Source organism: Candidatus Pseudothioglobus sp. uisw_142 (genome assembly GCF_059512465.1).
This window is the reverse complement of record NZ_CM183452.1, coordinates 980,417-1,441,789: the sequence shown is the minus strand read 5'-3', so window position 1 is coordinate 1,441,789 and position 461,373 is coordinate 980,417. Positions and strand designations below refer to the sequence as shown.

Annotated in this window: 458 protein-coding genes, 11 tRNA genes, 2 other RNA genes, 2 pseudogenes and 1 riboswitch (2 of these 474 only partly in view); of the genes and pseudogenes, 276 read left to right on the top strand and 197 right to left on the bottom strand. The window is 37.2% G+C overall.

Features of this window, described 5'->3' with window-relative positions; translation table 11 throughout:
• The 3 genes from AC5YGB_RS07380 to AC5YGB_RS07370 all read left to right on the top strand — a co-directional run.
• Positions 1–464, top strand: partial view of an enoyl-CoA hydratase-related protein gene (locus AC5YGB_RS07380; protein ID WP_496137129.1) — the 3' portion only. The gene continues 322 nt to the left of window position 1, outside the view; the window shows 464 of its 786 coding nt (coding positions 323–786); the start codon falls outside the window, past its left edge; it ends in the stop codon at positions 462–464.
• Between the two features lie 54 nt (positions 465–518).
• A complete protein-coding gene (locus AC5YGB_RS07375; protein WP_496137128.1) occupies positions 519–830 on the top strand; it encodes a c-type cytochrome in 312 nt (103 codons plus the stop codon).
• 88 nt (positions 831–918) lie between these two features.
• Positions 919–1,557 carry a c-type cytochrome gene (locus AC5YGB_RS07370; RefSeq protein ID WP_496137127.1) on the top strand — a complete coding sequence of 213 codons (639 nt, stop codon included), beginning with the start codon at positions 919–921 and terminating at the stop codon, positions 1,555–1,557.
• A gap of 29 nt (positions 1,558–1,586) precedes the next feature.
• Here the strand turns inward: AC5YGB_RS07370 and AC5YGB_RS07365 are convergent, their stop codons facing one another.
• The 5 genes from AC5YGB_RS07365 to AC5YGB_RS07345 form a co-directional block, all read right to left on the bottom strand.
• Positions 1,587–2,354, bottom strand: a complete 768-nt coding sequence (locus AC5YGB_RS07365; RefSeq protein ID WP_496137126.1) for an SDR family oxidoreductase — start codon at positions 2,352–2,354, stop codon at positions 1,587–1,589.
• An 11-nt stretch (positions 2,355–2,365) separates the two neighbouring features.
• Positions 2,366–3,400 (bottom strand): quaternary amine ABC transporter ATP-binding protein, encoded by a 1,035-nt coding sequence (locus AC5YGB_RS07360; RefSeq protein ID WP_020026316.1) that lies wholly within the window; start codon positions 3,398–3,400, stop codon positions 2,366–2,368.
• Positions 3,401–3,409: 9 nt separating this feature from the next.
• Positions 3,410–4,312 carry an ABC transporter permease gene (locus AC5YGB_RS07355; RefSeq protein WP_020023912.1) on the bottom strand — a complete coding sequence of 301 codons (903 nt, stop codon included), beginning with the start codon at positions 4,310–4,312 and terminating at the stop codon, positions 3,410–3,412.
• A 160-nt stretch (positions 4,313–4,472) separates the two neighbouring features.
• On the bottom strand, positions 4,473–5,489 hold the full coding sequence (locus AC5YGB_RS07350; RefSeq protein WP_496137125.1) for a glycine betaine ABC transporter substrate-binding protein: 1,017 nt from the start codon (positions 5,487–5,489) through the stop codon (positions 4,473–4,475).
• Positions 5,490–5,636: 147 nt separating this feature from the next.
• Positions 5,637–6,374 carry a TSUP family transporter gene (locus AC5YGB_RS07345; protein WP_020026318.1) on the bottom strand — a complete coding sequence of 246 codons (738 nt, stop codon included), beginning with the start codon at positions 6,372–6,374 and terminating at the stop codon, positions 5,637–5,639.
• 100 nt (positions 6,375–6,474) lie between these two features.
• On the opposite strand from AC5YGB_RS07345, the gene AC5YGB_RS07340 reads away from it, so the two are divergent.
• From AC5YGB_RS07340 to lon, 7 genes are all read left to right on the top strand, one after another.
• The gene (locus AC5YGB_RS07340; RefSeq protein WP_496137124.1) at positions 6,475–8,094 is read left to right on the top strand and encodes a choline dehydrogenase; all 1,620 of its coding nucleotides are present in this window, start codon (positions 6,475–6,477) and stop codon (positions 8,092–8,094) included.
• 12 nt (positions 8,095–8,106) lie between these two features.
• Positions 8,107–9,216: an enolase C-terminal domain-like protein gene (locus AC5YGB_RS07335; protein ID WP_496137123.1), complete on the top strand. Its 1,110-nt coding sequence runs from the start codon at positions 8,107–8,109 to the stop codon at positions 9,214–9,216.
• 92 nt (positions 9,217–9,308) lie between these two features.
• Positions 9,309–10,607 (top strand): trigger factor, encoded by a 1,299-nt coding sequence (tig, locus tag AC5YGB_RS07330; protein ID WP_496137122.1) that lies wholly within the window; start codon positions 9,309–9,311, stop codon positions 10,605–10,607.
• A gap of 1 nt (position 10,608) precedes the next feature.
• On the top strand, positions 10,609–11,205 hold the full coding sequence (gene clpP, locus AC5YGB_RS07325) for an ATP-dependent Clp endopeptidase proteolytic subunit ClpP (RefSeq protein WP_020023935.1): 597 nt from the start codon (positions 10,609–10,611) through the stop codon (positions 11,203–11,205).
• A gap of 14 nt (positions 11,206–11,219) precedes the next feature.
• Positions 11,220–12,485, top strand: coding sequence for an ATP-dependent Clp protease ATP-binding subunit ClpX (gene clpX, locus AC5YGB_RS07320; RefSeq protein ID WP_496137121.1), 1,266 nt, complete (start codon positions 11,220–11,222; stop codon positions 12,483–12,485).
• Positions 12,486–12,518: 33 nt separating this feature from the next.
• A complete protein-coding gene (hflX, locus tag AC5YGB_RS07315; protein ID WP_496137120.1) occupies positions 12,519–13,850 on the top strand; it encodes a ribosome rescue GTPase HflX in 1,332 nt (443 codons plus the stop codon).
• A complete protein-coding gene (lon, locus tag AC5YGB_RS07310; protein WP_020028389.1) occupies positions 13,814–16,150 on the top strand; it encodes an endopeptidase La in 2,337 nt (778 codons plus the stop codon). The genes hflX and lon overlap by 37 nt, the downstream gene beginning before the upstream one ends.
• A gap of 2 nt (positions 16,151–16,152) precedes the next feature.
• On the opposite strand, the gene rsmB is transcribed toward lon, so the two are convergent.
• Positions 16,153–17,430 carry a 16S rRNA (cytosine(967)-C(5))-methyltransferase RsmB gene (gene rsmB, locus AC5YGB_RS07305; RefSeq protein WP_496137119.1) on the bottom strand — a complete coding sequence of 426 codons (1,278 nt, stop codon included), beginning with the start codon at positions 17,428–17,430 and terminating at the stop codon, positions 16,153–16,155.
• Positions 17,420–18,139 (bottom strand): thioredoxin fold domain-containing protein, encoded by a 720-nt coding sequence (locus AC5YGB_RS07300; RefSeq protein ID WP_020028387.1) that lies wholly within the window; start codon positions 18,137–18,139, stop codon positions 17,420–17,422. The genes rsmB and AC5YGB_RS07300 overlap by 11 nt, the downstream gene beginning before the upstream one ends.
• Before the next feature lie 77 nt (positions 18,140–18,216).
• Between AC5YGB_RS07300 and AC5YGB_RS07295 the strand changes: the two genes are divergently transcribed.
• From AC5YGB_RS07295 to AC5YGB_RS07255, 9 genes are read left to right on the top strand one after another with little or no spacing between them, the layout of a single operon-like run.
• Entirely contained in the window at positions 18,217–19,644 is a 1,428-nt protein-coding gene (locus AC5YGB_RS07295) for a leucyl aminopeptidase (protein ID WP_020023941.1), read from the top strand.
• A gap of 9 nt (positions 19,645–19,653) precedes the next feature.
• Positions 19,654–19,965, top strand: coding sequence for a pyrimidine/purine nucleoside phosphorylase (gene ppnP / locus AC5YGB_RS07290; RefSeq protein WP_053819680.1), 312 nt, complete (start codon positions 19,654–19,656; stop codon positions 19,963–19,965).
• Positions 19,966–20,017: 52 nt separating this feature from the next.
• Positions 20,018–20,851 (top strand): aminodeoxychorismate lyase, encoded by an 834-nt coding sequence (pabC, locus tag AC5YGB_RS07285; RefSeq protein WP_496137118.1) that lies wholly within the window; start codon positions 20,018–20,020, stop codon positions 20,849–20,851.
• On the top strand, positions 20,842–21,825 hold the full coding sequence (gene mltG, locus AC5YGB_RS07280; protein ID WP_053819682.1) for an endolytic transglycosylase MltG: 984 nt from the start codon (positions 20,842–20,844) through the stop codon (positions 21,823–21,825). Before pabC ends, mltG begins: the two co-directional genes overlap by 10 nt.
• Before the next feature lie 16 nt (positions 21,826–21,841).
• The gene (gene tmk, locus AC5YGB_RS07275) at positions 21,842–22,459 is read left to right on the top strand and encodes a dTMP kinase (protein WP_053819683.1); all 618 of its coding nucleotides are present in this window, start codon (positions 21,842–21,844) and stop codon (positions 22,457–22,459) included.
• On the top strand, positions 22,456–23,496 hold the full coding sequence (locus AC5YGB_RS07270) for a DNA polymerase III delta subunit-related protein (RefSeq protein ID WP_053819684.1): 1,041 nt from the start codon (positions 22,456–22,458) through the stop codon (positions 23,494–23,496). The genes tmk and AC5YGB_RS07270 overlap by 4 nt, the downstream gene beginning before the upstream one ends.
• Positions 23,496–24,779 carry a glutamate-1-semialdehyde 2,1-aminomutase gene (hemL, locus tag AC5YGB_RS07265; RefSeq protein ID WP_020023947.1) on the top strand — a complete coding sequence of 428 codons (1,284 nt, stop codon included), beginning with the start codon at positions 23,496–23,498 and terminating at the stop codon, positions 24,777–24,779. Before AC5YGB_RS07270 ends, hemL begins: the two co-directional genes overlap by 1 nt.
• Positions 24,776–25,378 carry an LOG family protein gene (locus AC5YGB_RS07260; RefSeq protein ID WP_020023948.1) on the top strand — a complete coding sequence of 201 codons (603 nt, stop codon included), beginning with the start codon at positions 24,776–24,778 and terminating at the stop codon, positions 25,376–25,378. The genes hemL and AC5YGB_RS07260 overlap by 4 nt, the downstream gene beginning before the upstream one ends.
• Positions 25,369–26,025 carry a histidinol-phosphatase gene (locus tag AC5YGB_RS07255; RefSeq protein WP_053819687.1) on the top strand — a complete coding sequence of 219 codons (657 nt, stop codon included), beginning with the start codon at positions 25,369–25,371 and terminating at the stop codon, positions 26,023–26,025. The genes AC5YGB_RS07260 and AC5YGB_RS07255 overlap by 10 nt, the downstream gene beginning before the upstream one ends.
• A gap of 1 nt (position 26,026) precedes the next feature.
• Here AC5YGB_RS07255 and AC5YGB_RS07250 read toward each other — a convergent pair whose 3' ends face one another.
• The 6 genes from AC5YGB_RS07250 to rpiA form a co-directional block, all read right to left on the bottom strand.
• The gene (locus AC5YGB_RS07250; RefSeq protein WP_053819688.1) at positions 26,027–26,545 is read right to left on the bottom strand and encodes a DsrE/DsrF/DrsH-like family protein; all 519 of its coding nucleotides are present in this window, start codon (positions 26,543–26,545) and stop codon (positions 26,027–26,029) included.
• Between the two features lie 5 nt (positions 26,546–26,550).
• A complete protein-coding gene (locus tag AC5YGB_RS07245) occupies positions 26,551–26,775 on the bottom strand; it encodes a sulfurtransferase TusA family protein (protein WP_020023951.1) in 225 nt (74 codons plus the stop codon).
• 49 nt (positions 26,776–26,824) lie between these two features.
• Positions 26,825–27,235 carry a DUF6691 family protein gene (locus AC5YGB_RS07240; protein WP_020023952.1) on the bottom strand — a complete coding sequence of 137 codons (411 nt, stop codon included), beginning with the start codon at positions 27,233–27,235 and terminating at the stop codon, positions 26,825–26,827.
• The gene (locus tag AC5YGB_RS07235; protein WP_020023953.1) at positions 27,232–27,663 is read right to left on the bottom strand and encodes a YeeE/YedE family protein; all 432 of its coding nucleotides are present in this window, start codon (positions 27,661–27,663) and stop codon (positions 27,232–27,234) included. Before AC5YGB_RS07235 ends, AC5YGB_RS07240 begins: the two co-directional genes overlap by 4 nt.
• 73 nt (positions 27,664–27,736) lie before the next feature.
• Complete coding sequence (locus tag AC5YGB_RS07230; RefSeq protein ID WP_496137117.1) at positions 27,737–28,153, bottom strand: hypothetical protein; 417 nt, start codon at positions 28,151–28,153, stop codon at positions 27,737–27,739.
• A gap of 118 nt (positions 28,154–28,271) precedes the next feature.
• Positions 28,272–28,934, bottom strand: coding sequence for a ribose-5-phosphate isomerase RpiA (rpiA, locus tag AC5YGB_RS07225; protein ID WP_271549587.1), 663 nt, complete (start codon positions 28,932–28,934; stop codon positions 28,272–28,274).
• A gap of 37 nt (positions 28,935–28,971) precedes the next feature.
• Here rpiA and rdgB point away from each other — a divergent pair, with 37 nt between their 5' ends.
• The 6 genes from rdgB to AC5YGB_RS07195 all read left to right on the top strand — a co-directional run bounded on the left by rdgB (position 28,972) and on the right by AC5YGB_RS07195 (position 33,641).
• Complete coding sequence (rdgB, locus tag AC5YGB_RS07220) at positions 28,972–29,559, top strand: RdgB/HAM1 family non-canonical purine NTP pyrophosphatase (protein ID WP_496137116.1); 588 nt, start codon at positions 28,972–28,974, stop codon at positions 29,557–29,559.
• 1 nt (position 29,560) lies between these two features.
• Entirely contained in the window at positions 29,561–30,685 is a 1,125-nt protein-coding gene (gene hemW, locus AC5YGB_RS07215) for a radical SAM family heme chaperone HemW (protein ID WP_020023957.1), read from the top strand.
• Between the two features lie 66 nt (positions 30,686–30,751).
• Complete coding sequence (gene argB, locus AC5YGB_RS07210) at positions 30,752–31,624, top strand: acetylglutamate kinase (protein WP_053819691.1); 873 nt, start codon at positions 30,752–30,754, stop codon at positions 31,622–31,624.
• Positions 31,617–32,489 carry a dihydroorotate dehydrogenase electron transfer subunit gene (locus AC5YGB_RS07205; RefSeq protein WP_020023959.1) on the top strand — a complete coding sequence of 291 codons (873 nt, stop codon included), beginning with the start codon at positions 31,617–31,619 and terminating at the stop codon, positions 32,487–32,489. The genes argB and AC5YGB_RS07205 overlap by 8 nt, the downstream gene beginning before the upstream one ends.
• Positions 32,458–33,120, top strand: a complete 663-nt coding sequence (locus AC5YGB_RS07200; RefSeq protein ID WP_020026220.1) for a YggS family pyridoxal phosphate-dependent enzyme — start codon at positions 32,458–32,460, stop codon at positions 33,118–33,120. Before AC5YGB_RS07205 ends, AC5YGB_RS07200 begins: the two co-directional genes overlap by 32 nt.
• A 32-nt stretch (positions 33,121–33,152) precedes the next feature.
• Positions 33,153–33,641, top strand: a complete 489-nt coding sequence (locus AC5YGB_RS07195; RefSeq protein WP_020023961.1) for an asparaginase domain-containing protein — start codon at positions 33,153–33,155, stop codon at positions 33,639–33,641.
• Between the two features lie 9 nt (positions 33,642–33,650).
• On the opposite strand, the gene AC5YGB_RS07190 is transcribed toward AC5YGB_RS07195, so the two are convergent.
• Positions 33,651–34,112, bottom strand: coding sequence for a c-type cytochrome (locus AC5YGB_RS07190; RefSeq protein ID WP_496137115.1), 462 nt, complete (start codon positions 34,110–34,112; stop codon positions 33,651–33,653).
• Between the two features lie 81 nt (positions 34,113–34,193).
• Here AC5YGB_RS07190 and AC5YGB_RS07185 point away from each other — a divergent pair, with 81 nt between their 5' ends.
• From AC5YGB_RS07185 to AC5YGB_RS07090, 20 genes are all read left to right on the top strand, one after another.
• Positions 34,194–36,713 (top strand): YhdP family protein, encoded by a 2,520-nt coding sequence (locus AC5YGB_RS07185; RefSeq protein ID WP_496137114.1) that lies wholly within the window; start codon positions 34,194–34,196, stop codon positions 36,711–36,713.
• Positions 36,710–38,128 (top strand): metalloprotease TldD, encoded by a 1,419-nt coding sequence (tldD, locus tag AC5YGB_RS07180; RefSeq protein ID WP_020023964.1) that lies wholly within the window; start codon positions 36,710–36,712, stop codon positions 38,126–38,128. The genes AC5YGB_RS07185 and tldD overlap by 4 nt, the downstream gene beginning before the upstream one ends.
• A gap of 93 nt (positions 38,129–38,221) precedes the next feature.
• A complete protein-coding gene (locus tag AC5YGB_RS07175) occupies positions 38,222–38,578 on the top strand; it encodes an NADH-quinone oxidoreductase subunit A (protein WP_020023965.1) in 357 nt (118 codons plus the stop codon).
• 12 nt (positions 38,579–38,590) lie between these two features.
• Entirely contained in the window at positions 38,591–39,070 is a 480-nt protein-coding gene (locus tag AC5YGB_RS07170) for a NuoB/complex I 20 kDa subunit family protein (RefSeq protein WP_020023966.1), read from the top strand.
• Between the two features lie 3 nt (positions 39,071–39,073).
• The gene (locus tag AC5YGB_RS07165) at positions 39,074–39,688 is read left to right on the top strand and encodes an NADH-quinone oxidoreductase subunit C (RefSeq protein ID WP_020026216.1); all 615 of its coding nucleotides are present in this window, start codon (positions 39,074–39,076) and stop codon (positions 39,686–39,688) included.
• 2 nt (positions 39,689–39,690) lie between these two features.
• Complete coding sequence (locus tag AC5YGB_RS07160) at positions 39,691–40,944, top strand: NADH-quinone oxidoreductase subunit D (RefSeq protein ID WP_496137113.1); 1,254 nt, start codon at positions 39,691–39,693, stop codon at positions 40,942–40,944.
• Positions 40,941–41,414 (top strand): NADH-quinone oxidoreductase subunit NuoE, encoded by a 474-nt coding sequence (gene nuoE, locus AC5YGB_RS07155; protein ID WP_020023969.1) that lies wholly within the window; start codon positions 40,941–40,943, stop codon positions 41,412–41,414. The genes AC5YGB_RS07160 and nuoE overlap by 4 nt, the downstream gene beginning before the upstream one ends.
• Entirely contained in the window at positions 41,411–42,712 is a 1,302-nt protein-coding gene (gene nuoF / locus AC5YGB_RS07150; RefSeq protein WP_053819695.1) for an NADH-quinone oxidoreductase subunit NuoF, read from the top strand. Before nuoE ends, nuoF begins: the two co-directional genes overlap by 4 nt.
• Positions 42,705–44,945, top strand: coding sequence for an NADH-quinone oxidoreductase subunit NuoG (gene nuoG, locus AC5YGB_RS07145; protein WP_271770610.1), 2,241 nt, complete (start codon positions 42,705–42,707; stop codon positions 44,943–44,945). Before nuoF ends, nuoG begins: the two co-directional genes overlap by 8 nt.
• A 12-nt stretch (positions 44,946–44,957) precedes the next feature.
• Positions 44,958–46,025, top strand: a complete 1,068-nt coding sequence (gene nuoH, locus AC5YGB_RS07140) for an NADH-quinone oxidoreductase subunit NuoH (protein ID WP_020028362.1) — start codon at positions 44,958–44,960, stop codon at positions 46,023–46,025.
• 12 nt (positions 46,026–46,037) lie between these two features.
• Positions 46,038–46,529 carry an NADH-quinone oxidoreductase subunit NuoI gene (gene nuoI / locus AC5YGB_RS07135; RefSeq protein ID WP_020023973.1) on the top strand — a complete coding sequence of 164 codons (492 nt, stop codon included), beginning with the start codon at positions 46,038–46,040 and terminating at the stop codon, positions 46,527–46,529.
• A gap of 8 nt (positions 46,530–46,537) precedes the next feature.
• Positions 46,538–47,152 carry an NADH-quinone oxidoreductase subunit J gene (locus tag AC5YGB_RS07130; protein WP_020028361.1) on the top strand — a complete coding sequence of 205 codons (615 nt, stop codon included), beginning with the start codon at positions 46,538–46,540 and terminating at the stop codon, positions 47,150–47,152.
• Positions 47,149–47,454: an NADH-quinone oxidoreductase subunit NuoK gene (nuoK, locus tag AC5YGB_RS07125; RefSeq protein ID WP_020023975.1), complete on the top strand. Its 306-nt coding sequence runs from the start codon at positions 47,149–47,151 to the stop codon at positions 47,452–47,454. The genes AC5YGB_RS07130 and nuoK overlap by 4 nt, the downstream gene beginning before the upstream one ends.
• A gap of 2 nt (positions 47,455–47,456) precedes the next feature.
• A complete protein-coding gene (gene nuoL / locus AC5YGB_RS07120; RefSeq protein ID WP_020026210.1) occupies positions 47,457–49,418 on the top strand; it encodes an NADH-quinone oxidoreductase subunit L in 1,962 nt (653 codons plus the stop codon).
• 9 nt (positions 49,419–49,427) lie between these two features.
• Complete coding sequence (locus tag AC5YGB_RS07115; RefSeq protein WP_020026209.1) at positions 49,428–50,975, top strand: NADH-quinone oxidoreductase subunit M; 1,548 nt, start codon at positions 49,428–49,430, stop codon at positions 50,973–50,975.
• Positions 50,975–52,420, top strand: a complete 1,446-nt coding sequence (gene nuoN, locus AC5YGB_RS07110; RefSeq protein ID WP_020026208.1) for an NADH-quinone oxidoreductase subunit NuoN — start codon at positions 50,975–50,977, stop codon at positions 52,418–52,420. Before AC5YGB_RS07115 ends, nuoN begins: the two co-directional genes overlap by 1 nt.
• A 40-nt stretch (positions 52,421–52,460) precedes the next feature.
• Positions 52,461–53,171 (top strand): glycerophosphodiester phosphodiesterase, encoded by a 711-nt coding sequence (locus AC5YGB_RS07105; protein ID WP_271770612.1) that lies wholly within the window; start codon positions 52,461–52,463, stop codon positions 53,169–53,171.
• A gap of 78 nt (positions 53,172–53,249) precedes the next feature.
• On the top strand, positions 53,250–54,116 hold the full coding sequence (locus AC5YGB_RS07100) for a DMT family transporter (protein ID WP_082344996.1): 867 nt from the start codon (positions 53,250–53,252) through the stop codon (positions 54,114–54,116).
• A gap of 14 nt (positions 54,117–54,130) precedes the next feature.
• Complete coding sequence (locus AC5YGB_RS07095; protein WP_065353253.1) at positions 54,131–56,092, top strand: acetoacetate--CoA ligase; 1,962 nt, start codon at positions 54,131–54,133, stop codon at positions 56,090–56,092.
• Positions 56,093–56,115: 23 nt separating this feature from the next.
• On the top strand, positions 56,116–57,252 hold the full coding sequence (locus AC5YGB_RS07090) for a glycerate kinase (RefSeq protein ID WP_020026205.1): 1,137 nt from the start codon (positions 56,116–56,118) through the stop codon (positions 57,250–57,252).
• On the opposite strand, the gene AC5YGB_RS07085 is transcribed toward AC5YGB_RS07090, so the two are convergent.
• The gene (locus AC5YGB_RS07085) at positions 57,241–58,269 is read right to left on the bottom strand and encodes an NAD(P)-dependent oxidoreductase (protein ID WP_496137112.1); all 1,029 of its coding nucleotides are present in this window, start codon (positions 58,267–58,269) and stop codon (positions 57,241–57,243) included. The genes AC5YGB_RS07090 and AC5YGB_RS07085 overlap by 12 nt on opposite strands.
• Positions 58,270–58,287: 18 nt before the next feature.
• Positions 58,288–59,679, bottom strand: a complete 1,392-nt coding sequence (locus AC5YGB_RS07080; RefSeq protein ID WP_496137111.1) for a Rieske 2Fe-2S domain-containing protein — start codon at positions 59,677–59,679, stop codon at positions 58,288–58,290.
• Between the two features lie 143 nt (positions 59,680–59,822).
• On the opposite strand from AC5YGB_RS07080, the gene AC5YGB_RS07075 reads away from it, so the two are divergent.
• The 15 genes from AC5YGB_RS07075 (at position 59,823) to AC5YGB_RS07005 (ending at position 73,234) form a co-directional block, all read left to right on the top strand.
• Positions 59,823–60,923: an SRPBCC family protein gene (locus AC5YGB_RS07075; RefSeq protein ID WP_496137110.1), complete on the top strand. Its 1,101-nt coding sequence runs from the start codon at positions 59,823–59,825 to the stop codon at positions 60,921–60,923.
• Positions 60,924–60,945: 22 nt separating this feature from the next.
• Positions 60,946–61,371: a lactoylglutathione lyase gene (gene gloA, locus AC5YGB_RS07070; RefSeq protein ID WP_020023986.1), complete on the top strand. Its 426-nt coding sequence runs from the start codon at positions 60,946–60,948 to the stop codon at positions 61,369–61,371.
• 9 nt (positions 61,372–61,380) lie between these two features.
• The gene (locus tag AC5YGB_RS07065; RefSeq protein ID WP_020023987.1) at positions 61,381–61,782 is read left to right on the top strand and encodes a cupin domain-containing protein; all 402 of its coding nucleotides are present in this window, start codon (positions 61,381–61,383) and stop codon (positions 61,780–61,782) included.
• 9 nt (positions 61,783–61,791) lie between these two features.
• A complete protein-coding gene (locus tag AC5YGB_RS07060; protein WP_496137109.1) occupies positions 61,792–62,340 on the top strand; it encodes an AsnC family transcriptional regulator in 549 nt (182 codons plus the stop codon).
• A gap of 31 nt (positions 62,341–62,371) precedes the next feature.
• Positions 62,372–63,790 carry a glutamine synthetase family protein gene (locus tag AC5YGB_RS07055; protein WP_020028353.1) on the top strand — a complete coding sequence of 473 codons (1,419 nt, stop codon included), beginning with the start codon at positions 62,372–62,374 and terminating at the stop codon, positions 63,788–63,790.
• Between the two features lie 100 nt (positions 63,791–63,890).
• Positions 63,891–64,784, top strand: coding sequence for a class II glutamine amidotransferase (locus tag AC5YGB_RS07050; RefSeq protein WP_496137108.1), 894 nt, complete (start codon positions 63,891–63,893; stop codon positions 64,782–64,784).
• 2 nt (positions 64,785–64,786) lie between these two features.
• A complete protein-coding gene (locus AC5YGB_RS07045) occupies positions 64,787–65,461 on the top strand; it encodes a GltB/FmdC/FwdC-like GXGXG domain-containing protein (RefSeq protein WP_496137107.1) in 675 nt (224 codons plus the stop codon).
• A gap of 12 nt (positions 65,462–65,473) precedes the next feature.
• Positions 65,474–66,796 carry an FMN-binding glutamate synthase family protein gene (locus tag AC5YGB_RS07040; protein ID WP_020023992.1) on the top strand — a complete coding sequence of 441 codons (1,323 nt, stop codon included), beginning with the start codon at positions 65,474–65,476 and terminating at the stop codon, positions 66,794–66,796.
• A 42-nt stretch (positions 66,797–66,838) separates the two neighbouring features.
• The gene (gene glnT, locus AC5YGB_RS07035) at positions 66,839–68,152 is read left to right on the top strand and encodes a type III glutamate--ammonia ligase (protein ID WP_020023993.1); all 1,314 of its coding nucleotides are present in this window, start codon (positions 66,839–66,841) and stop codon (positions 68,150–68,152) included.
• Between the two features lie 36 nt (positions 68,153–68,188).
• The gene (locus AC5YGB_RS07030; protein ID WP_496137106.1) at positions 68,189–69,202 is read left to right on the top strand and encodes an alpha/beta fold hydrolase; all 1,014 of its coding nucleotides are present in this window, start codon (positions 68,189–68,191) and stop codon (positions 69,200–69,202) included.
• The gene (locus AC5YGB_RS07025) at positions 69,202–69,549 is read left to right on the top strand and encodes a tRNA-binding protein (RefSeq protein ID WP_020026195.1); all 348 of its coding nucleotides are present in this window, start codon (positions 69,202–69,204) and stop codon (positions 69,547–69,549) included. Before AC5YGB_RS07030 ends, AC5YGB_RS07025 begins: the two co-directional genes overlap by 1 nt.
• A gap of 100 nt (positions 69,550–69,649) precedes the next feature.
• Positions 69,650–70,570, top strand: coding sequence for a PfkB family carbohydrate kinase (locus AC5YGB_RS07020; protein ID WP_496137105.1), 921 nt, complete (start codon positions 69,650–69,652; stop codon positions 70,568–70,570).
• A 125-nt stretch (positions 70,571–70,695) separates the two neighbouring features.
• Positions 70,696–71,622 carry an ATP-binding cassette domain-containing protein gene (locus AC5YGB_RS07015; RefSeq protein WP_496137104.1) on the top strand — a complete coding sequence of 309 codons (927 nt, stop codon included), beginning with the start codon at positions 70,696–70,698 and terminating at the stop codon, positions 71,620–71,622.
• The gene (locus AC5YGB_RS07010) at positions 71,619–72,380 is read left to right on the top strand and encodes an ABC transporter permease (RefSeq protein WP_496137103.1); all 762 of its coding nucleotides are present in this window, start codon (positions 71,619–71,621) and stop codon (positions 72,378–72,380) included. Before AC5YGB_RS07015 ends, AC5YGB_RS07010 begins: the two co-directional genes overlap by 4 nt.
• Before the next feature lie 14 nt (positions 72,381–72,394).
• Positions 72,395–73,234 carry an MOSC N-terminal beta barrel domain-containing protein gene (locus tag AC5YGB_RS07005; protein ID WP_496137102.1) on the top strand — a complete coding sequence of 280 codons (840 nt, stop codon included), beginning with the start codon at positions 72,395–72,397 and terminating at the stop codon, positions 73,232–73,234.
• Between the two features lie 20 nt (positions 73,235–73,254).
• Here the strand turns inward: AC5YGB_RS07005 and bioC are convergent, their stop codons facing one another.
• The 3 genes from bioC to cmoB all read right to left on the bottom strand — a co-directional run bounded on the left by bioC (position 73,255) and on the right by cmoB (position 75,961).
• On the bottom strand, positions 73,255–74,040 hold the full coding sequence (gene bioC / locus AC5YGB_RS07000; RefSeq protein WP_496137101.1) for a malonyl-ACP O-methyltransferase BioC: 786 nt from the start codon (positions 74,038–74,040) through the stop codon (positions 73,255–73,257).
• Positions 74,028–74,930 (bottom strand): metal ABC transporter solute-binding protein, Zn/Mn family, encoded by a 903-nt coding sequence (locus tag AC5YGB_RS06995; protein WP_496137100.1) that lies wholly within the window; start codon positions 74,928–74,930, stop codon positions 74,028–74,030. Before AC5YGB_RS06995 ends, bioC begins: the two co-directional genes overlap by 13 nt.
• A gap of 65 nt (positions 74,931–74,995) precedes the next feature.
• A complete protein-coding gene (gene cmoB, locus AC5YGB_RS06990; protein WP_496137099.1) occupies positions 74,996–75,961 on the bottom strand; it encodes a tRNA 5-methoxyuridine(34)/uridine 5-oxyacetic acid(34) synthase CmoB in 966 nt (321 codons plus the stop codon).
• Positions 75,962–76,048: 87 nt separating this feature from the next.
• On the opposite strand from cmoB, the gene AC5YGB_RS06985 reads away from it, so the two are divergent.
• Positions 76,049–76,993: a hypothetical protein gene (locus AC5YGB_RS06985; RefSeq protein WP_496137098.1), complete on the top strand. Its 945-nt coding sequence runs from the start codon at positions 76,049–76,051 to the stop codon at positions 76,991–76,993.
• A 99-nt stretch (positions 76,994–77,092) separates the two neighbouring features.
• The gene (locus tag AC5YGB_RS06980) at positions 77,093–78,655 is read left to right on the top strand and encodes a hypothetical protein (protein ID WP_496137097.1); all 1,563 of its coding nucleotides are present in this window, start codon (positions 77,093–77,095) and stop codon (positions 78,653–78,655) included.
• A 21-nt stretch (positions 78,656–78,676) separates the two neighbouring features.
• On the opposite strand, the gene frr is transcribed toward AC5YGB_RS06980, so the two are convergent.
• Both frr and pyrH read right to left on the bottom strand, forming a co-directional pair.
• Positions 78,677–79,234, bottom strand: a complete 558-nt coding sequence (gene frr / locus AC5YGB_RS06975; RefSeq protein WP_496137096.1) for a ribosome recycling factor — start codon at positions 79,232–79,234, stop codon at positions 78,677–78,679.
• A gap of 2 nt (positions 79,235–79,236) precedes the next feature.
• Positions 79,237–79,959 (bottom strand): UMP kinase, encoded by a 723-nt coding sequence (pyrH, locus tag AC5YGB_RS06970; protein ID WP_496137095.1) that lies wholly within the window; start codon positions 79,957–79,959, stop codon positions 79,237–79,239.
• Between the two features lie 85 nt (positions 79,960–80,044).
• Between pyrH and uvrA the strand changes: the two genes are divergently transcribed.
• Positions 80,045–82,861 (top strand): excinuclease ABC subunit UvrA, encoded by a 2,817-nt coding sequence (gene uvrA, locus AC5YGB_RS06965; RefSeq protein WP_496137094.1) that lies wholly within the window; start codon positions 80,045–80,047, stop codon positions 82,859–82,861.
• 3 nt (positions 82,862–82,864) lie between these two features.
• On the opposite strand, the gene AC5YGB_RS06960 is transcribed toward uvrA, so the two are convergent.
• From AC5YGB_RS06960 to purM, 3 genes are read right to left on the bottom strand one after another with little or no spacing between them, the layout of a single operon-like run.
• The gene (locus AC5YGB_RS06960; protein ID WP_496137093.1) at positions 82,865–83,554 is read right to left on the bottom strand and encodes a DUF3108 domain-containing protein; all 690 of its coding nucleotides are present in this window, start codon (positions 83,552–83,554) and stop codon (positions 82,865–82,867) included.
• Complete coding sequence (purN, locus tag AC5YGB_RS06955) at positions 83,551–84,159, bottom strand: phosphoribosylglycinamide formyltransferase (RefSeq protein ID WP_496137092.1); 609 nt, start codon at positions 84,157–84,159, stop codon at positions 83,551–83,553. Before purN ends, AC5YGB_RS06960 begins: the two co-directional genes overlap by 4 nt.
• 5 nt (positions 84,160–84,164) lie before the next feature.
• Positions 84,165–85,166, bottom strand: a complete 1,002-nt coding sequence (gene purM / locus AC5YGB_RS06950; protein WP_496137091.1) for a phosphoribosylformylglycinamidine cyclo-ligase — start codon at positions 85,164–85,166, stop codon at positions 84,165–84,167.
• 65 nt (positions 85,167–85,231) lie between these two features.
• Between purM and AC5YGB_RS06945 the strand changes: the two genes are divergently transcribed.
• The 4 genes from AC5YGB_RS06945 to AC5YGB_RS06930 all read left to right on the top strand — a co-directional run bounded on the left by AC5YGB_RS06945 (position 85,232) and on the right by AC5YGB_RS06930 (position 88,129).
• Entirely contained in the window at positions 85,232–85,780 is a 549-nt protein-coding gene (locus AC5YGB_RS06945) for a CDP-alcohol phosphatidyltransferase family protein (RefSeq protein ID WP_496138024.1), read from the top strand.
• Positions 85,777–86,454, top strand: coding sequence for an HdaA/DnaA family protein (locus tag AC5YGB_RS06940; protein ID WP_496137090.1), 678 nt, complete (start codon positions 85,777–85,779; stop codon positions 86,452–86,454). Before AC5YGB_RS06945 ends, AC5YGB_RS06940 begins: the two co-directional genes overlap by 4 nt.
• A gap of 144 nt (positions 86,455–86,598) precedes the next feature.
• Positions 86,599–87,981 carry a siroheme synthase CysG gene (gene cysG / locus AC5YGB_RS06935; RefSeq protein ID WP_496137089.1) on the top strand — a complete coding sequence of 461 codons (1,383 nt, stop codon included), beginning with the start codon at positions 86,599–86,601 and terminating at the stop codon, positions 87,979–87,981.
• A gap of 63 nt (positions 87,982–88,044) precedes the next feature.
• Positions 88,045–88,129, top strand: a tRNA-Leu gene (locus AC5YGB_RS06930).
• A gap of 24 nt (positions 88,130–88,153) precedes the next feature.
• On the opposite strand, the gene AC5YGB_RS06925 is transcribed toward AC5YGB_RS06930, so the two are convergent.
• Genes AC5YGB_RS06925 through AC5YGB_RS06915 form a run of 3 tightly spaced genes read right to left on the bottom strand, consistent with a single transcriptional unit; the run spans position 88,154 to position 90,788 of the window.
• The gene (locus AC5YGB_RS06925; RefSeq protein ID WP_496137088.1) at positions 88,154–88,711 is read right to left on the bottom strand and encodes a TetR family transcriptional regulator; all 558 of its coding nucleotides are present in this window, start codon (positions 88,709–88,711) and stop codon (positions 88,154–88,156) included.
• 5 nt (positions 88,712–88,716) lie between these two features.
• Positions 88,717–89,619 carry an oxidoreductase gene (locus AC5YGB_RS06920; RefSeq protein WP_496137087.1) on the bottom strand — a complete coding sequence of 301 codons (903 nt, stop codon included), beginning with the start codon at positions 89,617–89,619 and terminating at the stop codon, positions 88,717–88,719.
• Positions 89,620–89,642: 23 nt separating this feature from the next.
• Positions 89,643–90,788 carry an MBL fold metallo-hydrolase gene (locus AC5YGB_RS06915; protein WP_496137086.1) on the bottom strand — a complete coding sequence of 382 codons (1,146 nt, stop codon included), beginning with the start codon at positions 90,786–90,788 and terminating at the stop codon, positions 89,643–89,645.
• Between the two features lie 172 nt (positions 90,789–90,960).
• On the opposite strand from AC5YGB_RS06915, the gene AC5YGB_RS06910 reads away from it, so the two are divergent.
• The 10 genes from AC5YGB_RS06910 to AC5YGB_RS06865 all read left to right on the top strand — a co-directional run bounded on the left by AC5YGB_RS06910 (position 90,961) and on the right by AC5YGB_RS06865 (position 101,966).
• A complete protein-coding gene (locus AC5YGB_RS06910) occupies positions 90,961–92,868 on the top strand; it encodes a heme lyase CcmF/NrfE family subunit (RefSeq protein ID WP_496137085.1) in 1,908 nt (635 codons plus the stop codon).
• Positions 92,869–92,891: 23 nt separating this feature from the next.
• Positions 92,892–93,674 (top strand): c-type cytochrome biogenesis protein CcmI, encoded by a 783-nt coding sequence (gene ccmI / locus AC5YGB_RS06905; protein WP_496137084.1) that lies wholly within the window; start codon positions 92,892–92,894, stop codon positions 93,672–93,674.
• A 5-nt stretch (positions 93,675–93,679) separates the two neighbouring features.
• Positions 93,680–94,807 carry a succinyl-diaminopimelate desuccinylase gene (dapE, locus tag AC5YGB_RS06900; protein ID WP_496137083.1) on the top strand — a complete coding sequence of 376 codons (1,128 nt, stop codon included), beginning with the start codon at positions 93,680–93,682 and terminating at the stop codon, positions 94,805–94,807.
• Positions 94,808–94,819: 12 nt separating this feature from the next.
• Positions 94,820–95,494 carry a tRNA (guanosine(37)-N1)-methyltransferase TrmD gene (gene trmD, locus AC5YGB_RS06895; RefSeq protein WP_020024033.1) on the top strand — a complete coding sequence of 225 codons (675 nt, stop codon included), beginning with the start codon at positions 94,820–94,822 and terminating at the stop codon, positions 95,492–95,494.
• Between the two features lie 84 nt (positions 95,495–95,578).
• Complete coding sequence (gene dapA / locus AC5YGB_RS06890; RefSeq protein ID WP_496137082.1) at positions 95,579–96,469, top strand: 4-hydroxy-tetrahydrodipicolinate synthase; 891 nt, start codon at positions 95,579–95,581, stop codon at positions 96,467–96,469.
• Positions 96,466–97,527 carry an NlpB/DapX family lipoprotein gene (gene bamC, locus AC5YGB_RS06885; protein WP_496137081.1) on the top strand — a complete coding sequence of 354 codons (1,062 nt, stop codon included), beginning with the start codon at positions 96,466–96,468 and terminating at the stop codon, positions 97,525–97,527. Before dapA ends, bamC begins: the two co-directional genes overlap by 4 nt.
• A gap of 33 nt (positions 97,528–97,560) precedes the next feature.
• On the top strand, positions 97,561–99,459 hold the full coding sequence (locus AC5YGB_RS06880) for a BRCT domain-containing protein (RefSeq protein WP_496137080.1): 1,899 nt from the start codon (positions 97,561–97,563) through the stop codon (positions 99,457–99,459).
• A gap of 192 nt (positions 99,460–99,651) precedes the next feature.
• Entirely contained in the window at positions 99,652–99,996 is a 345-nt protein-coding gene (locus AC5YGB_RS06875; RefSeq protein WP_496137079.1) for a P-II family nitrogen regulator, read from the top strand.
• A 9-nt stretch (positions 99,997–100,005) separates the two neighbouring features.
• Positions 100,006–101,220 (top strand): ammonium transporter AmtB, encoded by a 1,215-nt coding sequence (amtB, locus tag AC5YGB_RS06870; RefSeq protein WP_496137078.1) that lies wholly within the window; start codon positions 100,006–100,008, stop codon positions 101,218–101,220.
• A 143-nt stretch (positions 101,221–101,363) separates the two neighbouring features.
• Positions 101,364–101,966, top strand: a complete 603-nt coding sequence (locus tag AC5YGB_RS06865) for an ANTAR domain-containing response regulator (protein ID WP_020026166.1) — start codon at positions 101,364–101,366, stop codon at positions 101,964–101,966.
• An 11-nt stretch (positions 101,967–101,977) separates the two neighbouring features.
• On the opposite strand, the gene AC5YGB_RS06860 is transcribed toward AC5YGB_RS06865, so the two are convergent.
• From AC5YGB_RS06860 to AC5YGB_RS06840, 5 genes are all read right to left on the bottom strand, one after another.
• Positions 101,978–102,295, bottom strand: coding sequence for a phosphoribosyl-ATP diphosphatase (locus AC5YGB_RS06860; RefSeq protein WP_496137077.1), 318 nt, complete (start codon positions 102,293–102,295; stop codon positions 101,978–101,980).
• Positions 102,288–102,668 (bottom strand): phosphoribosyl-AMP cyclohydrolase, encoded by a 381-nt coding sequence (gene hisI, locus AC5YGB_RS06855; protein WP_496137076.1) that lies wholly within the window; start codon positions 102,666–102,668, stop codon positions 102,288–102,290. Before hisI ends, AC5YGB_RS06860 begins: the two co-directional genes overlap by 8 nt.
• A gap of 64 nt (positions 102,669–102,732) precedes the next feature.
• Entirely contained in the window at positions 102,733–103,827 is a 1,095-nt protein-coding gene (gene prfB / locus AC5YGB_RS06850) for a peptide chain release factor 2 (protein WP_496137075.1), read from the bottom strand.
• 72 nt (positions 103,828–103,899) lie between these two features.
• Positions 103,900–104,160: a 30S ribosomal protein S15 gene (gene rpsO / locus AC5YGB_RS06845; RefSeq protein WP_020024043.1), complete on the bottom strand. Its 261-nt coding sequence runs from the start codon at positions 104,158–104,160 to the stop codon at positions 103,900–103,902.
• 82 nt (positions 104,161–104,242) lie between these two features.
• Positions 104,243–105,148 carry an LpxL/LpxP family acyltransferase gene (locus AC5YGB_RS06840; protein WP_496137074.1) on the bottom strand — a complete coding sequence of 302 codons (906 nt, stop codon included), beginning with the start codon at positions 105,146–105,148 and terminating at the stop codon, positions 104,243–104,245.
• A 41-nt stretch (positions 105,149–105,189) separates the two neighbouring features.
• Here AC5YGB_RS06840 and dnaG point away from each other — a divergent pair, with 41 nt between their 5' ends.
• A complete protein-coding gene (gene dnaG / locus AC5YGB_RS06835; protein ID WP_496137073.1) occupies positions 105,190–107,016 on the top strand; it encodes a DNA primase in 1,827 nt (608 codons plus the stop codon).
• Here dnaG and AC5YGB_RS06830 read toward each other — a convergent pair.
• The 4 genes from AC5YGB_RS06830 to mraZ all read right to left on the bottom strand — a co-directional run bounded on the left by AC5YGB_RS06830 (position 107,013) and on the right by mraZ (position 110,545).
• A complete protein-coding gene (locus tag AC5YGB_RS06830; protein WP_496137072.1) occupies positions 107,013–108,863 on the bottom strand; it encodes a penicillin-binding transpeptidase domain-containing protein in 1,851 nt (616 codons plus the stop codon). The two genes, dnaG and AC5YGB_RS06830, sit on opposite strands and share 4 nt — an antisense overlap.
• A complete protein-coding gene (locus AC5YGB_RS06825) occupies positions 108,860–109,045 on the bottom strand; it encodes a hypothetical protein (RefSeq protein ID WP_236849158.1) in 186 nt (61 codons plus the stop codon). The genes AC5YGB_RS06830 and AC5YGB_RS06825 overlap by 4 nt, the downstream gene beginning before the upstream one ends.
• 89 nt (positions 109,046–109,134) lie before the next feature.
• Complete coding sequence (rsmH, locus tag AC5YGB_RS06820; RefSeq protein WP_496137071.1) at positions 109,135–110,088, bottom strand: 16S rRNA (cytosine(1402)-N(4))-methyltransferase RsmH; 954 nt, start codon at positions 110,086–110,088, stop codon at positions 109,135–109,137.
• A 4-nt stretch (positions 110,089–110,092) separates the two neighbouring features.
• Positions 110,093–110,545, bottom strand: a complete 453-nt coding sequence (mraZ, locus tag AC5YGB_RS06815) for a division/cell wall cluster transcriptional repressor MraZ (protein WP_020024050.1) — start codon at positions 110,543–110,545, stop codon at positions 110,093–110,095.
• Between the two features lie 197 nt (positions 110,546–110,742).
• Between mraZ and AC5YGB_RS06810 the strand changes: the two genes are divergently transcribed.
• The 22 genes and pseudogenes from AC5YGB_RS06810 to dnaE all read left to right on the top strand — a co-directional run bounded on the left by AC5YGB_RS06810 (position 110,743) and on the right by dnaE (position 136,634).
• A complete protein-coding gene (locus tag AC5YGB_RS06810; RefSeq protein ID WP_496137070.1) occupies positions 110,743–112,083 on the top strand; it encodes a trimethylamine monooxygenase in 1,341 nt (446 codons plus the stop codon).
• A gap of 140 nt (positions 112,084–112,223) precedes the next feature.
• Positions 112,224–112,715, top strand: a complete 492-nt coding sequence (locus AC5YGB_RS06805; protein WP_053819733.1) for a hypothetical protein — start codon at positions 112,224–112,226, stop codon at positions 112,713–112,715.
• Positions 112,702–113,307 (top strand): succinate dehydrogenase/fumarate reductase transmembrane subunit, encoded by a 606-nt coding sequence (locus AC5YGB_RS06800; RefSeq protein WP_496137069.1) that lies wholly within the window; start codon positions 112,702–112,704, stop codon positions 113,305–113,307. Before AC5YGB_RS06805 ends, AC5YGB_RS06800 begins: the two co-directional genes overlap by 14 nt.
• Positions 113,294–115,222, top strand: a complete 1,929-nt coding sequence (locus AC5YGB_RS06795) for a fumarate reductase/succinate dehydrogenase flavoprotein subunit (protein ID WP_496137068.1) — start codon at positions 113,294–113,296, stop codon at positions 115,220–115,222. The genes AC5YGB_RS06800 and AC5YGB_RS06795 overlap by 14 nt, the downstream gene beginning before the upstream one ends.
• Positions 115,219–115,941 (top strand): succinate dehydrogenase/fumarate reductase iron-sulfur subunit, encoded by a 723-nt coding sequence (locus AC5YGB_RS06790; protein ID WP_020024055.1) that lies wholly within the window; start codon positions 115,219–115,221, stop codon positions 115,939–115,941. Before AC5YGB_RS06795 ends, AC5YGB_RS06790 begins: the two co-directional genes overlap by 4 nt.
• Before the next feature lie 23 nt (positions 115,942–115,964).
• Positions 115,965–116,897: a malate dehydrogenase gene (mdh, locus tag AC5YGB_RS06785; protein WP_496137067.1), complete on the top strand. Its 933-nt coding sequence runs from the start codon at positions 115,965–115,967 to the stop codon at positions 116,895–116,897.
• A gap of 29 nt (positions 116,898–116,926) precedes the next feature.
• Positions 116,927–118,153 (top strand): malic enzyme-like NAD(P)-binding protein, encoded by a 1,227-nt coding sequence (locus AC5YGB_RS06780; protein WP_020029054.1) that lies wholly within the window; start codon positions 116,927–116,929, stop codon positions 118,151–118,153.
• An 80-nt stretch (positions 118,154–118,233) separates the two neighbouring features.
• Positions 118,234–118,318: transfer RNA gene (locus tag AC5YGB_RS06775), tRNA-Tyr, on the top strand.
• Between the two features lie 21 nt (positions 118,319–118,339).
• A tRNA-Gly gene (locus tag AC5YGB_RS06770) sits at positions 118,340–118,413 on the top strand.
• A gap of 15 nt (positions 118,414–118,428) precedes the next feature.
• Positions 118,429–118,504: transfer RNA gene (locus AC5YGB_RS06765), tRNA-Thr, on the top strand.
• 31 nt (positions 118,505–118,535) lie between these two features.
• Complete coding sequence (tuf, locus tag AC5YGB_RS06760) at positions 118,536–119,726, top strand: elongation factor Tu (protein WP_020026356.1); 1,191 nt, start codon at positions 118,536–118,538, stop codon at positions 119,724–119,726.
• Between the two features lie 56 nt (positions 119,727–119,782).
• Positions 119,783–119,858 (top strand) — tRNA-Trp (locus tag AC5YGB_RS06755).
• Between the two features lie 15 nt (positions 119,859–119,873).
• Entirely contained in the window at positions 119,874–120,257 is a 384-nt protein-coding gene (secE, locus tag AC5YGB_RS06750) for a preprotein translocase subunit SecE (protein ID WP_020024536.1), read from the top strand.
• 13 nt (positions 120,258–120,270) lie between these two features.
• Positions 120,271–120,804, top strand: a complete 534-nt coding sequence (nusG, locus tag AC5YGB_RS06745) for a transcription termination/antitermination protein NusG (RefSeq protein WP_020024537.1) — start codon at positions 120,271–120,273, stop codon at positions 120,802–120,804.
• A gap of 65 nt (positions 120,805–120,869) precedes the next feature.
• Positions 120,870–121,298 carry a 50S ribosomal protein L11 gene (gene rplK, locus AC5YGB_RS06740; RefSeq protein ID WP_020024538.1) on the top strand — a complete coding sequence of 143 codons (429 nt, stop codon included), beginning with the start codon at positions 120,870–120,872 and terminating at the stop codon, positions 121,296–121,298.
• Positions 121,299–121,300: 2 nt separating this feature from the next.
• Entirely contained in the window at positions 121,301–121,996 is a 696-nt protein-coding gene (gene rplA, locus AC5YGB_RS06735) for a 50S ribosomal protein L1 (RefSeq protein ID WP_496138023.1), read from the top strand.
• 216 nt (positions 121,997–122,212) lie between these two features.
• Positions 122,213–122,734: a 50S ribosomal protein L10 gene (rplJ, locus tag AC5YGB_RS06730; RefSeq protein ID WP_053819741.1), complete on the top strand. Its 522-nt coding sequence runs from the start codon at positions 122,213–122,215 to the stop codon at positions 122,732–122,734.
• 24 nt (positions 122,735–122,758) lie between these two features.
• Positions 122,759–123,139, top strand: coding sequence for a 50S ribosomal protein L7/L12 (rplL, locus tag AC5YGB_RS06725; RefSeq protein WP_020026354.1), 381 nt, complete (start codon positions 122,759–122,761; stop codon positions 123,137–123,139).
• A 99-nt stretch (positions 123,140–123,238) separates the two neighbouring features.
• Entirely contained in the window at positions 123,239–127,321 is a 4,083-nt protein-coding gene (gene rpoB, locus AC5YGB_RS06720; RefSeq protein WP_496137066.1) for a DNA-directed RNA polymerase subunit beta, read from the top strand.
• 14 nt (positions 127,322–127,335) lie between these two features.
• Positions 127,336–131,523 carry a DNA-directed RNA polymerase subunit beta' gene (gene rpoC, locus AC5YGB_RS06715; RefSeq protein ID WP_496137065.1) on the top strand — a complete coding sequence of 1,396 codons (4,188 nt, stop codon included), beginning with the start codon at positions 127,336–127,338 and terminating at the stop codon, positions 131,521–131,523.
• Between the two features lie 131 nt (positions 131,524–131,654).
• Positions 131,655–133,109 carry an anthranilate synthase component I gene (gene trpE, locus AC5YGB_RS06710; protein WP_496137064.1) on the top strand — a complete coding sequence of 485 codons (1,455 nt, stop codon included), beginning with the start codon at positions 131,655–131,657 and terminating at the stop codon, positions 133,107–133,109.
• Between the two features lie 115 nt (positions 133,110–133,224).
• Positions 133,225–136,634 (top strand): annotated as a pseudogene (dnaE, locus tag AC5YGB_RS06705) (DNA polymerase III subunit alpha).
• Between the two features lie 452 nt (positions 136,635–137,086).
• Here dnaE and coaBC read toward each other — a convergent pair.
• On the bottom strand, positions 137,087–138,280 hold the full coding sequence (gene coaBC / locus AC5YGB_RS06700; protein ID WP_496137063.1) for a bifunctional phosphopantothenoylcysteine decarboxylase/phosphopantothenate--cysteine ligase CoaBC: 1,194 nt from the start codon (positions 138,278–138,280) through the stop codon (positions 137,087–137,089).
• The gene (gene ribD, locus AC5YGB_RS06695; RefSeq protein ID WP_496137062.1) at positions 138,277–139,320 is read right to left on the bottom strand and encodes a bifunctional diaminohydroxyphosphoribosylaminopyrimidine deaminase/5-amino-6-(5-phosphoribosylamino)uracil reductase RibD; all 1,044 of its coding nucleotides are present in this window, start codon (positions 139,318–139,320) and stop codon (positions 138,277–138,279) included. The genes coaBC and ribD overlap by 4 nt, the downstream gene beginning before the upstream one ends.
• Positions 139,321–139,368: 48 nt before the next feature.
• On the opposite strand from ribD, the gene recA reads away from it, so the two are divergent.
• From recA to tgt, 3 genes are read left to right on the top strand one after another with little or no spacing between them, the layout of a single operon-like run.
• Positions 139,369–140,388 (top strand): recombinase RecA, encoded by a 1,020-nt coding sequence (gene recA, locus AC5YGB_RS06690; protein WP_053819748.1) that lies wholly within the window; start codon positions 139,369–139,371, stop codon positions 140,386–140,388.
• Positions 140,363–140,788, top strand: coding sequence for a RecX family transcriptional regulator (locus tag AC5YGB_RS06685; RefSeq protein WP_496137061.1), 426 nt, complete (start codon positions 140,363–140,365; stop codon positions 140,786–140,788). Before recA ends, AC5YGB_RS06685 begins: the two co-directional genes overlap by 26 nt.
• Before the next feature lie 27 nt (positions 140,789–140,815).
• Positions 140,816–141,919 carry a tRNA guanosine(34) transglycosylase Tgt gene (gene tgt / locus AC5YGB_RS06680; protein ID WP_496137060.1) on the top strand — a complete coding sequence of 368 codons (1,104 nt, stop codon included), beginning with the start codon at positions 140,816–140,818 and terminating at the stop codon, positions 141,917–141,919.
• A gap of 8 nt (positions 141,920–141,927) precedes the next feature.
• Here the strand turns inward: tgt and mrdA are convergent, their stop codons facing one another.
• From mrdA to AC5YGB_RS06660, 4 genes are read right to left on the bottom strand one after another with little or no spacing between them, the layout of a single operon-like run.
• The gene (mrdA, locus tag AC5YGB_RS06675) at positions 141,928–143,778 is read right to left on the bottom strand and encodes a penicillin-binding protein 2 (protein ID WP_496137059.1); all 1,851 of its coding nucleotides are present in this window, start codon (positions 143,776–143,778) and stop codon (positions 141,928–141,930) included.
• A gap of 13 nt (positions 143,779–143,791) precedes the next feature.
• The gene (mreD, locus tag AC5YGB_RS06670) at positions 143,792–144,259 is read right to left on the bottom strand and encodes a rod shape-determining protein MreD (protein ID WP_496137058.1); all 468 of its coding nucleotides are present in this window, start codon (positions 144,257–144,259) and stop codon (positions 143,792–143,794) included.
• Positions 144,252–145,055, bottom strand: coding sequence for a rod shape-determining protein MreC (gene mreC / locus AC5YGB_RS06665; protein WP_496137057.1), 804 nt, complete (start codon positions 145,053–145,055; stop codon positions 144,252–144,254). Before mreC ends, mreD begins: the two co-directional genes overlap by 8 nt.
• Positions 145,056–145,080: 25 nt before the next feature.
• Positions 145,081–146,112, bottom strand: coding sequence for a rod shape-determining protein (locus tag AC5YGB_RS06660; protein ID WP_020024554.1), 1,032 nt, complete (start codon positions 146,110–146,112; stop codon positions 145,081–145,083).
• Between the two features lie 90 nt (positions 146,113–146,202).
• On the opposite strand from AC5YGB_RS06660, the gene AC5YGB_RS06655 reads away from it, so the two are divergent.
• The 9 genes from AC5YGB_RS06655 to AC5YGB_RS06615 all read left to right on the top strand — a co-directional run bounded on the left by AC5YGB_RS06655 (position 146,203) and on the right by AC5YGB_RS06615 (position 153,334).
• Positions 146,203–147,699 (top strand): FumA C-terminus/TtdB family hydratase beta subunit, encoded by a 1,497-nt coding sequence (locus AC5YGB_RS06655; protein WP_496137056.1) that lies wholly within the window; start codon positions 146,203–146,205, stop codon positions 147,697–147,699.
• Between the two features lie 67 nt (positions 147,700–147,766).
• An RNA gene (gene rnpB, locus AC5YGB_RS06650) (RNase P RNA component class A) lies at positions 147,767–148,118 on the top strand.
• A 127-nt stretch (positions 148,119–148,245) separates the two neighbouring features.
• Entirely contained in the window at positions 148,246–149,136 is an 891-nt protein-coding gene (locus AC5YGB_RS06645) for an inverse autotransporter beta domain-containing protein (protein WP_496137055.1), read from the top strand.
• Positions 149,136–150,020, top strand: coding sequence for a hypothetical protein (locus tag AC5YGB_RS06640; RefSeq protein WP_496137054.1), 885 nt, complete (start codon positions 149,136–149,138; stop codon positions 150,018–150,020). The genes AC5YGB_RS06645 and AC5YGB_RS06640 overlap by 1 nt, the downstream gene beginning before the upstream one ends.
• A gap of 23 nt (positions 150,021–150,043) precedes the next feature.
• Complete coding sequence (locus AC5YGB_RS06635) at positions 150,044–150,868, top strand: hypothetical protein (RefSeq protein ID WP_496137053.1); 825 nt, start codon at positions 150,044–150,046, stop codon at positions 150,866–150,868.
• An 8-nt stretch (positions 150,869–150,876) separates the two neighbouring features.
• Complete coding sequence (locus AC5YGB_RS06630; RefSeq protein ID WP_496137052.1) at positions 150,877–151,605, top strand: opacity family porin; 729 nt, start codon at positions 150,877–150,879, stop codon at positions 151,603–151,605.
• A 62-nt stretch (positions 151,606–151,667) separates the two neighbouring features.
• Positions 151,668–151,997 carry a DMT family transporter gene (locus AC5YGB_RS06625; RefSeq protein WP_020026133.1) on the top strand — a complete coding sequence of 110 codons (330 nt, stop codon included), beginning with the start codon at positions 151,668–151,670 and terminating at the stop codon, positions 151,995–151,997.
• A gap of 6 nt (positions 151,998–152,003) precedes the next feature.
• A complete protein-coding gene (locus AC5YGB_RS06620; protein WP_053819757.1) occupies positions 152,004–152,738 on the top strand; it encodes a maleate cis-trans isomerase family protein in 735 nt (244 codons plus the stop codon).
• A 104-nt stretch (positions 152,739–152,842) separates the two neighbouring features.
• Positions 152,843–153,334 (top strand): Lrp/AsnC family transcriptional regulator, encoded by a 492-nt coding sequence (locus AC5YGB_RS06615; RefSeq protein WP_020026131.1) that lies wholly within the window; start codon positions 152,843–152,845, stop codon positions 153,332–153,334.
• A 10-nt stretch (positions 153,335–153,344) separates the two neighbouring features.
• Here the strand turns inward: AC5YGB_RS06615 and AC5YGB_RS06610 are convergent, their stop codons facing one another.
• Positions 153,345–154,523, bottom strand: coding sequence for a M24 family metallopeptidase (locus tag AC5YGB_RS06610; RefSeq protein WP_496137051.1), 1,179 nt, complete (start codon positions 154,521–154,523; stop codon positions 153,345–153,347).
• A gap of 11 nt (positions 154,524–154,534) precedes the next feature.
• Positions 154,535–155,728, bottom strand: a complete 1,194-nt coding sequence (locus tag AC5YGB_RS06605; RefSeq protein ID WP_496137050.1) for a cystathionine gamma-synthase family protein — start codon at positions 155,726–155,728, stop codon at positions 154,535–154,537.
• Between the two features lie 220 nt (positions 155,729–155,948).
• Between AC5YGB_RS06605 and AC5YGB_RS06600 the strand changes: the two genes are divergently transcribed.
• Positions 155,949–156,896 carry an EamA family transporter gene (locus AC5YGB_RS06600; RefSeq protein ID WP_496137049.1) on the top strand — a complete coding sequence of 316 codons (948 nt, stop codon included), beginning with the start codon at positions 155,949–155,951 and terminating at the stop codon, positions 156,894–156,896.
• Here the strand turns inward: AC5YGB_RS06600 and prmC are convergent.
• Entirely contained in the window at positions 156,888–157,673 is a 786-nt protein-coding gene (prmC, locus tag AC5YGB_RS06595) for a peptide chain release factor N(5)-glutamine methyltransferase (RefSeq protein ID WP_496137048.1), read from the bottom strand. The two genes, AC5YGB_RS06600 and prmC, sit on opposite strands and share 9 nt — an antisense overlap.
• A 148-nt stretch (positions 157,674–157,821) precedes the next feature.
• Between prmC and AC5YGB_RS06590 the strand changes: the two genes are divergently transcribed.
• On the top strand, positions 157,822–158,271 hold the full coding sequence (locus AC5YGB_RS06590) for a tRNA (cytidine(34)-2'-O)-methyltransferase (RefSeq protein ID WP_065353290.1): 450 nt from the start codon (positions 157,822–157,824) through the stop codon (positions 158,269–158,271).
• 16 nt (positions 158,272–158,287) lie between these two features.
• On the opposite strand, the gene fmt is transcribed toward AC5YGB_RS06590, so the two are convergent.
• The gene (gene fmt / locus AC5YGB_RS06585; RefSeq protein ID WP_496137047.1) at positions 158,288–159,217 is read right to left on the bottom strand and encodes a methionyl-tRNA formyltransferase; all 930 of its coding nucleotides are present in this window, start codon (positions 159,215–159,217) and stop codon (positions 158,288–158,290) included.
• Positions 159,217–160,602 (bottom strand): argininosuccinate lyase, encoded by a 1,386-nt coding sequence (gene argH, locus AC5YGB_RS06580; protein WP_496137046.1) that lies wholly within the window; start codon positions 160,600–160,602, stop codon positions 159,217–159,219. Before argH ends, fmt begins: the two co-directional genes overlap by 1 nt.
• A gap of 220 nt (positions 160,603–160,822) precedes the next feature.
• Between argH and hemC the strand changes: the two genes are divergently transcribed.
• Positions 160,823–161,731 (top strand): hydroxymethylbilane synthase, encoded by a 909-nt coding sequence (gene hemC, locus AC5YGB_RS06575; protein ID WP_496137045.1) that lies wholly within the window; start codon positions 160,823–160,825, stop codon positions 161,729–161,731.
• A 7-nt stretch (positions 161,732–161,738) separates the two neighbouring features.
• The gene (locus AC5YGB_RS06570; RefSeq protein ID WP_496137044.1) at positions 161,739–162,023 is read left to right on the top strand and encodes a 4a-hydroxytetrahydrobiopterin dehydratase; all 285 of its coding nucleotides are present in this window, start codon (positions 161,739–161,741) and stop codon (positions 162,021–162,023) included.
• Here the strand turns inward: AC5YGB_RS06570 and ftsY are convergent.
• Complete coding sequence (gene ftsY, locus AC5YGB_RS06565) at positions 162,020–162,973, bottom strand: signal recognition particle-docking protein FtsY (RefSeq protein ID WP_496137043.1); 954 nt, start codon at positions 162,971–162,973, stop codon at positions 162,020–162,022. The genes AC5YGB_RS06570 and ftsY overlap by 4 nt on opposite strands.
• A gap of 153 nt (positions 162,974–163,126) precedes the next feature.
• Between ftsY and AC5YGB_RS06560 the strand changes: the two genes are divergently transcribed.
• Genes AC5YGB_RS06560 through ltaE form a run of 3 tightly spaced genes read left to right on the top strand, consistent with a single transcriptional unit; the run spans position 163,127 to position 165,300 of the window.
• Positions 163,127–163,552, top strand: coding sequence for a HemJ family protein (locus AC5YGB_RS06560; RefSeq protein WP_496137042.1), 426 nt, complete (start codon positions 163,127–163,129; stop codon positions 163,550–163,552).
• 8 nt (positions 163,553–163,560) lie between these two features.
• Positions 163,561–164,217, top strand: coding sequence for a hypothetical protein (locus tag AC5YGB_RS06555; protein ID WP_496137041.1), 657 nt, complete (start codon positions 163,561–163,563; stop codon positions 164,215–164,217).
• 12 nt (positions 164,218–164,229) lie between these two features.
• Positions 164,230–165,300 carry a low-specificity L-threonine aldolase gene (gene ltaE, locus AC5YGB_RS06550; protein WP_496137040.1) on the top strand — a complete coding sequence of 357 codons (1,071 nt, stop codon included), beginning with the start codon at positions 164,230–164,232 and terminating at the stop codon, positions 165,298–165,300.
• On the opposite strand, the gene AC5YGB_RS06545 is transcribed toward ltaE, so the two are convergent.
• The 12 genes from AC5YGB_RS06545 to AC5YGB_RS06490 form a co-directional block, all read right to left on the bottom strand.
• A complete protein-coding gene (locus AC5YGB_RS06545; protein WP_496137039.1) occupies positions 165,293–166,048 on the bottom strand; it encodes an ATP-binding cassette domain-containing protein in 756 nt (251 codons plus the stop codon). The genes ltaE and AC5YGB_RS06545 overlap by 8 nt on opposite strands.
• Positions 166,049–166,050: 2 nt before the next feature.
• Positions 166,051–167,016, bottom strand: coding sequence for an ABC transporter permease subunit (locus AC5YGB_RS06540; protein ID WP_496137038.1), 966 nt, complete (start codon positions 167,014–167,016; stop codon positions 166,051–166,053).
• A 46-nt stretch (positions 167,017–167,062) separates the two neighbouring features.
• On the bottom strand, positions 167,063–167,920 hold the full coding sequence (locus tag AC5YGB_RS06535; protein ID WP_496137037.1) for a transporter substrate-binding domain-containing protein: 858 nt from the start codon (positions 167,918–167,920) through the stop codon (positions 167,063–167,065).
• 108 nt (positions 167,921–168,028) lie between these two features.
• Positions 168,029–168,928 (bottom strand): cysteine synthase CysM, encoded by a 900-nt coding sequence (gene cysM / locus AC5YGB_RS06530; RefSeq protein ID WP_496137036.1) that lies wholly within the window; start codon positions 168,926–168,928, stop codon positions 168,029–168,031.
• 39 nt (positions 168,929–168,967) lie between these two features.
• Entirely contained in the window at positions 168,968–170,035 is a 1,068-nt protein-coding gene (thrC, locus tag AC5YGB_RS06525; RefSeq protein ID WP_496137035.1) for a threonine synthase, read from the bottom strand.
• Between the two features lie 13 nt (positions 170,036–170,048).
• On the bottom strand, positions 170,049–171,326 hold the full coding sequence (locus tag AC5YGB_RS06520) for a homoserine dehydrogenase (protein WP_020024588.1): 1,278 nt from the start codon (positions 171,324–171,326) through the stop codon (positions 170,049–170,051).
• A 123-nt stretch (positions 171,327–171,449) separates the two neighbouring features.
• Positions 171,450–172,904 (bottom strand): succinate-semialdehyde dehydrogenase, encoded by a 1,455-nt coding sequence (locus tag AC5YGB_RS06515; protein ID WP_496137034.1) that lies wholly within the window; start codon positions 172,902–172,904, stop codon positions 171,450–171,452.
• 76 nt (positions 172,905–172,980) lie between these two features.
• Entirely contained in the window at positions 172,981–173,775 is a 795-nt protein-coding gene (locus AC5YGB_RS06510; RefSeq protein WP_496137033.1) for an ABC transporter permease subunit, read from the bottom strand.
• Positions 173,772–174,686 (bottom strand): ABC transporter permease subunit, encoded by a 915-nt coding sequence (locus AC5YGB_RS06505; RefSeq protein ID WP_496138022.1) that lies wholly within the window; start codon positions 174,684–174,686, stop codon positions 173,772–173,774. Before AC5YGB_RS06505 ends, AC5YGB_RS06510 begins: the two co-directional genes overlap by 4 nt.
• Before the next feature lie 5 nt (positions 174,687–174,691).
• Positions 174,692–175,822 (bottom strand): polyamine ABC transporter ATP-binding protein, encoded by a 1,131-nt coding sequence (locus tag AC5YGB_RS06500; protein ID WP_496137032.1) that lies wholly within the window; start codon positions 175,820–175,822, stop codon positions 174,692–174,694.
• Between the two features lie 66 nt (positions 175,823–175,888).
• On the bottom strand, positions 175,889–176,980 hold the full coding sequence (locus AC5YGB_RS06495; protein WP_496137031.1) for an extracellular solute-binding protein: 1,092 nt from the start codon (positions 176,978–176,980) through the stop codon (positions 175,889–175,891).
• Positions 176,981–177,074: 94 nt separating this feature from the next.
• On the bottom strand, positions 177,075–178,433 hold the full coding sequence (locus tag AC5YGB_RS06490; protein ID WP_496137030.1) for a glutamine synthetase family protein: 1,359 nt from the start codon (positions 178,431–178,433) through the stop codon (positions 177,075–177,077).
• A gap of 105 nt (positions 178,434–178,538) precedes the next feature.
• Here AC5YGB_RS06490 and AC5YGB_RS06485 point away from each other — a divergent pair, with 105 nt between their 5' ends.
• From AC5YGB_RS06485 to AC5YGB_RS06465, 5 genes are all read left to right on the top strand, one after another.
• A complete protein-coding gene (locus tag AC5YGB_RS06485; RefSeq protein WP_496137029.1) occupies positions 178,539–179,207 on the top strand; it encodes an FCD domain-containing protein in 669 nt (222 codons plus the stop codon).
• A gap of 130 nt (positions 179,208–179,337) precedes the next feature.
• Positions 179,338–180,711, top strand: coding sequence for an aminotransferase (locus AC5YGB_RS06480; protein WP_496137028.1), 1,374 nt, complete (start codon positions 179,338–179,340; stop codon positions 180,709–180,711).
• 13 nt (positions 180,712–180,724) lie between these two features.
• Entirely contained in the window at positions 180,725–181,993 is a 1,269-nt protein-coding gene (locus AC5YGB_RS06475) for an FAD-dependent oxidoreductase (protein WP_496137027.1), read from the top strand.
• Positions 181,994–182,022: 29 nt separating this feature from the next.
• Positions 182,023–182,994, top strand: a complete 972-nt coding sequence (gene speB / locus AC5YGB_RS06470) for an agmatinase (RefSeq protein ID WP_496137026.1) — start codon at positions 182,023–182,025, stop codon at positions 182,992–182,994.
• A 19-nt stretch (positions 182,995–183,013) separates the two neighbouring features.
• Positions 183,014–183,736, top strand: a complete 723-nt coding sequence (locus AC5YGB_RS06465) for a glutamine amidotransferase-related protein (RefSeq protein WP_496137025.1) — start codon at positions 183,014–183,016, stop codon at positions 183,734–183,736.
• Here AC5YGB_RS06465 and lhgD read toward each other — a convergent pair.
• Entirely contained in the window at positions 183,720–184,931 is a 1,212-nt protein-coding gene (lhgD, locus tag AC5YGB_RS06460) for an L-2-hydroxyglutarate dehydrogenase (protein ID WP_496137024.1), read from the bottom strand. The genes AC5YGB_RS06465 and lhgD overlap by 17 nt on opposite strands.
• A gap of 31 nt (positions 184,932–184,962) precedes the next feature.
• A complete protein-coding gene (glaH, locus tag AC5YGB_RS06455) occupies positions 184,963–185,889 on the bottom strand; it encodes a glutarate dioxygenase GlaH (protein WP_496137023.1) in 927 nt (308 codons plus the stop codon).
• A gap of 99 nt (positions 185,890–185,988) precedes the next feature.
• On the opposite strand from glaH, the gene AC5YGB_RS06450 reads away from it, so the two are divergent.
• Positions 185,989–186,657: a GntR family transcriptional regulator gene (locus tag AC5YGB_RS06450; RefSeq protein ID WP_496137022.1), complete on the top strand. Its 669-nt coding sequence runs from the start codon at positions 185,989–185,991 to the stop codon at positions 186,655–186,657.
• Here AC5YGB_RS06450 and AC5YGB_RS06445 read toward each other — a convergent pair.
• Entirely contained in the window at positions 186,652–187,185 is a 534-nt protein-coding gene (locus tag AC5YGB_RS06445) for an RNA pyrophosphohydrolase (RefSeq protein WP_496137021.1), read from the bottom strand. The genes AC5YGB_RS06450 and AC5YGB_RS06445 overlap by 6 nt on opposite strands.
• Positions 187,185–187,844, bottom strand: coding sequence for a Bax inhibitor-1 family protein (locus AC5YGB_RS06440; protein ID WP_496137020.1), 660 nt, complete (start codon positions 187,842–187,844; stop codon positions 187,185–187,187). The genes AC5YGB_RS06445 and AC5YGB_RS06440 overlap by 1 nt, the downstream gene beginning before the upstream one ends.
• 62 nt (positions 187,845–187,906) lie before the next feature.
• Here AC5YGB_RS06440 and murD point away from each other — a divergent pair, with 62 nt between their 5' ends.
• On the top strand, positions 187,907–189,211 hold the full coding sequence (murD, locus tag AC5YGB_RS06435; protein ID WP_496137019.1) for a UDP-N-acetylmuramoyl-L-alanine--D-glutamate ligase: 1,305 nt from the start codon (positions 187,907–187,909) through the stop codon (positions 189,209–189,211).
• On the opposite strand, the gene miaA is transcribed toward murD, so the two are convergent.
• Positions 189,183–190,112: a tRNA (adenosine(37)-N6)-dimethylallyltransferase MiaA gene (gene miaA / locus AC5YGB_RS06430; RefSeq protein ID WP_496137018.1), complete on the bottom strand. Its 930-nt coding sequence runs from the start codon at positions 190,110–190,112 to the stop codon at positions 189,183–189,185. The genes murD and miaA overlap by 29 nt on opposite strands.
• A gap of 69 nt (positions 190,113–190,181) precedes the next feature.
• Between miaA and AC5YGB_RS06425 the strand changes: the two genes are divergently transcribed.
• From AC5YGB_RS06425 to AC5YGB_RS06410, 4 genes are read left to right on the top strand one after another with little or no spacing between them, the layout of a single operon-like run.
• Positions 190,182–191,198 (top strand): FAD-binding oxidoreductase, encoded by a 1,017-nt coding sequence (locus AC5YGB_RS06425; protein WP_496137017.1) that lies wholly within the window; start codon positions 190,182–190,184, stop codon positions 191,196–191,198.
• Positions 191,191–191,493 carry a BolA family protein gene (locus AC5YGB_RS06420; protein WP_026364992.1) on the top strand — a complete coding sequence of 101 codons (303 nt, stop codon included), beginning with the start codon at positions 191,191–191,193 and terminating at the stop codon, positions 191,491–191,493. The genes AC5YGB_RS06425 and AC5YGB_RS06420 overlap by 8 nt, the downstream gene beginning before the upstream one ends.
• A 56-nt stretch (positions 191,494–191,549) precedes the next feature.
• The gene (locus tag AC5YGB_RS06415) at positions 191,550–193,034 is read left to right on the top strand and encodes a LysM peptidoglycan-binding domain-containing protein (RefSeq protein WP_496137016.1); all 1,485 of its coding nucleotides are present in this window, start codon (positions 191,550–191,552) and stop codon (positions 193,032–193,034) included.
• Positions 193,031–193,699, top strand: coding sequence for a hypothetical protein (locus AC5YGB_RS06410; protein WP_496137015.1), 669 nt, complete (start codon positions 193,031–193,033; stop codon positions 193,697–193,699). Before AC5YGB_RS06415 ends, AC5YGB_RS06410 begins: the two co-directional genes overlap by 4 nt.
• Here AC5YGB_RS06410 and AC5YGB_RS06405 read toward each other — a convergent pair.
• From AC5YGB_RS06405 to AC5YGB_RS06340, 14 genes are all read right to left on the bottom strand, one after another.
• On the bottom strand, positions 193,665–194,393 hold the full coding sequence (locus AC5YGB_RS06405; RefSeq protein WP_496137014.1) for a cell division protein FtsQ/DivIB: 729 nt from the start codon (positions 194,391–194,393) through the stop codon (positions 193,665–193,667). The genes AC5YGB_RS06410 and AC5YGB_RS06405 overlap by 35 nt on opposite strands.
• Positions 194,386–195,264 (bottom strand): D-alanine--D-alanine ligase, encoded by an 879-nt coding sequence (locus tag AC5YGB_RS06400; protein ID WP_496137013.1) that lies wholly within the window; start codon positions 195,262–195,264, stop codon positions 194,386–194,388. Before AC5YGB_RS06400 ends, AC5YGB_RS06405 begins: the two co-directional genes overlap by 8 nt.
• Positions 195,261–196,094 carry a UDP-N-acetylmuramate dehydrogenase gene (murB, locus tag AC5YGB_RS06395; RefSeq protein WP_496137012.1) on the bottom strand — a complete coding sequence of 278 codons (834 nt, stop codon included), beginning with the start codon at positions 196,092–196,094 and terminating at the stop codon, positions 195,261–195,263. The genes AC5YGB_RS06400 and murB overlap by 4 nt, the downstream gene beginning before the upstream one ends.
• An 8-nt stretch (positions 196,095–196,102) precedes the next feature.
• On the bottom strand, positions 196,103–197,512 hold the full coding sequence (gene murC / locus AC5YGB_RS06390) for a UDP-N-acetylmuramate--L-alanine ligase (protein ID WP_020027860.1): 1,410 nt from the start codon (positions 197,510–197,512) through the stop codon (positions 196,103–196,105).
• On the bottom strand, positions 197,509–197,985 hold the full coding sequence (ispF, locus tag AC5YGB_RS06385) for a 2-C-methyl-D-erythritol 2,4-cyclodiphosphate synthase (RefSeq protein WP_496137011.1): 477 nt from the start codon (positions 197,983–197,985) through the stop codon (positions 197,509–197,511). Before ispF ends, murC begins: the two co-directional genes overlap by 4 nt.
• Positions 197,982–198,680, bottom strand: a complete 699-nt coding sequence (gene ispD, locus AC5YGB_RS06380; RefSeq protein ID WP_496137010.1) for a 2-C-methyl-D-erythritol 4-phosphate cytidylyltransferase — start codon at positions 198,678–198,680, stop codon at positions 197,982–197,984. Before ispD ends, ispF begins: the two co-directional genes overlap by 4 nt.
• A gap of 36 nt (positions 198,681–198,716) precedes the next feature.
• Positions 198,717–199,076, bottom strand: coding sequence for a septum formation initiator family protein (locus tag AC5YGB_RS06375; protein ID WP_496137009.1), 360 nt, complete (start codon positions 199,074–199,076; stop codon positions 198,717–198,719).
• Positions 199,066–199,485 (bottom strand): RDD family protein, encoded by a 420-nt coding sequence (locus AC5YGB_RS06370; protein ID WP_065353311.1) that lies wholly within the window; start codon positions 199,483–199,485, stop codon positions 199,066–199,068. The genes AC5YGB_RS06375 and AC5YGB_RS06370 overlap by 11 nt, the downstream gene beginning before the upstream one ends.
• 22 nt (positions 199,486–199,507) lie before the next feature.
• Positions 199,508–200,773, bottom strand: coding sequence for an exodeoxyribonuclease VII large subunit (xseA, locus tag AC5YGB_RS06365; RefSeq protein WP_496138021.1), 1,266 nt, complete (start codon positions 200,771–200,773; stop codon positions 199,508–199,510).
• Complete coding sequence (locus AC5YGB_RS06360; RefSeq protein WP_496137008.1) at positions 200,766–201,260, bottom strand: Smr/MutS family protein; 495 nt, start codon at positions 201,258–201,260, stop codon at positions 200,766–200,768. The genes xseA and AC5YGB_RS06360 overlap by 8 nt, the downstream gene beginning before the upstream one ends.
• A gap of 97 nt (positions 201,261–201,357) precedes the next feature.
• On the bottom strand, positions 201,358–201,618 hold the full coding sequence (gene rpsT, locus AC5YGB_RS06355) for a 30S ribosomal protein S20 (RefSeq protein WP_053819803.1): 261 nt from the start codon (positions 201,616–201,618) through the stop codon (positions 201,358–201,360).
• A gap of 82 nt (positions 201,619–201,700) precedes the next feature.
• Complete coding sequence (gene hflD / locus AC5YGB_RS06350) at positions 201,701–202,306, bottom strand: high frequency lysogenization protein HflD (protein WP_496137007.1); 606 nt, start codon at positions 202,304–202,306, stop codon at positions 201,701–201,703.
• Positions 202,299–203,387 carry a tRNA 2-thiouridine(34) synthase MnmA gene (gene mnmA, locus AC5YGB_RS06345; RefSeq protein WP_053819805.1) on the bottom strand — a complete coding sequence of 363 codons (1,089 nt, stop codon included), beginning with the start codon at positions 203,385–203,387 and terminating at the stop codon, positions 202,299–202,301. Before mnmA ends, hflD begins: the two co-directional genes overlap by 8 nt.
• Positions 203,388–204,302 (bottom strand): PhoH family protein, encoded by a 915-nt coding sequence (locus AC5YGB_RS06340; RefSeq protein WP_496137006.1) that lies wholly within the window; start codon positions 204,300–204,302, stop codon positions 203,388–203,390.
• Between the two features lie 81 nt (positions 204,303–204,383).
• Here AC5YGB_RS06340 and AC5YGB_RS06335 point away from each other — a divergent pair, with 81 nt between their 5' ends.
• Positions 204,384–205,406, top strand: a complete 1,023-nt coding sequence (locus AC5YGB_RS06335; protein ID WP_496137005.1) for a polysaccharide deacetylase family protein — start codon at positions 204,384–204,386, stop codon at positions 205,404–205,406.
• Here the strand turns inward: AC5YGB_RS06335 and miaB are convergent.
• The 10 genes from miaB to AC5YGB_RS06285 all read right to left on the bottom strand — a co-directional run bounded on the left by miaB (position 205,395) and on the right by AC5YGB_RS06285 (position 214,464).
• A complete protein-coding gene (miaB, locus tag AC5YGB_RS06330; protein WP_496137004.1) occupies positions 205,395–206,732 on the bottom strand; it encodes a tRNA (N6-isopentenyl adenosine(37)-C2)-methylthiotransferase MiaB in 1,338 nt (445 codons plus the stop codon). The two genes, AC5YGB_RS06335 and miaB, sit on opposite strands and share 12 nt — an antisense overlap.
• Positions 206,733–207,767 (bottom strand): mechanosensitive ion channel domain-containing protein, encoded by a 1,035-nt coding sequence (locus AC5YGB_RS06325; RefSeq protein ID WP_496137003.1) that lies wholly within the window; start codon positions 207,765–207,767, stop codon positions 206,733–206,735.
• The gene (locus tag AC5YGB_RS06320) at positions 207,767–208,264 is read right to left on the bottom strand and encodes a peptidoglycan DD-metalloendopeptidase family protein (RefSeq protein ID WP_496137002.1); all 498 of its coding nucleotides are present in this window, start codon (positions 208,262–208,264) and stop codon (positions 207,767–207,769) included. The genes AC5YGB_RS06325 and AC5YGB_RS06320 overlap by 1 nt, the downstream gene beginning before the upstream one ends.
• On the bottom strand, positions 208,254–208,832 hold the full coding sequence (locus AC5YGB_RS06315) for a YqaA family protein (RefSeq protein ID WP_020026063.1): 579 nt from the start codon (positions 208,830–208,832) through the stop codon (positions 208,254–208,256). Before AC5YGB_RS06315 ends, AC5YGB_RS06320 begins: the two co-directional genes overlap by 11 nt.
• A 14-nt stretch (positions 208,833–208,846) precedes the next feature.
• Positions 208,847–209,743, bottom strand: a complete 897-nt coding sequence (gene glyQ / locus AC5YGB_RS06310; RefSeq protein ID WP_496137001.1) for a glycine--tRNA ligase subunit alpha — start codon at positions 209,741–209,743, stop codon at positions 208,847–208,849.
• Positions 209,744–209,862: 119 nt separating this feature from the next.
• Positions 209,863–211,275 carry an adenosylhomocysteinase gene (gene ahcY, locus AC5YGB_RS06305; protein ID WP_496137000.1) on the bottom strand — a complete coding sequence of 471 codons (1,413 nt, stop codon included), beginning with the start codon at positions 211,273–211,275 and terminating at the stop codon, positions 209,863–209,865.
• Between the two features lie 19 nt (positions 211,276–211,294).
• Positions 211,295–211,365: riboswitch (S-adenosyl-L-homocysteine riboswitch) on the bottom strand.
• Between the two features lie 34 nt (positions 211,366–211,399).
• The gene (gene metK, locus AC5YGB_RS06300) at positions 211,400–212,533 is read right to left on the bottom strand and encodes a methionine adenosyltransferase (protein ID WP_020027842.1); all 1,134 of its coding nucleotides are present in this window, start codon (positions 212,531–212,533) and stop codon (positions 211,400–211,402) included.
• A gap of 152 nt (positions 212,534–212,685) precedes the next feature.
• Entirely contained in the window at positions 212,686–213,351 is a 666-nt protein-coding gene (gene ccmB / locus AC5YGB_RS06295; protein ID WP_496136999.1) for a heme exporter protein CcmB, read from the bottom strand.
• Positions 213,348–213,950: a cytochrome c biogenesis heme-transporting ATPase CcmA gene (gene ccmA, locus AC5YGB_RS06290; protein WP_496136998.1), complete on the bottom strand. Its 603-nt coding sequence runs from the start codon at positions 213,948–213,950 to the stop codon at positions 213,348–213,350. Before ccmA ends, ccmB begins: the two co-directional genes overlap by 4 nt.
• Positions 213,951–214,020: 70 nt before the next feature.
• Positions 214,021–214,464 carry an outer membrane protein assembly factor BamE domain-containing protein gene (locus AC5YGB_RS06285; RefSeq protein ID WP_496136997.1) on the bottom strand — a complete coding sequence of 148 codons (444 nt, stop codon included), beginning with the start codon at positions 214,462–214,464 and terminating at the stop codon, positions 214,021–214,023.
• Between the two features lie 50 nt (positions 214,465–214,514).
• On the opposite strand from AC5YGB_RS06285, the gene fur reads away from it, so the two are divergent.
• Together fur and AC5YGB_RS06275 are read left to right on the top strand one after the other, a co-directional pair.
• On the top strand, positions 214,515–214,922 hold the full coding sequence (gene fur / locus AC5YGB_RS06280; RefSeq protein WP_020026056.1) for a ferric iron uptake transcriptional regulator: 408 nt from the start codon (positions 214,515–214,517) through the stop codon (positions 214,920–214,922).
• Between the two features lie 22 nt (positions 214,923–214,944).
• On the top strand, positions 214,945–215,730 hold the full coding sequence (locus AC5YGB_RS06275; protein ID WP_020027838.1) for a metal ABC transporter permease: 786 nt from the start codon (positions 214,945–214,947) through the stop codon (positions 215,728–215,730).
• On the opposite strand, the gene prfA is transcribed toward AC5YGB_RS06275, so the two are convergent.
• Both prfA and hemA read right to left on the bottom strand, forming a co-directional pair.
• Positions 215,727–216,815, bottom strand: a complete 1,089-nt coding sequence (prfA, locus tag AC5YGB_RS06270) for a peptide chain release factor 1 (protein ID WP_065353323.1) — start codon at positions 216,813–216,815, stop codon at positions 215,727–215,729. The genes AC5YGB_RS06275 and prfA overlap by 4 nt on opposite strands.
• The gene (gene hemA, locus AC5YGB_RS06265) at positions 216,815–218,083 is read right to left on the bottom strand and encodes a glutamyl-tRNA reductase (RefSeq protein ID WP_496136996.1); all 1,269 of its coding nucleotides are present in this window, start codon (positions 218,081–218,083) and stop codon (positions 216,815–216,817) included. Before hemA ends, prfA begins: the two co-directional genes overlap by 1 nt.
• Positions 218,084–218,242: 159 nt before the next feature.
• Here hemA and ruvB point away from each other — a divergent pair, with 159 nt between their 5' ends.
• From ruvB to AC5YGB_RS06225, 8 genes are all read left to right on the top strand, one after another.
• Positions 218,243–219,271 carry a Holliday junction branch migration DNA helicase RuvB gene (gene ruvB, locus AC5YGB_RS06260; RefSeq protein WP_065353324.1) on the top strand — a complete coding sequence of 343 codons (1,029 nt, stop codon included), beginning with the start codon at positions 218,243–218,245 and terminating at the stop codon, positions 219,269–219,271.
• Complete coding sequence (gene ybgC / locus AC5YGB_RS06255; RefSeq protein WP_496136995.1) at positions 219,268–219,672, top strand: tol-pal system-associated acyl-CoA thioesterase; 405 nt, start codon at positions 219,268–219,270, stop codon at positions 219,670–219,672. Before ruvB ends, ybgC begins: the two co-directional genes overlap by 4 nt.
• Complete coding sequence (gene tolQ, locus AC5YGB_RS06250) at positions 219,659–220,330, top strand: protein TolQ (protein ID WP_496136994.1); 672 nt, start codon at positions 219,659–219,661, stop codon at positions 220,328–220,330. The genes ybgC and tolQ overlap by 14 nt, the downstream gene beginning before the upstream one ends.
• The gene (locus AC5YGB_RS06245; protein WP_053819825.1) at positions 220,327–220,779 is read left to right on the top strand and encodes an ExbD/TolR family protein; all 453 of its coding nucleotides are present in this window, start codon (positions 220,327–220,329) and stop codon (positions 220,777–220,779) included. The genes tolQ and AC5YGB_RS06245 overlap by 4 nt, the downstream gene beginning before the upstream one ends.
• Before the next feature lie 13 nt (positions 220,780–220,792).
• Positions 220,793–222,439, top strand: a complete 1,647-nt coding sequence (locus AC5YGB_RS06240; RefSeq protein ID WP_496136993.1) for a TonB C-terminal domain-containing protein — start codon at positions 220,793–220,795, stop codon at positions 222,437–222,439.
• Positions 222,440–222,504: 65 nt separating this feature from the next.
• Complete coding sequence (gene glyS, locus AC5YGB_RS06235) at positions 222,505–224,538, top strand: glycine--tRNA ligase subunit beta (RefSeq protein ID WP_496136992.1); 2,034 nt, start codon at positions 222,505–222,507, stop codon at positions 224,536–224,538.
• A 4-nt stretch (positions 224,539–224,542) separates the two neighbouring features.
• Positions 224,543–224,980 carry a D-aminoacyl-tRNA deacylase gene (dtd, locus tag AC5YGB_RS06230; RefSeq protein WP_496136991.1) on the top strand — a complete coding sequence of 146 codons (438 nt, stop codon included), beginning with the start codon at positions 224,543–224,545 and terminating at the stop codon, positions 224,978–224,980.
• 1 nt (position 224,981) lies between these two features.
• Complete coding sequence (locus AC5YGB_RS06225; RefSeq protein ID WP_496136990.1) at positions 224,982–225,323, top strand: Spx/MgsR family RNA polymerase-binding regulatory protein; 342 nt, start codon at positions 224,982–224,984, stop codon at positions 225,321–225,323.
• On the opposite strand, the gene trxA (AC5YGB_RS06220) is transcribed toward AC5YGB_RS06225, so the two are convergent.
• Positions 225,320–225,685 (bottom strand): thioredoxin, encoded by a 366-nt coding sequence (gene trxA, locus AC5YGB_RS06220; protein WP_496136989.1) that lies wholly within the window; start codon positions 225,683–225,685, stop codon positions 225,320–225,322. The two genes, AC5YGB_RS06225 and trxA (AC5YGB_RS06220), sit on opposite strands and share 4 nt — an antisense overlap.
• A gap of 87 nt (positions 225,686–225,772) precedes the next feature.
• Between trxA (AC5YGB_RS06220) and ruvC the strand changes: the two genes are divergently transcribed.
• Positions 225,773–226,243 carry a crossover junction endodeoxyribonuclease RuvC gene (gene ruvC, locus AC5YGB_RS06215; RefSeq protein ID WP_020026044.1) on the top strand — a complete coding sequence of 157 codons (471 nt, stop codon included), beginning with the start codon at positions 225,773–225,775 and terminating at the stop codon, positions 226,241–226,243.
• A 2-nt stretch (positions 226,244–226,245) separates the two neighbouring features.
• On the opposite strand, the gene AC5YGB_RS06210 is transcribed toward ruvC, so the two are convergent.
• Positions 226,246–227,382, bottom strand: coding sequence for a cation diffusion facilitator family transporter (locus AC5YGB_RS06210; protein ID WP_496136988.1), 1,137 nt, complete (start codon positions 227,380–227,382; stop codon positions 226,246–226,248).
• A 579-nt stretch (positions 227,383–227,961) separates the two neighbouring features.
• On the opposite strand from AC5YGB_RS06210, the gene AC5YGB_RS06205 reads away from it, so the two are divergent.
• A complete protein-coding gene (locus tag AC5YGB_RS06205; protein ID WP_065353331.1) occupies positions 227,962–228,561 on the top strand; it encodes a peroxiredoxin in 600 nt (199 codons plus the stop codon).
• Positions 228,562–228,571: 10 nt separating this feature from the next.
• On the opposite strand, the gene dinG is transcribed toward AC5YGB_RS06205, so the two are convergent.
• The 3 genes from dinG to rlmE are packed head-to-tail and all read right to left on the bottom strand — an operon-like array spanning position 228,572 to position 232,233.
• Positions 228,572–230,629 carry an ATP-dependent DNA helicase DinG gene (dinG, locus tag AC5YGB_RS06200; protein ID WP_496136987.1) on the bottom strand — a complete coding sequence of 686 codons (2,058 nt, stop codon included), beginning with the start codon at positions 230,627–230,629 and terminating at the stop codon, positions 228,572–228,574.
• 8 nt (positions 230,630–230,637) lie between these two features.
• A complete protein-coding gene (locus tag AC5YGB_RS06195; protein ID WP_496136986.1) occupies positions 230,638–231,609 on the bottom strand; it encodes a polyprenyl synthetase family protein in 972 nt (323 codons plus the stop codon).
• A 6-nt stretch (positions 231,610–231,615) separates the two neighbouring features.
• A complete protein-coding gene (rlmE, locus tag AC5YGB_RS06190; protein ID WP_271557507.1) occupies positions 231,616–232,233 on the bottom strand; it encodes a 23S rRNA (uridine(2552)-2'-O)-methyltransferase RlmE in 618 nt (205 codons plus the stop codon).
• A 138-nt stretch (positions 232,234–232,371) separates the two neighbouring features.
• On the opposite strand from rlmE, the gene typA reads away from it, so the two are divergent.
• Together typA and AC5YGB_RS06180 are read left to right on the top strand one after the other, a co-directional pair.
• Positions 232,372–234,183, top strand: a complete 1,812-nt coding sequence (typA, locus tag AC5YGB_RS06185; protein WP_496136985.1) for a translational GTPase TypA — start codon at positions 232,372–232,374, stop codon at positions 234,181–234,183.
• Positions 234,184–234,251: 68 nt separating this feature from the next.
• On the top strand, positions 234,252–237,437 hold the full coding sequence (locus AC5YGB_RS06180; RefSeq protein WP_496136984.1) for an efflux RND transporter permease subunit: 3,186 nt from the start codon (positions 234,252–234,254) through the stop codon (positions 237,435–237,437).
• Here AC5YGB_RS06180 and ruvA read toward each other — a convergent pair whose 3' ends face one another.
• From ruvA to leuC, 3 genes are read right to left on the bottom strand one after another with little or no spacing between them, the layout of a single operon-like run.
• Positions 237,438–238,031 carry a Holliday junction branch migration protein RuvA gene (ruvA, locus tag AC5YGB_RS06175; RefSeq protein ID WP_496136983.1) on the bottom strand — a complete coding sequence of 198 codons (594 nt, stop codon included), beginning with the start codon at positions 238,029–238,031 and terminating at the stop codon, positions 237,438–237,440. It lies immediately after the preceding gene.
• Positions 238,028–238,642, bottom strand: a complete 615-nt coding sequence (gene leuD, locus AC5YGB_RS06170) for a 3-isopropylmalate dehydratase small subunit (protein ID WP_271557513.1) — start codon at positions 238,640–238,642, stop codon at positions 238,028–238,030. Before leuD ends, ruvA begins: the two co-directional genes overlap by 4 nt.
• Positions 238,639–240,042 (bottom strand): 3-isopropylmalate dehydratase large subunit, encoded by a 1,404-nt coding sequence (gene leuC / locus AC5YGB_RS06165; RefSeq protein ID WP_065353335.1) that lies wholly within the window; start codon positions 240,040–240,042, stop codon positions 238,639–238,641. Before leuC ends, leuD begins: the two co-directional genes overlap by 4 nt.
• Positions 240,043–240,173: 131 nt before the next feature.
• Between leuC and AC5YGB_RS06160 the strand changes: the two genes are divergently transcribed.
• Positions 240,174–241,946, top strand: coding sequence for an N-acetylglutaminylglutamine amidotransferase (locus AC5YGB_RS06160; protein ID WP_496136982.1), 1,773 nt, complete (start codon positions 240,174–240,176; stop codon positions 241,944–241,946).
• A 3-nt stretch (positions 241,947–241,949) separates the two neighbouring features.
• The gene (gene rnhA / locus AC5YGB_RS06155; protein WP_020024531.1) at positions 241,950–242,387 is read left to right on the top strand and encodes a ribonuclease HI; all 438 of its coding nucleotides are present in this window, start codon (positions 241,950–241,952) and stop codon (positions 242,385–242,387) included.
• Here rnhA and AC5YGB_RS06150 read toward each other — a convergent pair.
• Genes AC5YGB_RS06150 through AC5YGB_RS06140 form a run of 3 tightly spaced genes read right to left on the bottom strand, consistent with a single transcriptional unit; the run spans position 242,380 to position 244,121 of the window.
• The gene (locus AC5YGB_RS06150) at positions 242,380–243,180 is read right to left on the bottom strand and encodes a DUF455 family protein (protein WP_496136981.1); all 801 of its coding nucleotides are present in this window, start codon (positions 243,178–243,180) and stop codon (positions 242,380–242,382) included. The two genes, rnhA and AC5YGB_RS06150, sit on opposite strands and share 8 nt — an antisense overlap.
• Positions 243,167–243,697, bottom strand: a complete 531-nt coding sequence (locus tag AC5YGB_RS06145; protein WP_496136980.1) for a pseudouridine synthase — start codon at positions 243,695–243,697, stop codon at positions 243,167–243,169. The genes AC5YGB_RS06150 and AC5YGB_RS06145 overlap by 14 nt, the downstream gene beginning before the upstream one ends.
• Positions 243,690–244,121, bottom strand: a complete 432-nt coding sequence (locus tag AC5YGB_RS06140; RefSeq protein WP_496136979.1) for an SRPBCC family protein — start codon at positions 244,119–244,121, stop codon at positions 243,690–243,692. The genes AC5YGB_RS06145 and AC5YGB_RS06140 overlap by 8 nt, the downstream gene beginning before the upstream one ends.
• Here AC5YGB_RS06140 and smpB point away from each other — a divergent pair.
• Positions 244,120–244,596: an SsrA-binding protein SmpB gene (gene smpB, locus AC5YGB_RS06135; RefSeq protein WP_020024527.1), complete on the top strand. Its 477-nt coding sequence runs from the start codon at positions 244,120–244,122 to the stop codon at positions 244,594–244,596. The genes AC5YGB_RS06140 and smpB overlap by 2 nt on opposite strands.
• A 179-nt stretch (positions 244,597–244,775) precedes the next feature.
• Positions 244,776–245,048 carry an HU family DNA-binding protein gene (locus tag AC5YGB_RS06130; RefSeq protein WP_026364982.1) on the top strand — a complete coding sequence of 91 codons (273 nt, stop codon included), beginning with the start codon at positions 244,776–244,778 and terminating at the stop codon, positions 245,046–245,048.
• A 98-nt stretch (positions 245,049–245,146) separates the two neighbouring features.
• Here AC5YGB_RS06130 and AC5YGB_RS06125 read toward each other — a convergent pair whose 3' ends face one another.
• Positions 245,147–246,163 (bottom strand): hypothetical protein, encoded by a 1,017-nt coding sequence (locus tag AC5YGB_RS06125; protein WP_496136978.1) that lies wholly within the window; start codon positions 246,161–246,163, stop codon positions 245,147–245,149.
• A 122-nt stretch (positions 246,164–246,285) separates the two neighbouring features.
• Between AC5YGB_RS06125 and AC5YGB_RS06120 the strand changes: the two genes are divergently transcribed.
• The 5 genes from AC5YGB_RS06120 to ispG all read left to right on the top strand — a co-directional run bounded on the left by AC5YGB_RS06120 (position 246,286) and on the right by ispG (position 250,595).
• A complete protein-coding gene (locus AC5YGB_RS06120; RefSeq protein WP_496136977.1) occupies positions 246,286–247,611 on the top strand; it encodes an FAD-dependent oxidoreductase in 1,326 nt (441 codons plus the stop codon).
• Positions 247,612–247,713: 102 nt separating this feature from the next.
• Positions 247,714–248,139, top strand: a complete 426-nt coding sequence (ndk, locus tag AC5YGB_RS06115; RefSeq protein WP_020026027.1) for a nucleoside-diphosphate kinase — start codon at positions 247,714–247,716, stop codon at positions 248,137–248,139.
• A gap of 21 nt (positions 248,140–248,160) precedes the next feature.
• Positions 248,161–249,255: a dual-specificity RNA methyltransferase RlmN gene (gene rlmN / locus AC5YGB_RS06110; protein ID WP_496136976.1), complete on the top strand. Its 1,095-nt coding sequence runs from the start codon at positions 248,161–248,163 to the stop codon at positions 249,253–249,255.
• On the top strand, positions 249,227–249,535 hold the full coding sequence (locus tag AC5YGB_RS06105) for a hypothetical protein (protein WP_020024521.1): 309 nt from the start codon (positions 249,227–249,229) through the stop codon (positions 249,533–249,535). Before rlmN ends, AC5YGB_RS06105 begins: the two co-directional genes overlap by 29 nt.
• On the top strand, positions 249,513–250,595 hold the full coding sequence (ispG, locus tag AC5YGB_RS06100) for a flavodoxin-dependent (E)-4-hydroxy-3-methylbut-2-enyl-diphosphate synthase (RefSeq protein ID WP_496136975.1): 1,083 nt from the start codon (positions 249,513–249,515) through the stop codon (positions 250,593–250,595). The genes AC5YGB_RS06105 and ispG overlap by 23 nt, the downstream gene beginning before the upstream one ends.
• Here the strand turns inward: ispG and AC5YGB_RS06095 are convergent.
• On the bottom strand, positions 250,579–251,064 hold the full coding sequence (locus AC5YGB_RS06095) for a DUF2062 domain-containing protein (RefSeq protein ID WP_496136974.1): 486 nt from the start codon (positions 251,062–251,064) through the stop codon (positions 250,579–250,581). The two genes, ispG and AC5YGB_RS06095, sit on opposite strands and share 17 nt — an antisense overlap.
• Positions 251,061–252,869: a 1-deoxy-D-xylulose-5-phosphate synthase gene (gene dxs, locus AC5YGB_RS06090; protein ID WP_053819848.1), complete on the bottom strand. Its 1,809-nt coding sequence runs from the start codon at positions 252,867–252,869 to the stop codon at positions 251,061–251,063. The genes AC5YGB_RS06095 and dxs overlap by 4 nt, the downstream gene beginning before the upstream one ends.
• A 176-nt stretch (positions 252,870–253,045) precedes the next feature.
• On the opposite strand from dxs, the gene trhO reads away from it, so the two are divergent.
• The 3 genes from trhO (at position 253,046) to grxD (ending at position 255,006) form a co-directional block, all read left to right on the top strand.
• Entirely contained in the window at positions 253,046–253,975 is a 930-nt protein-coding gene (gene trhO, locus AC5YGB_RS06085) for an oxygen-dependent tRNA uridine(34) hydroxylase TrhO (protein ID WP_496136973.1), read from the top strand.
• A 44-nt stretch (positions 253,976–254,019) separates the two neighbouring features.
• A complete protein-coding gene (locus AC5YGB_RS06080; RefSeq protein ID WP_271802923.1) occupies positions 254,020–254,610 on the top strand; it encodes a class I SAM-dependent methyltransferase in 591 nt (196 codons plus the stop codon).
• A 69-nt stretch (positions 254,611–254,679) separates the two neighbouring features.
• Positions 254,680–255,006 (top strand): Grx4 family monothiol glutaredoxin, encoded by a 327-nt coding sequence (gene grxD, locus AC5YGB_RS06075; RefSeq protein WP_020024515.1) that lies wholly within the window; start codon positions 254,680–254,682, stop codon positions 255,004–255,006.
• Positions 255,007–255,011: 5 nt separating this feature from the next.
• Here the strand turns inward: grxD and AC5YGB_RS06070 are convergent, their stop codons facing one another.
• The 9 genes from AC5YGB_RS06070 to AC5YGB_RS06030 all read right to left on the bottom strand — a co-directional run bounded on the left by AC5YGB_RS06070 (position 255,012) and on the right by AC5YGB_RS06030 (position 266,022).
• A complete protein-coding gene (locus AC5YGB_RS06070) occupies positions 255,012–255,671 on the bottom strand; it encodes a YgjP-like metallopeptidase domain-containing protein (RefSeq protein ID WP_496136972.1) in 660 nt (219 codons plus the stop codon).
• A 26-nt stretch (positions 255,672–255,697) separates the two neighbouring features.
• On the bottom strand, positions 255,698–259,537 hold the full coding sequence (gene purL, locus AC5YGB_RS06065) for a phosphoribosylformylglycinamidine synthase (protein ID WP_496136971.1): 3,840 nt from the start codon (positions 259,535–259,537) through the stop codon (positions 255,698–255,700).
• On the bottom strand, positions 259,534–260,274 hold the full coding sequence (locus AC5YGB_RS06060; protein ID WP_020024512.1) for a YebC/PmpR family DNA-binding transcriptional regulator: 741 nt from the start codon (positions 260,272–260,274) through the stop codon (positions 259,534–259,536). The genes purL and AC5YGB_RS06060 overlap by 4 nt, the downstream gene beginning before the upstream one ends.
• Positions 260,275–260,296: 22 nt before the next feature.
• Complete coding sequence (gene nadA / locus AC5YGB_RS06055) at positions 260,297–261,265, bottom strand: quinolinate synthase NadA (protein ID WP_496136970.1); 969 nt, start codon at positions 261,263–261,265, stop codon at positions 260,297–260,299.
• A gap of 2 nt (positions 261,266–261,267) precedes the next feature.
• Positions 261,268–263,022, bottom strand: a complete 1,755-nt coding sequence (aspS, locus tag AC5YGB_RS06050) for an aspartate--tRNA ligase (RefSeq protein WP_496136969.1) — start codon at positions 263,020–263,022, stop codon at positions 261,268–261,270.
• Positions 263,019–263,636, bottom strand: coding sequence for a DUF502 domain-containing protein (locus AC5YGB_RS06045; protein ID WP_496136968.1), 618 nt, complete (start codon positions 263,634–263,636; stop codon positions 263,019–263,021). The genes aspS and AC5YGB_RS06045 overlap by 4 nt, the downstream gene beginning before the upstream one ends.
• Positions 263,637–263,721: 85 nt before the next feature.
• Positions 263,722–264,501, bottom strand: coding sequence for a type I methionyl aminopeptidase (gene map, locus AC5YGB_RS06040; RefSeq protein WP_496136967.1), 780 nt, complete (start codon positions 264,499–264,501; stop codon positions 263,722–263,724).
• A 3-nt stretch (positions 264,502–264,504) separates the two neighbouring features.
• Entirely contained in the window at positions 264,505–265,398 is an 894-nt protein-coding gene (gene htpX / locus AC5YGB_RS06035; RefSeq protein WP_496136966.1) for a protease HtpX, read from the bottom strand.
• A 120-nt stretch (positions 265,399–265,518) separates the two neighbouring features.
• Positions 265,519–266,022, bottom strand: a complete 504-nt coding sequence (locus AC5YGB_RS06030; protein WP_496136965.1) for a hypothetical protein — start codon at positions 266,020–266,022, stop codon at positions 265,519–265,521.
• Between the two features lie 157 nt (positions 266,023–266,179).
• Between AC5YGB_RS06030 and AC5YGB_RS06025 the strand changes: the two genes are divergently transcribed.
• Positions 266,180–266,326 carry a hypothetical protein gene (locus AC5YGB_RS06025; protein ID WP_496136964.1) on the top strand — a complete coding sequence of 49 codons (147 nt, stop codon included), beginning with the start codon at positions 266,180–266,182 and terminating at the stop codon, positions 266,324–266,326.
• 95 nt (positions 266,327–266,421) lie between these two features.
• Here the strand turns inward: AC5YGB_RS06025 and AC5YGB_RS06020 are convergent, their stop codons facing one another.
• Positions 266,422–266,832, bottom strand: coding sequence for a hypothetical protein (locus AC5YGB_RS06020; RefSeq protein WP_496136963.1), 411 nt, complete (start codon positions 266,830–266,832; stop codon positions 266,422–266,424).
• 224 nt (positions 266,833–267,056) lie between these two features.
• Here AC5YGB_RS06020 and AC5YGB_RS06015 point away from each other — a divergent pair, with 224 nt between their 5' ends.
• On the top strand, positions 267,057–267,836 hold the full coding sequence (locus tag AC5YGB_RS06015; RefSeq protein WP_496136962.1) for a sulfotransferase family 2 domain-containing protein: 780 nt from the start codon (positions 267,057–267,059) through the stop codon (positions 267,834–267,836).
• 126 nt (positions 267,837–267,962) lie between these two features.
• Here AC5YGB_RS06015 and AC5YGB_RS06010 read toward each other — a convergent pair whose 3' ends face one another.
• From AC5YGB_RS06010 to dnaQ, 9 genes are all read right to left on the bottom strand, one after another.
• The gene (locus tag AC5YGB_RS06010; RefSeq protein WP_496136961.1) at positions 267,963–268,688 is read right to left on the bottom strand and encodes a pentapeptide repeat-containing protein; all 726 of its coding nucleotides are present in this window, start codon (positions 268,686–268,688) and stop codon (positions 267,963–267,965) included.
• A gap of 371 nt (positions 268,689–269,059) precedes the next feature.
• A complete protein-coding gene (locus AC5YGB_RS06005; protein WP_496136960.1) occupies positions 269,060–269,950 on the bottom strand; it encodes an SHOCT domain-containing protein in 891 nt (296 codons plus the stop codon).
• Between the two features lie 540 nt (positions 269,951–270,490).
• Positions 270,491–270,982 carry a prepilin-type N-terminal cleavage/methylation domain-containing protein gene (locus tag AC5YGB_RS06000; RefSeq protein ID WP_496136959.1) on the bottom strand — a complete coding sequence of 164 codons (492 nt, stop codon included), beginning with the start codon at positions 270,980–270,982 and terminating at the stop codon, positions 270,491–270,493.
• Positions 270,983–271,023: 41 nt separating this feature from the next.
• Positions 271,024–272,457: an MORN motif precursor gene (locus tag AC5YGB_RS05995; protein WP_496136958.1), complete on the bottom strand. Its 1,434-nt coding sequence runs from the start codon at positions 272,455–272,457 to the stop codon at positions 271,024–271,026.
• Positions 272,458–272,482: 25 nt separating this feature from the next.
• Positions 272,483–273,493 carry a tyrosine-type recombinase/integrase gene (locus AC5YGB_RS05990; protein ID WP_496136957.1) on the bottom strand — a complete coding sequence of 337 codons (1,011 nt, stop codon included), beginning with the start codon at positions 273,491–273,493 and terminating at the stop codon, positions 272,483–272,485.
• Between the two features lie 96 nt (positions 273,494–273,589).
• Positions 273,590–273,665 (bottom strand) — tRNA-His (locus AC5YGB_RS05985).
• Between the two features lie 12 nt (positions 273,666–273,677).
• Positions 273,678–273,754: transfer RNA gene (locus AC5YGB_RS05980), tRNA-Arg, on the bottom strand.
• Positions 273,755–273,802: 48 nt separating this feature from the next.
• Positions 273,803–273,879 (bottom strand) — tRNA-Pro (locus AC5YGB_RS05975).
• Positions 273,880–273,952: 73 nt separating this feature from the next.
• Positions 273,953–274,627: a DNA polymerase III subunit epsilon gene (gene dnaQ / locus AC5YGB_RS05970; RefSeq protein WP_496136956.1), complete on the bottom strand. Its 675-nt coding sequence runs from the start codon at positions 274,625–274,627 to the stop codon at positions 273,953–273,955.
• Positions 274,628–274,680: 53 nt separating this feature from the next.
• On the opposite strand from dnaQ, the gene rpoZ reads away from it, so the two are divergent.
• From rpoZ to AC5YGB_RS05950, 4 genes are all read left to right on the top strand, one after another.
• Positions 274,681–275,025, top strand: coding sequence for a DNA-directed RNA polymerase subunit omega (gene rpoZ, locus AC5YGB_RS05965; protein WP_496136955.1), 345 nt, complete (start codon positions 274,681–274,683; stop codon positions 275,023–275,025).
• Positions 275,026–275,162: 137 nt separating this feature from the next.
• Positions 275,163–277,076: an acetate--CoA ligase gene (gene acs, locus AC5YGB_RS05960; RefSeq protein ID WP_496136954.1), complete on the top strand. Its 1,914-nt coding sequence runs from the start codon at positions 275,163–275,165 to the stop codon at positions 277,074–277,076.
• A 28-nt stretch (positions 277,077–277,104) separates the two neighbouring features.
• Positions 277,105–277,986 (top strand): EamA family transporter, encoded by an 882-nt coding sequence (locus AC5YGB_RS05955; RefSeq protein ID WP_496136953.1) that lies wholly within the window; start codon positions 277,105–277,107, stop codon positions 277,984–277,986.
• Between the two features lie 33 nt (positions 277,987–278,019).
• Positions 278,020–278,685, top strand: coding sequence for a nitroreductase family protein (locus AC5YGB_RS05950; RefSeq protein WP_496136952.1), 666 nt, complete (start codon positions 278,020–278,022; stop codon positions 278,683–278,685).
• Between the two features lie 11 nt (positions 278,686–278,696).
• Here the strand turns inward: AC5YGB_RS05950 and AC5YGB_RS05945 are convergent, their stop codons facing one another.
• Together AC5YGB_RS05945 and hemB are read right to left on the bottom strand one after the other, a co-directional pair.
• A complete protein-coding gene (locus AC5YGB_RS05945; protein WP_496136951.1) occupies positions 278,697–279,149 on the bottom strand; it encodes a hypothetical protein in 453 nt (150 codons plus the stop codon).
• A 27-nt stretch (positions 279,150–279,176) separates the two neighbouring features.
• Entirely contained in the window at positions 279,177–280,169 is a 993-nt protein-coding gene (gene hemB, locus AC5YGB_RS05940; protein WP_271549605.1) for a porphobilinogen synthase, read from the bottom strand.
• A gap of 38 nt (positions 280,170–280,207) precedes the next feature.
• On the opposite strand from hemB, the gene thiC reads away from it, so the two are divergent.
• Positions 280,208–282,076 carry a phosphomethylpyrimidine synthase ThiC gene (thiC, locus tag AC5YGB_RS05935; protein WP_496136950.1) on the top strand — a complete coding sequence of 623 codons (1,869 nt, stop codon included), beginning with the start codon at positions 280,208–280,210 and terminating at the stop codon, positions 282,074–282,076.
• Between the two features lie 12 nt (positions 282,077–282,088).
• Here the strand turns inward: thiC and AC5YGB_RS05930 are convergent, their stop codons facing one another.
• A complete protein-coding gene (locus tag AC5YGB_RS05930) occupies positions 282,089–283,348 on the bottom strand; it encodes a glycosyltransferase N-terminal domain-containing protein (RefSeq protein ID WP_496136949.1) in 1,260 nt (419 codons plus the stop codon).
• 247 nt (positions 283,349–283,595) lie between these two features.
• Between AC5YGB_RS05930 and cgtA the strand changes: the two genes are divergently transcribed.
• From cgtA to thiL, 8 genes are read left to right on the top strand one after another with little or no spacing between them, the layout of a single operon-like run.
• Positions 283,596–284,612, top strand: a complete 1,017-nt coding sequence (gene cgtA, locus AC5YGB_RS05925; protein WP_496136948.1) for an Obg family GTPase CgtA — start codon at positions 283,596–283,598, stop codon at positions 284,610–284,612.
• Positions 284,599–285,372 (top strand): glutamate 5-kinase, encoded by a 774-nt coding sequence (proB, locus tag AC5YGB_RS05920; RefSeq protein WP_271803316.1) that lies wholly within the window; start codon positions 284,599–284,601, stop codon positions 285,370–285,372. The genes cgtA and proB overlap by 14 nt, the downstream gene beginning before the upstream one ends.
• On the top strand, positions 285,366–285,839 hold the full coding sequence (folK, locus tag AC5YGB_RS05915) for a 2-amino-4-hydroxy-6-hydroxymethyldihydropteridine diphosphokinase (protein WP_496136947.1): 474 nt from the start codon (positions 285,366–285,368) through the stop codon (positions 285,837–285,839). The genes proB and folK overlap by 7 nt, the downstream gene beginning before the upstream one ends.
• Positions 285,836–286,618, top strand: coding sequence for a 3-methyl-2-oxobutanoate hydroxymethyltransferase (gene panB, locus AC5YGB_RS05910; protein WP_496136946.1), 783 nt, complete (start codon positions 285,836–285,838; stop codon positions 286,616–286,618). Before folK ends, panB begins: the two co-directional genes overlap by 4 nt.
• Entirely contained in the window at positions 286,618–287,463 is an 846-nt protein-coding gene (panC, locus tag AC5YGB_RS05905; protein WP_496136945.1) for a pantoate--beta-alanine ligase, read from the top strand. Before panB ends, panC begins: the two co-directional genes overlap by 1 nt.
• Positions 287,456–288,034: an NfuA family Fe-S biogenesis protein gene (locus AC5YGB_RS05900; protein ID WP_020024488.1), complete on the top strand. Its 579-nt coding sequence runs from the start codon at positions 287,456–287,458 to the stop codon at positions 288,032–288,034. Before panC ends, AC5YGB_RS05900 begins: the two co-directional genes overlap by 8 nt.
• Positions 288,035–288,077: 43 nt before the next feature.
• Entirely contained in the window at positions 288,078–289,016 is a 939-nt protein-coding gene (locus AC5YGB_RS05895; RefSeq protein ID WP_496136944.1) for a histone deacetylase family protein, read from the top strand.
• A gap of 2 nt (positions 289,017–289,018) precedes the next feature.
• On the top strand, positions 289,019–289,951 hold the full coding sequence (gene thiL, locus AC5YGB_RS05890; RefSeq protein ID WP_496136943.1) for a thiamine-phosphate kinase: 933 nt from the start codon (positions 289,019–289,021) through the stop codon (positions 289,949–289,951).
• Positions 289,952–289,968: 17 nt separating this feature from the next.
• On the opposite strand, the gene dksA is transcribed toward thiL, so the two are convergent.
• Complete coding sequence (gene dksA, locus AC5YGB_RS05885; protein ID WP_496136942.1) at positions 289,969–290,382, bottom strand: RNA polymerase-binding protein DksA; 414 nt, start codon at positions 290,380–290,382, stop codon at positions 289,969–289,971.
• Between the two features lie 93 nt (positions 290,383–290,475).
• On the opposite strand from dksA, the gene AC5YGB_RS05880 reads away from it, so the two are divergent.
• The 6 genes from AC5YGB_RS05880 (at position 290,476) to AC5YGB_RS05855 (ending at position 295,165) form a co-directional block, all read left to right on the top strand.
• Positions 290,476–291,237 carry an HAD-IA family hydrolase gene (locus tag AC5YGB_RS05880; RefSeq protein ID WP_496136941.1) on the top strand — a complete coding sequence of 254 codons (762 nt, stop codon included), beginning with the start codon at positions 290,476–290,478 and terminating at the stop codon, positions 291,235–291,237.
• The gene (gene ilvA / locus AC5YGB_RS05875; protein WP_496136940.1) at positions 291,221–292,714 is read left to right on the top strand and encodes a threonine ammonia-lyase, biosynthetic; all 1,494 of its coding nucleotides are present in this window, start codon (positions 291,221–291,223) and stop codon (positions 292,712–292,714) included. The genes AC5YGB_RS05880 and ilvA overlap by 17 nt, the downstream gene beginning before the upstream one ends.
• On the top strand, positions 292,653–293,174 hold the full coding sequence (gene rimI, locus AC5YGB_RS05870; protein WP_496136939.1) for a ribosomal protein S18-alanine N-acetyltransferase: 522 nt from the start codon (positions 292,653–292,655) through the stop codon (positions 293,172–293,174). Before ilvA ends, rimI begins: the two co-directional genes overlap by 62 nt.
• Positions 293,174–294,433, top strand: coding sequence for an NADP-dependent isocitrate dehydrogenase (gene icd, locus AC5YGB_RS05865; protein ID WP_496136938.1), 1,260 nt, complete (start codon positions 293,174–293,176; stop codon positions 294,431–294,433). The genes rimI and icd overlap by 1 nt, the downstream gene beginning before the upstream one ends.
• A gap of 77 nt (positions 294,434–294,510) precedes the next feature.
• A tRNA-Asn gene (locus AC5YGB_RS05860) sits at positions 294,511–294,586 on the top strand.
• The gene (locus AC5YGB_RS05855; protein ID WP_496136937.1) at positions 294,554–295,165 is read left to right on the top strand and encodes a DUF4442 domain-containing protein; all 612 of its coding nucleotides are present in this window, start codon (positions 294,554–294,556) and stop codon (positions 295,163–295,165) included. Before AC5YGB_RS05860 ends, AC5YGB_RS05855 begins: the two co-directional genes overlap by 33 nt.
• Here the strand turns inward: AC5YGB_RS05855 and AC5YGB_RS05850 are convergent.
• The 6 genes from AC5YGB_RS05850 to AC5YGB_RS05825 form a co-directional block, all read right to left on the bottom strand.
• Positions 295,162–296,007: an endonuclease/exonuclease/phosphatase family protein gene (locus AC5YGB_RS05850; RefSeq protein ID WP_496136936.1), complete on the bottom strand. Its 846-nt coding sequence runs from the start codon at positions 296,005–296,007 to the stop codon at positions 295,162–295,164. The genes AC5YGB_RS05855 and AC5YGB_RS05850 overlap by 4 nt on opposite strands.
• The gene (locus AC5YGB_RS05845; RefSeq protein WP_496136935.1) at positions 296,004–296,822 is read right to left on the bottom strand and encodes an ABC transporter permease subunit; all 819 of its coding nucleotides are present in this window, start codon (positions 296,820–296,822) and stop codon (positions 296,004–296,006) included. The genes AC5YGB_RS05850 and AC5YGB_RS05845 overlap by 4 nt, the downstream gene beginning before the upstream one ends.
• The gene (locus AC5YGB_RS05840) at positions 296,819–297,694 is read right to left on the bottom strand and encodes an ABC transporter permease subunit (protein ID WP_496136934.1); all 876 of its coding nucleotides are present in this window, start codon (positions 297,692–297,694) and stop codon (positions 296,819–296,821) included. Before AC5YGB_RS05840 ends, AC5YGB_RS05845 begins: the two co-directional genes overlap by 4 nt.
• A gap of 68 nt (positions 297,695–297,762) precedes the next feature.
• The gene (locus tag AC5YGB_RS05835; protein WP_496138020.1) at positions 297,763–299,031 is read right to left on the bottom strand and encodes an extracellular solute-binding protein; all 1,269 of its coding nucleotides are present in this window, start codon (positions 299,029–299,031) and stop codon (positions 297,763–297,765) included.
• 61 nt (positions 299,032–299,092) lie between these two features.
• Entirely contained in the window at positions 299,093–300,130 is a 1,038-nt protein-coding gene (locus AC5YGB_RS05830; RefSeq protein WP_496136933.1) for an ATP-binding cassette domain-containing protein, read from the bottom strand.
• Entirely contained in the window at positions 300,127–300,900 is a 774-nt protein-coding gene (locus AC5YGB_RS05825; protein WP_496136932.1) for a DeoR family transcriptional regulator, read from the bottom strand. Before AC5YGB_RS05825 ends, AC5YGB_RS05830 begins: the two co-directional genes overlap by 4 nt.
• Before the next feature lie 205 nt (positions 300,901–301,105).
• Between AC5YGB_RS05825 and AC5YGB_RS05820 the strand changes: the two genes are divergently transcribed.
• The 23 genes from AC5YGB_RS05820 (at position 301,106) to AC5YGB_RS05710 (ending at position 328,772) form a co-directional block, all read left to right on the top strand.
• Positions 301,106–301,900: an HAD-IIB family hydrolase gene (locus AC5YGB_RS05820; protein ID WP_496136931.1), complete on the top strand. Its 795-nt coding sequence runs from the start codon at positions 301,106–301,108 to the stop codon at positions 301,898–301,900.
• On the top strand, positions 301,901–303,463 hold the full coding sequence (gene glpD / locus AC5YGB_RS05815) for a glycerol-3-phosphate dehydrogenase (RefSeq protein ID WP_496136930.1): 1,563 nt from the start codon (positions 301,901–301,903) through the stop codon (positions 303,461–303,463).
• Positions 303,460–305,100, top strand: a complete 1,641-nt coding sequence (locus AC5YGB_RS05810; RefSeq protein WP_496136929.1) for a Na/Pi symporter — start codon at positions 303,460–303,462, stop codon at positions 305,098–305,100. Before glpD ends, AC5YGB_RS05810 begins: the two co-directional genes overlap by 4 nt.
• Before the next feature lie 164 nt (positions 305,101–305,264).
• Positions 305,265–306,449 (top strand): acetyl-CoA C-acyltransferase, encoded by a 1,185-nt coding sequence (locus AC5YGB_RS05805; RefSeq protein WP_496136928.1) that lies wholly within the window; start codon positions 305,265–305,267, stop codon positions 306,447–306,449.
• Between the two features lie 294 nt (positions 306,450–306,743).
• Entirely contained in the window at positions 306,744–307,748 is a 1,005-nt protein-coding gene (locus AC5YGB_RS05800; protein ID WP_496136927.1) for a BMP family ABC transporter substrate-binding protein, read from the top strand.
• Positions 307,749–307,757: 9 nt separating this feature from the next.
• Positions 307,758–309,278 carry an ATP-binding cassette domain-containing protein gene (locus AC5YGB_RS05795; protein WP_496136926.1) on the top strand — a complete coding sequence of 507 codons (1,521 nt, stop codon included), beginning with the start codon at positions 307,758–307,760 and terminating at the stop codon, positions 309,276–309,278.
• Positions 309,268–310,320, top strand: a complete 1,053-nt coding sequence (locus AC5YGB_RS05790; RefSeq protein ID WP_020027754.1) for an ABC transporter permease subunit — start codon at positions 309,268–309,270, stop codon at positions 310,318–310,320. Before AC5YGB_RS05795 ends, AC5YGB_RS05790 begins: the two co-directional genes overlap by 11 nt.
• Before the next feature lie 2 nt (positions 310,321–310,322).
• Positions 310,323–311,270, top strand: a complete 948-nt coding sequence (locus tag AC5YGB_RS05785) for an ABC transporter permease subunit (protein ID WP_496136925.1) — start codon at positions 310,323–310,325, stop codon at positions 311,268–311,270.
• Complete coding sequence (locus tag AC5YGB_RS05780; RefSeq protein ID WP_020025971.1) at positions 311,270–312,547, top strand: cytosine deaminase; 1,278 nt, start codon at positions 311,270–311,272, stop codon at positions 312,545–312,547. Before AC5YGB_RS05785 ends, AC5YGB_RS05780 begins: the two co-directional genes overlap by 1 nt.
• Before the next feature lie 79 nt (positions 312,548–312,626).
• On the top strand, positions 312,627–313,946 hold the full coding sequence (gene aptA, locus AC5YGB_RS05775; protein WP_496136924.1) for an omega-aminotransferase AptA: 1,320 nt from the start codon (positions 312,627–312,629) through the stop codon (positions 313,944–313,946).
• Between the two features lie 14 nt (positions 313,947–313,960).
• Positions 313,961–315,451: a CoA-acylating methylmalonate-semialdehyde dehydrogenase gene (locus AC5YGB_RS05770; RefSeq protein WP_496136923.1), complete on the top strand. Its 1,491-nt coding sequence runs from the start codon at positions 313,961–313,963 to the stop codon at positions 315,449–315,451.
• A 192-nt stretch (positions 315,452–315,643) separates the two neighbouring features.
• A complete protein-coding gene (locus AC5YGB_RS05765; protein WP_020025968.1) occupies positions 315,644–316,516 on the top strand; it encodes a nitrilase-related carbon-nitrogen hydrolase in 873 nt (290 codons plus the stop codon).
• 4 nt (positions 316,517–316,520) lie between these two features.
• Positions 316,521–317,330 (top strand): ATP-binding cassette domain-containing protein, encoded by an 810-nt coding sequence (locus tag AC5YGB_RS05760; RefSeq protein ID WP_020025967.1) that lies wholly within the window; start codon positions 316,521–316,523, stop codon positions 317,328–317,330.
• Complete coding sequence (locus AC5YGB_RS05755; RefSeq protein ID WP_496136922.1) at positions 317,320–318,216, top strand: ABC transporter permease subunit; 897 nt, start codon at positions 317,320–317,322, stop codon at positions 318,214–318,216. Before AC5YGB_RS05760 ends, AC5YGB_RS05755 begins: the two co-directional genes overlap by 11 nt.
• On the top strand, positions 318,213–319,346 hold the full coding sequence (locus AC5YGB_RS05750) for an ABC transporter permease subunit (RefSeq protein ID WP_496136921.1): 1,134 nt from the start codon (positions 318,213–318,215) through the stop codon (positions 319,344–319,346). The genes AC5YGB_RS05755 and AC5YGB_RS05750 overlap by 4 nt, the downstream gene beginning before the upstream one ends.
• Positions 319,347–319,387: 41 nt before the next feature.
• Positions 319,388–320,392: an ABC transporter substrate-binding protein gene (locus AC5YGB_RS05745; protein ID WP_496138019.1), complete on the top strand. Its 1,005-nt coding sequence runs from the start codon at positions 319,388–319,390 to the stop codon at positions 320,390–320,392.
• Between the two features lie 31 nt (positions 320,393–320,423).
• Positions 320,424–321,863 carry a dihydropyrimidinase gene (gene hydA / locus AC5YGB_RS05740; protein WP_020025963.1) on the top strand — a complete coding sequence of 480 codons (1,440 nt, stop codon included), beginning with the start codon at positions 320,424–320,426 and terminating at the stop codon, positions 321,861–321,863.
• A gap of 74 nt (positions 321,864–321,937) precedes the next feature.
• Entirely contained in the window at positions 321,938–323,302 is a 1,365-nt protein-coding gene (locus AC5YGB_RS05735; protein ID WP_496136920.1) for an FAD-dependent oxidoreductase, read from the top strand.
• Position 323,303: 1 nt separating this feature from the next.
• Positions 323,304–324,605: an NAD-dependent dihydropyrimidine dehydrogenase subunit PreA gene (gene preA / locus AC5YGB_RS05730; protein WP_020025961.1), complete on the top strand. Its 1,302-nt coding sequence runs from the start codon at positions 323,304–323,306 to the stop codon at positions 324,603–324,605.
• A gap of 19 nt (positions 324,606–324,624) precedes the next feature.
• Positions 324,625–325,284 carry a TetR family transcriptional regulator C-terminal domain-containing protein gene (locus AC5YGB_RS05725; RefSeq protein WP_496136919.1) on the top strand — a complete coding sequence of 220 codons (660 nt, stop codon included), beginning with the start codon at positions 324,625–324,627 and terminating at the stop codon, positions 325,282–325,284.
• A 39-nt stretch (positions 325,285–325,323) separates the two neighbouring features.
• Positions 325,324–326,202 (top strand): methylisocitrate lyase, encoded by an 879-nt coding sequence (gene prpB / locus AC5YGB_RS05720; protein ID WP_271803165.1) that lies wholly within the window; start codon positions 325,324–325,326, stop codon positions 326,200–326,202.
• On the top strand, positions 326,202–327,329 hold the full coding sequence (gene prpC, locus AC5YGB_RS05715; protein WP_496136918.1) for a bifunctional 2-methylcitrate synthase/citrate synthase: 1,128 nt from the start codon (positions 326,202–326,204) through the stop codon (positions 327,327–327,329). The genes prpB and prpC overlap by 1 nt, the downstream gene beginning before the upstream one ends.
• Positions 327,330–327,332: 3 nt before the next feature.
• The gene (locus AC5YGB_RS05710; RefSeq protein ID WP_496136917.1) at positions 327,333–328,772 is read left to right on the top strand and encodes a bifunctional 2-methylcitrate dehydratase/aconitate hydratase; all 1,440 of its coding nucleotides are present in this window, start codon (positions 327,333–327,335) and stop codon (positions 328,770–328,772) included.
• Positions 328,773–328,788: 16 nt separating this feature from the next.
• Here AC5YGB_RS05710 and AC5YGB_RS05705 read toward each other — a convergent pair whose 3' ends face one another.
• A complete protein-coding gene (locus tag AC5YGB_RS05705; protein ID WP_496136916.1) occupies positions 328,789–329,928 on the bottom strand; it encodes an Ldh family oxidoreductase in 1,140 nt (379 codons plus the stop codon).
• On the opposite strand from AC5YGB_RS05705, the gene AC5YGB_RS05700 reads away from it, so the two are divergent.
• The 3 genes from AC5YGB_RS05700 (at position 329,918) to AC5YGB_RS05690 (ending at position 333,507) form a co-directional block, all read left to right on the top strand.
• Entirely contained in the window at positions 329,918–330,955 is a 1,038-nt protein-coding gene (locus AC5YGB_RS05700; protein WP_496136915.1) for a trans-3-hydroxy-L-proline dehydratase, read from the top strand. The genes AC5YGB_RS05705 and AC5YGB_RS05700 overlap by 11 nt on opposite strands.
• A gap of 76 nt (positions 330,956–331,031) precedes the next feature.
• Positions 331,032–332,186, top strand: a complete 1,155-nt coding sequence (locus AC5YGB_RS05695; protein WP_496136914.1) for a saccharopine dehydrogenase C-terminal domain-containing protein — start codon at positions 331,032–331,034, stop codon at positions 332,184–332,186.
• Positions 332,187–332,193: 7 nt separating this feature from the next.
• The gene (locus AC5YGB_RS05690; protein ID WP_496136913.1) at positions 332,194–333,507 is read left to right on the top strand and encodes an FAD-dependent oxidoreductase; all 1,314 of its coding nucleotides are present in this window, start codon (positions 332,194–332,196) and stop codon (positions 333,505–333,507) included.
• 10 nt (positions 333,508–333,517) lie between these two features.
• Here AC5YGB_RS05690 and AC5YGB_RS05685 read toward each other — a convergent pair whose 3' ends face one another.
• The 3 genes from AC5YGB_RS05685 to AC5YGB_RS05675 form a co-directional block, all read right to left on the bottom strand.
• A complete protein-coding gene (locus AC5YGB_RS05685; RefSeq protein ID WP_496136912.1) occupies positions 333,518–334,771 on the bottom strand; it encodes an FAD-dependent oxidoreductase in 1,254 nt (417 codons plus the stop codon).
• A gap of 80 nt (positions 334,772–334,851) precedes the next feature.
• Entirely contained in the window at positions 334,852–335,181 is a 330-nt protein-coding gene (locus AC5YGB_RS05680; protein ID WP_496136911.1) for a hypothetical protein, read from the bottom strand.
• Between the two features lie 19 nt (positions 335,182–335,200).
• Positions 335,201–335,590, bottom strand: a complete 390-nt coding sequence (locus tag AC5YGB_RS05675) for a hypothetical protein (protein WP_020024458.1) — start codon at positions 335,588–335,590, stop codon at positions 335,201–335,203.
• A 100-nt stretch (positions 335,591–335,690) separates the two neighbouring features.
• On the opposite strand from AC5YGB_RS05675, the gene AC5YGB_RS05670 reads away from it, so the two are divergent.
• Positions 335,691–336,041: a MazG-like family protein gene (locus tag AC5YGB_RS05670; RefSeq protein ID WP_496136910.1), complete on the top strand. Its 351-nt coding sequence runs from the start codon at positions 335,691–335,693 to the stop codon at positions 336,039–336,041.
• Here the strand turns inward: AC5YGB_RS05670 and AC5YGB_RS05665 are convergent, their stop codons facing one another.
• Entirely contained in the window at positions 336,042–336,509 is a 468-nt protein-coding gene (locus AC5YGB_RS05665; protein WP_020024456.1) for a hypothetical protein, read from the bottom strand. It abuts the gene before it with no gap.
• Positions 336,510–336,570: 61 nt separating this feature from the next.
• Positions 336,571–336,771 (bottom strand): DUF6356 family protein, encoded by a 201-nt coding sequence (locus tag AC5YGB_RS05660; RefSeq protein WP_496136909.1) that lies wholly within the window; start codon positions 336,769–336,771, stop codon positions 336,571–336,573.
• Positions 336,772–336,967: 196 nt separating this feature from the next.
• Between AC5YGB_RS05660 and AC5YGB_RS05655 the strand changes: the two genes are divergently transcribed.
• On the top strand, positions 336,968–337,801 hold the full coding sequence (locus AC5YGB_RS05655) for a phytanoyl-CoA dioxygenase family protein (RefSeq protein WP_496136908.1): 834 nt from the start codon (positions 336,968–336,970) through the stop codon (positions 337,799–337,801).
• Here AC5YGB_RS05655 and AC5YGB_RS05650 read toward each other — a convergent pair.
• Positions 337,798–338,655, bottom strand: a complete 858-nt coding sequence (locus AC5YGB_RS05650) for an alpha/beta fold hydrolase (RefSeq protein ID WP_496136907.1) — start codon at positions 338,653–338,655, stop codon at positions 337,798–337,800. The genes AC5YGB_RS05655 and AC5YGB_RS05650 overlap by 4 nt on opposite strands.
• A gap of 159 nt (positions 338,656–338,814) precedes the next feature.
• On the opposite strand from AC5YGB_RS05650, the gene AC5YGB_RS05645 reads away from it, so the two are divergent.
• Together AC5YGB_RS05645 and AC5YGB_RS05640 are read left to right on the top strand one after the other, a co-directional pair.
• Positions 338,815–339,102: a hypothetical protein gene (locus AC5YGB_RS05645; RefSeq protein ID WP_496136906.1), complete on the top strand. Its 288-nt coding sequence runs from the start codon at positions 338,815–338,817 to the stop codon at positions 339,100–339,102.
• A 42-nt stretch (positions 339,103–339,144) separates the two neighbouring features.
• Complete coding sequence (locus tag AC5YGB_RS05640) at positions 339,145–339,369, top strand: hypothetical protein (protein WP_065353383.1); 225 nt, start codon at positions 339,145–339,147, stop codon at positions 339,367–339,369.
• 15 nt (positions 339,370–339,384) lie between these two features.
• Here the strand turns inward: AC5YGB_RS05640 and AC5YGB_RS05635 are convergent, their stop codons facing one another.
• From AC5YGB_RS05635 to AC5YGB_RS05625, 3 genes are all read right to left on the bottom strand, one after another.
• A complete protein-coding gene (locus AC5YGB_RS05635) occupies positions 339,385–340,251 on the bottom strand; it encodes an EamA family transporter (protein WP_496136905.1) in 867 nt (288 codons plus the stop codon).
• Between the two features lie 74 nt (positions 340,252–340,325).
• Positions 340,326–340,697 carry a hypothetical protein gene (locus AC5YGB_RS05630; RefSeq protein ID WP_496136904.1) on the bottom strand — a complete coding sequence of 124 codons (372 nt, stop codon included), beginning with the start codon at positions 340,695–340,697 and terminating at the stop codon, positions 340,326–340,328.
• 132 nt (positions 340,698–340,829) lie between these two features.
• A complete protein-coding gene (locus tag AC5YGB_RS05625; protein WP_271772862.1) occupies positions 340,830–341,198 on the bottom strand; it encodes a hypothetical protein in 369 nt (122 codons plus the stop codon).
• Positions 341,199–341,339: 141 nt separating this feature from the next.
• Here AC5YGB_RS05625 and AC5YGB_RS05620 point away from each other — a divergent pair, with 141 nt between their 5' ends.
• Positions 341,340–342,434, top strand: coding sequence for a serine hydrolase (locus AC5YGB_RS05620; protein WP_496136903.1), 1,095 nt, complete (start codon positions 341,340–341,342; stop codon positions 342,432–342,434).
• Here the strand turns inward: AC5YGB_RS05620 and AC5YGB_RS05615 are convergent.
• The 3 genes from AC5YGB_RS05615 to AC5YGB_RS05605 form a co-directional block, all read right to left on the bottom strand.
• Entirely contained in the window at positions 342,424–343,827 is a 1,404-nt protein-coding gene (locus AC5YGB_RS05615) for a M81 family metallopeptidase (protein WP_496136902.1), read from the bottom strand. The genes AC5YGB_RS05620 and AC5YGB_RS05615 overlap by 11 nt on opposite strands.
• Positions 343,828–343,847: 20 nt before the next feature.
• Complete coding sequence (locus AC5YGB_RS05610; protein ID WP_496136901.1) at positions 343,848–345,275, bottom strand: aldehyde dehydrogenase family protein; 1,428 nt, start codon at positions 345,273–345,275, stop codon at positions 343,848–343,850.
• Between the two features lie 80 nt (positions 345,276–345,355).
• Positions 345,356–346,531: an aminotransferase class I/II-fold pyridoxal phosphate-dependent enzyme gene (locus AC5YGB_RS05605; RefSeq protein ID WP_496136900.1), complete on the bottom strand. Its 1,176-nt coding sequence runs from the start codon at positions 346,529–346,531 to the stop codon at positions 345,356–345,358.
• 61 nt (positions 346,532–346,592) lie between these two features.
• Between AC5YGB_RS05605 and uvrB the strand changes: the two genes are divergently transcribed.
• The gene (uvrB, locus tag AC5YGB_RS05600) at positions 346,593–348,578 is read left to right on the top strand and encodes an excinuclease ABC subunit UvrB (RefSeq protein WP_496136899.1); all 1,986 of its coding nucleotides are present in this window, start codon (positions 346,593–346,595) and stop codon (positions 348,576–348,578) included.
• A 41-nt stretch (positions 348,579–348,619) separates the two neighbouring features.
• Positions 348,620–349,288 (top strand): hypothetical protein, encoded by a 669-nt coding sequence (locus AC5YGB_RS05595; protein WP_496136898.1) that lies wholly within the window; start codon positions 348,620–348,622, stop codon positions 349,286–349,288.
• Positions 349,289–349,314: 26 nt separating this feature from the next.
• On the opposite strand, the gene AC5YGB_RS05590 is transcribed toward AC5YGB_RS05595, so the two are convergent.
• The 5 genes from AC5YGB_RS05590 to serB form a co-directional block, all read right to left on the bottom strand.
• Entirely contained in the window at positions 349,315–350,856 is a 1,542-nt protein-coding gene (locus AC5YGB_RS05590) for a solute carrier family 23 protein (protein WP_496136897.1), read from the bottom strand.
• 25 nt (positions 350,857–350,881) lie between these two features.
• Positions 350,882–351,982, bottom strand: a complete 1,101-nt coding sequence (gene aroC, locus AC5YGB_RS05585) for a chorismate synthase (protein ID WP_496136896.1) — start codon at positions 351,980–351,982, stop codon at positions 350,882–350,884.
• A 112-nt stretch (positions 351,983–352,094) separates the two neighbouring features.
• Positions 352,095–352,739, bottom strand: a complete 645-nt coding sequence (locus AC5YGB_RS05580) for an NAD(P)H-binding protein (protein WP_496136895.1) — start codon at positions 352,737–352,739, stop codon at positions 352,095–352,097.
• Positions 352,740–352,767: 28 nt separating this feature from the next.
• Positions 352,768–353,202, bottom strand: a complete 435-nt coding sequence (locus tag AC5YGB_RS05575; protein ID WP_271558344.1) for a DUF2141 domain-containing protein — start codon at positions 353,200–353,202, stop codon at positions 352,768–352,770.
• 122 nt (positions 353,203–353,324) lie between these two features.
• On the bottom strand, positions 353,325–354,149 hold the full coding sequence (gene serB, locus AC5YGB_RS05570; RefSeq protein ID WP_496136894.1) for a phosphoserine phosphatase SerB: 825 nt from the start codon (positions 354,147–354,149) through the stop codon (positions 353,325–353,327).
• 281 nt (positions 354,150–354,430) lie between these two features.
• Between serB and serC the strand changes: the two genes are divergently transcribed.
• Positions 354,431–355,510: a 3-phosphoserine/phosphohydroxythreonine transaminase gene (gene serC / locus AC5YGB_RS05565; protein ID WP_496136893.1), complete on the top strand. Its 1,080-nt coding sequence runs from the start codon at positions 354,431–354,433 to the stop codon at positions 355,508–355,510.
• A complete protein-coding gene (locus tag AC5YGB_RS05560; RefSeq protein ID WP_496136892.1) occupies positions 355,510–356,667 on the top strand; it encodes an NAD(P)-dependent oxidoreductase in 1,158 nt (385 codons plus the stop codon). The genes serC and AC5YGB_RS05560 overlap by 1 nt, the downstream gene beginning before the upstream one ends.
• Positions 356,668–356,678: 11 nt before the next feature.
• Here the strand turns inward: AC5YGB_RS05560 and AC5YGB_RS05555 are convergent.
• Positions 356,679–356,755 (bottom strand) — tRNA-Arg (locus AC5YGB_RS05555).
• A gap of 170 nt (positions 356,756–356,925) precedes the next feature.
• Here AC5YGB_RS05555 and AC5YGB_RS05550 point away from each other — a divergent pair.
• From AC5YGB_RS05550 to pdxH, 9 genes are all read left to right on the top strand, one after another.
• Positions 356,926–357,441, top strand: a complete 516-nt coding sequence (locus tag AC5YGB_RS05550; protein ID WP_496136891.1) for a hypothetical protein — start codon at positions 356,926–356,928, stop codon at positions 357,439–357,441.
• Positions 357,442–357,457: 16 nt separating this feature from the next.
• Complete coding sequence (locus AC5YGB_RS05545; RefSeq protein ID WP_496136890.1) at positions 357,458–358,306, top strand: GDSL-type esterase/lipase family protein; 849 nt, start codon at positions 357,458–357,460, stop codon at positions 358,304–358,306.
• A gap of 50 nt (positions 358,307–358,356) precedes the next feature.
• Positions 358,357–359,061 carry an orotidine-5'-phosphate decarboxylase gene (gene pyrF, locus AC5YGB_RS05540; RefSeq protein ID WP_496136889.1) on the top strand — a complete coding sequence of 235 codons (705 nt, stop codon included), beginning with the start codon at positions 358,357–358,359 and terminating at the stop codon, positions 359,059–359,061.
• Positions 359,062–359,073: 12 nt separating this feature from the next.
• Positions 359,074–359,150: transfer RNA gene (locus AC5YGB_RS05535), tRNA-Val, on the top strand.
• Positions 359,151–359,260: 110 nt separating this feature from the next.
• On the top strand, positions 359,261–359,974 hold the full coding sequence (locus AC5YGB_RS05530) for a putative periplasmic lipoprotein (RefSeq protein ID WP_496136888.1): 714 nt from the start codon (positions 359,261–359,263) through the stop codon (positions 359,972–359,974).
• Positions 359,975–360,238: 264 nt separating this feature from the next.
• Positions 360,239–361,498: a peptide-methionine (S)-S-oxide reductase MsrA gene (gene msrA / locus AC5YGB_RS05525; protein WP_496136887.1), complete on the top strand. Its 1,260-nt coding sequence runs from the start codon at positions 360,239–360,241 to the stop codon at positions 361,496–361,498.
• Positions 361,499–361,561: 63 nt separating this feature from the next.
• Positions 361,562–362,188 carry a tetratricopeptide repeat protein gene (locus tag AC5YGB_RS05520; RefSeq protein WP_496136886.1) on the top strand — a complete coding sequence of 209 codons (627 nt, stop codon included), beginning with the start codon at positions 361,562–361,564 and terminating at the stop codon, positions 362,186–362,188.
• 28 nt (positions 362,189–362,216) lie between these two features.
• Entirely contained in the window at positions 362,217–363,431 is a 1,215-nt protein-coding gene (gene ubiM / locus AC5YGB_RS05515) for a 5-demethoxyubiquinol-8 5-hydroxylase UbiM (protein ID WP_496136885.1), read from the top strand.
• Positions 363,432–363,441: 10 nt separating this feature from the next.
• Positions 363,442–364,083 carry a pyridoxamine 5'-phosphate oxidase gene (pdxH, locus tag AC5YGB_RS05510; protein WP_496136884.1) on the top strand — a complete coding sequence of 214 codons (642 nt, stop codon included), beginning with the start codon at positions 363,442–363,444 and terminating at the stop codon, positions 364,081–364,083.
• Here the strand turns inward: pdxH and aroE are convergent.
• From aroE to AC5YGB_RS05490, 4 genes are all read right to left on the bottom strand, one after another.
• Positions 364,061–364,876 carry a shikimate dehydrogenase gene (gene aroE, locus AC5YGB_RS05505; RefSeq protein ID WP_496136883.1) on the bottom strand — a complete coding sequence of 272 codons (816 nt, stop codon included), beginning with the start codon at positions 364,874–364,876 and terminating at the stop codon, positions 364,061–364,063. The genes pdxH and aroE overlap by 23 nt on opposite strands.
• Before the next feature lie 6 nt (positions 364,877–364,882).
• On the bottom strand, positions 364,883–367,045 hold the full coding sequence (locus AC5YGB_RS05500) for an Rne/Rng family ribonuclease (protein WP_496138018.1): 2,163 nt from the start codon (positions 367,043–367,045) through the stop codon (positions 364,883–364,885).
• Position 367,046: 1 nt separating this feature from the next.
• A complete protein-coding gene (locus AC5YGB_RS05495; RefSeq protein ID WP_496136882.1) occupies positions 367,047–367,181 on the bottom strand; it encodes a hypothetical protein in 135 nt (44 codons plus the stop codon).
• 260 nt (positions 367,182–367,441) lie between these two features.
• Positions 367,442–368,161: a pteridine reductase gene (locus AC5YGB_RS05490; RefSeq protein WP_496136881.1), complete on the bottom strand. Its 720-nt coding sequence runs from the start codon at positions 368,159–368,161 to the stop codon at positions 367,442–367,444.
• A gap of 74 nt (positions 368,162–368,235) precedes the next feature.
• Here AC5YGB_RS05490 and AC5YGB_RS05485 point away from each other — a divergent pair, with 74 nt between their 5' ends.
• The 14 genes from AC5YGB_RS05485 to AC5YGB_RS05420 all read left to right on the top strand — a co-directional run bounded on the left by AC5YGB_RS05485 (position 368,236) and on the right by AC5YGB_RS05420 (position 383,216).
• The gene (locus AC5YGB_RS05485; RefSeq protein ID WP_496136880.1) at positions 368,236–369,327 is read left to right on the top strand and encodes an SAM-dependent methyltransferase; all 1,092 of its coding nucleotides are present in this window, start codon (positions 368,236–368,238) and stop codon (positions 369,325–369,327) included.
• Between the two features lie 8 nt (positions 369,328–369,335).
• A complete protein-coding gene (locus AC5YGB_RS05480) occupies positions 369,336–370,130 on the top strand; it encodes an undecaprenyl-diphosphate phosphatase (protein ID WP_496136879.1) in 795 nt (264 codons plus the stop codon).
• On the top strand, positions 370,130–372,643 hold the full coding sequence (pepN, locus tag AC5YGB_RS05475) for an aminopeptidase N (RefSeq protein WP_496136878.1): 2,514 nt from the start codon (positions 370,130–370,132) through the stop codon (positions 372,641–372,643). The genes AC5YGB_RS05480 and pepN overlap by 1 nt, the downstream gene beginning before the upstream one ends.
• The gene (locus tag AC5YGB_RS05470; protein ID WP_496136877.1) at positions 372,643–373,116 is read left to right on the top strand and encodes a nicotinamide-nucleotide amidohydrolase family protein; all 474 of its coding nucleotides are present in this window, start codon (positions 372,643–372,645) and stop codon (positions 373,114–373,116) included. Before pepN ends, AC5YGB_RS05470 begins: the two co-directional genes overlap by 1 nt.
• Complete coding sequence (gene dusA / locus AC5YGB_RS05465; RefSeq protein WP_496136876.1) at positions 373,113–374,090, top strand: tRNA dihydrouridine(20/20a) synthase DusA; 978 nt, start codon at positions 373,113–373,115, stop codon at positions 374,088–374,090. The genes AC5YGB_RS05470 and dusA overlap by 4 nt, the downstream gene beginning before the upstream one ends.
• A gap of 40 nt (positions 374,091–374,130) precedes the next feature.
• Positions 374,131–375,348, top strand: a complete 1,218-nt coding sequence (gene ftsA / locus AC5YGB_RS05460; protein ID WP_496136875.1) for a cell division protein FtsA — start codon at positions 374,131–374,133, stop codon at positions 375,346–375,348.
• 3 nt (positions 375,349–375,351) lie between these two features.
• The gene (gene lpxC, locus AC5YGB_RS05455; RefSeq protein ID WP_496136874.1) at positions 375,352–376,263 is read left to right on the top strand and encodes a UDP-3-O-acyl-N-acetylglucosamine deacetylase; all 912 of its coding nucleotides are present in this window, start codon (positions 375,352–375,354) and stop codon (positions 376,261–376,263) included.
• A gap of 122 nt (positions 376,264–376,385) precedes the next feature.
• A complete protein-coding gene (gene ilvB, locus AC5YGB_RS05450) occupies positions 376,386–378,119 on the top strand; it encodes a biosynthetic-type acetolactate synthase large subunit (RefSeq protein ID WP_496136873.1) in 1,734 nt (577 codons plus the stop codon).
• Between the two features lie 3 nt (positions 378,120–378,122).
• Positions 378,123–378,608 (top strand): acetolactate synthase small subunit, encoded by a 486-nt coding sequence (gene ilvN / locus AC5YGB_RS05445; protein ID WP_020024702.1) that lies wholly within the window; start codon positions 378,123–378,125, stop codon positions 378,606–378,608.
• Positions 378,609–378,623: 15 nt separating this feature from the next.
• On the top strand, positions 378,624–379,628 hold the full coding sequence (ilvC, locus tag AC5YGB_RS05440) for a ketol-acid reductoisomerase (protein ID WP_496136872.1): 1,005 nt from the start codon (positions 378,624–378,626) through the stop codon (positions 379,626–379,628).
• 33 nt (positions 379,629–379,661) lie between these two features.
• The gene (gene pssA, locus AC5YGB_RS05435; RefSeq protein WP_496136871.1) at positions 379,662–380,420 is read left to right on the top strand and encodes a CDP-diacylglycerol--serine O-phosphatidyltransferase; all 759 of its coding nucleotides are present in this window, start codon (positions 379,662–379,664) and stop codon (positions 380,418–380,420) included.
• Positions 380,421–380,593: 173 nt separating this feature from the next.
• Positions 380,594–382,126 carry a 2-isopropylmalate synthase gene (locus AC5YGB_RS05430; RefSeq protein ID WP_020025319.1) on the top strand — a complete coding sequence of 511 codons (1,533 nt, stop codon included), beginning with the start codon at positions 380,594–380,596 and terminating at the stop codon, positions 382,124–382,126.
• 2 nt (positions 382,127–382,128) lie between these two features.
• Positions 382,129–382,536, top strand: a complete 408-nt coding sequence (locus tag AC5YGB_RS05425; RefSeq protein WP_496136870.1) for a uracil-DNA glycosylase family protein — start codon at positions 382,129–382,131, stop codon at positions 382,534–382,536.
• Positions 382,524–383,216 carry an epoxyqueuosine reductase QueH gene (locus AC5YGB_RS05420; RefSeq protein ID WP_496136869.1) on the top strand — a complete coding sequence of 231 codons (693 nt, stop codon included), beginning with the start codon at positions 382,524–382,526 and terminating at the stop codon, positions 383,214–383,216. The genes AC5YGB_RS05425 and AC5YGB_RS05420 overlap by 13 nt, the downstream gene beginning before the upstream one ends.
• On the opposite strand, the gene argF is transcribed toward AC5YGB_RS05420, so the two are convergent.
• A complete protein-coding gene (gene argF, locus AC5YGB_RS05415; protein ID WP_020027690.1) occupies positions 383,213–384,115 on the bottom strand; it encodes an ornithine carbamoyltransferase in 903 nt (300 codons plus the stop codon). The two genes, AC5YGB_RS05420 and argF, sit on opposite strands and share 4 nt — an antisense overlap.
• A gap of 9 nt (positions 384,116–384,124) precedes the next feature.
• A complete protein-coding gene (locus tag AC5YGB_RS05410; RefSeq protein ID WP_496136868.1) occupies positions 384,125–385,288 on the bottom strand; it encodes an acetylornithine/succinylornithine family transaminase in 1,164 nt (387 codons plus the stop codon).
• Between the two features lie 326 nt (positions 385,289–385,614).
• Here AC5YGB_RS05410 and hpf point away from each other — a divergent pair, with 326 nt between their 5' ends.
• From hpf to AC5YGB_RS05375, 7 genes are all read left to right on the top strand, one after another.
• The gene (gene hpf, locus AC5YGB_RS05405; protein ID WP_020024694.1) at positions 385,615–385,908 is read left to right on the top strand and encodes a ribosome hibernation-promoting factor, HPF/YfiA family; all 294 of its coding nucleotides are present in this window, start codon (positions 385,615–385,617) and stop codon (positions 385,906–385,908) included.
• An 80-nt stretch (positions 385,909–385,988) separates the two neighbouring features.
• Entirely contained in the window at positions 385,989–387,344 is a 1,356-nt protein-coding gene (mgtE, locus tag AC5YGB_RS05400; RefSeq protein WP_496136867.1) for a magnesium transporter, read from the top strand.
• 17 nt (positions 387,345–387,361) lie between these two features.
• Positions 387,362–387,667, top strand: a complete 306-nt coding sequence (locus AC5YGB_RS05395) for a putative signal transducing protein (RefSeq protein ID WP_496136866.1) — start codon at positions 387,362–387,364, stop codon at positions 387,665–387,667.
• Positions 387,668–387,691: 24 nt separating this feature from the next.
• Entirely contained in the window at positions 387,692–388,312 is a 621-nt protein-coding gene (locus AC5YGB_RS05390; protein WP_496136865.1) for a LysE family transporter, read from the top strand.
• Positions 388,313–388,325: 13 nt separating this feature from the next.
• A complete protein-coding gene (locus AC5YGB_RS05385) occupies positions 388,326–388,736 on the top strand; it encodes a VOC family protein (protein WP_065353407.1) in 411 nt (136 codons plus the stop codon).
• A 19-nt stretch (positions 388,737–388,755) separates the two neighbouring features.
• Positions 388,756–389,385, top strand: a complete 630-nt coding sequence (locus AC5YGB_RS05380) for a LysE family transporter (protein WP_496136864.1) — start codon at positions 388,756–388,758, stop codon at positions 389,383–389,385.
• A 16-nt stretch (positions 389,386–389,401) separates the two neighbouring features.
• Positions 389,402–389,821 (top strand): GNAT family N-acetyltransferase, encoded by a 420-nt coding sequence (locus tag AC5YGB_RS05375; RefSeq protein WP_496136863.1) that lies wholly within the window; start codon positions 389,402–389,404, stop codon positions 389,819–389,821.
• Between the two features lie 37 nt (positions 389,822–389,858).
• Here AC5YGB_RS05375 and ehuD read toward each other — a convergent pair whose 3' ends face one another.
• The 3 genes from ehuD to ehuB all read right to left on the bottom strand — a co-directional run bounded on the left by ehuD (position 389,859) and on the right by ehuB (position 392,154).
• Positions 389,859–390,521: an ectoine/hydroxyectoine ABC transporter permease subunit EhuD gene (ehuD, locus tag AC5YGB_RS05370; protein WP_020024687.1), complete on the bottom strand. Its 663-nt coding sequence runs from the start codon at positions 390,519–390,521 to the stop codon at positions 389,859–389,861.
• A gap of 2 nt (positions 390,522–390,523) precedes the next feature.
• Positions 390,524–391,192: an ectoine/hydroxyectoine ABC transporter permease subunit EhuC gene (gene ehuC / locus AC5YGB_RS05365; RefSeq protein ID WP_020025330.1), complete on the bottom strand. Its 669-nt coding sequence runs from the start codon at positions 391,190–391,192 to the stop codon at positions 390,524–390,526.
• Between the two features lie 119 nt (positions 391,193–391,311).
• A complete protein-coding gene (gene ehuB, locus AC5YGB_RS05360) occupies positions 391,312–392,154 on the bottom strand; it encodes an ectoine/hydroxyectoine ABC transporter substrate-binding protein EhuB (protein ID WP_020024685.1) in 843 nt (280 codons plus the stop codon).
• Between the two features lie 138 nt (positions 392,155–392,292).
• On the opposite strand from ehuB, the gene AC5YGB_RS05355 reads away from it, so the two are divergent.
• Positions 392,293–392,757: an Lrp/AsnC family transcriptional regulator gene (locus tag AC5YGB_RS05355; protein ID WP_020027402.1), complete on the top strand. Its 465-nt coding sequence runs from the start codon at positions 392,293–392,295 to the stop codon at positions 392,755–392,757.
• Here AC5YGB_RS05355 and ehuA read toward each other — a convergent pair.
• The 3 genes from ehuA to AC5YGB_RS05340 all read right to left on the bottom strand — a co-directional run bounded on the left by ehuA (position 392,750) and on the right by AC5YGB_RS05340 (position 396,300).
• Positions 392,750–393,526, bottom strand: a complete 777-nt coding sequence (gene ehuA, locus AC5YGB_RS05350; protein ID WP_496136862.1) for an ectoine/hydroxyectoine ABC transporter ATP-binding protein EhuA — start codon at positions 393,524–393,526, stop codon at positions 392,750–392,752. The genes AC5YGB_RS05355 and ehuA overlap by 8 nt on opposite strands.
• A 30-nt stretch (positions 393,527–393,556) precedes the next feature.
• Entirely contained in the window at positions 393,557–395,845 is a 2,289-nt protein-coding gene (locus AC5YGB_RS05345; protein ID WP_496136861.1) for a molybdopterin-dependent oxidoreductase, read from the bottom strand.
• Between the two features lie 146 nt (positions 395,846–395,991).
• The gene (locus AC5YGB_RS05340) at positions 395,992–396,300 is read right to left on the bottom strand and encodes a winged helix-turn-helix transcriptional regulator (RefSeq protein WP_020025334.1); all 309 of its coding nucleotides are present in this window, start codon (positions 396,298–396,300) and stop codon (positions 395,992–395,994) included.
• Positions 396,301–396,408: 108 nt separating this feature from the next.
• Here AC5YGB_RS05340 and AC5YGB_RS05335 point away from each other — a divergent pair, with 108 nt between their 5' ends.
• Complete coding sequence (locus AC5YGB_RS05335) at positions 396,409–397,422, top strand: zinc-binding dehydrogenase (protein WP_333908078.1); 1,014 nt, start codon at positions 396,409–396,411, stop codon at positions 397,420–397,422.
• A 2-nt stretch (positions 397,423–397,424) separates the two neighbouring features.
• On the opposite strand, the gene AC5YGB_RS05330 is transcribed toward AC5YGB_RS05335, so the two are convergent.
• Complete coding sequence (locus AC5YGB_RS05330) at positions 397,425–398,540, bottom strand: dimethylsulfoniopropionate demethylase (RefSeq protein ID WP_271558088.1); 1,116 nt, start codon at positions 398,538–398,540, stop codon at positions 397,425–397,427.
• Positions 398,541–398,627: 87 nt separating this feature from the next.
• Positions 398,628–400,001, bottom strand: coding sequence for a phosphomannomutase/phosphoglucomutase (locus AC5YGB_RS05325; RefSeq protein ID WP_496136860.1), 1,374 nt, complete (start codon positions 399,999–400,001; stop codon positions 398,628–398,630).
• A 148-nt stretch (positions 400,002–400,149) separates the two neighbouring features.
• Between AC5YGB_RS05325 and aceE the strand changes: the two genes are divergently transcribed.
• Genes aceE through AC5YGB_RS05310 form a run of 3 tightly spaced genes read left to right on the top strand, consistent with a single transcriptional unit; the run spans position 400,150 to position 404,336 of the window.
• Positions 400,150–402,801: a pyruvate dehydrogenase (acetyl-transferring), homodimeric type gene (aceE, locus tag AC5YGB_RS05320; RefSeq protein WP_496136859.1), complete on the top strand. Its 2,652-nt coding sequence runs from the start codon at positions 400,150–400,152 to the stop codon at positions 402,799–402,801.
• A 6-nt stretch (positions 402,802–402,807) separates the two neighbouring features.
• Positions 402,808–403,152 carry a HopJ type III effector protein gene (locus AC5YGB_RS05315; RefSeq protein ID WP_020027674.1) on the top strand — a complete coding sequence of 115 codons (345 nt, stop codon included), beginning with the start codon at positions 402,808–402,810 and terminating at the stop codon, positions 403,150–403,152.
• 5 nt (positions 403,153–403,157) lie between these two features.
• Positions 403,158–404,336: an MFS transporter gene (locus tag AC5YGB_RS05310; protein WP_271773320.1), complete on the top strand. Its 1,179-nt coding sequence runs from the start codon at positions 403,158–403,160 to the stop codon at positions 404,334–404,336.
• Here the strand turns inward: AC5YGB_RS05310 and AC5YGB_RS05305 are convergent.
• The 3 genes from AC5YGB_RS05305 to AC5YGB_RS05295 all read right to left on the bottom strand — a co-directional run bounded on the left by AC5YGB_RS05305 (position 404,333) and on the right by AC5YGB_RS05295 (position 407,997).
• A complete protein-coding gene (locus AC5YGB_RS05305; RefSeq protein WP_271802691.1) occupies positions 404,333–404,557 on the bottom strand; it encodes a SlyX family protein in 225 nt (74 codons plus the stop codon). The two genes, AC5YGB_RS05310 and AC5YGB_RS05305, sit on opposite strands and share 4 nt — an antisense overlap.
• A gap of 30 nt (positions 404,558–404,587) precedes the next feature.
• The gene (pnp, locus tag AC5YGB_RS05300; protein WP_020027671.1) at positions 404,588–406,678 is read right to left on the bottom strand and encodes a polyribonucleotide nucleotidyltransferase; all 2,091 of its coding nucleotides are present in this window, start codon (positions 406,676–406,678) and stop codon (positions 404,588–404,590) included.
• A 200-nt stretch (positions 406,679–406,878) separates the two neighbouring features.
• Positions 406,879–407,997 carry a JmjC domain-containing protein gene (locus tag AC5YGB_RS05295; protein ID WP_496136858.1) on the bottom strand — a complete coding sequence of 373 codons (1,119 nt, stop codon included), beginning with the start codon at positions 407,995–407,997 and terminating at the stop codon, positions 406,879–406,881.
• Between the two features lie 106 nt (positions 407,998–408,103).
• Between AC5YGB_RS05295 and AC5YGB_RS05290 the strand changes: the two genes are divergently transcribed.
• Genes AC5YGB_RS05290 through AC5YGB_RS05280 form a run of 3 tightly spaced genes read left to right on the top strand, consistent with a single transcriptional unit; the run spans position 408,104 to position 409,901 of the window.
• Positions 408,104–408,901 carry a HalD/BesD family halogenase gene (locus AC5YGB_RS05290; protein ID WP_496136857.1) on the top strand — a complete coding sequence of 266 codons (798 nt, stop codon included), beginning with the start codon at positions 408,104–408,106 and terminating at the stop codon, positions 408,899–408,901.
• 3 nt (positions 408,902–408,904) lie between these two features.
• The gene (locus AC5YGB_RS05285; RefSeq protein WP_271558079.1) at positions 408,905–409,540 is read left to right on the top strand and encodes a class I SAM-dependent DNA methyltransferase; all 636 of its coding nucleotides are present in this window, start codon (positions 408,905–408,907) and stop codon (positions 409,538–409,540) included.
• A 49-nt stretch (positions 409,541–409,589) separates the two neighbouring features.
• Positions 409,590–409,901 carry a DUF6172 family protein gene (locus tag AC5YGB_RS05280; protein WP_271770195.1) on the top strand — a complete coding sequence of 104 codons (312 nt, stop codon included), beginning with the start codon at positions 409,590–409,592 and terminating at the stop codon, positions 409,899–409,901.
• A 9-nt stretch (positions 409,902–409,910) separates the two neighbouring features.
• Here AC5YGB_RS05280 and guaB read toward each other — a convergent pair whose 3' ends face one another.
• From guaB to AC5YGB_RS05205, 15 genes and pseudogenes are all read right to left on the bottom strand, one after another.
• Positions 409,911–411,371: an IMP dehydrogenase gene (gene guaB / locus AC5YGB_RS05275; RefSeq protein ID WP_496136856.1), complete on the bottom strand. Its 1,461-nt coding sequence runs from the start codon at positions 411,369–411,371 to the stop codon at positions 409,911–409,913.
• 16 nt (positions 411,372–411,387) lie between these two features.
• Positions 411,388–412,038, bottom strand: coding sequence for a TIGR04211 family SH3 domain-containing protein (locus AC5YGB_RS05270; protein WP_496136855.1), 651 nt, complete (start codon positions 412,036–412,038; stop codon positions 411,388–411,390).
• Between the two features lie 82 nt (positions 412,039–412,120).
• A complete protein-coding gene (locus AC5YGB_RS05265; RefSeq protein WP_496136854.1) occupies positions 412,121–414,868 on the bottom strand; it encodes a valine--tRNA ligase in 2,748 nt (915 codons plus the stop codon).
• Positions 414,869–414,942: 74 nt separating this feature from the next.
• Entirely contained in the window at positions 414,943–415,527 is a 585-nt protein-coding gene (gene recR / locus AC5YGB_RS05260; RefSeq protein WP_496136853.1) for a recombination mediator RecR, read from the bottom strand.
• A gap of 20 nt (positions 415,528–415,547) precedes the next feature.
• Positions 415,548–415,853: a YbaB/EbfC family nucleoid-associated protein gene (locus tag AC5YGB_RS05255; RefSeq protein ID WP_496136852.1), complete on the bottom strand. Its 306-nt coding sequence runs from the start codon at positions 415,851–415,853 to the stop codon at positions 415,548–415,550.
• A complete protein-coding gene (gene dnaX, locus AC5YGB_RS05250) occupies positions 415,846–417,465 on the bottom strand; it encodes a DNA polymerase III subunit gamma/tau (RefSeq protein ID WP_496136851.1) in 1,620 nt (539 codons plus the stop codon). Before dnaX ends, AC5YGB_RS05255 begins: the two co-directional genes overlap by 8 nt.
• A gap of 28 nt (positions 417,466–417,493) precedes the next feature.
• Positions 417,494–417,589, bottom strand: an RNA gene (gene ffs, locus AC5YGB_RS05245) — signal recognition particle sRNA small type.
• Positions 417,590–417,671: 82 nt separating this feature from the next.
• Positions 417,672–418,451: an aminotransferase class IV gene (locus tag AC5YGB_RS05240; protein ID WP_496136850.1), complete on the bottom strand. Its 780-nt coding sequence runs from the start codon at positions 418,449–418,451 to the stop codon at positions 417,672–417,674.
• A 60-nt stretch (positions 418,452–418,511) separates the two neighbouring features.
• Positions 418,512–419,241: pseudogene (locus tag AC5YGB_RS05235) on the bottom strand (amino acid ABC transporter ATP-binding protein).
• Positions 419,242–419,255: 14 nt separating this feature from the next.
• On the bottom strand, positions 419,256–419,918 hold the full coding sequence (locus AC5YGB_RS05230; RefSeq protein WP_053819990.1) for an amino acid ABC transporter permease: 663 nt from the start codon (positions 419,916–419,918) through the stop codon (positions 419,256–419,258).
• Positions 419,918–420,640: an amino acid ABC transporter permease gene (locus AC5YGB_RS05225; protein ID WP_053819991.1), complete on the bottom strand. Its 723-nt coding sequence runs from the start codon at positions 420,638–420,640 to the stop codon at positions 419,918–419,920. Before AC5YGB_RS05225 ends, AC5YGB_RS05230 begins: the two co-directional genes overlap by 1 nt.
• 76 nt (positions 420,641–420,716) lie before the next feature.
• Positions 420,717–421,601 (bottom strand): transporter substrate-binding domain-containing protein, encoded by an 885-nt coding sequence (locus AC5YGB_RS05220; protein WP_496136849.1) that lies wholly within the window; start codon positions 421,599–421,601, stop codon positions 420,717–420,719.
• 203 nt (positions 421,602–421,804) lie between these two features.
• Entirely contained in the window at positions 421,805–422,947 is a 1,143-nt protein-coding gene (locus AC5YGB_RS05215; protein ID WP_496136848.1) for a serine hydrolase, read from the bottom strand.
• An 83-nt stretch (positions 422,948–423,030) separates the two neighbouring features.
• Positions 423,031–424,167, bottom strand: a complete 1,137-nt coding sequence (gene rodA, locus AC5YGB_RS05210) for a rod shape-determining protein RodA (RefSeq protein ID WP_496136847.1) — start codon at positions 424,165–424,167, stop codon at positions 423,031–423,033.
• The gene (locus AC5YGB_RS05205; RefSeq protein ID WP_496136846.1) at positions 424,164–424,526 is read right to left on the bottom strand and encodes an MTH938/NDUFAF3 family protein; all 363 of its coding nucleotides are present in this window, start codon (positions 424,524–424,526) and stop codon (positions 424,164–424,166) included. The genes rodA and AC5YGB_RS05205 overlap by 4 nt, the downstream gene beginning before the upstream one ends.
• Positions 424,527–424,673: 147 nt before the next feature.
• On the opposite strand from AC5YGB_RS05205, the gene gltX reads away from it, so the two are divergent.
• The 10 genes from gltX (at position 424,674) to AC5YGB_RS05155 (ending at position 433,494) form a co-directional block, all read left to right on the top strand.
• Positions 424,674–426,059, top strand: a complete 1,386-nt coding sequence (gene gltX, locus AC5YGB_RS05200; protein WP_496136845.1) for a glutamate--tRNA ligase — start codon at positions 424,674–424,676, stop codon at positions 426,057–426,059.
• Positions 426,060–426,086: 27 nt separating this feature from the next.
• Positions 426,087–427,025 (top strand): AEC family transporter, encoded by a 939-nt coding sequence (locus tag AC5YGB_RS05195; RefSeq protein ID WP_496136844.1) that lies wholly within the window; start codon positions 426,087–426,089, stop codon positions 427,023–427,025.
• A gap of 113 nt (positions 427,026–427,138) precedes the next feature.
• Entirely contained in the window at positions 427,139–427,465 is a 327-nt protein-coding gene (gene trxA / locus AC5YGB_RS05190) for a thioredoxin TrxA (RefSeq protein ID WP_496136843.1), read from the top strand.
• 131 nt (positions 427,466–427,596) lie between these two features.
• A complete protein-coding gene (rho, locus tag AC5YGB_RS05185) occupies positions 427,597–428,859 on the top strand; it encodes a transcription termination factor Rho (protein ID WP_496136842.1) in 1,263 nt (420 codons plus the stop codon).
• 39 nt (positions 428,860–428,898) lie between these two features.
• Positions 428,899–430,065, top strand: coding sequence for an LPS export ABC transporter permease LptF (lptF, locus tag AC5YGB_RS05180; RefSeq protein ID WP_496136841.1), 1,167 nt, complete (start codon positions 428,899–428,901; stop codon positions 430,063–430,065).
• The gene (gene queF / locus AC5YGB_RS05175) at positions 430,058–430,444 is read left to right on the top strand and encodes a preQ(1) synthase (protein WP_496136840.1); all 387 of its coding nucleotides are present in this window, start codon (positions 430,058–430,060) and stop codon (positions 430,442–430,444) included. Before lptF ends, queF begins: the two co-directional genes overlap by 8 nt.
• Entirely contained in the window at positions 430,441–431,580 is a 1,140-nt protein-coding gene (gene pcnB / locus AC5YGB_RS05170) for a polynucleotide adenylyltransferase PcnB (RefSeq protein WP_496136839.1), read from the top strand. Before queF ends, pcnB begins: the two co-directional genes overlap by 4 nt.
• Entirely contained in the window at positions 431,577–432,392 is an 816-nt protein-coding gene (locus AC5YGB_RS05165; protein ID WP_496136838.1) for an SDR family NAD(P)-dependent oxidoreductase, read from the top strand. The genes pcnB and AC5YGB_RS05165 overlap by 4 nt, the downstream gene beginning before the upstream one ends.
• Positions 432,393–432,407: 15 nt before the next feature.
• Complete coding sequence (locus AC5YGB_RS05160; RefSeq protein ID WP_496136837.1) at positions 432,408–432,632, top strand: exodeoxyribonuclease VII small subunit; 225 nt, start codon at positions 432,408–432,410, stop codon at positions 432,630–432,632.
• Positions 432,619–433,494, top strand: coding sequence for a farnesyl diphosphate synthase (locus AC5YGB_RS05155; RefSeq protein WP_496136836.1), 876 nt, complete (start codon positions 432,619–432,621; stop codon positions 433,492–433,494). The genes AC5YGB_RS05160 and AC5YGB_RS05155 overlap by 14 nt, the downstream gene beginning before the upstream one ends.
• On the opposite strand, the gene AC5YGB_RS05150 is transcribed toward AC5YGB_RS05155, so the two are convergent.
• The 7 genes from AC5YGB_RS05150 to AC5YGB_RS05120 are packed head-to-tail and all read right to left on the bottom strand — an operon-like array spanning position 433,491 to position 440,105.
• Positions 433,491–434,435: a beta-ketoacyl-ACP synthase 3 gene (locus AC5YGB_RS05150; protein WP_496136835.1), complete on the bottom strand. Its 945-nt coding sequence runs from the start codon at positions 434,433–434,435 to the stop codon at positions 433,491–433,493. The two genes, AC5YGB_RS05155 and AC5YGB_RS05150, sit on opposite strands and share 4 nt — an antisense overlap.
• 10 nt (positions 434,436–434,445) lie before the next feature.
• On the bottom strand, positions 434,446–435,468 hold the full coding sequence (gene plsX / locus AC5YGB_RS05145; protein WP_496136834.1) for a phosphate acyltransferase PlsX: 1,023 nt from the start codon (positions 435,466–435,468) through the stop codon (positions 434,446–434,448).
• A 7-nt stretch (positions 435,469–435,475) separates the two neighbouring features.
• Complete coding sequence (gene rpmF / locus AC5YGB_RS05140; protein WP_020025363.1) at positions 435,476–435,676, bottom strand: 50S ribosomal protein L32; 201 nt, start codon at positions 435,674–435,676, stop codon at positions 435,476–435,478.
• Positions 435,677–435,679: 3 nt separating this feature from the next.
• Positions 435,680–436,204: a YceD family protein gene (locus tag AC5YGB_RS05135; protein ID WP_496136833.1), complete on the bottom strand. Its 525-nt coding sequence runs from the start codon at positions 436,202–436,204 to the stop codon at positions 435,680–435,682.
• Positions 436,205–436,251: 47 nt separating this feature from the next.
• A complete protein-coding gene (gene rlmB / locus AC5YGB_RS05130; RefSeq protein ID WP_496136832.1) occupies positions 436,252–436,998 on the bottom strand; it encodes a 23S rRNA (guanosine(2251)-2'-O)-methyltransferase RlmB in 747 nt (248 codons plus the stop codon).
• A gap of 12 nt (positions 436,999–437,010) precedes the next feature.
• Complete coding sequence (locus AC5YGB_RS05125) at positions 437,011–437,889, bottom strand: peptidylprolyl isomerase (RefSeq protein ID WP_496136831.1); 879 nt, start codon at positions 437,887–437,889, stop codon at positions 437,011–437,013.
• The gene (locus AC5YGB_RS05120) at positions 437,889–440,105 is read right to left on the bottom strand and encodes an LPS assembly protein LptD (protein ID WP_496136830.1); all 2,217 of its coding nucleotides are present in this window, start codon (positions 440,103–440,105) and stop codon (positions 437,889–437,891) included. Before AC5YGB_RS05120 ends, AC5YGB_RS05125 begins: the two co-directional genes overlap by 1 nt.
• 257 nt (positions 440,106–440,362) lie before the next feature.
• Here AC5YGB_RS05120 and hflK point away from each other — a divergent pair, with 257 nt between their 5' ends.
• From hflK to rnr, 5 genes are read left to right on the top strand one after another with little or no spacing between them, the layout of a single operon-like run.
• A complete protein-coding gene (hflK, locus tag AC5YGB_RS05115) occupies positions 440,363–441,532 on the top strand; it encodes an FtsH protease activity modulator HflK (RefSeq protein ID WP_496136829.1) in 1,170 nt (389 codons plus the stop codon).
• On the top strand, positions 441,532–442,389 hold the full coding sequence (gene hflC / locus AC5YGB_RS05110) for a protease modulator HflC (protein WP_496136828.1): 858 nt from the start codon (positions 441,532–441,534) through the stop codon (positions 442,387–442,389). Before hflK ends, hflC begins: the two co-directional genes overlap by 1 nt.
• Before the next feature lie 8 nt (positions 442,390–442,397).
• Positions 442,398–443,525 (top strand): ATP phosphoribosyltransferase regulatory subunit, encoded by a 1,128-nt coding sequence (locus tag AC5YGB_RS05105; RefSeq protein ID WP_496136827.1) that lies wholly within the window; start codon positions 442,398–442,400, stop codon positions 443,523–443,525.
• Position 443,526: 1 nt separating this feature from the next.
• Positions 443,527–444,843, top strand: a complete 1,317-nt coding sequence (locus AC5YGB_RS05100; RefSeq protein WP_496136826.1) for an adenylosuccinate synthase — start codon at positions 443,527–443,529, stop codon at positions 444,841–444,843.
• A gap of 39 nt (positions 444,844–444,882) precedes the next feature.
• On the top strand, positions 444,883–446,997 hold the full coding sequence (gene rnr / locus AC5YGB_RS05095; protein WP_496136825.1) for a ribonuclease R: 2,115 nt from the start codon (positions 444,883–444,885) through the stop codon (positions 446,995–446,997).
• Between the two features lie 12 nt (positions 446,998–447,009).
• On the opposite strand, the gene ilvD is transcribed toward rnr, so the two are convergent.
• Entirely contained in the window at positions 447,010–448,674 is a 1,665-nt protein-coding gene (ilvD, locus tag AC5YGB_RS05090) for a dihydroxy-acid dehydratase (protein ID WP_496136824.1), read from the bottom strand.
• Positions 448,675–448,748: 74 nt separating this feature from the next.
• Here ilvD and AC5YGB_RS05085 point away from each other — a divergent pair, with 74 nt between their 5' ends.
• A complete protein-coding gene (locus tag AC5YGB_RS05085; RefSeq protein WP_496136823.1) occupies positions 448,749–449,171 on the top strand; it encodes a GNAT family N-acetyltransferase in 423 nt (140 codons plus the stop codon).
• Positions 449,172–449,210: 39 nt separating this feature from the next.
• Entirely contained in the window at positions 449,211–449,810 is a 600-nt protein-coding gene (gene rnt / locus AC5YGB_RS05080) for a ribonuclease T (protein WP_496136822.1), read from the top strand.
• Here the strand turns inward: rnt and AC5YGB_RS05075 are convergent.
• Together AC5YGB_RS05075 and AC5YGB_RS05070 are read right to left on the bottom strand one after the other, a co-directional pair.
• A complete protein-coding gene (locus AC5YGB_RS05075; protein ID WP_496136821.1) occupies positions 449,807–450,298 on the bottom strand; it encodes a hypothetical protein in 492 nt (163 codons plus the stop codon). The two genes, rnt and AC5YGB_RS05075, sit on opposite strands and share 4 nt — an antisense overlap.
• A gap of 23 nt (positions 450,299–450,321) precedes the next feature.
• Entirely contained in the window at positions 450,322–451,026 is a 705-nt protein-coding gene (locus AC5YGB_RS05070) for a 1-acyl-sn-glycerol-3-phosphate acyltransferase (RefSeq protein WP_496136820.1), read from the bottom strand.
• A 122-nt stretch (positions 451,027–451,148) separates the two neighbouring features.
• On the opposite strand from AC5YGB_RS05070, the gene AC5YGB_RS05065 reads away from it, so the two are divergent.
• A complete protein-coding gene (locus tag AC5YGB_RS05065) occupies positions 451,149–452,288 on the top strand; it encodes a DNA recombination protein RmuC (protein WP_496136819.1) in 1,140 nt (379 codons plus the stop codon).
• The gene (locus tag AC5YGB_RS05060) at positions 452,285–453,034 is read left to right on the top strand and encodes a YciK family oxidoreductase (protein WP_496136818.1); all 750 of its coding nucleotides are present in this window, start codon (positions 452,285–452,287) and stop codon (positions 453,032–453,034) included. The genes AC5YGB_RS05065 and AC5YGB_RS05060 overlap by 4 nt, the downstream gene beginning before the upstream one ends.
• A gap of 1 nt (position 453,035) precedes the next feature.
• On the opposite strand, the gene AC5YGB_RS05055 is transcribed toward AC5YGB_RS05060, so the two are convergent.
• Positions 453,036–453,836: an inositol monophosphatase family protein gene (locus AC5YGB_RS05055; RefSeq protein WP_496136817.1), complete on the bottom strand. Its 801-nt coding sequence runs from the start codon at positions 453,834–453,836 to the stop codon at positions 453,036–453,038.
• Positions 453,837–453,841: 5 nt separating this feature from the next.
• Between AC5YGB_RS05055 and AC5YGB_RS05050 the strand changes: the two genes are divergently transcribed.
• Entirely contained in the window at positions 453,842–454,600 is a 759-nt protein-coding gene (locus AC5YGB_RS05050) for a TrmJ/YjtD family RNA methyltransferase (protein WP_496136816.1), read from the top strand.
• Between the two features lie 47 nt (positions 454,601–454,647).
• Here the strand turns inward: AC5YGB_RS05050 and htpG are convergent, their stop codons facing one another.
• On the bottom strand, positions 454,648–456,504 hold the full coding sequence (htpG, locus tag AC5YGB_RS05045) for a molecular chaperone HtpG (protein ID WP_496136815.1): 1,857 nt from the start codon (positions 456,502–456,504) through the stop codon (positions 454,648–454,650).
• A 38-nt stretch (positions 456,505–456,542) separates the two neighbouring features.
• Here htpG and xerA point away from each other — a divergent pair, with 38 nt between their 5' ends.
• From xerA to bioB, 5 genes are all read left to right on the top strand, one after another.
• Positions 456,543–457,457 carry a site-specific tyrosine recombinase/integron integrase gene (gene xerA, locus AC5YGB_RS05040; RefSeq protein ID WP_496136814.1) on the top strand — a complete coding sequence of 305 codons (915 nt, stop codon included), beginning with the start codon at positions 456,543–456,545 and terminating at the stop codon, positions 457,455–457,457.
• Complete coding sequence (locus tag AC5YGB_RS05035; protein ID WP_020025385.1) at positions 457,454–458,005, top strand: L-threonylcarbamoyladenylate synthase; 552 nt, start codon at positions 457,454–457,456, stop codon at positions 458,003–458,005. The genes xerA and AC5YGB_RS05035 overlap by 4 nt, the downstream gene beginning before the upstream one ends.
• A 37-nt stretch (positions 458,006–458,042) precedes the next feature.
• Positions 458,043–458,942 carry an oxygen-dependent coproporphyrinogen oxidase gene (gene hemF / locus AC5YGB_RS05030; protein WP_496136813.1) on the top strand — a complete coding sequence of 300 codons (900 nt, stop codon included), beginning with the start codon at positions 458,043–458,045 and terminating at the stop codon, positions 458,940–458,942.
• A 176-nt stretch (positions 458,943–459,118) separates the two neighbouring features.
• A complete protein-coding gene (gene glnA / locus AC5YGB_RS05025; RefSeq protein ID WP_020024396.1) occupies positions 459,119–460,525 on the top strand; it encodes a type I glutamate--ammonia ligase in 1,407 nt (468 codons plus the stop codon).
• A gap of 112 nt (positions 460,526–460,637) precedes the next feature.
• Positions 460,638–461,373, top strand: the 5' portion of a protein-coding gene (bioB, locus tag AC5YGB_RS05020) for a biotin synthase BioB (RefSeq protein ID WP_496136812.1). Its footprint extends 245 nt past the window's final position; 736 of the gene's 981 nt are visible here — the first part of the coding sequence; it begins with the start codon at positions 460,638–460,640; its stop codon lies off the right edge, out of view.

The window sequence follows — 461,373 nt, the reverse complement described above, 5'->3', positions numbered from 1 at the left end:
GCGGCTTTGAGTTGGCGCTTGCAGCAGACCTGATTATTGCATCCAGTCATGCAGAGTTTTTTGTTCCTGAGGCCACCCTGGGGATCATTCCAGATAGTGGCGGCGTCTTAAGGCTCCCTCGCAGACTTCCAAGGGCAGTGGCTATGGACATGTTAATGACTGGGCGAAGAATGAATGTTGATGAAGCCAAACATTTTGGTCTTGTTAATCGAAGTTGCGACCCGGAGCATTTAATAAATGAGGCACTTGATTGGGCTCATCAGATTGCTCAGTCTGCCCCACTATCATTGGCTGCAATAAAGTCAGTTATTCGAGAAACTGAGACTATGGATTTAGAAAGTTCATATGAGTGTATGCGATCTGGAGAGATTGAAGCTTACCAAAAGATGCTTCGTTCAGAAGATGCTAAAGAGGGGACTCTCGCTTTTTCAGAAAAACGATCCCCAAAATGGAAAGGAAAATAACAAATTAGAAATTGGTATAATCTATTGGTCTGTTTTTGATAGGGTGTTTATTAAATGAAGAAGATTTTATATATATTAATCACTTTTATTTTTGCTACTTTCTCTGTGAGCTCACTCGCTAATAGTGAAGGAGAGGCAATGTATAGTGCATTGGGATGTGCCAGTTGCCATGGTGCAAATGGCCGCTCTATTGATGACTCTATCCCTTCTCTAGCAGGCAAAGATGTTGATTGGATTGTTCAACAGCTTGAGTATTTTCAATCTGGCGAAAGACAAAATGCGTACATGAATGCGATGGCTCCAATGGCTGAAGGCTTTGAGAGATCGATAGCAGAATATCTCTCAATTCAAGACCCTCAAAAATAAATCTTTTCTTTTAAATTTTGCATCATTAGAGGGTTTCTTATCCTCAATTTATAACGTATAATTTCACTGAATTTTTTGGAGATTGAGAATGAAAAAAATCATTATTATTTTAGCTTCTTTACTTATCACCTCTTTGAGTAATCCGATCATAGCGGCAGGAGATGCTGAAGCAGGCCAAGCAAAAACTGCTACTTGTATGGGTTGTCATGGTCTTGCAGGAAACAGTACGATTCCAAACTTTCCTAAATTAGCTGGCCAGGGTGAAACTTACATTTTAAAGCAGCTACAATATTTCAAGTCAGGTGAAAGAGAGAATGCAATGATGGCGGGTGTCGCTTCAATGCTTTCTGATCAAGACATGGAAGATATTGCAGCCTACTATTCAATTCAAACGATTAGTGAAAATTCTGCTAAGGGCTCAGAGGAAATGATTGAGCTTGGTAGAAAAATTTATGTGGGTGGTAAGATGGACACTCAAACGACAGCATGTATCGCTTGCCATGGAGCCAAAGGAAAAGGAATTCCAACAGCTGGTTTCCCGGCTGTAGCGGCTCAGCATGCAGACTATACATCCTCTCAGCTAATGGCTTTCCGTCAGTATTCTATTAACGAGCAGACTGGTTCTGAGGGCGTTGAAAGAGTCAATGCGATGATGAACAATGTTGCGATGGGCTTAACAAACGAAGAGATTGACGCATTGTCTCAGTATATCGCGGGACTCCATTAACACTTGAGAGTTGTTGGGCTAAATTTTATTTAGTCCATCCTCTCTGTATTTCCATCCACCGTCAATATTTGACCTGAAACTCTCCTGGCTTCTTCGGACAGAAGAAAGACAACCATATTGGCAATATCCTCTTTGTCAACAAATGTTTTAAGTGAGACCATACTCTCAAAATCCTCTCTGAGCTCCTTTTCATCAACTCTGAGAGATTCTGACTTTGCTTTTATGACTCGGTCAATTCGATCCCCTGAAACTGATCCAGGGCAAATCGCATTGACTCTTATGTTGAACTCGCCAAGCTCCATGGCCAAGGATTTTGTCACTCCAATAATGGCCCACTTAGAGGCCGCATAAGGGGTCCTTAAAGGGAATCCAAAAATTCCTGCTGTAGAAGACAGGTTGACAATTGAGCCGCCACTCCACTTTAGGAGAGGGATTGCATCTTTTGTAAAATAGAAATGACTATTTAAATTGGTATCGATTGTGTTTTTCCAGTCATCAACTGAGACATCTTCCATCATTCCAGTTGGCCCAGCAATACCAACATTATTAATCAAAGCACTAATACTTGATACTTTATTTGAGAGAGATTCAAAGTATTGGGCAACTGATTCAGGGTCACTCGCATTGATATTTTCTATGAATAATCTTTTATTGATGAGTGGGTGCTTGTTGAGCTCGTCAATTTTTTTTTGATTGATGTCAGAGGCATAGACCGTATATCCTTTCTCTAGCAATGTGTTCGCAATGCACCAGCCAATCCCATCTGCCGCTGCTGATATAACTACATTTTTGCTCACAGCGCCAAAGTCTAATGTGTTTTTGTGAGTGCTACAGAGAGCTCATCTGAGGTGATATAGCCTTTCGTTGTTCCTTTTTTATCAACGACCTCGATTGTTGACCTGTCCTTTAATACCTTAGGGACCAGATCTTCAATAAAAGTATCCTCATCATATTTGTAAGTTGAAGATGGTTTTGTTGAGGATTTGTCAAATTTATCAAGCTTTGTCATGATTGTTTTAGCTCTGAGAACTTTTGAGCGATTGACATCTTTGACGAATGCTTTCACATAGTCGTCTGCAGGATTTAAGATAATATCCTCTGGCCTGCCCACCTGAACTAGCCTTCCTCCATTCAGTATTCCAATGTGATCACCCAGTTTCAGGGATTCGTCCAGATCATGAGTTATGAATACAATTGTTTTTTTGAGTTTAGCTTGAAGGTCAACCAATTGGTTTTGCATTTCGCTTCTGATGAGAGGGTCTAATGCACTAAAAGCCTCATCCATTAAAAGAATTTCTGGGTCAGTTGCAAGGGCTCTTGCAAGTCCCACCCTCTGCTGCATCCCTCCGGAGAGTTGCGCAGGATATTGATGTTCAAATCCATCAAGTCCAACTGCACTGATTTGACCTTGAGCAATTTCGCGTCTCTGGTCCTCTGGTACCTCTTGAATCTCGAGGCCATAGGCCACATTCTCAATAATGGTTTTGTGAGGGAAAAGCCCAAAGCGCTGAAAAACCATACTCATGGTTTTTTTTCTGAACTCCAGGATTTCTTTTTCATCCAAAGTGCATACATCAACGTTATTGACTAAAACTTCACCCGCGGTAGGATCAATAAGCCTATTAATGTGCCTAATGAGGGTTGATTTTCCTGAGCCAGAAAGCCCCATGCATACAAATATTTCACCCTCCTCAATAGACAGAGAGACATTATCAAGGCCAACAGTATGACCCGTATCCTCCATCACTTGCTCTTTAGAGGCGCCATCTTTAACCATTGGCATTACTTGCTGAGGGTTAGGACCAAATATTTTATAAATATTATTTATTTCGATTTTTGACATAATAGGGGTCTATTTTGGTGGTTGGTTTCTGTCTTGAATTTTTTTACCATAAGCCTGGGTAATTCTATCTAGCACGATCGCTAGGAGAACAATTGCAAGTCCGGCTTCAGTTGCTTTACCAACGTTTAACTGTTGGAGTCCAAGTAGAACTTCGTCACCAAGTCCCCTCGTTCCAATCATGGATGCAATTACAACCATGGCTAATGCCATCATCGTACACTGATTAATGCCCTGCATAATATTTGGAAGGGCAAGTGGTAGCTGGACGCCCAGTAGTTTCTGTCTTTTGCTTGCACCAAAGGCTTCAGCAGCCTCAATGACTTCCGTGTCAACTAAGGTAATTCCTAGGTCAGTTAAACGAACTAGAGGCGGTACAGCATAAATAACGGTTGCAATAATTGCTGGAACTGCACCTAATCCAAAAAGCATAATGCCAGGAATGAGGTAACAAAAGCTAGGAATGGTTTGCATTAAATCTAGAACGGGTAGTATTGCATTACGAAGTTTGTTGTTTCTTGCCATTGCAATACCTAGAGGAATACCAATAACAATACATATGAGAATTCCAATAATCATGATTGAGGTTGTTTCTATGGCTTTATCCCAAAACTTGGGATGAAGGAAGCCTATAAAAAATGTACAGATTCCTACGAATACGGTTGTTCCAACTTTTCTTCCACTAGAAAAGAACACAATTGCAACAACGAGTGCGATGACCACTGGCCAAGGCAAAACAATTAAGAATTTTTTGAGTGATAGAATCGCACCAAGAAGAAAGTCATTGATTACTTCAAAGTAAATTCCATACTTTTCGTTGAAGACCTTGAAGCCATCATTAATCCATTTCATTAATGGAATATCTAGCCATTTTGGCCAATCATAAAGCCAACTGGGATCAGTTAAGAGCTCCATTACACTGTCGGGCTTCCTTTTAGATGAGTTGTAGCTTACAACTAAAAGCCAAACAAAGATTATGGGAAAAGTAAAGTACGTGAGAAATTTTCTTATCATGATGCTTATTCTATTTAAAAAAAGAGCCCACAAGTGGGCTCTTTTTTAGATCTTATCTAACTTATAGAGCTGCAGATACTTTAGCAGCTACGTCTGCTGGTACCCAAGCTTTCCATGTGTCATCGTTCGCTAAGTACTCCATTGCAGTTAGCTCCATATCACCATCTGACTCATCTTCATAGAATGCAAGCAGTCTATTAACTTGTGCAGTTGGTATGCTATATGCTTCAATGAATGCAGTCTCATCAGGATGAGAATCAGCCCATGCAGCAAGAACTGACTTGTCTAATGACATGTCTCTGTACTCCACTCCACAAGTTGGCTTCCATGCATCTGTTCCATTAGCCTTGATATCTTCAACAACAACTTGCATTGATGCCCAGCACTCGGCGTTAAATGGTGGCTCAGCTAGTCTTACTAAATCAACTTTGCCCATCAGACCTGTTGGCGCCCAATAGTAAGTAAAGATTGGCTGCTTTTTAGCAAACGCACCTGCGATTGCTGCATCAAGCGCACCACCTGAACCTGGATCAAAGTTAGTGTAGTATTTATCTAATCCGTAAGCTTTTTGTTTAACAAGGTTAATCGTGTAGCAAGTCCAGCCACCAATACAACTTGTCATTCTTCCCATTGAAGGGTTTTCTGGATCACTGAATAACGCAGCAACTTCAGGGTTATTCATATCTAAAACATTAGTAAGGTTGTACTTGTCAGCGGTCGCTCTATCAACATAGAATGCTTGCTGAGAGTCAGGCGTATTAATTCCTAGGTTTCTTACTGTTCCTGCAGCTTCGTGACTATCATAAGTATCTTTAATGTTGTCATACCAAAGCTCAGTCACAACATCAAGCTGTCCATCATAGTGTGCAGCCATAATAGGTGTTGTACTTCCTTTTGTTATAGAAACATCGCAACCATAGCCGTGCTCTAAGATAAAGCCAGCAATTGCCGTATGAATGTTGGCACTACTCCAGTCAAAATCAGCTAGTCTTGCTTTTCCGCAGTCAGCGCTCACAACTCCTGGCACTAGAGCAACAGAAATAACTGTTACAGCTAATAATTTATTTATTAGTTTCATTTTCTCTCCTTAATTTTAAAAATAAATCCACTGAAAAAAAGTGGATTAAATCAAGTTTAACTTAATTCATGTGTGATTGAAATACTATTTTTAAGAAAATAGTGTCTTTTATATACTTTATGTAGCTAATTGTAGTGATTTGATTGATTAAAATAATAATACCAACCCTGCCAGAAAAATAAGTCCCAGAATAACTTGTCTGAAAAGGGCCTCATTTATGAGTGCATAAATCTTGATGCCAATCCAAGAGCCAAGCATCAGCGCAGGAAATGCTTTCAGAAAGTTATAAAAAATATCTAAAGTCAAAAATCCAGCAAAATAAAAACTGATAACAGCGGCAATGCTGGTTATAAATATGAATGGTTCGTATGTGCCGCGCTGAGTGTTTTTTGGAAGCCTTTGAAGATTAACCCAGATTGTTGGGAGTATTCCGCCCAGTGCTGCAAAACCTCCCAGTATTCCGCTGATAAAACCGATGAGCTTATCAAGAGCAGGATTGCTTTTAAAGTTGATTAAAATATCCTTGCTTTTGAATTTCCAGATTGAGAAAATCACTAATATAAGTCCAACAGTAGTTTTAAAGATACTCGGATCTGTCATCGTTAATATGAGGAGCCCAGTCGGTATACCAATGACACCAAAAAAAACAAATGACTTGAGTTTAGAGAAGTCTAGAGTTTTACGTAGCTTGTAGATTGGAAGAGCGGATACAAACAAACAGGAGACAATGTTTAATGAAATTGCAGCTGAAGGCTCAAGAATATGAAGCCAAAAAGCATTGAGTACAATCCCACTTCCAAAACCCGTTGCGCCTTGGACAAGACCAGCAAAGAAGGCGCCAAAAAGCAATAATGACTGAAAAATGACTGGGTCTGAAATGAGCATTGAAAATTAGTTTAATGGATGAGCTCAAGTTTATAGATTATTTTGGTATTATTTTTTTGAATTCTACAAATTAATACATAAAAGCTTTAATATTCATCAAATGAAATACGACTATATTATTGTGGGTGCAGGTTCTGCTGGTTGCGTTATTGCAAACCGCCTCAGTGAGGACCCCTCAACTCAGGTATTGCTAATTGAGGCTGGCGGTTCAGATCGCCGCTTCTTCATTCAAATGCCAATAGGATATGGAGTCACTTATCACCAGAAAGCGGTTAACTGGATGTATATGACTGAGCCAAGTCCAGATGCAGACAATAAGCCGAGTTATTGGCCAAGAGGTAAAGTCATGGGCGGTTCTAGCTCTATCAATGCGATGGTATATGTGAGAGGAAACTCTAGAGACTTTGATCAGTGGTCTGAGGCAGGAAACCCAGGCTGGTCTTACAGTGATGTTTTGCCTTATTTTAAAAAAATGGAGTCATGGCAGAACGGCCCTGATGATTATCGAGGCGGCGATGGACCTTTGAATGTTTCTGAGGTGTCTGAGCAGCTTCACCCTCTCTGTCAGAACTTTTTGTCTGCAGCCCAGGAGATTGGAATTGGTCTTAATAAGGATATGAATGGTGCAACACAGGAAGGGGTTGGTAACTACCAAATAACCACTCATAAAGGGCAGCGAATGTCTTCTTCGAGGGCTTACTTGTGGCCCATAATAGGCCGCACTAATCTGACTATTATTAAGAATGCTCAGGCGACAAAGATCCTTACTCAAGACAAAAAGGCGTTCGGCATTGAGTATAAAAAGTCAGGCAAGATTCATCAGGCCATCGCTAAGTGTGAGGTTATTTTAAGTGCAGGCTCGATCAACTCTCCTCACCTTCTTCAGCTTTCAGGGATTGGTCCAAAAGCTGCCTTGAGAAAGGCCTCAGTCCCCTTAGTTCATGACAGCCCTGGTGTAGGAGAAAATCTTCAGGACCATGTCGGAGTGAGCTATTTTTATAAAAGCAAAGTGCCCACCTTGAATGATCAGTTGAGGCCTGTCCTTGGAAAAATCTACCAGGGACTTCGCTATATTTTTACAAGGAGAGGTCCGCTCAGTTTAAGTGTTAACCAGTCAGGCGGATTTATAAGGACACGCGATGAGCTAGAGAAGCCAAACATTCAGCTTTATTTTTCACCTGTTAGTTACTCATTGGAGTCACCCGACAAAAGAGCGATGATGAGTCCAGACCCCTTTTCAGCGATGCTCCTAGGAATTTCGAATTGCAGTCCTCGTTCAAGAGGGCGCATTCAATTAAAGAGTAGTGATCCTTCAGAGCCGCCCATCATTGAGCCTAATTACCTCTCTCATAAGGACGATGTTAGAGACTTATTGGAGGGCGTTAAGGTGCTCAGAAAGATAGCACAAACAGATAGCTTTAGCGGCGTGATTGGAAAAGAGTTTAGGCCCGGCCCAGATTGCCAGAGTGATAAACAAATGATTCAGCATATCAAAGAAAGTGTGTGGACAGTTTTTCATCCCTCTAGTACCTGTAGAATGGGCCCAGATCCCAACAAAGATGTTGTTGATAGTCATCTTAAGGTGTATGGAATAGAGTCTCTCAGGGTGGCTGATGCCTCGATATTTCCTAAGCTAGTCTGTGGTAATATTAACGCCGCAACCATAATGGTGGGTGAAAAGGCGTCCGATCTTATTTTGCAGGATCAAGTTCATGTTTAAATCTCTCATACTATGAAAATAATTAGCGTTGAAACTTTTACAAATGAGTATGTCGGACTGGTCCGCTTGAGAACAGATGAGGGTGATGAGGGCTGGGGTCAAACCTCGACCTATAACAGTGAAATTACTGCACAAGTTGTCCACCTTCAGGTCGCTCCTCATGTCCTCGGTATGAGCGCTTTAGATATCAGTGAAGTCAACAGGAAAGTCTTGGAGAGGGAGCACAAGTTTCCTGGCACCTATCTTTACAGAGCTTTGTGCGGGGTAGATACAGCGCTCTGGGATATTAAGGCTAAAAGAGCAAATAAAAGTGTCTGCCAATTGCTGGGTGGGAGTCCAAGCTCAGTTCCTGTTTATGCCTCAAGTATGCAAAGAGAGATCTCATCTGAGGCCGAAGCAGAGAGGCTTTTAATGCTCAAGGAAGCTTATGGCTACTTTGCCTTTAAGTTTAGAATTGGAAGGGAGTGCGGGCATGACATCGATCAGTGGCCTGGGCGAACTGAATCGATTATTAAGGAAGTGAGAAAGACTTTGGGTGACGAGGTGTCACTTCTCGTTGATGCCAATAGCGCCTACAGTCCTAAAAAAGCGATCGAGGTTGGTCATATGCTTGAGGATTATGGCGTCAGTCATTTCGAAGAGCCCTGCCCTTACTGGGAGCCAGATTGGACTCGACAGGTTTCAGAGGCGCTTGATATCGATGTGAGTGGTGGAGAGCAGGATAACGATATGAGAGTTTGGAGGCACATGATCGATACCAGAGTCGTTGATATTGTACAGCCCGATATTTGTTACATGGGAGGCATTACTCGGACACTTGAGGTTGCTAAATTGGCTGAAAAAAAAGGCATTCCGGTTACTCTTCATGCTGCTAATTTGTCCCTAGTAACGCTTTTTTCAGCCCACTTAATGGGCTCAATCAAAAACCCGGGAAAATACTTGGAGTTTTCAATCGAAGGGCTTGATTACTACCCTTGGCAAGATAATATTTTTAGCCCTGATTTTAAAATTGTGGATGGACATCTAGAGTTACCTCATAAACCTGGTTGGGGTGTTGAGATAAATCAAGAGTGGTTGTCGTTGGCCAATTATCAAGTAAGCTATACTGGGTCTCGCTTTTAAATCTATTTTGTATGACCTAAGCGCCCTTTTTTTTACGTTAAAAAATACTGTATAATTTGCCTTTTTTTAATAAGTTACGGATTTAGAATTAGATGAAGACTTCACTCACCACTCTTGAGGGACTTAAAAGGTCGCTTACGGTTGAATTACCGGTAGACATTTTCAATGAAAGAACAGAAAAAATTATCAAAGGCCTTGCAGGTAAAGTACGTGTTGATGGCTTTAGAAAGGGAAAGATTCCGCCTGCCGTATTAAAACAAAGATTCGGTGGAAGCGCTAAATCTGACGCTGCAACTGAGATTGTCGGTGAAACCTTGGCTGATGCATTAACGGATGCAGATGTCTCTCCAGCGACTCAACCTTCCCTAACAAATATCGATACAGAGAATGCTGACAGCTTAATTTATACGCTTGAGTTTGAAGTCTACCCTGAAATTAAAGTCAATGCTCTGTCTAAACTAACAATTGATCAGGTCAGCTCACAGGTGACTGAAGAAGATGAAGAGAGAGCTCTGCAAGACCTTCAAGACCGCTCGACTGAGTATAAGACGGTCAAGCGCAAATCGAAGGATGGTGACCGCTTAATTATTGACTTTGAGGGGCTTCTCGATGGCGAGTCATTTGAAGGCGGTGCTGCTGAAGGCTTTGAAATTGTTCTTGGAAAAGGAACAATGATTGAGGGATTCGAAAAAGGGCTTATTGACGTTGCATCTGGAAAAACTGTCGAGGTGAACGCAACATTCCCAGAGGATTATCATGTGGAGAACTTGGCTGGAAGAGAGGCCGTATTCAAGGTTAAAGTTAATGAAATTGGATCACCAATTGAGCTGAAAAGAGATGATGAATTCGCAAAGAAATATGGTGAAAAAGATTTTGAAACGATGAAGTCAAGAATGACTAACCAAATGAAGCTTGAGCTTGATTCAAGGCTCGTTCAGCAGAACAAAGATACTGCGTTTTCAGCGCTTCTAGAAGCTAATGATTTCGAAGTTCCTGAGGGGAGTGTTTCCTCTGAGGCAGAAAAACTTCAACAAGACATGGAGTCTCGCATGGAGCAGCAAGGTATGCCATCAAAAGGTAAGCTGCCTGCTGAGATGTTCAATGAAGAGGCTGCAAGAAGAGTCAAATTAGGCTTGTTAATTAATAAAATTGCAACGGATTCCGAAATAACAGCTGAAAAAGATTTGGTTGATGCTAAACTTAATGAAATGTCGCTACAATATGGTGAGAGCGCACAGCAAATGATTGATTGGTATAACACAGATCCTTCAAGGCTTGCTAATATCGAGTCAATTGTTGTTGAGGATTTGGTGGCCAAACATGTTGCTGAAAAAGCAAAGGTAACGACTACAGACAAAACATTTTTAGAAATAATGAATACCCAAAACTGATATGACAATTCAAAATTTAAATCAAATCCCAATGGTTATAGAGAGCTCAGGTCGCGGTGAGAGGGCTTATGATATCTATTCAAGACTTTTAAAAGAGCGTGTTGTTTTTATGGTTGGTCCTGTTGAGGATTACACAGCTAATGTTGTGGTTGCACAGCTCCTTTTTTTGGAGTCCGAAAACCCTGATAAAGATATTCATTTATACATTAATTCACCGGGTGGTTCGGTCACTGCAGGCCTAGCAATTTACGATACAATGCAATTTATTAAGCCTGATATTTCAACTCTTTGTATCGGACAAGCTGCAAGTATGGGTGCGCTTCTTTTGACTGCTGGAGCTAAGGGCAAAAGGTTTGCTCTTCCTCATGCTAGATGTATGATTCATCAGCCATTAGGAGGGTTCTCTGGTCAAGCAAGTGATATAGATATTCATGCTCAAGAGATTCTGAAGGTGAGAGATAATTTAAATTCAATCCTTAAAGAGCATACCGGTCAAAGTATGAAAAATATTCAAAAAGATACTGATCGCGATAATTTCATGTCTGCAAGTGAGTCTGCTAAATATGGACTTATTGATAAAGTCATTAATAAACGCTAAATTGAAGTTTGCCAATGGATCAAAATACTGAAGATCTAAGTTGTTCATTTTGTTCAAAAAATAAAGATGAGGTTACTCGTCTAATCGCCGGTCCGGGCGTGTATATATGTGACGAGTGCATAGACTCTTGTTACAACTTGATACAAGAACAAACTATCAAGGATAAAAAAGATCAATACCAGGATTGGAATTACACTCCTAAAGATTTATTTAGCTCGCTGAATGAATATGTCATTGGTCAATCCCATGCAAAAAAAATTCTCTCTGTGGCCGTTTATAATCATTATAAGCGCCTCAAAGCTGACTATATTTCCAATGATGTTGAGCTTGATAAGTCAAATATACTTTTGATTGGACCTACTGGGAGTGGAAAAACGCTTTTGGCTCAATCAATGGCTCGTTTCTTGGATGTTCCATTTGCGGTGGCAGATGCCACAACATTAACTGAGGCTGGATATGTTGGCGACGATGTAGAAAATGTCATCAAGAGCCTTCTTGCAAAATGTGATTTTGATCCAAAAAGAGCTGAGCAAGGAATCATATTTATAGATGAAATAGATAAAATTTCACGCCGCTCAGACTCTCCTTCGATCACCAGAGATGTTTCTGGGGAGGGTGTTCAGCAAGCAATGTTGAAGCTAATTGAGGGCACTATTGCCTCAGTTCCACCTCAAGGAGGAAGGAAACATCCTAATCAAGAAACGATTGATGTTGATACCTCAAAAATATTATTTATATGTGGAGGCGCTTTTGATGGGCTTGGGAAGGTTATAGATAGACGAATTGAGAAAGCAGCTGGAATTGGTTTTGCGGCCAATGTCAAAGAAAAAAGTCATAAAAAAACCTTGACTGAGCTTTACAAGTTTTTAGAGCCAGATGATCTAATTAAATTTGGACTAATTCCTGAGTTAGTAGGACGCTTAGCAGTTCATACATCGTTGGATGAGCTTGATGAGGATGCTTTAATCGAAATTCTCACGAAGCCAAAAAATTCAGTAGTGAAACAGTTCCAACAATTTTTTGCTATTGAAGGAGTAAAGCTAACAATCAGGAAGAATGCTCTTGTAGCTATTGCCAAATTAGCGCTTAAGAGAAAAACAGGAGCAAGAGGTTTGAGGGCAATCTTAGAGGACTTGTTGTTAGATACAATGTATGAAATTCCATCTAATCCAAGTGTGAAAGAGGTTGTGATAGATAAAGCAGTTGTAGAAGGTTTGAAACAACCAGTAATAGTTCATCAATCTGATAATAAGAAAAGAACTATTCGCAAGGCAAGCTAATGAAATTAAATTCTGTATGCTAAAAACTCAATAATGTCTATGGAGTTGTTTGATCGTCAAAAGGATGCGGTTGGTCAAGGCGAAAGAACTATCCTAGTCCATATTGAGCTCACTTCTATTAGTCAATCACCAGATAGTGCCAATGAATTTAAACAGCTTGCTGCCTCTTCTGGACTGAATATTATTGAAACAGTGTTAGTAAAAAGAAGTTTTACTAAGGCGCAGTTTTTTATTGGAACTGGTAAAGTTGATGAACTTGCATTAAGTGTAAGTGACAATGAAATTGAACTAGTTATATTTTCGCACCAGTTATCGCCATCTCAAGAACGTAACTTAGAAAAAGCATTGAAGTGCCAAGTTATGGATCGAACAGGCTTAATATTGGATATTTTTGCATTAAGAGCGAGCTCTTTTGAAGGAAAGCTGCAAGTAGAGCTTGCTCAATTAAAACATCTTTCAACCAGATTAGTAAGAGGTTGGACTCACCTAGAGAGGCAAAAAGGAGGTATAGGTTTAAGAGGTCCTGGTGAAACTCAGTTAGAAACAGATAAAAGACTTATTTCAATTCGAATTAAAAATATTAATAAGCGACTTGCAAAAGTTCATAAACAACATGATCTAGGCAGAAAATCTCGCGTAAAAAATCAGCTTCCAATGATATCTCTTGCCGGTTATACAAATGCTGGCAAGTCGACACTCTTCAATCTATTAACAAATGCTGAAGTGTATGCAGATGATAAGTTATTTGCAACTCTTGATTCTACTATTAGAAGAGTTATGTTGCCAGCATCTGGTGAGGCAGTCATCGCGGATACAGTTGGTTTTATTCAGGACTTGCCGCATGAACTTGTTGAGGCATTTAAATCAACATTAGAGGAAACTCGTCAGGCAAATGTACTTCTTCACATTGTTGATGCATCAGATCCAAATAACAGAGATAAAATTGACCAGGTCGAAGATATTATTGAGCAAATTGATGCTCAAAAAATACCAAGAATTCTAGTAATGAATAAGATTGATGGCCTAGTCAACTTTAAACCAAGAATCGATAAAGACTCAGAAGGAAATATTTCTCGTGTTTGGCTTTCTGCTGAAACTGGAGAAGGGGTTAATCTTCTTTATGAGGCCTTATCTGAAAGTCTTAGTGGAATGATGACTTCTGCACGTATCAAGTTAGATGTTCAGTCGGCATATATAAGAAGTGAAATACATAAAGTTGGATTTATTAAAAAAGAAATAATGAACGAATTTGGTCAATGGCTACTTGAAATTAATGTAACTAGTCACTATCTAGAAAGATTACTAGATAAGCAAGGTGTTTCATTATTATGGAAGCAGAAATCACAACAGAGTCAAACAGCTTAGAGAAGCAGTCAACCCCCCTTCTACCATTAAGAGATGTAGTTGTTTTTCCTCATACCGTTATTCCACTATTTATTGGAAGGAAATCCTCTGTTAAAGCAATCACCCAAGCTATGGAAGCAGATAAAAATGTTTTTTTAGCTACGCAAAAAGATGAAGCAATTGAGGAACCAAATAATGACGATCTTCACAAGGTTGGAACTTTGGCAACAATTCTTCAGCTTTTAAAATTGCCCGATGGGACTATTAAAGTTCTAGTTGAAGGAGTTAAACGCGCAAAAATTGAAGAGTTTGTAGATTTAGGTGAGCACACTGAAGTCGTATTAAGTGATTGTAGTTTAAGTTTTGATAACGATACAGAAATTAAAGCAATGATGCGTCTTGCATTAGAAAATTTTGAAAAATATATTAAGCTTAGTAAAAAAATCCCTGAAGAGGTTTATAAGGTTCTTAAAGAAATTACCGATGTTGAAAGATTTAGTGATGTAATTATTGCAAACTTAAGTCTCAAAGTGAGTGAAAAACAGAGTCTTCTTGAAAGTGGCCAAGCACAAGATAGACTAGAGGCAATTTTGTCCATCCTTGAAGGTGAGTTAGATGTTCTTGGTGCAGAGCAAAAAATTCAGAATAGAGTCCGTAAGCAAATGGAGTCTAATCAAAGAGACTATTACTTGAATGAACAAATGAAGTCCATTCAAAAAGAGCTTGGCACCCTTGATGATGAAAATGAAATTGAGGATTTACAAAATAGTATTAACAAAGCCAAAATGCCTAAGGAGGCTAAAAAGAAAGCTCAAAGTGAACTTAATAAACTTCAAAGAATGTCATCCCAGTCTTCTGATGCATCCATCATTAGAACCTATATAGAAAATTTGTGTTCAGTGCCTTGGAGTAAAAAAACTAAAACTAATAAAGATTTAGTTAAGGCGCAAAAGATTCTTGACTCTGATCATTATGGGTTGGATAAAGTAAAAGAAAGAATTATGGAGCACCTTGCTGTGCAAAGTCGTGTTACGCATAATAAGGCCAATATACTTTGTTTAGTTGGACCTCCTGGTGTAGGAAAGACCTCACTGGGTGAATCAATTGCAAAATCTGTGAATCGAAAGTATGTTCGCATGGCTCTTGGCGGTGTAAGAGATGAGGCAGAAATTCGTGGACATAGAAGAACTTATATAGGTGCTATGCCTGGATCTATCGTTCAGAAAATGCAAAAAGTTAATGTCAAAAATCCATTATTTCTCCTAGATGAAATAGACAAAATGGCCTCTGATTTTAGAGGCGACCCAAGCTCTGCTATGCTCGAGGTTTTGGATCCTGAGCAAAATCATACTTTCAATGATCACTACCTAGAGGTTGACTATGATCTCTCTCAAGTTATGTTTGTTGCGACTGCAAATTCCTTAAACCTCCCAGAAGCATTAGTTGACAGAATGGAAATCATCCATTTGTCTGGATATACAGAAGATGAAAAACTTGAAATTGCTAAGAGACACTTAATAGCGAAGCAAATGAAAAACAATGGTGTTAATAGTTCGGAAATAGTCTTTAAAGATTCTGCAATTATGGATATTATTCGTTACTACACTAGAGAAGCAGGTGTTCGAAATCTTGATCGTGAAATTGGCAGCATATGTAGAAAAGTCATTAAGGACGTAACGCTAAAAAAACGAAAAGCTAGAGCAATTATTAACTCTAAAAGTTTGCCAAAATTTTTAGGAATGAAGAAGTATCGATTTGGTTTAGCTGAAGAACATAATCAAATCGGCGAGGTAACAGGATTAGCATGGACTTCAGTTGGTGGTGACTTACTTACAATTGAAGCATCCTCATACAAAGGTAAGGGAAAATTAAACTATACGGGCCAACTTGGTGACGTTATGAAAGAATCAATACAAGCGGCAATGTCAGTAACTCGTTTACGTGCCGATTCTTTAGGAATTTCAGATGATTTCCATGAAAAACTGGATATTCATATCCATGTTCCAGATGGCTCAACACCAAAAGATGGGCCGAGCGCTGGAGCAGCAATGTGTACAGCTCTTGTTTCAGTTTTAACTGGTCGAAAAGTTAAAGCTGCAGTTGCAATGACTGGTGAAATTACTCTGAGGGGTGAAATAACCCCAATCGGTGGTTTGAAAGAAAAACTTCTTGCCGCAATGAGAGGAGGTATTAAAACTGTCATTATTCCCGAAGATAATGAGCGTGAGTTATCTGAGGTGCCTGAAAAAATAAAAAGTAAGCTAGAAATTGTTAAAGTTAAATGGATTGACCAGGTTTTAGATATTGCATTAGAGAAATAGTCTTATTTGGACTTACTTTTTTTTCTTAGCTGAGCATAATAGAATCCATCGAATATATCATTAGGTAATTGTTGCTTTCCTATAGGACCTTTGCCCCAAGGAACTTTGATTTCCTCAATACTACTATCCATATTGAGGTTAATAAATTTACTTATTTGATTTTCATTTTCATCTTTTAAAATCGAGCATGTAGCATATACAAGTATGCCTCCAGGTTTTAGCATTAACCATAAGTTCTTAAGAATAGAAGCTTGAACCTCGACGATATGGGAAAGGTCCCTAGGTTTTCTTATAAGTTTAATATCTGGATGCCTTCTTATCACCCCTGTTCCAGTGCATGGAGCATCTACTAAAATCTTATCAAAAAGTCTTTGATTCCACCAGTCGCCCTTTGTTGCGTCTCCTAAAATGACTTTAACATTTTTATTCTTAAGTCTTTTAATATTATCATTGACTTTGATAAGCCTTTTCTCGTCAGCATCTAATGCCAAGATCTCTGAATTAGGACAAAGCTCAGCAAGATGAGTTGTTTTACCCCCAGGTGCGCAACAGGCATCTAATATTAATTCACCATTTTTTGGAGCAATGAGCTGACCTGCTAGTTGCGCAGAAGTATCTTGAACATAGCAAGAGCCATCTCTAAAATCTGGTAATTTTTCTACATTTACTGCTTTATTAAGGGTCAAAGACTGAGGTGCAATTTTTGAGGTCTTAGATTCTATACCCCCCTCTAAAAGTTTATCTTGATATGACTTGATATTAATTGATGGATGGACTCGAAGAGACATTGGGGCTTGTTTATTATTTTCAGTAAATATCTTATGAAAATTATCAGGATATTCCTTCATAATTTTTTTTACAAGCCAACTTGGATGAGAATAGTGAGGAGTATTAAGAATATCATCTCGGTCCCTATCAATCCCTCTAAGTATTGCATTGATAAGGCCTTTAGCCCATTGCTTTTTAATTTTTTCTGCCACCTCGACTGTTTCATTGATGGCAGCATGAGTTGACACATCAGTATAAATTAGTTGATATGCCCCCATAATTATAAGAATGTGAATATCAAGATTTTTTTTGTCTAAGGTTTTTTTTAGCCGAGGAGTTATAACATCATTAAGATGATGATAGAACCTGAGTGAGCCGTAAGTGAGTGACTTTGCAAATGAAGATTCTGAGGTTTCACTAGGAAATAACGATTCAGAAAGCGTATATTTTTCAAGTGCTACAAGACAAATAGCATTATGAGCAATGACTCTTGAATTATTGTTATTGAGCAAGGGTATTCAAAAATCTATTTAAAAGCTCTTCGGGCTCTAAATAGCCAGGAATATTTAATCCATTTTCAAAAAAAATTGATGGCGTTCCATTGACGCCCAATTGTTTGGAAATTGCTAGCTGCTCTGCAACTGGATTAATACAATCTGGGCTATTTGGCAAGAATCGCTTAGTTTTATAATTGTGAATGGCAATCGCCTTATCTTCAGCACACCATATTTTTTCCATAGCGCTTTGAGCATTTGGATGAAGTTGCTCCAGAGGTGAGGCCAAATATTTCACAGTAATTCCAAGAGCATTCATTTCATTCATATTTGCATGAAGTTTAGCGCAATAGGGGCAATCAACATCTGTAAAAACATGAACAACATATTTCTCATTTTCGGATTTAAAGATTATCTTTTCATTATCGCTAATGCTGTCAAGCATATTTTGTTTGATTGCGTTAACACGATTAGTGGAAATATTTGTCATTAATTCTAGATCAGTGACTGCGCCTTGAAGCACATATCTTCCATCCATAGAAATGTAAAGTACATCAATGCTAGGATTTGTAAGAACTACTTCATAGTATCCATCAAGCTGAGAAGTGCTAATATTTTCAGCCTTAATTTCTGGAAAATAAGGCTTTAATTTATTTACAATCATGCCAACATCTGCAAAAACAATATTAGTGATAAAGATTAACGCGATAGTAAGAAACTTTTTCATGTGAAAACTAATGATTAAAGAGGTAAATTTTACAGTTTTTTGGTAGAATACCGAGATTATAATTTCCGGAAATTGATATGGAGTTTTTTGTTACTCACCAAGCGGTTGACCATTATAGTGGAGACTGTTCAGTTGCCTTTGTTCTCAAGGGCAAATCAAATGAAAATAGAATTATTCAAAATTATCTAGATCTACATCGATTTGAGCCAAAATTAGCAAGCACCTTGATGCTTGGAAAAGTCGAGGGCTATAAGTCAAAAAGGGTTCTAGTTGTTGGTTTAGGTGAGTCGCCACTCAGTCAAAAAAATTATATAAAGGCGCTGAAATCACTTTCTTCAGCAATGAGTGTATCAAAGGTTAAAAATGTTGTCATTCCAAGTATTGAAGTTGAGGATGCCGATGAGGCTTGGCTTCAAATTACAACAGCCAGAGTTCTAAAAAATGAAAGTTATAAGGTAAAGAAAGTAGGTGTCAAGGAAGAGATTAGTGACATTGTGCTTGAGGCAGTCAATATATATTCTCAAAACAATGGGGCATCAGAAATTCAAAAAGGCGTTGCTATTGCAAATGGTATGGCGCTTACAAGAGAGCTAGGTGACTTGCCTCCAAATATCTGCACCCCAACTTACATCGCTGAGACAGCCAAGTCTCTTGCGGAAACTTATAATCTTGAATGCGAAATCCTTGAAGAGTCAGATATGGAGTCTCTAGGAATGAATTCTTTGCTCTCTGTTTCAAAAGGCTCTATAGAACCTGGAAAGCTTATCAGTCTAAGTTATTCTAATGCCGGCAATGAAGCTCCAATCGTTTTGGTCGGTAAAGGTGTGACTTTTGATAGTGGCGGTATTTCTTTAAAGCCTGGTCAAGGCATGGATGAGATGAAATACGATATGTGTGGCGCTGCTTCTGTGCTTGGAGCAATGAGCGCTATTGCTGAAATGAATCTTAAAGTAAATTTGACTGTTGTTGTACCAACGGTAGAAAATATGCCGGCACATAATGCCTCAAAACCAGGCGATGTTGTTAAAAGTATGTCTGGTCAAACTATTGAAATTTTAAATACAGATGCTGAAGGTCGTTTAATTTTGTGTGACGCTTTGACTTATTGTGAGAAGTTTAAGCCTAAGGCAGTTATTGATATTGCTACTCTTACAGGTGCAGTTATTATAGCTCTGGGTAAGCATCATTCTGGTGTCATGTCTAATGATCAAAAGCTTGCAGATGCCCTTAAGTCATCAGGACTGTCATCACTTGATACCGTTTGGCAGTTGCCTCTTGATGAGGAGTATGATGATTTGCTGAAATCAAATTTTGCAGATATGGCAAACATTGGAGGAAGAGAAGCAGGGACAGTAACCGCAGCATGTTTTCTAGCTCGCTATGCAAAAAATTATTCTTGGGCTCATATTGATATTGCAGGAACTGCATGGCTGGGAGGTTCTAAGAAAGGCGCAACTGGAAGACCCGTTCCTCTATTAACTCAGTATATTATGGATCAAGTATAGGAACAGATTATGCCAACATTTGAAGACGTTGAAATTATTAAAGAGGCAAATATTTACTTTGATGGTAAAGTCACAAGTCGTGTTATAAACTTCAATGATGGAACCACAAAAACGCTTGGAATAATGATGCCTGGGTCATTTGAATTCTCGACTGAAAAACATGAATTAATGGAGATTATGGCAGGAGAGCTTAATGTTTTGCTCCCTGGAAATAATGCTTGGCAAACTATCAAATCAGGAGAGTCTTTTGAAGTGCCTTCACAAAGTGTGTTCAAGTTAGAAGTTAAAACTGTCGTTGATTATTGCTGTTCATACTCATAATTAACTATTATTGACTGATCAATTAAAATTGCTATAGATTAAAAAATACGACATGGAACCTTTAGTAATCATAAATGGCGAGGTGAAGTCCAATGTTAGTATCTTTAATCGTAATATGCAGTATGGTGACGGCTTATTTGAAACCTGTGTTGCAAAAGACAATAAAGTTTTATTTTGGGATAACCACTTTGCGCGACTAAATAATGGGTGTGATAGGTTAAATATCAAAAAAATAGCGAATTCAGTTTGGCTAGAAGATATAAAAAAAGCACTCAGTCTATCTTCAGAAAAAAATTGCATTGTTAAATTAATATTGTCACGTGGTAATTCACTCAGAGGCTATAGCTATAGCAAGGATATTGAGCCAGTTAGAGTTGTAATTGTATCTCAAATGAATGAGTATAAAACTAAAGAAACTTACTCACTAGAATTTGCAATTAGTGGGTTTCACTCAAACCCAAATTTAGCAGGCATTAAGCATTGTAATAGGCTCGAACAAATTTTGGCTCGAACAAACATGTTGGCTGATGAAGCTATTATGCTTGATGAGAATCAATCGGTAGTTTCAGTAACTCAAGGCAACATCTATTTAATATTTGGTAATAAGTTGATTACCCCTAAACTAGAGAGGTGCGGTGTGATTGGCAGCAGAAGATCGATAATTTTAGAACTATCAAGATTAACCAACTTAGAGGTGAGAGAGGAAGATATTTCAATTAAGCAGCTAGAGAAAGCTAATGAAGTATTCGTTTCAAATAGCCTGATTGGTATTCAGCCAGTCACTTCAATTGGCGATTATTACCTAACTAATAACCCAATAACTGAGAAAATTAGTGCTGCATATTCGTCTATTACTCAAGATATTAAATCTTGGACATGCTTGTAAATAATAAGAATAAATTCTTTTCAAGACTTGTTGCATCTATTTTTTTGCTTCTATTTATGGCTTGGATTCTTGTATCTAAGGATATAACTTCTGTCCAAACACAAATTATTCAAGTTAAATCTGGCGCTTCAATGGGAGTCGTTGCGCAAGATTTAAGCGAAAAAAAACTAATTAAGTCAAAATTATTTTTTACAACACTAAGCAGGCTACTTAGTGCTAATAAAAAATTAAAGTCTGGCTACTATGAATTAAAGCCTAACACCTCTGTATTTGAATTTATAGAGAAAATTTCAAGAGGAGATGTACTCAAAACTAAAATTACTTTAGTTGAAGGAAAAACAATTAAATACTATTTTAATCAGTTAAAAAATGATCCATCGCTCACAAAAATAGGCTCATTTGATCAAGTTATGAACTCAATTGGAGTCAAGGAGCCATATGATGGCTGGTTTTATCCTGAAACATATATCTTTAATTATGGTGAGAGTGTTGAAAATGTTTTGAAAAGATCGCATTTGGCAATGAAAATAAAGATATCAGAGATGTGGGAAAAAAGAGATAGGAGTATTCCGCTTACTTCGCCATATCAGGCCATAATCCTTGCCTCTTTAATAGAAAATGAAACTGCCTTAGATTATGAAAAACCATTAATTTCAAGTGTTTTTATAGCAAGACTGAATTTAAATATGCGACTTCAGACAGACCCAACAGTGATATACGCATTGGGAGATGCCTACTCATCTCCATTAACTCGAAGCGATTTAAAGATTGATCATCCATATAATACATACCGTAATAAAGGTTTGCCTCCAGGAGCTATATCTTCAGCTGGGCAAGCTTCATTGTATGCAGCTCTTCACCCTGCAAAGGAAAATGACTTGTATTTTGTTTCAAAGAAGGATGGAAGCCATGCATTTGCTCCAAATTATGAAAAACATAAAGAGAATATCAAGAAGTACTTAAATAATAACTAGTTTAAAATTGTATGCTATGAATAAAGGAAGGTTTATCACAATTGATGGTGTTGAGGGTGCTGGTAAAAGTACACAAATAGATCTTATTTGTAGCTATTTGCAGCGAAAAGGTATTAAAGTTGTGAGAACTCGTGAACCAGGCGGTACTGATGTTGGAGAAAAAATTCGCTCCGTATTGCTTGACGTTGACAACCAAGAAATGCACAGTGATACAGAGTTATTATTAATGTTTAGTTCTAGAAACGAGCTCATACAAAATAAAATTATCCCAGCTCTGAATAACGGTTCTTGGGTTGTCAGTGATCGTTTTACTGATGCTTCTTTTGCTTATCAAGGTGGTGGGAGGATGCTTAATTTAGATCGAATTGCTAAATTAGAAGAATGGGTCTTAGGTGACTTTCAGCCTGATCTAACTCTATTACTTGATATCAGCGTTGAGATAGGCATGACCAGAATTGAGGCTCGTGCTGCAAAAGACAGAATTGAGCTTGAGGAGAGAGCTTTTTTTGAACGTGTAAGATCTGTATTCATTAGTAGGTCTGAGGCCTTTCCTAAAAGAATTAAGTTAATTGATGCAAGTGGAACAATTAATGATATTCATGAAAAAATTAGATTACTCGTAGACTCAATATGATTCCTCCTTGGCAAAAGAGTGCCAGTGACAAGCTCGATAAAATGGTTCAGCAGAATCATTTACCTCATGCATTGCTTATTACTGGAGTTGATAAAATTGGTAAACTCAATTTGACTCAAAACTTTATTCAAAAACTTCTTTGTCCTAGCTCTTCCTGTGGCACATGCGAGTTTTGTCAATCTCTTCAAAAAGATCAGCCAGAGGAAGAGCTGGGTCACAGTGTTTTAATTCGGCGCTCTCATTACCCAAATTTAATCTACTGTAGAACTGAGCTTAATGATTCAGGCTCAATGTCAAAAGAAATTCGGGTTGATCAAATTCGTGCTTTTTGTGAGGTATTGAGTAAAACGGCTGACTCTCTTCAGATTGGCGTCATTTTTTATGCAGATCAAATGAACAACAATGCAGCTAATAGCCTATTAAAAACGTTAGAAGAGCCTAGAAAAAATACACTTATTATTTTGTTAGCACATAATATAAACCTTCTCCCAAAGACTATACTGTCTCGATGTCAAACTATTCATATTAATCCCACTTATGATCAGGAGAGCGCGGATTGGCTTTCAAATCAAATTACTGAAAACACAAGAGATGATTTTGATTCTATGCAACTTCTAGAGAGTTCCCACGGGGTTCCTCAAAAAGCACTCGATGATCTTAAAGGTGATTATTTTCTTAAATATCAGAGTTGGCAGAATTTATTGCTTGAGATTGTGCTAAGTCCAACCAAAATATCAAATACTGATATATTTGTTGATCATGAACTTGAAGTTCTTAAATGTTTACAGCATCTTTTGAATGAAGCTATTAAAATTAAAGTGTTAGATCATGAAGGAGCAAATCTAGAGCTTAATCAAGTTGTTGAAAAAACATCATTCAATAATCTATTCAAACTGCTTGATGATACAAATCGTGCTATATCAATGGCACAAACAACTATAAATATTAAATTATTATTGGATAATGTGTTGGTTGTCTGGTCACACATAACCAATTTAAAAAAGTACCCAGCGATTACTAATATTCAGGAGTATTAATGAACCAATCTTCAATTTTATTTAAAGAGGCTAAAGAATATATACCCGGAGGAGTGAACTCTCCAGTTAGGGCCTTTAATGGTGTGGGGGGAGATCCAGTTTTTTTTGATAGAGGTGAGGGTGCTTATCTTTTTGACGTAGATGGAAATTCTTATATTGATTATGTAGGCTCTTGGGGGCCCATGATCTTAGGCCATTCTAATCCAGTTATCATTGATGCAGTTAAGTCAGTTTTAGATAAAGGTTTGGGCTTTGGGGCGCCAACTCAGATTGAAACTTCACTTGCAAAAAAAGTTTGTCAGATCATGCCATCCATTGAGCTAGTTCGAATGGTCAGTTCTGGAACTGAGGCAACTATGAGTGCAATTCGATTAGCAAGGGGCTATACAAACCGAGATAAAATTTTGAAATTTGAGGGCTGCTATCACGGCCATTCTGATTCTTTGTTAGTTAAGGCAGGGTCAGGTGCTCTAACGCTAGGGGTTCCAACATCCCCCGGCGTTCCTGGTGATCTTGCAAAACATACTCTGACTCTTGAGTTCAATAATCTGGAGCTTGTCGAGGATTTATTTTCTAAGATGGGTGAGGAGATTGGATGCATAATTGTTGAACCCATTGCAGGCAATATGAATTGTATACCTCCTAAAGAAGGTTTTTTGCAGGGCTTACGCAAGATTTGTGATGAGTATGGCGCTGTTCTGATTTTTGATGAGGTGATGACAGGATTTAGAGTAGCTTTAGGGGGTGCGCAAGAAGTTTATGATGTTGTACCTGACCTTACGGCATTAGGAAAGGTAATTGGAGGTGGGCTTCCAGTTGCTGCCTTTGGGGGGAAGAGAGAAATCATGAGTCAAATAGCCCCTCTAGGCCCTGTTTATCAAGCAGGTACACTTTCAGGTAATCCACTTTCTATGGCATCAGGTATCGCTATGCTTAGCGCTCTGGAATCTGATAAATCTTTTTATCAAAACCTGGGTCGAAGAGCCTCTAATTTAGTTGATGGTATTGTATCGGCAGCTAAATCTCATAATATCCCTATGACATCTAATTATGTTGGTGGTATGTTTGGTTTATTTTTTAGTTCAGAAGAAAAAGTAAGTAATTTCTCTCAGGCATCTAGTTGTGATATTGAACTATTTAAAAAATTCTATAATGCCATGCTGAAAAAAGGTATCTATCTTGCACCTTCAGCCTATGAGGCTGGTTTTCTATCAATAGCACACTCAGATGAAGACATTACTAAAACAATAGAGACAGCCTCTTCTGTCTTTTCTTCACTATGAGCTTAGTTACAGTTGGTGCTGAATTATTGTCAGCAAAGGAACGACTTCAAAACTTCAAAAATAATGTGACCATTTTTGGGTCGGCTCGAATTCAGGAATCTGATCCGATCTATACAGATGCCTATCGGCTAGGAAAAGAATTATCAAATGCTGGATATAATGTTTTTACAGGCGGCGGTCCTGGGATTATGAGTGCTTCCAATAAGGGCGCTTATGAAGGAAAATCTAAGAGTATAGGTCTTAATATTGAGTTACCAAATGAACAATCTAGTAATCCCTATTTAGATGAAAATATTACTTTTAACTATTTCTTTTCTAGAAAAGTCATGCTTGTTAAGTACTCAAGTGCCTGTATTTATTTTCCTGGTGGGTACGGCACTGCTGATGAGTTAATGGAAGTTTTAACATTGATGCAGACTCGTAAAATGAACAAAGTTCCAATCATATTGTATGATTCTAAATTTTGGAGTTCGCTCCTATCCTGGATCGAGCAAACTGTTGATAAATCATATGTCAATCGGGAGCATTTTGAATTAATTAAGGTTGTTGATTCTATTGAAGAAATAATGACTATCGTGGAGTCAGAAGTATGTCTTTAGCAATGTTTGACCTTGATAATACGCTTATTGGTGGAGACAGTGATTATCTGTGGGGTGAGTTTTTATGCGAAAAAGGAATAATTGAAGACACGGCCTCTTTTCAAAAGATGAATGAATATTTTTATCAGCAATATGAAGTTGGTAAGTTAGATATTTATGCCTGGGCAGAATTTAGTTTTAAAGTTCTAACTGAATATTCTATAGATGAGCTTAATGATCTTCGTCAGAATTTTATTCACCAAAAAATTGAGCCTATTTTTCTTGATAAAGCTCAAAGCTGCATTAATCAGCATAAAGAAAATGGCGATACTGTTCTTGTGATTACTGCATCCAATACATTTATAACTGCTCCAATAGCTGAGATGTATGGAATAAATCATCTACTTGCCACAGAGCCTGAATTTAAAGATGGACGTTTTACAGGTAAAGTTTCAGGAGTTCCATGTTTTCAGTCAGGGAAAATTGATAATTTGATGCCTTGGATTGAAAAACATAATAAGAATTTGAAGGGCTCTTATTTCTACTCTGACTCTCACAATGACCTCCCACTTCTTGAGCTTGTGGATAATCCTGTAGCTATTAATGGCGATCCAAGATTGACTAGTACGGCAAATAAGAATGGTTGGCCAAATCTTGACTGGCGATAAACTAAATAAATAAATCTTGACTAGATTTTTGAGCGACATCCAGATAAGTTGCAGCACCAGCAAACTCTATTCCTTCAATAAATTCATCTCTTGAGAAGCCAAACATCCCCATAGTCATCTCACAGGCTATAAATTTAACACCCATTTCAACACAAATACTTCTGAGCTCCTCGATAGTTGCCATGCCATTGTTTTGAAATGTTTTTTTCATCATTTTTGTGGCGAAAAGCTCAAAGCCAGGGATATTCCAAATAATATTGGGAATTTTTGGACCAAAATCTATTGACTGAAACCACTTTGGCCCAAAAGGCATTTTCATTGGCATATCAGGATTACCCTGGGGCGAAATTCTCAGATGCGACAAGTCTTTGAGTAGAAGGTTTAACCCATAGAAAGTACAAAAAACAGTTACCTCCTTACCCATAGCAATGCCAGTTGAAGCCAAAATAAAGGGAGGATAAGCCCAGTCGAGTGTTCCTTTTGAGGCAATGAGCGTCATTTCGTTAGAGTCAGATGTCATAGAGTCTAATTCTTTTCAATATTAAAGATGATTTTATTGCCATCATCTTTTTGAGAGATTAACTTGTGGCCAAGCTGGTTACAAAAGGCAACAAAATCCTTTTTTGATCCTTGATCAGTACAAATGACCTCAATAATCTCTTTTGATTCCATTGAAGCTAGTGCTTGCTTAGTTTTTAAAATTGGCATTGGACATGCAAATCCACACATGTCTAGAGTATGATCAGCCATAGAAATCACCTCAAAAGTTAAGTAAGAATATTTTAGTAGGTTATGACTGTTATTTGATTATATTTTTTTTAACTAAAACCCCTGCAGCCATTGAAAGCAGGAACACTATGATTATTGGGTCAAAAGTTGCTATTGCAGCGATAGCTGGACCAGGGCAAAGGCCAACAAGCCCCCAACCTACTCCAAAAAGCGATGCACCAATAATAATCTTTTTATCAAGCTTTTGTTTCTTCGGTAAATCAATTTGATTACCCAGGGAAGATGTTTGTCTATTTCTCATAAGATAAAAGAATGGTCCAGCAGTAATAATACCGCCACCCATGACAAAAATAAGAGAGGCATCCCAGTTATGAGTGATGCTCAAAAACCCAATTACTTTTTCAGGATTAGTCATTCCTGAAATAACTAGACCGATTCCAAAGATAATACCTGAGACAAGGGAGATAATTTTGTCACTCATAGATAGATCCCAAACTGCTGAAGGGTGAATACTGTTAAGACTCCTATTGCAACAAATGTTGCAGTTGCAACCATAGAGTTGACTGATAATCTACCAATACCACATATTCCGTGACCAGAGGTACAGCCACCTCCTAACCTAGTCCCAAAACCAACCAAAAATCCACCAGGAATAATTAAAAGGTATGAATGGGTTATTTCAAAAGCGATTGGATTATTTGGTAAGACTATATTGTAGATAATTAATGGGCCTACTACCAGCCCAATTAAAAACAAAGTATTTGAAACTCTTTGAGACGTTTGCGTAATAGCATTTTCAAAGATTCCACTAATTCCTGCTAGTCGCCCTGTGGCATAAAAATATAAAACGACAGAAAGGCCAATAATGATGCCTCCAATTAAAGCGCTAATGGGCGTAAAGTTATGCATTTCTAATTAAATCGAAATTATTCAATTCAATAATAACAGAATTCGAAGTTTTAAAGAGGTAAAGTCTATATAGTTAATCGGAGAACTTAGAATAATAATATCTTCTCAATTTAGGCCTTGAGACAATATGTGAAAAGATAGCCATAAGCAAAAAAAGAAGTAATACAATGTATTCACTTTTTGCAACATCAGATCTTATTCCAATAACTAAAGCACTAAAGAAATAAGTCTTTAAAATTGTATCTAAAAATTGAATAGGATATAACTGCCTAGATTCAGATATCAAGTATTTTAATGAGTAAAAAGCAAAGGTAAGTAAAATGGTCACTCTTAAAGCGACCATTCTATGATAAGGCATCTCTTCTCCCTCAGAAATATAAAAGGGAAAATAGAGTGAAACGTCATAAATAGCTAGAACAGATGCGACCACGCACCATAGTCCAAGAAGTGCAATGAGAGTTTTTGCAAAAAATTTTAAGAATTTATTCATAGTCACTCAATTAAGCTCATTAAAAAATCCATTTAATATTATTAAATGGAATTATTTTCTAATGGCCTTTTTTTGAATAGGGCTAGTGACCGACCTATAATTTTTTCTATTGTAACTATTAAGGCTCAATAATGTCAACCCCTTCTTGAGAGGCGAGTAGAAGTATGTCGGCACTCCGACATGCAAACAGTCCATTTGTCACCACTCCCACAATATTATTAAGTTGACTCTCAAGGGCTTTTGGGCTATCAATATTAAGATCGTGAATATCAAGTATTAGATTTCCATTGTCCGTAGTAAATTCTTCTCTCAATATTGGATTGCCGCCAATTGATTTGACAACTTCACGCTTTACATAGTTTGAGGCCATAGGAATCACTTCAATTGGTAAAGGAAATTTACCCAAAATATCAACAAGCTTTGAATCATCAGCTATACAAACAAATTGTTTAGAGGTCGCGGCTACAATTTTTTCACGAGTCAATGCACCTCCTCCACCCTTGATAAGGTTAAGGTCATGGTTTGACTCATCAGTACCATCGATATAAACTGAAATTTCGCTGACCTCATTTAGGTCAAAAACATGAATACCATGACTTTTAAGTCGATTTGCTGTTTCAATTGAGCTTGCAACAGCACCCCTTATGGAATCCTTAATTGTCGCTAGTTGATCAATAAAAAAATTTGCTGTTGAGCCTGTGCCAACGCCTATAATAGTTTCAGGAACAACATACTTAAGTGCAGCCTTAGCAACCTCATTTTTCAATTCATCTTGGGTCATGTTGCCTCCATCTTTTAGTTCAAAATTATTATACACGATGAAAAAAATTATCCTTGCAACAGGAAATCCTGGAAAGGTAAGAGAATTAAACGCCATGCTAAATGGGCATTATAGTGTTGTCTCTCAAAAAGATTTACAGGTTAAGGAAATCCCCGAGACTGGCAGTTCTTTTATTGAGAATGCATTATTAAAAGCAAGAAATGCATCGCTTCAAACTAAACTACCCGCTTTGGCTGATGATTCAGGCCTTGAGGTCGAAGTGCTGGATGGTGAGCCAGGTATTTACTCAGCTAGATATGCTAGAGAAGGCGCAACAGATGAGGAAAATGTAAAAAAGCTTTTGTTGAAAATGGAGGGCCATAATAATCGTAAAGCCCATTTTTGTTGCGCAATGGTCTATATAAATGATGAAAAAGATGCAAAACCTATTATTATCGAGAGACGATGGGAGGGAGAAATTCTTAGAGAGCCCATTGGAACAAATGGTTTTGGCTATGACCCGATCTTTTATTTGAAGGACTATAGTTGCAGCTCTGCTCAACTTGAGCCAGATATTAAAAATAAAATATCGCATCGTGGACAAGCTTTAGATGATTTATTAAGTCAACTACTTAGAGCTGAATAACTTGCTTCAAATTCCACCCCTCTCCCTATACATTCATTATCCATGGTGTTTAAAAAAATGTCCATATTGTGACTTTAACTCTCATGAGGGAGAAATTCAATCTGACTACATTAGCGCTTTGATTAAAGATTTAGACGGTGATTTACAGTATGTTCAAAACAGAGCAATAGAATCAATTTTTATTGGTGGCGGAACGCCAAGCTTAATGAGTGCTGAAGATGCTAGCTATCTATTAAATGGACTGAAAGATAGGTTGAATTTTTCAGATAATGTTGAGATTACTATGGAGGTAAATCCAGGTACATTTGAAGCAGAAAAGTTTACTGAATTTCGAAGTATTGGTATTAATCGTCTATCTGTTGGCGTTCAATCATTCGAAGATAGCCAGCTCAAATTTCTAGGAAGAGTTCACAGTAGTAATGAGGCAGTCAATGCTATTATAGAAGCGCAAAGAGCCGGCTTCACAAATATAAATATTGATCTCATGTATGGCCTTAATGGCCAGAGTGTAGAGATGTGTATTGAGGACTTAAATAAAGCAATTGAGCTAAGTCCTACTCATATATCTTTTTATCAGTTAACTCTTGAGCCCAATACGTTATTTTCCAAATTCCCTCCCCGCCTTCCATCTGATGAGATTATCTGGGAAATGGGTGAAAAGGGCGCAAAACTGTTGAATAAAAAAGGCTTTAGACAGTATGAAGTTTCTGCTTATAGCTCTAATCCATCCCTACACAACCTAAATTACTGGACATTTGGAGATTACATTGGAATTGGTGCTGGTGCTCATGGAAAAATAACAGATATGAGTTCGCATCAAATATCAAGAACTTTAAAACCAAAGTCACCGAATGAATATTTGTTATCTATTAAACAAAAGAAAATGATCTCAAGGAAAAAAATAGTAGATAGCTTATCTTTTGAGTTTATGTTGAATAGCCTAAGATTAATTGATGGTTTTGATTCTGGATTGTTTGAATCTAGAACAGGATTGTCAATTGAATCAGTTCGCTCTCAAATTAAAGAAGCTGAAAAGCTCAATTTGTTAAATATAAGTGATAATTGGATCAAACCAACAAAGAAAGGATATAGCTTCCTGAATGAGCTTCAGGAAATATTTTTGTAGGTAAAGCCTGTCATTAGAGCCTGTGACTGGTAAAATCCTTTCTAGTTTTTTAAAAGTTTAAGTGATATGACCTCTCATAAAATAGCAGATGTTCTTACTGAGTCTTTGCCTTATATTCAAAGGTTTAAAGGAAAGACAATAGTCATCAAATATGGCGGAAATGCTATGGTTGATGAAAATCTAAAATCAAGTTTTGCTAGAGACATAGTCCTCATGAAGTCTGTAGGAATGAACCCTATTGTTGTTCATGGTGGCGGACCACAGATTGGAAGCACTCTCGAAAGGCTAGGAAAAAATAGTGAGTTTGTGGATGGTATGCGAGTAACAGACAGTGAGACCATGGATGTTGTTGAAATGGTCCTTGGAGGGTTGGTAAATAAGGAGATAGTTAATCTAATTCATCAGCACGGTGGAAATTCAATTGGCCTTACTGGTAAGGATGGAAGACTCATCACCGCAAAAAAACTTAAAACAGAGATGGAGCCAACGTCTGAAATTATTGATTTAGGACATGTTGGACAGGTTGATCAGATTGACGTGTCGGTAATCAACTTGCTGCTGCAAGGTGATTTTATTCCCGTTATAGCTCCAATAGGTGTTGGAAAAGATGGCTTCTCCTACAATATCAATGCTGACCTGGTTGCTGGTGCAATTGCTGAATCCCTCAATGCTGAAAAATTAATTCTTCTCACTAACACAGCCGGTCTTTTGGATTCAAATGGAGAGCTTATGACTGGAATGAGCTCATCAACAGTCAAAGAACTAATTGATAATGGGACTATTCATGGCGGCATGCTTCCTAAAATAAGTTGTGCCCTGTCAGCCGTTGAAAACGGCGTTAAAACGAGTCATATTATTGATGGTAGAGTTTCTCATGCAGTTCTTCTAGAGGTCTTTACTGATTCAGGAGTTGGTACACTAATCACAACAAATGGTTAAAACGCACAGAGACACCATTAGTGTTAATGACTGTCAAGTATTGGCACATTATCAATTTGAGGCTGATCAATATATTATTACTTTAGAGTCAAAAGAAATTGCTGACTCAACCCGTCCTGGGCAATTTGTTCATTTATCGGTTTCTGGAATGTTGGCCATGAGAAGGCCAATTTCAGTCATGTCTGTTGACGCTGATAATGGAACTTTTGATTTGCTTTATAAGATTGTAGGTGAGGGTACTAAACAACTTGCAGATAGAAAAATTGGTGATGTACTATCAGTTATTGGACCCATTGGAAATGGCTTTGAGCTCACAGATCGTAAAATCCCCCTCCTCATTGGAGGTGGCGTTGGAATGCCTCCAATGATAGCAATCGCCCAAAAAATCAAAGATAATGCCTATTATAATCCCTATGTCATATTGGGCTCTGAAGTGCCTTTTCCCTTTGAAGCAAGTCAAAGTAGTTTGAACGGATTTAACTCATCCAAATTCTATACTATGCCTCTTTTAGAGGAATGGCGGGTGCCTTGTGGTTTGGCAAGTCTTCAAGATTATGAGGGAGTTTATAAGGGTTATGTTACTGATCTTGCTAGGGAGTATTTGGATAGCCTTTCTTCGAGTGACCTTAAAGAAGTAGAGGTCTTTACATGTGGCCCTAACCCTATGCTTGAAGCCGTTTCTAAGCTCTCTAATGAATATAACCTGCCCTGTCAGGCTTCCTTAGAAGAGTACATGGCGTGCGCAGTTGGAGGCTGTGCTGGGTGTGTTGTTGAAGTTGCAACCGAGAATGGACCAGCTATGAAAAGGGTCTGTGTTGATGGGCCTGTTTTTGATGCAAAAACAGTTTTTAATGATTTCAGATAACCTAAAGCTAGTCAATTCTAGAATAGAGTCTATTCAATCTGATCAAGATGTAGAGCTTATTGCTGTCAGTAAAACAAGATCAGTTTTAGAGATTCAAGAGGCTTTTAATGCAGGCCAAATCCATTTTGGAGAAAACTACCTCCAAGAATCCTTAGAAAAAGTCAACTACTTTAAAGACTCTGGGTTAGTGTGGCATTTTATAGGCCCAATTCAATCCAATAAAACTGCATTAATATCAGAAAACTTTGATTGGGTTCATAGTGTTGATCGATTCAAAATTGCCAAAAGGCTGAGTGATCAAAGAAATCCAAATTTAGGCAAATTGAATATTCTTGTCCAAGTAAATATAGATAAAGAGAAAACAAAATCAGGAGTATTTATTGAGCAAGTTGATGAGATAGTTTCAGAGATTATTTCATTGCCTTATATTTGTTTAAGAGGCTTCATGTGTATACCTAAAGCTGAAAACTCAAGCGATAGTTTTTCAAAAATGAAAGATTTAATATCCAATTACCCTTCACTTGATACTCTATCAATGGGTATGTCTGCCGACCTTGAGGTTGCAATAAAGAATGGGGCAAATCTGGTTAGAGTTGGGACAGATATTTTTGGGCAAAGAAGCTATAATTAAACATACTTATTCATTTTTTTAAAGGTGTATACATGCAAGTCAGATTAATGATTACGGGTGGGACGATTGATAAAGTTTACAATCAATCAAATGGTGAGCTTGAGTTTGATAAGACTCATTTCCCTGAAATGATAAAAAGGTCCAGAATAGAGGTCAATATCATTCCTCAGGAGCTGACCCTGATTGACAGTTTAGATATGGTTGATTCCGATCGAAATTTAATTTTAGAGAGCTGTGAGAAATGCGATGAGCAATTTATATTAATTACCCATGGCACTGATACGATGTGTGACACTGCAAAGCTATTGGGAGAGCGGGACATGAAGAAGACTATTGTCCTATTTGGCTCTATGGTGCCTTATGCAGTTAATAATTCTGACGCACTATTCAATTTTGGCTGTGCATTAGGATCTGTTCAGCTTTTAGGTTCTGGTGTCTATATTGCTATGAATGGAAGAGTTTTACCGTGGAGCGATGTTGAAAAAAATAGAAGCTTAGGAGTCTTTCAGAATCTAAAGTAATTATTTTCTTTATTCAAGGCTGTCGAGCATATACTGAACTGTTATCTTTATGTCGTTATCAGTACAATCCATACAAGTTCCTTTAGCTGGCATTCCGCCCTTTCCAGCTATTGCTGATAAGGTGAGTTTTTCTAGCCCAAGACCTACTCTTGGTGCCCAGTCTTCTAATGAGGCAAACTTAGGTGAGCCCATTACTCCAGATGTATGGCAGCCAGCACATTTGCTGTTATAAATTTCTTCTCCAGAGCGCACTGCAGTTTCAACGATTTCTGCTGATGCAACTTTAATGCTGGTATCGATACGAACTTCACCTACTGGTTTGATTCTCTCTAAAACGCTATTTTCCACCATAGTTTCACTATTGGATGAATCGCCACTCGTCGAGTTAAGTGCTTTAAAGCCAATAAAAATCATGGCAATTGCCCAAACGATTAGCATTAGTTTTGTCGAACCCGAAGTACCTTGACTCATTGCGTCTTCCCTTAGATTAGATTAAATTCCGCAATATTATACATTTGGTTATAATATCTTGCAGTTGAATGCAACAAAAATATGCTAAAAAAAACCCTCCTAAGAAGCCTTAATATTCTAAAGATTAGTACTTGGGTGACAGCATTCATGGCCCTAGCTATATTGGTAGTCGTTGCTTTTCTGATTATGTTTCCTCAGACTATCAAGGGTCAGATTGAAAGTCGTCTTTCTGAAATTAGTGGTCTGGATGTTCGTATTGAAAAAATTTCTCTTGAATTTCAGGAAAATGAACTTTTTTTAGCAGTCAAAGAGCTACAAATTAGTTCAGATGGCATGAAGCCAATTGCTAAGGTTGATGTTTTACGATGGAATGTTAATCTTATGGCCCTCTATAAAGGCATTGAGATACCTGGTCATATTGATGTTAATGAGTTGTTAATTGACACTTCAAATATCGATGATTATGTTGGAATCATGAATGCAGAGTCTGTGTTATCTAACATTGGCGTATCTGGTTTATTAGCTCTTCAATCTCTTTCTATTAATAGAACTCAGCTCATAGGTCAGCAGTCACTTGACCTTGCACCAATTGAACTAAAGAGAAATAAACAAAAGATTAGCCTTTCTATGAGAGATCAGTCGATTTTTAGTACTTCGCAAGTTCCAAAGCTTGGCAGCATGGTCAACATTAATACAAGTATTGATGTTGCAAAAGCAAGAGAAGAGCGTGTTGCTGTGATTCCTTTTTCCCTTAAAAATGAAGATTTTAATCTTTCAGCACAAGTTAAAATTTTTAATCAACAAGATCAAGTTTATCTTGAATTTGAGAGTTATATTGATCAGATAGAGGTATCAAAAATTAATCAGAATATCCCAGAGTCGCTCTCTGCTTCGGAGGGAGCTCGATGGATAGACGAAGTTTTAAAAGATGGATTTTTGAAAGACATTATGTTGACAACTCGATTTAACATGTCGGGCAAGATAGAGGCTCCAAATACTAAATTTTCTGCCAATCTTTCGAAGGCAACTATAAATGCAAATCCCAATTGGCCATCTATTGAAGATATCAATGCAAAAGTGACTTTTTCAAATGATTATTTAAAGATTGTAGGAAATCAAGCTAGAGTTGAGGGTATCGATTTAAGTTACCTAAGCATAACTACTAGAGATTTTAATCAGCCAGATGCTAAATTATCTCTCAATGCGCGATTTGATTCAAACAGTCAAAAAGTTGAACAGTTTATTAGAGAAACTTCAGTATCAGATAAGATTAAAACTTATCTCGATGAGTTTGAGCTGATTGGAAAGCTTTGGGGAAATATTAACTTAGTTGCTCCACTTCAAAAAAATACTGATCAAAAGCCAGAGTTAACTTTTGATATGTTTGCATCTGAGAATTCACTCAGTCTTTTTGATGGAGAAATTAATGTTGATGGATTTAATTCTCAAATCTCTTTTAAAGACGGTCTCATTAGAACAAAAGGTAAAGGGTTAATTGGAGGCGAGCTTTTTCAAATGTCATTAAATCCTAAAGATTGGTTTAATGAGGAGAATTCGGCTTTAAAAGTTAAGTTGACTCATTTGAGTAGTTCGATTGATGCTTTTATTAGCAAGCGCTCGTCTGTTGAATGGAGCAGTATTATGAAATCAGAAGATTTATATGCTGATCTGACTTTATTGATAGATAATGATGGCAAATATATTCTTAACCTAAAGGATCTTAATATTTCAAGCCTTGATAATATAAATGATTGGAAACTATCACCTAAAATTTTTCCAAGCTTACATCTGTCTCTTAAAGACTCCAAGGTTAATAATAAAATAGTTCCCAATTTTGAGGCTGATCTCATCAATCATGATTATGTGATGGAAATCAAAAACCTGGTTTTTGAAAATATTGGCCTCAGTGAAGAAGATTTAGTTTTTAATGGAAGCTGGCTAAACGGAAAAACAGCTCTAAGAGCTAAAGCTTCAAGTCAAAATTTGTCAAGTTTTTTGAATAAATTTGGGGTTAATGAGCCTGTTATTGGTGGTGGCTTTAGTGTCGATTTACGGTTATATTGTGATTGTGAGCCATGGCAAGTTGCTCCAAAGAATATAAGTGGTTTTATGCAAGCAGAGGTTGCAGAGGGGGTTTTTACGAACCAAGATCCCAATCTTTTTAAATTGATTTCATTTATTAATTTAGAGACCATTGCAAATCGTTTTAGGTTAACTAGAAGTGAATTAAGAGAGGCGGGCTATGTTTATGACCAGATCAATGCTAAATTATTATTTAATGATGGAGTTGCAAAAGTGGACTACTTCCTTGTAGAGAGTGAAGAGAGTGATATTGAGTTAACTGGTTCAGTTGATTTAATTAAAAGAGACTATAATTTAGCAGCAAACGTTCAGCCAGCAATTGCTAACACGATCCCTTTAGCCACTTATTTAGCTGGAGGGGGTCTTGCTGGTTTTGGGGTTTGGGCTGCAGATAAGATGCTTTTTGGTGGTGAAGTAATGAGTGGACTTCTAGATAACACTGTTGAGATAACTTTTGTTATTTCAGGTCCATGGTCTGAGCCAATTATTGAAAAATTAGATGGAGTTAAAGTTTTATGATTAATCAACTATTAAATGATCACAAAATTAATGAGGTTGAAATATACAATCTACTGAGTTCTCTGTCAGGCACTGGTTCAGATTACTCTGATTTATATTTTCAGCATTCTGTTGCAGAATCCTGGGTTCTTGACGAAGGGATAGTCAAGGATGGCTCCTATAATATTAGTCATGGTGTTGGAGCAAGATGTGTATCAGGTGATAAAACGGGATTTTCTTATTCAGATGATCTAAACTTGAAGGCCATTCAAGGTGCAGTAGATTTTGCAAAAGGCATATCCAGTAGTAAGCCTCATTCATCACCTAAACTTCTAAAGAGCACTAATTATCCCTCTAAATATTCTGCCATTAGTCCCCTTGATAGTTTGACTTCTGAGCAAAAAGTTGACTTATTGAGACAAATCAATACTATGGCAAGAAAAGAACCTAAAGTGGTCCAGGTTAGTGCTTCACTTTCTGGAGCCTATACTGAAGTTTTAATAGCCTCCACTGATGGTGTTTACGAGATTGACTGCAGACCAATGGTAAGAGTAAGCGTTTCAGTTATTGTAGAGCATAATGGAAGGGTTGAGCAGTCTTCAAGTGGTGGTGGTGGACGATATGATTACAGCTATTTTGCTGAAAACTCATTGGCCGAAGTTTATACGAAAGAGGCAATTCGTTTGGCTCTTGTAGCATTAGATTCTAATGATGCTCCAGCAGGAAAGATGCCTGTCATACTGGGATCTGGTTGGCCTGGAGTTTTGTTACATGAGGCAATTGGACATGGCTTAGAAGGCGACTTTAATCGTAAGGGCAGTTCTGTGTTTAGTGGAAAAATTGGTGAAAAAGTAGCTAGTGAAAAATGCACTATTGTTGATAACGGAACCATTCAGAATAGAAGAGGCAGCTTAACGATTGATGACGAGGGTACGCCAACTCAAGAGACTACTCTAATTGAAAAAGGGGTTCTTAAAGGCTACATGATGGACAAAATGAATGGCCGCTTGATGAATAAGCCAAGCACAGGAAATGGAAGGCGTGAATCCTATGCACACATCCCAATGCCTAGAATGACGAATACTTATATGCTAAATGGCGAAGACAAGTTTGACGATATGGTGATGTCAGTAGAAGACGGAATTTATGCTAAGAACTTTGATGGTGGTCAAGTTGATATTACTTCAGGAAAATTTGTTTTTTCTGCAAACGAAGCTTACCTGATCAAAAATGGAAAAATTACAACACCCATCAAGGGTGCCACCCTAATTGGTGCCGGTGATGAAGTACTACACCAAATCTCCATGGTGGGAGATGATCTTCAATTAGATCCTGGCATTGGTGTATGCGGGAAAGACGGGCAAAGTGTTCCAGTTGGAGTTGGGCAGCCTAGCCTTAAAGTTGACATGCTCACTGTGGGTGGTACGCAGCTTTAATTTAATATCTTATCCGGTTAATTAAACGCTTTTTAACTGGCTGTTTTACGATTAATTTGATATAATATTTCGCTGTTTAGTTGAGGATAAACAATGCTCGAAAATTATTTACCAATTATCGTATTTATTTTCCTAGGAATTGCCTTTGGAGTAGGCCTCACAGTCGTGGGCTATCTTTTAGGTCCAAGTAATCCTAGCGAAGAAAAAAACTCACAGTTTGAGTGTGGATTTCCAGCTTTTGATGACTCACGCATGCACTTCAATATTCGATACTATCTGGTAGCTATTTTGTTTGTGCTTTTTGATCTCGAGGTGGCTTTTTTCATCCCCTGGGCTGTGGTTCAGGCTAAGTTAGGCTGGTTTGGTTTTGTTGCAATGTCTATATTTTTATTGCTTCTGGTAGTTGGCTTTATCTTTGAGTGGAAAAAAGGGGCTCTAGAGTGGGAATAATGAGGATTAAATATGGCTATTGAAGGCTTAATGAAAGAAGGCTTTGTTACCACTTCACTTGACAAAGTTATTAACTGGGCAAGGACTGGATCGCTATGGCCAATGACATTTGGCCTTGCTTGTTGTGCTGTCGAGATGATGGAGGCAGGTTCATCGCGTTACGACTTGGATCGTTTTGGAATCGTTTTTAGGCCAACCCCTCGCCAGTCAGATTTAATGATCGTGGCTGGAACACTCACAAATAAGATGGCTCCCGCATTAAGGAAGGTTTATGATCAAATGCCAGAACCCAAATATGTTTTATCAATGGGCTCATGTGCAAATGGAGGTGGTTACTATCATTACTCTTATGCTGTAGTTAGAGGATGTGATCGAATTGTTCCTGTTGATGTCTATGTTCCCGGATGCCCTCCAACAGCAGAAGCACTTTTATATGGAATTCTTCAGTTACAAGACAAAATCCGAAGAACCAACACGATTGCTCGAACCTAAGTTATGAAAGAATTAAAGCAAAAATTATCCAAAGCCTTTGGTAAAAAAAATGTGACTGAAGCCTATGATGAACTTACCCTCGTTATTAATAGTGACAACGTTGTTGAGGTATGTCATAAGCTTAAAGATGAATTTAAATTTGAAATTTTGATAGATCTTTGTGGAGTTGACTACTTAACCTATGGTGAATCTGACTGGAATGGAAATGCAAGTTCATCTGGATTTGGCAGGGCTCGACAAGCGCAAAAATCAACCAATCAAAAAGACCAGCGCTTTGGTGTTATTTACCATCTTTTATCAGTGTCAAGTAATCAGAGACTTAGAGTCAAGGCTCTTCTTTCTACTGATAATTTAATGATTCAATCTGTGACTAAAATCTGGAACTGTGCAGACTGGTTCGAAAGGGAGGCTTTTGATTTGTTTGGAATTTTATTTGAGAATCATAATGACCTCAGAAGGATTCTGACTGATTACGGTTTTGTGGGCCACCCTCTTAGAAAAGATTTCCCAATGATTGGTGAAGTTGAAATGAGATACGATGACCAGCTTGGAAGAGTGGTTTATGAGCCTGTGAGTATTGAGCCTAATGTTAATGTTCCAAGAGTGATAAGGAAGTAAGTATGTCAGAAATGAAAAATTACACGCTTAACTTTGGTCCTCAGCACCCCGCTGCGCATGGAGTCCTTAGGCTTATTCTAGAGCTGGATGGTGAGGTTGTAGAGAGGGCAGATCCGCACATTGGACTTTTGCATCGCGGCACTGAAAAATTAGCTGAATCTAAGCCATATAACCAATCCATTGGTTATATGGATCGCCTCGATTATGTATCGATGATGTGTAATGAGCATGCATACGTGATGAGTATAGAAAAAATGCTTGGACTCAAGGTCCCAGAGCGTGCTGAATACATTAGAGTGATGTTTGATGAAATTACTCGAATAATGAATCACCTGATGTGGATTGGAACTCATGCTTTAGATGTTGGCGCGATGAGCGTATTTTTATATGCCTTTCGTGAGCGTGAAACATTGATTGATTGCTATGAAGCTGTCAGTGGATCAAGGATGCATGCGACTTATTATAGGCCAGGTGGAGTTTACAGAGACTTGCCTGATACCATGCCTCAATATCTAGACTCAAAATTAAGGTCTGAAGAAAAACTCAAAGAGATTAACGAAAACCGTCAAGGCTCACTGCTTGACTTTATTGAGGACTTTGCAAAGAATTTTCCAAAAAGTATTCAGCAATATTCTGATCTTTTAACTGATAACAGGATTTGGAAACAAAGACTCGTCAATATAGCAATAGTCTCCCCAGAGAGAGCAATGCAGCTTGGTTTTACTGGTGCTATGTTGAGAGGCTCAGGAGTTGAATGGGACATTCGTAAAAACGAACCTTATTCAGTTTATGATAAATTAGATTTTGAAGTTCCTGTTGGTATGACAGGTGATTGCTATGATCGATATCTAGTCAGAATGGAAGAGATGCGCCAATCAACTAACATTATTAATCAGTGTGTTGCTTGGCTTAAAGCTAATCCTGGACCGGTGATGTCTGATGATCACAAAGTAACGCCGCCAAACAGAGAAGACATGAAGGATGATATGGAGTCACTGATTCATCACTTCAAATTATTTACTGAAGGTTACTGCTTACCTGAGGGAGAAGCCTATACAGCAGTAGAAGCGCCAAAAGGTGAATTTGGTGTTTATATGGTTTCAGATGGAGCAAATAAGCCTTACAGAGTTAAAATTAGAGCACCGGGGTTTGCACATTTAGCAGCAATGGACGAGATGTCTAGAGGTCATATGCTATCTGATGTTGTTACTATAATTGGCTCTCAAGATATTGTTTTTGGTGAGGTAGATCGATGATTTCTGAGCAAGCAAAAAAAGAGATTGATCTTTGGGTTTCTAAATATCCAGAAGGTCGCGGTAGCTCCGCAGTCATGCAAGCTTTAACAATTGTTCAAAAAGAGAATGGTGGAAGCTTAAATGGTGACTTGATGCAAGCTGTTGCTGACTACTTAGACATGCCAGCAATTAGTGTCCAAGAAGTTGCAACATTTTATGAAAACTATAACCATAAGCCAGTTGGAAAACATGTTATTCGATTCTGTCACAACATTTCTTGCATGCTCAATGGATCAGATGAGCTGATTTCCTACTTAGAAGATAAGCTCGAAGTTAAAACAGGACAGGTCAGCAAAGATGGTTTAGTTAGTGTCAAGAAGGTTGAATGTCTGGGCGCTTGTGTCGGCGGCCCAATGTGCCAGATTGGTGACCAATACCATGAGCATCTAACAACTAATAAACTAGATAAAATTTTGGAAGATTTAAAATGAATGAAGTTTGCTTTAAGAATATAGATAAAGAGAATCCAGCAAGTCTTGCAACTTATGAAGCACATGGTGGCTATAAAGTTTGGCGCAAAATTCTTAATGGTGAAATGACACCAGATGAAATTATTGCAGAATTAAAAACCTCAGGACTCAGAGGGCGAGGTGGCGCTGGCTTCCCAACCGGTTTGAAGTGGAGTTTTATGCCTCGAAACCAAGAGGGTCAGAAATATGTCGTTTGTAACTCAGATGAGGGTGAGCCAGGCACTTGTCATGACCGAGATATTCTTAGATACAATCCTCACTCTGTGATTGAGGGTATGGCGATTGCTGGATTTGTAATGAATGCATCAGTTGGCTACAACTATATTCGAGGTGAATTTATGGAGCCTTATTATCGCTTTGAAGAGGGCTTAAAAGATGCCTATGAGGCTGGCTTACTTGGAAAGAACCTTAAAGGCGGATCTGTGTCTTTTGATTTATATACTCATCTTGGGGCTGGCGCATACATTTGTGGAGAGGAGACAGCTTTACTTGAGTCCCTCGAGGGCAAAAAAGGGCAGCCAAGATTTAAACCTCCTTTTCCAGCCAACGTTGGACTTTATGGAAAACCAACTACCATTAACAATACTGAAACTTTTGCTTCAGTACCTGAAATCCTTTCAAGAGGTGGACAGTGGTTTGCTGACTTAGGTGTGGAAAATTCTGGAGGAACGAAATGTTTCTCCGTGACTGGCAATGTTAAAAAGCCAGCTAACTTTGAAGTACCAATGGGTACACCATTTTCTAAATTACTAGAATTGGCTGGTGGACTAAAAGAAGGTAGAAAACTTAAAGCGGTTATTCCAGGGGGCTCATCAACACCGATTTTAACAGCAGATACTGCTATGCAAATGACCATGGATTACGATAGCATCGCAAATGCTGGATCAATGCTTGGCGCGGGTTCAGTCATTGTTATGGACGACACAACATGCATGGTTAAAACTTTGACACGTTTAGCACACTTTTACTATGACGAGTCATGTGGTCAGTGCACCCCTTGCAGAGAAGGGACAGGCTGGCTATATAGAATGCTTCAAAGAATTCTTGACGGAAATGGCAAAAAAGAAGATCTTGATTTACTGTTGTCAGTTGGAGAAAAAATTATGGGAAATACAATCTGTGCTCTTGGAGACGCAGCTGCAACTCCTGTTGAAAGCTTCATTAAACACTTTAGAGAAGAATTTGAGTACTATATTGAACATGGCAGAAGCATGGTTGAAGTGGAACATAATTTAATTGAGGAAGTGGCAAGTGTCTGAAATTGAAATTGAAATTGATGGCCAGCTATTGAGCGCTAATCAAGGCGACTCCATTATTACTATTGCGGATAGAGAAGGAATAGAAGTTCCTCGCTTTTGTTATCACAAAAAGTTGTCAGTTGCGGCAAATTGTAGGATGTGTCTAGTCGATATTGAGGGAGTGCCCAAGGCTCAACCAGCTTGCTCAACTCCTGCTGCGAGTGGTATGAAAATTCATACAAAAAATGATAAAGCCAAGTTTGCTCAAAAAGCAGTCATGGAGTTTTTATTGATTAACCACCCTTTAGATTGTCCTATCTGTGATCAGGGCGGAGAATGCGAACTTCAAGATGTTGCAATGGAATATGGCTCGGATGTTTCGAAATTTAATGAAGGAAAAAGAATCGTTCCAGATAAAGGCATTGGCGCTCTCATTCAAACAGATATGACAAGATGCATACACTGCACCCGCTGCGTAAGATTTGGTGCTGAAGTCGCTGGTATTGTGGAGATGGGTGGAACCGGCAGAGGCGAAGGTGTAAAAATTGAACCTTTTTTGACGGAAGGTATTCAGTCAGAGCTTTCAGGTAATATGATTGACGTTTGTCCAGTGGGCGCTCTCACTTCAAAGCCTTTCAGGTATGAAGCAAGAACTTGGCAAATGAACGCAGTTCAGAGTGTTGCTCGACATGATTTGGTTGGCTCTAATATCTTTACGCAATCATACAGAGGCAAAGTGAAGAGAGTCGTTGCTAGAGACAATGACTCGGTAAATGAAACATGGATTTCTGATAGAGACCGCTTCTCATATGAGGGTTTAAATCATGAGAGTCGCTCACTTAAACCTAAAGTCAAAAAAAATGGTGAATGGCTGGAAGTTGACTGGCAAGAAGCACTTGCCTTTGCAATTGAAGGGATCAAAAATAATGCAGAGAGACCAGAGCAGTTAGGTGTCTTGGCCTCAAAAAATGCTTCGCTCGAAGAATACTATTTGATGCAAAAATTAGCTCGCAGCTTTGGAACAGAAAATATTGATTTTCGATTAGATCATGCTAATTTGAGTCCTGGAAGTTCGATGGATTCAAGTATTACTCTATCTGAAATTGAGTCAGTAGATCATGCATTAATTTTGAGTTCATATACACGTTTAGAGCAGCCTATGATTAACCATCGTATTAGGAAGGCAGTTATTAATGGCGCAACGGTCAACACAATTAATAGCAAGAAATTTGATTTTAACTTTAAGACAAAAATAGACCTTTTGACCGCTCCGCAAGCATTATTACCAGCTCTTCAGTCTATTCTTAAGTCTCTCTATCTAAAGACAAAGGCTGATTTGCCTGAACAGCTATCAAAGGTTAACTCCAGTGATGAGCATGACAAGATTGCCAATGATTTAATTGCTTCTGAAAATGGAGTAATTGTTTTAGGAGAACATCTAAAGAGTAATCCTAGTAACTCAGTAATTATTAGTACTGTCTCTCAAATTGCACAAATTTCAAATTCAAAAATTGCTAATTTGACGCTTTCAGGTAATGCCCATTCTGCTGAAAAAGTTGGCTTTATTCCAACTAATCAGGGAATGAATGCCTCCTCTATGCTCACTGAGAGTTGCAAAGCATTCTTATTAATGGATGTAGACAGTCAGTATGACTTTTTTAATCCAAAGCTAGCAATGGATTTATTTAACAAGGATGACGTCTTTGTTGTTTCACTAACAAGTTTTGAAGATCAATCAACCCTTTTAAGTGCTGATGTTATTCTCCCTATGGCTTCTTTTTATGAAACATCTGGAACTCATATCAACTTTGATGGAATAGCTCAGTCATTTAGTGCCTCTGTTAAAAGTCCTGGAGACTCTAAGCCTGGATGGAAAATTATCAAAGTAATGGCAGATTTGCTTGAGCTAGAAGGCTTCAGCTTTGTAGATTCATCACAGGTAGCAGAAGAAGCGCTATTATCCTCAAAGGTGCAGACCCAAATTAATGGCTCCTTTGCAGAGAGTTTTGAAGACTCAGATATTACAACGCTATGGCAGTATGCTCCTTACGCAATTGATAATGTGACTCGAAGAGCAAAAGCTCTTCAGGAGTCAAACATAGGAAAGATTAATAGTGCATATATTGCAAAGTCAACAGCAAAGAAATTAAGTCTTAGCCAAGATGATCTTTACCTAGGAGTGCCAGTCTCAATCTCAGATGATGTCGCAGAAGATTGTGTTTTTGTTCACACTAGTCAGGCCAGAAGGGTTTAGGGGGAATCGGTTATGTGGCAATCATTCGTCGAGCTTATTCACCACTTAATACCTTGGTTTAATGGCGGCTTAGCAGACGTAATAATTATTGTAATTAAAGGTTTAGCATTGATCTTTCCTTTAATTATTGCGATGGCGTATATGACCTATGCAGAAAGAAAAGTGATTGGTTTTATGCAGCTAAGAATTGGGCCTAATCGTGTTGGCCCATTTGGCCTTCTGCAGCCATTTGCAGATGTCTTTAAGATGCTATTTAAAGAAATTATTTTTCCCTCAAAGTCAAACATTTACCTATTTTTATTGGCACCTGTTTTAGCATTTGTGCCAGCAGTCGCAGTTTGGGCAGTAGTTCCTTTTGGTGAGGATTTTTATATTGCCAACCTAGATATAAGTCTGCTTTATGTGATGGCAATTGGATCAGTGGGTGTATACGGTATTGTTCTCGCAGGCTGGGCCTCTAATTCAAAATATCCTCTTTTAGGAGCGCTAAGAAGTACAGCGCTTCTTATCTCTTATGAGCTTGTTATAGGTTTTGTTTTAGTAACGGTAGTCATGATTGCGAGTTCAGTCAACCTGAATACTGTGGTTGAAAGTCAATCTGGCGGTATATTGAATTGGTATTGGATTCCATTATTTCCAATGATGATCGTATTCTGGATTGGTGCATTAGTTGAGACGAATAGAGCGCCTTTTGATGTTGTAGAGGGTGAGTCAGAAATTGTTGGAGGAACGCATGTAGAGTATTCTGGAATGCCTTTTGCATTATTTTTTATGGCCGAATACTTCAACATGATATTCATGGCTATGCTTGCGGTTTTGTTATTCTTTGGTGGTTGGCATTCCCCATTTGATGGCATTCCATATCTTGAGAGTTGGTTTGCATTTGTTCCGGATTTAATTTGGCTTTTGGCTAAGATGAGTTTCTTTTTATTCTTGTATTTTTGGATACGTGCCTCATTCCCTAGATTTAGGTATGACCAAATTATGCGATTATGTTGGAAGGTTTTCTTGCCATTGACAATTGTTTGGATATTTGTCGTGGCATTGATGACTCAATTAAATATTGGACCTTGGTTTTAAGGAGAATGAGAAATGATCAATAAAGTTAAAAAATTAGTGAATGACTTTAGCCTTGGTGAGCTACGAACTGGCCTCAAGGTCACAAGTAAAGAGCTTGTTAATAAAAAAATCACTGTCCAATTCCCTGAGGAGCGAACACCGATTTCTCCTAGATTTAGGGGCCTTCATGCCTTGCGTCGTTATCCAAATGGTGAAGAGAGATGTATAGCATGCAAACTGTGTGAAGCAGTCTGCCCAGCAAATGCAATCACTATTGACTCAGAAATGAGAGAAGATGGAACGAGAAGAACAACCCAATATGATATTGATTTATTTAAGTGTATTTTTTGTGGTTTTTGTGAAGAAGCATGCCCAGTTGATGCAATTGTTGAGACGCATATCTTTGATTATGCATTCGAGTCAAGAGAGGGAAGTATTATTGATAAAAAAAGCCTATTAGCTATTGGCGATGAAAATGAAGAGGCCATTAATAAGGCTAGATTAGAAGACTCCAAATATAGGTAAGGGCTGTTATGGAATTTACATCAATCTTATTTTATGTGTTCTCGTTTTTCTTTGTCGTGAGCTCATTTGTGATGATTACCTCTAGAAATACTGCAAAAGCAGCACTCTGGCTCATCCTGACTTTTTTCAGTGCAGCAAGTCTCTGGCTACTTCTTGAAGCAGAGTTTTTGGCTATCACACTCATATTGATTTATGTGGGTGCTGTTATGGTTCTTTTCATGTTTGTAATCAAGATGCTGGACACAGAGCAGTCAACACTTAGAGCTCAGTTTACGCGTTATCTTCCTCTGGGTATTTTTGTATCCATTGTAGTAATTGTTCAAATGGCCCTAGTTTTGAACGCTGGTCCTTTCGATCTTGAGGTAGTAGGAATGCCAGAAAAACATGGTTCATCTTATAGCAATATTACTGCTATTGCTGAGCAGCTTTATACAATCTATGTCTATCCATTTGAACTCGCAGCGATACTTCTATTGATTGCAATTATTGCAGCAATAACCCTAGTTCACAGGAATCAGATTAATAGTAAGAAACAAATTATTTCAGAGCAAATCAACGTTCAAGCAAAAGATAGGATGAAGTTTGCTACTATCAATAAAGATAAAGTTAAGGAGTCAAAATGATAGCACTTTCTGACTACCTGATTCTCAGCTCAATTGTTTTTTGTATTGGTCTTGCTGGAATATTTATCAATAGAACAAACATCATCATGATATTGATGTGTGTTGAGTTAATTTTGGCGGCAGTTAATACAAACTTTATTGCCTTTTCTTTTTATGGCTCAGATCTGTCTGGACAAATATTTGTATTCTTTATTTTGACAGTGGCTGCAGCAGAGGTTGCTATTGGCCTTGCGATTTTGACATTGATGTACAGAAATCGTGGCTCGATAGATATTGATGTCACTAATACTTTGAAGGGGTAGTGATGCTTAATATTTACTTGACCATTGTTCTAGCACCCTTGATTGGCTCTCTGATTGTAGGACTTGCAGGCAATCAATTAGGCAGAAAGTTATCTCATTCTATTACCATTCTGGGCGTTGCTATTTCTACTGTTCTGTCTCTATATGTATTCAATCACCACGTTTTAAATGATGCTGATATTTTTAACCAAAATATATACACATGGATGCAAATTGGAAGCCTCAATATTAGTGTAGGGTTTCTAGTCGATAATCTTACCGCGGTGATGCTGGTCGTTGTTTCATTTGTTTCTCTAATGGTCCATATATACACCATTGGCTACATGCATGATGATAAGGGCTACACTAAATTTTTTAGTTACATATCCCTTTTTACTTTTGCAATGTTTACCCTTGTAATCTCAAACAATTTCATGCAGCTCTTCTTTGGATGGGAGGCTGTTGGATTGGTGTCTTATCTTTTGATTGGATTTTGGCATCACAAAGAATCAGCAATTGAAGCAAATCTTAAAGCTTTCCTTGTGAACCGTGTTGGAGACTTTGGCTTCCTTTTAGGAATTGCCTTCGTTCTAATGTTTTTTGGAACACTTGACTATGCTGAAACATTCAGTCAAAAAGAGCTCATTGTAGGGCAAACATTATTTGGTGATTTTTCTGCTATAACGGTTGTATGTCTTCTACTCTTTGTTGGAGCAATGGGCAAGTCGGCCCAGGTCCCACTCCACGTTTGGCTGCCAGGATCAATGGAAGGCCCAACGCCAATCTCAGCGTTGATTCATGCTGCAACGATGGTTACTGCAGGTATATTCATGGTGTCTCGTATGTCACCTCTATTTGAATTAAGTGATGTAGCATTGACAGTTGTAATGGTTATCGGTGCAATCACTGCATTATTTATGGGATTGCTTGGAATTGTTCAAAATGACATTAAAAAAGTCGTTGCTTATTCAACCCTCTCTCAGCTTGGCTATATGACTGTTGCACTTGGAGTCAGCGCCTACTCTGTTGCGATATTTCACCTCATGACGCATGCCTTTTTTAAAGCGTTACTTTTTTTGGCAGCTGGTTCTGTCATTGTCGCTCTGCACCACGAACAAGATATCAGAAAAATGGGTGGCCTCAGAAAGAAAATGCCTATCACTTATATGACCTCGCTTCTAGGTACGTTGGCTTTAATCGGATTCCCTGGATTTGCAGGCTTCTATTCGAAAGATATGATTATTGAAGCCGTACATTATTCTGATTTGCCTTTTGCAGGATGGGCCTACTTCGCTGTTGTGCTGGGCGTATTTATAACTGCCTTTTATAGTTTGAGATTATTGTTCTTAGTTTTTCATGGTGAATCTAGAGTTGATAGCCATACTGAGGAGCACCTTCATGAGACTGCTCCATCAATAACGGTACCCCTAGTTCTCCTTGCAATACCCTCAGTTGTAATAGGTTACTTTACTATTGAGCCCATGTTATTTGGCGGATGGCTAGAAAATGCAATTACTATCGATTCATCGCACCATGCTTTAGACAAACTTAAAAGTCATTTCCACTCTGCATTCGCACTCATAACTCATTCTGTAGTTACACTTCCATTCTGGATGATGATTGGCGGCGGTATTACAGCGTGGGTGTTTTGTTTGTATCGAACTGATTGGGCAGAGATGATTCAGTCTAAACTCAAGAGAACCAACTATGTGCTGAACTCTCTTTATGGCTTTGATAAGTTAAATGAAATTATCTTTGTGAAGGGTGCACTTAAGATTGGTAATCTCCTTTGGAAGGTCTCAGATATGGCTTTAATTGACAAGCTACTTGTCAATGGGAGTGCGAAATTTACACGTTATTTGGGCGCCTTCATAAGACCTGTTCAGACTGGCTATGTCTACCACTATGCATTCTTTATGATAGTAAGTTTGATGCTTGTTTTGGGTTGGGTGTTAATCGCTTCAGATTATTCATTTTTAAGTTAAGGTAGAAGTATGGATTCATTGCTAAGTATTTTGATTTGGTTGCCTATTTTTGGAGCTGGCGCAGTACTGTTGATTGGAAATAATAGAAGCCAACTTGCAAGATGGGTCAGCGCTGGCATATCAATACTCGTCTTTCTTTTATCTATAAATTTGTTTTTAGACTTTGATACAAATACATCATCGATGCAGTTTGTTGAAAAAATGAGCTGGATTTCTCAGTTTAATATTTTTTATCATCTGGGAATAGATGGAATTTCAATGCCTTTGATTATCTTGACTACTTTTTCTACAATATTGGTCATCATTGCTGGGTGGGAGGTTATTAAAAATAGGGTGGCTGATTACATGGCTGCATTTTTAATGATGGAGGGGATCATTATTGGTGTCTTCTCAGCAATGGACTCAATGCTTTACTATGTTTTTTGGGAAGCTTCATTAATACCAATGCTTCTAATCATCGGAGTTTGGGGTGGTCAAAATCGTGTTTATGCCTCAATTAAGTTCTTTTTGTACACATTCCTAGGTTCGGTATTTATGCTTGTTTCACTCATTTATATGTACAACCTTGGTGGTTCATTTGCTATTTCTGATATGCATTCTTTGCCATTAACATTGAGTCAGCAGAGCTGGATTTTTTGGGCATTTTTCCTTGCATTTGCGGTCAAAGTTCCAATGTTTCCAGTTCATACATGGCTTCCTGATGCCCACGTTCAGGCGCCAACAGGGGGCTCAGTAATTCTAGCTGCTATTATGTTGAAAATGGGTGGTTATGGATTCTTTAGATTCTCACTACCTATAACGCCAGATGCATCATCCTATTTTTCTTTTGTTGTCATCGTGCTCTCATTAATTGCCATTGTCTATATTGGCTTCGTTGCTTTAGTTCAAAAAGACATGAAGAAATTAATTGCTTACTCCTCAATCTCTCATATGGGGTTCGTTACTTTAGGTGTCTTCGCTTTATTCTCAATTATGAAAATGGACTCAAATGGTGAACTTATATCGATTGCTGGAGCAAGTATTGAAAGTGCATACCTTGGGCTAGAGGGAGCAATGATTCAAATGGTTTCTCATGGCTTCATATCTGCCGCTATGTTCTTGGTAGTTGGCGTGCTATATGATCGTCTTCATTCCAGGGAAATTTCTACTTACGGCGGTGTTGTCAATTCAATGCCAAAATTTACAGGTTTTGCTGTTTTGTTTGCAATGGCAAATGCTGGACTCCCAGGTACCTCCGGTTTTGTTGGAGAATTTATGGTCATCCTAGGTGCGCTTCAAGCAAATTTTTGGTACGCATTTTTAGCTGCTATGACTCTGATAGTTGGTGCGGCATATACACTATGGATGGTTAAACGGGTATTTTGGGGACCAATTGTCAATCCAGATGTAAAAACGCTGAGTGATGTTAACGCCAGAGAATTTGGTGTCCTTTCAATTCTTGCGGTGGCGGTATTGTGGATGGGTATTTATCCTCAGCCCGTAATTGAGGTAATGCATATTTCTATCGCAAACCTTTTAGAGCAGTCCCTTACGACTAAAATACCAGCTATATTATGATGAATTTTAACTTTAATGTTTCAGAACTAATCTTTATTTTGCCGGAGCTTTTTCTCCTAAGCGCAATTTCTTTTATTTTATTATTTGATTTATTTGTTAGTGAGAAATACAAAAAATATTCTTATCATTTGTCTCAATTGGCGCTAATAATTACAGGTTTTCTTGCGTTTAATCTAATTGGTGAGAGCGCAACTATTTTCTCTGGGACATTCGTGCTGGATAATTTAGGCTCAACCTTTAAAGTATTTGTTCTTGGGTTTTCAGTGATTGCGCTTGTTTACTCTCGTCAATACCTTATAGTCCATGAGCTATTAAGGAACGAATATTTCATTCTTGCGCTAATGTCCATCCTTGGAATGATGGTTATGATATCTGGACATAGCCTCCTTACTTTGTATTTGGGATTGGAAATAATGTCACTCTCACTTTATGCACTTATAGCAACTGCAAGGGATAGAGCCTTTGCGATTGAGGCAGCATTAAAGTATTTTGTTTTAGGTGCTATTGCTTCAGGCTTGCTGCTGTATGGAATGTCGATGATCTATGGCATAACTGGTGGCTTAGATATTGCCCAGATATCAAATTTTGCAAGTTCATCCACACTAGAATCTCAAGAAACATTGATTCTTAATTTTGGTCTAGTTTTTCTTGTAATCGGTGTTGCTTTCAAACTTGGTGCAGTTCCTTTTCATATGTGGGTGCCAGATGTCTATCAAGGCTCACCTACTTCAGTCACAATGTTTCTATCAACGGTTCCAAAGATTGCGGCAGTTGCCTTATTAGTTCGACTGCTTATTGATGGTTTGGGTAATTTTCAGCAGTATTGGGCTGATTTATTTATGATCCTAGCTGTCCTTTCCATTGCTGTCGGATCGCTAGTTGCATTGACTCAAGTGAATATTAAAAGAATGCTCGCTTATTCAACTATATCGCATGTAGGGTTTGTACTCCTGGGCTTTATGACAGGAGTTTTAGAGGGTTATGGTTCAGCTGTATTTTATGTATTGGCTTATATTCTAATGAGTCTAGCAGCTTTTGGGTCCATCATAGCGCTGAATAGAAATGGTTTTGAAGCTGACCAAGTTTCAGACTTTAAAGGCCTTAGTAAGCACTCTCCATGGTTTGCTCTAATTATGCTTGTGGTAATGCTGTCAATGGCAGGAGTTCCTCCTTTTATTGGGTTTTATTCTAAGCTATTTATCCTTCAACAGGTGATATCTGAGGGTTACGTCATTCTGGCAGTCGTAGCAGTTATTTTTGCAGTCATCAGTGCTTATTATTATTTACAAGTCATTAAAACCATGTACTTTGACGAGTCAGATAAAGAAATTATTGTCTCCGCTCCAATTGATCTAAAGGTTGTTCTGTCCTTAAATGGTATCCTGATATTAATCATTGGCTTAATGCCGAGTTTTTGGATGAATCTATCTGTATCACTCTTCTAACTGACCCAAGTTTTTATTAGATTTTCTGTAGAATGGCTTTATGATTATTGCGCATCGTGGAGTCTCATTTACATTCCCTGAAAACTCTCTGCCAGCCTTTGAGGCATCTTGGGAGCTCGGTGTTGATGGAATCGAAGGCGACTTCCATTTAACTAAAGATGGTGAAATTATTTGTATCCATGATGATGACACTGAGAGAGTCTGCAACACTAAGGCAGTGATCCACAACTCAACTCTTAAAGATTTAAAAGAATTAGAACTAAGTTCTAAAGGAGACTCTAATCTCAATCTAAAAATTCCGACATTGTCTGAGGTAATCCAGAGCGCTCCAAAAGGAAAGAAAATTTTCATTGAAATCAAGTGTGGCCCTGAAATTCTCTCTCCGCTTTTGAATCAGCTTTCCAATTCTGAAATGAGTCCAGATGATATAGTGGTTATTTCATTTCATTCTAATGTGATAAAAGAGTTAAAGGCATTAAATCCAGTTTATAAAGGATTTTTTCTTTATTCTTGTGAGGATGGCCGAGATTTTGATAGATTAATTGATGAGGCTTTAGAGATAAATGCGAATGGAATCTCAACTGACAATGAATCTTCAAAATTATTTGTGGATAAAGTGATTGATGCTGGCTTAGAGTATCACTCTTGGACGATAGATGATGCAGATATCGCATTAAAGTTAATCGAGTGGGGAGCAAGTTCAATTACCACCAACGATCCTGAATCAATAATGAAAAGGATTAAGGGCTAAATTAAATTTATTCCTTGACGTTCTATCTTCAAGAGACTTAAAATGCAGGCTCTTATCATTTGTGATTCTTAACTTACTGTGTCCAATAATCTATCGGCAAGCGTTATCACGGCAATATTAGCGGCATTCTTTTTCTCTCTTGCTGCTACAGTAGTCCCGTATTTTTATGGAGTCGGAGGAACTGTATTCCTTCTTCTCTCGGTACGCTATGTCAGCACCTTTATATTTGCAAGCATTCTAAATAAGTCACCTAAGAAAGCTAAAAGTAGATCAGCTCATACTAGACTCATCTTAATAAGTCTGTTCCAGGCCCTCTTTATTTCTTCTTACATGTATTCAATCAAGTTAATTCCGCTGAGCCTTGCTGTAGTCGTGATTTACACGTTCCCTATCATTACCTTTTTTGTAAATTCTCTTATCAAAAGTAGATCCATTGATCTTTTATCAGTTGCCGCTCTATTAGTTTCGCTATTTGGTATTTGGGTTTTGGTTCAGGGCGACTCAAGTGATTGGAATTTGTGGGGCATATTTTGGGGCTTGGTTGCCTCCTGCGCTCAAGTCACAGTCAACATTCTATCCAGGCACGATAGCGTTGAGTCTGGTTGGGGACTCGTTAAATACATAACAGTCTTGCCTTCATTAATATTTGTATCCATATACTTTATCCTGAATTCGGATCCAATTGCATCGGTCTCATCTGAAATGCTCATGTGGAGTATTCTCTCCGCAATGGGAATGAGTGGAGGCTTCTATTTTTTCTTTAAATCAATCTCTCTCATTGGGCCTGTTAGGACATCTAACGTAATGTATCTAGAGCCAGTATTTACAATACTTTTAGGTGTGATGCTTTTGCAAGATGCCCTTGGGATGAGTCAGTGGGTCGGTATGTTTATCATTTTTATTGCAACCATTTCTCTAGAACGATGGGGTAAAAAGTATAATTAAAACAATTATCGGTATTGTTTGAGGAGGAATCAGTGGATTCACCGATCTGGAAACCAAATGAGTCTCAAATTCGTAACGCGAATATCACAAAGCTCTTAAGTCATGCGAACCAGAAAGCAGGTCTAGACTTTTCAAATTATTGGGATTTGCATCAGTATTCTATTGATCACTCTGATAAGTTTTGGCGATTGGTTGCGGATTATTGCGGTGCGATAGGTGATTTTTCAGGCCCTGTGCGAGTGGGCGAGTCGATGATTGATACCAAATGGTTTCCTGAAGCGTCCTTAAATTTTTCTGAAACTATGCTGGCACGTCGCGACAAAGCAGATGCGATCGTTTTTCGAGGTGAGAACAAGGTCGAATTACGCCTTTCTTTTAATGATCTCTATGAGCAAGTTGCCAAAGTTCAAGCACATATGAAGGCTTGTGGTGTTGGCCCAGGAGATCGAGTTGCAGCCTTTCTCCCAAATCATCCTGCGGCTATTATTGGTATGCTCGCTACAAGTTCAATTGGAGCGATTTGGTCTAGCTGCTCGCCTGATTTTGGTAAGCAAGGTGTTTTGGATCGTTTTGGGCAGATTGAGCCCAAGTTGATTTTTGTTGTTGATGGCTATTATTACAATGGAAAAGCGCATGACACAATTGAGAGAGTTAAGGGATTTTTAGATAATTTACCTTCAATCGAAAATATCATAATGGTTGAATATATTCAAACATATCAGGGCGATATAGAGAGCTGTTCAACTCTTTTGGAGGTGTTATCAAACCAACCAGAGAATGAAGTCGTGTTTACGCATGTCCCTTTTGATCATCCACTTTGTATACTCTATTCTTCAGGCACGACGGGCGCGCCTAAGTGCATAGTCCATGGCCACGGAGGCACACTTTTACAGCATCTTAAAGAGCTTCAGCTACATGCCGATGTTCGCGAAGATGATCGAGTATTTTATTTCACAACTTGTTCTTGGATGATGTGGAACTGGTTGGTTTCAGCTTTAGCTAGTAAGGCAACGGTAATGCTATATGATGGCTCACCATTTTATCCAGGACCGAGAACACTTTGGGATTTTGCAGAGGCTGAAAAATTTACGTTATTTGGCACTTCAGCTAAGTATGTTGAGGCGTTACAAAAAGTGGGTTTCTCTCCGAAATCTGAACACAATCTTGAGGCGCTTCGTGGCATGGCTTCAACCGGATCACCGCTTTCTGCAGAAGGTTATGATTTTGTGTATTCTGAGATTAAAGATGATCTGCATCTCGCATCGATCTCTGGAGGTACAGATATTGTCTCATGCTTTGTTTTGGGCGTGCCGATCCTGCCGGTTTATCGGGGTGAAATACAAGCGCCTGGGCTTGGCATGGATGTGCAAGTTTGGACTGATGAAGGTGAATCTGTTCATCAAGAGCGTGGTGAGCTTATTTGTGCACAATCATTCCCATCTCGCCCGGTGTTCTTTTGGAGTGATGAGGGAGATAAGAAATATCATTCTGCATACTATGAACATTTTGAAAATGTTTGGGCCCATGGTGATTTTGCGGAAATCACAGAGCATGGCGGCGTTGTGATTTATGGGCGTTCGGATGCGGTCCTTAATCCTGGAGGTGTTCGCATTGGTACTGCAGAGATTTACCGTCAAGTAGATAAAGTTGAGGCGGTACTTGAGAGCATCGTGATTGGGCAGGAATGGAAAAATGATGTACGTGTTGTGCTTTTTGTGAAGATGCGCGAAGGGCAGGAGCTTACAGATGTTCTCATTAAGGGGATTAAGTCAACTATCCGCACAGAGTGCACACCGAGACATGTTCCAGCAAAGATATTAGAAGTTGGTGATATTCCTAGAACAAAATCCGGAAAAATCGTAGAGATTTCGGTTCGTGATATAGTGCACGGGCGTGAGATTAAAAACAAGGAGTCGCTTGCAAACCCTGAGGCTTTAGAGTTTTTTAAAAACCGTGTAGAGCTCCTATCAATTTGAGCTATCTAAACTAATTACATATTATGAAAATAGTCATAGCTCCTGATTCTTTTAAAGAAACACTCTCAGCATTTGAGGTTGCCAGTACTATTGAGTCAAGCTTTCAAAATGTTTTTCCAGAGGCTGAAATCATTAAGATTCCAATCGCTGATGGTGGTGAAGGCACAGTCGAGGCAATGGTAAGAGCAACTGATGGAAGTTTTGAGTTCTCAGAGGTCGAAGGGCCAATGGGTAATATCACAAGTGCTAAGTGGGGGATGCTTGGAAACTCAAAAACAGCTGTGATTGAGATTGCAGAAGCATGTGGCTTGCATTTAGTTCAAGCAAACAAAAGAAACCCAATGACTGCATCCAGTTTTGGAGTCGGACAGCTTGTAGTTGCCGCGCTAGATAAAGGAGCAAAAAAAATCATTATTGGTCTTGGAGGAAGCGCTACTAATGATGGAGGATATGGATTTTTAAGGGCAATCGGTGTTCAGTTTTTGGACTCTGAAGGCAATGAATTGAATGGTCATTTTGAAACTCTAAGCTTGTTATCTGATATTAATTTCAATCATATAGATACACGAATAAAGAACACATCTATCGAGATAGCCTGTGATGTAGATAACCCACTTTTAGGAGAAAAAGGCGCCTCTAAAGTTTTTGCAGCGCAAAAGGGCGCGAGCAATAAAATGATTGAAGAGCTAGAGTCAATCATGACTAACTATTATGAGATCATCTCAAGTCAGTTAGGCAGTCAGTTAAATGATCGGCCTGGGTTCGGTGCTGCTGGCGGGCTAGGTTTTGGCATTTCAGCTTTCATAAATTCAGAACTTAAGAGCGGAATTAACATTGTCCTCGAGGCGCTCAACTTTAATCAATATTTATTGGATGCAGATCTAGTGATTACTGGGGAGGGCCGGATTGATAGTCAAAGCGAAAGAGGCAAGGCTCCAATTGGCGTTATTAAATATGCAAATCAGTTGAACTGCAAAGTTATTGTCATTGCAGGCTCAGTTGATGATCCAAAAACTTTTAATCAAAAGTTCAATGTAACTAACTCGTACGGCATTGTTAATGCAAAGTTTTCAATTGAAAAGGCTTTTGAGGACCCTTATGGGTGCCTTAAAAGTGTCTCTCAAAAAGCTGCAGAGGATTTCAAAGTTTTAGTAACCTAATTCAGGGTTAACGTGATTATTAAGGCCCTCATGTGCAATATATCTGCGCATATTTATCATCACCAAATCGAGCGTAAGCGGGATATAGGTGTCACCATCATCGGCTGAGATGTGAGGCATAACCATAAGGTTAGGTGTAGTCCACAGCTGAGAATCTGATGGCAATGGCTCAGGATCAAACACGTCAATGATTGCTGCCTTAATGTGGCCAGAGTTTAAGTTATCAACAAGCGCGTCATAGTCCATTGTTGCCGCTCTACCAACATTAATGATTCCTACACCAGGCTTCATTAACGATTGACGTCTTTTATCCAAAAGGTTACAAGTCTCCTTTGTGTTTGGCGTTGACATAAATATATAGTCAGCAAGAGGAAGTACTTCATCGAGCTCATCTTGAGTGACCATTTGGTCAATATCATCAAGATCTTTTCCGTGACGACTCACACCAATCACATTCATTCCAAGAAGCTTACACTTTTGAGCAGCCGCATAACCAATGTTTCCAACTCCAATAACAAGTAAAGTTTTTCCGGCGATGGGAGAAGAGTATAGAGACTCCCAATGATTACTCTGTTGATTTCTGACGATTTCAGGAATATGAGTGTGCAGCATTAGAACGCTCATCAGTCCAAACTCTCCAGCCTTAGCAGAATGAACGCCTCTATTATTTACAACAGAGACATTTTCAGGAACCCAATCCATCGGACATAAATGCTCAACCCCAGCACCAATAATATGTATCCACTTTAAATTAGGAGCAATTTCCGATAGATTTTCAGTCGGAAAATCCCAGCAAACGAGGACTTCAGCTGTCTTCATCGACTCATAAAAGTTATCAAGATCCCAGTCAAAAATAGGTTCAATCTTATCGATGAGGTCAGGGTAATTTGTAATTGCTTTATCGAACCGCTCTTTAGTCATTGCAAAAACATTCTCTCCCTCTATAGTTGGAGGGAATGAATCAGGATTGGCATGATTACTCTTAAAATGAACTCTTATTTTTTTATCACTCTTCATAGCTTGTTTTGCATGAGTTTAAGGATTTTCTCTTGACTGAATTTCTTTTAATTTATTTGTGACGATTTCAACTCTCTCTTTTTCAGATTTTCCATCTACTTCAAACTGAATTTTAATGAATTCATGAGCAAGTTTGCTGAAGAAGTCATTTTCATCTTGAACACTGCTTGGAATATTAATTACTGAATCTCCCCCGTAGGTTGGTATAGGCGAGTCTTTTAATTCAGTTACTTTTAATGGCTCTTTGCCTGCATCTAGACTTCTGATTTGTTCCCTAATTTTTTGGCGCATCATTGCAACGCCCTGATCACTAGCCAGTAAGTTTTCATTTTTATGAATATTGATTGGACCCATGCCCTCGCATGCCTCTCTATCTGCTGGAAATCTTTGGCGCTGTTCATAAGGACGATCGAATATCTCACCTTGCTCAATAAGTTCTGGACCCTCTGGAGTATTGTATTCTTGAGGGTCACCCCGTTCACCAAAATTAGCCCATGCATAGCAAATGGTAGTTTCATCATCAACTGGGACAACCCATCTTGTGAATGAGCTGCGCCCATAAAGTATTTGCTTGGTTCCATCAGCCGCAAATGCTGCGCCGGCTTGCGTAAAGTTTGGCAGAACAACCTCATTAACTCTAAACCAGACATTGTCCCCCACCCTTCTTGTATTGCATCCAAGAATCCAATTATCACGTTCAAAAAAATCAATTTGGCCTACTTCACCAAACCCTTCAGAGAACTGTTGACGACTCATATTAGAGTGAAGAAATGATGTATGTATTGGGTCAACTATTGCATCAAGTACTTGAAGCCAATTGCAATCAAATGGAGCCTTGTATGGAACCATTTCCATACCATCAAAATCTAGACTGTCGTAGTTAGGAAACTCAGGCTTTTTTTCTATTGGCCCTAGATAGGCAAAAATAAGACCTTTGAATTCATGAGTTGGATAAGCACCAAGTCTTACCTTTTGCTTTATAAAGTCTTGAGTATGCTCTGGCTGTCCTGGCACCTCTAAAATGGAACCATCAACATCAAAATGCCACCCATGATAGCAGCAGCTAATACCTGTTTTTTGACAAATTCCAAATTCAAGTGACGCTTGTCGATGTGGGCAATGCTTGTGAACTAAGCCTAACTGTAAACTATGGTCTCGGAATAAAACTAACTCCTCACCTAAGATTTTTATTGCTATAGGAAGGTCTCCAAGTTCTGATGAAATAAAAATTGGATGCCAGTATCTTCTGAAGTATTCACCTGCTTTAGTTCCTGGACCAATCCGTGCGATTTCATCATCTATCTCTTTAGAATGTTTTAATTCATAGCCTGAAAAACCTTTTAGATTAATATCTGTGCTATTTTTTTTGATGCTCAAACCTCTATTCCCCAATAATTTATCTGACTTCATTCATTCAAATAATACCAAACATATTTACATATTAATCAATTTTTAATTAAATAATGACCATATTGCCAACTAATTATCAAGTAATTGCTTAATATGCAATAATTGGGTTTATAATCTTGATACTTAATAATCAAATTCTAAATATGGATTCATCATTCATTACAGATAACCTGTCTTCTTTTAATAAAGAAGGTGCCCTAAAGCATGGTTTACCAAGCATGGCTTATACCAGTGAAGAATTTTATAAAACTGAATGTCAAACTGTCTTCTCTAATAACTGGGTATTTGTTGGCTTTGCTCATGAATTTAATGAACCTGGCGATGCAGTTCCAGTAAATGTTGCTGGTCAGCCAGTGCTTCTGATTAAGAACGTTAATGGAAGTATCAATGCATTTCATAATTCCTGTTCACATCGTTGCCTCAAAATTGTTGATGAGGCATGCAATGTTGGTTCAATGCTATCTTGCCCATATCATTCATGGACCTATAATCTAGACGGTGATCTTTGCGCCACTCCTTTTTTTGGAGGGAGAGAGCACCAACCTGAAGGATTTAATATGACAGAGCATGGACTTCATTCTGTCAAAATTGCAATCTGGCATGATTGGATATTTGTTAATTTGAATAGTGAATCTCAAGATTTTGAGGAATACGCTAAGCCATTAATTAATAACTTTCAAGACATAGACTTTAAAAAAATGAATCCTGTTGCAACTCTTGATTTTGGCGAGATAGAGACAAACTGGAAATTTTTAATGGAAAATTTCATAGAGCCTTACCATGTTCAGTTTGTTCATAGAACCACAACGAATCAGCCACTTGAAGATCACTACACAATTGTCGATGGTGTCTGCGTTGGAAGTGCAATTGATCTGGATGAAAATGATAAAGTTAAGGGAAGTTTATCTGTCAGCTCAAGATACCTCACCCTATTTCCAAATTTTATAATTGGGCGATATTTCCCTGATCAGATTGGCGTTTATTTAAATGTACCAACTGATTCTGGACACACTCTTCAAAAAAGAGTTATCTACACAACAGATGGGAAAGCTATTTCGGATAAAAGTGTAGAAGAGATTAAGAAGTTGTGGTGGGATGTTCATAAAGAAGATCATGCGATTTGTGAAAAAATGCAGCTCGGAAGATTGTCTCCAGCTTCAAAGAATGGCGGTTTACTTTCTCCCTTCTGGGAGGATAGTGTCAGAGCCTTTCAGCAAATGATTGCTGATGCTGTAACCAAATAAATATTATTAATGAGGAGTAATGATGGCAGATGAAAATTTTAATAGTGACTATAGATTAGCACACACGATGATGCGAGTACTGGATTTAGATAAATCAATCCACTTTTATTGCGACATACTGGGAATGAATGTTCTCAGAAAAACCGACTACCCGGGAGGGCGATACACTAATGCGTTTGTAGGGTACGGGCCAGAGATAGAATTTCCAGCACTAGAGCTCACTCATAACTGGGATCAAGAGACTCACTATGACAAAGGAAATGGATGGGGTCATATCTGCATTGAAACGCCAGACGTTTATAAGGCTGTTGAGGATTTAGAAGCCAGTGGAGCCAAAATACTGAGTCCAGCAAAGCCCATGAATGCTGGCACTCGAATACTTGCATTCATTGAGGATCCAGATGGCTATGTTGTTGAATTAAATGAAAAACTTGAACTAACTGAATAAGGAAAAATAATGAAAGAGAATAAACCACAATTATACAAATTTAGCGAAATTGAGCACCGCCTGCATACCTTAGAGCCAGGTAAAAGTTATATCAAACCATTTGTTACAAGCGCTGTGAGCGATACAATGTGTGGTGGTCTAAATTTTTTAAACGAAGTGTCTGTTCCTTGGGAGCTAACGTGTGATGAGATTATTTACTGCATGGAAGGTACATTTAGGTTGACTTGTGATGGCGTAGCTTATGAATGCAGTCCTGGTGATGTGCTATATGTACCAAAAGATAATTCGATTGCTTATGAGTGTGATGAGAAGTGCGTCATTTTTTATGCGGCCTATCCTCATGATTGGAAGCAGCAAGCTGGCATAACGTTTGTTCCTGGAATAGATCCAGAAGATATGCCACAAAATTAGGCTATTAAGATGAGTAACTCGAGTAGTCGTTTAATTAATTTAAATCAAGTTAATGATAAAGCAAGTGATTTAAGTTCACAGCTGCCGACAAGAGACACCCTTAAGGATAAATTAAATCAACAAATTATTGATTTACTTGAATTAGATGGGCGATTACCTTTTAAAGAGATCGCTAATAGTCTGAAGATTTCTGAAGGGACGGTTAGAAATCGAGTTAACCGAATGAAGGATGCCGGCGTTTTGCAAATCAAAGCGCTTGTCGACCGCTCGGCTATCAATTATTCAACTGATTCCATGTTAGGGATCAAAGTTGCATCTAGCTCAAGTCCAAGCCTTGTAGCTAAAAGACTTGAAAATTGTAATGAAATTGTTTTTATTATGTGGGTTACTGGGCGATATGACTTACTAGTGGAGATTGCATCAGAAAGTGACGACACGTTAAGTAAATTTCTGGAAGAACATTGCTTTAACAACGAAGATATAAAAGATGTTGAGGTTATGAAGGGATTATCAACATTTAAAAATCAGTTCTTGTTAAAGTCTCAAGAGAAGCTTTGATAATGAATACAAAAAATAGAAGGAGAAAAATATGACTAAAATTTACCACACAAAGATGGCGGATGCGCTGCCCTCAAAAAAGCGAGTTGCTGAAGAAAAAGCGCGACTTGAAAAGGCTGGCATTAAGTATATCCTGTCATGTTGGATTGATATGCTTGGGCTACCTAAAACTAAGCCAATACCTTTTGCAGAATTTGAAGCATTGTGTGCAGGAAAAGGACCACAATTTGCTGTACATTCAGTCTCATTTGTTCCAGAATTGGGGCCTAATGATTCGGATCAAATTCCAGTTCCAGATCTAGATAGTCTCGTTATTTGCCCATGGGATAAAACCTGCGTATGGGTTTTTTCTGACTTGTGGTGGGAGGATGAACCTTATAACTTATGCCCTCGACAGACACTCAAAAGAGCTGTTCAAAATGCTGATGATGCTGGTTATAAAGCTTTCTGTGGCATTGAGCCAGAATTTATTGCAATGCGTTATGAAGATGGTCAGCCAGTCAAGGCGATTGATGATGACCCACTTCCAGGTGAAGGCCTGAGACCAAGAAGGCAGGCCTTTGGATATGATGTTGAGTACTCAATTGACTCGATGGAGTTTCTGAAAGAATTAATCGATATTGTTAATGATCTGGGCTGGGAGATGAAGGACGTGGTCTGCGAAGGTGCCTACTCTCAATTTGAGTTAGACTTTACTTATACAAATATTCTACAGATGGCAGACCGATTAGTCTTCTTGAGAGTGCTTCTTAAAGAAGTTGCTAAAAAGTATGGAATGTTTATCACCTTTATGCCGAAGCCAACGATTGGTGACTGGAGATCTGGCGCCCATATTAACTTTAGCATGACAAGCAAAACAGACAATAAGAATATCTTTGAAGGAAAAGATGGTAAGTTTTCTGATGTGGCTTATCACGCTGTTGGTGGCTTAATTAAGCATGGTACTTCAATTACTGCGATAGCCTGTTCTACTGTCAATTCATACAATGGGCTAGTTCCAATTGTAGGCGGTTTTGAGGGCGGCGTTTATACTTGGGCTCCTACGACAATGGCATATGGTGACAATAACCGCTCTTGTATGATTAGACTTCCACAGAATCGTTTCTGTATTGAAAATCGTGCAGCGGATATGTGCATGAACCCATACCTTTCTCTAGCCATGACAACAGCTTCTGCTTTAGACGGTATTAAAAATAAAATTGATCCAGGCAAGCCATTGAATCTGAATCTGTATACCTTGACTCCTGAAGAAATGGAGGCATCTAACATCAAATCATTGCCTCGCAATCTTCTTGAGGCTATTGAGTCCTTAAATGAAGATGACTTTGCTAGAGAAGTGCTCGGAGATTCGATGCTTCTTCAATTTTTCTCTTATAAGAAAGACGAATGGGATCGATATCATCAGGCAGTAACTGATTGGGAAGTTCAGGAGTTTTTAAGACTCTACTAGATATTAAATCATTACTAAAAAATTAGTACGTTTTTAATTTAAACTATCTTTTTTTGAGTTAATTTTAATTCAAAGATTGTGTTGATTATTGGGAGTAAATATGTGTGGAATTGTTGGACTTTTTATTAAAAATCCTGCCCTTGAGTCTGAACTAGGAGCCTTAGTTGCGCCTATGTTAAGTGAGATGACAGAACGAGGTCCTGATAGCGCTGGTATGGCTGTCTATCGAGATCCAAATGACAAAGGGTGTAAGGTGACTGTGCTTTCTCAAAAATTAGATTTTGACTGGGCTTCATTTGAAAAAGCAGTTAGCTCTCATTTTTCTCTCAACAAATTCACTGTGACTCAAAATCATGCAGTTCTCTCTCTGGATAACTCGTTGACTGAAGTCGAGCAGTGGCTTGCTTCAAATTGGACCGACCTAAGTGTCACAAGTGCAGGAACTAATATCGAAATCTTCAAGGGCAAGGGCAACCCTGCAGATTTTATCAAACAGTTTGACATTAAAAATATGACCGGAACGCACGCACTTGGGCATACAAGAATGGCGACTGAAAGTGCTATTACGACTGAGCACTCTCACCCCTTTTCTACGGGGCAAGATTTATGCCTTGTACACAACGGCTCATTGTCAAATCATAACCGTCTTCGTGAAACGTTAAAGCGAGCAGGTGTTCAATTCAAAACCGACAATGACAGTGAGGTTGCTGCAGGATATTTGAGTTGGCGCTTGAGTGAGGGCGATGATCTTGATGAAGCGCTTAATCATGCCATTGAGGACCTCGACGGCTTTTATACTTTTGCCATTGGAACTAAAGACGGGTTTGCTGTGATGAGAGATCCAATTGGATGTAAACCAGCCATCATGGCTGAAACAGATGATTGGGCTGCTATGTCTTCAGAATATAGGGCAATTGCAACCCTTCCGGGTGCTGAAAATGCTCGCATATGGGAGCCTGAACCAACACAAATTTACAGTTGGAAAAGGAGTTAAATATGACGGCAATTAATTTAAATGAAAGCAGTGTCAGAGAGCTCAATGAAAAATTGCAGAGTGGCTCTTCAGGAGATCAGTTCTCTGTCAATAATACGGTTGGTAAGCACGCACTTTCTGTGGGACTGACCTCAGAGATTAATGTCGAGATTAATGGCCATGTCGGCTATTATTGCGCGGGTATGAACCAACAGGCAAATATTGTAATCAATGGTAATGCTGGACCTGGTCTTGCTGAAAACATGATGTCTGGTGAGGTGCGCGTCACAGGAAATGCATCCCAATATGCAGCTGCAACGGCCCATGGTGGTTTACTTGTTATTGAGGGCGATGCGAGTTCGCGTTGCGGCATTTCAATGAAGGGAGTCAATATTGTAGTGGGCGGTAATATCGGACACATGAGCGCATTCATGGCGCAGTCGGGTTGTCTTGTAGTTTGTGGTGATGCTGGAGATGCTTTAGGGGACTCTGTTTACGAGGCCAAAATTTATGTTCGCGGTGAAGTCAAAAGTTTGGGTACAGATTGTATTGAAAAAGAAATGCGTGATGAGCACAAAAAAGAGCTTAAAGAATTACTAAAACAATCAAATATGAACCATAAGGTCGAAGATTTTAGACGCTACGGTTCTGCACGAAAATTATATAATTTTGACATTGACCAAGTTGATGAATACTAAGGAGACTAGATTATGAGTAAAGATAATCCAACATTAATAGAATCGTCCACTTTTCCAAGACATGTTATTGCTGAAATTCAGCGAGCAGCTAAAACAGGTATTTATGATATCCGTGGCTTTGGTGCGAAGAGAGATATCCCTACTTTTGATGACTTAGTTTTTCTTGGGGCGTCAACTTCCCGCTACCCTTTAGAGGGCTACAGGGAAAAATGTACCACTGAAGTTGTCTTGGGAAATCGATTTGCAAAAAATCCAATCCATTTAAAAACACCAGTCACTATTGCTGGTATGAGCTTTGGATCTCTTTCAGCGCAGGCAAAAGAGTCTTTGGGAAGGGGCGCTACACTTGCTGGTACAAGCACTACAACAGGTGATGGCGGTATGACGCCTGAAGAAAGAGGGCACTCTAAAACACTCGTATACCAGTACTTGCCATCAAGATATGGTATGAATCCTGATGACTTAAGGCGCGCTGATGCCATTGAAATTGTTCTTGGTCAGGGCGCTAAACCTGGCGGAGGTGGTATGCTTTTGGGTCAAAAAATTTCACCACGAGTTGCAGAAATGAGAAATCTTCCTGAGGGAATAGATCAACGTTCAGCGTGTCGTCACCCAGATTGGACAGGACCAGATGATCTTGAAATTAAGATTCAAGAGCTTCGTGAAATCACCAATTGGGAGAAGCCTATTTATGTAAAGGTTGGCGCCACTCGTGTTTTTTATGACGTTACTTTAGCTGTTAAAGCTGGGGCAGATGTTGTCGTTGTTGATGGCATGCAAGGTGGAACTGCTGCAACTCAAGATGTCTTTATTGAGCATGTTGGTATTCCAACACTGCCGGCGGTAAGAATGGCTGTTGAAGCTTTGCAGGAGATGGATATGCATCGCAAGGTGCAGTTGATAGTTTCTGGCGGCATCAGGAGTGGCGCTGACGTTGCAAAAGCCTTAGCACTCGGTGCTGATGCAGTCTCTATAGGTACTGCTGCGCTCATTGCTTTGGGTGATCAAAGTCCAGAGTTTGATGATGAGTATAAGGCGATTGGTTCAGCTGCTGGCTTTTGGGATGATTATCAGGCGGGAAATGATCCAGCCGGAATTACGACTCAAGATCCCGAACTTGCAAAAAGATTGGACCCAATATTAGGGGGTCGAAGATTGGCAAACTATATCAATGTTTTGACACTCGAGTTACAAACATTGGCTCGCGCCTGTGGCAAAAGCCATGTCCATAATTTGGAGCCAGAGGATATGGTAGCATTAACAATGGAAGCTGCAGCTATGGCTGGAGTCCCGTTAGCGGGCACAAGTTGGATTCCTGGAAAAAATGGGATGTAAACTACTTAAATTATTTATAAAACATGACAGATAGGAGAATTTATGGCTATTAAACTTAGTAAGGTCGCTAAAGAGAGAGGGATTGAATACTTTTTGATTAGCTTTGTGGATTTATTTGGCAGTCTTCGCTCTAAATTAGTTCCTGCACGGGCTATTGATGATATGCAAAAAGATGGCGCTGGTTTCGCAGGATTTGCTGCCTGGCTTGACATGACACCTGCCCATCCTGACATGTTTGCTATCCCTGATCCAGATAGTTTAATTCAATTACCATGGAAGCCAGAAGTGGCATGGCTTGCCTCAGATCTATGGATGGATGGAAAACCAGTAGAGGCATCTCCCCGCGTTGCTTTAAAGCGACAGTTAGCCGAGGCTGAGAAGCAAGGCTTTAGAATGAAAACGGGTGTTGAGTGTGAGTACCATTTAATTAATGATGATGGAACTGATATTGCCGATGAGAAAGATACCCAAAGTAAGCCTTGCTATGATCAGCAAGCACTAATGCGCCAATATCCAGCTATAAAGCAAATTTGTGACAGTATGATTGAGCTTGGATGGGGTCCCTATCAGAATGATCACGAAGATGCCAATGGCCAATTTGAGATGAACTGGGACTTTGATGATGCATTAACTACAGCAGATCGTCAGGTATTTTTTAAGTTTATGGTCAAATCAATTGCTGAAATTCATGGGATGCGGGCAACCTTTATGCCTAAGCCCTTTACTCACCTGACTGGAAACGGCTGTCATTCCCACTTGTCTATCTGGAGCCTTGATGGAACTAAAAACCTTTTTAATGGGGACAATGATAAAAGAGGCTTGGGGTTATCTTCTTTAGCCTATCAATTTTTAGGTGGCATTATGCATAGCGCAGATCGTTTAACAGCAATATTCAATCCAACTGTCAATAGCTATAAGCGAATTAATGCTCCAAGGACTTTGTCTGGGGCAACATGGTCTCCAAGTTCAATTACGTATGGAGGCAATAACCGAACTCACATGATTAGAGTGCCAGACTCTGGGAGATTTGAATTAAGATTGATGGACGGCGCTGCGAATGCTTATCTGATGCAAGCTGCTATTCTTGCTTGTGGTTTAGATGGTATTGCTGCTAACAGAGATCCGGGTGATCCGCTTGATATAAATATGTATGAACTTGGAAAAGATATTGAGGGATATAAACAGCTTCCTAAAAACTTACTCGATGCCCTAAGACTTCTTGAGGGCAGTGATGTTTTAAGAGAGAGACTTGGCGATAACTTGATTGATGCTTATATCAAGCTAAAGCATAGTCAATGGAATGATTATTCAGCCCATTTAAGCCAGTGGGAGAGAGATAATACTCTAGACTGTTAATTATACAAAAAGCGTTTAAACAAGTAAGATGCTGAAATGGACTATGATAAATTTGAATTAGGTGATGTTACTCTGCTATCTGGAGAAGTCTTAAGTTCAGCATTCTTGGCTTATAAAACCTATGGTACATTGGATGCCAATAAAAGTAATGTTGTCGTTTTGCCTACTTTTTATACCGGCTCTCACCAAAGAAATGAGGGATTCTTTGGTCCAGGAAGAGCGATAGATCCAGATAAGCACTTCGTAGTTTCAATTGACATGTTTGGTAACGGATTCTCTTCCTCACCAAGCAACACAGAGTCACCTCAGGATGGTCCAAGGTTCCCTCATGTCTCTCTCTGGGATAATGTTGCATGCCAGTATCGGCTTATCACTGAGGCATTAGGAGTTAAGAGGATTGCACTCGTTACAGGATGGTCAATGGCTGGTTGCCAGGCCTATCAGTGGGCTGCGCAGTACCCTGACTTTGTTGATGCCATCTTACCATTTTGCGCTTCAGCTAAAACTTCACCACACAACTATGTTTTTCTTGAAGGGATTAGGGCTGCACTTTGTGCAGACCAACATTGGAATAATGGAGACTATAGCTCACCTCCTGTTAGTGGACTAAAAGCATTTGCTAGAGTTTATGCAGGATGGGCTTTTTCACAAACGTTTTATCGCGACTCACTTTATAAAACACTCGGTTATGAGTCAGTAGAGGATTTACTGGTGGACTGGGAGGAGGACCATGCTGAAAATTGGGATGCTAACAATCTTCTCTGTAAGCTAAGAACTTGGCAGACTAGCGATATAAGTCTTGGCCCAACTTATCAAGGCAATTTTATGATGGCACTGAAATCAATTAAGGCCAAATCTATCTTAATGCCCTGCACACAGGATTTGTACTTTCCTCCTGAGGATAACGCTATTGAGGCAAGTCATATGACTAATGTTGAATTTCGACCCTTTGATTCTCCATTTGGCCATTGCGCTGCTAATCCGGGAAATGATAAAGGCTTTACTTCAGCACTAGAGGATGGGTTAAGACAACTACTTGGAGAGAAATAATGGGTAGTGATATGACAATTACATGGCAAGATTTTGAAAAAGTAGATATCAGAGTTGGGACTATTACTAAGGTTGAAGATTTTCCTGAGGCCAGAAAGCCAGCCTACATTCTGCATGTTGATTTTGGATCTGAAATAGGAATCAAAAAATCTAGCTCGCAAATTACAGATCTTTATAACATTCAACAACTTCAAGATAAGCAAGTTATGGCAGTTGTTAACTTTGCTCCCAAGCAAGTTGGACCAATTATGAGTGAGTGTTTGGTTTTAGGGTTTTACCGTAAAGACAATTCAGTGGTGTTAGCCACTAATGATTTACCTATAAATAATGGCTCTCGTCTACTATAGATTTTAGTCTTTAGTAATTGCTCATCCAATAACTGAATGATTAAGAGTCTGTATTGTAAAATTAAGATTTGATATTTCAACATAAGTTATAAAACTCTCAATGATCATTTGTGCGGGCGAATCTTTAATAGATATGGTCTCTTTTCGTGGGGAGGCTGAATATACACCTCATGTTGGAGGAAGTAATTTCAATTCATCGATTGCGCTTGGACGATTGGGAGCTGATAGCTATTATTTTGGCGCCATATCCAATGATAGTTATGGAGAGCTCATTGAGAATACTTTGCGACATTCTAAAGTTAAAGAGGACTTTGTCATTAAGACAAACCGTCCAACAACACTTGCCTATGCTGATGTCATCGAAGGCATTGCAGAGTACACCTTTGTTGACGAACATTCAGCTGGAAGATTATTAGATCAATCGAGTCTCAAACCTTTTCTAGTTGGATTGAAAAAGGCAAAGGCATTATTGGTTGGAGGGATAAGTCTTCAAGCAGAGCCTTGTGGGTCAAGTTGGCAGTGGCTTATAGGCGAGGTTTCGGGCTATCTGCCAATTTATTTTGATGCTAATATTCGTCCTGATTTTATTGAAGATAAACAAAGTTTTTTTGATCGCTTTATTGAGCTAACTTCTAAAGTTGATATTATTAAAATATCAGATGAAGACTATCGCTATCTTTATGGAGCTCAAGACTTCAGTGAGACCAGTAAAAGTTGGCTTAATAATGGAGTTAAGTTGGTTATTCTGACATTGGGATCAGATGGAGCAAAAGTTTTATATAGTGACCATGAAGTTTCTGTACAGAGTAATAAGGTTGATGTTTTAGATACTATTGCAGCCGGGGATACTTTTAATGCAGGATTCTTATTGAGTCTTGATAAGCAGGGTTTGCTCGATAGGGAAAGTCTTAATTCTATAGGTGAGGCCCAGCTTAAAACTGCACTTACTTTTGCTAATAAAGTAGCTAGCATTTCAGTTACAAAAAAAGGCGCAAATCCGCCATGGCTCGAAGAGCTCTAAATACAAAAAACTATTTTGTTTGAGGGCACTTTAAAAGAAAACTTTTAAACCCTATATAGTCATTCAAAGAAGAAGATAGTAAGTAAAATCTACCCTTTCTTCGTATTATACAAATTAGCAAAATAATGGATTCAATTATTTCAATTAAAGACTTATCCAAAACTTATAATTCGGGTTTTGAAGCTCTTAAAGCTGTCAATTTAGAAATTAAAAGAGGTGAGATACTTGCTCTTTTGGGTCCGAATGGAGCAGGTAAAACAACTTTAATTTCAACTATTTGCGGCATTATTTCTCCTTCATCAGGATCAGTCACTGTTGATGGTTTTGATATTATTAGTGATTTTCGGAAAACGAGAGCAATGATAGGCCTTGTTCCACAAGAATTGACTTTGGGTTCATTTGATACGGTTTGGAGTACAGTCAGATTTAGTAGAGGTTTGTTTGGCTCTAAAAGAGATGACGCTTACCTTGAGCAGCTTCTTAAGGATTTGTCACTTTTTGATAAGAAAGACTCTGAAATTAGGGCTTTATCAGGAGGCATGAAAAGAAGGGTGCTCATCGCTAAAGCGCTCTCTCATCAACCTAAGGTGTTATTCTTAGATGAGCCAACTGCTGGCGTTGATGTTGAGCTCAGAAAGGAAATGTGGAAGATTGTTCATAAACTCAGTAAACAAGGCGTCACTATTATCTTAACAACACACTATATTGAGGAAGCTGAAGAAATTGCCGAGAGGGTTGGTGTAATTAGTAATGGTGAACTTTTACTGGTTGAGAAAAAAGATGAGCTAATGGAGAGTCTTGGTAAAAAACAACTCATTATTGATTTAAAAGAGCCCGTTAAAAAGATTCCAAGTTCGCTCAAGAATTACAATATTGAATTGAGTGAGGATGGTATGCAGATTTCATATACCTACGTTGTCAAAGACGAGGAGGTTGATGTATCTGAAGTCCTTCATGAGATTACAAATTCGGGATTGCATCTTAAAGATCTTAAGGTTGAGCAGAGCTCGTTAGAGGATATTTTTGTTGACTTAGTTAAGGAGAAGTCATGAACTTTACTGCCATTAAGGTCATTTATTTCAATGAAATGATGCGCTTTTGGAACACTCTTTTTCAGAGTGTTGCCTCACCAGTGATTTCTACTGCTCTATATTTTGTAGTCTTTGGCTCAGCAATTGGATCAAGGATGGAGAATATTGAAGGTGTTTCGTATGGCTTATTTATTGTTCCTGGGTTGACTATGTTATCGGTACTTACCCAGAGTATCTCCAATGCATCATTTGGAATATTCTTTCCTAAATTTACGGGAACTATATATGAATTACTTTCAGCTCCAGTATCCTTTTATGAGACCCTCATTGGTTATGTTGGTGCTGCGGCAACAAAGTCACTGATTTTGGCCACAATCATTCTAGTAACCGCTAACCTTTTTGTTGACTTGAATATCGCGCACCCTTTTTGGATGCTCAGCTTCTTAGTGCTAACGTGCGTAGCCTTTAGCCTTTTTGGATTTATTATTGGACTTTGGGCCGACAACTTTGAGAAGCTACAAATTATTCCTTTGCTCATTATTACGCCTTTGGTTTTTCTTGGAGGCAGCTTTTATTCAATTAGTATGCTTCCTGAGCTATGGCAAAAGGTAACTCTATTCAATCCAGTTCTTTACCTTGTGAGTGGTTTTAGGTGGAGCTTTTTTGAAGTCTCTGATGTGAGTGTAGGAATCAGTTTGTTTATGGTCTTTTTATTTTTAGCTATTTGTATTGCCATAGTTGCCTGGATGTTCAGAACAGGTTACAAGCTTAAGCAGTAATATTGAGGAGGGGTATGGCTCAAATTACTGATCTGTATATATACCCTGTAAAGTCACTTAAAGGGATTGCTCTTAAAGAGGTCCATACTGGTTTGAGGGGCTTTCAATATGATCGAGAGTGGATGATTACGGACAGTAAGTATCACTTCATTTCTCAGCGTGAAATTGAGTCAATGGCTACATTCAAGACAGAGATTGATACTACTTCACTGATACTTTGCTCAAATGCCAATCAGTTTAGCGTCTCTCTTCATTCAGAAAAATTAAATAAAGTTAGGGCAACTGTTTGGGATGATGCCTGTGATGCTTATGATGAGGGTGATGAGGTTTCGAATTGGCTGACTGAGGAGCTAGGAGAATATAAAGGGAGCTCGCTTCGACTTGTGAGGTTCTCTGCTGATGGCGAGAGGGCCGTTCCAGAAGAGTATTTAAATGGCATGAGAGCGCAAAGTGCTTTCTCTGATCAGTTCCCTTATTTGATTACCTCTTGGGAGTCTCTTGGAAGGCTGAATCAGGGGCTTCATGATAATCATTCTAAAGAGGTGTCAATGAACCGCTTCAGGCCTAATATTGTCGTTCAAGGCCTGGATGATTTGGAGAAAATGACTGATAGTGATTTATCCTGTGATGAGGGTGACTACAGATTCGGTCTAAGAAAGCCATGCAAGCGCTGCAAGATTGTTACTATTAACCAAGAAAATGGTGAGATTATGGAGCCTAAAGAGCCTTTAGCGACACTTGTAAAATTAAAATTTAGTGATGCTATAAAGGGAGCATTTTTTGGTCAAAATGCAATTTTACTCTCTGAAGATTGTGTAATCAGGGTAGGTGATGAACTCAAACTCATTTCTTAAATATTAGAAAAGACTGGCAATCAATTTTCTAGAGAGATGGCTCCAAGCTTGATCTCATTTTTCCAAGCATGCCCATAAATGACTTCATAGGTTGCAGGAATCTTGCCATTGTCACGATAACTTTCATACATTTCTAGCATCTTTTTAAACTTTGTTTTGCCAGTGAGCGACTTGGATCTATTCTCAACTGTCTGGGCGCCAATTCCCTTAAGGTCATGCATTAAATCTAAAACTTTTTCATAGGTTAAGGTTAATTTTTCCATTTCCATGATAGGGCTCTGAAATCCAGATTGGATCATCTGATCTCCAATATCATGCATATCTATAAAATCGTTAACATGCGCCTCGTTGTCAACTACTGACCAGCTTCTTTTCAGTTCCTGAAGTGTCTCAGGGCCAAAGGTCGTAAACAAGATCAATCCGTGTGGCTTAAGAACCCTAAAGCACTCATTAAAAAGTGTTTTGAGGTCAGGGCACCACTGAATCATTAAATTTGATACAACAAAATCAACACTATTGGAGGCAAATGGTAGTTCATAGGCATCCGCACAAACTTTTAGATTTTGCGAATTATTTTTTAAGGACTGTTGAGCGAAATCGACACAAAATAAACTCGCATTAGGAAACATATCAGCTGTCTTGTCACTCAGGAATCCCGTACCAGAACCTAAATCGATAATATTTTCAGGATTAATTGAAATAACCTTTAACTTTTCAGACAGTCTTTTAGCTATTTCATTTTGAAGAAAGGCATTATCGTTATATTTATCAGAGGCACTGTTAAATGTTCTTCTTACTCTAGACATGATCTGATTTGGCTTGAAATTTGATTCATTATATTGAAGTATAGATCTGGACCAGGAGAAAATTCACTTCCCAAAATATCAATTTTTGATGCCTTTAAAGCTAAACCCTCAGACAGAGCTTTGACTTGGCTAGGGTTATTATCAATGCCATAAACTAAACAAGATATCTTCAAATTTTTGATCATTCTTTTTGACTCTAGTGTTCTTTTGACACTTAAACGAGCTCCGTGGTAAGGCGTCACAATGACGGGCCTCTTCAACTTTTGATCTTTCTCAAAATATTGGAGCGTGTCATCAATGACAGCGATTCTTTTTGACTTAATTGACTTGAGTTTAGAAACTAAATCAAGATTAAGCTTATCTATTTTTAAATTAAATTTTTCCAAATTCGTAACGTAAGTCTGTTCATTAGACGGGTCTAATACTTTCAGGCGACTCGCTATAGTATTTGCAATCAACTGAACGTTTTCTGTGCTCAGCCATAAATGATAATCGAGGATGCTATGATCTTGCTCTTCGTGTTCTTCATCTTTTTCGAAAATAGAGTCTCTAGCACTATAGATTTTTAAGTTATCAGTATCACTGACAAACACTAAGGAATCCGAATTTATGTTTTTTAAGGCTTTCTTTAAACCAATTTCAAAATTTTCATCAACAGTAATCACGAGATCCGCATCTGAGATTAAGCGAATCTGTGACGGTTTCAAGTGGAATGTGTGAGCAGAATTATTAGACTTTAGAAGTAACTCTGGCTCAGCTATGCCACTCATCAGAGAGGACACAATGCTATGAATTGGCTTAATGCTGGTGACAACAACTGGAGATGTTTGCCCATAGGCACTTCCCAAGCTTATCAAAAGTATTAAACTGATTATAAAACGGAGGTTCATAGCCCATCCAAAAATAAAAAAAGTGAATAGAAAATTATACGCTAATCAAATAATTTACTTAAAGCTTAGTTATTACAAATAACAATGGCGCGAGTTGGGGCTGGGTAGCCTTCGACTGTTAGGGAAGGGTCGGAAGGATCAAGAAAGTCCTCTAATGACGCAAGACTATCACCAATCCATTGTGTTTTTCTTTGTTCATTCGGCATTGTTTGAGATATATCTATCACTCTAATGTTTCTATATCCAGAATCAATTAGCCAAGATTTAAGTGTTTCAGTCGAAGGCAGACAATGAACGTTTCGCATATTTGCATATCGCCCCTCTGGAATGAGTGAATAACCTTTATCACCATCAATGATTAGTGTTTCAAGGATTAACTCTGAGTCAGAAGCCATCATTTCTTTAAGATTAGATAAGTGAAGCATATGGTCTCTCTGATGATAAAGTACTCCCATAGAAAATACGCTCTCAAATATTGGCATAGAGGGCATTTCTTCAAGTCTTAATGGAAGCAACATTGATTTTGAATCTTGCTTGTGTAAAGCATTAATTGCAGCATATTGATAATTAAAAAGGAGAAAAGGCTCAATTCCTAGAGCCTTTTTAGCTCCTTCAAGAGCCATCCTAAGCGTGAAATATCCGTTACCAGCTCCAACATCAAGAACTCTTCTATTTTTTAATGGCGTGATATCATTTTTGAGACGTTGCCACTTCATGTCGCCCTGCCATTCACTCTCCAGTATTAAATCATTAAGGATAAAAGGGCCTTTTCTCCATGGCAAGAATTTTCGTAACTTTGATTCAATAATTTCGGATGAAGCATCTATATTATTAATGGATAAATAAGGTTCATTTAGGCCTAAATGACCTTTAGATAGGGCATTAAGTTCATTGAGTGCCTCATTCCATTTTGGAGTATTTCCATTTTTAACTTTGAGAGCTTTAATGCTTTTTGCAAGGCACTCATCGATGAACTTTTGAAGGGCTAAATCATTGAAAAACAGATCAAATCTTTCTTCGAATAATTTCATAAATTAAATCAGTTCCAAAAATATATCTAGTATAAAATAAGTTGTAGATACATATATATGTTACTTTTACTCTTTTTGGAGATTAACGTGATTAACAAATCAATTAAATTTTTTGCACTACTTTTTTTGACTCTCAATGTCTATGCAGGTGGTGATGACAGAGATCAAGTTTATTATGAAAACCTTGATGAGGAACTAGCTGCCTTTGAAGCACAACTAGCTGAAGATCTTGCCAAGCAAGAAGCAGCTCTTGCCAAAAAGGCTTCTGCTGAAATGATGGCTGAAATTGAAGCTGAGATGGCAAGAGATGCTGCTCTTAAGGCTTTCCAAGATAAACTCGCAGCAGATAAAGCTGCTGCTGCAAAGGCAAATGCTGCTTACCAATCTAAGCTTGCCAGAGATGCTGAAATGGCTGCTCGTATGGAAGAATTAGCAATTGAAAGAGAATTAGCTGCCTTTGAGGCTCAACTTGCTGCTGAAGCTGCTGCTGCTGAAATGATGGCTGAGATTGAAGCTGAGATGGCAAGAGCTGCTAACCTTCAAGCTTTTCAACAAAAGCTAGAAGATGAAAGAGCTGCTGCTGCTGCTGCAACTGCTGCCTATGAAGATTCACTTCTCGATGCTGAATTTGCTGCTCTTGAAGCAAAATTAGAAGCTGAAGCTGCTGCTGCTGAAATGATGGCTGAGATTGAAGCTGAGATGGCAAGAGCTGCTAACCTTCAAGCTTTTCAACAAAAGCTAGAAGATGAAAGAGCTGCTGCTGCTGCTGCAACTGCTGCCTATCAAGCGTCGCAAGAGGTTATTGGTGAACTAGTTGTTGAAGATGAGGTCATAGTAGTTACTGAAGCTGCTCACGAGGCTTGTAAGCATGCTTTAGGTTTGACAGATGCTAACATTACTCTTTTCGAGAGTGCACTTGCTGATGGAACTTTATTTAATAAGGGCCCTCAAAGTGCAAATGGTACTGAGTTTGGTGCCTCAAGATGGGATGCATATGCTAACTGTGTGAGCAACTATGTGAATCCGTTCTAATTTTGAGTAACCTCTCTATTGGCTTTTAATAGAGACTAACTAAGACAGAAAAGAAAACCCAGAGCATGCTCTGGGTTTTTTTATTTATAATTATTGACTATGTTTAAAATTTTTACTTCTTTTTCTATCCTGTGTTTGATATTATTTTCCTCTAGCACTAGCTTCGCTGATGATGATAATTCAGATCTTCAAGATGAGCTTGATATGGTTTTGATGGAGGAGGTTAACCCGTGTTTTGATCAGCTTGAGGGTGATGTTAATGATGATAGTAATATCACTTCAGTTATAAAGCTTTCTGGATTAGGCGCCTTCAATCAGGGTGATGAAATTATGAGCTCAAGCAATGTAAAGGCGATTGTTGATTCTTATGACCCAAAAACGAATCAATTAACATACTATCAAACAGCTGAAACTGGTTTTAGGTCTTTTTCAATTGGCGAGAAGTTAGTCGGAAAGGGTTCAGATGTATTAACGATTGAAGAATTGGTTTTAGATTTTGTAGTACCATGTTCAGATTTGATTGTCTCAATCGAAGAAGATCCTGAACAAATGATTTTTATCTTTGCTGACTCTGAGGCTGCAATAAAGGCTAAATTAGCCGCCGCTGAAATGATGGCAGAAATCGAAAAAGAAATGGCAAGAGCTGCTGCTCTTAAAGCCTTCCAAGACAAACTCGCAGCCGATAAAGCCGCCGCTGCTGCTGCAACTGCTGCCTACAGAGATGCTCTTCTTGAAGCAGAGCTTGCTGCTTTTGAAGCAAGACTTGCTGCAGAACAGGCCGCCGCTGAAATGATGGCTGAGATTGAAGCTGAGATGGCAAGAGCCGCTGCACTTAAATTCTTCCAAGAAAAACTCGCAGCAGATAAAGCAGCTGCTGCAAAGGCTAATGCTGCTTATCAGTCAAAACTCGCTAGAGACGCTGAGATGGCTGCTAGAATGGAGGAGCTTGCAATAGAACAAGAATTAGCAACATTTGAAGCAAAACTTGCTGCTGAACAAGCCGCCGCTGAAATGATGGCAGAAATCGAAGAAGAAATGGCAAGAGCTGCTGCTCTTAAAGCCTTCCAAGACAAACTCGCAGCCGATAAAGCCGCTGCTGCTGCTGCAACTGCTGCCTATAAAGACTCACTTCTCGATGCTGAATTTGCAGCTCTTGAAGCAAGTTTAGAAGCTGAAGCTGCTGCCGCTGAAATGATGGCTGAGATTGAAGAGGAAATGGCAAGAGCCGCATCCCTTAAAGCCTTCCTTAAGAAACTTGAGGAAGAAAAGGCTGCTGCCTCATCCTCTACTGCCGCCTACCAGGCAAAGTTAGCTTACGACAAGAGAGTGACAAAGATTATGGACGATCTATTAGTTGAATTGGACGACTTTAATTTATCAGGAGAATATAAGTCAACAATTGCTGATGAACTTATAAAGGAAGCAACTACAAAGCTAGAGGAGGAAGCATTTGTTGGAACCATCTCTGGAGAAATAGTAACAGAAGCTATTCATGACTTCTGTAAGGTCAACTTAGGTTTGTCAGAAAGTAATATTGAGCTTTTCAAAAAAGCTTTAGAAGGTGACTATTTAGGTAATGTTGGTCCACAGGTAGAGTATGGAACCGAGTTCACAGCCAACAGGTGGCAAAAATATATTGACTGTGTAGGCTCTAAAAGATAGAACAAACTTCGGATAGACTGTTTAAATCTCAAGCAATGAGCTTTCTTTATCAATGAGAGCTTTGTCAATTGAGCCGATATGTTGATCAGTGATTTTTTGGACATTATCTTCTGCTCTATGGGCTTCATCTTCAGAGATTTCCTTTTCTTTTAATAGCTCTCTAAAGTCAGAGATTGCATCTCTTCTTATATTTCTTATTGCGACTCTTGCATTTTCAGCTTCATCCCTTACAACTCTTACGAGTTCTTTTCTTCTTTCTTCGGTCAGAGGAGGGAGTGGAATCCTCAATACTTGTCCTTGCGTATTAGGGTTCAAGCCTAGGTCTGAGGTCATAATTGCTTTCTCAATAGGACCAACCATATCTTTCTCCCAGGGTGAAACCTTAAGCGTTCTTGAATCTTCAGAGCTTATGTTTGACACTTGCGATAGTGGAACCATTGCACCATAATATTCGACTGTGATTTGCTCCAATAAAGATGGATGAGCCCTTCCTGCACGTATTTTACTAAAGTCATTTTCGAGAGAAGATAAAGATTTATCCATTCGACTATTAGCATCACTATGAATTTCATTAACCATCTTTATTCTCCATTTTGACTGACCATCGTCCCAATTGACTGGCCATTAATTATATTAGCAAGAGCATAATTATCCTCCAGCATACTAAAAACACAAATTCTGATATTGTTGTCTCTGCAGAGCGCAAAAGCGGCAGTATCCATAACTTTAATATTTTGCTCAATAGCTGAGTCAAAGCTGAGTGAGTCAAATTTAATAGCTGATGAATCTTTTAGAGGGTCGCTTGAGTATATGCCATCTACTTTTGTAGCCTTAAAGACAATATCAGCACCAATTTCAACTGCTCTTAACGCAGCGGCAGTATCCGTTGTGAAACATGGAATTCCAGTTCCAGCTGAGAAAATAACTACCTTGCCACTGGACAGTTTCTCTTTAGCTTGAGTATGATTAAACGGCTCACATACTCCGCCGCCAATTGCAAAGCCTGACATGACCATTGAAGGTATTTTGTTTCTTTCAAAGGCATCTGAAAGGGCTAGAGCGTTCATAACTGTAGCAAGCATCCCTATATGATCACTGGTGATTTTATTCAAACCTTCTTCTGCCAGAGTGGCGCCTCTATATAAATTTCCACCACCAACAACAATAGCAACTTCAACGCCAAGATCAAGAGCAGATTGTACAATAGTGACAACCTTCTTAAGTATCTCAGTGTCTATATTTTGACTATTGCCTGATAACGCTTCACCGCTCAGTTTTAGTAAGATTCGACGATAGGAAACCATATGCTAAGAATTCAATACAAAATTGTGATTTTACACAAGGCATGAGTATAATGAACCCTTTGTCCATCATAAAATTATTGAGATTATGGATTCAATTAGTATCCGTGGAGCCAAGGTCCATAACTTAAAAAATATAGATGTAAGCCTACCCAGAAACAAGCTAGTTGTGATAACTGGACTCTCTGGATCTGGTAAATCTTCATTGGCCTTTGATACTATTTATGCTGAGGGTCAAAGGAGATATGTTGAGTCACTATCTGCATACGCAAGACAGTTTTTATCACTCATGGAAAAGCCCGATGTGGACCACATTGAAGGCCTCTCACCAGCTATATCTATCGAACAAAAGGCGACATCACACAATCCTCGATCGACCGTTGGAACCATCACAGAAATTTATGACTACCTTAGACTTCTGTTTGCTAGGGTAGGCTCTCCAAGATGTCCAGATCATGGCGATGAACTTCAAGCTCAAACTATTTCACAGATGGTCGACTCTATTTTAGAGCTCCCAGAAGATTCAAAAATTATGATTCTAGCCCCTATTGTGAGAAATAGAAAAGGCAGTCATCTCAAGCTCCTCCAAGAGCTTTCTCATGAAGGTTTCCTGAGGGCTCGCATCGATGGAGAGGTTGAGTTTCTTGAGGAAGCTTCAGAGCTTGATGGAAATAAAAACCACACCATCGAGATTGTAGTTGATCGATTAAAAGTAAGGCAGGACATTTCATCAAGGTTATCAGAGTCATTAGAAACAGCTCTCAATATGAGCTCTGGCATCGCAATCGTGAGCCCTATGGAATGGGTTAGTGATTGGAAGGAGCTAACCTTTTCAGCAAAATTTTCATGTGTCCATTGCGGTTATTCCTTAAATGAATTGGAGCCTAGACTCTTTTCATTCAATAACCCAGTTGGAGCCTGTGAAACTTGTGATGGTTTAGGCGTCAAAGATGTGTTTGATGAGGAGAGAGTGGTAGCTAATCCTGAATTAAGCCTAGAAGATGGTGCGGTTTATGGATGGAGTAAAAGTAATGCATACTTCTATCAAATGCTCACACTGGTTGGTAATTTTTATAATTTTAGTGTGGCCACCCCCTTCAATGAATTGTCTGACGAGCATAAACAAATTATTCTTTATGGGAGTGGGAGTCAATCAATTGACTTTTCAAAGATAAAAGGAAGGCGAGGTTGGTCTAGTAGAAAGAAGCCCTTTGAAGGAATTATCCCAAGGATGATGCGCAGATATGCTGATAGCGAGATTCGTTCAGTTAGAGAGGATCTTTCAAGGTACGTAATCAGTAAGCCTTGTGCAAGTTGCCATGGTGATCGATTAAATGCATCAGCAAGGAATGTGTTTATTGATGAAAAAAATATTTCTGATTTGACCAAATTAACAATTGACCAGGTATTTGAATTTTTTGAGACGTTAGAGCTCGATGGTCAACGTGGTGAAATTGCAAGCAAAATTCTTAACGAGATTTCTCAACGATTACACTTCTTAATTAATGTCGGTTTAGACTATCTAAATCTTGAGCGAAAAGCTAACTCCCTTTCAGGGGGTGAGGCCCAAAGGATTAGACTGGCATCTCAGATAGGGGCCGGTTTAATAGGGGTTCTATATGTTCTCGATGAGCCATCGATTGGTCTTCATCAAAGAGATAACCAAAAATTATTAGACACTTTAATTTATCTCAGAGATCTAGGTAATACTGTTATTGTTGTAGAGCATGATGAAGATGCTATCAGACAGGCTGACTATGTTGTGGATATTGGGCCAGGTGCCGGCATTCATGGCGGAGAAATTGTTGCAAGCGGCTCTCCTGATGACGTCATTGCAAACACTAAATCACTGACTGGTGATTATTTAAGTGGACGATTAGAAATTAGCATTCCTAAGAATCGAAAAAAATCAAATGGCTGGCTTGAGATTACTGGAGCAAGTGGTAATAATTTGAAAAATGTTGATTTAAGGATTCCAGTGGGTGTGCTTACTTGCATTACTGGCGTTTCTGGTTCGGGAAAATCAACACTAATCAATAACACACTATATGAACTGGCAGCTTATACCTTAAATGGTGCTCAAACTGATATTGCACCATTCAAAGAGGTAAAGGGGATGGATCTTTTTGACAAGGTGGTAAACATTAATCAGAGTCCTATCGGAAGAACGCCAAGATCTAACCCTGCAACCTATACAGGCGTATTTACTTTAATACGTGATTTATTTGCGCTTACACTGGAATCAAGATCAAGAGGATACAAGTCGGGACGATTTAGTTTTAATGTTAAGGGTGGAAGATGCGAAGCCTGCAAGGGCGATGGACTGATTAAAGTCGAAATGCACTTCCTGCCTGATGTGTATGTTTCATGTGATATATGCAGTGGACACAGATACAATAGAGAAACCTTAGAGATTAAATACAAAGGCAAGTCAATTGCTGAGGTTTTGGAGATGACCGTTGAAGATGCTCTAAATTTTTTTCAGGCAATACCCAAGATTAATCAAAAAATTCAGACACTAATGGATGTTGGCCTTTCATACATAACACTTGGCCAGAATGCGACTACACTTTCTGGCGGTGAGGCTCAGCGAATAAAGCTAGCTAAAGAGCTCTCTAAATCAGATACTGGGCAAACTCTCTACATTCTTGATGAACCCACTAGTGGTCTTCATTTTCACGATATCAAGCAACTCCTCTCGGTCATTTTTAGATTGAGAGATCGAAATAATACAATCGTAATTATTGAGCATAACCTTGATGTTATAAAAACTGCTGATTGGATTGTTGATTTGGGGCCAGAGGGGGGTAATAAAGGTGGCGAGATAATAGCTTATGGAACTCCCGAAGAGGTTGTGATGAATAAAAAATCATTTACAGGGAGTTTCCTTCAACATCACCTTTGACATTTATTTTTTAAATTCTTCAAGCAACATCGTAAATTTAGTTTTACCATTTATCTTTTGAATCTTAATAGGATGAAGATTGTTGTTAAATGAAAGATTAAGAATTAATCTTAATTCTTCACATAAAACTCTAATAGTAATTATTTTGTCATCATTAATTTGGATAATTTCTGGTCCATCGACTTTAAATTTCAAATTTTTTACACCATCTTCGTCAACAACTTGATAGACAAAATCTTTTTTATTGGGGTATTGAAGCATATCATCTGATAAAGCTAGATAGACACTAAGAGGATCAACGATAGTTCCTTGTTTAATTTTCCATTTTTCTCCTGAGCTAGAAGAAGCATAATTTTTATCAGTAAAAATAATTATTTCAAAGTTCTTTTTAATTACATTTTTATCTTTTTCAGTAACAACAAAGGAATTACTTATTAATTGATTATTTTCAACATAGCCAGTACTTTTTTCACTCCTAGAATAATCATATAAAGCCTCCCAGATACTGTCTGTTTTAGCTTCAGAGGTATAGGTATACTGATTATCTTTTATTTTTAAATCTAAAACTGCAGTTCCAATTTGGAATTCACCCACTTTAGTTTCAGCTGATAAAATGTAACTTGCACTATAGGCATTAAATGCATGAATGTTAGTAAAAAACAGGGTAATAAATAAAAAAATAATTTGTTTCATAAGATATTTCCATCCAGTAATACAGTTTCATTATTTACAAGTTTAAGTCTATTTTGAGTATACCAATGAATAACTCTTGGATAAAGAATATGCTCCATTTCTAGAACTTTTTGAGCGAGAGAGTATTCAGTATCTGTAGAGTCAATCTCAATAATTTCTTGGCTAATTATTGGGCCACCATCCAGCTCTTCTGTTACAAAATGAACAGTTGCACCTTGATATTTCTCTTTGGCGTCAATCGCCTTTCGATGAGTATTAAGTCCTGGAAATTTTGGCAGTAATGAGGGGTGTATATTAAGAATTTGTCCAGCAAAATGATTTATAAAATCAGATGAAAGAACCCTCATATAGCCAGCTAGAAGAATTAGATTAATATCATGCTCATCAATTATTGTAATGAGTTTTTTATCAAAGTCTTCTCTAGATTTAAAGTGATTAGGGTCAACAAAATGCGTCGTAATATTAGCACGTTTTGCCCGCTTTAAGCCGAAAGCATCTTCCTTATTGCTGATGACTGAGCATATTTCAAGGTCGATCTTTTTAGCATTATCAATGAGAGACTGAAGGTTAGAGCCATTGCCTGAGATTAAAATGACAGCTCTCATTCCAACTAAATAACGACCTGTTCGCCATTAAATTGAGTCACCTCTCCAATTAGCCAGGCTTTTTCACCAGATGTATTTAAAAGTTCAATGGCACTATTAGATGATTCTTTTGGAACAATAACAACCATTCCAACACCGCAGTTAAGTACTCGGTACATTTCGTTAATATCTATATTGCCCTCACTTTGAAGCCAGTTAAAGATTTCTGGCATATCCCATGAATTTGAATCAAGTTTTGCTGCTAAATGTTCTGGGAGCACTCTTGGTATATTTTCAAGAAGGCCACCACCCGTGATATGAGATATTGCGTGAACTGGCGAACTTTGAATAAGCGAAAGAATCGATTTAACATAGATTTTGGTAGGCTCAATTAATAAATTGAGTTGCTCTTGAGTTGGTTTCGTCGTTTCTAAAACCTTTCTGATTAATGAATATCCATTAGAGTGAGGGCCAGAAGAGCCAAGAGCAACAATATGATCACCTAAATTGACCTTTGAGCCATCAATGATGTGATCTTTTTCGACAATTCCTACACAAAATCCAGCTAAATCGTAATCTTCGCCCTTGTACATGCCCGGCATTTCAGCAGTTTCGCCTCCAATGAGAGAGCAACCAGAGAGGCGACATCCCTCACCAATTCCCTCAATAACAGAAGTGGCTATCTCAGTATTTAAAGAGCCCGTAGCATAGTAATCTAAAAAAAACAAAGGTTCTGCACCTTGAACAATCAAGTCATTAACGCACATTGCCACTAAATCAATGCCAATCGTATCGTGCTTTTTAAGCATCTCTGCAACCATAAGCTTTGTTCCAACACCATCCGTGCCTGAAATTAAAACTGGGTTTTTGTATCTATCTAAAGGAATTTCAAACATTGCACCAAAGCCGCCTAGTCCAGCCAAAACGCCAGGCCTTAAAGTTGATTTTGCAATGGGTTTGATTTTATCAATGAGCTCATTACCTTTGGTGATATCAACTCCCGAGTCCTTATAAGTCAATGACGACATGTTGTTTTCCGTATAATTAAGGTCTTAAAAAATGGATTAAATCAAGCAAAATAATGAGCTATTCAATGCTACCCAATGCGCTTTCAATAATACGCATTATTTTAACAGTTCCCGTAGTTATAGCACTACTAAAAGAGCAGTATCTTCTGACACTGCTATTATTTTTAGTTGCAGGCATTACTGATGCTTTAGATGGATGGATTGCAAAACAGTTTTATTTGCAGTCAAGACTAGGTTCGATTTTAGATCCGGTTGCTGACAAGGTACTACTAACTTGCACCTTTATAACTCTTTATTGGGTTGGAGTTCTTCCATTATGGCTACTTATGATTATTTTTGTTCGTGATGTTATTATCATTGCTGGCGCATTGGGTTATTTCCTTGGAGAGGAAAGTGCTGATAGTGACTTATTAGAACCAAGTCTTATCAGTAAAGTAAATACTGTCTTACAAATTACTCTGGTTTTATATTTGCTACTGGTTGAGCTCTATATTGGAATAGATGGTATTCAAGAGATAGTCTTTGTCATAGTGGCAACATCAACAGCCTTAAGTGGGGCAGATTATGGCCTTCTTTGGGTTAAGAAATTCATCTTACAAGAGACAAAAAAATGAATCAACTTGGCTTGCCAATCAGTCTCAACACGTCAATGCTTCTGGAAAGTTTTGTTGAAAATAAAGAGCTCTTAAGGTTTATAAATCAATTATTTCTTGATGAAAATTCTTCGGAGGTCTTTATTTATGGAGCGTCAGGTCAAGGCAAGACTCATGTCCTTCAAGGAGCAGTATTGAAGGCATTGGAGTTAGATAAAAATGCGATTTATATTGACTGTAGTGAGTCCTTTCCTGAGCATATTTTGGACTTTATTGATCAAGTGTATTTTATTAGCTTTGATAATGTCCATTTAATTTCTAGTAAGAATCAAGAAATATTTTTTGATTTATATAATCAAGCGAGACAGAGTCAAATTTTAATCCTTGTTAGTGCAGATAGCCTGCCATCTGATTTGGAAGTTATGAAGGATATCAAAACACGACTCAGTTTAGCTGCTGTTTATAAGCTTGAAGAGCTTAATGACGAGTTAATAATGAGAGTAATTGATAATCAGATGGGTCAGAGAAACTTATCTATTAACTCAGGCGTTTATGAATACTTATTTAAGAACTATTCACGAGATTTAAAGTTACTACTAGCAACATTAAATGATTTAGATAAAGCGTCCCTGCAAGCTAAAAAGGCTATCTCGGTACCCTTCGTTAGAAAATTCTTGAACTTACATAATCACTAAATATAAAATATTTTGCTAAAATTATCTCTATTTAAGAAATATTAATATCTTTTAGTAAAAAAAATACTCAGTTTTAGAATATTTTACTATAATCCGTAACTAACCAATAAGTCAGCCCCACCCATTTACAAACGTATTAATTCTATGGATCACCTTCCTATCTTTATTAACATAAGAAAAAAGCCTTGCATAGTAATTGGAGGTGGAGATATTGCCCTCAGAAAAATTAATCTACTATTAAAAGCAAAGGCCAAGGTTGACTGCCTATCACCATTATTTTGCAAGGGTATAAAAAATCTTTCTAAAGATGGGCATATAACCTTAATTAATAAAAGTTTTGATCAAACAGATATTAAGGATTACTCAATCATTATCGCAGCAACAGATGACAAGTCAGTTAATTCATTGATTTCTTCAATTGCACAAGATAAAAAAATTCCAGTCAACGTTGTTGACTCACCGGAGCTGTCAAGCTTCATAATGCCCTCAATTGTTGATAGATCTCCCTTAATTATTGCAGTGTCCTCATCTGGCAAGGCTCCTGTTTTATCTAGGATTATTAGGGCAAAATTAGAGACAATCATTCCAAGTGCCTATGGCATATTGGCTGATATTGCAGGTGAATACAGACAGAAAGTTAAAAATCGTTTTTCAACAATCAAGGACAGAAGAGCTTTTTGGGAAGCTGTATTTTCCGGTGTTATTGCTGAGAAAGTTTTTTCAGGTCGAATTAGTGAAGCAAAGGAAGACATACAAAGGCAGCTTGATGATTCAGTAGAGATGGATTTAGGTGAGGTCTATTTGGTTGGAGCTGGGCCAGGAGATCCTGATTTACTCACCTTTAAGGCTTTGAGATTAATTCAGCAGGCTGATGTTGTTCTTTATGATCGCCTAGTTTCTAAAGGGGTAATGGAGCTGGTTCGAAGAGACTCTGAGCTTATCTATGTTGGTAAAAAGGGTGGCAGTGACAAATCAACTAAGCAGGTTGACATTAATGATCAACTGGTTGAGCTTGCAAAGACAGGTAAGAGGGTTTGCCGTTTAAAAGGTGGTGACCCTTTTATTTTTGGAAGAGGTGGTGAAGAGATAGAATCTCTATCTGAGCATGGGATACCTTTTCAGGTGGTCCCAGGTATTACTGCCGCGTCCGGTTGCTCTTCCTATGCAGGTATTCCCCTCACCCATAGAGACTATTCTCAGTCCTGTAGATTTGTAACTGCGCATCTAAAGAATGGCACAACCAACCTCCCATGGGAAGAGTTCATCATTGATCAGCAAACGATTGTCTTCTACATGGCTTTGAGTGGCGCTAAATATATCTGTGAAAAACTCATGGAACATGGGATGGATAAGGACATGCCTATTGCTATTATTGAAAAAGGAACGATGCCTGAGCAAAAGGTTTATATTTCATCGCTGATTGAATTACCAGCTTTATTAGAAAGAGAAGATATTCATGCACCAACCCTGATGATTGTGGGTGAGGTTGTCAAGCTCAATGAAAAGTTGAATTGGTATGGCAATTAAATAATTAAATCTATTTCTTAATAAAAAAACTTTAATATATTTGGGTATAATTCAGAATTCTTCGCGGGAGTGGTGGAATTGGTAGACACGCTGGATTTAGGTTCCAGTGTCGCAAGACGTGAGAGTTCGAGTCTCTCCTTCCGCACCAAAAACCAATCAATTTAAAGAGCTCTTAGGAGCTCTTTTTCATAATATCCCAGATTATGTTAAGTTCACTCTCACTAGGCTTGATAAGATTTCTTAACTTGAGGTTCTTAATGATGGTCTCTGTAGTGGACCAATTTATCTGCATGAGAAGATCAAAATCTATCTCTTTAAAATGCCCCTCTATAAACCATTGCTTCAAATCAGCCATCGACTTTTCAAAATTTTTAAAGCCTATTGCCCTTGCCTCTTCAGAGACCATGGGGTCGATATCCACTAAACCTAAAAAAATAAACTCATTGTAGTTAGTTAAAAAGTACTCAATAATTTTTCTTGAACCATTTTTGATTTGAAGTTCAACACTTGAATCATTAGGAATATTTTCATTTAAGTCAGAAAAAGCATTTTTTTTAATACTTATGTATATTGTGTCAATAAGCTCTTGCTTTGACTTGAAGTGAACAAAAAGCGTTCCAGAGGCAACTCCCGCTTTTCTACTAATTTGCGCAGTTGAAGTCGCTTGAATGCCTTGACTAGCAAAAAGCTCTAGAGCACTTTGAAAAATTTTATCTTTGGTCGAGAGCATTATTATTAGTCATAGCTTACTCCAGTTAATTCTTCAGATAGTTTCCAAAGTTTTTTTGCGTTAACTGTATTATACGATAGTTCGTTTGACTTAACCAAAACAGGGTGACCTTTCATACCACCCATGGATGGAGAGCCAAAATAATCATTTGACTTGGCAGTTCGATCTGTTGCAGCTCTGAGGCCTCCCAGAGCTCCTATATTTACTTTCTGACCAAGAAAAATATTCATAAAATTAGCAACGCCCGAGTATCTTTGGAGGTCAGTTGCCGTCCAGCCAGGGTGTGAAGCTAAAATGATTGGATTGGCTTTATCTTTCCCAAGTTTGCGTGAGAGCTCATAGGTAAAATATAAATTTGCTAGCTTGCTGTCACTGTAAGCACTCCAAGTTCTGTATTTTCTTTTTTCCCAATTAAGGTCATCAAAATCAATATTTCCAGAGGTGTGAGCAATACTAGATACATTCACCACTCGTGAATTTTGTGTCTTTTTTAAAAGAGAAATCAACTGACCTGTTAAAGCAAAGTGACCCAAATGATTCGTACCCATCTGGATCTCAAATCCATCTTTCGTTTTTGAATAAGGGCAGGCCATAATGCCAGCGTTATTGATAAGGCAATCTAGAGTCTTATATTTTTTATTAATAGATTGAGAGAAATTACTGACTGATTCAAGGCTTGATAAATCTAGTTCTTCAATGTCTATCTTTGCATTTTTATTTTCAGCAAGAATTTCGTTTGCTACAGACTCAGCTTTTTTAATATTTCTAGCAGCCATAATAACGGTAGCATTTTTTCGAGAAAGAACTCTAGTTGTTTCCTCACCAAGGCCGCTCGTTGGTCCAGTCACAATAAAAATTTTGCCTGATTGATCAGGAATATTTGATTCATTCCAATTTTCTTTTTTCATTTTTTTCCTTTAATAATGCAAGTTTAATTTCTTAGTTTTTTCCACCAAGGTTTTTTGGGTATAGCATTTAACTCAAATATTTCTCCAATCATTGGCGTTGCAAGATTGACATTCTTTTTTGCAGCTTCTTTAGTGATACGAATAATTGGCTCATCCCAGGGATGAATTGATAAATCAAATTTTGACCAATGGATTGGGAAAAGGATCTCTGCTTTTAAGTCGATACTAGCTTGAACTGCCTCATCTGGATACATGTGAACGTTCGACCAGTCAACGTTGTATGCACCGTTCTCAATAAAGGCAATGTCGAAAGGTCCATACTCCTCACCTAATTTTTTAAACGTCTCTGAGTATCCACCATCTCCGCTGAAATAAGCGCTTAATGATTTTGATCTAACAACCCAAGAGCCCCATAACGTCGAGTTACCATTGAACACTCCTCGGCCACTAAAGTGAAGCGCAGGCGTAAAGGTAAAATCAACATCTTTAAAGTTCTTACTTTCATACCAGTCAAGCTCAGTAATTTTATTTTTAATTACCCCCCATCTTTCAAGATGAGCTCCAACACCTAAAGGCACAATAAAATGATCTACTAGGTCTGATAAGTCTTTAATGGCTTTTGAGTCAAGATGGTCGTAGTGATCATGAGAAATAATGACAACATCGACCTTTGGAAGATCATCAATTAATATCGGATTTTCAAATTCAAATGGCTTTCCATTAAAGAAGCTACTTTTACTGTTAGAGTTGAATGATGGTAAAGGAGAGGCTCTGTTAAAAACAGGGTCAGTCATAACGACTAAACCTTCAGTTTTCATAATGAGAGTAGAGTGCCCAAACCATGAAAATTTACCCTCTGTTAAATCTTTGTTATTAAATTTTATTGTTGGCAGCGGTTTTAGAGGGTTTTTATCTTTAGGGGGTGAAAACCAATCCTTGAAAGTTGCTTTTTTTTCTGATGCTCGAAAATTAGTATAGTTTGTTTTTATATTTTGGAATTTTCCTTCAACAAAATTTTGAGAATCTTCAATAGTTTTTTGAGTTTCCTTATCTGGAGTTCCACCGAAAGCTGGAGATACTTTAAGAAAAATAAACACAACGATAGCTAGCGCTAATAGAATATAAATCAGATATTTTATGATATTTAGTATTGTAAAAATAATTTCCAAGTTAAGCTCCCTAATGCGGTTTTTATTATATTATATCCTGTTATGAGTGAGTAGTCAGTCATTATAATTTTTTCTTATATATTACTTATAAGTTTAACCTCGGGTATTGAGATTAAACTAAAGAAATCCTGTAAAATATTAGCTCTAAAAAACACAATAAAAGTATGGCTATATGTTGATTGAGGTTGGACATTTTGCACTTGTTATTTCGCTCATTATTTCAGTGCTTTTGATAGTTGTTCCTTCGATTGGGCTCTATCAAAATAAGACTTCGCTTGCTCAGCTTGCAAGGCCTTTAGTTTGGGCACAAGGTTTTTGGATTGCATTAGCCTTCTTTGTTTTGATGAGTGCATTTCTGAGTAATGATTTTTCAGTTAAATATGTTGCTGATAATTCAAACACACAGCTTCCATTGCTATTTAAAGCATCAGCTGTTTGGGGTTCACATGAGGGATCTTTGCTTTTATGGGTGTTTGTTTTGTCTCTATGGACAGTTGCTGTTTCAATTTTTTCAAAAAGAATTCCGTCAGACTTAATTAATCAAACCCTTGTGGTTCTGGGTGCTATAAGTTTTGGATTTTTACTTTTTCTTCTCTTTACATCGAACCCTTTTGAGCGCTTAATGATGCCGCCACTTGAGGGTCGAGAGCTTAACCCTCTTCTTCAAGACTTTGGTTTGGCGGTTCATCCTCCTATGCTCTATATGGGTTATGTAGGACTGGCTATTCCATTTGCTTTTGTATTGTCTGCCCTCATACGAGGACAACTTGATAGCACATGGATTAGATGGACTCGGCCATGGGCCTTAATTTCCTGGTCTTTTTTAACCGCTGGAATAACGCTTGGAAGTTGGTGGGCCTATTATGAGCTTGGTTGGGGAGGTTGGTGGTTTTGGGATCCTGTGGAAAATGCATCTTTCATGCCTTGGCTTGTTGCAACGGCGCTTGTTCACTCTCTAAGTGTGAGTGAGAAGCGTGGTGCCTTTAAACAGTGGACTGTGCTTTTAGCTATTGGAGGCTTTTCTTTAAGCCTACTTGGAACATTTCTTGTTCGTTCTGGAGTTTTAACATCGGTACATGCTTTTGCAACTGACCCAACAAGAGGTTTGTTTATCCTTATCTTTTTATTTATAGTAATTGGAGGATCATTGATTCTCTATACATGGCGCTCTAGCTTATTACAGCAGAGTAACCCATTTTCATTACTCTCAAGGGAGACGGGGCTTCTTATTAACAACATTTTGCTTGTAACTGCAATGTTAAGTGTTCTTTTGGGTACGCTTTATCCCCTCATTCTAGATACTCTCAACCTTGGAAAAATTTCAGTTGGAGCGCCCTATTTCAATGCAGTTTTTGTGCCCATTATGATTCCTGGTGTAATCGCACTAGCAGTATTCCCTTATGTGCGTTGGAAGAAAGATTCATTATCAAGGGTTTTTAATTTATTAAAGTTTGAATGGATCTGTGTTGTTCTATTAACGTTCCTATCCTGGGTTTTCATCACGGACAATATTTTTGTTCTAGTTGCAGTTGGTCTATTCATATGGGTCGTTAACCATGTCTTGGTTTTATTCATAAAAAGACTGCGATCTAAAGCAAAGCTTTCTATGTCATTCATTGGAATGATTCTTGCACATCTTGGAATTGCTGTTTTTGTCCTCGGGGCCACAGTGACAACTCAACTTGGTATTGAAAAAGATATCAAGATGAATATTGGAGAAACTCAAACGATAGCTGGACATGACTTTGTTTTTAATGGCGTGAGCCCTCATTCAAAAGAGAACTACTCTGGCTTTATTGGTGATATTACTGTCTTTAAAAATACTAAAAAAGTGGCTCAGCTAAGTCCTGAAAAACGTTATTACCAAACAGGCATGCCAATGACTGAAGCATCGATTGATCCCTCAATCACAAGAGACCTCTACGTAGCACTCGGCGAGGGCTTGGGAGGCGGGGCCTGGAGTGTCAGAATATACTATAAGCCGCTTGTTCGTTGGATATGGTTAGGTGGCCTAATGATTGCACTTGGGGCTCTTTTTGCTGCCATCGATAGACGTTACTTTTTGAGAGTTAAATCGTGATCCTAGCCTGGCAATTTATAATAATGATTGCATTGTCATGTGCGTTTTTTGCCTGGTTTCTATTTAGGCCAATCAGCCAGAATATTAGCGGTGACGAGTCCAACATCGCTATTAATCAGCAAAGACAGGATGAGCTTATTTCAGACATTAACCAAGGTCTTATAGCGGATGACCAATACCAGACTGCTGAATCTGAAATCGTTAATACTTTAGCGACTGAACTAAGGCCTGATACAAAGAAAAGCATAGCAATTAAGCCGTTACCATGGACACTCGCAATTATTTTAATTTTTGGCATTCTATCTCTAGGAATATATTCACAGTTAGCGCCAAAAATGATTCCATCTGGGAATTCTCTTTCAGAGCCATTAAGTATGAGTGATAGCATCGAGAGGCTTCAGAGTTTTATAGAGAAGAATCCAGGTGATTTTCAAGCATTAAAAATGTTGGGATTAGCTCAAATCGGTATCGGTAATGTTAATGAATCAATCGAGACATTTGAGAGCGCATACTTAATAAATTCGAAAGATATTGACTTGTTGCTCCAATTTGCAAGCGCTATAGCTGCTAGTCAAGATGGGCAATTTGATGGTAAGTCCCAAGTTTTAATTGATGAAGCGCTGAGCCTTGATCCACAGTCAATTCAAGTTTTATATTTTTCAGGCATCGTTGCGGCCCATGGTGGCGATCTTAATGGCGCTATTGAGTTTTGGGAGAAAGCACTTTACCTTATGTCTAATGATCATCCAGATAGAAATATAATCGAAGAGGCTCTGGGTACAGTATTGAATTTACAAGTAAAATAGTCATAATGAGTAATACACTAGAACTAGCAAAATCGCTTATAAGTAAACCTTCAATCACCCCTGATGATCTTGGTTGTCAGGCGATAATGATTGATAGACTTAAAAAAATTGGCTTTGAAATCCACCCACTTAAATTTGGAGATGTTGATAATTTCTGGGCAGTTCATGGAGATAGTGGACCTTTATTTGCCTTTGCGGGGCATACGGATGTTGTCCCTGCAGGTGATGAAAATGCCTGGAATACTAAGCCATTTGAGCCGACGATAAAAGATGGGTATCTCTATGGTAGGGGCGCAGCAGATATGAAAGGTGGGCTTGCTTCAATGGTTACCGCTACTGAAAAATTTATAAAAGAAAATCCAAATCATAAAGGCAGAATTGCCTTTTTAATCACTTCTGACGAAGAGGGCGTTGCAGTCAATGGAACATTAAAGGTTATGGATTATCTCAAAGCAAATGAACAAAATATTGATTACTGTTTATTAGGGGAGCCTTCTTCGACTTCTTCTACAGGGGATGTTATTAAAAATGGAAGAAGAGGGTCATTAAATGGTGTTTTAAAGATTAATGGAAAGCAGGGCCATGTTGCATACCCTCATTTAGCTAAAAACCCTATACATCTTGTTTCTCCTGCGCTTGATGATCTCTGTAATCAAGAATGGGATAATGGCAATGACTATTTTCCAGCAACCTCTTTTCAAATTTCAAATATGCATTCAGGAGATGGCGTAACAAACATTATTCCTGGTGATGCTCAGGTTAAATTTAATTTTCGTTACTCTACCGAGACCAATAAAGAGAATTTACAAAAAAAAGTCCATGAAATTCTTGATTTACACAACCTTGATTACTCCATAGAGTGGTCTCATTCTGGCTACCCATTTTTAACGCCAAAAGGTGCACTGGTTAGTGCTTGCGTCGAGGCGATTAAAAAAACTAAGGGTATTGAGACTGAGCTGTCAACCTCAGGTGGGACTTCGGATGGAAGATTTATTGCTCAAGAGGGAACTCAGGTCGTAGAGCTTGGGCCTGTCAACGCTACGATTCATCAGATTAATGAATCAGTTTTAGTTCAAGACCTTGATGACTTAAGTGAGATTTATTACCAAGTGCTCAGAAATATATTCTCTTAATTCTTATTTCGTATGAGATTTGACATCATCACTCTTTTTCCTGAAATGTTCTCGGCAATCAAAGAGGAAGGGGTTATTGCGAGAGCTATCAAGAAGTCAATCATATCGATTAATGAATGGCAGCTTCGAGATTTTAGTGAGAATAAGTACAAAAATGTTGATGATAAAGCCTATGGGGGCGGAGCTGGAATGGTTATGCAGGTCAAGCCAATCAGGGATTGCATCAAAAAAATAAAGGAGCAAAAGCCAGAAACTAAAGTTATCTATCTATCTCCACAGGGTGAGCCATTAAATCAAAATTTGGTTGAAAAATTATCATCCTTTGAGTCATTAACTCTTCTTTGTGGGCGATACGAGGGTGTTGATGAGAGAATCATTAAGAATGATGTTGATTTAGAAGTATCAATTGGTGATTATGTTATCAGTGGGGGTGAGTTGGCTGCAATGGTATTAATAGATTCAGTTAGTAGGCGCTTGCCAAATGTTTTGGGTAATAAAGACTCATTGAATGACTCTTTTGTCAATAATTTACTTGATTACCCGCACTATACAAGGCCAGAAAGTATTGATGGAGACATAGTCCCTGAGGTGTTATTGAGTGGAAATCAAGCTAAGATTGATGCTTGGCGATTAGAGCAAGCTAAACACAAGACAAGACAAAAACGACCTGATCTTTTATCGAATTAAAGTCTTGTATTAAAGTAGACCCTTGAATTGTTATTAGAAGGCCAATCGTATATAATTTTAGCTACATTTTGAATAAATCAATTTATGAATAAGAATCACTCCTTTGTAGGCTCAAATGTCGCACTCATAACGCCAATGCTTGACGATGGGAGTGTTGATTATGAATCGCTAAATAACCTCATCGAGTTCCATATTGATGCTGGAACAAGCTCAATAGTTTCGGTTGGAACGACTGGTGAATCGGCGACTGTCGGTGTTAAAGAACATCTTAAGATATTAGATCATACGATCAAATACGCCGCTAGAAGGATTCCAATTATTGCTGGGACTGGGGCAAACTCGACTTCTGAGGCTATCGAGCTCACGCAGGAGGCTAAAAATTTCGGTGCTGACGCCTGTTTGCTTGTCACGCCTTATTACAATAAACCGACTCAAGAGGGATTGTTTCAACACTTTAAATTGATTGCTGAAAGTGTTAGCATTGATCAAATCCTTTACAATGTTCCTGGAAGAACGGCAGTCGACATGTCGGTTGATACCACTTCAAGACTCTCAGAAATTTCAAATATTATTGGAATTAAAGATGCTACGGGAGATCTATCGGTTATCAAAGAGCTTGTTGCAAAGTGTCCTGAAGATTTTTTACTACTTACGGGTGATGATGCTACGGCGATCGATTTTCTTCTTTTGGGCGGACACGGCGGTATTTCAGTCACTGCAAATGTCACTCCTAAAGAGCTCCAGAAAGCATATCTCGCTGCTATTGCTGGAAATACTGAACTTGCCAAGAAATTAAATGAAGGACTCTCAGGGCTTCATAAAAATCTATTTATTGAGTCCAATCCAATACCTGTGAAATGGGCTCTTCATAAAATGGGTAAGTGCGATAATGGTATAAGATTGCCATTACTTGAGTTATCAAATGAATGTAAAACAGTTATTGAAAATGATTTAAAGGAATTAAATTTAATATGAAAATTACGAATTTTTTAATATTAGCGTTAATTAGTCTGTTAGTTGCTAGCTGCTCTAAAGTTGCTGATCCAGTAAAAAAAATTGGCTTAGGAAGTAGAGCGGTAAATTATGAGGTAGATGAGACTGTTGATTCGCTTATCATTCCTCCAGACTTAACAGCACCGAGCTCTCAAGGCGCATTTACTGAAGTGATTAAAGTTAGTGACGGCAGTGACGTTTTAAAAAGAGTCCAAAATGTTGAAGTGATGAGGGATAAATATCGACGATGGCTCCTAGTTGACCTTCCACCTGCAGAAGTTTGGGTATTATCAAAAGAATTTTTTCGCTCGTATGGCTTTCAAATTGAGAAAGAAAATCAAAAAATTGGCCTTTTAGAAACTGATTTCTTGGAAATTGAAACGAAGGTTCCAGATAAATCTTTAGGCACTATTCGCGCCGCCTTGGCAAAAGCATTAAAAACCCAGTATGGCCTTCCAATTGCTGACAAGTATAGAATTCGAATTGAGCCAACAGCTAATTCAATGGAGTCCGAAGTTTACTTGACATTAAGTTCAATTGGCGAAGTTGTGAGTGGTGCAACAAGAGTCTGGCAGCCTAGAGAGAAAGATGTTGAGCTTGAGACAGAAATGCTTCTTCAGTTAATGGTTTTTTTAGGCAATGATAGGGGCGATTCCATTTCAAAGATTCAATCAAACGTTGAAGAGAAAAAAACTGTTGTGTCAGTTGTCTTATCAGATATAGGTTATGCTTCTTTAGTTTTTCCATTCGATAAAAATGAATCATGGAAACTATTAGGCTGGGCGCTTGATGAGTCTGGAGTTGATATTGAGGATAGGGACTCACTTGAAGGGAGCTACTTTATCAATGTAACTCCTAATAAGGGTTTTTTCTCAAAACTATTAACTATAGCCTCAATAACTAAAACGTACCAGTTAATTTTAAAAGAAGATACCAGCTCTCAAACAAATGTTATTTTTGTAGATCTTAGTGAAGAAAATGATGAAAAAATAATTAGTTATAGTGCAGAACTTTTTGATCAAATCGCTTCCAAGTTTTAACTTTTTTCAAATTAAGCTAGATTTTAGTAAATCATGCTGACAAAAAAACAGGTTCAAGACATTGTCGACGAGAATTTATTGGTTAGTGACCTGTCTGATTCAGATTTACTTGAGTTCTGTATTCTAGCTAATGATAGTTATCGAAGCGGAAGTCCTATAGTTTCCGATGAAAATTACGATTTCATCTTTATTCCTGAGCTTCAAAAAAGAATGCCCAATCATCCCTTTCTTCAAAAGGTTGAATCTGAAAGCGAAGGATTTTCAGATGAAAAAATTAAGCTCCCAGAAAAAATGCTCTCAACTGACAAAGCCTATACTTGGGGAGAGATCGAGAAGTGGCTTGAAAGAATATCAAAATTTTCTGAAGAAATAAATGTCCAACTATCTGAAATTCAAATTAAAGGGACTGCAAAATTAGACGGATTTGCCGGTTATGACGATGGAGAAAAACTCTATACTCGAGGTGACGGTAATAAGGGAAGTGATATTAGCAGAGTGTTTCAAAGAGGTCTTGGCATTTTAAATGATAGTGAAAGAGGCCAAGGTCCCGGAGAGATTGTTGTTAAGAGGAGTTACTTTGAAGACCATTTAAGTAATGATTTTGAGTACCCAAGAAATTTTCAAGCAAGTCTAATTAAGGAAAAAGAATTAGATAAGTTTGCTAGAGAAGCAATTGATGCAAAGGCGGCTTTATTTGTTCCTTTCAAGCAACTTCCATTTTGGAAGGGGAATATTGATGAGTTCAAAAATCAATTCTTAGATATAGTAATTAAGCTTGAGGAGGGTGTTGATTTTGATATTGATGGGGTAGTCTTTGAAATTGTCAATCCTGAATTAAAACAGTTTATGGGTTCAAATCGTAAGTTCCATCGCTGGCAGATTGCTTACAAAGAAAATAAGGAAAAAGCACAAGTTAAAGTTCTTTCAGTCACCCCTCAAGTAGGAAGGACTGGAAAGATCACCCCTGTTGCAGAGTTGGAGCCAACTCAATTAAGCGGCGCGACTATTTATAGGGCAACTGGTCATCACTACGGGCTTGTCAAAGAACAAGGTCTAGGCGCTGGAAGTATTATTGAGTTAACTCGAAGTGGGATGGTCATTCCTAAAATAAATAAGGTTCTTAAAACTGCAGAAGTTGATATACCTTTGAACTGTCCGAGTTGCAATTCTCTATTAATATGGGACTCAGATTTTTTGATGTGTTCCAATGAAAATGATTGCCCAGATCAGGTGGTTGGCAAGATGATCTATTTTTTTCGAATCTTGGGCAACAATGATGGATTCGGACATGCAACGATTCAAAAATTATATGATGAAGGAATACGCCAAGTAAGTGATATTTATCTTCTTAATATAGATGAATTAGTTTCTATGGGTTTTGGTGAAAAAACCTCTCAAAACCTTATTAATCAACTTCAAAGATCACGTCAAGAAAGTATTGAAGATTGGCGTTTCTTGGCCTCTTTTGGTGTTCATAGACTTGGAATGGGTAATTGTGAAAATTTATTAAAAAATTATTCAATTGATGAAGTCTTTAGCCTTTCAATAGCTAGCATTGCAGAGATAGATGGTTTTGCAGAGCTAACTGCAGAGGTTATTTTTGATGGGTTGTTGTCTATTAAATCCCAATATGAAGTATTAGTATCTGGCGGTTTTGATCTAGAAAAAACTATTTTGATTGCTGATGAAGATACAAGCTCAAATCCATTTTATAGCAAAAAAATTGTTTTTACAGGCACTATGAATCAGCCTCGATCTGATCTTGAGAAGCAAGCAAAGTCATTAGGTATCAAAGTAGCAAAATCTGTCAGCTCAAAAACTGATTTTCTTATTATTGGAGAAAATGTTGGCCAGTCAAAAATGAATAAGGCTAAGAATCATGGTGTTCAAATCCTTTCGGAGTCTGAATATCTAAAAAAACTAAATATATAAAAATATTTTCTATATAATCATCTACAACTTGAAGCCAATGTTGGTATCAAGAAAAGACATAGACGTTTATTTGGGCACTGGCCTAGGTAAGCGTTTTTTTTCGTCAGTTTAAAGATGAGCTGAAATGGTATAGAAGCCCACTACCTTCTTGAAGGTAGTGGGCTTTTTTGTTTTTGACATTGGAGCAATGATATGAAAATGATTACAGCTTATATTCAGCCAAAAAGACTGGATAGTGTGAGACAAGTTCTCTCAGATATAGATATAAATGGGGTTTCAGTAACCGAAGTTAAGGGTTTTGGAAGGCAAAAAGGCCATACAGAACTTTATCGCGGTGCTGAGTATGTGGTTGAGTTTCTACCAAAAGTAAAGTTAGAGATTGCAATTACTGATGAGCAGGTTGATGAGGTCATTACGACCATTAGCACTGCTTGTAAGATTAACGGCGGCAAAATTGGTGATGGAAAGATTTTTGTTACAAATCTGGAACAGGTCGTTCGTATTCGTACGAATGAGTCTGGTCCAGAAGCATTATAGGAGATAGAAATGGAAATTCAAATATTAGAATTAAAATATGCAATTGATACCTTTTACTTCCTAGTAATGGGCGCCCTTGTAATGTGGATGGCAGCTGGCTTTTCAATGCTAGAAGCTGGCCTTGTGAGGAGTAAAAATACCGCAGAAATATTAACTAAAAATATTGGTCTTTTTGCAATTGCATGTACTATGTATATGGTCTATGGCTATGACTTAATGTATGGTGGTGGCGCTTTTCTTTCTGGAATTAGTGGACAAGGCGAAACATACTCAAATGCATCTGACTTTTACTTTCAGGTAGTCTTTGTAGCGACAGCGATGTCAATCGTTTCGGGTGCGGTAGCAGAAAGAATGAAGCTGTTTACATTTTTTGCTTTTGCAATAATTTTTACTACTATCATTTACCCATTGGAAGGCTCATGGACATGGGGTGGAAAGGATGTTTTTGGTCTATATAATTTAGGTGATTTTGGCTTCTATGACTTTGCAGGATCAGGCATTGTGCATATGGCTGGAGCAGCAGCAGCAATTGCTGGCGTAATAGTTCTTGGTCCAAGAAAGGGGAAATATGATAAGGATGGGAATTCAAAGCCAATTCTAGGTGCAAATCTCCCTTTGGCGACTTTAGGTACTTTTATCTTATGGCTAGGATGGTTTGGCTTCAATGGTGGATCAGTGTTAGCAATGGCAAGTAAGGAGAGTGCAGATGCAGTGGCAATGGTTTTTGTTAATACCAATGCAGCGGCTGCAGGAGGTGTTATTGCAGCACTTATATTTGCGAAACTATGGTTTGGTAAAGCAGATTTAACGATGACACTTAATGGAGCTCTAGCAGGTCTAGTTGCCATTACTGCTGGACCAGATACGCCAAGTGCTCTAGTTGCAAGTTTAATCGGAGCAGTGGGTGGTGTGATTGTAGTGATTTCAATTGTAATGCTTGATCGTAAACTCAAGATCGATGATCCAGTTGGTGCAATTTCAGTTCATGGTGTTGTTGGTCTTTGGGGTCTTTTAGCAGTGCCCTTAACAAATAGTGAAGTTCCATTTTCAGGTCAAATTATTGGTGCTACAACAATATTTATTTGGGTTTTTGTAACATCATTCTTACTTTGGCTTGCTCTTAAAGCATTAATTGGTATTCGCGTATCCGAGGAAGAAGAAGAAGATGGAGTGGATATCTCAGAATGTGGACTCGAGGCATACCCAGAGTTTGTCGTTAAGTAACTATTTTTAATATATAAACTCAAACTTAAATCCTCCACTAAAGAATATATTCTGCAGTGGAGGGCCTAATAATAAAACTTTAATCCATTTATAACCTTTGTGCTAATGAGGTATATTATTGATGGTTATAAAAACTTAGAATTATGAAAAAAAATACCATGAATCAGACTGCCCTTAAAATTATTCTAGTTGATGAAAATATGGGACGTTCAGCAATACTTAGGCGCGCTCTTCAGGACAAAGGTCATGAGGTAATTAGTCGTTTAGAGGAAAGTGAAAACCTTGCTAATAGTAATGAAATTACTCATGCAGACGTTGTCATTGTTAATGCAGACATACCAGATGAGGCTGTTTTTGCTAACCTTAGGGATGTCAACAAAACTAAGCCAAAGCCGATTGTAATGTTTACAGAGAGCTCTGAGGAACATATGGCTGGAACAGCAATTAAATCTGGCGTTAATGCTTATATTGTAGACGGCCTTGAAGAGAAAAGAGTGCAGCCAATTATTGATGTAGCCATCGCTCGTTTTAGAGAATTCCAAGCTTTAAAAGATGAGTTAGATGCAACTAGAAGTCAGCTTGCTGAACGAAAGTCAATAGAAAAGGCCAAGGGTTTATTAATGAAACACAAAAAAATAACTGAGGATGAAGCTTATCAATCTCTCAGAAAGATGGCAATGGATAAAAATAAAAGAATTTCAGAGGTTGCCGATGGCGTTATCAGTGCTATTGAGCTTTTAGGTTAGTTACGCTAAAGTTATTTTTTTCTTGATGCTTTTTCTTCATGACCAGAAACGCCAAAACGTCTAGCTAATTCTAACTCAATCTCTTCAATACTAATATCCTCATGGCGCAGAAGAACCATGATGTGGAACCATAAATCAGCTACTTCATGGATAATTTCATCTCTACCTTCTTCTTTCACTGCTTGAATGACCTCTTCAGACTCTTCACTAATCTTTTCTAAAATTGAATTCACTCCCTTGCTATACAAAGAAGAGACGTAAGATTTATCTTCAGTTGAAGATTTCCTCTCTTCTAGAATTTTTTCTAGGGCATGTAAAATGTTATCCATAGATTTCTTTAGGATCTTTAATTACTTTAGAGACGCTTTTCCATTGATCATTTTCTAGTTTATTGAAAAAACAATTAGTGCGTCCAGTGTGACAGGCAATGCCACCTTTTTGATTCACTTTGAGCAAGACAACATCTTGGTCACAATCAGTAAATATTTCGACTATATCTTGGTAATTTCCAGATTCTTCACCCTTGAACCATAGTTTTTTGCGTGACCTTGAAAAATAGACTGCTTTCTTTGTTTTTAAAGTTAAAGCAAATGCTTCCTCATTCATCCAGGCCATCATCAAGATTTGATTTGTTGAATAATCTTGAGTGATAACCGGAACAAGGCCTTTCTCATTAAACTGAATAGTATCTATAGCTTTCATGTCGGAGTATTAATATTTAGTAATAATTGTACCAATGCATTTTAAAACAATTACGATATATTTATTAGAGGCCAGCCTTTAGGCTGGCAACAATAAATTGATCTAAATTTCCATCAAGAACATCCTGGGTATTGCTGCTTTCAACACCTGTTCTTAAATCTTTAATTCTTGACTGATCAAGAACATATGAACGAATCTGATGTCCCCAGCCAATATCTGACTTTAAATCCTCAACATCTTGCTTATCAGCATTACGCTTTTGCATTTCTAGTTCATAAAGCTTTGATTTTAACTGTTTCATTGCTTGATCTTTATTGGCATGCTGTGAGCGTCCATCCTGGCACTGAACGACTGTTGAAGTTGGTAAATGAGTAATCCTAACCGCTGATTCAGTTTTATTAACATGTTGACCACCAGCTCCTGAAGCTCGATAGGTATCAATTCTAAGTTCAGATGGATCAATCACAATTTCAATATCATCATCAATCTCAGGCGATACAAAAACTGAAGAAAATGAAGTATGTCTTTTTCCATTTGCATTATATGGGGATTTTCTAACGAGTCTATGAATCCCTATCTCACTTCTAAGCCAGCCAAACGCATAGTCACCATCAAAGTGTATGGTGGCTGATTTAATGCCGGCAACTTCACCAGCTGAAACCTCCATAAGCTTCACTTTAAAATTGTGCTTGTCACCCCATCTCAAATACATCCTTAAAATCATTTCAGCCCAGTCTTGGGCTTCAGTTCCACCAGATCCAGACTGTATATCTAAGTAGGCAGAGTTTCGATCCATCTCACCACTGAACATTCTCTCAAATTCATAAGTGGCAATAGAGTTCTCTGTTTCACTTAAATCGGAAATAATTCCATTAACTGTGTCACTATCATTTTCAGTCTCTGCCATTTCTAAGAGTTCTTTAGCATCATTTAAGATGTTTGATGAGTTTAAAAATGTTTCACACAGATTATCAAGTTGAACTTTTTCTTTACCTAGAGCCTGAGCTTTATCAGGATTAGACCAAATATCAGGATTTTCTAATTCTAATCTAACTTCCTCAAGACGATCTTGTTTTTCATCAAGCATAAGATGCTTTGATAATATATCCAGTCGATCAATAAGTTCTGAAATTTTTTGGTAATAAGCTGATAGTTCCATGACTCTATTTTAATGCGACAAGTAATAAAAAAGCCCCAAAATAGGGGCTTTTATTTGTCTGGTGTAAATTTCTTATTTTCTTAAGCCTAGCCTTGAGATTAAGTTAGCATAAGTAGTAAGATCATTATTTTTAACATACGCAAGTAATTTTTTGCGCTGTGAAACAAGACGTAAAAGCCCTCTTCTTGAATGATGGTCTTTTTTGTGAGTTTTAAAGTGCTCAGTTAAGTGGCTAATTCTAGCAGTTAGGAGAGCAACTTGAACATCTACAGAACCAGTATCTGAAGGGTCTTTTTGGTATTCTTTAATAATAGCTTGTGTATCAATTGACATAATTTATAGTTCATGTAACAAAAATTTAAGTTGAGAATTATACGCTATTTTTTTGAAATGTTGTATTTCTAATCAAATATTATTAATTAAATTTGTAAAAGTTTTTTTCATCATTTGGCCTTGTTTTAAAGCGACGATGAATCCACAAATACTGTTCAGGTGCGTGATTAATTTGTTTCTCTAAAATTTGATTAATAGCCGTTGCATCATGAATAGGATCATTTGATGGATAGTTGGAAATTGGTTTTTCAAAGGACATTAGATATCCATTACTGGTTCTAATAAAACTATATGGAATGACTCTAGTGTTGTTGTTTTTGGCAAGCCTTGCAGTTGCTGATGCAGTGGCAGTTTGAATGCCAAAAAATGGAGCAAAAACAGTATTATTTTTACCCAAATCTTGATCAGGAGCATACCATATCGGAAGGCTATTATTAATCGCTTTAATAATGGATCTAGTGTCAGTACTTTTAATCATAACAGCGCCATTTTTTTTATATCCTTTTACCATAGTACTATCAAATAGCTTGTTATTTTGAGGCCGGTAAATATTTGCAATGGTGTGCTTAATTAATAGCGCACGACTGCCTAACATGAGCGGCATAAAATGTGAGCAAAGAAGAATAATCCCTCCTTCTTCTTTCAGGGCATCTTTAAAAAAATGTTCATTCTTTATGGTTAACAATTTTTTAATTTTATTATCAGTTCCATAATAAGCATTCGCAGTCTCAAAAAAACTTACTCCAATTGCCTCAAAGTGTCTCTTGACTAGTCTCTCAACTTGAGGTTGTTTTTTTTCAGGAAAACAATGTGAAATGTTTGAGTAAGCTGTTGATCTCAATTTATGCATAAATGGATGCATCATTCTTCCAATCGCTTTTCCAGCAATCACTTGAGCTTTGAATGGAATAAAGACGCCAAGACGCATAAAGAGAATTAGAATCCATGTAAGTAAAAATTTAGGGTGAATAAATTCGACGTTTAACATTAAAATAAAATTAAATGAAACTAAAAAATAAGCTGTAAATTATGCCATTTGTTGACAGAGATTTTATCAATGATTTACCTAATAGAGTAGATATTGTTGGTTTAATTAATAAGCGTGTCGCTTTAAAAAAGGCCGGTAAAGATTATAAGGCATGCTGTCCTTTCCATGAAGAAAAGACACCGTCCTTCACTGTAGTCCCGACTAAGCAGATATACCATTGTTTTGGCTGTGGTGAAAGCGGTGGCATCATTGATTTTATTATGAAATATGATCATTTGGCTTTTGTGGAGGCAATAGAGACTGTGGCAGGCGAGTCTGGAATTTCAGTTGTCTATGATCAAGCTGCTAAGCCTGTAGATATGCGCTTTAAGAGATATAACAAATTAATGGAAGAGTTGAGCAGCTTTTATCAGGAAAAGCTCAAAACTTCAGCCGCTAAAAAGAAAGTAGTGGATTATGCTAAAAATCGTGGAGTAAGTGGATCGATTGCGAAACGATTTGAACTAGGCTTTGCACCGCCAGGCTGGACTAATCTTTTTGATGAATATAAAAATAGTGAAGAATCCATACAAGATCTATTAAAAATGGGAATGATTGTCCCCAAAAAAGATAAAAAAGACGACTATTATGATCGTTTTCGAGATCGACTCATGTTCCCTATTCACAATACAAAGGGGTCGGTTATTGGCTTTGGAGGCAGAGTCTTATCGAGCAAAGATAACCCCAAGTATTTGAATTCACCCGAAACCCCTTTGTTCTCAAAATCAAAAGAATTATATGGCCTTTATCATTGTAGAAAATACTCCAGGAAAATAGATGCAATCATAGTTGTAGAGGGCTATATGGATGTCATCGCACTCCATCAACAAGGAATCACCAATGTTGTTGCTACATTAGGAACGGCCACTACTTCGTCACATTTACAGGTCTTATCCCGGACAGCTGAGACCATTGTTTTTTGCTTTGATGGTGATCAGGCGGGAAGAGATGCAGCTTGGAAAGCATTACAAACGTCATTACCTGCTATCACTGCAGGCTTAGTTATTAAATTTTTACTATTACCTGAAGGGGAAGATCCTGACACATTGATTAATAGTGAATCAGCTAAAGCATTCAATAAAAGGGTAGATGAAGCGCAAACACTTTCTAACTTTCTATTTGAACATATAAAGGCTGAAGTCCCTTTTAATACGATTGAAGGTAAAACATTATTTTTAGAAAAATCAGCAGCATTAGTGAATTTAGTAAGTTATCCAATATATCAACAACAATTAATAGAGGGTATTGCTCAAACCATTGGACAAAATATAACTCAAGTAGAAAAAGCAATTGAGCAAAACATTGCAAATAATACCCAGCACTATTATGCCAATGAGCTTGAGCAAGCAGAGATAGTCAATCAATCGCTTCAAACAAAGCCCAAAAAAACCTCCCCTTCAAGTATAAAAAGTCTTATGTCTAGAATGATATCCTGCGTCATTAATTATCCATCACTTGTTAATGATCCAGAGACATCGAGTGTGATCGAAGAGAGGGCTAGGAAGTTACCAAAATCTGATGTTTTGGTTGAACTAATAAGGCATGCTCAAGTTGAGTCTGACCTTTCAAAGGAGGCATTATTATTACCTTATAAATCTAAAGAAAGAGTTTATAACCGACTTAAGGAACTAAGCGTAATGGAGCCCTTTTTGAGTGAGTATGAAGCTAAAGAGGAGTTTGGGTACACCCTCACTGCAGCTGAAAAATTCTATGAAAGAAAATCTACAAAGGCCTCAATTCTCTCCGCTAAAACTCATGATGAAGAAAAAGCTGTGATGCAAGATATTATGAAAAGCAAGGTGAGCGCAACCCGCCAAAAAAAATCTTAACCCTCGAGTAAAGAAATTACTTCAGGATCATTAATGAGTATTCTTTCCATGGCTTTTTTAAAAGCCATGGAAGCAGAATTGGATCCTTCACATCGGTTTCTCATGGTTGGATCCCATGATACAAAGCATTTTTTTGGATAATCAAGCCTGACAGCCATAATGTATTTAGGTTTATCCGCAGGAGAGTAACCAACAAAATAAGTTCTCTTGGCGCCGTCTTTATTGTATTGACCATCTATAACCATTTCAGCAGTTCCAGTTTTGCCAGCTACTGAATATCCATCAATAACTGCACGGTAACCAGAGCCATTATCTGAAGCTACAGAATCTAAAATCTGAGAGATTCTTTGTGTTGACTCTGGAGTAAATACTTGTGTAATGTTTTCATTTTTATTTGCATCTTTTAGAAGCTTAAGTGAAGGGAGAGCTCCATCATTTGCAAAGACTAGATAGGCTCTTGCAAGCTGAGCAAGATTGGTATTCATAGGTCCATGGCCAAAAGAGAGGGATCTTTTATCAGCCAAGCCCCAATTACTAAAATGTCTCAAGACTCCTGAGTTTTCTGTCCCAGGCATCACCCCCAGGGATCTTCCAAAACCGAGTTTTTCCCATGTGTCATAGAACTCTTCATTTTCAATATTTTCAGCTACCATTACCGTACCTAAATTATGTGATTTTTCGAGTATTTGTTGAATTGTCATTTCAGAATACTTTTTATCAGGAAGTATATTTCCAACACGATTTTTAACATCTATTAACTCATCATCAGTGGCAGTTATGACTCCTTTGTCTAGTGCAAGAAGCATCGTGAAAGGTTTCATTGTCGATCCTGGCTCGGTTTTATCAGAAAAAACACGATTTCTATAATCATCTGCACTATAGCTTTGATGATTATTTGGATTTGTTGATGGGTAATTAGCTAGTGCTAATATTTCACCATTTGGAGATAGAACGATTGCTGCAGCCGAATCTGCCTCATGGAATTCTGCCTGTTCTTTTATTGCATTGAAAACATGAAACTGAATGTCTGAATCAATCGTCAGTTTTAAGTCTTCTCCTTGCTTAAATTTTTTAATCATTTCAGCATCATAATAGATATTTGAATTATCTTTATTGTCTGCTAGCCTTTTTACTCCATTGATTCCAGCTAAATATTGATCATATTCAGACTCAATTCCAAATACCCCAATATTTTCTGAATTAGTTTTTCCAATCAAAGGCGCAATAGAGTCTTTTTTTGGATAATAACGAAAGCCGCCTGATTCAATGGCTACGCCAGCGATTCGTTGTCTAGCACATTTGTTCACCTCAATCATTTCTTTGGCAGTTGGCTTCATCCCAATAATCTTTTTAGCCTTATCGATAAGAGTGACTGTAGGATTTTTAGATGTCTTAAAACACACCTTAGACCTTTTCTTTTGAAGTTCAGCAATATTTTTTAAAATAGGATCATTTACCTTGAGTTTTTCTTTAACAATAAAGTATTTTCTTTTGTTTATTTTTTTTTCAATAATTTGCTCCCTGAAATCCATTCTGGGCATCTCTAATGCATCTGCCAAGAGATCAATATATTCTTCTTGAATAATCATAGGATCTAGATTAATTTTTTTATGTATCAGATTGATTGCAAGCAGATTATTATTTCTATCTAAGATGTTTCCTCTAATTGATTTTTCTACAAGTGAAAACTCTGAATTTTTAGAGGCTTTGGCTTTAAGAGGAATATCGTTTGCTTTAATATCGGTTACACTAAAGGCGCGATAGATAAAAATGATGACAATTGCAATAAAGCAAATTTTGACAAGTGACTGCCTATTTCTATAACCTTGAACGCGAGCTATTTTCATATGGTCACCTCTTCCATTTCAGACTCAAGAGGAGCAATCATTAATAATTCATCTTGTGATTTTTGATAGACAGTTACTCCACTTTGAATTTCAGAATATTCCATCATTAACTGCCTATTCAAGGCATTAATTTTTTCATTCTCATTTTTGAGTGTTTTCTCTGTTTTATGCAGTAAATACATTTCATGATGCCAATGGATGCTTAATATTGATAAAAGTATTATTGAAATTACTAAACTAAAATTAATTACAATCCTTTTTTGAAAAATCGCTAACACTTCTCAGCTATCCTTAAAATTGCACTTCTTGATCTTCTATTTATTTTTATCTCTTCATTTGAAGGCTTCACTTTCCCTAGATCCTTAAGGAGGCAAGGTTGCGTATCATTCATCATGATAGGTAAGCCTTTTGGAATCTGCTTAGGCCGAGAGTGTTTTTGGATAAATTGTTTAACAATTCTATCCTCAATTGAGTGAAACGAGATAACAGCGAGCCTACCCCCTTTATCCAAGGCATCAATCGTTTGATTTAATGCTTCAGAGAGCGTTATTAGCTCATCATTAATGGCTATCCTTATGGCCTGAAAAGAGCGCGTTGCAGGGTGCTTATTTTTGCCTGGTTTGACAACGGTCGAAATGAGATTTGCTAACTCAAGAGTTGTCTTGATTTCACTATTTTTTTGATATTCCTTTATAGTTGAAGCAATAATACGACTTCTTTTTTCTTCTCCATATTGATAGAGCGTATCTGCAATTTCTTTTTCACTTGTCTCTATAAGCCATTCTCTAGCAGTGAGTCTTTGAGATTGATCCATCCTCATATCAAGTAAACCATCTTTATTAAAGCTAAATCCCCTATCGGCATTGTCTATTTGAGGTGAGGAGATTCCTAAATCCATTAAGACTCCATCAACTTTACCAATCAAATTAATTTTATTAAGCTCATCATTTAAGTTTGAAAAATTACTATGAATCAGCTCTAGTCGTGGGTCAGAGAAATTAATCTCTGCATATTTAATTGCATCAATATCTTGATCAAATCCTATAACACTTCCCAAGCTATCTAGATGATTTAGTATTCCTTGAGTATGACCACATCGGCCCAAAGTGGCATCAACATAGATGCCACCTGATTTTATGTTTAGAGCTTTTAAAACCTCATTAAAGAGAACAGAGTCATGATAGTTAGATTCTTTAGTGGACGCATTATTCTTACTTAATGACATTTAACTAAAGAGAAAGTTTTGAAATTTCCTGAGGTACTTCAGTTTGATTGCTTAGTCTTTCAATTTTTTCAATTTGATCTTTCCATGCCCTTTCATCCCAGATTTCAAAACTTTTACCTTGTCCACTCAGTATAACTTTATTATTTAAATTAGCGTAATTCTTATGAGAGCTAGGAATAAGAATCCTACCAATTTTGTCTAATTCACAATCAATAGCATGCCCAATAAGTTTTCTTGATAATTTTTTGGTATGAATATTAAGAGATGGAAGTTCTCCAATTTTGAGTTCTAGTTGCTGCCAATCTTTTAAAGGATAGAGAACGAGACAAGGATCATCAGGATGAATGCTCATGACCATCTGTCCAGAACAAATTTTAGTGACTTGTCCTAAATGACGAGTAGGAATTTTAATCCTACCTTTTGCATCCATTGATAAAAGGTGAATTCCACGAAACATAAATCCATTTTATACCATTATTTACCATTTAAAGCCACAAATAATTTTTTAGAAAATGGCTCTTATCTTTAATATTTTTTTTAAACTCATAATTTAGATAAATTAATATATTCCAAGAGTAAATGATTATATAAAATCAAAAATATCCCTACAATACTAATGGGAATAAAAAAAGTCTATATTTTGAAGGAGAGAGGATGAAACAAAGAGTTGGAATCATAGGCGCAGGCCCAAGTGGACTGGCACAGTTAAGGGCTTTTAAGTCTGCTGAAGAAAAAGGAGAAGAGTTGCCGGAAATAGTCTGTTTTGAAAAACAAGACAATTGGGGAGGGCTATGGAATTATAGCTGGAGAACTGGGCTTGATCAGCATGGTGAGATTGCGCACAGCAGTATGTATCGTTACCTGTGGTCTAATGGGCCAAAAGAATGCCTGGAATTTGCTGACTATTATTTTGAGGAACATTTTGGCCACCCAATTGCCTCATTCCCTCCAAGGGAAGTTTTGTTTGACTATATTCAAGGTAGAGTAGAAAAAGCTAAGGTTAGGAATATGATTCGATTTAATACTGCAGTTCGAAATGTTGAATACGATGAAGACACTGAACAATTTACAGTCACAGTCAGTAATCTTGTTGACGATGAAACTTACTCTGAAAAATTTGATTATGTCATTGTCGCGAGTGGACACTTTTCAACCCCCAATGTTCCAAATTATGATGGCTTTAGCCATTTTAATGGCAGGATATTACATGCCCACGATTTCAGAGACGCTATGGAATTTAAAGACCAAGATATTTTGGTCATAGGCAGTAGTTATTCTGCTGAAGATATTGGTTCACAGTGCTATAAGTATGGCGCTAAATCAATCACTAGTAGCTACAGGACGGCGCCAATGGGTTTTGGCTGGCCTGAAAATTGGGAAGAAAAGCCAGCGCTAGTTAAGGTGGATGGCAATAAAGCTTTCTTTGCCGATGGAACTTCAAAAGAAGTAGATTCGATCATTCTGTGCACAGGATATATTCATCACTTCCCCTTCTTACCAGATAGTTTGAGATTAAAAACCAATAATATCCTTTATCCTCTTGACTTATATAAGGGCGTCGTCTGGGAGAAGAACCCAAGACTTATGTATCTAGGAATGCAAGATCAATGGTACACATTTAATATGTTTGATGCGCAAGCTTGGTACGCAAGAGATATCATTCTAAAAAAGATCAGTCTTCCATCTTTTAGTGAAATGCAAGCACATACACTTGAATGGCATGAAAAAGAAACAGCACAAGACGATGTTGCATACGCGATTGACTTTCAAGGGGCTTATACTCAGATGCTGATTGATGAGACGGATTATCCTAATTTTGATATTGAGGGAGTTAACAGAACTTTTATGGACTGGAAACATAATAAGAAGGATGGAATTATGACTTTTAGAGATAAGTCACATGCCTCACTCATGACTGGAACCGAGTCTCCACCTCACCATACGCCATGGCTCGATGCTTTAGATGATTCTTTAGAATGCTATCTTGATATTTAATTTAACTGGAGCGCTGTTTCAACATATGAATTTTTCATTGAACAAAATGAATTCTTCATATAAAAAACACAATTAAAGACTAAAATTCACCGGCTTATAAAATATAATATGCAGCTTACTAAAGGTTAAATTGTTATTCGGTGAACAATAAGGTCTATCATAAAATTGAAAACTCTTCAATTGAAGACGTTCTAGAGCGTGCGAGACAATATCGTTCTTTGCTTCAGCCCGAAATGGCAATTAGCATTTGCCTAGATATTTTTGCTGTTGATAACAATAATCAAGACGCTTTAGTCATATATATTCTTGCATTAACCGATCAGCTATCTCAGAGTGAATCTAAGGTCCACCGTAATAAAATTACAGATAGTATCAAAAAACTTAATTCAGAATTTTTACGTCATTATTACTCTGGAATCTTCCTAGAGAGGCAAGCAAGAAGCTTACTAAAGCACTCCATGTCTCGATCTTTTGCATATGATGGATTTATTGAAGCAATTGCAGAATTTGAGATCGCAGAAAAAATGGCTCCTGAGCATTGCGCTGACCCAATTTTGCGATACAACAGTTGTCTAAGAACAATAAAAAAAGAGAACCTTCAACCACGTCAAGAATTCGATGAACTATACTAATAACCGAACAGTCAGTCTCAAAAAAATGATGGCAATGGCTGGATTATTTTGGTTTTTTTTCCTAATATTCTATCTATTGGGAGCTCTAACCTTTCACTCTGGTGAAGAGGCCTTTACTGCATTTTATGTCTGGTTTAATGGCTCAATTTTTTATCCTGTTTTAGCCACTTTATTAATTGCAACACTAACTTTCCATGTAGTCGTTGCGGTTACTAGGCAACTTTCAAATAATATAAGTAGTGGTGATCGATATAAAAAACCTTATCCAAAGGCTGTCCCCCGAATAGTGGCATGGTCAGGTGCGTCTATTATTCTTATTTTTATCATTACGCACACCGTTCAAATGTTGTCTATTAATACTGTTGATTTATATTCGGAAATTACCAATATTTTTCAAAGGCCAGTAATGTGGGCCATATATGGGCTTGGAATGATTGCCATTTCAACACACTTACATCATGGACTTTCAAATGTACTTCAGACTTTGGGCGTTTCAAGCAAACAACATAAGGGTATTGCTCTCTTGATTGTTCTTCTTATCATGGCAGGTTATGCCTCAATTCCATTAGGTATTTTGTATGCAAAAGTTTAATTCAAATGTTCCAACAGGGCCTCTAGAGAATCGTTGGGAGAAGCATAAATTTGATCTTGCTCTTATAGCGCCCCAAAATAGGAAAAAATACAATGTAATAGTCATTGGGACTGGTCTGGCAGGTGCATCATTATGTGCCACCTTAGGTGAGGCAGGATACAATGTCCAGTCTTTTTGTTACAATGATAGTCCCAGAAGAGCCCATTCAATTGCTGCTCAAGGCGGAGTCAATGCTAGTAAAAATTATCAAAATGATGGAGATAGTACCTGGAGACTTTTTTACGACACTATCAAGGGTGGAGATTTTAGAGCGAGAGAGTCCAATATTTATCGTTTAGCTCAATTGAGTTGTAACATTATTGATCAAGCCGTATCCCAGGGCGTTCCTTTTGCCAGAGAATACAGTGGTTATTTGGCAAATAGATCTTTTGGTGGCACCCAAGTGTCCCGAACTTTCTATGCTAGAGGTCAAACCGGCCAGCAACTCCTTTTAGGCGCATATAGTTCTATGAGTAAAGAAATCGCCTCAGGGAGAGTTAAACATAAGTCAAGATGTGAAATGTTAGAAGTCATACTTATTGATGGAAAGGCCAGGGGTATTGTTGTCAGAGACCTAACGACTGGTGAAATTTCATCTCATACAGCTGATTGTGTTGTCATGTGCACGGGGGGCTATAGTAATGCTTACTATCTGTCAACAAATGCAAAAGGCTGTAACACCTCTGCAACATGGAGAGCCCATAAGAATGGAGCTTACTTTGCAAATCCAAGCTTTACTCAAATCCATCCCACATGTGTACCACCAACTGGCGACAGCCAGTCAAAGCTCACATTGATGAGTGAGTCACTGAGAAATGATGGCCGCATATGGGCCCCAAAAAATAAAGAAGATTGCGATAAGAGTCCAAATGATATTGTAGAAGAAGATCGTGATTACTTTTTAGAGAGAATGTATCCAGCCTTTGCCAATCTTGTTCCAAGAGATATTGCTTCCAGAGCTCTTAAGGGTATCTGTGATGAAGGAAGAGGAATTGGTTCAGTTGTAAATAATCAGCGCCTTGGAGTTTATCTTGATTTTTCCTCGGTGATTCAAAAAATGGGGACTGAAAAGGTTAAAGAAAAATACGGAAATTTATTCGATATGTATAAGAGTATTACCGGTGAAAACCCTTATGAAGTTCCAATGAAAATTTACCCAGCACCTCATTACACAATGGGTGGCTTATGGGTTGATTACAATTTGATGACAACGATAGATGGTTTGTTTGCTTGCGGAGAGTCTAATTTTTCAGACCATGGCGCTAATCGCCTTGGAGCTTCTGCTTTGATGCAAGGCCTTGCAGATGGATATTTTGTTGCTCCACAGACAGTTGCTAACTATCTAGCACGAGGAAAATTTGAGGAGGTTAATGATGACCATCCTGAAGTATTGGCAGCCGTTGATTCAGTTAAAAGTCGTATTGATAGTTTAATGAATGCTCCTGATCCTCAGTATTCTCCAGATTACTTTCATAGAAAAATAGGAAGCATTTTGTGGACGTCATGTGGCATGGCAAGAGATAAGGATTCACTCAAAAATGCAATCGCTTCAATTGAGAAACTCAAGGCAGATTTTTGGCAAAAAATTAAAGTGACTGGAGTCGATAAAGATTTTAATCAGACGCTTGAAAAGGCTGGAAGAGTTGCAGATTTTATTGAGCTTGGACATTTAATGTGTGTTGATGCTTTGGATCGAGATGAATCATGCGGTGCGCATGCACGCCTTGAGTATCTGGCTGAAAGTGGAGATGCAATGAGGGATGATGAAAATTTTGGATATGTGGCTGCTTGGGAGTACAGTGATGACAAACCTGTGCTTCATAAAGAGCAACTTGACTTCGAGTTTATCAAGCCAACATATAGGGACTACAAATGAATTTTACATTACATATCTGGCGACAAAAAAATACGCAAAGTGATGGAAGTTTTGTCACCTATGAGATTAGTGATATCGACAGTGACACTTCTTTTCTTGAGATGCTTGATCAGCTAAATGAAGAGCTCATAGAAAAAGGGGAGGACTGCGTTGTTTTTGATTATGATTGCCGAGAGGGTATTTGTGGCACATGCTCATTGGTAATAAATGGGCATCCTCATGGTGAAAAGAAGGCCACTACAACTTGTCAGCTTTATATGAGGGATTATGCCAATCAAAGGGAATTATGGATTGAGCCTTGGAGGGCAAAAAGTTTTCCAATAGTCAAGGATCTTGCAGTCAAGCGGGAAGCGTTCGACCGCATTATCCAATCTGGTGGGTTTATTTCTGTATCAGTTGGCTCTGCTCCAGAGGCCAACTCTCAATTAGTCAATAAAGATGATGCTGATTGTGCATTTGATTCTGCAACATGTATCGGCTGTGGTGCATGCGTTGCAGTTTGTCCAAATGCTTCAGCCAGTTTATTTGTAGCCGCTAAAATCAATCATTTTGAACGCTTACCTCAGGGAAAAATTGAAAGCAAAAAGCGGGCAGAGAGGATGATTAATCAGATGGAAGAGGAAGGGTTTGGAAGTTGTTCAAATCATCGACATTGCGAAACAGTTTGTCCAAAAGAAATTTCGGTTAGCAATATTGCTGCCATGAATAATTTACTATAAAAATAATTAATTTAGGAGATGTGATGAAAGTTGTAATATTAGGTGCTGCAGGTGGAATTGGTCAGGCTCTTGCCTTGCTTCTTAAAACAGAGCTTCCCAGCGGAACAGAATTGTCTTTGTATGATATTGCTCCAGTAACGCCCGGGGTTGCAGCTGATTTAAGTCACATCCCAACTCCAGTTAAAGTGGAAGGTTATTCGGGTGAAGACCCCTCTCCTGCTTTATTAAATGCTGATATTGTATTGATTTCTGCTGGTGTGGCTCGTAAGCCTGGCATGGATCGTTCAGATTTATTTAATATTAATGCTGGAATTGTAAAAAATCTCGTTTCTTCTTGTGCTGATAATTGCCCCAAAGCCCTTATTGGTATCATTACTAATCCAGTTAACACAACTGTTGCAATTGCGGCTGAAGTTTTAAAAAATAAGGGTGTTTATGATCCCACAAGGTTATTTGGAATCACTACTCTTGATGTGATTCGCTCAAGTACATTTGTTGCTGAAGTCTTCAATAAAGATCCAATGGATGTTAAAGTGCCAGTTATTGGTGGACATTCTGGAATCACTATTCTTCCCCTTCTCTCTCAATCTGGCTTCGAATTCAGTGACGATGATGCAGCCGCAATGACTAAACGGATTCAAAATGCAGGTACAGAAGTTGTCGAAGCTAAAGCAGGGGGTGGTTCGGCCACATTGTCAATGGGACAGGCTGCCGCTAAATTTGGCTTATCCCTAGTAAGAGCCCTAAATGGTGAAAAAGATGTCATAGAGTGCACCTACGTTGAAGGATCTGGAGAATTGGCTAGATTTTTTGCTCAGCCAGTGCTATTGGGTAAGAATGGTGTCGAAAAAATACTCAATTATGGCACTCTTTCAGATTTTGAACAGACTACCCTAGATGATGCTCTTGACACGCTCAGATCTGATATAAAAATCGGCGAAGAGTTTGTAAAGTAGTAGTTAATTAACAAAATTTAAGGGTCAGAATGTCAAAAAGTTTGCATGATAGAGCTCTAGCTTATCACAAAGAAGGTGGACCTGGGAAACTTGACGTAACCTCCCATAAAAAACTTGATAATGATCAAGATCTCAGTTTGGCATACAGCCCTGGCGTTGCTGCGCCGGTAAGGGAGATTGCTAAAGATAAGAGTAATGTATACCAATACACAATTAAGGGTAATTTGGTAGCGGTTATCACTGACGGTTCAGCGGTTTTAGGTCTTGGAAATGTTGGTCCTTTAGCAGCAAAGCCAGTTATGGAAGGAAAAGCAGTTTTATTCAAACACTTTGCAGGCATCAATGTTTTTAATATTGAGCTTGATACTCAAAATGTTGATGAAATCGTTAATACGGTTAAGAATATTGCACCTACTTTTGGCGGAATCAATTTGGAAGATATTTCTGCCCCGCGCTGTTTTGAAATTGAAGAGCGACTCATTAAAGAGCTAGATATTCCTGTATTTCATGATGATCAACACGGCACTGCCATTATTGTTGCAGCTGGACTTTTAAATGCTCTTGAAATTCAAGGAAAATCAATTAATTCTGCTAAGATTGTTGTTGCAGGTGGTGGTTCTGCTGGCATAGCAACTCTAGATTTATTGGTAAATCTTGGATTTAAAAAAGAAAATATGATTCTGGTTGACCGAAGGGGCGTTGTTTCTAAAGAACAAATAAGCATCGTTAATAAGTACAAAGCAGCTTTTGCGGTGGATACGAGTAAAAAGACTTTGGGTGATGCAATTGATGGAGCTGATGTCTTGATTGGCGTTGCAAGAGGTAATCTTGTTACTCAAGCTATGATTAAATCGATGGCCAAAAAGCCAATTATCTTTGCTTTATCTAATCCTGATCCTGAAATTTCAGTTGAGGATGTTTTTGCTTGTAGAGACGATGCATTGATGGCAACTGGCAGAAGTGATTTTCCAAATCAGGTTAATAATGTGATTGGTTTTCCTTATATTTTTAGAGGAGCGTTAGATGCTAATTCCAAGATTATCAATACTGAAATGAAAGTTGCAGCTGTGCATGCTATTAAGGATCTCGCAAAGCTACCTGCTCCTCAATCTCTATTAGAAATTTATCAAGTTAAAGAGCTCAGTTTTGGTAAAGATTATTTCATTCCAAAACCTTTTGATCCTAGACTCATTGACCTGATTCCAAAAGCTATATTTGATGCCGCAGTAAAGAGCGGAGTTTCACGCTTAAAATAATCATTTTTATACCTCATATTTAGCTTATTTAATCCTTGCTAAGCAGAATTAGTTATGGGATAATGTCTGATTGTTTTTTTGGAGGGGTGGCCGAGTGGTTAAAGGCGACGGACTGTAAATCCGTTCTCTCTGAGTACGTTGGTTCGAATCCAACTCCCTCCACCAGAGAAAAAAGAAAAGGAAATTGCGGGTGTCGTATATTGGTATTACCTTAGCCTTCCAAGCTAATGAGGTGGGTTCGATTCCCATCACCCGCTCCAAGTGGTTAGGACTGTGCTCACCTAGCTCAGTCGGTAGAGCACTTCCTTGGTAAGGAAGAGGTCGCCGGTTCAATTCCGGTGGTGAGCTCCACTTTAATTTGAATGTATACAGGGGATTAAAAATGGCAAAAGAAAAATTTGAAAGAACCAAACCACACGTAAATGTGGGAACAATTGGTCACGTTGACCATGGTAAAACGACTTTAACTGCAGCCCTTACTAAGGTGATGGCTGAAGCCCGTGGTGGTGAGTTCAAGGATTACGCAGATATTGATAATGCTCCTGAAGAAAGAGAGCGTGGTATCACTATCTCAACAGCACACGTAGAGTATGAGTCAGAAGCTCGTCACTACGCACACGTTGACTGTCCAGGACACGCTGACTATGTGAAGAACATGATTACAGGTGCTGCTCAGATGGACGGCGCTATTATTGTAATCGCTGCAACTGATGGACCAATGGCTCAAACACGTGAGCACATTCTATTGTCTCGTCAGGTCGGTGTTCCATACATTGTGGTTTACATGAATAAAGCTGACATGGTTGACGATGAAGAACTCGTTGAACTTGTTGAAATGGAAATCCGTGAGCTTCTAACAGAATATGAATTCCCAGGTGATGACACGCCAGTTGTTTTTGGTTCAGCACTAAAAGCACTCGAGGGTGACACATCAGATATCGGTGTTCCTTCAATCCTGAAGTTAGTTGAAGCGTTAGACACTTATATCCCAACACCAGAGCGTGATACAGATAAGACATTCCTTATGCCTATTGAGGACGTGTTCTCAATCTCAGGTCGTGGAACGGTTGTTACTGGTCGTATCGAGCGCGGCGTTGTAAACGTGGGTGATGAAATCGAAATCGTAGGTATTAAAGACACTCAGTTGACTACATGTACGGGTGTTGAAATGTTTAGAAAGTTGCTTGACTCAGGTGAAGCAGGTGATAACGTTGGTGTTCTTCTTCGTGGTACCAAGCGTGAAGAAGTTGAGCGTGGTCAGGTCTTAGCTAAGAAAGGGACGATCAACCCGCACACTAAGTTTGAAGCTGAAGTCTATATCTTAAGCAAAGAAGAAGGTGGCCGTCATACGCCATTCTTCAACAACTATCGTCCACAGTTCTACTTCAGAACAACAGACGTGACTGGCGCATGTGAATTACCATCAGGTACTGAAATGGTTATGCCAGGCGACAATGTGAAGATGACAGTTGAGTTACTTGCTCCAATTGCAATGGAAGAGGGTTTAAGATTTGCAATTAGAGAAGGCGGACGCACGGTAGGTGCTGGAGTCGTCTCGAAGATTACGAGTTAAAAAGTATTTAAAGTAAGTGGCTACTCTTGAGTGGCCACTTTTAGGATTTGATATATAGGCAAGTGGCTCAATTGGTAGAGTAGTGGTCTCCAAAACCATTGGTTGGGGGTTCGAGTCCCTCCTTGCCTGCCAAATTAAAGGATATATGTGGCTAAACAAATAGACAATTTAAAGAGTGGTTCTGATCAATGGAAGACTATCCTGGCAGTTGTTGTAGTTATCGCTACACTTGCTTTGTATTATGTAAACCCTCTCAATTTCAATTCTCTGACTAAGGTGCTTGTCACTCTTGCGTTGTTTATTGCTGCAGGTGGAATATTTATTAAATCTAGCCAAGGTGATACCTTTGTACATTTCTTGAAAGAGACACGTATAGAGCTTAGAAAGGTAGTTTGGCCTACAAGAGAAGAGACATTGAAAACAACTGGAATCATTATGATTGCAGTGGTCGTGGTGGCAATTTTCCTTTGGATTGTGGATGCATTCTTTACATGGGGTGTTCAGTCAATTTCTTCAATTAACATATTTTAAGTAAAGGATTTTCATGTCTAAGAATTGGTTTGTAATCCACGCAAGAAGCGGCTATGAAGCGAAAGTAAAGTTAGCCATTGAGGAGGCTGTTGCTAGGGAAGGGATAGAAGACTTAGTTGGTGAGATATTAATTCCTACTGAGCAGGTTGTTGAACTTAAAGGTGGAAAGAAAAAAGAAACTGAGAGAAAATTTTTCCCAGGGTATATGCTCATTAAGATGGAACTAACTGAGCCAAGCTGGCTGTTGGTAAAGAATACAAATAATGTTATTGGTTTTATTGGCGGATCATCAGGAAAACCCTCTCCGATTACACAAAGAGAGGTGGATAGAATTTTTGCTCGTGTTCAAGAGGGAGCAGATAAACCTAAACCTAAGGTTGCATTTCAACCTGGTGAAGAAGTTCTTGTTATTGATGGTCCATTTAATGAGTTTAATGGAACCGTTGAAAGTGTGAATTATGAAAAAAGTTTACTGACAGTAGAAGTCTTAATTTTTGGTCGAACTACTGCAGTTGAACTAGAGTTTTCTCAAGTAGAGAAAACATAACATAACCCATTGGGTTATTTTGTTAACGGGGAGCTTGATAGGCGTTTGTACCCATAGGAGATAAAATGGCAAAAAAAATTGAGTCTTATATTAAACTACAGGTCCCAGCGGCAGAGGCTAATCCTTCGCCACCTGTTGGGCCAGCTTTAGGTCAGCATGGCGTAAATATCATGGACTTTTGTAAGGCATTCAATGCCCAAACACAAGAGCTTGATAAGGGCATGCCTGTTCCAGTAATTATTACTGTTTACAATGATAGAAGTTTCACATTTGTAACGAAAACACCTCCTGCAGCGGTCCTTCTTCGAAAAGTGACGGGCATTGCAAAAGGAAGTGGTGAGCCTCATATTAATAAAGTTGGAACAGTTACTCGTGCACAACTTGAGGAAGTTGCAAATATTAAAATGAAAGATTTAAATGCGAATGATTTAGATGCTGCTGTCCAAATCGTTGCCGGAACTGCCCGTTCTATGGGCCTTGTGGTGGAGGGTTAATGATGGCTAGTCTAACAAAAAATCAAAAAGTGAATATATCAAAAATTAAAGAGGGTGAAAAGTATAAAATTTCTGATGCTATAGCGCTAGTGAAAGAATGTGCAACTGCAAAATTTGATGAGTCAGTTGACGTAAGTATCAATTTGGGAATTGACACTAAAAAATCTGATCAAACTGTTCGGGGAGCTGTTGTTCTTCCGAATGGAACTGGTAAGGTTGTCCGTGTTGCAGTATTTACTCAAGGTGATAATGTTCAAAAGGCTACTGATGCAGGTGCAGACATTGTGGGTATGGACGATCTAATGAAAACTATGCAAGATGGAGATTTAAACTATGACGTTGTTATAGCCTCTCCAGATGCAATGGGTGTTGTTGGAAGATTGGGACAAGTTCTAGGGCCTCGAGGTTTGATGCCTAACCCTAAAGTAGGAACTGTTACTCCTGATGTTGCCACAGCCGTAAAAAATGCAAAAGCTGGACAGGTCCGCTATCGTGCAGATAAGTCCGGTATTGTTCACGCAGGTATTGGTAAAGCTTCTTTTAATGTTAAAGCACTTGAAGAGAATGTAACTGCTTTAATAGACGCTATTAAGAAAGCAAAACCAAGCTCAGCAAAAGGCGTGTACTTTAAAAAAATTAGTGTTTCTTCAACAATGGGCCCAGGCTTGAGTGTTGATGGAGCAAGCTTAGATATTTAAATAGATTTAACTACTGATAATTAATTTATCAGTGATGAATTCTTTGGGCGACAAGGTTACTTGTTTAGCCTCAAAGACCATAGGTGTGATGAGCTGCTAGCAGTTAATTACTTAATAAATTGATCCTTCAATTTGCCTATGTAGAGGGTATGGAAATACCTTGTAGCGAAAGTTGTAATTTTATAGCTTTCTTTTTTTAATTGTTCAGGAGAGACTATGGCTCTTAATTTTGAAGCAAAAAAAGCAGTTGTCGAACAGGTCAATGCAGTCGCTATAGGCGCTGTATCTGTTGGTGCTGCTGAGTATCGCGGATTGAATGTTGAACAAATGACTAACTTACGAAGCGCTGCTATTGAAGCAGATGTTTCTTTGCGTGTAGTTAAAAATACACTAGCAAAGAGAGCGTTAGCAGAGACAGGATGTGAATGTATTTTGCCTGTCTTAAGTGGACCGGTTATTTTGGGTTTTTCCCAAGAAGATCCGGGCGCTGTTGCGCGCGTTTTTCGTGACTTTATTAAAGAGAATAAAGACTTAGTCGTTAAAGGTTTGGGAGTATCCGGAGAGTTTGTTGATGCAGATCAACTCAAGCGAATCGCGAGTCTTCCAACTAAAGATCAAGCAATCAGTATGTTGATGGCGTTAATGCTTGCACCAACAGAGAAACTAGTTAGAACTTTAAATGAAGTTCCAACAAAGTTAACTCGCGTTGTGGCGGCAGTGCGTGATCAAAAACAATAATAATTATATAGAGGAGTAAATATCATGGCGAAATTAAGTAACGAAGATATTTTAGGCGCAATTGCAGATATGTCTGTAATGGACGTTGTTGAGTTGGTTTCAGCAATGGAAGAAAAATTTGGCGTTTCTGCAGCAGCAGTTGCAGCAGCACCAGCAGCGGCCCCAGCAGAAGCTGGTGCAGCAGCTGAAGAAAAGACTGAATTTGATGTAATGCTAACAAGCTTTGGAGACAAGAAAGTTGCTGTCATCAAAGCCGTACGTGGAATTACAGCACTTGGTCTTAAAGAAGCAAAGGATCTTGTTGAAAGCGCTCCAGCAGCGGTTAAAGAAGGTGTATCAAAAGCGGAAGCTGATGATATCCAAAAGCAGCTTGAAGAAGCTGGCGCTAGCGTAGAACTTAAGTAATTTGTTCAATGCAAAAAACCAAAATCCCCAAAAGGGGATTTTGGTGTTTTTATTCAAAAGTAATTTTGAAAACAATTTGGTGATTAATACGGGGCATTCATGACATATTCATTTACAGAAAAAAAACGTATCAGAAATAATTTTGGAACTAGAGAATCGATTCTTAAAGAGCCAGATTTATTGTCTATTCAAATTAATTCATTTAATTCCTTTATTCAAGAAGGAGCGGTCGAAAAAGAAAACATTGGCCTTCACTCAGTTTTTCAATCTGTATTTCCAATAACAGCCCTGAATGGATATGCAGAAATTGAGTACTTGGATTATGAACTTCAAGAACCAAAATATAATGTTAAAGAATGTAAACTTAGAGGTGTGACTTATGCTGCAACACTGCAGGTAAAACTCAATCTAGTTCTATTTGATAAGAATGGATCCAATTTAAAGAAAAAGCGTCGCGTCAAGCAGGTTATTGAGGAAAGTGTCTATCTTGGCCAACTTCCGCTAATGACTGATACAGGTACTTTTGTTATTAATGGTACAGAGCGTGTAGTTGTGTCACAACTACATCGTTCACCAGGCGTTATTTTTGAGCATGATAAGGGAAAGACACATTCTTCAGGAAAAATATTATTTTCTTCACGTGTGATTCCATATCGTGGTTCATGGTTAGATTTTGAATTTGATCATCACGAACATTTATTTGTTCGAATAGACAGAAGAAGAAAGCTACCGGTTACGACTCTGCTTCGTGCTATGGGCCAGTCAACTAATGAAATTATTGATACATTTTTTGATCATATTACTGTAAAGATGAAATCTAAATCATGTGATTTAGTTATCAAGCCTGAGCTTTTAAGAGGAATTATTGCTGAATTTGACATCAAAATTGGCAAGGATGTTTTAGTTGAGCAAGGCCGAAGAATTACTGCTAAGCATGTTAAGATGTTACAAACTGCAAAAATTGACTCAATTAATGCACCATTAGAGTACCTGATTGGGAAAGTTATCTCTTCAGATATAGTTGATACTGATACCGGTGAGATCTTGCTGGCTGCCAACACCCTAATATCAGAGGAATCAATTGAGGTTTTAGCTACAACTAAAATTAAGAAAATTAACATTATTTATATTAATGATGCTGAAAATGGTATTTATATTTCAGATACATTGCGTCTTGATGAACTTCAGACAGAGATTGAAGCGCGCATGTCTATTTACCATGTAATGAGACCTGGTGAGCCTGCGACAGAAGATGCAGTCAATGCGCTTTTTTCAAATTTATTCTTTAATAATGATCGATATGACCTCTCGAAAGTTGGTCGTATGAAATTAAATAGACGCCTAGGAATCGAAAGTGAAACCGGTGAGCACGTTCTAACGCATGATGACATTATTAATGTAATCAAAAAACTCATTGACATTAAAAATGGGCATGATGTTGTAGATGACGTCGACACATTGGCTAATAGACGTGTAAGGGCCATTGGTGAAATGATTGAAAATCAGTTTAGAATCGGTCTAATCCGTGTTGAAAAAGCAGTTAAAGAGGGATTAAATCTTGCTGAAACTGATGAATTAACCCCTCAAGACCTGATTAACTCTAAGCCAGTCTCTGCTGCAGTCAGAGAGTTTTTTGGCTCTTCACAACTTTCCCAATTTATGGATCAGGTTAATCCACTATCAGGTGTTACTCATAAGCGCCGTATCTCTGCACTTGGACCTGGAGGTCTAACAAGGGAGCGCGCAGGCTTTGAAGTGAGAGATGTTCACCCATCTCATTATGGAAGATTGTGCCCAATTGAAACTCCTGAGGGTCCAAATATTGGACTAATTAATACCTTAGCAGTCTATGCCAAAACAAATTCATATGGTTTTTTAGAAACTCCTTATCAAGTTGTTAAGAATGGTCAAGTCACGAAAGAAATAGTCTACGTTTCCGCTATTGATGAGATTGAACATACGATTGCTCAGGCTAATTCTAAAGTAGATTCAAAAGGAAAGCTTCAAGATGATTTAGTCTCTGGAAGACATAAAAATGAATTTGTATTAGTAGACAAGTCTGAAGTGACCCTTATAGACATTGACTCTAAACAAATTTCATCTGTTGCTGCTTCGTTAATTCCTTTCCTTGAGCATGATGATGCGAACCGTGCACTCATGGGTTCCAATATGCAGCGTCAAGCTGTCCCTGTGCTTCGTGCTGAAAAGCCATTAGTTGGAACAGGAATTGAACGCGTTGTTGCAACTGACTCTAGAGTTTGTGTTGTTGCCGATCATGATGGAGTTGTAGAAACAGTAGATGCCTCTAGAATCGTAATTCGAGTTGATTCTAAACAAACTAAAGCTGGTGAGCTCGGTGTTGATATTTATAGCTTAATTAAATATTCCCGCTCAAACCAGAATACTTGTATTAACCAGAAACCACTCGTTCAGCCAGGTGACAAGGTGGCTGCTGGAGATGTTTTGGCAGATGGACCTTCTACAGATCTAGGAGAGCTTGCATTAGGCCAAAACATGATGATTGCATTTATGCCTTGGAATGGTTACAACTTTGAAGACTCCATTCTAATTTCTGAGAAGGTTGTTCAGGAAGATCGTTATACTTCAATTCATATCGAAGAGCTGACAGCTTACGCAAGGGATACAAAACTTGGTAGTGAAGAAGTTACTGCAGATATTCCAAATGTTAGTGAATCTGCACTTTCTAAGCTTGATGATGTGGGTATCGTATATGTCGGAGCAAGAGTAAAAGGTGGTGACATATTAGTTGGTAAGGTTACACCAAAAAGTGAGACTGTCTTGTCACCAGAGGAAAAATTATTACGCGCTATCTTTGGAGAAAAGGCCAATAATGTAAAAGATACTTCATTGAGAATGGGCGCCTCTAAGTCTGGTGTTGTCATCGACGTTCAAATTTTTACTAAAGATCGGGTTGCTAAAGATTCTCGTGCGTTAGTAATTGATGAAGAGCGATTAGAGAATATTAAAAAAGATATTGATGATGAGTTTGGGATTATTGATGGAGATATTTTCCGCAGAATCCGTTTAAAACTATCTGGCAATGTTTCGACTAGTAACCTTGGTACTATTAAGAGTGGCGATAAGATTACCGCAAAAGACTTGAAGTCTTTAGAGAACAGTGAGATTGCAAAAATAAAAGTAAAAGATGCTGCTGTGAATAAAGAAGTAGCTGCATTGGTAAAACAATCTAAAGCTAAACAAGAAGAGTTTGAAGTATTTTTTGAGCAAGAAAGTGCGAAAATTAAAGAGGGTGCTGAATTACCACCTGGTGTCCAGAAGATGGTTAAAGTTTACGTGGCAACTCGTAAAACTCTTCAAGTTGGTGACAAGATGGCTGGCCGTCATGGAAATAAAGGCGTAATCTCTAGGGTTTCTCCAGTTGAAGATATGCCTCATTTAGCTGACGGCACCCCTGTTGATGTTGTGTTAAATCCACTTGGTGTTCCATCTCGTATGAATGTTGGACAAGTTTTAGAGGTCCACTTAGGATGGGCTGCAAAAGGGCTTGGATATAAGATTGGAAATCTTTTGGATGAGCATCGCAAAGATACCATTAAGCAAATCCGCTCAATGCTTGACTCCATTTACAATAGTTATGGAAAGGCTGAAGATTTAAAGTCGTTTAGTGACGATGAAATATTAGAATTAGCTAATAATTTGAGAATGGGTGTTCCAATGGCAACTCCTGTTTTTGATGGAATCAAAGAAGAAGATATTAAATCATTACTTAAGATGGCTGACTTACCTGAGAGTGGACAAATTCAATTATTTGATGGTAGAACAGGTGATGCATTTGATCGTGATGTGACAGTTGGTTATATGCACATGTTAAAGTTAAATCATTTAGTAGATGATAAGATGCATGCTCGTTCGACTGGACCATACTCGTTAGTCACTCAGCAGCCACTGAGTGGAAAAGCTCAATTTGGTGGCCAAAGATTTGGTGAGATGGAAGTATGGGCTCTTGAAGCATATGGTGCTGCTTATACTCTAAGAGAAATGCTAACAGTCAAATCTGATGATGTTACTGGAAGAGCTAAGATGTATAAGAATATCGTTGATGGTGAAAATCGTACAGAGTCAGTCATGCCTGAGTCTTTTAATGTTCTAGTAAAAGAAATTCGATCTCTAGGTATTGATACTGAACTTGAACAAAATTAAATTAGGAGAATCCTTTGAAAGATTTATTACAAATTTTAAAACAGCAAAATAAAGAACAAGATTTTGATGCAATTAGAGTTGGTTTAGCTTCTCCTGAAAAGATTCGCTCTTGGTCTTTTGGCGAAGTTAAAAAGCCAGAAACAATCAACTATAGAACCTTTAAGCCAGAAAGAGAAGGTTTATTTTGTGCTAAGATTTTTGGTCCAATGAAAGACTTTGAGTGCTTGTGTGGTAAATACAAGCGTATGAAGTTTAGAAATGTCGTTTGCGAAAAATGTGGTGTTGAAGTTACGCTTTCTAAAGTAAGAAGAGAGAGAATGGGGCATATAGAGCTTGCTGCTCCAGTAGCTCATATATGGTACTTAAAGTCTCTACCTTCAAGACTAGGTCTTCTTATGGATATGACACTTAAGGATATTGAAAGAGTTTTGTATTTTGAAGCTTTTTTGGTAACTGATCCTGGAAGCACTCCACTAATTAAGAAGCAACTTCTTACTGAAGAGATGTATTTTGACGCACTTGATCAGTATGGTGATGATGAGTTCGTTGCTAAGATGGGCGCTGAAGCTATGCAAGATGTTCTTTCTGAAATGCAGCTTGAAAAGGAAGCGGCTAATTTACGTGAAGATGCACTTAGTACGAAATCTCAAACTAAGCTTAAGAAAATTAATAAAAGACTTAAGCTTGTTGATTCATTAATCAAATCAGGAAATAAACCTGAGTGGATGGTGCTGAATGTGCTACCAATTTTACCACCTGATTTAAGACCTCTTGTTCCACTGGACGGTGGTCGATTTGCAACATCTGACTTGAACGATCTTTATCGTCGAGTAATTAACAGAAACAATCGTCTTGGTAGACTTTTAGAGTTAGATGCACCTGAAATAATCGTCAGAAATGAGAAGCGTATGCTCCAAGAAGCTGTCGATTCATTAATTGATAACGGTCGACGTGGTCGTGCTGTCATGGGTAACAACAGGCGTCCTCTCAAGTCGATTGCAGATATGATTAAAGGAAAGCAAGGACGATTCCGTCAAAATTTGCTTGGAAAGAGGGTTGATTATTCTGGACGCTCCGTTATTGTTTGTGGTCCATACCTAAAACTCCACCAATGTGGTCTTCCAAAGAAGATGGCATTAGAGCTATTTAAACCATTCATCTACAACCGCCTTCAGGCCAATGGACTTGCTTCAACAATTAAGGCTGCTAAAAAAATGGTTGAAAGCGAAATCCCTGAGGTTTGGGATATTCTTGAGCGTGTTGTTCACCAGCATCCAGTTCTTTTAAATCGTGCTCCAACACTACATAGACTTGGAATCCAGGCATTTGAACCTTTACTAATTGAAGGTAAGGCTATTCAGCTTCATCCACTTGTTTGTACAGCTTTTAATGCTGACTTTGATGGTGACCAAATGGCTGTTCATGTCCCACTTTCAGAAGAAGCTCAGTTAGAAGCAAGAACACTTATGTTGGCCTCTAATAATATACTTCACCTTGCAAGTGGTGATCCAATTATTATTCCTTCACAGGATGTTATCCTTGGTCTTTATTATATGACTCGAGAGATGGTTAATCAAAAGGGCGAAGGTATGGTTTTTGCAAATACCAATGAAGCTCTTGCAGCTTACGATTCTAAACTAGTCAGTCTTCATGCTATGATTAAGCTAAGGGTTCAGGATTATGAAAAGACAGATTCTGGTTTTGTTCCTAGCACGACTCGAATAGTTGATACGACAATTGGAAGAGCGATTTTCTCAAGAATTCTACCCAGAGGTTTGTCATTTGACTTAATCAATGAAGCTTTGACAAAAAAGGTAGTCTCAAACTTAATTCATGTTTGTTATAGAACTCAAGAACTTAAAGAAACAGTTATCTTTGCAGATCAAATGATGTATATGGGTTTTGAGTATTCAACTAAATCTGGTATTTCATTTTGCTCGAATGATATGATTATTCCAAGTGAAAAATCTGAAATGATTGACAAAGCGAACAATCAAATCAAAGATGTTCAGCAACAATTTGCATCTGGAGTTGTAACAAATGGTGAGCGCTATAATAAAGTTATTGATATTTGGTCAAGAACCTCTGAGGAAGTTGCAAAAGCAATGATGGAGAAAGTTGGCTATGAAGATATAACAGATTCAGAAGGAAAGACTGAGAAGAAGCCATCTTTCAATTCGATTTATATGATGGCAGACTCTGGTGCCCGAGGTTCTCCTGCACAAATAAGGCAGTTAGCTGGAATGCGTGGTCTAATGGCTAAACCAGATGGTTCAATTATTGAGACTCCAATTACAAGTAATTTCCGTGAAGGCCTTAATAACATGCAGTACTTTATTTCAACACATGGAGCCCGAAAGGGTCTAGCAGATACGGCTTTAAAAACAGCTAACTCCGGCTATTTGACCAGACGCTTAGTGGATGTTGGACAAGATTTGGTGGTCACTGAAGAAGACTGTAGTACTGAAAATGGACTAGTTATGAAGGCTGTCATTGACGGCGGTAATGTGGTTCAAACATTGGGTACTGCTGTTCTTGGAAGAATTGTTTCTGAAGATGTTTTAATGCCAAATAGTAAGAAAGTATTTTTAGAAAAAGACCATTTGATAACCTTATCTGATTCTGACCATATCAATGAGTTAGGAATTGAATTTATTAAAGTAAGGTCAGCCATCACTTGCGAAACTTCATATGGAGTATGTGCGTCTTGTTATGGTAATGATATGGCAAGAGGGCATAAGATTGGTGTTGGTGAAGCAGTTGGTGTGATTGCTGCTCAATCGATTGGTGAGCCAGGGACACAGCTTACAATGCGTACTTTCCACATTGGTGGTGCTGCTAGTTCATCTACTGCTGTCAATAGTATTAATATTAATACAGATGGTATAGTGCACTATGAAAATATGAAATCAATTACTAATGCAAATGGAGATTTAGTTGTTATTTCAAGATCTTCAGAAGCCTCTATAAGAAATGATTTAGGACAAGTAATGGAAAGATATAAACTTCCTTATGGCGCCGTAGTTCATTTTAAAGATGGTGGTAAAGTTAAGGCAAAAGATAAGATTGCTGACTGGGACCCTCATACTCATCCAATCATTGCTGAAAACTCTGGAAGAGTTTCTTTTATTGACTTTGTTGAGGGTAAAACTGTTGTCAAGAACTCTGATCCATTAACAGGACTCAGCTTCTTTGAGATGATTGAAGAGGCAGAGAGGACTTCAGCAGCTAAAGACATGAAGCCAATGATTAAGCTGGTTGATAAAAAAGATAAAAAATCTATTCTATCTACTCACTACTTGCCTTCAGGTGTAAAAATTAATCTTGAAGATGGACAACTTATTGCTGCAGGTGAAATACTTGCAAAGATTCCCAAAGCTGTTTCAAAAACGAGTGATATTACAGGAGGTTTGCCACGTGTTGCAGATTTATTTGAGGCAAGAAAAGCAAAAGATCATGCTATTCTTGCTGAGAATGCTGGAGTTGTTAGTTTCGGCAGCCCAACTAAATCTAAAGTACGTATGCTGATTACCAATGAAGAGGGTGATGTTACTGAAATGATGATTCATCACTGGAGAGTAATCAATGTATTTGATGGTGAAACAGTTGAGAAAGGTGATGTGATTTCTGATGGCCCTTCAAATCCTCATGATATTCTAAGATTGCTGGGGGTTGAGGCTTTGGCTAACTATATTGTAAAAGAAGTTCAAAATGTTTATCGACTTCAGGGAGTTAAGATTTCAGACAAGCATATTGAAGTTGTAGTTAAGCAAATGCTTAGAAAAGTTGAAATTATTGATAATGGTGATTCAAACTATGTCAATGGTGAAACTGCTGAACATGCTCATGTTGTTGAGAGAAATAAGCAATTAAAGGCGCAGAATAAGAAGGAAATTGTTTTCCAGAGATTATTAATGGGAATTACAAAAGCTTCATTATCTACTGAGTCGTTTATCTCTGCTGCTTCATTCCAAGAAACAACAAGAGTTCTTACTGAGGCTTCGATTACAGGAAGAGTTGATGACCTTAGAGGCCTTAAAGAGAATGTAATTGTAGGTAGGCTTATTCCTGCTGGTACAGGTTTTAAGCATCATCAAGAGAAGAGAAAAAAGCGTGTAGCTGATTCTTTTATGCAAACTAGTGAAGCGGAGCAAGAGCTGTCAGAACAGCTAAGTGAAGTCGAAGCAGAAGCTAAAGAATAATTTAGCTTAAAGCGAAAAAAGGGGGTTTCATTTAAAAAATGAAATCCCCTTTTTTTATTCCCTTTTCTTAAGATTATTTTCAGGGGCGTATTCTAAAGTTTTCATAAACTTGGTAATGATAAAATACATTTATGGAAAAATCTCAATTCAATAGTCTTATTCAGAAAGGCTTTAATCACATTCCTCTCTCAAGAGAGGTTTTAGTAGATACTGATACGCCTCTCGCTTTGTATCTTAAATTAGCAAATAATCCCTATAGCTATTTTTTAGAATCAGTACAGGGAGGTGAAAAATGGGGTCGTTACTCATTTGTTGGGCTGGCAGCAGAGACAGTTATTAAGGTGAATGATTACGATGTTTCAATCGAAAAAAAAGGGAAGTTGCACAAGCAATATAAAGTAGAAGACCCTCTTACATGGATTGAAGATTATCAAAGTAAATTTAAGGTTCCACAATTAGATGAGCTGCCAGATTTCAATGGGGGGCTTGTTGGATATTTTGGTTATGAAATTATTAAATTTATTGAGCCAAAACTCAAAAACATAAAAAAGAAAGATGAGCTTAATGTTCCAGATATTTTGTTGATGGTTTCAAATGATTTGTTGGTTGTTGATAATCTAACCAGTAAGGTTCATATCATTACTCATGTTAATCCTGATAAAGATTCTTTTGAGACTGGGCTTTCAAAACTAAATATAATTGAAAAAAATATTAGAGAATTATTTAATTTCGAATCAACACCCACTGAAAATATTGAGTCTGAGGATTTTGTTTCAAGTTTTGGTAAAGAGAACTTTGTTAATGCAGTTGAAAAAGTTCAGAAATATATAACTGCAGGAGATGTTATGCAGGTTGTTCCATCTCAAAGATTAAGCTGTTCATTTAAGTCAAATCCTATAGAGCTATATCGTCAACTTAGAATACTTAATCCTTCTCCATATATGTACTTTCTAAATCTAGATGGTTTTGCTATAGTTGGATCATCTCCTGAAATTTTAACGCGAGTTGATAATAATAATGTTGCAACAATTAGGCCGATAGCTGGAACTCGTTCAAGAGGTAAGAGTGTTCAAGAAGATCTTGAAAATGAAAAAGATCTCCTGACAGACGCAAAAGAAATTGCTGAGCACTTAATGCTGATTGATTTAGGCAGGAATGATTTAGGGCGGATTGCCAAAACTGGGAGTGTGAACTTGACGGATAAAATGTTCATTGAGCGCTATTCTCACGTCATGCATATAGTTTCAAATGTTGAGTGCGAGTTAAAAGAAGATATGAGTTCAATTGATGTCTTAAAGGCTACTTTTCCAGCAGGTACTCTAAGCGGTGCTCCAAAGGTTAGAGCCATGGAAATAATTGATGAAGTAGAGACGTTAAAAAGAAATATCTATTCTGGTGCTATAGGAAATCTTTCTTGGCATGGTGGTATGGATCTTGCAATTGCCATTAGAACAGCTGTAATTAAGGATGAGGTTCTTTATGTCCAAGCTGGTGCAGGAATTGTTTATGACTCAATACCCGATATGGAGTGGCAAGAAACAATGGATAAGGCTCAAGCCCTAATAAAGGCTGCACAAAATATATAGGTCTACTTGTGTATTTTTTCCCATATCGTCTAATTTAAATAATTTTATAAAAAGCCAAAGGCAAAATATAAAATTGTTTGTAAAATATCAGTCTAATCACCATATTTTTTTTCAAATGAATTCTGTGGATTTTGTTCATCTTCAATGCCAAAGCGAATATTCTGTAAAGAATAGTTTAGTTCGCATATCAAATCTGATTGATAGTGTGAAAGTTTTAGGCATGAAAAGTGTCGCACTTACAGATGATATGAGTCTTTTTTCAGCAATTAAATTTTATCAAAAAGCTATCAATGCTGGAATAAAGCCAATCATTGGAGCAAAGATTTCATTGTCTTATGAAGAGGGTCATTATGATGTTCTTTTGCTTTGTCAGAATCATGAAGGATACTTGAACCTTTCTGAGCTTATTTCAAAAGCCTATTTGAATGAACAAGGCATTTCTATCGTAAGTATTACAGAAGAGCAACTGATAACTCATCAGAAAGGCTTGTTAATGATTTCTTCTCCTGCTTCTTCAGATATTTCAAAACACCTGTTATCTAATAATTTTGAGATTGCAAAAAAAACAGCTTTGAAGTGGAGGTCTATTTTTAAGGATCGCTACTATATGTCAGTTCAGAGAACTGAAAGACCCTCGGATGAAAACTTACTTAATCTAATTATTGATCTAGGTCTAGAAGTTGAGGTTCCGATTGTAGCGACTAACGATGTCCAGTTTATAGATAAGAACGACTTTGAAGCTCACGAGGCTAGGATTTGTATTGCGGAAGGTGAATTATTAGACGATGCAAGAAGATCTAAAAACTTTAGTAGTCACCAATATTTGAAAACTTCGGAAGAAATGATGTTGTTGTTTGAGGATTACCCTCAAGTTATAGAAAATAGTTCTGAAATAGCAAAGCGTTGTAATCTTCATTTTGAACTTTTTGAAAAGAACTATCTTCCACTTTTTCCAACACCAGAGGGTATGTCAATTGCTGATTTTTTTAGTCAAGAATCAAAAAAAGGTCTTGAAGTTAGACTTAAGGGACTTAAAGTAGAAAAAGAAATTTATATTGAAAGATTAAATTTTGAACTTTCTGTAATATTAGAAATGGACTTTCCAGGTTATTTTTTAATTGTTTCAGATTTCATCAGATGGGCAAAAGAAAATGGCATTCCTGTTGGCCCAGGGCGAGGCTCTGGAGCTGGATCTCTTGTTGCATGGGCTCTCTCTATTACAAATGTTGATCCAATTGAGCATGATCTTTTATTTGAGCGTTTTTTAAATCCTGAGCGGATTTCTATGCCAGATTTTGATATTGATTTTTGTACAGACAGGCGTGATGAAGTTATTGCGTATGTTGCTGAAAAATATGGATCTGAAAAAGTTTCTCAAATAATTACATATGGAACTATGGCTGCAAAAGGAGTTGTTAGGGATGTTGGAAGGGTCTTAGGCCATCCTTATGGATTTAGTGATCAAATATCAAAGATGATTCCAAATGAGTTAAAAATGACTTTGGATAAAGCTCTCGAGGATTCTGTTGAGCTAAAAGCTAGATATGATTCAGAAGAGAGTGTTTCAACACTGATAGACTTATCACAAGATCTTGAAGGAATCATTAGAAATGTTGGGACTCATGCTGGGGGCGTAGTTATTGCGCCAAGTAAGATTAGTGACTTCTGTCCAATCTATAAAGGCTCTGATGAGTCAGATGTTGTAGTCTCACAATTTGATAAAGATGATGTTGAGGCTGTAGGATTAGTTAAGTTTGACTTTCTAGGCCTATCAAATTTAACTGTTATGGATAAGGCTATAAAGATCATTGCCAATAAAGGCCTAAGTAAAGAATTAATTGATATTGATAAACTGAAACTGGATGATCCTAAAGTATTTAAGCTTCTTCAAGATTGTGATACAACAGGTGTCTTTCAGCTTGAGTCTGAAGGAATGCGGGGTTATTTAAAAAAACTTAAGGCTGACTGTTTTGAGGATATTGTAGCAATGTTAGCGTTATACAGACCTGGTCCTCTTGATGCGGGTATGGTTGATGATTATATTCAAGTTAAGCATGGCGCAAAGGTGAGATACCCACATCAAATGCTTGAAGAAATTCTAAAGCCAACTAATGGTGTATTTTTGTATCAAGAACAGGTTATGAAATCTGCTCAAATTATGGCTGGATACTCTTTGGGTGGTGCAGATATCTTACGACGTGCAATGGGTAAAAAGAAGGTTGAGGAGATGGCTCAGCAGCGTGAAGTATTTGTAAACGGTGCATCTAAGAAAAATATTGATGAGAAAAAGGCAAATGAAATATTTGATCTTATTGACAAGTTCTCTGGTTATGGGTTCAATAAATCTCATTCGGTAGCCTACGCCTATATTTCATATCAGACGGCTTGGCTAAAGGCTCACTTTCCAGCGCCATTTATGGCAGCTGTTTTGTCTGGCGTTATGGATGATACTGATCGAGTCGCTTTTACAGTTGGAGAGTCAAAGAAAAAAGGAGTTAAAATTATTTCTCCAGATATTAATCAGTCAGAGTATGAATTTAGCATTAATGATAATAAAACAATTGTATATGGCCTTGGAGCAATCAAAGGGGTTGGTGAGGCCCTTGTAAATGAAATTGTTTTTGAAAGAGAACAAAATGGTGACTATTTAGATATTTTTGATTTTTGCTTTCGAATAGAGAAAAAATATTTAAACCGCAGGGCTATTGAAGCGCTTATTTATGCTGGAGCTTTTGATATATTTGGTATTAAAAGAGCTACTTTAATATCAACTTATCCAAGTGCAGTCAGACAAGCAGAGCAAAGACAAAGTGATCTATCAAAAGGCCAAAGTGGTCTTTTTTCTGATGTTGATAGTCATATTGAGTATGAAAAGAAATACATAAAAGGTGATTTTTTATCTTTTAAAAATATTATGGTGCATGAAAAAAAGTCATGGGTTATTATTTAGATCGTCATCCTACTGACTGGTATAAAGCAGACTTAAAGTCAATTGTTTGCATGTTACCAAAAGACATTGCATTTAGAAATAATCGAGATGTAAGAATACTATCTCTTATATCTGACATTGTTTACAGAAATACAAGAAAAGGACAGATGGCTAGCATTACTATTGAAGATGCAGAAAGGAAGATAAATGCAGCCATTTTTTCTCAAAAATTAGCGCAGACTAGTGAGCAATTAGTTTTAGATGAGGTAGTTGTTATTTCTGGAAAAATTAATAAAGATTTTAGAGAGCAGTGGCAAGTTGTTGTAGATAGAATAGATTCAGTAGATAAAGTCCAATTAAAGTTTGCAAAATATTTAAAAATTCACCTGAGTCAAAAAAATAAAAATGACTATCTAGAGTTATGCAGTTTGCTAAAAGAATATCATGGATCTTGCCCAGTGATTATAGAGTATGAATCAGAACAATCTTCAGGAAGAATTCCATTATCAGAGGAGTTTGATGTGTCACTGGATCGAGAACTACTAGATTCAATTGAAGAAAAATTAGGGCATGGGAAATACAAGATTAACTATTAAAAGGAACTAGCAGACATAATAGTTTTAAACTCATAAGATGGCTCTTAAAGCCTAAAAATTAATCGAATTATTACTCAATTTAATACCAATTAAATACTGCGATATTGAGGGCAAAATTCAGTCAAAAAATAAAATATTGGTTACTTAGAATTTTTAATAAGATTGGATTGTAATACCCTCTAAGCCCCCATATTAAAGGGCTAAACTTCAAAAGTTATCCGCGACTCATTAATTTTCAGACTTTATAAATAAAGTTGAATTAGATTGATATTTAAAAAAAATATAACTTATTGATTTATATATAAAAATTAGATATGATTATTTATTAACCAAAACCGTAGAAATTACCAGTGTAGCGCTTAATTTGTCGCTTAAAATTAAGATATCACCAGAGTTATCCACAGTTTTGTGGGTAAGTCTATTAAGCCTTGATTTATAAGCATTTCTGAAGATTAGAAATAATAATTTGTGATTTTTTGAATTACTTTCTTTGCAATAATATGCTTACTATTTTTTTCTATTTTTTCACAATTTTCTTTAGTAATGAAGTGAACTTCATTTTCATCTGAATTAAGACCAATTTCACTCTGAGAAACGTCATTTAGTATGATAGCTTCACATTGCTTGCTTGCAAGTTTTGCTCTTGCATTATCTATAAAATTTTCAGTTTCAGCTGCAAATCCAATACAAATTGGTTTTTTGTTGATTTGGCATACACTGGCTAGAATATCTTTATTTTTGATAAGTTCGATAGTCAATGAGCTTTTATTCTTCTTAAGCTTGTTGTCGCTAATATGTTTTGATCTAAAATCTGCAACTGCAGCACAGCTTATAAACAAATCTTGAGACTCAATTCTTTGCATTACAGCCTTGTACATATCCTCAGCACTAACAATACGAATGACTTCAGCCCTTTTTTCAATATCTATAGAGATTGAGCCAATAATTAGAGTTGTCTTTGCACCTGCCTGAATGCATTCATGAGCAAGTGCCATTCCCATTTTTCCACTACTATGATTTGATATAAATCTGACAGGATCAATTGCCTCAATTGTGCCGCCTAAAGTGATTAATACTTTTTTTCCGCTGAGTGAGCTTGAGGTAAAAAGCTCTGCTGCTTGTTTTGCTATGTCTAATGGTTCAGCTAATCTTCCCTCACCAATATCCCCACAAGCCTGCTCTCCAAAGCCTGGTTCAATAATATCAATGTCTCGCTCTAGTAGAATTCCTAAATTATCTTTCATGGCTTTTGAGGCAAACATTTGCTGATTCATGGATGGTGCTAACATGACTTTGGCACTAGTCGCCAAGATAACAGTTGACAATAAATCATCTGCTCTACCATGACAGAGTTTTGCGATTGTATTAGCTGAGGCCGGAGCTATAATCACAATATCAGACCACTTTGCTAACTCGATGTGACCCATAGCAAGCTCAGCTTCTTTATCCCATAGGTTGCTATAAACTTTATTTTTTGATATTGTTTGAAGGGATCTCTCACTTACAAATTCTTTGCCCCCGTCTGTTACAATGACTCTCACCTCAGCACCTAAATCTTGAAGCCTACGAACAATGTCAGGCGATTTGTATGCAGCAATTGAGCCACATACTCCTAACAGAACGCGTTTGTTGGTCAAAGTATTCATAGAGGCACTGCTCTTATTTTGATGTCATCTGCAACTTGAGTAAGTTCAATGATCTTAAGGGAAATTTTCTCTGACATTTCCTTTAATGGAATTTGCATCATGGGCTGGGCATCACTTCCAAGGATTATAGGGGCTGTGTAGATAACAAATTCATCTATAAGATCTGCATCCATCATTGCGCCATTTAAGCCGCTTCCAGCTTCTAGCAGAATATTATTTATGCCGAGTGATCCAATCGTCACAAGTGCAGCTTCAAGATCAAGCTTACCATTTTCAAATATTTTTGTATTACTTTCATTGAGTATGAGAGTCTCTGAATCATTCGAAAATATGTTGAGAGACTTATCTGTAATTTGATTATTGCTGTCTATTACAACTCGAAGAGGATTTGAATTTAATTTCGGATTTCTTACTGTCAGCATAGGGTTATCATTTAAGATTGTTCCTGAGCCTGTCAGTATAGCTTGATTTTGGCTTCTCAGTTTTTGCACATCTTTCCTGGAAGCGTCAGAGGTAATCCATTGACTCTGACCATTTTTCATAGCTACTCTCCCATCCAGACTCATAGCAATTTTTGAAGTTACAAAGGGGAGCCCAGTCTTCATTCTTTTGAAGAAACCTCGATTCACCTCTAGAGCCGCATTCTCAAGTAAACCCACTTCTACTTCAATACCACTTTCTCTAAGAAGTCTTACTCCACTTCCAGAGACTTCTGGGTTAGAATCAAGCGTTGCTACAAATACTTTAGATACATTGGCATTTATAAGCGCCTTAACGCAAGGCGGCGTTTTACCTTGGTGAGAGCATGGCTCAAGGGTGACATAAACGTTGCAATCATGAGCCTTATGATTGATTTGATCTAGTGCATTAACTTCCGCATGACTCTGACCATGCTGCCGATGATAGTCTTGAGCAATAATATTATCATCTCGAGTAATGACACAACCAACCATAGGGTTCGCTCCCACACTTCCTCGACCAAGCTTGGAAAGTTTGAGTGCAAGAGCCATACATTCTGTATCTTGTTGAGTGAAAGCCATTATAATAATTACATATAAATTTATTAACATTTTACGCGGGAGAGCGGAGTGGATGAACAGAAAAAACAAGCACTAAAAGTTGCCCTTGGGCAAATCGAAAAACAGTTCGGTAAGGGCTCGGTTATGTTTCTTGGTGATGAGGAGGCTAGAACTGATATTGAGGCTGTATCAACTGGAAGTTTAAGCCTTGATATAGCGCTTGGAATCGGTGGCCTCCCTAGAGGCCGGGTTGTAGAGATTTATGGTCCAGAGTCGTCCGGAAAAACAACAATGACATTACATGTTATTGCAGAAATGCAAAAACTGGGTGGAACAGCAGCATTTATTGATGCAGAGCATGCTTTAGACCCTTCATATGCGAGGAAACTGGGTGTTAATACTGATGATCTTCTCATTTCTCAGCCTGATACTGGGGAGCAGGCTCTAGAAATTACGGACATGCTTGTCAGGTCAGGTAGTGTAGACATTGTGGTTGTTGATTCAGTTGCCGCATTGACGCCTAAGGCTGAAATTGAGGGTGAAATGGGAGCCTCTCATATGGGTTTACAAGCAAGGTTGATGTCACAGGCATTAAGAAAACTGACGTCAAACATTAAAAGAACTAACACGATGGTGATCTTTATTAATCAGCTTCGCATGAAAATTGGTGTCATGTTTGGCAATCCTGAGACCACTACTGGTGGAAACGCGCTCAAGTTTTACGCTTCAGTGAGGTTAGATATTCGAAGAATTGGAGCCATAAAGAAAGGTGACGAAATCCTTGGTAATGAAACCCGAGTCAAGGTTCTCAAAAATAAAGTTGCTCCTCCTTTTAAGAAGGCAGAATTTCAAATTTTATATAATCAAGGAATATCTCGAGAAAGTGAGATTATTGATTTAGGAGTAGAGCTTGGATTTGTTGAGAAAGCAGGTGCGTGGTATAGCGTCGATGGTGAGAGAATTGGCCAGGGTAAAGACAATGCGCGTGAGTACCTCAAAGAACACACAGATATGAGTCAAGGGCTTGAAATAAAAATTCGTGAAAAATTGATGAGTAGCGATCATGACGACTCCGAATCATCAGATTAGATGCTACTCTGCTGCATTAAAAATGTTGATGAGGCGTGAGCACTCTAAATTAGAATTATTTAATAAACTTCAACTTAAGGGCTATGATGATGAAATCATTGATAGTGCTATTACTCAATTAGTTGAACAAAATTACCAAAGTGATGAACGTTTTGCTGAAGCTTTTATTCTAATGCGCTTTAATCAGGGCAAGGGGCCAGTCAGAATTGTCTCAGAGTTAAAATTAAGGGGCATCAGTAGTTTTAATCTATCTGATTTTGATTGGTTTAAATCTGCTAAAGAGATAAGGAAAAAAAAATTTGGAGATATCGTCTCGTCAGACTTTAAAGAGCAGGCAAAACAAAAGCGATTTCTGCAATCAAGAGGTTTTAACCTCGACCAAATAAATCAATCATTTTAAAAATCTAATAATTTACTTGTTCTATCAATGAAATTTGAACTCATAAATACAAACGACAAGGCGCGCCTTGGAAGGCTTACTTTTGATCGAGGTGAAGTCAATACCCCTGCTTTCATGCCCGTTGGCACTTATGGAGCAGTTAAGGCGATGACAGTTGATGAGGTGAGGGGACTAGGCGCTGAAATTATATTAGGTAATACTTTTCATTTATCTATTACCCCTTCAACAGAGGTCATCGAGGCTCACGGAGACCTCCATGATTTTATGAATTGGCAAGGTCCAATATTAACTGATTCAGGCGGTTTTCAGGTTTTTAGTTTAGGGAAAATGCGAAAAATAACTGAAGAGGGTGTTGCATTTAGATCACCTAAAGATGGGTCATCAATTTTTATGGGGCCAGAAGAGTCAATGCAAATTCAGCATAAGCTTGGCTCAGATATTGTCATGATATTTGATGACTGTACTGCTTATCCAGCAGAGAAAAATGTTGTTGATCAGTCTATGCAGCTCTCTTTAAGATGGGCAAAGCGCTCTTTGACCGAACACAAAAGATTAAATAATAAAAATGCTCTTTTTGGTATTGTCCAAGGTGGAATGCATAAAGAGCTTCGTATTCATTCTGCAGAGTCTTTAATTGAAATGGACTTTAATGGTTACGCCATAGGTGGTCTTTCTGTTGGAGAGCCCAAGGAAGAAATGATGGAAGTTCTGAGTTATCTGCCAGATCATATGCCTCAAGATAAACCTAGATATCTAATGGGGGTTGGCACCCCACTAGACCTAGTAGAAGGAGTAGCATCAGGTGTGGACATGTTTGACTGCGTCATGCCATCTCGCAACGCAAGAAATGGTTACCTTTTTACCTCTGAGGGCGTAGTAAAAATTCGTAATGCAAAATACAAAAAAGATACTGGCCCACTAGATCCAAATTGCGGTTGTTCGACTTGTAGTAATTACTCTAGGTCATATCTTCATCACCTTCAAAAAACTAATGAAATTTTGGGCTCCCGCCTTAATACACTTCACAACCTTTTTTATTATCAAGAATTAATGCAATCCATGAGGAGTGCAATTCAAAAAAATACATTCTCTACTTTTAGGAAAAGTTACTTAGCCTCTCAAGAAAATTAACTAGCTTGCTACAGTTTTTCAGAGTCAACAGGATTCTTTATAAAGTATTCATCTAGAAGCGCTCTAGCTAATGGCGCAGCTTTTGAGCTTCCACTGCCAGCATTTTCAACAATAATTGCTATCGCCACTTTTGGATTTTCTATTGGTGCATAGCCAGTAAATAGAGCATGATCTCTTAACTTTTCATCAATATTAGCGGCAATATATTTTTCCTCAGGGTCTAGACCAAAGACTTGTGCTGTTCCTGTTTTTCCAGCTAGGGTGTAGCTTAGTTTATTGTTTAATCTCTTTGCTGTTCCTAGTTTGCCATAAACAGTCTGTCTCATAGCCTTTTCAATTAAATCCCAGTTGCTAATATCTTTAATCGGTATCTGTTTTGATTGGACCTGTGATTCAAGGTAAGTCTCTCCATTTTTGGATTGAGTATGCCTGAGAACTCTTGGTGTATAAAGCTGACCCTTGTTTGCTATTGCACCTGTTGCCAAGGCTAACTGCATTGGACTAGCAGTCATAAACCCTTGACCTATTCCGGTGATTAGGGTCTCACCCCTATACCAGGGCTCATCTTTGTTTAATTTTTTCCAGTCTCTTGATGGCAGAATGCCCCCTAACTCACCTGGAATATCAATACCTGTTTTCTTGCCGAATTGGAAGAGAGAAAGGCTCTCATGAATTTGGTCAATTCCCATTTTATAAGCTAAGTCATAAAAAAAGACATCACAAGATTGAGCAATTGCCTCAATAGTGTCAACACTGCCATGACCAGTTCGCTTCCAATCATTAAACTTTCTAGAATAATTGGAGAGCTTATAAAAACCTGGACAAAAAGTTGTATGCTTTATGGTTATATTTTTTTGTTCAAGTCCTGCAAGCGCTACCATTGGTTTAATGGTTGATCCAGGTGGATATAGTCCCTTAGTGCTCCTATCAAAAAGAGGTAGATCTTCATTGTTTTTAAGCTCATCATACTGCTTAACTGATATTCCATCAACAAACCAATTAGGATCAAAAGAGGGAGTGCTAACTAAGCTAATAACTGAGCCATCTGTAACATCAATAAGCGCCATAACACCTCTAGTGTCGCCTAAAAGGGATTCTGCTTTTATTTGCAAATCAATATCAATATTGAGATAGATATCTTGACCAGGGATAGAGGGATCAATGACTTTTGAGTCTACAACTCTTCCTGCAACATTTCTTTCAATCTGTTTAATGCCTGACCGCCCATGAAGTAAGTTTTCATATTGCCTTTCAATGCCAATTTTTCCTACAAAACTTGTGCCAGCATAATTTTTCTTGTCATATTTACTTTTATCCTCCTTGCTCATAGCAGCAACGTAACCAATCAGGTGAGAGCTAGAGGCGCCATAGGGATAAACGCGATGAAAGTAGGGCTCAATTTCAACACCTGGCATTTGATTATTAACCAGAAATGATGAGGCTAAAGACTCAGGAAGATTGAATTTGATTGGAATGTTATGAAATTTTTTAAAGCGATTTAAGTTTTTATTAAACTTTTCAATATCAATTGTATTAATGTAATCATTGATTTCTAGCTCAACAAGAGTGTCATTTAAATTAGTGACTTTCTCAGGTGTTATAGTCAATCTATAACCAAATTGATTCGTCGCTAAAATCTTTCCATTACGATCTAATATATCACCCCTTATAGGCGTAATAGGAAGATTTTGCATTTGGTTTCCGAGTGCTTCTGCAACATAAAAATCATGCTTTGTTATTTGAAGATTAAAGAGCCTCAGTGTCAAAATTAAAGTCATTGAAAGCATAATGAGTACAGAGAAAATAACTCTAGATCTGAATACTTTTTTTTCGCGCTTTAAATTCCCAATTTTATCCATAGAAAATACTCAATTATTGCTTTAGTTTTGCTAACAAAAAGCGAACAACTGGCCACAGTAAGGCGCCTGTAAATGGTACAAATAAGATGAGCCATTGGATTTGAAGACCTTTAACGATTAGATGTGTCATTAAAAATAATACGAGATAAATGAGTGAAGCAATGAATACATAGACCTGCTGGGTTGTAAGGTTTGATACAAAAAAAGATTTCTTTACACTTAATATGAATGCAGAACTAACGATAAGTGCAAGTGCATTCTGTCCCAAGATAGCTCCTTGGAGGACATCTAAGAGTAATCCAAGAATCAGCGCCGCACTGAAAATTCCATTACTATCAGAGTAAATCAGCCAGTAAATAAAAAATAGTAATAGCCAAAATGGTGAAACCAATTCAAGGATATTAGGCAGAGATATGGATCCTAAAATAAAAGCCAGAATCGTTACTTTTAGCAAGAGAAGGAGCTGCGTTTGATTAATCATTTTTCTCCTTAACGATAAGAACTAATTCTAATTGATTCATATTTTGAGTGGGATCAATAGAAATCCTCATAAACGATGAGTTAGGAGATTCATCAACCGATTTCACTCTCCCAACGAAATAGCCAGACGGATAAGAATTTCCAATACCACTGGTTACAAATACATCCCCTATCTTAATATCAGACTCTAGAGGAATAAATTCAACAATCATTCCCTTTTCATTTGAGGCCAAACCTTTCGTGATACCTCGCACGCCTGTTCTTGAGCTTTTTACAGGCATATGAAGGGTTGGGTCAGATAAGAGTTTTACGGTTGCAAATAACGGCGTAACATCTGTAACCTGACCGACTACTCCATCAGAGCCGATAACCAGGTCTGAGAGAGTAACGGCATCATTGAGGCCTTTATTGACGATGATTTGCTTTGAGAGTCTTGACTGAGTGATTGATTTAATTCTTGCTAGCATGACATTATGATCAGGAATGAAGTAGCTTGATTCAAGAAGTTTAGATATTTTTTGATTTTCTAAAGCTAAATTATTGTAGGTCTGAAGCTTAGCTTTAAGTTCAATTAGTTGCCCTTCAAGATAGTCATTTTGGGAGACAAGCAATTCATTTTCTGACCCTTTGTCATTGACCCAATCAATGACATGACCGGGTAAGTCAACAATGACATAAATTGGACTGAGAAGTGTAAGTGTAAAACGCTTAACGTTGTCTAGATATGAGAATCTAGCATCCAGAAAGATGAGAATTATAGAGATTAATACAGGGACAAAAAGTTTTAAAAGTCGCATTATTAAGATCTCGACTTATCTTGAATCACTCTGCTGCCAAGAACCCCATATCATGTTGGTTAATCATTTCTAGGGCTATTCCACCGCCTCTAGCAACACAAGTGAGAGGATCATCTGCAATAGTGACTGGTAAATTTGTTTGACTGTGAATGAGTTTATCGAGTCCTTCAAGAAGGGCACCGCCTCCCGTAATAACTAATCCATTTTGAGCAATATCAGATGATAATTCAGGTGGAGTTTGTTCTAGCGCTGTCCTTAAAGCTGCAATAATCATCCCCAAAGGCTCACTAAGAGCCTCTAAGATTTCAGAGTTTGTGACTTCAAAACTAACTGGGAGTCCAGTTGAAACAGCGCGTCCTCTAAATTCGTTTTTTCTAATAATTTTTGATTCAAAGGCGCTTCCAACCTCTTCTTTAATCTGCTCAGCTGTAGCCTCACCAATAATAATTCCATGAACCCTTCTTACAAACTTTACAATGGTATCGTCAAAAACGTCCCCACCAACCCTGAGTGAGTCAGAATATACAATTCCATTGAGTGAAAGGATAGCAATCTCCGAGGTTCCGCCTCCAATATCTAAAACCATTGCGCCAGATGCCTCTTCAATGGCCATGCCAGCACCCAATGCTGCAGCCATAGGCTCTTCAATTAGATAGACGTCTCTTGCACCTGCACCTACAGCACTTTCTTTAATGGCGCGTCTTTCAACTTGCGTAGCACCGCAAGGAACACAAATCAGAACTTTAGGGCTAGGAGAGAAAAAACCTGACTTTAAAACCTTTTTCATGAAGAATTGAAGCATTTTTTCAGTTACCTTAAAGTCAGCAATCACGCCATCCTTCATGGGTCTAATTGCTTCAATAGCGCCGGGTGTTCTTCCAAGCATATTTTTTGCTTCCTGTCCTACAGCTATTACAGACGACTCTGAGGCCCCTTTTTCATGCCTTAGGGCTACAACAGAAGGCTCATTTAGGACGACTTTTCCATCCATATAAATTAGAGTGTTAGCTGTACCAAGGTCAACAGAAAGATTTTGGCCTGTGAATAAATTGAACATAAGGGGTCCCTAGCAAAAAATATAAAAATGATTAGAGGTTATAATATAACCTGATTGCCCTCTTTAGACAATACCAAAGCCTAAATAAATATGATTATAAAACAAGAGCATTTAATAGAAAGTATCCATTCTGCACTGCAGTATATCTCGTATTATCACTCACCTGATTTTATTAATGCAATGGTATCAGCTTATGAAAGAGAAACGAATCAGAGTGCTAAAAATGCAATAGAACAAATTTTGATTAATTCTAAAATGTGTGCGCTTGGGAAAAGGCCGATTTGCCAAGATACTGGAATTGTAAATGTAATTTTAGAGGTTGGGATGAACGTTCAGTGGGAGTCAGAATTGTCTTTAGAAGATATGATTAATGAGGGCGTAAGAAGAGCATATAACGAGCCTGATAATCGCTTAAGAGCATCAATTGTAAGTGATCCATTATTCAGCAGACAGAATACCCAAGATAACTCGCCAGCTGTTATTCATACCAAAATAGTTAAGGGTGATACATTAGATATTACAGTCGCTGCAAAGGGAGGAGGGTCTGAAAATAAGTCAAAGTTTACGGTGCTTAATCCTGATGATAGTCTGACTGACTGGGTCCTTAAAACGATCCCAACAATGGGCGCTGGCTGGTGTCCACCAGGTATGATTGGGATTGGTGCTGGAGGTACAGCTGAGAAAGCCATGCTGATGGCTAAATCATCCCTAATGGAGCCCATCGATATTAATAGCATCAAAATGAAAGCTAATCCAAGTGATATTGAAAAGTTAAGAATTGATTTATTTGATCAGATCAATGGGCTTGGTATTGGCGCTCAAGGTTTGGGAGGCCTGACTACAGTCCTTGATGTCAAAATAAATGACTACCCAACTCATGCTGCTTCGCTTCCAGTGGCTATGATTCCAAACTGCGCTTCGACGAGACATGTCCACTTTTCACTCGATGGAACCGGTGTTGCTGAGTTGCCTGAGGTTGATTTAAGTCTTTATCCTGACTTAGAGATGGACGTTTCAAAATATACAAAGGTTGACCTAAATAGTCTGACTCAATCACAGATGAATGAATGGAATATAGGCGACACTTTGCTTCTAACCGGAACCATTATTACTGGAAGAGATGCGGCGCATAAAAGACTGAAGACAATGATTGAGAATGGAGAGGGATTGCCAGAGGGTGTAAATTTTGATAACAAGTTTATTTATTATGTGGGTCCTGTGGATGCTGTTCGTGATGAAGTGATTGGTCCTGCAGGCCCAACAACCGCTACTAGAATGGATAAATTTACCGATTTGATGCTTGAAAACACAAAAATTCTTGGGATGATTGGTAAGGCTGAGCGAGGCGATGCAACAGTTGCAAGTATAAAAAAACACAAAGCGAGTTATTTAATTGCTGTAGGCGGCGCTGCTTATTTAATTTCTAAATCAATTAAAAAGGCTAAGGTTGTGGCATTTGAAGAAATGGGCATGGAGGCGATCTATGAAATGGAAGTTAAAGATATGCCTGTAACCGTTGCAGTTGATACTGATGGTGAAAATATTCATAAATCCCAATATAGTATTCCTGTGTCATTCAAGAGCTAGAATAGCTTTTGATTCTGCATCATCGGGCTGTATTTAAATACTCTATTCATAGCGTATAATTTTCCCTGAAGTTGGCCGGATAGTCGCTGGATGCTATTGCATTGAGAGGAAAGTCCGGGCTCCATAGAGCAAAGTGCTAGTTAACGGCTAGGCGCAGTGATGCGACGGAAAGTGCAGCAGAAAATAAACCGCCTACTTAGGTAGGTAAGGGTGAAATGGTGTGGTAAGAGCACACCGCAAACTTAGTGATAAGTTTGGCATGGTAAACCCCACTTGGAGCAAGCTCAAATAGGGAGGCATTGGCGCTGCTCGCGTTGTCTTCGGGTAGAGTGCTCAAGATTCTTGGTAACAAGTTTCGTAGATGAATGACTATCATGGCTTCGGTCATACAGAACCCGGCTTATAGGCCAACTTCAACTTATGGATTTATTCTGTTAATCAATATATAAAGTGCCAATTACAGCTCATTTATTCTATAACTTGAGCCAAAAATACAGCTTAATTAGATATAATCTCTTTAATCTATAAAGTTAAAGAATTCCAATTATGAAAAATAAATTATCAAAAGTTTTTGTGCTTTTTGTTTTTGCTTGTGGTGTTCATGCAGATGACTCAGAAGCTATTAAGCAAGGTTTACTTTCAAGCATGACCTCTGGAATAGCATCTAGTATTGAGAGTGTGATTGGTGGTGAAGGTGATACTGAAGTTCAATTTAGTATGAAAGAAAGCAATAAGCCTGAATTTTCAATTATGACTGTTCGTCCAATATCCATCCATCCAGGAAAGGATGCCTGGTTTGTGCAGCTTCAACTAAGTAATACTCAAATTAGAAGTAATAGCAGGCTGACAACTAATATTGGTTTAGGTTACAGGACATTATCTGATAATAAAAAATCTATGATTGGTGGAAACGTTTTTGTTGATTATGATGCAAAGGGTAATTCAAGATACAGCCTTGGCTTTGAATTTAGAACGGCAGTCTTTGATGTCTTAATTAACCACTATGAGGCAATCTCTGGCCAAAAGACGGTGGGTGACTTTAAAGAAAGAGCGCTCAATGGAAATGACATGAGCATTAATGGTCAGATCCCCTATCTGCCTTGGGCAAAAATTAATCTCATGCACTATGAATGGAAGAAGGTCAATAATTCAAAAAACTCAAAGGGTGACAAGCTAAGCTTTGACTTACTTTTGACTCCTAATGTCATTATGGAGTTTGGTGTTGATGACAACAACATTCAAAAGAAGGACAACTTTGCTAAAATAACAATTGTCTTTCCTCCAAGAAAAGGACCATCTGCATCAACAGACTTTATATCAGATGAAGCATTCCCAGATGGTGATATGAGCTCACAGCTTTTATCTAAAGTTAAACGATCTAATAAAATTACGCTCGAGTCTGAGGGCGTTGGTGTAACTATTTCGAGGCTTGACTAATGAATAAATTATTTTTACTATTTGCTCTATTACTGAGCTCAATTTCTTTGCAAGCTAGTGCTGCAGCGTGTGCTGTTGCTCAAGATGGTGACTGCGCCCAACCTGATGAATACATAGTGACGCTTAAAAAATTAGAGCTTTGTACTGCCTCACCTGCATCACTGGTTAATACAACCGCAGCTTTGAGCTCTTATGATGTTACTTGTACTGGTTCCGTTACTGTAGGTACTGGAAGCCTGACCTTTGACATAACCTCAGTGTCAGCTGGACAACAGATTGCTACTTTTGCCTCTACAACGGGCCTGCCTATTGGTACAACATTTACCCACATCAAACCGACACTTTCAAGAGAAATAAAGATGAGAGGTTCAGTAACTATTGCTGCCGGGTCCGCCTATAAAGGAATTTGTAGTACAGACTCTGCTGCCACTGCTGGTAGCGGCAATAAATACGAAAGACAGTTAGCTGGCAAGACATCTGGGACTGCAACTTTGCAAACTTTTTATATTGGCACAGACGCTGGAGCTGCACCCGATAGGGGCACGACTAGTCAAAATGCTGTAAGCGCACATCCATATAGGTTTTGTACTGCTCAGAACTGTTCGACCTCAATTGGAAGTGGAGAAGGTGGTGCTAACGATTCTTCAAATAAATGGCTACCCTTTGATTCCCTTTATGGAATTGCAATTGAAGATGTTGCCTCTACAGATACCGACTTTAGCTTGATATACCCTCTTTCAGAGCCCTATACAGTAGGACCTACAGCGCCAAAAATTGATATTGCTTTTGGATCCTCCGGCTCTTTAAGTGCTCAGGGTACCGGGGCGGCAACGTGTGCTATGACTCCATACTATGTGAAATCCAAGTTTACTATTACTGATTAGACTTTGACTTCATCGGGGAAATTATGAATAGATTTCCTGTACTGTTTTTAATAGTATCGAGCGTAATTTCTTTTCAAGTTAAAGCTGCAGGGTGTATTGATGATGCCGTGGGATTTTGTGCTCGACCTGATTCTTATATATTAACTCTGAAAAAGCTGGAGCTTTGTACCGGAGCTCCAAATACATCTGTGTACGATGTTACTTGTAACGATGCAGTTACAGTAGGAACAGGTTCATTGGAGTTTGACGTTACTTCAGTACTCCCTGCAGAGGCTATTGCAACTTTCGCTTCAACTAGAGGTCTTCCAATAGGAACTACCTTTACTCATATTAAGCCAACACTTTCAAGAGAAATCAAGCTTAAAGGATCAGTCCCTGTGTCTAGTGGGGGGGTCACTTATACTTGTCATACTGATTCTAATGCAGGCCTTAACGGTGCTAGTAAGTATGAAAGAGTGCCTGCTGGCAAAATGACTGGCAGTCCAACTCTAGCTTCATATTATTTTTCTACAAGTAGCGGTGGTCTTAGTCAAAATGCAGCAAATTTATTTAAACTATGTTTAAGTACTGATTGTACTTCTACCTATACCTGGTCAACCTATAACGTTGCTCTGCCTGTCACTGAAGAAGGTTTTTTTGGAATAAGCGTTGAAGATGTAACCAGTTCAGATGAAGAATTTTCAATTATATATGCATTAAGCAAACCATATACGGTCTCTGAAGTAGCGCCAAAAATAAATATGGCATTCGGCACAAGTATGTCTCTCAACGCTATTGATTATAATAATGGAGCAAGTTGTGCGATTACCCCATACCATGTAAAAGTTCAAATTACTATTACAGACTAGAATTTATTATGAAACATAAAATTTCGAAAATTACTCTACTTTTATTGTGTTCTTTTGGTGTTATTGCTGAAGATTCTTCTGATCAAAGCGTTAATGAGCTCTCATTCGGCATTACAGTTTCTGCTAATGGCTCCCTCACCTCTGCAAGCGGTATGCATACTGCTCTTCCAGGCAACCTGGGTACAAACGTTAAAAAAGGCACGCTCAACAATAACACTATAACTAATAAAGACTATGCTATGAGTGTTGATTACTATAGAAAAATTAACGACAACATTTACTTTAATGCTGGAATTACTGAAAGCATCATGAACACTAAAGATACGGCAGCTACTTTTGAGGGTGGATATGTTGTTACGCCTTTTCCAACATTCACAACAAAGGGTACCACTCTTAATTTAGGTCCAAGCTATAGGTTTGATACTTCGTCAAGCTTTACCCCTTATATAGGTTTAAATGTTTCATATTTTTCTGGAAAAGTAACGAATACTAATTACCCAACTGTTTCTGGAGTTGGTACCTATGGTGTGGGTGGTCCAGAGACAAAGGCTACCTGTTGGGGTCTGAATCCTAATCTGGGTATATATGCTAATTCAGGGCTATTAAAGGGTTTTGGAGTTTCAGCCAAGTCTCAAAATCTTGATTGTGACGGTGATTCTTTTCGGAGTTTTACTCAAGGCTACAAGACAGAGTTTAAAAATATCCTCTATTCAATAGACTATCGAGTCTTCTTTTAAATCTTTTGTAAAATTTATTTCTTAAGGTTATACTGTGATTTTTTATAGAAACTTTAATCATAATGACGTATGTATATTTGGCACTTGCTATTGCAGCTGAGGTTGCTGGAACAACTCTTTTAAAGGCTACAGAAGAGTTTACGAAACTCATACCAACTACGTTCTTGGTTATTTTTTACCTAATCTCTTTTTGGTTGATGACTCTTGCACTTAGGGAGTTACCATTGGGCGTTGTTTATGCTGTTTGGTCTGGACTTGGAATTGTTTTAGTAGCTTGTTCTGGGGCAATTATTTATAAAGAGATGCCAGATTTGGCCTCCATTATTGGTATGTTGTTAATTATTTCAGGTGTAGTAGTGATGCACCTATTCTCAACATCAATCAAACATTAATTTATTATGACAATAGAATCAAAAAAATATCAGATATCCGATGCTTTGAGTGAGAGGAGGGATAGGCCATCAGTAGGTCTGATAGTCTTGAATACTGACTTCACCTTTGAGCGTGATTTTGTAAGAATGTACACCGAGCAAAAGCCGGACTATGACTTCTATTTTAATAGGATTTATTTCGCAAACCCAATGACCCCAGAGTCCTTAGCTGCAATTGGCGATGATTTGACTGAAGCAGCTGCCCTTATACTTCCCAATTATGACCTTGATTTAGTTGTATTTAATTGTACTTCATCTTCATCCATTGTCGGTGATGAAGCAATAGAGCTTGCAATTCAAGAGAGCAAGCCAACTGCAAAAGTTTTATCTACCTCTCAAGCAGTTGTTGCCAATTTTAAGGCGCGAGGTTTTAAAAAAATCAGTGTATTAACGCCTTATAGCGAAGAGGTCTCCTCTCTTTTAAGAGGTTATCTAGAGCGTAATGGAGTTGAAATGGTATCCTCAATGCATATGGATATGGATGATGACAGGGATGTCGCTATGCTTCCGGCTGATGAAATTATTAAAGCAGCTAAAGCTGCAATACATAATGATGCTGACGCCATTTTTATATCGTGCACAGCAATGAGATCGGCAGAAATCATCCCAGAGATTGAGGCTGCAATTGGTAAGCCTGTATTTACATCTAACCAAGCTACTTTTGATCAAATTTCTAATATGATTGAGAATCTTCATACCTAAAAGTAGTTCCATATAATTTTGTAAATTACTGATTAATATCAAAAATTCATACTTGATTGAATTTTTTTGATAATTTAAGTTTCATTTAGAGCGATAATGTATTTATGCATAAGCTCGATGAAAGGGATATCCAAATTTTATCTATTCTTCAAGTAGAGGGAAGGATTACCAAGACTGCACTCGCTGACAAACTGAATTTATCACTTACCCCATCTTGGGATAGGCTTCAAAGACTTGAAGAGGCTGGAATCATTGAAAGTTACGGTGCTAAGCTATCTTCATCCTTTTTAAGTAACTTTCATCTTGTCATTACAGAGGTTGAGTTAGAGAGCCACAAGCAGGGCGAGTTTGCTAGATTTGAAGAGGCCATTATGGAGTTTGATGAGGTCCTCTCCTGTTGGTCAGTGGGCGGGAGCCTAGATTACATTCTGAGAGTATTTGTAAAGGATGTGAGTGATTATCAAGACTTCCTTAAGAGAGTTCTAAAGGCAGACATCGGCATGAGGCGTTATTTCAGTTATGCGGTATTAGATACAATCAAGCACACTGATATGATCTCTGAGACCTTAATCAAAAGATCTGATCTAGCAAAATAAGCTGAAAAAGCTATTTAACTAATAGCTTTCTTGGGACAGCTGATAAACATTCTCCGCCATTACTTCCAACACGAATACTTTCAGTCATCTCAAAACCCCAGTCATCGAACCAGATCGCTGGCATAAAATGAAAAGTCATATTTTCTTCAAGTACAGTTTGATCATTTCCACGAAGACTCATCGTGCGCTCACCCCAGTCTGGCGGGTAACTACAGCCGATGGGATATCCACATCGATTATTCTTTTCATAGCCATATTTTTTTAGCGTTGCAGTAAAGTTATCTGATATTTGTGCACAAGTATTACCTGGCTTAAACATTCCAATCGCATTCTCAATGCACTCATTAATCACTTTTTCAATATCAAGGTATTGTTGCGGAGGCGTTCCTAGAAATAAGGTTCTTGAGCAGGGACAGTGATACCTCGCATAGGCAGCTCCAAGCTCTAAGAACATGCCTTCGTTATTTTTTAGTGGCTCATCATTCCAAGTCATGTGACATGCAGCAGCTTCTTCACCTGCACCAATCAATGGCACAAAAGAGGCGTAGTCACCATAGTGACCCTGATGACCCTTGACTCCAGCATGATAGATTTCAGCTACCAAATCATTTTTTCTCATCCCTGGCTCTGCGACCTGCATAACTCTCTCGTAAACCCCTTCAATGACCTTACCAGCCCTTTTCATGTAGGTAATTTCAGTTTCAGATTTAACAGCTCTTTGCCAGTTAACAAGACCCGTATGATCGCTAAATGTCGCATCCGGAAGTGAGCTATATAAAGATTCAGCAGCTCTGGCTGAGAAATAATAATTATCTTTCTCTAAGCCAATTCTTTTATTGGAGAATCCCTTTTCTTTGAGAATTCCAGCAAGATGCTCCATAGGATGTTTCTCAGGGGTCATCACGTAGTCGTCAGGATAAGAGAGAATATTTTTTAATTCTAGATCTGTAGTGAGTTCAGCGCCCTTTGCGTCAATCCCTCTGCCATACCAAAAAAGATCACCATTTGTTGAAATAACAACACACTGATGAACATAGAATGACCATCCATCATAGCCTGTCAGCCAGAACATGTTGGCAGGATCATAAATTATGAGAGCATCAACATTTGAGGCATTCATAGATTGCCGAACTTTTAATTGTCTTGCTAGATACTCCTCCTTGCTAAATCTTCTTCTCTCTTTCTTCATGACCCCTCCCTTTAAGATATATGTGTAAATGCTTGCTTCAAATCATCTATTAGATCCTCAACATCTTCAATTCCTGTGGAATACCTTACTAGACCTTCAGGAATTCCTGCAGCCTTTCTCTCTTCAGCACTGCACTCCACATGACTTGTCGTCAAAGGAGGGCCGACTACCGTCTCAACACAACCTAAATTCGCTGCCATATGGGCATATTTGAGTTTGGGTAGAAATTTTTTGATTGACTCCAGACCCCCTTTGACAGAAAAACTAAGCATCCCACCATAGCCACCATTCATTTGAACTTTCGCAATCTGATGGCCAGGATGAGATTCTAATCCTGGGTAGTTTACCTGCTCAACTAGTGGATGGTTTTCAAGGAAATTTGCAATTTTGAGAGCGCTCTCATTCTGCCTCTCAACGCGAAGCTTTAAAGTTTTCATACCCCTTAGGAGGCTATAGGCATCCATGGGTGCAAGCGTTGCACCATTGATTTCACGGTAGTGATAAACCTTCTTTACTAAATCTTTGTTGCCACATATGACGCCTCCAAGGGCGTCAGCATGACCGCCAAGATACTTGGAAGCAGAGTGAAGCGTGATGTCGGCCCCTAACAGCAAAGGGTTTTGATTAATAGGAGTAGCAAATGTATTGTCAACAACGACAAGTGCCCCCATTTTTTTAGCCGCTGCGCTTAGTCTTTTAATGTCCGTTATTTTTATGGTGGGGTTTGTTGGTGTCTCCAGATATAGCAAGGTACAACCTTTAGCTATTTCTGCTTCTATCTGCTCATAGTCGCCTGTTTCGCATAGGCTTACAATAATATTAAGTGGGGGTAAAAACTCATTAAAGATAACATTAGTGCCTCCATAGCTGTCCTTGATAGAAACAACACGGTCACCTGGCTTTAAAAAGGTGGCCAGCGTATTGCTAATGGCGGCCATGCCAGAGGCAAAGCTGGTAGCAGCCTGGGCGCTCTCTAACTCCTTTACCTTGTCCTCAAAAGCACGAACAGTTGGATTCGTATTTCTAGAGTAAATATGTCCCTCAGCCTCCTCTAGGGCGACTTTGTGCCATGTATCAATATCTTTGTAAGCAAACGAAACGCTGTGAACAACGGGCACCTGAGTAGAGCGTTCATAAAGCTCATGCTCCTGTTCACCGCTCCAGATACTTTGAGTAGACTTTCCGATTTGTTTTTTATCAAGCATAGCCATTCCTTTAAATTGCATTGAGTTTAAATAAAAATATCTTTTTATTCTATTTTCAAGGCAGCGCTTTAAAAGCCTTTATCTTGATAAATTTGATTATACATCGAGATCGAATCGTTTGACAATCCAAGAAATGTTGACTAAGAAAAAAAACATCATTAAATAAAGTTTTCTGATATATTTCAAACCTTTATTGATGTTAGATAGTTTTGCAACTATTATGAATAGCAATCCCCAAAAAAATCAAGCTGAAAAAGAAAAAAGTGCTATTAAGTCTAATTTAATATGTGTCTTTTCAATCCTATTGTTTGCAATGGGCTTTCCAGCTGCAGAGTACTTATTGGATGACTGGGATGTCGTCAGCGTTATTACCGCTCGAAATGTATTTTCGTTTATTTTAATTTTCTTAATATGGTTATCCATTGAGGGGATTCAAGAGGTTAAATCTGCTAAATGGCTTAAAGGTTTTTTTATTGGGGTCTCGGGATTTGGTATTGGGGCATTTTTGATTCTCTACCTTCAGTCTATTACAACTCCAGTGATTGCGGCATTAGCGGTAGCCACGATGCCTGTATTTGCGGTTTCACTTGAGATGCTTCTCGATGGACGCAAAATGACGTTTTGGTTTTTCTTTGGCGTTGTTTTGGTTCTTTGGGGCGGCTATATTGCTTCTGGAGCTTCATTGGTTGAGAGTAATATTGGATTTGCTATTCTGATTGGGTTTCTAGGGGTAGCACTATTTGCATGGGGGTCTAGAGCAACCGTTAAAAACCTTCCAGGTATGACTACTTTAGGTCAGGTAGCAGTGACATCATTTGGAATGGCCGGGCTTTCAATTGCGTTGTATTTTATTTGCACTATTTTTATGGATTTAACGAACAGCGCCTCATCAATATCACTCAAGCATCTTGGTTTAGTGCTAATCTATGCTTGGCTTGGTCTAGGTATTTCACAAATCTTATGGATAAAGGCTGTGAGTCAGCTGGGTATTGGTATTTCGTCATTTCATTTGAATGCGGTTCCATTCTACGTCATGTTTATGCTGTTTCTTCTTGGTGATCGCTGGATATGGCACCAAGCTGTTGGGGCTCTAATCGTAATTTCTGGGGTCATATTAGCGCAACAAAAGTCTTCGAAGAAAAAAGCAGATTTTTTTGAGCTACCTTAGTTTTGCAAGGATTGCCCTGTCAACCTTGTTCAGATCTTTAAATGTTTTGATACTTGTATAAGACTCTTCTAATAACTTAATAATTCTATCTTTTTGATCATACCCATGCTCAAGGAGTAAGTAACCACCACTATTAAGAAATAATGTTGATTTGTTGATAATTTCTCTAATGTCATTTAGACCATCATCGCCTGAAACTAAGGCCTCTATAGGCTCATATCTTAGATCTTGTAAGTGTGGGTCATGCTCATTAATATAGGGTGGGTTACTAACAATTAAATCAAATGTTTCAGGTGGGACTGGATCAAACCAACTGCCACAATAAAAATCAATATTTTTAGTTGAATTGAGTCTGGCAATATTAAGCGCATCTAATGACAGATCAGTAGCTGAGAGTTTCCATTTAGGACGCTTTTCAGAAATTGTAATTGCAATAACCCCACTACCTGTTCCTAAGTCTAATACATTGAGATTTTTATTTTTATCAAGTAAATTGAGTGTTATGTCTATTAATAGTTCAGTTTCAGGTCGAGGAATAAGGGTTGCAGGTGATACTATAAAATCTAAATCATAAAAGCCTTGACTGCCTTTGATATAGGCAAATGGCTTACCTTTTTTTCTTTGGTCGATATAGCCTAAGAGAACTGATAGTTCAGTATCCACCAGTTGGTAATCTAAATTAGCATATAGCTGCTCTTGGGTTTTGTTAAGCGCCAGACACAACAGTTTAGAAATATCTTCAACATCATTCCTTAGAAAGTCTTTAATTGATTTCATATAAATAATTAGACCAGACTTTGAGGGCTTGTATTAACTGAGATACTTTTTAAGTTATCTTGCACGAGCGATATTATATCAATCAGTGAGTTTTGAAAAATGTTTTATGTTCTATGGGATGATAGCATTATTTATATAAACTAGCGACATGTTAAATTTAGTGTTATTTGAGCCTGAGATTCCTACTAATACAGGGAGCCTTATTCGATTATCAGCAAATATGGGTTCTAATCTCCACCTCATTAAACCATATGGATTTGAGATTAATGATAAGCGATTGAGACGCGCTGGGCTTGATTATAAAGAGTTAGCAAATGTATATGAATACGATAATTTTGATGATTATTTAGATAAGGCTTGTCCAACTAAAATTTATATAGTGAGCACAAAAGTAAAAACGAGTTATGCCGATGTTAAATATCATAGGGGGGATTCATTTCTTTTTGGCTCCGAGACTAAAGGGCTTCCAAAAGAAATAATGGATGAATATGATGGCATCACACTTCCAATGCAAAAAGGCTCAAGGAGTTTAAATCTCTCAAACTGTGTTTCAATAGTTGCATACGAGGCATGGCGTCAACTAGGGTTTGAGACTTAACCTTTTATAGTGATTTCTAGCTGAGTTTAATGAGCTGATAGGCATTATTGAAGTCTCTAATGGAAACCTCATTTTTGCCCGCTAGCTGAACTCTTTTGATGCTTAATAGTCCTCTTCCAGTGGCAATATGGCAAGAGTCCTTTTTCTGCTCAACAACCATTCCAGGGGATTTTGAGCAGCCAATGTTTAATGGTTCAGCATCAATAATTCTAATAACCTTATCTTTAAACTGTTTCGCCTCAGCTTGAGATTGCGCAATAGGGCGTGGATTAAAAGCCCTTATTTTTTGACTGATTGAAAGAGCACTTTGACTCCAGTCTATTTGTGCTTCAGCTTTCAGTATTTTTTTTGCATAGATGGCATCACTCGAATTTTGAGGTAAATGTTTTATTTGATTTATGCTATCTAGAGTCTTAAGAATTAGATGGGCGCCCATAACTGATAAAGACTCTGTTAACGAGCCAGAGGTTTCTGTATTTGAGATAGGGTGTTTATCCTTCAGGAGAATGTCACCAGTATCGAGTCCTTCATTCATCTGCATAATGGTGATTCCTGTTTCGTTATCTCCTGCAATAATAGCTCTTTCAATAGGTGCAGCGCCTCTCCATCGCGGCAGAAGAGAAGCGTGTATATTTAGGCAACCAAACTTTGGCACTTCGAGTATTTCTTTGGTAAGAATCTGACCATAAGCTGCAACAATCATTACATCGGGATTAAGAGACAATAACCTCTTATAATTTTCTGGATGGCTTAATTTTTCTGGCTGTACAACAGTTAAATTATTCTCAAGGGCATAGAGCTTAACTGGGCAAGGATTTAAGACTTTTCCTCTTCCTTTTGGTCTATCTGGCTGACAATAAACAGCAATAATCTCATGATTAGAATTGTGAAGGTGAGATAGTGCTTTGAGCGCAAAATTGGGTGTACCTGCGAAAACTATGCGCATTACTTTATAGCGTTGCGACCAGCTTTAATGGCAATCAGGATTTGCTCAGGAGAGGTTCCACCTATATGATTACGTGATCGAATAGATCCCTCTAGTGAAATCACTTCAAATACATCATTTTCGATAGATGTATCAAATTCTTTTAACTCATTTAAAGTAAATTCACTTAGATCTTTATTTTCTTTGATTCCAAAGGCAACAGCTTTACCGACAACATCATGAGCATCCCTAAAGGCCAAACCTTTTTTGACAAGATAGTCTGCCAGATCGGTAGCAGTGGTGTACCCCTTAATTGCTGATTGATACATATTATCCTTATTGGCTTTAATTGTAGGCACCATTTCAGAAAAAACGCGGAGGCAAGAGTAGATTGTTTCTACGCTATCAAAGAGTGGCTCTTTGTCTTCTTGGTTATCTTTATTGTAAGCTAATGGTTGCCCCTTCATCAAAGTAAGAAGAGCAATTAAATTACCATTAACCCTTCCAGTTTTTCCTCGAACCAGCTCTGGCACATCTGGATTTTTCTTTTGGGGCATAATCGATGAGCCTGTACAAAAGCTATCTGGAAGTGAAATAAATTCAAACTGAGCGCTAGACCAAAGAATGAGTTCCTCGGAGAACCTAGAAAGATGCATCATAATCAGGCTCGCATTTGAGGCAAACTCAATTGCAAAGTCACGGTCACTAACGGCGTCCAAAGAGTTCAAACTGATACGCTCAAAGCCCAAGAGTTCAGCGGTTCGTTCACGATTGATTGGATAACTCGTTCCTGCAAGTGCAGCACTACCTAGAGGCATTGTATTGATTCGCTTAAAGCTATCCTCAAGTCGTTCTTTGTCACGCTTAAACATTTCGAAGTAGGCTAATAGGTGGTGCCCAAAACTGATTGGCTGAGCAGCCTGAAGATGAGTAAAACCAGGCATAATGGTCTCATTTTCTTGTTCAGCAAGATCAAGAAGGGCATGCAGAAGTTTTTGAAGTTCATTCTGGATGCGCTGAACATTATCTCTTAGATAGAGTCTGATATCTGTAGCAACCTGATCATTTCGAGAGCGCCCAGTATGAAGTTTTTTACCTGGCTCACCACAAATCTCTGTTAATCGAGACTCAATATTCATGTGGACATCTTCAAGATCAATTGACCAGGTAAATTCTCCTGAAACGATCTCTTGTTTGACTTGTTCAAGTCCTTTTATAATCTTCTTTAACTCATTACTGGTTAGCACTTTAGCTTCCATGAGCATAGTTGCGTGCGCTATAGAACCTTCAATATCATAGAGCGCAAGGGTTTTATCAAAAGCAACAGATGCGCCAAATATTTTGACAAACTCATCAGTTGGCTCATTGAAACGACCACCCCATAAATGATTTGTTTTAGAAGTCATTCTATTTTTACTCTCTATTAAATACAAATTTAAATTAATGCGTATTATTCCAGCATATGGAAGATAAGTTACTGAAAATGATATAAAAAGCTTTTTTAAGTAGATATTTAAAGTGGATATATTTCAAAGTTTTCAACACAATATTGTCCTAATAGCCCACATTATCAAGAAACACTCGATAAAATATTGGTGAAATTGATATTTTGGAGAAATCAAAGCAGTGCTTAGAATTGCAACACGCAAAAGTCCACTGGCTCTATGGCAGGCAGAGTTTGTTAAGTCAAGGCTAAAGCATTTCTATCCTGAGTTGAAGATAGAGTTAGTAAAAATGACGACTCAGGGTGATAAGATACTTGATACTCCCCTTTCAAAAATTGGTGGCAAAAACCTTTTCATTAAGGAGCTTGAAATTGGAATGATGGAAGGTAGAGCTGATATAGCAGTTCATTCAATGAAAGATGTTCCTTATGAATTACCGGAAGGTTTTGTTGTTGGAGCTATTCTGGAGCGTGAAAATCCATTTGATGCTTTTGTTTCAAATCATTTCAACAGTATTACAGATCTTCCAATTGGTTCACGAGTTGGTTCATGTAGTCTAAGACGAATCGTCCAATTAAAGGCATTGAGGCCAGATTTAGTTATTTTAGACTTAAGAGGAAATGTCAATACCCGCTTACAAAAACTTGATGATGGTGAGTATGATTCAATCATTCTGGCTTGCTCAGGTCTTATTAGGCTTGGTTTTGAGGATCGAATAAGACAGCATCTTAACGCTCAACAATCGTTACCAGCTGTTGGACAGGGCGCTCTTGGAATTGAGGTTAAAGAAAATGATAGTGAAATTATCAAGCTTTTAGAGCCACTCATTCATAAGAAAACGATGGATGAAGTAAGTGCTGAAAGAGCTATGAATGCATCACTTCAGGGAGGTTGCTCGGTTGCAATTGGTGCTTATGCTACAAGCAATGGAAGTAAATTAAACCTCAGAGGCATGGTTGGTAATGTTGATTCTGGAGAAGTGATAAGGGTTGATGAGCATGGAGATTTGAGCCAACCAAAAGATTTAGGCGAACGAGTAGCCAATAAGCTTTTATCTTTGGGCGCAAGAAAACTATTAAGCGGAGTATGATTTGATCTTGTCTGATGAACAACTAGAGCAACTTTTAATAGAGCTTCCTGAATGGCGTATAAAAGATGAAAAACTATTCAGAGTCCTTCGCTTTAAGGACTTTAATAAAGCTATTGAGTTTATGAATCAAGTTGCAATCACTGCAGAGGCAATGGATCACCATCCTGAGTGGTCGAATGTCTACAATAAAGTAGAGATTTATCTAGTGACTCATAGTGAGGGCGGAATAACTCAGCTTGATATTGATTTAGCGAGAGAGATTGATTCTCATTTCAGTACTTTTAAGCTCTAATCAAATAAAGCGTTGACAAAATCTTTTGCATTAAAAGGCTTTAGATCTTCAATTGTTTCCCCAACTCCAATATAGCGAATAGGCAACTTTAAGGAATCTGATATTGAGAATAAGACTCCACCTTTCGCTGTGCCATCTAGTTTAGTGATGGCTAGACCTGTTAAATTAATGGACTTGTGAAATTCATTTGCTTGTTGAATAGCGTTCTGTCCTGAGCCTCCATCAATCACAAGAAGGGTTTCATGAGGCGCATCCTCATTATGTTTTTTAAGCACTCTCTTAATTTTTTCAAGCTCTTGCATTAAGTTATCTTGAGTATGAAGTCTTCCCGCTGTATCAGCAATTAATATATCAATATCTTTAGCAATCGCTGACTGATAGGCATCATACACAACCGAAGCTGCGTCAGCCCCTGTTTTTTGAGCGATGACAGGAATATCATTTCTTTCACCCCATACCTGAAGCTGCTCAACCGCAGCCGCTCTAAATGTATCTCCAGCAGCAAGCATAACTGATTTACCTTCACCTTGAAATAACTTTGCAAGCTTGCCAATAGTTGTTGTTTTTCCAGCACCATTTATTCCCACTACAAGAATGACAAAAGGATTATTAGGGCTTGGCTCTAATAGATTTTTCTTGATTAATAACGACTCTAGTTCCTCCTTAATTAGCTGATAGAGGCTATCCTCATCTTTTAATTCCTTTCTGGATGCTTTTTTTCTGACGACTTCAATTACTTTATCAGTTGTTTGGATTCCAATATCTGATCCAATTAAGAGCATTTCCAACTCTTCAAGAAGGTCTTCATCAATCTTTTTTTTGCCAATAACAAGTGAGGAGAGGCCATCACCAAGCTTTTTTTTGGATTTAAATAGCCTTTCCTTAAGCGAAGTTTTATTTTTTACTTCTTGAGGATCTTGACTTTGAGTTTTTTTAAAAAAATTTAGCATTCTATAAAACTGTATGTTTGATATCAAATTTTACTCTGTGATAAGTCATAAGATAAATTAATGAGTAAATGATAAATAAACTAATCTTTATTAATATCCGACATAATAGCCAGTCAAAAACGGTATTATAATTTATATTTTTTTTGGATTATTATGCTTTGGGTTAAGGCCATACACGTTTTTGGATTTGTTTCTTGGATGGCAGGAATGTTTTACTTGCCTCGGTTATTTGTTTATCACTCGATGGCGGAAGATGCGATCAGCATAGAGCGCTTTAAGGTTATGGAGCGAAAGCTTTATAACGGCATCATGATGCCAAGCTTTATCTTAACCACTATAATGGGTCTCTGGATGCTTCATAGCTATGCCTGGGAGGTTTACAGCAGCATGTATTGGCTTAAGACTAAGCTGTTTCTTGTGGCTATTCTTATAGCGTATCACTTTTACTGTGGTCATCTAGTCGGCGTTTTTGCGGCCGATAAAAATGATAAGCCTCATGTTTTCTTTAGGTGGTTTAATGAATTTCCAGTCGTTTTCCTGATTTCTATTATCGTCCTCGCAGTCGTTAAACCTTTTTAAGGGCTTTTATGAGCATTTCAGAAGATACAAAAGAGTTAAATTCATATATTAATGAACGAGTTGATATTGATTCCGTTGCCACTTTTAAAGGGAATGAGCATATAGTCAAACTTAAGCTTAAATTTGATATTGAAAGCATTAGAGTGGCCCTTGATCATATCAAGTCGACCTCGGAGTTCAAGACTGCTGCGTCTGGTTTTCATGCGCTAGCAATGACGCGAAGAAAAGATGGCACAACAGGTGCCGACAAAGATTTGGTGGGCCGCTACTATACGCGAGTTGATGACAGCTATGAGGAGATAGCCAAAGATGAGCTGGTTGATGAATCTTTATTTAGTGAGCTTGTTGATATCTTTAAGGGAACTTACTTTGAGACAATCTACAAAGAATTAACGGCGCGCTACCCCATTGGAAGAGTCAGAATACTTGAAAAAGATAGCTATAACTGTAATTCTTGGCATAGAGACCCAGAGCCTAGAATTCATATACCCATTTATACTAATCCAGGCTCTTTATTTATAGTCAACCACCACTGTACCCATCTACCTGCTGACGGCTCAGTTTATTTTACGGATACGCGTGGTTACCACACAGCCCTAAATGGTGGTGAGCATCCCAGAACACATCTTGTCGCCACGCTAGCCTATCCTGAGTACCAACCTTAAATCTAACTCTATATGAATCAATACAAAAGAAATAGTAGTCATTCTCGAAAAAATGAATTTAAAAATCTTATTGATTTTAGAAGTGATACCTTAACTCTTCCTTCTAAAGAAATGTTATCAAGCATTCAAGAGGCCAAGATGGGTGACGATGTATATGAGGAGGATGATGAGGTTAATGAGCTGCAGGAATATGCAGCTAACTTATTAGGAAAAGAGGCAGCCTTATTTTTTCCAAGTGGGACTCAAAGTAATTTAACGGCAATGCTCTCACATTGCCAGCGTGGTGATGAGGTGCTCATTGGAAAAAACTACCACACCAATGTTTATGAAGCGCGAGGAATATCTGTTCTAGGAGGCGTGGGAATTTGTCCTATTGAAACTTCTGAGTCAGGGTCGATGGATGTTGCTGACATGCTTGGTGAAATTAAAGATGATGATCCGCATTATGCAGTCACTAAATTACTTTGCTTAGAAAATACTATTTCAGGTAAAGTTCAGCCACAAAATCATCTTCAAGCGCTCGCCAATGCTGCTCATAAAAAAAATCTTAAAGTGCACTTAGATGGTGCCCGCCTATTTAATGCTCATATTTATACGGGTGCCTCAATGGAGAGCTTAACAAACTGTTTTGATAGTGTTTCAATATGTTTGTCTAAAGGCCTTGGAGCGCCCATTGGCTCCTTGCTTGTTTCGAATCAAGTTACCATTGATAAAGCCCGCCGTCTGAGAAAAATGCTTGGCGGAGGAATGAGGCAAGTTGGTGTAATTGCTTCATGCGGAATGTATGCATTAAAAAATAATGTTAAAAGACTTCAGGAGGATCACGATAACGCAAAACTTCTTGCTGATGGGTTATCATCGATTTCAGAGTTATCAGTTGATTATGCTAATAATCAGACCAATATGGTATTTGTCAATTGTCCTAAAGAGCATAGAGAGTCTCTAGAAAAATTCCTATTGGATAGAGAAATTATGATCTCTAATCTGGATAGAGGGCGTTTAGTTTGTCACCTTGGTATAGAGGAAAAAGATATATTATTTGTGATTGATTCTTTTAAAGAGTACTTTAAAAAGACTAACTAAGAATCTGATTTAAAAAGGTTTTTGTGCGTTCATTTTGAGGATTATTAAAGAATTCTTCTGGCGTATTCTGCTCGACAATCTCACCAGCATCCATAAAGATAATTCTATCCGCAACTTGCCTTGCAAAACCCATTTCATGTGTCACACAAATCATTGTCATCCCACTTTTTGCGAGCTCAATCATAGTATCCAAAACTTCTGAGACCATTTCAGGATCGAGAGCAGAAGTTGGCTCATCAAAAAGCATTACTTTAGGCTCCATACATAAGCTTCTTGCAATCGCAACCCGCTGCTGCTGTCCGCCTGAAAGCTGTTCAGGGTATTTATCAGCTTGCTCAGGAATCTTTACTTGTCTAAGAAGTGCCATTGCTCTTTCTTTCGCTACGTTTTGGTCAATACCTCTGACCCAATTAGGTCCCGCCATACAGTTCTCTAAAACAGTTAAGTGGGGAAATAAGTTAAAACTTTGAAACACCATGCCGATATCTTGTCGAATAATATCAATATCTTTCATAGTCTCGTGAAGCTCAACATCAGTGACATGTATCTGACCTTCTTGGTGCGCCTCTAATCGATTAAGACATCTAATTAGGGTGGATTTTCCTGAGCCAGATGGTCCACATATAACAATTTTTTCTTTTGGGTTAATCTCTAGATTGATATCTTTAAGGGCCTGAAAGTCTCCATACCATTTATTGACACCTTTTAAAGAGATGACTGGCTTTTCATTTTTTAAACTATCATTCATAGTCATGTTTTTTGTTGATATTTTCTTTCAATGCGGGCCTGGATCATCTCTAGAATAATGGTTAAACCCCAATAAATCATTGCAGCTGTTAGAAGCATCTCCATGTGCCTAAAATCCCTTTGACCCAGCGTTTTAGCAAGGTACATTAACTCCCATATTCCGAGAACAGAGACCAATGAGCTATCCTTAAGCATTGCAATAAACTGATTTCCAGTTGGTGGAACTATAATTGGGATTGATTGAGGTAAGATGATTTTTCGTAGAATGAGACTGGACTTAAAACCTAAGGCTCTTGATGCTTCCCATTGGCCTTTGGGTATGCTTTGTATTCCAGCACGGAAAATCTCAGTCATATAGGCGCCATAACAAAGTGAAAGTGCTGCAATTCCTGATGGTATAGCATCAACCATAAATCCTAGTTGAGGTAATCCTTTATAAATTAAATACACTTGAAGAAGAAGCGGAAGACCTCTAAACAGGGACGTATAAAAACTGGCGATAGCATAAGCAAAGCCATTATTGGATAATTTAGCTATTGCACCTACTATTGCAATAGCCGTTGCAATAACAATTGATACTGCAGATATATATATTGTGGTAAATAGGCCTTTGGATATCATGAGGCCAATTCTGCTTTGAATGAATGAGAGTTTTAAGTCAAATGAGTATGCAAACGCAAGAAATAAAAGAAATAACTCTATCCAAACAATGAAAATTTGTACTTTTATTCTAGTAAAACTAATCGCAAGTAGATTAAGTACAAAAATTACTGATAAGACAAACGAGACTACAAGTCTTCCAAAAAGACCACTTTCTTCAGGATTTCCAATAACGGGACTAAGAAACTCACCAAAGATTGTGTTGGTGAAATTAAAGGCAAAGAAAAACGCCAATACCGTTACTGAAAGTCCGATAAGGAAAGCTGGCTTATGCAGCGCCTTATCTTCAACAACGGTATCGACGAACATACCTTTTTCTAAAGCTTAAGTAAAACTTTTACTAATAATAACTTTATTAGTATGCAACAGTATAGTCGTTAGAGCTACCATCTGCATTTTTAAACCACTTCATTGAAAGTGTAGTCAAAGTGTAGTCTTTTTGCATTTCTGTAATAATTCTAGCTATCTCAGCATCTAGCTCAGCATCACTATTGCCTTTATCAGTTGCAATTGAAAGGGGCTCAAAGAAAGCATTATCACCCAAGAACTTAATTGGATATCCAGCTTCAATTGCATTTTGAATCATCGGAACAGAGTCAATGATACCGTCATTTCGAATACCTGCGCCTAGGCGAGTGTCATCTAAACAAGCTGAACCGTCAACTAGAGATGTAATAGTTCCAGGAGTTACCTTGTATGTAAATGCTGGAGCATCAAGCATGTCGAGATCTCCTTGAAGATACATTTCCCAAGTTGAAGCTGCAGTTGTACAAATGTTCTTGCCATTTAGGCCAGATAGATTTGTTACAGTTGAATCACTATGAACTGCAAAGGCAGCTGGCGTGTAATAGTATACAGCCGGGAAGTTTAGAACTTCAGAGCGACTCTCAGTTGGAGTCATTGAGCCAACAGATACGTCCCAACGCATATTCCAGTTTCCAGAAGTGATAACATCCCAAGCAGGTGTGATGAAGCGTGCTTCAACACCCATACGTTTGGCAAGCTCTCTTGCAACATCTACATCAAAGCCTTCCATTTCACCCGCATCATTAATGTATGAGAAAGGTGCCCAGTTTGCATCTGTAGCAATCATTAATTCATTATTGTTTTTAATGTAGTCATAGACTACACCTGCTTTAGCAGTCATACCCAGCGATAATAGGGCTACTGCAAAAACAATTGACGACTTTTTAAAGCCTAACTTAATACTCATTTAACTCTCCTTTATATGTTTAAGAATTTAAGAACTTACAATTGTACACATATTTTTAAATGAAACCAGTCCTCAAGGTGGATTAAATAATAAAAAAAGTGAAGCGTTTTATGCTTTGAAAACGCCTGTAGAAAGGTACCTGTCTCCGCGATCACATATGATTGTAACAATCACAGCATTATCAACTTGTTTAGAGAGTTCAATGGCTGAAGCAACAGCGCCACCAGCAGAAATGCCAGAAAAAATACCCTCATGAATGGCAAGATCCCTTGTCGCTTGCTCAGCATCTACTTGAGAGACATCCATAATTCTGTCAACGCGGGATGGCTTGAAAATGGTTGGCAAGTATCCCTTGGGCCACCTTCTAATGCCAGGTATATGAGAGTCACCATCAGGCTGTATACCCACAATTTGAATCGATGGATTTTTTTCTTTAAGGTATTTAGAAACGCCCATAATGGTACCTGTAGTCCCCATTGAGCTTACAAAATGAGTAATTTCACCGTTCGTGTCGTTCCATATTTCTTTTGCAGTGGAAGAGGTATGGGCATTTGGATTATCTTTATTAGCAAACTGATTGAGTTGAAGCCCTTTTCCATTTTGACTCATCTCATTCACTAAATCTCTGGCACCTTCCATACCAAGCTGTTCAGAAACGAGGATTAGTTCAGCGCCATAGGCTGTCATCGCATCCCTTCTCTCTTGCGATAAGTTTTCTTGCATAACAAGAATCATCTTGTAGCCTTTGATTGCTGCAACCATAGCAAGTGCAATTCCTGTGTTTCCACTTGTAGCCTCTATCAAGGTATCTCCAGGCTGAATTTCACCTCTCTTTTCAGCTTCAGATATCATTTTGAGAGCTGCACGATCTTTGACTGAGCCGGCAGGATTATTCCCTTCTAGCTTGCCAAGGATAATATTTGAAGGGTTTGGGTTTAATCTTTGAAGGCGAACTAGTGGCGTTCCACCGACACATTGATCAATTGTTTTGTAGGGCTGTTTGCTCATAAATCTTAGATAGTATCATAAACTTATCGCCTTAAAAAGCTACATGTTGTCAAGGATAGCTTTTTTAACTTCATCTAATGTTGGATTGATATTAATCATTGCCCCAGTGTCACATTGAGAGATTGCTGTGTCTGGATCCTTCAGGCCATGTCCTGTCAGCGTACATACAACGCTTGAGTGATCAGGAATTTTTCCAGATTTAATATCTCTTAATGCTCCTGCCACTGAGATAGCTGAAGCAGGCTCACAAAAAATTCCTTCCTTTTCAGTTAACAATTTTTGAGTTGCTAGTATCTCTTTATCAGAAAATGAATCAAACCAACCGTTTGACTCTTCGCTTAGTTTGAGTGCTTGATCCCAACTTTGAGGGTTACCAATTCTAATTGCTGTCGCAATCGTTTCAGGTTTTTCGACCCTAGAACCCTTGATAAATGGTGCAGCACCTTCTGCTTGATAGCCAAGCATTGTAGGGGTTGAAGAGGCTTTTCCAGCTTCAAAATATTCTGTATAGCCCATCCAGTGTGCCGTTATGTTTCCTGCATTACCTACAGGTAGACAATGAAAATCTGGGGCATGACCGAGCTCTTCAATGATCTCAAATGCTGCTGTTTTTTGACCTTGAAGCCTGAAAGGATTGATTGAATTTACGATGGACACTGGTGCGAATTCAGCTACCTCTTTAACAAGCTGCATTCCGTCATCAAAGTTACCTTTAATCTGAATAATGGTTGAGCCATGGATCATAGCTTGCGCGAGCTTGCCTAAAGCAATTTTCCCCTCAGGAATAACAACAAAAGCTTTAATTCCGGCTCTTGCAGCATAAGCGGCTGCAGCGGCAGAGGTATTTCCGGTTGAGGCACAAATGATCGCCTTGGAGCCACTTTCGACGGCTTTAGTGACTGCCATAGTCATTCCTCGATCCTTGAAAGAGCCAGTAGGATTTAATCCTTCATACTTGATATAGAGTTCAACCTGAGTGCCCATTTCGCATGGAATGTTTTCCAGTTTTATTAGTGGCGTGTTACCCTCGCCTAGGCTTATCAGACGAGTCTTTTCACCAACAGGTAGTCTGTCTCTATATTTCTCAATTAATCCTGTGTATCTCATAATTATTAATAGTTTAGTCTAGTAGTTCAATATGAATGAGTTGGACTTCAGCTTGGTTGAAGTCACTTGCTTCAATTGCTTTCTTAATATTCATCACTGTCTTAGTGCTGACTCTGTCAGTTGTGATTGCAATATGCGCATTTTTATTCTCATCAACTTGTTTTTGAATTAAGGCTTCAATACTGACATTGTGATCGTTAAAAATTCCTGTTACTTTTGAAAGAACACCCTTAATATCAGACACTAGTAACCTTAAAAAGAATTCACTAACTATTGCGTCATTGTCAACTACATTGATCTTTTCTTGAGATTTCCATCCTAATATGTGGTTGCTAGTTTGATTATTAATAATGTCATTAAGGTCTGCAATGACAGCAGATGCAGTAGCTTCGTCACCAGCACCAGCGCCATAATATAGGCTCGTTCCGAGCGCATCACTCTTAACCATGACAGCGTTCATGACGCCATCCACCTGTGCAATTAATTGACTGTTAGAAACCAAGGTCGGATGAACACGAAGCTCTATACCATCTTCCACTCTTTTTGCAATTCCGAGATGTTTTATTGTGTAACCCAACTCTGTTGCATGGAGGATATCTTCCGTTGTAATTTTGCTAATACCTTGCGTATAGACTTTACTGAATTGAATTTCTGTTCCAAAAGCAATTGCCGCAAGGATTGAGAGTTTGTGAGCAGCGTCGATTCCTTCAATATCAAAGGTAGGGTCTTCTTCTGCATAACCAAGAGCCTGTGCTTCTTTTAATACATCATCAAAGTCTCTACCCTTTTCCTTCATGTCGGTTAGGATGAAGTTTCCAGTTCCATTAATAATACCTGCCACTGATTCAATGTTATTAGCACTTAAGCCTTGGCCTAAGGCCTTAATGATTGGAATTCCTCCAGCAACTGAGGCTTCAAATAAGAAGCGAACTTGTTTCTTATTTGCAAGCTTCATTAACTCGTTACCATGATTACCAATGAGTGCTTTATTAGCCGTAATAATATGCTTACCATTATTGATAGCCGCCTCAACCAATTCTTTGGCTAGACCAAAACCACCAATAAGCTCCAAAACAACATCAATGTCAGGATGATTGACAACCTCGAATGGATCTTCCGTTAATTTAATATTAGAGGTGTCACAAATTCGTTTTTTTGTTACATCTCGAACACCCGCTATGACGAGCTCTATTTGAACACCAGTGCGCCTTTCTATCGATGCACTATTTTTTTGTAACACATTGATAACGCCGCCACCAACTGTCCCGAGACCAAGAATTCCAACTTTCATTATTGTATTTTATAAATTCGAATGCGCCATTATACCAAGCAGCGAAATGACTCATCAGAAATCATGTTTAAAAATGTTGCTACAGTAATTGAACTCTGATAACCAACAATTTATATGAGTCAATTATTTAAGTCCACCCATACAGATGTACTTAAGTTCCATGAAGTCATCAATACCATAGTGAGAGCCCTCTCTTCCAAGGCCCGATTCTTTCACGCCACCAAATGGAGCTACTTCATTAGATATAACGCCTTCATTAATACCCACCATGCCATACTCTAAAGCTTCTGAGACCCGCCAAATGCGATTAATATCCGTTGTGTAGAAATAAGAAGCTAAGCCAAACTCAGTATCGTTTGCAAGTTGGATTGCCTCTTCCTCAGTTTTGAACTTAAAAACGGGTGCAAGAGGTCCAAAAGTCTCCTCTGAGGCCATTTTCATGGAGGCATCAACGTTTCCAATAACGGTTGGCTCAAACATAGTGCCACCATTCTTATGGGGCTTTCCGCCAGCAACAATGACAGCGCCACGATCTAAAGCATCAGCCAAGTGATCTTTAACTTTGTCAAGTGCTTTAAAGCTAATAAGTGGGCCCTGATTAACGCCTTCATCCATTCCATTGCCAACGTTAAGCGTTTTAACGGCTTCTCCTAGTTTTTCAACGAACTGATCATAAATGCCTTCTTGGACAATAAAGCGGTTTGTGCAAACACAGGTCTGTCCAGTGTTTCTAAATTTTGAGATGAGCGCGCCGGCCACCGCAGAATCTAAATCAGCATCATCAAAAACGATAAATGGGGCATTGCCTCCAAGCTCCATTGAAACCTTTTTCATAGTATCAGCACAGTTACGTGTTAAGATTTTTCCAACAGCTGTAGATCCGGTAAATGATAGTTTTCGAACAATCGGACTATCGGTTAAAGCCTTTCCAATTTCACTCGATTGAGTCCCAACCACGACATTTAAAATACCACTAGGGATTCCAGCTTGCTCAGCCAGTTCAGCAATTGCAAGAGCTGATAATGGGGTCTCTGCAGCTGGTTTAATGACCACTGGGCAACCTGCAGCTAAGGCAGGAGCACACTTTCTAGTGATCATTGCAATTGGAAAATTCCATGGCGTTATTGATGCAACAACACCAATAGGCTGCTTGATAACTAAAATCCTTCTGTCATTTGATGGAGTTGGGATAATGTCTCCATAGGTTCTTTTGCCTTCTTCTGCGAACCATTCAATGAATGATGCGCCATAACCCACTTCTCCTCTGGCTTCAGCAATTGGCTTACCTTGTTCAGCTGTCATTAATATAGCAAGGTCTTCTTGGTTTGCCATCATCAGATCAAACCACTTTTTGAGGATGATTGCTCTCTCTTTGGCGGTTTTACCTCTCCAATCTGGCCAGGCCTCGTTGGCAGCATTGATGGCTTCATTGGTCTCTTTCTTGCCCATATCAGGAAGAGTGCTTATGACTTCATTGGTGAAGGCATTTGTAACATCAAAGCGAGAATCTGCATCATCGCCAACCCATTTTCCATTGACATAACCGTGCTCTTTCAAAAGACTAGAGTTTGTTAACATAATTTATCCTAATTGCTGAATTATTTAAAGATGCTAATTATAAAGTCCTATTCACTAAATGTGTATAGCAAACTTATTAGACTTTTATGACGTTTTGCTTTTGCCTTCTGCTAATGATGGATGCACTAATAACACCAAGCGTAACGAGACCCACCAGAATAGTTGAAACTGCATTGATTTCAGGTGTAACCCCAAGTCTTACCATTGAGTAAATCTTCATAGGAAGTGTGGTTGATCCAGGGCCAGAGGTAAAACTTGCAATGACTAAATCATCAAGCGATAAGGTGAAAGATAAAAGCCATCCAGCAACAACTGCAGGAAGAATAATGGGAAGAGTGATCAAGATAAATGTTCGAAAAGGAGTACATCCTAAGTCAAGTGCAGCCTCTGTAATGCTGTCATCATAGCTAGACATTCTTGACTGAATGACAACAGCAACGTAACACATTGAAAAGGTTATGTGAGCAAGTGTAACTGTAAAAACTCCTCGATCAACTGCTAAAGCAACAAACATCAGTAAAGTTGAAAGTCCAATAATGACCTCTGGCATAACCATTGGAGCGTAGATCATCCCTGAAAAAAGTGTGCGACCCCTAAAATGGCCAAAACGCGTCATGACTAGGCCTGCAATAGTTCCAAGAATGGTTGCAATAGTTGATGAGACAAATGCGACCTTGATTGTTACCCAGGCTGCATCTTTTATACCTTGATTCTGCATCAGTTCGCCGTACCACTTTGTAGAAAATCCACCCCAGACAGTAACCAAGCGTGACTCATTAAAGCTAAATAAGATTAGCAGAATGATGGGTATGTATAAGAACGAAAACCCAATTACCAAAGCTAAAATGTTGAAGTTTCCAAACTTTTTCATGAGATAGCCTTTTCTTGAGATCTTTGATAGAGCATGATTGGAACCACAAGCAAAGCTAGTAATATGATAGCAACGGCTGATGCAACTGGCCAATCGCGATTATAAAAGAACTCAGTCCACAGCACTTTTCCAATCATAAGAGTCTCTGAGCCCCCTAGTAAATCTGGAATGACAAACTCACCCATGACAGGAATAAAGACTAAGAAGCAGCCTGCTAAAATGCCTGGAAGAGAGAGCGGAACAGTGACTGTCCAAAAAGTTTTAAAAGGCCTGCATCCGAGATCAGCTGCAGCCTCTAAAAGACTCATATCCATTTTTTCTAAATTAGCATAGAGCGGCAAAATCATAAATGGAAGATACGAGTAAACAATACCAATGTAAACGGCAAGGTCAGTGTTCATAATAATTAAAGGTTTTTCGATGAGCCCAATGGTCATCAAGGCCAAATTTAATAAACCCTCTGTTTTCAAAATACCAATCCAAGCGTAGACCCTGATGAGGAATGAGGTCCAGAATGGAAGAATGACAAGCATTAACAGTATCCCCCTCCAGCGCGTTGGCGCTCTTGCCACACTGTATGCTATTGAATATCCAATGATGAGGGTCAGGATTGTTGAAATGATGGCAATTTTTAGGCTTGATAGGTATGCCTTAATATAAAGAGAGTCACTGAAAAGAAATAAATAACTCTCAAGACTTGCTTGGACTGATGGAAACCAAGAATCTCCCCAATCAAGAAGAGAAGTATAGGGCGGTATCGCCATAATCGGTTCAGCAAGGCTGATCTTAAGAACAAAGATAAAGGGGAGAAGGAAAAACAATAAAAGCCATACATAGGGAATTGCTATGACTGCAAGTCTGCCAATCAGTAAAGATTTGAAGGTGCTTGACATTTTTTGCTGGTTGTTCATGATGGTTATGACAGAAGCACGACCGCTGAGTGAGGTGCCCATTGTAAATAAACCTCATCTTCCCAGGTTAGATGGTGTTCTTCAGTTCTTTCACGATTTGCCCGAATTGCTTTAAGAATTCTTCCATTATCAAGCCTGACATGATAAGTTGAAAAGCTACCACCATAGGCTATATCCTCAATTTTTCCTTTTAATATATTGTGATTATCGGACGGCTTCTTTTTAGAGATTTCAAGCTTTTCAGGCCTAATTGCAAACCACATCATATCTCCAGGAGATGCATCAACTTCCTGCGTTGCAAAAACAATGGATTTAGAGTCATCAGATTCTAGTTGAGTACCAGTTTCATTTTGGCCTTTATAGACACCTTGTAATATATTGACATCCCCGATAAAGTCTGCAACATCCTTGTTGATTGGCGCCTCATAAATTTCAGTAGGTGTTGCCACCTGAACTAGGTTTCCTGAGTCCATCACCCCAATCCGACTGGAAACTGTCATCGCTTCCTCTTGGTCGTGAGTCACAATAACAAAAGTGACCTCAAGTTTTTCTTGAATGTCCATGAGTTCGAATTGTGTTTGCTCTCTGAGCCTTTTATCAAGCGCTCCAAGAGGCTCATCAAGAAGTAATAATTTTGGTCGTTTAGCAAGGCTTCTAGCTAAAGCAACGCGCTGACTTTGACCGCCAGAAAGTTGATTGGGTTTGCGTTTAGCAAAATCTGTCAGCTCGACCAGCTCAAGCATTTCTTCAACCCTTTTCCTGATTTCATTTTCCGGAAGGTTGTCTTGTTTCAAGCCAAAGGCAATATTTTTTTCGACTGTCATATGCGGAAAAAGGGCATAGGACTGAAACATCATATTAATCGGTCTGAGGTGAGGCGGTATTTCTGAGATATCCTCACCATCCAGAAGAATTCTTCCATCAGTTATTTTCTCAAACCCTGCTAGCATTCTAAGAAGAGTTGTTTTGCCGCAGCCAGAGGGCCCTAATAAAGAGAAAAACTCATTCTTGTATATATCAAGGTTAAGGTTATCAATAGCGGTAAAGTCGCCGAATTTTTTAGTGACATTTTCTATTTGAATGTAAGGCTTTTCAGACGAATTGAGCCACGGGGCAGCTGATAGTGTTTCAGACATAATTTAAATATAAAAAGAAATAACCTTCATGATGCAGTGCATCATGAAGGTAGTATGGAACTATTACTATTGGCCAGTAGTGACCTTAGTCCAAGTTCTAGTAATCACTCTTTGTGATTTTGCATCATAGGTCGGGCTAATGTATAGGCCTGCCATGACTTCAGGTGTTGGATAGACAGCAGGATCATTCAACAGATCTTCTTCTAGTAACGGCTGCGATGCTAAGTTACCATTTGCATACCAAACATAGTTTGTTGCAGTAGCAATCTGCTCAGGGTCCATTATCCAGTTGATGTACTTATGAGCATTAGCAGTATTTGGAGCATCCTTAGGAACAGCTAATTGGTCAAACCACATAAGAGCTCCTTCTTCAGGGATTGCATAGACAATCTCGACACCATTTTCTGCATCCCACGCCGCATATTGAGCCATAAATATATCACCTGACCAGCCAACTACAAGACAGATATCTCCATTTGCTAGAGCATCAATGTATTGAGATGAATGGAATTTCTGGATGTGCGGTCGAACTGCAGTCAATACAGCCTCTGCTTTTGCTATGACATCCTTATCAGTACTTCTTGGATCTTCACCGAGATAGGCAAGGGCTGCAGGAATGATTTCAGTCGGCGCATTCAGTAAGTGAACTCCACAGTCTGCAAATTTAGATACAACATCTGGATCAAAAACCATCGCTAAAGATGATGTAGGAGCATCCTCCATTCTCTCACTGATCATTCCTTCGTTGTAACCAATTCCTGTTGTTCCCCACATGTAGTTAACTGAGTAGTCATTCAGAGGACCAAATTGTGCCACTTGCTCTTCAATGTCACTCCACATATTACCAATATTTGATAATTTTGACTTATCAAGTTTTTGAAAAACACCAGCTTGAATTTGTCGTGCTAAGAAACTGCTTGATGGCACTACTACATCGTATCCTGAGCCACCAGCAAGCAGCTTAGCTTCAAGAACTTCGTTAGAATCGAATACGTCATAGACAACTTTAATACCTGTTGCTGCAGTAAAGTCCTCGTTAACTTGCTCATCAATATAATCTGACCAGTTTAAAACGTTAACCACTTCTTCTGCAATAACTGCTTGAGCTGAAAACGTGAGTGCTCCAGCTATGAGCAGCTTGTTTATCTTATTTTTCATTGTTACTCTCCTTTTATTTTTTACTTTTAAGTTATTGGATTATATTAAATTTTTATATTTAATAATCACCTTTTTTTAAAATACAGTCCATTTGTCAAAGATGACGCAAATATGAATTGTATTCAAAATCTGTAATTGTGCTATCAAACCTATTGATTTCGGATTCTTTAACAACTTGATAAGATTTTTGAAATTGCTCACCAAAAAACTCCTTCACAACTGAAGATTGACTTGTTTTTTTAACGGCTTCCCTCCATGTGATTCCTAATTCAGGCTCATGCTGAGCGTGAGCATTGCCAATTGTTTCTTTATCGAGCGCATTTTTATTTTGAATTCCTGAAAGAACGCTTGAGAGAATAGAGGCAAAGACAAGATAAGGGTTTGCATCAGCACTCGGTAATCTGAATTCTAATCTGGTTGCGCTTGAAGATGCTTCTGGAAGTCTAATGAGTGAGGTCCTATTTTCATTTCCCCAGCTCAGAGTCGTTGGCGCATGATCAGCATTGTGAACAAGTCTTCGATATGAATTCGCACTGGGCGCATAAAACGATAGAAAGTCTGGCGTTGTTTTTAATAGACCAGCTATTGAGTTTGCAAAGATACCTTTGGGTTGCTTGTCCTTATCAACTTCAAAGACATTATTGCCATCTTTATCAACAAGGCTTAGATGAGCATGCATCCCATTGCCTGCATGTTCTGAAAATGGTTTTGCCATAAATGTAGCGTTAAGATTAAATTTTTTCGCGCTGTTTTTGATAGAGCGCTTCATTAAGAAGGCTTGGTCTGCCATTAATAAAGCGTCATCATGATGCAGTAGGTTAATTTCAAACTGTCCAGGAGCGCACTCTTTTATCGCAGTTTCAGCAGGTATCCCTAATAAGCGTGCACTTTTTTCTACCAGGTCAAAAAACCCTTCAAAGTCATCCATTTCATTTAAATTTAGAAGTTGAACCTCTTCATATCTTCTATTGGTGCCAGGAATGAGTGGCATTTGGGGATGACCGTTTTTTTGAAGTTTTTGATCAATTAAATAAAACTCCATTTCAGGCGCAATAACTGGCTTAAGTTCTAGCTCTTCGAAGCGTTTCAAAACTGTGCTGAGGATATGCCTTGGGTCAGCGTAAATAGGATTCCCATCGCCATCTTCCATGCTGACAAGGCACTGCGCATTTTTACGAGAACTCCAAGGGGTAATGGCAAGGGAATTCTCAACGACTCTGCATATGGCGTCGCCATCGCCGGACATAACCAGTCCTGTCCCTTTTGGATTGTCTCCCCAAACATCGAGAACATAGCTTGAGATAGGCATTTTTAATCCACCTTTGGAGGCTTTAATCAAAGTTTTAGGAGAGGCATTTTTACCTCTAGGAATCCCATTAAAGTCAACATAGATAAACTCAACTTTCTCAAGATCAGGATTTTCATCAAGAAATTTTTCTGCAAAATTCTTCATAGATTGTTTTTGAAAATATTATTTGCCCACATTAAATGTGAGATAATTCTATCATATTTGTGATCACAAATTAATAATATAAAAAAAATATTAGAAAAGATTAGTATGGATATTTTATCAAAAGTTGAGCCAAGGGATTTAAAGCTAAATGCAAATGAATGGGTATACAACTCTTTATGCCAGTTAATTCTTTCTGGAGAATTTGTTCCTGGTATTTCTTTTACTTTTAGAGGGATTGCTAATTCATTTGGAGTTAGTACTATGCCTGTGCGTGAGGCTGCAAATAGACTTATTTCAGAGGGTGCTCTTGATATGTCTGAAAAACGAAGAATTACTGTATCGCAAATGACTCAATCTAAGTTTGATGAGTTGAAAGTTGCTAGATTAAATTTAGAGCCACATTTAGCAGGTCTTGCTTTAAATCATATAAATTCTAAAAGACTTAACCTACTTATAAATATAGATAAAAATCTTGATTATGCTATCTCAACTGGAAATGTTGTAGACTACATTAAATACAATTACCAGTTTCATTTTGGTATTTATGAGGCTGGATCATCACCAGTATTGCTTCCTCTTGTAAGGACTTTATGGCTTCGTTTTTCACCTTTTTATAGAATTGTTGCAGGAAGAGTAGGGACTCAAACTATGAAAGATTTTCATAAATCAGCTATAAATGCTATTAAAGATAAAGATTCTGTTGCATTGATCAATGCTATGCATAGCGACATATTAGAAGGAATGGAAATGCTAAATGAATCACTAAATGAGTAAAAATGATTTAACTTAATTCTATTTGCACATAAGCGTGAAAATTTCTTGCGTTTTTTCTCTTTTCTCTATATTATTATCTGTGATCACAAATTTTATTAAACCAATTATTTACATTTAAATGAGGAATACAATGAATATCAGTACTTCTGCTCTCCAAGAAAAAAATGCAAAGCATTTAATTCAGTCTTTCAGTGACTTAAGTTACATCAAAAATCCCGAGTCGACGCACATCATCAGTCGCGCAGATGGCATATATATTTATGACAATGATGGTAAGAAAATTTTAGATAGCATGTCTGGATTATGGTGTGTCAATATGGGCTATGGCCAACAATCTATTATTGAAGCAGTGAATGAGCAAATGAAAGAGTTGGTTTATTATAATAATTTCTTTGGATCGAGCCACCCATCTGCTATCAAATTATCTGAAATGATTGCAAATAAAACCCCAGAAGGCATGAACAAGGTTTATTTTTGTGGTTCTGGATCTGAGGCGAATGATACTGTTGTCAGGTTGGCAAGGCACTACTGGGCTGCCAAAGGAAAACCTTCTAAATCAGTCATTATTAGCCGCACAAATGCTTATCACGGATCAACCATGGCTGGAGCTAGTTTAGGCGGAATGAGTGCTATGCATGCTCAAGGTGGTTTGCCAATAGCTGATATTGAACATGTGGATCAGCCCTATTATTATGATGCTTGCGTCGAGGCAGGCGGTAAGATTGATGCCGATGAATTTGGAATTAAAGTTGCTCAAAGCCTGGCAAAAAAAATTGATGAGCTTGGTGAAGACCGAGTTGCTGCATTTATTGCAGAGCCAATTCAGGGGGCAGGTGGAGTTATTATTCCTCCAAAAACTTATTGGCCTGAGATTAGTAAAATTTGTAAGGAGAGAAATATTCTTTTGGTGGCGGATGAGGTGATCTGCGGCTTTGGAAGAACGGGTGAATGGTTTGGATCAGGCCACTTTAACTTTAAGCCAGATTTAATGCCTTTTGCAAAGGGAGTCACTTCAGGATATCTTCCAGTTGGAGGCGTTATTGTTAGAGATGATATTGTTGAGGTGTTGGCTGATGCAAAACAAGAGTTTGCTCACGGTTATACCTATTCAGGACATCCAGCCTGTATGGCTGCTGCTGTTGCAAATCTCGAGCTCATGGAGAGCACAAATATCTTACATCAAGTCAAAAATAATACTGCGCCATACCTTGGCGACAAGTGGAAGGATCTTGAGAGTCATTCTTTGGTTGGAGAGGCGAGAAATCTTGGGATGCTTGCGGCTATTGAAATTGTTGAAGATAAAGAGAACTGTAAGAGATTTGATAATAGCGCAGAGATTGTTGGAAGATGCAAAAATTTTTGTTATGAAAATGGCATCGTAATGAGAGCTATTAAAAACAAGATGGTTATTGCGCCACCATTAATATGCAATAACGAACATATTGATGAAATTATTGCAAAGGTTTGGAAGTGTCTTGATTTAACAGCTCAGTCAATAAAGTAATTTAAATTTTCGCGTGCAATCATATTATCAGGCTAGTAGAAATACTCAGATAGATCAGCCAGAACTCATTGGGGACCATGTTGCGGATGTTTGCGTTATTGGCGGGGGCTATACTGGCCTATCAACCGCTCTTTATTTAGCAAACGAAGGCGTCAATGTCCTTCTTATTGAGTCAAATCAAATTGCATCAGGCGCCTCTGGGGCAAATGGAGGACAGGTTTCCGGCGGAATGCGAAGAGATCAATTTTATTTGGAAAAAGCTTTAGGCGTGGATTACGCCAAAGCTTTATGGGGAATTGGAGAAAAGTCCAAATACCATGCCAAAGAGCTGATTGATAAATACCAAATCCAGTGTGACTATAAAAAGGGGATTGCCCACCCAAACCACAAGCAGAAATATTGTGAAGAATCAAAGCAATATGTTGAACATATGATTAAGAACTATGACTATAAGGATATGGTCTATCTTAGTGATGATGAAATGAGGGAGGTTACAGGTTCGGATACCTATTATGGCGGAAGTTACGATGAAGCTGAGGCCCATTGCCACCCTTTAAACTATGCTCTAGGCATTGCAAAGGCAGCGCTATCTGCAGGTGCAAAAATCTATGAAAATAGTCCTGCGACTAGTTATAAGGTTTTAGATGATCATGTCAGGGTAAACACTAAGAATGGCTCAATTAAAGCTGACCGAATTGTCCTTGCTTGTAATGGATATCTTGAGAATTTAGAGAAGAGCTTAACATCTAAAATTTTACCAATGAACAACTATATTGTTGCAACTAAGCCACTTGATGATGAAACGGTTCAAAAGATTAACCCTAAAGATATTGCCTTTGCTGACTCAAGATTCGTAATCAATTATTTTAGAATGAGTGCAGATAAGCGCTTACTATTCGGTGGTGGAGAGAATTATTCGCAAGAACTATCTAAGAATATAGTTCCCATTGTTACTAGACCTCTAGAAAAAATTTATCCATTTCTTAAGGGTATTAAAATCGATTACGCTTGGGGCGGCAAACTTGCAATTACAATGAATCGCCTTCCATTCTTTGCATCTCTTCAAAATGAAAAGGTTATTTCTGCTCAAGGTTACTCTGGGCAAGGCGTTGCTTTAGCAAGCTATTCTGGCAAAATAGTATCTGAGAAAATAACAGGCACTGGAGAAGTATTTGATATTATGTCTAAAATTCCAAGGCCAAGCTTTCCAGGAGGTCGATTTTTACGAAATCCTAGCATGAAAATTGGTATGCTTTATTATTCACTGTTGGACAGAATATAATAACCTTGTTTATTTAAAAAGAGAATTGCATGAGCATTGATGATTTTGAAGATATGAAGACTGACCAAGCCTTCACTAGAAAAAGTCTTTATAGCAGGGCTAATGAAATGACCTATGGCGGCGCTCTAAGCTTTCTTAGACGAAAATATACAAAAAATCTAGAGGGTGTCGATATAGCAGTCAGTGGCATCCCATATGACGCTGCAACTAGTTTCAGACCAGGGGCTAGATTTGGTCCAAAGGCCATCAGGGAGGCATCAGTTCAGCTTGCAGAATTGTTGGCTTTTCCAGATGGGATTGATCCATTTAAAACCCTAGCTGTTACAGACTATGGAGACTGTGAGTTGGATTATGGTTTTCATGGAAACATTGTTTCTGAAATTGAAAATCACGCTGATACTATATTAGATTCTGGAGCCGAAATGCTGACTTTTGGCGGAGATCATTTTGTAACTTATCCTCTTTTAAGGGCTCACGCAAAAAAACATGGCCCTATCGCACTTGTTCATTTTGATGCGCATACAGATACATGGCCTGATGAAGATGGAAGACTTGACCATGGAACTATGTTTTCGAGAGCCATCAAAGAGAACTTAATTGATACGGAGCATTCAATACAGATTGGAATTAGGACTCATAACAGCAATACCAAAGGCGTTAAAATTCTAGATGCACCATGGGTCCATGAAAATGGAATTAATCAAGTCATCAAAAAAATTATTGAGACTGTCAAGGATCGTCCTGCTTACCTTACATTTGATATAGATGGCCTTGATCCAGCCTATGCCCCTGGAACTGGAACACCAGTTGCTGGTGGACTAACCTCTGCGCAAGCCTTGGGAATTGTTAGAGGCTTGGGAGATTTGAAATTTATAGGTGCTGATGTTGTAGAAGTGGCACCTGCCTATGATCATGCCGATATAACTGCTATTATAGCCGCCACGATTGCTCATGACTATTTGGTACTAAGGGCAAAACAAAAAAGAAGCCAAGACAAATAAACCAAATCAAAAAAAAATAATGAAAATAGGAATACTGTTAGTAGGAAGAGCGACTGATGATTTAGTTGAAAAGTATGGAACATATGCTGAAATGCTTATTTCACTTATCAACTCGGAAGAGGAAGTATTTGAGTTTAAGACATTTAATATTCTAGATTCTGTGTTTCCTAAAAACCATTTAGAATGCGACGGCTGGATTGTTACTGGCTCTCCACATGGTGTCTACGAGGAGCACTCATGGATACCAACTGTGAGTGAGTTAATTAATGATATCTATCATGCAAGCTTACCCATTTTTGGAGTCTGTTTTGGACATCAACTGATCGCCCAAGCGCTTGGCGGCCATGTTGAGAAATCGATTAAGGGCTGGGGTTTGGGTCTGCATACCTATGAAATTAATAATAAGACAGACTATATGGGTAATTTGCCAAAAGAGTTGACTCTGAACATCTGCCATCAAGATCAGGTTCTTGAGGTTCCTGAGGGTGCTAAGGTATATGCTAAATCTGAATTTTGTGAAAATGCTGGCTTTTATATTAAAGACAAAGTCTTAACAATGCAGGCTCACCCAGAGTTTTTAGTCGATTTTATTGAAGCACTCCTGACAGCACGAAGAGGCTTAACGATACCCAAAGAATTTGTTGACCCTGCGCTTTTGAGGCTCGAAGCAGAGCCAGATAGTGTCCAGTCAAGCCAGTTTGCTGAAACAATAAGGCAGTTTTTTCTTAGGATAGTTTCTTAAAAGCTTCTGTCGCTTTTTGGGTGATGTATTTTCCAATAGGGATTGCAGAGGTTGCAGCTGGCGAAGGTGCATTGCAAACATGAATAGAACGCCTACTTTCTGCAAATAAAAAGTCGTGTACCAGTGACCCATCTTCCAGAACGGCTTGCGCTCTAATGCCTGCCGGGTAGTGTTCTAGATCACTTAGCTTAATTTTTGGGCTGTATTTTTGCACCTCTTTCAAGTAACCACGCTTAAAAATGGAATTTTTCATTTCATATAGTCCAGATTTAAGATTCTTTTTGATAACATTATGAAACCCCTTAAAAGATAAGAACTGAAGGGTATCTTTTATACTGAAATTAAATCTACTATAACCCTCGCGTTTGAATCCAAGAACTGCGTTTGGACCAACAGTAATACTTCCATCTATCATCTTTGTTAAATGAACCCCTAGGAATGGTAGGTCTGGGTCAGGTATAGGGTAAATCAAGTGTTTAACAAGGTTATTGTGCTTATTTGGAAGTCTGAAGTACTCCCCTCGAAATGGAACGATTTGGAAATTAATTTTTATATTAAGTAGTTTTGCTATTCGATCAGCCATTAGTCCAGCACAGCAGATTAGATATTTAGAATTTAAGGATTCTCTTGAAGTAATGATTTTAATTTTTTCGTCATCTTCCTCTAAATTAACTACTTCAGAATTAAGAAGAAACTCGCCACCCTTTGATTCAAATTCCTCAGACATTTTTTTTGTAATTAATTTGTAGTCAACAATCCCTGTGGACTTTACTAGAAGAGCACCAATGCCAATAATATTAGGCTCAACCTCATTGAGCTGCTTTTGGTCTAATACTTCAACGCCTATTTCGTTAGCTTTGCATCTCTCATGCAGTTCATGCATGCGTTGAAGCTCGATTTGATTTGTGGCAACTAGTAATTTACCGCACTGCTCATAGGGGATATTATTCTCAGAACAAAAGCTAATTGTCTCTTTGAGGCCTTCGCGGCAAAATTCAGCCTTTAGGCTTCCAGGTTGATAGTAAACACCGGCATGAATAACGCCGCTATTGTGACCAGTTTGGTGTTTTGCAAAAGAGTTTTCTTTTTCAATTAATAGAATTTTATTGTCCGGGTGTTTATTAATAAGAGATAGTGCGGTAGATACGCCTACTATTCCTCCACCCAAAACTACATAGTCATACATTGGCTTCATTAATTATTTAAAGTGAGCTATCATTTCCATTTTATTGAATAAATACGCCTCTTTGCCGAAGAAGCTCTCTATGAAGGTCTTTATTTGCAAAAAACATATCTCTACCGTGCAGCCAAAAATAGTTATTAATGATCAACATACTTCCTTCACTAAGCTTGATGTTGTATGTGTTAGATTCTTTTTCTAGGGATTCACCTAGTTCATAGAGATAGAGTCCTTGATTCATATTAGCTGGTTCTGCAAATTGATCAATGAATGACATTATGGGCTCCTCACCCTCTTCTTCAATAAAGATTGGATGCGTTGTTTTATAGCTAATATTCTTGCTAGAAGGGGAGCCCCATTGAATATCTTCTTTGGCAACTGGATGACTATGAAATTTTTCTAACTCGCTCCAGTCATCTAAATGCAAAAGGAGTGAGCCGCCTCCTTCAACATTTAATTCTAGAATTTTTTGCATAATAACCCAGTCAGTTTTCTCTTTAACGTAAGTACCATCATTATGAAGCTCCATTCTTCTGTGAGCTTGACGAAGGTAGCTGTCACTGTTGTCTTCATTTTTGACAGAAAACCTCGCATAAAATTTTCCAGACATTGAATCAAGATTTGGAAGACCTATAAGATGGGATATAGCTGTAGAAAGAAGAATATTAAAATCAATAAACTGTTCACCTACTAAATTTTTATCATTTTCATATTGAAGCAATACTGCACCAGTTTGTCGATTTTTTAAAATATCGAGTAAGCAAAGACCAAGGGTATTTTTTGTAAGTTCATTAAGGCAGTTAGCAATATAAAAACGAAGAAATGGCTTGTATTCAATTGACTGAACATCGAGATGATCAATACATTTAATAAATTTATCAATTACTTCATTATCTATTGTAAGTAACTGAAGACGGGGGCTGCCCTTATGACTTAAAAAACTAAATCCGATATTATTTGAGTGTGAAATCATTGTAAATTATAAAATGTCGACATTTAGTAATTATAACTACATTTGTGATAAAATTCAAACTGAAATATCTATTTCTTAATGATTTAATTTGGTTTATAAATGACTGATTCTAGAGATAACACTGCTTCGAAAATACTGGACTCATTGAAAAATGACATTATTTCGGGTGAGTATCTTCCCAAGCAAAAGCTTCACATTAAAACATTAAAAGAAAAATATAATGTTGGTACGAGTCCGCTCAGGGAAGCTCTATCTCAACTAATGGCGAACGATTTAGTTGTCTCAAAAAATCAGCGAGGTTTTTATGTCAGTGATATCTCACTTGAAGACCTGACAGATATTTACCAGACACGAGCAAAGATAGAGTCGTTATGCATTGAAATGTCTATTGATAAAGGTGATGACTATTGGGAGGCAAATTTAATAGCAGCTTCCCACAGATTAAATAAATATAGCAAAAAAGATAAACCGGATACCAATGAGTGGCAAAGTAGGCATGGTGACTTCCATGAGGCCTTGGTGTCTGGGTGTAAGTCACCTAGGCTATTTCAAATTAGAAGTTCCCTTATTGAAAAATCAAAGAGATATCGTAGTTTATGGTTAAAAGAAAATGTATCTAATGCTACAACATTGAAAATCAATCAAAATGAGCATGCAGCTCTGATGATCTTAGCCCTTGAGAGAGATAAGAAAGCTATTTCTAAGCTTATTGAAGAGCACATTATGACCCCAGTCGGAATTATCAAAAAAAGTCTATCTCAACTATAATTTAATAGCACTGAATTGTAATGGTCTAGATAGTTCATTAGGGATACTATGTTCATTGTCAAAAAGTATTGGAGCTAGTGCTTTCAGCATATCCTCGTATACATCTCTTTTAAAATTTATGACTTCATCTACTGGACTCCAGTAGTCAACCCATTTCCAGTCATCAAATTCAACATCATGGTGCAGGTTAAGAGAGATATTGTCATCACTTGATTTTAGTTTTAATAAAAACCAGACTTGTTTTTGGCCGATGCAGGTGGGTTTTTGACTTCTTCTGATATGTTCTAATGGTAAATCATAGCGAAGCCATTTGGGTGTTTTTGCAATTAATTTGACGTGCGCAGGATAGAGACCAACCTCCTCCTCAAGCTCCCTGTAGAGAGCATCTATTTCGGTTTCATCTTTATCGATTCCACCCTGAGGAAGTTGCCACGCGTCTTGTTTAAACCGCTTTGCTAAAAGTATCTGCTTTTTGTCATTAGTAATTACAATACCTACGTTAGCGCGATATCCATCGCTATCTATCACTAGTCATCGCCAGAGAAAACACCTAAGAGGTGAAGCAGGCTTAAGAATAAGTTATAAATAGAAATATATAGCGTAACTGTAGCCATGATGTAGTTTGTCTCGCCACCATGAATGATATTACTGGTCTCAAACAATATCAGCCCACTCATTAAAAGAATGAATGCAGCTGAAACAGTTAAAGATAAAGCAGGAATCTGAAAAAAGTACGCAGCGATACCTGCTAAAAATGCAACCACAATGCCAGCCGTTAAAAAGCCAGATAAAAAGCTAAAGTCTTTTTGAGATACAAGTGCATAAAAGGAAAGCGATAGAAAAATAGCTGCAGTTCCAGTCATAGCCATAGCAACAAGCTCTGCTCCGTTTGAGAAAGCAGTTGTATAGGCGCCTACTATAGGGCCCAGAGTCAGACCCATAAAGCCTGTAAGAGCAAAGACAGCAATAATTCCTGAGGCTGAGTTTCTAAGCTTTGTGACTAAAAACAAAAGCCCAAAATATCCACCAAGCGTTATCAAAAGACCAAAATATGGTAGATTGAGTGACATCGATAGATAAGCCATGAGTCCACTAAATAAGAGCGTTGCAGAAAGGAGCTGGTAAGTGTTTCTTAGTGTGCGATTAATAACAATCGAACTAGAAGTTGTTTGAACATTTGTTGGCATAATAAAATAGTAAAGTAAAAGTGTAAAATATAGTCAATTTTGGTCGAAAACACAAGGTTTTCATGAAACTTATTTTAGGTTTGGGGGTTACAGGTCTTTCAGTAGCTCGTTTTTTTAATAAAAATAATATTTCTTTTCGGATTGCAGATTCCCGACAAGAGCCTCCGATGCTGAAAATTAGTAAAAATGAAAATCTACTGCATGATTTCTATTTTGGAGAATGGAATGTATCTTTATTAGATGATATTTCAGAAATCATCATCAGCCCTGGAATAGCTGAATCAGAGTTAATTGTTCGGTGGGCTCGCAAAAAAAATATTTCTATCATTAGTGATATTGAACTATTTGGAAGATATGTGAAAGCGCCAATGATTGGCATCACAGGCTCAAATGGAAAGTCAACCGTGACCCAATTGCTAGGCGAAATGGCGCTTGCAAGTTCATTAAAAGCTTATATTTGTGGCAATATTGGAAATCCAGTCATGGAGAGTATGAATGATGATGCTGAGCTATATATTGTCGAGCTCTCGAGTTACCAATTAGACTATACCAATCATTTGGATTTATATGCTGGGGTAATAACTAATATATCGCCAGATCATCTTGATAGGTATTCAAGCTATAGTGATTATATTTCTTCAAAATTATCAATTTATAACTACTCTAAGTTTAATATTGTTAATCTCAATGAGTCTGAGGTTAGTGAGATTATTGGAGATAATTTATTTTCAATTGAGCAGAGTGAATCCAGGTGTGATTTCTTTGCAAGTGAGAAAGATGATTTGTATGAAGTTTTTCATCAAGATAAGCTTTTAATGTCTAGCAATGATATATCAGTAGTTGGAAAACATAATATTGAAAATATTCTTGCTGCTTTGACTCTGGGGTATCGATTTGGTTTATCAGTCGATGTTATGAAAGAGACTGTAATTGGCTTTAAAGGGCTGGCTCATCGATTAGAATTTGTGTCAACTATAAACCAAGTTGATTTTTATAACGACTCAAAATCAACTAACGCTATTTCAACTATAACTGCAATTAATGCTCTTGATGCCAAGTATGCGAATCTTGTTTTAATTTTAGGTGGAATTGCGAAAAAAGAAGACTACTCAGAGTTGTTTAAATTAATCAGTCAAAAGGTGAAGACTGTTATCTTAATTGGGGAGTCTAGTTCTGATTTTTATAGAGATATAGATGGACCTAGAGTAGTAGTTTCTGAGTCAATGAAGGAAGCAGTTGAAATATCTAAAGAAGCTTCAGAATCTGGAGCAGTTGTCCTATCACCAGGTTGCGCAAGTTTTGATATGTTTGATAATTTTAACAATAGAGGAGAGGTTTTCAAGCATCATGTTCTTGAAGATAATTAATTGCTTGATTAGTTTCCAGCCCCTTTAAAATTAAAGCTTCATTCTCATTTCTCAGCCAAGTACACTGTCTCTTGCAAAGCTGTCTCGTTGCTACGATTGCTTTTTCTACCATTTCCTTCTTAGAATAAATACCTTCAAAATAATTCCATGCCTGTCTATAGCCAACACATCTCATAGATGCTAAATCAAGATTAAGTTTTTGATTTTCTCTTAGTAATTTAACTTCATCAAGAAAGCCATTTTTTATCATTTCAATAAATCGCTTCTCAATTCTAATATGAAGATCTGATCGTTCAGGCATAAGAATAATTTTTTTTATTTTAAGATCTAGCTTGTTTTGATTTTTGTTGCCCTGAAGTGCGCTTAAAGTTTCTCCCGAAAGATCATAAACTTCGAGTGCTCTTGTTATTCTCTGTGAATCATTAGGATGAATTCTTTCTGCTGATTTTGGATCAATCTCTTGTAACTTTTCGTGTAATTTTTCACTCCCCATTTTTTGTAAAAGATTGTTAAAGTATTTTCGAGATTCATCTGTTGAGGCGGGAAGTGCAGATAAGCCATGCTCTAAAGCATTAAAATAAAACGAGGTGCCACCCACTAATATTGGCAACTTACCCTCATTTAAAGCATTAATAATATATTTTTTTGCTAGAGTAATAAATTCCGTGACTGAAAAACTGTCCTCTGGATTGCAAATATCTATCAACTTATGAGGGAAGCTTTTAAGCGTTTCCTTGTCAGGTTTTGCAGTGCCTATATCCATACCCTTATAGATTAGCGCTGAATCAACGCTGATTAATGTTGAGTCGATGATCTTACTTATTTCAATAGCTAGTTCAGTTTTTCCGGAAGCTGTAGGTCCCATCAAAAACAAAACAAAATTACTTGACTCAATAGTCATAACAATACTAGGCTTAATTCTGTATGACCTACATTATAATATCAGCTTTATATTTGTATCACTTAAACGATGTTTACAGTTTTAAATCAGGTTAGTGGTAAATCCTTTCAATCTAGTGGTGAAGAATCAGTTCTAGATGGCGCTCTTTCAAATGGCTATAATTTTCCATATGGCTGTCAAAATGGATTTTGTGGCCAATGTAAAGCGGTTATCTTGAACGGTGAAATTTCATATGATGGTGTTACTCCAGAGGCTATTAGCTCCGAAGAAGAGGATGCGAATATAGCTTTATTGTGTCAATGTAAGGCAAAAAGTGACTTATACATTGCAGTTGATGAGTTAGATTCTCTTGCCAATATTCAGATCCGAAGTATGCCGTGTCGGGTTGAAGAAGTGAATCATTTAAATCATGATGTCATTCAGCTTACGTTAAAAATTCCTGGGTCTCAATCTCTTCAATATTTAGCTGGTCAATATCTTGACATTGAGCATCCTGACTTTGAGCCCAGAGCTTTCTCAATTGCCAATGCACCGGTCAATTCAAATTTAATTGAACTGCATGTTCGTTTGGTTGAGGGTGGACAGTTTACTAACTTTGTCTTCAATACTTTAACAGAAAAGACAATCTTAAGAATTGAAGGACCAAAGGGTAGCTTTTTTCTTAGAGAGGATAGCGATTGCCCAATTGTATTTATTGCAGGTGGCACTGGATTTGGACCTATAAAAGCAATCATAGAGCATTTAATACTAATTAAATCATCAAGAACAATCCACCTATATTGGGGGGTGAGGACAGAGCAAGATATATATTTAAATCTACCATCAGACTGGAGTAAAAATCACTCAAACATCAATTTTATTCCAGTATTATCAGAACCTGATAGTTCTTGGAGCGGAGAGTCGGGTTATGTTCATGAAACGGTTGTGAAAGACTTTGAAAATTTAACTGATTATGAAGTTTATGCCTGTGGGCCTCCTGTGATGGTTAAAGCGGCGGCAAAAAGTTGCCTTGAAAATAATCTTATGAAAGAGAACTTTTTTTCTGATTCTTTTGAGTATGCAACTGTGAGTTCAGCTGATGAGTAGCATGCAGAGCCATTTAGAAGGGCAGCTTGAGTTATCCTTAAATCCAGAGTACTGCGAGGTGGTTAATGAATCCAGTCAGCATTCAGGCCCAGCTTCAGAGTCACACTTTAAAATTGTTGTTGTGAGTTCTGACTTTGAAGAGATGAAGCTCATTGATCGCCACCGCTTTATCAACAAGCTTTTTGTTGATGAACTCAAATTGATCCATGCAATGGCGATGCATACCTATACACCAAAAGAATGGGAAAAACGTCAGGCGGCGCCTGACTCTCCAGAATGCTCTAGCAAGTCTTAGAAGTGAGATCGGCACTAATACTCTTTGTTATAGTTTTATCTGGCTGCCAGGGGCTTGTGGATAGTAATAACAAGTTAGCTCGATTCAATGCACCAAATTCAAATGTAAGTCAAAATTTTCAAGATGATGATCTTTGGGGTTATATTGCAAATAACCAAGAAATTAATTTTGGATTAAATACCAGAATCCAAAACCATATCGACTGGATTAGCACTCAACCAGATTATTTGGCCTCAATTTCAAAAAGAGCCGAGCCATTTCTATACCTTGTTGTTTCTGAAACTGAAAGGCAAGGCGTTCCAATTGAACTTGCTTTGTTGCCAATTGTTGAGTCTGATTATTATCCATTTTCATACTCTCATGGAACGGCAACGGGGTTATGGCAATTCATTCCCTCTACTGGAAAGATGTATGGCCTAGATGATGATTGGTGGCATGAAGATCGAAGGGATGTTTTAGCCTCAACAGAGGCTGCAATACGCTATTTAAAAGATTTAAATAAGATGTTTGATGGTGATTGGCTGCTTTCTATCGCAGCCTATAATGCTGGCCCAGGAAGGGTCCAACGAGCGATTGATAAAAATCTTAAAGAAGGAAAAAAAATAGATTACTGGAGCTTGGATTTACCAAAAGAAACTGAGAGGTATGTTCCAAAACTGCTTGCAATAGGTTCTGTACTTAAAAATCCAGCCCTTCATAATCAAACCCTGACGAAAATTAAAAACAAACCTTTCTTGGAGGCAATCCAACTAGACTCCCAGTTTGATCTTGCATTAATTGCTCAGTGGACAGGTTTAAGTATCAAGGAAATTTATTCATATAACCCCGGATTAAAGAGATGGGCGACCCCCGAAGATCTTCCATATACAATCTTGCTGCCTCAAGAGGTAATCAATCAATTTAGTGATAACTTGGCTAATCAGGGTAATAGAACAAAAATAAGTTGGACCCGTTACCAGGTTAAAAAGGGCGATAGCCTTAGTCTCATTGCTGAAAACTATAAGACGACGGTTGATCAAATTAAAAGTGCTAACGAGCTTAATAATGACTTAATCAAGCTAAACAGTTATCTGATTGTTCCTTTGGCAAAGGAATCCGAAGAATATTATTCTTTGTCTGAAGCTCAACGGGAAAAAAGTAGACTAAATATCAATAAAAATTCAGAGAAAAAAGTATACAAAGTGGTGACTGGTGATAGCTTATGGTTGATTGCAGTCAAACATGATGTAACTGTGAATGAACTGGTCAGGTGGAATCAAATAGTCCCTTCTAAGCCGCTCTCAATTGGTAAAGAGCTTGTTATCTTGAATGAGAATAAAAACAAGACTGAGCTTGCTAAAATAATGAATACAGGGATTGATATTAATAAAAAAATAGTTTACACAGTTAGATCTGGTGATAATCTCTCACTAATTGCTCAAAAATATAAAGTAAAAGTATCTGAAATAAGAGCTTGGAATGACTTAAATGAAGAGTATATTTTGCAACCGGGTGACAAATTAACCATTACAATTAACGTAGTCAATTCAAATTTATCATGAACAATATTCCTATAAACCAAACTATCCTTGCGACTTTAGCATTTTCACTTTCTAACTGGAGAAAGCTTCTAGAGGCTAGTATTTTTCCGATATTAATGTGCTTACCATTGGCGACCGCACTCCCTGAACTTATGAATATCATAAATTCTACATATAGCCCTGAAGTCATGCTTGAGAGTGACGTTAACTTCCCTTTAATATATTTATTAATGTTTATTTATGCAACTTTAGCATTATTAATGAATGTCTATCGAATAGTTGTATCAGGAAATAATTCTATTGCAAGATTAGGAATTGTTATTCCTAATGTAAGGGTTGGTCGCTTCCTTCTTTTGTCTATTCCTCTCGTAATGGGCCAAATAATTTCTTTGTTTATTCCTTTCTTATTTCCAATCGTTTACTTATTATTAATACCCATTTCACTTAATTTGATATCCATTGCGAATGACGTTCCATATAAGAGCATACAAGTATCATTTAGAGCTCGACTGAATATCTTCATAATTAATTTTATTGCTCCATTTCTTTTTATAACTTTATTAGGATTAATTGGGAATAGTTATTTAGATTTCGTTCTGACGTTCTTTTCCATTTTTTGGACATCAATTAGTTTGGCTTTATGCTATGCAGTCATAATGGCGAATAGCTCAGCGCAAAGCCATTAGGATAACGCATATCAAAAATACCCCTTGTGCGAATTTTTTTGTATTTTTTTAACTTTTCAAAAGACTTTACAAATATCTCAAGTCTTTCATTTTGCTTTTGATGCCCTAGAATGACTTTAATGTTATTCTCTAGAGTAAGCTCATCAATTGAGTTTCTCTCGAAAGTAGAGATTTTGACCGGATCTATAATTGATTGATATAGAAGGAAATCATCATAAAAATTTTTGACAGATACTTCTGACACTAATCCAATTGGCGCATCCGAGTTGATTGTCAGATTGGGCTTAAATAGTACACCTTGTGAAGAGATATAGCCTTGAGAGCCCCATCTCATTGCGACATCGTGTTTCTTAATGGATACCTTGATACGATTCCAAAATATTCTTTGGGTTTCAACATTTAATACCCATGAGTTTTGATAAATCTTACTTTTAATTTTATTCAAATTTAACAAGTATTTATTATTTAAAACGGGTTGAATTAAATCATCATATTGATGAGCATGAGTAGTTAGCTCGCCATCAATTTCCCAGGAGATATGAGGCTCCAGTAATTTTGAGCGATCCACAAGATATGCGACAAAGGCAATTGAGAAAGCTATCAGAAAGAATATGCAGATCTTCAGCGCCCTCTTTAAGACACTCTTTAGTGGTTTTTTTTGTTGCTTTGGACGATTGAGTCTTTCTTTAGCCATGTAGTATTTTTATTACTAATTCTTCAAAACTTATATTTAAAGCTTTTGCAGCCATTGGTACAAGAGAATGTGATGTCATACCTGGCACAGTATTAATTTCCAGTAGAAAAGGAACTCTATCTTTATCAAGAATAAAATCAACTCTCCCCCATCCCGATGCGCCAGTTAAATTGAATGCTTCTAGTGCAATTTTTTGGAGATTAAGTTCCTGCTCTTGTGTTAAGTCTGATGGACAAAGGTATTCGGTTTTATTACTGAAATATTTTGAATGATAGTCATAAATATCATGATCTGAAATTATCTTTATACTGGGTAAAGTTTCACCATTTAATATTGAGACAGTATATTCATCGCCATCAATCCACTGCTCAACTAATGCCTGATTTCCATATTGAAAAGCTGTTTCAAGTGCGGCATCAAGTTCTGACTCCTTCGATACTTTTGTAACCCCATTACTTGAGCCTTCTAGGGTCGGTTTGACAGCCCAAGGTAGGGGAAATGTTACTGTGTCCAAATCTTTACCTTTTGTTGCAACGATCGAAGCTGAGAGGGGAAGTTTATGATTGCTCCATAAATCTTTGGTCGCTGCTTTGTCCATGCATAGCTTTGAAGCTTTAGCGCCAGATCCAGTATATGAAATATTGTTTTTTTCAAGCTCAGATTGAATAAATCCATCCTCGCCGCCCCTGCCATGAAGAACGATAAATGCTTGATCAAATTCTCTTGACCACAGTTGATCGAGATTATCTTTAGTAAGATCGTATGCAAAGCAGTCTAATTTAGAATTAGAAAGGGCCTCATAGACTGCCATCCCACTGAGAAGTGAAATTTCTCTCTCAGCGGAGTAGCCCCCCATGAGAACCGCAATCATATGATGATTATTTCGGTTTCAAGAGCAATATTGTGCTTCACTTTGATCGTCTCTTGTATGTGGGCAATTAAATTCTCAATGTCCATTGCTGATGCATTATCTTGGTTAATAATATAATTTGCATGTTTCTCTGATACGCATGCACCTCCAACACAAAAACCCTTGAGACCACTATCCTCAATTAATTGAGCAGCGTAGTGATTTTTAGGATTTTTAAATACACTTCCACAGCTTGGCAAGCCAATTGGCTGAGTTGAATTTCTTTTTTGGAGAAGCTCTCCAACATTATCATTTTGTTTCTCAAGATTAAAGTCGAAAGTAGCACTTACAAAAAATTCATTTTTGAATCGATGCAATGTTGAACGGTATGAAATTTCATAGTCTTTCGGAGTTCTATTTTGGAGTTCTCCAGAAAGGCTCATTGTTTTGACAGAGCTGACGTACTGCCAGACTTCAGAGCCAAAAGCACCAGCATTCATAGCTAGAGCGCCGCCTACAGTTCCAGGGATTGCACTCAGAAATTCAGCTCCATATTTAATTTGCGCGAGAGCAAATCTAGAAAGTTTAGCCAAGGAGGTGCCTGCACCAGATTCAATTAAGTTTTTCGAAATCGATAGCTCTTTTAGATTTTTTGTATGGATCGTGACACCCTTAAAGCCGCTGTCCCGCACTAAAAGATTACTGCCCAAGCCAACCAGAAGAACCGGCTTTTCGTTATTTTTTAAAAATTCTGAAAGCTCTTCAATATTTGTGGGTTGAAAAAACTCACTGGTAGCGCCTCCAGACCTTAGAGAGCAGTGTTTTGACATTGGCTCATTAAATTTAAGCATAGAGTCTTTTAACAAAAATGATCTTTTAATTGATGTGGAATTTTATTTACATCACCAGCACCAAGGGTAAGGATGACATCATTCTCAGTAACGATATTTGGGATAATTTCAATTATTTCTGCAATATCTTTGGCAACAACTGGATCGATTGAACTTCTTCTTCTTATAGAATCTGCAAGTGTTGATGAGCTAATTGTATTTATTGGGGCTTCATTTGCTGAGTATATATTGAGCAATATTAATGCATCAACTTTAGACAGACTACTAACGAATTCATTAAACAGATCTCTCGTTCTAGAGTATCTATGAGGTTGAAAGATGACAACTAACCTTTTGTCTGGATAAGTATTTCTCAAGGTGCTTATTACCTCAGATATTTCATTTGGATGATGGCCATAGTCGTCAAATAGTGGAGTCTTATTTGAGTTGATAGTAAGTTTTTGGTGATAGTCTAGTCTTCTAGATACTCCACTAAAATGGGATAGAGCTTTTTGAATAACATCTATTTTAATATCAAGCTCAATAGCAATACTTATTGCAGCAAGTGCATTTAAAATGTTATGTCTGCCAATTAGGTTGAGTGAAATGGGAAAACTTTTTTCATACTTCACACAGCTTACATCAAACGACATTTTCATTTCATTTTGCGATACATTTGAAGCTTTTACATCAGCTGAATCACTAAACCCATAACTTAAAACTGGCCTATGAATTTTTTTAAGAATATTCTTAACCCCTTTGTCATCAACACAAGCAACACAAATGCCATAGAATGGAAGGTTAGAGGTAAAACTGATGAAAGCCTCAGTCAAATTATCGTAGTTATGGTTATAAGTTGACATGTGGTCTTCATCTATATTTGTAATGACGCTTAACATTGGTTGAAGGTGAAGAAAGGAGGCGTCACTCTCATCTGCCTCCGCGATTAGGTAGTCACTTTTGCCAAGTTTTGCATTCATCCCTGTTGCATTAATAATTCCACCAATAATGTAAGTAGGGTCCAGTTTAGCTTCACTCATTATATGAACAATAAGGCTTGTTGTCGTTGTTTTGCCATGCGTTCCAGAGACAGCTATCCCAAATCGAAATCGCATTAACTCTCCTAGCATTTCTGCTCTAGGAACAATCAATAGTCTTTGATGTCTTGCTTCCTGAAGTTCGGGATTATTTTTATTAATAGCTGAAGAGACAACGACCGCCTGTTTACCTGTGACATTTTCAGCCTTTTGAGAGTAACTAATTTGACAGCCGATCTTTTCAAGTTTTTCAGTAATTGGGCTTGACTGAATATCAGAACCAGAGATTTCATAACCCAAATTGACAAGCACTTCAGCAATTCCACTCATTCCAGAGCCTCCAATACCTATGAAATGAATTTTATTGATTTTTGATCGTGTAGGGTTGTCTATTAAAGTCATGATTTACTAACAGTGATTATAGTTATTGCTTGAATTCCTTCACCTCTTCCAAACGAGGTGAGACCTTCACCGGAGGTAGCTGTAATGCCGACATCTGATCGATTAATTTGACAAGTATTGGCAATGCTTTCTTTCATGGCTTTGACATGGTTAGCTATTTTTGGCTTTGCGCATTCAAGAGCAACTGCAATATGATTAATTTTCCAATCCCCTAGATCATCAAGCGCTATTTGAAGGTATTTTGCGCTATCTTTTATACCCGTTTTTACAAGTTGATCAGCAACGTCACCTAAAATATTTTTACCTGTAATGCTTGAGATGGAGTTTGTGATTGAATGAAAAATGACATCTGCATCACTATTACCTTTTAATCCAAATGGATAGTCAAATTTAATACCTGCCAAAACCAAGTCTTTTCCAGATTTTTTTTCAAACTGATGAGAATCTTGTCCTAAGCCCGTTTTAATGATCATAATTTTTTCAAAAAGTAGTTTGCCAAGTCAATGTCATCCTTTGAGGTAATTTTGATGTTACTAGAAGAGCCATCAATAATTTTGACTGAATGACCCAATTTTTCAATCGCTTCAGATTCATCAGTAATCTTATTATCGAGTTTTATAGAGCTCTCAATTGCTTCTTTAAGGATGCCAAATCGAAACATTTGAGGGGTTTGAGCCATATAAAGTTTTTTTCGATCAATAGTTGATATTGGACCAGTTGCATTTTTTTCTTTAACCGTATCAATAGCTCTGGTTGCAAGGATTCCCCCTACAGAATCATTTGAAACCTCTCGGATTAGTTTTTCTATGTCGCTCTTTTTTGTGCATGGCCTGACAGAGTCATGAACTAAAACCCAGTCATTGGGCTGGGCGTATTTATTTAAAGAATTTAATGCGTTCAGTACAGAATTGAACCTCTCTTTGCCACCTTCTACAGCTTCTAAAAGCTTTGAGTGATTAAAAAAAGATGAAGACTTAAAAAAAGAGTCTGTTCTTGATAAAGAAACTATAAAGCCTGAAATCAGATAAATTTCCAAAAGGGTTTTAAGGCTTTGATCAATAATTGTCAGGCCATTTTCAAGCTTTAAATATTGTTTTGGGACTGAAGAGCCCATTCTTATGCCGACACCACTTGCTGGAACGATTAAAAAATATTTGTCTTTATTCATGTCCGCAAGAACATCCTTAATTTAGTGTTTAGTCAATTATAAAGTAGCACTATCATTTTCTGCTAATGGTTCAGTTTTAATGGCCCTATTTATTTTAAAAAAGTACTCACCTTCTTTAATCAGTCCATATTTAAACCTTGCTTTTGATTCGATTAGATTTAAATCTTCCTGAGTATAGCTAACTATTTTGCTTTGAAGAGAGACATTATCATTTTCTAAATTTTCATTATTCAGCTTTATTTGATTGAGAGCTCTCTCTTTATCAATGACAACTCCCGGAAAGTTGTTATCAATAATGTTCTGTTTGATTAAAGCGAAAAGAATGAAGATTAGAATTAGGGTGATTTTATTTTTATAAATAAAACCAATTAAACCAGTTTTTGATTTATTGCTCATCTAATTCTTTGTAGATTGTCATTAGGTAAGTTTGAGAATAATAGTCATGAAATGGAAGTTTATTTTTGTTTAAAAATTGAAAAATAAAGCCTATTCCTGCCAATGAAATTATTGCTAGAAAAAAACGGATAGCCGATTGCCAATAAGTTATATTGCCCCCATCCTCTTGAATAATTTCAAATTTCCATGCCCTCATCCCTAGAGTTTGTTTGCCCTTTACCCATGATATTGAAAAATATGAATAGATTACTGGTAAGGTAACTAAAAAGAAAAAAAACGGATTTGTAATTGGCTCTTTATTGTTAATAAGGATTATGATTCCAGCAATAAAAAAAACAAATGAAAAGACTAGAAAGAGGTCATAAGATATTGAGCCAATTCTTCGAAAAAATGATACATTTGATTTCATAACTGAACGTTTAGTGAGTTAATTAATTATCCTCTTTATTGACTACTTTGGAAGTAACTTTTCCATCATGAAATTGAGTAATAATCAATTCTTCAGAGTTTATTTGGTTGTGCGAAGTTACAATTTCACCTTTTTTATTTTGTGTAATTGTATATCCCCTTGATAGAGTGTTAAGTGGAGAGAGAAGGCTCAAAACACTCGCACGATTAGAGAGCTGATTTTTTTGAAGTTTTATAAAGTTTTCAGAGTAGTTTTGTAATTGAGAAATTAGCAATTTTAGTTTTCTTTTGTTCTCATCAATGATCCGTTTATTGGTTCTTATCAGTCTGAGCTCCAAGTCGTCAAGTTTTTGTGCGTTCAGAAGAAGTTGCTGACTTGGATCAATAATTCTTTGTCTGAGGAGAGCTAGAGAGTATTTGTTGGATTCAACAGATTGCTTTATTGATTCAAGTAAATATTTTCTTAGTTTTGCGGCATTGTAAAGGATGGCATTAACATCAGGGGTTGCAGATACAGCTGCTGCAGAAGGTGTTGGTGCTCTCAAGTCTGCAACAAAATCTGCAATTGTTGTATCAGTTTCATGACCTATCGAGCTAATGATTGGCGTTGAACAATCAAATATTGCTCTTGCAAGCTCTTCTTCATTAAATGCCCAAAGGTCCTCTAGAGAGCCTCCTCCTCTTGCAAGGATTAATACATCACAGATCTTTTGATCATCCGCTGCTTTAAGAGCTTTAATAATCTTATGGTGAGCATTTTCACCTTGAACAATCGTATCATAGAGTAATATCTCTGATAACGGATAGCGTGATTTAAGAACTTCAATAATGTCTCTAATGACGGAGCCAGTTGATGAAGAAATGACGCCAATTTTCTCTGGATATTCTGGGATTTCTTTTTTGTTTTCAGAATCAAATAAGCCTTCCATCCGTAGCTTATTTTTAAGTTGATCAAAGGCCAACTGCAGATTTCCAACGCCTGCTGGCTCCATCTGCTGAACAATAAGCTGAAAATCACCTCTTTGAGGATAAAGTGTGGTTACTCCTCTAATGATAACCGACATACCATTTTCAGGAGTGAACTGAATTTTGCGTTGATTTAATCTAAAAAATGCGCACCTGACTTGACTATTTTCATCTTTAAGGGAGAAATACCAGTGACCTGAAGATGGCTTAGATAAATTTGAAATCTCACCTTGTATAAAGCTTTGTGGGATGTGCTTTTCAATTGAATTCTTACACAATCTTACAAAGTGTGAAACACTATAAATTTCATCAATATTAAACATCAGTTTTAAGGTGCACAAAGACTGCTCCAGTACCTCCCATTTCTTGAGGGCAAGAGCAAAAAGCCAAGACATTTGGGTGTTGCTTTAAGTAGTGCACAACTTGAGATTTCATAATTGAAAGTCCATTATCTGAATGATAGCCCTTGCCATGAATGATTTGAATAAATCTTTTATCAGAATGGAAATGTATAAAGTCAGATACTGATTGACATGCCTGCTCAATTTTATATCCATGCAAATCAATTGATGGAGTCGATCCAATATTACCTTGTTTCATTTTTTTTAGAACTTTGGGCGATAAACCATCTTTAAAGTGAGTAATCACCTCAGATCCTGTTATATTGGCTTCGTATAAAAAGCTATAATTTTCAAACGGTTTACTCGAGCTCATTTTGCGAGGGTTTTGTTTTTTGTGGCTATCTTTATCAAGAGGTTTTTGGAAATCAACCGTTGATCTAAATAAAGATTTGTCGTTTTCATCAATCATAGTATTAATCAATTTTAGATATAAAAAAACCCTCAAAAGAGGGTTTTAATTATATCAATGATTTTGTAATCAATAAATTAACCTTAAGGATAACTTATTAAAGTGCTTTAATTTGTGCACTGATACGTGATTTTTTTCTTGCAGCTTGGTTTTTATGGATTAAGCCTTTGCTGACCGCTTGATCCATATTTTTTTGCATATCTGTAAAACCACTCGTGGCTTCTTTTTTGTCTCCAGCATCAATCGCATAAGTAACCTTTTTAATAAAGGTGCGTACTTTTGCTCTAATTTGAGAGTTGTGTTTGTTGCGCTTAACTGCCTGTCTTGCGCGTTTTTTAGAACCTGCTGAGTTGGCCATATTTATTTATTAATGCTTAAATTAAGAAAACATGAATTATAGAGTCTCACCTTCATTTATGCAAGCATTTGTTTGTATTAGCTTAATTTGCCAAAGATTTAATATATTCCAGGGTTTTCTTTTTACCCAATAACAAATGCCAAGTTTTTCCGCCCTGATTTTTCCATAACGAGACAGCCCTTATTCCTGCTAAGAGAAGCGCCCTAATATGATTCGCAGTATGTTGATTCGATAAGTATATTTGCTCTCCACGAACCATAATTGTTGGATTGAGGCTACCCAAAGTGTTTTTGTAGAGCTCAGCCAGTCGGGCAATCGAATTGCTATGATAAACATCAAAAAACTCTTGCTTATTGATAAGATTAATTTCTTCTGAGATTTGAGTTAAGAGTTTAGGTTTTTTCATTAATTTTTTTTCTAGATTAATGAGGGCTGTTGTATAGATCATGACGTTATGCATATCAATGGTTTTCTTCTCAAGAATAAGCTTTAAGGAGTCAAAGCCAATTTTAAGATCCTCAGGCGAAGTAAAAATTTCATCTATTGAGTCGCTATTACTTACAATACTGTTAAGGCTTGCTTTATTCGTGTGACTATCACATTTTCCAGAGACGGCAAGCTGATGAACTAGCGATGAAGACTGAAATATACTCGCTAGAGCAATAGTTTGTTTTGCTGATTTATTCATTGGCCCTTGATTTTATTACACTCCCTCCAAGACAAGTATCACTATTGTAAAAAACGATTGATTGCCCTGGTGTAATAGCTCTTTGAGGATCACTAAAGTTAACTTGTATAGTTCCATCATCTTTGATATTGACACAACATTCTTGGGAAGCCTGTCGATACCGTATTTTTGCGCTGCAATTGATTGGAAACTGAGGCTCTTCATCAATCCAATGAACGTCATCTGCCACAAGTGAGTTATGGTAGAGCATTTGATGATTACCTTGAACAGCGACAATTTTATTCGAATCAACAAGCTTATCTGCAACAAACCAGGGTTCTTGAGAGTCTCCAAATCCACCCCCGATCTCTAAACCCTTTCTTTGGCCTATTGTATAAAAGGGGAGGCCATTATGGTGTTTAATAAACGAACCATCCTGGTCAATGATATCGCCTTTTTCTTTAGGAAGGAAAGTAGTTAAAAATTCTGAAAATGGTCTTTCACCGATAAAACATATACCTGTTGAATCTTTTTTATCTGCATTCCCAAATTGCTGATTCTTCGCAATTTCACGCACTTCTTTTTTATCAATTTCACCTAAAGGAAATAAGCTTTGTGAGAGTTGATCCTGGTTCAGTAAATGCAGAAAGTAACTCTGATCTTTGTTACCATCCACTCCAGCTTTAAGGAAGTATTTTCCATTTTCATTTGCAATTCTGGCGTAGTGACCCGTAGCAATTTTATCTGCACCAAGGTCTTTTGCGTAGTCTAGAAAAGCTTTAAATTTGATCCTTTGGTTGCATAATACGTCAGGATTGGGCGTTCTACCTTTCTTATGTTCCGATAAAAAATGCTCAAAAACATCTTCCCAGTATTCGTGAGAAAAGTTGACTGTATGCAGCTTAATTCCCAGTAAGTCAGCGACCTGCTGAGCGTCTGCAAGATCTTCTGATGCACTGCAATATTCATCATCATCATCCTCATCCCAATTTTTCATAAATAAGGCCTCAACCTGAAAGCCTTGTTGAAGTAATAAGTATGCAGTGACTGACGAATCGACGCCGCCAGAAAGACCCACTATAATTTTATTTTGAGAACTCATTTAGTTTTGGTCGTAAGCACTTACAATTTTTTTAACTAACTGGTGTCTTACGACGTCATGGGCACCGAAATGACAAAAAGCAATTTGATCAATATTTTGAAGAATTTTGATTGCATCAGTTAGCCCAGATTGACTTGGATTTGGTAAATCAATCTGAGTCACGTCACCTGTTATGACCATCTTTGAGCCAAAACCCATCCTCGTTAAAAACATCTTCATTTGGGGTATTGTAGTGTTTTGAGCTTCATCAAGAATGATGTATGACTCGTTAAGTGTTCTCCCCCTCATGAAAGCTAATGGCGCAACTTCTATGACATGTTTTTCTATTAATTTATTGACTCTTTCAAAGCCAATAAAATCGTATAGAGCATCATAAATCGGTCGCAGGTATGGGTCCACTTTTTCACTCAGGTCGCCAGGTAGAAAGCCCAATTTTTCTCCAGCCTCGACTGCTGGTCTGACTAAAACTATTCTTTTTACATTTGAATTTTCAAGGGCCTCAACAGCTCTTGCAACAGCTAAATATGTCTTTCCTGTTCCTGCAGGTCCAATCGCAAAAACTGCATCATTTTCAATGATCGAGTTCACATATTTTTGTTGGTTGTCACTTCTAATATGTATATGCTTTTTACTGGTCTTTATTGTGACTGATTTTGCCTCTCCATTTGGACGGCTGAGTGATTTGATGCTGAGATCAATATCACTAAAATCAATCGTCTTCTTTTCGGACAGGATTAATAGCTCTTGAAGGACAGAAACGGCTTTGTCAGCATTGTCACCCTTAATATTAAAATCAGCCCCTTTATTAGAGATATCTACATCAAGATTAGTGGCTAAATTTTCTAGATTTTTATCTAAGCTTCCACAAATATTAACAAGCTGTTCAGAGCGCTTTATATTGAGAGTAAATTTCATGATTTATATTTTACTGAATTCCATTGAAAACAAATGTTAAGTTGCATGATTTTGCTTCATAATTAATTTATCATTTAACTTATGAATCTATCTAAAATCCTCTTAAAGCTCTTAGTTGTAATTTTAATTTATACTCCTTTTAGTTCGCATGCTCTAGAAAATGACTGCGTTCTTCTTGTGTATCATCGTTTCTCTGATGACGGACCTAAGTCAACGAGCACCTCACCAGAGATCTTTAAGCAGCACCTAGAATACTTAAAAAATAATAATTACAGTGTTCTTCCATTAAAAAATGTAATCAGTAGTCTGCAGTCAAAAGAAAGCTTGCCATCCAATTGCATAAGTCTTACAGCGGACGATGGTTTTTTATCAATCTACACTGAAGCTTATCCATTGTTAGTTGAATATCAATTTCCGATGTCAGTTTTTGTATCTACCAACCCTATTGATAAAAAATATGCATCTATGATGACCTGGAGTCAACTTCGAGAAATGGCACCTTTGGTCGATATTTATAACCATAGCGTTAATCATCTTCATTTAGTTAATCAGAGCGCTCAGATTATTGAAGATGAGATCCTTTCAGCCCAGGAAAGGATAGCGACTGAAATGAGCACAAATGATAAGTTTTTTGCTTATCCATATGGGGAGTTTGATGAATCGTCGTACTCGTACCTTAAGTCAGAGGGTTACATTGCCTTTGGACAGCAGTCTGGCGTTGCAAGTCAAACAAGTGACTTTTTAAATATACCTAGATTTTCAATGTCAGGGCCGTATGCACAAATGAATAGTTTTTCGCTCAAAGTTAAAACACTAGCCATGCCGATTGAAAGCTCTGATCCGAGGTCAATGATTTTTTCAGGAGATCTGATGCCGGTATTGAATCTTAACTTCTCTCGAGAGCTGACCAGCTATGAAAAAAGTAATTTCTCTTGCTATGTCTCTGGTCAGGATAAGGCCAATCTTAAATGGGATGGTCTGCAGTCAGTCAGTATATTGCCAAATGAGCTTCTAGCAATTGGACGCAGCCGATATAACTGCACTATGCCCTATAAAGAGGCAGGGCGATATTATTGGTTTTCAAAGTTATGGCTAAGGCTCTGAATTTTCTACTAAACTAGCCTGAAGAGAGTTCCCAATTCCATCGAGAATCTTGACTGTTACTATCTTTCCAATGAGATCACTGCTTCCAGCAAAGTGAGCAGTTCTCATATTTTCAGTTCTAGCGGATAAGGTCCCACCTTTTTTTGAAGCACCTTCAACTAAAACTTGTTGAAGACTCCCAATCATGGATTTAGAAATCTCTTCAGTGTTAGCATTCAGCCTATCTTGAATAATTGCAAGTCTTTGTTTTTTTATTTCTGGGCTTACATCATCTGGCATACTTGAGGCTATGGTGCCAGGTCTTTTAGAGTAGATAAAACTGAAAGATTTATCAAAGCCAATTTCATCAATTAAGCTGACAGTATCGTTAAAGTCCTTTTCTGTTTCACCAGGAAAGCCAATAATAAAATCTGAAGAAATAGATATATCAGGCCTAATCTTCTTTAAATTTCTTATCTTAGATTTATACTCAATTGCAGTGTGCCCCCTTTTCATTAGCCCTAGTATTTTGTCTGAGCCACTTTGGACTGGAAGGTGAAGGTGAGAGACCAGTTCTGGCACTTCGGCGTATGCATCAATCAGTCGATTACTGAACTCTACAGGGTGTGACGTGGTATATCTTATTCGCTCGATGCCAGTAATTTGGGCAACGATTGCAATTAAAAGAGCTAAATCAGCAATTTCTCCATCATCCATTAAGCCTCTATAGGAGTTGACATTTTGCCCTAAAAGATTCACTTCTTTAACGCCCTGATTCGCTAGTGTTTCGACTTCTTGAATTACATCATTGAATGGCCTAGATATCTCTTCACCTCTTGTGTAGGGGACGACACAAAATGTGCAGTATTTGCTGCATCCTTCCATGATCGAAACAAAAGCAGAAGCACCATCACTGTGAGGCTCAGGCAAGTGGTCAAACTTTTCAATTTCAGGGAAAGAAATATCAATACTTATTTCATTTTCATTGAGTGCTTCATTCAGCATGTTTGGAAGTCGATGAAGGGTTTGTGGTCCAAATATCATATCAACGTAAGGAGCCCTTTTGAGAATGAGATCACCTTCTTGCGAAGCAACGCAGCCACCAACTCCAATAACTAAGTTTGGATTTTTTTCTTTCAGTTTTCTCCACCGACCTAATTGGTGAAATAGCTTATCTTCAGCTTTTTCGCGAATAGAGCAGGTGTTTATTAATAAAACGTCAGCTTCGCTGATATCTTCAGTTAGATCTAAGCCATGGGATGCTTTAAGGACGTCACTCATTTTATTAGAATCGTACTCATTCATTTGACACCCAAAAGTGCGAATATGAAGCTTGGAGATGGTCATTTATGCTTTCTGAATGTGTAAAGTTTGAGTGGGGTATGCAATCTCAGCTCCATGATCAGCAATGATGTGTGCTATATCAAGAAGTAACTTTCCTTTAAATTTCTTAAATTCGCCTGCATCTGTAAGAGAGCTGGATGCCCAAATAACAAAGTCTAGTGATGACGCATTAAATAAATCAAAATTAACTCGACAAGGTAGGTCATTATCAATGTTTTCGCTATTCGTTATTAGCTCTTCTACTTTTTTGATGATGCTCTCCATTTGTGCAATGTCATCATATCTAATTCCAATAACTTCATGTATTTGTCTATTGGTCATCCTCGATGGAGTTTCAATTGGGATTGTGGCAAAGATCGAGTTTGGAACGTAGACCGGATTTTTAGTGAACGTTCTAATTCGTGTCATCCTCCAGCCAATTTTCTCTACAACGCCTTCGATACTTTTGTCAGTTGTTCGAATCCAGTCACCAGTTGAGAATGGCTTGTCCATTTGAATCATGAGGCCACCAAAAACATTCGCAAGCATATCTTTTGCTGCAAAGCCAACAACGATTCCACCAACACCACCCAGGGTAAGAATGGAAGAGACCGCATAACCATAAAATTGGGCAACGCCAAGGATGATAGCAAATACAAAAAGAATCTTAACTAAGCGCGTAAAGAGTCGAATAGAGTCTTTGTCAACACTGCCTTCAGATTCTAAAAGATAGTTTTCAACGCTTGAGATTAATCTTAAGACTCCCCAAGTTAAAATAAATACTGGTGCAATAGCGATATAGCCGACAATATCATTTAATGATTGAATCTCAGATGTTAACTCTTTTAGAGAAAAATATAGCCAGCCATACCAAATGAGAAGTTTAAGGGGCGCTGAAATAGCACCAATTAAATAATCATCGATTTGGGTTTTGGTGCTCCCAGAGTGTTTGGTAATTTGTTTTAAAATACTTCCTAAAACAACATGCGTAATAATCGTAATGACCAGGAGAACTGCAATGGTTTGAATTGGGCTTATATTTTGGATAAAGTCGTTCATTAGAGGTATTTTAATGGATTAATAGGTTCTTCGTATTTTTTCATTTCGAAATAAAAAGGTTTGTCACCAGTTAATGCAATTAACTGACCCTTTTCAATTGTGTCACCCTCACTCACAAGCAGCTCTTGATTTTGGTTGTAGATGCTATAAAAACCATAAGAGTGTTTAATTATGATCATCTTTCCATAACTCGCCATCCTGTCTCCACTGTATACCACTTCACCTTTTCTTACTGCCCTAACTTCTTGGCCTGAGCTATTATTATAAGTCAGACCAAAATGACCGTCCTTTTCTGAATAGTTTTTAAGAATTGATGAGTCAACTGGCAATGACCAGTCCTTTTTAATATTTGTTTTGCTTGATTTGGATGTAGTTTTTGAGCTTTTTACATCAATTACGTTGAATGATTTTTCTTCAACAGTAACTTGTCCAGGCTGGTTCGTTAGGCAGCCTGATAGAAAAATTAATAAGAGAAGATTTATTAGTTTAGTATTCATACCATAGAAATAAAGCAATAGCGATAATCAGAAAATACCCTAGCCAGTCGATATACTTATTTAACCACGCATCAGCCATTTTTCCAAATTTTCTTACTAGAAAAGAAATTAAAAAGTATCTCGCACCTCTAGCAATTAAAGAAAATACGATAAAGGGAAATAAAGCCATCGACATCATTCCAGCCGCAATTGTAAAAACTTTATAAGGGATTGGACTAAAACCTGCAATGAGGATTATATAAATGCCGTAAGTTTGGAAGTAAATTTGTGCAGTATTGAACTTTGACTCGTAACCTAAATTAACCAATATAGGCAAAATATAATTTTCAGCTTGTACTCCAATGAAGTACCCTAAAATTGCACCCAAAACAGAGGCAAAAGTACAAATAGCGGCAAAATAGAATGCCTTTGACCTATTTCTCAAGGACATTGATGCCAACAATAAATCTTGAAGTGGCAGTGGAAGAATGATGGACTCTAAAAAGCTTATGATAGATAGCCATAAAATGGCAAACCTACTGGATGACCAAACTAAGACTTTATTATAAATTGAGTGAAAAGGCCTCATTAGTTTCAATAAAACTATTTTTTTAGCATTGGAAAGCCTAGTCTTTCTCTTGAGTCATAATATTCCTTTGCAACCTTTTGACTCATAGATCTTACTCTTCGAATGAATCTTGCTCTGTCAGTTACACTGATTGCTTTTCTTGCATCAAGAAGATTAAAAATGTGAGACGCCTTCATAGTTTGTTCGTATGCAGGGAAAGGAAGATTTTCCTCAATAAGTTTTAAATTCATAGCCTCGGCTTCATCAAACTGCCTGAAAAGAACTTCAGTATCTGCAATCTCGAAGTTATATTTTGACTGCTCAACTTCATTTTGATGAAATACATCACCATAGGTAAGCCCCTCTGTCCAAATTAGATCATAAACGCTATCAACCCCTTGCAAATACATTGCTAGCCTCTCAAGACCATAAGTCAGCTCTCCTGAAACAGGTTTGCATGAGAGTCCACCTACTTGCTGGAAGTAAGTAAACTGACTGACTTCCATTCCATTTAGCCAGACTTCCCATCCAAGACCCCAGGCTCCTAGTGTGGGCGATTCCCAGTTGTCCTCTACAAATCTAACATCATGCATTTTTAAATCAATGCCGATTGCTGTGAGTGAGTCGAGGTATAAGTCTTGAATATCATCAGGCGATGGCTTTAATAAAACTTGGAATTGATAATAGTGTTGAAGACGATTAGGGTTTTCACCATAACGACCATCTCCGGGTCTTCTTGAGGGCTGAACATAAGCTGCTTTCCAGGGCTCGGGTCCTATTGACCTTAGAAAGGTTGCAGGATGAAAAGTTCCTGCACCAACCTCCATATCAAATGGCTGAGTAATTGCGCAGCCTTTTTCAGCCCAATAACTCTGCAACTTGAGGATTAAATTCTGAAATGATTTGCTCGTGTCGAGGTCTAAGTTAGACATTGAAATTCAACTAAGAAATAACAAAAATTTTACCTCACCACAAAGTTTTGAGGGTTTACATTTAAATTTTAAAAAAAATGCGGGATAAACCCGCATTTTTTTAATAATCACAAAAAAACTTAGTACTTATAGGCCTCTGGTTTAAAAGGGCCTTCCTTAGGCGTATTGATGTATTTTGCTTGCGTATCCGTTAAGACAGTCATAACACCACCGAAGCCACCTACCATTCCAGCCGCTACTTCTTCGTCAAGTTTCTTAGGGAGAAGCTCGACAGAAACATTAGCAGGTTTCTGGTCTTTTGGTAAGTCAGCAAATTTATTACTATAAAGATGCATTTGTGCTAAAACTTGGTTTGCAAATGAGCCATCCATAATTCTAGAAGGGTGTCCAGTTGCATTTCCTAAATTAACTAAACGACCTTCTGAAAGAAGAATTAAGTAATCATTTTTATCATCGGAGCGATAGATGCGATGAACTTGCGCTTTCACTTCATCCCATTTCCAATTTTTACGCATGTATGCTGTATCAATTTCATTATCAAAGTGACCAATATTACACACTACAGAGCCTGCTTTGAGGCATTGAAGCATTGAAGCATCGCAAACATTAGTATTTCCAGTCGTTGTGACAATTAAATCAGTGTTGGCTAGTAAATCTTTATTGATACAATCTACAGAACCAGTATTGATTCCATCAATATAAGGTGAAACCACTTCAAAGCCATCCATGCACGCCTGGAAAGCACATATAGGATCAATTTCAGAAATTTTAACAATCATTCCTTCTTGACGAAGTGACATAGCAGATCCTTTACCAACATCGCCATAACCAATCAATAAGGCCTTCTTGCCTGACATAAGCATATCTGTACCTCGCTTAATAGCATCATTAAGAGAGTGCCTACAACCATACTTGTTATCATTTTTTGCCTTAGTAACAGCATCGTTTACATTGATAGCAGGAACTTTAAGTTCACCACTCTCAATCATCTCTAGAAGTCGGTGAACACCAGTTGTTGTTTCTTCACTGATGCCATGAATTTTATCGAGCATTTCTGGATACTTATCATGGACCATGCCCGTTAGATCACCGCCATCATCAAGAATCATGTTGGCATCCCATGGCTTACCGTTATGAAGAATAGTTTGCTCAATGCACCACAAGAACTCTTCTTCAGTCTCACCTTTCCAGGCAAATACAGGAATATTTCTTGCCGCCATTGCAGAAGCAGCATGATCTTGTGTCGAAAAAATATTGCAAGATGACCAACGAATTTCAGCTCCAAGATCAATTAATGTTTCCATTAGGACCGCAGTTTGGATTGTCATATGAATACAGCCCATAATTCTTGCGCCTTCAAGAGGCTGCTCTTTGCTGTACTTTTCTCTAAGAGCCATTAATGCAGGCATTTCAGCTTCTGCAAGCTCAATTTCTTTACGACCAAAATCTGCTAAATTAATATCAGCTACTTTGTAGTCAAGGTTGAGATCGGCTACTTTAAAGCCACTATTATCTATTGTAGAATCGCTCATTTTATTTCCCGTTAAGTTAAAAAAATGAGCGTCGTTTTGATTACCAAGCCTGATTGAAAAAATATTTTCAATGCAACGCCCCTTGGCACGAGACGTATTATACCAAAAACATATAAAAAAGAAACTATTTTAGTAAATCTGCTCTATCAGTTTTCTCCCAGCTAATTGAGTCTTCTTTTCTCCCAAAGTGACCATAACTCGCAGTCTGCTGATAAATTGGACGTTTTAAATCTAGCATTGCAATTAAACCTTTAGGGCGAAGATCAAAATGCTCTCTGATAAGAGCAACAATTTCATGATTTGGTAGCTCTCCAGTTCCAAATGTGTCAACACTTATACTCGTTGGTTCAGCAACTCCAATTGCATACGAAACTTGAATTTCACAGCGCTTAGCGATGCCAGCTGCCACAAGATTTTTAGCAACATAACGTGTAGCATAGGCAGCACTTCTATCTACTTTTGAAGGATCTTTGCCTGAAAAAGCCCCGCCGCCATGTCTAGCCATACCGCCGTATGTATCAACTATAATTTTTCTTCCAGTTAGTCCAGCATCACCAACCGGACCTCCAATTTCAAAATTTCCTGTTGGGTTTATGTGATATTGCGTGTCGCTTGTAAGCCACTTTTCAGGAAGGATTGGCTTAATAATATTTTCTAAAACACTCTCTCTAAGCTCCTCAAGTGAGATGTCTCCATCGTGCTGAGTAGATAAAACTACAGCGTCAATACCTACAATTTGATTACCTTCATAGATGCAAGAGACTTGAGATTTAGCGTCTGGACGAAGCCAAGGTATCGAGCCATCTAGCATTAAATCTGCTTGTTGCCTGACTAATTGATGTGACAGCATAATGGGGGCTGGCATAAGCTCTTCTGTTGAATTTTCTGCATAACCAAACATAAGGCCTTGGTCACCTGCGCCTTGTTCATGACTATCACTTTCGGTGACACCCATTGAAATATCTTGAGACTGCCTGCCAAGCAAATTCGTAACTGAACATGTTTCACCATTGAATCCATACTCCTCTTGGTTATAACCAATTCCAAGAATTGTTTTTCTGACTATAGATTCATAATCTATATTAGCATCAGTTGTAATTTCTCCAGCTAAAACAACTTGATTGTCTTTGACAAGTGTCTCTACAGCAACTCTAGAGTTAGGATCTTGATTAAGTGCAGCATCAAGAATGGCATCAGAAATTTGGTCACAAACTTTATCGGGGTGACCAGCAGAAACAGATTCAGAAGTAAATATCATAATAAAATCCTATAAAATTATTTAATACTAAAGATGGATTTCATGAAATAGAGGCCAGCTTTAGCTTGTTTTAGTCACATAATGTAACAACGCTAGCAATCGGAACAAATCAGCGTTAGTTAATTATAATCTTTTACTTGGAGAAGTAAAGTCTATTCCAGACTTATTTTTAATGATAGTGCACTTAAAAAAGGCGTTATAAGTAAGCTTAGAATTAAGATAAATCCTAGAAAATATAACTGACCATTAATTGGAAGATTAGATTGAGATTGAGATACTGCGCTTGTTGCAAAAATCAAGATTGGTATGAAAAGGGGGAGAATTAATAGAGATAACAGCATTCCTGAGTTTTTAATGCCAACAACCAGAGAGGCTCCAATTGAGCCAATCAGACTTAGACATGGCGTAGCTATAATTAAAGTCAAAACGAGAATATAGATGCCTTCAGTATTTATAAAGAGTGCCATTCCAAGAAAAGGAGACAAAACGATTATTGGAAGACCTGAAAGCATCCAATGAGCTAAAGTTTTAGCCAGTAAGATTAAAGGCAATGAGTGGTGAGAAATAACCATTTGCTCTAGAATCCCACTATCATAGTCATAGTGAAATAATGAATTGAGAGATAATAGAACTGAAAGCATTGTTATAACCCAAATTATTCCAGGTGCAATGCTTGATAAAGTTTGCGCTTCTGGACTAATTGCAATCGGAAATAAAGAGATTGAGATTACAAAAAACATAAGAGGGTTCAAGAAACTTGACGGATTTCTCAAGGCCATTTTAAGATCCCTTGTCATTGTTTGCACGAATATGTTCAAAGAGAAATCCCCTTCATGTTTTTAATATTACATTCCTGGTGCGTAGTTAGGATGCAGATGCCGCCAGAGTTGCAATGATCCTCAACTCTAGTTTCAATTATTTTGATTGCCTTTGAGTCAAGTGCTGAAAAAGGCTCATCTAAAAGCCATACTTTGGATTGAGTAATGAATAAAAGAGAAAGTGCGATTCTTTTTTTCTGACCAGCTGACAGTTTGCCTACAAGCTCATTTTCAAATTTTTCTAAGCCAACCTTTTTAAGGGCATCAGAAAAATCTAAATCAAGATTATCATTTCCGAGGCGCATTGTATATTTTAAATTTTCTAAACAGCTTAACTCTGGACTAAGAGCGGCCAAATGACCTAGATAAAGAAAATCAAGATTGTATCTCTCACTATTAATTTTAGTGTCATCATAATCAATTGAGCCTGTCTCAAATGAACTAAGACCGGCAAGTATTTTCATTAATGAGGTCTTGCCTGAACCATTTGGACCAGAGACTTTTAATACTTCTCCAGAATTTAACTCAAACGATAAATTTTCAAAGAGGAGTTTGTAGCCCCTTTGGCAGCTTAAGTTATTTACTATTAGTTTTGACATTCGTTTATTTTAGTTGATTAGCTAAATAAACACTGAAAAATCTAGTTATCAAAAAAAATAACTAAAGGAGTTACTTATCGTTTGATAAGCTTTCCAGTCCACTTTTATCAATTTCAGTCAAAAGGTTGTCTTTAAAAATCAATCTTAAGCGGTACTGTATTTCAATTTTTCCTTCAATCGAAGAATGATTGATATAGTCCCATTGATATTGGTGAAATGGGTCAATAATACTAGGCGAGCCAATTAGATTCATGACACTCTCTTTTGACATTCCTAATTGAAGCTTATTGACTTCACTCATATCTAAAACTGAACCCTGCATAATGGTTGGCTTATAAACATCAATTGAAGGCAACTTTGGCTTTGCCCAGCTAGGCAACGAAAGCTTAGGCATCTTTGGAAGCTCTGGCAACGAAAGCTTAGGCATCTTTGGAAGTTCAGGGGTTTTTGGAAGAGAATTAGAACAACCAGTAACCATCAAAGCGATAAGCAAAATAAAAGTTAATTTCTTCATAGCTATAAACATATAAAATATAAAGTAGATTTTACCTTAAGGATTTTTTAATGGATGCTGAAGATTTAAAAAGTGCTGGTCTAAAAGTTACTCTGCCAAGACTGAAAATTTTAGAGGTCTTAGAGAAGTCTCCAAATCATCACCTCAGTGCTGAGGACATTTACAGAGTTCTCATTGATCAACATGAAGAGGTGGGCGTTGCAACAATTTACCGTGTTCTGTCACAATTTGAAGAATCAGGGATCGTGCAGAAACTTAATTTCGAGAACAACCAGGCGGTTTATGAATTGTGCGGCTTGGAACACCATGACCATTTAGTTTGCGTGAAGTGTAATAAGATTATAGAGTTTCAAGATGATGTTATTGAGCAACACCAAATTCAGATTGCAAAAAAACACGGCTTTGAGTTGACTGATCATTCTCTTTACCTTTATGGCTTGTGTAAGGACTGTCACTAAGATCATTCAGGCTTTATAGACAATGGACGATTTTATTTATAGAGCTATAGTTGCAGCGATAGGTGTTTCGGTCATTGCTGGGTCTTTAGGCTGTTTCGTTATATGGAAGAGGCTCTCATATTTTTCTGATTCAATCTCCCACAGTGCCCTATTGGGTGTTGCTTTGGGCCTGGTAACTGGACTAGGTATTAACTTTGGTTTAGTTTTTATTGGTGGTCTGTTTGCAACACTAATCGTGATATTACAACAAAAAGAGTTTTGGTCAAGTGATGCTGTTCTGGGGATTTTCTCTCATATTTCACTATCGCTGGGAATTGTGGTTTTGGGGATCATTGGAAATCAAAATACTGATTATTTTTCTTATCTATTTGGCGATATTTTATCTATAACAACAAGTGATATATATTGGATATTCTCTGTTGCAGTGATCGTCATTTCAATCTTAGTAATGAACTGGAAAAAATTATTATTACTTACACTTAATGAAGAGCTTGCTAAGGCAGAAGGGATTAATAAGATGTTTTATGACCTTCTATTTATGTTTTTAATAGCTTTGGCAGTTTCAGTTTCAGTCCAAATCGTTGGGGTGCTTCTTATCACATCACTATTGATCATTCCACCTGCTATTGCTAGAGTCTTTTCAAATTCACCCCTTGCAATGATAGTAACGTCCATGATTGTATCCATTTCTTCAGTTCTGATGGGACTGTATTTTTCGATTGATTTTGATTTGGCAACAGGACCTACAATTGTAATAACGTTAGGCGTACTTTTTTTTATTGCTCAGTTTTTTCCAAAAAGAATTTAAAGCGTTGCATTGAGCTCTGTTAGCTGATTTGTTTGCTGCTCAATGATCAATGGGTCAATGATTGATTCTAGTTCACCTTCCATGACCTCATTTAACTTATATAGAGTCAAATTAATTCGATGATCAGTGACTCTCCCTTGGGGGTAATTATAAGTTCTAATCCTTTGAGAGCGATCACCACTTCCAACTAGCTCTTTTCTTTGTGAAGCCTGCTCTTTTTGTTGTTCTTGCTGCTGTGCATCAAGAATTCTAGATGCTAATACAGACATAGCTTGTGCTTTATTTTTATGCTGAGAGCGCCCATCTTGACACTCAACTACTGTGCCGGTTGGGATATGAGTGACTCTGACAGCTGAATCGGTTTTGTTGACATGCTGACCCCCAGCTCCAGAGGCTCTAAACGTGTCAACTCTGACATCATTCATATTGATATTAACCTCTTCAATACTTGAGACTTCTGGCATCACTGCGACCGTACAAGCAGAAGTATGAACTCTGCCTTGAGATTCAGTTTCTGGAACTCTTTGAACACGATGTGCACCCGATTCAAATTTAAGTTTTGAGTAAACATTAGTCCCACTAATTCTTGCTATGATTTCTTTAAATCCACCATGCTCACCCATGTTTGAGCTTAAGATTTCTAATTGCCATTTCGATTTCTCAACATAGCGAGTGTACATTCTGTAAAGATCACCAGAGAAAATGCTGGCTTCATCGCCACCTGTTCCAGCCCTGATTTCTATAATAATATTTCTAGAGTCATTAGGGTCTTTTGGGAGAAGAGCCTTTTTAAGGTCAAGTTCGAGTTGCTCTAAAGCTTTTTGACCAGAAAGGATTTCTTCCTCAGCCATTTCTTGGATGTCGTCATCTTCCTCTTCAAGCAGTTTTTCTGCCGCATTTATGTCATCAACGGTTGATAAATACTCCTCATACTTTTCATTAACGGGAGATAACTGAGAGTGTTCTATTGAAAGTTCTCTAAATTTATTTTGGTCGGAGGCAATTGACTGATCCGATAGAAGCGCATTGATTTCTTCAAGGCGCATCGACAACTGCTCTAACTTAGCAAGGATAGAAGGGTTCATTAGTTTCCGATCTTGGTATGCTTTTTAGTATCTTTACCAACTACATTTTCTGAAGTTTCTTTAGATTTAGCTGGTTTTTTTATATTTTCTAAGGACTGATGAAGGAGTTTATTTGTTAGCTTGTCTGCAAGCTCTTCAACAACTAAGTTTGGATTAGATCCGGACTTCAGTTTTCTGAGTGCAATTTGAAGAAGCTCATCTTTAAGTAAGTTCGCTTGACTTCTATAGTTTTTAATAACCTCTTCATTAGGAATATTGTTAATCCACTCAAGGAAATCAACACTTCTTATTTGGATTATTTTTTCTGCAATTACTTTCTCCTTGAGTCTATCCTCAAGATTACTATTTGCAATTTGTTGTAAGTCGTCAACGGTGTAAAGAAAGACGTCTTCTAGTTGATTTGCTTCAGGCTCGATGTCTCTTGGAATGGCAAGATCGATCAAAAGCATTGGCTGATGTTTTCTTTGATGAAGAACGGTTTCTATGAGGCCCTTACCAATAATTGGAATGGGCGCTGCAGTTGAAGTGATGACAATATCAGCTCTATGCAGATTTTCAGACAAACTTTTTAGAGTGATTGCTTCAGCATTATGTTTAAGTGCAATAGGCTGAGCATTTTCGAGTGTTCTATTTGCAAAAATCATATCCTTGACGCCCTTTTTACTGAGATGCTGAGCACTCAATTCAATCATCTCGCCAGCACCAATTAATAGCACTGTTTGATTTTCGAGAGTTGTAAATATTTTTTCACTGAGCTTAACCGCACAATAGGCAACTGAAATTGGAGATGATCCAATATTTGTATCTGTCCTAACTTTTTTAGCCGTCTTGAATACGTGTTGAAAAAGTTTTTCCAGAATCTTATCTAATGCACCTTGCGTCTTTGAAAAGTGATAAGCCTCTTTGAGTTGGCCAAAAATTTGTGGTTCTCCTAAAACTAAAGACTCTAAACCACAAGCCACTTTACAAGTATGTTTTATTGCCTCATTAGATTCGTAAAAGGAAATATATTGTTCAAGAGATAATTGATCAATAGCATGGGTTGTAGCCATATATTGTATTAAGACTTCACGAATATTTTTTGATGAATGAGAAACATAAATCTCTGATCTATTACAAGTAGAGAAAATTACACATGCTTTGATGTCTTGAACAGCTAATAAACTGGATATAGCTGAAGGCAATTCATTTTGAGCAAACGCTACTTTTTCCCTGATTTCAACTGGAGCCAATTGATGATTTACACTCAGTACCGCAATATTTGACATTGAAAAAAATGATAATAAGTTAATCCGGTAATTATACCTTTCATTTTAATTTCAATCCAATATATGACTCAAGATCTAATTCTAGTTTTATATAAACAATAATCCAAGTTATTGATTGGTCTAAAATACAAATAATAATCTTTTAATAAAATATTTTGCATGATTGAAGAGGACAGATTGATTGGTGGTGAAAATCAATCAAATGAAGATCTCAAGACTGCCTCTGTGCGTCCTAATTCTTTTGCAGATTATATTGGTCAAGAAGATGTTAAATCACAAATGTCATTATTCATCAAAGCTGCAAAATCTCGTTCAGATGTTCTTGACCATTGCCTCATTTATGGGCCTCCTGGACTTGGAAAAACAACCCTAGCGAATGTCATTGCCAACCAGATGGGTGCAGGTATTAAACAAACTTCAGGGCCTGTTCTTGAGCGCTCAGGTGACCTGGCTGCAATACTCACAAAACTAGAGCCATTTGATATCCTCTTTATTGATGAAATACACAGGCTGAATCCTGTTGTTGAAGAAATTTTGTATCCTGCTCTTGAGGATTTCAAATTAGATATCTTGGTTGGTGAAGGAGTTGCTGCTCACTCAGTTCAGCTCGAATTACCTCCATTCACCCTGATAGGCGCAACAACTAGAGCTGGAATGCTAACCTCACCTCTAAGGGATAGATTTGGTATTGTCCATAGACTGTCTTTTTATAAGCTTAATGAGCTGCAGGAAATTATAGAAAGATCTGCCTCCATTCTAAATATCACAATTGAAAAACATGGATCAAAAGAAATTGCAAAACGTTCTAGAGGAACTCCTCGAATTGCAAATCGCCTTCTTAGAAGGGTTCGCGATTTTGCAGACGTTAAAACAAAAGGAATCATCAATGTAGATATTGCAAAGGAGGCGCTTGAAACACTTAAGGTTGATGAAGCAGGCCTTGAGCAGCTCGATAGAGATTACCTCAGTCTGATCATTAATAAATTCTCAGCAGGTCCTGTGGGTTTAGATACTTTGGCGACTGCCTTGGGTGAAGAAAGAACAACTTTGGAAGATATGATAGAGCCATACCTCCTTCAGCAGGGTTTTATAATGCGAACCCCAAGAGGAAGAGTTGCTACAGATCTTGCTTTTTCTCATTTGGGTGAAGTTAGAGAGGCGCAAGCACAAGATTTATTTGGTAAATGAATCAACAAAGAATTAGAGTTTATTATGAAGATACAGATGCTGGTGGGGTTGTGTTTTATGCCAACTATCTGAAATATATTGAAAGAGGAAGAACTGAATATCTCAGGGATCTAGGCTTTGAGCAGGGCTTTCTGGCAAAACAACATGGTATGGTTTTTGTTGTTAAGTCGGTGAGTGCAGATTATCTATCGCCTGCTTATCTAGATGATGTTATTGAGGTTCAAACGAGCATTGATTTAATTAAAAATGCAAGCCTTGTTTTTGCTCAGAAAATTCTGAATATAGAGAAAAATACGGTATTATTTAAAGCAGAAGTCAAGGTTGTTTCTGTAATGAAGAATAATTTAAAACCTTGCGCTTTTCCGCAAGAAATCTTGGAGAAACTTAATGGAAGAAAATAGTTTATCAATCGTCAGTTTAATCTTTAATGCGGGATTTGTCGTTCAGCTAGTAATGATTATTTTGGTTTTAATGTCGATCTACTCCTGGACAGTTATTATGTCCAAGAAGAAGATTTTGATGGATGCTTCAAATGATATTGAGATCTTCCATGAAGAGTTTGAGAGAAATGAAAAGCTCCCAGATTTATATAAAAGCCTTCCAAAACTTGCCTCTGATTGGAGCGCAATGGAAGATATTTTTGGTTCAGGCTACAAAGAATTTACTCATACGAAATCTACTTCAAATCAATCACTGATAATGAATTCTGAGCGGGCATACAGGGCAATGAATACTTCTGCAAGCAATGAGATTGATCGACTTGACTCAAGCCTTTCTATCCTTGCTATGATTGCATCTTCTAGTCCATATATTGGACTCTTTGGTACTGTCTGGGGAATTATGCACTCCTTTATTGGTCTCGCTTCAGTCAAGCAAGCGACTATTGCAGTTGTTGCACCAGGTATTGCAGAGGCTCTCATTGCAACAGCTTTCGGCTTATTTGCCGCAATACCGGCGACTATTGCCTACAATAGATTGGTGTCGCAAGTAGAGGAGATTGGTAACAAATACACCGCCTTTGTTGAAGAGATATTTGTTATTCTTCAGAGACAAAAATGATCGAACTTCCAAAGCGTTCAAGACCCGATATTCATGCAGATATCAATATTGTTCCCTATATTGATGTAATGCTGGTCTTGTTAGTCATCTTTATGATGACTACTCCTATTATTGAGCAAGGTGTTGAGGTTGACTTGCCTAGTGCACAAGCAAATGTTGTAGATTATCAAGATCAGACGCCTTCAGTTATTTCAGTTGATGCAGAGGGAAATTACTTTATAAATGCTATGACAAGTCCAGGAACTGAAGAAATTGAAGACTATGAGCCAGTATCTTTAAATGTGGCCATTAACCAGATACTTGCAAGAAAAGAAATTTATCCAGATATGCAAGTTTTTGTTAAAGGCGATAAAAAAGTTGAATATGAAAAAGTCATTGAGATCATTGCCTTATTGAAACAGTACAGCAAGATAGATAAGGTCGGTTTTATGACCGAAAATCCAAATTAACTAATTTTTATTTATGAATTTTGTGAAAAAGATTGTCAGCTCTATTAGAGACCTGTTTTCTAAAAAGGCTGAGTCTGCATCTCAAAAAAATAACGCTGCAGCTTCAGAACAAAGTGAGACTTCAAATGAATCGAAGTTTTTAACTCTTTTAAAACAAGTATCAGTCTTTATATTCGCCTATCTTAAAAGGTTTCTAATATTTGTCCTTGGTCTTATCAATACAATGATGCAGCCAATGATCAAGATCTCAAAAAAACATCCAATTGCATTTTGGGCTGCAGTCATTTTGCATGCATCACTTCTGTTTGCACTTCTTTATGCTAACGTTGAGAAATGGGATACGCCTCAAGTATCTGCTACATCGCAAGTAGCTCCTGTTCAGGCTGTGATGATTGATATGGAGATTATTGAGGCAGAGCAAGATCGCTTAAAGGATGTTGAGAAAAAGAAACAAACAAAACTTAAAAATGAGGAAAAGCGTTCTGAAACTGCTAAAAAAGATCAAAAAGTTGCAGAACAAGAGGCTCTAAAAGCGAAGGCTCAAAAAGTTTTTGCAGAGGTTAAAAGGAAGGCTGAAGAAGCAAAAACAAAAGAAGCTGAACAGTTAGCTTCCAAGGCGGTTGAAAAAGTTGCTGAAGCTGAAACAAAAGTAAAACTTGAAGAGAAAAAAGCTAAAGAAGCAGCAGCAAAAAGGGTTGTAGAGGAGGCCAAAACCAAGGAAGCTGAAATTCAGGTCTTAGAAGCTGAAAAACAAAAGGCAGCAGCTGAAGCACTTCGTAAAGCTGAAGAGGTCAAAACAAAACTTGCTGAGTTGAAACGTAAAGCCGAAGAAGCAAAAACAAAGGAAGCTGAGTTACTCGCAAAAGAGGCTACGAAAGAAGCTCAAGAGGCTGAGATTCTTGCAAAAGAGGCTGAGATTCTTGCTAAGCAGGCTGAAGAGAAGCGAATTGAAGAAGAACTCAAGGCAAAAGATGCTGTTAGGGACGCTGAAAAGCAGGCCGAAGAAAAAGCTAAGGAAGCTGAAATTCTAGCTCAAGAAGTTGCTAAGCAAGTGAAGAAGGCAGAAGAAAAGAGAAAAGCTGAAGAAGAAAAAACTAAATTGGCTGAAGCTAAGCGAAAGACTGAAGAAGAAAAGGCAAAAGAAGCTGAAGAGAAAAGAAAGATAGAGGAAGAGAAAGCTAAAGAAGCTGAAAAAGAGAAAGATGAGGCAACAAAACTTACTGAAGAAGAGCGTATTAAACTTGATGAGCTCGAAGCTGAGAGAACAGCGCAGCAGTTAGCTTTTGAAAATGAACAGTACAATCGCTTATTAACTGAAGAGGTTCAAGCCGAGCAGGATCAAGAAAGGTTGGTTAAGATTGAGGATCAATTAAACACCTTGAAGTCTGCCTATGTTAATAACATCGCTGCACGGGTCAAATCATTCTGGCGTTATCAGGGCGCTGAGGATGACTGGACTGCTGAAGTTTATGTGGTTCAAGATAGAGACGGAACTGTGGTTGCAGTAGACGTTCGAAATGCAAATGTCGATGATAGTAGTAAAGCTAAAGTATTTAAAGACTCTATCAGAAGAGCAGTTTATAAGGCTTCACCGCTTCCATCTGCTCCAGATGAAGCTGTCTTTGATAAGGAGCTTATTTTCATATTTGGCGTAAATTAACCTAAGTATTCAAGTTTCTTAATCAAACCAAATAATAATCAATACAATAAGCTAAAATATTGGGCATGAAAACGCATGACTTTTTATTGGAGCTTGGCACAGAAGAGCTGCCACCAAAACTTTTATTAAAGCTTTCTAATGCCCTTAAGGACAACCTTAGTTCAGAGCTTAAAAAACTTAATATTGGCTTTGATACTATTAAAGCATTTGCAACGCCTAGACGTTTGGCAATAACAATAAGTGCAGTTCAAGGTAAACAGCTTAATCAAATTATCGAAAAGAAGGGCCCTTCAATACAATCACCAGAAATGGCAATAAGTGGCTTTGCTAAATCATGCGGCGTAGACGTCAGCGAACTTGAGAAAAAAGAGTTGGGTGGAAAAGAATATTTCTATTACTCAAAAGAGGAGATAGGTCAGAGTTTAAGTGGGCTGTTACCAGAAGCTATTGAAAAATCAATAAAAGATATTCCAATAACTAGAGCGATGAAGTGGGGAAGTTCTGATTATTCCTTTGTAAGACCCGTTCATTGGTTAGTTATTTTGCTTGATAAGAATATTGTGCCTGCAAAAATAATGGGGCTTGAAAGTAATAGGATAACTAAAGGCTTAAGATTTATAGACCCAATTATTGAGCTTAAACATGCAAAGGATTATGAGCAAGTTATGAGTGATAAGGCTCAAATTTTGGTTGACTTTGCAAAGAGAAAAGAGCTTATTCGAGATCAAGTTTTATCTGTAGCTCAAAAAAATAATGCTGAAGTCGTTATTGATGAATTACTCCTTGATGAGGTTTGTGCTCTAGTTGAGTACCCAAGGGCATTCTCTGGCAGTTTTGATAAGAAGTTCTTGGATATTCCTCAAGAAGCCATTATTTCCGCAATGAAATCACATCAAAAATATTTTCACTTGGTTGACATTCAAGGTCAATTATTGCCATTATTTATCTCTGTTGCCAATATTGAATCATCCAATATTAAGGCAATTGTTGATGGTAATGAAAGGGTTATTCATCCAAGACTCGCAGATTCAGAGTTTTTTTGGAATCAAGATAAGGCTAAAAAGCTTGAGGAAAGACTACCTGATTTAGATAGCGTGATGTTTATGAAGTCATTAGGCTCTATGGGTCAAAAAGCAAAACGTATTGAAAGCCTTAGCTCACATATTTCTGATTTAGTTGGCTTTGATCAAAAAGGGTCTGCAAGGGCAGGATTGTTGTCAAAATCTGACTTATTAAGTGAGATGGTTGGAGAATTTGCAGACCTTCAAGGAATTATGGGTGGATACTATGCCACTAATGATGGAGAGACTCAAGCAGTTTCAGTAGCAATCCGGGAGCATTATCAACCAAGATTTGCGGGTGACAAGGTTCCATCTACCAACGAAGGTCTTGTCGTTGCTATTGCCGATAAGCTAGATACAATCTCAGGCATCTATGGTATTGGACAAGCACCTACTGGCTCTAAAGACCCCTATGCGCTTAGAAGACTTGCTCTGGGTTTGTTAAGAATTCTGCTCGAAGCAAAAATAGAATTAAATCTCAAGTCACTGATTGATTACTCATTAAATTTACATCTAAAAGAGGTCGATAGATCCTGTAGTGATGATATTTACAGCTTTATGATGGATAGACTGAAAGCCTATTATAAAGATGCAAATATTGATAGTAATGTTTATGAGGCTGTCTTAGCTGTCTCTCCAGAATCCCCTCTTGATTTTCATCTCAGGGTGGAAGCGCTAAATGAATTTACTCAAAGTGAAAACTCAAAGAGTTTGATAGAAGCAAACAAAAGGATTGCAAACATTCTCAAAGACTCTAATGAAAAAAATGAAACACTGAACCCGAAGATATTAATTGATGACTCTGAGATTAAACTCTTTAATGCCAGTGAGTCATTAGCCAAAAAACTATCTGGAAGCAAAGACTATCAGGAAGTCATGAAGTCACTAATAGATCTAAAAGACTCAATTGATTCATTCTTTGATAACGTCATGGTTAACACAGACGACGATAAGTTGAAGAGCTCAAGACTGGCTCTAATCAGAAAGATAAGATTATTATTTTTATCTGTTGCAGATATCTCTTATCTCTCATCATAACTAGATGAAGGCCTTAATTCAGAGAGTTAGTTCTTCACATGTTGAGGTTGATGGAAAGGTGGTTGGAGAAATTGATAAGGGCCTACTAGTTTTTCTTGGTCTGGAAAAAAAAGATAGTGAACTTGATGCCGACAAAATGATTAGTAAGGTTCTTTCATATCGAGTTTTTCCTGATGAAAATCAAAAGATGAATTTAAGTCTCAAAGATATTTCAGGTGATATTTTACTTGTGTCACAGTTTACACTTGCTGCAGACACAAAGAACGGAACGCGTGCAGGCTTTTCAACTGCAATGCCGCCAAATGAAGCAGAGAATCTTTATAACTATTTTGTTGCAAAAACAAGAGCATTTAATCTTAAAACTGAGTGCGGTATTTTTGGTGCAGACATGACCGTTTCTCTTATTAATGATGGCCCAGTAACATTCTTACTAGAAGTTTAAAATGAATAATTCAATAACTGTATACGGAATAAAAAACTGTGACACTGTCAAAAAGGCTTTGAAGTTTCTTGCAGGTCACTCTATATCCTATGAATTTATTGACTACAGAGAGAGACCAATTTCAGAAAAACAATATGAAGACTTTAAGGATGCTGTTGGCATTGATGAATTAGTTAATAGAAGGTCCGCAACTTTCAGATCTTTATCAGAAAAAGAGAAACAAAGTATTGATTTTGAGTTGATATCAAAATATCCAACCCTTATCAAGAGGCCAGTATTAATTAAAAATGATAAAGTTGTTGTCGGTTTTAACGAAAAGAAATATTTAGATTTTTTACTTTAAGCCTGCTCTTGATTTTCAAGTTCTTTTCTGACCTCATCCATGTCAATTGATTTGGCCTTAGATAATAAATCCTCTAAATCCTTTGCAGTCATTGATCCAGGCTGCGAGAAAATTCCAATAGTTTCTCGAAAAATCATGAGGGTAGGTATTGACCTTATGCCAAAATGTGCTCCAAGTGATTGCTCTTCTTCAGTATTTACTTTAGCAAAAGTTACGCCTTCAATCTTTTCAGAGGCCTCTTTGAATGTTGGAGCGAATTGAATACAAGGTCCACACCAAGGCGCCCAAAAATCAATAATCACTATTTCATTATTACTAATGGTCTCATCAAAGTTTGATTGAGTAAGTTCAACGACTGACATAAAGCTTCTCTCATAAAAAATTAAAGTGCATTATAACTTTTTTACTAAAATACTGGCTTGTTTTTACTTAGCTGATAGAATAGCTTCATGAAAATACTCGGCATAGATCCTGGCTCAAGAATTACTGGTTTCGGCTTAATAGAGGCTAATAAACTAAAGTTTTCTTACATTAATAGTGGATGTATAAGAACTCAAGGTGATTTAAATGAGAGAATTATTACGATCTATGAAGGCATCAAAGAAATCATCACTAACCACGAAGTAGATATCGTTGCTGTCGAGAGGGTATTCATGAGGCCAGATAGACCGAATCCAGATGCTGCAATTAAGTTGGGGCATGCTCGAGGGGCAATCATTTCAGCTGCAGGCGGCAAAGGGATTCCAATTGTTGATTACACAGCAAACCAAATTAAAAAGTCAGTCGTAGGAAGAGGGCATGCATCAAAAGAGCAAGTTTCATTTATGGTTCAGCAGCTTTTGAAGCTTAACAAGGCTCCTCAAGCTGATGCTGGCGATGCTCTTGCGGGAGCTATTTGTCATGCTTATCATGCACTTTAAAGTCAACTAAAGTAGACTTTTACCTCGCCAAAATCTGGAAGCTTTTCTAAGGCTGCACTGAGTTCAGATTTAATATTATGTAACTCTTGATTTCTAAGATAATCAGCTGACAAGAAAAAATCTACTAGTATCTCCCCCTCAAGGTAGTGCAATTGAGTTTTTTCAATGTTGTAATTAACATTTTCAAGCTTTAAAGATTGACTAATAATCTTTAAAGCTTGGGCTCGCTCTGGAAGGTCTTTATATGGGGCATCTTCTTTTTCCTCATCATTTTCAGGATCTATATGGACGGTAACATCATCGAGCTCTTCGATACACTCCTTTGCAACTCTTTCAACACTAACACTGATAATGTGACCTTCACTCACAGACAAAAACGGGTTAACTTGTACGTGAACATCTGCAGACTTTTTATGGCCAACTTTTCTTGTCCTAAGTGTGTGAACACTGTTAACACCTTTGATTTCTGATAGGGCAACACGAAGTACTTTTATATCCTCTTGATCAATAGATGTATCAACTAACTCCTTGGTCGCCTCAAATCCTAGTTGCCATCCAATATAAATAATTAAGATTCCAACTATAATTGCAGCAACACTATCAAGGAAAAAATAACCATTTGCAGCGCCTATTATTCCAATAACCACCACAATTGAGGAAAAGGCATCAGTTCGATGGTGCCAAGCATTTGCTTTAAGTAGGTCTGAATTAATATCTCTGGCAACCTTTACTGTATACCAGTAAAGTGCCTCCTTACTAAGTACAGACAATGCAGCAGCGGCTATAAGCCAGTTTTCATGTCTAAGTTCACTGGGATTTGAGAATCGACCAAAACCCTCAAAGATAATAATAGTTCCTACAATTGCAAGAAAAATACTTAAACCTAAGGTGGCAACAGTTTCAAACCTTTCATGCCCATAAGGGTGGTCTGCATCCGGTGCGTCCCCAGAAAGCTTAGCAGCATACCAGGTGACCCAGTCAGTTAGCAAGTCAGAGAATGAATGGACTCCATCAGCAATTAAAGCACCAGATTGACCGATGAAGCCCAAAATGATTTTGATGATTGAGAGTAAGAAATCAATCAATGCGCCAACAATTGTTACTTTTTGGCTAGCTTTAGTTCGATTATTAGACTGCATTTAGGTCAGTGTTAATAGATTCATTACAACTATTTTAGGTTATCTTGCCCGTATTTATTGACTTCAATAAAAATTATTAATTTTTTTTTAAAAAAAGGTTGCAAACACAAATGAGAATGAGTATCATTATCATTAAATAAGAAATTAAGAAAGTTTGAAATGATTATTAACAAAACTGACTTCCTCAATCTGATGTTTTTTTTAATCATTTCAACTGTTTCAGAATAGCCCTCCGAACTATGATGAAACAAAATATCAAAGGAGATTTTAAATAAGTGATATTTTAATTACCTATAAAAGTTATTTACTTCCTTTAGTAGCTCTATTTGTAATTAATTGGCCCTATGTCTTCCTCCTTCCATAGGGCTTTTTTTATAAAAAATTAATTATGAAACTTTGGTATAGCTACAAAATATATTTACTAAAAAAAACGAATCGTTTGAACTTTATATCGATGAGACAGTACGGTATTCCAAAGACAATTATTGGACAAATTATTTTAGATGAAGTAAAAAATGACTTCAATAAAGAATTAGCATCTTACTACAAAAGCCCGAGAACATTAAATAGGAGAGTACTTTGAGCGTATTGGTTACTAAAGAAGCACCAGATTTTAGTTCATCCGCTATTCTTGCAGATGGAAGTATTGTTGAAGATTTTCAACTATCAAAATTTAAAGGTCAAAAAATAGTACTTTTTTTCTACCCACTAGACTTTACATTTGTTTGTCCTTCTGAGATTTTGGCCCATCACAAAAGAGTCAAAGCTTTTGCTGAGAGAGAAACAATGCTTATTGGAGTCTCAATAGATTCTAAACATACTCATAATGCTTGGCGAAATACTAACATTAATGATGGTGGAATAGGAGCAATAGACTTTCCACTAGTTTCAGATATGAATCATTCAATTATGAGCTCATATGGAATTGAACACCCTGAAGGGACAGCATTAAGAGCATCTTTTTTAATAGATGAGAATTTTGTTGTTCGTCATCAAGTAGTTAATGATCATCCATTAGGTAGGAATGTAGATGAAATGCTCAGAATGGTCGATGCACTTGATTTTCATACTGAAAATGGAGAAGTATGTCCAGCTGGATGGAACAAGGGTGATGAAGGAATCAAAGAAAATGCAGATGGTATTGCAGAATATTTATCAAAAAATGTAAGTAACCTATAGAAAAGTCAACTCACTCAACAATGATTTTAAAATCAGGAAGTGCCTTAAGCAGTAGTTTTCCATAAAATTTCTGGATCAATCTATTATCAAAAATAGTAATTGTTCCCGTATCAGTCTCAGTTCTAATCAGCCTTCCACAAGCCTGAATCAGCCTCAACGATGCATCTGGAAGAGATATTTCCATAAATGAGTTTCGATTCAGAGATTCTAGATAAGACTGGGTAGTCATTTCAATGGGTGAGGTTGGGACGCTAAATCTAAGTTTGGCTATAAATACATGGTTTAAGTAGTCACCTTTAAGATCAACCCCTTCAGCAAAGCTATCTAATCCAAAAATAATACTTCCTTTGCCTTTTTTTCTATTTTCTATATGCCTTTCTAAGATATTTTTTTTACTATATTCGCCTTGTATTAGTAGCTCACAATCAATTGATTTTTCGATTATATCGGCGACACTTTGCATTTGACTATTTGAGGCAAACAAAACTAGAGTTGCAGATTCAGTATCGATTCGATTTTTTAGTGCGAGTGCAACCTCTTCAGTATGATCAAATGAATTTGTTGGACTTGCTTCAATCTTAGCAATTTTAAACTCTACTGAATTATGGTTAAAAGGTGATGCAAGCCTAAGGTATTGATTTTTAGAAGCGTCTAATCCAAGCTGCTGATTGAGTCTATTAAAGCTGCCAAGTGCTGTTAAAGTGGCAGATGTCAGAACCACTCCAGCTGCCTTAGACCATATCATCTGATCGAGTGAGCTTGAGACATCTATTTTTGCAGAATTTAGTTGATAATTATTTTTCCTGTTTGCAAGTCGAGAACGGCTGATCCAATTACTTGAAGGCGGTTTATCTTGATCGGGCATACGATTAAATGTACTGAGAAGAGACAGAATGGAGGATAAATTCTGATTGTTTTGACCAATAATGTTATTTAAGTTATCAGTAGTCGTTTGTTCTATTTTGTTGGCTTTGGTATATTCCTCCCATTGTTCTTTATGCTCATAAAAATCATTGTAAGCAGAGTTGAATAGAATGAATATCTGTTTGGTTTGATTGACGATTTCATTGGGTATCCCAGTTATAGGAAATAGAGACACGTCATCAGAGTAATCTAGATCAGATAGTAAATCAGAGAGTTCATTTAAAGCAGTATCAACCTTCTCAATATAATTATTGGAAGATTTGGATTTTGAGATTTTAATAATTTGATCTATAGCACTATGGCATTGTCGAATCGAGGTCTTCATAAATTCAGTACTTCCACCTTCTGAAAAATGAGATAGAGCTTTTTGGGATAAATGGTGAGCCTCATCAAACACAAAGACACAATCTTCGACATCTGGAAGAACATTATTGCCATTGATGATATCAGCGAGGACAAGATCATGATTTGCAATAATTACATCAGACTGGGATGCCTTTTTTCTAGCTTTAAAAAAAGAGCAATCATTATAAAACTCACAATTCTTTGAATTGCATGTGAACCTATTGCAAGCAATTTTTTGCCAAAGGCTATTATCTGGAGGGCTCTCCAAATCATCAATCTCCCCACTCCATCTGTTTGATGAATAACTATCAGCCATCTCTGAAAGTTCGTCTAAATCACTTTTAGTTGGTTTTTCATCCCAAAGTAGCGCATCCTCAAACGCATCAGGAGAGTTTGAATTTTCTTCTGTAAGATTGATTAAATTTCTGATGCAGACATATCTAGATCTGCCTTTTGCCAAAGCATATTCGAAATCTACAGAGGAGTATTTTTTTGCCTCAACAATGTCTTTGTTAAGTATTTGTTCTTGAAGAGCAACATTTGCTGACGCAATAATTAGTGTCTTTTTAAGCGTTTTGGCAATCGGTAAACAGCTGACAAGATAAGCCATCGTTTTTCCAGTTCCAGTTGGCGCTTCAACGCAGATAATTGGATTCATATTGGGGTATTCACCCATCAAGGTTTTTGAAATTTCAGCGATCATTTTATTCTGAGATGATCGATTACTATAATTACTCAATTGAGTTTTAGCCCCATCAAAAGAGGTTCGAATCTGCTGTTTAAGTTTTGGAGTCAGCATTAATTGAGCTATGAATTCCTTTCAAGAGAGATTTCACAAAGCAACCTTAAAGCAGATTTATATTCTGAACTTGGTATTAGGTCTAGGTATTCTATTGCTTTAGCTGACTGCTCTCTGGCTATATTTCGACTGTAATTAAATGCGTCCACATATAAAAGAATCTCAACAATGCTTTCAATATTAGATGAGTCAGCTTGTTTTATTGCATTGGAGAGCATTTTATTTTTAGAACCGCTAGTTTTCTCTAAAGCGTAAATCATGGGCAATGTCACCTTGCCTTCGGATAAGTCATCCCCAATTTCTTTTCCAATGATTAGTGCGTTAGATTCGTAATCTAACGTGTCATCAATAACTTGAAAAGCATTACCAAGATGCATTCCAAAACTTCCAAGTGCCTCAATGATATTTTGATTTGAACCGGATAAAATCCCAGCTATCTGGCAAGCAGCCTTGAATAAGCACGCTGTCTTTCTTTCAATGACTTGAAAGTATTCAGATTGAGTAACTTTTGCGTTTTTTATATTTAATAATTGTAAAACCTCTCCCTCAGAAATCTGATTGGTGGCTTTTGATAAGATTTTCATAATTGCCATTGAGTTTGGTTCAACCATTATTTCAAAGGCTCTTGAATAAAGAAAGTCTCCTACAAGAACGCTGGGTGCATTTCCCCATAACTCATTTGCAGTTTCTTGACCACGACGCGTTGATGATTGGTCAACTACATCGTCATGGAGAAGAGTTGCAGTATGAATAAGCTCAATCACCACTGCCATCGAGTAATGATAATCTCCATCATAATCTGTGGCTTTAGCACACAAAAGAAGTAGCAGTGGCCGTATGCGTTTTCCGCCTGAATTTATTATGTAATGACTCATCTGACTAATGAGGTCAACATTTGTATCTAGCCGATTGACTAAAATCTTATCCATTAGTTCAAGTTCGCTCTTCATGAGCGCTTGTATTTCAGCGAAGTTTTGCATAAAGATTTATTTTAACTGACTTGCTAATAAATATACTTCTTTAGATCTAGGTCGAGAAGCTTTTGGTTTAATTACAGAGACTTTCTTAAATGCTTTTTTAGCATTCTGAACAAATACATCAAAACCGTCACCTTGAAACACTTTGACAACAAAACTTCCACCTGGATTTAAGGTTTTTATGGCCATCTCAATTGCAAGTTCAGCAAGGTACATTGACTTGGGTTGATCAACTGATAATTGTCCACTCATATTAGGCGCCATATCTGAAAGAACTACATCTACTTTAGCGCCATCAGTCATGACTAATAAGTCATCATAAACTGACTGATCAGTAAAGTCCCCTTGAAGAAAATCTACACCATCAATTAATTCTATGGGCAATATATCGCTTGCAATAACTTTGCCTTGAGAGCCAACAAGTTTTGCAGCAACCTGAGACCAGCCACCCGGAGCAGCTCCAAGATCTAAGACCTTATCACCATTTCTAATAATTGCTTTTTTTTCAACGATTTCAAGAAGTTTATAAACAGCTCTAGAGCGATAACCCTCTTTTTGTGCTTTTTTTACAAACTCATCACTTAAATGTTCATGCATCCAGCGACGAGAACTCCCTTTTTTGGCCACAGTCAAAATAATTAGTAATTATTACTATATTTTATAAGATAAGTCCTTTAACTTAAATTAAATTGATTTCTCATTTATGTTGGGTATGGTTGATTTTTACGGGATAATATGCCATCGATTTTTTTGAAAAAATATATTATGGCAGTCAATTTAAGAAATATTGCAATCATTGCTCACGTAGACCATGGAAAGACTACGCTTGTAGATAAATTACTTTCACAGTCTCAAACCTTTGATGAGCGTTTTCAGGCGACTGACAGGATGATGGATTCAAATGATCTTGAAAAAGAAAGGGGAATTACAATTAGCTCTAAGAATACCGCTATTAAGTGGGGTGACTATAGAATTAATATTGTTGACACTCCCGGACATGCTGATTTTGGTGGTGAGGTGGAGAGAGTTCTCTCAATGGTTGATAGCGTTCTACTTCTAGTGGATGCTACTGACGGCCCAATGCCACAAACAAGATTTGTTACAAAAAAGGCTTTTGAGCAAGGCCTTAATCCTATAGTAGTGATTAATAAAATTGATAGAGATAGCTCAAGACCAGACTGGGTTATTGATCAAGTATTTGAGCTTTTTGATCAGCTTGGCGCTACTGAAGAACAGTTAGATTTTCCAGTTATATATGCCTCAGCACTTGGCGGATATGCTTCTGAAGATGATAGTGTTAGAGATGGAGATATGACTCCAATGTTTGAATTAATTGTTGACAAAGCACCAGCACCAAAAGTTGATATTAATGGCCCATTTCAAATGCAAATAACGTCATTAGATTATTCTTCATTTGTTGGAGCTATAGGTATTGGAAGAATTGAAAGAGGTATTGCAAAAAAGAATATGCAGAATGTCTTGATTGCGCCAAATGGATCCAAGCGTAACGTAAAAATTGTTCAATTATTAGGATTTAATGGTTTAGATAGGCATGAAGTCAATTCTGCGAATGCAGGTGATATTGTTGGCATTGTGGGAATTGAAAACATATCTATTTCTGATACTATTTGTGATTCATCAAGTGTTGAGGCTTTGCCGCCTCTAAGTGTTGATGAGCCGACAGTAAGTATGGCTTTTAGAGTGAATGATTCCCCTTTCGCAGGCCTAGATGGTAAGTATATAACCTCTAGAAATATCAGAGAAAGGTTAGATAAAGAGCTCATTTATAATGTTGCGCTTAGGGTTGAAAATACGCAGGATTCTTCTGAATTCTTAGTATCAGGAAGAGGAGAGTTGCATCTTTCTATTCTAATAGAAACAATGAGAAGAGAGGGCTTTGAACTTTCAGTCGGAAGACCTCAAGTTATTCTCAAAGAGGTTAATGGAACAATTTGTGAACCTTTTGAAGACCTTACGGTAGATGTTGAGTCAGTTCATCAGGGATCTGTTATGGAAAAACTTGGAGAAAGAAAAGCCGAACTGACCAATATGACTCCTGATGGTAAAGGCCGAGTAAAACTTGACTTTATTATTCCAGCTAGAGGTCTTATAGGTTTTAGGACTGAATTCCTTACTGCAACAACAGGAACGGGATTGATGTATTCATCATTTGACTCTTATAGGCCTCAAAAAGATGGAAAAATTGGTCAAAGAACGAATGGCTCACTTATTTCAATGAATCAGGGAAAATCGGTAGCCTATGCTATATTTAACCTCCAGAAAAGTGGAAAGTTCTTTGTAGGGCATGGAGAAGATATTTATGAAGGAATGGTAGTAGGTATAAACACGCGCGATAAAGACCTTGTTATCAATGTCATGAAAGGTAAGCAGCTGACTAATGTGAGGGCATCTGGAACCGATGAAGCAGTTGCCTTGACACCAAAGATTAGTCTTGACTTAGAGCAAGCCCTGGAGTTTATTGATGATGATGAGTTGGTAGAAGTTACTCCTCATAATATTAGAATTCGCAAAAGGTTGTTGACTGAAAATCAAAGAAAACGCTCTAGAAGTTCATAAAGTCTCCACTATTTCTTCATGCGACAACTATATAATGCAATCTTTTTGACCTATTTATATTGTAATTTATGGAAGCATTTTTAGAGTTTTTAGTCAAGCAAAAAAAGTTTGCAATTGTATTTTCTCTTGCCTTCATTGCGATTGGTATTCTATCAGTGGTTGGGATGCAAAGAGATCAGTTCCCTACGGTTGATTTTGAAGTGCTGAGCGTGACTACTGCTTATCCTGGAGCTTCTCCTGAAGATGTAGAAAAAAAAGTTACAAATATTATCGAAGATGAACTACTAGGCGTCAGTGGAATTAAAGAAATTACATCTTCGTCTCGAGAAGGACTTTCATCGATTATTGTTACACTCGAAGCAGATTTAAAAGATGTCACCACTGTTAAGAATGATGTTCGGAATGCAGTAAACCGTGTCAAATCATTTCCTGAAGAAGTAACAGACTTGCCTGCAGTTGTCGACTTTAATGTCAGTGACTTTCCTGTTATTACTGTAAATATTGACAGTACATCGGGAAATTTTGATCAGGCGAGACAAATTACAGACGAACTTCAGGTTTCATTGTCTAGAATTAAAGGTGTTGCCGCAGTTGATAATCCAAGCTACCTTGAAAGTGAAATACAGATAAAGGTTAATCCTGTTAAGCTTGATAAGTTCAACATGTCTATTAACGAGGTTATAGCTGCAATCTCAAGTCGAAATGCACGTTTTACTGTAGGTGGAAATAATCAAGAAAGTCTTGAGAAAAACATTGTAATTCTCTCTGAATTTGAGAGTATTGATGATATTAAAAATGTAGTCATAAAGTCAAGTTTTGATGGACCTGTTATTAGGTTGGGCGATATTGCTGAAGTTTTTAGAGGACAAGAAGAAGAAATGTCCATTACTCGAGTTAATGGAACTAAAGGTTTTGTCCTCCAGGTTAGAAAACAGGCTCAAGCGGATATTATTAGAACAGTTAAAAGAGTAAGAGAAAAAGTTTCAGAGATTCAAGTTAATATTCCAGATGATATCAATATTTTTTATACAGATGACTCGTCAGAGGCAGTTGAAAATAGACTCGATATTATTATTAAAAATGGTTATATTGGCCTTGCATTAGTTTTAGTTGTTTTGGGCATCTTCCTTTCGATTAAGACAGCATTTTGGGTTGCTGTGAGTATTCCAGTAACACTTCTAGGAACAGTATTTGGGCTCGGTCTAACTGGTAATACGATAAATCTTATTTCACTTTCTGGGTTTATCCTTGTTCTTGGTATCGTTGTGGATGATAGTATCGTCATTGCTGAGAGTATTCATCATTACAAATCCAAAGAAGGGAGTCTATACAAAAATGTAGTAACAGGTTTAAAGCGAGTCATTTTGCCTGTAATTACAACGATTATTTCAACTATGCTTGTCATGTCTTCTTTTTTCCTAATGGGTGGAGTCTTAGGAAAATTTATTTATGTACTTCCTGTAGTTGTAATTTTTGCTCTCGGAATATCTTTTCTTGAAATCACTTTTGCTTTGCCTGCTCATTTAGCAACTCCAAATAAAAGTGGAAAACAAAAAACTTGGTTTATACCTGTTGAAAATTTCTACAATAAATGCATGCACCGTTTTCTAAGATGGCGCTACTTAATTGTTCCTATTTTTATTGCCTTACTTGTTTATTCAGCAATGTTTGCCATGAAAAATATTCCATTTAATTTATTTCCTTCAAGGGGTGCAACAGTAATGTTTGCTAACATTGAAGCACCCAATGGAAGCTCAGCCTCTTACACCGAGAATATTGTTATTGACGTTGAAAATCTAATTGTTAGCGAGATTGGTGATGATCTCAAGTCTTACACTAGTAAAGTCGGTGCCTACTTTACAAATAAGGCGGATATTGAAATTGCTCTATCTCCTACAAGTGATCGCGAGAGAACTGCAGAAGATATGCAAGAAAAACTTAAAGAATTAGTCAAGAGCGTTGAAGGTGCTGAAGAAATTAAAATTTCATTACTTAGACCTGGACCACCTCAGGGCGCAGATATTGAGGTAACTCTTGTATCTGATAACGATTCTCAGAGAGCTCTTGCTGCTGATAGACTTGAAGAGATTCTAAAAACAATTAAGGGTGTTGACAATATCAATCGTAACGATGAGATCGGAAAGCCTAGAATTGAAACAGTACTTGATTTCGATGAGATGGCGCGTTTAGGTGTTGATTATTCTTCTGTATATCGTCATCTTAGGACCGCTTTTTCAGGGTCATATGTGACTGATGCAACAATTGCTGGGAAGGATGAGGATATTAGGATTTATATTGGTGAGAATGATTACACTGAAAACTTTATTAAAAATACTTCAGTTAAAAATCGTCAAGGCAACTCAATCCCAATGAGTCAGTTTTCAACTCTACGAGAAATTGCTGGTGAGCCTGACTATAACCATTTAGATGGTGATCGCTCTATAAAAGTTACTGCAAGTATTGCTGATGGGCGCCCTAGAGGAAGGCCAAGTAGTGTTCAGAAAGATCAAAGTGAAAATCAAAACACTGGTGAACTCCAATCCCTAGACCAAAAACCTGAAGGAGCTCCAAAAGCAAGAGGGGGACGACCGCCTTCTAAGACAATAATATTAGCGCAGGCATTAAAAGAGCTCAATGCTGCAGTTGATTATCCACAAGTTTCAATTATTACTGCTGGAGGGGCGCAAGAGTCTATAGATTCGCTTCAAGATTTTCTGAGGGCTTTCGTTGTTGCAATATGTGGCATTTATCTTTTATTGGCAATACTCTTTAACTCATATTCACAGCCAATGCTTGTATTAGCTGCAGTTCCATTTTCTTTAATTGGAGTTGTTTGGGCATTTTATTTTCATGGTGAGCCACTAAGTTTCTTTGCATTGACAGGCTCATTAGCCTTAATGGGAGTAATTGTAAATGACTCTTTAGTAATGGTAAGTCACTTAAACTATATCAAAGCAAAGAGCGCAGAACTTGAAGACAAAATCGTCTGGATAGCGCGAGGCTCTAGAGATCGTCTTAGAGCGGTAGTATTAACTACTTTAACGACGATGGCTGGTGTATTGCCACTTGCATATGGTATTGGTGGTACAGATGTGTTCTTGCAGCCAATGGTTCTTGCTCTTGGTTATGGCCTAATATTTGGAACAGTTTTAACTTTAATCTTGCTTCCATGTATGTACATGATGAACTATGACTTTATCAATATGCTTGGAAGGATAAGAGCTAAGTTTTCTAGGAAGAAAACTACAGCTTAATTATTTATTTTGAAGTGCTAAGCGAATCAATTGCTCAGTTGAAAGCTCTTGGTCATCAATTTTTGAAACCATTCTATTGGCTTCTTTTGTTTTAAAGCCAAGAGATTGAAGCGCCTCTATAGCCTGTTTAGAATTAGGGTTATTTCTTTGATCCATTTGATTAGTGGCTTCTGGGCTTCCAACTAATTCTAACTTAACAAGTCTGTCTTGTAGTTCAACGATGAGCTTAAGGGCAGTTTTTTTACCAATTCCTGGAGTTTTTGCAAGAAGATCCGCATCTTCTGTTGAAATACACTCAATTAAAGATTTGACAGTTAAATGAGAGAGAATAGCTAGAGCGACTTTAGGCCCAACACCATTCACTCGTATTAACTCTCTAAAAATATTTTTTTCATCTTTAGTAATAAAGCCAAATAAAGTATGCCCATCCTCTTTAATACTAAGATGAGTAAATAATAAAACATCCTCAGATAAATTATCAAGTTGATAGAATGTGGACATTGGGCAAAGTACTTCATATCCAATCCCACCAACCTCAAGAATTACCTCGGGTGGATTCTTACTGATAATTGTTCCTTTTAGATGTCCAATCATAGCCAGGGGTATTTCGCAAAATGCTCTGTTTCAAATATGCGAATTTGATTTTCGCTCTGTAATGTTAAACCAATATCATCGAGTCCATTGATTAGTCTTCGCTTTCTTTCAGGGTCCACCTCAAATTCAAACGAATTTTGATCAATCTTTACAATTTGCTTTTCTAGGTCAATATTTATAAGTCCTGAATAACTGAATAAGCTATCAACAATTTCACTACTCAATACTATTGGAAGAACACCATTCTTAAAACAATTGTTATAGAATATATCAGCAAAACTGGGGGCAATAATTGCTCTAAAGCCATAATCTTCTAAAGCCCAAGGTGCATGTTCTCTAGAAGAGCCACATCCAAAGTTGCGCCTTGTTAATAATATTTGTGCACCAGAGTAAGTTGGGTTGTTTAAAACAAAGTCTGGATTAATTGGACGGATTGAATTATCCATGCCAGGCTCACCATGATCAAGATAGCGCCATTCATCAAATAGATTTGGACCAAAACCACTTCTTTTAATTGATTTTAGAAATTGTTTTGGAATAATTGCATCTGTATCAATATTAGCACGATCAAGTGGCATGGCAATTGAGTTAATTGAGCTAAATTTTTTCATGAGCTTACTCCAGAAAAATGGCCAGCAATTGCACTAGCTGCTGCAATAGCAGGGCTTACAAGATGTGTAAAAGAGCCTTGACCTTGACGCCCTTCAAAATTTCTATTAGATGTGCTTGCACACCTCTCACCAACTTCTAATTTATCTGCATTCATTGCAAGACACATTGAGCAGCCTGGCTCTCGCCATTCAAATCCAGCATCTTTGAAAATTAGATCAAGACCCTCTTCTTCAGCTTGTTTTTTTACAAGTCCAGAGCCTGGAACGACAAGCGCTAATTTAATATTATTTGCAATTTTTTTACCCTTCGCAACTGAAGCAGCGATTCTTAAATCTTCTATCCTAGAGTTTGTGCAAGAACCAATAAACACTTTATCTATGGTTACTGAACTCATTGCAGTATTTGGTTTTAAGTGAATATATTCAAGAGCAGTTCTGATACTGTCTGCCTTTATAGCATCTTTTTCATTTTTAGGATCAGGTGTTGATCCGTTTATATCAACAACCATTTCTGGAGATGTTCCCCAAGTGACTTGTGGTTTAATGAGACTTGCATCAATCAGTATAGACTCATCAAAATGAGATCCACTGTCACTATGAAGAGTTTGCCAATACTCAAGGGCTAGTTGCCAGTTTTCACCTGTCGGTGAAAACGGTCTGCCCTCTACATAGTCAATTGTTTTATTATCAACTGCCACCAGTCCAACCTTCGCTCCTGCTTCAATTGACATGTTGCAAAGCGTCATTCTTCCTTCGATGCTCATATTTTCAATTGTTGATCCACAGAACTCTATTGCAAATCCTGTTCCACCTGCAGTTCCAATTTTTCCAATGACATAAAGTGCAATGTCTTTGGCAGTAACATCAATACCTAAGTCACCATTAATTTCTATTTTCATATTTTTTGCTTTGTTTTGCCATAGACAGCCAGTCGCTAAAACATGTTCAACTTCAGAAGTTCCAATGCCAAATGCTAAAGCTCCAAGTGCACCATGGGTTGTCGTATGAGAGTCACCGCAAACAATACTCATGCCAGGTAGAGTTGCCCCTTGTTCAGGACCAATTACATGAACTATGCCTTGACGGATATCATTCATTTGAATTTCGTTAATATCAAATGACTCACAGTTTTTATCTAAAGTTTCAACCTGAAGTCTAGAAATTGGATCAGTAATGCTACTCACTCCGCTTGATCTATCAGTTGTGGGAACATTGTGATCTGGGACAGCTAGATTTGCTTTTTTACGCCAGATTTTTCTACCTGCTAAGGTTAAACCCTCAAAAGCTTGGGGAGAAGTAACTTCATGAATTAGTTGACGATCAATATAGATAAGCGTTGAACCATCTTGTTCTAAAACTTTATGGGCGCTCATTAGTTTATCGTAGAGTGTTTGAGGCATTATTGATAACAATACTTGATAAAATGACTATTTTACATTTCTAAGATAACCTTCATTATAGAAATAATCAAAAGTGTCTATATGTTGGATATTAAATTTATTTTAGTTTTTACGCTTTAGGGTTTAATTTTATGTGTGGGATTTGCGGCCAGTTTCGCTTTGATGGAAAAAAAGTTTCTTCAAAGTCTTTAGATATGATGATGTCCAAACTTGCCCGACGAGGACCTGATTCTAGTGGTAAATGGATTGAAGGCGCAATTGGTTTTGGACATCAGCGTCTCAGTATTATTGATTTATCAAATTTAGGCTCTCAGCCAATGGTTGATGAAAAGCTTGGATTAACACTTGTTTTTAATGGAACTATTTATAACTATAAATCACTTCGAGCTTTATTAGTTAGTCTTGGCTACATTTTTTTTTCAAATTCTGATACTGAAGTGATCATAAAGGCATACCATTGCTGGGGCGTGGAATGTCTTGAGCGTTTAGATGGTATGTTTGCTTTTGCAATTTGGGATGAAGCCTCTCAAAAGCTATTTATTGCAAGAGATAGGATGGGAATTAAGCCATTCTATTTTAATGCTTCTAGTAAGGCGTTTACATTTGCTTCCAACTCTCAAGCGCTTCTCACGCAGGATCTTGATAAAAGTATAAACCCTGTTGCTCTTCAGCAGCAACTCTCTTTGCATGGTGTTGTGCCTGCTCCAAATACAATTATTAATGGCATTCAGAAATTAAAACCAGGCACATTTATTATTTTAAATACTGATGGTCAAATTCAAGAGAAAACATACTGGAGCCCCAGCGCAAAGAGACCTTCAGAGAATATTTCTGATCAAGAGTATATTGAGAAGACACATGAGCTCTTGACTGCAGCTGTTACAAAAAGGATGGATGCATCTGATGTTCCAATTGGAGTTTTACTCTCTGGTGGCCTTGATTCATCTCTTATTGTGGCATTACTTAAAGAAGCTGGTCATGAAGATATTCGAACTTTTTCGATTGGTTTCGAAGATATTGATGATGAGGCTGGAAGTGAATTTGAATACTCTGATCAAATTGTTTCTCGATTTAAGACTCAGCATCAAAAGTATAAGATCAGTAATCAAGAGGTACTTCCAAGATTGTCAGAGGCAGTCATGAATATGTCTGAGCCAATGGTCGGTCAAGATGCTGTCGCTTTTTATCTCCTATCAGAACAGGTTTCAAAGCACACTAAGGTGGTACTTTCAGGGCAAGGAGCCGATGAAGCTTTTGCTGGATATTTTTGGTATCCAAGAATGGCTAAAGAAAATGGTAGTGACATTGAGCGCTTTTCTAGACACTATGTTGATAGACCACATAAGGAGTATTTAAAAACTGTTGCATCTCAATATCAAGGAGAAAACCACACACATAATTGGTTAGATAAAGAATTTTCTAAACCTGGCGCTGACTCTTTTATAGATAAGGTGTTTAGGACTGATATGACTCGGTTGATAGTCGATGATCCTGTTAAACGAGTTGATAATATGACTATGGCATGGGGGCTAGAGGCTAGAGTTCCTTTTATGGATACTGAGCTTGTTGAATGGGCTCTATCTATCCCTCCAACTCTTAAGATGAGAGAAGAGGGCAAGTATCCATTAAAAGATATTTCAAGGGGGCTCTTGCCAGACTCAGTTATTGATCGAAAAAAAGGTTATTTTCCAATGCCAGCGTTGAAGTATATTCAGGGTGAATTTCTGGAATTTATGTCTGATATACTTCTATCACGCGCATGCACTAATAGAGGTATTTTTGACAAACAATATATCAATAAAGTAATTGATTCACCAAGAGATTATATGACTGCATTGAATGGCTCTAGACTTTGGCACTTAGCATTACTTGAGTATTGGTTTCAAATTAATGTGGACAAATAAATAATGGAAAATATTGTAATTTATACAGATGGTGGATGTAGAGGTAACCCGGGTGTTGGTGGATGGGGAGTATGGCTTCGTTATAGAGATCATGATAAAAAATTAAAAGGTTCAGAGCTGAATACAACCAATAATAAAATGGAATTAACTGCAGCCATAAAGGCATTGGAGGCAGTGAAAGCATCTGAAATATCAATTGATTTATATACAGATTCTAAGTATGTTATCCAAGGTATAAATGATTGGATTGATGGCTGGAAATCTAAAGGATGGAAAACATCTGGCAAAAAACCAGTAAAGAACGTTGAGCTTTGGAAGCAACTAGATACCCTTAATCAGAAATACAGTGTGAACTGGCACTGGGTTAAAGGTCATAGTGATGACCCTGGAAATGATATGGCTGATCTTTTGGCTAATCAGGCTATGGATGAACTCATTTAATCATTAATAGTTCGGGATGCTCTAAATAATCTAATTCACTTTGACTGAAGTCTGAGAGCAGTCTTGCTTCGATATTAAATGGCCCACGTAAATTTGTTCCAATATGTTTTTTTATTAACTGGTCAAAAGTTTTAATTGGATCAATCTTCCTCTTTTTGCATAAATATTGATACCAAAAGTTCCCAATCTTTACATGCCCAATTTCATCTTCAAAAATAATATCTAATATTGAAACCATTTCGTTGTACTTTGAGCCGCTAAATTTTTTTTTGATGCTCGGAGTGACATCCAGTCCTCTTGCTTCAAGAACCCTTGGAACTAGCGCCATTCTTGCCAATACATCATAGTCGGTTTCAACTGTCATTTGCCATAAGCCATTATGAGCATCGAAATCTCCATATTGATATTCTAGGCTCTCAAGATATTTTCTTAGAAGTGTAAAATGATAGGATTCCTCAATGGCAACTTTAATCCAGTCATCATAGTATTCAATTGGCATCTCTTGAAATCTGTAAATTGCATCAAGCGCTAAATTGATTGCATTGAACTCAATGTGACAAATGGCATGAATATTTTTTATCATGCCTAGTTCAGACTTATCTCTTTTTGGAGCTCCATTAAAATTTACTAAGGCTGGCTTTTTGGGTCGACCAGGAATTGAAATTTTTTTAATATTGCATTTTGGATGGGCATCTTTCAGACCCTTATAATGAATAAGTTTATTTGCTAAGATTACTTTTTCACTCACATCATTGCAGATTAGAGCATCATGGGCTAGTCTAAAAAGAGACATATGAGCCCACTTTAATATTACCTAGTTTCCATCGATCAACGCTTATTCTAATTAATCTTAGAGTTGGAAAGCCAACGCATGCAGTCATCCTCCTCACTTGACGATTTCTTCCTTCACTAATCGAGACTTCAATCCAGGAGGTTGGTATATTTTTTCTTATTCGAATTGGATTTGATCTATCCCAAAGCCAATCTGGCTCTTCAATTTTTTTAATACTGGCTGGCTTTGTCATTCCATCTTTAAGCTCAACTCCTTTTTCTAGTGCAGAAGTTGCAGTATCTGTTATCTCTCCTTCAACCTGTACAACATAGGTTTTTATTTTCTTATATTTTGGATCAGAGACGCGATTTTGAAGATAGCCGTCATCAGTTAGTATGACCAAGCCCTCGGAGTCTTTATCGAGTCTACCCACTGGATATATATCTGGAATATTGACATAATTTGCCAATGTATCCCCCTCACCACTAAACTGGCATATCACTCCAAATGGTTTATTAAATGCTATAACTTTAGCCATAAACAATTTTGGCTCTATCAACAAAAGCGTCTAATTGTGAGTTGGCAATACTTTTAAATACAGGGGAGATTGTCATGTCGAGTAGCATTGATTTAAAGCTAAATTCAAGTTCTAGATGGACCTTTGCAGCATTTTCACCAAGTGATTCAAATCGCCATTCTCCAGAAAGCTCATCGAAAGGGCCATCCAGTAGTTTCATTTTTATCAACTGAAATGGAGTTAAAGTATTGATCGTTGTAAATGTTTGTTTAAAGCCACTTTTATTAATCTGAACTGAGGCAGTGATTTGATTACCAGATTCATTTAAAATAGAGGAAGAGTCACACCAGTTTAAAAATTGAGAATAGTCGTCTATATTATTAACTAGCTCAAACATTTGCTGAGGTGTGTATGGAACAATTGCACTTTTAGAAATACGATGCATGGCAAAAAATAAAAAAGATAATTCAAATACTATTGCTTTAAATAAAAAAGCTAGGCATGACTATTTTATCGAACAAAGTCTAGAGGCAGGTCTAAGTTTACTAGGCTGGGAAGTTAAAAGCCTTAGAGAGAATAAAGTTCAAATTAAAGAAAGCTATGTTATTTATAAAAATAATGAGCTCTTTCTTTTTGGTGCTCATATTTCTCCATTAAGATCAGCTTCAAGCCATGTAGATTGTGACCCAATTAGAACTAGAAAACTGCTACTTAATAGACTTGAAATTAATAGATTAAGGGAAAAAATTACGCAAAAAGGAGCAACTGTTGTTCCTCTAAAATTATATTGGGCAAGGGGTCATGTAAAGCTTGAAATTGGAGTTGCAAAAGGAAAAAAAGCACATGACAAGCGTCAAGATATTAAAGATAGGGACTGGAAACTGGATAAAGCTAGAGCACTCAAAGAGAGTAATCAATAAAATATAATATTTTTTTTAAATTATTTTTCAAATAACTTTCTTTTGATAGTACAATAACTACTAGATACAGCGTTGGAGGCAGATGGTTTCTTTTGATTCTTTCCTCCTAAAAAGGTGTAAAAGTTACCTCTTCCGCTCTGTCTAATTTTTTTAACAAACTTTTATTGGAGAGAATTAAAATGAATAAATCAGAATTAATTGACGCAATCGCTTCAGGTGCTAACCTTTCTAAAGCAGATGCTGCAAGAGCTTTAAATGCTACTACTGGTGCTATCACTTCTGCTATGGCAAGTGGTGATGGTGTTCAACTTACTGGATTTGGTAGTTTTGTTGTAAGAAGTCGTGCAGCTCGTACTGGCCGTAACCCTCAGACAGGAGCTACTATTCAAATTAAAGCTTCTAATGTGGCAGCATTCAAAGCTGGTAAGGCATTGAAGGATGCATGTAACTAATTAAGTTATATTGTTTCATTAAAAAGGCGCCTACGGCGCCTTTTTTTTATTTTTAAAAAATTATCTATAAATTTTTCAATTTCGCCTCTTCAGTAAAGTCATTTGTCGAGATCCACATAATAGTTTTGTTGCCCATCTTCATTGCTACTGAGATCATTGATTGCAGTTTCTACATCCTTTATTGCATCTTTGAGCTCTTTAATAATTAGATGAGTGTCATCAGTAAAAGGAAGTTCTTCAATTAATCGATTGAGTTTTCCTCTTGAAAGCCAAGCCTTATGCTTTGCCCATTCTGGGAATAATAACTGATGTGGGTCAACACTTTTTACATCTGAGAATCTAGAAGGATCATCAGATTCAATCTCCAGAGGCACATACGCGTTAACCATTGTGATTCGATCAAAATGTTCTTTGAGTTTTGCACCGCGGTGAACAACCATATTTCCTTGCATTACTACTATGTAACCAGGACCAGGAAAGTGAGGGCTCTTTATTTTTTTTTCAGATAGTTTTTCACCTTTATTTGTTATTTTTTCTACTTCATTTTTGGTGCCCATGTAGTATTGAAATTCACCTCCCACTTGCTTGGTTGGATCTGAAACTATCATGACATAGTCAAGTCCAATGGTATCAGTATGCCATCTATCTACTGCTCGATTTAGATCATCCGGAGCAAAATTACAGTGTCCTAGGTGCAATGGAATTGAGTGAGGGGATACAGGAATGCCATAAATTTTTGACATAAAACTGCTAACCTCAGGGCATAAACATAAATCTCTTAGAAAGCGAGAGCGATATACGCAGCCTCTTAACATATGCTGAATCCTTGATCCACCGCTTGAAGAAAATATTTTTAGTTTCTGTATAACTTTCATTAATTCTTCTGAGCCTTCATTAGATAAGAGTCTGGCAACACCAGAAATAGCAAAATCAGTTGGACACTTAGAAATTTCTTCAGCACTATAGCCAAGGTCATGTAATGAAATAGAGTCTTTGGGATACTCTAATGCAAGGTGCTTTTTAGGATCATAAACTGGCTCATCCTCAAGATACTGATATCCTTCTGGCAGGTTCTTTGGAAATGTGATCGGAGAATTTAATAGTTGGTTTTTCATAGTAAATACATTTTTTGTTGTTTTATTATGATACTTATATATACAAAACTAATACATCCTTTCTTATAGAAATCTATACATAAAAAGGTTAAGATACTCCTGCATTTTAATTATTTTTTTGTATGACTAAATTTACTCCTTATTGGTGGGAAGGTCAGCCACGATTTGAAAACAATACCGAACTTCCTCAAAGTGCGGATGTTGTAATTGTTGGAGCTGGTTATACAGGTCTTAGTGCTGCTTTAACGTTGGCAAATAATGGTAAAAAAGTTATTGTTTTGGATGCTGAGGATATTGGATTTGGAGCCAGCACTCGCAATGGCGGCATGTTGGGTTCAGGCCATAAAGTTTCGAATAATCATGCGCAGCAAAAATATGGCTCAGAGGTAGCATCCAATCTTCATAAAGAAGCGAATGCCTCACTGGCTTATACGACTAATTTAATTAAAGAGAATCAGATTGATTGTGATCTTCAAATTTGTGGAAGACTCAGAACCTCATGGCTACCTCAAAACCAAACAGATATGTCTAATAATTTAAATAAATTAAAAGATATTGAAGATTTTAATTCTGAAATGATCAATTTAGATCTTCTAAAGAAGTCAATTAAAACTGATTTATATTTTGGAGGGCAGTATTATGAAGACCATGGAGCGGTCCAACCTCGTAAATTTCATTATGGATTATTGAAACTTGCAATTAATGCAGGTGCAATGGTTTATGGAAGTAGACCTGTAACTAAAATTATTAAAAAATCAAAATCAAATGAACTTTTGTTTACAGTTAATACTGATGACACCTCTATTGAATGCAGAGACGTATTAATGGCAACAAATGGATACACGCGCTCTAATCTTTCAAAGTATTTATCTAGGCGTGTGTTGCCAGTTCCAAGCTTTATTATTACAACTGTTGATATTGGTGAGGATAGAGTGAAATCGTTGTTACCGGGAGGCCATTGTATGGTGGAGACTCGTAAGCGTTATTGTTACTATCGAGCCACTCCTTGTGGAAAAAGAATTATGCTGGGTACCCGAGCTGCAATGCACGCAATGAGTGCTGAAGACGCTCTGCCAACGCTTAAGAAAATGCTGTCTGAAATTTTTCCCTCTTTGAAGGATGTTGACATTAGTCATTGCTGGACAGGATTTACTGGCTTTAGTTTTAGTCAGCTTCCAAATCTTAGCTCAAAAAATGGCATATATTCTGCACTTGGGTACTGTGGAAATGGCGTTGCAATGGCCCCCTATTTGGGTCATAAAGCCGCACTTAAAATATTAAATCCAGATCAAAGAGTGTCTGTTTTTGAACAAACGCCCCTAGAAACAAGGCCGTACTACTTTGGAAAGCCATGGTTTTTGCCAATTGCCAGTGCCTACTTTAGAGGCTTTGATTTTTATGATAATTTCAGACGAGTGAAATCAATAAAAAAAGCTAATTTTGATTAATTTTTACATTAATAACAAGAGCTTTCAATTTTCTCTGTAATTAAAAGAAATCTACATTAGCATGGTAAAATATTGCCTTTTTAAATAATTGGGGATTTATCCATGGAACAAACTCTATCTATAATTAAACCGGATGCTGTAGCTAAAAATGTAATTGGCCAAATTTATTCACGCTTTGAAAGTGCTGGTTTTAAAATTGTTGCATCAAAAATGATTCACCTGGATGATGAAATGGCTGGTGGATTCTATGCCGTTCATCAAGACAGACCTTTCTTTAATGACCTAGTAAGTTTTATGACATCTGGTCCAGTGATGATCCAAGTTCTTGAGGGTGAAAATGCTGTTGCAAAGCATCGTGAAATAATGGGAGCTACTAACCCAAAAGAGGCGGACGCAGGAACAATAAGAGCTGACTTTGCAGAGTCCTTGGATGAAAATGCAGTTCATGGTTCTGATTCTCAGGAAAATGCAGCAATTGAAATTGCATATTTCTTTGGCGATGATGGTGTTTGTCCAAGAACTAGATAGATAAAAGAAGGATATTGTCTTATGTTAGAAAAACAAAACCTTCTAGGGCTTACGCAAAGTAAGCTTAAGAAGTTTTTTTCTGATTTAAATGAGAAACCCTTTCGCACTAAACAAATTATGCAGTGGATTTATCATCAAGGTGTTACCGACTTTGATGATATGCATAACTTTTCTAAAGATTTAAGAAAAAAACTTGACTCAATCGCCTCAATAAATATGCCTGAGATTGTCTCCTTGAATCACTCTAAGGACGGGGTAGTTAAGTGGGTTATAAAGCTTGGTGAAGACAATCATATTGAAAGTGTATTCATACCTCAAAAGGATAGAGGGACTTTGTGTATCTCTTCGCAGGTTGGATGTTCATTGGCTTGCACTTTCTGTTCAACTGGCTATCAGGGCTTTAATCGTAACCTCAAAAATCACGAGATCATCGCTCAAGTCTTGTTAGCTAAAAACTATCTTGAGTCAAATAATAGTAGAATCACTAATGTTGTTTTTATGGGAATGGGGGAGCCTCTTCTTAACGAATCTCCGGTTTATGATGCGTGTGAAATTCTTTTGGATGATTGGGCATTTGGCCTTTCAAGGAGAAAAGTAACTGTCTCATCATCAGGAATTGTGCCTGCACTCATAAGAATGTCAGACACTGTTCCGGTTAGCTTGGCTATTTCTTTACATGCACCCGATGATATACTTAGAGATATATTGGTCCCCATCAATCAAAAATATCCTATAAAAGAGCTTATGAAGGCATGCCATTATTACCTAAAAGCTGGAACTCAAGAAAGGCATATATTATTTGAGTATGTCATGCTTGATGGAGTCAATGATTCTATTGAGCAGGCTAAATCCCTTTCAAAGCTTTTAAATTACTGGTTTGAGAGTGAATCAGCAAAAGTTAATTTAATTCCCTTTAACCCTTTTCCAGAGTCTCAATACAAAACATCAAGCCCTTCAACTATCGACAAGTTTCAAGATGTCCTCTTTAAAGCTGGTATAAGAACGACCACAAGAAGAACAAGAGGTGATGATGTTGATGCCGCATGTGGCCAGTTGGCTGGAAAAGTCTTAGACAAGAGCAGAAGAAATGCTGAGCGGAATAGATTACTATCCTAAAAAGAAAAAACAACTTAAAGGAAAACTCTTCTGGGTTGTTTTGTTATTTATAATTCTATTAGGCATGTGGTATTATTTTCAGGATTTAGAGTTGTCAGAGGGAAGCTCCAGTTCAATTATCATCAGTAGGCCGATTGAGGATAGCGAACCTGTTTCTTTATTAAAAAATCAATTAGGTTCAGTCAATCAAGTTGACGAATCGATTTCTGAAACAACTATTAATAATAGCGAAAGTCTGGATGAAGTAATTAGTAATTATGAAGCAAATACACAAAATTAATCGAAGATTATCTAAGCAAATATTTGTGGGAAATGTTGCTATTGGAGGAGATTCTCCAATCAGTGTGCAGAGCATGACTAATACTGATACATGTGATGTAGATTCTACAGTGAATCAAATACTTTCTCTTGAGAACGCTGGGGCTGATTTAGTTAGGGTGTCGATTCCAACTATGGATGCAGCAGAGGCATTCAAAAAAATAAAGAAGCGTGTCAATATTCCTTTAATCACTGACATTCATTTTGATTATAAGATTGCTTTAAAAGTTGCAGGGTATGGCGCTGATTGCTTAAGAATAAATCCAGGGAATATTGGGAAAGAGGATCGAATTAAGGAGGTTGTTGCTTCAGCAAAAGATAATGGAATACCAATTAGAATAGGAGTTAATGCTGGCTCACTTGAAAAAGATCTACAAAAAAAATATACGGAGCCGACACCTGAGGCAATGGTTGAGTCGGCATTTAGACATATTGATATTCTTGATAGACTGAATTTTGATAACTATAAGGTTTCATTAAAGGCCTCAGAGGTTTTTATGACTGTGTTCGCCTATCGTCAATTAGCTTCGCAAATTGATAACCCACTTCATCTAGGTATAACTGAAGCCGGCTCTTTTCGTTCCGGTGCTGTCAAGTCTTCAATTGGCATGGGATTACTTCTGAGTGAGGGGATTGGAGATACTATTCGAGTTTCACTTGCTTCTGATCCAGTTGATGAGATCAAGGTTGGCTTTGATATTTTAAAGTCACTTCATTTAAGAAAAAAAGGCGTTAATTTAATTGCCTGCCCATCATGCTCTAGGCAAAAGTTTGATGTCATTTCAGTTGTCAATGAACTTGAATCTCGCCTTGAAGATATTACTGAGTCGATTGATGTAGCAGTTATTGGTTGCGTCGTTAATGGCCCAGGAGAGGCAAAAGAGGTTGGTGTAGGCCTAACGGGAGGCTCTCCAAACCTTCTCTATATTGATGGAAAGACTCACAGTAAGGTTACTAATGATTCATTAGTCGATACCCTTGAAGCGCAGATAAGAAGGCGAATTCCTATTTCCAACGTTTAGCTCTTTTAATTGCCCTATATTTATAGATAGTAATAATTGCAAAATAGCCAAGTATTGCTGTAATTGTAGAAGTTATTATTCCTCCAACCCACAAAGCCAGAGTAGCGCTTCCAAAGTTATCCATTAGGTATGAAAATGAAAATTCAAAGCCTGGATCCATTTCAATCTCCATAATTGAAGCACCCAATTTATAAGTGAAATAATAAATGGGAACCATGGTGATTGGGTTATTCACCCAAACCAAGAGCATTGAAAGTAAGATGTTTGCTGAAAATATAACTGCAAGAACTGCTCCCAATAGAGTATGCCCTGGAATAGGAAGGAAGGCACAAAAAAATCCAATAGCAAAAGCTTTGGCAATAGTCCTTTTATTCCATTTCCACAACTCTGGATCAGCCAAGTGCTTATTGAGCCAACCTAAATTAACATTTTCTCGCTTTGGGCTATATTTTTTTAATGTCTCTTTCATTTATTTTTAGACACATTAATAATATTTTCTGATGTGAGTCCGTAAAGCTCATAAAGCTCAGATTGGGAGCCATGCTCTGTAACCTTATCAGGGACGCCAAGAATTTTCAAAGGCGTATTAATGTTATTTTCCTGTAATAGTTCATTAATGGCGCTACCTGCACCACCATTGACAGTATTATCTTCAATAGAGATAAGTACTTTAGAGTTATTTGCAATCTCAATAATTAAAGCTTTATCTAAGGGCTTAACAAACCTCATATCAACAACTGTAGCATTAATTTTTTCAGAAGCTTCAAGCGCAATTTCAAGCATATTTCCAAAAGCAAAAATAGCAGTATCTTTTCCAGTTTTAACTATATTTCCTTTCCCAAGCTCAATTGTTGAGGATGAAACAAATTCCAAAATCTCAGATTTTCCTCTTGGAAATCTCACACAAACTGGCCCATCAAAATTATGAGCAAAATTAAGCGCTTTATACATTTCCAATGACGAACTGGGTGCAATAATAATAATGTTAGGGATACATCTTAAAAAACTCAAATCATAAATACCTGCATGGGTTGCACCATCTGCACCAACTAGTCCTGCTCGATCAATTGCAAACGTAACATTTAAATTTTGTAGAGCAATGTCGTGAATAAATTGGTCATAGCCGCGCTGTAAAAATGTTGAATAAATTGCAACTACAGGTTTTAGTCCTTTAGTTGCAATTCCACCAGCCAGAGTAACTGCATGCTGCTCTGCAATGGCAACATCTACAAAACGTTCCGGAAAGCTATTTGCAAATTCAACCATTCCAGACCCTTCTGACATTGCTGGGGTTATTCCAATAAGACTTTGATCATCCTTAGCAGTATCACAAAGCCATTTTCCAAAAACGCTACTATAGCTTGGAAAGTTATTACTTGATAATGATGGCGGCGATATACCATGAAATTTTAGTGGATTTTCTTCTGCAGCTTCCAAGCCATGACCTTTTTTTGTAATGATGTGAAGTATTCTGGGTTTTTTAAGATTTTTAAGATTTTCTAGAGTTTTGACTAATATGGAAATATCATGTCCATCAATTGGGCCAAAGTAATCTATTCCTAATTCTTCAAAAAGAGTGCCTGGCAAGATCATTCCTTTTAAATGCTCCTCAGATCGTTTTGCAAACTTTTGAATACGTGGAAGCCTTTCAAGGAATTCAAGCGATTTAGATTTCATAGTTGAGTATATCTTTCCAGAAATAAGACGCGTTAAATATTTGCTTAGTGCACCCACATTTTTGGAGATGGACATATCGTTATCATTGAGAATGATGAGCAGGTTGGCATCTGTATCTCCAGCATGATTCATAGCTTCAAATGACATGCCACCCGTTAGCGCGCCATCTCCAATGACAGCTATTGAGGTGTCTGAATTATTATTGAGTTTATTTGCCATAGCAATTCCGAGGGCCGCACTAATGGAGGTTGAGGAATGACCAGCGCCGAAGACATCATGCTCACTTTCACTTCGCTTTGTAAAACCAGATAAGCCATCTTTTTGACGAAGAGTTGACATTAGATCTTTGCGACCTGTTAATATTTTATGAGTGTATGCCTGATGACCCACATCCCAGACGAAAGTATCATCAGGGCTGTCAAAAACATAATGCATTGCCAAAGTCAATTCAATTGTTCCAAGGTTCGAACTTAAATGTCCACCTGTCTTTTCAATGCTCTCAATTAAGAATAACTTAATTTCTTCTGCAAGAGAATTAAGTTCATTAATATCTAGTTTTTTGATATCGCTAGGATTATGAATGTGATTTAAGATCATTCGACTTCGTAAAAAACTTAATTAAATAGCAGAGAAAAGAGTCGAATTATACACTTGTCAGTATTGATAATAGTGGAGCCCTAATAGAGTTTTAATGTTTATGAGAAGTCTAAATAAACTTAAATTACTTTCGGCTACTAGTAAAATTAACATTTTTTGTAGGGTTATCTTGAAATATGTACGCTATTTGCGCTTTATACAAGTTTACTCGGCTAGATGATTTTGAGGATATCCAGGCTCCACTGAAGTCATTTTTAGATGCTTTAAGTGTTAAAGGAACTCTACTGCTTGCAAGAGAAGGCATAAATGGAACCATTTCAGGGGGTAAAGATAGTGTTGAAAAAGTTCTTGATTACCTTCAAACTGATGATAGATTTCTTGAATTGGAATATAAATTTTCATATAGCAAAAAACCACCATTTAAGAGACTTAAAGTCAAACTAAAAAAAGAAATAGTTACCATGGGTCTTTCAGAAATTGATCCTAATCATTCTGTAGGAACTTATATTAAGCCAAAAGACTGGAATAATTTAATCAATGATCCTGATGTTATACTAATTGATACAAGGAATAATTATGAGTATGAAATTGGAAGCTTCAAGGGTGCTATTAACCCAAATACTGAAACTTTTAGGGAGTTTCCAAGTTTTACAAAAAATAGTCTAAAGCAATATCAAGACAAAAAAATTGCCATGTTTTGTACCGGCGGAATTCGCTGTGAAAAATCTACAGCCTATTTAAAGTCTGAGGGTTTTGAAAATGTTTTTCATCTTCAGGGTGGGATTCTTAAATACTTGGAAGAGGTTAAAGAGGAAGAGAGTCTTTGGGAAGGTGAATGCTTTGTATTTGATGATAGAGTAGCTGTTAAGCATAACCTTGAGCAAGGTAAATATGATCAATGTCATGCATGTCGGTTTCCTATCACTGAAGAAGATACAAAACACCCTCACTATGAGAAGGGCACATCCTGCCCAAGATGTTATGGGACAAAAAACATTGAACAAGTAGGTAGATACCGAGAAAGAGAGAAGCAGGTCCAAATTGCCAAGAAAAGAGGTGAGGTTCATATTGGTGATGATGCTAATCACACTCAACAAAAAACATAGATAATTTTATAAATACATTTTTTAAATAAGAGATAGTTATTCAAATGTTTGATAGAAAAGATATTGCCCAACTTAAGAAAGATATTGTTTTAGATGTGGAGCTGTTAAATTCTAGATTTAAGCTACACACTCGGTGGGGGGTTTTTAGCCCCCGATCGATTGATGATGGTACGCTTCTTCTGATGAAGTATATTAGCGCCAATGAAAATGACATTTGTCTTGATTTAGGGTGTGGTTATGGACCAATTGGTCTTGCATTGGCTAGGCAGTGTCACAAGGGAAAAGTTCATATGGTAGATAAGGACTTTGTGGCGGTTGAACTTTCAAAATACAATGCAAAGATTAATAATGTTAGCAATGCTAAGGCCTATCTTTCTGATGCATTTTTGCAAGTACCAAATGATATAAAATTTAATCAAATCATTTCAAATATTCCTGCCAAAGTCGGAAGAGAGCAGCTTTCAATTATTCTTTATGATGCATTTGATGCGCTGCAGCCAGGGGGGTCAATAACTGTTGTGACCATTAATGGTCTTAAGGACTTTATAAAAAATAATTTTAAATCAGTTTTTGGAAATTATAAAAAAATTAAACAGGGTCAAAAATATGTTATTTCCCAAGCAATTAAGCAATAATTATTTTATGTATCTTTGCAGTATTTATAATACTAGATTAAAATAGCAGAAAAAAATCGGAGCAATAAATTGGAAGTATTAGAAAAAATTCAAAAGCAAGTCGATAGCGCTGCAATTGTTATTTATATGAAAGGAACACCACAGTTTCCTCAGTGTGGATTTTCTGCACGTGCATCTCAAACTTTAGCATCAACTGGAGTTGAGTTTGCTTACGTTAATATTTTTGAAGATCAAGAAGTTTTTCAAAGTCTCCCAGACTTTGCTGATTGGCCTACATTTCCCCAAATCTATTTCAACTCTGAATTAGTGGGCGGCGGTGATATTATTATTGAAATGGCTGAGCAGGATACCCTTAAGGATGCTATGCAAGAGGCTGTTGAAAAATACAATAGCTAATTAAATTAAAGTTTTCTTAGTTTGTAGCCGTAATCCTTTAGCCAAGTTTTAGCTTCTTTGAAGTTAGGCATCATTGATTCAACAGTTTTCCAAAAATGAGATGAATGATTCCTGTGAATTGTGTGTGCTAGTTCATGAATAATGACATAGTCAATGACGTTCATGGGAGCCATAATTAACAGGTAGTTTAGATTAATATTATTCCTGGATGAGCAAGAGCCCCACAATGTTCTCTGCTCTTTGATTCGAACTTGGTTTACAGATAAATTATATTGATCGGCAAAATAAGTAAGCCTTGGAATAGCAACCTCTCTAAATTTTTTTTTGTACCATTTCTTTAGAGATGAGTGAATCAACTCTTGATCACTTGAACACACTAAAAATTCTTCACCATTGAAAGTTAATTTTTCGGATTGATCCGTTTTTATTTTAATGGGATATAAGGATCCTAACATTAAAGCCATATCTTTATCAAAGGCGCTATCACTTAAACGATTATTGATAATCTTTTGTTGCTTGGTGACCCATTTTTTCTTTTCATTAATAAAGTCATGAATTTTATTTATTGAAAGTAGATGAGGGGCTCGCACAATCAATTCAGCATTTTCATTAATTGAAATACTTAGGGTTCTTCTATTGCTCCTGATAACCTTATAAGGCGTCATTTGGATAAGGGCCTCTATAGCTATATTTAGTCAATCCATTTCCTGGCGTTTTCAAACATTCTAAGCCACGGCGATCTCTCTTGCCATTCATTTGGATGCCAAGAGTTTTGAACTGTTCGAAAAACTCTTTCAGGGTGGGGCATCATGATTGTAATTCTGCCAGATTCATCACAAATGCCTGCTGCAGAGTTTTCAGAGCCATTAGGATTGTGTGGATATACTTTAGATGGATCTCCAGAATAGTCAACATACTGCATAGCAATACTAGTAATTTTAGTTTTAGAGTCAAATCTAGCTTTACCCTCTCCATGTGCAATTGCTATAGGCATGATTGAGCCTTCCATTCCACTAAAGAATATAGATTTCGAATTACTAATTTTGACGCCTGTAAGACGTGCCTCAAATTGTTCTGATGTGTTTTTCTCAAAGGAAGGCCAAGCTGTTGAGCCTGGAATGATTGATTGAAGATTAGAAATCATTTGGCAGCCATTACAAACCCCCAAAGTGAAACTATCAGATCTTAAAAAATATTCAGAAAACTCATCTTTGGCCAGGCTGTTTAAAAGAATCGAATTTGCCCAGCCTCTTCCAGCACCTAAAACATCTCCATAGGAAAATCCTCCACAAGCGGCCAAACCCTTAAAGCTGGATAAGGATATTTTTCCAGAAAGAATCTGACTCATATGAACATCAGTTGCTTCAAAGCCAGCCTGAGTAAAAGCAGCTGCCATTTCAATATGCCCATTAATTCCTTGCTCTCTTAGGATAGCAATTTTTGGCTTTGTACCAAAATTTATATAGGGAGCAATAATAGATTCATTGAGATCGAATGTTGGATGAACTTTGAGACCACTTGAGTCCTTAAGGATTTCAATATTTTCAGATTCAACGCATTCTGGGTTGTCCCTTAATTTTGCAATTTCGTATGAGGTTGAAGACCACTTTTTATAAAGATTTTTTCTCTTGTCTTGAAAAACGATATCATTTTCATGATAGATTACAATTTCATCGTTTAAATTAATTCTAGCAATTCGTTTGGTTGAGTTTTTGAGTCCAATATCTTTTAGAGAGTCAAGAACTCTATTGATGTTAGTTGTTGGAATTTGAATGATGCATCCCAGTTCCTCATTAAATAGTTCAGGTAAGAGATCTGAAGTATAAATATCTAAACCACAATGAGACGCAAATGCCATCTCTAATAGAGATATTAAGGCGCCACCATCAGATCGATCGTGATAAGCAGTAATTAAATTCTCTTTGTTGAATGTGTTGATTAATGAAAAGAATTGAGAGAAAATTTTTGGGTCATCAAGATCTGGGGCATCATTTCCAATTTGGTTAAATACTTGAGCTAAGCACGATCCACCCATTCTATTTTTTCCTAATCCAAGATCTACTAAAAAAAGTTCTGACTCTATTTCATTAGCAAGTAAAGGTGTAATTTGCTGTCTGGTATCAGGTGTTTTTGAGAAGGCACTAATAATAAGTGACAGAGGAGCTGTAACTGATTTATTCTCCCCGTTCTCATTCCAAGAGCTTTTCATGGACATAGAGTCTTTTCCAACAGGAATAGTTAATCCGAGTTCAGGACAAAGCTCCATTCCAATTGATTTAACTGCCTCATAAAGTTTTGCATCTTCACCCGGATGCCCACTGGCACACATCCAGTTTGCAGATAAGTTAATGTGTTTAATATCCTCAATGTATGCACTTATTAGATTAGTCAGCGCCTCTCCAACACTCATTCTTGCTGCTGCAGCTGCATTGATAAGAGATAGTGGTGTTTTCTCACCAATAGACATTGCCTCACCATGATAGCCAGTGAAATCTGAGAGTGATATAGCGCAATCTGCTACCGGTACTTGCCAAGGCCCAATCATTTGGTCCCTTGCAATCAGGCCGGTCACTGATCGATCTGCAATTGTAATTAAAAATTTTTTACTCGCTATTGTAGGAAGTGCTAGTAACCGATTAATGGCATCACTTACAGAAACATTGCTCGCATTAAAAGCTGTTTCAGCATTAGGCAGGGTAGCAACATCTTTATGGGTTTTAGGCGATGATCCAAAGAGGATCGACATCTCTAGATCGATAGGTTTATTATCAAAATATGAATCTTCAAGCGTTAAATGTCTGTCATTCGTTGCATTTCCAAGAACTGCGAAAGGTGCTCTCTCTTTAACGCAAATCTCATGAAACAGATCGATACTTTTTTCCTTAATTGCAATGACGTACCTTTCTTGAGATTCATTACACCATATTTCTAAAGGTGACATTTTTTTTTCGTCATTGGGTATTGACCTTAATTGGAGCTTTGCACCTTTTTTTGAGTCATTTACCAGTTCAGGTATTCCATTTGAAAGGCCGCCAGCTCCAATGTCATGGATTGATACAATTGGATTTGCATCACCCAAATTGGTACAAGCGCTGATTACTTCTTGAGCGCGTCTTTGCATTTCTGGGTTGGCTCTTTGAACAGAAGCAAAATCGAGATCTTCATTTTGATCACCACTTCCTACACTTGAGGCTGCTCCCCCGCCAAGACCAATAAGCATCGCAGGCCCTCCAAGGACAATAATCTTGTCTCCATTCGAGATTGCACCTTTATCAACATGGTTCTCTTTAATATTTCCGATACCGCCTGCGAGCATGATTGGCTTATGGTAGCCTCTTACTTCTTCATTATAAGATCGCTGCTCATAGGTTCTAAAGTACCCACAAGTATTGGGCCTTCCAAATTCGTTGTTAAAAGATGCGGCGCCAATTGGTGCATCAATCATAATATCAAGAGCAGATGCTATATGGTTTGGCTTTCCATAATCCTTTTCCCAGTCCTGAGTTGAATTAGGTATCTTTAAATTTGACACTGAGAAGCCGCATAGACCAGCTTTTGGTTTAGAACCTCTACCGGTTGCCCCTTCGTCCCTAATTTCACCCCCAGAACCGGTTGCTGCTCCAGCATCTGGAGCAATCGCAGTAGGGTGGTTGTGTGTTTCAACTTTCATAAGGACTGCTTTTTCAGCATTTGATGTCTTATAGATACCTTCATCATCAGGCTCGAAGAAGTCTGATTTATAGCCACTCATAACTGCAGAGTTATCGCTGTAGACTGATAAAAGGCCATCAGGATTTTGATAATAAGTATTTTTAATCATACCAAAAAGTGAAATCGCCTGTTTTTCAGAGTCAATTGTCCAGTCAGCATTAAAGATTTTATGTCTGCAGTGTTCAGAGTTTGCTTGAGCAAACATCATTAACTCGATATCTCTAGGGTTTCTTTGTAAGCCTTTAAAGCTATCAAATAGATAATTAATTTCACTTTCACTTAATGCAAGTCCAAGTTCAGTATTAGCCTTAATAATTGCTAATTTTCCATTTTTAAGAATATCTATACTTTTAAAGTTTCTGGGCTGAAGTTCATTAAATAATAATTTTGAATCCTCAATATTTTCAAGATAGGATTCAGTCATTTTGTCCATCACAAATTCAAGGATAGTTTTTAATTCTTTGTCATTAGTGCTTCGGGTGAAATGATAAGTTATGCCTCGTTCTAGTCTTTTGATATCCAGTAATCCACAAAGTTTGCATATTTCGGATGCTTTAGAGGACCAAGGTGAAATAGTTCCTATTCTCGGTGTAATTGTAATTTGGAAGTTTGAGTTTAGTAGATTCGCTTTTGGAGCATAATTTAAGAGTTTATCAAGAGAAGATCTGGTTGAAGTGTTGAGATCATTTTTTGATTCAATAAAGTGAATATATTCAGAAGAGATTAGCTCAATGTTAGGGATTAGGGCACTAATTTTTTTATTAAGTGCTTTTACTTTAAAATTTCTAAGTGCTTGAATTCCAGTATGAAAAGCGATCATAGTTCAGACAGTATTTCGTCTGAAATATCAGCATTATGATAGACTTCCTGAGTATCATCAAGATCTTCAAGTCTATCAATTAGCTTCATAAATTTATCTGCATCTTCAAGATTTAGTTCGATTCTATTAGCTGGCTCCATAGTGATCTGTGAATGATCAGGTATAAGGTTTTTAGCAATTAATGCATCTTTAACTGGAAAAAAATTCTCTGGAGTCGTCACAACATCAATTGACCCATCTTCATTAGAGATAATATCTTCTGCTCCTGATTCAATTGCAATTTCCATAATTGTGTCCTCATCCCCAGAACCAAAGCTTATAAAACCTTGTTTGGAGAACATGTAGGAGACAGAGCCATCTGTTCCAAGGTTTCCACCGTGTTTACTGAATGCATGCCTAACATCAGAAACGGTACGGTTTTTGTTATCAGTCAGACAATCTACCATAATGGCAGTTCCACCAAGGCCATAGCCTTCGTAGCGAATTTCTTCATAGTTTTCACCATCTAAATCGCCTGAGCCTCGCTTCACAGCATTTTCAATGGTATCTCTTTTCATATTTGCTGCTAGAGCTTTGTCTATTACAGCACGAAGAGAGGGATTATTTTCTAGGACCCCGCCACCCATTTTTGCCGCTACAACAATTTCTTTAATGAGCTTGGTGAAGATTTTTCCACGCTTAGCATCTTGTGCACCTTTTCTGTGTTGAATATTGTGCCATTTGCTATGTCCTGCCATTTTCTTAAAGTTTCTCCTATAGTTACTTAGTAAAGTCCAGAAGGCGCTGAATTGAATTTTTTGCTTTATCAATAATTTGATTATTGATGAGGATTTCATTATTACCAGTATTTAAAGTATCTAAGCATTTTTCAAGGTTATTCATTGCCATCCAGCCACAGTGAGCACATGACTCACAATCAGCTCCCTCTCCCATAGTTGGGGCTTCAATAAATTTTTTGTGAGGTGCTACCTCTTTCATTTTATGGAAAATTCCGTTATCAGTTGCAACTATAAAGGTATTTTCAGGCCTTGATGCAGCAGCATTGATGAGCTGAGTTGTTGATCCCACAACATCAGCAAGTGCGATAACCTCTTTGGGCGATTCAGGATGGACCAATATACCAGCTTCAGGATGGATTTCTTTAAGTCTTTCAATCCCCTCGGCTTTGAATGCTTCGTGAACAATACAAGCTCCATCCCACATGAGCATCTCAACACCTGTCATCGATTGCACATAGTGACCTAGGTGTTTATCTGGGGCCCAGAGAACTTTTTTCCCTTCATCGTGTAACTTTTGGACCACTTTTAGAGCGCTACCAGAAGTTACAACCCAGTCCGCTCTGGCCTTTACTTCTGCAGAAGTGTTTGCGTAGACAACAACGACATGATCAGAGTTTTGATCACAAAATTTTGAAAATTCGTCAATTGGACATGATAAATCTAGTGAGCAGTTTGCCTCAGTATCTAAAACCAGAACACGCTTTTCAGGAGATAAAATTTTGGCAGTTTCGCCCATAAATTTAACTCCTGCAACAATAATAGTACCAGCATCACTATTCTGACCAAATCTTGCCATTTCAAGAGAGTCCGAGACAATACCTCCTGTTTCTTCAGCCAAGGTCTGAAGATCAGAGCTTACGTAGTAATGAGCAACCAAAGTTGCGTTATTTTGCTTAAGAGCATCTTTAATTGAATTTTCAATCGATTGTTCTATTTCAATGTTTTGCATTATTAAACTTTAGTCGGAAGAGTCACCTTAATGTTTAAATCTTTAAGCTGCGCTTTAGAAACGCTTGAGGGAGCATCAGTTAATAAACACGCTGCAGTTTGTGTTTTAGGAAATGCAATAACATCTCTAATCGATTCAGTTTGACTTAAAGTCATAACGAGTCTATCTAAGCCAAAAGCTATCCCACCATGGGGCGGGCAACCATAGTCAAGCGCATCAAGTAAAAAACCAAATTTTTCTTTTGCTTCTTCATCATCAATACCAAGAAGTGATAGCACAGTTTTCTGCATGTCACTTTGGTGAATACGAATTGATCCACCTCCAACTTCAGAGCCATTGATTACTAAATCATAAGCTCTTGAGAGCGAATCCTCGGGGTTATCTATCAGTGTTTTTGAGTCTACACTTGGCGCGGTAAATGGATGATGAATGGCATTAAGAGAGCCATCATCTGAAACTTCAAACATAGGGAAGTCGAGAACCCAAATAGGAGCCCATTCTTTATTGTAGAGATTTAAATCATGACCAAGTTTTTCCCTTAAATTACCAAGAGCCTCATTGACTACTTTAGATTTATCGGCGCCAAAAAAGATAATATCTCCAGTTTTTGCTTCTGTTAGGTCAATTACTTTCTGAGTGACATCGTCACCTAGGAATTTAATAATGGGAGATGAGGGTCCATCTTCATTGAGTTTAATATAGGCTAAGCCCTTAGCACCATAGATGCTTACATACTTTGTATAGTCATCTATTTGCTTACGACTAATTGATGCCCCACCTTCAACTTTGAGCGCAGCAACTCTTCCATTTTTATTGTTTGCAGGCCCTGAAAAAACTTTGAATTCAACATCTTTCATGATGCCATTCACATCGATTAGATGTAATGGAATTCTCATATCGGGTCTATCAACACCATAGAGATTAATGGCTTCTTTATAGGTAATTGTTGGAAATTTAGAGGGTAAATTAATACTGCCAACCTCTTTGAAAAGCCCTCTTATCATCTCTTCCATAAGAGATGTAATTTCATCTTCATTCATAAAGGATGTCTCAACATCAAGCTGAGTAAATTCGGGTTGACGATCTGCCCTTAAGTCTTCGTCCCTGAAACATTTAACAATTTGATAGTATCTTTCAAATCCAGACATCATGAGAAGCTGTTTGAAAAGTTGCGGTGATTGAGGAAGAGCAAAGAAGTTACCCTCATGTGTTCTTGATGGAACGAGATAGTCTCTTGCTCCCTCTGGTGTTGCTTTAGTTAAAAAAGGCGTCTCAATATCTAGAAAGTCATTGCTATCCATAAAGTCACGCATAAAGTGGGTTACTTTTGATCTGAGTCTTAAACGTTTTTGCATTTCGTCTCTTCGGAGGTCTAAATAACGATATTTAAGTCTCACCTCCTCAGAAGTTTCCATCGAATCAAGTTGAAAGGGAATGGGTTTTGACGAATTTAATATTTCAATGTGTGAAGCAAGAACTTCTATTTCACCAGTTGGAATTTTACTATTAACCATCTCACTCGCCCTAGCAACAACTTGGCCAGTTATCTGAATGACAAACTCATTCCTAATCGTTTCGGCCAATTTAAAAGTATCTGCAGTATCCGGATTGATGACAATTTGAGCGATTCCTTTTTTATCTCTAACGTCAAGAAATATTACACCCCCATGATCACGTCTCCTATTGACCCAGCCACAAAGTTTAACTTGTGAATCAAGAGCTGACTTATTTAGTTCACCACAAAAATGTGTCCTCATTTTTTTTCCTTAATCTTTAAATTTTCAGGTGTCACAACACCTGCTGATATCACTAGTTTAAACGCCTCTTCAACACTCATTTTTAACTCAACTGCATCTTTTTTTGGAATCATCACAAAAAAGCCTGAAGTCGGGTTGGGTGTTGTTGGAACAAACAAATTAATAACATCTTTTCCAATAATACTTTCAACCTCACCTTTATAGTCACCAGATTGAAAAGCAATAACCCAGATGCCTTTACTTGGATATTGAATTAAAAATGCTTTTCTAAAGCTGTCACTTGATGTATTTAAAACAGTTGAAGAGATTTTCTTTAGGGCATTATATATATTTCTAAAACCAGGTATTTTATTTAACGCACGCTCCCATAAGTCGAGTAGTTTACGGCCTAAGATATTAGTAACAAGGCCTCCAGTAATGAGGATAACTAGAATAACTAGAGCAATTCCAGAGCCTGGAATAGTTGTATCTAGATTGAGTAGAGATTCCGGTAGGAGTCTAGCTGGAACAAGATTATTTACAATTTCTAAAAAGAATTTGATAAGGAGTACACTTAGAGCAAGTGGAATCCAAAATAAAAGCCCGGATATAAAGTAATTTCTTAAGCGCTTCACTGAACTTGAAGATAAATACAAAAAAAGAGTTATTTTAACACAAGCTGTATTGTCAATATGAGACTCGAGAGCTTAATATAAGTGGTTATTGATTGAGTTCTTCATCCCTAAGTGTTAGAATCTCATAACCATTTTCAGTCACTAAAATTGTATGCTCTGTTTGAGCTGAAAGCGATCTGTCTTTAGTTGTAACTGTCCAGCCATCAATTCTTGAAGTAATAACTTCATAACCACCTAAATTCACCATTGGTTCAATAGTAAAGGTCATTCCAGGTTCAAGAATAGGGCTTTGAGATATTTTTCCATCATCGTAATGAATCACTTGAGGGAGTTCATGAAAAACCTCACCTATACCGTGACCACAATAATCTCTGACGACAGAGCAGTTTTTACTGTGTACATAAGCACCAATAACTTTACCAATTTCTCCTAAGTGGATACCAGGCTTTACTTTTTCAATACCTAGCATCATTGAATCTCTCGCAACGTTACAAATTTTTAATGCTTTAACACTAGGCTTGCCAACGATAAACATTTTCGAAGTATCACCATGAAAGCCTTCTTTTATTACAGTAATATCAATATTGATGATATCACCTTTTTTGAGTTTCTTTTCACTAGGAATCCCATGACAAACTACATTATTAACAGAAGTACATATCGATTTTGGGAAGCCATTATAGTTAAGAGGAGCGGGAACTGAATCTAAGTCATTTACAATATAATCATGACAAATTTGATCGAGTTTTTCTGTTGTAACTCCAGTTCTAACATGTTCACCAATCATTTCAAGTACACTCGATGCTAGCTTTCCAGCAAGACGCATCTTATCGACTTGATCTAGAGATTTGATACTGATAGACATACTTTATTTAGGTTGTTGTGCTCTTTTTTCCAGAGCTTTAATTCTGTCTTCAAGTGGTGGGTGAGATGACCATAGCTGAGAACGTTTAGATTTTGGCTTTTCTCCAATTCCAAAAGCTGCTAATTGTTCTGGTAATGGCTCTGGCTCTCTCTGTCCGAGACGTTTTAGTGCATTAATCATGTTTTGATGACCCGCTAGATCTGCACCGCCAGTATCAGCGATATATTCTCTTTTACGGGAAAAGTACATAACAATAATACTAGCCAGAATTGAAAGTACTATTTGTGCAAAGATAGTGGTAACAAAGTATCCAATACCATAGCCACGTTGGTTTTTAAGTATTACTCGATCAACAAGATGACCAATAACTCTTGAGAAGAATATCACAAAGGTGTTAACAACTCCCTGAATAAGAGTCAGTGTGACCATATCTCCATTGGCAACATGACTCATTTCATGACCAACTACCGCTTCAATTTCACCTTGAGTCATGTTGTCAATAAGTCCTTGTGAAACTGCCACTAAGGCGTTATTTTTACTAGCTCCAGTAGCAAATGCATTCATTTGACTTGAAGGGAAAATAGCCACTTCAGGCATCTTTATACCAACAATTTTAGATTGTTTTTTTACTGTTTCAATAAGCCATTTTTCAATATTATTTTTTGGTGAAGAAATGACAGTAGCACCCGTCATTCTTTTAGCCATCCACTTTGAAATAGCTAGTGAGATGAACGCACCTCCAAAACCAAAAATGCCAGAAAAAATTACAAGAGCATTGATATTTAAATCACTTCCATTTTGCATGAGGAGACTTTCAACTCCAAGAATCCTTAGAGTAATACTCAAAATTACCATAATGGCAATATTAGTAATTAAAAAGAGAAATATTCTTTGCATATTTATTCCTGAAATTAAAAAAGTAATCAACTCCACATATTATATAAATAAATAACTTTATTTATGTGATATTGATGAATTTTTGTAATGGTTATTAATATAACCTTAAATCAAAAAAAACTACCGACCAGGCCAAATCATTCGTGCTTCAGTCATTGTGCAGGCATTTGCACCTAAGGATGTCAAGATTGTTTGATAAGATTTATCTTCAGGAGTAAGAATAATAAAACCACCATCTGCATAGCTAGATAATTCAAGATCTTCATTTTCAACTTTTAGTTGTGCAATTTCAGAACAAGATTGGTTGTTAATAGCGGTTACTAAAATTGTCGACAGGTAACAATATTCACCATCAGGACTTAAGCTAGCAGAAAACGAAGAGGAACCGTTGTTATATATCTGTGAAGAGACATGAAGAGAAGGGAATGAAGAGGGGTTTTGAGGGTGAGCAAATGTAATATTTAAGCCATTCAAATTGTATGATTTTTCAATTTGACTTAAATATTTTGAGCAGGTTGAGTTTATTCCTCGTAATTCAGAGTCTTCAAATAAAGAAGCAGCACTAGAATTAAATGAAAAGCCTAAAAGTAAAAGCGTGATAGTTTTTAAGAAATATCTATTCAAAGTTATTATTTAATTATCAACATATAGTTCAACTATACACTTAGTTTTATTATAGTAATATGATAATATTCTTGAATTATTAAATTTATAATTTGATTGAATATCTAATTTAAACTACTTTATAATTAAATTTAACTTAATCGAAGGAGTTTTAAAAATGAAATTAAGATTTTTATTTATTGCAGTTATTGCAATGTTTGTAAGTGGTTGTATGGACACTATTGCTGCCGTACCTGCTGCTGCAGTTAATGGGGTTGGTAACGTAGTTGGAGGTATTTGGGGGGCTGTAACAAGTATTTTTTAATATCCCCTTCTGACGCACACAATAAATCTCACTAGATTATGTTTAGTGAGATTTTTTTTATAATTTTTAAATAATGAATTAGATAATTTTCAATCTTAAGCTAAATTTTTATTTACAGCTAACTGCATAGCTTCTTTTTTGCTTGAAGCTTGAACAGAATATGAAACTTTATAACCTTGATCTAGTAGGTTTGAAATAGTCCATTCATTCCCCTTAAATGCTGGTAGTGTTAAGATAACTATTTCAGCTATTATGATGACTATCTGAAGTCCATCTGCAGTTGAGAAGTTAAAGAATCCAAGATATCCGTAAAGTTCATAATCAATACTCGCTAATATTAAGATTGTGAGAATATATGCGATAAAAATCTTCCAGAGCCCTCGGATTAAAAACCATACTGGGAATACTGGCAAACATGTTACAAAAGGTATAGCAAGCCAGGCAAAACCAGTTTTAACTGTTTTTAGATCTTTTGTGGGATGCTGAAGAACTTTATAAGTATTCATTAAAAAAATATAATGTATTTCTGAATTAGTATACCCATTCCATCTCACTTGAGTAATTCAAACAAGATAATATTAACTGGTTTTTTTAAAGGATTAAAAATAGTTATCTTGAAATTTAAATTTGTTAAATTAGCAAACTATATATTTTAATTTTTATTAAATAATATTAAATCAACACATACTTTTATAAGGTTAATCTTATAATGTAAATATTTATATTTCTTATGATATTAAAAGGACGACTTTTAAAAAACGCTAAACTAGAAAAAGTTCCAATAAGACAAAATGAGTTACACACCTTTTCGTCAACTCATACTTTGTCTATATATCCACTCAATTTTGTTTGTACCTTTATTCCAAAGAATGCTTGTTCTTCATTAAGATATTCAATTGCAATTGCTAATGGATTTATTAAAGATATTAACGATATAAAGTGGATTCACTCTAATAACCAGGCTTTTATTTCTTCTCAGAGAGAAGTTGCGTGTGCCAAATACACATTTGTTATTCTTCGATGCCCATTTAAGAGGATTGCTTCTTGTTTTTTGGATAAATTTGTAGGCAGAAAGTTAAAATTTAATGATGAAAATGGACAAAGATTGAGCATTAATTTCCATGAGTTTTTATTAATAATTAAATCTCAGGCTAGAAAAGATAGGAATGAGCACTGGAGAAATCAATCTGATTTTTTGCACTATGACATATATGATGACTATTTTTCTATAGAGTTGCTATCTGATGCACTAAATTCGCTTGAAAGTAGGGGTTTTAAGCTTATTGATACGCGGACAATTCTAAAACATGATTTATCAAAACATAAAAAAGTTGACGGTAACTTTTCAAAAATGAAAGATCTTGATTTGAAGAAAATGAAAGATGAGGGAATAACTCCAAATTATAAATCAATGTATAGTAATGAAGAAATTAACCTTGTAAAGGAAATATACAATGATGATATTGGATTATATAAAAGTCTTTTTGGCGAAAAAAATTTACTATTTTGATTTTTTTACCAAAAAATGTCTTTATTTAAAGTGAATTGATAACTCATTATTAATCGCTAGTTAAGTAATAAATTATTAATGATTCTAGAGGTTAAATATTTTTTTTTGATAAATTTAATCCTTCTCTCAACAGTCTGAATTATCAATCCCCCAAGGTGTTTTTGTATCACACAAAATAGCCCCATTGAGATCTGTTCCAGTTAGGTTTGCTCCTCTCAGGTCTGCTCCTCTCAGGTCTGTTCTTGTTAAGTTTGCTCCAGTTAGGTCTGCCCCACTAAAATCAGCTCTATTAAGATTTGCTTCTACTAGATTTGCATCTTTTAGAATGGCCTCGGTAAGTATGGCATTGCTTAGGTTTGCTCCACCCAAAAATGCTCCACTTAAGTTTGTTAATGTTAGGTATGCACCTCTAAGGTCTGCCCCACTCATGGTTGAGTTATTTAGGTTTGCCCTGCTTAGATCAGCTCGGTAGAGGATTGCACCTTTCCTAAGAACTGTATTACTGAGATTTGCACCCCTAAGGACTGCCTCAGTAAGGTCCACACCATCAAGGTCTGACTTACTAAGATCTGCTTTAATAAGTTTTATTCCATTAAGTTTTGATTTATCAAGCTTTGTATTTTTCAGATTTGCATGACTAAGATCTGAATTACTAAGATTTGCACCACTCATAACAGCCCACCATAAGTTAGCTCCACTTAGCTGCTCTCCAATTAGAATAACTCCATTTAAATTACAACTTTCACAAGAATTAAATTTTTTTAGTTTTAATTTATTTGCTTCAATAGTATCTGCTTTTGTAGATAAACTAAAAATGAGTAATAAAGATAACAAAAATATAAGTTTTTTCATAAAATAAGTAATAAGAAGTGGGGCGAGAAACGGGGCTCGAACCCGCGACAACCGGAATCACAATCCGGGGCTCTACCAACTGTTCACTTCGTTCACATCCTGTTTCACTTCGTGAAAAGGATGAGCTACCCTTTACCTACAACTAAAAAAGGACAATTAGTCCATAAATAATCAATAGTAAGTCTATCATACAAAATGGCACTTTTAGAGCCAAAAATACTCTCAAGTGCACGCAAAAAGGCACGTTTTTTATACCAATAAAATGGCAATATAGAAGGGGGTAGGACACCCCTTTTGAATGACTAGTTAATCGGGGAAACTGGGTTAGATGTGAAATTAATAAAAAATTAAGCTTGAAAAAGAGCCTCTTACTACATACTATTGATTATCTTTTGCTTCATTTTTTCAAAATCATCTTCATTAATTATGCCTGAATCTAGAAGTCCTTTTATTTTTTTAAGTTCTTCAATATAATCTAACGAATCTTCGACTTTTTTACAACTAATACCTTCTTTCGAATAGCCTATATTACATTTCCAGCCAGAACTAGTTGCAGTAGAGTTTGCAGGAATAATTTGACAGCCAGAGCCTATTTTTGTATAACCAGTGTTGCATTTCCAGCCATTCCCTGACAAAGATGCATTAGTTGGTACATATATTTTATTGCACCTATTGCCAACTTTCTTATAACCTTTGATGCAAGCCCAGCTTGAGCCAGAAACTTTCGCATTTGCAGGAATTTCTTTCTTTTTGCAACTATCTCCAGCTTTTTCATAGCCAGATTTACACTTCCAGCTTGTGCCAGATGCATAAGCATTGGTAGGTATTTTGGGATTTAAAACTGCAAGGTAATTTTTATCTAGAATGTCATTATTTCTAAATAGAATCGTGCAAGTATGTGATTGTACTTTATAAAGTTTACAACAGTCTATTGCAGCTCTATCAGCTTCAGTCCTATTATTCCACCCAGGAATGTAACAAAAACCACTAAAGTCAGCGCTCTTAATATTATCTTTAGGGTAAGCAACTGCCATCGACCTATGAAATGGGGTACGGTAGTAGTCCATATACCAGTCTTTCCAGGATTTAACAGCTCCTTCATTTAGAGAAGGGTCTGGAGGTGTGGCATAGTCAGCTAAATCAAAGGTATCCCAAAATAACTTCAAACTATTTTTATCAATTGTAGTTGGGTATTCAGATAACGCGTTTGAAGAAAAAAATGCTGAAAAGAGGAGTACAAAATATAGTGTGATTTTTCTCATAATTTAACTATACCTTAATATATATTAATTTGAACTATTTTTTGTACTAAACAGGGAACTACTTTCAAAGTAATTTAAGTACTTTAGGATGGCGAATATCGAGTTCTAATAGGTACTATTAAGCAATATTTATTAAATTAAATTAATAAATATAACATATTGATTTATATACAATTTTAAAACTCAATAAGTAGTATATATTATGTATACCTTATTATTTTTGAGACAAAATATGGTATAATATGTTTTAATAAAATAATAGAAAAAACCTTCTTGGATAGACCTAGAATATTACAAAGAAGAAACACTATATCTTATATAACAACCTTAATATTTTTTGAATTTTCTAGGTATAAAGACTTCCCAAAACGTAGTAATACTTAATTAATTTATATATAGTAAATTAGTATAGTTTCAACTACGTTTATCTAAGCTAACAATCGTATGGTCATCGACCATAAGTGACTTTTATTTTTGCGGCACTAGATAATACTAATTATTGGTATTTCTATGTAGTTTCTTATATTTAGCCAGTCTAACCTACTCCTTAATTATGAATTCTTCGAGATAATCTGGTTGTCCAGATTCATTACCAATATTTGTCTTTAGTAAAATCCCCGTCTTACCAAATCTACTATCATATTTGATTACACATTTTCCCATATCAGGGTTTTTGATTCTTCCTGCTTCTCCTGATGTATAGCAAAATTTTTGTGAATCACCATATGCATTCTCATAATTACCAAACCAATCAATATAGTCTGAAAAATAGCCATACCAAACGCCCATTTGATTAGCGTCACAAGGAACAGTACCCATTTTGGGGTGTAATCTCATTTGTTTTGATGGATTTATGGAGCATTCAAGAAAAGTTCTTGATATAAGATTTGCAATCTGCTTATGGTTTACTTCAGAAGTATTTATTTTCGCTTTAGCCATATATCCGTTATACATAGGAATACCCACACCAGCAAGAATGCCAATGATTGCAACTACGATGAGTAACTCGATGAGTGTGAATGCCTTTTTCATACCCTCTATTAATCAAACTCGACTTATGTTGTTAATAATGTTTAACAATCTTTGTAGTTCTTCACCATACATTCACGTGCAAGTTGTTTTGTTTTCTCAGAAAATGTCCAAATACCTTGGTCATTTGGAAGGTCATCCTCAAATTCTCCAACATATTTATCTCCACCAGGAAGGGTTATAGTGCCTTGTCCGTTTCTTTTTCCATCTTTAAATGTGCCAACATATTTTTGCCCATCTAAAAAGGTATTGGTTCCTTGTCCATTTGCAGTGTCATCCTTAAACTCTCCGACGTATTTCTCTCCATCTAAATGAGTTATTACTCCATTCCCATCAAATAATCCATTTTTAAACTCACCGATGTATTTCCTTCCATCTGGAAAGGTTGCAGTGCCTTGTCCGTTTGGCATGTCATTCTTAAACTCTGCAATAATGATAGTTCCATCTGGAAGTGATAAAGTCCCTTGTCCGTTATATTCTCCAACTTTAAACTCACCCTCATATTTTGTTCCATCTGGAAATGATAAAACACCTTGACCATTTGCTGAATCATTCTCCCACTGGCCAACATATTTTGTTCCATTCATTAAGGTTAAAGTTCCATTTCCATGATTCATTCCATCTTTAAAATCTCCAACATATATCCTTCCATCTACTTGAGTAAGGACTCCTTTTCCATGTAATTTTCCATCTTTAAACTCACCAACATATGTACTTCCATCTGGATTAGTTAAAGTGCCTTGTCCGTTATATGACCAATCCTTAAACTCACCAACATATGAACTTCCATCTGGATTAGTTAAAGTGCCTTGACCATTTGCAGCATTATTTTTAAACTCCCCAACAATACTAGAACCATTTCGTGAGAAAACGCCTTGTCCGTTATATGACGAATCTTTAAACTCACCAACATATGTACTTCCATCTGGATTAGTTAAAGTGCCTTGACCATTTGCAGCATTATTTTTAAACTCTCCAATGTATTTCACACCATTTGAAAGGGTTAGAGTTCCATTTCCTTCATAATATCCATCTTTAAACTCACCAATGTATTTTTCATTTAAAGACGTATAGGTTCCTTGACCGTTAAAAATGTAATTCTTAAACTCACCAATATATTTCACTCCATCTAGAGAGGTCAAAATCCCCTTGCCGCTAAAATTGTCATTCTTAAAATCGCCAATGAACTTAACTCCATTAGAGAGAGTTATAGTCCCCTTACCATCAAACTCATCATTTTTAAACTCACCAACATAAACACTAACTTTAGTGGAATCTCCAGTCATATCTGGAAAAGTTAGAGTTCCTTGACCATTGCGTTTTCCATCTTTAAATTCACCAACATAACCTTCATAGGTACCAAAACAATTATTCCAAGAAGATAGTTCAGTTCCTGAACAATTAGGCAAGCTCAACGCCTCCCTCGAAATAAAGAGTGATGAAAAAATAATGATTAGAATGGGTAGAAGTTTTTTCATAATCTCATTGTAGTTTATTCTGAAACTAAATACCACCCATCACTCGATTAATAAGACTCGACTTATGCTCTATACAGAGATGAGCATATCGCTTTGTAACACTAATCTGTTTATGCCCTAGAACATCTGCTATCTCCAAGAGAGATGCCCCAGATTGAGCCAAGTAAGACGCACAGGAATGACGAAGGTCGTGGAATCTAAAGTCCTTAATTTCAGCATCCTCGAGAGCCTTCTTCCAAGGCTTAGTAAAGCAGTAAGCAACCTCTTCTTTAACTTTAGATGCAAAGATTAAACTACTATCTTTGGTATCAAATAGTTGCAGCTCTTTAATTACAGAATCTGTCAACGGCAGAACTTTAGGTTGACCGTTTTTAGTGGTTGAGACATAAGCAGTTCTTCTCTCAAAATCAATATCATTCCACCTCAGTTTAGTGAGTTCTCCCTTCCTTGCTCCTGTTGTAATTGCAAGGAGTACAATGAGGTACAACTTATCCCAATGAGAGGCTCTACAAGAGCTAAATAGACGCGTTCTTTCAGCTTCTGATAAGAACCTTATTCGCTCATTATTCTCTGGAAGAGAGGTGATTTTGCGGACAGGATTTACTTCTAGTCCGTACTCTCTACAAGCATAAGAAAATACAACTGAAATAGCAGCTACATAACGGTTAATTGTGGCATTTTTAAGGTGAACAGGAAGGGTACCTAGAGCATCATTAATATCTGTAGTTGTAGTATCAATTATTGGCTTATCACCTAAAGCCTTAATCCAAAAATTGAGCTTAACTCTTTCATCATTTACTCTAGTTCCTTTGTACTCATTATTGAGGTATTTTTCTATTACTAATGAGAGTAATGTTCGAGACTTTGATTGAGTGTATGCAAGTAATTTATTTCTATCACTTTCAACACTATGAACAAATTGAACTGCTGACCTTTTGGTGCTGAAGGTCTTAGTTATTCTCTTTTCTTTATCTACTAGAATAAAAACACGGTAAGCAGTATCTTGTTTACGTTTAACTTTTTGTATGTAAGCCATTTCACTTCTCCAAGCAAAGTGCACGTAAAAGTGCACGGAAAAGGACTTTTTGACTTCTTTTCTAGTTGAGTATTAGGCTGAAACCATAATATGAGGTGGGGCGAGAAACGGGGCTCGAACCCGCGACAACCGGAATCACAATCCGGGGCTCTACCAACTGAGCTATTCCCGCCATAAAAAAAAGTGGCGCGCCCAATACGATTCGAACGTATGACCTACGGCTTAGAAGGCCGTTGCTCTATCCAGCTGAGCTATGGGCGCATAACTTTGCTTTAATAAAGTTTAGGCTTGCACTTTAAAAATTAATTTTGGTCGGAGTGGAGGGATTTGAACCCCCGACCACCTGGTCCCAAACCAGATACGCTACCAGACTGCGCTACACTCCGAAGGTGTGTAATTATACTGTCATCGTCTTCTTAGTCAATGCTTAATTAAGCTTGATTTATTAGATCATTTTATTTATTTGTTAAAATAATTATTATGCAGTTCTGTTTCGTCTTTAGTTGCCAAAATAACCTTAATTTTTTCTCTATTTGCAATATTTTTTTTGATGAGTGACGGGTCAGTTAATTCTGATTTATTACTTTGGATTTCTTGGAATAAATTGGACTGACCACCAGTCATTGCTATATAAACTTGAGCAAGAATCTGAGCATCTAAAAGAGCCCCATGCCTCGTTCTGGCACTTGTATCAACTCCAAATCGACGACAAAGAGCATCTAAATTATGCATAGTGCCAGGCCTTTGTTTTTTTGATAGTTCAAGAGTATCAATAACTGGACATAAATCTTGTATTTTTTTCTGTATGCCATTAAGTTTAAGTTCGTTGTCAAGAAAGCCTAAGTCAAATGGTGCATTATGGATAATCAATGTTGCCCCTTCAATAAAGGATAATAAATCATCTGAAATTTGATTAAATTGAGGCTTGTTGATCAGAAATTTATCTGTAATTCCATGAATGTTAACTGAGTCACCAACAGTTCGATTTGGTTGAATATATTTGTGGAATTCAGTATTAGTGACCTCTCTATTTTCAATTTGTACGGCTCCAACTTCAATAATGCGATGACCTTCTTTTGGGTTAATTCCAGTTGTCTCTGTATCAAGCACAATAAGCCTTTCCATATTTTGCATAATAAAGTAAAATATTACATTTTAGCATTCACCCTCAAAGGTTAACAAAGATTATGGCAAGAGTAACAGTAGAAGATTGTTTAGATAAGGTTCAGAATAGATTTGAATTAGTTTTAGTGGCTGCTAAGCGCGCCCATCAATTAAATTCAGGTGGTTTCAGAACAACTTTAGATGTTGGAAAAGATAAGCCGACTGTTTTAGCTTTAAGAGAAATTGAGGCTGGATTAATTGATGCTTCAATTTTGACTGAAGAGTATGCAATTGAAGAAGAGCTTAACGCACAAGAAAAGCTTGCAGATGAAGCTAAGATGAGTGAAGTTAAAGAGGAGCTTTCAGAGGCAACGCTCGATTCTGAGGTTTCAACTGATAATTTAGCTGTTAAAGATGAAGATGAATAAACTCCATTAAATCTTTTAAAGAAAAAATGACGCTCTGGCGTCATTTTTTTTGCTTAATTTATAGATATTTTTATAGCATTCCAATCAGTGACTTTGGTAACATGGATTTTTTAAGAAATTTAAATCGAGGTTTTTAAATGAAATACCCAATCATGCAAAGCAATAGAAAGCCTTTAATTGACGCTCAAAAATATGAATCGATGTACGAACAGTCAATGTCTCAGCCTGATGAATTTTGGGCAGATCAGGCAGATCAGTTTATTAGTTGGGATAAAAAGTGGGATAAAGTCTCTGATGTTGATTTTTCTAAAGGGAAAATTGCTTGGTTTGAGGGTGCAACTCTTAATGTTTCGTATAATTGTCTTGATCGTCATCTTCCTGAGAGAGCAAATCAGGTCGCGATTATTTGGGAAGGGGATGATCCAGATTCAAGTCAGTCCATCACCTACAAAGAGCTCCATGAAATGGTTTGCAAATTTTCAAATGGAATGAGAGATCTCGGTGTTGAGAAGGGTGACCGTATTTGCCTTTATATGCCAATGATTATAGAAGCAACTGTTGCAATGCTTGCATGCGCAAGACTTGGAGCAATTCATTCTGTTGTTTTTGGTGGCTTCTCACCCGATGCTTTGAGAGATAGAATCCTTGATAGTGAATGTAAGATGGTAATTACTGCTGATGAGGGTGTTAGGGGAGGTAAATCTATACCACTAAAAGCCAATGTAGATATTGCAACAAAAGAGTGTGATTGTGTCGAGCATATTGTAGTTGTTAAGAGAACTGGTAACGATATAGGCTGGTCAAACAGAGATGTTTGGTACCATGAGCTGGTCAAAGATGCATCATCCAAATTCCCATGTGAAATGTTCGACGCTGAAACGCCACTCTTTATTCTATACACTTCAGGTTCAACTGGAAAACCCAAGGGTGTTCTTCATACCTCTGGTGGCTATCTGCTCTATGCCGCAATGACTCATAAATATACTTTTGATTATCAAGAGGGAGATATATATTGGTGCACTGCCGACGTCGGCTGGGTAACCGGACACTCGTACATTGTTTATGGGCCACTAGCTAATGGAGCAACCTCTTTAATGTTTGAGGGTATTCCAAATTATCCAGACGCTTCAAGATTCTGGCAGGTCATTGATAAACACCAAGTCAACATTTTCTATACGGCTCCAACTGCAATTAGAGCTCTGATGGGTGCAGGAAATGAGCTCGTACAAAAAACTTCTAGATCTAGTTTAAAAATACTTGGCACTGTTGGAGAGCCAATCAATCCTGAAGCCTGGGAATGGTACTATAGTGTTGTTGGTGAAGAGAGGTGTCCTGTGGTGGATACCTGGTGGCAAACTGAAACAGGCGGCCATATGATTACACCAATGCCATTTGCAACTGAATTAAAGCCTGGCTCTGCAACGAAGCCTTTTTTTGGTGTTGAGCCCCAAGTTTTAACCGAGAGTGGTGAAGTGTTAGAAGGTGAAGCCTCAGGTATTCTTGTTTTGGCCCGCTCATGGCCTGGTCAAATGAGGACGCTCTATAACAATCATGAGCGTTTTATGGAGGCTTATTTTTCAACGTATCCTGGAAAATATTTTGCTGGTGATGGTGTTAAGCGTGATGCCGATGGCTATTATTGGATTACTGGTAGGGTGGATGATGTCTTAAACATTTCTGGACATCGTCTTGGAACAGCTGAAATAGAGTCCGCTCTTGTTTTGCATAGTAATGTCAGTGAGGCTGCAGTTGTTGGAATGCCTCACGATATTAAGGGACAAGGAATCTATGCTTACGTCTCTCTAATGAGTGGCATTGAGGGAACTGATGAGCTTAAAAAAGAACTAGTTGCACTTGTTAGAAAAGAGATTGGACCCATAGCTACTGTTGATAAAATTCAATTTGCACAGGGCCTTCCTAAAACAAGATCTGGAAAGATTATGAGGCGCATTCTCAGAAAAATCGCAGAAGACGACTATAAAGAGTTGGGAGATACTTCAACGCTTGCTGAGCCTGGCGTAGTTGAGGATTTAATTTCTAATAGAATTTAATAGTCACCTAAAGTACCTAAGTAAAACGATGAACGCACTTCTCTACTTTGTTGTGCTCTTGGCTTGGGGGTCATCATGGTTCGCCATTAGCTTTCAATTGGGAGATGTTGCCCCACAGGTTTCAATAGTTTGGCGATTTTTACTCGCCTCAATCATTCTTTTTATTTGGTGTTATTTTAGAGGCCTCAAGCTCTCATTTCCTTGGCGAGATCATTTGAGTTGGTTGTTGCTAGGTTTTTTTCTGTTTTGTGTTAATTATATTTGTGCTTATTTTGGTACCTTTTATCTTGCTTCTGGCTTAGTTTGTCTTATTTTTTCAACCCTTACCTTATTTACCGTTTTCAACGGATTTATTTTTTTTAAAAAACCAATAAGGCTGCCTATATTAGTTGGTGCAGTGGTTGGTATAGCAGGGCTTTCAATAATATTTTCAAATGAAATTAGTAGTGCTGATTGGTCTCTTGAGTCAGGCGTTGTTAAAGGTTTTCTTTGGATGCTATTGGCAACTTTTTTTGCCTCAATTGGTATGCTTTTATCAGGCCAATTTCAGGCTCGTAAAATGCCACTAGTCCAAAGTAATGCTTTTAGTATGCTCTACGGTTCACTGATATTAGTATTTTATATAGCCATGAGTGATGTAAGCTTCAGCTTTAATACCAGCTATAGTTATGTCATATCACTGGTTTATTTAGCACTGATTGCATCTGTAATTGGATTTGGAGTTTACTTAAAGCTTGTTGGAAATATTGGGGCAGATAAGGCCTCATATGTAAATATTTTTACGCCCACCATTGCGCTTCTTTTGTCCACTTTATTTGAAAATTATGAGTGGAGCTGGGTTGGCTTAATAGGCGTATTATTAATTATTATTGGGAATATAATCGTTCTTTATGCAAAACCAGTCAACTAGAAGTATTGCTAAAGAAACTAAAAGGAGAATCTGATGGATTTAAAAACCACTTTAATGGATCGAAAATCCACAAGGGCTTTCTTGGATAAAGAAGTGCCCATGGACACAATAAACGAAATCATTGAGCAGTCCAAAACAGCACCTTCTGGAGTGAATACACAGCCCTGGCAAGTTGCAGTCATTCAGGGCGAGAGTAAAAATAACCTCTGTAATAAGTTTGAGAAGGCTTTTAGAGGCGGAGTAAAAGGCTCTATGGACTATAAGTATTACCCAGTTGAGTGGCTTGACGAATATAAACAAAGAAGAAAGGAATGCGGCCTTATCCTCTACTCAACATTGAATATAAGTAGAGAAGATAAAGACAGACAGCTTGACCAGTGGGCGCTAAATTATCAAGCCTTTAATGCCCCTGTTATTCTTCTATTTTTTATTGATAGATCAATGGAGAAAGGCTCTTTTATGGATTATGGAATGTTTATTCAATCGATCATGCTTTCAGCTGTCGAAAAAGGATTGGCAACTTGTCCTCAGGCAGCTCTGGGAGAGTATCCTGACATTGTTCGCCAAGAGTTTCCAGAATACAAGGACAAAATGGTGCTTTGTGGTCTAGCTTTGGGCTACGAAGACAAGGGTCAAATCGTCAACTCATACAGAACACCAAGGGAAGATTTAAGTCGTTTTGTAAGGTACTATAACTAAAATAGATAGATTTATTGTTCAGTCTGCTCTTTTGCAAGCTCAAGCTCAAATTGACTCAGCTCAAGCTCGATGAGGGCGCTTGAAAGCTCTTCGGTTAGTGATTTAATTTGATTATCATTTGTAATTACAAATGATTCGCTTTGGCTGAGTTCAGACTGGAGTTGATTGTTTCGAGTTTTAATTAAATTCATCTCAGCCTCAAGCACTTGAACCTTGCTAGATGAAAGATTAAGTTTTTTAGTAGATGAATTCAGCAAGTCAAGGGAGTTTATTAATTGACTATCTAGATCATCCAGTTGCGTTTGCAAACTAATAAGATCTGATTTGTATTGTTTAATCTCTTCAGAGTTATCAATGGAAATAATGACAGGCTCAGGAGTCTTTATATTAAATTGTGAATAAGTATGCCCTATAAAAAAAACAACCACAGTTGATATTAAATAGAAGGCAATTTTTTGGTTCATTTTTATCTATCTTTTAATAAAAATTGATCATGAATCTTTAATCCACTTAGCAGCATCTTTCGCATAATAAGTCAAGATGGCATCTGCACCAGCCCTTTTAAAGCAGAGCAGTGTTTCAAGAACCGTTGACTTTTCATCAATCCAGTTCTTTTGACTAGCTGCCTTAAGCATAGCATATTCACCACTGACATGATAGGCAAAAGTCGGCACTCCAAACGTTTGTTTAACATTGGATACAATATCAAGATATGGTAGGCCTGGCTTGATCATGACCATATCAGCACCCTCGTTAATATCCAGTTCGACCTCGCGAATTGCTTCGTTAGCATTTCCAGGATCCATCTGGTAGCTCTTTTTATCTGACTTTCCAAGGCTTCCAGAAGAACCAACTGCATCCCTAAAGGGTCCATAAAATGACGAGGCATATTTTGCAGCATACGATAATATGTTGGTATTTTTATAGCCTGACTCTTCTAGTGCATTTCGAATTGCCCCTATTCTTCCATCCATCATGTCAGAGGGCGCAACGATGTCCGCGCCCGCCTCGGCATGTGAAAGGGCTTGTTTGATGAGAACCTTGACTGTTTCATCATTGAGAACATATCCATTGGAATTAATTAATCCATCCTGACCATGGCTTGTAAATGGGTCCAATGCAACGTCAGTAATCACTGCAAGCTCTGGGAAGCTTCTCTTGAGAGCGCGGACAGCTCTTTGAACAAGTCCATCTGAATTATAAGACTCTTCAGCATCTTCAGTTTTTTTCTCAGAAGAAATAACGGGAAAAAGGGCAATGGCTTGAATTTTTAAATCAACAATCTCCTTAGCCTCAATCAAAAGCTGGTCGATGCTTAGTCTTTCAATACCAGGCATCGAGTCAATTTTTTCCTTAATGTTTTCTCCCTCTATAACAAATAGAGGGTAGATTAAATCGTTAGCAGTTAAAGTGTGTTCACGAACTAAAGAACGATTAAATTCTTGTTTTCTCAATCTTCTTGGTCGATGAGTTAAAATGGACATTTTCATTCCTAAAGTAACATTAACCAAATTATACAATAATGAAGCAATCATCCGAAACACTTACAAGTTTATCAAGCGTTAACAAGGCTTTTATTGAGCCTTTTCCCAATTCTAAAAAAGTCTATGCTAAAGGCTCAAGGGACGACATCAATGTCCCCATGAGGCAAATTAAGCTTACAGATACCATAGGAGATTTGGCTGAAAAAAACGATCCAATCCATGTCTATGATACCTCTGGACCCTATACAGACCCTACTAAAACGATTAGTTACAGAGATGGGATAGAATCAGTTCGCTCGAATTGGATTGAGGAAAGAGAAGACACAGAAGTATTAGATGGTGTGAGCTCAAATTTTTCTAATGAAAGACTAAATAACAAAGAGCTTGATGAGCTAAGGTTTGAACATTTAAGAGCTCCTAGAAAGGCAAAGAAAGGAAAAAATGTGACTCAGATGCACTATGCAAAAAAAGGCATTATAACGCCTGAAATGGAGTACATTGCAATAAGAGAAAATTGTCTTTGGCAAGAATATCAGGACCAAATTGGACAACATCAAGGTGAAAGCTTTGGCGCTGCAACGCCAAAGATTATTACGCCAGAATTTGTAAGAGACGAAGTAGCTAGAGGCCGCGCAATTATTCCTAATAATATTAACCATCCTGAAACAGAGCCAATGATTGTTGGTAGAAACTTCTTAGTTAAAATTAATGGAAATATTGGTAACTCAGCGCTTGGCTCTTCAATTGATGAAGAGGTTGGAAAAATGGTTTGGGGTGTTCGTTGGGGCGCTGATACCATTATGGATCTATCAACAGGTAAAAATATTCATGAAACACGTGAATGGATTATTCGTAATTCACCAGTCCCTGTTGGAACTGTGCCTATTTATCAAGCGCTTGAAAAAGTGAAAGGTGTTGCAGAAGATCTGACCTGGGAGATCTTTAGAGACACGTTGATTGAACAAGCTGAGCAGGGCGTTGATTACTTTACGATTCATGCTGGTGTTCGCCTTAAATACGTCCCATTGACAATGAATAGGGTTACTGGAATCGTATCTAGAGGGGGCTCTATCATGGCGAAATGGTGTCTTGCGCATCACACAGAGAGTTTTCTTTACACACACTTTGAAGACATTTGTGAAATTATGAAGGCTTATGACGTGACCTTCTCACTTGGTGACGGTTTGAGACCAGGATCAATTGCCGATGCAAATGATGCCGCTCAGTATGGTGAGCTCGAGACTCTAGGTGAGCTTACTAAAATCGCCTGGAAGCATGACGTGCAAACTTTCATTGAAGGTCCGGGTCATGTTCCAATGCACATGATTAAAGATAACATGGAAAAGCAGCTTGAAGAGTGTGGTGAAGCTCCTTTCTATACTCTTGGACCATTGACCACAGATATTGCGCCTGGATATGATCATATTACCTCAGCAATTGGAGCAGCACAAATTGGCTGGTATGGCTGTGCGATGCTTTGCTATGTCACCCCTAAGGAGCATCTTGGGCTACCTAACCAGGATGATGTTAAGACAGGAATTATTACTTATAAAATTGCTGCGCATGCAGCTGATCTTGCTAAAGGACATCCAGGAGCTCAGATCAGAGATAATGCACTCTCCAAAGCCCGATTTGAATTTAGATGGGAAGACCAGTTTAACTTGGCACTTGATCCAGATACAGCGAGAAGCTTTCATGATGAAACGCTTCCAAAGCAAGCGGCTAAAACTGCGCATTTTTGCTCAATGTGTGGACCTAAGTTCTGCTCTATGAAAATCTCACAAGATATTAAGGGGCTTGACAGCGCTACGGTTGAAAAAATTCAAGAAATTCAGATTGAAATGGATAAAAAATCTGAAGAATTTCTAGATAATGATAGTGAAATCTATTTAAAAGAAGGGGCTTAAAGCTAGTTAGAGTTAAATCTTGATCAGCGGCGTGATGACTTCAAGAATCTCATTAACTGCGCCGCGATTTTTATCGAAAGTTTTTTTGGCATTAACCCCAAGCTGCTCTCTTCTATGATCACTTTTAAGTAGTTCAGAAATTGTGCTCATCAATTCATCCGCATTGGTGACTTGGATTGCCGCATCACTCCTTAATAGTTTCTTTGAGATTTCTTCGAAGTTAAATACACTAGGGCCAAAAATAATTGGTTTTGATAAGGATGCAGCTTCCAGCATATTTTGACAGCCATTATCAGAAAGACTTCCTCCAATAAAGGCAAGGTCGCAGACTGAATAATAGGACATCATCTCACCCATAGTATCACCAATTAAAATATCAGTATCTTCAGAACATTTTAATACTGCAGATCTTCTTTCAGCCTTAAGCCCACTTGCTTTTGCAAGCTTAAAAACCTCATTGAATCTCTCAGGGTGTCTTGGAATAATAATTAAAAGAGAGTTGATATTATCTGCAGAATTGATATAACTTTTAATGATTTGTTCTTCTTCACCTTCACGAGTACTGGCAAAAACAGTTATTTTCCTGTCTCCAATTATTTTTTTTAAAGCTTTGATAGACTTATCGTCAATTGTATTGTTACTGTCAAACTTTAAACTACCCGTTGTAATCATCTTTTCTTGATTCGCTCCAAGTGATATGAACCGATCAGATGAAAATGAATTTTGAGCGCAAATCAAACTGAGGTTATTTAAAGAGGCCTTGACTAATTTTGCAAAATATTTGTCATATCTTTGAAATGACTTATCTGATAAACGCGCATTGATGAGTGCTGTAGTAATGTTTTTCTTTTTAAGTATATGTATTAAGTTTGGCCAAATTTCAGTCTCAAGCAGGATGCAGATCTCAGGGTTTATTTTTCGAATAAATGAATCTAATATAATGGGAATATCAAAAGGAAAAAAACAGTGTTTAACGTTATTTTTATAGTAATTATTGACTGTATTAAAACCTGTAATTGTTGTAGTTGAAATAACAATCTGGTGATTGGGGTATTGACTCATAAGCTTTTCAATTAGAGGCTTAGAGGCATTAAACTCTCCAACAGAAACGCAGTGAGTCCAAATCACTCTTCCAGGTATTTTCTCAACGATACCGAATTGATTTTTTAGTTTTCTTGTCCAAGATGGATCGTGAGTATCTTTTATGAGAAGCCTAAAGATAGCTAATGGAATACTAAAATAAAGCACCAATGAATATAGAAATCTATTCATAGATAGGTTCAATTAAATGTTTAAGAGAAAAAATGATCATATAGTTTATCTAGGCACTCAAGATTCAAAGTTTTGATAAAGTCTTAATCAAGTTCGATTCTCTTCTAGAGGGCTTATGATAGGAAAAAAGGTATAATAGTTGCCAGATATTATAGCTTTATCATTTAACTTTCATTACATCTATTTCATTTAGACTGATTCTTAATTATGATCTTAGCTGTTAATTTATTATTTATTTAAAAGAATTATGAAATTTGTAGACTCTGCAAGCGTTGTCGTTGAGGCTGGAAAAGGTGGGGCAGGCTGCCTAAGCTTTCGTCGTGAGAAATATATCCCAGATGGCGGACCCGATGGTGGAGACGGCGGTGATGGCGGCAGTGTCTACTTTCAAGGTCAAGAGGGTTTGAATACGTTAAGTGAATTTCGATACAACCGACTATATAGAGCAAAGAATGGAATGCCAGGAATGGGTAGTGATCGAAGAGGAAAGTCAGCTGATGATTTGTATGTTGAGGTTCCACTAGGCACCAAAATCATCGATCTTTCTACAGATGAGGTCATCGGTGAAATAACACTCCACAAGCAAGATTTACTTGTTGCAAAGGGAGGGTTTCATGGATTAGGTAACGCACGATTCAAGTCATCAATTAATCGAGCTCCCAGACAAACTTCTCCAGGGACTCCGGGAGAATCCAGGGAGGTTGCATTAGAGTTAAATATAATGGCTGATGTTGGGCTTTTAGGGATGCCAAATGCAGGTAAGTCATCTTTGATTAGACAAATCTCGGGTGCTCGTCCAAAAGTTGCTGACTACCCTTTTACTACCCTGCATCCTAGTCTTGGTGTTGTCAAAGCAGGAAGTAATCACTTTGTCATGGCAGATATTCCCGGACTTCTTGAAAAAGCGAGTGAGGGTGTTGGACTTGGATTTGAGTTTCTTAAGCACCTGTCAAGAGCTAGAGTGCTTCTGCATGTTGTTGATATATTGCCATTTGATGGCTCTGATCCAATTAAAAATTATTTAACGATAGAATCTGAATTAAAAAAGTTTGATGATGAACTCTTCAAAAAATCTAGGATTGTTGCAATTAATAAAATCGACTTAATTGCAGAAAATGAAAGAGACAAGGTCATTAAGGATTTTCTGAAAAAAATCAAATACAAAGGAATTGCGTTTAACATATCAGCACTAAATGGTTTAGGCTGTAAATCCTTAATTTTTGGTTTGTATGATTTAATAGAGCAAAAAAATGAAGAAGAATAAGTGTTGGGTCGTTAAGATTGGATCCGCCCTTCTGACTAACAATGGAGAAGGAATTGACAAACAATTAATCTCTCAATGGGTGGAGCAGGTTTTAAGTCTTCAAGCTCATAACATTGATGTTGTGTTGGTTTCGAGTGGATCTATTGTTGAAGGAATGAAACGATTGGGATGGAAAGAGAAGCCAAGTGATATACACAAACTTCAGGCTGCTGCTGCAGTTGGTCAAATGGGATTGGTGCAAGCTTACGAGTCATTATTTGCAAAATACAATGTCCAAACTGCTCAAGTCCTTCTAACTCGTGATAATCTTATCAATTCTAAGCATTTCGAAAATATATCAGCAACACTAGCCAACTTGCTTGATTTTGGAATTGTTCCTGTCATCAATGAAAATGATACAGTCGCCACTGAGGAGATTAAGTTTGGTGATAACGACACTTTAGCTGCTCTTGTGGCCAATTTTTTAAATGCAGAAAGATTAGTAATATTGACTGATCAGCATGGTGTTTTTGATGCTGATCCTCGAAAAAATGCCAATGCAAATTTGATAGAAAAAATTCACTTTAATGATGAAAAATTAGAGCGAGTAGCTGGAAAAACAGGAGGCGCTCTGGGCTCTGGTGGTATGTACTCAAAAGTCATGGCTGCTAAGCAGGCCGCAGACACAGATACAATCTCGAATATTGCTTGGGGGCGAGAGAAAGAGGTGCTAACTAGGATTTATCAAGGTGAATATATAGGGACCTTAATTCATTGTTAGTATATATCGGTTTAGGCTCAAATTTAGAAAATCCAAAGGTTCAAATTGAAAAAGCACTTTCAGCATTAAATCTGTCTAATGGAGTCGCTGTGAATGAGGTTTCAAGTTTTTATGAATCAAAGCCTCTTTTAGAGATGCCTGGACCAAATTATATCAATGCAGTTTGCAGTATTAAAACCTCTATGGATGCAATTGATTTATTGGACGTCTGTCAAGGTATTGAAAATGATCAAAAGAGAGTAAGAGAGGTAAAATGGGGCTCGAGAACAATTGATTTAGATATACTTCTTTATGGGCAGCAAGTTATTTCAAGCGAAAGGTTATCTATTCCTCATCCTGAGATAACTAATAGGGCTTTTGTTTTGGTGCCAATGTACGAAATTGATAAAGAGATTAAGGTTCCTCTTTTAGGGTCAATAAAGAAATTAATTGATAGAGTTAATACGCAAGATTTAAAAAAATTATGAAGCACTCAGATTTAGGTCGTTATAAACAGAAAGGTGAAAAAATTACCTGTTTGACAGCTTATGATGCCTCAATGGCTAGTTTGATTGATAGTGCGGGTGTTGACACAATTTTGATTGGTGACTCTCTGGGAATGGTAATTCAAGGCGCAGAAAATACGCGTTCAGTCTCAATGGAAGATATGATTTATCATACCTCTATTGTCTCAGGTGCTTGTAAACAGTCATTGGTCATAGCGGATATGCCTTTTAATAGCTATGAGGATACTCAATCTGCCTTAAGCAATGCAAAAGCTTTAATAGATCATGGCGCTGAAATGATTAAAATTGAGGGCGGTATTGAACATACTGAGGTCATTAAAGCGTTGATATCTAATAATATCAATGTATGTGGTCATCTGGGTCTTCAGCCTCAGCTTGTCATCGATTCAAGTGATTATAAAGTCCAGGGAAGAGATAAGAGCTCTGCGCAATTAATTATTGATAATGCAATGCTATTAGAGTCACTTGGAGTGAGTGTATTGGTTCTTGAATGTGTTCCTAGCGACTTAGCAAAGGTTATTAGCGAGCAAATTAAAATACCAACAATAGGAATTGGTGCTGGAAGAGATTGTGATGGCCAGGTCCTTGTCAGCTATGATATGCTTGGAATTACTTCAGGGAGACAGCCAAGATTTGTTCGAAATTTTTTAAATTCTCAAGACTCTATTTCAGCTGCTGTAAAGTCGTATATCAAAGAGGTAAAGACGGGAACCTTTCCATCTGATAGTGAGAGCTATTAATGCAAATTTTCAAAACAACGACAGGTCTTAAGGGTTTTTTAGAGGATTGTCGGAACAATAACAAAAAAATTTCTCTAGTGCCTACAATGGGTGGGCTTCATGACGGTCATTTAAAGTTAGTCTATAGAGCTAGAGCAATCTCAGATATTGTTGTTGTTAGTATTTTTGTTAATCCAACGCAGTTTGCTAGAGGAGAGGATTTCGAAGACTACCCCAATACTCTTTCTAGTGATCAAAAAAAACTAGAATCAGAAGGAGTTGACGTTTTATTTCTTCCCTCTAAGGGGGAGATTTATCCTGATGGTTTGGATAATGATTATAAGGTTGGTGAAATTGGTCAAATACTGTGTGGTGCATTTAGACCAAGTCACTTTGACGGTGTTGCGCAAGTTGTTCAGCGTTTTTTTAATATTGTTAAGCCTGATTATTCAGTCTTTGGAGAAAAGGACTATCAACAACTTTTGATTATTAAATCATTGGTTGATAAACTTAAATTAGATATTCTCATTGAGTCTGTAGAAACTCAGAGAGAGATCGATGGTTTAGCAATGAGCACTAGAAATCAATATCTAGGTCATGAGGATCGTAAAAAAGCTCCCAACTTTTATTTAAAACTTAATGCGCTAAAAAAGTCTATACTGGATGGGAAATCTATTGAAGCATCAAGATTGAGAGTGATTGATGATTTAGATGAGGAATTTGAGACAGAGTATTTAGAGGTTCTAGATGCGAATAACCTTACACAAATCGAGACTAAAACCTCAGAAATTATTATAATATCTGCAATTAGATTCGGCGGAACGCGTCTAATAGACAATATTGTTTTTAGGAGAACGAATGTTTAGTATTACAGAAGAAGCAGAGGTTTATGTTGCAGATCTTTTTGAGCAGCAAGACGAAAAGGATTTGGGCTTAAAGGTGGATGTTGAAAAAGCTGGGACACCAGTGGCTACAGTCACATTTAATTTTTGTATTAAAAGTGACCTTCCTGATAGTTATCAAGAGTTTCCATTTATTGGTTTCAGTGCCTTTATTGATGAATCTAATAATCAATACTTGAGTGACTCCCATGTTGCTTTAAAGATTGATGGTACTAACAAAAAACTGACGATTACTGCTCCAAATGCTAAAGGAGAGGCGCCTAAAGACGACGCACCCTTAGAAGAGAAAGTTCTGTTTACCATTGTCACCGAGGTCAATCCTAGCCTTTCTTCTCATGGCGGGTTTGTAGATTTAGTTGAAATCACTAAAAAAAATGAAGTTGTCCTGAATTTTGGAGGGGGCTGTCAAGGCTGTAGCTCAGTCAATATGACGCTTAAAGATGGCGTCGAAAAACAGCTGAAAACATTGTACCCAGAAATATCTGCAGTCCTTGATGCGACAGACCACTCTTACAAAGAAAACGCTTATATGTAGTTTTTTTGATTTTCTTTTGCTGGACTTTAAATTAAGGGAATGAATGGAAAAAATAAGGGTCTACTCCCATTCAGCATGCCTCTCTAAAGAGAACGGTGATGGCCATCCTGAGAAAAAAGAGCGACTTCAGTCGATAATGGATTCTATTCAAAGTCTTGATACACTCAATATTGACTTTAAAGAGGCGCCCCTAGCTGAGTATAAAGATATCAATCGAGTCCATCCTCAGTCTTATCTTGATGAGATCTTTGAAATGATTCCAGATGAAGGTCTTGTGGGCGTTGAGAAAGAGCCCTATGCCGATACGCTCTTGTGTCAGAATAGTAAAGAAGCAATATTAAGAGCCTGTGGCGCCGGTATTGGCGCCTCAATAGACCTCATGAGTGGAAATTTTAACAGGCTTTTTTGCGCCATTCGTCCACCAGGACACCATGCAGAAACCACAAGAGTCAATGGCTTTTGCTTTATTAATAATGCAGCAGTTGCAGCTCGCTATTTGCAGTCTGAATTCGATATCAATAAGGTTGCTATCATTGACTTTGATGTTCACCATGGCAATGGCACTCAAGAGATTTTCTATAATGATGAATCGGTACTTTATGGTTCAATTCATCAGCATCCTCTCTTCCCGGGGACAGGCATGGAATCTGAAAAAGGGGTTGGGAATATTTTTAATGCACCCATTGATTCTGGAACTTCAAGTGAAGATTTTTTTAAAATTTTTAATGAAAAAATTTTAAAAAATGTGGATAAATTCAAGCCTGAAGTGATTTTAATCTCAGCAGGTTTTGATGCGCATAAGAGAGACCCTTTGGCAGCGATTAATTTAGATTCTGAAGATTATTTTCTGTTGACTCAGGCAATTGTGGAGATAGCCGATCGACATAGCAGTGGAAGAGTCATTTCTTTTTTAGAGGGAGGCTATGATCTTTTAGCCCTCTCAGAATCAATTGAAGCCCATTTTAAGGGGTTAAGTCTTTAAAGATGATTAACGAGTTCGAGTTAATTAATCGTTACTTTAATTGGCCATTAAGTGATTCTAGTATTGAGCTAGGGGTTGGTGATGACGCAGCACTTTTTGAAATTGATGCTGATTGCCAGCTTGTAACCTCTACTGACACTCTCTCAGAAGGTGTTCACTTCTTTAAGGATGCGCTTCCTGGCGATATTGCCTATAAATCATTAGCAGTTAATCTCAGTGATATTGCAGCAATGGGAGCCAAGGCTAAATGCTTTACACTCTCCCTTACACTTCCTAAACTGGATGAAATTTGGTTAAAAGAGTTTTCAGAATCCCTCAAAGAGGCATCCGAATTTTTTAAGGTTAGTTTAATCGGTGGAGATACGACGAAAGGCCCCTTAAATATTACGATTACGATTATGGGAGTCGTTAAAAAATCTAAGGCGATTAAAAGATCTGGCGCTAAAAATGGGGATGATATTTATGTCTCTGGTAATCTTGGTGATGCTGCCCTTTGTCTAAAAAAAATGAACGAGGGCATTAAGCCAAACTCATCCGAACTCAACAAACTTAATAAACCAGTCCCAAGAATTAAACTCGGTCCTGCCTTAATAAATATAGCAAGCGCGTGTATTGATGTTTCAGATGGACTTGAGCAAGACTTAACTCACATCCTAAGGGCTTCAAAGGTCGGAGCAATTATAGACTCTCAGAACTTACCATTAAGCGATTCAGTTAAGGGTTATCTAAAGACTAGCCAAGACTTAGGTTTGCCATTATGCGGGGGCGATGATTATGAATTATGCTTTACATCTGATCAATCAAATCAAATGGAAATAAAAAAAATATCAGAGAGTCTTAAAATTAGAATCACAAAGATAGGAGTCATTAATAACTCACAGACTCTAGAAATTAGAGGTTATGAAGGCTCAAGCAAGTCTTATCAACACTTCTAAGGAGTAAAAACTAGAATTTAGATTTCTTTTCTTTCTTCTACAGTCTTACAGTCTATACACTTATCGGCAGTAGGGCGAGCCTCTAGACGATTGAGAGCGATTTCAATGCCACAAGTCTTGCAATAACCATAGTCACCCATGTCGATTAAATGAAGTGTCTTATCAATCTTATTGATTAATTTTCTTTCACGATCTCTTGTTCTAAGCTCTAAAGCAAATTCTTCTTCAATTGTAGCCCTGTCATTGATATCTGCAACAGGCGCTGAATCTTCTTGAATGTGATTAATCGTTGATTCTGCCTCAAAAACTAACTGCTCTCTCCAGACATTAAGCTTATGGATGAAATGCTTAAGTTGCCCAGCAGACATGAACTCTTCACCCTTTTTTGGAATGTAGGCAGGAATTTCGTCAAAGTTAGGTTCTGCAGTCATTATTGTTAGTTTTGTAAAAAAAAGTAGTTTTTACCAAAAATTGCCTAAAATAGCAATGATTTTTTTATTTTTGACCCAATTAAATTTTCGCCTATGACCTTGAAAGCAATTATATTTGATGTAGATGGAACTCTTGCTAATACAGAGCATGAAGGTCATCTTAAAGCATTCAATGAGGCGTTCGATTTTTTTGAGTTAGACTGGTATTGGGATAGTGAGCTTTATGGTGAGCTTTTGAGTGTTAGTGGAGGGAAAGAAAGGCTTAGTCATTTCATACAAAAATATAATCCAAAACTAACAAGCCCCTTAACTAAATATGATATAGCTAAGATACATAGAAAAAAGACTGACATTTTTATCAATAAAATAACTGATGGATATATTTCTTTAAGGGTTGGAGTTAAAAGACTCATTAATGAGGCACTTGATAATCATTTAAGGCTAGCAATTGCCACTACAACGTCTTATGAAAATGTTAAGGCAATTTTGGTTTCTGCTTTAGGCGAGGAAGCACTCAAGAACTTTGAAATTATTGCTGCAGGAGATATAGTGGATAACAAAAAACCATCCCCAGAGATTTATCATTATGTCTTAGAAAAGATGAATTTAAACGCGAATGAATGTATAGCCATTGAAGACTCTGAAATTGGTTTTAATTCATCATCTGCAGCAGGACTTAGGACTCTAATAACTGTGAGCGAGTATACTATGACAAAAAACTTTGAAGGCGCACTAGTTGTTCTTGATCACTTAGGTGAAGAGAGCCAGCCTTTTCAGATAATTAATGGCCCACTTTCCAGTCATACGATGGTGAGTGTAGATTATATTAAGGAGCTCTATGAGTGCACTAGTTAACCTGGCAGACAATAGTAACGTTTATGAGGTAGCAAAAGAATCGGCTTTATCGATTGCCCCTCAACTAAGCAAAAGGTTTAATAATAATATCTATTTAAAGCGTGAAGATGATCAAGTGATCCACTCTTTTAAGCTGCGCGGTGCCTATCAAAAAATGAGCTCAATGAGTGATGAGCAAAAAAGCAAAGGCGTTATAGCCTCTTCAGCTGGCAACCATGCCCAAGGTGTTGCCCTTGGCGCTAGTAAATTAAATATAAAAGCCATTATCGTTATGCCTACCAGCACACCTAAAATTAAGGTTCAGGCGGTGGAGCAATTGGGAGCTGAAGTCATACTCTATGGCGATGTTTATGATGACGCATTTCACCATGCACAGAAGCTAGTAGATGAGCATGATCTTTGCTTTATCAGTCCTTATGATGACTTTGAAGTAATAGCCGGTCAAGCCACTGTAGCCAAAGAAATACTATCTCAGCTTGATAAAATAGACTACGTGTTTTCTCCAGTTGGAGGCGGAGGGCTTATATCCGGAATGGCAAGCTACATAAAGCATTACGCTCCGCACATTAAAGTTATTGGAGTGGAGCCAACTGACTCTCCTACCCTTTTTAAAGCATTAGAGGCGAATGAAAGAGTCATACTTGATGATGTAGGGCGGTTTGCTGACGGCGTGGCAGTAAAACAAATTGGTGAACTTCCTTTCGAAATTGCTAAAGAGTCAGTTGATGACGTCATTCTGGTGAGTAATGATGAAATGTGCGCAGCAATAAAAGATATTTATGAAGATTTGCGTTCTGTTTCTGAGCCTGCGGGAGCCCTTTCAACAGCCGGAGTTAAAAAATATATCTTAGAAAATAATTTAAAAAATAAAAATATTGTATCTGTCGTTTCAGGCTCTAATGTCAACTTTGATAGATTAAGGTATATTGCAGAGCGTGCTGATCTGGGCGAGCTTAATGAAGCTATTGTTGCTGTTACAATTCCTGAAGAGCCAGGAAGCTTCCTTAAATTCTGCGAGCTGCTTGATAACTCTTCTATCACAGAGTTTAATTACCGGTACTCAACTAAAAAAGATGCACACATTTTTGTTGGCATTAAGCTGAGTAAAGGGGAGGGTGAAAAACAGGCTTTAATTTCAAGATTGTCTAAATCCTTTGAGGTTATTGATATGAGTGATAATTCAATGGCAAAAACGCATATCAGATACATGGTTGGCGGCCATGCAAATGCTGAGAATGAAGTCATCTACAGATTTGAGTTCCCTGAGAGGCCAGGAGCGCTTTTGAATTTTCTTAAAAAAGTGAAAACAAAATGGAACATATCGCTCTTTCATTACCGTAACCATGGCGCAGATTTTGGTCGAGTATTAATTGGCCTTCAGGTTGATGATGTTGCTGACCTTGAGGCTAGGTTTGATGAAATTGGATACTATTACCAAAACGAAACTGACAACAAAGCTTATCAGTACTTCCTTTAATCAGCTACTTGAGACAGATATTGAATCTATCCTCTTGATTGAGAGGCAGAGTTCAAACAATCCGTGGACTCAAACACAGTTACTTGAAAGTATTAAAAATCCAGTCAATCTAGGTTATTCATTAATTTATAAGTCAGAAATTATTGGGTACTTGTTAGCAATGCCAGTCATTGAAAGTGCCGATATTCTAAATATAGCAATTAATTCAAGTTATCAAAGAAAGGGTTTTGGGAAAGCATTGATAGAGCACTTGGTTCAAGCTCTTAACAAGAGGGGAGTGAGTGAAGTTTTATTGGAGGTAAGGCAGAGTAATTTTTCTGCAATTAAATTTTATCTAGCTTTGGGTTTTAAAGAGATATCAGTTCGAAAAAATTACTATACGAAAAACTCAAATGAACCTTCAGTGAAAGAAGACGGTATAATAATGCGTCTAGAAATCTCAACAACTAACAATACATAATGACCTATAAAAATATTACAGTACCAACTTCTGGTGAGCCAATCTCAATTAAAAATAATGCTCTAAATGTACCTCATAAACCGATCATTACTTATATAGAAGGCGATGGTATTGGTGCTGACATTACACCAGTGATGCTAGATGTGGTCAATACCGCAGTTCAAAAAGCATATGGTGGTGAGAGAGAGATACAATGGATGGAAATTTTTGCAGGTGAAAAGGCAGATAGTATTTATGGCGAATATTTACCAGAGGAGACTGTAGAAGCAATCAAGAAGTTTTCGGTCTCAATTAAAGGCCCACTAACAACTCCTGTAGGTGGAGGAATGAGGTCACTTAATGTTGCCATCAGACAAATTCTAGATCTATACATATGCCAAAGACCTGTTCAGTACTTTGAAGGCACTCCTTCGCCAGTTAGGCATCCAGAAAAAGTGGATATGGTCATTTTTAGAGAAAACTCTGAGGATATTTATGCTGGCATTGAGTTTCCTAAAGGTTCAGCCGAAGTGAAAAAGGTCATTGATTTTCTTCAACAAGAAATGGGCGCAACCAAGATAAGGTTTCCAGAAACATCAGGCATTGGTATTAAGCCGGTTTCAACTGAAGGCACCTCAAGACTTGTCAGGGCAGCTATTCAATATGCAATAGATAACGATAAGCCATCAGTAACAATTGTTCATAAGGGCAATATTATGAAGTTTACTGAGGGCTTATTTAGAGATACCGCATATCAACTTGCTAAAGATGAATTTGGCGCAAAAGAGATTGATGGAGGCCCATGGTGCAGCTTTAAAAACCCAAATAATGGAAATGAAATCATTATAAATGACACAATTGCAGACGCCTTTCTTCAGCAGATACTCCTTCGTCCATCAGAGTACTCAGTCATTGCGACTTTAAATCTTAATGGTGACTATATTTCTGATGCCTTGGCAGCGCAAGTAGGCGGCATTGGGATTGCGCCAGGAGCCAATCTTTCAGATACTATTGGAGTATTTGAAGCGACTCATGGGACAGCGCCAGGCTATGCAGGAAAGGATAAGGTAAACCCTTCATCTCTAATTCTCTCTGCTGAGATGATGCTTAGACATATGGGATGGACAGAGGCGGCTGATTTAATCGTTAACTCAATGTCAAATACAATACAAAAAGGTACCGTTACTTATGACCTTGAAAGATTAATTGAGGGCGCTACTTTACTCTCTTGTTCTGAGTTTGGAAAGGCACTTGAGGACTCAATAAAGCAAGCAAACTAAATAATCACCAATAAACGATTATAAAAGCTAAGATTTGATTGACTCAAAATTCATAGCTCGTTATAATCTCTCGCTATTCCCTGATAGCTCAGTTGGTAGAGCAACGGACTGTTAATCCGTTTGTCCCTGGTTCGAGCCCAGGTCAGGGAGCCAAATTTAATATCAAAGACATCTTCGGATGTCTTTTTTGTTTCTATAATCAATTTCAAAATGATTGCTTATCAAAAACTTGCCAAGATAGCCTCCAAATTCATATCCAAATCTAAGGTTTTGAAGTATGGCTTTAATTTATCTCCGATGTATAGAAGGACCTCTGCAAAAGTTCTCTATATTTCTGAGGATTTTTCGAAGATAAAAATAAAACTGCCCTATAGTTATAAAAATGCTAACTACGTCAATACCATATTTGGTGGCAGTATGTTTTCTGCAGTAGATCCATTTCCAATGACTCAGTTGATGAACTTAATTGGCGATGATTATGTAGTTTGGGATAAGGCTGCTGAAATTTTCTTTAGAAGGCCGGCAAGGGAGGATCTTTATGCAGAGTTTACATATACTTCAGAAGAACTGAATGAGATTAAAAAGAAGGCAACAGAGAATAATGAGTTTGAAATCGTTAAGAAGACCAAGCTAACAAATAAAGACAAAAGCATTGTATTTTGTGAGGTCCGAAAAACTGTCTACATTGCTAATAAAACATTCTTCAAAAATAAGCGTAAAAAAGCTAATTAAGCTGTGACTGTCAAGACTATAGGCTGGTGGTCTGAAGCATCCGTCTCTTCATTGACGATGAAGTTAGCAATGTTACTTTTAAGATTATCACTAACAAATGCAAAGTCCCTGCAATGAGGGCCTTCTGACCATTGTTTTTTGTCATATATTCCACAGGTAGGCGCATGCTTTAAATCTGAATTTAGATGCGTCCAAGAGTCAATCAATGGCTTATCACTATAACTTGCAATCAGGCTATACTCTTCAGAATTTGCTTCAAAATTAAAGTCCCCACAGATGATAATTCTATTTGAACGTTCAAGCTTAGCATATGGGCTATTTTCTTGGATGGTTGCAGGGTTAATAGACAAATTATCAATGTCATCTTTAATCGATAAAATTCGCTTAAATTGTTCATAACGTTGATTTTGAGAACCGTACTCTAAGTGAGTTGTGATAACGCACATAGGAAAGGAGGGTGTTTGGACAGTAACTTCTGAAGCTTGTCTAGGCATATGTCTGAAACTACTATTTGTCGGTTGTGGAAGTATATGATTAAAAGAAGATAAGACAGGTAGTTTTGAAAGTATGATATTTCCGAACTGCTCTCTTTGACTTTCTCCAGCACGCAAAACATCATACGCTGGGCCAAAAAAAACTTCATAGTCTTTGAATAAATTTGATAATTGTTTTAATTGATCAGGCTTTGTATTATCTTTAAGGATTAAATTACGAGAGACCTCCTGAAGACAAATAACGTCAGGAGTACACATACTAAAAATAGTATCAGCAATTTTATTTAAAGAAATTTTTCCATCAACGCCTTCTCCATTCTGGATATTCCAGCTTAGAACTTGAATCATTTGATCCCAGCTTGCATGAATGACTGAACAAACTGTTTTTGAAATATTAAAAAAGCAATCAGAAGGGGGGCAACTGACATTAGAGTGGCGGCTGATAAAATTGACCATTCAACCCCAGACTCTGGAGCAGCAAAAATACCTAGTCCTACAGTTAGCGGTCTAGTTTCAACCGAATTTGAAATGATGAGTGGCCATAAGAAGTTATTCCAGTGATGGCTCACAGAAACTAGAGAGAATGCAATATATGTTGGAGTGGCAAGTGGTACATAAACCTTCCATAATATACTCATAGTTCCACATCCTTCAAGTTCTGCCGCATCCTCTAATTCTTTTGGGATTGATTTGAATGCTTGACGCAATAGAAAGATACAAAATGCACTTGCAACATACGGTAACCCCATACCAGAAATTGTATCCACTAAGCTTAATTTTGAAAGTGTAACATAGTTTTGAACGATTAAAATTTCAGGTGTTATCATTAATTGAACCAGGACTAATGCAAATGCAACGTTAGCACCCGTGAACTTAAAACGAACAAAGGCGTAAGCTGCTAGTGTTGAAATTAAGAGCTGTCCAGGCAATATAAACGAAACCAACAAAAAAGTGTTTAGACTGAATCTGGCAAATGGGGCTTGACTCCAGGCCTCACGAAAATTATCAAGCGTTAGTGGTGAAAATATATCGAAATGCATCGCATCACTGCTAGAGTGAAAAGCAGCCCAAAAAGCATACAATAATGGAAGGATCCAAAATCCAGCTAGGATGTACGCTCCTATATGCTCAACACTTGTTTGTATTCTGTTTCTATATGTCATCGGTAATGAGTACGTCTATCTAAAAAGAAAAATTGTGCTAATGCAGTTAAAGCAAGTAGAGCCAATAAAAATATGGTTAAAGCGGATGCATAAGAGATATCTAAAAATGAGAAAGCTGTTTCATAAATATAATAAAGAATTAAATTACTGGCATTGTCAGGTCCGCCTTTAGTTAGCACAAATAAATGATCTACCAGTTTAAATGAATTAAGAAAGGCATTAATCAAAACGAATAGTGTTGTTGGAAGGAGTAAAGGGAACTGGATGCGCCAAAAATAATTCCAACGCGAAGAACCTTCTAGCTTTGAAGCTTCTTCGAGCTCAGGAGAAATAGTTTGCAGTCCTGCTAAATAAAAGACCATAAATAAGCCAGCCTCCTTCCAGACAGTCATCACAATGATGGATGGAAGAACGGTTGATGGGTCGCCTAACCAATTATTACCTTCAAAACCAAATATTTCGAGTACTTTATCTATTAATCCAATATCTGGTGCGTAGAAAAATAACCAAATGTTAGCAACTGCAATCATCGGAAGCATGGTTGGCGTAAAGTAAGCCATCCTCAGAAATCCCCTTCCAGGAATGGCCTTATTAACAATTAAAGCCATCAGGATCGCAATACCTATAGAAGTTGGAATAGTTCCTAGTGCAAGCCACATATTGTTTACAAAAACTTTCCAAAATATGGGATCACTAAACATGCTTTCGTAGGCTTCTACTCCTGAGAAACGTCTGGGTCTTAAAATTGATTTGTTGGTATATAAACTTTGAAAAAAAGTTGTTACAGTAGGGTAATGGGTAAACGCCAAAAGTAATATTGCTGCAGGAGTAAATAACAGCCAGCCTTGAATATTACGAGTACTATCTTTCATTATTATTACTTTTGAAGTCTAATAAAAATAATTGGCGGATGTCATTAAACATCCGCCAATCAACCAAATTAACGATAAGGTTTTAAAATACGCTCAGCAGCGGCTTGCGCCCCTGAAAGAGCTTCTTTAGGAGTTTTACTTCCAACAAGTGCAGCTTGAATTGCATCATTCAATCCTTTTTTAACACGACTTGTTTGGTAAGTTGAGAACTCAGCTGTAGCATATGCTAATTGATCACGAGCAACTGCTGCTGGTGGGAACTCCTCTACATAAGACGATAAAGCATCAGTCTCATATGCATCAGCACTAACACCCATATAGCCAGTGGCTACTGACCAAGCTGCTGATTGCTCCGGTGAAGTCATAAACTTAATGAGTTTCATAGATGCTTCACGCTCTTCTGCAGTAGTATCCTTGAACATGTAGAAGTTACCACCACCTGTAGGCGTTCCACGACGCTTTCCAGCTGGAAGCATTGCTACTCCAAAATCAAAGCTAGCATTATTCTTAACAGTAGTTAAGTTTCCAGTAGAGTGCCACATCATTGCAGTTTTGCCCTCTAGGAAGTTTTGACGAAGCGTACCCCACTCGATTGTGCCTTCAGGCATAATCTTGTGCTCAGATCCCATAGCTTTCCATACTTCTAAAGCTTCAACTACATCAGGATGATCAAAGTTAGTCTTATCACCACTCGTCATAAGAGTCTGGCCATTTTGCATAGCAAGTGCACCAAACATCCAGTATGGGTAACCTGTGGATGGAATCATAAGACCCCACTGTGAACCGTCATCTTTAGTTAACGCTTTAGCTGCAGCAATAAGTCCGCCCCAAGTAGCTGGTGGTGTTTCTGGGTCTAGGCCAGCTTCACGATAGGCGTCTTTGTTGTAGTACATAACAATAGTTGATCGCTGAAAAGGGATACCCCAAGTTTTTCCAGCTGCAATTCCATTTTCCATAAGTGATGGATAAAAAGAATTCAACCACGCTTTTTCTTCGGCTGTTGAAACAACATCATCAAAAGGGATGATTGCATCAAGCTCACGAAGTTCATGAACGTCAATTGAGAACATGACTGATAACTGAGCAGGTTTTCCACTCTCAAGAGCTGCAAGAGCTTTAATTCTTGTGTCGTCATAGTTACCAGAATAAATTGCATTAACTTCAATGTCAGGGTTTTCTGCCATAAAGTCTGCAACTATCGAATCAACGGCTTGTGTTAATTTGCCACCAACAGCGATAGGGTAGTACATTGTTAATTCCGTTTTTGCAATAGCAGCACTTGAAAACATAGTTATACCAAGTGCAACAGTTAAGCAATAGGAAATTTTAGTAAACATTTTTTTCATTTCTTTCTCCTATGTAATCGTAGTGTTAAACATTTGTTATTAAAAAACGCTCCTACGACTTTAAGCGTTTATCATTTTTATCAAACAAATACATGTCATCTAAGTTCCAGCTAACGCAAAGCTTATCCCCTAGTTGAATTTTTGGTTGTCTTGGCTCACGAAGAAAAAAATCTTTCTCCTTGTGGGTAAGCTTGAATACAGTTTCACCGCCGAAGTAGTCAATACTTTTCACTAAAACTTGAAGACCTTTTTTTGAAAACGTTATGTGCTCAGGCCTAACTCCAATATTTTTAATATTTTTATTTGAGTCTATTGCTGAGAATATTTTCGAATCTAAGCTTGAGGTATCTATTTCATTTATATTCAAAATGTTCATCGGTGGAAGTCCAATGAATTGAGCACTGAAGACGCTATTTGGTGAATTATAAATCTCCTCAGGGGCACCAACTTGAACGATTTCTCCTAGTTTAAGAAGAATAATTTGGTCAGCCATAGACATAGCTTCAACTTGATCATGTGTGACATAAACCACTGTTAAACCTAATCTTTTTTGGAGATCTCTTATTTCATCGCGCATTTCAGCGCGAAGTTTTGAGTCAAGATTGGATAATGGCTCATCCATAAGGCATACAGACTGATCAGACACAATAGAGCGCGCTAAGGCAACTCTTTGTCGCTGACCGCCAGAAAGATTGGCGGGTTTTCGGTCTAGTAATTCAGTAAGACCAACAACTTTGGCTGCTTCTTCTACCTTTCTTTCCCTTTCTTCAGCAGGGACTTTGCGAACTTTGAGTCCAAATTGAATATTTTCTTTTACATTTAAATGAGGAAATAAGGCATATGATTGAAACACCATTGATACGCCCCTTTTAGATGCCTCTATATCTGTAACATTTGCTCCACCAATATTTATACTGCCATTACTAACTTGTTCAAGACCAGACAACATTTTAAGAATTGTTGACTTGCCACATCCAGATGGGCCAAGAAGAACTGTGAATGACTTTTCAGGAACATTGAAAGAAACATCTTTTACAGCATCTATATCACCATAACTTCTAGAAAGATTTTTAACTTCAATTGCACTCATATTTCTTCCTTATCACAAATTATTAATTGAGACTCTGAATCATCTATTATTTGAATAATTTCAGTGGGAGGATGCTGGTCACAAAAAACTTTAGTAACCTCTTCAATCTGTCCTCCTCGCACATGGGCAATTCGACCAAATTTTTCATGATCCAGAACTAAAAGGCTTTCGCGACAATTATCAAGGATGACTCTTCTTATCTGAACCTCTTCATCAGAGAAGTCTAGTAATACACCATCATTATCAACACCAGCAACGCCAAATATTCCAAAGTCAGTCTTATATGAATTAAAGAAGTTTTCAACAGGGCTTCCAACCATATCAAAATCACCACTTCGTATTCTGCCACCCGAGCTGTATACTTCAAAACTGGAATTCGTACTTGCAGTTTGAGCAATGATTAGGTTGTTGGTATAAATCTTAAGGTTTTTATGTTTTAAAAGTGCTCTCACAACCATCTCAGGGGTAGTGCCTATCCCAAGAGATATAGAGCTACCATGTGGAATTTGATTGGCAACCTCTTTTGCTATAGATCTTTTGGCTACTCTATTAAGCACCTGTCTAGTGCCATAAGCAAGATTACCATCAGTTGATAAAGGCTCTACACCTCCATGCTTTCTTTTTGCTTGCCCATAATCACAAAGGACGTTAATGTCCCTTCTTACTGTTTGAGTTGTGACACTAAAACGGTCAGCAAGACTTTCAACAGTAATAAATTCTTCTTGGCGAAGTAGGTCAGAAATTTCTGCTTGTCTAGCAGTTAAATCCATCTATAGCTCCAAATTGTTCATTTGAACTCCAATTCTAACATAAAAGATAAAAATGAACAATATTTTTTAATCAAATGAATATTTTTCTATATTTAAATGTCAATTATGCTAAAATATTTACGTATATGTTCATATGAAAATAATTATTTTCATTTAAATAATTGCTGCAATGCAAATTATTAAATTTTAATTCTCAGGTAAATAAATGAAAAATCTATCAACTATGTCTTCGACTCAACTTGACAATATAAAGTTCATTCTTACAGACATTGATGACACATTGACCACAGAGGGAAGATTGAAAAGCGATGCCTATAATGCTATGGAGCGATTATCCCTCTCGGGATATAAAGTAATCCCTGTTACTGGAAGATGTGCTGGTTGGTGTGATCATATAGCAAGAATGTGGCCAGTCGATGGAGTGGTTGGAGAAAACGGTGCTTTTTTTTACCAATATGATCATATGAATAAAAAAATGCACAATGTCTACAGTCAAACCGAATTAGAAAGAAAGTCTAACTTTAAACTTCTTCATCAAATTAAAGACACCGTTCTCAGTAGCGTTTCAGGAACCGCTGTAGCATCTGATCAAGATTATCGTGTTACAGATTTAGCTATTGATTTTGCTGAGGATGTTCCGAAACTCTCTATTGATAAAATCAATGAAATTGTTGATATTGCTGAAAATAATGGCGCTACAGCAAAAGTGAGCTCGATTCATGTAAATTGCTGGATTGGTGAGCACAATAAACTCACAACTAGCTTAAAAATTCTAAAAGAAAGCTTTGGTCTTAATGATGAAGAAATGCAGAGCAAAACCTTGTTTGTTGGAGATTCTCCAAATGATTCTATGATGTTTGGTTTTTTTAATAATTCGATTGGCGTTGCTAATGTTGTAGATATGATGCATAAAATTGATAGCCCGCCAAAATATATAACCTCAAAATACTCAGGTGAAGGCTTTGTTGAACTGGCAGACCTCATATTAAAAGATAACTAGATGCTCAAAGAAGGTGAAAAAATTTATGATGTTTTTGTAGCCGGAGGTGGTATTAATGGTCTTGGCGTCGCAAGAGATGCAGCAGGTCGAGGTTATTCAGTTTGTCTATGTGAAATGAATGACTTTGCATCTGGCACATCATCTAATTCAACAAAATTAATTCATGGTGGTCTCAGATATCTAGAGCACTATAAATTCCGCTTGGTGCAAGAGTCTCTAAAGGAGCGTGAAGTGCTTCTTAAAATGGCGCCCCATATCATTTGGCCGATGAGGTTTGTCTTGCCTCACTCTAAAGGAATGAGGCCTGCCTGGCTTTTGAGATTAGGCCTTGCTTTATATGATCACTTAGGGTTTCGAAAAATACTCCCAGGAACAAGCTCAGTCAATTTAAACACTGGCGTATTAAAAAGTACACTTAAAAATAAATATAAGTTTGGCTATGAGTATTCTGATTGCTGGGTTGACGATTCAAGACTGGTCATCTTAAATGCTGTTGATGCAGCTAAAAATGGAGCTAAACTACAAAACTATACTAAGGTAACAAAAGTTACTAAGTCTGATGGGATTTGGCTTATAACCATTACTGACTCAATAGATAATACTCAGAATACAATTAAAGCGAAATGTTTTATAAATGCCTCTGGACCATGGGTTGATGATGTATTACAAGAGTCTTTTAGCAATAAAAATACAAAAAATGTTCGTCTCGTTAGGGGCAGTCATATCGTTGTTAATAAGCTCTATGATCATGACAAATCCTTTATCTGTCAAAATGATGATGGTCGAATCTTTTTTATGATTCCCTATGAAGATAAATTTACTTTAATTGGAACTACAGATATTGATCATAGTCGATCAGCTAGTGAAGTTGAGATAAGTGAAGAAGAAAAACAATACATTTGTGATTCAGCTAATACATATTTAAATTCAGAAATCAAACTATCAGATATTGTTTGGAGTTATTCAGGGGTCAGACCTCTTTATGATGATGGAGCAAGCAAAGCTCAAGAAGCCACTCGTGATTATGTCATTAAAGCTGAAGAGCATGACTCATCACTGATTATCAATATTTTTGGGGGTAAAATTACGACCTACCGCCGCCTATCTGAGGCCATTCTTAAACATATCGAAACATTCCTTGGGCAAAGAGGTGATCCTTGGACTGATAATTCTTCTCTTCCAGGGGGAGACGTTGATGTCGATGGGCTATTTGACTTAAATAATAAGATTCAGGAAAAATATCCTTTCTTAAACGAAGAGATTGTCAAGCGCTTAGTTAGATCCTATGGGACAGTCTCATTTGATATTTTTGCTAGTGCTATAAATATAGAGTCACTTGGCGAGAGTTTTGGTTCAGGTCTTTATGAAAAAGAGGTCGTCTACCTGCTTCAAAATGAGTGGGCTAGAACCTCTGAAGATATTTTATTTAGAAGGTCAAAGCTTGGACTGTCTTTAACAAAAAATGAAAAACAAAAGCTAGATCAATTTTTAGAAAAATACCAAAAGCTGAGTAAAACTTCTGAAAGTTCTGTTAAGCAAGATAACATAGCGGAGACTGTATGAGTATACTCATCGAACTTTTAGGCTCAGTAGCGCTACTCTTATGGGGCTTAAGAATGGTTCGTACAGGTGTAATGCGTGCTTATGGTACGAATTTAAAGCGCTTTGCTCGTCGATCAGAAGGAAAAATCTTTCCAGCATTTTTATCGGGCTTAGTAGTTGCAGCTCTTCTCCAAAGCAGTACTGCTACGATTTTAATTTCCGCATCCTTTGCTGGCCAAAATCTTATTGGAGTTGGATCAGCATTTATAACAATGTTGGGAGCAGATGTAGGAACTTCAATTGCTGTTCTCATTGCATCTCAGAAATTTACGACTGTTGCTCCATTATTGTTAGCTATTGGTGTTTTTGGTTTTATAGGCTCAAAAGAGAACAAGTGGCAAAATGTTTTTCGCGCAGTGAGCGGCTTAGGTTTAATTTTATTTGCACTGTTATTGATATCAAATACTGCAGGAGAACTTTCTAAATTTGAGCAGTTTAAGTCACTATTAGAGATTTTTAGTAATCAGCCAATATTTTTTGTTCTTTTGGCTCTTGTGATGACCTATCTTTCATATTCAAGTTTAGCAATTGTCTTGTTGTCAGTTAGTTTTTTAGCAACGGGTGTAATTGGATTAAATGAAGGGCTCTATCTTGTATTGGGCGCGAACCTTGGAAGTGGTATGCTACCTCTTATTTCAAGCTGGAATTCTTCTGTAGTTGAGAAGACTCCAATAATTGCTAATTTACTTGTTAGAATTTTTTGTATTATAATTTTTTATCCGTTTGTTGATTTATTTGCCCAATTCTTCCTAAGCTTTGCTTCAATGGAGCTAGTTCCAGCACTTTATCACCTTACTTTGAATCTTATAGTTGCTGTTATAGGTATTGCATTTTCAACTCAGATTCTTGGCTTTACTTCTAAACTTGAACTAGAGAGCAATACTGATGATACTAACAGTGATTCAAAGTTTTTAGAATCAGATGATTTTTCTATGCCTGCTGTATCTCTTGCGAATGCTAAGAGGCAAGCACTTAGGATAGCAGAAGTCTCTCAAAATATGGTTGTGTCATCACTTGCAGTAATGCGAGATGATAATGATCTGTTAAGAAATGAAATTATCAAAAATGAGGATATTGTTGATAATCTCTTTGACTCTATAAAGCTTTATATTGCTCGAATATTACAAGAAGAACTTACTCCAACAGAAAGCCAACAAGCTCTCAACATACTTAACTTTACAACAAATATGGAGCATATAGGTGATATTGTCAATAATAGTTTAATGGACATTTCTAAAAAGAAAATTTCAAAACATATACAGTTTTCTAAAGAAGGTTTCAGTGAGATTATTTCTATTCATGAAGTAGTTTGTTCTGATTATGATCTCGCTATTAGTACTTTTATGTCAAATGATTGTGAGTTAGCTAAAGTCCTTTATGGAAAAAAACAAGAGCTTCATAAGCTCGAAACTAAATCAGTCTCTAAACATCTTCAGCGAATTGGAAAGGGAGTTACTGATAGCCTTGAGACCAGCTCAATGCATATCGACGTGATAAGAGATTATAAAAGAATAAATAGCCTTTTATCATCAATAGCCTATCCAATATTATTTGCCTCTGGTGAGATATTGGAAACAAGGCTGAAGCAAAATAGCTAATTATTAAAGCGCAATAAGTAAGTGCTTTAATTGTGAAGATTCATCTTAAGGGCTCTTTATTTCTCCTTTTGTAGGGCCCTTATAATGATTAGATAAACAAGAATAAGTAAGTCTCTTGTTTTTCAACCTCTATAATAATTCCATTAAAAAAAATAATGTAAATTATGAATAATGAAATAGTAATTGTTTCTGCTACCAGAACAGCTTTAGGTTCTTTTGGAGGTTCGCTTTCGTCAATTCCAGCCCATAAGTTAGGTTCTGCTGTTATTGCCTCATTGCTCGAGAAGACAGGAGTAGCTAATGACCAAGTTGATGAGGTAATTTTGGGTCAAGTACTGACTGCGGGCAGTGGCCAAAATCCAGCTAGGCAGGCAGCTTTAGATGCTGGCCTCCCAAATATGACGCCAGCAATGACCATTAATAAGGTTTGTGGCAGCGGCTTAAAGGCAGTACAGCTAGCATTTCAAGCTATCGCTTGTGGAGATGCTGAAATCGTTATTGCAGGTGGTCAAGAAAATATGAGTCTTTCTGGGCACGTCCTACCGAAGTCAAGAGAAGGCAAAAAAATGGGTCCATGGGAGATGGTTGATACGATGGTAGTTGATGGTTTGTGGTGTGTATTTAATGACTATCACATGGGCGTTACTGCAGAAAATATTGCTTCAAAATTTGACTACTCAAGAGAATCTCAAGACCACTTTGCCTCAGAGTCTCAGCAAAAGGCAGAGTCCGCTCAGATTTCTGATTTATTTCGTAACGAAATTACACCAATTGCTATTCCTCAAAGACGGGGAGATGATGTCGTTTTTGATACTGATGAATTTCCTAGACACGGAACAACTGAGGAATCGTTGTCAAAGCTAAGGCCCGCTTTTAAGAAAGACGGAACAGTTACTGCAGGCAATGCATCGGGTATCAATGATGGAGCAGCAGCTGTAATGGTAATGAGCGCATCTAAGGCAAAAGAGCTTGGCTTGAAACCCATGGCCAAAATCGTTTCTTATGCTAGTGCTGGGGTTGACCCAAAAATTATGGGAACTGGGCCAATACCTGCAAGTACTAAGTGTTTAGAAAAGGCTGGCTGGAAAGCCTCTGAACTTGATAGAATTGAGGCTAATGAGGCATTTGCTGCGCAGGCCATGTCTGTGAATGACTCACTTGGCCTGGATAAATCTAAAGTAAATATTACTGGAGGTGCTATCGCGCTAGGTCATCCGATTGGCGCTTCAGGCGCTAGAATTTTAGTAACACTTCTGCATGGCATGGAGCGTGATAAAGCAGATAAAGGTCTCGCTACTCTTTGTATTGGCGGTGGAATGGGTGTTGCTATGGCCGTTGAAAGAGTTTGATAGTTTTTAGTTAACAAAACTTTAATTACTTTAAGAAAATTCATTTTTAATTTTATTTAAATTTGGTCTCTTTTTTTATAGTTGACAAGAATATAAAAAAAATGTAGCCTGTCTATCCAGTCAAGAAGTTTTAGTTTAAAAATTGACTAAATCAAAATATGATTTTTGTAAAGGAGAAATTGTTGAGCTTTTTAATTTATTTTTGAGGCTTAATAAGAGGGGTAATACTTCTGCGTTATAGTTTGTTAAGAATTAATGCTTGTATTACATTTTTTAAAAATAAAGGAGAAAATAATGAAAATAGGAAGTTTTAGTAAACTATTAATTATAGCCTTATCTAGCTTTGTTTTGTCAGGCCAGGTCTTAGCTGACAAAATCAAAGTAGCTGGAGTCTATACTCAGCCACTGCAGCAAAAATGGGATGCAAGATTGCATTTAGCTTTACAGGCAGCAGCAGATAGAGGTGAAATTGATTACGTAAACTCAGAAAAAGTTTCAAATACAGACTACGTAAGAGTACTAAGGGAATATTCTGAAAGTGGAGTTGACCTGATAGTTGGTGAAGCATTTGGTATTAGTGCAGAGGCTAGAAAAGTAGCAGATGACTATCCAAATATAGCTTATCTAATGGGAGATCCTGGAAGTGGGTATGGCGGAGAACATGGAGGTAATTTTTCAGTATTTGATAATTATATTCATGAGCCTTGCTATTTGATGGGAATTATTGCTGGTGGTATGACTGAAACCAATAAAATTGGTATGGTAGGTGGTTATGCAATTGGTGAAGTAAACCGCTTGTTCCATGCATTTATGGCTGGTGCAAGATCAGTTAATCCAGACGTTGAGTTTAAAGTTAGCTTTATCGGCTCTTGGTATGATCCACCGAAAGCAAAAGAAGCTGCATTTGCTCAAATTGAAGCTGGTGTTGATGTCCTTTATGCAGAGCGTGCTGGTGTAGTTGATGCTGCAAGAGAGAAAGGTATACTTGCATTCGGTAACGTTAATGATATGAATAAAGAGGAAAATGGCTCAGATGTTGTTGTCACTTCAGCTTTATGGCATATGGAAAATGCAATTGATCATGCAATCTCTCGTGTTAAGGCAGGAACTTTTGCTGCTGAGGATTATAAAGAATGGACAATGATGCAAAAAGGTGGAGCCACTTTAGCACCTTACTATGAGTTTGATAGTAGGATTGCGAGTGATGTTAAAACTAAAGTAGCGGCAATGTCTAGAAAAATCTTAGGTGGGGGTCTAGTAATTGAAGTTAATGACGACGAACCAAAATCAACTTACTAAGATTATCAGATGAAGAAGTTACAATTTTCCGAAATTTGTAAGAGTTTTGGATCTGTTGTAGCAAATGACAATATTTCACTCTCACTTGGTGAGGGTGAAATTTTGTCATTATTGGGTGAAAATGGTGCGGGTAAAACCACACTAATGAATATACTCTTTGGACACTATGTAAGTGATAAAGGGTTTATTGAGGTTGAGGGTAAAAAATTAACTCCTGGTTCAACAAGAGCCTCACTAGATGCTGGAATTGGTATGGTTCACCAGCACTTTACTCTTGCAGATAATCTTACAGTACTCGAAAATATTATCCTAGGAACTGAACCTTTGACGAGGTTTTGGAGTCAAAAAAAACAAGCATATAAAAAACTACAAGAGTTATCAGAGCGTTTTGGTTTATTAATCAACCCAGATGCTAGAATTGCCGATTTAACGGTTGGTGAGAAACAACGGGTTGAAATAATAAAAGCACTCTATCGTGATGCAACTATCTTGATACTTGATGAGCCCACTGCAGTTCTAACTCCCCAAGAGAGTGAGCACCTTTTCAAAGTCCTTAAAGGGATGGTAAAAGCTGGCTTATCAATCATGTTTATTTCACATAAATTAAATGAAATACTAGAAATTAGTGATCGAATTGTGGTGCTTCGCCATGGCAAACTGGTCGGCGAGGTCGCTACTAAAAATGCAAGTAAGGAATCTCTCGCAGAAATGATGGTTGGACGAAAAGTCACTCGACCAGCTTATGAAAAGCTAAAAAAGGGTAAAGCAGTTGTTGAGCTTAATGATGTCTCTTTGAATGCAAAGGAGGGGTCAACTTCACTCAGCAATATAAACCTTACAATTCATGAAAAGGAAATTATTGGCCTTGCTGGAGTTGCAGGCAATGGTCAAACTGGATTAGCCTCTATTCTTCAAGGTCTTGCCTCTCCAAGCTCAGGAGAATTCAAGCTCTTTGGAGAGAGATTGAATAAATATGGTCCTAGTTATCTTACTGAATCTGGAGTAGCCAGAATTCCAGAGGATCGAACAAATGAGGGCGTTATAGGTGAAATGGAAATATGGGAAAACTTCCTTGGTGAGGAATTACGTTCTAAATCGAAATCAGGGTTTTTTATTGATAAAAAGCAAGCTGTAAGTAGTGCTGAAAAATTAATTGAAGAATATGATATTCGTTGTGAGGGTCCATATGCATCAACTAGGTTATTGTCTGGTGGGAATATTCAAAAGTTAATTCTTGCAAGGAGCTTATCTAATAATCCCCGCTTTATTATTGCAAATAAACCAGCAAGAGGACTAGATGAAGGCGCAATTAGTTTTGTGCAGCAACAAATAGTAAATGCTAAAACGAAAGGTGCAGGTGTATTACTTATTAGTGAAGACCTAGATGAAATATTTGAATTATCTGATCGAATTGCAGTAATATTTGATGGAAAAATTCAAGGACCTTTTGATTCTAATAAAGTTAATATAAATCAAGTCGGACTTATGATGAGTGGTGAGATGAAGCAGGATAGCATTTATGAGAATTAAGACAAGAAGAAACGCGCCTTTATGGTTAATTGCAGCTTTACCCATTCTTTCAATTGGAGTTGCTTTCATTATTGGTGCTTTTTTTATTCTATGGGCAGGAGAATCACCAATCCGTGCTTACATAGCTTTGATTAAAGGATCTTTGGGTTCAACTTTTGCAATTACTGAATCTTTATCTAGAGCAACGCCACTGATATTTACAGGCTTGGCTGCTGCTGTAGCATTTCGAGCAAAATTTTGGAATATTGGTGCAGAGGGTCAATTATATTGTGGGGCTATGGCGGCAACGCTTGTTGGTACAGGAATGATTGACCTTCCTGCGCCGCTTATGATACCAATGTTATTTATAGCAGGCGCCATAGCAGGCTGTCTAATTTTGTTGGTGCCAGTGCTTCTCAAAACGCATATGAAAGTAGATGAAGTAGTCACCACTTTGTTGCTTAATTTTGTAATTTTACTTTTTGTAAATATGTTGCTAGAGGGTCCATGGAAGGATCCTATGGCAATGGGCTGGCCTCAGGCTGCTAGAATTATTGATAATGGCGTCTTGCCTACTATTGTCGCTAAAAGTAGATTACACCTTGGAATAATTGTTGCCTTACTAATGTCCATTTTAATGTGGGCCATAATTCGTTTTACGGTTTGGGGTTATGAGATAAGAGCTGTTGGGCATAATCAGCAAGCCTCAACTTTTTATGGAATATCAATTAACAAATCAGTATTAATGGTAGCCCTTTTTAGTGGTGGTTTGGCGGGCATGGCTGGAGTCAGTGAGGTAGCAGGATTGAAAGGCTATTTAACCTTAACTTTGTCCCCTGGTTTTGGATATACAGGAATAGCGGTTGCAATGCTTGCTCAATTACATCCAATAGGAGTGGTTATTTCAGCTATATTTTTAGCTTCAATTTATGTAGGTGCTGATGCGATGAGTCGAACAATTGACATACCTAACTATATTGCAGATATCTTAGTCGCCATATCTTTATTATCCGTTCTAGTTGGAGCAATGCTGACTCGATATCGAATTGTGTGGGGTAAATAATTATGATGGAATTATTTGAAATGATGTTGACAACAGGGTTATGGGCTTCCGTAATCAGAATTGCAACCCCATTAATATTTGCTACATTGGGTGAATTAATTTGTGAGCGTGCAGGCGTGCTCAATCTTGGAATTGAAGGCATTATGACTATTGGAGCAATGGCGGGTTGGATATGGGTTTATCAAGGTGGAGACCTTTGGGGTGGAATTGTATTTGCTGCAATTGTTGGAATGATCTTTGGTTTTCTTCACAGCATATTAGTGGTTTACCTAGGCGTGTCTCAGCATGTGAGTGGAATTGGAATTACTTTGCTAGCTTCATCGATAAGTTATTATGCTTATACTCTATTGATACCATTCAGCACAACACCTCCAAAGATTGTGCCATTTAGTGTATTTGAAATTCCAATTTTGTCATCGATTCCAGTTATTGGTCAAGCCTTTTTTCATCAATCAGCATTAACCTATTTGTCCTATGTATTAGTAGGTATAACTTTTTTTGTGCTTTATAAAATGCCAATTGGCTTAACAATTAGAATGGCTGGTGAAAATCCGGTTGCTAATGAAGCTCAAGGTATTAATGTTCTTCTAATTCGTACTGGAGCAGTTATGGCTGGGAGTGCATTGATGGCTATTGGTGGGGCATTTTTGACTATGTCTGCATTTGATGCATTCTATTTTGGTATGATTAATGGTAGAGGCTGGATTTGTGTTGCATTGGTTATTTTTGCATCCTGGAAGCCAGGTAAAGCGTTCTTGGGGGCAATTTTATTTGCATTATTTGAGGCATTACAGATTAGGGCGCAATTAATAGGTGCAGACGTTATTCCTTATCAAATATTTTCTATGATGCCATACTTTCTTAGTATTCTTGCAATGATGCTTGTTGCTCGAAAAGCAGCCTATCCCAAAGCTTTACTTATACCATTTAGACAAGGAGATCGTATCTAATGTTTGACTTACTTATCAAAAATGCTAATCTTCCAGATGATCGAAAGAAATTTGATATTGCTATTCAAAATAAAAAAATAGTAGCTGTTGATAGAAATATTATTGGTGAGGCATCTCAAACTATTGATGCGACAGACCAATTAGTTTCTCCAAGTCATGTGGATAGCCATTTCCACTTAGACGCAACTCTTACTCTCGGCCAGCCTCGCTTCAATGAAAGTGGAACACTACTCGAGGGAATCCAGCTATGGGACGAACTAAAGCCACACTTGACATTAGAGCTGATAAAAAAACGTGCTAGAAAATTATGTCATTGGGCAATAGCAAATGGGTGTTTAGCTATTAGAAGCCACGTAGATATTAGCGATGATCGATTGTTAGCTGTTGAGGCACTTCTAGAATTACAAAAAGAAATGAAGAATTGGATTGATATTCAACTCGTTGCATTTCCACAAAATGGATATTTACGCTATAAAAATTCGATTCAAAATTTGGATAGAGCATTAAAAAAAGGCGTAGAAGTGGTTGGAGGTATCCCACATTTTGAGCGAACTATGAATGAGGGTTCCCAATCCATAAAACTGTTATGTGAAATTGCAGCAAAACGAGGTTTATTGGTTGATATGCATTGCGATGAATCTGATGATCCAATGTCTAGACATGTAGAGACTCTAGCTTTTGAAACCCAACGTTTAGGTCTTTTGGGGAGAGTTACTGGTTCACACTTAACCTCAATGCACTCAATGGATAATTACTATGTCAGTAAATTAATTCCCTTACTGAGAGATGCAGATCTACAAGTTGTCGCAAACCCATTAATCAATATTACGCTTCAGGGTCGCCATGATCAATACCCAAAACGAAGAGGAATGACTCGGGTCAAAGAGTTACTAAATAGTAATGTTAATGTTGCTTTTGGACACGATTGTGTAATGGATCCATGGTATAGCCTTGGTAAACATGACATGCTGGAGGTTGCCAGTATGGGACTTCATGTGGGTCAAATGACAGGTATGCAAGAAATGCATCAAATATTCCAAGCCATTACCTCAAATGGAGCAAAGGTAATGCAACTAGATAATTACGGTATCGAAGTTGGCTGTGATGCTAATTTGGTTGTTCATCAAGCCAAAAACCCAATTGATGCAATAAGATTATGCAATGCGCGTCTATTTGTCATTCGTAATGGCGAAGTTATTGCAAAGGCAAGTCCTAATCAAAGTGAACTAATGTTTGATACAAAAAAAGAATCAAAAGTTATCGATTGGACTCTTTAATAATGTAAAAACTAACAACTAGTTATGAATCTAAATTGTAATAGTATTGTCTCAATCCTCAGTAAATGGGAGTATGTAAATGAATAAAAACAATTCTAAATTTTATGATGCCCACTGGATGCCATATAGTGGAAATAGGGAATTTAAAGCAAATCCACGAATGATAGTATCTGCTAAAGGGACTTACTTTACAGATGATAAAGGAAGGGAAATATTTGATGGCCTTTCAGGTTTATGGACTTGCGGTGCGGGACATTCACGCCCTGAAATTATTGAAGCAGTTAGTAAACAAATTGAGACTTTAGATTACTCCCCTGCATTTCAATTTGGACATGAAAAATCATTTGAGTTAGCAAATAAAATTATTAAATTTACTCCAAAAGACTTAGATCGTGTCTTTTTTACTTGTTCTGGCTCAGAGGCAGTGGATAGTGCACTAAAAATTGCTCGAGCTTATTGGAGGCAGAAAGGTAAGGTTGGTAAAACTCGTCTGATTGGAAGAATCAAGGGCTACCATGGAGTTAATTTTGGAGGGATTAGTGTTGGCGGTATTGGTCCTAATAGAGAAATGTTTGGGCAAGGCATTGAGGCTGATCATTTACAATCAACTGTTCTGCCAGAAAATACATTTAGCAAAGGTCAGCCTAAAGTTGGAGAGCATTTAGCGGATGAATTATTAAACAAAATATTACTGCATGGTGCCTCGAATATTGCTGCAGTTATTGTTGAGCCGATGGCGGGTTCTGCCGGAGTATTTCCTCCTCCAATAGGTTATCTTAAGAGGCTACGTAAAATTTGTGATTCGAATGATATTTTATTAATCTTTGATGAAGTGATAACTGCTTTTGGACGAATGGGGGCGAAGACAGGAGCAGAAGCATTTGGAGTTACTCCAGATATAATGACTTTTGCAAAACAAGTTAGTAATGGCAGTCAACCGCTTGGTGGGGTGGTAGTTAATAATAGTATTTATGAAACCTTTATGGATACATCAGCACCAAATTATTTGATTGAATTATTCCATGGTTATACATATTCTGCTCATCCTGTAGGCTGTGCTGCATCCATTGCTAGTTTAGATATTCTGCAGAATGAAAATTTGATTGAGCGGGTTAAAAAGATGAGCCCTATATTTGAGAAAGAACTCCATAACCTCAAAGGTTTGCAATATGTTGCAGATATTCGAAATTATGGACTTGCGGGTGGAATTACTATTGAATCTGCTAAAAATGAACCCGCATTGAGACCCTACCAAATTGCAATGAAATGTTGGGATAAAGGTTTCTATGTCAGATATGGTGGAGATACCATTCAATTAGGACTGCCATTTATTGTTTCCGAGAAACAAATAAAGGATGTTATTGGAGCAATATCTGACTCAATTAAAGAATTACATTAAAGGAGAATGAAGAAATGAAATTAGTAAAGCACCTCATTAATGGTGAAGTTGTGTCAATGGGTGACCCTACTCAAGATGTATATAACCCGTCGACTGGTGAGGTTAGTAAGCAAGTAGAAATAGCTTCAAAAACTACAACTGAAAAAGCTATTCAAGCTGCTCAGGAAGCCTTTCCAGAGTGGCGTGCAACGCCTCCACTTAAACGTGCTAGAATTATGTTCCGCTTCAAGGATTTATTAGAAAAAAATATTGATAAAATTGCTCAACTTATCGGAGAAGAGCATGGAAAAATTGCTCATGATGCACTTGGGGAAATTACTAGAGGTATAGAGAATGTTGAATATGCTTGCTATGCACCACAACTCTTAAAAGGTGAACACAGCAAAAATATTTCTAGCAATATTGATTCATGGAGTGAGTTTCAGCCCTTAGGTGTTGTTACAGGTATTACTCCCTTTAATTTTCCCGCAATGGTTCCATTGTGGATGTATCCAATGGCAATCGCCTGTGGTAACTGCTTTATATTAAAGCCGTCTGAAAGAGATCCTTCTGCAGCCTTATTCGTAGCTCAATTATTGAATGAAGCTGGACTACCAAAAGGAGTACTGAATGTAGTTAATGGGGGGAAAGAAGCTGTAGATACTCTGCTAACAGATGAAAGGGTGCAAGCAGTAAGTTTTGTTGGTTCTACTCCTATTGCTAAATATATATACCAAACAGCTACTGCGCATGATAAACGATGCCAAGCACTGGGCGGCGCGAAAAATCATGCCATTGTGATGCAGGATGCTGAAATGGAAAATACAGTAAATGCCCTAATAGGAGCTGCATTTGGTTCAAGTGGAGAGCGTTGTATGGCAATCTCAGTTGCCGTAGCGGTTGGTTCAGAGACTGCTGACAAGCTAATTGCAGGCTTGAAATCTAAGATGCATGATCTAAAAGTTGGTAATTTTGACAATAGCAATAATGATTTTGGGCCACTCATAACTAAAGAGCATATGGAAAAAGTTAAGCACTACATATCTAGTGCAGAAGAACAAGGCGCAGCTATTATTGTTGATGGTCGAAGCGTTGATGTCAAAGGTTGTGAAAATGGGTTTTATGTTGGTGGTACTCTGATAGATAGTGTAGAAGCTTCAATGAAGTCTTATAAGGAAGAAATATTTGGACCAGTATTACAAGTTGTCAGAGTAGAAACTATGCAACAAGCAATAGATTTAATTGACGAACATGAATACGGTAATGGCACATGTATTTTCACTCGAGATGGTGAAGCTGCAAGGTATTTTAGTGACCAAATAAAAGTTGGTATGGTTGGTATCAATGTCCCACTACCTGTCCCAGCTGCCCAACATAGCTTTGGAGGTTGGAAGCAATCAATGTTTGGTGATTTAGCTGCTTATGGACCTGACAGTGTGAGGTTCTACACACGAAGAAAAACTATCACCCAGCGATGGCCATCATCAAGTATTAGAGAGGGTGTTAACTTTTCTTTCCCATCCTAAATAGCTTTAATAATTCAACTCTAAAGGGCTTCCTAAGGAAGCCCTTTTTTTAGTTTAAATATCAAGTTGAACTATATTGCAAAATAGGATGGCAATTAAAGTTGACAATTGTCAAAAAAATATGTAGCCTGTCTAGTTAGTCAAGAACTTATCAGAAGTTCTATAAAGTAAATCGGAAAAAGGAGGAATCGAATGAGTAAGGTAAAGTGTGGACTAATCCAAATGGGTTTAAAAGGTGATGGTACGATGTCACCAGAAAAAATTCGTGATTTAATGATTGAGGCCCATATCCCAATGATAGAGGATGCTGCAAAACAGGGAGTAAAAGTTCTATGTTTTCAGGAGGTTTTTACGCAGCCATATTTTTGTCCAAGTCAAGATAAAAAATGGTATGCAGCTGCGGAGTCGATTCCTGATGGACCTACAGTCAAGCTGATGCAGGAATATGCTAAAAAACACCAAATGGTTATTGTTGTTCCTATCTATGAAGAGGAAATGTCAGGAGTCTATTACAATACTGCAGCAGTTATTGATGCAGATGGAAGTTTTTTAGGTAAATATCGAAAAACTCACATACCTCAAGTTGCACCTGGTTTTTACGAAAAATTTTTCTTCAAACCTGGAAATCTGGGATACCCAGTATTTGATACGGCTTATCTTAAGTTGGGGGTTTATATTTGTTACGATAGGCATTTTCCTGAGGGATGGAGAGCATTAGCATTAAATGGCGCAGAATATATTGTCAATCCTTCTGCTACTGTTGCTGGATTAAGTAAATATCTATGGGAGCTGGAGCAACCAGCCTCAGCAGCAGCAAATGGTGTTTTTATTGGAGCTATAAATCGTGTTGGTACAGAAGAGCCATGGGCAAAGCAAATGGGTGAATTCTATGGATCAAGCTATATTGTAAATCCACGCGGGCAAATAGAAGCCCAGGCAAGTTATGGTGATGATGAGCTTTTAGTTCATGATATTGACTTAGATATGGTTCGAGAAGTGAGAGACACTTGGCAATTTTTTAGAGATAGGCGTAGTGACCTATATGGAAGGTTAACAGATAAATAATAATATGGGTAAGCCCTCAAGCTCTAAGGTTTCTGAATCTTCAACGATAGATATTAACAATCTATTTCTGACATTTGAGACACAAACAGAGCCGGTCCATGCTCTTTCTGACATTAACTTGAAGGTTGAGGCTGGTGATTTTGTTTCTATGATTGGTCCCAGTGGCTGCGGAAAAACAACATTATTGCGTGTCATAGCTGATCTAGAAAAGCCAACAAGTGGCTCAATAACCGTTGAAGGTAAGTCCCCACATCAAGCTCGCTTAGATCGCTCTTATGGTTATGTTTTTCAAACTCCAGCTCTTTTGCCTTGGCGAAATATTGAGTCAAATATCCACCTACCGCTTGAGATGTCTGGCTACTCAAAATCAGAGCAAAAAAAACTTTCTCAGGAGTATTTATCTTTAGTCAGTTTAACAGGATTTGAAAAAAAATATCCCTGGCAATTATCTGGAGGTATGCAGCAACGCGTATCCATTGCACGTGCTTTGAGTTTTAGCCCTGATATGCTCCTTATGGATGAGCCATTTGGTGCTCTAGATGAGATAACTCGTGATCGTTTAAATGAAGAGCTGTTAAGATTGTGGGAGCAAACTCAGAAAACAGTTGTATTTGTTACCCATTCAATCCCAGAGGCTGTTTTCTTGTCTACTAAGATTGTAGTAATGTCTGCCCGTCCTGGAAAAATTATAAATGTCATCGAAACCAATTTTCCAAAAGATAGAAATCTTGATATTCGTGAAACAAAAGAATTTTTAGAGATCTCGCAACTAGTAAGAGAGGGACTCAAAGAAGGGCACAGTGATGGAAGCTAATAGGCTTTTCAGCATGATTATAGGAGGAACTATTGGTCCTGTTGTGATTCTGGTAACGGCTATTATCATGATATGGTATGCGGGAGCCGTTTATTTAAATAGCTCCTTTTTAATTGACAGATATGAAAAAAATAATATTGATTGGACTTTTTCAGAATTAGTCTCAGACTCTTGGTCGATGGAGCGACCTGTTTTGCCATCACCCCATCAAATTGCAAAGGAGTTAAAGAAAACAATTTGGGATAAGAAGATCACTTCACCCAGGAGTTTGGTTTATCACTCTGGAGTGACTTTATCTTCTGCAATGGTTGGCTTTGTAATGGGCACACTTCTTGGTATTATCTTGTCAGTGGGTATTGTTTATGTGGCAGCACTGGATCGAACCTTGATGCCTTGGATAATTACATCTCAAACTATTCCAATTCTGGCAATTGCTCCGATGATTGTTGTTGTGTTAGGTTCAATGGGTATTATTGGCTTAGTTCCAAAAGCAATGATCTCAACCTATCTTTGTTTTTTTCCTGTTGTTGTTGGTATGGTTAAAGGTTTACGGTCACCAAGTATTATCTTGGTAGACCTAATGAACAGTTATTCAGCATCAAAGGTTGAGGTTTTTTGGAAATTACGTCTTCCGGCGTCTCTTCCTTATTTATTTGCCAGTTTAAAAGTAGCCATTGCTCTGAGTGTTGTTGGTGCTATTGTAGCTGAGCTTCCAGCAGGTGCTCAAGGCGGCTTAGGTGCGCGCCTATTATCTGGCTCATATTATGGACAAACCAGTCTTATTTGGGCTGCCCTGATAACCGCTTCAGTGATTTCTGCAACTCTAGTTACCTTAGTTGGAAGAATGGAGCGCGCAGTTAATAATCGTATGGGGCTGCAAATATGAATTTCCTGGCATTTATAAGGTCGCGTCCCTTAAGTGGATTGCTATGTCTTATTTTTTCAATCGCCTCTTTTATTTCGTTGCAGTTTAATGAAATAAATGACTATGCGCTTAATCCTTTTATTGTGATTATTATTGCCACTGTCAGTTTATTATTTTTTATCATTCGTCAACAAGGATTAGTTCTTTTATCTATTTGTTTTGTAGCCTTATTCTCTGGAGCTTGGTTTGTATTAAATTTGATACATTCATTCGAAAAGGGGATAGTTATGGGTGTGGATGCCTGGTTCTTGGTAAGTGCATTGTGGTTTCTAACATGGAATAACTTAGTTCAACTATCCGCTTTAAAGCCGAAGAATAAATTAATAGAATTATTTCTAACTATAATCATTCCAGTTTTATTTGGTGCGTGGATATTTTTTCTATGGGAGGTTATTACTATAGGTATGTCCGTTCCACAGGTGTTATTACCTGCACCAAGTCTTATTTGGCAAGTATTTGATGGGTTTGGTGCTACTTTATTTGCTGATTTTTATCAAACTTTTGTACGTTCAGCAATTCCTGGCTTTATTATGGGAAGTGGTGCAGGATTTCTCGTTGCAATTGCAGCAGATAAAATCCCATTTTTAAGGCGTGGATTAATTCCAATTGGAAACTTCTTTAGCGCGATACCAATTATTGGCATGGCGCCAATTATGATAATGTGGTTTGGTTTTGACTGGCAGTCAAAAGCGGCTGTTGTTGCCATTATGACTTTTTTCCCAATGATGGTAAATACCTTAGGCGGTCTCAACGAAACTGACAGGATTGATCGAGATTTATTACACACTTATGCTTCAAGTTACTGGCGAGAACTTTTTAGTTTGCGACTACCAAATGCAATGCCTTTTATTCTTAATGCATTGAAAATTAACTCAACTTTCGCTATGATTGGAGCTATAGTGGCAGAATTTTTTGGAACACCCATTGTAGGAATGGGATTTAGAATTTCGGCAGAAGTTGGCCGAATGAATATCGATATTGTATGGGCAACAATTGCGGTTGCTGCTGTTACTGGTTCGATGTTTTATGGAGTATTTGCTCTCTTAGAAAGAAAATTAACTTTCTGGCATCCATCGATGCGAAAAAGCTAGTTATGGGTAAGTACTATTATTTTTAAAATAAAGGAGAAATGATGAAAATATTTAAAAGTAAAACGATATTAGCTGCAATTTGCTCTACTATACTTATAGCTTTGAGCTTTAATACTCAAGCAGGTGATAAATTTACCCTTCAGACGAAGTGGGTAACTCAGGCTCAATTTGCAGGCTATTATGTTGCATTAGAAAATGGTTACTATGATGATGAGGGCTTAGATGTAACAATTAAGTCAGGTGGACCCGATATAGCGCCTCCACAAGTCATGGCAGGCGGTGGTGCAGATATTCTTATTGAGTGGATGCCAGCAGCATTAGCATCTAGAGAAAAAGGGCTTAACCTTGTAAACATAGCACAGCCATTTAAAAGCTCTGGAATGATGCTTACATGCCGTAAAGATTCGGGCATAAGTTCGCCTTCTGACTTCGCAGATAAGACTCTAGGAGTTTGGTTCTACGGTAATGAGTATCCATTTTTGAGCTGGATGAGTAAGCTTAATATGGCAACCGATGGAAGCGCTGGTGGAGTGACAGTATTGAAGCAAGGCTGGGGGATAGAGCCAATTCTTCAAAAGCAAGCAGATTGCGTGTCAACAATGACTTACAATGAATATTGGCAAGTTATTGATGGTGGACTTTCAGCCGATGAGCTAGTAGTTTTCCCATATGATGAGCAAGGTGTTTCAACACTTGAAGATGGATTGTATGTCTTGGAAGAAAACCTAACTGATCCTGCTTTTGTTGATAAAGCTGCGCGTTTCCTTCGTGCTAGCATGAAAGGTTGGGAGTGGGCTTCAAATAATTCCGATGCTGCTGCCGATATCGTGCTTGAAAATGACATGAGTGGCGCTCAAACTGAAAAGCATCAGCGTCGTATGATGGGCGAAGTTAATAAACTTACTGCAAATGGTGGTAAATTAAATGTTAACGATTACCAACGTACAGTTGATACTTTACTTGGGAGTGATTCTGATCCAGTAATTAATGGCGAGCCAGTCGGTGCTTGGACTCATAAGGTCTGGGATGCTGCATTTGGATCATAATATAAAATCTAATTTCTTGTAGGAGAATACTATGTCTGTACTAATTAAAAATGGAACAATTGTTAATGCTGATCAATCTTTCAGTGCCGATGTGCTATGTGCAGACGGCAAAATACAGGAAATTGGCAGTAATATCTCAGCGCCGAGTGGCGCTGAGATCATAGATGCTGCTGGGCAGTTTGTTATGCCCGGTGGTATCGACCCTCATACCCATATGCAATTACCGTTTATGGGAACTGTTGCTAGTGAAGATTTCTATACTGGCACGGCTGCTGGACTTGCTGGTGGAACAACAATGATTATTGATTTTGTTATTCCATCTCCTCAAACCAGTATTCTTGAGGCATATCATCAATGGCGAGAGTGGGCTGAGAAATCAGTAGCTGACTATAGCTTTCATGTTGCCATTACTTGGTGGGATGAAACTGTTCATGCTGATATGAAAACACTAGTTGAAAAACATGGTGTTAACAGTTTTAAGCACTTTATGGCTTATAAAGGGGCAATAATGGCCCCTGATGAAATACTTGTCAATAGTTTCAATAGATCTTTAGAATTGGGTGCAATGCCAACTGTTCATGCTGAAAATGGTGAAATGGTTGCTCAGCTTCAAAAGAAGATTTTTGATATGGGTATAACAGGTCCAGAAGGCCACCCATTGTCTCGACCACCAGAAGTGGAGGCTGAGGCTGCAAATCGAGCTATTAGTATTGCTAATGTATATGGAGTCCCTTTATATATTGTGCATGTTTCTACCAAGCAGTCTTTAGAAGCAATTACTAGAGCACGAAATTCAGGTCAAAAAGTATTTGGTGAAGTTTTAGCGGGCCATTTGCTTGTAGATGAGTCAGTTTACTTAGATAAAAATTTTGAAAGCGCTGCGGCTCATGTAATGAGCCCTCCATTTAGAGCAAAAGAACACCAGGAAGCTCTATGGAAAGGGCTTTTATCTGGTAACTTGCAGACTACTGCGACTGATCACTGTTGTTTTTGTGCTGATCAAAAAGCAGCTGGTAAAGATGATTTTCGTATCACTCCAAATGGAACCGCAGGTGTAGAAAATCGAATGGAAGTGTTATGGCATCATGGCGTTAACACAGGTCTTTTTAATATGAATGAATTTGTTAAATTAACTTCTACAAACGCAGCACAAATTTTTAATATTTATCCAAGAAAAGGAAGTATTTCAGTTGGTGCAGATGCAGATATTGTTGTATGGGATCCAGAGAAAACTAAGAAGATATCTGCTAAAACCCATCACCAAAATATTGATTTCAATATCTTTGAAGGTATGGAAGTCAAAGGCTGTGCTTCACATACTATTAGTGCTGCAAAAGTAGTTTATGCTAATGGTGAGTTAAAAGTTGAAAGGGGAGCCGGAAGATATGTTGACCGTCCTCCTTACTCTTCCTTCTATCAGGGTTTAGATGTTCAGGCAGAGAAAAATAAACCAAAAGCCGTGAAACGATAAAATTTAATTAATTTTTAATTGTGTAACTACATATTTAACTTGACCAAATGGTCAATTATTTTTCGGAGGAAAATATGAGTAATAACAAAATAAAAAGTGAGGGATTGAATATCAAGTCACATCGCCTCAGTAAAAAAGAAATAGAAGATAATTTTTCAGACCTTCATTCTCCTTTAACTCCAATAGAGGCATTAATTGAAGCTGATCGATGCTATTTTTGTTACGACGCTCCATGCACTAAGGCCTGTCCATCAGATATTGATGTTCCAGGTTTTATACAAAGTATTAGGAGTGATAATTTAACGGGAGCAGCTGAGAAAATTTTAAGTGAAAATATTTTTGGAGGTATGTGTGCTCGTGACTGCCCAACTGAAGAGCTCTGTCAACAGGCCTGTGTTCGAAATGATCATGAAGAAAAACCTGTCGAAATTGGATTATTGCAACGTTATGCAACTGACTCAGTTTTAAATAATGGAGTGCAATTATTTTCTAGGGAAGAGAATACAGGAAAGTCAATCGCAGTCGTTGGTGCTGGACCAGCTGGCATATCATGTGCGCATCGTTTAGCAGTTTTGGGTCATAAAATTACAGTTTATGATGCTAAAGATAAGCTAGGAGGTTTAAATGAGTATGGCATTGCAGCTTATAAATCTACTAATGATTTTGCACAACAAGAGCTTGATTACATTCTAGATATTGGTGGCATAAATATTGAAACTGGGATGGAGTTAGGAAAACAAATCACTCTTGAAGATCTTCAAAAGCAATATGATGCTGTATTTTTAGGATGTGGCCTAGGTACGGTCAACCAATTAAATCTTGACAATGAAAATATTGCAGGCGTTATAGATGCAGTTGAGTATATAGCTAATTTAAGACAAACCAGCAATAAAGACGAACTGATGGTTGGGAAAAATATTGTTGTGATTGGTGGAGGCATGACAGCAATAGACATTGCAGTTCAAAGTAAATTATTAGGTGCTGAGCAAGTTACTATTGCCTATAGAAGAGGTAAAAATGCAATGGCAGCGAGTGAATATGAGCAGGCTCTGGCAAAAAAACATGATGTTCAAATTCAGTATAATTTATCACCTAAGCAGCTTATAGCTGATGAAAGTAATGTCTCTGCAATGGAGTTTGATGTTATGAAATCACAAAATGATGGAAGCACAAAGGCAACTGGAGAAAACCTTACATTGAAAGCAGACGTTGTATTTAAGGCAATTGGACAAAAATTAGTTACCGAGGGTTTGACTGATAATAGCTTAGAGCTAGAAAAAGGTAGGATTGTTGTAGATGCACATCGTAAAACTTCATTGACCAAAGTATGGGCAGGTGGGGACTGCATTCTTGATGGAGATAATTTGACTGTATCAGCAGTTCAAGATGGCAAACTAGCAGCAATTTCAATAAACGAAACGCTTAGGCAAGGAGCTTAATATGGCAGATTTAACTAGTAATTTTTTGGGAATTAAGTCACCTAATCCTTTTTGGTTGGCTTCAGCGCCACCCACAGATAAAGCATATAACGTCAATCGTGCTTTTGAAGCAGGTTGGGGTGGGGTTTCATGGAAAACTTTGGGTGAGGATCCTCATATTGTGAATGTTAATGGTCCAAGATACACAACAATGATGAGTAATGATCGACGTGTTATTGGGTTTAATAATATTGAATTAATTACTGATCGCCCTTTTCAAGTTAATCTTAAGGAAATGCGTCAAGTAAAAAGAGACTGGCCCGATAGAGCTGTAGTCGCATCCGTTATGTTTCCTATGAATGAGGCATCTTGGGCAAAGCATATACCTATTATTGAAGATACAGGTATTGATGGCTTTGAGCTCAATTTTGGATGTCCACATGGAATGTCAGAGCGCGGCATGGGTGCTGCAGTTGGGCAAGTTCCAGAATATATAAAACAAGCAACCGAGTGGTGCAAAAAGTACGCCACAGTGCCTGTGATTGTTAAGCTTACTCCAAATATAACTGATGTAATTTATCCTGCGGAAGCAGTCTTTGAAGGTGGTGGAGACGCAGTTTCATTAATTAATACTATAAACTCAATTATGAGGGTTGATTATGACAGCTTGACTATGTTTCCTACTACAGGCGGTATGGGAACGCATGGAGGTTATTGTGGTGAGGCTGTAAAACCAATTGCGTTGAATATGGTTGCAGAAATAGCACGAAATGAAAAAACTAAAAACTTACCAATTTCAGGCATTGGGGGAGTGTCGACCTGGAAAGATGCAGTAGATTTTATTGCTTTAGGTGCAAGTAATGTTCAGGTTTGTACAGCAGCTATGGTTTATGGTTTTAAAATTGTTGAAGATATGAAAACTGGATTGAGTAACTTTTTAGATGAAAAAGGTATGAATTCGGTAGATGAGCTTATTGGTAAAGCAGTCCCATCAGTAACTGATTGGAAATTTTTGAATTTAAATCACGTTGATAAAGCAGTTATTGATCAAGATAAATGTATAAAGTGTGGGCGTTGCCATATCGTCTGTGAAGATACTTCACATCAAGCAATTGAATATTCAACTGAGAGTGGGGATAGAGTCTTTACAGTAAATGATGATGAATGTGTTGGATGTAATCTTTGTGTCAGCGTTTGTCCTGTAGTAGATTGTATTTCAATGGTTGCTATGACAAGTGGAACTGATCCAAGGACAGGTAAGGAGATTTCATCAGAGGTAGCTGATTGGACAACTCATGAAAATAATCCTTTGAAAGTCTCATAAGCTTATGATGGAGTATTGAATGGGCAATATAATTGTTGCTGCAAAATCCAAGGATAGCCCTCGAAGTAAAGAGAGTATTCGTGAAGATAATGAGCTTATTATTTTAACTGCAGCAGAAAAAGTATTTGCAAAGCATGGTCTTAAAGGCTCTACTACCAAACAAATTGCAGATATGGCTGAACTTCCAAAGTCCAATATTCATTATTATTTTCATACTAAATTAAATCTTTATCGATGTGTTTTAGAAAGTATTTTGGTTGATTGGATGAAGGCTGCTGATACATTCAATACATTTGAAGAACCCAGGGAAGCAATAAGGTATTATGTTGGCGCTAAAATGGATTTGTCTAGGGTGAGGCCATTTGGATCCAAAGTGTGGGCAAATGAGATCATTAGTGGAGCTCCAGAAATGGAGATAGTATTATCATCAAGATTAAAAAAATGGGTTGATTCTTGTGTGAGCTCAATAAATACATGGGTTAAGTTAAAGAAAATTGTTGATGTAGGAGATGCACACACATTGTTGTATATGATCTGGGCAACGACTCAACATTATGCTGATTTTGACTATCAAGTGATGATTTTAAATAATGGTAAGAGGTTAACAGATAGTGAGTTTGAAGAAAAAAAACAAGAAGTTATTGATTTGATTTTACGAAGTGTTGGTTTAAATCCATAGTTAACTTGTAAATCACTAAATGTTTTGGGAGAGTCAGGAATGGAAAGTAGTGGTAAAAAATTCAAAAAGTTAGTTAATGAAAATAAGCCACTCCAAATTGTGGGCACTGTTAATGCTTATAGTGCCATTATGGCAGAAAAAGTTGGTCATCAATCAATCTACTTATCAGGTGGAGGAGTGGCAGCCTCTTCTCTTGGAGTTCCAGACCTAGGCATTACTTCACTTGCAGATGTAATTGAGGACGCTAAAAGAATTACTCAGGCGACTTCGTTACCATTATTGGTTGATGCAGATACAGGTTGGGGAGGTGCATTTAATATTGCTCGTTGTGTTCAAGAAATGATAAAGAGCGGTGTTGCAGCAATTCATATTGAAGATCAGGTTTCTCAAAAGCGTTGTGGACATCGACCAAATAAGGCTATTGTGACTACCAGTGAAATGCTCGACCGAATTAAAGCTGCAGTTGATGCTAAAACAGATTCAGACTTTGTTATTATGGCTAGGACTGATGCCTTGGCTATAGAGGGAATGCAGTCTGCCATTGAAAAAGCACAAGCATTTGCTGAAGCTGGTGCGGATATGATATTTCCTGAGGCGCTCAATACTATTGAGCAATATAAAGAATTTTCTGATTCCTTAAGTGTTCCAATTCTAGCAAATATAACTGAATTTGGCCAAACACCACTATTTAGTAGGGGTGAGCTTTCTGAGGCTGGTGTAGATATGATTCTTTACCCACTGAGTGCCTTTAGGGCTATGAGCAATGCGGCTCTTAATGTTTATCAGCATATCTTAGAAGATGGTCATCAGCATAAGGTGATTGATACTATGCAAACGAGGGAAGAGTTGTATCATTTTCTTAACTATCATGAATATGAACAACAATTAGATAAGTTATTCAAGAAGGAGAAAAAATAGTGAGTGGAAAAAAAATGGGTGGTGCTGGTCTTAGGGGGCAGAGTGCTGGAGAGACATCAATATGTACAGTTGGAGTAACTGGTTCAGGCCTTACTTATCGTGGCTATGATGTAGTAGATTTGGCTGAAAATACAACCTTCGAAGAGGTTGCCTATCTGTTGTTACATGAGAAACTTCCAAACTCCCAGGAATTAAAAGACTATATAGAGAAGCTTAAATCATTAAGAGGCCTGCAACCTGAACTTCGCAATACTTTAGAGTGTATTCCTAAAACTGCTCATCCAATGGATGTTTTAAGGACAGGCTGTTCAGTTCTTGGTAATTTAGAGCAAGAGGAAGACTTTTTAAATCAAACCGATCATGCTGATCGAATGCTGAGCGCATTTCCATCAATTTTAAGCTATTGGTATCAGTTTTCCCACTTTGGAAAAAGAATTGATACAGAGACAAATGATGACACAATTGGCGGTCATTTTTTACATCTTTTACATGGTCAAAAAGCCAGCGAACTTCATAACAAAGTAATGAGTATTTCTTTGATTTTATATGCTGAACATGAATTTAATGCTTCCACATTTGCCGCAAGGGTTTGCGCTTCTACGCTCTCAGATATTCATTCTGCAGTGACAAGTGCTATTGGAACCTTACGAGGGCCATTACATGGAGGAGCAAACGAAGCTGCTAGTGCAATGTTATCTCAGTGGCATAATCCTGATGTTGCAGAGGAAGAATTACTTAAAATGCTTTCACAAAAACAACTGGTGATGGGTTTTGGGCATGCCGTTTATACTGAATCTGATCCGCGCAATGAAGTCATCAAACAGTGGTCAAAAAAATTATCTATAGAGGTTAATGACAAGCATCTATATGATGTATCCGAGAGAGTAGAGGCTGTTATGCGAAGAGAGAAAAATTTATTCGCAAATGCTGACTTTTATCATGCTTCAACATATGAATTTATGAAAATACCGACCAAGCTTTTTACACCGATCTTTGTGCTCTCAAGAATAACTGGTTGGTGTGCTCATATATTTGAACAGAGGCACAATAATCGAATAATCAGACCGAATGCAGATTATATAGGTCCAATTCTTCAGAAAGTAATACCAATAGATAAAAGAGGTTAATAAATGAAAGCAGATAGAGTCATTGCAGATCAAGTTCTGCAAGATATAGCAGATTATGTGATTGATTATAAAGTAGAGTCTGAGGAGGCTTTAGATACCGCTAGAAATTGCTTAATAGATACCATTGGTTGTGGTTTACTGGCTTTAAAATATCCAAATTGTACAAGGCATTTGGGCCCTTTAGTTCCTGGCACAACAGTAGAAAATGGTGCAAGAGTTTTCGGTAGGTCGGATGTGCTTGATCCAGTTAAGGCAGCGTGGGATATTGGAGCAATAGTTCGCTGGTTGGATTTTAACGATACATGGTTGGCTGAAGAGTGGGGTCATCCCTCAGATAATTTAGGTGCAATTATGGCGCTTAGTGATTATATTTCTCGTGTTAATATAGCTAATAATAAATCACCACTCACGATTGAAAGTGTTCTTCAGTATATGATCAAAGCTCATGAAATCCAGGGTGTTCTTGCACTTGAGAATAGCTTTAATAAAGTAGGTTTAGATCATGTTTTATTGGTCAGAGTGGCAAGTACAGCTGTTGCAACACATATGCTAGGAGGTAATAGAGATCAAATTATTAATGCTCTGTCACAAGCTTGGGTTGATGGCTCATCACTTCGAACATACAGACATGCACCTAATGCTGGTTCAAGAAAGTCATGGGCCGCGGGTGATGCAACCTCCCGTGCGGTTCGCTTAGCGATGATGACGATAGCTGGTGAGATGGGTATGCCTTCAGTTTTGAGTGCGCCAGAGTGGGGCTTCTATGATGTAAGCTTCAAGAGTAGAGAGTTTAGTTTTTCCAGGAGTTATGGCTCTTATGTGATGGAGAATATTCTTTTTAAGATATCGTTTCCAGCTGAATTTCATGCACAAACTGCTGTAGAGTGCGCAGTTACTCTTTACCCAGAAGTTAAGGATAAGTTGAATAAAATTGAAAAGATTGAAATTACAACGCATGAGTCAGCACTAAGAATTATTGATAAAACAGGCGCTTTAGATAATCCCGCTGACCGTGATCATTGTATGCAATATATGCTTGCAGTTGCATTGATTAAAGGCGATTTAGTTGCTGACTTCTATGAGGATAGCTTTCATCAACAGAATCCTTTAATTGATGAGCTTCGAGATAAAATGCTGTTAATTGAAGATAAAAGATATTCAATAGATTACCTTGCTGATGACAAAAGATCTATTGCTAATGCAGTACAGATCTTTTTTAACGATGGGAGTCATACTGAGAAAGTAGAAGTTGAGTACCCAATTGGACATCGTCATCGTCGCAAAGAGGGAATTCCATTATTAGAGATGAAATTTCTTAATAGTCTAAAAGATACTTTTTCTAATGAACAAGCTAAGAGAATTTACTCATTATGTCTTGATAATGAGAATATTAAAAATACTTCTGTTAACGAGTTCATGGACTTATTTCTAATTTCAGACTAATTATTCTTAAGGCTATTTAATTTTGGTTTATAAGGCTTGAAATTGTTTTAACTAAATCACTGTTTACTTGTCTCGGTCCAAGGTCTTGCCTATTTTTATGGCGCCTCTCACCAGGTAGACGAGTCCCTTCTATTTCATTGTATTTTTTTAAAAAATTCTCTGTTTGATCAGCTGTGTCCTTTCCAGACAATATTTTAGGAGACATGGCAAGAATAAACTGTCCACCTTGAACTGGGCCTCCATCTCCGTTATCACGCTCCTTTGATTCATATGAAAAAGTTTCACCTACTAGTGGGCCAGATAGTAGTTCAATCATAAGAGCAATGACAGACCCCTTATGACCTCCAAATGGAAGTAAAACCCCTTTATCAATTTCTGCTGCATCTGTCGTCAGTTCTCCTGATGGGGACAGCCCAGTCCCAAGGGGAACAGAGTGCCCATCTCGTGCTGCAATTTGAATCTCTCCTTTAGCCATTGACGCTGTTGCCATATCAAAAACGATTGGATTTTTTCCAGGTCTTGGCCATGAAAATGCCATTGGATTAGTTCCATATAATGCAGTTGTTCCACCTGAAGGAGCGACTGCCGGTGTGTATGAAACTGACGTTAGGCCAACGAGGCCCTCATCACTGATTGCCTCTACTTCAGGCCATAGGGCTGCAAAGTGATGGCAGCGCTGAATGGCTAGCCCCGCGATTCCAAAAGTGTGAGCTGCTTGGATTAATTTTTCAAGTCCATATTTATGTGCAAGTGGTGCAAAACCATTATGAGCATCACATCTGAATATTGTTGGTGTAACTTCCTCAATTTCTGGCTTAGCAGAGCCATCTACTTTATTACTTTTAAGGGCCTTAACATACCCAGGAATTCGAAATAAACCATGAGAGACTGAGCCATCTCGCTCAGCATTTGTAACGGTAGTTGCAACTGCATCAGCATTCTCTTCATTAGCGCTATTATTTATAAGCGCTGCTTTAGCTAGGTTGAAAATCTCATCAAGGCTCAGTTCGGTTGTCGTTGAAGTCATTAGGTTAATCCTCTTGTTAAATATCCATTCAGGAAGGTAAGTTGCTAAGTATAAGGAATTCAGCAGCCAAGTTACAAAAAAATGATAACATGCAATAAAAAAATCATACGCAATCAAAATGAAAAACAATAAAACTATTCAAATTGTCTCATGCCATGCTGAAGGCGAGGTTGGTAATGTTATTGTTTCAGGGGTTGAAATGCCTCCAGGCAAAACCCTTTGGGAGCAAGCAAGATGGATTCATGAAGATCAATCCCTTCGTCAGTTCGTTTTAAATGAACCAAGAGGGGGCGTTTTTAAACATGTCAATCTTTTAGTTCCTGCTCAAAATCCTAAAGCAGTCCAGGGTTTTATTGTTATGGAGCCTGAGCATACACCTCCCATGTCGGGCTCAAACTCGATCTGCGTTTCAACGGTCCTATTAAATACTGGAATCATTCCAATCAATGAGCCAATCACAGAATTTATCCTTGAGGCACCAGGGGGCCTTGTTCCCATTAAAGCCTATTGTGAAGATGGCAAGGCAGTAAGTATTGAGATTCATAACGTTGCGTCATTTGCCGATAAGCTTAATGTTTTTTTAGAGGTCGAAGGTGTTGGAACCTTGGAGGTTGATACTGCCTATGGGGGAGATAGTTTTGTTTTGGTTAATGCGCGTGAGATTGGTTTTGAAATAGAGCCTCATGAGGCTAGAGATTTATCCGAGTTAGGTGCAAAGATTACCGCAGCAGCAAACCAACAGCTAGGCTTTAAGCATCCAGAAAATTCCGAGTGGAATCATATTTCATTCTGTGAGTTTGCGCTCCCAATCTTTGAGGAAGAGGGCGTTAAGGTGAGTAAGAATACTGTAGTTATTGATCCTGGTAAGCTTGATCGCTCTCCATGTGGAACAGGCTGCTCAGCGCGAATGGCAGTGCTTCATGCAAAAGGAGAGTTAATTAAAGGAGACCGCATGATCGGTCGCTCCATTCTCAATTCAAGGTTTGACTGTCAGATAGTAGATGAAGTGCTCATTGGCAATCAAAATGCAATTATCCCGTCTATAAGAGGGAGGGCTTGGATTACTGGAACGCATCAACTGACACTTGATCCAGATGATCTTTTTCCAGAGGGTTACCGACTCAGCGATACCTGGCCCAAAAAACAGTCAATATAGATATTTATTTTTGAAGATTTATCTAAAAACTAGTGTAAAAATAAATTTATAGTTAAAAATTATTTAAGGAGTATAAATGCCTACAATTCATTGGTTGGGGACTGGTCTATCAGCTATCCCAGGACTCAAAAAACTGATTGAGAATGGACATTCTGTCATTGTTTACAATCGAACAGTAGACAAGGCAATAGAAGCCTTGTCAGGAGTGGATGGAGATTACCAGGTTATTCCATTTTCAATTGAAGCGGTTAAAAAATACGCAAGTGCTGGTGATGTAGTTGTTTCAATGCTGCCAGGCAACTTTCATTTGCCAGTGGCTGAACTCTGCATCTCTTTAGAGGCTCATTTTGTATCTAGCTCTTATATCTCAGATGAGATGAGAGGCTTAAACAGCGCTGCCATAAAGAAGGGTTTATGCCTTGTAAACGAAGTTGGACTGGATCCAGGCATAGATCATAGTATGTCACACTCCTTAGTTGAAGAGTATAGAAATTCAAGCGTATTTTCTAAAGAAAATAGCCATTCTTTTTTAAGTTATTGTGGCGGTCTGAGTGATGTTCCAAATGACTTTTGCTACAAGTTTAGTTGGTCACCGCTCGGCGTTCTTAAGGCATTAATGTCAACCTCTGTGAGTATCCGAGATAGTGAAGTTTATACTGTAACCAAACCATGGGAGTCCGTAGAGATTTATCCACTCCCAATGCCATGGGGCGAGGATGAATTTGAGGTGTATCCTAATCGTGATTCACGTCCTTTTATAGAGCAATACCAAATGGATGATGACCTCAAAATTGAGCAATTCGTGAGAGGGACTCTCAGATATAAGGGCTGGAAGAGCGCATGGAGTAATATCTTTTCAGAGGTAGACTCACTCAATAGTGCTGATTCAGAAGCTCGGCTTAAAGAGATTAGTGATGATTTATGGAGCAATTACTCTTACAAAGAAGATGAGGTTGATCGGGTCATTTTGACTGTTGAGCTTAAGGTTAAAAATAACTCTAAGGTTGTTTGGCACAAGCAATTTTTGCTAGACACACTTGGTAACTCAATGGGCAGTGCAATGGCGCAACTCGTCTCATGCTCAGTAGCACTCGCTGTTGAAGCAGTTATGGGCAATGAAATTTCTGCTGGCGTGAGCGCAGCGCCTCATGATAGTAAACTCGTTGATCGATGGCTCAAACAAGCGGATGACATAAGTGATCACTTTGTTTTAGTTGACCACTTGAATTAATCATTGGGTGAGCCAGTTGAGCCTTAAATTTGATCATGAAACTAAGGGCTGGGCAGATTTAATACCCCGGAGAAATCCGCAGTCAAATTTAACCTCAAATATAGATACGAGATGGCTTGTGATTGGTGCAGGTTTCACAGGTCTTTCGTGTGCAAGAAGATTGGCTGAACTGAATCCAAGTGATAAGATTATTTTGCTTGAGGCTAGAGAGATTGGCCAAAACGCATCTGGAAGAAACTCAGGATACGCAGTAGCGCATAGTCATTTTTCTGGGAGATATCAAAAAGATCAACTTGGACACTATGAAAGGATTGATCGTATCAATCAAGCGGGCCTTGAATCTCTTAGCGCCGTCATAACTAAAAACCATATTAATTGTGACTTTAAGGAGTCTGGTATATACCATATGGCTGCTGATGAAAGTTCATCCTTAGAATGCGATTATTTTGTTGATTACCTTGAGAAAAGGGAGATTAAACATGAGCCACTCTCTCAGGAAAAAAGTCATCTAAAGCTGGGAACAAATTGGTACCAAAAGGGTGTCAAGGTCATGAATGGTGCTTTGGTTCAGCCAGCGCAACTTGTTTTCGGTCTTGCTGACAAGCTTCCCAAAAATGTTGAGCTTTATGAGAATTCACCAGTCATAGATATCAGGAAAGGCAAAATTAATACTTTGAGGACGCCAGAGTCAACGATCAGGGCTAAAAATGTAATTATGGCTTGTAATTATGAGCCTTTGGCAAGTGGTCAACAAAAACAAAGAGTCGTCGGCGTTACCCTCTCAGGAAGTATCACTAGGGTGCTGACTCAGGATGAAATTGAAACACTAGGTACTGAAACGTCATGGGGTGTCTTATCTCTTCACAGCGGCGGTGCAACGGTTAGGCTCACTGATGATAAAAGGATTTCAATCAGGAACACTGCTGAATACAATAATCATCGCTTATTAAATAAAGGCCAACTAATGGCAAGACAAAAAATTCACCGTCAGTCATTTGATAATCGATTTCCAGATCTAAGCCACGTGCCATTTGAGCACTTATATTCGGGTGTTGAGGGAGTCACCGCTAATAAAACAAATATCTTTAAAAGGCTGTCACCTAACCTTTATTTTGCTGGTTGCTATAATGGCTCTGGCATTACTAAGGGGACAGCTTTTGGAGTAGCTATTGCTGAACTTGCAAGTGGTCATGATCTCGAATTAGTGAGTGACTGTTTAGGGATTGAAGAAGCTAAATGGCTCCCTCCAAGACCTCTCTTAGATCTGGGAGCGTGGTACATCACAAAACAAAGATTTAGTGGGGTTGGAAAAGATCGTTAAATACGAGACACTAAGCAAGATGGTTTAGTTTTGCTCCAAACTCAATAAAATTCCCCTTTAGCTTTCCAAACTTCTCATTGTTACTATGAGTTGGTTTAATCGGTAAAGACGCCTCACTACCAGTCAAAAAACTCTCAATGATAGATCTACCAAGGTAGGTTCCAGGGCCGATCCCCCTTCCTGAATATCCAAAAATTGAATATGCGCCTTGACCAATTTTATAAATTTTTGGAATATGGTCATCTGTCATTGCAATTTGACCGCCCCAGAAATAATCTAAGGAAATATTCTTAAGAGAAGGGAAAATAGATTGAGTTTTTCTTTTGGCCCATGATGAGTGAATTTTAGAAATATTAGGACCAAGGTTTCCAATGCCACCAATGATGAACCGATTTTCATCATCTAGTCGGAAAGATGACATCACAGTGGCTGTATCCCAGCATCCTTCTTTATTCTTCAAAATATCCTCTAAAGAATCTTTGGATAGTGGTTTTGTTGCTGCTTGAAAATAATATACAGGTGTATATTTTGATGGGTCAATTCCTTTTATATTTTGCTGGTAGGCGTTCGTTGCAATCAATAACATCTTGGATTGGATTGACCCGCTTTCTGTTTGAATCTCCCAGAAATTGTCTTTGCGTATAATTTTTGTTGCTAGGGATGCTTCAAAAATATTTGCCCCTTTAGACTGCGCCGCTCTTGCTAAACCCCGGCAGTAGCTTAGTGGATTAATTGTGCCAGCTTTTTTATTGAGTAGGGCGCCATGAAATTTAGATGAACCAATTCTTTTTTCCGCCTCTTTTTGATCTAAAAGTTCTAATTCTGCACCACGCTCAGTGAGCTGTTGATAACGATCTTGAATATCCTTAAAGCCCTTTTGAGAATGTGCACAGTGAAGGGTTCCAGTTCGGTTTGCGCTGCAATTTATCTTATATTTGTCTATAAGTTCGAATACTAAATCTGGCGCTTTGGATAAAGCCTTATTGAGTTTAATGCCCGAATCTTTTCCAAGGATACTCTCAACTTTTTTTGGAGGAAGCCATAACCCCGAGTTCACTAGTCCAACATTTCTGCCTGAACCTCCAAACCCAATTTTTTTATCAATAAGCGTTACTGAAAGTCCATTTTCAGCAGCAGATAACGCAGCTGAACAGCCCGTGTAGCCGCCACCCACAATCGTTAAGTCAGAGACAACTGAGTCTTTTAGTTGCTCAAAGCCTATATTTTCTTTTGAGCTATTTTCCCAAAGGTTATTTTGTAGCATTAATAATTCATTAACTATTCCTATGTATATAGTAAATAAAAAAGACGCCCTAAAGCGCCTTTTCTTGAATTTATATCTCTTTAAGGAAGGAGTGTTGCGCCTGTTTCCATCCTAATAACTTGCCCATCCTTGATTTGATGAAAGGCTAAGACCGCCTCACGAGTTCCATCAGGAAAGCTCATGACGCCATGAGTTACCATTGCCTCATTACTTTCATAAAGGCAGCGTGAATCATGTGTAACAAAATCATCACTGTTCATCATAAATGTAAACATTTCCATGGACTCTTCTTTATTCTTTTTTGAGTTATCTAGGTGCATAACAAATTGATAATCATCATGAAGGGTTGCTGCATATGCTTCCATATCATTGGCTTCTCTTGCTGCTTCTTGTGCTTTGTATACTGACATAATGTCTCCTTATAATTAATTAAGATGTTACAAAATAAATAATAACTGCTATTAGAGGAATTAGAGGTCTAATCGCATTTTTTGGTTCATGATCAGCACCATCAAATGTTGACCAAACTTTTAATACAAGTCCCATATTAAAAATAAACGCAGAAAAAGTAAAAATTCCAACACCAGCAACAAGTTCTTTTGCAGAGCTAAAGCCTCCAATTTGTAACATTGGCAAAGTTGCAATTAGCATTAAAACAAAGCCAAACATGAGGAACCCTGCTGGTTTAAATGCAAAGCCTGCTTGAGGCGAGTCCATTCGATTGGATTCTGCAAATTTCTGAGAATTAAATGCGAGCTGAATGGCAAAGAAACCGCCAAACAGAATTAAAAAAACATGACAAAGAAGTGGAATACTCATAATGGCTCCTATTAGTTATTTAAAAACTTAAGTAAAATCAAACGGGTTAAGTATACTAAATTTTTTTCTTATCGAGTTTAAATAAAACAATTTAAAAATTATGGATATATTTGATATACAAAACCAACTGAAAGAGTTTGCTTCTGAAAGAGACTGGGAGCAGTTTCATACCCCTAAGAATATAGCTATGGCCCTAAGTGTTGAATCTTCAGAGCTTGTCGAGATTTTTCAATGGCTCAAACCTGAGGAGTCACAGTTACCTAATAAAAAGCAGCTTGAATTAATTAATAGTGAGGTTGCTGATATCGCGATGTATTTACTTCGTTTTTGTGATTTATTAGATCTTAACTTAGAAAAAGCTATTCAAGAGAAATTAGTTAAAAATGCAGAGAAGTATCCTGTGACTCTATCGAAGGGAAATGCAAAGAAATATAATCAGAGGAGTGATTAGTTAAATCTCAACTTTAAAGCATTCATAGGGCTTTCCTGATGATGGTTGCAGGTTAATGTAGTCATCCGCCAAAACCATAATCTGTTCCGAGTTTCTTTCATTGAGGGTGAACTGCTCTTGCATATTAAAATACTGGTCGAGCCATGGATGATTTCTGTTTGTAACTTTAATTGTGTCGATCATACTTACTAAATTTTGATCCTCAATCTCCCAGACACCAGTCCCAAGTGCACTGTATACAACCTTTACTTTATTTTCTTCGATAGGAAAATCAACAATGAGTTCACCAAAGCTGTTCCATGTCCCATCTTTTTTATATCTAATCATCTCGAAGGCTGCATAACCTGGATAAAAATCCTTGCAAATCCAGTTGCCAAGTATTTCAGTTTCATAGAAACGAGGAGACATAGCGGCGTTTGAGGCCGAAGTGAGTAAGAATATAAATAAAGTTGTAAATATAGTTTTCATAATTAAAGTTTAGTTTAAATCAAACCGTAATTTGTGAATTATTAATGTATTTTGAGCGAATTTATTTCCTCTTTTGTAACTGATCTGCTAGATCTATAATTTTATTACTTACAGTTTTTTTGAATACAAATGGAATTACTGCATGAATAATGGCAATGATAAATAGCCCAAATAAAACGAAGCCATATTTGCAGGCTGCAATGAGGTGCTGAAGGTAAGTCTCACCAACTTCTTTCGGATGCTTTGAAAAAATATTAGACACGCGTTATTGACTTAGTGAATTCATGAATAAATCAAGTATATAGGCTTATAAAAAATAAGGTTATTAATTTTTAAATATTTGTAATAAAATGTCATTTTTTACTGAATTATAATCTTGTTTGTAGTTAGTAAATTTATTAGATACATCAGTGAGTCCTAATAAAGCCTCGCATCTTATATTAAGGAAATTAAAAAATATGCTTAAAATTTTAACAAATGAGCAGATAGAGCAATATCATGATGAGGGATTTATATCACCAGTAAGGGTTATGTCTGTAGATGAGGCATTAAAAGTCAGGAGAGATCTGGAGGCTGTTGAGGCAGAGTTTCCTGAGGAAATGAATTCAGAAAGTCGGAACAACTTACACCTTTCCTTTACTTGTTTGGATGCACTCGCACATAACAAAATAATTGTGGATGCTATTGAGGATCTTATTGGTCCAGATATATCACTCTGGGCTTCAGTCATGTTTATCAAAGAGCCATCCTCTAAGCAGTATGTGAGTTGGCACCAGGATGCAACCTATATGGGTCTTGATAGCATGGATTTTCCAACGCCATGGATTGCATTGAGCCCGAGCAATAGAGAGACTGGATGTGTGACGATGATTTCAGGTAGCCACAAATTAAGACTCCAAAAGCATGAAGATACATACGCTGAGGACAATATATTAACTCGAGGCCAGGTTGTTCAAAATGTGGATGAAACTAAAGCAGTCGACTTGATTTTAGAGCCCGGTGAAATGTCAATTCATCACGGCACTATTATTCATGGGTCTCAGCCAAACAATAGCAATCAAAGAAGGATTGGCTTTTCATTACAATCCTATATGTCTCCAAAAATAAAACAAGTTGTGGGTCAAAATATATGGACACATGTTCGTGGACAAAAGAGGCAAGATGAAGATGGGATATTGCTAGAACGACCAAAACACAATATGGATCCAGTTACCGTTGCTCAAAGAAAAATTGCTAACGAAAACTTATCAAATATTCTCTATAAAGGTGCAGCAATAAAACGCAGTTATTAATTATTCTTTCTAATCCATTCGAGGATTTTATTAACCCCTTGTTCGGTTTTAGTTGGACTTAAAATGTCACCAAGAACACCATGCTTCGAGGGGTCATCCTCAAATGAGACTATTGGGTTAAAAACATCAACATTGTTACCCATTTTAGAAATGATTCTTCGCGTCGCTTTTGGGGATACAACCTGGTCATAATCTGAAAACCAAAAGAGAATCGGAAGTTTTATCTTGCTGTGATTGACTAGAGAGGCTGCAACCACAGCATCCTTTACTGGGAAAAGTGCCTTCGTAGGGTAGCGAGTAGTCCAGCAGCGAGCATGCTCAGAATTTCTTGGAGTAAATGCGTGTTCATTTCCCAAAATCAGAGGAATAAACCACTTTGCACCTGCCAACCTAAGAAAGTGGCCCTTATAAGAGCTTGGCCCAAAATTGGGTGAGACATAGATTACAGATTTAACTTTTTTCTGAACTTCAAGAATGCAATGGATAAGTGAACAGCCGGTAGATGAGCCAATAAGAATAACTTCATCACCAATCACTTTACCGATACGAATTGCCTCATTGGTGTCTGAAATCCAGTCATCAAAGGTGGCATTACTTAATGCAATACCGTCTTGACCATGGCCAGTTAACCTGGTGAAGAAAACATTTGCTCCTATACTCTTTGCAACTTCTTCAATTACCGGGCTCAGTTCAACCCGTGTCGCAGAAAAACCATGAATAAAAACGATACTTAAAGAGGTTTTTTGAGAAGACTTTCCAGCCCATAAAATTTTCTTTCCAATATTTTGACGAAGGTTAGGGACTGCTGCTTCATTACTCTTAATTTGTTTTTCGACATTACTAAGATCAATCATTTTGAGCTAATTTTTTTAAATTTATTTTGGATTTTAATTATAGCTTTAACTGCTTTAAAAAATTATTAATTTGGTATACAAAAAGTAATTAAATATTATTACAAAAAGTATACAAAAAGTGTATACTAATTTTCAACATAGAGTTTGATTGATCTTTAGATGGGCAAATACGTTACAAAAAATCAAGAAGAAGATGAGAAAAGAGTGGTCAGCGTAAGGATTCGTAGGCCGGTTTTTGATGCATTTAGGGGCGCTTCAATGGCTGCTAAAGATTTTGGTTATAGCATGTCTCTCTCTGGTGTTTTTGAGACTGCAATGGAAGATGCAATATCTGAGTTTAAGGATATTAGTGGAATTGACTATAAAGATGTTGCAAAAACGGAGCTTAATCAGAAGTGGGAGAGTAAATACAAAGCTTCTAAAAAAGACTCCAAAGGTAAATCTTAAAAAAGGGATTAAAAGTTTATATATTATTAGGAGAGAAGATTTATGTCAGATAGCAGTGTCATAACTAAGATAAAGGACTTAAGAAAGGATTTAGATAAAGAAACTGATTATTTGCAAGAACAGATGGAGCTTCCTTTGGCTGGCAAATTAGCAAAGAATATACAATCAGAAAACAATTCACTCCAGTTGAGTAAAGGGATTGCAATTTCAAAATGGATAAGAAAGATTACCTCACAATTTGAGTCCGTTGATCCGTTTTATAAGTAATTATTAATTCTAAGGTCAGTTGATTTGTTTTTTGGCCCAGCGCCAATTAATGAGAGTGCTGGCAACACCCGTCATTATCATTAGTCCTCCAATAATCATTGATAGAGTGAGTTTCTCATCAAGAAGAACCATTCCGGCGATAATTGAGGTGATTGGAAGCAGCATCAGAAAAGGTGAAACCTTACTGACATCCACACTACTTAATAAGTGATACCATACGCTATAGCCAACAACTGTCATAATAAAGGCTAAATAAAAAATAATTGACCAGTCAACAAGGCTTGCTGTAGTAATTGCTTGCCACTGACCATCCTCTATAATTAATGATGCTATAAGCATTTGAGGGGTAGCCATAATTGCAACCCATGCTAGAATTGTAATGCCAGATAGGCCCTTTAGTCGACTAATCATTATTTGTGCTACAGCCCAAACTGTTGAGCCTGCTACTAACAATATAACACTATCAATATGTCCATCCAGTCTTGGTTCACCAGCAATGATAAAGACACCTAAAAATGCAAATCCCATTCCTAAAGCACGAGTTAATCCAAGCTTTTCTTTTAACAAGATGGTACCCATAAGGGCAAGTATGGGTCCTTCGAGTTGTACCAAGATGGCTGCTGTTGATGCGTCAATTCCTTTAAGTCCGTTATAGGTTAAACCGTACTGAATTGTTGAGCCAATGAGGGCAACAACAAATATTTCTCTCATATGACCCCATGGCGGTTTTGTAAACCAGACCAAAACAAGCCCAGCAATTCCAAAACGAATTGACATAATAAGGAGCGCAGAGAATTGCTCCATACCGATTTTGGCTAGAGTGAATCCTAGCCCCCAGGTTATTGGAACGATCAACGCTAAAAGAATTTGTTTAGAATTCAATATTATTCTTTCACAACAAAAAAGGAGGTCAATTATGACCTCCTTTCAGTATTCAAATTAAAATTATTTATTCTTTAGCTAGACTTCATAAAGAATCCAACTGCAAATAGAGCGGTAACTATTGTACTGACCCAGTCCATAGCTCCACCAGGAGCCATTCCGGAAATTAGTATTTGGTATAACTGCATAATTAAAAATAAAATCGCAATAACGCCAAAAGATTTGGCTGCTACTTTTAACTGATCCTCACTCGTCCAGTTAGGTATTCCATATGCCAGAATAGCTAGACCTACCATAGCAGTTCCTGTAGCCTGAGCAATTGCAACAAGTTCTGCAGAATAACCCCATTGGTATTGTGCAAAAACCATTCCTGGAACCAAAATAAGTTGAAGTCCCCATATTGCAGCAAATGCCGCTTGCAGTCTAAAAATTAAAGTTAAGCTCATATTCATACCCCTATAAATTAAAAAATAACGTTATCTTCTTTTGTCGAAATCAACAACGTTACAATAAATTATACCTAGAGTTTCAATAATAAAAAAGGGAGTCAAAACTCCCTTTTTTAAACATCGAGTTAATTAGCGAGATTTCCAATAAAAAAGGATAATGAATAGAAGGCTAAGGGCTATTCCACTTATCGGCATACCTCCTGAAGGAATAGCGCCTGAGGTTAAATGATAAACCTGCATCACAACCGCCAGCATTTGAACTAGTATGAGTGTCTTGGTGGCTTTTTTAAGCTGCTCTTCAGATGTCCAATTTGGCAGCATAATAAAGACTACCGCAATAAAAAAGAATGACATGGCTAAAAACTGCGCCATTGTTACCATAGGGGCAGTCACTTCCCAGCCATAAGAGGCAGCCATCATATTAGTTCCAAACAGCATTGATGCAGCCCATATAAGACCGATTAACCCATTGAGTCGATACACTAAAGTTAAAGTCATAATATTTCTCCTATAATATTGAATTAACTAGTTTTTTTTAATATAAATTTTTTATTTTTAGAGTTTTATAACCTCAAATCTTACCATAAACTCATCTTATTTTTTTTTAGACTTTTGATTTTTTCCAAGTACAATTGCGTGATGAAAAATTCTCAAAATCTACAAAATAACTACTTTCCTCAGCCTGAATCAGAGGGTGGATGGCGTTTTTTTGATCAAAATAATAGGAGCTCTATTCCTGATGTAGATTTTGATCTACTCAATGCTGCGATTGAGGAGTACCAACATTTTTTTGATAATGTGGCTTCTGGAATAGTCATTATTAAAAATGGATATATCATTAAGGAGCATTACAGCTTTATGACCCTTCCTGGAAGTAGGTTTGATGTGTGGTCTTGTACAAAATCATTTACAGGGATTGCTTGGGGCCTTCTTTTAGAAGAGAGCAAAAATGGATTATTGCCCAGTAATGTGGAAGTTAAATTAGATAGCTTGGCGTACTCATTTCTTCCTGAATCTTTTAAGATGACCGACAAGCTTAAAGAAAAGATAACGATTGGTCACTTGCTTAGTATGACTTCTGGAATTCCGGGAGAAGGCCAATTGGCCTTTGGTATACCTCCAAAAATTAATAGTGGTCCATTCGAGCATGCCCTAGGTTATCAAGAAAATCGTTATGGAAAAAAAACAGACAAGCTTATTGGAAGTCCAGGTTCAGTTTGGGATTATAGTGATCCAGCGATAGCGCATTTATCAGTTTTATTTAAAGTGATTATGCAAAAAGAAATGCACGAGTATATGCATGAGAATGTGTTTAAGAAGATAGGTGTAGAGAATGCTAGCTGGGATGTTCATGGCGGTGGTCAGTTCATTGGGCCGCACACTAGTGCACATGTCGGCATGCATATTTCAGCAAGAGAGCTTGCTAGAGTAGGATACTTACTGATGAATAATGGCTATTGGAGTAGCCAGCAGATTATTCCAAGTTGGTGGGTTGATATGGCCACCAAGCCTTCTCAAAATTTAAATCCAGAGTATGGTTATACATTTTGGGTTAATACCCAGGGCTCTCGTTGGCCGGGTCTTCCAAAAGATATGTATTCTTTGGAGGGTTATAACTCAAATCGATGTTACGTGATTCCATCCAAGGAGACGGTAGTTGTTAGGGTTGGAGTAGGCCCTAATCAGTGGAATGAGCAGGTATTAATTGGTCGAATTTTAGATGCTATTGGTTAACTAAATGCTCACCATTGCTGACAACTGGAGAATAATCATTAAAGTCCTGGAAAGGATAAATCTTCTGCAGCCGGTTATTATTTTCAATTCCCTTTATGTCCTGATTGACAGCGCCACTGGTGAGTGCCATGAATGTTGATGCAGAGAGTGATTGTAGCTCAGGAGAGAGGTAACCCGACTTAACAAAAAGAGTCTTGAACTCTTTAAGGTCTATATTCAGATCAGTAAAGTCTTTTAGATTGTGAAAAGGCCGCCTTAATTTAGTGATTATGACAACTGCACTTGATACAAAAACAACGGCGCATTCATTTTTAAAGTAGACTTTCTCTGCTTTAAGTTTGAGTGATGGGCCTCCCCCTCCATAGGTTCCTCCTAGGGTAAAGTCATTGCTATCTTTGAGCGCTTCGTAGGCTGATTTTGAAGCGATTCCAGCAAATAGTGTCTTATTAATCTTATGCTTTAATACCTCTTCTAGTATGTCTGCTCTATCTCCCACACCACCTGCTGTTGGGTTGTCACCGCTATCAGCGATGATTGAAAAGTCCTTACTTATCCAAGCTATAGCATCTTTTATACTCCCAGTTGACATGTCTGACTTTAAAAGATGTCGATTGTTCCAGAAGGATTTAGCAATTGCTTGACATACCTTACTACCAGTTATTTGATTGTTGCAAGTGACTATTGATGCTGCTGTTGCCCTAGGGGTGTCTGCCCACACATAGCCAACCATGAGGTTGCAATCAATAATATCTTTTTGCTGGTTATAAAGTTCAAGCTCTTTATAAATTGATTTACAGGGCTCAACAAAGGTAGAGGACATTTCACCAGAAACTAAAACTGGAATTGGAGACCAAATAACATGAGGCTTAATATTCCCAATAATTGCATTTGCAAGCATTGATGCAGATCGCCTGTATGTATCTTTAACGTCAATATGAGGCGCCGTTTTAAAGGCAGCAAACGCATTAATATTACTTATAATTTTATCGGTCATTTGACCATGTAGATCATAGCTAACTGAAATAATGCATTCATTTCCAACTGCCCTTCGAACCGAGGCAATCCAGTCTCCTTCAGGATCATCTATTCCGTCAACATACATTGCCCCATGCATCAAAAGTAAGACGCCATCAAGTTTTCCAAGAGCATTTATTCCACTAATAAACTCTTCCTTAACTTTCTTGAAATATTGATTTTCAATGGGGCCACCAGGGACTGACTTTTTGAAAAATAAAGGATGCGTCTTTATGTTAAATTCGTCGAAAGGATAATCCACAAGATCAAGCAGAGCCTGTCCCCGAATCGTTTCAAAATCATCTTTGTCTTGATAGAGTGGGGAGTAACTACTGCACTCTGTACTGATTCCGCCAATAGCTATATGTTTAATAGCCATGGCGGTTTATTTTGAATAATTTAATTCCAGCCTGTAACAACCTTGACTTCGATATATTCATTAAAGCCATGCTCGCCACCTTCTCTTCCGATTCCAGAGTGCTTGAATCCTCCAAACGGAGCTCCACTAGCAGCACTTTTACCATTGAGTTCTACGGTTCCAGAGAGAAGTTTTTTGGACATTCTTTTGGCTCTAGCAGGGTCTTGAGTCTGAACATAATTAGTTAGACCATAAGGCGTATCGTTGGCAATATTGATTGCCTCTTCCTCGCTATCAAAAGGAATCATGGCAAGAACAGGACCAAAAATTTCAGTGCGAGCCACAGTCATTTGGTTGTTGACGTCTGCAAAGATAGTTGGTTTAATAAAGTAGCCTGTCTCGAGACCATCAGGCTTACCCACGCCGCCTGTTACAAGCGTTGCGTTCTCATCTATACCAGCCTGAATTAAGGCTTGAATTTTATCAAACTGTAGCTCTGAAACAACGGGCCCAAGATGCTTTCCTTCTTTGGATGCAACATCAGTCTTCGTTGAGAGGGCTGTCTCTTTAGCAATCTCTACAGCTTTATCATAGAAAGATCTTTCAACCAGCATTCTTGTTGGCGCATTGCAAGACTGACCTGTATTATTAAAGCAGTGTCTTACGCCTCTTTTAACAGCATTTTCATCTGCATCTGCAAAGATTATATTGGCCCCTTTCCCGCCAAGCTCTAATCCAACTCTCTTAAAATCATCAGCAGCATTGTGAGAGATTAAGGCGCCAGCTCTGGTTGATCCTGTAAAAGAAACCATGTCTATATCTGAGTGAGAGGTCAGTTGACTTCCAACTCCAGCACCATCACCATTCACAAGGTTAAATACGCCTGCTGGGCAACCAGCCTCCTCTAACATTTCTGCAAAGATCATAGAGTCTAAAGGGGCAATTTCAGAAGGCTTCAAAACCATCGTGCAGCCTGCAGCTATTGCTGGAATAACTTTTAAGGCAACCTGACTTATTGGCCAATTCCATGGTGTTATAAGGGCACAAACCCCTTTTGGTTCATATATAAGCTGGTTATCTGAGTCGTCAAGCTGCTCTTCAAACTCAAACTTTCTGAGTTGGTTGAGAAAGTCTTCAATGGCACTTGTTCCCGAGGGTGCCTGCGCTGCTTTTGCAAAATCAATTGGTGCACCCATCTCAATAGAAATGACTTCGGCCATTTCATCCATCCTTCTTTCATAAATAGAATAAAGTCTCTCTAATAGGGCAACTCTATCTTCTTTTGACGAGTTTGACCAAGATGGTAATGCCTCTCTTGCAGCATTAACAGCGGCATTAGTGTCTTCTTGCGAACCAAGCGAGATAACTGCACAAACTGTTTCATCAGAAGGATTGATGACATCGAAGTCATTCTTTTTAGAAGGCTCAACCCACTGACCATTAATATAGAATTTTCTTTTATCAAGCATGATTTAATCTCCTTATAAAAAAGTAGAGGTTATATTAAGAAATTTTAGATGTCAAGCAAAAAACTTAAACAAATCTATGTTTAGATGCTCGCTAATTTCTCAACTGATAATTTGATATTGTCCATGCTCGTAGCAAAAGATAATCTGACATAGCCAGGAGCACCAAATGCTGATCCAGGAACAACAGCTAAGCTCAGTTTTTCAAGGCAGAAAGTTGAAAATTCAACGTCATCTTTGAGTCCAAGCCTTTCGATAAGGCCTTGAACTTTAGGGAATGAGTAGAATGCTCCGCCGGACCTTGGACATTCAATACCATCAATTTCATTTAGGCTAGTGACTAAAAACTCATGGCGACGCTCAAAGGCTTCAACCATCATTGATATAAATGACTGATCACCAGTGATTGCCTCAAGAGCAGCAGCCTGAGAAATAGAGCTTGGATTTGAAGTCGACTGACCTTGTATTTTTTTCATAGCTTTGATGACGGCCTCTGGACCAGCAGCGTATCCAATTCTCCATCCAGTCATTGCATAGGCTTTAGAGACGCCATTTAAAATAATAACGCGCTCTTTTAGATTTGGACAGGCCATAGCAATGTTGATAAAATCATCTTCACCCCATCGAATATGCTCATAAATATCATCACTGATTGTTAGCACATGAGGGTGTCTTTCAAGGACCTCACCAAGGGCTAAAATTTCTGATCTAGAGTAGACTGATCCAGTTGGATTAGAAGGGCTATTGAGGACAAATAGTTTTGACTTAGGAGTAATGCTCGCTTCAAGCTGATCAGGAGTTATTTTAAAATCTTGATCAAGCCCAGCCTCTATAAAGACAGGGGTTGCGTCAGCCAGAATAGCCATGTCAGGATAGGATACCCAATACGGAGTTGGGATAATAACTTCATCGCCTTCATTTAAGATTGCTTGACATAGGTTATAAAAAACCTGTTTACCTCCACAAGAGACCATAACTTCAGTAGCAGAATAATCAAGACCATTCTCTCTTTTAAATTTTTCACAGATCGCTTTTTTTAGTTCAGGAGTTCCGTCAGCAGGCGTGTATCTGGTCTCACCAGCTCCAATTGCCTTAACGGCTGCCTTCTGAATATTGGCTGGCGTATCAAAGTCAGGCTCTCCTGAGCCCATAGATACAATTTGTATACCCTGAGATTTTAATTCTTTGGCTTTATCACTGACCGCCATAGTGGCAGAAGGTTTAACTTTTTGGACACGATCCGATAAGATTGATGACATTTACTGTACTCTTTAAATGGTTTAAAATTGAGGGTTTTATTTTAATCATAAACTGCCAATAATGGCTAGAAAATTTCAACTCAAATCAAATTTTTCACCGAAGGGTGATCAGCCAACTGCAATTCAAAAGTTACTAGATGGAATTGAGTCTGGAGAGAAGTATCAAACGCTCGTTGGAGTCACGGGATCTGGAAAAACATTCACTCTGGCAAACGTCATTGAAAAAAGTCAAAAGCCGAGCCTTATTATGGCTCCCAATAAAACACTGGCGGCGCAGCTTTATAGTGAAATGAAGGAGTTTTTCCCCAATAATGCTGTTGAATATTTTGTCTCTTATTATGACTACTATCAGCCAGAAGCCTATGTGCCTGCATCAGATACGTATATTGAGAAAGATGCTTCAATCAATGAACAGATTGAACAAATGAGGCTCTCTGCTACAAAATCACTTCTTGAGAGGAAAGATGTAATTATTATTGCGAGCGTTTCGGCCATTTATGGTCTTGGTGATCCAGAGAGTTATATGAAGATGCTGCTTCATCTAACAGTGGGAGAAATTACAAATCAGAGAGAAATTCTTGCCACACTTTCAAAGATGCAGTATACCCGGAACGATGTAACTCTAATTCGAGGACATTTTAGAGTTAAGGGTGAGGTTATTGACATATTCCCAGCCGACTCTGAAGAGAGGGCAATTAGAATTGAAATGTTTGATGATGAAGTGGAGAGTCTTTCTTGGTTTGATCCACTCACCGGTGAAAAGCTTAAATCACTTCAAAGAATAACAATTTATCCAAAAACACACTACGTTACACCTGAATCTACGATTCAAAATATACTGGATGACATTAAAATTGAGCTTGGAGTTAGAAAAAAAGAGCTTCTTTCTCAAAACAAGTTGGTTGAGGATCAAAGACTTTCGCAGAGAGTTGTTCAAGATATGGAGATGATGAGAGAGCTTGGTTATTGTTCAGGCATTGAAAACTACTCTCGATATCTCTCAGGGCGTAAACCGGGTGAAGCTCCACCGACGCTTTTCGATTATTTGCCGGATGATGCGCTCGTTATATTAGACGAATCTCATGTTACAGTAAGTCAGATTGGGGCAATGTATAACGGCGATAGAGCGCGTAAAACTACTCTCGTAGACTTTGGGTTTCGTCTTCCTTCAGCACTTGATAATAGGCCATTAAAATTTGAAGAATTTTCAGAAAGATTAAACCAATGCATTTTAGTTTCTGCAACCCCAGCAAATTATGAGCTTGAGGTTTCAACCGTTATTGCTGAACAAGTTGTAAGGCCAACCGGACTCTTGGATCCTGAAATAGAGGTGAGGCCTGTAGAGACCCAAGTGGACGATTTACTTTCTGAAATTAATAAAAGGGTTGCTATTAAAGAGAGGGTTCTGGTTACAACCCTCACTAAAAGGATGTCCGAGCAACTTAGTGAATATTTAAATGACCATCATGTTAAGGTTCGATATCTTCACTCAGATATTGATACCGTTGAAAGGGTTGAAATTATTCGTGATTTACGTCTCGGAGTTTTTGATGTTTTGGTTGGAATTAACCTTCTAAGAGAGGGGCTCGATATCCCTGAAGTTTCACTAGTAGCAATTTTGGATGCCGATAAAGAAGGTTTTTTAAGATCTGAACGCTCCCTGATTCAAACAATGGGAAGGGCTGCTAGAAATATCAATGGCAGTGTTATTCTTTATGCTGATAGAATAACTAATTCAATGCAAAGAGCTATGGATGTCACATCATCCAGAAGAGATAAACAGAAAGTCTTTAATGAGGAAAATGGAATAACACCAAAAGGCGTTATAAAGCCAATTGTTGACATACTAGATACTGATCTATCTGCGTCTGATATTGAGGAAGCAGTTTCAGAAAATGTTCAAGTCAGACTCTCACCTGTGCAGCTTTCTAAAGAGTTGAAACGACTTGAGAAAGAGATGTATCAATATGCAGAAGAGTTAAAGTTTGAACAAGCGGCAGACATTAGAAATCAAATCAAATTTTTAAGAGATGGACAATTCAAATAATATTATGATAATATTATATTTTTTTTAAGTGATTGATAAACATGCAATTAAATATAATTTCAAATCTTATAACTCCTATTTTACTGATTGTATTTTTAACTTCATGCTCACCAAGTAATGTTGCAGTATCTATTTACACTTCTGATATTGATGTTGCTCAAGAGGGTGAGGTTTTAGAGGTTCCAGTTACGGCTTCTTTTTCACTTTATAGTGATGATGATGGTGAGTTAGAGAGTGCTAGTCAAATTGCTGAAAAGTATCTTGCTCCAGATTCTATTTTTTCTCAATCATCAGGGGACTGGGGAGAAACACTTGTTATTGAGACAACAATCCCGATGGGCACTTTAGATAGTTTACAAAATTATTTAGCTAGCAATAATAGAGTTGCCGTTCTTTTGGTTCAAGACGTTGATGAGATAGAAATTAGCCTAAGTTCTACTGATTATGCAGATGCTTTAAATAGTGAATTGAGTGATATCAATTTTATGCTAGGCTTTGAATTGCCTGGTGACTCAACAAATTTTAGAGTTATAAGTGATAGTAGGAATGAAGTTCAAGTTGATGCCACTGCTGTTTTTGTTTCTGAAAAACCATACCTTTACTATTCTAAAATCCTTAAAAGAAGAGATGAGGCAGAAATAGTCTTCAAAGGCACAACTGATAGTGTTTATAGTGAAATAAACCCTTTAATTTATATAAATTATCCATAAGAAGTAAAGCATTTATATAAAGATAACTATAGATTACCTTCCATTCTATCTTTTGCATTATCAATTGCAACGTGATACTGAGGATCCTCAAGAACATTAACCTCTACCAATTGCTTAGCTGTTTTTAAGAGAAGTCTGCACTCTTCACTTAAATGCATTAAATGAAGTGTTTTACCTTCTTTCTGATAGCGCTCTGCCAGTTTATCAATTGCTTGTATAGCTGAGTGATCAATTACTCTTGAATCCTCAAAGTCAATGTAAACATTTTTTGGGTCTTCTTTCGGATTAAAGATCGAGTGAAAAGTATTAATGGAAGCAAAAAACAGAGCGCCATGAATTCTATAGGTTTTCTTTCCATCTGACTCATTTTCTTCCATTGAATGAATCTTTCCAGCAGATTCCCAAGCATAAGATAAAGCTGACATAATAACACCAGCTATAACTGCAAGCGCCAGATTGTCAGTTAATACAGTAATGACTGCAACTGAAATTCCAACAATAATATCTGGTAAAGGAACCTTACCAAATAAACGAAATGAGCCCCACTCAAATGTTCCAATGACAACCATCATCATTACGCCTATAAGAACTGCAATTGGAATCATTTCAATATACTTGGCGAGATAAAGAATAAAAAATAGAAGAACGAGAGAGGCAACAATGCCTGATAACCTTCCCCTTCCTCCAGACTTAATATTTATTAAGCTTTGTCCAACCATCGCACAGCCACCCATTCCGCCAAAAAATCCTGTCACTGTATTTGCAACTCCTTGTCCAATGCATTCCCGATTTGGTTGGCCTGTAGTTTCCGTTAAATCATCAATTAAATTTAGTGTAAGTAAGCTTTCAATGAGTCCAACTAATGCCATCACTATGGCGTATGGAAAAACAATTTTGAGCATGTCAATGTTCAGTGGAACTTCAGGAAAATGAAAAGGAGGAAAAACCCCGCCTATAGGGGCAATGTCACCAACCGTTCTGGTATCTAACCCTAAAAATAATACCGCTAGAGTACCAATTACAATTGCAACTAAAGTTGAAGGCACAGATCGTGTAAGTTTTGGCAAAAAATGAATAATCATCATAGTGATTGCAACGATCACTAACATAAGTGCTAGTGGAGTTCCTGTGATCCATTCGTCACCCACTTTAAATTGTTTAACCTGAGAGAGGAAGATGACAATGGCTAATCCATTTACAAAGCCTAAAAAAACTGGGTGTGGAACGAGTCGTATAAATTTACCCATTCTTAAGAGTCCAAATACAATTTGGATAATTCCAGTTAAGACTACAGCTGCAAATAAATACTCAACGCCATGAAGCGCAACCAAAGTACCAATAACAACAGCAATTGCTCCAGTTGCTCCTGAAATCATTCCAGGTCTTCCACCCAAGATTGATGTAACAATGCCTATTGTAAATGCTGCATAAAGTCCGACAAGTGGATTAAGGCCAGCTAAAAGAGCAAATGCAACAGCTTCGGGAACAAGAGCAAGTGCAACGGTGAGGCCTGACAAAATATCATTTTTCGCGTTACTAGGAACGCGCTTATGGATAAGCTTGAACATTATTTCCTTTTAAATTGAATTCTAATTACTGCTTAGAGGCAGGAATGGATGGCGTTTCTGATACAACATCAGCATTTTGAGCGCGATGCCTGAGAGCGTGATCCATAAGTGTAATTGCAAGCATTGCTTCTGCAATAGGAGTCGCTCTAATGCCAACGCAAGGATCATGTCTACCTGTTGTACTAATTTCAGTTGAATGGCCTTTTTTATCAATACTATCAGTTGGGAGACGAATACTAGAGGTCGGTTTTAAAGCAATTGAAACCAAAAGGTCTTGTCCTGAACTTATACCACCAAGTATTCCGCCAGAGTTATTAGAGGTAAAGCCTTCAGGAGTAATTGGATCTCTATGGTCTGAACCTTTTTGATTGACAACTTCAAAACCTGATCCTATCTCTATGCCTTTGACTGCATTAATACTCATCATTGCATGAGCTATATCTGCATCTAACCTGTCAAAGATAGGCTCTCCGAGTCCTGTAATCATATTACTGGCAACAATATTTATTCTTGCACCAATGGAATCTCCTGATTTCCTTAGATTGTCCATATACTTTTCGAGTTCAGGTACCTTGGAAGAGTCTGGACAAAAAAATGGATTATTGTGCACCTCGGACCAGTCAAAGTTATCAAAAGTGATTGGCCCCAATTGAGACAAATAACCATGAATCTCAATACCGTATTTTTCATTTAAGTACTTTTTAGCAATTCCACCAGCAGCAACTCTTATGGCTGTCTCTCTGGCAGAAGAGCGGCCACCACCACGATAATCCCTTAACCCATATTTTTGTTGGTATGTGAAGTCAGCATGGCCAGGCCTAAAAGAGTTTGCAATGTTGGTGTAATCTCTCGGCCTTTGATCAGTATTCTCTATTAAAAGACCTATCGGAGTTCCAGTGGTTACTCCTTCAAAAGTTCCAGAAACAATCTTAATTGCATCTGACTCTCTCCTTTGGGTTGTGTGTCTTGAGCTTCCAGGCTTTCTCAAATCTAAATCACCCTGAAGGTCTTCTTCAGTGAGCTTCATTCCAGGAGGGCAGCCATCAACAATGCCTAATAACGCCTCGCCATGACTTTCACCAGCGGACGTTAAAGTAAATAGTTTTCCAAATGAGTTACCTGACATTGTCTAATGATATGCTTTGCTATGATGGCAGACATTATACCAGTGACAAAATTAAGGTCTAATAATATTCACTCAAGCTGAATGAACCCAAGATTAAAAGAGTACAGGAAGTTTAGGGCTTTATGAAGTCTTCGTAGTAATAATAATGAATTCCTGGCTTACTTTTCAATGTGGAAACCATTTTTTTTGCTAAAACTTTAGCATTAATGCTTCTGTACTTACTTGCAGAGCCAATAAGAACAAGGTCGAGAAATTTTGCAAGCTTCATGAATATTTTTTCAGATGTAGCCCTTTTTCTTCCACCAGATCCAGTTAAAAAGCCAGGTCTGAAAATATTTACACTCTCAAACCCAATATCAATAATAGAGTCCTCGAGTTCACCCTTAACTCTAAGATAAAAGTTTTTTGAAGAACTATCCGCTCCACCAGAAGAAATTAGTGTTAATTTTTTTGCGCCTGACTCAAAGGCTTTTTTAGCAATATCATAAGAATAGTCAAAATCAACTCTTCGAAAATTATCTTTGTTTCCTGCAATCTTCATAGTGGTTCCAAGACAAAGAAATACATGATCACAAGCTGGTAAAGTCCCTTCGATTAGAAAGGACTCAAAGTCAATGACAAGCTCAGAGGCTTTAAAGGGAAGGCTTGAAATAGGCTTTCTAGTAATTGCAATAATCTTATGATTCTTCTCACAAAGCTGTTTTAAGATATTGTTGCCGACAAGTCCGGAAGATCCCGCAATGATTGAGGTAGACATTTAGTAAATTACTATGCTATGGGGCATTTTATGGAAGTACAATTTCAATGTTATCTATGTCAGAATTGACTTCAACCTTCATCTTATCAAACTTAGGTGCACCCATTCCGCTAAACTGATAAAAGCCTGCTGGCTCTTTTGGGATAAAGAAAAAGAAATCTAACTCTCCGTTACCATTCTTATCTTCAAAAGAAGCAAGGGCATAAGGCCCTGATGGCACTTCCATACTAAAAGAAACATTACAGTCTGAGCCTTTCTCAGGATTATAAATACTCTCTTGGCTATGATTCATACCTTTAAACCCAGACTCTTCATAAATTAAAACATGAACAGCGTGTTTTGAAGAGCAGCCAGTCACTGAACCACTAACGGTATGAAGGTGATCATCGGCCTTAGCAATACTGAAGAAACTTAAAAGAAATAAAGACAGGAATATAGTTAGTAATATTGATTTTGATTTCATGATAGACCGAGATGAATTTTAAAGATTATAGTCTAATTTATAGATTAGAAAATTTAATGAATTATTTATGGTTTTTAAATGAACTGCACTGACAATGTTAATCAAGATTTGTATTATTAAGATTACGTTTCTTCGAAAAAATCAATCAAACTTCTAAGGCTTCCAAAGTTTAGATGAATATTGCAATACTGCTTGAGTAAAGGTTTAGCATGATATGCAACAGATAGCCCTGCAATTTTCATCATTTCTATGTCGTTGGCACCATCTCCTATTGCAATAACTTGGTTTTCCTTTAATTTGTATTGATCACATAACTCCCTAATATATTTAGCTTTTTCTTTGGCATCAATTACATTTCCTATTATGTTTCCAGTCATTGATTGATTGATTATCTCAACATCATTAGCACGGCAGTTTTCAATACCAAGCTGGCTTTGAAGTTTTTCAGCAAAAAATTTAAGACCTCCTGAGACAACTGCTGTTTTTATTTGATTTGATTTGAAGTAGTTGATTAATTCTTCTGCTCCAGTGCTTAGTTCAACTTTGTTCTTGTAAACTGACTCAAAGACTGAATTATTTATGCCTTTAAGAATTGATAAGCGTTTTTTAAAGGACTCGATGAAGTCTAAATGTCCCTGCATTGCCTCTTCAGTGATTAAAGATATCTCGTCCTTTAATCCAACCTCTTTAGCAACTTCATCGATCGTCTCGACTTTAATTAAAGTTGAATCCATATCGCTAACCATGAGTCTAATATTTTGATAATCAAAATTGTTATCAAAAATGTTAAGGTCAACGTCACTAGAGAGTCTGTAATTTTCTATATCAAAATCCTTTTTAGTATGAATTCTATAGTGATTTTTTCTGAGCTCAACCTCTCCACCAAGGTCTAATGCAAGTTTTTTTGCCGATAAAGTTTCAAGGCTATGAAATATAAGAGTCTTCATTGAAAGATTAAAAGGTGTAATTCATCATTATGAATTCCTATTTTACAATACTGGGATATTTGTATGATTCACAAAGCATTAAGACTTGGCAATAAAAACAAAAAACTTATGTTGAGACATTTTGTAACAAAGCCAATGCTTAGCTTTCTGTGGGATTGGTATAATGTTTTCCATTTATAGCCAACGGTGGTTATTTGAAAAGACAATGACGTTTAGATGGGCTTAGTTAACTGGGCACACCTGAGCGTTTTTTTTTAAGTAAAAATAATTTAGATCTTAATATGACACAAGTTTACAATTTTAGTGCTGGACCAGCAATGCTGCCTCAAGAAGTTCTTCTGAAAATTCAAGAAGAGCTTATTGAATATGAGAATTCTAAGGCATCTGTAATGGAGATATCCCATCGAGGTGTTGATTTTATGGAGGCTGCTGAGAAGTCTGAAGTCGACTTAAGGTTGCTTTTGAAAATTCCAGACAACTACAAAGTTCTTTTTCTTCAGGGTGGTGCATCAGCTCAATTTTCTATGGTGCCGATTAACATACTTAGGGGAGGCACCAAGGCAAATTATGCAAACACTGGCCACTGGTCTGTTAAGGCTATTGCAGAGGCAAAAAGGTATTGCGAGGTTAATGTATGTACAGACAGCACAGAAAATAATTTTACTAACATTGATGATTTTCAAAATTGGGATATTGATGAAGCGGCTTCTTATCTTCATTACACGCCAAACGAAACAATTGCAGGCCTAGAGTTTGATTACATTCCCGATGTCTCCATGCCGATCGCTGCAGATATGTCTTCAACAATCTTATCTCGAGAGATTGATGTTTCAAAATACGGCGTCATATATGCAGGTGCACAAAAAAATATTGGGCCATCTGGACTTACCATTGTGATTGTCAGAGATGACTTGATAGGTCATGCCGTTAATGGACAGCCAAAGCTGTTTGATTATGCCACTCAAGCCAATAATGATTCTATGTTTAATACACCTGCGACATTCCCGTGGTATGCAGCTGGTAGGGTTTTTGAATGGTTAAAAGAACAAGGCGGGCTAAGCGCCATGCAAAAAATTAATAAGACTAAAGCAGACACACTTTACAGTGCAATTGATAATTCAGATTTTTATTCCAACCCAGTCTCAATGAAATATCGCTCATGGATGAATGTTCCTTTTTTACTGGCAGATGAGAAGTTGAACAGTAAGTTCTTAGAGCGTTCTAAAGATTCAGGCTTGCTTGCACTTAAGGGGCATCGAAGTGTTGGCGGTATGAGGGCTAGTATTTATAATGCGATGCCTCAAGAAGGAGTAGAAGCACTTGTGAGTTTTATGAATGATTTTGAAAAGGATTTTGGGTAATGCAAAACATACAGGTACTTAATAATATTTCACCCCTTGGTTTAGAAAAGTTTCCTAAAGATACTTATAATATCTCAACCTCTAATGATAATCCAGATGCTATTTTAGTTAGAAGTGCAAAAATGCATGATATTGATATTGGAAGTAGCCTAAAGGCTGTTGGAAGAGCGGGTGCAGGAGTCAACAATATTCCTCTTCAAAAGATGAGCGATAATGGTGTAGTCGTTTTTAATACGCCTGGCGCTAACGCAAATGCGGTTAAAGAGCTTGTTATTTCATCGATGCTTTTAGCAAGTCGAAATATCTGTCAAGGCTGGAGTTACGTTAACAGCCTTCCTCTTGATAATCTTAAGGTTACAGTTGAAGATGGGAAAAAACAATACTCTGGATCTGAATTGCCTGGAAAAACTTTAGGAATTGTTGGTCTCGGTGCTATTGGCGTTGAAATTGCAAATGCTGCAAGTACACTCGGAATGGACGTTATTGGTTACGACCCATCTATTTCAAAGAAGAATGCCTGGAAAATATCCTCTGATGTTGAAGAAGCGCTCTCTTTGGAAGCGTTATTTTCAAGGAGTGACTTCGTGTCGTTTCATGTTCCACTGGTTGATGCAACAAAGAACTTATTAAATGCAAAAAGAATTGCTCTTCTTCCAGAGGGATGTGTTGTAATAAATATGTCAAGAGATGGCATTATTGACGAAGATGAATTGATTAAATCTTTAGATAGTGGAAGGGTGAAGTACTATGTCACAGACTTTCCAATTGATGAGAAAAAAAATCATGATAGGGTAATTGCACTTCCTCATCTTGGGGCTTCTACTTCAGAAGCGGAAGATAATTGTGCTGTAATGATTGCAAAACAAATAAAAGAATACCTTGAAAATGGAAACATTATCAATTCAGTTAATTTTCCAGATGCAAAGATGCCTAAAGCAGGAAAGGAGCGTCTTGCTATAACTCATAGAAATATACCAAATATGGTACGTCAAATAACAAAGGCTATAGCTGAAGAAGAGGCTAATATTGTTGATATGCTTAATAAGTCTAGAGGTGAATTTGCATATACATTGATTGATATTGAGGAAGAAATTTCTCAATCAGTTATTGACAATATTAAGAAAGTCGAAGGAATTTTAAAAGTAAGAGCTCTCTAAATAGATTATTTTGGCGCCCTGGGCAGGATTTGAACCTACGACCCCTCGCTTAGGAGGCGAGTGCTCTATCCAGCTGAGCTACCAAGGCAAGGTAGGTATTATTGCCACTTATCTTTATTATTTCAAGTATTTATTTAATTTATAATTGTAATGTTATAAAAAGATTATTTTAGTATTAATCTAATCTTCACATATTAAACACAATTGATATTACAATAATCAGTAGAATTCATCAAATATTGAAATCAGGAGTTCATTATGAAAATTATTTTAAAAAGTTCAATTGTTGCCTTTTTTCTATCTATTACGCAAATTTCTTTTGCAGGATCATTTATAGACTCAGCAACAGTTGTCTCAGTAGACAAAGTTTATAAACAAGTCAGAGTTGAAGAGCCTTATCAAGAATGTTATATAAAAGAGACAGTTCAAAATAGTGGTGATGGAAGTGCTACTAATGAAATTATTGGCGGCGTAATTGGAGGAGCTATTGGAAATAAACTTGGTAAAGGTGATGGAAATGACATTATGACATTAGCTGGAATACTCATGGGAGCCTCTATTGCAAATGATGCTGAAAAAGCTGCAGGAAATGGTAAACAAACTATAGTCAGTCAGGAAGTATGTGAGAAAAAAGTTAGACAGAAGATTGAAAAAAGATTAAGTCATTACAAAGTCACTGTTGATTATAACGGTACTGAAGTTTCATTCTCCAGTAAGAGAAGGCCTTATGATGATGTAATCAAAGTCGAAGTTTCAGTTGATGGACTTAATTAAACTTTAGTTATTTTTTATGGCTATTGTTTTTCTGTTAGTCATAGTAGCTGTTGTAATTTCTTTTGCAGCAGCTTTTTTTTATGTCTCAAAAATTATCTCCGCCCCTCCTAAAGGAAGAGCTGTTGACAATTTAAATAATAAATTAGAAAAAAATCAAAGAATTATTGCATGCATTGGTGATTCATTAACTCATGGAAATATAGGAATTAGCTGGGTTGATAAATTAAGAAAAGAATTTCCTTCAGATATATTTTTAAATGAAGGAATTAATGGTGATGTTGTTTGGCAGGTGCACCAAAGACTGGAGCCAATATTAAAGAGTAATCCGGATGTTATCATTTTGATGATTGGAAGTAACGACGCTATGGCCTCTTTTAATTCTAATTCTGGAAAGCGATATAAAAGAAATAATAACCTTCCAGATATTCCTTCATTTCAAATTTATCAAAAACTATTACTGGAACTTCTGGATAAACTCATTAGTGTCGATAAAGTTTTTCTATGTACTCTTCCTCCTATAGGGGAAATTAAAGACTCGCAAGTTAACCAGCATGTTAATAAGTTTAATGACTTTATTAGAAAAACTGCTCAAGAGAGAGATTTATCCATATTACCAGTATCTGAAAGTCTTTGGAGTGACTTAGCCCTTAGAGAGTTTTCATGCATCAATGACTATGATCCAAAATCAATTCCATTAATGAGGAGAATTTATGGGGGCGTAATGCATCATTATATTTTTAAACAGCCTTGGGATAAGATTGCAAGATCAAAAGGGCAGTGGTTACTGTTTGACCAAATTCATCTGGGCGAGCGTGCTGCAAATATAGTATTTAATCTGGTTAAAAAGGGAATCTCAAAGAAATAATTTTTAGTATTTAACGTATAATAAACAACCTTTATTTATCCGTTATTGCCTTGAAAGATATTAAGCTTAAAGATCGTTTAATTTTTGCTCTTGATGTTCCAGAAGTATCTGAAGCTAAGGATATTGTCTCTGAGCTTGATGATAGTGTCAATTTTTATAAAATTGGTATGGAAATGTTGATGACTGGAAAGTATTTTGAGTTGCTAGACTGGTTAATAAAGAAAGATAAAAAAGTTTTTGTAGACCTAAAGTTTTTTGATGTGCCTGAGACTGTTGCAAGAACAATTTCAAGACTCAGTGACTATGGAGCAACCTTTGCTACTATTCATGGTAATCAAGCTTTAATGGAGAAAGCATCGGAAAACAAAAATGACTTGAAAATCCTTGCTGTTACAGCTTTAACGAGCTTAGATCGAGGAGATCTCGATGATTTAGGGTTTGATTGCGATGTTCAAGATTTAGTAATCTCTAGAGCTAAAAGGGCATTTGAGGCTGGCTGTGACGGAATTGTTTCATCAGGTCTGGAAGTTCCATTCATTAGAAAGTATGTAGATAATAAATTAATTTGTGTAACTCCAGGAATAAGACCTGTAGCAAATGATGATGATCAAAAGCGTGTCGTTGATGTTGCTACAGCATTTAAAAGTGGCTCTGACTATATTGTTGTTGGTAGACCAATTAAAAATGCTTTAAATCGATATGAAGCAGCAAGTAATATCCAAAAGATTATCAAAAAAACATTTGAATCAGTATAATTCCGATTTCTTAGTCGCGTAACTCAGTTGGTTAGAGTGTCACCTTGACATGGTGGAAGTCGGCAGTTCGAATCTGCCCGCGACTACCAAAAAATTTAAATTAAGTGTATTAATCAATACTAACCCATTAGTTAGTATTTGAATAAAAAAATTACCTCAATCAGTTATAATCTCCTTATCTCAATTACTATAGTTAATCATGAAAAAACTATTCTTAATTTTATCTATTTCTATTGGATTAATTGGTTGTTCGTCTGTTGAGCTTGATGCTGTTCCATCTTCTAAACAAGTAACTCAAAGAATTCTTAATCTTGGTCTTTCTCATGAAGAAAATCTTGTTGAGGCGTCAAAGTTAAGTTCAGCTCACATGGTTTCAGTAGTAACTTTGCAATTGACAAATGCACGAGATGAAAAAATTCAAGCAGATAAAGATTTGAAAGAGTCAGAGGATTTTGCAACCATGGTGACTATTTTGCAAAATAATTCTCAGTTTATTAGCTCAGAAATATCTGAGTCATCAAATAATGTAATTTTAGATATTGATAAAGATTTAACAAATTATTTTATAGAAGGCTTTAAGGATCAAAATAATGGAATAGTTACACATAAACTTAATATTTCTATTACATATAATTCTAAAAGTAGAAGAGATTATTATGTGATCAGCTTTTGTGATAAATGGAACAACTGTGAGCAGAGTGAGCTAGAGTTATATGTTGCTTCAGCAAATGCAGCAAATTGCAATAACAATGCCTGTGACTTTACTGAAATTATGGAGATTGAATTTAGTGATGGATTTTTGAGGGATGCAATTGGTAAAGGATTTTCTATGCGTGTAATATCAAATAAGAAAACAAATAAGATAACTATATCAAAGCCATATTTAATGGGTTATCTGAGGGTTGCACAATAGGTAAATTTAACTAATTTGTTAAAGTGATGACTATCTCAAAAATCATTTCTTTGTCCAAATTTTCAAAATATTCTATGTTTTTAAAGTAAAGATAATACTTAAATAGAAGTTAATGCAATTCTTAGTATTTTATTTTTTACTTAAACTTCCAAATGTGACATAATCAAGAAGTATTGATTTTATTTAATCTTCATATATTCAACACAATAAATTCATTAGTTACAGTGTACAATTTTTTTTATAATATTTGAATTAGGATTAATTGTGATTTTGGAAATTTTCTTTGCAGCGGGTTGTTTTTGGGGGGTTGAAAAAAACTTTGAAAGTATCGATGGTGTTGTTGATGTTGTTTCTGGATACTCTGGTGGTAGCTATGAAAATCCAACTTATGAAGATGTACTTAAAAACAGAAGAATACAAAGTGAAGGCTTTTTGTCTGTTCTTAAAAATATCGGACTTTCTGAAGAGGAAAAGTCCAAAAATAAAGGTTCATTAATTAACCATACTGAAACTGTCAAGGTAGTCTATGACACAAGTCAAGTTTCTACTGAGGATTTAGTAAGGAACTTTTGGGAAATCCATGATCCTACTCAGGTAAATAGACAAGGTAACGATGTAGGTAATAACTACCGATCTGCTATCTATTGGACCAATGAAAATCAAAAAAATATTGCTGTAGAGACAGGTAAAGCTTACCAAAAATTATTAAATGCCAAAGGTTATGGTGAAATTGTTACTGAGATGACTGTATTAGAGAAGTTTTGGCCCGCAGAAAATTATCACCAGGATTACCTTTTAAGAAATCCAAATGGCTATTGCCCTGATCATTCTACTGGCGTTAAGTTTATTGAACTTGCTTCAAATGAAGACTTTGGACAACAAATAATTCCCCTTGGAGGCAAAGAAATAATTGTTATTGGTCCAGAAGTAGAGGGTACCTGTCTTTTTTGTTTAGAGTTTGAAAGAAAAGTGACCTCCAATTATCAAGGAACTATTCCGCTTAGGTCAACTCCTGCATCAGCTCTCAAGGGATTTAATATTGAAACGCCGACTTGGGCAACACCAACCATTATTTTTGTTGAGGATGGAAAAGAAGTTTGGTCTCATCAAGGAATTATGAACTCTGAGGAATTCTATAAGGCTCTGGGTGATTTTAAGTTAGGTATAGGTTCAGAGGCCCACAAGGTAGCTTTTAACGAAGGAACTGATAAAAGATTCTGCGTACAATATGAGATATTTAAAGATACCCCTGAAGGTATTTTTGTAGATAAATTATCTGGTAAGCCTCTCTTTGACACTGCACACCGCTTTGATTCGAAATCAGGCTGGCTATCTTTTACTCAGCCAGTTGATAACGAAGTATATGAAGTAGTTGATAATAGTTATGGAATGACGCGAATTGAGATTCGCTCTGTAAGCTCAGATATTCATCTTGGACATGTCTTTAATGATGGCCCAAATGGTTTACCTAGATATTGTATTAATGCAACTGTGCTAGAGTTTATTCCACGCGATGGAGTTTAAGATCTAAAAAAATGTAAAATATTGGTTTTAAAGTTCCCTTCATCATCAATTTTTAATACTTCAATGAATATAACTACTAAATCATCTAAACCTATTCTTCTCAAATTAATACTTTTAGTCACTTTTTCTTTGTTTTATCATACATCTGTTAATGCTGAAGACAGTCTTTATGAGAGAGGAAAGCAGCTGGTTGAGTCTAAAGAATATGAAAAGGCATTGAAGGCTTTTGAGCTTTCATCTAAATCTGGGAATTTAGATTCTTTGACTGCTCTTGGTGTAATGTACCTTAGTGGATTTGGGGTTGAGCAAGATAATAAAAAAGGATACACTTACATAAAGACAGCAGCTGATCAATCAGATCCTAAGGCGCAATACACCTTAGGTGCTTTGTATTATCTAGGTGCGGGGGTAACCAGAGATTTAAATAAAGCTTTTTATTGGTTAAGTTTAGCTTCTGATCAAAGTTATTTAGATGCTAAATATAACTTAGGTGTGATGTATGAATTTGGAGAGGGGGTTGAACAGAGCCATATCAGGGCATATGATTACTATATATTTGCTGCAAGGCAAGGCAATTTAGACTCTCAAATCAAAGTTGCTGAAATGTATAAACAGGGTATTGGGACAGATCAAGATCTTGAAAAAAGTGCTTATTGGCTAAGCAAAATTAAAGTTTCAAAAGATAATTAATACTTTTTAATAATTTATATTTTATTTAATGAGTCAATTAAAAACAGAAAAAAAATATGATGTAATCATTGTGGGGGCTGGTCCAGCTGGGTTAAGTTTTGCTTGCTCCTTAATTGATTTAAATTTGAAAGTATTAGTTGTAGATAGGTCTAAAAAGGAATCAATTTCCAACCCTCAACCTGATGGAAGAGAGACTGCACTGACTCATAACTCATTAAAAATTCTACAAAAGTTAGGGGTATGGGATTTAATTGATCAATCTAGTGTCAGTCCTTTGAAGGAAGCAAAGGTTTTTGATGGTGATTCAGATTCACTATTAAATTTTGCTGCAAAAAAATCTTCAATGGGAGCGCTTGGTTATCTTGTTCCTAATCATCAAATTAAACTAGCTTTGTACAATAAAGCATTTTCTTCAGATAATTTAATGCTTATTAATGAAATTTCTGTTGAATCAGTTAAAACTAGTGTTTCAGATGCTGAAGTTATCCTGTCCAATGGTGAGACTATTTATTCTAAACTTGTTGTGGCTGCTGATAGTCGATTCTCAGAAATTAGGCGTAAGATGGGTATTTCTTCTACAATGAAGGATTTCTCTAAAGTTATGATAATCACAAGAGTTTCTCATGAAAAAGACCATGAACAAACTGCACTTGAATGTTTTAACTATGGTCACACTCTTGCTCTTTTACCATTGAATGGCAATATTTCGTCAGTAGTTCTAACTGTTTCAACTGATCAAGCAGATGAAATGCTTAATATGGATAAAGAAAAATTTTGTAAGCTTGCAAGTGTTGGCTTCAATCATAGTTTAGGAGAAATGAAACAGATAAGTGAAAGATACTCATATCCATTGGTGGGTGTTTATGCTCAAAAGTTTAGATCTACTCGTTTTGCACTTATTGGAGATGCTGCGGTTGGAATGCACCCTGTGACAGCACATGGCTTTAATTTAGGCCTTAGGGGGCAAAATATTCTAGCTAGTGCAATGGCTAAAGCTTTAAATTCTGGATTAGATATTGGGTCAGATCGGGTATTAAGGGAATTTGAAAATAAACAAATCCACCTATCAAGGCTAATGTATTTTGGAACTAATGGTGTGGTTTCATTGTTTACAAATGACGACGCAAAAGCTAAGAAAATTCGTAAATTAGTTCTAAAGTTTGCAGATCGATTTCCACCTATAAAATCATTAATTACTAAACATTTAACTGAGTCAAAAAAAAGCAATTTAATTCCTTTTTAAAAATATTATTATGACAAAAGCAGGTGATTTAAGTAATCTTAGAAAAGAGTACCTTCAAAGTGGTATTGTGAGAGAAGATCTCAAAAGTAGTCCAGTTGAGCAGTTTTCACTATGGTTCTCTCAGGCAATGGAGGCTGAAATCATTGAACCAACTGCAATGAGCCTTGCAACGTCCGATGATTCTATTGGAATCAGAACTGTGCTTCTTAAGTACTTTGATGAGAATGGTTTTGTTTTTTTTACAAATTATGAATCTAAAAAATCAAAACAAATTCAAAAAAATCCACAGGCTGCTGTTCTTTTTCCGTGGCTTGCTTTAGAGAGACAAGTCAAAATTATTGGTAAAGTTGAAAAAATCTCAAAACAAGAATCTTTTAAGTACTTCTCTTCAAGGCCTAAAGACTCCCAGATTGGTGCTTGGGCTTCACAGCAGTCTGCAATAATTTCATCAAGGTCAGTACTCATTGAACAGTTTGCTTCAATGAAAAAGAAATTTTCAAAGGGTGAGATTCCTTTGCCTGAGTTTTGGGGAGGATATAGGATTGTGCCACAAAGTATTGAATTTTGGCAGGGCAGAGCTAATCGACTTCATGATCGATTTATTTACGAACGTCAAGAGAATGAATGGATTATAGGTCGACTCTCTCCCTAATTAGATTAATTACAGGCTTAGTTGAAGGTTTCTTGCCAAGCCAAAATTCAAATGAAAGTGCAGCTTGCTCAACCAGCATTCCTAATCCATCACTAATGATGAGAGCTGAATCTTTCCAAGCACTCTTCATGAAAGACGTCTCAGATCCATACATCAAGTCATAACACAAAGCACCCTCACAGAGACCTTTGGGCAAATTAAGCATAGCTCCATCTATGGAAGTACTGGTTGCATTAATAACAATATCAACAGGCTTAGATTTGATTTGATCAATACCAAACCCACAAACTTTTCCATACTTTGAAAATTCATTTGCCAATCTCAACGATTTTTCTTTTGTACGATTAGCTAATAAAATTTTCTCAGGCTTTTGATCGAGTATTGGTTTTAAAATGCCGCGAGTTGCACCACCAGCACCAATAATTAAAATTTCTTTGTTTCGAAGAGTTTGTTCTAAATTTCTTTCAAGATCATTAACAAGCCCTTTACCATCAGTGTTTTCTCCAACGATAATGTTGTTATAAACTTTAATGGTATTTACTGATCCTGCAGCTTTTGCTTCATCAGTTAAGTCATCTGCAAAGTTATAGGCATTGATTTTAAAGGGCAGAGTAATATTGAATCCAGAGCTATTACTACTGATAAATTTCTCTGCTGTAGAATTGAACGCGTCAACTGGTGAGAAAATTTTTTCATAAGAGACTTCGATATCAAATTCTTTTGCAAATTCATGATGAATCATAGGTGATAAGCTATGATCTACAGGGTTTCCAATTACACCAAATTTATTCATAAAGTTTTATGAAGCTTTTTCATCAGACTTAGTCTTTGAGTTTTGATTTTCCTCTGATAACTGTTCAGCATCATTCACAGTTTTAGGCTTGGCTTTGGAAGCTACCTTTTTTGCTGGCTTACGAGTTGTTTTCTTGGGAGCCTTAGAGTCTGTCTTCTTGTCTGTTTTAGCAGCGACCTCAACAGACTTCGTAGCGACCTCAACAGGCTTCGTAGCGACCTCAACAGGCTTCGTAGCGACCTCAACAGGCTTCGTAGCGACCTCAACAGGCTTCGTAGCGACCTCAACAGGCTTCGTAGCGACCTCAACAGGCTTCGTAGCGACCTCAACAGGCTTCGTAGCGACCTCAATAGGTTTGGTCACTTCATCACTTGGCTTGTAGTTAGTATTTGTAGTATTTTTCTGATTTCTATTTCTATTTCTATTTCTGTTTTGATTGTTTTTATTTTTTTGACCTTCACTCTTTGAATCATTAGAAGTAGGTTTTGGATTATGAGCATTGTTCTGATTTTCCTGTGAACTCTTATTCTGGCTATTATTCTGGCTCTTATTCTGGCTCTTATTCTGGTTCCTATTCTGGTTCCTATTCTGATTTCTGCTTCTACTTCGACTTGGAGCTCTTGTATTTTTAGATTTTGGGGCAGGTTTTTTATCTGAAGAGAATATTTCAGTGAGCTTGCTCATAAATGAGACTTTCTTTTCAGGCATTTTCGTAGATGGTTGATTAGTTGATATTGCAGGAATATCAGGTTTATCAACATAATTAATAACATTTGGGTTTTCCTGGGGCTTTGATACGCCTTGGAAGCTCTTATGGTGGGACCTTTTATCTCCCTTCTGTTTGTTCACTGTATATTGGGGAAAGTGCATATATTGATTTGGAAGTAGCGTAATTTTAATGCCATGCTTCTCTTCCATTTTGATAATGTTCTGTCTCTTTTCATTCAATAAGTAGGTTATAACTTCAACGCTTGACTGTATTGTTATATCGCCACCATTTTTGTTCGAATTGAGATTATCCTCTAGTTGACGAATAATTCTTAATGACAACGAAGGTATGGTTGGGTTTGTTCCACTTCCATTACATACTGAACAAGTTTTTCCAGTTGATTCTGCAACTGAGTTCATGAGTCTTTGACGCGATAATTCAAGTAAACCAAATCTTGAAATGTTTCCAATTTGAACGCGAGCTCTATCGTTTGCCGTTGCTTTTTCCATTAGTTTTTCGATAGCAGTTCTATTAGACTCTGATGCCATATCAATAAAGTCAATAACTACAAGACCACCAATATCTCTCAATTGAAGTTGTAATGCAATTTCCTCAGCAGCATCTAGATTAGCCTTGTAAGCAGTATCTTCAATATTAGTACCTTTAGTTGCCCTTGCAGAGTTAATATCAATTGCTGTAAGTGCCTCTGTTGCATCAAACACAATTGTTGCACCTGACCTTAAGGCGACTTCCCTGTTAAAGACATTTTTAACTTGTGACTCTATACTCATGTGAGCAAAAAGTGAGTGGTCAGTTACATCAAAAAATTTTAATTTATCAAGATAGTGAGGCATTACAAAATTTGTAAAATCACGCGCCTTTTGGAAGGTTTCTAAGTCATCAATAATGACACTATCAGTATCTTCTCTCAAATAGTCACGAAGAGCTCTAATTGTAATATCACTTTCTTGATAGATTAAAAAAGGGCCATCCTGATTTTTAGTTTCTGTTTTAATAGATTTCCAGAGCTGAGTTAAATGATCAACTTCCCACTGAAGTTCACTCACTCCTCTTCCAGCACCTTCAGTTCTGATAATTAATCCTGAATGTTTTGGGACATTAAGGCTTGGCAGTAAATTTTTTAAGTCTTGGCGATCTGAAGCATTAATTTGCCTTGAGATTCCTGAGCTTTTAGGGTTGTTTGGCGTCAAAATCATATAAGCACCCGCCAAGTTGATATAGGTGCTAAGGGCAGCGCCTTTATTGCCTCGCTCTTCTTTTTCAACCTGGATGATAATTTCTTGCCCTTCTTTAAGGACATCACTTATAGTGAGTTTGTCACCTTTTGGTTTAATGCCTTCGGCAAAAAAAGGAGAAACCTCTTTGAAGGGGAGGAAGCCATGTTTTTCTTTACCATAGTCAACGAATGCAGCCTCTAAGGATTGCTCAACGCGTGAAATTTTAGCTTTTGTAGATATTGCCTTTAGTTTTCCTATTAAGGCTTGTTTCTATATTAAGGTCAGTAAGCTTTTGGTTCCTGACGATTGCAACCCGGATCTCTTCCTTGTGGGTAGCATTTATGAGAATGTGATTCATTATGTAGTCCTGTTATATCTGGACTATTGAGTGCGTACATATCCCCAATACTTAAGTATTGAATAGGAATTAAGGTTTGATTAAAAAGATTCATCAATTGCTAAATAAGTTATGTATGTGGCACCAATAAGCCCATAAAAAAATAGTTCGTTACAATATTTCGATTTTATAAATTTGTTGAAATATTATAAAAAAATTCTTGTTGGTCAAAAAAATGTTTGACAAGATAATTATACCACATATTGACCTACACATCCTATTTACTGGTTTAGGGTGCGACCGCCATCAATATTGATTATTTGACCTGTAATATAGTTTGAGTTTGCTAAAAATAATACTGTGTCTGCAATATCCTGAGGAGAGCCTTGCCTATGAAGTGCTATTCTTTCTAGCATAAGACTTTTATCATCTTCAGAGATTTCAGCACTGTCCTGAGGCCAAAGAATTGAACCTGGGGAAACACCATTAACTCTAATTCTGGGAGCAAGCTCTTTAGCCAAGGTTTGAGTCAGCATTTTTAAGCCTGCTTTGGAGATGTTGTAAATGGCATGTTTTTTTAATGGCCTTTCAGAATGTATATCAATAATATTAATAATTGAGCCATCATTTTTGGATAGTGTTTTACTTAGTCCCTTGGATAAGAAAAAAGGTGCTCTTAGGTTAATATTTATCAAATCATCCCAATCTTTCATTTCACTATCCTCGACTGATTTTGGATAAAAAACAGAAGCATTATTGACTAATAAATCTATTGACTCAATTGAGCTAACTAGAGAATCGAGTTCATCTATATTGTTTAAATTCCCTAAGACAATCTCTACAGAATTAGCCCGAACTGCATTAAGTTCATCACATAGTAATTGAGCTTTATCTTTTGATTGATTGCAGTGAATAATAATGTTAAATTGATTGTGATGAAGGGTTTTGACAATCTGAGCGCCAATTCTTGCTGCGCCACCGGTAATTAATGCTGTTTTCATTGAATTCTCTTAAAAAATGTATTTGTTGTTTTATAAAATTTATATAGCGATCACAGTATAAAATATTTCCACATATGAGCCTCGAAGATATTATATCTAAAACCATTAAGGACAATAACAATCCAATTGGTTTTGATGTTTTTATGAATCTTGCTTTGTATCATCATCAGTTTGGCTATTATCGATCAAATAAAACGATATTTGGCCATAAAGGAGACTTTATTACAGCACCAGAAACGTCCGATCTTTTTGGCTTTTGTCTCGCCAGGCAGTGTAAACAGGTTTTAAATAACGGAAATATTCTAGAGTTTGGGGCTGGAAGCGGAATACTTGCCGCACAAATCCTATTTGAATTAGGAAGGCAAAATTCACTTCCTGAAAAATACTTTATTATTGAATTGAGTGCCCAACTTAAAAAAATACAGCAACAGACTCTTGAAAAGGCCTTGCCTGAAATTTATGATCGTGTTGAATGGTTAACTGAGCTTCCCATTAACTTTAAGGGAGTGGTGGTTGCTAATGAGGTTTTAGATGCATTTCCGGTCAAAAGAATCACATTTTCAAACAATCAGTTTTATGAGCTAGGAGTAGACTATATTGATAATTGCTTTCTATGGAAAAGGTTTGAGCAGCCCTACTTAAAATCTGAAACTCCGTATGGAGGTGATCTGCCTGAGGGTTATACGACTGAAGTAAGCCTTCAATCCGATGGCTGGATTAAATCTGTATATGATTTTATGAGCGAAGGCGTTGTCCTATTAATTGATTATGGGATGAGTGAATCTGAATATTTTCATCCACAGCGAACTGATGGCACCCTGAAGTGTTTTTATAGGCACAAATCAAACAATAATCCTTTTATTCAAATAGGGGATCAAGACATAACAGCTTCAGTTAACTTTACACATATTTATAAAAGCTCGATTGATTCTGGCTTTAAGGTCGATGGATATTCGACTCAGTCCATGTTTTTAATTTCAATGGGCATTGAAAGTTTCCTTGCTGATGAAGAGAACGAGATAAATAAAATCAAGCTTGCTCAAGAAATAAAACAACTAGTGATGCCTGGGGCGATGGGTGAGGTTTTTAAAGTTATGGCTCTTACAAAGAAACAATCAGTAAAATTAGATGGCTTCAAAGAGCAGAACTTAACTGAAAGGCTATAAAAATTAATATGGATATTGTTCAAGCAATTACTTTAGCTTTCATTCAAGGTTTTACCGAATTTTTACCTGTTTCATCTTCTGCGCATCTAATTGTCCTGCCAAAATTTTTAGATTGGCCTGATCAAGGCCTTGCTTTTGATGTCATTCTTCATTTTGCTACACTATGCGCTGTAGTTTTATACTATAGGTCGACTCTAGTTATGCTTGGAGCTGATTTTTTCTCTTCAGTTGCAAATAGAAGGATGCAAGGAGATTCATTGCTTGCCTGGGGCATTCTTCTAGGGACAATTCCAGTGGGAATAACTGGCCTGCTTTTTAATGACGCTATTGAGACACATCTTCGCAGTTTTGAGGTTGTTGCTTATGCAACCATTTTTTTTGGAATTATGCTTGGACTCTCTGATTGGGTTAACAGGTCTCTAGGCAAAAGTCGCGAAATGATTCAAGGTATGGATATCTTAGTTATAGGGTGCTTTCAGGCCTTGGCATTAATACCAGGCACCTCACGCTCAGGAATTACAATTACTGCAGCTCTTTTCATAGGCTTATCTAGGGGCTTGTCAATCAAATTTGCATTCCTTCTATCAATTCCAGTGATTATTCTTGCAACAATATTAAAAACAATTGATTTGTTCCAAGAGTCAAATCAAATTGACTGGCTCATTCTTTTAATTAGTTTTGTTGTTGCATTTCTAACTTCATATCTTACAATTGTTTTTTTTATTAGATTGGTAGAGAGAATTGGCTTTCTTCCATTTGTTGTTTATCGAATTCTTTTAGGAGCACTATTATTTCTAATCTAATGCCAGAGCCTATTTTTAGGAAAGATTATCGTCCCAGTAGTCATCTCATACTAACAACCGAGCTTGACTTTAATCTTGGGGACAGAGAGACGATCGTCTCATCTCGTATTGTCTTCTACAAGAACCCTGTTGTAGCTAATTCAGTTAATGAGCTATTCTTAAATGGAGAGTCACTAGAACTGATATCAATTAAAGTGGATGGCTTGGATGTAAGTTATGAGCTAAAAGAGGATGGATTATTTTTGTTAAATCCTCCAGATGATTTTGTTTTAGAAGTTAAGGTTAGAATCCATCCAGAAAGCAAAACAGATTTAAATGGATTATATCAATCCAGCGGGAATTTCTGCACACAATGTGAAGCAATGGGTTTTAGACAAATTACCTATTACCTTGATAGGCCTGATGTGCTTAGTGTCTTTACGACCAAGATCAATGCAAATCGAGAACACTATCCCGTTCTCCTGAGTAATGGAAACTTAATTGAAGAAACAAATAATCAAGCTATCTGGCATGATCCAGCCCCTAAACCTTGCTATTTGTTTGCCTTAGTTGCAGGCAAGTTAGATTTTCTTCAAGATGAATATATCACTTCAACAGGAAGAAAAGTTGACTTAAGAGTTTATGTCGAACCTCACAATATGCACAAAACTGCCTTTGCTATGGAGTCTTTAATTAAGGCATTTGAGTGGGATGAGAAAAGGTTTAATCTGAGTTATGATTTAGATATTTACATGATTGTTGCTGTGGATGATTTTAATATGGGAGCCATGGAAAATAAAGGATTAAATATTTTTAATTCTGACTGTGTTTTGGCAAGCCAAGAGTCATCAACGGATTTAAGTTTTATTAGGATTGAATCCATTATCGGTCATGAATACTTTCATAACTGGACTGGTAACAGAGTGACGTGTCGTGACTGGTTTCAACTGAGCTTAAAAGAGGGATTAACCGTCTTTCGAGACCAGGAGTTTTCTTCCGATTTAAGATCTCGCGCAATCCAAAGGATTGCAGATGTTATCCAACTTAAGACAAGACAGTTTGCTGAAGATTCAGGGCCAATGGCTCACCCTGTTAGGCCAGAGTCATACATCGCAATGGATAATTTTTATACTTCAACAGTTTATGAAAAAGGCGCTGAAGTTATTCGCATGATCCATTCGATATTGGGAGAAGAGGGATTTCAAAGAGGGATGAAATTATATTTTGAAAGGCATGATGGGGACGCAGTAACTATTGATGATTTTGTAGCGAGCATGGCGAATGCAAATGATAAAAATTTTGAAAGCTTCATGCTTTGGTATTCACAAGCTGGGACCCCTGAAGTTAGTGTCGAAGATGACTATGATGAAAATAATCAAACTTATAGCGCCACCTTCACACAAAAAAATCAAAAAACACCCTACATGATTCCAAATCAGTTTGGGTTAATTGATAAAGACGGAGAAGAGATTGAATCTGGTCTTATCATTATTGATGAACTTGTAAAAAAAATTTCATTTAATAATATAAAGAGTAAGCCAATTCCTTCATGGTTTCGTGGTTTTTCATCGCCAATTAAATTTAGTTCAGATCTTTCAATTCAAAACAAATTATATCTTGCTTCATCTGATACTGACCCATTTAATCGTTGGGATAGTGCTCAAAGTTTATGGTTAGAGTACGTCCTTAATCCAGATCAAGTTATTGAGAAAGACTTATTTCAAATGATTAAAAATCTTTTTAATAATGAATCTGACTATTCACTCCTATCCGAAATGATTAGTCTGCCATCAGAGCAAATTATCCATCAAAATGTTGGACAAATTGATATCCAGGAAGTTCATAATCAGCGTACTAAATCGATTCTTTCTATTGCAAGCACTTTTAAAGACGAGCTGTTGGAGTTGTATGATCAATTAAACGCTCCTAAAGTTTTTGATTTATCGACACAATCGATAGGTGAAAGGGCACTCAAAAATAAATGCTTGAGTTATTTATCAAAACTGGGTGAGTATGATATTGCTTATCAGCAATTCATTAAAGCAGAATGTATGACTGATCAGTTTGGCGCATTTCAGTGCCTTCTGGACTCTGAAAACCCATATAGAGTTGATGTCATTACTGAGTTTTATAAGCAGCATCAGTCAGATGTTCAGGTGATGGATAAATGGTTTAGTGCGCAGTGTATTTCATCAGTCTCATCAGTAGAAAATGTTAGAAGCTTAATGCAGCATGAATTGTTCTCTATGACAAATCCAAATAGAATACGCTCAGTGATTGGCTCTTTCAGTCAAAACAGTATCCAATTTCATTGCCAAGAGGGTTATCAGCTTTTAACTGAGGTTATAATTGACCTCGATCAACTAAACCCTCAGATTGCTGCAAGGTTTGCTGGAATTTATAACCATTGGAGAAGGTTTACAGCTCAATACTCTAAGCTTCAAGAGAGCCAACTCAATTCAATTATCCAGAGTGATAATCTTTCCAAGGATGTTTATGAGATTATTCATTCTGCGTTAAAAGGAAAAGTTTAATGTCCTATTTAAAAGCTAAACATTTGAGCGAATTAATGCTTTCAAAGCAATTTACTATTGCTTTAGCAGAGTCATGCACAGGTGGTTCATTATCGAGCTCTTTAACCTCAATTGCTGGCGCATCATCTTATTTTAATTGCGGCTTTATAACTTATAGTAATGAGTCAAAGGTCAACATGCTTGGGGTTGATCCAAAGACAATTGAGATATTTGGCGCTGTAAGTGAAAAAGTTGCCTTTGAAATGGCTTTTGGAGCAGGTGAAAAATCTAATAGTAATCTATCCATTGCCGTTACAGGAATTGCTGGTCCATCTGGTGGTACTGCTGAAAAACCAGTAGGTATGGTCTGCTTTGGTTTTTTTATTAATGGAAGCATTGAAACGACCACTCAATTTTTCTCTGGTGCCCGTTCAGAGATTGTCTCGCAAAGTATTGCCTTTGCATTAGAAGAGTTGTCATCAAAAATCAAATGAATGCTTCAAAAGTCTCCATCGCTCCTATGATGGATTGGACCGATAAGCATTGTCGGTACTTTTATCGTTTAATCAGTAAAAATGTTCAGCTCTATACTGAAATGATCACAACAAAAGCAATCCTCAATGGAGACAAGAGTCGACTTTTAGACTTTGATGCAAGTGAAAATCCTCTCGTTCTTCAGCTTGGGGGAAGCGATCCAAAAGAGATGGCCAGGTCCTCCATGATTGCTCAAGACTGGGGTTATAACGAAGTCAATATAAATGTTGGGTGTCCATCAGACAGGGTGCAATCTGGAAGCTTTGGAGCTTGTCTCATGAAAGAGCCTAATCTTGTCGCCCAGTGCGTTGAAAGTATGACGGATAAGTGTCAAATTCCTGTGACAGTCAAACATAGAATAGGGATTGATGATATGGAGAGTTATGATGAACTTTCTGACTTTGTATTTCAAATAAGCAGTAAGGGGTGCCAGCACTTTATAGTGCATGCACGTAAAGCCTGGCTTAAAGGATTAAGCCCAAAGGAAAATCGAACGATACCTCCACTTAATTATGGATGGGTCTATCAACTAAAGAAAGATTTTCCTTCTTTACAAATAACTATTAATGGCGGTATTGAAAGTTGTGAGGATGTAACAAAGCACCTTGGGCTTGTTGATGGTGTCATGATGGGGCGTTCAATCTACCATAATCCATATTTGCTTAAAGAGATAGATCAAACCATATTTGAAGAAAAAAACAATTTCATAGATCGAGAGCAAGTTTTGAAAAAATATATGGCCTACATTAAAAAACAAAATAAAACTGGCACTCCAATTCGCTCAATGACTCGCCATATACTGGGCTTATATCATGGCGAAGCCAATGCTAAGTTATTCAGAAGATTATTAAGTGGTCAAATTGTTGGTCTAGAACAGTTAAATGATTGGCTTGATTTTAAAAAAAATAGTTCAACTGAGATTAAAAGCTTTTAATAGTTTGGTAAAATTTTGTAAACTCTTTGACTAATTTAAAATGGCAGGTAATCACTTTGTAGCAAGTATCGATATTGGCACTGAAAAGATCGCTTTGCTTGTTGCTGAAAAAGATGATGATGACCAACTAAGAATAATTGGCCATAACTTTTGTCCATCGAAAGGCGTTAGAAGGGGATCTATTTTTTCAATTGATTCTTTATCAAGACAAATTACCAAATTAATTCAACAAACTCAAGAAAGTTTTGGAGTGGACTTGGCTTTGTTCCGCGTCAATATATCGGACACTCATTTAACCTGTATTGATGGAAAGGGAAAAGTTCCTGTCAATGAATTTGTTAGTTCAGAAGATTTGGAATCAGTTCTTGAGTCTGCGATGGCCATTTCAACTCCCACTAATAAGGAAAAACTTCATATTATAAAAAAGAAGTTTACAATTAATGAGTCAGTTGTTGTAGATAATCCAATGGAAATGGAGGCGCAAGTTTTAGAGTCTAAAGTTCATATTGTTACTGTATCAAGCTCAAGTGTTAGGAATGTTGAAAATTGTCTTAAACAGAGTAATCTTGAGGTTGATAAAATTGTACTCAATTCAATCGCTAAATCTCAAGCAGTTCTGACTCAAGAAGAGAAAAATGGCGGCGTATGCCTTCTTGATATCGGTGCAGGTGTAACAAGCTACTCAGTATTCCAAGAAGAGGGAATAGTGCATAGTGGAATTATTAAAATGGGTGGTGATGAAGTAACTCAAGAAATTGCCTATGCGTTTGATACCTCTTTAGAGGAAGCTAAAAGACTTAAAGAAAGTTATGGTTTTGCCAAATCAATATCTCAAAGTGAAGATCAATTTATTGATTTCACCCAGGGCTCAAAGAAGCAACATCAGCTCTCGAGTCTTGATTTGTCTGAAGTTATTGAAGAGGCTTATTTAGAGATTTTTCAAGCACTGAAGAATGAACTTAAGCACCATAATCTAGATACTATCATCAAATCAGGCTTTGTGCTTTGTGGAGGCGGATCTGAAATTAAATCAATAGAAGAACTTGTTAGAGGTTATTTCTCTAAAAGAGTTAAAATAGGAAAAATTCAAAGATCCAGAATATCAGGATTAGAATCTTTACTTACGGACTATAAATATACTGGAAGTATTGGTCTCCTTTTGCACGAAGGAGATTTAAGTAAGGCTAAATTTATCGTTTCTAATGGAGATAATGGAGTGATGGGTAAATTAAAGAAAGCGATTGTAGGTAATTTCTAATAAATGATTAAACAAAGAACAATTAAAAAAATAGTTAGAGCTCGTGGCGTTGGTATCCATAGTGGAAAGGTAGTCAATTTAACATTGATTCCAGCAGCACAAGATCATGGTGTTGTTTTTAAAAGATTAGATGCTGGAGGTAAGCAGGTTCATGCGCATAGTGCTTTCGTTAATGAGGTTGTTTTATCAACTGGCCTTGAAAATCAAGGCGTCAAAGTATCTACAATTGAACACTTAATGTCAGCTCTTTCAGCCCTTGGAGTGGATAACTTATTGGTTGAGCTTGATTCATTCGAAGTTCCGATTATGGATGGGTCATCTGCGCCATTTATTTTTTTAGTTCAGTCTGCAGGTATTGAAGAGCAGGATGCCCCAAAAAGATTTATTGTTATTAAAGATACCATAAGAGTTGAGAATGGTGAGTCGTGGGCGCAAGTTTCACCTCACAATGGTTTTAAAGTTACATTAGAAATTGATTTTGATCATAAAAAGATAAAAGAGAGTGGGCAAAAGTTAACGATTGATTTTTCAGAGCAGTCTTACTTAAAGGAAATATCTAGAGCAAGGACATTTGGATATGAGAGAGATGTTGAGATGCTTCAAAAACAGAATCTTGCATTAGGAGCAAGTAAAGACAATGCAATTGCTCTTTCAGATGATGACATTCTCAATGAAGATGGCATGCGCTATCATAACGAATTTGTGAAACATAAAATTTTAGATATTGTGGGTGACCTTTTCCTTTTGGGAGGTAATGTAATAGGCCACTATGAAGGCTTTAGAACAGGCCACATGCTCAATGATCAATTACTATCAGCAATCCTTTCCCAGCCGGATGCTTTCAGCATAGAAACTTTTGAAGAAGCGGACTCTCCAATACAATTTTATTCTGAAGATTGGCAAAACGATCTGTAATAAAACAATTAATTTTCGCTCTCTTTCCCCTTATCCTAAAAGCAAATCTGCTCTTAACATAGTCTTTTATGAGTTAAATTCTTTGGGTATAATCGAAAACTTTTAAATTACTGTTATTAGCGATGGAATTGAATGGCGCTGAAATACTAATAGACTGTCTTCAAAAAGAGGGAGTTGAGCATGTTTTTGGATACCCTGGAGGAGCTGTCCTTCATATCTATGACGCAATAGAAGCTCAGGATAAAATTACCCATGTGCTTGTTCGTCATGAGCAGGGTGCTGCCCATGGTGCAGATGGCTATGCAAGAACTAATGGTAAGCCTGGGGTTGTTTTGGTGACTTCAGGACCTGGAATCACTAATGCTGTTACTGGAATTGCAACTGCGCATATGGACTCGATACCTATGGTTGTTATTTCTGGTCAAGTTCCCTCACCACTAATTGGTATGGACGCTTTTCAAGAGGTTGATGCTACAGGCATTACCCGTTCATGTGTAAAACATAATTTTCTAGTTAGAGATATTAGTGAGATTGCTATTACTGTAAAAAAAGCTTTCCATATTGCTACTACTGGTAGGCCTGGTCCAGTAGTTATTGATGTTCCTAAAGATATTACGATTGCAAAAATGGAGCAGGAAGAATATCCCGAGTCAATTGAAATCCGCTCCTATAAGCCAACTACTAAGCCAAGTAATCGTCAAATTAGAAAGGCAGCTGAGCTAATTACAAAATCAAAAAAACCTATTCTGTATGCGGGTGGTGGTTGTGTAATTGGTAACGCTTCAGAAGAGCTTCGTGAATTTACGCGTATGCTTGGATTCCCAATTACTCAGACACTTATGGGTTTGGGCGCATACCCGATGACTGATAAGCAATCACTAGGAATGCTTGGAATGCATGGGACCTATGAGGCTAATATGGCGATGCATGGATCTGACTGTGTTGTTGCAATTGGTGCTCGTTTTGATGACAGGATTACAGGAAATTTAGAGAAATTTTGTCCAACTGCAAAATTCATTCATATTGATATTGATCCTTCACAAATTTCAAAAAATGTCGTTGCTGATATTCCAATTGTTGGACAAACAAAAAAAGTTCTTCAAGCGTTAACTGATGAATTAAAAGATAAGCAGCTTGATGACATTTCAAAATGGTGGTCTCAAATTGAAGACTGGAGAAAAGTAGACTCTCTGGCTTATGCTAAATCTCCGGGAGTTATTAAGCCTCAGTCAGTTATCGAGGCGCTATATGAGGTCACAGAAGGAAATGCTATTGTGACTTCAGATGTTGGGCAGCACCAAATGTGGGCTGCGCAATATTATCCTTTTGATGAGCCAAGACAGTGGATTAACTCCGGTGGTCTTGGAACTATGGGATTTGGCTTGCCAGCAGCAATGGGAGCTAAGCTTGCTAAGCCAGAAAAAGATGTTGCTTGTGTGACCGGTGAGGGAAGTATACAAATGATGCTTCAAGAACTCTCAACGATGCTTCAATACTCAACCCCAGTTAAGATTGTTAATCTTAATAATGGATATTTAGGAATGGTTAGACAGTGGCAAGAGTTCTTTTATGAAAAGCGTTATGCGATGTCCTATATGGATGCCTTGCCAGACTTTGTTAAGCTTGCTGAGAGTTATGGACATATTGGAATTAAAGTTGAAAAAGAAGAGGATTTAATGCCCGCCTTAATTGAGGCTTTTAATCAAAAAGATCGAACTGTTTTTCTTGATATTATTACTGATCCTTCAGAAAATGTATTCCCAATGATTCCAGCTGGCGGTGCACACTGTGATATGTTGCTAGCAGGTAGGGATGAAATGGTATCTAAAGATGAAACAGATTTTAACGCGGTGTAGTTTATGAGACATATTATTTCAGTTATATTAGAAGACGAAGCAGGTGCTCTGTCAAGAGTTGCAGGTCTTTTTACCCAACGCGGTTTTAATATTGAGTCACTTACCGTAGCTCAAACGAATGATCCAACGCTCTCAAGAATGACAATTGTATCTTCTGGAAGTGAACGCGTTCTTGAGCAGATTGTAAAGCAACTTAATAAACTCATTGAAGTAGTTAAAGTGAGTGATTTGACGAGTCAAGATCATGTTGAGAGAGAGTTAATGCTTGCAAAAATATCATCATCCTCTAAAGAGGGCGTTGATTTAAAGGAGTTGGTGGAAATCTTTGGTTGTAAAGTGGTTGATGTAAAAGATAAGATATACACCATAGAAGTTTCAGGAAAAACGAAGAAAATTAATGCATTTTTGGATGCAATAGAGCCATCAAATATTATTGAAATCTCAAGAACAGGAGTTACTGGGATCTCAAGAGGAAAAAAACTAATCTAAATTATAGGAAATAAAATGAATAGATATTACGACAAAGATGCAGACCTTTCAATTATTCAAGGAAAAAAAGTAGCTATTATTGGCTATGGATCTCAAGGGCATGCCCACGCCAACAATTTAAAGGATTCGGGGGTAGAAGTAGTTGTTGGTCTTAGAGAGGGATCATCTTCAGCGATTAAAGCTAAAGAAGCTGGTTTAGGTGTTATGTCTGTCGAAGATGCTAGTGGATGGGCAGATGTCGTTATGGTCTTGGCACCAGATGAGTTCCAAGCAAGCATTTATTCTCAAGATATAGAGCCTAATTTAAAGCAAGGCGTAGCTTTGGCTTTTGCTCATGGTTTAAATATTCATTTTGACATGATTATTCCTAGAGAAGATCTAGATGTCATTATGATTGCTCCAAAAGCGCCTGGTCATACTGTTCGCTCAGAGTTTGTGAAGGGTGGCGGTATTCCAGATTTGATTGCAGTTAAGCAAGATGCTTCTGGTAATGCAAAAGAAATAGCACTCTCTTACGCTTCAGCAATTGGTGGTGGAAGAACAGGCATCCTCGAAACAAGCTTTAGAGAAGAAACTGAAACTGATTTATTTGGAGAGCAAGTTGTTTTGTGCGGCGGAACTACTTCATTAGTTCAAGCTGGATTTGAAACACTAGTTGAGGCTGGATATGAGCCTGAAATGGCATATTTTGAGTGTTTACATGAGTTAAAGTTAATCGTAGACTTGCTTTATGAGGGCGGTATTGCAAATATGCGTTATTCAATATCTAATACTGCAGAATATGGTGATGTTACAAGAGGCCCTAGAATAGTTACTAAAGAAACAAAAGCCGAAATGAAGAAAATTTTAAGTGAAATTCAAAGTGGTGCTTTTGCTAAAGAGTTTGTTAGTAATGTTGGTGACTTACCAGGTCGTCGTGATGTTCAGCGTAAACATCAAATTGAAACTGTTGGTGAAAGCTTACGTTCCATGATGCCTTGGATTGCAAAAAATAAATTAGTTGATCAGTCTAAAAACTAATACTAATTAATTATGTCAGCTTTTTAAAAAGTCATGACTGAAAAAATACCAAGAAAAAGAGGAATTTACCTATTACCAAGCGTTCTAACAACGTTTGGTATGTTTGCTGGATTCTATTCAATTATCTCTTCAATCAATGGTGAATTCACTATAGCCGCTATTTCAATCATGATTGCTATGATGTGGGATACACTTGATGGCCGTGTAGCTCGACTGACCAATACTCAGAGTGCATTTGGTGCTGAATATGACTCACTAGCAGATTTGGTGTCATTTGGTCTAGCCCCTGCTCTTTTGGTTTATGAGTGGTCGCTATATGAACTGGGAAGGTTTGGTTGGTTGGCTGTCTTTGTTTATTTAGCGTGCGCAGCTTTAAGGCTTGCTAGATTTAATACTCAAGTTGGTATAGCTGATAAAAGGTTTTTTCAAGGACTGCCTTCACCTGCAGCTGCTGGTGTAATTGCTAGTATGATATGGCTTAAGATTTGGACATTTGCATCTTTTGATTCTGAGGTCATTTCTTTAGGATATTACCTTGGTGCAGGTATTACAATCTTGTGCGGTCTTCTGATGGTTAGTAACGTTCGATATTATAGTTTTAAAGAACTTGATTCAAAAAAAGCCTCATTCAGATTCCTTTTATCGATTGTTTTGAGTCTAATCATTTTGATGTATAAACCAAACATTGTATTATTCACTGGATTTTTTCTCTATTTACTCTCTGGCCCTTTTATCACTATTGCTGGACTCAATAAAAGGCGAATCGAGAAAAAACAAAGTAAAGGAACTTAAGTTCCTCTATAATCTACTCGTATGACTAAAGTATTTAATTTATTAACTTCACTTTCACTGAGCAAGCTCTTTGCTTTGTTACGATTATTGCCGTAAGGCAATAATAATCATAATAGACGAAGGTCTATCACTACAACTTAAGATAAAATTCGGAAAAATAAAAGGAGCAAGCAATGTCCGAAAAACTAATTATATTTGATACAACTTTAAGAGATGGAGAGCAATCACCTGGTGCATCAATGACCAAGGATGAAAAAGTTCGTATTGCCAAAAGTTTAGAAAAGATGAAGGTAGATGTTATTGAAGCTGGTTTTGCGATCGCCTCACAAGGTGACTTTGAAGCTGTTCAGGCGGTTGCTAAAGCGGTAAAAGATTCAACTATATGTTCACTAGCAAGAGCTCTCGATAAAGATATTGATCGTGCAGGCGAATCTATTAAAAATGCAAACTCGTCTCGAATTCATACCTTTATAGCGACATCAGATATTCATATGAAAATGAAGCTCGGGATGACGCCTGATGAGGTTGTAAGCCAAGCAGTTCGTTCAGTAAAAAGAGCTACTAAGTTTACTGATAATATTGAGTTTAGCCCTGAAGATGCTGGACGCTCAGATACAGATTTTCTTTGTAGAATTATAGAGGCTGCAATCAATGCAGGCGCAACTACTATTAATATTCCTGATACCGTTGGGTACAGTATTCCTTTCCAGTTTGGTAATACTATGAAAGAGCTGATAGAGCGAATTCCAAACTCTGATAAAGCCATCTTTTCGGCTCACTGTCATAATGACTTAGGGCTCGCAGTTTCAAACTCTCTGTCGGCTGTATTAAATGGTGCGAGACAAATAGAGTGCACGATTAATGGGCTAGGTGAAAGGGCAGGAAACACCTCCTTAGAAGAGGTTGTTATGGCTGTTCGAACAAGGCAGGATGTTTTTGGTTGCGATACTAATATTGATGCTACTGGGATTCTTGCTGCTTCTAGACTAGTTTCATCAATTACAGGTTTTGTGGTTCAGCCCAATAAAGCGATTGTCGGAGCGAATGCGTTTGCTCATGAAGCAGGCATTCATCAAGATGGCGTTCTAAAGCATAGAGAGACTTATGAAATCATGAAGGCTGAAGATGTTGGATGGAATAATAACTCTCTAGTTTTGGGGAAGCATTCAGGGCGAAATGCATTTAAATCAAGATTAAGCGAGTTAGGCGTTGAGTTTGAATCTGATGAAGCTCTCAATGATGCGTTTTCTAGATTTAAAACTTTGGCTGACAAGAAGCATGATATTTTTGATGAGGATCTTCAGGCACTTGTTTCAGAGGCTCAAACAGAGTCAACAGAAATTATCCGTTTAGTTTCACTAAAAGTTTCCGCTGAATCTGGAAAAGTAAATACTGCAAATGTAACACTTTCAATAAACGGTGATGAGCATAGTGCTTCAGCTTCAACCTCGGGAGCTGTTGACGCAACTTTTAATGCTGTCCTGTCTTTGGTTGATATAGATCCAAAACTTCAGCTGTATTCTGTTTCAAATGTGACTCAAGGAACAGATTCACTGGGAGAGGTTAATGTTCGTTTAGAGCATGAAGGAAAAGTCTTTAATGGTCAAGGCGTTGATACCGATATTATTACCTCTTCAGCAAAGGCTTATGTTCATGCACTGAATAAAGTGATGGCAAATGTAGAGCGCGCACATCCACAAATATAAAGATGCAGTCAAGAAATGATTATCTCGAAGCGCTTGGAATTCCAGACTTTTTGTACTATAAAGTCGATTCTACTTCCAGTATTAAATCTCCAATAAGCATTATGGTATTAGAGTTAAGTTCAAAGGACTCTTTTTGCGAAGCCGGTAATACTCGAGATTTGCTAGTTAAAATGTTGGCTTCGATTGGTCTCGATTTGAATAGTGTTCATCTGGCTTCGATTGAAACAAGTAATCTTGACAGTTTTATTGCCGATAATCCTGCTCAGGTTGTATTGGTTATGGATTCAACATTTAAGTCAGATAAGTCATCTCTTTTTTCGACATACCATCCAAGAGATGTTATTAAAGACTCACATCTTAAGCGTGAAACTTGGGAAATTTTAAAAAAGGTAAAACAATGTCTCAAGTAGATTACTCACTTAAATCTTACAAAAGACCAAAGCTTGAAACGCCAAATGGCGAGAAAAAACTTTTGCTGCATTCATGTTGTGCTCCTTGTGCTGGTGAAATCATGGAGGCGCTTGCGGCTTCTGATATTGATACGACGATTTATTTTTATAATCCGAATATCCATCCTAAGGATGAGTATGAGCTCAGAAAAGATGAAAATATTCGCTTTGCAGAAAAACTAGGCATGCCAATTATTGATGCAGATTATGATAGGGAAGAGTGGTTTGAAAGAACCAAAGGTCAAGAAAATGAACCTGAGAGAGGAGAGAGGTGTTCTACTTGTTTTGATATGAGATTTCAAAAAACAGCTAAATTTGCATCTGAAAATGATTTTGATATTATTTCATCCACACTCGGTATTTCTCGATGGAAGGATATGAATCAAATCAATGAGTCCGGTGCAAAATCTTCAGCGCCTCATAAAATTCCATACTGGGATTTCAATTGGCGTAAACAAGGCGGCTCTTCCAGAATGCTTGAATTATCCAAAAAAGAAAACTTTTATCAGCAAGAGTACTGTGGGTGCGTCTATTCTTTAAGGGATACAAATAACTGGCGCATTGCCAAAGGGCGCAATAAGATTGAGCGAGGAGTTAAGTTCTATCAAGAGGCTAAGCTTAAGCTTTCACAAATCGATTAGTTCTCGATCAAATATAATAATAATGATTTTTGAACGTGAAGGCGATTTTCAGCTTCACTCCAAACAACGCTTTGATTCCCATCTATAACCTCAGAGCTAACCTCTTTTTCGCGATAGGCTGGTAGACAGTGCATAAAGATGGCATCCTTTTTAGCTTGATTCATCATATTTTGGTCTACTTGAAAGCCCGTAAAGGCTAATTCTCGTTGCTTTTTCTCAGATTCTTGGCCCATACTAGTCCAAACATCGGTAACGATTATGTCAGCATTTTCACAAGCCATCAAAGGATCACTGTAAAAGTTAATGTTCTTTTTGTAATTTTCAATGAACAATTCAGATGGCTCATACCCCTTGGGCGTTGCAATTGATAATTCAAAATCAAAGATTCCAGCCGCCTGCATATAGGTTTGACAGACATTGCAACCATCTCCAATCCAGGCAATCTTTTTATTTTTGATTGAACCATTCATTTCTTGATAAGTCATTAAGTCAGCAAGTATTTGACAAGGATGCGATTCATCTGACAGAGCATTAATGACTGGTTTACTAGAATGCTTAGAAAACTCAATAATATCTTCATGTGAAGACAGTCTGAGCATAACTGCATCAACCATCGAACTAATAACGATTGCACTATCAGTAATGGGCTCTCCTCTTCCTAGCTGAATATCTTTTTCAGATAAGAAAAGTGACTGGCCACCAAGCTGAGTCATTCCTGCCTCAAAAGAGACTCTAGTTCTTGTTGATGATTTATCAAAAATCATAGCTAATGTTTTATTTTTTAGAGTGTCATTGATTTGACCAGATTTATGCTCTTTTTTAAGCGATATTGCTTGGTCAATAATCCCCTGTAACTCTTTTAAGCTGAGATCGTCAAAGTTAATGAAATGTTTAATCATAATTATTTCCTAGGCGCTAATTAGCTTGATGAGTTTGCTAATTAATATATTAATTTCTTCTTTCGTAATTATCAAAGGTGGCAACATTCTTATAGTAGTTCCAGTCACATTAATAAGAAGGTTGTCTTTCAAAGCTTTTTTGACTAGTTGACTGCAATCAATAATATTGCTATCAAGACCAATTCCAATCATTAGTCCTTTGACACGAAGTTCTTTAACAGCAATATTATTTTTTATTTTGTTGTCAAATTCTGACCTAAAGTACTCGCTCATTTTATTGACGTTTTCAAGTACATTTGTGTTTTTAAATACATCAAGAACACCAAGTGCTGCTGAGGTCACTAATGGATTTCCACCAAAAGTAGATCCGTGAGTACCTGGAGTGAGCATTTTTGAGGCTACTCCTTTTGCTAAGCACGCACCAATGGGAACTCCATTGCCAAGGCCTTTGGCGAGACATAGGATGTCTGGGGTAATTTTGTTATGCTCATGAGCAAAAAGTTTGCCAGTTCTCCCCATGCAAGATTGAACGCCATCAAGAATTAACAACCATCCATTTTTATTGCATACCTCTCGAACTTTATTTAAATAATCATTTTTTGGAATGATAATTCCAGCCTCTCCCTGAATTGGCTCAACCATAACAGCAACCACATTAGTATTACTTTGATATTCACTAATGGCTTCAATGTCATCATAATTAACATGAATAAATTCACTCATTAATGGCGCAAATCCAGCCTGAACTTTGCTTTGTCCTGTAGCAGAAAGTGTCGCCATTGTGCGTCCATGAAAGCCTTGATTAGCAGTTATAATTACAGGTTTTTCAATGTCTTTACTTCTGGCAAAAAGCCTTGCAATTTTTATTGCTGCTTCATTGGCTTCAGCGCCAGAGTTTGAAAAGAACACTTTATCCATGTTGGCTAGAGAGCAGAGATCTTTAGCAAGCTTTTCCTGATTTCCAATTCTATAAACATTCGAAGTATGCAGAAGTTGCTGCGATTGATTGATAAGGTTTTTTGTTATAACCGGGTGACAATGACCCAGGTTCACAACTCCAATACCTGAAAGAGCATCAAGATACTGATCTCCTTTTGTGTCAGTTAACCAGCATCCCTCTCCTTTGACAAAGGTCACCTCGAGAGGAGAATAGTTAGACATTAAGTTGGACATAAATATTATATTATTAGTTAAACAAAAAAAGCCCCATAATGGGGCTTTTGAAACTAGGTCTTTTTTTGATTTAAGACAAATTAGCCGCCATTAATAAACAATACTGAAGACAAGATCTTCGAGAATTGAGTCGTCTGGTTTTGCAAGATATTGTTGGCATTCGAGTTTCATAAATCCTAAAAGAAATATTATAACCTAAATGTAGTAGGGATATTTTCTGTAATTGTTTAAATATAAAAGATAAAAAAGTTAAATAAGAGATGCATTTTATGACACAATATAAATGCAAGAAAAACAATTTTATTTCATTAATCTAAGGAGTAAAAATGCAATTAAACCTTTCTGGTCATCATCTCGATATTACATCTGCCATCAGGCAACACACAAGCGATAAGCTTTCCAAAATTAAACATCACTTTGACAATGTAATGAACGTCAATATGATTTTAGAAGTTCAAAAAGATATTCAGACTGCTGAAGCGACCATTCATGTCAGTGGTGCAGACTTATTTGCAAAAGCACAAAGTAATGACATGTATGTTTCTATAGATCAGCTAATCAATAAATTAGATTCTCAAATAATTAAACATAAAGAAAAACTACATAACCACAGAGCTTAGCTCATATAAATTATAATATGTTGTAATAGCTGCATACCAATTCTTGATTGTTATGCAGCTCAAAACAACTGGTAATAGATATGGTTGAGATTGAACTGACGAGTTTCGAAGTAAGTCTCCAAAATTTGATGATTGCGCTTGAAGCATCTGACTATGATGAGGCCAAACAACAAATTAAAGATCTCCATCCCGGAGAAATTGCACTCTTACTAGAAGCAATACAGCCCAAAGATCGCTCGGTCCTGTGGCCAAGCATTGAAATTTCAATTCAAGGGGAAATTTTAAAAGAGGTTAGTGAGGATGTTCAGTCTCAACTTATTAGTGAGATGACCGTTGATTCACTTGTCAAAGCTACTGAAAAATTAGATACTGATGACTTGGCTGACATTGTTCCTAATATGCCTGAGTCTGCTGTTCATAGTCTTTTATTGACACTTGATTTTAAGCATCGTGAGCGTCTTAACAAGATTCTGAGTTATCCAGAAGATTCAGCCGGTGGTTTAATGAATACTGACTTTATAACTGTCAGACCAGATGTATCAATCAGGGCAGTAATCAGATACTTAAGATTGCTCAAAGAAATGCCTATTGATACGGATCAAGTTTTTGTAGTTGATCGAAATTTTAATTATCTTGGATCTTTATTAATAACCTCCTTGTTAACTGAAGAACCTGAACGAATGGTTGAGACATTAATCAACAATGATTTTTCCAAGCCAGTTAGTGCTGACACTGATGAAACAGAGGTTGCTCTCTTGTTTGAACAAAGGAATCTGATCTCTGCTCCAGTAATTGATGAAAATAATCAGCTGGTTGGAAGGATAACGATTGATGATGTTGTTGATGTCATCCGTGATCAGGCAGAGCACTCAGTCATGTCAATGGTGGGTTTGGATGAAGATGAGGATGTGTTTGCACCAATCATTCAAAGTTCAAAAAGAAGAAGCGTTTGGCTTGGAGTAAACCTAGTCACTGCTTTTATAGCTGTGTATTTTATTGGTCTTTTTGAAGCCACATTGCAACAGAAAATTGCTCTTGCAATTTTAATGCCGGTTGTTGCTAGCATGGGTGGTATTGCTGGCACTCAAACCTTAATTATAGTGACTCGAGGCATTGCAACCGGAAGAGTGACTACTGCCAATATTAAGACTTTAATTAATAAAGAGGTTGCTGTCAGTGGATTAAATGGAATTATTTGGTCTATAGTAATTGGCTTAATTACTTATTATTGGTTTGCAGATTTACTTTTAAGTCTAATTATTGCGTTAGCAATCATAACGAATTTAGTTGTTGCGGCTTTTTCAGGGGCTTTTTTACCGCTACTTCTCTCAAAACTAAAAATTGATCCTGCACTAGCTGGTGGCGTTATTTTAACAACCATTACCGATGTTATTGGTTTTGTCGCTTTTTTAGGTCTCGCTGCTCTATTTATCTAGAAAGTTACCAATACTAAATGAAGCTAATTTATACCCACGAAAATCGAATCATGGCTCTTAATATAAGAAATGTGCTTATCAATCATGGATTTGATGTCGCCCTTAATAATGAGTTTGCTTCAAGTGCATCAGGAGGGCTAGCTCCCTTTGATACCTGGCCTGAAGTTTGGTTATTGAAAGATGATGATTTTGATAATGCTAAAAAAATCATTGAATCCATATCTTATAATTCTAAACAAGCAGCCTGGGAGTGCAAGAAATGTCAGGAGGAGAATGATGAATCATTTGATTACTGTTGGAAGTGCCATGAAGAAAATGAATAATTTAATTTAAAAGTATAAAAAGTAATGGAATTAACAGTTTGGTTAGGTTTATTGGCTTCGGCACTTTTCATTAGTATTTCTCCAGGTCCTGGGGCTATATTTTCAATTAGCCAAGGTACACAAAACGGCTTTAAGAGAGCATTAATTGCTGTAGTTGGTTTACAGCTTGGTTTGATGAGCCAGATTGTTTTTTTGCTATTTGGCTTAGGAATTCTAATTGATCAGTTCCCTTCAGTTTTCATTGTGATAAAAATCATTGGTATGGCTTATTTGATCATTCTAGGACTTATGCAATGGCTTAAAAAAATAGAACAAATAGCAACTCCAGAAAATCAATTAAAGGGTACATTTAGTCCTTTGAAAGCACTTTTACAAGGTTTCTTTGTTAACCTAACGAATATAAAAGGAACAGTTTTTTTTCTTGCTTTAATCCCTTTATTTATTGATCTTACAGCACTAAAGTTATCTACGTGTTTGATATTTATCTCAACGCTAATTGTAATAGATTTGCTAGTAATGACTGGCTATGTAACCCTTGCTGAGCTATCTAAAACTTTACTATCAGATCCAAAAAAAATATTATGGCAAAATAGACTCACTGGTGCCACATTAATTCTTGTTGGATTAGTGATGGGTACTTCCTGATTAATATATTGATATGAGCATCTTTCATCTAGCATATACAGTAAGTGATCTTGATTCTGCAAGACAGTTCTATGGGGAGCTTTTAGGCTGTAAAGAGGGAAGAAGTTCAGACACTTGGGTTGACTTTAATTTCTTTGGGCACCAGCTTTCATTGCATGTTGGCGAGTCAGGTTATAGAAGTAATACAAACTCAAAGGTGGATGATGTTTCTGTTCCAATGCCTCATTTTGGGTGTGTATTGGAGTGGAATAGTTTCCATGACTTGTCGACTAGGCTTCAATCCAAAGGGTTGACATTTATTATTAGTCCTTCAGTTCGATTTAAAGGCTTAGCTGGAGAACAAGTGACTATGTTTTTTGAAGATTTTTCTGGCAATGCACTTGAATTTAAAGCTTACAAAAATCCTTCTGAGGTATTTTCTTAAATAATGATGAAAATGAATAATGTTTGATGTTTTGAGTCAAGAGGTAATTATTGCTTTTATCGCTGCTTCAGTAGTACTAAGCTTTGTGCCTGGTCCAGATAATATCTTTGTAATGACTCAGTCAGCATTAAGGGGACGGAGAGTAGGTTTTTTTACAACTCTTGGGCTATGTACTGGACTAGTGGGGCATACTCTCTTGGTAGCTGTTGGAGTAAGCGTTATTTTCCAAACCAGTGCTATTGCGTTTAATGGTTTAAAAATATTGGGTGCATGCTATCTTGTTTATTTAGGATGGTTGTCTCTAAAAAATGAGGAGCTAGTTCTTGGTGAAAGCAAAGAAAAAAGTACCAATCAATCCTATTATATTACAGGCATAATCATGAATCTGACCAACCCAAAGGTTGCTCTTTTCTTTCTGGTTTTTTTGCCGCAATTTGTTAATGTTAGTGGGGGCAGTGTTACTATTCAAATCCTAACACTTGGTCTATTATTTATTTTAAGTGCGCTATGTGTTTTCTCATCGATTGCATTTCTTGGAAGTTTTCTTGAGAGTTTTCTTAAAAAATCAAAATCAGTTGGAAACAATATAAATAAGCTAGCCGCATTCGTTTATTTTGCTTTAGCAATTAACTTATTTTTTGTATCTTAATAGTTATGAAATTAATATGAATATTGAATCCAAAATTTGCGACTATAAGGACAATGAAAAAGATATCTGCAAAATAAGGTTTGAGGTCTTTGTTGATGAGCAGAATGTTCCAGAAGAGCTTGAAATTGATGGATTAGATGATGAAGCAAAGCATGTACTGGCTTATTCTGATGATGAGCCAATTGGAACTGGAAGGATATTAATTGATGGACACATTGGAAGGGTTGCTGTTCTAAAAAAGTATCGCGGACTTGGAATTGGTAAGTCCGTCATGCAAGAGCTTATTACATGGGCTCAAAAAAACAATCTTGAGAAGCTTTGGTTATCATCTCAATGGCATGCACATAGTTTTTATCTAGATCTTGGCTTTGTATGCGAGGGAGAGATATACGAAGAAGCAGGTATTGACCATATCAAAATGTATAGAGTCCTCTAAAGATATTGAGATTAGACTTGTTGACTCATAAATTGACTTACGCCGTCTTTGCTTGCTTAAACTTCTTTTCTAGTTTCATCGCTAACATTGCTGATGGTATTGAAACAATCAAAAAGAACACTCCTACTAAGGTCATTGGTTCTAGATAGGTGTAATGACTATTACTATACTGATCGGCAGCTCTAAATAATTCAACTACTGTAATTGCTGCTAATAATGGTGTTTCCTTAAACATGGTAATGAGATAGTTTGCAAGAGGTGGAATCATTGGCGGTATGGCCTGAGGCAGGATAACATTTTTCCAGGTTTGAAGTGGGTTATAGTTAAGTGACTTTGCTGCCTCCCACTGGCCTTTAGGAACATTGTCAATACCAGCTCTAAAGACTTCTGAAGTATATGTACTAAAATGAATGCCTAATACAATTACACCACATGTGAAGGCTTCTAAGAATATTCCAAAGTCTGGTAGAACATAAAATACTACATAAAGCTGAACTAAGATTGGCGTTCTTCTAACAAACTCAGTAATCCAGTAGATTGAAATACGTGTAAGCTTACTTTTTGACATTTTGACAATAGCTATCCCTAGTCCCAATACATAAGCAAGAAGTGAAGCAACAATAGTAGCTTGAATAGTTACTAATAAACCATCTGCTAGTTGCGGCAGAACAGCGAATGCATGATCCCAATTCCACTCCATAATTATTTATCTCCTGCGGTCATAATATTTCTACCTTTAGAAAACTTTTTAGCAATCAGATCTACTATCTGAACCAAAACCGTAGCAATAATAAAATAAATAACAAGTATGAGTAAAAATGGCTCTAATGTTAATGCAGTCTGAACCCTGATTATTTGAGCCATAAATGTAAGGTCTGAAATAGTAATCAGTGAGGCAACTGCTGTTAATTTTAAAAGCTCAATAAGTAAATTTCCAAATGTAGGAATCATGATTGGAATAGCTTGAGGAATAATAACGTATCTATATTTTTTTAAGCTTGAATAGTTTAAGGCTTTGCATGCTTCATGCTGTTCCTTACTGACTGCAAGTATTGCTCCTCGAACGACCTCTGAACCATATGCGCCGACGTTAAGGCCACAAGCTACTACACCAGCAGTCAAGGCATCAAAATATATGCCCCACATTGGTAATACGAAATATATAAAAAACATTTGAACGAGAGCAGAACTGCCTCGGAAAAATTCTAAATAAATGATTGCAATTACTCTAACTGCAGCAAATGAAGAAATCCTTGCAAGTCCAACAATAAAAGAAACAATTAGAGCTAATATAGCTCCTAATACAGTTAACTGGACTGTTGTAATCGTTCCTTTAATAAGAATTGGGTAGAACTCTAAGACTTCATTCATAAAAAAATTTTAAAAAAAACCTGCCCTGTAAATATTACAGGGCAGATTAGGTTGTAAAGTAAATTCTAATTAGATCTACCCCGAGTATCTTACAGGGAAGATTAAATTATAAAAACAATTTACATTCCATCAGGACATTGTGTCAAGTAGGATTTACTAGCAGTTGCTTCTGCAGAGAAACCATAAGGCTCAATTATAGCTGCAAATTCACCAGTAGCTTTCAACATAGCCAAAGCCATATTGTATTCAGATCTAAACTCTAAATCATCCTTGTTAAATGCTGCACCAGCACAACCCATTGGAACACCAGTAACTGGCATTATTAATTCAAGGTTTGGATCATTAGTCTTGTTAAGAAGATCTGCTGTACCTAAACCAGATAGAGCAAATACATCAACTCTACCTTGTTGAAGCATTTTTATACCACTTGGAGGTGCATCAAAATAAATAATTTGATCAGCACTTACACCACGCTCTAAAGCATATTTCTCTTCAGCACAACCAGCACAAGTAGTCATTTTTAATGCAGGATTAGCTGCAATGTCTTCATAAGTTAGTAGGTTGTTTGGATTGCCAGCTGGAACCGCAAACGCCTCTGCACCACAAAGGTCAGGCTCAGAATAAATAATAGACTCACATCTACCAGGCTTAATATAAAGACCAGAAGTTGCCATATCAACTCTTCTTGCTTGAAGCGCTGGAATCATAGCACCGTACATAATAACTTCAGCTTTAAGTTCTGGAACACCCAGGACTGCAAGCACAGCGCGTGCAACATCTGGTGCAGCTCCAGTCACATATCCATCAGATTTGATATCACTATAGGGAGGTTCATTGGCAACAGCAACTGTTGCGTAACCTTGTTTCTTAAGTTTTTTTAATGTATCAGATTCTGCAGATGAAGTCTGCGTGAAACCTAGTACAAGAAAAAAACAGGTAAATAACGTAATAATTTTTTTCACTACTTTCTCCTTTTTAATTAATTGGGAAATGAAGTTTAACATTAACACAAAGATTAGAATTATTTTAATAAGATATTTTTTGCATAATTAACGCATAATTTAAGATTATTTAAATAAATTATGTGATAATCGAGATATATGAAAAATTTAGACAGTTTTGATCGAAAAATTCTAAAAATTGTTCAGAGTAACAATAGAGTTACCTCTGAGAAATTAGCAAAAGATGTAGGGCTTTCATCATCAGCATGCCAAAGAAGATTAAATTCAATGCGTAAGGATGGAGTCATCAAAAAAGATGTTTCAGTTCTTGATAGAAATAAACTAAATAGAAAAATAACTATAGTGGTTCAGATTCTGAGTGATTTTGAAAGCACAGAGCATGATAATAAGTTTAAAAAAGCAATGCAAAAAGCTCCAGAAGTGATGCAGTGTTATTATGTAACGGGTGATTATGACTACGTTTTGACTGCTACCTTTGAGGAAATGGGTGACTATGAGGAGTTTACAAAAAAGTATTTCTTGGAAGACCCCAATATAAAGCGCTTTAACTCAATGGTTGTTATGAACCAAGTGAAAGAAAATTCGACTATTCCAATTAATTAACGTTGTTAATAAACTTCTTTAAAAATTCTTTAGTTCGCCGCTCTTTAGGATCTGAAAACATATCATCAGGGGCGCCAGACTCTACAATCTGACCACCATCAAAAAACAATACCCTGTCAGCAAACTCCCTGGCAAAATTCATTTCATGAGTTACAGTCAGCATTGTGGTGTCAGAATCGGATGCCAATTTGCGCAGAACGGTTAATACTTCATCAACAAGTTCCGGATCTAGGGCCGATGTAACTTCATCAAACAACATAATTTTTGGATCCATAGCAAGCGCTCTTGCAATTGCTACTCGCTGTTGTTGTCCACCTGATAATTGGTGAGGATAATGATTAATCTTGTCACCCAGGCCAACCAAGTTAAAAAGTTCTTCTGCTTTTTCTTTTGCCTCAGCTTCAGATTTCTTTTTTATTAAAGTTTGTGGCTGCTTCACATTTTCTATTGCAGTTAAATGAGGAAACAGATTGAATTGTTGGAAGACCATACCAATATGATCTCGCATCTTATGTAAATGATTTTCAGAAGCAGGAATAATTTTTCCATCACTTTTTTCATGCCACAAATATTCATCATTAACTGAAACAAAACCATCATCAATAGTTTCTAGCGTCATTAGAATTCTTAAAATTGTTGTTTTTCCTGAACCACTAGGCCCAATTAAGGCTAATTTTTCTCCATCTTTAACTTCCATATTTAAATTGTTTAAAACTTGTAAATCACCAAAAGACTTTGAAACATTTTCAAACTTTATAATATTTTCCATAGAATGTATTTAATTAATATTTGAGTTAAGTTATTTAAGATTTTCTGGACTTTTAAATATGTTGACGTCCATAATTTCTTCCTTGTTTGCTTTTTTTAATTCAACCAAAGTTGTGTGACATGAAGGACCTTGACCTAAAGATGAAGTTCCTATGTCCTTAGTCAGCACATTGGGATTTCCATGTCTCTCAATGTTTAAATCATAATCTGGATCAAACCATGCACCAGTTGATAAAACAACAACTCCAGGCATCACATTGTCAGAAATATTTGCTCCAGCCAAAACTTTGCCACGAGCATTATATAACAGAACAATATCACCATTTTCAATATCTCTGTTTAATGCATCATTAGAGTTAATCAAAACAGGCTCCCTTCCATTTATTTTGCTATTTTGGCTGTCCAAGCCATTATCAAGCTGACTATGAAGCCTATGCTTTGGTTGACTTGAAATGAGATGTAATGAGTAGTTTTTAATGTTTCCTAGCCACTCATAGGGTTCAAACCAGTGGGGATGAGATAAACAATCTTTTAACTGAAAACTTTCAATAGTCTTAGATGATATTTCGATCTTGCCTGATGGCGTTTTTAATGGAAATTTATTTGGATTTTTTCTAAAATCAGACAGCATAATATTTTCAATTTTTGGAGCAGGTAGCTCATAGAAGCCTTTTTCCCAAAATTCTTCAAAACTCGGTAAAGTTAAATTTTTTTCTTTAATAGCCTCTGAACTTTTTTCCCATATATATTGTATCCAGTCCATTTCACTTTTATTTTCAGTAAATGAATCTAAAAAGCCAAGTTTTTTCGCTAGTCCAGAGAATATTTCATAATCAGTTTTTGAATGTTTAAAGCTTTGCATGGCGCACTTATTGGCAACAATTGTTGGATCCCTTGGATTGAGCATTAAATCATTGCGCTCTAGGGCGGTATTAGCTGGAAAAATAATATCAGCATGGCGAGCTTGCGGGTTCCACCAAATTTCATTAACAATAATTGTATTAGGCTTTTGCCAAGCCTTGACAAGTCTATTAAGATCCTGATGATGATGAAAAGGATTTCCACCTGCCCAATAAATTAATTTTATGTCAGGATATCTTAATTTCTGACCATCATAATCAAACTCTTCTCCTGGGCTTTCTAGCATGTCAGTTATTCTTGCAACTGGAATAAAATCTTTTACCTTGTTTGTTCCTTGAGGTAAGCTTTTCCATGGCATCCTTTGAAATGAATCGCCTGTACTATTTACGCTTGAATATCCAAACCCAAAGCCACCACTTGCAGTTCCTATTTGCCCTAACATGGCTGCAAGAGTAATCCCCATCCACAATGGCTGTTCTCCTCTTGAAGCTCTTTGAAGGCTCCAAGATATAGAAATCATTGTTTTTTTTGTAATTATTAGGTCGGCTAATTCATAGATTGTTTTAACTGGAATACTAGTAATACTTGAAGCCCACTCAGGACTGCATTCTTGGCTATCTTTTTTACCTAATACGTAATCTGCAAAACTATCAAACCCTACTGTGTAATCCCTAATAAAGTCCTTATTGTAAGAGTCATTTTTGATCAAAATGAAAGCAAGAGATAACATTAAAGCGGTATCTGTATTGGGTCTAATTTGAACTTGCTTAGCATTTAAAAAATCAGGAGAGTCAGATATCAGAGGGCTAATATTTACAAATTCAACCCCATTATCAAAGCACTTTTTTATACCTAACTCAGTGGTGTGTTTTCCAACTCCACCAGCTGAAACTTTAGAATTTTTTAAGGGCATTCCGCCAAACATTAATACTAACTCACAGTCTGAAGATAAAGCATTCCAAGTAGTGTGATCCTCTAATGTTGAATAAAGATCCGCACCAATTATATGGGGTAGAAGAGTTTGGGCTGCGGCATAAGAGTAGCTTTGAAAAGAAGAACTAAAGCCTCCAAATAAATTAAAGAAACGATTAACTTGACTTTTTGCGTGATGAAATCTGCCAGCACTTGCCCATCCATAAGAGCCAGCAAAAATAGCTGAGTTGCCATACGTATTTTTTGTTTGTAAAAGTTCCTCAGAAGCGAGTTCAAATGCTTTATCCCAGCTTATAGGGATAAAGTCATCTTTACCTCTTTTGCCATCACTTTTGCCTTTATTTTCCAACCATCCTTTTCTTACAAACGGTTGAGTAATTCTTAGACTGTCATTAGCAGCATCAGCTAAGCCCAAGCCGAATTTAGTGGGGGAGGAGTCTAGATTCCAATTCGCTAACTTTATTTTTTTATTAGCATCTCTTGAAAAACTATATGTTCCCCAGTGTGTGCTCACATAATTTGACATTGAAAAATCAAATTCATTAAATTAATCTGATTTTAACACCATGTCTCTGAAAGCTAGTTTAATAATAATAGTCTAAAAACTGAAAATCAAAGTAGTCACATTGTTAATTAATAACTTTAAACTTCAAAAAAAGATCTAATTTAAAGTCATTTTTTGCAAGCCCAATTACAAAGTTCAGTGAGTACTGGAATTCCCGATTTTCCAAACGCAGTCAAGGAATACTCAACTTTAGGCGGAATAACTTCATAAACTTTTCGTTTTATAAGATTATCTTTTGCCATTTCTTTGAGTTGTTTAGAGAGCATTTGTTGAGTAATATCTCCAACAGCTCTCTGAAGTTCTCCAAATCGCATTTTTTTTTGAGACAATTGCCAGAGAATACAAAGTTTCCACTTCCCTCCAATAAGTTTTATAGCGGCAGTTGTAGGTGCTTCATTTATGTTAATTTTTCTCATAACAGTATGATATTAGTTAGTAGTATTAGTTTAGTTTGTACTTGTAAAATTGTAATATACCACTAAAATACATTCCTTTCAAATTAATCTATTAAGAGGTATAAATAAATGAAGTCGTTAATGATTACAAAGTACGGTGATATTGATTCGAGTTTAGAGAAACAAGAAATACCAAAACCAATAATCGAAGCAAATCAAATCTTAATCAAAACATATTCATCAAGTTTCAATCCATATGATTACAAAGTTGTCAAAGGTGATTTTAAAGCCATGGGAAAAATCTCTTTCCCTATAGGAATTGGAAGGGATGTAAGTGGCATTGTTGAAGAAGTTGGCAAGAGCGTAAAAAAGTTTAAGGTTGGCGACAAAGTCTATTCAAGACCTCATGAGAGCTCTCTTGGTACTATGGCTGAATATGTTGTATCCAATATTGAGGATACTGCACTAATGCCATCAAATCTAAACTTTGATGAGTCTGCAAGCATTCCTGTTGTGGGTCTTACAACATACCAGGCATTTGTAGATATAGCAAAACTCTCAAAGGGCGAAAGTATATTGATTCATGCTGGATCTGGTGGTGTTGGCACTTTTGCTATTCAGCTCGCAAAACATCTTGGAGCGAAAGTGACCACAACCACAAGTACTAAAAATATTTCATTTGTTAAAAGCTTAGGTGCTGATAAAGTTATTGATTACACTTCGCAAAACTATCTTGATGAAGGCGCTATATTTGATGTGGTCTATGACACTCTGGGTGGTAATTACACTCTAGACTCATTTAAAGTCCTTAAAAATGGCGGTAGAGTAGTATCTATTGCAGGAACTGTTGATAGTATTACTGCTGAACAAATTGGCTTAAACAGGTTTATTCGAATGATCTTATCTTTTCAAGCAAGAAAAGTTACTAAAACTGCGGCAAAGATGAATGCTATGTATAGATTTTTATTTATGTCTCCTAATGGTGATCAGCTTGAGGAGCTGGCAAAGTTATATGAATCTGGCTCAATCAAGCCTTTGATAGATAAAGTTTATAATTTTGATGAAGGCGTGCAGGCTCTTGAGTACTTAGCCAAAGGGCGCGCTAAAGGCAAAGTTATTGTGAAAATAAGAGAAGATATTTAAACCTAATTGAAGGGGATTGAGGTCACTTTTGCTGACCTTGTTCCCCAAGGTGTTTCAACTATCACCTCTGAGTCAATCTCATTATGACTATTGTTAATTGTTGCCATCGCCATATTAATTTTTAATCGTGGTGAATAGGCCGCACTTGAAACTTTACCGCAAACTTGATTATCATTCATGACCTTCCATGGGCTGGCACAACCGCCAACAAATGGATCGCCATCGACAATGAGTCCAACAAGTTTTTTGGTTGGCCCTTCAGAGCGAATCTTGTGTAGAGCCTCTCTACTCAAGTATTCAGCCTCTTTATCCAGTTGACAGAAATTCCCCAATGGGAGTTCTAATGGGTTGCTATTGATATCCATGTCATTTCCCCATGAAAACAGTCCTGACTCAACCCTTTCGATATTGTTAGGCGTTCCTGGCTTAATATCATATTTCTTTCCAGCAGCAGCAACGATGTCCCATAACTTATCACCTTGTGATCCGTCTCGAAGATAGAGCTCAAAGCCTCCTTGTTTGCTCCAGCCTGACTTTTGAACAATAAGAGGGATTCCCTCAAGTTCACACTCTCTAAAAAAGAAGTACTTAACATCTTTAACCCAGTCACCAAATAAATCAATCATTAAGGGTAAATGGTTAGGGCCCTGAATTGCTAGGGGAGAGACGTCTGGCTCACAAATATTAACGTCCCATCCAAGTCCACAGGCAAGCCCTCGAGTCCAGAGGAGTACGTCGCTGTCTGCAATCGATAGCCAAAAATGACTCTCGCCTAATCTCAAAATGATAGGATCATTAATGATTCCTCCATCTTCATCAGTAATTAGCGCGTATTTCCCTTGCCCAATCTGTAATTTTGAAAGGTCTCTTGATGTAATGTATTCGACAAATTTAAAGGCATCATTTCCAGTAATTTCTACTTGACGTTCTGCTGCCACATCCCACATAGTGACGTTATTCATCAAATTCCAGTAATCTGCCTCAGCGCCTTCATATGAGGTAGGCATAATCATGTGATTGTATATGGTAAAAGTTTTAGCACCTGCTCTTAAAGTAGCCTCATAATAAGGCGATTTTCTCAAGCGATCTGATAGTGTAAAGTTGACATGTCCTTCCATTGGTGCTCCAAATTTACGAGTTAATTTTGTACTAGCTAATACTACGGAAAAATCTGTATTTTATACCTATTTTTTTAGAATTTTCAACTATAAATCATCTGCTGAAATATTACAAGATTCAAGCCATTTTTTAAATTTCTCTTGTATATCAATTAGCGCAGTATGATCTTTTGCTTCAAAGCGTAAAACTAAACAAGGAGTTGTATTTGATGGTCTAACGAGCCCCCAGCAATCCTCATAATCCACCCTAACACCATCGATGGTATTAATATTTGCACCTGGAAAATCTATATGACTTGATAAAGAATCCATTGCTTCAAACTGTTGACCATGTTTGTCAAAGTTAATATTAATTTCTGGAGTACTTAAGTTAACTGGGAACTCATCAAATAATTCAGAGCATGACTTATTACTTTTAGAGACAATTTCCAAGAGTCTTGCTGCAGTATACAATGCATCATCAAATCCATACCAACGTTCCTTAAAGAAAATATGGCCTGACATTTCTCCTGCAAGTGCAGCATTAGTCTCTTTTAATTTTTTCTTAATAAAGCTATGGCCAGTTCTAGACATGATAGGCTCTCCACCATTATCTGAAATTACTTTAGGCAAAAGTGAAGTACATTTAACATCAAAGATAATTTTTGCTCCTGTGTTACGCGTAAGAACGTCTTTAGCATAGAGCATCATTTGCTGATCAGCCCAGATAATTTTACCTTTATTGTCGATCAGTCCTAGCCTATCACCATCTCCATCAAAGGCAAGGCCAAGATCAGATTTAGTCTCAATAACCTCTTGAATTAAATCTTCTAAATTTTTTGGCTTTGAGGGATCGGGGTGATGATTTGGAAATCTTCCATCAACCAAACAAAAAAGTTTTGAAAGTTTTACTCCTAGGGCTTCAAATAATTGAGGTGCTATATTGCCAGCAACACCATTCCCGCAATCAATGACAATATTAAGTTCTTTTTCAAGATTAATATCTGACTTGATTGTGTTTATATAGTCTTGATCGATATTGATAGAGGTTGAAGTGCCTGATCCAGTTTTAAAATCATTTTCTAAAATTCTTGTATAAAGTGACTGTATCTTTTCAGCTGATAGAGTCTCTCCAGCAATCATAATTTTTAATCCGTTGTATTCTGCTGGATTGTGCGATCCAGTAATCATTACACCCGATGTAGCAGCTTTCGTGTGAGTCGCAAAATAGACGACTGGAGAGGGGACCATTCCAATATTAACAACGTGACATCCACTTTCAATGAGTCCAGAAATAAGAGCTTCAGAAAGTTCGGGGCCCGTTAATCTCCCATCCCTTCCAACGACAACACCCCTTTCACCTTTCTCAATTGACTCACTTCCAACAGCTCTTCCAATTAATTTAACAATTTCAGGTGTTAATTCAGTTTCTACAATGCCTCTAATGTCGTATGCTTTAAAAATTGAACTAGGAATATTCATGAAAGATGATAATAAATACAAGAAGGGCGTATTTTATCAAACATTTAATATCTCTTCTGAAAGTTCAAAAATATAACATTACCAGTTATGTTTAATTGCTTTTTTAAGGGATAATAGAACTCCTAAATTTTACAAAAAAAAATAGTTTATGTCAGAAAAGGATATTGATCCGCAAGAAACCATTGAATGGTTAGAGGCCTTTAGATCTGTTGCTCGATTTGAGGGTCAAGATAGAGCAAAGTACATCCTTCAAAAATTAATGGATATGGCCCATGAAGATGGGATGGATCTTCCAGATGGAGTCAATACAGCCTACTTAAACTCAATCCCAGTCGAAAAAGAAAGTGAATTAGTCGTTAAGCATGAGATCGAACATAGAATCAAATCCATCATTCGATGGAATGCAATGATTATGGTTGTTAAGGCTAACCAGGTTTCATCAGAACTTGGAGGGCATATTGCCTCTTTTGCCTCTAGCGCAACTCTTTATGAGGTTGGCTTTAATCATTTTTATCGAGGAAATGATTTAGATCAGGGTGCGGACCTAATTTTTTTCCAAGGTCATATTGCCCCAGGTATTTATTCAAGGGCTTTTTTAGAAGGAAGGATTTCAGAAGAGCAAATGCTGAACTTTAGACAAGAGGCAAATCAGGAGGGTTTATCTTCATACCCACATCCATGGCTCATGCCAGATTTTTGGGAATTTCCAACTGTCTCAATGGGGTTAGGGCCTATTATGGCCATATATCAAGCTCGCTTTATGAAGTATCTTCAGCACAGAGATATTATAAAAACAGATAAAAGAACGGTTTGGGCATATATTGGTGATGGAGAAACAGATGAGCCAGAATCACTTGGCGCAATTTCATTGGCTGGAAGAGAGAAGCTCGATAACCTCATATTTGTTATTAACTGTAATCTTCAAAGACTAGATGGTCCAGTGAGAGGAAACGGTAAGATTATTCAAGAGCTTGAAGGGATGTTCCGAGGCGCTGGCTGGAATGTTATAAAAGTGATCTGGGGCAGGGGATGGGATAAGTTACTTGCAAATGATACTTCTGGCCTCCTTAAACAAAGAATGGAAGAGGTCGTTGATGGAGAATACCAAGCCTATAAGGCAAAAGATGGGGCTTATGTTCGTAAACATTTTTTTGGGAAGTATCCAGAAACTCTTCAATTGGTAGAGCACATGTCAGATGATGAAATATTTGCTTTAACTCGAGGTGGCCATGATCCAAATAAGGTTTACCAGGCTTATAAAGCTGCTAAAGAGCACAAAGGCCAGCCTACTGTAATTTTGGCAAAGACTGTTAAAGGTTATGGTATGGGTGAAGCTGGTGAAGGAAAAAATACCACTCATAGTCAAAAGAAATTAGGTGTAGATGCACTGGTCCGTGTTGCTGAGCGTTTTGATATACCTGTCACTCAGAAAGATGCTGAAGAGCTCAACTTTTATAAGCCTGCTGAAGATAGTGAGGAGTTAACGTACTTAAGATCAAGAAGAGAAGCATTGGGCGGTTATTTACCAGCAAGAAGCTTTGAACTTGAGTCTTTCAATATCCCTGATTTAATTACATTTAAGCCCCTTCTAAAATCTACTGAAGGAAAAGAGATGTCAAGCACTATGGCATTTGTTCGTTTTTTATCTCTTCTCATTAGGGATAAGGAGATTGGTCCAAGGGTTGTTCCTATTGTTCCTGATGAGGCAAGAACATTTGGGATGGAGGGATTATTTAGACAAATGGGCATCTACTCATCATCAGGCCAACTTTATGAGCCTGAAGATTCCGATAAAGTGATGTGGTACAAGGAAGATATCAAAGGCCAAGTATTGCAAGAGGGGATTAATGAAGCTGGAGCAATTTCTGATTGGATTGCGGCTGCTACAGCCTATGCATCTCACAATGTAACAATGATTCCGTTCTATATTTATTACTCTAAGTTTGGCTTTCAAAGAGTGGGTGATCTCGCTTGGGCTGCTGGAGATATGCAGTCAAAGGGTTTCTTGATGGGTGGAACAGCGGGCAGAACAACACTGGCTGGTGAGGGTCTTCAACATCAAGATGGAGATTCTTTGATCGTTGCCAATACAATACCTAACTGTGTTTCATATGATCCAACCTATGCATACGAACTTGCTGTCATTCTTAGGGATGGAATGCACCGAATGTATGAAAAGATGGAAAACATTTTCTATTATGTTACTTTGATGAATGAAAACTACCCGCATCCAGAGATGCCTAAAGGGGTCGAAGAGGGAATTATTAAAGGAATTTACCCATTAAAAACTGTTGGCAATTCTAAAATTGAGGTTCAGCTATTAGGTAGTGGTGCGATTCTTAGAGAAGTTGAAAAAGCTGCTGATATTCTTGAAAAAGATTGGGGGGTTATGTCTCATGTTTGGAGTGTTACAAGTTTTAATGAGGTCACAAGAGAGGCTCAATGCGTAGACAGAGATAACCTTTATAACACCAGTAAAACGAATCAAGTTCCTTACATCACGAAGTGCTTCAGTAAGTCAAAAGGTCCAATAATTGCTGCTACTGATTACATGCGAAACTATGCAGAACAAATCAGAAAATATATCCCCTCGCGTTATGAGGTCTTGGGTACAGATGGATTTGGAAGATCTGATTCAAGAAAAGAGCTTAGATATTTCTTCGAGGTCAACGCTAATTATATTGTTTTTGTAACGCTTAAGGCACTTGTAGATGACGGATTACTAGAGCCCAAGACAATAAAAACAGCAATCAAGAAGCTCAATATTGATAAAGATAAGTCAAATCCAATGCATTCATAAGAGTTAATGAATACAGCACAATGCCTTAAAATAATTCGATCAGAATCAGAAATAAGCTTTTCTGATTTTATTGAATTAATAGATAATGAATATTGGTTCTCAAATATTGCATTTGAGAATGGCAATATCTTAAATTCAATCAACGAAAACCAAGGCTCTGCTAAAGTATTTTGTTTTGGTCGTATGCATTCACTCTCTAAACAGGAAACACTTAAATGCTTTGGAGAGCACTATAAATCAGTATTAGAGTCTCCTGAGGATACAAAATCCCATTTAAATATTAGAAGTTTTATTGAAAATAGTTGGAAGGGGTTGTTAATTGATTACGACGCATTAACGATCAAAAATTAATCAACATGGATCAGGCAATCTCATCAGAACAAAGCAAAGCCTATGATAACGGCGTTTATGCAACTTTTCTTGGTGCTTTTCTTGTGCTTTTTCAAATTGGAATATATTTTGTATACATTCCTTGGAATGCCGAAAGACTTCAAATTACAGAAGCTGAGATTGGAATGGGGTTGTTTGCTTTTGGAATTTTAAATTTAATCGGTAACCAAATCTCAGGGCGTCTCATTGTTCCAAAAATAGGCACTAAAAACTCAATTGTTATTGGTCTTTTGGGGATTGCCTATTGCCCTCTACTTCTGATACTGTCTCCAAACTATTATTGGTTTTTAATTTCGTTTATGCCCTTTGGTTTTTTTGTTGGGCTATTTAGTCCATCATCTCAATCCCAGATCTCAATGATTGAAAGCAAGACATCCAGGATTCTAACGCCTCTTTATCATGCAGCTTTTAGTTTTGGCTCCCTAATGGGCGCTTTTAGTGCATTTTTTACTATTAGGTATATAGATAATCCAATATTAATATTTTCAGTAACAGGCACCTTATTAGTAATTGGGGCAGTTTTGATATATAAATTTGGACTTAATAAATCATTTGAAACTCTTGAGAAAACACCAAAATTTAAATTACCTAAAAAAGCAATATTGATTTTTGGCATTTTAATGATGCTTAATTATGCCACAATGGGGATTATTTTGGATTGGTCTGCCCTCTGGCTAACAAAGGATTTATTGATTCCTTTATACCTTGGGGGTGCAGTAATTTTTGCATTTAATATTGGCGAGATAAGCGCCAGGTTAATTGCTTCAAAAATGATTAATAAGGGTAGTGAAAAGCTTGTTGGTGGTTACCTTAGTATTGCTGCAGGTGTGATATTATTTTTTTCAATATTAACTTCTAATTTCTATATTATCGTTTTTGGAATGCTGCTCTTTGGTTTTGGAACAGCTAATTTTATAGCCATTATATTTCGATTGGCAATTCGTATCACAGATGAACCGATTGGTCTAACTGTTGCTAATTTGATAACCCTTGGCTTTGCTGGTTTTATTTTTGGACCTGCTTTGGTTGGATATTTGGCAGAATTCTTAAGCCTTACGTTCAATATGTATTTATTAAGTGTTGTTTGGGGTCTTAATGGAGTAGCCCTTTTAGTAATGATGAGGCGTGTTAATTCTAGTAATTAGTAGTGAGGCGGCTTATCATCATTGATTTGACTGTCATTCGAGGCTGAGTCAGAGTTATTCAACAACTTTTCATTGGTTTCTTTAAGTTTGGAGTTGAGTTGCTCAATCTTCTCACCTTGACGAAATACTACCATATTTAGATCATCAATCATATTCTGCAGATAGGCAATCTTTTCTTCAAGTGATACTAGTTTTTCATCTGACATAATTCTATCCTCCATAAAAAAGCCACCTTGCGGTGGCTTTTATTTTTACTTCTCTATTAGAACTTTTCTCGAAAGTTTGATTCGTCCTCGGTCTATCCCAAGAACCTTAACTTCAATTTCTTCACCTTCTTTAAGATAGTCTTCAACTTTCTCAACTCTCTCATGAGCAATTTCAGAAACATGTAAGAGGCCATCTTGATTAGGCATGATTGTAATAAAAGCTCCAAACTCAACTATTTTGGCAACCTTGCCCATGTAAACTTTATTCACTTCAGGAACAGCAGTTACGTCCTTGACCATTTGAACTGCTTTTTCAAAGCTTTCAGAGTCATTAGCAAAAACATTAACATTTCCATCATCGTCAACATCTACACTAGCTCCAGATTGAGCAACAATTCCTCTAATAGTCTCACCACCTTTTCCAATAACATCTCTGATCTTATCAGTCGGTATTTTGATAACTTTAGTTTTAGGGGCATTCTTGGAAGCCGAATTAGGTTCTGAAATAACCTCATTCATTTGACCCAGAATATTTAGTCTTGCATCTTTGGCTTGCTTAAGTGCAATAGACATAATGTCTTCAGTGATACCATCTATCTTAATATCCATTTGAAGGGCATTAATACCTTTTGTGGTACCTGCAACCTTAAAGTCCATGTCACCCAGGTGATCCTCGTCACCTAAGATGTCTGTTAGAACTGTAAAGCGTTCATCATCTTTTACTAAACCCATTGCAATACCTGCAACTGGTGCCTTTAGTGGGACTCCTGCATCCATCAGAGATAGTGACGAACCACAGACACTTGCCATAGAGCTAGATCCATTTGACTCTGTAATTTCAGAAACAACTCTGATAGTGTATGGAAATTCCTCTAAATTTGGAAGACACGCTGAGATGCCTCTTCGCGCAAGCCTTCCGTGACCAACTTCACGTCTCTTAACGCCCATAACTCTGCCCGTCTCACCAACACAGTAAGGAGGGAAGTTGTAATGAAGCATGAAATGATCTTCAATTCGGTCATTCGATTCCAGTTTTTCAATTAACTGCGCGTCTCTCTTAGACCCCAGAGTAGTAACAACTAAAGCCTGAGTTTCACCTCTTGTGAAAAGAGCAGAGCCGTGCGTATTTTCAAGAACCCCAGTTTCGATTGCAAGCTCTCTAACAGTTGAGTTATCTCTGCCATCAATTCTTGGTTCACCAGCTAAAATTCTCTCTCTAACAGTTGATTTTTCAATTTTTTTAATATAATTTTTAACTTCATCTTGGCTTATTGAGTCATCTTCACTCACAAACTCTTCTAATGCAGCATCTTTAACTTCACCCATTTTTTCATAACGCTCCATCTTATCAACAGTTTGATAAGCTTCAGCAATTTGACTTTCAAATTTAGATTTGATTGATGTCAATAGGGTCTCATTGTCTGCTGGAGCAACCCATTCGCGAGGAGCAATACCAACTTCTTTGGCAAATTCAGCAACGTTATCAATTACTACTTGAAATTGCTCATGAGCATACATGACACCTCCAAGCATAACTTCTTCTGAGAGTTCACTTGCTTCTGACTCAACCATTAATACTGCATCCTTAGTTCCTGCCACAACCATATCTAACTCAGATGTTTCTAATTCTGAATAGGTTGGATTAACCATATAGCTTCCATCTTTAAAGCCAACACGTGCAGCACCAATTGGGCCTTTAAAAGGAACACCAGAAATTGCCAGTGCAGCTGAAGTTCCAAGCATAGCTAGAACATCCGGATCAACATTTTTGTTAGCAGAGATTACTTGGATCATTACCTGTACTTCATTCATATAGCCATTTGGAAATAGTGGACGAATAGGGCGATCAATTAGTCTAGAAGTTAGTGTTTCTTTTTCGCTAGGTCTACCTTCTCTCTTAAGGAAACCTCCTGGAATTTTTCCAGCAGCATATGTTTTTTCAATGTAGTCTACCGATAAAGGGAAGAATGATTGACCTGGCTTTGCTTCTTTTGCACCAACAACGCTGACTAGTACTTGTGTGTCATCCATGCTTGCTAAGACAGCACCATGAGCCTGTCTTGCAACCCTGCCAGTTTCGAAAGTAATTTGACTATTGCCAAACGTAAAACTTTTTTGAACTATATTCATGTCCATTGTGTTACTCCAATAAAATAAAAAATGTTTTATGGTTTAACGCAATAAGCTTTATATAAAACATACCTTGCAGGTATGCTTGAGATAAAACTTACCTAAATCCATAAAACAGTTGAATTATCCCCTAATTTTTTTCCTCAGATAAACTAATTTATTAGTTGTTAGAATGCTTAATATGGCTATTAATTAGCATATTTTGCTTAAATTTTAGGGTGTGTTTCTTCTAAAAGTGATAACGAAGAAAATTGAATGGCAAGAGGCTTATTTTTATCGTTAACTTTAATCTTTCTAGTGTTACAAAAATCAATGATCGAATCATCAAGAATATCGTTTATTCTTAATGTATTTCCATTGATAAATACAACTAACTCTTTATCAATAAATTGATATGCAATTCGACTTAAAGGATGGAGGTTGTAAGTTACAGACTCTTTAATCACTACAGGGTCTTTAAATGCAACTATCTCGTTTAATTTTTCTTCATCTAAGGGGTCTAGTTTTGTCACAAAACACCCAAAAAACGTATCAGGTAAATCACTATTTTGTAATAATTTGTGTGATTTTTCAATAGCTGAATAGGGTATTTCAGCCGAGCTGTTAGAATCTAACCATAATGGATCTTCATAATAGGAATTGTTGTATTTGTCTATCGTTAGCTCAAGGGATTCTAACATTTCGTTAGCTGAGTAAGATCTATAACCAATTGAGAGCGTTATGCATTCACTGTCGATACTTTCTCCGTGGTGAGCTATTCCAGGCGGTATATAAACTATATCTCCAGGCTCTGCCACCCAAGTCTTTTCTATTTCAAAGTTTTCCATGATTCGAAGCGGACTATTTGGAACATAATTGTTGGGATTACAGTCTATCGAACTTATTTGCCATTTTCTTTTTCCATGTCCTTGAAGTAAAAAAACGTCATAATGATCATAATGAGGGCCGACACTTCCTCCTAAAGAGGCAAACGAAATCATTACGTCATCAAATCGCCATCTCGGAATAAAGTTGAATTCATCTATCAGTTCATAGATTTCTTGCACATGCTTGTCTACGCCTTGAACCAATAATGTCCATTCATTATTGGGAGTATTTTTAAAAGAGTTATCATTGAATGGGCCATTCTCTAGAGTCCATATATTTTTTAAAACGGAACCCTTAATAATCCTAGACTCAAATTCCTCTTCACACGATAAACCAGCAAGCTCATTAGGGGATAAAGGTGAAATGAAGTTAGGAATTGCATTCTTGATAAGTATTGGTTTTTTTTGCCAGTACTCTTTCAAGAATTCTTCTTTTGAAATGCCGCCAAAATGAATCATTTTATTTCTAATATTTTTTTATTTAATTATCTATTAACATATAGTCTTATTTAGAATATTATTCTAATCTTTTAAAGATAATTTTTATTTCAATTTTTTTACTGGCATGGCGGTTCAAGAAGAAATTAATTTGGCCACAATTATTGACTTGCAAAAGCACCCCATTAATGAAGATCATTACAGGGAAAAATGTAAAGCTGAGTTAGATAAAAGCGGCGTGCTTGTTCTAGATAATTTTCTGTATGAGAACTCTATTAAAAGCATCCTTTCTGAAGCGAAAAAACAAGAGAACTTAGCTTATTATTGTGTCAATGAGCATAATGTCTACCTTGATCCATTTGACAAAAATCTAAGTAAAACCCATCCTCGAAATAAAACAGTAACCAGCTCAAAGGGCTGTATAACAGATGATCAAGTTCCTAAAAAATCATCTCTAAGAGCTCTATATAACTCGCTAAAATTCAAGGATTTTCTATGTGATGTACTTGATGAAACAGTTTTATATAAGTACGATGATAATTTATCTTCAATCAATATTCACTTTGCCAAAGAAGGGCAAGAGCTTGGGTGGCATTTTGACAACTCTTCATTTGCGATTACTCTTTTAATACAAAAGCCAAAAGCTGGAGGTCAATTTGAATATATCAGACAATTTAGAAATTCAAATAATAAAGATAACAATTATGATGGTGTCTTAAATTTACTAAACGGTAATTATATTCCTGAAAAATTATCAATGGAAAACGGCACTCTTGTTTTATTTAGAGGAAAGGATGCGATTCACCGAGTTACCCCTACAATTGGAGATAGAACGCGAATATTGTCAGTTTTAGCTTACAACTCAAGACCTGATGTAAGTCTTTCAGAGTCAGCAAGAATGACTTTTTTTGGAAAGCTTTATTGATTTATGAAAAAAAATACTCAAGGATTAAAACTCTACGACTCTCTTGATCTCTCAGAAAGTGAAAATAAAAAAAAATTATTAGATATTTATCAAAAATGGGCTGCGTTATATGACAAAGACAATGATGACGAATTAGGAACAGTATCTCAGCCGAACTCTGTTCAAACTTTTCAAAGATATGTTAAAGATAAATCCAAATACATAATTGATGTTGGTTGTGGCACAGGTTTGGTTGGCCTTCAACTTAAAAAACTTGGATATAAAAACTTTGATGGTGTAGATATTTCACAGGAAATGATTGATATTGCAATTGATAGAGGCTATCAGTCTTTATTTCTTGGAAACCTTAATGAAACCCTTCCTATCAAGAGTAATCAATATGAAGCGGCAATATGTGTTGGAGTTTTTACTCATGGCCATGTTGGCCCAAGTCGGCTTGAGGAGCTTACAAGAATTGTCAAACCTGGTGGAATATTATGTTTTACAGTGAATGAGGATGTTTATGAATCCTATGGTTTTGATGAAGCAATTAAGTCGCAAGAATTAGCTGGGGTATGGAAGGTATTAGAGCTTAGTAAGAAGGACTATATGATGAAAAAAAATGTTAAAGGTCTCTACTGTATTGCTGAAGTAATCTAAATGATGCTAATTAATTCATTAAAATGAATTTTTTTTAAACTTAATCAACATGAAGAAGACATTTCAATTAGTTCACCCTAAAATAAAACCTGCTAGGCTTATTGAGGCGGTCAGGCGTGACGTAAAAAAATATATTAAAAGAGAGAAGAGAAAGTTATTACCTGAAGGTGTTGATTATTGGGATTTTGATTGCAAGTATGGTCCCACAGAGGCTAAAGCTGAAATTATTTTAACTTCAGAGATTAGTAAATGTATTACTGAGGCAGAGGCTGAAAATTTAGAATCATTTTATTTAGAGATTCTTGCCAAACCTGGCCACAAAAAAACCTACAAAACTTCTGAGGCGCCAGTCAAAGACTAAAAGAATTTTCTACTGGTGATAGTTTGGTGCTTCTTTTGTAATTGAAACATCATGCACATGAGACTCAGTCATTCCAGCAGAAGTCACCTGTACAAATTTGACTTTAGTTCTCATGGCGACAAGATCCTTGCAACCTGTATAGCCCATGGATGATCTAATACCGCCAACCATCTGGTGAATAATTGGCCTAATAGAGCCTTTATAAGGAACTCTTCCTTCAATCCCTTCGGGTACCAGTTTTTCAGCAGCAAGCTCTGCTTGAAAGTAGCGATCTGAGGAGCCATGAGCTTGACCCATTGCTCCAATAGAGCCCATTCCACGATAGGCTTTATAGGATCTTCCTTGAAATAATTCAACTTCACCAGGAGACTCTTCAGTTCCAGCAAGCATTGATCCTAGCATAACGCAATGCGCTCCTGCTGCAAAAGCTTTAGCAGCATCTCCAGAATAACGAATACCACCATCAGCTATCACAGTAACTTTTGTGTCTTTTAAGGCTTCAGCAATATCAGAGATAGCACTAATTTGAGGGACGCCAACACCTGCTACAATACGAGTTGTGCATATACTTCCGGGCCCAATTCCAACTTTAACGCAGTCAGCACCTGCTTTAGCTAAATCGATCGCTGCTTCTGCAGTTGCAATATTGCCAGCAATAATTTCTAAGTTTGGAAAGTCTTTTTTGGTCTTCTTTACACGATCAATTACGCCTTGAGAGTGGCCATGAGCGGTATCAATTACGACAACGTCAACACCTGCATCGACTAGAGCACTAATTCTCTCACTAGACTCTTTCCCGACTCCAACAGCTGCAGCAACAATAAGTCTTTCTTGATCATCCTTTGCAGCTTTAGGAAAATCACTTGTCTTTTTAATATCGCTTACTGTGATCATTCCACCTAACTTAAATTTTTTATCAGTCACTAAAACCCTTTCAATGCGATGTTTTTGAAGCAATTTTCGAACAGTTTCCATTGATGTGCCTTCGGAGACTGTAATTAGAGACTCCTGAGGTGTCATGACATTTTGTACAGTTTCATCAAGACGAGTTTCGAATAAAACATCACGACTGGTTATAAGTCCAACTAATATGTTATTTGATACTACGGGCATAGCTGAAATGCCATGTTGTGTTTGAAGGTCAAAAACATCCTTGATAGTGGCAGATGGATCAATACTGATAGGGTCTCTAATAATTCCTGATTCAAATCTCTTAACCTTTCTCACTTCTTTAGCTTGAGATTTAATAGACATGTTTTTATGAATAACACCCATTCCTCCCTCTTGCGCAATTGCAATTGCAAGCTTACCCTCGGTCACTGTATCCATTGCAGCAGAAATAATTGGGGTTTGTAGGGTAATTTTATTTGTAAGTTTAGATGTTAAGCTGACTTGTTTTGGGAGTACTTCAGAATGGGCAGGAACCAACAAAATATCATCAAAGGTAAGTGCTTTTTTTAATTCTTTCATTTTATTCTCCTAAATTTTAATACCGTCTTCTATTAAGAAGGCCTGGAACTATAAAACCAATTATCATTCCAAAGAAAAGTACAATTGCGCCAACAATAAACCAGTTTCTTGAGCTTGTATCTTTTTGAATTTGAGTGTTATTAACAGCTAACTGGAGTTCAGCTTTAAGCTGTAATTTTTCTTGAATAAGCTTCTCATTATCATGCTCAAGTTTCAACGCATCTTGGTAGATTTGTTCAATATGTTCTTTTTCGGCTTGAGATTTTGAGTTTTGAACAATTAGGTCAGTATTTTCTTGCTTAACAGTTAAAAGCTGACTCTCTAATTCTTCTTTTTCGCCGCTTAGTTTTGAGATAAGCAGCTTATTAGCATTATAAGTCCTTGTTAATTTTTTAAGTTTCTCTCTTGCAGAGGGATCTGGGGATAAATAAAACGATTTAATCCAACCAATAGTATCATCAAACTGGATTTGAGCCCATCCATCTTCAGTACTCTGAAGAAGAGAAAGCTCAGTCCCTGAGGGTAGGAGACGAATTATGTTGTTATTAAATGATTTGTCAGATCGAATGGGTAAATCAAGTTGGTCAGTAATATAGACATATGATTCAGCACTAACCCTAAGAGTTAGGAGTATCAAAGCCAGAGGGAGTGCTATAAATTTAATCATAATAAACTTGTGAGTATTCTATCTTGTTGACAGGATTTAAAATATTTTTATTGTGTTTTTTCAATGAATTACAATTTTCCCTTTATAGTTTAGAAATTTTAACTAATTGCTGATTTAAGTCTTTTAAAGCATTTTCAGTAGATTCCAATTTGTCTTTTTCTTTATTAACAACCGCTTCAGGCGCACCATTAATAAATTTTTCATTATTAAGCTTAGTTGCAAACTGAGATCTATGTTTTGATAATTTTTCAATCTCCTTATTAAGCCTATCTCGTTCAGCTCCTTTATCGATTAGTCCAGCAAGTGGAATTAGAATTTTCATTTCACCAACTAATGCTATTGCAGATTCTGGCTCCTCCTCATCCTGTGAGAGTAAATCTACAGTATCAAGCTTAGCTAATGCAAATAGCATCGCTTTGTTATTGTCGATGTAGGATTGATCTTTTGAACTATAGCTCTTAACAAAACAAGGTAGCGGCTTTCCAGGAGAAATATTCATTTCCCCTCTGATTTTCCTAATTCCTAATATGAATTTTTTTAACCAGTCTATTTCAGCTTCTGCCTCAGTATTTAATAAGTCCTTATTTGGTTCTGGAAAGGGCTGAGAGATTAGTTTACCAGTTGAATTAGATTGTAATTTTTGTGATTGCTCAAATATTTCTTCAGTAATAAATGGGATGATTGGATGAAGTAAAACTAAAGTCTCAGATAAAACGTTTAATAGCGTAGCTTCGCAACCTTGTTTAGTTTTTTCATTCTCTAGAAGGGGCTTAGATATTTCAAGATACCAATCACAATAATCATGCCAAACGAATTCATATAACGTTTGACTCATGAGGTCTAGTCGATAATCTGCTAGATGTTTCTCAACTTCAGTCTTAACTTGTTGAAGTCTGGATAGTATCCATTTATCTTGGCTTGATAGTTCTGCATCAAAGTTTATTGATTTTGAATCAAGGTTCATTAATACAAAGCGAGAAGCATTCCATAGTTTGTTGCAGAAATTACGGTAACCTTCAACCCGTTTTAGATCAAACTTTATATCACGTCCAAAAGATGCTAGAGCGGTGAATGTAAATCTTATGGCATCAGTCCCGAATGAAGGGATGCCGTCAGGAAACTCTTTTTTTGTTTGTTTTTGAATTTTTTCTGCAAGTTTTGGTTGCATCATGCCTTGTGTTCTTTTTTCGAGAAGGGCTTCAAGGCTTATTCCATCAATTAAATCAATGGGGTCCAGCACATTTCCTTTAGATTTGCTCATTTTTTGTCCATTGCCGTCCTTAATGAGGCCAGTAATATAAATATCCTTAAATGGCACATCATTGGCAAATTTAAGTCCGAACATAATCATTCGAGCAACCCAGAAAAATATAATATCAAATCCAGTTACAAGAACACTGGTTGGATAAAAACGCGACATTTCGGGCGTTGCTTCAGGCCATCCAAGGGTTGAAAATGGCCATAATGCAGATGAAAACCATGTGTCCAGTACATCTTCATCTTGTGTTAATTCAACATTTATTCCAGCTTGTTCTTGAGCCTCTTCGATGCTGTCTGCGACATAATAATTACCTTCTTTGTCGTACCATGCAGGAATACGATGACCCCACCAAATTTGACGAGAGATGCACCAATCTTCAATATTTTCCATCCAGTTAAAGTATGTCTTTTCCCAGTTTTCAGGCACAAAACGAATACTTCCATTTTTAACGGCATCAATTGCAGGTTCTGCTAGCGGTTTTACTTTAACAAACCATTGATCAGTCATGTATGGTTCTATAATGCTATTGGTTCTGTCACCCCTTGGAACCATGAGTGTGTGTGGATCTATTTTTTCGATTAACTTCTGCTGATCTAGGTCACTAACAATTGCTTTTCTTGCTTCGAATCGATCCAAGCCTTGATATTTAGTTGGTGCATTTATGTTTATTGAAGCATTGTCAGTCAATACATTAATGATTTCTAGATTGTGCCTTTGCCCAATTTCGTAGTCGTTAAAGTCGTGAGCTGGCGTAATTTTGACGCAGCCAGTGCCAAATTCCATATCAACGTAGTCGTCAGCTATAATTGGAATCTTTCTATCAGAAAGAGGCAGTTTTATAAACTTTCCCACCAAGTGTTGATAACGCTGATCTTCTGGATGAACTGCGACAGCAGAATCTCCAAGCATTGTTTCAGGCCTTGTTGTAGCTACAATTAGTATTTCTTCAGAGTCAGCGACTTGGTACTTAATATGCCATAAAAACCCATTCTCTTCTTTACTAATGACCTCTAGATCTGAAACTGCAGTGAGTAAGACAGGGTCCCAATTAACTAATCTTTTGCCGCGGTATATTAAACCTTCGTTATAGAGATCAATAAATACTTTCTTTACGGCCTTTGAAAGAGATTCGTCCATAGTGAAGCGCTCTCTTTCCCAGTCAACAGATGCCCCAAGACGCCTCATTTGAGAGGTAATTGTTCCTCCAGATTGTGACTTCCAGTCCCAAACTTTTTCAGTAAATTTATCTCTACCAAGATCGTGTCTAGATATATTTTCAAGTTCAAGTTGTCTCTCAACAACCATTTGAGTTGCTATTCCTGCATGGTCCGTTCCAGGTTGCCAGAGTGTTTGGTTGCCTTTGCTTCTATTGTAGCGAGTGAAGACATCCATTATGGTGTGCTGGAATGCATGGCCCATGTGAAGGCTGCCGGTTACATTGGGCGGCGGAAGGACAATGCTAAATGCATTTTCACTCGAAGAGTTCGTTTTTGAAGAGAAGAGGTCGCCTGTCTCCCATAAATCACGATACTTTTGTTCGATAAGTTCTGGGTTATATGTTTTTTCCATGAAGGCGATGTGTCGGATAAAACTGACATATTATACAATAACTACTTGGATTGAAATAACCCTTTAAAGACTCGCTAGTTATAATCTTTTCGTCCAGAAAGGGCGTGAGCAATTGTATTGATATCTGTATATTCTAATTCTCCGCCAAGTGGAATTCCGTGAGCTATTCTTGTGGTCTTTATTTGATATTTTTTTGCAAGATTGTGAATATAATGTGCAGTCACCTCGCCTTCAATTGTAGCATTTGTTGCCAAGATAAGCTCGCTGACACTTTGATTACTTAATAGTACTTCTAATTCATCCAGTCCTAATTCTGATGCACCAATCCCATCGATAGGAGAGAGATAGCCGCTAAGGACAAAGTATTTGCCAGCGTAAACCCCACTTTGCTCTATAACGTGGATGTCTGAGGGAGTTTCGACTATACAGAGCTGTGAGTCATCACGAACATCATTTGAGCATATTTCACAAATATTTTTTTCAGTTAATGTTCTGCATTTTTCACAGTTTTTAACGTTCTCCATAGCATCAGTGAGTGCCTTGGCAAGCTCCAATCCTCCTTGGCGATCTCTTTCCAGGAGATGATAAATAAATCTCTGTGCGGTTTTTGAACCTACTCCAGGTAATTTACTGAATGCTTTGTTTAGTTTTTCAATCATAATATTGGCAAATTAAATAACTAAAAAGGTAAGTTAAGACCACCGGTCACATTTTTCATTTTTTCTTTTGAAATTTCGCCTATCTTTGAAGAGGCATCGTTTACAGCGATCATAATTAAATCTTCCAGCATGTCTTTGTCAGACATTAGTGTTTCATCTACAAAAATATTTGTAACTTGATGATCACCATTCATTTCTACTTTTAGAGCTCCTGAAGCCGAGGCACCCTCACAGGTGAGTGATTTAATTTCTTTTTGAACTAATTCCATGTCCTCCTGCATTTGTTTGGCTTTTTGCATCATTCCTGCCATTCCACCTTTAAACATTATCAGACTCCTTTATTGATTTAATAGATTTTAGATCAACCTGAGATTTAAAGACCTCCTGAAGCTCTTGAAGGCCATCATCACTTAAAAATTGATTTTCTGTTTGCTTTTGTATTTGTTTATTCTTAACTGACTCTTTTTGTGATAAAGAACTTCCATTAGTCTCACCTGGCTCTATCATTAATACTAGAGCTGGATAGATTTTATGAAGCGCATTTCTAATTGACTCTTCAGTTTTAGTTGTATGCAAGTTAACAAATTCCTCGCTCAGCGTCAGCGTGAGGTTTTGATCAATTAATGATTTAAATACTGTATTTTTCACTAGCATTTTCGATGCACCATTAAAGTCAAGCTGAGTTATAATTTTTTCCCATCCATCTTGGGATTTGATATCTAAGTGGTTGACCTCCTTATTAGAAATATCACTCTGTTTATTTGATGTTGTTGAGGGAGCCTTAGAGTTGTTTTTGCTTGGATTTTTCTTCAGAGATACAGATGGATTAGGATTTAGAGTTTTTTTTTCACTGGCTTCAAAATTTGGATGAAAAGTAATCATTCTTAGAAGCGTCATTTCAAGGCCAATTTGCTCACTAGGGGAAAGACTCATATCTTTTTGTCCATTAATTGCTATTTGATAGTAAAGCTGCAAATCTTGAGCAGTAAATTGATTGGCAAGATCCATTAGTTCTGGAGAGAATTGCTTTTCATCATTTATAATTTGAGCTATGGAAATTTTATGGAATAGTGAGGTTAAATCTTTTAGTGCATTCGAGAGGCTTTCTCCTTTATGCGCCATTTCTTTCACAAATAATAAAATTTTCTCGGCATCTCGATCACATACTAAAGAAGCAAGATTACTGATCTCATCATGATTGATAAGTCCAAGCATTTCTTTTAAATCCTTTTCTAAAACACTACCATTTCCAAAAGATATGGACTGATCTAGAAGACTTAGGGCATCTCTCATTGAGCCATTTCCAAATTCAGCAATTTTTGATAGTGCATTGTCATCAAACTTAAGATTCTCTTCATTCATAACAAACTTGAGATGATTCAAAATCTCATCATGAGAAAGCTTATTTAAGTTGAATTGCAGGCAGCGCGAGAGGATTGTGATAGGGAGTTTCTTAGGATCAGTTGTCGCTAGTAAAAATTTAATATGAGAAGGCGGCTCTTCTAAAGTTTTTAGTAGCGCATTAAAGCTGCTTTTTGAAAGCATGTGGACTTCATCAATAAGGTAAATCTTGTAAAGATTTTTGGTGGGCGTGTACTGAGCGTTATCAAGAATCTCTCTCATGTGGTCAACGCCGGTATGAGAAGCAGCATCAAGTTCAATTAAATCAACTGATTGACCTTTATCAATCTCAATACAGGTCGCACATTTTCCACATGGAGTAGAGCTTACACCTTCCTCACAGTTAACAGATTTTGCAAAAATTCTTGCAATTGTTGTCTTTCCGACGCCACGCGTTCCAGTAAACAAAAATCCATGATGTAGGTTGTCACTGTCTAACGCATTTACAAGTGTTCTTATGGTGTGAGTTTGACCAACTAGTTCTTTAAAATTATGAGGTCTATATTTTCTAGCTAAAACTTCGTAGTGTTCACTCATTGCTAATTAGGTCATTGAATTAAGGTAGTGCCGAGAATAGAATCCAACACATAAAAAAATTATTACCGTTGCTCCCTTCCAGGCCTGGCGGGGTTCATAACTATTTATTGTCGGTTTACCCTCGACACTAATTTAGATTTTACTTGAATTGATTATTGTAATTATTTTATATTGGATGATTAGATGTGTTTTTTAAGATTTAAGATTTAAGATTTAAGTTTTTGGTATTGATCGTATACTAATGACCATACTGGACCTGCATAACCATTTGAAATCAACATACCATCAATACTTGTGATCGGAAGAATTTCTCTTGTTGAACTGCTAATCCATACCTCATCTGCTTGCATTAGTTCCTCTTTAGTAAATTTCTCTTCTTTTACCTTAATGCCTAAATTTTCAGCGCACTGAATTGCAATTTTTCGTGTAACTCCTGGAAGAATGTTTGGTCCTTTTGGGTGCGTGTATAAGCAGTTGTCTTTAACAATAAACACATTTGAGCTTGAGGCTTCAGTAACTATTCCATCTCTGTAAAGAATGGCTTCTTCCGAATCACTTTCTTTAGCTTCTTGCGCATAGAGCGTATTTGCTAGTAAAGAGGTTGCTTTAGTATTACTTTTAAGCCATCTTATATCTTCTCTGGTGATGGCAGATTTTCCTTTTATTAGGTCTCTTTTGTCTTTTGGTTCAATGCAGCTTGATTGAATATAGATGGTTGGTTTTAATTTTCCATAAGTATGCTTTCTATTTTCATCACAACCTCTAGAGATTTGCAAATATATTGCTTGACTTGAATTTTTATTATTAAGCGTAACAACCTTATTGATGAGGTTAATCCATTCATCTTTAGAATGAGGGTTTTCTATATTTATTGCATCAAGACCATCTTGCAGTCGATTTAAATGAGGCTCTAATCCAATAACGGTATTATCATAAACTGGAAAAACTTCATAAATGCCATCACCAAAAAGAAAACCACGGTCCATTACTGGTATATATGCTTTATCTTTTGGGATAAAATTTCCGTTCAGATATACCATTATTACTTAGTGGTTTAATATCTTAGAGAGGAATTCTTGAGCTCGATCACTTCGTGGAGATCCAAAAAAATCTTGCGAAGGGGCATCTTCAATAATTTTCCCATAATCCATAAATATGACTCGATCAGCTACTTTTTCTAGCAAAGCCCATTTCATGAGTAACAACCATCATTGTCATCCCCTCTTTTGCGAGTTTTACCATCACATCTAAAACTTCATTGATCATTTCTGGATCTAAAGCAGAGGTTGGCTCATCAAAAAGCATCGCCATTGGCTCCATGGCTAGGCCTCGAGCTATTGCAACACGCTGCTGTTGGCCACCTGATAGTTGTGAAGGATACTTTTCAGCATGTTCTGTTAGACCAACACGCTCAAGTAAAGCTTTTGCTTTATGATCTGCCTCTTCATCTGTGCGTCCTAATACTTTCATTTGTCCAAGTTTTATGTTTTCAGTGACATTCATGTGTGGGAAGAGTTCAAAGTTTTGAAATACCATTCCAATTTTTGAACGCATTTGATCTAGGTCAGTTGATTTATTAGTGACGCTTATTCCAGAAACTGTTATCTCACCGCTTTTAACTGATTCTAAACCATTAATTGTTTTAATTAAAGTGCTTTTTCCAGAGCCGGAGGGTCCGCATACAACAATTACTTCACCCTTGGAAACTTCTAGTGAACAATCATTCAAAACCTGAATCTTGCCATACCACTTATTTACAGATTTCATTTTAATCATATTGTCTTTCTTATTCATAATTCATTATTTATCCTTTTTTGGAGATATTTAACGCCTAGGGAGGCAGCAAAACAAAATACAAAATATACAAGTGCAACAAAAAGGAACATCTCAACAAGTCGTTGATCACGATTTGCAACTATTTCAGCACTAACAAGAAAATCTCTTAATCCAACCACATAAACTAATGATGTGTCTTGGAATAAAATAATTGCCTGAGTCAAAAGTATAGGAGTCATTGCCCGAAAAGCTTGAGGAAGAATAACATAACGCATACTTTGGATATAAGTAAGGCCCATTGCTCTAGCCGCTGCAAGTTGCCCAAGTCGAACTGAGTTTATTCCAGCTCTTATTATCTCTGAGTAGTATGCAGCTTCAAATAGAATAAAAGCTACTAATACAGATGAGAAAGCACCTACAGGTCGACCAACAATAAGTGGCACGAGAAAAAACAACCAAAAAATTACTAATATAAGAGGTAATGATCGGAAGAAATTGACGTATGCTGCAGAAAATTGAGATAAAACTGGTATTTTAGCGATACGTAAAAGCGCTAAAAATGTTCCTAAGATAATACCCCCTACAATAGCAAGTCCTGTCAAAAGAAATGTCATTTTAATGCCTTCCCATAAGAGCGAACTATTAGCAGGAATAACAGAGAAGTCTAGCTCAAACACTATGAAGCTCCTTTTGAAAATGAACCTGGAAGAGCCGTTCTTCTGTCTATTTGTTGCATCAAAGCCATAACAGTAAATGTAACAAGAGAATAAATAATGGTTGCAGCAGTAAAAGCTTCAAAACCTTGGAAAGTGTATTCTTCAATTTGACGAGTCATCGCCGTTAGTTCAATCACCCCAATTGTAAGAGCTAAAGATGAGTTTTTAAATATTGTGAGAAATTCACTTGTTAATGGCGGAAGAATTATTCTATATGCGTTTGGGAGCAATACATATTTGTAGACTTGCACTTCAGTCATACCAATTGCACGACCAGCTTGCCGTTGATCCTCCCCAACAGCATTTATTCCAGAACGAACTTGTTCGCAAACCCTTGATGCAGTATAAAGCCCAATTGAAATAATAGCAGTCGTTAATGCTGGATAAGGCATATCTCTTTTTACCCATCTCGACCAATCATCTGTGAGAAGTTCAGGGAAAACAAAATACCAAAGAAAAATTTGTACTAAAAGAGGTATATTGCGAAAAAGTTCAACATAACAGGTGGCGATTAATCTTAATGATTTTTTACTAGAAGTGCGAAATATTCCTAAAATTGAGCCAAGGGAAAAAGCAATAATCCAAGCCAAGATTGATATTAGGATGGTCCAGCCTAATGCAGAAATCATCCATCCCAGATATGGATCTCGAAACAAAATGCCCCAATCCCAATTGTAGTTCATACCTATCCTTAGTTCTTAATATGACAAGGCGTGTGAAAACACACGCCTTGTTTTTTGTTACATTTAAAAGTTTAAATTAATTTGGCAATGCTTGAACTTGGAATGCAACACGCAATGTTGAAGACATTGGCATATTGATCGAAGTTGGTCCTGGTTCGAACCATTTTGCATAAATTTCAGCCATTTCACCTGATCTCATTAAACCAGCAATTGTCGCACGACCTAATCGTTCAAAAGTTGAATCATTGCGTTGAACCATTAAAGCATAAGGGTCAAACGATAGAAAGCGACCAGTAACTTGATAGTTTGAAGGGTTGTCAGATTTAGAAATCAAACCATACAAGAGTACATCGTCTGATCCATAAGCATCAATACGGTCTGTTTTAAGAGCTAACCAGCCCTGACTGTGATCTTTAACTGTTACGACTTTAATGTCTAAACCACCAGCAGCAATTGCTGCCTTTATGGCTTTTTCATTTGTAGTGCCAGCTGACATACCAATAACCATTCCATTCATATCCTCAAGTTCACTGATACCAGATCCAACTTTTGAGGCAATTTTTGTGCCTGTGATAAATGTAGTAGGTAAATACTCAACTTGTTTTTGACGAGTCAAGTTGTTTGTAGTAGAGCCACACTCCATATCAATAGTTCCATTTGCTATTAAAGGTATACGTGTTTGACCAGTAACTGGAACATAGTTAATGTCTAAACTACTCACTCCAAGTTGATCTTTAATTGCATCAACAATTTTATGGCAAAGATCTATCGAATAACCCTCAGGTTCATTATTAGCACCAATGTAAGAAAATGGAATTGAGGTTTCGCGATGTCCAATATTGACCACACCACTATCTTGAATGCGTTTAAGAGTGGGGCTATCTCCAGCATCAGCAATTGCAGGCACTGAAAAAGTAAGTGCAGAAATAAATGCTGCAATGAATATCATTTGTTTTTTCATTTTTAAAACTCCTATTAGTTAATATTGTACTTTTGATTAATCAAACTTGTTAAAAGTACAATCTTAGTATATCAATATATTTACTCAATTGAATTAAAAAATAGATTTAAGTGATTTATTCTAAAAATTAACGGAAGTTAAGTTAAAACTTTCAGTAATTTTCTCGACTGTAGGATTTGGTTAGTATTTTTAAGATATAAATACTACCTAAACATAAGTTTCACAGTATCGATCATTTTTGATACAAAGCCAGCTTCATTAGCATCCTCTAAAGCTATAAGAGGAAGCGTAGCGATATCTTCATCATTAAAGCTAATAGAAAGGGTTCCAACTTGATCACCCTGGTTAATTGGGGCGATTAAGTCGCCTTCAAGGTTGATCGTTTGGGTTGTATATTTAAATTGATTTCGTGGCAATGTTAAGTAGCTAGAGTCAGCTATACCCACTTTAATGTTTCCTATTTTGGATTTATAAACAGGAACCTGATGAGATATGTCGTTCACTGATTGCGTTTCAAAGAAGCGAAAGCCATAGTCAAGCAGCTTCTCAGTTTCAGCTGTTCTGATGGCAGGGCTTGCAGAGCCTAGTACAACTGAAATAAGTCTCATATCGACGCGATTTGCACTGGTAGCAAGACAGTAGCCTGCCTTCTCAGTCCAGCCCGTTTTTAAGCCATCAACAGTACTATCCGTGAACAATAGCTTGTTGCGGTTAATTTGCTTAATGTTGTTATAGGTAAATTCTTTTTGGCCATACCATTCATAAAAATCAGGGAATTCTTTTATGATTACTGAAGACAGGAGGGCCATATCTTTGGCGGTTGTATACTGGTCCTTGTTAGGCAAGCCTGAGGAGTTTTCAAAGCGAGAGTTTGACATGCCAATTTCTTGAGCATAATCATTCATAAATAAAACAAAGGTGCCTTCGGAGCCAGCTACATGTTCTGCAAGAGCAACTGAGGCATCGTTACCTGATTGAATGATCATACCCATAAGCAGGTCTTCAAGCTTAATCATTTTACCGACTTCAATAAAGCTTCTTGAGCCGCCCGTTTTCCAAGCTTTTTCACTTATTTTGACCTCATCATCAAGAGATATAAAATCTTCTTTTAGTCGTTTGAAGATTACATAAGAGGTCATTATCTTGGTCAAACTGGCAGGTGATCTTCTTTCATTTTCATTTTCACCCGCAAGAATTTTGCCAGAGTTATGATCCATCAAAACATAAGACTTAGCTGCTATTGGAGGTGAGTCAGGAATGTAAAAACGGGGCTCTTCAGCAATGACATTTGAGAATATAAATATTAAAAAGAAAGATTTTAAAAATGTGAAGATATTTGATTTCATGAGATTGTATTTGCCCAGTATTTGATTGATTGAAGAGGTTAACTAATCTAAGTAATTGTATTCAACAAATTGATTATAACGAGTTACTGTAAATATCTTGGACTTTTATGTTTATGAATCGACATAATAATTCCAAAACTCGCCATAAGGGTAATCAAAGATGAGCCACCATAGCTGACTAAAGGTAATGGAACTCCAACAACAGGTAAGAGGCCAGATACCATGCCTATATTCACAAAAATATAGGTAAAAAATACGAAGGTGAGGCTTGCCCCAAGTAGTCTGGAGAAATTGTCTTCGCACCTAAGAGATAAATTCATGCAGCGAAAAATAATAAGCGCATAGATTAGAATCAGTAATATGAACCCTAGGAACCCAAGTTCTTCAGCTAAAACAGAGAATATAAAGTCTGTTGATTGCTCAGGTACAAAATCAAGTTGAGACTGAGAGCCTCTCACAATTCCTTTACCTGTAAAGCCTCCTGAGCCAATAGCAATTTTTGATTGAATGATGTGATAACCCGATCCAAGTGGATCTGATTCAGGATTAAACAGAGTGAGAATTCTTCTTTTTTGATAGGCAATCAACAGGTAATTCCAAGCAAAATAGAGTAATCCCGCAAGAGAGCTAGATAAAATAACTAGGTTGAGCCAAATATTTTTAACTAGCATCACTCTAAATCCAGAGAAGAATAATACATATACTCCTGAAGCGCCAATTAATAAAGAGGTTCCAAGGTCAGGTTGTCTTGCAATCAATATTACAACAGTGGCAATTGTTATGAGTGAAATAATGACTGGAAACGCTCTTGGAGGAAGCGTTTTTTCACTCAGTATCGCTGCAATAGTCATTGGAACAATAATCTTCATTAGCTCCGACGGTTGAAATCGAACAAATCCAAGGTCGAGCCAACGCTGGGCACCACCTCCTGAGCTTCCAAAAAATAGAACAAGTATTAATTGAAAAATACCCAAAAGCATTAATATGGGAGCAAACCTTAGCATGATGATAGGTGGAATTTGAGCAATTACAAGCATTACAGAGGTGGCAAGGCTAAGATGAATCATCTGCCTATAGACAAGGTTTAGAGATCCTCCTGAACTACTATATAAAATCAGTAATCCAAAAGATGATAGAAGAATAAGAAGAATAAGAAGAGGCGTATCAATTTTGAAGAATTTATAAAAGTTGACTAACTTTTTTAATAAAAAAACAATCATAAAAGCAATAAACCAATTTTCCTAAGATCTCCTAAGAGCAGGTTGAAGCTTGAACATGCCGATGTATTATTCATGCATTCAACGCCAAGGCCAAATTCAGAGAGTTCAATTTGCTGCTTAGGAGAGAGAAATTTTGGCGAATTTCCTGTACCAATAATCAATAGATCAATGGGGTCTTTTACAACTAGTGGAAATAAAAATTCTTTTCCTATGTCACCTAAATTTTTGATTGAAACTTCACTAGCGTTATTAGCTGAAACAAAGCATGGCCTATTTAATTTGGAATGTGAGATTGTTATAGAGGATTCATCTACTGAAATAATGGTATTTGTATTCGCGTTTTGCTGAGTGAATTCCATTAATTTGCAAGTGTATTTGGGTGTTGGGGGAATATTATAACAGTGTAAAATTAACTTAACATTTTGATTTATTTTAAGTGATCAATAACAATCAATTTATTTTTATAATGTTTAAAACTTTTTCTATTGTTTTTTGAAGAGTAATTAATGAAATCAAGATTTGCACCTTCACCAACTGGTTATTTGCATATTGGCGGCGCCAGAACTGCTCTTTTTGCTTGGCTTTGGGCTAAAAAAACAAGCAGTAAATTTGTATTGAGAATAGAAGACACTGATAAAGAGCGATCAACTCAGACTTCTGTAAAGGCCATTTTAGATGGAATGGAGTGGCTGGGTCTTGACTATGACGAAGGCCCAATTTATCAAAGCGATAGAACTGAGCGTTACAATGAAGTTATTAATGAACTGCTTTTAAATGGTAAGGCTTATTATTGTGATTGCTCTAAAGAGCGTTTAGAAGAGATGAGAGAAAATCAGATTGCTAATAAGGAGAAGCCTAAATATGATGGATGTTGCCGAAATAAAGCCTTAAAGAATGGTGTTATTCGATTTCTTAATCCTGGCGATGGGTCAGTAATATTCGATGATTTTGTAAAGGGTGGGGTGAGAATTGCAAATTCTGAGTTAGATGATTTAATTATCTCAAGGACAGATGGCTCTCCAACATACAATTTAACTGTTGTGGTTGATGATCATGATATGGAAATTGACTGCGTGATAAGGGGTGATGATCATATCAATAATACTCCAAAACAGATTAATCTTTATAAAGCGATGGGATGGGCTTTGCCCGAGTTTGCTCATGTTCCAATGATCCTTGGCTCAGATGGTTCTCGTTTATCAAAAAGACATGGAGCGCTTAACCTTCTGGCATATAGAGATGAAGGCTATTTGCCTGAAGCACTATTAAATTATATTGTGAGGCTTGGTTGGTCAAACGGAGATCAAGAAATTTTTTCAGTACAAGAGATGATTGATCTTTTTGAGCTAAAAAATATAAATAATTCCCCAGCTAGCTTCAATCAGGAAAAGCTAGATTGGATTAATCAGTCCTATATTAAGTCCACTGAAATCAATAATCTTGTCGAAAATCTTAAATGGCATCTCAATAATTTAAATATTAATCTAGATAATGGCCCTAATATTTATGAGTTGGCTGATTCTCTCAGAGAAAGGTCGGCTTCACTAGTTGATATGGCACAGAGCTGCGTCATGTTTTATTGTGATTTTGATAAGTTTGATTCAATTCAGGCAAATAAGGTATTCAACACTAATTCTAAGCCAATTCTAGAAGATCTATTGTTCAATCTCAATTCAGTCGATAGCTGGACTGTTGAGAATATTCATTCAGTCATAAAGATTATTTGCGATGAACATGATGTAGGTTTTGGCAAGGTTGGTCAGCCTTTCAGGTTGGCTCTAAGCGGTAATGGTAAGTCTGGAAGTATTGATATAAGTGCTCAATTTGTTGGCAAAGAAAGAACTCTGGCTAGACTAGAAAAAGCTATTGATTGGGTTAATAATCATAGTTAGAAAATACTATTTCATATTAAAGAGTAAATGCTTTTAAACTTCTTTCAAATCTTTCTATTGGTCTCCCCAGTCTTTCTTTTAATTATTCTTGGCAATTTTTTGAGAAGAATAAAAGTACCCGACATCTCTTTTTGGGAGATTAACGATAAGTTATGTTATTGGGTTCTCATTCCGGCATTATTATTCCACTATATATCTCAAATTAATTTATCTTCAGAAATGCTTTATAGCTATTCTATAATCATTTATGTAGGATTTCTTATTGCAATATTGACTGTTCTTATTCTAGGCAAATTGCTTGGATACCCTCCAGAAAGATGGACATCAATACTTCAAGGAGCAGTCAGACAAAATGCTTTTATTGCTTTAGCAATTACTGGAAGTCTTTTTGGAGATGAAGGTTTAAAAATAGCCTCAATATTTATGCTTATCTATGTTCCTAGCATTAATATTATTATAGTAACAACCATGGTAATGAATTTTGGCCAATCAAAAAAAAATACATCAAATAATGAATTTAAAACTGTATTTGTCGAGTTAAGCAAAAATCCTTTTATCCTTTCAATGATTGCAGGTCTAATATTTTCAATAATTCAATCAGAAAAATTAAAAGTCATTATTGATACTTCTGGTTTGCTTGGTTCTGCAGCTCTTCCAATAATGTTATTAACTATTGGCGCTAAGATTAAGGTTCGAGATTTGGCTTTAACTATTACTCCAATCCTAATATCAAATGTTCTTAAATTATTAGCTTTACCAACGATTGCTTTTTTTGTAGCAAATTATTTGAAACTCAGTGAGATTGAAGTGATAGTTGCAGTTATTTTTGCAGCCGTGCCTACTGCTGTTAGCTCTCACACACTTGCTAGACAGTTTGGGGCAGACGATCAATTAATGACTAGCATAATAACTACACAAGTGATTTTGTCTTTTATCACGATACCGATATTTCTTGCATTTATTTAATAAAACTGGCCACGATTAATCTTTTTTTAAATAAACAGAATTCCCTAAAAGAAGTGTTATAATGTTGTATACAGGTTATTTCAACTCTATTTACACATTCCATTTTTTAGTACATGAACGACAAAATTATCGTAGTTAATGACTCCTCATTTGAGGAAGATGTTGTAAAATCTTCACAACCAGTATTAGTAGACTTTTGGGCAGAATGGTGTGGCCCGTGTAAGGCTCTTGCGCCAATTCTTGATGAAATCGCAGATGAATATGATGGAAAGATTACAATTGCTAAAGTCAATGTCGATGAAAACGTTCAATTACCACCCAAATATGGCATAAGAGGAATTCCTACCATGCTCTTATTTAAAGATGGAGCTGTTCAAGCCACAAAGGTTGGCGCTCTCTCAAAGGCGAATCTAAATGCTTTCTTGGATTCAAATATTTAACTATTGACCTAATTTCTTTACCATATATTATAAAACAATTTAATAAATCACCCTTTATAGCAAACACTTATTTCTAATGTTTGTTTCATCTGGCTATATGCCAACTCTTAAAAAAATACTTATAAATCTATATGAAACTATCAGAACTTAAAATCAAAACGCCTGCCGAGCTTCTTGAGCTCGCTCAATCTCTCGGAATTGAAAATATTTCTAGAGCAAAAAAACAAACTCTCATATTTGCCATTCTTAAACATAAGGCCGACAATGAAGAGGAGGTTTTAGGGGATGGTATTTTAGATATATTGCAAGAAGGGTATGGTTTTTTAAGGTCATCAAATGATTCGTATGTCTCTGGTCCTGATGATATTTACGTTTCTCCTAATCAAATCAGACGCTTTAATTTATCAACTGGTGACGTAGTTACGGGCAAGATTAGGGCGCCAAAGAAGGGTGAAAAATACTTTGCACTTGTAAAAGTTTCAGAAGTTAATGAGGATTCACCTGAGAATATAAGAAATCGAATTCCATTTTCTTCTCTAACCCCTCTTCACCCAAATCAAAGACTTGGTCTTGAGCTTGGAAATGGTGGTACAGAAGATATAACTGCGAGGGTAATTGACCTTGTTGCTCCATTTGGAAAAGGTCAAAGAGGGCTTTTAGTTGCTCCACCAAAAGCTGGAAAAACAATGATTATGCAAAATATTGCTTCTTCTATATCTGTTAACCACCCAGAGTGTGAATTAATTGTATTGCTAATTGATGAAAGACCTGAAGAAGTTACTGAAATGGAGCGTACAGTTAGAGGAGAGGTGATTTCTTCTACATTTGATGAACCTGCTAAAAGACATGTACAAGTGGCAGAAATTGTTATTGAAAAAGCAAAAAGAAGAGCGGAGCAAGGTAAAGATGTTATTATTTTACTTGACTCAATTACCCGTTTAGCTAGAGCTTACAATACTGTTGCACCTTCCTCGGGTAAAGTTTTAACTGGTGGTGTTGATGCTAATGCACTTCAGAGGCCAAAGCGTTTTTTTGGAGCAGCGCGTAATATTGAGAATGGTGGAAGTATTACTATTATTGCAACAGCTCTTGTTGACACGGGCTCTAAAATGGATGAAGTTATTTATCAAGAATTTAAGGGTACTGGTAATATGGAGCTTCATCTCGAGAGAAGATTATCTGAAAAACGTATCTTCCCTGCTATAAATATTAATGCATCTGGTACAAGGCGTGAAGAACTTATTACAGATGAGCAAGAACTTCAAAAAATGTGGATTTTAAGAAAGATTCTTCACCCAATGGATACTGTCGAAGCTGCTGAGTTCTTAATTGAAAGGCTAAGATTCACTAAGACTAATGATGAGTTTTTTGATTCAATGAAACAAAAGAAGTAAAGGCTCGCATTTTGGCAAGAGTATTTTATAATTAGCTTTATGCTGTTAAAAATCTTTAATTTTCCTGGAACAATAATTTCAAGATACTTGCTGAAAAATCTAGTAGTTTTTTTTGTGTCCATTTTTTTTATTATTGGACTTGTTGTTTTTGGCAATCAATTTGTTTTAACGGTTCAAGAGAGTGTAGAGCATGGCATTCCTTTTCGAGAGCTTATGCCTATTGTGAGTTTTAATATGCTTCGAGATCTGCCAGTTATATTGTCACTTTCCCTTTTTTTGGCTATCATTGTTTCTATTTCACAACTTTATAAAAACTCTGAAGCGGTAGTTATGAACTCCTTTGGAATTAATGATAAAAGTTTTATTTATTGCCTTCAACCCATAATTATTTTATCTTTTGTTTTGGTTTTTATTTTAACTATTTATACTGTGCCTTGGGCTAAACAGCAAAAGAGTTATGCGGAGGATGAAACAGTTAATGCTTCAGAGTTTTCCTTTATTACAGAAGGTAAGTTTGAAAGTTTCAAAAATGGTGAGATTGTTTTTTACGCCTCAGAATCCTCACTCACAGCCAATGAGGGCGAACAAAATCTGGAGGAAATCTTCATTTATGTCTCTAGGAAAGATAGTCCAATTATTGTTTTAGCATCAGAGGCTACAAAATATACCAATTTAGTAAGTGAAAGTATTTATTTAAGGCTTAAGAATGGTGTCCGTTACGAAGGTCTTCCTGGGGACTTAAATGTAAATATTATAGATTTTGACCTTTATGACTTAGAAATAGTTTCTGGAGAAGTTCAACAATCACTTTCCAATTTTTCTGAAATTGAAGAAATATCTTCAATTGAATTAATCACTTCAGGAGGTCTTCAAGAAAAAGCTGAGATGCAGTGGCGTTTTTCTCAACCACTATCAATTTTGATTTTGTCTGTTATTGGGGTTTTTTTGGGTAAAACTTCTCCAAGGACTGGTAAAGGTATTAACCTTTTATTTGGCATTATTATTTTTATGATTTACAATAATGGACTACTTGTGGCTAAAACCTCCATTGAGAATGGAGAATTGCCTCCAATAATTGGCTTATGGTCAATTCATCTAATATTTATTTTATCTGTATTAATTTTTTATCAGCTTAGACAAGGAAATATCGATGATTTTATTGATAAAATACGTTCTTTAATGAAACCTGAGAAAAGTAATGTCTAGTTCACCCAGTAAAATATTAGAAGTCTTTGATAATCCAAATTCTGATAGAGATTTTGTAATTCGTATTGATTCATCAGAATTTACATGCCTTTGCCCATTAACAGGTCAGCCAGACTTTGCTGACATTCATATTGAGTATATCGCAGACAAATTTTGTGTGGAGTTAAAAGCATTGAAGAACTATTTTTGGTCTTATAGAAATGAAGGTGCTTTTCATGAAGCGGTAACTAATAAAATTTTAGATGATTTGGTTGAAGTTATGAATCCAAGATTTATTAGGCTAAAGGCTGTCTTTAATGTAAGGGGCGGTGTTTATACAAATGTTGAATGCGAACATAGAAAAGAAGGTTGGTCTCCAAGAGAAGTTGTTAGTCTATGAGTCCAGTTCGTCAAAAGGTTAAATTTGACAAAAAATTATTAGATCAAGATGCTTTAAAGGTCTTAAAAAAATTAAATAAATCAGGCCATGAGACTTATTTAGTTGGGGGTTGCATAAGAGATATTCTTCTTGGACACAAACCTAAGGACTTTGATATTGCAACTAGTGCAACTCCAGAACAAATTCATAAACTTTTTAAACGTTCTAGAATCATTGGAAGGCGTTTTAAGTTAGTTCATATTATGTTTTCAGCGAGAAAATTCATTGAAGTTGCAACTTTTCGTGCTGGTAAAGTTCAAACCTCAAATGATGGTTTGGTACTTAGAGATAATTATTATGGGACCCTAGAAGACGATGTTTTTCGAAGAGACTATACTGTAAATGGTCTTTATTATGATATTAAAAAATCTGAAGTTATTGATTATGTTGGTGGACTTGATGATTTAAAAGCTTTAAAAATTAAAATGATTGGTGACCCCTTAGAGCGTTTTGAGGAAGATCCAGTTAGGATGATTCGAGCAGTTCGTTTTCGGGCAAAATTGAATGCAAACATTGAATCTCAGCTTATTGAAGCAATTCAAACAAATTCTCAGTTACTTGCAAAAATCCCTCAAGCGAGACTTTATGAGGAGGTTATAAAGCTTTTTCATAATGAAAATTCGATTGAAATATTCCATGAGCTTGATCGACTGGGTCTTTTAAGTCACCTTTTTTCTCAAACTGAAGAAAATTCATTTGTTAGCGCTTCGTTAATCAACACCTCAGAAAGAATTAAAAGTGGTAATAGTGTTACTCCAGCATTTCTATTTGCAGTTTTCCTGTGGTCTGCAGTGAATAAAAGGTTTAATCAAATAAGTAAAAAAAACAAATCTCGAATTGAGTTAATGCTTCAGGCTTCTGAAGATGTCATTAAGAAACAAACACAGCAAGTGATGATGCCAAGATGGCTCTCATCTCGAGTCAAGGACATATGGTTAATGCAATATCAGTTAGAGAACTATAATCCAAAAAAATCAAAAGCACTTATTAGAAACCCTCGTTTTAGAATGGCTTATGATTTTCTTGTGTTAAGATCTGAAAGCATTGATAAAGATTTAAAAGCTAAAGCAGAGTATTGGACCAATATTCAAAAATGAAATCTGTTTTAATTACAGGCTGTTCAAGCGGCATTGGTCTTTGTATAGCAAAAGGACTTAAAGAGAAGGGGTATCGAGTCTTTGCTTCAGCAAGATCTTCTGATGATGTCAAAAACCTTCAAAATCTTGGTTTTGAGTCTCTTCTTTTAGATTTAGCTTCATCGGAGTCAATAAATGATGCAGTAATTAAACTTTTTGAAATGACTGATAATCTTTATGCATTAATTAATAACGGCGCATATGGACAAGCTGGCGCACTTGAGGATATTTCGAGAGATACTCTAGAAAAGCAGTTTCAATCTAATGTTTTTGGTTGGCATGAGCTTACAAACTTAGTTCTTCCTGGGATGAGAAATATTAATTCGGGTAGAATTATCTATATAAGCTCTGTACTGGGTTTTGTGGCAATGCCTTCTAGGGGTGCATATGTTGCATCAAAGTTTGCTATTGAAGGGCTTGTTGGCACATTAAGATTAGAGTTAAGTGATACAAATATCAAGTTATCTTCGATACAACCAGGTCCAATAGAATCAAAATTTAGAGAGAACGCTTATTTGGCATTCAAGCAAAATATTGATATTTCAAAAAGTCATTATAAGAATCAATATAAATTAATGATAAAAAGGCTTCAGTCTGGCAAAAATGCTAAATTTACTCTTCCTCCTGAGGCTGTTTTAAAGAGTGCAATACATGCATTAGAGTCCAGTAATCCAAAAAATTACTATCGAGTCACCTTTCCAACAAAACTTTTTTCTATATTGGGTAAAATATTTCCAAGTAAATGGATGGACTATATTTTAAATCAATCATAAATGAGAGGTCCTAAGATGGCTGAAAAATTTAATTTTAATAAAGGTTTGTTAAAACTTGAAGACATTATTAACAAAATGGAGTCGGGTGATTTAAGCTTAGAAGAATCCTTGAAATATTTTGAAGAAGGCGTTAAGATTCATAGGCTATGCCATACTGCGCTTTCAGATGCTGAGCAGCGAATTAGTGTTTTAAGTGAAAGTGACAACTATAACGAAGAAAAATCTTTTGAAGATTCATGATCAATATAGGGAGCGAGTTAACTCATGCTTGGATAGTTATTTAAGCTCCATTCCTTCTAGCCCTAATTCTGATATAAAGCTTAGGGATATTATGAAATATAGCGTTTTAGCTGGAGGTAAGAGATTTAGGCCAATCTTAACTTATACAGTAGCTAGTTTATATGACTCAGAAATAGAAAAAGCCGACTCAAGCGCTAGTGCAATTGAATTAATTCATATTTACTCTCTAATCCATGATGACTTGCCTGCAATGGATGACGATGACATTAGGCATAATCAGCCTGCAAATCATAAGGTTTTTGGCGAGGCTCAAGCTATTCTTGCTGGCGATGGTCTCCAGGCTTTGGCATTTAGTCTAATTTCAAATGACCCTCTTATTAATGCTGATACAAAAATAAAGCTTTTAGAGTTAATGGCTAAATCATCCTATTCTATGGCAGAGGGGCAATCAATTGATTTATCTGTTGTTTCCAAAAAAGTTGATCTAAATATTCTTAATAAAATGCATCAAAAGAAAACTGGCGCTTTGCTCAATTGTTCTATTAAATTTGGTGCATTATTAAATCATGCTAGTGAAAATGATTTATCAATATTAGAGTCATTTGCAAGTCATTTAGGCCTTGCCTATCAGATTCAAGATGATGTTTTAGATGTAACTACTTCTGACGAAGTATTAGGTAAGCGTCAAAACTCAGATGCAGTAAAAAACAAACCTTCCTACCCTTCAATTATTGGCCTAAATGAGTCCATCAAAACTTTTGAAAATCTATATCAAAGTGCTCAAGATGAACTAACACAACTAAGTGTTGAAAGTAAGCCGTTAAGGTTACTTACTAAAAGGCTGATGAATAGGGCATTTTAATATTCTAAGAGTATACTCCCCCAGCTAAAGCCTCCACCAATCCCTTCAAATAATAGCGTGTCTCCTTTTTTAATTCTTCCATCTCTAACGCCTGTATCAAGCGCAAGGGGGATAGAAGCAGCTGAGGTATTCCCGTGCTTATCAAGAGTTATAATAACTTTATCTAGAGGTAATTTAATCCTCTTAGCAATAGCATTAATGATTCTAATATTGGCTTGATGAGGCACCATCCAGTGAATATCTTCTGAAGTCATATTACAATCTGTAAGTGTCTCCTCAGCAACCTCAGATAGTTTATTAACTGCAATTTTAAATACCTCATTCCCTTCCATTTCTATAGTTCCTAATTCATTTATTCTGTTGTTGTTTACATGAAGTGAAGATAGATATTTTCCATCACTGTAGAGTTTAGAGTGTTTAATTCCTGTGTTGTTATCAGCACTTAGAATTACAGCGCCAGCACCATCAGCAAACAAAATAGCTGTAGAGCGGTCATTCCAGTCAACAATCCTAGACATTGTTTCACTTCCTACAACTAAAATATTTTTAGCAGCTCCATTTTCAATGTATTGCTGTGCAGTTGTTAAAGCAAAGACAAAGCCTGCGCATACCGCTTGAAGATCAAAGGCTGGACATGAAGCTCCAAGTCGATTTTGAAGTATTGTTGCAGTTGCAGGAAAAATTTTGTCTGGCGTTGTTGTTGAAAGAATAATAAGATCAATATCTTCTGGTTTAAGTTCTGCCATTGATAGGGCTTTAATGCTAGCTTCAAGGGCAAGATCACAAGTATTTTGGTCAGTTACAATTCTTCTTTCCTTAATGCCTGTTCTTGCAGTAATCCACTCATCAGAGGTATCGAGTGTTTTTTCAAGATCAAAATTAGTGACAACTTTTGGAGGCAAGTAACTTCCAGTTCCAATAATTCTTGCAAATTTTTTCATGATTCAATAATTATTTATGTTCTTCTAATTCTCGCGTTAATTGTGCTGAGATTTTGTCTGTTATTTTAGCATGAGCCTCTAAATAGGCTTCTTTGATTGCTTGGAAAAATGAATCAACGTCTGCATTGCCATGACTCTTAACAACGACACCTTTTAGCCCAAGTAGGCTTGCACCATTGTATTTTCCCGGATCAACTTTGGATTTAAAGTCTCTCATAATTGGCTGCGCTATTAAAGCGATAAGTTTGGTAAAAAGGTTTTTATTAAATGACTTCTTGATAAAATAGGAGAACATTTTTGCAACTCCTTCACTTGCCTTGAGTGCAATATTCCCCTCAAAGCCATCACAGACTATGACATCTACATTTCCTTTGTAAATATCATCACCCTCAACAAATCCAATATAGTTAAGGGATGAATTTTTTAAGAGTTCTGAAGTCTCTTGACTTTTTTCATTTCCTTTTAATTCCTCAGAGCCAACATTTAAAAGTCCTACTGAAGGATTTTCTATATTTTCAGTATTTTGAACTGCTATGGAGCCCATGATTGCAAATTGAAGAAGGGTGCTAGGTCTTGAGTCAATATTTGCACCTAAGTCTAGAACATGGGTTGGTCCAGTTAGAGTCGGAACGGCTGACATAATAGCAGGCCTATCGACCCCTTTAATAGTTTTAAGTACAAACCGTGCAATGGACATGAGTGCGCCTGTATTGCCAGCACTTACGCAAGCATCAGCATCACCATTTTTAACTAGATTAATAGCAATCCTCATTGAGGAGTCTTTTTTGTGTCTTAGGGCCACAGAGGGGGAATCACTCATATTGATAACCTCTGAGGCATGAGTGACATCAATACGATCAGCAAAATTTGAATAAGAAGAATTTTTATTCAGTTCATTCTTAATTCCAGCCTCATCACCTACAAAATTGATTAAAAGATCATCATAGGTCTTTAAAGCATTAATACCAGCATTAATAGTGACTGAAAATCCAAAATCACCACCTGAGGCATCTATTGATACCCTTATAGACATGGATTCTTTAGGCTTCTACTTCTTCGATATCATCAGCTGCAGATTTTATTACCTGCTTCCCACGATAATATCCATCAGCGGTAATATGATGTCTAAGGTGAGTTTCTCCTGTTTCTGGATCTTCAGACAATGCAGGATTTTTTAACGCATTGTGAGAGCGACGCATCCCTCTTTTAGAAGGTGTCTTTCTGCTTTTTTGAACTGCCATTTTTTACTCCTTGCCAAAATCGGCTATTTTAATATTTTTTAGAACATCGAAAGGATTTTCATGAACCCTTTCAACTTTTATTTCTGATTCAACTTTTAAACTGCAATCAAATTCATGAGATGGCGCCATTGGAAGTGACAAAAGAAGCTCATCAGATATTAAATCCAATGTATCTATCTCTTCATCCTCTCCTAAAACATATACCTCGTAAACTTTATCTAGTCCTTCTGCTTGGCTTTCATATCTTACAAAGGCAAGATTAAAAAACACCTTTAAATCTAAATCTAGAGCATCTAAGCACCGCTGACAATCTAAAACTATCTTAGAATTAATTATCCCCTTAACACAAGGGGTTTTTCCATTTTCTAAATGAAAAGATAAATTCACTTCTAAATTGTCTTCAGTATTCCTTGCTAGATCTGAAACTCTAGGCACGTTTGCAATTTTATATACACCATGCAAATTAACTTCTTTTTTAGCAAAGTTAAATAATTTTATAGTTTTTGGAAGCTGCGAAGTCTTTTCCATTATCTAATTTCTAAAGCCGAAAATTATACCCAAAATTTTTATGTATGTTAAGTGGATTCTCTTTGTCTTTTGCTCTCGAAAAGAGCAATACCTGTGGCAACAGAGACGTTAAGGCTTTCAATATTTCCAGACATCGGTATAGTAACAATTTGATCACATGATTCTTTAATTAACTTTCTAATTCCTTTGCCTTCTGTACCCATTACTATTGCAGTAGCATCAGTTAAGTTTACATCATAAATAGTTGATTTTGAGTTACCGTCTAATCCAATAACCCATATTCCTCTTTTTTGGATTTCTTTGATTGTTCTTGATAGGTTTGTGACATGAAAGATTTTAAGGCTATTTATAGCCCCAGCTGAAGTCTTATGAACTAGAGCATTAATAGGTGCAGAGCCATCTTTATTAATGACCACATAATCAACTCCAGCAGCGTTAGCACTTCTTAGGCATGCACCTAAGTTTCTTGGATCTTGGATTGAATCTAAAACTAATATTAATGGGCTTGAAGGGGTATCGCTAATAGATTTTAAAAGTGATTTCTCATTAAGTAATGGAGGAAGTATCACTTCGGAAATAACTCCCTGATGAGCCTCACCTTTTGCCATTCGATCTAATTCATTTCTATCAGCAGTTAAGAAGTTTATTTGCTGACTTGTAAGTATATTTATTAAATCATTAGCTCTTTTATCTTTTCTGTTAATTTGAACAAAAACTTGAATAATAGACTCAGGACTAGTTTTAAGCAAACTTTCAATGCTATGAAAGCCGAATAAATTAATAGATTTGGACATTAAAATTCTGTCTTAAAGTAATTTGTCATAATAAATTTCGATGTTAGCTTCTTCTCTTAGATTTGTTAGCCAATCTGAATAATACATTTCAGCATGATCATAGATCACTCTCTCTTTGCATTCTTTAAGTTTACTACTAATAAAACGTTCATCAACTTTTATTGCTATTGCAAGTCCAAAATTAGTTATGTAGACCTCTGAAACTTCTTTATTATCTAGTGAATCTAGCATCTCTAGTGTTGGGCCTTTAACCAAAAGCCAGTCTGTAATGCCACCATTTTGGTAACTCGGATGTTGTGAATGCAGTTTTGCAAATGCCTCAAATGAAGCCCCTTTTTCGATATGCTTAGCAAGCTTTTTCAAAAAAGTTGTTATCAATAAATTTTTTTTGTCTAAATCATATACTTGAGAATCTATTTCAGAAACAATGATTTGGGCAATCTTAATTTGTTTTTGATCCTTTGTCGAGTTGTTATTTGAGCACACTTCTATAACTTGCTCTTCAGAAACTGTCAAATCTTTAGTAATAAATCTTTGTAAATTTAAAATTGACAATTTCTCTAACACTTGATTCTTTACAGCAGAAAAATCATCAAAATTCATTAATTCTTTCAAAGAGAGATTGTTACCTTGAGCAATATCATTTAATACGCTTTCAATATCTCTCTTAGTTGGAGTTAGTTGCAGTTGAGTAGCTTTTTGTACTTGCAAAATATTATCAATATAATTATTGACAATTATTATTTGTTCCTCCTTTGAATTAGAATCATTCAAAAAAATTTGGACTGAATTTAGAGTAACAGGAGTATTGTTGATTAATGCAATTATAGTATTATTTGACAATACACTACTTGTGAAGGTTACAAGAAGCAAAACAAAGATTTTTTTCATTATCTTAAGTCAGCAGAATATCCAGGTATTTTCTTTTGAATTTTATTTTGCAGGTTAGAGGTTGAAGAGCCAAGCCCATTAAGAACTAATTCCATTCCAGTAGTATGATTGTATCCTCCAGAAGAATTATCATCTTTGAAGTGGGCAATTCTAAAAGCCCAGCAACATGACTCATAAGCAATTCCGACTGTTTCAGCATTTGTTACTCCAGTCGAGGTAATTTTATCAAGGCCACCAAATACATGGATTGAGTTCGAAAGTGGGTAAGCTCCATAAATTTTCTTAGTTTCCTTTGTACCTTCATCAATCAAGCTAAGTGAAATAAATTGCTTTGGTTTTGGGCTATAAGAGATAGTATTAGTATTCATTTCAACTTTGGATTTTTTTGGATTATATTGAATAGCAGACCTTATAGAAAACTTGTCTATAGCCATATCTATTGAAGCCACAATATCAGAATAAGATTTCCTAGTTTCGAAGTTAGTGTTTGCACTATCACTTACTACTTCATCATCAGTGTAATAGGTTTGTGCAACCTTAAGGCTAAGTATATCTTTATCATTCTTTAAGGCGCTAACTTTTCTATAGTTAGACTGAAGACTAAGAGTAATATCGTTAGCATTAGTGATTCTATCTAGGCCAGTATATCTTTCTCCAGAGGTAAGATCGGAGAAGCTTATAATATCATCGTATTTGTCCGTACTATCAAATAATGGAATATTTCCTTGAACTTTTTTTGCCCTGTAATTGTAAGTTATTAATGGGCTGATAGTGTGGTAAACGTTGTATCCAAAAAGATATGAATTATTTATAGTAGTGAAGTCTATGTCTAGACCAGTACCAAAGATTGTTCGATTTATATTTGGACTATTTTTTAAAGAATAATTTGTTATTGAAACGCTTGCTCTAGGAGTTATTTTTGGATATTTAACATTTAATTCTCTGGAGGCACTAACATTTCCATGTGTTCTTGTTCCTGAGTCTTTTGTAGAAATGTCATGATCAAATCTAGTGCTGACCAAATCTAGTTGGATTGGCATTTTAGATTCTGCGTTAAGTGTTTTAGAGGCTAAAGCCTCTATAGATTTTGTATAAGTCGAAGTTCCTGAATTAACTATTTGCTCATCTTCAGTCAAGACATGTAAATACAGATTATCATCATTATCTGTATAGGAATATTTAACAAATGATATTAGTTTTTCTAAATCAGTGTTTTGCCTATCAATATCTTCAAAAAATTTTGAATCAGAAACACGATAAAATCTTGCACTAAGGTTGACTTTATCAGTTAAGTCAATATCCTCAGAGAAGTCAATAAGCCATCTCTTTAAATTTGTAATTTTGTCTTCAGGTAAGTACTTAGTTTCAATTTTAATCTTTGAAGTGTTACTATCATTAAGCTGAGGAAGAAGTTGTCGATACTTTCCTTCATAAATCACACCTCTGCTAGACATGAATGTTAAGGCGGTCAATAAATCACGATCAGGTGCCAAGTTAAAATAGTATGGTACTCTTAAACTAGTTTCAGTATCTGGATTTCCAGATTCCTTGTATCTAGAGTAGTCTGGAGATAAAAAACCTGAGCCTCGACCAGAAAGAACCCAACTATATGTTGGTGTATAAAAAATTGGAACACCATAAAATTTCAGAACAGCATTATTTGCTTTACCTCTGTTACTTTCTGTATCTAAGTTTATTTGGCTTGCTTCAATTAACCAGTTATTTTCATTGATTGGGCATAAGCTAAATGTACTGTTAGACAAAAGAATTTTGCTAGGTGTTTTTTTAATTAATTCAGTATATCCATTTGCACCTCCATGCCCTATAGAATAGTCTTGATAATAGGCATTTGTTGCAGAAGCTGTAATTTCATCATTTTTTTGAACAACAGATAATGAGTCCCCTGAAATAAGATATGAATCATCTTGATATTTAACTTGTCCAGAAGCCACTAATGTGTCATCAACTGTTGAAACCTCAACACTGTCACCAGAAAGAAACAACTTTTCAGAAGCTACTGCAACATTACCCGATAACATATAATTTCCATCAATTATTTGACTTTCATCGGCTTCTACATCGAGGCCACTTGTATTTTTAGAAAACTTTTTGAGTGGAAAGATAAGATCATGCTCTGCACAATTATCGCAATTAGCTAACTTTGGCGAACAACTTAACTTAATTTCTGCATTTATGGAAAAGTTACTTAAAATCAAAATGAAAAATATTAAAAGCCTTTTCATAATTTAACTTCATAGAAAAGATTGTATTTTATCATTATAAATTATTAATAATTGACTCAGATTTTTAAACTTTATTGCATCTTGAATTTATATTTTTGATATGTTTATTGGGTAAAATAACTTCTTTGTTTAGATGAAGAAGGCTTATTTTTTTTTTGCACTCTATAGTACTTGTTTTTTTTATCTTTGACCATATCTTTATATTAATTTAAATTATTTAAGGAAACTGCGTGAATAATAATAAAAAAGGAGCCTCAATGGCTTGGAATGATAACAATAATCAAACTCCTCCTGAGCTTGATGAGGTTATTAAAGATTTTAAGAATAAATTTAATAGTGCTTTTGGCGGAAAATCTTCTGGGGGCTCATCAGGTAGCTCTGGTGCAAGCAAAGCTGCAAAGGGAAGCTTTAAGTACATCATAATTCTTGCATTCATACTTTGGATGGCAACAGGAATTTATATAGTTGATCCTGCTGAAAGAGGAGTTGTATTGCGTTTTGGTGCTTTTCAGACTTCAGCTACTCAGGGTCCTCACTGGCACATTCCATATCCAATTGAGTCGGTATATAAGATAAATGTTGAACAAATTCGTTCTGCAGAAATTGGCTTTAGAAATGTTCAAAATTCCTACAGTGGCGGTGTGAGTTCAGAATCACTCATGCTGACCAAGGATGAAAATATGGTCGATGTTAAATTAGCGGTTCAATACAAAGTTGCAGATGCACAGGCATTTCTATTTAATGTATTTCAACCTGAATTGACACTTAGTCATGTGGTTCAAAGTGTTATTAGGCAGGTTGTGGGTGACAATACAATGGATTATGTTTTAACAACTGGTCGAGAGCAGGTTGCTCAAGAAGTTAAAGTTGCTTCACAAGCACTGTTAAATGAATACAATACCGGGCTTATGATTACTGCTGTTACTATGCAGGATGCTCAGCCTCCAATTCAACTTAAAGCAGCATTTGATGATGTTGTAAAGGCTAGGGAAGATGAACAGAGATACATAAATGAAGCGAGAGCTTATGCAAATGATATTGTTCCAAAGGCTCGTGGTGCTAGCCAAAGACTTCTCGCAGAGGCAGAGGCTTATAAGTCTGAAGTGGTCTCAAAGTCTGAAGGTGAGGCTTATAGATTCAACCAAATACTTACTGAGTATACGAAAGCTCCTGATGTTACTAGAGAGCGTTTATACAGGGAGACGCTTGAAGATGTCTTTAGTTCTACAAATAAAGTGATTGTTGATTCAAGCTCAAATTCAATGATGTATTTGCCAATTGATAAACTTATTAACTCGTCAAGAACACCTAAATCTTCTTCTACAGGAAATTCTTTCCAGCAAACACCATCTGGAAGCTCAAATGATCAAGGGGTTTTACGTTCAAGGGAGAATAGATAATGAAAAAATTAATTATTGTAGTAATTGCATTATTAGTAATTCTTCTTTCATCGAGTCTTTATACGGTTAATGAAACTCAAGTAGCAATTAAATTGAGGCTTGGTGAAATTGTTTCTGTTGAAAATAAACCTGGACTGAAGTTTAAGACTCCTTTTGTTAACAATGTTGTCTCGTTTGATAAGCGTATTCAAACTCTAGATTCTGCGGCAGAATCATTCTTAACAGTTGAAAAGAAAAACGTTGTTGTGGATTCTTATGTGAAATGGCGTATTGTAGATACTGAGAAGTTTTATATTTCAACGGGTGGTGCAATGGCTTCAGCAAACCTAAGGCTTGCTCAAAACAATCAGGATGCGTTAAGAACTGAGTTTTCAAAGCGAACTATTATTGAGGTAGTTTCAGACGAACGTGAAGCTATTATGGCAACTGTAAAATCAAAGCTTAAAACGATCGCTGAAGATGAATTTGGTATTGAAGTTATAGACGTTCGTATTAAACGAATTGAGCTGGCTCAGGAAGTTAGAAATTCGGTCTACAGTCGAATGGAGACAGAAAGAAAAAGTATCGCTAATAAATTCCGTTCAGAAGGTGCTGAGGAGGCTGAAAAAATTCAAGCCTTTGCAGATAAGGAAAGAACAATCATCTTAGCCAATGCTTATCGTGACTCTGAAAAGATCCGTGGTGAGGGCGATGCTATCTCTGCGAGTAATTATGCAGAGGCTTATAGCCAAGATGTGGATTTCTACTCTTTCTATCGCTCACTTGAGTCTTATAAGAAATCTTTTAGCGATCAGGGAGATATCTTAGTACTTAATCCAGATTCTGAGTTCTTCCGTTACTTTAACCCATCTAAATAATTCGGGTTATGAGTAATTGGCAATTACCTGAGGGCATTGACGAGCTCACTGGTGATGAAGCCATGGCTTTTGAAGTTACTAGAAGAAATTTATTAGATTTATATCAAAGTTGGGGGTACAACATTGTTGTTCCTCCAATGATTGAGTATTCAGACACCTTGGTTTTAAATTCAAAGTCTATAGATGATAAGACCTTTAAATTTTTAGATTCAGCTTCAACGCGTATGCTTGGAGTGCACTCTGATATAACTCCGCAAATTGCAAGAATTGACTCTAAACATGCAGAGCCAAATAGTATCAGACGTTACTGCTATATCAATGCAATTCTGCAAACAAAGGCAGATGACTTCTATGCATCCAGATCTCCCATTCAAGCGGGCGCAGAACTTTATGGACACAAAGGTATTGATGCAGATATAGAGGTCATTGTCTTAATGCTCTCATCTCTAGAGCTTTTAAATATAAAAAATATAACATTAAGCCTTGGTAATACAGCAATTTTTAATGCGCTATGCGCCTCTATAAATCTTCCAAGTAAAGAGATTGCTGAGCTAAGAGATATTTTTAGAAGAAAGTCACTTCCAGACCTTGAAAGTTTTCTTCACAGCACAAAGATTAAAGAGGCTGATAAATTTAAATCCCTTATCTCTCTTGATGGCAATGAAAAGGTACTTGAAACGGCTAATGATATATTTAAGAGTATTCCGGCAATAGTCGATGCAATTAATGATTTAGCTAAACTCAATGATTTTTTCAAAGATAAAAACCTTGATGTAATGTTTGATTTGGGTGAAGTGAAAGCATATGAATATCACGATGGAGTTGTATTTGCTGCATACAGTGATAAGTTTTCTAAGGCGATTGCTCAGGGCGGCAGATACGATGCGCTAAGTAAATCATTTGATTCTAATAGAGAGGCTACAGGCTTTTCTTTTGATCTTAAGTTTTTAATTCATCAGCAAGTAAATTCAATTAATCAAAGTAAGGCCCTAAATGCGCCAAACATTGATAATCCAGAGTTTATTGAATTTATAAATGACCTTAGAGCCAAGGGCCATACAATTAAAACAGATTTAAATGGTTCAACTGAAGTTGATTTTATTCAAGAAAATGGAAAATGGAGATTAAAGAAATAGTATGGGAAAAAATGTAGTAATCATTGGTACTCAGTGGGGTGATGAAGGTAAAGGGAAGATTGTTGATTTGATTACTGACAAAGTGAGCTCTGTAGTTCGTTTTCAGGGTGGACATAATGCTGGACATACCTTGGTGATAGATGGCAAGAAAACAGTATTGCACCTGATTCCATCAGGTATCTTAAGAAGGAATGTTAACTGCTATATTGGTCATGGCGTAGTTTTATCAATGACTGCTCTTCTTAAAGAGATGAATGAACTTCAAGAGTCAGGTGTTGAGGTTAAATCTAGGTTAAAAATAAGCCCAGGATGTCCGTTGATTCTTCCCTATCATATAGAACTTGATAACGCACGTGAAGTCCATAGAGGTAAAGCTGCTATAGGAACTACAGGAAATGGAATTGGTCCAGCCTATGAGGATAAGGTTGCTAGAAGAGGTCTTCGAGTAGGTGATTTATTGGATGAAGCATTATTTTCAGTAAAATTAAAAGAGGTCGTTGACTATCATAACTTCAGTTTAAAGAATTATTATCAGCAATCAATTGTTGATTTTGAGACAGTGTTGTCAGAAGCACTGGAACAAGCAAAGTCAATAAAGCCAATGATTATGGATGTTGCTGATGAACTTCACCAGCAAATGAAAAACTCTGAAAATATCCTATTTGAAGGAGCTCAGGGAGCACTTTTGGACATTGATCAAGGTACATACCCCTTTGTAACATCTTCAAACACAACATCGGGAGGCGCTGTAACCGGTTCTGGAGTAGGTGTAAGAGATATTGACTATGTATTGGGGATTGTTAAAGCTTATACAACCCGAGTGGGTGGTGGGCCATTTCCTACAGAGCTTGATTATGATGTAAATACAGACCAGGGAGACCCTATTGGAAGGGAGCTTTGTAAAAAAGGGCATGAGTTTGGAGCGACAACAGGTCGTCAAAGGCGATGTGGATGGCTCGATTTAGTCATATTAAATCGCTCATTCAAGCTTAATGCTGTTAGCGGAATCTGCTTGACTAAGCTTGATGTAATGGACGATTTAGACTTAATTAAGATTTGTATTGCTTATGACATAGATGGTCAGCAGACTACAATCCCTCCATTTTCTGCAGAAGGGTATGATGCCGCAAAACCAATTTATATAGAAATGCCAGGCTGGAAAACTTCAACCATTGGAACACATTCCTTTGATGATTTACCTATAGAGGCACAAAACTATATTAAGAAAATTGAAGAGCTAAGTCAAATTCCAGTTGACATCCTTTCAACAGGTCCTGATAGAGATGAAACATTGATATTAAAAAATCCATTTGAATAATCTTCAAATATCCTAAGCTTGCTTTATACTTAGCACATTATGTCAGACCCTCACTATCATCGTGAAGCGGAAAAATATGAGAGCCCGATTCCATCTCGAGAACATATTTTAAGTTTTATTCAAGACAAACCCAAAAGTAAACGTCAGCTTTTTGAACTCCTGTCTCTTGAGGATGACCAAAAAAAAGCCTTTGAAAGACGATTAAGGGCAATGGTCAGGGATAAGCAGTTAAGTTGCAACAAAAGTGGCGTTTATCGCCCTTTTTCTAACAGAGGCCTTCTATCTGGAACCGTCATAGCTAACCCTAAGGGATTTGGTTTTGTCGCATTGGACAAAGGGGGCAAAGATTTGAGGCTTTCAAGTCAACAAATGAAGTTGGCATTTCATGGGGACAAGGTCAAGGTGCGTCTTCTCAATCGAAAACTCGATGCAGAAATTGTTGAAGTTACAGAGACGGTTAGTACACTCGTTGGAAGACTTCATATTGATCATCAAAGAAGTTATGTTATTGTCGATGATAAGCGTATCAAACACGAAATACAGATTGTAAAGCTTTTAGAGGGATGTAAAGATAACCAAGTCGTTGTGATAGAAGTATTAACCTCTCCAACCCTCGAAAAAAATGCCACAGGAAGAGTTACTTCAATCCTTGGAAATTATTTAGATGAAGGTGTCGAGGTTGACTCTGCTATTCATCGCCACCAAATTCCATCTACTTTTGGAGAAAAAGCCCTACAAGAGTCAGCAAATCTTCCAACTAAAGTAATGCCAAAGGATAAAAAAAATCGAGTTGATATTACAAATTTAGAGCTGGTCACAATTGATGGCGAAGATTCAAGAGACTTTGATGATGCTGTTTATGCGATTCCATCAGAGAATGGATGGAAATTAATTGTTGCTATCGCAGATGTATCTCATTATGTTAAAGAAGGTACTGAGCTTGATAGCGAGTCTTTAGAGAGAGGAAACTCTGTTTATTTCCCCCACAGGGTTGTCCCTATGCTGCCTGAGGCGATCTCTAATGGACTATGCTCTCTTAACCCAAAAGTCGAAAGGCTATGTATGGCCTGTGAAATGGAGATTGATTCCTTAGGATCGCTTTTGAATTATAAGTTTTACCCAGCAGTCATGCTATCCCATGCCCGTTTAACCTATACAGAGGTTAATGAGATGCTAGAGAATAAGGAGAGTCCACTCAGAAAGAAATACAGCAGAATTAAAAAGAATGTGGACTATTTGTATGGACTTTACCAAACCCTCAGGATTTCAAGGCAAAAAAGAGGTGTCATGGATTTTGATAGAATTGAAAGCCAAATTCTATTTGATGACAAAGGAAAAATTGAAAACATTGTTGCCCGCAAAAGGAATGATGCCCACAAGTTAATTGAAGAATGTATGTTGATGGCTAATCAGGCAGCTGCGAAATATCTTCAAAATGAAAATGAAGACTTTTTGTATCGCGTTCATCCAAAGCCAACCCCTGAAAAGGTAGAGATTACTAGGCAATTTTTAACTGCAATTGATCTTAGGCTGGATGGAGGGCTTGAGCCAGACACTAGTGACTTTGCCAAATTACTTAAAAAGGCGATAGGTAGAGAAGACGAGAATATTATTAAAACTGTCGTCTTAAGAACCATGAAACAGGCAACCTATACCCCTAAGAACGAAGGTCATTTTGGTTTAGCTTTTGAAGATTATGCTCATTTCACATCGCCAATTCGTCGCTACCCAGATCTTCTAGTTCACAGAGCTATTAAAAGGTCTCTATCAAATAAAAAACGTGAGCAATCTCAAAGAATGGCTGAAATGGGTACTCATCTTTCGATGACTGAGAGGAGGGCAGATGATGCTTCACGTGATGTTGAGCAGTGGCTTAAGTGTGAATATATGAGAGATAAAGTGGGAGACAGCTTTAGCGGCGTCATTTCAGGTGTTGCTGGATTTGGACTATTTGTAGAGCTTTCAGATATTTTTGTTGAGGGCCTAGTGAGTGTTCGCGATTTAAAGGAAGACTACTTTAATTTTGACGACGTTCATCATCAACTTAAGGGCCAAAGGGGCGGAAAAATTTATCGTTTAGGTGATACGATTAAAGTTAAAGTGGCCTCAGTCAATCTTGATGATAGGAAGATTGAATTCGTTCCAGTTCATTAATCATTTTCAAAGTTATTCAGTTATTGCGCCTCGAGAAGCCGATTGAGCAAGCTTTGCATATTTAGCAAGAACACCTTTTGTGTACCTTGGTTTGGGCTGCTTCCAATTTGAAAGTCTTTGGTTAATAATGGACTCATCCACGATTAGTTCAAGACGATTATTTTCAGCATCAATTAGAATTTCATCACCATCCTCAATAACAGCAAGAGTGCCACCAGTATATGCTTCAGGTGTAATATGTCCTACTACAAATCCGTGAGTTCCTCCTGAAAATCTTCCATCAGTAATGAGTGCAACTTTTCCGCCGAGACCTTTCCCCATAACAGCTGAAGTAGGAGCTAACATTTCTCTCATACCTGGACCTCCTTTAGGCCCCTCGTATCGAATAACAATAACGTCTCCTTCAACAATTTGATCTTTCAGGACAGCTTGAAGGGCGTCCTCCTCACATCCAAATGTTTTCGCATTACCCCTAAAAGTTAAACCTTCTTTGCCAGTGATTTTAGCAACAGCACCTTCAGTTGCAAGATTGCCTCTTAGAATTCTTAAGTGAGAATCCTTTTTGATGGGTTTATCTAAAGGCATAATAATTTCTTGGTTAGCATCATACGGCTGAACATTCTGTAAGTTTTCAGCTAAAGTTTTACCAGTTACTGTCATGCATTCTCCATGAAGCATACCCACATCTAAAAGCATTTTCATTAACGGCAATGTTCCGCCAATTTGAACCAGTTCACTCATCATATATTTACCCGATGGCTTAAGATCTGCTAGAACAGGGACATTGGCACCAATTCGCGTAAAATCATCGATAGTAAGGTCAACATTAATAGCGTCCGCCATGGCGATTAAATGGAGTACAGCATTCGTTGATCCACCAAGTGTAATAATCAGAGTGATGGCGTTTTCAAATGCCTTCTTGGTCATAATATCACTCGGCTTTATATCTTTCTCTAATAGGTTTAATACAGCCTCACCAGCCTTAGAGCAATCTGTATTTTTGTCATCAGATATTGCATTCTGAGAGGACGAATTTGGAAGACTCATTCCAAGTGCCTCTATTGCAGAGGCCATAGTATTAGCTGTATACATTCCTCCACATGAGCCTGGGCCAGGAATAGCAGTGGACTCAATCTGCTCAAGTTCTATATCATTAATATCGTTATTCGCTCTTTTACCAACAGCCTCAAAAACACTCACAATATCAGTATGATTGGCCCCAGGCTGAATGGTTCCGCCATAAACAAAAACAGAAGGGCGGTTCAGTCTAGCAAGCCCCATGACGCATCCAGGCATATTTTTATCACATCCACCAATTGCAACAACCCCATCAAAGCCTTGACAGGCAGTTACTGTTTCAATTGAATCAGCAATAACCTCTCTAGAAACAAGTGAATATTTCATGCCTTCTGACCCCATTGAGATGCCATCTGAAATAGTGATTGTATTGAAAACAACAGCTTTTCCTCCAGCACTATTTACGCCTTTTTCGGCTTCGCTAGCTAAATCATTGATATGCATATTGCATGGTGTAACCATTGACCAGGTTGATGCAATTCCAACTTGTGGCTTTTTAAAATCTTCTTTTTTAAAGCCAACAGGGTAAAGCATTGCTCTGGATGCAGCTCTCTCGTAACCATCAATTACAACTGAGGAATATTTTCTAGTGTTTGACATTGCTTTTAAATTATCAAAAAAATACAAATTTTAGACTAAAATAACTCGCTTCTAGTAGCAATTAAGGCTTCAAGTTGAGTAAAGCAAGGCAAATTATCGAATTAATGCAACCTTTTGTTGAAGAAGGTAGGTTATTAGAAAGAAGCTATGAAACCATTGACAGTTGTATTGATGACTTTGTTTGTATTGAGAAAGATAATCAAATTATTGCCTGTGCTGGTCTAAAACTATATCAAGATGAGAACGTTGGCGAAATATATGCACTTGTTGTGAATAAGAGTTTTCACAATACAGACACATCAACAAGATTAATGGAGTTATTAATCGATAAAGCTTCTAAGTTAAATCTAAGTTCAATTTTTGCGCTCTCTAAGTATGGCGGCAGATTCTTCTTTAGGTTTGAGTTTGTTGAGAGTGAATTAAGTTTTCTTCCTGATTCAAGACAAAAGAGTTATGATGACCTAAGAAAATCTATTATTTATTCTAGGCGAATCTAGATTTATTTTAATTAAAATATATTTTAGTCCTGCTAATTAATGAAACTTAAAGATAGAATCCGTGGATACCTTCCTGTTGTCATAGACGTTGAAACGTCAGGATTTAATGAGCAAACGGACGCTCTCTTGGAAATTTGTGCAATTATTCTGGGCATGGATGAAGAGGGTTATTTTTTTGCAAAAACAACCCTTCATTATCATGTTGAGCCTTTTAAAGGGGCAAATATTGAAGCCTCGGCAATTAAATTTAATGGCATTGATATTGATAATCCCTTTAGGCTTGCTGTTCCTGAAAAGAAGGCATTGTCAGAAATATTTGATCACATTAATGAGGAGCTAGAAACTGAAGAGTGTTCGAGAGCCATCCTTGTTGGTCACAACGCTTTTTTTGATCTTGGATTTGTAAAGGCGGCTACGCTCAGAGCAAACTTAAAAAGTCCATTCCATCAATTCTCAACGATCGATACGGTAAGTCTGTCTGCCCTTTGTTGCGGCGAAACAGTTCTCGCTAAAGCGATATCTAAAATGGACATTGAGTGGGATAATAATGAGGCACACTCAGCGCTCTACGATACGCAAAAAACATCAGAGCTGTTCTGTCAAATATTTAATTCTCATAAGTTTGAACTGAAGGATTAGTCTTCAATTTTTCTTAAATATTTGTAATCCATAGCCCACTTAATAAACTCTTCTTTATTGATAGAGTTACTTTGGAATCTTTCCCTTAAAAGGTGATTCTCTACCCTTTGAAAAAAAATTAGATTTAATAAGCTTTTTTTCATATTGGTTACATCATTCAGTTTAGTTTTGAATAAATCAGAATCTAGCCTTTTAGCATGAATAGGATTAATGCCCAAAAGGATCAAGAGACATTCATTAAAACTTAACTTGATTTTATTAATTAAAAAGTCATGCCAATCAGCTCTAGTAGCTAATTGATCTTTAGATGGATTTATCGCCTTAAAGTCAAGGATTTGTTCGTTTAGCAAAGTTTCGATGAATTCAAGGTTATCACTTTGATCTGACTGATTGGTCGTTTTAAGAATGGATTCTCTTAATCTGGTAACTTCAAACTTGATGTTTTCAGCAGTTCTATTATGGAAAATTTTATAGGTTGTTTCAGTCATATTTTTATACTCTTTAATCACGATTATTTAAATTTATTTTCTTGTACTAAGGTCCACTTCCTAATTTGATCTGTAACCTCTGAAGTCTTTAAATTAGAATTGGGTATTGCCTCACCAATAACGACGGTAATTACTCCAGGTTTTTTTAAAAAGCTGCCCTTAGGCCAAAGCCTTCCAGCATTATGATACACGGGCGTAATGCTATGTCCTGTTTTCTTTGCTATCGCACTGCCACCATTTTGGTAAGCTCCTAATTCACCGTAAGGTTGCCTGGTTCCTTCAGGATAAACAACCACTGAGATGCCTTTATTGAGTCGATCTGCCCCTTGCTTTATGACTTTTTTAATTGCGTTTAGTTTGTCACCACGATTAATAATGATTGGTTTTAGTAGCGCAAGACTCCATCCGAATACAGGAAGCCATAAAAGTTCACGCTTTAAGACCCAAGTATGGGCTGGGAAGATTGTTTGAAATGCCAGTGTTTCCCAGGTAGATTGGTGGTTAGAGACTATGATGGACGAAGATTTAATTATATTTTCTTGACCAATGACTTTGGTTTTAATGTTCACAGTTACTTTTAACCACCATATACAAAATATAGCCCATTGAGAGAGAAATTTTTGACGAGTTGGGTAGCTTGAAAAAACGAGTAAAAAACCGATCAAAGTGATCAGAATTAAACTAATAATTGAACCAACAAAGTACAATAGTGATCTGAAAAGTATCATGGTTTATAGATATCTAAGCGTTATAATTCTATATAAAATTTTACTAAGTTTATAACACACTGTTATGTCTATTTTATGATTGCTATAAAACACCCATTAATAATGGATTCAAATCTAACCTTATGAATATTATTATTGGCATAGTTTCTTTACTCGTTGGAGCTGCATTTAGCTACTATGTTCTGAACAAGAAATTATTTTCCATCTCTCAAAAAAATATTCAGCTTGAGACAAAGCTGGATGAGAAAGAAAAGAGTTATGCCGAAAAAATTCAGCTAGTCGATCATCTAAAGAGTAAAGTAAATAGTGAGTTTAAGACTATCGCCTCAGAAATTTTGAAGACAGACCGTGACAAGCTTAAGGTTGATAATTCGGACTTATTGACGCCGCTTCAAACTCAGCTTAAAAGTTTTAGAGATAGGATAGAGACAATTACAAAGGAGCAGGTTGAGGAGAGAACGACCTTAAAAGAGCAAATTAAGTCTCTTCATGTTGCAAACCTTGAAACACAGCAGTCGGCAAAGAATTTAACAGATGCGCTCACTTATGACAACAAGATTCAGGGTGACTGGGGAGAAGAGATATTAAGCTCTCTTTTATCAAGTTATGGATTCCAAGAGGGGGTTGAGTTTGATCTTCAAAAGCAATATAAAAATGAAATGGGTGAAAAATTTAAGCCTGATGTTATTCTTCATTTGCCAGAGGGAAAGGATGTTGTTATTGACTCTAAGGTGTCGCTAAAAGATTACGTTGACTATGTCGCTGACCAATCAAATGAGTTAGCTTTAAAGAAACATATTGCATCGATTGAAAACCAAATAAAAAACATTAGTATCAAAGAATATGAAAACCTTGAAGGTGTGAGGAGTCTAGACTTTATTTTTGTTTTTATTCCTATTGAGGGGGCTCTTCTTCTTGCCCTACAACATAAACATAGTTTATTTGATGATGCTCTCAAGAAGAACATTATGCTCGTTTCACCGTCCATGCTGAGTATGAGTCTAAAAACTGTTAACTTTATGTGGCAAACAGATAAACAAAATAAAAATGCTGACGAGATTGCGCGTCAGGCTGCTGGAATGTATGACAAGCTTGCCCTTTTTACTGACGATTTAGATAAGATTGAGAATCAACTTGAAAAAACTAAGGAAGGCTTTTCAAGTGCTAGGAATAAGTTATCAACAGGCAAGGGTAATTTGATTAGTAGGGCAGAAAGACTTAAAGCGCTTGGGGTTAAATCAAATAAGGAAATTAGTGAATGATAGTTGCCAAAGAGCACAATATAAAAAAAGATGAATTTGAGGGGAAAGTTGTTCTAGTAACGGGTGCAAATAGGGGTTTTGGGCTTGCCATAACCATGGATCTTGCTAGAGCTGGTGCCACTGTCGTTATGCTAGGAAGGGATTTAGGTTCGCTTGAGTATGCTTATGACGCTGTTGTTGATGCTGGCCTGAAAGAGCCTATTCTTTACCCTTTGGATTTAGAGGGCGCAACACCTGAAAATTATCAAGAGCTTCAAGATAATCTACTTAACGAGTTTGGGAAGTTAGATGGACTGGTCCATAACGCTTCAATATTGGGTACTCAGATGCCGATCGAGCAGTATGATATTAAATTATGGTATTCAACAATCCAGATTAATCTAAATGCCCCATTCATGCTGACCCAGTTCCTGATTCCTGCTCTATTAAAATCAGATGATGCAAGAATTATTTTTTTATCTTCAACAGTCGGTAGGAAGGCAAGAGCTTATTGGGGTGCCTACAGCGTTAGTAAGTTTGGGATTGAAGGTTTTGCTAAAACTCTCTCAGAGGAGCTTGAAAAAACCCAAATTAGTGTAAACACGGTCAACCCTGGAAAATTGAGAACTGAGATGAGAAGGACAGCATATCCTGCTGAAGACTCCTCAACAGTTCCTTTGCCCGAAGAAAAAAGTCAGGCAATTGTCCACTTATTGTCTAGCTCAAGTCCAAAAATAAATGGAGAGCAGTTAACAATTTCAGATTAATTTACCTCTGAAGGTCGCTGGTAAGATGTGGATGAATTTTCTTGAGAATTTCTTTGTAGGCGTCTGCATTGCCTGCGACAACGTTTCCAGTTTCCATGTATTTGTCTCTTCCTGAAAAATCTCCTATAAATCCTCCAGCCTCTTTAACAAGAAGAGCGCCAGCCGCCATGTCCCAGGAGTTAAGTCCAATCTCCCAATGACCATCAAGTCTCCCTGCAGCTACATAAGCTAAATCTAAAGCAGCAGCTCCCGCTCTTCGAATGTCAGACACGTGAGGTAAAATTGCCTTAAATGTGTCAAGATAACAATCTAAATGCTGAGGATTTTTGAATGGAAATCCAGTTCCAATAAGAGTATCCTCTAGTCCTTTTGATATGGTCACCCTAATTCTTTCATTATTGAGATAAGCGCCTTCTCCTTTAGAGGCTGTAAAGAGCTCTTCCTTGAATGGGTCATAGATGACAGCGTGTGTAGTCACTCCTTTTTCAAGAAGCGCTATTGAGGCAGCATACTGAGGAAAACCATGCAGGTAATTGGTGGTTCCATCTAAAGGGTCAATAATCCAAAGAAAATCATCATCACCAAGAGTTTTACCACTCTCTTCAGCCAAAATAGAATGTTTTGGAAAGGCTTTTTTAATCTCGTTTATAATGGCTTTTTCAGCCGTTTTATCAACCTCTGAAACAAAGTCATTAATAGACTTGTTTTCGATGGTAAGTATGTCGACCTGATTGTGATACCTTAAAATAACATCACCAGCTGCTCTGGCAGCTCTAACTGCAATATTGACGGTAGGATGCATGGTAAATGAGCCAAATAAATAAAGAGGGGAATTATACCTTGACGAGTTTTGATAAAGTAAGGATTGTCATGGTGAATACGACTGAACCAGGGAATATTGGCGCTGCTGCTAGAGCCATGAAAAATATGATGCTCTCTGAGTTATATCTTGTTGCACCATCTAATTTTCCATCAGCAGTTGCAACTGCTAGGGCAAGTGGTGCGGATGACGTATTATCAAGCGCAACAGTTTGTTCTTCACTCGAGGAGGCTTTGGTGGGTGTTAATCTCGTGATTGGTGCGAGTGCTCGTCAAAGAAATATTAAATGGAGGCAGCTGGATGTTATTGAAACATGCAGTGAAATACAATCGATCGTTTCAAAAGAAGACCATAAAGTTGCTGTTGTTTTTGGAACTGAAAATTCTGGTCTTACTAATGAAGAGCTAGATTTATGTTCAACGTTAATGACAATTCCTGGAAATCCTAAATATTTTTCATTGAATGTAGCATCTGCAATTCAAGTATTTGCCTATCAGAATTATGTAAGCACTCTAGAGGGTGGTTTTGAAAATGCTCCTGGAGAATTAGCAAACTTTGATGACTTAAATAGCTTTTATAAGCATCTTGAGCAAGTACTTGAGCATATTGATTACTTTGATGCAAAGAAACCGCAGAGTTTGTTAATGAGGCGCTTAAGGAGACTTTTTGGAAGAAGTATGCCTGAGAAAGAGGAAGTTGCAATTTTAAGAGGTATTCTTAATAAAATTAATCCTTATAACCCTTAAATGAAAAAAAGCCCGAAAACGGGCTTTTTCGTTAACAACGCCTTTGCTTAGCCAAGCATCAGTTTATTCATCCTTTTGACAAACTCTGCAGGCTCTTTGATTTGACCACCTTCACTTAGAACAGCTTGGTCAAATAGGACTTTTACAACATCCTCGTCTACTTTTGTTTTAAGCTTCATAACCAGGGGGTGGGTCGGATTGATTTCAAGAATAGGTTTTGTATCTGGAACATCTTGACCAAGGGACTTCATTATTCTTTCCATATTGCCACCTAGTTCATTTTCATCGGCAACAAGACAAGAGGGTGATTCACTCAAACGACTTGAAACTTTGACTTCTTTAACTTGGTTATCAAGAATTTCTTGTGCTTTAGAAATAACTTTTTCATAGTCTTTAACAGTTTTCTCTTTCTTTTTCTTATCTTCTTTTGAATCAAGGTCTTCAAGGTTTCCCTTTGCAATTGACTTCAGAGAGAGTTCTTCAAATTCACCAAAATTTGCCACTAACCATTCATCAACTCTGTCTGAGAGCAATAAAACTTCAATATCCTTTTGCTTAAAAATTTCAAGGTGAGGTGAGCCTTTAGCTGCATCATAATTATCAGCCGTGACATAGTATATATTTTTTTGATCTTTATTCATTCGACCAATATAGTCTTTAAGGGAGACTGTTTGATCAGGGGAGTCAGTTGATGTTGATGTAAATCTTAAAAGGTTAGAAATTTTATCTTTATTTGCAAAGTCCTCAACTACGCCTTCCTTAATAACCATTCCAAACTCTTTCCAGAATGTTGCATAATCTTCCGGTTTATTTTTAGACATTTTGTCGAGTTCAGAAAGAATACGCTTGACAGAGGCTTTCTTGATTGTATCAACAACCTTACTACCCTGAAGTATCTCTCTTGAAACATTTAATGAAAGATCAGCAGTGTCAATTACGCCTTTGATAAACCTAAGGTACTGAGGAAGCAATTCTTCATTACCCTCCATGATAAAAACTCTCTTAGCATAAAGCTTAACACCACCTTTTCTTTTAGGTTCCCACATATCAAAAGGCGCTTTTTTGGGTATAAAGAGTAGTGATGAGTAGTCTAGTTTTCCCTCCACTCTGTTATGAATTTGTGTTAATGGACCCTCAAAGTCATAGGTTAAAGACTTATAGAATTCATCGTAATCATTTTGAGATAATTCTTTTTTATCTTTCATCCAGAAAGCTGTCGCTTTATTTATAGTTTCATAGACAATTTCACTCTCATCTTCTTCTGAAGCCTTAACCATCATTATTGGAACGGTAATGTGATCTGAGTATTTAGAAACAATGCCACGAAGACGATAATCATCAACGAACTCTTTTTCAGCTTTCTTAACATCAAGAATGATGGTAGTGCCATAATTCTCAAGATCAACGGTTTCGATTGAGTATTCACCTTTACCTTTGGAAACCCACTTAGTTCCGTTCGCTTTATCATCACCAGCTTTTCTGCTGAGAAGTGTTACAGTATTTGAAACAATAAAAGCGGAATAGAATCCAACACCGAATTGTCCGATCAGATTAGAATCTTGTGTTTGATTTTTATCAAGACTTTCAAGATATTTTCTAGTTCCAGAATTAGCGATAGTACCAATATTTTCCATGACTTCATCTTGTGTCATTCCGATACCGTTATCTCTAATGCTAATTGTTCCAGCGTCTTTATCGATGTCAATATGAATGCTGGGCTCTTCTTTTCCCTCTAGCAGTGATTCATTAGATAGAGACTCAAACTTGAGTTTATCAATCGCATCCGATGCGTTAGATACTAATTCTCTGAGAAAGATCTCTTTATTAGAATAAAGAGAGTGAATCATCAAATGTAAGAGTTGTGATACTTCCGTTTGAAATTCATGTGTTTGTTTTTGACTCATTCAAAATCCCCTATCGTTTTAACTTAAAATATAAAGATATGGTCAATCACGAAAAAAACAAGTCAGATCAAGAAATATTAATTGATCAAATTGGAGCATTTACTAAGTATCTAGAGGTAGAAAAAAATTATGCTTTAAATACCATTTCTTCCTACAAGAGGGATTTGTTGAAGTTTCTTTCTTTCTTGAATGGTCGAAGCATATCAGAATGGAGTGAAATTAATTCAGACGTCTTAAATATTTTTGTTATGGAGCTTAGGCATAGTAATGCTTCTGGCAAGTCATTAAAAAGATACTTATCATCAATAAGAGTTTTTTTTAATTACTTGATTGCCAATAATATTCTCCAAACAAATCCTGCTCAGTCTATTCAAACTCCAAGACTTGAACGCTCATTACCGAAAACCATTAACTTCGATGATTTAACAAACATGATGACGTTAAATACTTCTAGCTACAAAGAGTTGCGCTCAGTCTTAATGATTGAGCTTTTATATTCTTGCGGTTTACGCGTATCTGAACTAGTAGGCATTAATCTTGCAGACTTCGATCTGAATGAGGGTTTTGTAAAAGTGATGGGTAAGGGCGCAAAAGCAAGATTTACTCCAGTAGGAGAGACAACTATTGGTGTCCTTAAAAGATATCTAGAAAAGAGACCTAGTTGCAATTCAGAGGCGTTATTTTTAAATCAAAAGAACATAAGGATTTCTCCAAGAACAGTTCAGAATGTTGTTAAGAAAAGAGCTTTAGAGGTGGGAGTATCAATCAATGTTCATCCACATATGCTTCGACATGCAGCAGCTACACATTTTTTGCAGTCAAGCCATGACTTAAGGTCTGTTCAAGAGTTTTTGGGACACAAAAGTATTAAAAGCACCCAAGTCTATACGCACCTTGATTTTTTAGAATTATCTAAAGTTTATGATGAATTTCATCCAAGAGCAAAAAAATGATAATTAATTCTAAAATAAAGCTTGCCTTGCATCATTTAAAGATTGGAGTTATTGCTCATCCTACAGATACGATTTATGGTCTAGGGTGTCTCGCAAATAATCCTGGCGCTATTCAAACTATCGTAAATCTAAAAAAAAGAGATATTAAAAAAGGATTCATTCTTTTAGCCTCAAACATTAGTTTTTTGATGCCTTATATTGATTCAAATATGAATAGCAAGCTTTTGAAAAAACTAGCTAAACCAACAGAAACTCCAACTACATACTTGGTTCCAAAGTCAGAGGAATTATCACCTCTACTCAATGGGGATAATGAACTCTTAGCTGTTCGCATAACCTCTGATCCACTTATTACTTACTTTTGTGAAAATACTGGCTCAGCATTAATTTCAACAAGCGCTAATCTTCAGGGTAGAAAGGTTGCCTCAAGCACGCTAGAGTTGAAAAGGTACTTTGGTAATGACCTTGCATTCGAGCTTCCTCCTAATATGTATAATTCAGAGCCTTCAAAAATTATTAATTTGATAACTGGTGAACGATTAAGATGAGTTTATCTAAATTTTTATTCATTAAAATTTAATGTAAATGATTGAACAAATTAAAAAATACTTACTAGATCTTCAGGTTGACATATGTGAGGAATTTGGAAAATTAGATTCAATATCCAATTTTGATACCGACATATGGAAAAGGGATGATGGAAGAGGGAGTGGAATAACACGGGTTATTTCAGATGGGAGCTTATTTGAGAAAGGTGGGGTGAATTACTCTATTATATCCGGCGATAAAATGCCGAAATCAGCAACAGCTATTAGGCCAGATTTAGAAGGTAGAAATTACACTGCACTGGGTCTTTCTTTGGTTCTTCACCCAGATAATCCTTACATTCCAACAACACACGCTAACCTAAGGTTTTTCATTGCTGAGGAGGCGGGTAAGGATCCAATTTGGTGGTTTGGAGGAGGTTTTGATTTAACCCCTTATTATGGATTTGATGAAGACGCAATTCACTGGCATCAAACTGCAAAAAATGCCTGTCTGCCATTTGGTGATACAACATACCATAATTATAAAAAGTGGTGTGATGATTACTTTTACTTAAGCCATAGAGATGAGCAGCGAGGCATCGGTGGACTATTTTTTGACGATTTAAATGAAGGCGGTTTTGAAAAATGCTTCGAATTTCTTCAGAGTGTTGGGAATCATTTCATCAAGGCTTACCTACCAATTGTTGAAAAAAGAATGAATCTTCCTTACACGCCCAAAGAGAAAGAGTTTCAGCTTTTTAGGCGAGGGCGCTATGTTGAATTTAATCTAATTCAAGATAGAGGAACGCTATTTGGGCTTCAAAGTGGAGGAAGAACTGAGTCTATTTTGATGTCATTGCCTCCAACAGTAAAGTGGGCATACCAGTACAAAATTGAATCAAAAAGCGCAGAAGACAAACTAACTAATTATTTTTTGAAACCAAAAGATTGGATTTGATACAGGTCAAGTAGACTTGAATTAATTTCTATTTTAAAGTTTTAAAAACTAGGATATAATCCACGCTTGAAACATCTTATGTTGATTTCATGTAAGTCAACATTCGTTTGCAACGACGCAGACTTCTGACAATGCCTGTCATTTTTTAAATTTACTATTTTATAGGGAGTATAGCTATGTCTGCAAAAGATGTAATGAAGACAATCGAAGAACAGAATGTTAAGTTTATAGATTTTCGTTTCACAGATACAAAAGGTAAGGAACAACATGTAAGTGTTCCTGCACACACAATTGATGCTGAAAAACTTGGAGAAGGTCAAATGTTTGACGGCTCTTCAATTTCAGGCTGGAAAGATATTAACGAGTCTGACATGATTTTAATGCCAGATTGTGATACAGCGATTATTGATCCTTTCACTGAAGAGGTGACACTTAACATTCGATGCAATATTATTGAACCTTCAGACATGAAGGGTTATGTTAAAGATCCTCGTTCTATAGCTCATAGAGCCGAAGCCTATTTAAAAGATTCAGGCGTTGGTGATACGGCTTATTTTGGTAATGAGCCTGAGTTTTTTGTTTTTGACAGTGTCAAATGGGATACAGGTTTTGGAATGGGTACAGCTTTCTATGAGATCAGTTCGGAAGAAGCGGCTTGGTCTTCAAAGATTGATTTAGAAGGTGGTAACAAAGGTCACCGTCCTAGAGTAAAAGGGGGTTATTTTCCAGTCCCACCAGTTGATTCATTGCATGACCTTCGTTCTCAAATGTGTTTAGCAATTGAAGAAATGGGTGTCACAACAGAAGTTCATCACCATGAAGTTGGTACAGCTGGTCAATGTGAAATAGGTGCATTATTTAATACATTGGTTAAAAAAGCTGATGAAACACAAATTCTTAAATATTGTGTACACAACGTTGCTCACCTTTACGGTAAGACTGCAACGTTTATGCCAAAACCAATTGCAGTTGATAATGGTAATGGTATGCATGTTCACATGTCGATTGCGAAAGATGGTAAGAATTTATTTGATGGAGATGGATACGGAAACTTAAGTGAAACCGCTCTTTATTATATTGGTGGTATTATCAAACATGCAAGAGCATTGAATGCTTTTACAAACCCATCAACTAACTCATATAAACGTTTAGTTCCAGGGTTTGAAGCGCCAGAAATGCTTGCTTATTCTGCTAAGAACCGTTCAGCAGCAATAAGAATTCCATTTGTTACAAATCCTAAAGGACGACGTATCGAGGTTCGCTTCCCCGACTCAACAGCAAATCCATATCTTGCTTTTGCGGCTTTATTGATGGCAGGCCTTGATGGTATCAAGAATAAGATTCATCCTGGTGAGCCAGCTGACCAAGATTTATATGAAGAGTATGATGCTTCGATACCAAAAGTAAGCTCAATGCTTCATATCGCTTTGGAAGAGCTTGATAATGATCGTGAATTCCTTAAGCAGGGCGGTGTATTTACTGATGAGGTTATTGATTCATTTATTAATCTCAAAATGGAAGAGGTGACTGCTATGAGAGCATCTCCTCAGCCACTTGAATTTGATTTATATTACAGTTGTTAATTAGATCAATATCTTGAAATAAAAAAGCCGCTCCTAGCGGCTTTTTTATTATCTAAAAAGCTGGTTGGTATCCGGTAAAATTTAAATTATTCAAAATTAATATAAACACAAAATGATTAAAGCAAGAAATGATTGGAAATTGGACGAAATTAAAGCCCTATTTGAACTTCCTTTTAATGATCTTCTTTTTAAAGCACATTCTATACATAGAGAGAATTTTGATCCAAATCAAGTTCAAGTGAGCTCTCTGCTTAATATTAAAACGGGCGCATGCCCCGAAGACTGTTCTTATTGCTCCCAAAGCTCAAAATATGACACAGGCCTTGAGCGAGAAAAATTAATGGAAATTGATGAGGTATTACAGCAAGCTCAAAATGCAAAAAATAAGGGGGCGACAAGATTCTGTATGGGTGCTGCCTGGAGAAACCCAACAGACAAGAGTCTTGATAAAGTCATACCAATGATTCAAGGTGTAAAGGCTATGGGAATGGAGACATGTGTTACCTTAGGTATGCTATCTTCAAAACAAGCCTCCACTCTAAAAGAGGCAGGCCTTGATTACTACAATCATAATATTGACACATCAAAAGAAAACTACCCTAATGTTATTACAACTCGAACTTTTCAAGACAGATTGGACACTTTGGCTGCGGTTAAAGATGCCAATATTAGCGTTTGTAGCGGTGGAATTCTAGGCATGGGAGAGACTGAAACTGATCGGGCTTCTATGCTTCAATCTTTAGCTAATCTTGAACAACATCCGGATAGTGTTCCAATAAATCTTCTTGTTCCTATTCCAGGAACTCCATTTGAAAATGTAAAGCCGCCCAGTGAAAGTGAGTTTGTTC

Coding starts and splice junctions, on each gene's coding strand:
- AC5YGB_RS07375 (WP_496137128.1), top strand. CDS start 519: ATGAAGAAGATTTTATATATATTAATCACTTTTATTTTTGCTACTTTC.
- AC5YGB_RS07370 (WP_496137127.1), top strand. CDS start 919: ATGAAAAAAATCATTATTATTTTAGCTTCTTTACTTATCACCTCTTTG.
- AC5YGB_RS07360 (WP_020026316.1), bottom strand. CDS start 3,400: ATGTCAAAAATCGAAATAAATAATATTTATAAAATATTTGGTCCTAAC.
- AC5YGB_RS07355 (WP_020023912.1), bottom strand. CDS start 4,312: ATGGAGCTCTTAACTGATCCCAGTTGGCTTTATGATTGGCCAAAATGG.
- AC5YGB_RS07350 (WP_496137125.1), bottom strand. CDS start 5,489: ATGAAACTAATAAATAAATTATTAGCTGTAACAGTTATTTCTGTTGCT.
- AC5YGB_RS07345 (WP_020026318.1), bottom strand. CDS start 6,374: ATGCTCATTTCAGACCCAGTCATTTTTCAGTCATTATTGCTTTTTGGC.
- AC5YGB_RS07340 (WP_496137124.1), top strand. CDS start 6,475: ATGAAATACGACTATATTATTGTGGGTGCAGGTTCTGCTGGTTGCGTT.
- AC5YGB_RS07335 (WP_496137123.1), top strand. CDS start 8,107: ATGAAAATAATTAGCGTTGAAACTTTTACAAATGAGTATGTCGGACTG.
- tig (WP_496137122.1), top strand. CDS start 9,309: ATGAAGACTTCACTCACCACTCTTGAGGGACTTAAAAGGTCGCTTACG.
- clpP (WP_020023935.1), top strand. CDS start 10,609: ATGACAATTCAAAATTTAAATCAAATCCCAATGGTTATAGAGAGCTCA.
- clpX (WP_496137121.1), top strand. CDS start 11,220: ATGGATCAAAATACTGAAGATCTAAGTTGTTCATTTTGTTCAAAAAAT.
- hflX (WP_496137120.1), top strand. CDS start 12,519: ATGTCTATGGAGTTGTTTGATCGTCAAAAGGATGCGGTTGGTCAAGGC.
- lon (WP_020028389.1), top strand. CDS start 13,814: ATGGAAGCAGAAATCACAACAGAGTCAAACAGCTTAGAGAAGCAGTCA.
- AC5YGB_RS07300 (WP_020028387.1), bottom strand. CDS start 18,139: ATGAAAAAGTTTCTTACTATCGCGTTAATCTTTATCACTAATATTGTT.
- AC5YGB_RS07295 (WP_020023941.1), top strand. CDS start 18,217: ATGGAGTTTTTTGTTACTCACCAAGCGGTTGACCATTATAGTGGAGAC.
- ppnP (WP_053819680.1), top strand. CDS start 19,654: ATGCCAACATTTGAAGACGTTGAAATTATTAAAGAGGCAAATATTTAC.
- pabC (WP_496137118.1), top strand. CDS start 20,018: ATGGAACCTTTAGTAATCATAAATGGCGAGGTGAAGTCCAATGTTAGT.
- mltG (WP_053819682.1), top strand. CDS start 20,842: ATGCTTGTAAATAATAAGAATAAATTCTTTTCAAGACTTGTTGCATCT.
- tmk (WP_053819683.1), top strand. CDS start 21,842: ATGAATAAAGGAAGGTTTATCACAATTGATGGTGTTGAGGGTGCTGGT.
- AC5YGB_RS07270 (WP_053819684.1), top strand. CDS start 22,456: ATGATTCCTCCTTGGCAAAAGAGTGCCAGTGACAAGCTCGATAAAATG.
- hemL (WP_020023947.1), top strand. CDS start 23,496: ATGAACCAATCTTCAATTTTATTTAAAGAGGCTAAAGAATATATACCC.
- AC5YGB_RS07260 (WP_020023948.1), top strand. CDS start 24,776: ATGAGCTTAGTTACAGTTGGTGCTGAATTATTGTCAGCAAAGGAACGA.
- AC5YGB_RS07255 (WP_053819687.1), top strand. CDS start 25,369: ATGTCTTTAGCAATGTTTGACCTTGATAATACGCTTATTGGTGGAGAC.
- AC5YGB_RS07250 (WP_053819688.1), bottom strand. CDS start 26,545: ATGACATCTGACTCTAACGAAATGACGCTCATTGCCTCAAAAGGAACA.
- AC5YGB_RS07245 (WP_020023951.1), bottom strand. CDS start 26,775: ATGGCTGATCATACTCTAGACATGTGTGGATTTGCATGTCCAATGCCA.
- AC5YGB_RS07240 (WP_020023952.1), bottom strand. CDS start 27,235: ATGAGTGACAAAATTATCTCCCTTGTCTCAGGTATTATCTTTGGAATC.
- AC5YGB_RS07235 (WP_020023953.1), bottom strand. CDS start 27,663: ATGCATAACTTTACGCCCATTAGCGCTTTAATTGGAGGCATCATTATT.
- AC5YGB_RS07230 (WP_496137117.1), bottom strand. CDS start 28,153: ATGAATAAATTCTTAAAATTTTTTGCAAAAACTCTCATTGCACTTCTT.
- rpiA (WP_271549587.1), bottom strand. CDS start 28,934: ATGACCCAAGATGAATTGAAAAATGAGGTTGCTAAGGCTGCACTTAAG.
- rdgB (WP_496137116.1), top strand. CDS start 28,972: ATGAAAAAAATTATCCTTGCAACAGGAAATCCTGGAAAGGTAAGAGAA.
- argB (WP_053819691.1), top strand. CDS start 30,752: ATGACCTCTCATAAAATAGCAGATGTTCTTACTGAGTCTTTGCCTTAT.
- AC5YGB_RS07205 (WP_020023959.1), top strand. CDS start 31,617: ATGGTTAAAACGCACAGAGACACCATTAGTGTTAATGACTGTCAAGTA.
- AC5YGB_RS07200 (WP_020026220.1), top strand. CDS start 32,458: ATGCAAAAACAGTTTTTAATGATTTCAGATAACCTAAAGCTAGTCAAT.
- AC5YGB_RS07195 (WP_020023961.1), top strand. CDS start 33,153: ATGCAAGTCAGATTAATGATTACGGGTGGGACGATTGATAAAGTTTAC.
- AC5YGB_RS07190 (WP_496137115.1), bottom strand. CDS start 34,112: ATGAGTCAAGGTACTTCGGGTTCGACAAAACTAATGCTAATCGTTTGG.
- AC5YGB_RS07185 (WP_496137114.1), top strand. CDS start 34,194: ATGCTAAAAAAAACCCTCCTAAGAAGCCTTAATATTCTAAAGATTAGT.
- tldD (WP_020023964.1), top strand. CDS start 36,710: ATGATTAATCAACTATTAAATGATCACAAAATTAATGAGGTTGAAATA.
- AC5YGB_RS07175 (WP_020023965.1), top strand. CDS start 38,222: ATGCTCGAAAATTATTTACCAATTATCGTATTTATTTTCCTAGGAATT.
- AC5YGB_RS07170 (WP_020023966.1), top strand. CDS start 38,591: ATGGCTATTGAAGGCTTAATGAAAGAAGGCTTTGTTACCACTTCACTT.
- AC5YGB_RS07165 (WP_020026216.1), top strand. CDS start 39,074: ATGAAAGAATTAAAGCAAAAATTATCCAAAGCCTTTGGTAAAAAAAAT.
- AC5YGB_RS07160 (WP_496137113.1), top strand. CDS start 39,691: ATGTCAGAAATGAAAAATTACACGCTTAACTTTGGTCCTCAGCACCCC.
- nuoE (WP_020023969.1), top strand. CDS start 40,941: ATGATTTCTGAGCAAGCAAAAAAAGAGATTGATCTTTGGGTTTCTAAA.
- nuoF (WP_053819695.1), top strand. CDS start 41,411: ATGAATGAAGTTTGCTTTAAGAATATAGATAAAGAGAATCCAGCAAGT.
- nuoH (WP_020028362.1), top strand. CDS start 44,958: ATGTGGCAATCATTCGTCGAGCTTATTCACCACTTAATACCTTGGTTT.
- nuoI (WP_020023973.1), top strand. CDS start 46,038: ATGATCAATAAAGTTAAAAAATTAGTGAATGACTTTAGCCTTGGTGAG.
- AC5YGB_RS07130 (WP_020028361.1), top strand. CDS start 46,538: ATGGAATTTACATCAATCTTATTTTATGTGTTCTCGTTTTTCTTTGTC.
- nuoK (WP_020023975.1), top strand. CDS start 47,149: ATGATAGCACTTTCTGACTACCTGATTCTCAGCTCAATTGTTTTTTGT.
- nuoL (WP_020026210.1), top strand. CDS start 47,457: ATGCTTAATATTTACTTGACCATTGTTCTAGCACCCTTGATTGGCTCT.
- AC5YGB_RS07115 (WP_020026209.1), top strand. CDS start 49,428: ATGGATTCATTGCTAAGTATTTTGATTTGGTTGCCTATTTTTGGAGCT.
- nuoN (WP_020026208.1), top strand. CDS start 50,975: ATGAATTTTAACTTTAATGTTTCAGAACTAATCTTTATTTTGCCGGAG.
- AC5YGB_RS07105 (WP_271770612.1), top strand. CDS start 52,461: ATGATTATTGCGCATCGTGGAGTCTCATTTACATTCCCTGAAAACTCT.
- AC5YGB_RS07090 (WP_020026205.1), top strand. CDS start 56,116: ATGAAAATAGTCATAGCTCCTGATTCTTTTAAAGAAACACTCTCAGCA.
- AC5YGB_RS07085 (WP_496137112.1), bottom strand. CDS start 58,269: ATGAAGAGTGATAAAAAAATAAGAGTTCATTTTAAGAGTAATCATGCC.
- AC5YGB_RS07080 (WP_496137111.1), bottom strand. CDS start 59,679: ATGAAGTCAGATAAATTATTGGGGAATAGAGGTTTGAGCATCAAAAAA.
- AC5YGB_RS07075 (WP_496137110.1), top strand. CDS start 59,823: ATGGATTCATCATTCATTACAGATAACCTGTCTTCTTTTAATAAAGAA.
- gloA (WP_020023986.1), top strand. CDS start 60,946: ATGGCAGATGAAAATTTTAATAGTGACTATAGATTAGCACACACGATG.
- AC5YGB_RS07065 (WP_020023987.1), top strand. CDS start 61,381: ATGAAAGAGAATAAACCACAATTATACAAATTTAGCGAAATTGAGCAC.
- AC5YGB_RS07060 (WP_496137109.1), top strand. CDS start 61,792: ATGAGTAACTCGAGTAGTCGTTTAATTAATTTAAATCAAGTTAATGAT.
- AC5YGB_RS07055 (WP_020028353.1), top strand. CDS start 62,372: ATGACTAAAATTTACCACACAAAGATGGCGGATGCGCTGCCCTCAAAA.
- AC5YGB_RS07050 (WP_496137108.1), top strand. CDS start 63,891: ATGTGTGGAATTGTTGGACTTTTTATTAAAAATCCTGCCCTTGAGTCT.
- AC5YGB_RS07045 (WP_496137107.1), top strand. CDS start 64,787: ATGACGGCAATTAATTTAAATGAAAGCAGTGTCAGAGAGCTCAATGAA.
- AC5YGB_RS07040 (WP_020023992.1), top strand. CDS start 65,474: ATGAGTAAAGATAATCCAACATTAATAGAATCGTCCACTTTTCCAAGA.
- glnT (WP_020023993.1), top strand. CDS start 66,839: ATGGCTATTAAACTTAGTAAGGTCGCTAAAGAGAGAGGGATTGAATAC.
- AC5YGB_RS07030 (WP_496137106.1), top strand. CDS start 68,189: ATGGACTATGATAAATTTGAATTAGGTGATGTTACTCTGCTATCTGGA.
- AC5YGB_RS07025 (WP_020026195.1), top strand. CDS start 69,202: ATGGGTAGTGATATGACAATTACATGGCAAGATTTTGAAAAAGTAGAT.
- AC5YGB_RS07020 (WP_496137105.1), top strand. CDS start 69,650: ATGATCATTTGTGCGGGCGAATCTTTAATAGATATGGTCTCTTTTCGT.
- AC5YGB_RS07015 (WP_496137104.1), top strand. CDS start 70,696: ATGGATTCAATTATTTCAATTAAAGACTTATCCAAAACTTATAATTCG.
- AC5YGB_RS07010 (WP_496137103.1), top strand. CDS start 71,619: ATGAACTTTACTGCCATTAAGGTCATTTATTTCAATGAAATGATGCGC.
- AC5YGB_RS07005 (WP_496137102.1), top strand. CDS start 72,395: ATGGCTCAAATTACTGATCTGTATATATACCCTGTAAAGTCACTTAAA.
- bioC (WP_496137101.1), bottom strand. CDS start 74,040: ATGTCTAGAGTAAGAAGAACATTTAACAGTGCCTCTGATAAATATAAC.
- AC5YGB_RS06995 (WP_496137100.1), bottom strand. CDS start 74,930: ATGAACCTCCGTTTTATAATCAGTTTAATACTTTTGATAAGCTTGGGA.
- cmoB (WP_496137099.1), bottom strand. CDS start 75,961: ATGAAATTATTCGAAGAAAGATTTGATCTGTTTTTCAATGATTTAGCC.
- AC5YGB_RS06980 (WP_496137097.1), top strand. CDS start 77,093: ATGTTTAAAATTTTTACTTCTTTTTCTATCCTGTGTTTGATATTATTT.
- frr (WP_496137096.1), bottom strand. CDS start 79,234: ATGGTTAATGAAATTCATAGTGATGCTAATAGTCGAATGGATAAATCT.
- pyrH (WP_496137095.1), bottom strand. CDS start 79,959: ATGGTTTCCTATCGTCGAATCTTACTAAAACTGAGCGGTGAAGCGTTA.
- uvrA (WP_496137094.1), top strand. CDS start 80,045: ATGGATTCAATTAGTATCCGTGGAGCCAAGGTCCATAACTTAAAAAAT.
- AC5YGB_RS06960 (WP_496137093.1), bottom strand. CDS start 83,554: ATGAAACAAATTATTTTTTTATTTATTACCCTGTTTTTTACTAACATT.
- purN (WP_496137092.1), bottom strand. CDS start 84,159: ATGAGAGCTGTCATTTTAATCTCAGGCAATGGCTCTAACCTTCAGTCT.
- purM (WP_496137091.1), bottom strand. CDS start 85,166: ATGTCGTCATTGACTTATAAGGACTCGGGAGTTGATATCACCAAAGGT.
- AC5YGB_RS06945 (WP_496138024.1), top strand. CDS start 85,232: ATGCTACCCAATGCGCTTTCAATAATACGCATTATTTTAACAGTTCCC.
- AC5YGB_RS06940 (WP_496137090.1), top strand. CDS start 85,777: ATGAATCAACTTGGCTTGCCAATCAGTCTCAACACGTCAATGCTTCTG.
- cysG (WP_496137089.1), top strand. CDS start 86,599: ATGGATCACCTTCCTATCTTTATTAACATAAGAAAAAAGCCTTGCATA.
- AC5YGB_RS06925 (WP_496137088.1), bottom strand. CDS start 88,711: ATGCTCTCGACCAAAGATAAAATTTTTCAAAGTGCTCTAGAGCTTTTT.
- AC5YGB_RS06920 (WP_496137087.1), bottom strand. CDS start 89,619: ATGAAAAAAGAAAATTGGAATGAATCAAATATTCCTGATCAATCAGGC.
- AC5YGB_RS06910 (WP_496137085.1), top strand. CDS start 90,961: ATGTTGATTGAGGTTGGACATTTTGCACTTGTTATTTCGCTCATTATT.
- ccmI (WP_496137084.1), top strand. CDS start 92,892: ATGATTGCATTGTCATGTGCGTTTTTTGCCTGGTTTCTATTTAGGCCA.
- dapE (WP_496137083.1), top strand. CDS start 93,680: ATGAGTAATACACTAGAACTAGCAAAATCGCTTATAAGTAAACCTTCA.
- trmD (WP_020024033.1), top strand. CDS start 94,820: ATGAGATTTGACATCATCACTCTTTTTCCTGAAATGTTCTCGGCAATC.
- dapA (WP_496137082.1), top strand. CDS start 95,579: ATGAATAAGAATCACTCCTTTGTAGGCTCAAATGTCGCACTCATAACG.
- bamC (WP_496137081.1), top strand. CDS start 96,466: ATGAAAATTACGAATTTTTTAATATTAGCGTTAATTAGTCTGTTAGTT.
- AC5YGB_RS06880 (WP_496137080.1), top strand. CDS start 97,561: ATGCTGACAAAAAAACAGGTTCAAGACATTGTCGACGAGAATTTATTG.
- AC5YGB_RS06875 (WP_496137079.1), top strand. CDS start 99,652: ATGAAAATGATTACAGCTTATATTCAGCCAAAAAGACTGGATAGTGTG.
- amtB (WP_496137078.1), top strand. CDS start 100,006: ATGGAAATTCAAATATTAGAATTAAAATATGCAATTGATACCTTTTAC.
- AC5YGB_RS06865 (WP_020026166.1), top strand. CDS start 101,364: ATGAAAAAAAATACCATGAATCAGACTGCCCTTAAAATTATTCTAGTT.
- AC5YGB_RS06860 (WP_496137077.1), bottom strand. CDS start 102,295: ATGGATAACATTTTACATGCCCTAGAAAAAATTCTAGAAGAGAGGAAA.
- hisI (WP_496137076.1), bottom strand. CDS start 102,668: ATGAAAGCTATAGATACTATTCAGTTTAATGAGAAAGGCCTTGTTCCG.
- prfB (WP_496137075.1), bottom strand. CDS start 103,827: ATGGAACTATCAGCTTATTACCAAAAAATTTCAGAACTTATTGATCGA.
- rpsO (WP_020024043.1), bottom strand. CDS start 104,160: ATGTCAATTGATACACAAGCTATTATTAAAGAATACCAAAAAGACCCT.
- AC5YGB_RS06840 (WP_496137074.1), bottom strand. CDS start 105,148: ATGTTAAACGTCGAATTTATTCACCCTAAATTTTTACTTACATGGATT.
- dnaG (WP_496137073.1), top strand. CDS start 105,190: ATGCCATTTGTTGACAGAGATTTTATCAATGATTTACCTAATAGAGTA.
- AC5YGB_RS06830 (WP_496137072.1), bottom strand. CDS start 108,863: ATGAAAATAGCTCGCGTTCAAGGTTATAGAAATAGGCAGTCACTTGTC.
- AC5YGB_RS06825 (WP_236849158.1), bottom strand. CDS start 109,045: ATGTATTTACTGCATAAAACAGAGAAAACACTCAAAAATGAGAATGAA.
- rsmH (WP_496137071.1), bottom strand. CDS start 110,088: ATGTCATTAAGTAAGAATAATGCGTCCACTAAAGAATCTAACTATCAT.
- mraZ (WP_020024050.1), bottom strand. CDS start 110,545: ATGTTTCGTGGAATTCACCTTTTATCAATGGATGCAAAAGGTAGGATT.
- AC5YGB_RS06810 (WP_496137070.1), top strand. CDS start 110,743: ATGAAACAAAGAGTTGGAATCATAGGCGCAGGCCCAAGTGGACTGGCA.
- AC5YGB_RS06800 (WP_496137069.1), top strand. CDS start 112,702: ATGAACTATACTAATAACCGAACAGTCAGTCTCAAAAAAATGATGGCA.
- AC5YGB_RS06795 (WP_496137068.1), top strand. CDS start 113,294: ATGCAAAAGTTTAATTCAAATGTTCCAACAGGGCCTCTAGAGAATCGT.
- AC5YGB_RS06790 (WP_020024055.1), top strand. CDS start 115,219: ATGAATTTTACATTACATATCTGGCGACAAAAAAATACGCAAAGTGAT.
- mdh (WP_496137067.1), top strand. CDS start 115,965: ATGAAAGTTGTAATATTAGGTGCTGCAGGTGGAATTGGTCAGGCTCTT.
- AC5YGB_RS06780 (WP_020029054.1), top strand. CDS start 116,927: ATGTCAAAAAGTTTGCATGATAGAGCTCTAGCTTATCACAAAGAAGGT.
- tuf (WP_020026356.1), top strand. CDS start 118,536: ATGGCAAAAGAAAAATTTGAAAGAACCAAACCACACGTAAATGTGGGA.
- nusG (WP_020024537.1), top strand. CDS start 120,271: ATGTCTAAGAATTGGTTTGTAATCCACGCAAGAAGCGGCTATGAAGCG.
- rplK (WP_020024538.1), top strand. CDS start 120,870: ATGGCAAAAAAAATTGAGTCTTATATTAAACTACAGGTCCCAGCGGCA.
- rplA (WP_496138023.1), top strand. CDS start 121,301: ATGGCTAGTCTAACAAAAAATCAAAAAGTGAATATATCAAAAATTAAA.
- rplJ (WP_053819741.1), top strand. CDS start 122,213: ATGGCTCTTAATTTTGAAGCAAAAAAAGCAGTTGTCGAACAGGTCAAT.
- rplL (WP_020026354.1), top strand. CDS start 122,759: ATGGCGAAATTAAGTAACGAAGATATTTTAGGCGCAATTGCAGATATG.
- rpoB (WP_496137066.1), top strand. CDS start 123,239: ATGACATATTCATTTACAGAAAAAAAACGTATCAGAAATAATTTTGGA.
- trpE (WP_496137064.1), top strand. CDS start 131,655: ATGGAAAAATCTCAATTCAATAGTCTTATTCAGAAAGGCTTTAATCAC.
- coaBC (WP_496137063.1), bottom strand. CDS start 138,280: ATGAATACTTTGACCAACAAACGCGTTCTGTTAGGAGTATGTGGCTCA.
- ribD (WP_496137062.1), bottom strand. CDS start 139,320: ATGGCTTTCACTCAACAAGATACAGAATGTATGGCTCTTGCACTCAAA.
- AC5YGB_RS06685 (WP_496137061.1), top strand. CDS start 140,363: ATGACGACTCCGAATCATCAGATTAGATGCTACTCTGCTGCATTAAAA.
- tgt (WP_496137060.1), top strand. CDS start 140,816: ATGAAATTTGAACTCATAAATACAAACGACAAGGCGCGCCTTGGAAGG.
- mrdA (WP_496137059.1), bottom strand. CDS start 143,778: ATGGATAAAATTGGGAATTTAAAGCGCGAAAAAAAAGTATTCAGATCT.
- mreD (WP_496137058.1), bottom strand. CDS start 144,259: ATGATTAATCAAACGCAGCTCCTTCTCTTGCTAAAAGTAACGATTCTG.
- mreC (WP_496137057.1), bottom strand. CDS start 145,055: ATGCGACTTTTAAAACTTTTTGTCCCTGTATTAATCTCTATAATTCTC.
- AC5YGB_RS06660 (WP_020024554.1), bottom strand. CDS start 146,112: ATGTTCAATTTATTCACAGGCCAAAATCTTTCTGTTGACCTTGGTACA.
- AC5YGB_RS06655 (WP_496137056.1), top strand. CDS start 146,203: ATGATTATAAAACAAGAGCATTTAATAGAAAGTATCCATTCTGCACTG.
- AC5YGB_RS06645 (WP_496137055.1), top strand. CDS start 148,246: ATGAAAAATAAATTATCAAAAGTTTTTGTGCTTTTTGTTTTTGCTTGT.
- AC5YGB_RS06640 (WP_496137054.1), top strand. CDS start 149,136: ATGAATAAATTATTTTTACTATTTGCTCTATTACTGAGCTCAATTTCT.
- AC5YGB_RS06635 (WP_496137053.1), top strand. CDS start 150,044: ATGAATAGATTTCCTGTACTGTTTTTAATAGTATCGAGCGTAATTTCT.
- AC5YGB_RS06630 (WP_496137052.1), top strand. CDS start 150,877: ATGAAACATAAAATTTCGAAAATTACTCTACTTTTATTGTGTTCTTTT.
- AC5YGB_RS06625 (WP_020026133.1), top strand. CDS start 151,668: ATGACGTATGTATATTTGGCACTTGCTATTGCAGCTGAGGTTGCTGGA.
- AC5YGB_RS06620 (WP_053819757.1), top strand. CDS start 152,004: ATGACAATAGAATCAAAAAAATATCAGATATCCGATGCTTTGAGTGAG.
- AC5YGB_RS06615 (WP_020026131.1), top strand. CDS start 152,843: ATGCATAAGCTCGATGAAAGGGATATCCAAATTTTATCTATTCTTCAA.
- AC5YGB_RS06610 (WP_496137051.1), bottom strand. CDS start 154,523: ATGAAGAAAGAGAGAAGAAGATTTAGCAAGGAGGAGTATCTAGCAAGA.
- AC5YGB_RS06605 (WP_496137050.1), bottom strand. CDS start 155,728: ATGCTTGATAAAAAACAAATCGGAAAGTCTACTCAAAGTATCTGGAGC.
- AC5YGB_RS06600 (WP_496137049.1), top strand. CDS start 155,949: ATGAATAGCAATCCCCAAAAAAATCAAGCTGAAAAAGAAAAAAGTGCT.
- prmC (WP_496137048.1), bottom strand. CDS start 157,673: ATGAAATCAATTAAAGACTTTCTAAGGAATGATGTTGAAGATATTTCT.
- AC5YGB_RS06590 (WP_065353290.1), top strand. CDS start 157,822: ATGTTAAATTTAGTGTTATTTGAGCCTGAGATTCCTACTAATACAGGG.
- fmt (WP_496137047.1), bottom strand. CDS start 159,217: ATGCGCATAGTTTTCGCAGGTACACCCAATTTTGCGCTCAAAGCACTA.
- argH (WP_496137046.1), bottom strand. CDS start 160,602: ATGACTTCTAAAACAAATCATTTATGGGGTGGTCGTTTCAATGAGCCA.
- ftsY (WP_496137043.1), bottom strand. CDS start 162,973: ATGCTAAATTTTTTTAAAAAAACTCAAAGTCAAGATCCTCAAGAAGTA.
- AC5YGB_RS06560 (WP_496137042.1), top strand. CDS start 163,127: ATGCTTTGGGTTAAGGCCATACACGTTTTTGGATTTGTTTCTTGGATG.
- AC5YGB_RS06555 (WP_496137041.1), top strand. CDS start 163,561: ATGAGCATTTCAGAAGATACAAAAGAGTTAAATTCATATATTAATGAA.
- ltaE (WP_496137040.1), top strand. CDS start 164,230: ATGAATCAATACAAAAGAAATAGTAGTCATTCTCGAAAAAATGAATTT.
- AC5YGB_RS06545 (WP_496137039.1), bottom strand. CDS start 166,048: ATGAATGATAGTTTAAAAAATGAAAAGCCAGTCATCTCTTTAAAAGGT.
- AC5YGB_RS06540 (WP_496137038.1), bottom strand. CDS start 167,016: ATGTTCGTCGATACCGTTGTTGAAGATAAGGCGCTGCATAAGCCAGCT.
- AC5YGB_RS06535 (WP_496137037.1), bottom strand. CDS start 167,920: ATGAGTATTAAGTTAGGCTTTAAAAAGTCGTCAATTGTTTTTGCAGTA.
- cysM (WP_496137036.1), bottom strand. CDS start 168,928: ATGAGCAAACAGCCCTACAAAACAATTGATCAATGTGTCGGTGGAACG.
- thrC (WP_496137035.1), bottom strand. CDS start 170,035: ATGAGATACACAGGATTAATTGAGAAATATAGAGACAGACTACCTGTT.
- AC5YGB_RS06520 (WP_020024588.1), bottom strand. CDS start 171,326: ATGAAAGTTGGAATTCTTGGTCTCGGGACAGTTGGTGGCGGCGTTATC.
- AC5YGB_RS06515 (WP_496137034.1), bottom strand. CDS start 172,904: ATGTTAACAAACTCTAGTCTTTTGAAAGAGCACGGTTATGTCAATGGA.
- AC5YGB_RS06510 (WP_496137033.1), bottom strand. CDS start 173,775: ATGAAAAAGTTTGGAAACTTCAACATTTTAGCTTTGGTAATTGGGTTT.
- AC5YGB_RS06505 (WP_496138022.1), bottom strand. CDS start 174,686: ATGAACAACCAGCAAAAAATGTCAAGCACCTTCAAATCTTTACTGATT.
- AC5YGB_RS06500 (WP_496137032.1), bottom strand. CDS start 175,822: ATGTCTGAAACACTATCAGCTGCCCCGTGGCTCAATTCGTCTGAAAAG.
- AC5YGB_RS06495 (WP_496137031.1), bottom strand. CDS start 176,980: ATGAAAAATAAGATAAACAAGCTGCTCATAGCTGGAGCACTCACGTTT.
- AC5YGB_RS06490 (WP_496137030.1), bottom strand. CDS start 178,433: ATGAAGAATTTTGCAGAAAAATTTCTTGATGAAAATCCTGATCTTGAG.
- AC5YGB_RS06485 (WP_496137029.1), top strand. CDS start 178,539: ATGGATATTTTATCAAAAGTTGAGCCAAGGGATTTAAAGCTAAATGCA.
- AC5YGB_RS06480 (WP_496137028.1), top strand. CDS start 179,338: ATGAATATCAGTACTTCTGCTCTCCAAGAAAAAAATGCAAAGCATTTA.
- speB (WP_496137026.1), top strand. CDS start 182,023: ATGAGCATTGATGATTTTGAAGATATGAAGACTGACCAAGCCTTCACT.
- AC5YGB_RS06465 (WP_496137025.1), top strand. CDS start 183,014: ATGAAAATAGGAATACTGTTAGTAGGAAGAGCGACTGATGATTTAGTT.
- lhgD (WP_496137024.1), bottom strand. CDS start 184,931: ATGAAGCCAATGTATGACTATGTAGTTTTGGGTGGAGGAATAGTAGGC.
- glaH (WP_496137023.1), bottom strand. CDS start 185,889: ATGATTTCACACTCAAATAATATCGGATTTAGTTTTTTAAGTCATAAG.
- AC5YGB_RS06450 (WP_496137022.1), top strand. CDS start 185,989: ATGACTGATTCTAGAGATAACACTGCTTCGAAAATACTGGACTCATTG.
- AC5YGB_RS06440 (WP_496137020.1), bottom strand. CDS start 187,844: ATGCCAACAAATGTTCAAACAACTTCTAGTTCGATTGTTATTAATCGC.
- murD (WP_496137019.1), top strand. CDS start 187,907: ATGAAACTTATTTTAGGTTTGGGGGTTACAGGTCTTTCAGTAGCTCGT.
- miaA (WP_496137018.1), bottom strand. CDS start 190,112: ATGACTATTGAGTCAAGTAATTTTGTTTTGTTTTTGATGGGACCTACA.
- AC5YGB_RS06425 (WP_496137017.1), top strand. CDS start 190,182: ATGTTTACAGTTTTAAATCAGGTTAGTGGTAAATCCTTTCAATCTAGT.
- AC5YGB_RS06420 (WP_026364992.1), top strand. CDS start 191,191: ATGAGTAGCATGCAGAGCCATTTAGAAGGGCAGCTTGAGTTATCCTTA.
- AC5YGB_RS06410 (WP_496137015.1), top strand. CDS start 193,031: ATGAACAATATTCCTATAAACCAAACTATCCTTGCGACTTTAGCATTT.
- AC5YGB_RS06405 (WP_496137014.1), bottom strand. CDS start 194,393: ATGGCTAAAGAAAGACTCAATCGTCCAAAGCAACAAAAAAAACCACTA.
- AC5YGB_RS06400 (WP_496137013.1), bottom strand. CDS start 195,264: ATGATTGCGGTTCTCATGGGGGGCTACTCCGCTGAGAGAGAAATTTCA.
- murB (WP_496137012.1), bottom strand. CDS start 196,094: ATGCTTAAATTTAATGAGCCAATGTCAAAACACTGCTCTCTAAGGTCT.
- murC (WP_020027860.1), bottom strand. CDS start 197,512: ATGACTTTAATAGACAACCCTACACGATCAAAAATCAATAAAATTCAT.
- ispF (WP_496137011.1), bottom strand. CDS start 197,985: ATGATCATTAAAACGGGCTTAGGACAAGATTCTCATCAGTTTGAAAAA.
- ispD (WP_496137010.1), bottom strand. CDS start 198,680: ATGAATAAAGACAAATATTTTTTAATCGTTCCAGCAAGTGGTGTCGGC.
- AC5YGB_RS06375 (WP_496137009.1), bottom strand. CDS start 199,076: ATGAGCAATAAATCAAAAACTGGTTTAATTGGTTTTATTTATAAAAAT.
- AC5YGB_RS06370 (WP_065353311.1), bottom strand. CDS start 199,485: ATGAAATCAAATGTATCATTTTTTCGAAGAATTGGCTCAATATCTTAT.
- xseA (WP_496138021.1), bottom strand. CDS start 200,773: ATGTTTAATATTGATGAAATTTATAGTGTTTCACACTTTGTAAGATTG.
- AC5YGB_RS06360 (WP_496137008.1), bottom strand. CDS start 201,260: ATGATTGATGAAAACGACAAATCTTTATTTAGATCAACGGTTGATTTC.
- rpsT (WP_053819803.1), bottom strand. CDS start 201,618: ATGGCCAACTCAGCAGGTTCTAAAAAACGCGCAAGACAGGCAGTTAAG.
- hflD (WP_496137007.1), bottom strand. CDS start 202,306: ATGAATAAATCAGCAAAACAAACTATTGCTCTAGCGAGTATATTTCAG.
- mnmA (WP_053819805.1), bottom strand. CDS start 203,387: ATGAGTTCTCAAAATAAAATTATAGTGGGTCTTTCTGGCGGCGTCGAT.
- AC5YGB_RS06340 (WP_496137006.1), bottom strand. CDS start 204,302: ATGAAATTTACTCTCAATATAAAGCGCTCTGAACAGCTTGTTAATATT.
- AC5YGB_RS06335 (WP_496137005.1), top strand. CDS start 204,384: ATGAATCTATCTAAAATCCTCTTAAAGCTCTTAGTTGTAATTTTAATT.
- miaB (WP_496137004.1), bottom strand. CDS start 206,732: ATGACCATCTCCAAGCTTCATATTCGCACTTTTGGGTGTCAAATGAAT.
- AC5YGB_RS06325 (WP_496137003.1), bottom strand. CDS start 207,767: ATGAACGACTTTATCCAAAATATAAGCCCAATTCAAACCATTGCAGTT.
- AC5YGB_RS06320 (WP_496137002.1), bottom strand. CDS start 208,264: ATGAATACTAAACTAATAAATCTTCTCTTATTAATTTTTCTATCAGGC.
- AC5YGB_RS06315 (WP_020026063.1), bottom strand. CDS start 208,832: ATGAGGCCTTTTCACTCAATTTATAATAAAGTCTTAGTTTGGTCATCC.
- glyQ (WP_496137001.1), bottom strand. CDS start 209,743: ATGTCTAACTTAGACCTCGACACGAGCAAATCATTTCAGAATTTAATC.
- ahcY (WP_496137000.1), bottom strand. CDS start 211,275: ATGAGCGATTCTACAATAGATAATAGTGGCTTTAAAGTAGCCGATCTC.
- metK (WP_020027842.1), bottom strand. CDS start 212,533: ATGATATTTACTTCTGAATCTGTTTCTGCTGGTCACCCCGATAAAGTT.
- ccmA (WP_496136998.1), bottom strand. CDS start 213,950: ATGTCAAAACTAATAGTAAATAACTTAAGCTGCCAAAGGGGCTACAAA.
- AC5YGB_RS06285 (WP_496136997.1), bottom strand. CDS start 214,464: ATGAAGAAATTAACTTTTATTTTGCTTATCGCTTTGATGGTTACTGGT.
- fur (WP_020026056.1), top strand. CDS start 214,515: ATGGATGCTGAAGATTTAAAAAGTGCTGGTCTAAAAGTTACTCTGCCA.
- AC5YGB_RS06275 (WP_020027838.1), top strand. CDS start 214,945: ATGGACGATTTTATTTATAGAGCTATAGTTGCAGCGATAGGTGTTTCG.
- prfA (WP_065353323.1), bottom strand. CDS start 216,815: ATGAACCCTTCTATCCTTGCTAAGTTAGAGCAGTTGTCGATGCGCCTT.
- hemA (WP_496136996.1), bottom strand. CDS start 218,083: ATGTCAAATATTGCGGTACTGAGTGTAAATCATCAATTGGCTCCAGTT.
- ruvB (WP_065353324.1), top strand. CDS start 218,243: ATGATTGAAGAGGACAGATTGATTGGTGGTGAAAATCAATCAAATGAA.
- ybgC (WP_496136995.1), top strand. CDS start 219,268: ATGAATCAACAAAGAATTAGAGTTTATTATGAAGATACAGATGCTGGT.
- tolQ (WP_496136994.1), top strand. CDS start 219,659: ATGGAAGAAAATAGTTTATCAATCGTCAGTTTAATCTTTAATGCGGGA.
- AC5YGB_RS06245 (WP_053819825.1), top strand. CDS start 220,327: ATGATCGAACTTCCAAAGCGTTCAAGACCCGATATTCATGCAGATATC.
- AC5YGB_RS06240 (WP_496136993.1), top strand. CDS start 220,793: ATGAATTTTGTGAAAAAGATTGTCAGCTCTATTAGAGACCTGTTTTCT.
- glyS (WP_496136992.1), top strand. CDS start 222,505: ATGAAAACGCATGACTTTTTATTGGAGCTTGGCACAGAAGAGCTGCCA.
- dtd (WP_496136991.1), top strand. CDS start 224,543: ATGAAGGCCTTAATTCAGAGAGTTAGTTCTTCACATGTTGAGGTTGAT.
- AC5YGB_RS06225 (WP_496136990.1), top strand. CDS start 224,982: ATGAATAATTCAATAACTGTATACGGAATAAAAAACTGTGACACTGTC.
- trxA (WP_496136989.1), bottom strand. CDS start 225,685: ATGTCAGTCGTTGAACTTACTCAATCAAACTTTGATGAGACCATTAGT.
- ruvC (WP_020026044.1), top strand. CDS start 225,773: ATGAAAATACTCGGCATAGATCCTGGCTCAAGAATTACTGGTTTCGGC.
- AC5YGB_RS06210 (WP_496136988.1), bottom strand. CDS start 227,382: ATGCAGTCTAATAATCGAACTAAAGCTAGCCAAAAAGTAACAATTGTT.
- dinG (WP_496136987.1), bottom strand. CDS start 230,629: ATGCTGACTCCAAAACTTAAACAGCAGATTCGAACCTCTTTTGATGGG.
- AC5YGB_RS06195 (WP_496136986.1), bottom strand. CDS start 231,609: ATGCAAAACTTCGCTGAAATACAAGCGCTCATGAAGAGCGAACTTGAA.
- typA (WP_496136985.1), top strand. CDS start 232,372: ATGGCAGTCAATTTAAGAAATATTGCAATCATTGCTCACGTAGACCAT.
- AC5YGB_RS06180 (WP_496136984.1), top strand. CDS start 234,252: ATGGAAGCATTTTTAGAGTTTTTAGTCAAGCAAAAAAAGTTTGCAATT.
- ruvA (WP_496136983.1), bottom strand. CDS start 238,031: ATGATTGGACATCTAAAAGGAACAATTATCAGTAAGAATCCACCCGAG.
- leuD (WP_271557513.1), bottom strand. CDS start 238,642: ATGAAAAAATTTAGCTCAATTAACTCAATTGCCATGCCACTTGATCGT.
- leuC (WP_065353335.1), bottom strand. CDS start 240,042: ATGCCTCAAACACTCTACGATAAACTAATGAGCGCCCATAAAGTTTTA.
- AC5YGB_RS06160 (WP_496136982.1), top strand. CDS start 240,174: ATGTGTGGGATTTGCGGCCAGTTTCGCTTTGATGGAAAAAAAGTTTCT.
- rnhA (WP_020024531.1), top strand. CDS start 241,950: ATGGAAAATATTGTAATTTATACAGATGGTGGATGTAGAGGTAACCCG.
- AC5YGB_RS06150 (WP_496136981.1), bottom strand. CDS start 243,180: ATGTCTCTTTTTAGACTAGCCCATGATGCTCTAATCTGCAATGATGTG.
- AC5YGB_RS06145 (WP_496136980.1), bottom strand. CDS start 243,697: ATGGCTAAAGTTATAGCATTTAATAAACCATTTGGAGTGATATGCCAG.
- smpB (WP_020024527.1), top strand. CDS start 244,120: ATGGCAAAAAATAAAAAAGATAATTCAAATACTATTGCTTTAAATAAA.
- AC5YGB_RS06140 (WP_496136979.1), bottom strand. CDS start 244,121: ATGCATCGTATTTCTAAAAGTGCAATTGTTCCATACACACCTCAGCAA.
- AC5YGB_RS06130 (WP_026364982.1), top strand. CDS start 244,776: ATGAATAAATCAGAATTAATTGACGCAATCGCTTCAGGTGCTAACCTT.
- AC5YGB_RS06125 (WP_496136978.1), bottom strand. CDS start 246,163: ATGAAAAACCAACTATTAAATTCTCCGATCACATTTCCAAAGAACCTG.
- AC5YGB_RS06120 (WP_496136977.1), top strand. CDS start 246,286: ATGACTAAATTTACTCCTTATTGGTGGGAAGGTCAGCCACGATTTGAA.
- ndk (WP_020026027.1), top strand. CDS start 247,714: ATGGAACAAACTCTATCTATAATTAAACCGGATGCTGTAGCTAAAAAT.
- rlmN (WP_496136976.1), top strand. CDS start 248,161: ATGTTAGAAAAACAAAACCTTCTAGGGCTTACGCAAAGTAAGCTTAAG.
- AC5YGB_RS06105 (WP_020024521.1), top strand. CDS start 249,227: ATGCTGAGCGGAATAGATTACTATCCTAAAAAGAAAAAACAACTTAAA.
- ispG (WP_496136975.1), top strand. CDS start 249,513: ATGAAGCAAATACACAAAATTAATCGAAGATTATCTAAGCAAATATTT.
- AC5YGB_RS06095 (WP_496136974.1), bottom strand. CDS start 251,064: ATGAAAGAGACATTAAAAAAATATAGCCCAAAGCGAGAAAATGTTAAT.
- dxs (WP_053819848.1), bottom strand. CDS start 252,869: ATGATCTTAAATCACATTCATAATCCTAGCGATATCAAAAAACTAGAT.
- trhO (WP_496136973.1), top strand. CDS start 253,046: ATGTACGCTATTTGCGCTTTATACAAGTTTACTCGGCTAGATGATTTT.
- AC5YGB_RS06080 (WP_271802923.1), top strand. CDS start 254,020: ATGTTTGATAGAAAAGATATTGCCCAACTTAAGAAAGATATTGTTTTA.
- AC5YGB_RS06070 (WP_496136972.1), bottom strand. CDS start 255,671: ATGACGCCTTATAAGGTTATCAGGAGCAATAGAAGAACCCTAAGTATT.
- purL (WP_496136971.1), bottom strand. CDS start 259,537: ATGATCGCTTTTCATACTGGAATTCAAGCACTTAGAAATTTTAAAGTA.
- AC5YGB_RS06060 (WP_020024512.1), bottom strand. CDS start 260,274: ATGGCAGGACATAGCAAATGGCACAATATTCAACACAGAAAAGGTGCA.
- nadA (WP_496136970.1), bottom strand. CDS start 261,265: ATGCAAAACATTGAAATAGAACAATCGATTGAAAATTCAATTAAAGAT.
- aspS (WP_496136969.1), bottom strand. CDS start 263,022: ATGAGGACACATTTTTGTGGTGAACTAAATAAGTCAGCTCTTGATTCA.
- map (WP_496136967.1), bottom strand. CDS start 264,501: ATGTCTATCAGTATCAAATCTCTAGATCAAGTCGATAAGATGCGTCTT.
- htpX (WP_496136966.1), bottom strand. CDS start 265,398: ATGCAAAGAATATTTCTCTTTTTAATTACTAATATTGCCATTATGGTA.
- AC5YGB_RS06025 (WP_496136964.1), top strand. CDS start 266,180: ATGAAATTAAGATTTTTATTTATTGCAGTTATTGCAATGTTTGTAAGT.
- AC5YGB_RS06020 (WP_496136963.1), bottom strand. CDS start 266,832: ATGAATACTTATAAAGTTCTTCAGCATCCCACAAAAGATCTAAAAACA.
- AC5YGB_RS06015 (WP_496136962.1), top strand. CDS start 267,057: ATGATATTAAAAGGACGACTTTTAAAAAACGCTAAACTAGAAAAAGTT.
- AC5YGB_RS06010 (WP_496136961.1), bottom strand. CDS start 268,688: ATGAAAAAACTTATATTTTTGTTATCTTTATTACTCATTTTTAGTTTA.
- AC5YGB_RS06005 (WP_496136960.1), bottom strand. CDS start 269,950: ATGAGAAAAATCACACTATATTTTGTACTCCTCTTTTCAGCATTTTTT.
- AC5YGB_RS06000 (WP_496136959.1), bottom strand. CDS start 270,982: ATGAAAAAGGCATTCACACTCATCGAGTTACTCATCGTAGTTGCAATC.
- AC5YGB_RS05995 (WP_496136958.1), bottom strand. CDS start 272,457: ATGAAAAAACTTCTACCCATTCTAATCATTATTTTTTCATCACTCTTT.
- AC5YGB_RS05990 (WP_496136957.1), bottom strand. CDS start 273,493: ATGGCTTACATACAAAAAGTTAAACGTAAACAAGATACTGCTTACCGT.
- dnaQ (WP_496136956.1), bottom strand. CDS start 274,627: ATGCAAAATATGGAAAGGCTTATTGTGCTTGATACAGAGACAACTGGA.
- rpoZ (WP_496136955.1), top strand. CDS start 274,681: ATGGCAAGAGTAACAGTAGAAGATTGTTTAGATAAGGTTCAGAATAGA.
- acs (WP_496136954.1), top strand. CDS start 275,163: ATGAAATACCCAATCATGCAAAGCAATAGAAAGCCTTTAATTGACGCT.
- AC5YGB_RS05955 (WP_496136953.1), top strand. CDS start 277,105: ATGAACGCACTTCTCTACTTTGTTGTGCTCTTGGCTTGGGGGTCATCA.
- AC5YGB_RS05950 (WP_496136952.1), top strand. CDS start 278,020: ATGGATTTAAAAACCACTTTAATGGATCGAAAATCCACAAGGGCTTTC.
- AC5YGB_RS05945 (WP_496136951.1), bottom strand. CDS start 279,149: ATGAACCAAAAAATTGCCTTCTATTTAATATCAACTGTGGTTGTTTTT.
- hemB (WP_271549605.1), bottom strand. CDS start 280,169: ATGTCCATTTTAACTCATCGACCAAGAAGATTGAGAAAACAAGAATTT.
- thiC (WP_496136950.1), top strand. CDS start 280,208: ATGAAGCAATCATCCGAAACACTTACAAGTTTATCAAGCGTTAACAAG.
- AC5YGB_RS05930 (WP_496136949.1), bottom strand. CDS start 283,348: ATGAATAGATTTCTATATTCATTGGTGCTTTATTTTAGTATTCCATTA.
- cgtA (WP_496136948.1), top strand. CDS start 283,596: ATGAAATTTGTAGACTCTGCAAGCGTTGTCGTTGAGGCTGGAAAAGGT.
- proB (WP_271803316.1), top strand. CDS start 284,599: ATGAAGAAGAATAAGTGTTGGGTCGTTAAGATTGGATCCGCCCTTCTG.
- panB (WP_496136946.1), top strand. CDS start 285,836: ATGAAGCACTCAGATTTAGGTCGTTATAAACAGAAAGGTGAAAAAATT.
- panC (WP_496136945.1), top strand. CDS start 286,618: ATGCAAATTTTCAAAACAACGACAGGTCTTAAGGGTTTTTTAGAGGAT.
- AC5YGB_RS05900 (WP_020024488.1), top strand. CDS start 287,456: ATGTTTAGTATTACAGAAGAAGCAGAGGTTTATGTTGCAGATCTTTTT.
- AC5YGB_RS05895 (WP_496136944.1), top strand. CDS start 288,078: ATGGAAAAAATAAGGGTCTACTCCCATTCAGCATGCCTCTCTAAAGAG.
- thiL (WP_496136943.1), top strand. CDS start 289,019: ATGATTAACGAGTTCGAGTTAATTAATCGTTACTTTAATTGGCCATTA.
- dksA (WP_496136942.1), bottom strand. CDS start 290,382: ATGACTGCAGAACCTAACTTTGACGAAATTCCTGCCTACATTCCAAAA.
- AC5YGB_RS05880 (WP_496136941.1), top strand. CDS start 290,476: ATGACCTTGAAAGCAATTATATTTGATGTAGATGGAACTCTTGCTAAT.
- ilvA (WP_496136940.1), top strand. CDS start 291,221: ATGAGTGCACTAGTTAACCTGGCAGACAATAGTAACGTTTATGAGGTA.
- rimI (WP_496136939.1), top strand. CDS start 292,653: ATGAAATTGGATACTATTACCAAAACGAAACTGACAACAAAGCTTATC.
- icd (WP_496136938.1), top strand. CDS start 293,174: ATGACCTATAAAAATATTACAGTACCAACTTCTGGTGAGCCAATCTCA.
- AC5YGB_RS05850 (WP_496136936.1), bottom strand. CDS start 296,007: ATGATTCAAGTTCTAAGCTGGAATATCCAGAATGGAGAAGGCGTTGAT.
- AC5YGB_RS05845 (WP_496136935.1), bottom strand. CDS start 296,822: ATGACATATAGAAACAGAATACAAACAAGTGTTGAGCATATAGGAGCG.
- AC5YGB_RS05840 (WP_496136934.1), bottom strand. CDS start 297,694: ATGAAAGATAGTACTCGTAATATTCAAGGCTGGCTGTTATTTACTCCT.
- AC5YGB_RS05835 (WP_496138020.1), bottom strand. CDS start 299,031: ATGTTTACTAAAATTTCCTATTGCTTAACTGTTGCACTTGGTATAACT.
- AC5YGB_RS05830 (WP_496136933.1), bottom strand. CDS start 300,130: ATGAGTGCAATTGAAGTTAAAAATCTTTCTAGAAGTTATGGTGATATA.
- AC5YGB_RS05825 (WP_496136932.1), bottom strand. CDS start 300,900: ATGGATTTAACTGCTAGACAAGCAGAAATTTCTGACCTACTTCGCCAA.
- AC5YGB_RS05820 (WP_496136931.1), top strand. CDS start 301,106: ATGAAAAATCTATCAACTATGTCTTCGACTCAACTTGACAATATAAAG.
- glpD (WP_496136930.1), top strand. CDS start 301,901: ATGCTCAAAGAAGGTGAAAAAATTTATGATGTTTTTGTAGCCGGAGGT.
- AC5YGB_RS05810 (WP_496136929.1), top strand. CDS start 303,460: ATGAGTATACTCATCGAACTTTTAGGCTCAGTAGCGCTACTCTTATGG.
- AC5YGB_RS05805 (WP_496136928.1), top strand. CDS start 305,265: ATGAATAATGAAATAGTAATTGTTTCTGCTACCAGAACAGCTTTAGGT.
- AC5YGB_RS05800 (WP_496136927.1), top strand. CDS start 306,744: ATGAAAATAGGAAGTTTTAGTAAACTATTAATTATAGCCTTATCTAGC.
- AC5YGB_RS05795 (WP_496136926.1), top strand. CDS start 307,758: ATGAAGAAGTTACAATTTTCCGAAATTTGTAAGAGTTTTGGATCTGTT.
- AC5YGB_RS05790 (WP_020027754.1), top strand. CDS start 309,268: ATGAGAATTAAGACAAGAAGAAACGCGCCTTTATGGTTAATTGCAGCT.
- AC5YGB_RS05785 (WP_496136925.1), top strand. CDS start 310,323: ATGATGGAATTATTTGAAATGATGTTGACAACAGGGTTATGGGCTTCC.
- AC5YGB_RS05780 (WP_020025971.1), top strand. CDS start 311,270: ATGTTTGACTTACTTATCAAAAATGCTAATCTTCCAGATGATCGAAAG.
- aptA (WP_496136924.1), top strand. CDS start 312,627: ATGAATAAAAACAATTCTAAATTTTATGATGCCCACTGGATGCCATAT.
- AC5YGB_RS05770 (WP_496136923.1), top strand. CDS start 313,961: ATGAAATTAGTAAAGCACCTCATTAATGGTGAAGTTGTGTCAATGGGT.
- AC5YGB_RS05765 (WP_020025968.1), top strand. CDS start 315,644: ATGAGTAAGGTAAAGTGTGGACTAATCCAAATGGGTTTAAAAGGTGAT.
- AC5YGB_RS05760 (WP_020025967.1), top strand. CDS start 316,521: ATGGGTAAGCCCTCAAGCTCTAAGGTTTCTGAATCTTCAACGATAGAT.
- AC5YGB_RS05755 (WP_496136922.1), top strand. CDS start 317,320: ATGGAAGCTAATAGGCTTTTCAGCATGATTATAGGAGGAACTATTGGT.
- AC5YGB_RS05750 (WP_496136921.1), top strand. CDS start 318,213: ATGAATTTCCTGGCATTTATAAGGTCGCGTCCCTTAAGTGGATTGCTA.
- AC5YGB_RS05745 (WP_496138019.1), top strand. CDS start 319,388: ATGAAAATATTTAAAAGTAAAACGATATTAGCTGCAATTTGCTCTACT.
- hydA (WP_020025963.1), top strand. CDS start 320,424: ATGTCTGTACTAATTAAAAATGGAACAATTGTTAATGCTGATCAATCT.
- AC5YGB_RS05735 (WP_496136920.1), top strand. CDS start 321,938: ATGAGTAATAACAAAATAAAAAGTGAGGGATTGAATATCAAGTCACAT.
- preA (WP_020025961.1), top strand. CDS start 323,304: ATGGCAGATTTAACTAGTAATTTTTTGGGAATTAAGTCACCTAATCCT.
- AC5YGB_RS05725 (WP_496136919.1), top strand. CDS start 324,625: ATGGGCAATATAATTGTTGCTGCAAAATCCAAGGATAGCCCTCGAAGT.
- prpB (WP_271803165.1), top strand. CDS start 325,324: ATGGAAAGTAGTGGTAAAAAATTCAAAAAGTTAGTTAATGAAAATAAG.
- AC5YGB_RS05710 (WP_496136917.1), top strand. CDS start 327,333: ATGAAAGCAGATAGAGTCATTGCAGATCAAGTTCTGCAAGATATAGCA.
- AC5YGB_RS05700 (WP_496136915.1), top strand. CDS start 329,918: ATGAAAAACAATAAAACTATTCAAATTGTCTCATGCCATGCTGAAGGC.
- AC5YGB_RS05695 (WP_496136914.1), top strand. CDS start 331,032: ATGCCTACAATTCATTGGTTGGGGACTGGTCTATCAGCTATCCCAGGA.
- AC5YGB_RS05685 (WP_496136912.1), bottom strand. CDS start 334,771: ATGCTACAAAATAACCTTTGGGAAAATAGCTCAAAAGAAAATATAGGC.
- AC5YGB_RS05680 (WP_496136911.1), bottom strand. CDS start 335,181: ATGTCAGTATACAAAGCACAAGAAGCAGCAAGAGAAGCCAATGATATG.
- AC5YGB_RS05675 (WP_020024458.1), bottom strand. CDS start 335,590: ATGAGTATTCCACTTCTTTGTCATGTTTTTTTAATTCTGTTTGGCGGT.
- AC5YGB_RS05670 (WP_496136910.1), top strand. CDS start 335,691: ATGGATATATTTGATATACAAAACCAACTGAAAGAGTTTGCTTCTGAA.
- AC5YGB_RS05665 (WP_020024456.1), bottom strand. CDS start 336,509: ATGAAAACTATATTTACAACTTTATTTATATTCTTACTCACTTCGGCC.
- AC5YGB_RS05655 (WP_496136908.1), top strand. CDS start 336,968: ATGCTTAAAATTTTAACAAATGAGCAGATAGAGCAATATCATGATGAG.
- AC5YGB_RS05650 (WP_496136907.1), bottom strand. CDS start 338,655: ATGATTGATCTTAGTAATGTCGAAAAACAAATTAAGAGTAATGAAGCA.
- AC5YGB_RS05645 (WP_496136906.1), top strand. CDS start 338,815: ATGGGCAAATACGTTACAAAAAATCAAGAAGAAGATGAGAAAAGAGTG.
- AC5YGB_RS05640 (WP_065353383.1), top strand. CDS start 339,145: ATGTCAGATAGCAGTGTCATAACTAAGATAAAGGACTTAAGAAAGGAT.
- AC5YGB_RS05630 (WP_496136904.1), bottom strand. CDS start 340,697: ATGAGCTTAACTTTAATTTTTAGACTGCAAGCGGCATTTGCTGCAATA.
- AC5YGB_RS05625 (WP_271772862.1), bottom strand. CDS start 341,198: ATGACTTTAACTTTAGTGTATCGACTCAATGGGTTAATCGGTCTTATA.
- AC5YGB_RS05620 (WP_496136903.1), top strand. CDS start 341,340: ATGAAAAATTCTCAAAATCTACAAAATAACTACTTTCCTCAGCCTGAA.
- AC5YGB_RS05615 (WP_496136902.1), bottom strand. CDS start 343,827: ATGGCTATTAAACATATAGCTATTGGCGGAATCAGTACAGAGTGCAGT.
- AC5YGB_RS05610 (WP_496136901.1), bottom strand. CDS start 345,275: ATGCTTGATAAAAGAAAATTCTATATTAATGGTCAGTGGGTTGAGCCT.
- AC5YGB_RS05605 (WP_496136900.1), bottom strand. CDS start 346,531: ATGTCATCAATCTTATCGGATCGTGTCCAAAAAGTTAAACCTTCTGCC.
- uvrB (WP_496136899.1), top strand. CDS start 346,593: ATGGCTAGAAAATTTCAACTCAAATCAAATTTTTCACCGAAGGGTGAT.
- AC5YGB_RS05595 (WP_496136898.1), top strand. CDS start 348,620: ATGCAATTAAATATAATTTCAAATCTTATAACTCCTATTTTACTGATT.
- AC5YGB_RS05590 (WP_496136897.1), bottom strand. CDS start 350,856: ATGTTCAAGCTTATCCATAAGCGCGTTCCTAGTAACGCGAAAAATGAT.
- aroC (WP_496136896.1), bottom strand. CDS start 351,982: ATGTCAGGTAACTCATTTGGAAAACTATTTACTTTAACGTCCGCTGGT.
- AC5YGB_RS05580 (WP_496136895.1), bottom strand. CDS start 352,739: ATGTCTACCTCAATCATTGCGGGATCTTCCGGACTTGTCGGCAACAAT.
- AC5YGB_RS05575 (WP_271558344.1), bottom strand. CDS start 353,202: ATGAAATCAAAATCAATATTACTAACTATATTCCTGTCTTTATTTCTT.
- serB (WP_496136894.1), bottom strand. CDS start 354,149: ATGAAGACTCTTATATTTCATAGCCTTGAAACTTTATCGGCAAAAAAA.
- serC (WP_496136893.1), top strand. CDS start 354,431: ATGACACAAGTTTACAATTTTAGTGCTGGACCAGCAATGCTGCCTCAA.
- AC5YGB_RS05560 (WP_496136892.1), top strand. CDS start 355,510: ATGCAAAACATACAGGTACTTAATAATATTTCACCCCTTGGTTTAGAA.
- AC5YGB_RS05550 (WP_496136891.1), top strand. CDS start 356,926: ATGAAAATTATTTTAAAAAGTTCAATTGTTGCCTTTTTTCTATCTATT.
- AC5YGB_RS05545 (WP_496136890.1), top strand. CDS start 357,458: ATGGCTATTGTTTTTCTGTTAGTCATAGTAGCTGTTGTAATTTCTTTT.
- AC5YGB_RS05530 (WP_496136888.1), top strand. CDS start 359,261: ATGAAAAAACTATTCTTAATTTTATCTATTTCTATTGGATTAATTGGT.
- AC5YGB_RS05520 (WP_496136886.1), top strand. CDS start 361,562: ATGAATATAACTACTAAATCATCTAAACCTATTCTTCTCAAATTAATA.
- ubiM (WP_496136885.1), top strand. CDS start 362,217: ATGAGTCAATTAAAAACAGAAAAAAAATATGATGTAATCATTGTGGGG.
- pdxH (WP_496136884.1), top strand. CDS start 363,442: ATGACAAAAGCAGGTGATTTAAGTAATCTTAGAAAAGAGTACCTTCAA.
- aroE (WP_496136883.1), bottom strand. CDS start 364,876: ATGAATAAATTTGGTGTAATTGGAAACCCTGTAGATCATAGCTTATCA.
- AC5YGB_RS05495 (WP_496136882.1), bottom strand. CDS start 367,181: ATGAATCACATTCTCATAAATGCTACCCACAAGGAAGAGATCCGGGTT.
- AC5YGB_RS05490 (WP_496136881.1), bottom strand. CDS start 368,161: ATGAAAACAGCATTAATTACCGGTGGCGCAGCAAGAATTGGCGCTCAG.
- AC5YGB_RS05485 (WP_496136880.1), top strand. CDS start 368,236: ATGAGCCTCGAAGATATTATATCTAAAACCATTAAGGACAATAACAAT.
- AC5YGB_RS05480 (WP_496136879.1), top strand. CDS start 369,336: ATGGATATTGTTCAAGCAATTACTTTAGCTTTCATTCAAGGTTTTACC.
- pepN (WP_496136878.1), top strand. CDS start 370,130: ATGCCAGAGCCTATTTTTAGGAAAGATTATCGTCCCAGTAGTCATCTC.
- AC5YGB_RS05470 (WP_496136877.1), top strand. CDS start 372,643: ATGTCCTATTTAAAAGCTAAACATTTGAGCGAATTAATGCTTTCAAAG.
- dusA (WP_496136876.1), top strand. CDS start 373,113: ATGAATGCTTCAAAAGTCTCCATCGCTCCTATGATGGATTGGACCGAT.
- ftsA (WP_496136875.1), top strand. CDS start 374,131: ATGGCAGGTAATCACTTTGTAGCAAGTATCGATATTGGCACTGAAAAG.
- lpxC (WP_496136874.1), top strand. CDS start 375,352: ATGATTAAACAAAGAACAATTAAAAAAATAGTTAGAGCTCGTGGCGTT.
- ilvB (WP_496136873.1), top strand. CDS start 376,386: ATGGAATTGAATGGCGCTGAAATACTAATAGACTGTCTTCAAAAAGAG.
- ilvN (WP_020024702.1), top strand. CDS start 378,123: ATGAGACATATTATTTCAGTTATATTAGAAGACGAAGCAGGTGCTCTG.
- ilvC (WP_496136872.1), top strand. CDS start 378,624: ATGAATAGATATTACGACAAAGATGCAGACCTTTCAATTATTCAAGGA.
- pssA (WP_496136871.1), top strand. CDS start 379,662: ATGACTGAAAAAATACCAAGAAAAAGAGGAATTTACCTATTACCAAGC.
- AC5YGB_RS05430 (WP_020025319.1), top strand. CDS start 380,594: ATGTCCGAAAAACTAATTATATTTGATACAACTTTAAGAGATGGAGAG.
- AC5YGB_RS05425 (WP_496136870.1), top strand. CDS start 382,129: ATGCAGTCAAGAAATGATTATCTCGAAGCGCTTGGAATTCCAGACTTT.
- AC5YGB_RS05420 (WP_496136869.1), top strand. CDS start 382,524: ATGTCTCAAGTAGATTACTCACTTAAATCTTACAAAAGACCAAAGCTT.
- argF (WP_020027690.1), bottom strand. CDS start 384,115: ATGATTAAACATTTCATTAACTTTGACGATCTCAGCTTAAAAGAGTTA.
- AC5YGB_RS05410 (WP_496136868.1), bottom strand. CDS start 385,288: ATGTCCAACTTAATGTCTAACTATTCTCCTCTCGAGGTGACCTTTGTC.
- hpf (WP_020024694.1), top strand. CDS start 385,615: ATGCAATTAAACCTTTCTGGTCATCATCTCGATATTACATCTGCCATC.
- mgtE (WP_496136867.1), top strand. CDS start 385,989: ATGGTTGAGATTGAACTGACGAGTTTCGAAGTAAGTCTCCAAAATTTG.
- AC5YGB_RS05395 (WP_496136866.1), top strand. CDS start 387,362: ATGAAGCTAATTTATACCCACGAAAATCGAATCATGGCTCTTAATATA.
- AC5YGB_RS05390 (WP_496136865.1), top strand. CDS start 387,692: ATGGAATTAACAGTTTGGTTAGGTTTATTGGCTTCGGCACTTTTCATT.
- AC5YGB_RS05385 (WP_065353407.1), top strand. CDS start 388,326: ATGAGCATCTTTCATCTAGCATATACAGTAAGTGATCTTGATTCTGCA.
- AC5YGB_RS05380 (WP_496136864.1), top strand. CDS start 388,756: ATGTTTGATGTTTTGAGTCAAGAGGTAATTATTGCTTTTATCGCTGCT.
- AC5YGB_RS05375 (WP_496136863.1), top strand. CDS start 389,402: ATGAATATTGAATCCAAAATTTGCGACTATAAGGACAATGAAAAAGAT.
- ehuD (WP_020024687.1), bottom strand. CDS start 390,521: ATGGAGTGGAATTGGGATCATGCATTCGCTGTTCTGCCGCAACTAGCA.
- ehuC (WP_020025330.1), bottom strand. CDS start 391,192: ATGAATGAAGTCTTAGAGTTCTACCCAATTCTTATTAAAGGAACGATT.
- AC5YGB_RS05355 (WP_020027402.1), top strand. CDS start 392,293: ATGAAAAATTTAGACAGTTTTGATCGAAAAATTCTAAAAATTGTTCAG.
- ehuA (WP_496136862.1), bottom strand. CDS start 393,526: ATGGAAAATATTATAAAGTTTGAAAATGTTTCAAAGTCTTTTGGTGAT.
- AC5YGB_RS05345 (WP_496136861.1), bottom strand. CDS start 395,845: ATGTCAAATTATGTGAGCACACACTGGGGAACATATAGTTTTTCAAGA.
- AC5YGB_RS05340 (WP_020025334.1), bottom strand. CDS start 396,300: ATGAGAAAAATTAACATAAATGAAGCACCTACAACTGCCGCTATAAAA.
- AC5YGB_RS05335 (WP_333908078.1), top strand. CDS start 396,409: ATGAAGTCGTTAATGATTACAAAGTACGGTGATATTGATTCGAGTTTA.
- AC5YGB_RS05330 (WP_271558088.1), bottom strand. CDS start 398,540: ATGGAAGGACATGTCAACTTTACACTATCAGATCGCTTGAGAAAATCG.
- AC5YGB_RS05325 (WP_496136860.1), bottom strand. CDS start 400,001: ATGAATATTCCTAGTTCAATTTTTAAAGCATACGACATTAGAGGCATT.
- aceE (WP_496136859.1), top strand. CDS start 400,150: ATGTCAGAAAAGGATATTGATCCGCAAGAAACCATTGAATGGTTAGAG.
- AC5YGB_RS05315 (WP_020027674.1), top strand. CDS start 402,808: ATGAATACAGCACAATGCCTTAAAATAATTCGATCAGAATCAGAAATA.
- AC5YGB_RS05310 (WP_271773320.1), top strand. CDS start 403,158: ATGGATCAGGCAATCTCATCAGAACAAAGCAAAGCCTATGATAACGGC.
- AC5YGB_RS05305 (WP_271802691.1), bottom strand. CDS start 404,557: ATGGAGGATAGAATTATGTCAGATGAAAAACTAGTATCACTTGAAGAA.
- pnp (WP_020027671.1), bottom strand. CDS start 406,678: ATGGACATGAATATAGTTCAAAAAAGTTTTACGTTTGGCAATAGTCAA.
- AC5YGB_RS05295 (WP_496136858.1), bottom strand. CDS start 407,997: ATGATTCATTTTGGCGGCATTTCAAAAGAAGAATTCTTGAAAGAGTAC.
- AC5YGB_RS05290 (WP_496136857.1), top strand. CDS start 408,104: ATGGCGGTTCAAGAAGAAATTAATTTGGCCACAATTATTGACTTGCAA.
- AC5YGB_RS05285 (WP_271558079.1), top strand. CDS start 408,905: ATGAAAAAAAATACTCAAGGATTAAAACTCTACGACTCTCTTGATCTC.
- AC5YGB_RS05280 (WP_271770195.1), top strand. CDS start 409,590: ATGAAGAAGACATTTCAATTAGTTCACCCTAAAATAAAACCTGCTAGG.
- guaB (WP_496136856.1), bottom strand. CDS start 411,371: ATGAAAGAATTAAAAAAAGCACTTACCTTTGATGATATTTTGTTGGTT.
- AC5YGB_RS05270 (WP_496136855.1), bottom strand. CDS start 412,038: ATGATTAAATTTATAGCACTCCCTCTGGCTTTGATACTCCTAACTCTT.
- AC5YGB_RS05265 (WP_496136854.1), bottom strand. CDS start 414,868: ATGGAAAAAACATATAACCCAGAACTTATCGAACAAAAGTATCGTGAT.
- recR (WP_496136853.1), bottom strand. CDS start 415,527: ATGATTGAAAAACTAAACAAAGCATTCAGTAAATTACCTGGAGTAGGT.
- AC5YGB_RS05255 (WP_496136852.1), bottom strand. CDS start 415,853: ATGTTTAAAGGTGGAATGGCAGGAATGATGCAAAAAGCCAAACAAATG.
- dnaX (WP_496136851.1), bottom strand. CDS start 417,465: ATGAGTGAACACTACGAAGTTTTAGCTAGAAAATATAGACCTCATAAT.
- AC5YGB_RS05240 (WP_496136850.1), bottom strand. CDS start 418,451: ATGGACCGTGGTTTTCTTTTTGGTGATGGCATTTATGAAGTTTTTCCA.
- AC5YGB_RS05225 (WP_053819991.1), bottom strand. CDS start 420,640: ATGAACTACAATTGGGATTGGGGCATTTTGTTTCGAGATCCATATCTG.
- AC5YGB_RS05220 (WP_496136849.1), bottom strand. CDS start 421,601: ATGAAAAAACAAATGATATTCATTGCAGCATTTATTTCTGCACTTACT.
- AC5YGB_RS05215 (WP_496136848.1), bottom strand. CDS start 422,947: ATGAAATCAAATATCTTCACATTTTTAAAATCTTTCTTTTTAATATTT.
- rodA (WP_496136847.1), bottom strand. CDS start 424,167: ATGATTGTTTTTTTATTAAAAAAGTTAGTCAACTTTTATAAATTCTTC.
- AC5YGB_RS05205 (WP_496136846.1), bottom strand. CDS start 424,526: ATGGAATTCACTCAGCAAAACGCGAATACAAATACCATTATTTCAGTA.
- gltX (WP_496136845.1), top strand. CDS start 424,674: ATGAAATCAAGATTTGCACCTTCACCAACTGGTTATTTGCATATTGGC.
- AC5YGB_RS05195 (WP_496136844.1), top strand. CDS start 426,087: ATGCTTTTAAACTTCTTTCAAATCTTTCTATTGGTCTCCCCAGTCTTT.
- trxA (WP_496136843.1), top strand. CDS start 427,139: ATGAACGACAAAATTATCGTAGTTAATGACTCCTCATTTGAGGAAGAT.
- rho (WP_496136842.1), top strand. CDS start 427,597: ATGAAACTATCAGAACTTAAAATCAAAACGCCTGCCGAGCTTCTTGAG.
- lptF (WP_496136841.1), top strand. CDS start 428,899: ATGCTGTTAAAAATCTTTAATTTTCCTGGAACAATAATTTCAAGATAC.
- queF (WP_496136840.1), top strand. CDS start 430,058: ATGTCTAGTTCACCCAGTAAAATATTAGAAGTCTTTGATAATCCAAAT.
- pcnB (WP_496136839.1), top strand. CDS start 430,441: ATGAGTCCAGTTCGTCAAAAGGTTAAATTTGACAAAAAATTATTAGAT.
- AC5YGB_RS05165 (WP_496136838.1), top strand. CDS start 431,577: ATGAAATCTGTTTTAATTACAGGCTGTTCAAGCGGCATTGGTCTTTGT.
- AC5YGB_RS05160 (WP_496136837.1), top strand. CDS start 432,408: ATGGCTGAAAAATTTAATTTTAATAAAGGTTTGTTAAAACTTGAAGAC.
- AC5YGB_RS05150 (WP_496136835.1), bottom strand. CDS start 434,435: ATGAAAAAATTTGCAAGAATTATTGGAACTGGAAGTTACTTGCCTCCA.
- plsX (WP_496136834.1), bottom strand. CDS start 435,468: ATGTCTATAAGGGTATCAATAGATGCCTCAGGTGGTGATTTTGGATTT.
- rpmF (WP_020025363.1), bottom strand. CDS start 435,676: ATGGCAGTTCAAAAAAGCAGAAAGACACCTTCTAAAAGAGGGATGCGT.
- AC5YGB_RS05135 (WP_496136833.1), bottom strand. CDS start 436,204: ATGGAAAAGACTTCGCAGCTTCCAAAAACTATAAAATTATTTAACTTT.
- rlmB (WP_496136832.1), bottom strand. CDS start 436,998: ATGTCCAAATCTATTAATTTATTCGGCTTTCATAGCATTGAAAGTTTG.
- AC5YGB_RS05125 (WP_496136831.1), bottom strand. CDS start 437,889: ATGAAAAAAATCTTTGTTTTGCTTCTTGTAACCTTCACAAGTAGTGTA.
- hflC (WP_496136828.1), top strand. CDS start 441,532: ATGAAAAAATTAATTATTGTAGTAATTGCATTATTAGTAATTCTTCTT.
- AC5YGB_RS05105 (WP_496136827.1), top strand. CDS start 442,398: ATGAGTAATTGGCAATTACCTGAGGGCATTGACGAGCTCACTGGTGAT.
- AC5YGB_RS05100 (WP_496136826.1), top strand. CDS start 443,527: ATGGGAAAAAATGTAGTAATCATTGGTACTCAGTGGGGTGATGAAGGT.
- rnr (WP_496136825.1), top strand. CDS start 444,883: ATGTCAGACCCTCACTATCATCGTGAAGCGGAAAAATATGAGAGCCCG.
- ilvD (WP_496136824.1), bottom strand. CDS start 448,674: ATGTCAAACACTAGAAAATATTCCTCAGTTGTAATTGATGGTTACGAG.
- rnt (WP_496136822.1), top strand. CDS start 449,211: ATGAAACTTAAAGATAGAATCCGTGGATACCTTCCTGTTGTCATAGAC.
- AC5YGB_RS05075 (WP_496136821.1), bottom strand. CDS start 450,298: ATGACTGAAACAACCTATAAAATTTTCCATAATAGAACTGCTGAAAAC.
- AC5YGB_RS05070 (WP_496136820.1), bottom strand. CDS start 451,026: ATGATACTTTTCAGATCACTATTGTACTTTGTTGGTTCAATTATTAGT.
- AC5YGB_RS05065 (WP_496136819.1), top strand. CDS start 451,149: ATGAATATTATTATTGGCATAGTTTCTTTACTCGTTGGAGCTGCATTT.
- AC5YGB_RS05060 (WP_496136818.1), top strand. CDS start 452,285: ATGATAGTTGCCAAAGAGCACAATATAAAAAAAGATGAATTTGAGGGG.
- AC5YGB_RS05055 (WP_496136817.1), bottom strand. CDS start 453,836: ATGCATCCTACCGTCAATATTGCAGTTAGAGCTGCCAGAGCAGCTGGT.
- AC5YGB_RS05050 (WP_496136816.1), top strand. CDS start 453,842: ATGAGCCAAATAAATAAAGAGGGGAATTATACCTTGACGAGTTTTGAT.
- htpG (WP_496136815.1), bottom strand. CDS start 456,504: ATGAGTCAAAAACAAACACATGAATTTCAAACGGAAGTATCACAACTC.
- xerA (WP_496136814.1), top strand. CDS start 456,543: ATGGTCAATCACGAAAAAAACAAGTCAGATCAAGAAATATTAATTGAT.
- AC5YGB_RS05035 (WP_020025385.1), top strand. CDS start 457,454: ATGATAATTAATTCTAAAATAAAGCTTGCCTTGCATCATTTAAAGATT.
- hemF (WP_496136813.1), top strand. CDS start 458,043: ATGATTGAACAAATTAAAAAATACTTACTAGATCTTCAGGTTGACATA.
- glnA (WP_020024396.1), top strand. CDS start 459,119: ATGTCTGCAAAAGATGTAATGAAGACAATCGAAGAACAGAATGTTAAG.